This is a genomic window from Allobosea sp. P4_H5 (genome assembly GCF_056400825.1).
Map to the genome: position 1 here is coordinate 53,433 of NZ_JBFUKM010000002.1, position 447,565 is coordinate 500,997.

The window sequence follows — 447,565 nt, forward strand, 5'->3', positions numbered from 1 at the left end:
AGTCGCTGCGGGGTCGAGAGCGGCGCGAAGGGGCGGGCGTGGATCTCGCCGAGGATGGCGCCGCGCGACGAATGCGCGACGAGCGGCGCAGCAACGCTCTCGGTCGTCTGGTCCATGCCGTCCTGCCCCTTTGCGCGCTCGCCATTTGGCTTGTCCGCGCATCCGGAACCTTGCCGGAAAGCGAAGAGCCCGACGAGTCGGGCACGGTGTCGCAAGGGCGGCGCGCTGGTGACATGATCCGGCGTCGTCGCTGCCTAGGCTCATCTCATGCCGTTGCCCAACCGCATCCGTCCCGATGGTTCGCTCTTTGCCGATCCGGCGCGCGGCCTGCTGTTCGGCAATCGCGGCGGCAAGTTCCATGATCCGGCGACGAAGGCATTGCCGACACGGCTGTTCGCGACGAAGCAATGGATCTGCTGCGTGCTCTCCTTCAAGGGCCGGCAGCGCGATGTCTGGGGCCGCTACTATACCGAGCTGTTCTTCTGCGACGAGGTGACGGCGCTCGCGGCCGGGCATCGTCCTTGCGTCGAATGCCGACGCAGCGACGCGCATGCCTACCGCGCGGCGCTGGTCGCAGGACTCGGACTTCCCGAACTGCCGCTCTTTCCTGCGATCGACGAGCGGCTCGATCGTGAGCGGCGCGACGGCAAGCGCAAGCGTCTGCATCGACTGCCCGCAGAAAGCCTGCCGGATGGCGCGATGTTCGCCACGCCCGAGGGCGAGTTCCTGGCCTTGCGTGGCGACAAGGCCCTGCTCTGGTCGCCCTCTGCTTACGTCGCGCGCCGGCCGCGCCCGTCCGGTCCGGTCGCCGTCGTCACGCCGCCGACATCTCTGGCCGCGCTTGTGAACGGCTATCAACTTCTCTGGCATCCGAGCGCCGTCGAACTGGCCTGAATCGCGGCTACCCCGCCTTGTCATCGCCGCGGGCTGTGGCACACCCTCGCGCCTGGCGGATCACGGTGCGCGCAGGGGCGCGGGACCCGGCCGATCCCGGGGGAGGACACTCATGTTGCGGAAGATCGTCTGTGCGCTGGCCTTGGCGCTCGCCGGTTTCAGCGGCTCGCCGGCCTTTGCCGGGGCACTGCAGATCACCGATGCCGACCCGGTCGCGGTCGTCACCGTGCCGGACGCCTGGACCACCGCGAAGATCAAGCGCGGCGTCGAGATCAGGACGCCCGACGAGGAGATCTATCTCTGGTTCGAGCTGATTGCGCCCGCCGAGCTCGACACGCTGCAAAAGGAGCACAACGTCTATTTCGAGAAGGAAGGCGTGACGATCACCGGCGCCTCCGACACGGTGAAGCAGGAGGTCAAAGGCAAGGCCTGGTCGTTCACCGAGCTCAAGGCCAAGAGCAAGGACGGCGAGTCGCTGATCCGCTACATCGCGATCAATCCGAACGTGGCGAGCGGCAAGATCATCATGATGACCTATTGGGCCTCGCTCGAGGGCCACAAGACGCATGATGCGGCGATGTCGGCGATCATCGACAGCATCGCCTATAAATAAGATCGATGGCGGGCGTTGGAACCGCCGGCCTGTCCGCGACGTTGTCCCGTCATCTTCATCCGATGACAATCAAGGGGTTAGCGTCGATGCGTTCGATCATTCTGTGGCTGGTGGGCATTCCGATCCCGATCATCATCCTGCTCTGGTTCTTCATGCGCTGACAGGATCTGGTAGAAGGACTTGCTATGGCCGGGCTTGCCCGGCCATTCTTATGCCGCGGGATGTCGTGCCGGCAGGGCGAAACGGCACCATCCCGCCTTCACCCATTTGCCGCGCTGCGAGTATAGCCTTCGCCCATGCAACCAATCATCCAGATATCCGGCCTGTCGAAGACCTATGCTTCGGGCTTCCAGGCGCTGAAAACCGTCGATCTCGACATCAGGCGCGGCGAGATCTTCGCCCTGCTTGGGCCGAACGGTGCCGGCAAGACGACGCTGATCAGCATCGTCTGCGGCATCGTCCGGCCGAGCACCGGCACGGTCCTCGCCGACGGCCACGACATCATCCGCGACTACCGCGCGGCGCGCAGCCGGATCGGCCTTGTGCCGCAGGAGCTGACCACCGACGCCTTCGAGACGGTCTGGGCGACGGTCTCGTTCAGCCGCGGCCTGTTCGGCAAGCCGAAGAACCCGGCCATCGTCGAGCAGGTGCTGCGCGACCTCTCGCTCTGGGACAAGCGCGACAGCAAGATCATGACGCTGTCGGGCGGCATGAAGCGGCGCGTGCTGATCGCCAAGGCGCTGGCGCACGAGCCGCAGATCCTCTTCCTGGACGAGCCGACCGCCGGCGTCGATGTCGAGCTGCGCCAGGACATGTGGAAGCTGGTGCGGCGCCTGCGCGACGACGGCGTCACCATCATCCTGACCACGCATTACATCGAGGAGGCCGAGGAGATGGCCGACCGGGTCGGCGTGATCAGCAAGGGCGAAATCATCTTGGTAGAAGATAAAGCCGAGCTGATGCGCAAGCTCGGCCAGAAGCAGCTCACCTTGCACCTCCAGACCCGACTCGACGCGGTTCCCGAGGCGCTGTCCGGCTACGGGCTGACGCTGCAGGCCGAGGGCGAGGAGCTCGTCTACACCTACGACACCAAGGCCGAGCGCACCGGCATCACCGCGCTGATGAAGGACCTGGCCGAGGCCGGCATCCGCTTCAGCGATCTGCGCACCAGCCAGTCCTCGCTCGAGGACATCTTCGTCGGCCTTTTGAGGGCGAACGCATGAACCTGCACGCAATCAAGGCGATCTACCGCTTCGAGATGGCCCGCACCTGGCGCACGCCGCTGCAGAGCGTGCTCTCGCCGGTGATCTCGACCTCGCTCTATTTCGTCGTCTTCGGCGCGGCGATCGGCTCGCATATGCAGGCGATCGACGGCGTGCCCTATGGCGCCTTCATCGTGCCGGGCCTGATCATGCTCTCGCTCCTGACGCAGAGCATCGCCAACGCCTCCTTCGCGATCTATTTCCCCAAGTTCGTCGGCACGATCTTCGAATTGCTCTCTGCGCCGATCGCCTGGTGGGAGGCGGTCTTCGCCTATGTCGCGGCGGCGGCGACGAAGTCGGTATTGCTTGGCCTGCTCATCCTCGCCACCGCCTTCCTGTTCGTGCCGCTGAAGATCGCCCATCCCGTCTGGATGCTGCTCTTCCTGATCCTGACGGCTACGACCTTCAGCCTGTTCGGCTTCATCATCGGCGTCTGGGCGGATGGCTTCGAGAAGCTGCAGGCGATTCCGCTGCTCGTCATCACGCCGCTGACCTTCCTCGGCGGCTCGTTCTACTCGATCGACATGCTGCCGCCGTTCTGGCGGGCGGTGACGCTGGTCAATCCGGTCGTCTATCTGATCAGCGGCTTCCGTTGGAGCTTCAACGGCACGGCCGATGTCGGGATCGCGGTCAGCCTCGCCATGACACTGGTCTTCCTCGGCACCTGCATCGCGGTGACCGCCTGGATCTTCAAGACCGGCTACCGGCTGAAGAACTGAAGATTGGGCGGCCGCTTCAGGCTGCCTTGATCTGGCTGAAGAAGGTCGCGACGGCGCCGCGCAGCACCTCCGCCTCGCGCGCCAGGTTCTCGGCGGTGCGCAATGTGTCCGAGGCGGCGCTGGTCGCCTCGCCCGAGGCGGCGGCGAGGCTGACCAGCGCCAGGGCCGCGGTCGCGGCACCATCCGCTGTCGCCTGGGCGTTGCGGGCGATTTCCGAGGTCGTGCTCTTCTGCTGCTCGGTCGCGGCGGCGATGGCGCCGGTATGCTGCGAGACGTCCGTGATCGTCGCGGCGATCGCGCCGATCGCCGCGACGGCATCCCTGGCCTCGCCGCGGAAGGTTTCGATCTGGCTGGCGATGCCGTTCGTCGCCTCGGCGGTCCGGCTCGCCAGGGTCTTGACCTCGGCGGCGACGACGGCAAAGCCGCGCCCGGTCTCACCGGCGCGGGCAGCCTCGATCGTCGCGTTGAGCGCGAGGAGATTGGTCTGCTCGGCGATGTCGCGGATCAGGTCGATGACGCTGACGATGCGCTCGGAGGCCTGCGCGAGACCATCGACGCGCCGACTTACCCCCTGGGCGTCCCGCGCGGCGCTGCTGACCATGGCGCTCGCACGCGTCACGCGGTCGGCAATCTCGGCGATCGAGTTGGACAGCTCTTCGGCCGCGACGGCGACGTGCTGGACCTTGTCGGAGGCGTCCTGCGAGGCGTTCTGCGCCCCGTCGATCTGAACGGTGCGGGCGCTGGCGATCTCGCTCACCGCCCGCGCTGCGCCTTCGAGCGTATGGGCGCCGGTTTCGACGGTCTCCAGCGCGTCGGCGAGGCGCGCATCGAAGGCGGCGACGACCTCGGCGATTCGCTGCTGGCGCGCCGTGCGCCCGGCTTCGGTTCGCGCCGCGGCCGCTTCCAGCGTCTCGCGAGCCTGAGCATTTTCGCGGAAGACCTCGACCGAGCGAGCCATGGCGCCGATCTCGTCCTGACGGTGCACAAGCGGGACATTCGGGACGAGTTCGGCTGCCGCCAAGCTATGCATCGTCGTCGCAAGCCTGCGCAGCGGATGCGAGACGCGGCGATGCACGACAAGGAGCGCGAGGCCGAGGCCGACGACGATCGAAAGAACGCCGACGCCGATCTGCAGGTTGACGCTGTCGCGCTGCATCGCTTCGAGCCTGGCGTCGAGCGCGGTGCTACGACCGTCATAGCTACCCGCGATCCGCTTCAACGTCTCGTTGAGCGCTTTGCGATTGTCGCGATTGGCGTCGTCGTTTCCGGCTACGCGCGCCGCCATCGTGGCGCCCTGGCGCCCGAGCCGAACGATCTCGCGCCGGAACTGGATGAATTCCCGGACACGCGCTTCGAGGAGTTCGAAGTCGGCCCGTTCCTGCACCTCGATCAGCGGCTGCCATTCGGCCATCAGCAGTTCGATCTCGGCGAGGTCTTGCAGGAGCGGTGGGGCGAAACGCTCCGCTCCTATGGCGCCCTCGCTCATGTAGATGCCGCGCGATTCCATGACGACGGCGTTCACCAGCCCATTGATCCGCTCGGCGATAGCGGAGCGATGCGTGACCGACTGCATCTCGTTGGTCATCGTGGCATAGCGGCTGAGGCTATGCACGCCGAGGCCGATGGCGAGGGCGGCGGCGATGACGAGAAGCGCTATCGCGGCAAGGATCTGGCTCGAGATGGTGCGCAGCGTGGCCATCTGTGTCGCGACCGGCAGGCCGCGGCTTTGTCTCGGTGCGCAGCGGGGAACCCACCGCCCATAAGGGCATGGTTTGGTTAAATTTGCGTTGGGAGCGCCTGCGCTGCGCTGGCGGACCAAGGCGTCGCGATGACGCCTCGCCCGATTGACAGGAGGGGCGGCATCCTGTCTTGACCACGCCATGACCGATCTTTCGACCATCGACAGCGCGGCGGCTGCCGCGGCGCCCCATGCGCGCCGGCGGACCTTCGCCATCATCTCGCACCCGGACGCGGGCAAGACCACGCTGACCGAGAAGCTGCTCTATTTCGGCGGCGCCATCCAGCTCGCAGGCGAGGTGCGGGCCAAGGCCGGCCGGCGCCAGACCTCCTCGGACTGGATGAAGATCGAGCGCCAGCGCGGCATCTCGGTCGTCACCTCGGTGATGACCTTCGAATATGACGGGCACGTCTTCAACCTGCTCGACACGCCCGGCCACGAGGACTTCTCGGAGGATACCTATCGCACGCTGACTGCGGTCGACAGCGCGGTGATGGTGATCGACGCCGCCAAGGGCATCGAGGCGCGCACCAAGAAGCTGTTCGAGGTCTGCCGTCTCAGGGACATCCCGATCGTCACCTTCATCAACAAGGTCGACCGCGAGACGCGCGATCCCTTCGACCTGCTCAACGAGATCGAGACGACGCTGGCGCTCGACGTTGCGCCGATGACCTGGCCGGTGGGGCGCGGGCGCGAATTCGTCGGCACGCTCGATCTCGCCTCCAACACCTTGCGCCGCAACCAGAAGGGCGACGAGAGCGATGCGGGCCAGAAGGTCGATGGCGAGGACGACAAGCTCTTCGACGAGCTCCTGCCCCATGGCGCCGTCGACACCTTCCGTGAGGAGGTCTTCCTGGCGCGCGAGGGCTGCAAGCCCTTCGACCTCGAGGCTTTCCGCGAGGGCCACCTGACGCCGGTCTATTTCGGCGCGGCGCTGCGCGACTACGGCGTGCGCGACCTGATCGACGCACTCGGCAAGCTCGCACCGAGCCCGCGCGCGCAATCGGCCGACAAGCGGCTGATCGAGGCGGGCGAGCCGAAGATGACCGGCTTCGTCTTCAAGATCCAGGCGAACATGGACCCGAACCATCGTGACCGCATCGCCTTCATGCGGGTGTGCTCGGGCAAGCTCTCGCGTGGCATGAAGGCGAAGCTGGTGCGCACCGGCAAGCCGTTGCCGCTGAACGCGCCGCAATTCTTCTTCGCCCGCGACCGCTCGATCGCCGAGGAGGCCTTCGCCGGCGACATCGTCGGCCTGCCGAACCATGGCACATTGCGCATCGGCGACACGCTGACCGAGGGCGAGGAGATCGTCTTCCGCGGCGTGCCGAGCTTCGCCCCGGAAATCCTGCGCCGCGTCAAGCTCAAGGACGCGATGAAGGCGAAGAAGCTGCGCGAGGCGCTGCAGCAGATGGCGGAGGAGGGCGTAGTCCAGCTCTTCCTGCCGCATGACGGCGCGCCCGCCATCGTCGGCGTCGTCGGCGCGCTGCAGCTCGACGTGCTGAAAGAGCGCATGGAGGCGGAGTATTCGCTTCCCGTGGATTTCGAGCCCTGCCAGTTCGCGATCGCGCGCTGGATCTCCAGCGAGGACAAGGTCGCGCTGCAGAAATTCACGGCGGCCAAGCCGTCCTCGATGGCGGATGATCTCGACGGCGATCCGGTCTTCATGGCCTCGTCGCAGTTCACCCTGAAATACGACGCCGAGCGCGCGCCGGAGATCAGCTTCTCCGATGTGAAGGACTATCAGAAGGTGTCGGGGGGCTGAGCCAAGAGGCGGCAGCGCCGTGCTGCCGCCATCTGTCGCGATCGATGCTAAAGCGTGGCGCCATTCGGCGGAGACCGGTCAGCCATGCGACGAGACGGTGAGGTTCCCAGGCGCTCATGGCGCCGGCGTGGGCTCAGGCTCCTGGCTGGCATGGCGGCCTTGCTCGCCGTCGTCACAATACCGCTCGCCATCATCCTCTATCCGACGCTGAAGCCCTATCCGAAGGCGGATATCCCCGCGGCTGCCACGCAACGCGACAGGAACCTCCAGGACCTCGCCCATCTGCGCCGCCTGCCGGAGGTCGAGCGCAGCTTCACGGTGCAGAGCCGTGCGGCGTTCGGCCAGGCCATCGCCGCGCTCGAAGCAAAGGCCGGTGAGCTCGATCGGGCCGGGCTGGCAATGGCTGCGGCGAAGGCCGTGGCTCTGGCCGATAACGGCCATACCAATGTGCTCGGGCTTGCGGGCGACCGCGGCTTCAATGCCGTGCCGATCCGGCTCGGCTGGTTCGCCGACGGGCTGTTCGTGATCGCGACAGATGAGGATCGGCGCCATCTCCTCGGCGGACAGGTGCTCGGCGTCAACGGTCGCGCGACCGCCGCACTGGTCGAAGCGCTGCGTCCCTATGTCGGCGGGCCTGCCAATCTCGCCCGGGAGTTTGTGCCGAACCTCCTGATCTCGCCGGAGCTTCTGCATGCGGCTGGCCTGGCGGCGACGGCCAATGGCAGCATCTTGGAGATTCGCCTGGCCGGCGGAGGCGCTGGCTCGGTGGACATCGCGGCCAATGCCGCTACGAGGGCGCCTCACAATCGCTTTTTATGGCCGAAGGGCAATTTGAGTCCTCCAGGCCAGGCCAGCGGATGGCGGCATGTGCTGGATGGCATCGCGTTGCCGACTTATCTCACGCGCCTCGACGCGAATTACTGGCACGACTATCCGGCTGATGATCTGCTTTATGTCCAGATCAATCGGGTGGGCGATCAAGCTCCGGTCGGCCTATCCACCTATCTGTCCGGCGTGCTCGATGCCGCCGCGAAGAAGCCCATTCGCGATGCCATCGTCGATCTGCGTTTCAACTCCGGCGGCGACTACACCCTGACCGCGGATTTCACGCGCCGGCTGCCGGAGATTCTGCCTGCATCCGGCAAGCTTTTCATCCTGACCAGTGCGAACACGTTCTCGGCCGCGATCAGCACCGCGGCGAGGCTGAAGCATTTCGCCGGAGGGCGCGCCATCATTGTCGGCGAGGCCATGGGCGACCGCTCGCAATTCTGGGGGGAGGGCGGGCTCGCGCAACTGCCGAACGCGAAGATCGCGGTGCGCTACACCACCGCCTTCCACGATTGGGAGCATGGCTGCAGCCTGTCGCAGATCACGACCTGCTTCCTGCTGAACTACATCTACGGCGTGCCGGCCGGTGATCTCCGGCCGGCCGTGACCATTGCGCCTGGTTTCGCCGACTATGCCGCCGGCAAGGACCCCGTGATGGCCGAGGTCATGCGGCAGCTCGCAACACAGCAGGAGCGCTGAGGCGTCCTGTTCGCCTCAGCCCTGCCAGCGGTTCAGCGCATCGCCGATCGTCTGGTTGCCGGCGCCGCCCTTCTCGAAGGTGATGATGCCGCGCCGGCCGGAGTTGAAGCGGACCGGCAGATCGATCCAGTTGCGGTTGCGCAGCAGGTCGAGATTACGCTCGGACTCGACCGGAACGTTCGAGAGGGCCGCCACGAACAGGTTCTCGCCGAGCGCCGAGGAGATCGCCGAGAGCGGCGCGCCGCGCTCGCCCTCTTCAAGCTTGAACTGCGGCACGCCGACTTCGCGGATCGCGTCGTTCGCAGCTTCGCCCGAGGTGGTGAAGCGCATGCCGATGATGTGCGAGGCCGGGAAGGCGCTGTCGGTGTTGCGCCGGATGGTGAAGTCGAGCGAGAGCCCGGCATCGGCCATCTCGATGGTAGCGCGCACGATCGTCTCGACCGGTCGGCCGGGGCCGGCGGTGTCGCTGTCGAGCCGCCAGAGCACGCGGCCCTGCACGGTGCGGGGCTGCTGCGGGTTTTCGGGGACCTCGATATAGAGGATGGCACGCTGGGCGACGGCGATGTCGCTGCCGGGCTGGGTGCCGGCCTGCTGGTTCGGGCGCTGGCCGGAAGACTGGCTCGGCGTCGGGGTGGTCTCGCTGCCGGCGCGCTCGCTGATCTTGCCGGCCTGGTCCTGCTGCGCTGGCGGAGCCTGGGTTTCGACGCGCGGGCGGACCTGCTGGTCCTGCGGGGCGACCTTGTTGACGTAATAGGCCGCGCCGGCGATCACCGCGACGGCGAGCGCAACACCGCCGCCGACGATGGCCGTGCGGACATGGCCAGGATTGACACCGCGCTTGCGCGGTGGCGCGACGCGTGGGCGGATCGGTTGGGCTTCGTCGCGAGCGGCGGCCTGCTCCTCGAAACGCGGCAGTTCCTGCGATACCGCAGGGCGTGGCTTCGGTTCCGGCCGCGCGGGCGGTGTCGCGGAAGCAGCCGGCGGCTCGTCCAGCAGGAGCGGTGGCAGGCTCGGCTCGATCGCCTCGGCGAGTGCGATCTCGGCCTCGATGCGCGACACGGCCTCATCGAGCGAGAGTCGCTCGCGGGTGATGTCGGCTTCGGAAAGCGGTGGGTCGAGGCTGCGCAATTGCGCGAGCAGCGCCGTGCGCGCCCGCTCGTAGACAGAGCGGCGCGCTTCCGGCGACTTGTCGGTCAGTCCGGCGATCGCACGCGCCAGAATGGGGTGGAAATCGGCCATTGGCCTCACATGTCCGCGTTATTCGGGTCCGTCAACCCTCGAACGGGTTCTGGACCAGGATCGTATCGTCGCGCTCCGGGCTGGTGGAGAGCACCGAGACGGAGGCGCCGATCAGCTCTTCGATGCGCCGAACGTACTTGATCGCCTGCGCCGGCAGGTCGGCCCAGGAGCGGGCGCCGGCGGTCGAGCCCTCCCAGCCCTCGATCACCTCGTAGATCGGCTCGACCCTTGCCTGGTCGCGCTGGCCGGCCGGCAGGTGCTCGAGGATCTCACCGTCGAGCTTGTAGCCGGTGCAGACCTTGATCTCCTCGAAGCCGTCGAGAATGTCGAGCTTGGTCAGCGCGATGCCGTCGATGCCGGAGGTCTTGACCGTCTGGCGCACCAAGCAAGCGTCGAACCAGCCGCAGCGGCGCTTCCTGCCGGTGACGACGCCGAACTCCTTGCCCTTCTGGCCGATCAATTCGCCGATCTCGTCGAAGAGCTCGGTCGGGAACGGGCCTTCGCCGACGCGGGTGGTGTAGGCCTTGGCGATCCCTAGCACATAGCCGACGGCGGAGGGGCCGAGACCCGAGCCGGTCGCGGCCTGGCCGGCGACGATGTTGGAGGAGGTCACGAAGGGATAGGTGCCGTGGTCGACGTCGAGCAGGGCGCCCTGCGCGCCCTCGAACAGGATGCGCTTGCCGGCGCGGCGCTCGGCATCGAGCAAAGCCCAGACCGTGTCGGCGTAAGGCAGCACCTGCGGCGCGATCTCGGTCAGCTGCTTCAGCAGCTCGACACCGTCGACTTCGGCGATGCCGAGGCCCCGGCGCAGCGCGTTGTGGTGGGCGAGCAGGCGCTCGATCTTGGCCTTCAGGACCGCCTCGTCCTTGAGGTCGATGACCCGGATGGCGCGGCGGCCGACCTTGTCCTCATAGGCCGGGCCGATGCCGCGCTTGGTGGTGCCGATCTTCAGCGCGGAGTTCGAGGTCTCGCGGAAATGGTCGAGCTCGCGGTGCAGCGGCAGGATCAGCGTGGCGTTGTCGGCGATGCGCAGGTTCTCAGGGCTGATCGCGACGCCCTGCGCGCGCAGCCGGGCGATCTCCTCGACGAGGTGCCAGGGATCGACGACGACGCCGTTGCCGATCACCGAGAGCTTGCCGGGGCGCACGATGCCCGAGGGCAACAGCGAGAGCTTGTAGACGGTGCCGTCGATGACGAGGGTATGGCCGGCATTATGGCCGCCCTGGAAGCGTACCACCACATCGGCCTGGCTCGACAGCCAGTCGACGATCTTGCCCTTGCCCTCGTCGCCCCACTGAGCGCCGACCACGACCACGTTCGCCATGGAGGAGATTCCCTCTTTGCTGTTGGCGCAAGCGCCCGCACGAACAAAAACCCCGGCGCAAGGCCGGGGTTTCGGGTGAGGTCCTTGCAAGCTCTCTTCGTCCAAGAGAATGGCAAGGTCAAGGCTGACGCGCGCAAAGCCGGGGAAAGAATTTTTGAAAGGCGCTGTCGATTCCGCCGCTCCTGCTTCGACGACAGGGCAGAAGGGGCAGCGCAGCGCTGCTCGGCGGATCACAGGAGAAGCAGCATGCGCAAGCTCGTCGTCACCCAGTACATCTCGCTCGACGGTGTCATCGAGGATCCGGTCGGCATGGAGAATTCCGGCCTCGGCGACTGGACCGGACCGTTCAGGCGCGGGCCGGAAGGCGAGCGGCTGAAGCAGGCCGAGCTCGACGCCGCCGGTTCGCTGCTGCTCGGCCGCAGGACCTACGAGGCCTTCGCCGCGGTCTGGCCGCACGTGACCGACAGCCCGTTCGCCGAGCAGATCAACGCCTTGCCGAAGCATGTCGCCTCGGCGACGCTGACGCGCGCCGAGTGGCAGGGCACTGCGATCCTGCCGGGCGATGCGCTCGCCGCCATCGCAGCTCTGAAGCAAAAGCCCGGCGGCGACATCCTGGTCTATGGCAGTCTGAAGCTCGTCCATGGCCTGCAGCGCGCCGGGCTGGTCGATGCCTATAACCTGATGGTCTATCCGGTCGTGCTCGGCGCCGGCGGGCGACTCTTTTCCGACGGCGTGCGCAGCGACCTCACGCTCGCCGCGGCGACGACCTTGGGCGAGGGCATCCAGTGGCTGCGCTACGAGGCCAGGTCCTGACGGGCAGGGCAGCCTTGCGGCGATCGCGGTTGCGGAGGCCGCCGGGGAGGATTAACCCGGCGCCTTAGAGATCAGGGACAAACGCCGATGCTGCCCATCGCCATTTCGACGCTCACCGTCTGCGGGATCGAGGAGCTGCCGGCGCAGAGCACGCGCAAGGTCAGCCATGTGCTGTCGCTGCTCGATCCCGACCTGCCGGAACTGCAGTCCTTCGTGGCCTATGAGGCTCATGAGCGCACGACGTTGCGCTTCCACGACATCATCACGCCGCAGGACGGCCGCGTGCATCCGACCGAGGCTCACGTCGCCGAGATCCTCGATTTCGGCGCGAAGCTCCGCGAGTCGGCCATTCAGCGGCAGGAGGGACACCTGCTGGTGCATTGCCATATGGGCATTTCGCGCTCGACTGCGGCGATGCTGTCGCTGATGACGCAGGTGAACCCCGAGGAGGGCGAGGACGCACTGTTCGCACGCCTGCGCACGATCCGGCCGCAGGCCTGGCCGAATTCGGTGATGGTCGGTTTTGCCGATGCGCAGCTGAAGCGCGGGGGGAAGCTCACCGGCGCGCTTCGCCGGCACTATGCCCATCAGCTCGAGGCGCAGCCGCGCTATCGCCAGTGGATGGCCGATCTCGGCCGCGGCGCCGAAGTCGCGATGGCGGGCTGAACGCATTTCCCGGTCTCCCCGTAGCCAGTACTGCCCCTCGTCAGTCTCTGGAAGCATGGCGGTTTTGCCGTGTTCGCAGAATGAGTTGGCGGCGATCGGCCTTATGAGAAGGAGGGGGCGGCGACGGGCAATGGCATGAGCCATGCTTGCAAAAGAACGCCGCAGGCTGGGGAACGACGATCATGACGAAGCTCGACGACTGGCTCGGCGAACATCACGCCGAGTTCACGGCGATCCGCCGCGACATCCACGCGCATCCCGAGCTCGGCCTGGAAGAATATCGCACCGCAAGGCTCGTCGCCGACAGGCTGCGTGAATGGGGCGTCGAGGTCACCGAGACTGTCGGCAAGACCGGCGTCGTCGGCGTGATCCGCGGCACCCAGCCGGGACAGCGCGCCATCGGCCTGCGTGCCGACATGGACTGCCTTGCGCTGGAGGAGCTGACCGGGCTGCCGCATGCCTCGAAAGTCCCCGGCCGGATGCATGCCTGCGGCCATGACGGCCACACCACCATGCTGCTCGCGGCGGCGCGCTATCTCGCCGAGAACCGGGATTTCGGCGGCACGGTCAACCTGATCTTCCAGCCGGCCGAAGAAGGCCGCGGCGGCGCCAACGCCATGCTGGCCGACGGGCTGTTCGAGCGCTTTCCGTGCGACGCGATCTACGGTCTGCACAATACGCCGGGCGTGCCCGCATCGCATTTCGGTACTGCGGTCGGCCCTTTCCTGGCGTCGGCGGATTCCTGGCGGGTGACTTTCCGCGGCGTCGGCGGTCATGGCGGCTCGCAGCCGCATCGCTCGACCGACATCACCTATGCGCAGGCGCATTTCGTGCTGGGGCTGCAGGGCATTATCGGCCGCAATGTCGCGCCGCTCGACACCGCCGTGATCAGCGTCGGCTTCATTCATGGCGGCGACGAGAACGCCTCGAACGTCATTCCGTCCGAACTCGTCATCGGCGGCACGGCGCGGACCTATTCTCAGGCGGTGCGCGATCTGGTGGAGCGCCGTATTTCCGAGCTGGCGTCGGCGACGGCACAAGCCTGGGGCTGTGAGGCGGAAGCCTACTACCATCGTGGCACCAGCCCGCTGGTGAACGCGGCCGAGCAGGTCCAGGTCGCGGTCGCAGCGGCTTCGAATGCTGTCGGGCCCGAGCATGTCAACGGCCAGATGCTGCGCGGCACGGGTGGCGAGGATTTCGCCGAGATGATGCTGGTCTGCCCCGGCGCCTTCATGCGCATTGGCAACGGCGTCGCAGCCGACGGCTCCTTCGCCGGCCTGCACACCCCGCTTTACGATTTCAACGACGAGATCATCCCTGCGGGCGTGCGCTACTGGGTCGGCCTGGTCGAGCAGGAGCTCGGCCAGGGCTGGCAGGCGATCGCGGCCGAGTAGCGCGATCGCAGGGCGTTCCGCCTACCGCCGCGTCTGGTCGAAGATCACCTCGCGGTCGCCGGGATACTTGATCCGGTAGGCGAGGCGGATCTCCTTCTGCGCGCCGGGAGCGAGTTCGAAGCTCCAGGCCGAGACGCCGCGCTTGTCGCCGACCTGCTTCTCGGTCGGCGGCGTGCTCTGGGACAAGAGCTCGACCGTGATCGCGCTGTTCTCGGAGAAGGGCACGCGCTCGGTCACGGTCAATTTGACTGGCTGGGCGTGCAGGCTCTTCACCACCGTCTTGAACTCGCGCTGGTCGGTGCGGGTCGAGCCGAGCCAGCCGGAATCGTTCTCGCGCCGGCGCACCGGTACGCGCGTCACCTTGAGCCGGTCGTCGGCGCCGAAGCCGAGCTCGACCTTGTCGCCAGGCGCGACCTGTCCGAGCCGGCCCTTGCCGATATAGGCGCCGTCGCGGTGGAGATAGACCTCGCCGGCTAGCAGCGGCGCTTCGTCCTCATGATTGAAGCTGGCTTCGAGATAAGCCTTCTCCTCGAGCTCCGGCGTGGCGCGGGCAGAAAGCTCCGGCTTGACCTTGCCCTGTGTCAGGACCACCGCCTTGCTGGAGCCGTCCTGCGGGATACTGACCCGGCCGGGGACCTTGAAGCTGGCCTGATAAGCGCCGGCGCTGACGCTGGCGGTCTGGACCTCGGCCTGCTTCGGCTCGGGGCGCGCGAGATCCTGATTGGGCGCTATCGGCGCCGGGGCGAGTGCGAGACCCGCGGGAGCCCTGCGCTCGGCGTCCTGCCGGAGCGCCCGCGCCCGCTCCTCATACACCACCGGCGGCTCGTAGAAGGCGATGCGCAGCGGGTTGAGGTCCGGGGCCCGCGTGCCTTGGGCCGAGCGCGTGGTCGAGAGCTCGACTGCGACCTCGTTCCAGTCCTCACCGGTCCGCTGCCGCAATTCGGCGCGGCGGGTGAAGGCGATCTCGGCCGCATTGGCGCTGCCCGTGGTCAGCCTGGCCTCATAGACCGGCAGCCAGCTCGCCCCGGCGACGCGATAGCTGACGGAGATGTCGGCGGCGACGGGGGCCTTGGCCTCGACTGCGATGGCGACGTCGCGCTTGGGCTGGCCGGCCCGCGGCGCCAAGGGCCTCGCCTTCTCCAGCGCGGCGATCTCGGCATCGAGATCGGTGATGCGGTTGCGCAGGGTGAGCAATTCGCCCTGGACCTTGACCAGCGCGGTGCCGATCGCGTCGAACACCGCCGGCCAGTCGCTGACAGGCAGGGCCTTGCCGTCCGGCCCGAGCTTGTCGGGGCCGATCTTGCCGAAGTTCTCGATGGTGGCGCGCTTGGCTTCGATCGCGCTGATCTCGCCGGCGAGCTTGGCCTTCTCGCCCTGAAGCGTCCGGATCTTGCCATCGAGGACCTGATCGAGGGCAGGGCGGGCCTCGCCCGGGACCTGGCGGACATCGACCGCGCCGATCGCGAAGGAGCCGTCGCCCTGCGCCTCGACCCGGATCGACGCGGGATCGACGCTGGCAGGCAGGCCGCGCAGCACGATCTGCGAGACCCCCTCCAGCAGCGAGGCCTTGCCGAGCCGGGTCACGACCGCACCGTCGGGGTAGACGGTGACGCTGTCGATCTTCGAGGCAAGCTCGATCTCGGCGGCGCCTGCGAGGCTCGGTGCGAAAATCAAGGCTGCGGCCAGTCCGGTCTTCATCATTTCTGTCCCCCGACAAATCAAGCAGCCGCGATTTGCCCAGTGGATTTCGGCGCGGCGAGGGCGGAATTGGGCCGGACGCGGGACAGCGCCGCGGGGGCGCCATCACCGCCCGGCGACGATGGCTGGCCCTTGCCGGCGCCAGTACGGTTTTCGCTACCTCAGGGAGTTGGCAGCGGCGGAACCATCTGCCCGTGGCCGTCGGAATATTGTTGCCGGGCGCGGTCATGCAGGAAGGCGACGAGCTGTGCCATGGTGTTGGCGTTACGGAACGCTTCGGCTGTCGTGTTCACCTCGATGTCGGCGCAGCCGATCGTGTGGAAGTATTCATGGGTGATGACGTCTCGCTTGAGCTCGGCATTGGCGCTGAACCAGGGATTGCACAGATCGGTGTCCGGCGGCTTGCGGCCCGGAGTGGTCCAGGCGAAGGCCGATCTGGGATCGGCGCATTTGCCGCCGGCATGCGCCGCGTTGAGCGCTTTCGGCAAGGCAAGATTCTGGTCGAGCATCGAAATCGACTTCGCCAGCGCATCGCGGAATGCGTCATCCATCGGATTGGCGGGTACGATAAGCAGGCGTGCGATGACCGCGATATCGCGTCGATAAGTCACCCACAGCGCGTCGAAAGCGGTCTGGTCGCCGAGCGAGTCGATGAGAAAGTCGATCTGCCGCTGCAGCAGCCTCAGCCGGGCCAGCGCAAAGCGCAGCGAGCTGCGGCTCGCGTCCCAGGCGGTGTCGATGAGGTCCGCATCGGTCGGCGCGGATGGTGTCGGCGTCGGGCTGGGCGTCGGCGCGACCGCGCCGTTCTTCTCGATCCGGTATTTGCCGCGATAATAGGACGACTCGTACCAGGTGTGGTCGTTGCTGTTCGTCAACGGTCTTTGCCAGCTCTCGCGGGTCGACGAGCCTTTCCACCACATGTTGACCAGCGTGGAGCTGGCGGCCCAGTTGCCCGTGCCGCCTTCCGCGCTGCCCAGATCCCGCCAGCTCACGCTGCCGCCGGCGCGGAAATCGTACTGCCACGTCCAGCCCTTGACCCGGACCGTCCAGGTTCCGATCAGCAAATCGAGATCGCCGGCCATCTGCCATCTCCATCCGTAGCCAAGTCGAGGCCGCCCGGTCGGGCCACCTGTCCTCGCGAAAGGCAGACATACGCATCGTCGGAGAAGCAGGAGATAGACTTGCACGACATGCCGGCGCCAACAAGATCGCCGTGCGCAATTCGTGTCCCGGTAGTTTAGCCGTCGAATTCAGGGCAATTGTCGCTACAGTACACTGATCGTCGGCGTGTTGCCGGCAGGAGGTGTTCGCCGCCCTCAACTCCGCAGGCCGGGCGCCTCCTGGCCGGTGCTGGCGACGTATTCGGTGTAGCCGCCGCCATAATTGTGGACGCCGTCCGGCGTCAGCTCGAGCACCCGATTGGAGAGCGCCGCCAGGAAATGGCGGTCGTGGCTGACGAACAGCATGGTGCCCTCGTATTGCGCGAGCGCCGTGATCAGCATCTCCTTGGTGGCGATGTCCAAGTGGTTGGTCGGCTCGTCGAGCACGAGGAAGTTCGGCGGATCATAGAGCATCTTGGCCATGACGAGGCGGGCCTTCTCGCCGCCGGAGAGGAAGCGGCAGCGCTTCTCGACATCGTCGCCGGAGAAGCCGAAGCAGCCGGCGAGGGCGCGCAGCGAGCCTTGCCCGGCCTGTGGGAACGAGCCTTCGAGCGATTCGAAGATGGTTTCGTCGCCGTCGAGCAGCTCCATGGCATGCTGGGCGAAATAGCCCATCTTGACGGTGCCGCCGACAACGACCGTGCCTTCGTTCGGCTGCGTGGCGCCGGCGACCAGCTTCAGTAGCGTCGACTTGCCGGCGCCGTTCACTCCCATCACGCACCAGCGCTCCTTGCGCCGGACCTGGAAATCGAGCCCCTCATAGATCGTCTTGCTGCCATAACGGACATGCACGTTCTTGAGGGTCGCGACATCCTCGCCGGAACGCGGTGCCGGCTGGAACTCGAACTGTACGGTCTGGCGACGCTTGGGCGGCTCGACGCGCTCGATCTTGTCGAGCTTCTTGACCCGGCTCTGCACCTGCGCCGCATGCGAGGCGCGCGCCTTGAAGCGCTCGATGAAGGCGACCTCCTTGGCGAGCATCGCCTGCTGGCGCTCGAACTGCGCCTGCTGCTGCTTCTCGGCCAGCGCGCGCTGCTGCTGGTAGAACTCGTAATCGCCGGAATAGCTGGTCAGCGTGCCGCCATCGATCTCGACGATCTTGCCGACGATGCGGTTCATGAATTCGCGATCGTGCGAGGTCATCAACAGGGCGCCGTCATAACCCTTGAGGAAGCTCTCCAGCCAGATCAGGCTCTCGATGTCGAGATGGTTGCTCGGCTCGTCCAGCAACATGGCGTCGGGCCGCATCAGCAGGATGCGGGCGAGCGCGACGCGCATCTTCCAGCCGCCGGAGAGGGCGCCGACATCGCCTTCCATCATCTCCTGGCTGAAGCCGAGGCCGTCGAGCACTTCGCGGGCGCGCCCGTCGAGCGCATAGCCGTCGAGTTCCTCGAAGCGCCCCTGCACCTCGCCATAGCGGGTGATCAGCTCTTCCATCTCGTTGGCACGATCGGGATCGCCGAGCGCCGTCTCCAGTTCCTTCAGCTCGGCGGCGATGGCGCTGACCGGGCCGGCGCCGTCCATCACCTCGGAGACGGCGCTGCGACCCTTCATGTCGCCGACATCCTGGCTGAAATAGCCGATGGTGGTGCCGCGATCGACGCTGACCTGGCCCTCGTCAGGCAGGTCCTCGCCGGTGATCAGCCGGAACAACGTCGTCTTGCCGGCGCCGTTGGGGCCGACGAGGCCGACCTTCTCGCCCTTCTGCAGCGCCGCCGAGGCCTCGATGAAGATGATCTGCTGGCCGTTCTGCTTGCCGATGCTTTCGAGGCGAATCATGATGTCCGGGACGCTTGCGAGACTGGGAGTTGCCGCGGACTTACAGGGCTGGCGGCGTCGGGGGAACCCCGAAGCACGGATCAGCCCTTCGCGCTGCGCGCTACCATGGCGGTGATCGTCTCGAACAATTCCCGCTTCGCCTCATCGGCGCCGACTTCGTCCGTCGCGGCGGCGTGCGAGAGCGCCTCGGCGGCGCCGAGCATGGCGCGCAAGCCGGCGGTCGGGATCGTCCTGCCCTTGGCGAAGGGCGCGAGCAGGCCGCGGCAGCGCTCCAGAAAGATCAGGTCGCAGTCGCGCTTCACCGCAGCGAGTTCAGGCGAGCCGGCGAGAGCCGCGACGACGCCGGGGATCTCGCGCCCCTGCGTCAGGACGCAGTCGACATAGGACGAGGCGATCGCCCCGGCCTTGCCGGCAAGGGTGGCCTCGCTGCCGTCGAGCGCCGCCTCCATGATCGCGTATTCCCGTGCGTCGAAATCGCGATAGAGCGCAATCAGCAGGCCGTTGCGCGTGGCGAAGTGGCTGTAGACCACCGGCTTGGCGACGCCGGCCCGCTCGGCGAGGCGGCCGAGCGTCAAGGCGTCGGTGCCTTCCTCGCCGACGATCCGCCAGGCGGTCTCGATGAGCTGGCGCTGGCGATCCTCGCGCGTCAGGCGCTGGCGGCGCGGCCGGTCGGTATCGAGGCTTGACATGTATTATGTACCAAAAGTAACTTACTAAAAGTATATAGCGATTGCGAGCCGATCGCAATCAGCCCAGGAGACATTCCATGCATGCCCTCGTCGTCGTCGCTCATCCCGATCCCACTTCGCTCAGCCATGCCGTCGCGCAGGCGCTGGCCGACGGCGTCTCCGGTGCCGGTCATTCAGTCGAGATCGCTGATCTCGCCAAGGAAGGTTTCGATCCGCGCTTCTCGCTGAACGATCTTGCCGTGCATCGCCGCGAGATCGCGCAGCCCGCCGACATCGCCGCCGAGCAGGCCAGGGTCGACCGGGCCGATGCGCTGGTGCTGGTCTACCCGATCTACTGGTGGTCGATGCCGGCGCTGATGAAGGGCTGGATCGACCGGGTCTTCGCCAATGGCTGGGCCTATGAGGAGCTGGAAGACATGAAGACGATCAAGAAGCTCCAGCATCTGCCGGTCCATCTCGTCGCGCTCGCCGGCGCCGACATGCGCACCTTCGCCCGCCACGGCTATTACGGGGCGATGAAGACGCAGATCGACCATGGCATCTTCGGCTATTGCGGCGCGCCGGTCGTGACCTCGGAGTTCTTGGTGCCGGTGCCGGACATGTCGGAGCACCTCGATACCGCGCGGGCGCTTGGTGGCAGGGTGTTCGGGGCGGCACACAGGGCCGCCGAAGCGGCGTAGGTCACGCCCGCCCGCGGACGCTCGCCTGCGGCTTGACCCGCATCTCCAGGAAATTGCGCAGCTCGGTCACGCGCTTGACGGGGTCGATCACCTCCTCGTCCAGCCCAAGGCCCCAGGCGAGGTCGCGGCGGGTCGGGTCGGCGTCGAGCGCATCGAGATCGGCGATCCAGGCGGCTGCGGCGGCCTCGTCCTTGCGCAGGCCGCGCTCGATCAGGGTCTTGCTGTGCCGTCGCAGGATCGTGGCGATCAGGCGCAGCGAGAATTCCGGGTGGTACTGCACGCCCCAGAAGACGCCACCATCCTGGCGGAACTCGGCGGCTTGGATCGGGCTCATCGCATTCGAGGCCAGGATGGTCGTGTCGCTGGGCGGGGCGACGATGCTGTCGAAATGGATCGCCGGGGCATCGAACGCGGCGGGCCGGCCGGCGAGCAGGGGATGGCGGGCGCCGGCCTCGTTGACGGCGATGCGGCGGGCGAAGCCGATCTCGAGGCCGTTCGGATTGAACGCGACCGTTCCGCCCGCGGCGACGGCGCCGATCTGGATGCCCCAGCAGGAGCCGAAGCAGGGCGTCCCGCTCTTGTAGATCGCCCGCATCAGCTCGATCTGCCGGGCCACCGCCGGCTCGGGGCTGTGAATGTGGAGCGACGAGCCGGTCAGGGCGATGCCGTCATAGGAGGACAGGCCGGCGCCGTCGGGCAGGTTGGCACCCTCGTCGGCGGGCAGGCAGATATCCGTGATCAGCGAAGGCTCGATCCGGCGCAGCTCCGCGGCGTAGGCTTCCGACGGCGTCGCGCCGGCGTCGCGGATGTACTCCTCGCGCCCCTCGCGCTTGTAGCCGTCGACGACGAGGACGCGGAGTGGCTTGCGGCTGAACACGTTCATCGGATCCTCGGCACGTTTGCGTGCGGCGACGGTCTGCTTTGCGCCTCCTCTCATAGGACAAGCAGTGCGTGCAAGGCTATGCAGGTCTTCGCGCCATCGGGACGTCCGTCTTGCAGCAGCCGGCCTCTTTTCCTCAGCGGGTCTGGGCCAATGCCTATCTGCTGCTCGTCATGACGACGCTGTTGTGGGCGGGCAATGCCGTGGCCAGCAGGCTCGCCGTCGGCGAGATCGCGCCGATGACGCTGACGGCGCTGCGCTGGGTCTTCGTCTGCGCCGTCATGCCGTACCTGTTCCGCCGGGGCCTGCGCGAGCACTGGCCGGCGCTGAAGGCGAACTGGCTCAAGGTGGCGCTGCTCGGCGCCTTCGGCTTCACCGCCTTCAACACGCTGATGTACATCGCGGCGTATTCGACCACGGCGATCAACATCGGCATTCTGCAGGGCTCGATCCCGGTCTTCGTGCTGCTCGGTGCCTTCTTCGCCTTCCGCACGCCGATCGGCGTGCTGCAGGGGCTCGGCGTCGCCGTCACCATCGTCGGTGTCCTGGTCACGGCGAGCCGCGGCGACTGGCACGTGCTCTTGCAGCTCAGCTTCGTGCCGGGCGACCTCTGGATGATGATCGCCTGCATATTCTACGCGGGATATACCGTCGGTATCCGCACGCGCCCGCCCATGCCCGGGCTGATCTTCTTCACCGCCATGGCGATCGTCGCCTGCCTGGTCTCGCTGCCGCTGCTCGGCGTTGAGATCGCGGCCGGCAAGGCCTATTGGCCGACGCCGAAGGGCTGGCTGATCCTGGCCTTTGTGGTGATTGGCCCCTCGATCCTGTCGCAGCTCTTCTTCATGCGCGCGATCGAGCTGATCGGCCCCGGCCGGGCCGGCGTCTTCGTCAACCTCGTGCCGGTGTTCGCGCCATTACTCACCGTCGCGATCCTCGGCGAGCAGCTTGCGCTCTATCACGGCCTCGCGCTGGCGCTGGTGCTGGGCGGCATCTGGATCGCCGAACGCAGGCTGCGCTGACATCGCCTCTCGGCCTCCCTGGAATTGATCCATGTCAAAGCAGTCCGGCCGTGCCCCGCTAACCTTGCGGGGTGCGCCGGGCTGGACAACTTGTGGGCGAGGACTAACCTCCTTCGACAAGCTCCAATCTGGCTGACGGCGATATGTGATCGCCGGCGGCGACGACGATGGAGACTGGCGATGGGGCCTGACCCTGCGAGCACCGAGGTGCATCCAGAGCAGCCGACCAGGAAGGCCGAGCTCCTGGCCTTTTTCACGCTGGCGGTCCTGATCTGGCCGATCGTCGCCGTCGGCATCGTCGGCGGCTACGGCTTCCTGATCTGGATGTCCCAGATCGTCCTCGGACCGCCCGGGCCACCCGGGGCGGCGCACTGAGGCCGCGCCATGCTGACCGGCAAGCGCGAGATCGACCGCCGCAAATTCCTCACCGGGGACATCCTGCCCGAGCGTGTCCCTACGTCCGCTCGCCCGCAACGCTTCTTCCACATCTCCAGCGCGGTCGTCACCGCGCGTCCCGAACAGTGCGCCGAGATCGCACGCCAGATCGCCGCCCTGCCGGACACCGAAGTGCGCGCGATCGAGGGCAGCAAGATCGTCGTGGTGATGGAAGGCGAGAGCAGCGGCGAGATCGGCAGCCGGCTCACCACCATGGCGCTGATGGACGGGGTGTTCTCGGCCAACATGGTGTTCGAGCAGATCGAACCCATCGACGACACCGGAGATGACAGATGAGCCTGTCCCGTCGCGAACTGCTCAAGGCCCAGGCCGCGGGGATCGCCGCCTTGGCGGCCAATATCGGCAGCGAGGCCGTCGCACAGCCCGTCTCAGGCGGCGTCGATGCGCTGAAGATCTCCTGGTCGAAGGCGCCCTGCCGCTTCTGCGGCACCGGCTGCGGCGTGATGGTCGGCGTCAAGGACGGCCGGGTCATCGCCACGCATGGCGACATGAAGGCAGAGGTCAATCGCGGCCTCAACTGCGTCAAGGGCTATTTCCTCTCCAAGATCATGTACGGCAACGACCGGCTGACCCAGCCGCTGCTGCGCAAGAAGAACGGCGCCTACGCCAAGGACGGCGAATTCACTCCGGTGTCATGGACCGAGGCCTTCGACACCATGGCGGCGCAGGCCAAGCGCGTGCTGAAGGAGAAGGGGCCGACCGCGCTCGGCATGTTCGGCTCGGGTCAGTGGACGATCTTCGAGGGCTATGCCGCGACCAAATTGATGCGGGCCGGCTTCCGCTCGAACAATCTCGACCCGAACGCCCGCCACTGCATGGCCTCGGCCGCCTACGCCTTCATGCGCACCTTCGGCATGGACGAGCCGATGGGCTGCTATGACGATTTCGAGCATGCCGACGCCTTCGTGCTCTGGGGCTCGAACATGGCGGAGATGCATCCGATCCTGTGGACCAGGGTGACCGACCGCCGGCTCGGCCACCCGCATGTCAAGGTCGCGGTGCTCTCGACCTTCACCCATCGCAGCTCCGACCTTGCCGACATCCCGATCGTGTTCAAGCCGGGCACGGACCTGGCGATCCTGAACTACATCGCCAACCACATCATCACGACCGGGCGGGTGAACAAGGACTTCGTCGACAAGCACACCACCTTCGTGAAGGGCGCGACCGATATCGGCTATGGCCTGCGGCCGGACGATCCGCGCGAGGTCAAGGCCAGGAAAGCCGAGGACGTCACCGCGACGACGCCGATCGATTTTGCAGCCTTCGCTGCCTTCGTGAAGGACTACACGCTGGAGAAGGTCTCCGCCCTGACCGGCGTCGAGCCCGGCTTCCTGCAGCAGCTCGCCGAGCTCTATGCCGATCCCAAGCGCAAGGTCACCTCGTTCTGGACGATGGGCTTCAACCAGCATGTGCGCGGTGTCTGGGCCAACCAGATGGTCTACAACCTGCACCTGCTGACCGGGAAAATCTCCGAGCCCGGCAACAGCCCGTTCTCGCTGACCGGGCAGCCCTCGGCCTGCGGCACGGCGCGTGAGGTCGGCACCTTCGCCCATCGCCTGCCGGCCGACATGACGGTCACCAATCCCGAGCATCGCAAGCATGCCGAGGAGATCTGGCGTGTCCCGCACGGCATCATCCCGGAAAAGCCGGGCTACCATGCCGTCGAGCAGGACCGGATGCTCAAGGACGGCAAGCTCAATTTCTACTGGATCCAGGTCAACAACAACCTGCAGGCCTCGCCGAACAACACCAACGAGGCTTATCCGGGCTATCGCAACCCCGAGAATTTCATCGTCGTCTCCGACGCCTATCCGACGGTGACCGCGATGGCGGCCGACCTGATTCTGCCGGCGGCGATGTGGGTCGAGAAGGAGGGGGCCTACGGCAATGCCGAGCGGCGCACCCATGTCTGGCACCAGCTCGTCAACGCGCCGGGCGAGGCGCGCTCCGATCTCTGGCAGCTGATGGAGTTCTCGAAGCGTTTCACCACCGACGAGGTCTGGCCGGCCGAGATCCTGAACGCCAATCCGAACTACAAGGGCAAGACCCTGTTCGACGTGCTCTATCGCAACGGCAATGTCGACAAGTTCGATATCTCCGAGATCGACCCCGGCTATGAGAACCGGGAGGCGAAGGCCTTCGGCTTTTATGTGCAGAAGGGGCTGTTCGAGGAATACGCCTCCTTCGGTCGCGGCCATGGCCACGATCTTGCGCCCTATGACATCTATCATCAGGTCCGTGGCCTGCGCTGGCCGGTGGTCGACGGCAAGGAGACGCTCTGGCGCTATCGCGAGGGGCTCGACCCCTATGTAAAACCGGGCAAGGGCGTCGAGTTCTACGGCAACAAGGACGGCAAGGCGCGCATCATCGCAGTGCCTTATGAACCGCCGGCCGAGATGCCGGACAACGAGTATGATTTCTGGCTTGTCACCGGCCGTGTGCTCGAGCACTGGCACTCCGGCTCGATGACCATGCGCGTGCCGGAGCTCTACAAGGCATTTCCGGGCGCGCGCTGCTTCATGCATCCGGAGGACGCCCGCAGCCGCGGGCTGAACCAGGGCGCTGAAGTCCGCATCATCTCCCGGCGCGGCGAGATGCGCACCCGTATCGAGACCCGCGGGCGCAACCGCATGCCGCCCGGCGTGGTGTTCGTGCCGTGGTTCGATGCGAGCCAGCTGATCAACAAGACGACGCTGGACGCGACCGATCCGATCTCCAAACAGACGGATTTCAAGAAATGCGCGGTCAAGATCCTGCCGGTCCCCGCCTGATGCGCGTACCGACCCTCTTCGGGGCCGCGCTGGCGGCCTGCCTCGTCCTCGCCTTCGGTGCCGCTCTCTCGCAGGATGGCGCGCCGGTGAAGACCGTGCCGCGGCTCACCGGGACGCCGCAACCCATGGCGCTGGAGCGGGTTCCGGCGCTCGGCCGGCCGGTGGTCGACGACGTCAAGCGCATGCGCAACTATCCGGAGCAGCCGCCGGTGATCCCGCACGCGATCGACGGCTACCAGCTCACCCTCAACACCAATCGCTGCATGGACTGTCACAAGCGCGAGTTCACCGAAGGTTCGGGCGCGCCGATGATCAGCGTCACCCATTTCCAGGATCGCGACGGGCAGGTGCTCTCCGATGTGACGCCGCGGCGCTATTTCTGCACCGCCTGCCATGTCCAGCAGACCGATGTGCCGCCGCTGGTGCCGAACCTGTTCCAGGACGCCCAAGATGTCGGCCGGAAGCCGTAGCGGAGCGCTGTAATGGGCAAGCTCAAAGCGCTCTTCTGGCGGCTCTGGGGTGTCGCAGTCGCCTTCTGGCGGATCATCAGCCGGCCGAGCGCCTATCTGCCACTCGGCTTCCTGACGCTGGGCGGCTTCGTCTGCGGCGTGATCTTCTGGGGCGGCTTCAACACGGCGCTGGAGATCACCAACACCGAGAAATTCTGCACGTCCTGTCACGAGATGCGCGACAACGTCTATCAGGAGCTGCAGTCGACGGTGCACTTCTCCAATCGCTCTGGCGTGCGCGCGACCTGCCCGGACTGCCATGTGCCGCACAACTGGACCGACAAGATCGCCCGCAAGATGCAGGCGTCCAAGGAAGTCTGGGGCAAGATTTTCGGCACGATCTCGACGCGCGAGAAGTTCTTGGACATGCGGCTCGAGCTCGCCAAGCACGAATGGTCCAGGCTCAAAGCCAACGACTCGCTCGAATGCCGCAACTGTCACTCATCCGTGGCGATGGATTTCACCAAGCAGACGCGCCGCGCCGCCGACATCCATGGCCGCTTCCTGACCACGGGCGAGAAGACCTGCATCGACTGCCACAAGGGCATCGCGCATCTGCTGCCGAACATGACGGGGATCGAACCCGGCTGGAAGGAAGCGCCGGAGCTGCAGGGGAAGGGCGCCTCCTGGCATGGGCCGGAGCGGGCCTTGAGCAGCTATCTTGCCGGGCTTGAAAGCCAGCCGAAATAAGACCGGGATAGCGACTGCTGCGGTATTCTGCGGCGCCAAGGCTGCGCCGCCTGCGGGTCAGCGCGCAGCGCTGGATTTCCCGACCGTGCGACGGGCGGCAGGTTTCTTCGTTGCCGCTGGTTTCGCCGCCAATTGCTCGGCGGCGGTCTGTGCGTCCGCCGCCTCCTTGGCCAGACGCAACGCGCGCAGCCTCGCGGTCTTCTCAGCGATAGCCCGCCGCTCAGCCTGAACCGCCTCCATGGCGTTCTCTGCTTCCTGTCGCCGCTGCTCGGTCTTGGCGAAGTTCCGTTCCGCGCGAAGCTTGGCCTGCTCGGCGGTCAGTCCTTTCGTTGCCATGGCAGCGGCTCCTTTGATCAGGATCAGGACGCGACGGCTGCCGGACGCGGCGGCCGGGCCGGACGTGGCTTCGGCTTCGGAGCGGGGAGCAGGCCTTCGCGCTGCGCCTGCTTGCGGGCGAGCTTGCGGGCGCGGCGGATCGCGTCGGCCTTCTCGCGAACGCGCTTCTCCGACGGCTTCTCATAGGCCGAGCGCCGCTTCATCTCGCGAAACACGCCTTCGCGCTGCATCTTCTTTTTCAGGACGCGCAACGCCTGGTCGACATTGTTGTCGCGGACGAGAACCTGCATTCGGACTTCCTTCTCGTGAAAGCACTTGGTCGAGACGTCTGGTCGAAACGCCTTGGCCGAACATCTCTTGAAAACAAAAAAGGGCCGGGTAGACCCCGACCCTTCCTGAGCTACCCCACGTGGAGCGGGCCTGGCGCCAGTACATCCGTGGTCGCCGGCCGCTGATCTCTCACGCTGGACAGCGCGTCAGCTCACTCGGCGCGCAGGTTGTCGGCCGACATCTTGCCCGAACGCTTGTCCTGGACGAGCTCGTACGAGATCTTCTGGCCGTCGCGCAGATCGCGCAGGCCGGCGCGCTCGACGGCGCTGATGTGGACGAACACGTCCTGGCCGCCATCATCCGGCTGGATGAAGCCGAAACCCTTGGTGCCGTTGAACCATTTCACTGTACCGTTGGCCATAGTCATATTCCTTCTTGCGGTTGGTAACTCACACGCAGCCGCATGCCACGCATGTTTTCGATTTGAGCAGGAAGGTCGTCAGCGGTGCGCAAAAATAGCGCGGGCCAATTCGTTCGGCCTAGATCGAACACTACAAATGGGGGTTTGTCCTTCATTTGTCAATGCAACTTTCCCGTGCATAAATGACGGGCAGAGCCGACAAGGTATTGGCGCTGGGTAGCGGACGCGCCCACGCCTCCCCTTCGCCATGTTGTCGCCGGCCTGCTCGATAGTCCTGCGTCCACCACTTACGTCCTCCGCAGGATCGGCGGCGAGCTTGGAGAGACGCCGTGATCAAATGGGCCATGGATCATGCTGTCTCGCGTGATGGCACGACCATCGGCTACCGGCAGGTTGGCGCCGGCCCCAGCCTCGTCCTGCTGCCGGGCGGCATGCAGAGCAGCCGCAACTTCACCCAGCTGGCGGAATTGCTGGCCGATCGCTTCACATTGCATGTGCCTGACCGACGCGGGCGTGGCCTCAGCGGGCCGCCGGGTCCGGACTACGGCATCGGCACCGAGGTCGATGATCTGTCGGCGGTGCTGGCGCAAACAGGCGCACGTGACGTGTTCGCTCTGAGCTCTGGCGCCATCGCCACGCTGTGGACGGCGCTGCGCCGGCCGCAGGTGTTAGGTAGAATTGCGCTGTACGAGCCGCCGGTGCCCGTCGGCGCGCCGTCACCGCTGGACTTTGTGCCGCGCTACGAGCGCGAGCTTGCCGCCGGCAATCTGGCGGCGGCCATGGTCACGGTGATGAAGGGGACGAGCGATCGACGTGACTGGTTCACCGGCCTGCCCCGGCTGCTGCTGAGCCCGATGATGGGCATGGCGCTGCGCGGCAGCGGCGAGGAGGCGGCAGCCATCCGCGAACTGGTGCCGACGTTCCACTACGATGCGCAACTGATCGCCGCCACGGCCGGGCAGGTCCGGCACTTCGGCGCCATCCGCATGCCGGTCCTGCTCATGGGCGGCGCCAATTCCAATCCCTACCTGCCGATGGCGCTCGACGCGTTGCAGCGCGAGTTGCCGCAGGCGGAGCGGGTCGAGATCAAAGGCATCGGCCACATCGCGGCCGACAATGTCGGCGAGCCAAGGTTGGTCGCCAGCGAGCTGCGGCGGTTCTTCGCCTAGCCTGTCGAGAGCCGGACTCGGACCGATATCTTGATTTCGTCACCGATTGTGTGCGGCGGGCATGCGCGCCGCGCGCGGCGTCCGTGTTGGGCGCTCCAGCTTCGCGCCAGGACGCCCAGGTAACCCAGTGCGCATGCGTTAGATTCGCATGCGCACCGATCAAGGAGAATCCCAATCAGGACTTTTCCGCCAAGCAGGGACCGCTAGCGCAAGCTCTCCACCGCCAGCTTCGCGACCGCCTGATGCGCCGCCTCGCGCTCCTTCTCGCCGACCTGCGCGCCGGCGAGATAGACCGCGATGGCGAAGCGGCGCCCATCCGGCAGGGTGACGATGCCGATATCGTTGGTGGCGTGGTTGAGCCCGTCGGCGCTCGGTCCGAGGCCGGTCTTGTGGGCGAAGCGGGCGCCTTTCGGCAGGCCGGCCCTGATCCGGTTCGGGCCAGTCTTGGCCTCCAGCATGATCTTGTCGAGCAGCGCGGCGTGTGCCGGTTCGCGCAACCAGTTGCCCTTGGCGAGGCCTTCGAGGAAGGCGATCGAGGCATCCGGGGACGCGGCGTCGCGCTTGTCGGTCAGCGTCGCCGCGAGGCGCTTCTTTCGCTCGGCGGCCGGGATCGCGTTGATCGCGGCGTAGAACCTGGCGGTGTCGATCGCCTGGTCCCAGCCATAGCCGGGCAGACCCAGGATCTCGGGCTGGAAGACGCGCTCATAGCGGTCGACCGAGATGCCGGTGACGCCGCCGTCCTTGAGGATCGCGGTCAACGCCTGCGGGCCGCCGATGAGGCGCAGCAGCAGATCGGCGGCGGTGTTGTCGCTCTCGGCGGTCGAGCGCGTCAGCAGCTCGCGCAGCGGATAGTCGTTGCGCTCGCCCTTGAAGGCCTTGGCGAGCGGGCTGTGATAGAGCGAGAGATCGTTGCGGGTGACGGTAATCTTCTGGTCGAGCTTGAACTTGCCGGCTTCGACTGCCTGCAGCACGCCGATGGCGAGCGGCAGCTTGAACACGCTCTGCAGCGGGAAGGGCTCGGACCCGCGATAGGACCAGCTCTTGCGGTCCTTGAGGTCGATCAGGCCGACGCCGATGCGGCCCTTCGTGCTCTGCTCGATGGTCTTGATGCCGGCATCGAGCCTGGCCTTGTCCCAGTCGGCGAAGGCGGGGGAGGCGGCCAGAATAGCAAGGGCGGCGGAGCAGGCGTAAGCGAAGGCAAGGCGGGTCGGCATGAAAAATCCCCTGTGGTGGCGCCACAGGGGAGGGAGATTGCGGCGCCGTTTGGGCGCGATCCGGGCGGCCGTCAGAACTTCAGCCGGCGCGCCCGCTTCACCATCGGGATCTCGTGGATCTTGGCGAGCAGCTCGTCCGAGATCGCCTCGTCGACGGCGACATAGCAGATCGCGTCGCCGCCCGGCTTGTCGCGGCCGAGATTGAAGGTCGCGACGTTGACGCCGGCATCGCCGAGCAAGGAACCGAACTGGCCGATGAAGCCCGGCTTGTCGGCATTGCGGACATAGAGCATGTGCGGCGCGAACTCGGCGTCGACCTGGATGTCGCGGATCTCGATGATGCGCGGCTTGCCGTCATGGAAGACCGTGCCCGAGGCATGGCGCGGCATGTCCTCGGCCTCGACGACGATGCGGATGACGCTTTCGAGATTGCCGGCGACCTCGCGAGTCAATTCCTCGACGACGATGCCCTTTTCCTTCGCCACCATGGCCGAGTTGACCATGTTGATCTCGGGCAGGAAGGGCCGCAGCACGCCGGTGATCGCCGCCGCCGAGATCGCCTTCAGGTTCAGGGCCGCGACCGCGCCCTCATACTCGATCCGGATGCCCTTGACCGGCGCCTCGGTGAGCTGGCCGAGGAAGGAGCCGAGCTTTTCGGCCAGGTCGACGAAGGGCTTGATCCGCGGCGCCTCCTCGGCCGAGATCGAGGGGAAGTTCACCGCATTGGTGATCGCGCCCTTGAGCAGATAGTCACTCATCTGCTCGGCGACCTGCAGGGCGACGTTCTCCTGCGCCTCATTGGTCGAGGCGCCGAGATGCGGGGTGCAGACGACATTGTCGAGGCCGAACAGCGGGTTCGATTCAGCCGGCTCCTGCGAGAACACGTCGAAGGCAGCTCCCGCGACGTGGCCGGACTTGATGAGGTCGGCCAGCGCGGCCTCGTCGACCAGCCCGCCGCGGGCGCAGTTGATGATGCGCACGCCCTTCTTCGTCTTGGCGAGATTCTCGGCCGAGAGGATGTTCTTGGTCATCGCCGTCATCGGCACGTGCAGCGTGATGAAGTCGGCGCGCTTCAGCAGGTCCTCCAGCTCGACCTTTTCGACGCCCAGCTGCACCGCCCGTTCCGGCGAGAGATAGGGGTCGAAGGCGATGACGCGCATCCTGAGGCCGATGCCGCGCTCGGCGACGATCGAGCCGATATTGCCGCAGCCGATCAGGCCGAGCGTCTTGGCCGTGATCTCGACGCCCATGAAGCGGTTCTTCTCCCATTTCCCAGCTTGGGTTGAGAGATCTGCAGACGGGATCTGGCGCGCCAGCGCGAACATCATCGCGATGGCATGCTCGGCGGTGGTGATCGAATTGCCGAAGGGCGTGTTCATCACGATCACGCCGCGGGCGGTCGCGGCCGGGATCTCGACATTGTCGACGCCGATGCCGGCGCGGCCGATCACCTTCAGCTTGGTCGCGGCCTCCAGCAGCTTGGCGGTCGCCTTGGTGGCCGAGCGGATGGCGAGGCCGTCATAGTCGCCGATCACAGCGGCGAGCTTGTCCTTGTCCTTGCCGAGGGCCGGATCGAAGGTCACGTCGATGCCGCGATCCTTGAAAATCTGGACGGCGGCGGGGGAAAGGGCGTCGGAGATGAGGACGCGGGGTTTGGTCATCGGGATGGCTCCGGCAGCGCGCCGCAAGCGGTCGCGCGCGTGAATGGGGAGGCGCGTTCCTTCTCCCCTCGGGGGAGAAGGTGGCTCGGCGAAGCCGAGACGGATGAGGGCCGGCGGGCGAGAGCTCACGACAAACGTCGCGCTGCCCTCACCCCAACCCTCTCCCCATCGAAGTCGGCTGTTGCCGACTTCGACACTTTGAGTGCTGATCTCGGGTATACCCGAGATCAGTGGGAGAGGGGGCGCGTCGAGCTTACGCCGCCTTCTTGCCGAGCCCGGCCTTCGCTTCCGCGAACGCATACGCGATCCACGGCAGCAGCGCCTTCAGGTCGCGCGACTGCACGGTCGCGCCGCACCAGATGCGCAGGCCGGGAGGAGCGTCGCGGTAATGGCCGAGATCGTAGCCGGCGCCGGCCTTCTCGATGATCGAGACCACCTGCTTGGCGAAGGCCGCCTGCGCATCGGCCGGCAGCGCCGTCACCGCCGGGTCGGTGAACTTCAGGCACACCGAGGTGTTCGAGCGCGTCTTCGGCTTCAACGCGAGGAAGTCGATCCAGTCGTTCTCGCGCACGAACTTGGCGATGACGCGGGCGTTGCCATCGGCACGCTTCACGAGGCCGTCGAGCCCGCCGACCTTCTTGGCCCAGGCCAGCGCATCGAGATAATCCTCGACCGCGAGCATGGACGGCGTGTTGATCGTCTCGCCGGCGAAGATGCCCTCGGAGAGCTTGCCGCCCGAGGTCATGCGGAAGATTTTCGGCAGCGGCCAGGACGGCTTGTAGGTCAAGAGCCGCTCGACCGCACGGGGCGAGAGCACGATCATGCCATGCGCGGCCTCGCCGCCGAGCACCTTCTGCCAGGAGAAGGTGACGACATCGAGCTTGGGCCAATCGAGCTTCTGGGCGAAGGCGGCCGAGGTCGCGTCGCAGATCGTCAGCCCCTCGCGGTCATCGGCGATCCAGCTGGCGTCGACGACGCGCACGCCCGAGGTCGTGCCGTTCCAGGTGAAGACGACGTCGCGGTTCTTGCTGTCGACCTTCTTCAGGTTCGGCAATTCGCCATAGGGGGCGGTGAAGGTGCGCACATCCGCCAGCTTGAGCTGCTTGGCGACGTCGGTGACCCAGCCCTCGCCAAAGCTCTCCCAGGCGACCATGTCGACGCCGCGGGCGCCCAACATCGACCACATCGCCATCTCGACGGCGCCGGTGTCGGAGGCCGGCACGATGCCGATGCGGTAATCGGCCGGGATCTGCAGCACCTCGCGCGTCAGGTCGATCGCGAGTTTGAGCTTGTCCTTGCCGATCTTGGCGCGGTGCGAGCGGCCGAGCGCTGCATCACCAAGGGCCTTGAGGGTCCAGCCGGGGCGCTTGGCGCAGGGGCCGGACGAGAAATGCGGCACGCGCGGGCGCGCAGCCGGAATCGTATTCGCCATCGATGTCTCCATCCTTACAGATGGGCGCGCCGCGTTGGGGCGGCGTGTCCCGTCGATGGGCGTAGGATGGCGGGGCGGGGGGAGTCAAGCGGGGGGCAATTGACGCGGCCGAGCCGATTTGCACTCATGCCGCGTACGAGAGCAGGGGGGCTGCATGTTACGATTCGGAGTCGCGAATCTGCGACGTCTTCGCGACGTTAAGAGCGTTGATCTGAAACGCATAAACTTGCTGGTCGGCAGGAATAGTAGTGGCAAAAGTACGTTTCTGAGAATGTTTCCGCTTTTGCGGCAATCTCTTATGACACGCACGAGTTCTCCCATACTTTGGTATGGAGATTATGTCGATCTTGGTAATTTTTCTGGCGTTGTAAGCAATAACGATATAGAAAACAGTATCATATTTCGCTTTGGCGTAGACAATATAGCGCTATCGCCTAGGAATATTTATAGAGAATCCGGATATTATTATGGTTACTCTTACGGAAGATACATAGATTCAGCAGATATAGAGCTGTACTTGTCGGAATTTGAACAAAAAACCAGAATATCGCGTATTGTCTCTCATTTTTATAATGGGGATGTCAATTTTGACTTGGAAGTGGATGAAAATTTTCAAGTATCCTCAATAAAATTCAATGATGAGGATGTGGGAAATTTTTACGCCGGATATAAGGTAATCGTTCAACAGGGTGCAATTTTTCCAGAAATTGCCATAAGAAATTCTGCAATAGATGACGCGTTCGGCACTCAGTTCGTTGGAATAGAGGCGCCTCTCAGCCCTGTTCTGGCGCGTATTTTATCTGTCCATTTGGATAAGCGGCTTTCCGATGAAAAATTAAAAGAGATTGCTGCTCAGTTTCTTCTTATGCCTAAATTTGACGATGAATCTTTTATTGTTTGTGAAAATGTCACTAAAACAGGCTCATTTAGAAAATTTCTTCGTGATGTTAGAACAAAAGACGAGCGTCGGCTAAAATTTCTTCTCAGAAAGATATATTTTTCGAACCAGGTTGCGATACTGCTTACTGCTGCCTTTCGAAAGCTTCGAGAGGTAATGATGAACACTCTATATATTGGCCCCGCCCGGGCTAGAAGCGAAAGATATTATCGATATCAAGACTTAGCTGTATCTGAAATCGATTCGGACGGCAAGAATTTTCCGATGTTTCTGAATTCATTGAACGCTGAGCAGAAAGATAGTTTTTCTAATTGGGTCCGAGAACGATTCGGATATGGTGTTAACGTTTCTCAGGAGCAAGGCCATATTAGCATCAGTTTGACAGTAGGAGATCAGGTCACAAATATTGTTGACACAGGCTATGGTGTATCACAGATACTTCCGGTTCTTGGCCAAATATGGTGGGCATTGAACCGTGAGCGTACTGTTGGTCCGCGGCAGCGCGAGCAATCCTCTATCCTGTTGATTGAGCAGCCGGAGTTGCATCTCCATCCTGCGCATCAAGCATTGATTGCGGACGCTTTTGTTGGAGAGCGGCGCCTGGAAACGAAATCACAAGATGTTTCTCAATTGGCATTCATAATAGAAACACACAGCGAAGCCTTGATTAACAGAATAGGTGAGCTTATTTACCAAGGTAAAGTTGACTCTTCTGATATCCAAATTTTGATATTTGACTCAAGCAAGGATGAAAACAACGAAACAAAGGTAGATACGGCTACATTTGATAGTAGTGGAGGTCTTGTTAATTGGCCTTATGGTTTTTTTCAGGCGGATATCTGATATGCTGTTTGATTTTCGTTTGTCTGAGGATGAAATTGCTACCATAGAGCCGGACTCTTTTTTTAGAGGTATTTCTGAGATTTTGAGATCTCATAGACTTGGCCATCATTTGTTTGTTATCGATCGAAAATTAGGAGAGTGGCTGGCCTCTAGTTTGCCTTTGAATGACTCCGAGAAGGCAATACTTCGCCGAATTATTTCTGAATACGCCCAATTTGGAAATTTGAAGAACCACGCGGATATCTATGCATGTATAAAAGGTAATGATTCTGAGATTTATGGAGATGGAAATGTGCTATATTTTCCATTCTCGATTCTTAATAAGCCATATTTTCTAGACAGAGTCGCCTTAATTACCGAAAATTCTTCGAATGACGGAAGGTTAATACGAGCAATTATCGAAAATGTCGCCCGTAGAAGAGGGCTCGGAAAAGTGAATTTTGAGTTGATAAACGGGGGCGGAACTACAGTAGAGGCTGTTGCAGCCAATCTAATCGACGATGGTCGACTGATTACAATTGTTCTAGATTCAGATTATCATATGCCAAAAGATGAGCCCCCTGCCACTGTTAGGCGTCTAGTTGCGCTGTCTACTGATAGAAATTGGCCGTTCGTATTCTCGTCAGCTCTCCCTTGTAGAGAACTCGAAAATGTCATTTCCGTCGACATAGTCGCGAAACTTGCTTGTTCAGTAGAGAAGAAAGATGTCTTCGACGCGATACGAAAGATTGCGGCAAATGAGAATAAATTAAAACCTGATATTCGTAAGGGCGATTTCTGGAGGTTCTTCGACACGAAGAAAGGATTGGACAAGAAAAAGATAGATTCTCTTTCGGAGATTGAGCAAAAATGGCTTGTTTCTAGATTAGAGCTTGCGGGTTGCGATGGAATTGGTGCCATTAGCGAGCGTATAATTCAGACATTGTTGGCAGACGGGCAGGCGATGATGTCGCTTGCGTCCGAAGTTGTTAAGCCGGAGTGGTGGCAAGAGTTTGGTGAATGTTTGGGTCCTTCGCTTTGGATTGGTGTCGCAGCCCAGCGTGTTCGAACATAGAGTCAGCCGAACTTCTCATCGCATGTCGTTGTAGGAGGAAGGTTTCTACGCCGCCTCGACGAGGTTCGTTCGCTCGGCGAGGATTGCCTTAAACTTTATCCCCGCCTCCCAAACCTCCCGTATAATGCCGCGCATCCCATCCCCGAGGGGCGGCCATCCGGAGGCATGTCGTTTGGCGGGGTGGGTGCGGCGCCTGCGGGCGAGGGTTGCGCCTCGCTCCCGGGAGGCTTCGGGAACCGACCTGGGGACACTACGATCCCTGCGCGAGGAGCTCGCTAGACCGCGCCGGCTCACACCGGCGTGACAGAAGCGCGGCCCGGAGCTTTCAAATCGCCGCTTGGCGGAGCGCCACGGGGCGTGCGGATGGTGGCTCAATCCATCCGCGCCGCTTCCTGGCTCAATGGAAGCGGATATCCAAACCAGCGCCTCGCGGCGCTCCGCTGCCCCTCACATGCGACAACGCCCGCAGGATGAGCCTGCGGGCGGGGAAAAGCTTGGGCGCCTTCCTTCTCCCCTCGGGGGAGAAGGTGGCAGCGCGTAGCGCTGACGGATGAGGGAAGTCCAGCTCGCGACTCAGCGCTCATCCGGTCGTCCCGCCCTCATCCCCTGCCGGACCTTCTCCCCCGAGGGGAGAAGGAGGCTGACTGGAGGACACCCCATGCCTCGCAATCCCGACCATCGTGGTGCGACAAAGGAGGAGTTCGAGCACTTCCAGCGCCGGCGGCCGATCGCGCTGCGCAGCGTGGCGACGCAGCTGGAATGCTGGCGCTATCTCTGCACCCTGCCGGACTGCCGCCGGGCCAAGGCCTGCGTCGGGCCCGGTGGCGAGCATTGCGCCACTACCTTCCTGCGGACCTGCTTCAGCGACGCGGAGCGCGCCACCCTCAAGGAAGCGCTCGGCCTGCGCCTCGCCGGCCTCTCCGCAGATGCGGCCTGGGAAGAGGCCGAGCGGCGGGTCGCATGGCATGAGGCGAGGGGCGAGGCGGCCGAGACGCTGTGGGGCGAGGGGTAGGCGCCGGCATCACCCCTCTTCCGTCATGGTCGCCCTTGTGGCGACCATCCACGTCTTCGCCCGGCCTCGACCGGATGCCCGGAGGCATTCTTGGCGGACGCGTCTGCGATTGGCGGCGCAAGACGTGGATGGTCGGGACAAGCCCGACCATGACGGGGGAGGAAGAGGCCCCGCGCTCTTTGCCGGCAGGCTGCTATAAGCGCGGCTCAAACATGATTCACGGAAAGCCCGCGCCATGGCCAGGAAGACCCCCGAACAGCTCACCAAGGAATTCGAAGGCCGCAAGGCCAAGGGGTTGGCCAAGGGCGGCGCGGCCTATTGGCCGAACGTGCTGTCGAACGCGGTGCTGAAGCTCGTCGCCGCCGGCGGCGAACTCAGTGTCACGGCGCTGGCCGAGCGCGTCGCGCAAGAGGGGCAGGTGACGGATCCGGCGGTCAAGGCCGGGGCCGAGGAAGCGCTGGCCCGGCTGAAGCAGGCGGCGGCGCGCGCGGCGGAGTAGGGTTCTTCCTTCTCCCCTCGGGGGAGAAGGTGGCAGCGCGCAGCGCTGACGGATGAGGGAAGGACGGCTCACCCGGTCGAGGCGCCCTCATCCCCCTGCCGGGACCTTCTCCCCCGAGGGGAGAAGGGCGCTGTCACGGGAGAAGGAGGCTAGTCACTCCCCCATCGCGATCAGGCTGGCATTGCCGCCGGCCGCCGCGGTGTTGATCGTCACCGTCTGCTCGGTGGCGAAGCGGGGCAGGTAGTTCGGGCCGCCGGCCTTGGGGCCGGTGCCTGAGAGGCCGTGGCCGCCGAAGGGCTGCACACCGACGACCGCGCCGATCATGTTGCGGTTGACATAGATGTTGCCGGTCGAGAGCCGGTCGACGACCAGCTCGACCGTGGTCTCGATGCGCGAATGCAGGCMGAAGGTCAGGCCGTAGCCGGTCGCCTCGATCTCGGCGAGGACCTTGTCGAGCTGGCCCGCCTTCCAGCGCACGACATGCAGGATCGGGCCGAAATGCTCGGCGGCGAGGTCGGCGACCTTGTCGAGCCTGATGATGTGCGGGGCGACGAAGGTGCCGGGCAGAGCCGGCGTCTTGCCGGCGTAAGTCACGCGGCCGGCTGAACGCATCGCGGCGATATGGGCGTCGAGGCGCTCCTTGGCGGCGGCGTCGATCACCGGGCCGACATGGGTCTCGATGGCGCGCGGGTCGCCCAGCGTTAGCTCGCGGGCGGCGCCCTCGATCATCTCGACCATCTTGTCGGCGACGTCCTCCTGCACGACGAGCAGGCGCAAAGCCGAGCAGCGCTGGCCGGCCGAACGGAAGGCGGAGAGGATGACGTCGTCGGCGACCTGCTCGGCCAGCGCGGTGGCGTCGACGATCATGGCGTTGAGGCCGCCGGTCTCGGCGATCAGCGGGACGATCGGGCCGTCCTTGTTGGCAAGCGCGCGGTTGATGGCGCGGGCGGTCGCGGTCGAGCCGGTGAAGGCGACGCCAGCCACGTCCTTGTGTGCGACCAGCGCTGCGCCGAGCTTGCCGTCGCCGGGAGCGAAATGCAGCGCAGTCTTGGGGATGCCGGCCTCGTGCAGGAGGCGCACGGCGAGCGCGGCGATCAGCGGGGTCTGCGGCGCCGGCTTGGCGACGACGCTGTTGCCGGCGACGAGCGCAGCGGCGACCTGGCCGACGAAGATCGCGAGCGGGAAGTTCCAGGGAGCGATGCAGACGAAGGGGCCGCGGCCGCGCAGGATCAGGCGGTTCTCCTCGCCGGTCGGGCCGGGCAGGGCGGTCGGCACAGCGAACCGGCTTTCAGCCTCGGCCGCGTAATAGCGCAGGAAGTCGACGGCTTCGCGGAGTTCCGCGATGGCGTCGTCCAGCGTCTTGCCGGCCTCGGACTGGAGCAGCGCCAGGATCGGGCCGCGGCGCGCTTCCATCAGGTCGGCGGCCTGGCGAAGGCTAGCGGCGCGGTTGCGGGCGGGCGTCGCGTTCCAGGCGTGGAAGCCGGCCCTGGCGGCGGCCATCGCCTTCTCGGCGCTGGCGGCATCGCCCTCGGTGACGCGGCCGACCGGCTTGCCGTCGATCGGCGAGAGCACGTCGCGGGCGGTGCCGGTGCCGGGCTTGCCGTCGATCAGGGGCACGGCTTCGGCCACAGGCTTGGCCGCGGCGGCGTGGATCTCGGTGAGCAGGCCGGCGAGGCTCTGCGCATCGCCGAGCTCGACGCCGGCGGAGTTGCGGCGCGAGGTGCCGTAGAGCTCGGCCGGCAGCGGGATGCGGCGATGGCGGGCGGCGCTGGGCGAGCCGATCAGGTCGGCCGGCGGCACCAAGAGCTGGGCGACCGGCACGTCCGGATCGCCCGAGACCGAGACGAAGGAGGAGTTCGCACCGTTTTCGAGCAGGCGGCGGACGAGATAGGCGAGCAGGTCCTGATGGCCGCCGACCGGCGCATAGGTGCGGCAGGCGAAGCCGGCATCCGACTGCAGCAGGCGCTCATACAGCGCCTCGCCCATGCCGTGCAGGCGCTGGAACTCGAAATTCTCGGCGTCGCCGGCGAGCTCGGCGACGGTCGCGACGGTCAGCGCGTTATGGGTGGCGAACTGGGGAATGATGCGCGGGCGCAAAGCGAGCAGCTGCCTGGCGCAGGCTTCGTAGTTCAGGTCGGTCATCGCCTTGCGGGTGAAGACCGGATAGTCGGGCAGGCCGCGCTCCTGGGCGCGCTTCAGCTCGGTGTCCCAATAGGCGCCCTTGACCAGGCGGACCATCAGCCGGCGGTCATAGGTCTTGGCCAGAGCAGCGATGTGGTCGATTACCGCCGCGGCGCGCTTCTGATAGGCCTGGATGGCGAGGCCGAAGCCGTCCCAGCCGGCGAGTGAGGCGTCGGCCATCACCGCGGCAATGACGTCGAGCGAGAGCTCGAGCCGGTCGGCCTCCTCGGCGTCGACGGTGAAGTTGAGATCGTATGTCTTGGCCTGGCGGGCGAGCTCGATCACCTTCGGTGTCAGCTCGGCGAGCACGCGCTCGCGATTGGTCGCCTCATAGCGCGGATGCAGGGCCGAGAGCTTGACCGAGATGCCCGGCCGGTTCGGCAGCTTGTCGTTGCCGGCGGAGCGGCCGATGGCGTCGATCGCGTCGGCATAGGAGGCGTAGTAGCGGTCGGCGTCTCCTTGCGTGCGGGCGCCTTCGCCGAGCATGTCGAAGGAGTAGCGGTAGAGCTTGCCCGAGCCGGAACGGGCGCGCTTCAGCGCCTCCTCGATGGTCTGGCCGAGGACGAAATGATTGCCCATGACGCGCATCGCCTGGCGCGTCGCGGTGCGCACGGCGGGCAGGCCGAGGCGCTTGGAGAGGTTGCCGATGATGCTGGTCGGGGTCTCGCCCGGCTGGATGATGCGGGCGGTGATCCCGAGCGCCCAGGACGAGGCCGAGATCAGGAAGGCGTCCGACTTGGATTCGTGATGGGCGAAGTCGCCTTGGCCGAGCTTGTCCTCGATCAGCCGGTCGGCGGTGGCGGCGTCGGGCACGCGCAGCAGCGCCTCGGCCAGCACCATCAGCGCAAGGCCCTCCTTGGTCGAGAGCGAGTATTCGCGCAGCAATTCCTCGATGCCGCCGAGGCCGACCTTGCGGGTACGGATCGCGTCGACCAGCGAGGTGGCGCGGGCGTCGATCCTCGCCTTGGCCAGGGGATCGCGGCGGCCGCCGGAGAGCAGGCGACCGGCGATCGCGGCATCGTCCTCGGCATAGGGGGCGTGGAAGACGGGCGCAGGGGCGGCCATGAAGAGAGCTCCGGGTCTCGGCGGCGGGATGATCTGCAGAATCATCGCAAGTGGGCTGGATATCAATGGAGATTTCGGCGAAGATATAGTGATTTATCTCGTAGGAAATTTATATGGCAGAGAATAATCCGGTTCTCGATAGAACCGACCGGCGCCTGCTCGCGCTGCTCCAGAACGACGGCCGTGCCGCGGGCGTCGAGCTGGCGGAAAAGGTCGGGCTTTCGCCGACCGCGACCGGCGAACGGCTGAAGCGGCTGGCGCGCGAGGGCTTCATCACCGGCTACCGCGCTACGCTCGATCCGGTGAAGCTCGGCCTGCACCTGCTGGTCTTCGTCGAGGTCTATCTCGACAAGACGACACCCGATGCGTTCGAGCGCTTCGCGGCGGCGGTGAAGCGGGCTCCCGAGGTGCTGGAATGCCATATGGTCGCCGGCGGCTTTGACTATCTGGTCAAGACCCGCGTCGCCGACATGAACGCCTATCGGCGCTTTCTCGGCGAAGTCCTGCTCGCGCTGCCGGCCGTCCGCGAGACGCGCACCTATGCGGTGATGGAGGAGGTCAAGACCGACGGCGCGCTGCCGTTGTGACTCCTGCAGCACTGCCGCAGAAAAACGTAACCATTTCCGCGATTTCGCCGCGTTCTCGCCCTGTTGACGCTTGACCTGCCGGCTAGGGAAGTCTTGGTTGCGTTGCGTCTCCGGTATGGTGCTCCGTGAGCCCTGTCGGAGAGGCACTTGCGTCCATGTCGGCTATGGTCGCTCCGGAGTTTGCCATGTCCGTTGCCATGCCCCTGCCTGGCGCGCCGATCTCCCGGCGCGGGTTCGGGCGTTTTCTCGCAGGAACCGGGCTTGCCGCCTGGGCCGGGCTGCACAACGCGCCCGTCGCTGCCGCTACGATCCCGCTGCGCTTCACGCTCGACTGGCGCTTCGAAGGACCGGCGGCGCTGTTCCTCACCGCCCTCGATAAGGGCTATTTCCGCGAGGAGGGGCTGGACGTCACGATCGAGCCCGGAACGGGCTCACGCGAAGCGATTCCGCGGGTTGTGACCGGCGGTTTCGATGCCGGCTTCGGCGATGTGAACTCGCTGATCCGCTTCCGCGACGAGAGCCCGGCCGTCGATCTCAAGGCGGTGATGATGGTCTATGACCGGCCGCCCTTCGCGATCGTCGGGCGCAAGAGCCGCGGCATCACGACCGATCCCCGGAGCCTCGAAGGCAAGAAGCTCGGGGCCCCCGCCGCCGACGGTGCCTTCGCGCAATGGTCGGTGTTCAGGAAGGTCAACGGCATCGACGATGCCAAGATCAAGCTCGAGAATATCGGCTTTGCCGTGCGCGAGCCGATGCTGGCTTCCGGCGAACTCGATGCGATCTTCGGCTTCGCCCACACCTCCGTGATCAACATGAAGGCGCGCGGCGTGCCGGCCGAGGATATCGTCACCTTGCTGATGGCCGATCATGGCATCGAGCTCTACGGCAATGCCGTGATCGTCTCACCGAAGCTGCTCGCGGAGAAGCCGCAAGCGGTGCGCGGCCTGCTGCGGGCGATCACGCGCAGCGTTCGGGACGTCGTCGCCGCGCCGGAGGCGGCGATCGCTGGGGTGATCCAGCGCAATGAGGGCGCCCGCCCCGAGATCGAGCTGGAGCGTCTGAAGATGGCGCTCGACCACTATGTGATGACGCCCGGCGTCAAGGCGAACGGCTTCGGCAGCATAGACAAGGCGCGCTGGCAGAAGGGGCTCGATCAGATCGGGCTGACCGTCTCGTTCAAGGACAAGGCCAAGGCCGGCAACGCCTTCGCCGAAGGCTTCCTGCCGGCGGAGGCCGAACGGGCGTTCTGACCGGCAGAGCAGTTGACCTTAGGCCAAGGTGACAGCGGCTTTCGGCTTCGCCTATCGTGCGCCGCTTTTTGCAGGAGCAGGCGCCGACCGGCGCTTGCTCGATCCGTCATCCTGGGCCTGCCGCATGCTTCCCGACATTCGTGACTATGAGCGTCTGCGCGCGGCCTTCCGCTGGCGGATTCCGGAGCGCTACAATATCGGCGTCGATTGCTGCGATCGCTGGGCAGCGGTCGACCCCGGGAAGATCGCGATCCTCGAGGTTCAGCCCGACTGGTCGGTCGTGCCGGTCAGCTATGGCGAGTTGCGGGCGCAGTCGAACCGCCTTGCGAATGCGCTGCGCAAGCGCGGTGTCGGCGAAGGCGATCGGGTCGCGATCCTGCTGCCGCAAGGGCGCCTGGTCCCGATCGCGCATATGGCAGCCTACAAGCTCGGCGCCATCGCGGTGCCGCTGGCGGCGTTGTTCGGGGCGGACGCGCTGTCCTATCGCCTGCGCGATTGCGGGGCGAAGGCGCTGATCACCAATGCTGCCGGGCTCGCCAAGTTCGGCCAGATCGAGGAGCCGCTGCCGGATCTCGAACTGGTGATCTCGGCCGATGGGCCGGACGGAGGGGCCGAAGGGCTCGCGCGCCTGCTGGAAGTTGAAAGCGACGATTTCGCGCCGGTCGACAGCGGGCCGGACGACCCGGCACTGATGATCTACACCTCCGGCACCACCGGCAACGCCAAGGGCGCGCTGCATGGCCACCGGGTGATGCTCGGCCATCTGCCGGGCGTGGAGATGCCGCATGAATTCCTGCCGCAGCCGGGCGATCTGCTCTGGACGCCGGCGGACTGGGCCTGGGCCGGCGGCCTGCTCAACAATCTCCTGCCGGCGCTGCATCACGGCGTCCCGATCGTGGCGCGGCCGGCAGCGAAGTTCGATCCCGATGAAGCGCTCCGGCTGATGGCGGATCTCGGTGTGCGCAACTGCTTCATCCCGCCGACGGCCCTGCGCATGCTGCGCGCGGTCGAGAATCCGCGCGGACGCTATGACCTCAAGCTGCGCACGGTCGCCTCGGGCGGCGAGGCGCTGGGGGCCGAGACGCTGGCCTGGGGCCGCGAGAAGCTCGGCCTGACGATCAACGAGTTCTACGGCCAGACCGAGTGCAATCTCGTGCTCGCCTCCTGCGCCGACATCGGCGTGGTCAAGCCGGGCTTCATCGGCAAGGCCGTGCCGGGCCATGAGGTCGCGGTGATCCGGCCCGATGGCAGCATCTGCGAGCCGGAGGAGGAGGGGCAGATCGCGGTGCGCCGGCCCGACCCGGTGATGTTCCTGCACTACTGGCGCAAGCCCGAGGCGACGGAGGCCAAGTTCATCGGCGACTGGATGACGACGGGCGACCAAGGCTCGCAGGATGCGCAGGGCTATATCCGCTTCGTCGGCCGCGACGACGACGTCATCACCTCGTCAGGCTACCGGATCGGGCCGAGCGAGATCGAGGACTGCCTGCTGCGCCATCCGGCGGTGGCGCTCGCAGCGGTGGTCGGCAAGCCTGACGCGCTGCGCACCGAGATCGTCAAAGCCTTCATCGTGCCGAAGGCGGGCTACTCACCATCGAAGGAACTCGTGGCGGAAATCCAGGGCTTCGTGCGCGAGCGGCTCGCGGCGCATGAATACCCGCGCGAGATCGAGTTCCGCGAGGAATTGCCGATGACCACCACCGGCAAGATCATCAGGCGGCTGCTGCGCGACGCCGGGTGAGGGGCGTCGCGCGGCGCGGGGCCTTCGCGGTCGCGGACAGGCGGATGTCGCCGAGCCGTTGCGGCAGCGTAACGGCGTGGAGGCCTGGCAGGTCGGCGAGGATCTCGCGCTGGCGGCCGCGTCGGCCAAGCCAGGCGACGAGCTGGGCCAACGGGGCGAAGCTGACGAAGCGCTCGTCCTGCGTGCCCGAATAGAGCCAGAGGCGCGGGCTTTTGCCGATCAGTATCGCGCCGGCGATCGGCTTGTCGTCGAGGCTCAGCAGGCCGACCCGGCAGCGATGGCTGCGCGCCAGATTACGGGTCATGGCGCGCAGGAAGGCGCTTTCGCGGATATCCTGGAGCGCAGCGCCGCCGGCGCGCGCCAGCGAGCCTGAAGCTTCGAGCGCCAGATGGAGCTCGACCATGTCGCGCAGGTCCTGGCGCGAGCTGGATTCGGCAAAGGACAGCTTGCCATGGCGTGACAGGCCATGACGCAGGGCTGCGAGATCCGGCGTGGCCGGGGAGGTGGGCGCGGAGGCCGGCTCAACGGCAGCGGCATGGCCGGTGCGCTGGGCTGCCTGCAGCACGCCGTGCAGCAGCGGGCCGTCCAGATCGAGGCGGTTCAGCTGCAAGTTCTGCGTATCGGCGAGGCCCCAGCGGCCGGGGGCGTGAAGCAGGGCAGCGATGACGTGTTCCACCTGGTCGATGTCGATCAGCGGCGTGGCGAGGCCGAGCCGGGGATTGTTCCAGCCGATCAGCTCGTCCTGGCCCAGCAGCCTGCGCCGGAGGCGGGCCGGCACGAAGCCGAGCAGGCGGCGTGGCGCGGCCGGGCCATCCCAGAACAGCAGCACAGAGACGTCGCGGAAGTCGACGAGATGCTGCGCGGCGGGCAGGGCGAAATCGGGCTCACAGAATGGGTTCGGCTCGATGGCGCGGCCGGCGAGGTCGCGCCATTCGGCCTCGATGGCGGCGCAGGCAGCAAGCGGGCGGCGCTCGATCGTGAGGCCAGCCGGCCCAGCGACGGCATTCCGCTTCGGCACGGTCTCGTCCGGCGCAGCCGGGAATGCAGCGAGGTTCGGCATGGCGCAGCCCTTTCGCGGCTCGCCCCGCTTCGGTGCGCTTCCGTGCCGGATCGGCACGGAAGCGCGGTGCGGGGCAGGGGTCTGCGCGTGACGAACCAAGAAACGGGCCGGCGGAATTTTGAGCAGTGGACCCTCGGCGTCATTCCGGGGCGGCGCGCTAGCGCCGAGCCTGGAACCCAGAATCGATGCCGTCTCCAGGGAAGCTGGCGGATGCCGCGCATTGTGGTCGCGCGCATCGGTTCTGGATTCCGGGCTCGGCGTTAGCGCGCCGCCCCGGAAAGACGCAGGAGAGGCCCGATGCCGTAGCGCCTCAGGCGTGATGGTGGTGGTGAGGCTCGGATTGGGCGGGGCTGGGACGGCCGAGGAAGGCCGACCAGAGCCGGGCGACCGTCTCTTCCTCCAGATCCTTGACGATCAGGACGAGGCGGGAGCGCCGGTCGGCATCGGGCCAGGTCGGCAGCAGCACCGGCGGATGCAGGATCTGCTGGACGGCATGGACGAGGAGCGGCCCTTCGGGGTGCTCGGCGAGCGCAACCAGCCCCTTCAGCCGCAGCAGCTTTGCGCCATGGGTCGAGCGCAGCAGGGTCCAGAACAGGTCGAAGGTCGCCTCGCGGATCGGCGTCTCCGCTGTCAGGGTGAAGGCCCGGATGCTGGCGTCGTGGCGGTTGACGTCGTGGTGATGATGGCCGTGGCCGTCGTGATGGTGGTGCCCGTGGGCGTCGCCATGATCGTGGTGGTGATCGTGGCCACCTACGGCTTCCGCCGCGAGCCAGCGCCGCAAGTCGTCCGGGCGTTCGGCGATGTCGTAGAGGCCAGCGCCGATGATCGCTTCGGCAGGGGCGTCGGGAGGCAGGATGGCGATGCCCGGATTGAGCTCGCCGAGCCGCTTGCGTAGTGCCGCGACCGCTGCGCCGTCTGTCGCGATGTCGGCCTTGGTCAGCACCAGCCGGTCGGCGGCGACCGCTTGCCGGAGCGCCTCGGGGTGAGCGTCGAGCGTCGCCATGCCGTTGACCGCGTCGACCAGCGTGACGACGCCGTCGAGCTTGAAGCGCATGGCGAGATAGGGATGGTTGATCAGCACGTTGAGGACCGGCGCGGGGTCGGCGAGGCCGGTGGTCTCGATCACCAGGCGCCTGAACGGTGCGACGCGGCCATTGTCGAGCCGGCGCAGCAGGTCCTCGAGCGTGACGATCAGGTCGTCGCGAATGGTGCAGCACAAGCAGCCCGAGGCGAGCAGGATCATGCCGTCCTCGATGCCCTCGACGAAGAGGTGGTCGAGGCCGATCTCGCCGAACTCGTTGACCAGCACGACCGTGTCGGCCAGCGCCGGGTCTTTGAGCAGGCGGTTGAGCAGGGTGGTCTTGCCGGCGCCGAGGAAGCCGGTCAGCAGCGTCAGCGGGATCGGCGCGGGGCGTGAGGGCTGCTCGGACATCGGGCATCAGGTTCCGGGCGCGGCCACCGCCGGCAATCGGCGGGCTCGCTTTTGTTCCAATATTACATTGGCGATGATCGCGGCGACGACAAGAGCACCGCCGGCATATTGCAGCGCGCCGACGCGCTCGCCGAGGAAGACAGCGGCGATCGCCACGGCGAAGACCGGCTCGGCGCAGAATGCGAGTGCGGTCGGGCCGGGCGCGACGCGGGCGAGCGCCATCACCTGGAGCAGGAAGCCGATCAGGTAGCCGCCGATGGTGATCGCAACCGCGACTGGTGCGAGCAGCAGGGCTGAAGGCGGCTGGAACAGGCCGGTGAGGGCGAGGATCGCCAGCGTCACCGGCAGGATGACGAGATGCGACCAGAACAGCTTCGGCACGATCCCGGTGTCGGCGCAACGCGCCGCCGAGAAGAACTGCACTGCGGCCAGCACGCTCGCGGCGAGTGCGAGCGCGAGCCCACGCGGGTCGAGCCCGTGCCAGTCCGGCCCGACCACCATGGCGACGCCGAGAAAGGCGACAAGTGCGATCACGACCCGGTCGAGGCTGAAGCGGGCCGGGGTGAGGAACGGCTCGGCGAGCACGATCAGGATGGGAAAGGTATAAAACACCACGGCCGCCACCGTGATCGGCAGGAAGGCGACCGAGGAAAGATAGGCGCAGGCGGTGAGCGCCGTGCTCAGGCCGAACAAAGCGAGCGCTGACCAATGTCGGCGCGGCACGACGAGGCTGGCGCGCCAGATCAGCGCTGCGCCGACGACGAGCGCCAGCATCAGGAAGACGCGGTAGAAGACGATGAGCGGCCCGCTCAGACCGGCATGGCCGGCGAGCTGGGCGCTGACGATGTTGGTGCCGAAGGCCGCGGCGGAGCCGAGCGCCAGGGCAAGGCCATGCTGGGCCGAGGACGCGCCGCGCTCCTGCACGTCACGCTGCCGGATCAGGCGTCGGGCTTGCTGGCGTCAGGCTTGGCGGCGGGCTTCGCCCCCGGGCGGGCCGGCGGCTTCACCAGCGGCTTGGCCTGCGCCTGGCTCGGCTTGGCCTTGGCCGGTTCCGCCTTCTCCTGCTTCGACCTGGTCAGCAGCGGCTTGCCGGCCGGCTTGTTCGCGGCCTTGATGCCGGCGGCTGCGCCCGGGCGCAGGCTGGCGGGCGTCGCGGCGCCGGGCTGGATCGCGCCCTGCAGACGCAAGGGACCGGAGCCGAGCGCGGCTGCAGCAGGCCGTTCTTCCGGCGTCGGCGCGACCGGCGCGAAGGCGGAGGAGGTGGGCGGGATCGCGCCGTTGCGCGAGAAGGTGCGGTTGCCGGCGACGAGGCCGGCGGCGACGGGCGCGCCCGGCTGGATCGTCTCGCGCGCGACCTGGGTGTCGGGCCTGGCGACGGCATTGGCGGCGAGCGGCGCGGACGCCGAGCCGGGCGTGCGGCCGAAGGAAACCTGGATCGGCTCGAACTTGGCGCGCGGGCCGAGCGTGATGCGGCCGGAGGGGGCGCGGGTCAGCACCGAGCCGGAGGAGCCGCCCTGCGATGTGGCGACGGCAAAGCGGTCGGAGGTTCCCTCGGCATTGCCGCCGACGCCGCTGTTGGTCGAGATGAAGCTGATCGGCCCCGATGTCTCGGCGTCGTCGCCGAGCGCGTGGCCACCGCGGCGGACGCTGTCGCAGATGCTGTAGGCGCGCCCGCCATTGCCGGCCGGCATGCTGGCGATGCTGCCGCCGAAGCCGCCCCATTTGCCAAAGCCTTCATCGAGCAATTGCGCAGCCCTGACGGTGCGCTCCGCGCCGGAGCTGGCGCCCATGACGACGGCGATCAACGTGCGGCCATTGCGCGTGGCGGTGGTGACGACGTTGAAGCCGGAGGCGCAGACGAAGCCGGTCTTCATGCCGCTGATGCCGTAATAGCGGCCGACCAGCCCGTTGGTGTTGTTGAGCACCTGCTTGCCGAGCTGGACCGCGCCGGTGTTCCAGTAATCGGAGTACTCGCCGAACTCGCTCATCAGCGCCATGGCGAGCACCGCGAGGTCGCGGGCGCTGGTCTGCTGGTCGGGGTGGTGCCAGCCATTCGGGTTGACGAAATGGGTGTCGGCCATGCCGAGCCGCCGGGCTTCGGCGTTCATCATCGAGACGAAGGTCTCGACATCGCCGCCGACGCCTTCAGCGATGACATAGGCGATGTCGTTGGCCGACTTCACCATCATGATGCGCATGGCGTTGTCGAGCGTGATCTCCTGCCCGGCCTTGATGTAGACCTTGACCCGCGGCTGGCTCGCCGCCCGCTTCGAGGCGGGGATCGCGGTCTCAAGCCCGAGCTTGCCCGCGCGCACGGCCTTGAGCGCGAGATAGAGCGTCATCATCTTGGTAGTGGAGGCCGGATGCCAGGCCTGGGTCGGGTTCTCGCTCGACAGGACGGCGCCGCTCGAGGCGTCGACCACCACGCTCGTGCCGGCTTCAGCCGGAGCGGCGACAGCGAGGAGCGAGGCGAACGTGGCGCCGGCAGCGAGGCGAAATGAGATCATCGGCAGAGGTCTTGAACCTGTCTTGGCGGGAGTCGAGGGCTTCAACGCGACGCTTGAGGCATTTTCGAGACGGCGGGCGACAATCCTGCCTCGCTGATGACGCATACCTACCCCTCATCGGGTGATTTGCCTAGCGGGGCGTGGCGGTCCAAAGCATCCGCGGTGCTTTTTCTTCGGGATGCCAGCGCGTGAGTCTCAGCCTTCTGTGGATACCGGTGACGCTTGCCGCCTCGCTGCTCCAGACTGCGCGCAACCTGACCCAACGCTCGTTGACCGAAGTGATCGGCGTCGTCGGGGCGACGCAGGTCCGTTTCCTGTTCGGCCTGCCCTTCGCGCTGCTATTCCTCGTCCTGGTCTGCCTCGCCAGCGGCACCCTGCCGCCGGTGCCTGACTCGCGCGCCTTCGGCTTTGCCGTCTTCGGTGCGCTGACGCAGATCCTCGCCACCGCGCTGATGCTGGCGGCGATGCGCGAGCGTTCCTTCGCGGTGACGACCGCCTACACCAAGACCGAGCCGGTGCAGGTCGCGCTGTTCGGGGCGGCGCTGCTCGGCGACGCGCTGGGCTGGCCGAAATTCGCGGCGATCGTCGTCGCCACCGCCGGCGTCGTGCTGATGTCGTGGAAGCCGGGCGACAAGCTCAGCGCGGCGGGGATGCGCCCGGCGGCGCTCGGGATCGGTGCCGGCGCGGCCTTCGCGCTCTCGGCGATCGGCTTCCGCGGTGCGATCCAGGCGCTGCCGGAGGGGCATTTCCTGATGCGGGCGACCACGATCCTCGCTCTCGGCCTGGCGCTGCAGACCTTGCTCCTGACGCTCTACATGCTCGTTGCCAACCGCCCGGCGTTGATCCTCAGCCTGCGCAACTGGCGTCGCTCGCTCACCGCCGGCTTCCTTGGCGCAGCCGCGTCACAATGCTGGTTCCTCGGCTTCTCGCTGACGACCGCGGCCAATGTGCGCACGCTGGCGCTGGTCGAGGTGCCGCTGGCGCAGATCGCCTCGCGCCGGATCTTCTCTGAAGGCACGAGCTGGCGCGAACTCCTTGGCATGGCGATGATCGTCGCCGGTGTCGGTGCTCTACTTCTGCTGGCGATTTAAAAACCGAGACACGGATTCGTCGCAGTCGCTCCCTACCGCTTCCGGACGACGGGCCTGCGGAGATGGATGATGGCGACGAACTATCACTATGTCGGAACCTACGACGAACGCATCTTTGAGCAGGAATTCAGGGAGCGCTTCGGCAAAAGGCCGCAGATCGCCAATACGATTCCCAACGCGCTCGTCTTGCTGCGCCTGATCAGCCGGGACACCAACATCACCGATGTTCGCTGGGCCGCCTACATGCTGGCCACCGTCCTGATCGAGACGACGGACCGTCTCGACCAACTCGTGCCCGCCAAGAACAAGAAGGGCAAGCCGCTGCTCGACAAGGCGGGGAAGCCGGTGCTGCTGAAGCGCCAAACATGGTTGATGGTGATGGCGCCGATCGATGAGGTCGGCCACGGCAAGAAGAAGGACTATCACGAGCCGGTCAAGGTCGCGAAGCTCGCGGATGGCAGCGTTCGTATCACCGAGCAGGATGGCGACCAGTTCAAGGTCACGACGACCGGCAAGATTTCCAAGCTGACCAAGGGCGCCACAATGGGATCGCCCGATGGCGGGGCCGCAGCCAAAGTCTATAACGACGACACTGGCGAGGAGCACGCTTACTACGGTCGCGGCTATGTTCAGCTGACCTGGTGGTCGAACTATATCAAGGCCGGGATTGCCCTCGGCAAAGGCCTCGATCTGTTGCTCGACCCTGAGTCGGTCAAGGTTCCCGCCACGGCTTACGCGCTCATGTCGCACGGTATGTGCACAGGTTTCGGCTTCGCCAATGGCCGCACATTCTCGACCTATTTCAGCGGCAAGTCGCGCAACTATGTCGGTGCGCGTGCCATGGTAAATGGCTCGAACAGAGCCAAGGAGATCGCCGAGATCGCCGAAATTTTCGAGGCGATCCTGCTGGCTGCCGGGCCGCAGCGGCCGGGCAAATTCCCGCCGCCGATCGATTCCAGCCTCGCCGGCATGCCGCTGCCGGGCGAGCGGTTCTCCGGCTCGTCGAGATTCTTCCAATGAGCCGCCAATGGTTCGTGGCAGCCGCTGTGGCTGCTCTGACCCTCGGTCTCGGGACGGGCATTGCGGCGGCGCAGCAGCCTGGCAACGAACAGCGCTGCGGCTGGTTCGACAATCCGAGCCCGGGCAATGCCTGGCTTCATGACAAGGATGGCCGATGGACGGTCGCGATCCAGGGCGATCATCAGGCGAAAGGCGACTGGCCGCCAGTCTACAAGCCAGGCGAATGGCGCAGAAGCGGCGGTTACAGCTATGGCTATGGCTGCGCTTGTCTGATGGTGAAGGTTGATGCCGAGGAGAAAAACATCCTCGAGATCGTCTCGTCCAAGGGACGGCCGCTATCGGTCTGCCGCAAGGACAAAGCCCTGTCCGCCGTCGAGAAGAAGTTGCGCTGACGCCGGGCCGATCGATCGACGGGCCGATTCCCGCCATACTCCGCCATGTCCTGTCCGCAGAGGCGGCTCCCGATTCGCTACGCAATGGACCGGCTTGACTTGCTCCGGTTTCCGTTGGCCTTTCCTCGCACAGGAGGAATGCGCGCTTGCCGGCTTGTGGCCACGAGTGCGCGGAGGCAGATATAGTGTATCTGCACATCAACCAGGAGATGGCTATGAGCGCTGCAATCGTCGGCTGGGCCCACACGCCTTTCGGTAAGCAGGATACCGAGACGGTCGAGAGTCTGATTGTTCGCGTCGCCACCGACGCGCTGGTCGATGCCGGCATCACCGCCGACCAGGTCGACGAGATCGTGCTCGGCCATTTCAACGCGGGCTTCTCGGCCCAAGACTTCACAGCCTCGCTCGTGCTGCAGGCCGACCCGGCGCTGCGCTTCAAGCCGGCGACGCGTGTCGAGAATGCCTGCGCCACCGGCTCGGCCGCGGTGCATCAGGGCGTGCGCGCCATCAAGGCCGGGGCGGCCAAGGTCGTGCTGGTCGTCGGCGTCGAGCAGATGACCACGACGCCCGGGCCGGAGATCGGCAAGAACCTGCTGAAGGCCTCCTATCTCGCGCAGGAGAGCGACGTGCAGGGCGGTTTTGCCGGTGTCTTCGGCAAGATCGCCTCGTCCTATTTCCAGCGCCATGGCGACCAGTCGGACGCGCTCGCCATGATCGCGGCGAAGAACCACAAGAACGGCGTCGACAACCCCTACGCCCAGATGCGCAAGGATCTCGGCTACGCCTTCTGCCGCGAGGAAAGCGAGAAGAACCCTTACGTCGCCGGCCCGCTGAAGCGGACCGACTGCTCGCTGGTCTCGGACGGCGCCGCTGCGCTGGTGCTCGCCGATGAAGAGACCGCCAGGACCCTGCGCCGCGCCGTCGGCTTCCGCGGCATGGCCCATGTCCAGGACTTCCTGCCTCTGTCGCGCCGCGACATCCTGAAGTTCGAGGCGGGCGCGCTCGCCTGGCAGCAGGCGCTGGCGCAGGCCGGTGTCGCGATCGAGGACCTCTCCTTCGTCGAGACGCATGACTGCTTCACCATCGCCGAGCTGCTCGAATACGAGGCGATGGGCCTGACCAAGGAGGGCGAGGGCGCCCGCGCCATCAAGGAAGGCTGGACCCAGAAGGACGGCAAGCTGCCGGTCAACGTCTCCGGCGGTCTCAAGGCCAAGGGCCATCCGATCGGCGCGACAGGCGTCTCCATGCATGTGCTCTCGGCCATGCAACTCGTCGGCGAGGCGCCGGAGGGCATGCAGGTGAAGGATGCCCGCCTCGGCGGCATCTTCAACATGGGCGGCGCTGCGGTGGCGAACTACGTCTCGGTGCTCGAGCGGGTGAAGTGAGGCGAGGGACTGCCGGCGAACTCACGTCGGCGGTCATTTTGAAATTGGCCGGAGGGGCGGCGTGATCATCTTCTTCGCGCTGCTGCCGGCCTATGTGCTGTCGATCTTCTACCGCTCCTTCCTGAGCGTGATTGCCGCGCCGGTGATGGGCGATCTCGGTATCGGGCCGGCCGAGTTCGGCTTGCTCGGAGCCTCCTGGTTCATCGCCTTCGCACTGGCGCAGTTTCCGGTCGGCTGGGCGCTCGATCGGCTCGGGCCGCGCCGGACGGTGGCGGTGACCATGACGATCGGCAGCGTCGGCGCCGTCCTGTTCGCGCAGGCCGGCAATGCCAACACCGCCACAGCCGCGATGGCGCTGGTCGGGATCGGCTGCTCGCCGATCTTCATGTCGTCGCTCTACCTGTTCGCGCGGACGGAGGCGCCTGCGCGCTTCGGCCTTTTGACCTCGATCTTCATCGGTCTCGGCTCACTCGGCAATCTCGCCGGTGCTGCGCCTTTGGCGCTGGCGGCGCAGGCCTATGGCTGGCGCCCGACCATGCTCGCCTTTGCCGTGGCCTTCCTGCTCGCGACCGTGCTCGCAGCAGTGCTGGTGCGCGATCCACCTGAAGTCACCGACGCTTCGGGCAAGCATGAAGGGCTGCTGCAGGGGCTGAAGAGCATCATTGCGATCGGGCCGCTCTGGCTGCTCGCACCGATTACCCTCGTCGGCTACGCGATCATCGCGACGGCGCGGGGGCTGTGGATCGCGCCCTATATGACGCAGGTCCACGGGCTCGACGGCATCGCCGCCGGCCATGCGGCGCTCGGCATGGCGACGATGATGGTCGTCGGCGCCTTCGTCTATGGCGCGCTGCAGAAGCGCGCGGGTCGCAGCAAGGCGCTGGTCGCCTGGGGCACCGTAGCCACAGGAGTCTGTTTCGCGCTCCTGGCCCTGGCCGGTGCGCAGTCACTGGCTGGAGCCATCCTGCTTTTCGCCATCATCGGTGGGACAGGCTTCACCTACGCCATCCTGATGGCGCATGCGCGCCAGTTCTTCCCCGAGCATCTGGTCGGGCGCGGCATGACCTTCGTCAACTTCCTGTTCATCGCCGGAGCCGGCTTGATCCAGTGGGGTTCCGGCTGGTTCGTGGCGGGCCAGCGGGCCAGCGGGCGCGACGCGGCATTGGCCTTCGCCAACATGCATTGGGGCTTTGCGGCGCTGCTGCTGGTCTCAACGGCGATCTATCTGGCCGCGCCGGAACGCAAGGCTGCCTGAGGCTCAGGCTTCGCCCGGTGCCCGCGCCGCGATCGCCAATGCGTGCACGCCACCGGCGAGTTCCTCGGAGAGCGCGGCGTTGATCAGGCGATGGCGTTCGAGCCGGCTCTTGCCGGCGAAGGCGGGCGAGACGATCTCGACGCGGAAATGCGTCTCGCCGCCCTCGCGCCAGCCGGTATGGCCATGATGCTGGTGGGATTCGTCGATCACCTTGAGATGCTCGGGCGTGAGTTGCGCGGTGAGCTTGCCGGCGATCCGGTCGGCCATGGTCGGCATGCGGGTTTCTCTGCGGTTGCTTGCTCGGGTTCCGAGGCAGTCTCATAGTCCCTGATGGGCAGGGCGGGAACGCGTCTTTCTGTCGGAGGCGGCGATGATGACGATATGGCGCATACTCACCCTGGCGTTTTGCGTCGCTGCAGGCCCCGCGCTGGCGCAGGACGAGGGGCGCGTCGCCGATTACAAGCAGAGCGAGGCGGTGCTGGCGCGCTACAAGCCGGTGCCGATCCCGCTCGCGACCCCGGCGCTGACACGCGCAACACCCGGCCTGACGACGCAGGCCGAGCTTGAAACCTTTCTCGCCGATCTCGCCGCCAAAGCATCCGGACGAGTCGTGCTCGGCTCGCTCGGCCAGTCGCAGCAGGGCCGGGACTTGCCCTATCTGGTCTTCTCGAAGGAGGGTCTGAAGGACCCCGCCGCCCTGAAGGCGCTGGGGCGGCCGATCGTCTGGTTCGTCGGCCAGCAGCACGGTAACGAGCCGGCTGGCGCCGAGGCGATGCTGGCCCTGGCGCATGACCTGGCGCTGGGCGATCTTGGCTCCGTGCTCGACAAGCTCGTCGTGGTGATCGTGCCGCGCAGCAATCCCGATGGCGCGGCGGCCGACAAGCGGCCCGGCGCCAGCGGTTTCGACCTCAACCGCGACCATCTGTTGCTGACCCTGCCGGAGACGAAGGCGCTGCATGCCAAGCTCGCTGAATTGCCGGCCGATGTGATCGTCGACGTGCACGAGTTCTCGGTCGCCAATCGCTGGCTGGAGAAGTTCGGCGGGCTCAATGCCGCCGATGCGATGATCCTCTACGCCACCAACCCGGCCGTGCCGCAGCCGACGACGACGATCGCGGCCGAATTGATCAAGCCGGCCATGGACAAGGCGATGGCGCAGAAGGGGCTGAGCTCGTTCTGGTACTTCACCACCAGCTACCGCAAGGACGACAAGCTGGTTTCGATGGGCGGCAATGCGCCCGGAATCGCGCGCAATCTGTTCGGGCTCTCCGGCGCGGTCTCCTTCCTGATCGAGACGCGCGGGGTCGGCTTGCAGCTGGAGAACCTGGAGCGCCGCATCGCCACGCATTACGTGATCGCGCGCGCCGTGCTCGATACGGTCGCGGCCAATGACAAGGCCGTGCTGGAGGCGGTGAAGGCGGCGCGGGCGGAGCTGGCGCGCAATCAGGGTGAATTGATCGTTGCCCATCGCATCGCCAGCGAGACGGTCGCGATCCCGCTGGTCGATCCGGCGACCGGGGCGGACATGCCGACCCCGGTGGAGTTCCGCGACTCGCGCAAGGTCACGGTAACCAGCCGCCGGGCGCGGCCGGAAGGCTATCTCGTGCTGCCGGCCGGACAGGCGGCGCTCGATGCGCTCAAGCTCAAGGGCATCGCCAGCTGTGCGTTTGGTGCGCCGGCGACGCTGGAGGTCGAGGCCTTCATGGTCGAGCAGAAGGGGCCGGTGAAGAAACTCGACCGCGAGAACATCAATCCGGACCAGGCGGTGAAGGTCGAGCTTCGGCCGCGCCGGATGGACGTGCCGGCCAATGCCGTCTTCGTGCCGATGACGCAGCCGGGAGCGAATGTGATCGCCGCCTCATTGGAGCCGGATTCTCCGGGCTCTCATGTCGGCGTCGGGGTGGTGGAAACCGCGCCGGCCTCCGGCGAGGCGCCGATCTATCGCGTGCCTCGCGGGACGAAGCTTGCGCTCGCAGCCGGGGGCGATGCGGCGTGCGGCCGTTGAGTTTGAAGCGTGGAAATACTATCTAGGGGGGCGTCCCGGCCGCTTCGGCTGAGCCGGGTTCCTTAAGCAATCAGGGTCAAGCTGCCGCCAAGGCGATCGGCTTGCTGCAGGCGCGGAGCGATCCGCGTGGCGGTCGGCTTGTCGGCGCAGCGTTCCACCCGCATAACCATGAGACGATGAACTTCAGCTCGCGCCTTTTCGACCGGATCAGGATCGGCCCTTCCGAGGCGGAAGAGGTGGTCGAGGCCGATGCGCGTCTATGCGACCATCCGGGTTGCACGAAGGCGGGCGAGTTCCGCGCGCCGATGGGGCGCGGCAAGGAAGGCAAGTTCTTCCAGTTCTGCCTCGAGCATGTGAAGGCCTATAACGCGACCTACAACTACTTTTCCGGCATGAACGACGAGGCGCTCGCGGCCTACGCCAAGCAGGAGGAGATCGGCCACCGGCCGACCTGGAAGCTCGGCGTCAATGCCAGCGCCGCGCGGATGGCGCAGCGCGGGCGCGAGGCCGGCGGGCTGGAGATGCAGGATGCCTTCAATCTGTTCCGCGGCCGCGCCGGCCGCGAGCAGGAGCGGGCCGAGCCCAGGGTCGGTGTGGTGGCGAAGAAGGCGCTGGAGACGCTAGACCTCGACGAGAGCGCCGACCGCGTCGCGATCAAGGCGCGCTACAAGGAGCTGGTGAAGCGCTTCCATCCCGATGCCAATGGCGGCGACCGCTCGCGCGAAGGCCGGCTGCAGGAAATCCTCAAGGCCTACCAGACGTTGAAGAGCAGCGGGCTGGCCTAGCTGTCTCATCTGACCGGCCGTCTTTCCGGGGCGGCGCGTCAGCGCCGAGCCCGGAACCCAGAACCGATTCCTGTTGTCATGAAGGCGCCGGTGCCGGTCAGCTTGCTTGAATGACGGCATCGGTTCTGGGTTACGGGCTCTTCGCTTCGCGAAGCCCCGGAATGACGGCGTAAGGAACTGGACCGGGGTTGGATGCACCGATAGGGATTCAACGGTTCCATAGACTGGCGGAGAGGCCATGACGACGGATTCGCAGGTGATCGCCCCCGCCGATGCGGAAGAGCGTCGGCGCAAGCCGCCGGTCGTGGTCTATCCCAATGGCAGCCTGCCCGGTGCCGACATGGCGATGCTGGCGCGTGCCCGCCAGACCTTGACCAAGCGCGACGAGATCATCGTGCCGCCGCGTGAGGCCGGCAGCTTCCGCGTGCCGAAGGGCCATTTCTTCCGGGTCGTCAGCATCGAGGGGCCGCAGGTCGGCGATCTCAATCTGTGGAACGCTGAGGATCTCGACGAGCGCTTCTTCAGCGGCAAGACGCGCGCCCTTCACGCGACCCATGTCGGGCTGGGTGACCGGCTCTGGAGTAACCTGCCGCATCTTCGGCCGATGGCGACGATCACCCATGACACGCTCGGCTGGTACGGCTTCGACCAGGACGGCGCCGGCGTGCACGACGTGATCGGCACGCGCTGCGACCCCTATACCCATCGGCTGCTCGGCGATGGCGGTGACTACCATCATTGCTGCCATTCGAATCTCGCCCGCGCGCTGGGAAAGGCGAGGGGGCTGCCGGCGCGCGAGGTCGAGCATCACGTCCACGACGTGCTCAACGTCTTCATGTGCACCGGCTTCACCCGTGACACGCAGCAGTACTTCATGAAGGCGAGCCCGGTCAGGCCCGGCGACTTCCTCGAGCTCTTCGCCGAGATCGACCTGCTCGGTGCGATCTCGGCCTGTCCGGGCGGCGATTGCGGCCAGACCCATTCGAGCGACATCGCCGTCTGCCATCCGCTCAAGGTCGAGATCTACGAGGCCGATCCTGCCACGCTCGCCGGCTGGCGCTCGCCGCCGCGCAACCCCTACGGGCGCAGCCACGGCGAGGTTGGCTGAGCCGTCAGTGGGTTTCGGGGAACTTACCCGTCTTTCCGGGGCAGGCCGTAGGCCTGAGCCTGGAATCCAGAGCCTCAGTTCGTTGTAGACGAAGTCACTGCCGCCATACCCATCATTGCAACCACATCGGTTATGGGTTCCGGGCTCGCCGCTTCGCGGCGCCCCGGAAAGACGAAGTGGTTCCGCTCAGTTCTTCAGCAGCGAGTTCATCCCGTCGGTGTCGAGATTGTCGGAGCCGCGCACCGCGCTGCGCTCGGTCGAACTCGGCTGGTCGTCCTGCCCGCCGCCCGAGGCGACCGCACCGCCATCCGCGGCAGGAGCCTGCCCGCCCGCGCCCGCCATCTTGCGCAGCAGCGGGCTGGCCTGGAGCAGCGCGGTCATGCTGGTGGCGGTGTTGTAGCTGTTCGGGTCGTTGGGAGCGAGGCCGCCCTGCTTGTGCAGCGCGATGCCCGCATTGCTGGCGCTGTAGAGCAGCGAGCCGGACGAGCCGCCAAGCGTGTCGCAGCGATGGCGCAGTTCGGCCGCGTCGCCCTGCTGGCGCGTCGCCATGCAGCGGAAGCGGCTCATCACCTTCGGACGCCCGGCGGGGTGGTGGATCACCATCAGCGAGGGCGCGCCGCCGGACGGCGTCGCAGCGAGCTTGACCGAGCCATAGGTCGCGGTTGGATTGCCCTTCGCCTTGGCGATGGCGTAGTCGAGATTGGCATTGAACTCGACCGGCTTGGGGTCGAGCTCGAAGACTTTCGCGCCTTTGCCGTCCTGCGTCAGGAAATCCATGACGATGATGGCGCGCACCGGCGTCATCTCGCCGCTCTGCGGCAGGCAGTGGTGGTTGGTGAGGACGTAGTCGCCCGGCAGCAACTCGCCGGTGCAATGGGCGCCGGACTGCTTGCCGGTCTTGTTGTCCTTCAAGAGGATGTCGAGGCGCCCGATGGGCTTGGCCATCTTTGCGAGCGGATCGCGCTGATCGAGCTCCGCGATCGGCTCGAAGGCACCCTTGTTGTTCTCGATCTGGGTCGCGGCGTCGCCGGTGCTCTGCCGGCGCGGCATGCTGACCTTGCCGAAATCGTTGGGGTCGAAGCCCATTGTCTGGGCCGCGGCGGGCCCCGCCAGGGCAAGGCCCATGGCGCCGATGAAGGCGGCGCGAATGTTGGTCCCGGTCAAATTGGTCTGCAGCCATGCGGGCATGCGCTTCTTCCTCTCCTCAAGCGGGTCCCTCGCGGCCCTGCCGACGACCGCCTTCAGGCACAGGCCGGCGCCGCGGGAACCGGGCGCGGCCGAGCAGTACGGAGACGATAGTCGTCCGCACGCGCTTGGGAAACCCTGAGCGCTTTTCGCATGAGCCGGAAACTGGGGAAGGCGGCCGGCTCTCAGCGCTTCTTCGCCGCGAGCCCCGCGACGTCGGCGATGATGCCGTCGAGGGCAAAGTCCTTCGGGGTATAGACGCGCGCCACGCCCATGTTCTTCAGCGCGTTCTCGTCATCGGGTGGGATGATGCCACCGACCACGACAGGCACATCCATGCCGGCAACACGCAGCCGAGCCGTGACATCGCGCACCAGCGGCAGATGCGAGCCGGAGAGGATGGAAAGTCCGATGATGTCGGCCTCGGTCTCCTGCGCCTGCGTCACAATCTCCTCGGGCGTCTGGCGGATGCCGCCATAGGAGACCTGCATGCCGGCGTCGCGGGCGCGCACCGCGATCTGCTCGGCGCCGTTCGAATGGCCGTCGAGCCCCGGCTTGCCGACGAGGAAACGCGGCGACCTGCCGAGTTTCTCGGTTGCCAGGGCGACGGCTGCCTTGACGGTCGCGAGCCCGGCGTCGTCGCCGAGCTTGGTGGTGTCGACGCCGGTCGGGGCGCGGTACTCACCGAAAATCTCGCGCAGGGTCTGCGCCCACTCGCCTGTGGTGACGCCGGCCTTGGCGCAAGCGATCGAGGCCGGCATGACATTGCGGTCCTCCTTCGCGGCACTGGCCAGTTCGGCGAGCGCAGCCTCCGCCGCCTTGCCGTCTCGCGCGGCGCGCCAGGCTTTCAGCCGACCGACCGCCTCGATCTCGACCGAATCCGGCACGGTGACGACATTGCCTTCACCGGTGGAAAGCGGTGAGGGCTCGCTGGTGGTGAACTTGTTGACGCCGACGACGATCTGCTCGCCGCGCTCGATCGCCTCGATGCGGCGCGCGCCGTTTTCGACCAGCGCCATCTTCATGTAGCCGCTCTCGACCGCGGCAAGCGCGCCGCCCATCGCGTCGATCTTCGCCAGTTCTTCCAGCGCGGCCACTTTCAGTGCCTCGACCTTGGCGTCGATTTCCTTCGAGCCGTCGAAGATGTCACCGAATTCGAGCAAATCGGTCTCATAGGCCAGCACCTGCTGCATGCGCAGCGACCATTGCTGATCGAAGGGGCGGGGCAGGCCGAGCGCCTCGTTCCAGGCCGGCAATTGCACGGCGCGAGCGCGGGCTTTCTTCGACAAGGTCACCGCCAGCATCTCGATCAGGATGCGATAGACATTGTTTTCGGCCTGCGGCTCGGTCAGCCCGAGCGAATTGACCTGGACGCCATAGCGGAAGCGGCGGTGCTGCTCCTCCAGCACGTTGAAGCGCTTCAGCGTGATCTCGTCCCAGAGATCGACGAAAGCCCGCATCTTGCAGAGCTCGGTGACGAAGCGCATGCCGGCATTGACGAAGAAGGAGATGCGGCCGACGACGCTGCCGAACTCCTCGGGCGCGACCTCAGGCCGGGCCCTGATCGAGTCGAGCAGGGCGATCGCGGTCGCCAATGCGAAGGAGAGCTCCTGCACCGGCGAGGCACCGGCCTCCTGCAGATGGTAGGAACAGACGTTCGTCGGGTTCCATTTCGGCAGTTCGCGCGCCGTGAACACGACGATGTCGGTGGTCAATCGCATCGAGGGGCGCGGCGGGAAGACATAGGTGCCGCGCGACAGGTATTCCTTGACGAGGTCGTTCTGGGTCGTGCCCTGCAAGGCGGCGCGGTCGGCGCCCTGTTCGTCGGCGGTGGCGATGTAGAGCGAGAGCAGCCAGGCCGCCGTCGCATTGATCGTCATCGAGGTGTTCATCTGCGCCAGCGGGATCTGGTCGAAGAGCGCCCGCATGTCGCCGAGATGAGTGATGGGCACGCCGACCTTGCCGACCTCGCCGCGCGAGAGCACATGGTCGGGATCGTAGCCGGTCTGGGTCGGCAGATCGAAGGCGACGGAGAGGCCGGTCTGGCCCTTGGCGAGATTGGTCCGGTAGAGCTTGTTCGATTCGGACGCGTCGGAATGGCCGGCATAGGTCCGGAAAATCCAGGGCTTGTCACGCGGCAAAGCCTTGTCGCGCTGGACCTGATTCCGAAGCGGATCGATCGCGTTCATGGTCGCTCCCTGCCGTGCCGTCTTGATGTGCTCGTGCAATCTCGATTGTTGCACTGCAGCGAAGATAACGCCAGTGGGCCGCGGCGTCGCCTACGACATTGGGCTGAGGCTTGCGCCGAGCCAGAGTCGGAACACGTCAGAGTTGCGGCCAGGGCATGCGTGACCGGCCATCTGTGTCGATTGACGGTCTTCCGCTGTCCTCCGCAGATTGGCGCCCAGCCGCAGGGAGGTCCCTGCGCAAAGATCAAGCGACGCACCCGACGCAACACGCCCTGCCGGAAAGGCAGGACGGCTGATCGCGATGACGTCGCTGACATGGAGGAAACCGATGTCGAAAGCGATCATGCTTGCCGCGGCGATCACCGCGGTCCTGGCGCCGGCCGCCCTGGCGCAAGCGCCGGCCGGAGACCGCTGGACGATCATTCATGCGGGCTCGGTGCTTGCGGTTCCCGGCAGTCCGGCCCGCGGCAAAACCAGCCTCATCATCAAGAACAGCTTGATCCAGGAGCTGAAGGACGGCTTCGTCGCGGCCGACAGCATCGGAGCGCCGGCGCAATCCGTGACAGTCGTCGATCTCAGCGACCGCTATGTGCTGCCGGGCCTGATCGACTCCCATGTCCACATCACCTCGGAGCGAGCGCGCGACACCGAACTCCAGCGCGTCAAGAAGACTGGCGAGAACGTCGCGCTCGATGGCGTGGTCTATGCCAGGCGCACGCTCGATGCCGGCTTCACGACGGTGCGCGATCTTGGCTCGCGCGGGGCGCCGGCGCTCGCCTTGCGCGATGCGATCCGCAAGGGGCAGGTGCCTGGGCCGCGGATCGTCGCGGCGGGCCAGTCGATCTCGGCGACCGGCGGCCATTCCGACACCAACGGCTTTGCGCCCGATGTCTTCCCGGAGCTCGGCGAGAACATCTGCAATGGCCGCGAGCAGTGCCGCCATGCGGCGCGCAACCAGATCAAGCGCGGCGCCGACGTGATCAAGATCACCGCGACCGGCGGCGTGCTCAGCAATACGGCGGCCGGCACCGGCAAGCAGATGTTCGATGACGAGATCGAGGGCGTCGTCGAAGCCGCCCATGCCATGGGGCGCAAGGTGGCGGTGCATGCCCATGGCGCCGACGGCGTGAATGCGGCGCTGCGGGCCGGCGTCGACTCGGTCGAGCACGGCACCTATCTCAACGACGAGTCGATCGCGCTGTTCAAGAAGAGCGGGGCCTATCTCGTCCCGACCGTGCTCGCCGGCGCGACCGTGGTGAGGATGGCGGATGAAGAGGGCTATCTGCCGCCGGCGGTGCGCGACAAGGCGCGCCAGGTCGGCCCGCTGATGCTCGACATGCTCGGGCGCGCCTATCGCGGCGGCGTCAAGATCGCCTTCGGCACCGACACCGGCGTCAGCGAGCATGGCAACAATGCCGAGGAATTCGCACTGATGGTCAAGGCCGGCATCCCGGCTGATATCGCGATCCGAATGGGAACCGTCGATGCCGCCGACCTGCTCGACCTGTCGAAGCAGATCGGGACGCTCGAACCCGGCAAGGCGGCCGACGTGATCGCCGTCGCCTCCGACCCAGTCAAGGACATCACCGAATTGCAGCGCGTGCTGTTCGTGATGAGCAATGGCCGGGTGCACAAGGCGGCGCCGGCGAAGGTCGCGGCGAAGTAAGCGCGAGCAGCGCTAGTCCCGGTCCGCCTCGCGGGCGGACCGGGCGGGCTGCGCCTTCCGGCCCTGGGCAGGGCCGGGGACATTCAGCAGCCGGTTCGAGGTCTGCGTGTCCAGGATGACCATGGTCGAGGTCTCGGCGACGCAGGGGATCGCCTGCAGGGCCTCGCTGATGAAGGTACGCAGCGCCTCGATATCCTTGACCCAGACGCGCAGGAGATAGTCGACGTTGCCGGTGACCAGCAGGCATTCGGTGATCTCGGGCTGATCGCGGATTGCGGTCATGAACTGCTCAGCGGCGTCCGGGCTCTGCTTGGCGAGCTTGACGCTGACCATGACGCAGATGCCGAAGCCGAGCGCCGCCGGACTGATCTTGGCCGCATAACCCTCGATGACGCCGGCCTCCTCCAGCCGCTTGATGCGGCGAGCACACGGCGTCGGCGAAAGGCCGACCGCCTCGGCCAGTTCGAGGGTCGAGATGCGGCCATTCTGCTGAAGTGTGGCCAGGATCTTCCGGTCGATGCGGTCCAATTCGATCATGAGCGAGTTTCACTCCAGAACTCCTCTTCCTGGGCGATAAGTCGCGCCAATTAGAAGATATGCTCGATCATTGCACGGATTCACTCGCTTCGAGAGTGCTAAACCTTCACAAGCGGCCGCTTCGGTCGAAAAAGGATGGTGCAAGGGTCATGGTGACATCGGATGCGCGGCGGCCGGCTTTCGCCAGCTGGCTCTCGACCGGCAACAGCATCACCCAGCAGTTCATGGCGATCGGCGGGCGGCCGGATGTCGTCAGCCTCGCCGGCGGCTTGCCAGCGAGCGAGATCTACCCGGTCGAGGCGATCGCCGCGGCGCAGGAGCGGGCGCTGACGCGCTGGGGCACGCAGATCCTCGAATACGGGGCGATCGAGGGCCTGCCGGCACTGCGAGCGGCGATCGCCGAGCGCTTCAGCGCCACGACCGGGCGCCGCTTCGGGCCGGAGAACGTGTTGCTGACCACCGGCGCGATGCAGGGGCTCGACCTTGTCGGCAAGGCACTGGTCGATCCCGGCGAACTCATCCTCTCGCAATTCCCGACCTATCTCGGCGCGCTCGACGCGTGGCGGCCGCGCATGCCACGCTATGAGAAGCTCGACTGGAACCTGCAAGCGCCCGGGCAGGATGCGGCGCTGCGCCAGGCCAAGTTCGTCTATGCCGTGCCGAACTATTCCAACCCGACCGGCGTGCTGGTGCCGCAGGATGAGCGCGCTGCCCTGCTCGACAGGGTCGAGGCGGCCGGGACCTGGCTGCTCGAGGATGACCCTTACCTGCCGCTGCAGTTCGACGGACCGGCGGGGCCGAGCCTTCTCGCCCATCACGCGCAGCGCCATCCGAACGGCGCCTATGCCGGGCCGGTGATCTATCTGGGCACGCTGTCGAAGAGCCTGGCGCCGGGCCTGCGCGTCGGCTGGGTCGTGGCCGAGGCCGCGCTGATTTCGACGCTGGCGCTGGCCAAGCAGTCGACCGACATCGCCTCCAGCCTGCTGACGCAGGCGATCGCGCTGGAGATGATCGAGAGCGATTTCGAGGTGCAGCACATCCCGAAGATCGTCGCGACCTATCGCGAGCGCCGCGACGCGCTCTGCGCGGCTGCGGCCGAGCACCTATCCGACTGGTTCGAATGGGAGGTGCCGCCGGGCGGCATGTTCGTCTGGATGCGGGCCAAGGATCGGGCGATCGACACCGATGCGCTCTATACTCACGCTCTGGCCGAGAACGTCGCCTTCGTGCCCTCGAGTGTGTTCGACCCTTCAGGCGCCTTGAAGAGCGCGATGCGGGTCAATTTCACCCGCTCGCCGCCGGAGGTGCTGGTCGAGGGCGTGCGCCGGCTGGAGCGGGCGGTGCGCCGCCTGCTCGCCGAGCGGCCTGGCCGGGCGGCCTAATTCCGAAAAAAACAAGCCGAGGAAACGCCGATGCCGACTCGTCTCGCCACGCCTGCCCATCCGCGCCTGCCGCAAGCCCTGATCGACGCCTGGCAGGCGGTGCCGAGCTCTGTGATTGCCGATCAGCTCGGCGGCAGCGGCCATGCCGATCCCGCAATCCGGCCGACCCGGCCCTTCACGCCGGGCAAGCGCCTGGTCGGCCAGGCGATCACGGCCTGGTGCGAGCCGGCCGACTACGGGCCGGTGCATCATGCGATCAGCATCGCCGAGCGCGGCGATGTCGTCGTGGTCGCGGCCGGTGGGCGCAAGGATGCGGCGATGATCGGCGACCTGCTTGGCGGTGCCGCCCGGCGCAAGGGCATTGCCGGCGTCGTCGTCGATGGCGCCGTGCGCGATGTCGGGCCGGTGTCGCAATGGCCGGATTTCGTCTTCTTCTCGCGCTGGATCATGCCGCGCGGCCCGTCCTCGATGGAGCGCGGCATTGTCAACGGCCCGATCGTCTTCGGCGGCGTCGCGGTCCAGCCGCATGACCTCGTCGTCGGCGACGATGACGGGCTCGTCTTCGTGCCGCACGGCTTGGTCGAGGCCAAGCTTGCGCCCTGCCTGGCGCGGGTGAAGGCCGAGGCCGAATGGGAGGTGCTGCTCGCCGGCGGCGCCTCGACGGTCGAGACCTTCAAGGTGCCGCCGATCGAGAAGGCCTGAGCAGCCTTCAGAAGCTCTCGACCCAGGGCCTAAGCTCGACCTCGAGCGACCAGGCGCTGCGCGGCTGCCTGAGCACGTCGAGATAGCTCTGGGCGATGGCGTCCGGGTCGAGCGTGTTGTCATCGGTGTCCGGGTGACGGGTGCTGCGCACTGCGCCGTCGATGACGAAATGGGCGACGTGGATGCCCTTCGGCCCAAGTTCGCGGGCGGCGCTCTGGGCTAGACCGCGCAAGGCGAACTTGCCCATTGCGAAGGGTGCCGACAGCGCAAAGCCCTTGATGCCGGCAGTTGCGCCGGTCAGCAGGATGGCGCCGCGTCCATGCGGCAGCATGCGTTTCGCCGCCTGCTGCGTCACCAGGAAGGCGCCATAGGCGGTGACGGCGAGCGCCTGCGCGACCGCGGCGGGATCGAGCTCCGCGATCGGCCCGCGCAGACGGCCGCTGGCATTGTAGATGACGATGTCGGGCTCGCCGATCCCAGCCTCCGCCGCCTCGAACAGGCCGGCGACGGCGGCGGGATCGGAGGCGTCAACCGCAAAGGTCGCAGAGCCTGTTTCGGCCGCGAGTGCGGCTAGCTTCTCGGTGTTGCGCGCGGCAAGGCCGACCTTGACGCCTTGCGACGCCAAGGCGCGCGCAACCGACGCGCTGATGCCCGAGCCTGCTCCGACGATCAGGGCGCTGCGATAGGGGAGGGAGGTCATCGCGAGGTCTCCGTTCAGGCGGCGGCTGGGATCGGCTTGGCTTCGCCGCCCCGCATCATGATGCAGAAGCCGGCGGCGAAGAGGCAGAGCGCACCGGCGATGAAGAAGGCCGGCAGATAGCTGTCATAGACGGTGCGGCTGAAGCCGGCGCCATAGGCGGCGAAGGCAGCGCCGAGCTGGTGGCCGGTGAAGATCCAGCCGAAGACGAGGGTCGCCTTGTCGCCGAAGCGGTCGGCAGCGAGCTTGATCGTCGGCGGCACGGTCGCGACCCAGTCGAGCCCGTAGAAGATCGCGAAGATCGAGAGGCCGTAGAAGGAGAAGTCGGTGAAGGGCAGGAACAGCAGCGAGAGCCCGCGCAGGCCGTAATACCAGAACAGCAGCCAGCGGCTGTCATACCGGTCCGAGAGCCAGCCGGAGCCGACCGTGCCGAGGAAATCGAAGATGCCGATCACGGCGAGCACGCTTGCAGCCGTCACCGCCGCCATGCCGTAATCTCCGCAGAGCGAGACGAAATGGGTCTGCACCAGCCCGTTGGTGCTGGCGCCGCAGACGAAGAAGGTGCCGAACAGGATCCAGAAGGTGCTGGTCTTGGCGGCGTCGCGCAGCGCGACGATCGGGGAGGCGAGCATTGCCCCGAGGCTCGCAGGTTGCGCCGGCGCCGGCACGATCTGCGTTCCGCCATAGGGAGCAAGGCCGACATCGACCGGCCGGTCGCGCATCAGAGCGAGGATGCCGATCGCAGCGAGCGCGATCATGCCGAGCACGAAGGTCATGGCGGCGCGCCAGCCGACCTGTTCTGTCAGGGCAGCGAGCAGCGGCAGGAAGACGAGCTGGCCGGTCGCAGTGCTGGCGGTGAGCAGGCCGACGACGAGGCCGCGGCGCTGCACGAACCAGCGTGTCGCGACGGTGGCGCCGAGGACCATGGCGGTGAGCCCGGTGCCGAAGCCGAGTACGAAGCCCCAGAGCAGGACCAACTGCCAGAGCTGCGTCATGAAGAAGGAGCCGATGATGCTCACGGCGATCAGGCTGAGCGCTACCAGCGCGACGGGGCGGACGCCGAAGCGGTTCATGAAGGCGGCGGCGAAGGGCGCCATCAGCCCGAACAGCAGCAACCGGACTGCCAGCGCCGAGGAGATCTCGGAGGTTGCCCAGCCGAACTCCTTCTGCAGCGGCAGGATCAGCACGCCCGGCGCGCCGACGGCCCCGGCTGTGACCAGCATGGTGAGAAAGGTCACCGCCGCGACGGCCCAGCCATAATGGATGCCGCGGCGGGCGAAGGCGGCAGCGAGGCCGACGGGTTGAACTGGTTCTGCGAGGTCGGTCGGCATGAGTGGCTCCCTTTTGCGGGTATATACCCGCATATCCATGAGAAAATCAGAGTGAAACGAGCGCGACATGAAGCTGTCGCATGAATTCGACGCCGAGACGGTCGTCAAGGGACTTCTGGGCGCCGTCCCAGAGGGGAGCGCCATCTTCCAGAACCCTGTGGCCGGCCTCGGTCAGCGTGACCGTGGCCTCGCGCTGGTCCTCGCCACGGCCGAGTTCGACGAGACCCATCTTCTCGAGCACGCGGACATTGCGGCCGATGGTCGAGCGGTCGAGCTCGACGCGGCGGCCGAGCGCGGTCAGCGTCACCGGCTCCACCCGGGCGATCGAGCGCATCAGGCTGAACTGCGCGATGTTGACCCCGACCGGAGCGATCGTCTCGTCATAGAAGGCGATCATCCGGCGCGAGGCCGAGCGCAAGGTCGTGCAGATGCAGGGAACCGACATGGGTTGCGGGTATATGCCCGCGACGAGGGGAATGCAAGAGAGCTTGGGGCGTGACGACAAAATTCCCTGTCATCCCGGACAAGCCGCGTAGCGGCGCCGATCCGGGATCCATGCCGGAACCTTCATCGGATATGTTCCGGAATGGATCCCGGGTCTCCCTGCGGTCGCCCGGGATGACCCGATCTTAGGAATGTAGCAGGGTGCTAATTCCGCCCCTCCGGCAGGCGCGGCAGCGGCAGGAACTCGACGCCTTCCTCGTGCAGCATCTGGGCGTCTTCGGCGCTGGCCTCGCCATAGATGGCGCGGCTCTCGCTCTCGCCATGATGGATCTTCAGCGCCTCCTCGGCGAAATTCTTGCCGACGGGCTCGGCGTTGGCGGCGACATGCTCGTGCAGTGCCGTCAGCATGGCGCGAAACGCCATCTCCTTTTCACCGATCAGCGCAGCGGGCTGGGTCGCGGGAACGGGGGAAGGAGCGGGGGCGGACGAGGGCGCGGTGGCCGCCGGTGCAGCCTCTGCCGGGCGTGGGCCGCGATCCGTCCGGGCCACGGCGGGCGCCATCACGGCGCGCTCTACTTTGGCGCTGTCGCAGACCGGGCAGGTGACGAAGCCGCGCTTCGCCTGCTCGTCGAAGCTGGCGGAACTCGCGAACCAGCTCTCGAACTCGTGGGCGTTGTCGCAGATCAGGGTGTAACGGATCATTTCAACTCAAGGCCGGCGGTGACGGCAGCAGATAGGGGCGCGGCCGTTCCGCGACAAGTTTCACGCTCATTCGGCCGCATCGAGCCGCGGCGCTTCGCTCTTGCGGGTCTCGACCGCGAAGGAGCGGGTGTGGCGCAGGGTCGGGATGCGCTGGCGGGCGTCAGCGACCAGAGCAAGATCGATCTCGGCCATGATCAACCCAGGCTCGTTGCCGGCCTCGGCCAGGACACGACCCCAGGGATCGACGATGATCGAATGGCCATAGCTCTCGCGGCCATCCTCGTGCAGGCCGCCCTGCGCCGCCGAGACCATGAAGGCGCCGTTCTCGATGGCGCGGGCCCGCTGCAGCACCTGCCAATGCGCCTCGCCGGTCTGGCGGGTGAAGCAGGCAGGCGCGGTCAGCATGAAGGCGCCGGCCTCGGCCTCTGCACGGTAGAGATAAGGGAAGCGGATATCGTAGCAGATCGACATGCCGATCGGCCCCCAGGGCGTCTCGACCAGGCTCGCCCGGTCGCCGCCGGAGAAGGTGTTGGATTCGCGCCAGGTCTCGCCATTGGGCAGGTCGACGTCGAAGAGATGGATCTTGTCGTAGCGCGCGGCGATCTCGCCGGTGGCATCGATCATATAGGCGCGGTTGGCGATCTTCTCGCCGGCCCTGACCGAGAGCGAGCCGATCTGCAGCCAGATCTTGGCCTCGCGGGCAGCCTCACGCAGCCCGGCCAGCACGTCGTGCTGATCCTCGCTCTGGCTGGTCTCGCGCAGGATCTTGGTGTCGCGCTCGCAGAGATTGGTGACCTCTGGCGTCTGGACGAAGTCCGCGCCGCCCGCCGCAGCCTCGCGGATCAGGCGCACGGCGTCGTCGCGATTGCGCAGCGGGTCGCGTGTCGAACGCATCTGGACGCAGGCGGCGGTGAAGCGTGGCGCGGTCATATGCGTTCTCCGGTCATGCCGCCTTCAGCAGCGGGTCGAGCTCGCCGCGGGCGTCGAGCGCGTGCAGATCATCCGAGCCGCCGACATGGCGCCCGCCGATGAAGATCTGCGGCACCGAGGTACGCCCGCCGGCTTTCGCCGTCATCTCCTGGCGCAGCTCCGGCTTGCCGTCGACGCCGACCTCCTCGAAGGCGACGCCCTTCTTGGTCAGCAGCGCCTTGGCTGCATGGCAATAGGGGCACCAGCCCGTGGTGTAGATCGTGACCTGCGGCATCAGCCTATCCTGAAAGACGAGTTCGCTTCGTAATATAGGGAGCTGTCACGCTTCCGTCACGACCCGGGCGAAGGTCAGCACGTCGACCGCGCTCGCCCCGCCGCGCAGCAAGGCGCGCGAAGCGGCGTTGACGGTCGAGCCGGTGGTCAGCACGTCGTCGACGAGCAGGATGCGCCTTCCCTCGACCAGGGGGCGCATGGCTGGCAGGACCTTGAAGGCGCCCTGCAGGTTGTCGGCGCGCTGCGCCTTGGTCAGTCCGACCTGCTGCCTTGTGCGCTTGACGCGGGCGAGCGCCCGCGGCGCGCAAGGGCGTCCCGATTGACGGGCGATCGCCGCCGCCAGCGCCGCCGCCTGGTTGAAGCGCCGCGTCCACAGGCGGAAGCGGTGCAGTGGCACCGGCACGATGAGATCGGCATCGACGATCAGCTCGCGGCCGGCCTGAGCCATCATCCGCCCGAGCATCAGGGACAGCTCGGTGCGATCGCCATATTTCAGCCGGTGCACCAGCTCCCGCGCCGTGCCGTCGAAGCGGCAGGCGGCGCGCGCCCTTTCGAAGACGGGCGGGTCGGCGATCGCCGCCGGCGAGACCAGCCCGGGGCCGAGATCGATCTCGAACGGCGTACCGAGCCGCTCACAATAGGGCCGCTCGATCAGGCCGAGCCCGGCCCAGCACTGGGCACAGAGGCCCTGCGCCTCGCTCGTGGCAGCCCGGCAGCCGACGCATGAAGGCGGGTAGACCAGGCCGACGGCGCTGCTGACGCCCGTCCGCAGCCAGCCGCCTCCGCGCTGCAGCCAGCGCGTGGAGAGGGTTTTTCCCGTCGCTTCGGGATTTTCGGAAAGGCTCATGCGCAGCGGCTGCCGCGAAGAGAGCATCTTCGCTTTCTCGTGAGCGGGGCGAGGCAACCCCTGCCAATCCCTGCCATCTGGCCTATCTTCCTTGCGACGGCTCCGGCCCGCCTGACGGCGACCGGCGCCATGGATGCCTCCCTCGGCCTTAGCGCCGCTTCGCGACAAGGATCGCCACGATGAGTCATGCCTCCCCCGCCAAGCTGTTCACGCCGTTCCGCCTCGGCGATCTCGAGTTGAAGAACCGCGTCGTGATGGCGCCTTTGACCCGCAACCGCGCCAACAAGCACGATGATGCGCCGAACGCGCTCAATGTCGAGTATTACCGCCAGCGCGCCGGCGCCGGGCTGATCATCACCGAGGCGACGCAGATCTCGCAGCAGGGCCAGGGCTATATCTGGACGCCGGGCATCTACCAGGACGCGCAGGTCGCCGGCTGGAAGGCGGTGACCGATGCCGTGCACGAGGCAGGCGGGCGGATCATCGCACAGCTCTGGCATGTCGGGCGCGTCAGCCATGTCTCGCTGCAGCCAGGCAACCAGGCGCCGGTCGCGCCCTCGGCGGTGCTGGCCAAGACCAAGACCTATATCGAGAGCGGCTTCGCCGAGGTGTCCGAGCCGCGTGCGCTCGGGCTCGATGAAATCCCCGGCATCGTCGCCGATTTCGTCAGGGCGGCTGAGAACGCCAAGGCGGCCGGTTTCGATGGCATCGAGCTGCACGGCGCCCATGGCTACCTGCTCGACCAGTTCCTGCGCGACGGCTCGAACCAGCGTGAGGATGCCTATGGCGGCTCGATCGAGAACCGCGTCCGGCTGACGCTGGAGGTGGTCGATGCGGTGAGCAAGGTGTTCCCGAAGGAGCGCATCGGCATCCGCATCTCGCCGGTGAGCCCGGCCAATGATTCTCGCGATTCCGACCCGCAGGCGCTGTTCGGCCATCTCGTCGGCGAACTCGACAAGCGCGGCATCGCCTTCATCCATGTCGTCGAGGGGGCGACGCGCGATGCGCGCGACTACCTGCCCTTCGACTATCAGGGCCTGCGCAAGGCCTTCCGCGGCGCCTACATCGCCAATAACGGCTTCACCCGCGAACTCGCGATCGAGACGGTGGAGAAGGGCGAAGCGGACCTGATCGCCTTCGGCCGGCTCTTCATCGCCAATCCCGACCTGCCGGAGCGGCTGAAGCTGGACGCCCCGCTCAACACGCCGGATGTCGCGACCTTCTATGGTGGCGATGCCAAGGGCTACACCGATTATCCGGCGCTGGCGCAGGAAGAGCGTTCGCACGCCGCCGGTTGAGGCGAGACGGAAAAGCTCCTGCGGGCGGTGCTTCATCCTGCCCGCAGGTTTTTCGCCTTCGGCTGCACGGAAGGGCTTGCAGCGCGGGCCAGTGCCGATTATACGGACGGCCTTGCCGCGCTGCTCCCATCGTCTAGCGGTCAGGACGTCGCCCTCTCACGGCGAAAACTGGGGTTCGATTCCCCATGGGAGCGCCATCCGGCTTTTGCAATCTCCGTAACTCATTGATTTTTATCCCTGATTTTCGGCGATTTCGCCGGTTTGGGGAGATTCGCGCGTTTGGGTTTGGGCTGCTTGTTCTCCGTCTGCCCCTCCAGCCTGCTGATAGCGGCGGCAGCTAGACGCTTCTGGTCAGCCTCTTTGGTGTAACGCTCGGCTTCCGCGAGCGAGCGGTGGCCGAGGATCGACATGATCTCGTGAGCACTGCACCCAGCCTCCGCAAGGCGCCGGCCAGCGGCTTTGCGCAAGCCGTGAGGCTGGCAGGATAGCGGCAGCCCTGCGTCGCGGATTGCGTCCCGCATCCACTGGCTGAAGCCGTCCACGGTGAACATCTCGCCGTAGGCTGTCGTCAGCATCATCAGATTGCCTCGGTCCTCGCGCGCCTTGTCGAGTACAAGCTGCAGCCTGGAGTGAACCGGTACTAGCAATTCCGCCCCGGTCTTCTGCTGCTTGATCGCAATGCCGCGGCCAGTCACGTCCCGCCAAGTCATCCGGTGGATGTCAGACCGCCGCTGGCCGGTGTAGAGGAAGAGCGCGAAAGCCAGCCGCTGCTTCGTTCCTATGTTCCATTTCTCCTCAAACTGAGAGATCTCGGCTTCTGTCCATGAACGGATATGGCCGATGGTCGCTCGCTTGAGGCCTATCGACGGATCGCGATCAATCCAGCGCAGGTGAATGGCGTGGCGTATCAGGATGCGCAGCATCTTGAGCATGACGTGAGCCGCGCCCGGCCGGTCGGCATAGGGCAGCAGGATCATCTTCTCGATCCGAATAGGATCGAGCCCGCTCACGCTGCGATGCCCGTGCTTTTCCTCGAGCACTTTGAGCCGACCCTGATAGCCGGTGCGAGAAGTCGGGCGCAGCTTCTTGAAGTCGCTGCTGGCACGGTAGGAATTGACCAGCGCCGCGATCGATCGCGSCACGACGCCTTTCGCGGCCTCGCGCTTCTCGGTGGTCGAACCGGCGAGGGCAGCCGCATACGCTTCCTCGAATTCTAGCGAACCCGGTGCTCCAGGCAATGTGATCCGCGGACCTTTTCCGCGTCGGAAATAGTACCGCATTTTCCCGAAACGGTCGGGGAAGCTATCGATGTAGCGAGGTTGCTCTTTACGCGGCATCGATGTCGGCCCAGCTTTCATCATCGGCACTATCGCCACCCGGAAGGGCGTCGATCGCCCGGTCGAGCGCGATACGGTCCCATGCAACCCGCCGGTCGATCCGCTTGGGCTGCGGCATCAGACCCTTCCGCACGAGATCTGAGAACTTGCCCGGCGACACGCTGACGTACTCAGCCGCGGCCGGGAGCGGCAGCAGTCGAGGCGGGCAGCTTGTCGGAAGGGCGGATTCTCGTGCCATGTCCATCTCGCGGGAAAAGGAGAGACCGCCCCCTGCTGTGATGAAGGGCCGAAGCGACAGCAGGGGGCGGGTAGTGACGGGCGTCCTTCAGCGCCCGCCAGCCCGGTCACTGACCGGGATTACGATAGGCGCCGCGGAAATCGATCGCGGTGAAGCCCACGTCGTGCTCGACCTTCGCCAAGAGGCCCTGCGAGGTGAAGGGATCCTTGAAGGACAGGCGCGGGGCGGGGAAGCCCTCCAGCAGGCTGTAGGCGAAGGCCGGGACGTTCGCCGGATCCGCGAAGAGGTACCACGGGTTACCGGAAATCTCGGGGGTCACCACCTTTTCGAGCTTCCCGGCGAACGGATTGACGTTGCTCATCTCGGTCGGGGAGATCGCGGCAAGCAGCGTGTCGGCCTCCGTCTCCTTGTCCGGCCCGACAACGAGGAACTTCGGCTCCGAACGAACATAGAGGCCGTCGATCGACTTGTGCTTGCGCATGGCCGCCCGGCCCGCGCCGACGCTGGCGGTCGTGATCGCTGCGGCAGCGGCGGCCATACTGCCGTCGGTGGCGTTGAAGATCGGACGCGTGGTCGACAGAAGGGTCGGTCCGGCGCCGGCCGCCGAGGTGACGAGCTTCCAGAAAATCTGCTCCTCGAGAGCCGTCACGCTCGTCGCGTAATTGCTCAACACGTCATCGATGACGCGCCACTGGTCATTCACCAACAGCTTGCGAGAGAAGGCGATGCCCTTGGCCAGCGACAGCACCGCCAGGACCTCGCGACCACTGTCGGAGAACGTACCGAACTTGATCTCGCCACCCTCGGGATTGACGGACTCCAGCGCCGGAAAATCGCCGGCACGATAGAGCGGGGCGGGACGGAAGTCGGGGAGGTCGCGGCGCCAGCAAAGCTGACGATAGGTCGGCAGCGCGGCCTGATATCGGGCGGCGAGCTGGCCGTTCTTCGCGTTCTCCAGCATGTTCGGGAAGTCGCTGGTGGCATGGAAGGCGCGCTTGAGGATCTGCTCGCGCTGCGCCTCGGTTGAGGGGATGCGGCCGCGATGGCCGATCGCTTCCGCCGCCATCTCGATCAGCGGCATATCGAAATAGCGCTGTGAAGAGGCGTTGCGTGGTGCGCTCTCCCCAGCCATGCGCCGCATCAGTTCCTGCGACATGTCGACGTTCCGAGCCTCACTCTCGTCGCGCTCGACGCGGATATGGCTCGCAGGAGTCTGTCGCGCGACCAGCGTGTCGAAGGCCTGCGCGCGAAACGCCTGCACGGACAAGCCACTCTCGACAGCCTCATCGATACGCGCCTGGTCAAAGTTGGCCCGGCGAGCGATATCGGTGATCGTGCTGATGCGCGAACGCTCCGCACGCTCTGCAGCGCGAGCTGCTGCGTTCGGCGGATTATGCGGAGCCGGCGCCGGCGGATCGGCAGTGAGGATTTCGTCTTCGGGATCCATGCTGTTTCCTTTCGAGGAGCGGACGACCGCGGCCTTGTCGGCGGGGATAGGCACGAGCGAGACCTCGTACAGTTCCCAGTCGATGGCGCGGACCGTTTCGGTGCGGGAGGTGGACTGAGGGGGGCTCCAGGCGCGGACGCTGAAGCCGATCGAGAATTGCGAAAGCTCGCCGCGCGCGACCTGGCCCTCGGCCTTGCGGCCCTCGGGGGTGTCCGCGAAGCGCAGCAGAGCGACGAGCTGCCCGTTTTTCATTGCAACGCGAGCCACGGTCCCAATCGGGCGGTTGGGGTCGTGGTTGAACAGGAATGCCATGCGCCCCTCGGCCGCTCGGCTGAGGTCGGCGGCGTCGGACGACATGACCAGCGCCTCATTGACGCCGTAGCGGCCAATCGGGGTGTCGGTGGCGACCACCGCCTCGATGGTCCGCGCCGACGGATCGTAGCTCGTCGGTACGGCCAGAGCGCGGGGATCTGGAGCCTTGAGGCGGGTCAGGATTTCGGCGGCCTGGCGCAAGCGGAGGGGCTTCATTGCTGACCGTCCAAGCGATAGGGCGTCAGAAGCTCGACCAGGCGCGCGACATGACCGTTGGCAGTCGCGATGCTGTCCATGACCGCTTTCACCTCTGCCTCGATGAGTTTCTCCGTCTGAAGGTCAGGTCTGCGAAAAAGCTTGGGCTCGCCCTGCGCGCTGATCTGCGGCAAGGCCACGACGAAGGTATCGCCACCGCGCGGCCCTGACGGGTTCTTCGGGAACATGACGATGGTCATGGATCGCTGCCCTCCGCCTCATCTTCGCCGAGCGATTTCTCGATCTCGTCGATCGCATCGACGATCTCGGCCATGGCTTCGAAATCGAGGACGTAACGCCCATGCGCGTCGACCTCGGTGCACTCGAAGTCGAGATGCTCACGGAGGGTGGCGAGGGGGGCTTTGAAGCTTGACGGCGCCGCGGCGTAGCTCATTGGGCAGACGCCTCGACCGAATTCATCCAATTCGTCATGATAGAATGGTCGGTGCCATTCCGGCGGAATTCTGCCAGCTCAGCGCCGGCATCGATCAAGGCCACTCCAGTCAGCCTCGGCTTGCGAGTTCCGAGGGCAACCAGTGAGAACTCGGCGAAGCGTCCTTCCGTATCATCGATAATGATGGATTCGGTCAGGCTACCGATCGGTCCGGCCACCAGACCGACGTCGGCGGAAAAGGGCTTGCCATCGGCGGGCGAGCCGAAATGGTGACCGTACCCGAAGAAGATCTGCTTTCCTTCGAGCAGATCGGTGCCAAACTTGGCGACGAAGACGTCGAGATAGTTTTCGACGACCTCTTTCGCCTGTTTGAGATCGAGATACTCGCCGAGCCGGATCGCAAGGCGCGTCGCGAAGGCCTGCCTGTAATCATACGAGGTCGTCTCGTCGTTGTTGCCGTCCGCGAACGGAATGCAATCCCGGCGGACGAAGTTCTTGAGGTTGTCGACCGTGAGGCCGGTCAGTCTGAGGAATTCGGCGCGCCGCATCAAAGGAAACTCCGGTAGGGGTTAGAGTGAGGGTGTCATGAATACACCCTCGCATGATCGGATGGCGGTGTCAAGAAGAGGGTGTCTCATTGACTCCTTTTTTTGCTTCCATTGCCGATGAACTGACGCCGCCCAGAATGAGCTCCAAATCACCCTGCAGGTTAATGCCATCGCGGACCTGCCGGAGCAGCCATGCATTCTTCGTTGCTACCTCTTCCATCGAAGTCGGCCGCCAGGCGAAGATCTCTCGGCAGATGGCACGCGCGCGAGCGGACGCGTTGTCTGCGAGCGCTTCCGCGCTTGTTAGGCCGCAGGCTCGTTCAGCATCGCGCCGCGCAGTTTCTTGCCGCTGTAGCTCTGCGATCAGATCATCGCGCTGGCGCCTAAGCGGTGGGGCAAACTCCGGTCCAAGCCGGTCATTCTCCCAGGCGGCAATCAACGGATCGAAGCTGTCGCGAATTTGATCAGGATAGGAGAAGCGACGGGACCGGACCTGAACCTCGACCGTCGGCAGATCGGCGGCGGCGAGGATGCGATCGGCCTCAGCGTTTAAGGCCTCAGCTTCCTCGTTCGCCATCAGCCAATCCGCGATGAGCTCGTCGAGCGGGGTCATGCTCGGTATCGTAGCGGGGGGCGACGCGAGAGCGACGGCGAGGGCTGTCAAGCAGGTGCGACGGCTGAGAGAAGTTGCGATTTCCATGGCAATCTCCTCACCCGTCTGCCGCTGTGCTGAACGGGAATATCTCTGCAATGCGCTCATAGACATCGCGCCACGGGTCGCTGGTCGGACTGGCGAGGTTGACGATCCCATCACCGACCGGATCGAGGCCCGATGCATCAGTCATAACGCGCAGGGCGGACGCCAAGAGGCGCCTGACCGCACGCTCCTCCTCAGGATGGTGGTCGAGATCGACGGCGATCCATCCGAAAATTCTGGCCGCAGCGGCGATCTGCACCGTTGCGCCAGCCAGCGATGAGGCGCGCGAAGCCGCGAGTGCTCTGATCAGCGTGACCTCACGATCCTCGAGGTGCTCTCGCTCAGCGACCAAGTGGTGCTGGCCCGGATGCCTGATCGCTTCCATGGCCGCCTCTTGCGCCTCGGCAGTCGCCATCGCAGCATTTATCCGCGCGATGTCGCGCCCAATCGAGAGGTGGAAATCGGCGGCGATCTCTTCGGGCAAGCCGGTAGCGGCTGCCGCAACGCGTGCGCTGGGCATTGACGTTCTCCGAATTGGAGCAGGGATTAGCTGCGGGGGGCGTGGTCTGTTTGAGCCGGCGCGACCGTGGCGTCCTGGCGCGTGAGGGCGGCTTCGCCGGCGCACCGTAGCGCGTCGATGAGATCCTGTTCGCCGGCGGCGGCGCTGCTGGCGACAACGGCGACGGTCGCGGCCAGACGCTGCTGGTCGGCCTGGCGCGTGAGGGCGGCTTCAAGGTGCACGACAAGCTCGGCGTTCATCGAACGGCGGTTGGCCCGCGCAGACGCTGCGAGTTGCTCGCGCATTCCTTCTGGAAGGCGGACCATGAACTTGTCGGAGAAGCGGCTAGGGCTATTCTGCGCCATCGGGGGCTCCATGCTGGCCATTGGCCTATAGTGACCACTGGCCAGCACCATGTCAAGCTATGCAGGCCAGTGGCCAGCATTTATTTATGGCCACTGGCCTATATGGTGGCGGCATGAGTGATGAATTTCCGAGCCGCCTTCTCGAAAAGGTCGTCGTCCGCCTACCGGATGGCGTGCGGGACATGCTGAAGCTTGCAGCGGACGTAAACAAGCGGAGCATGAACGCCGAAATAGTCGCGCGGCTGTTGGACACATTGGAGCCTTGGAAGCCGGGTGATCCTATCGAGTACATTTCGAACAAGGAATTTTATACTGACATTGGCAGCTCAAGTAGCATTGATGAGGTTCTTGCTCGACTTGAAGCAATTGTCCGGCAGCTTAAGGCGCCGCGGCGGGACCATGAGACGAGAGATCTAGCGAAGCTGCTGCGCGATGACATGGCGAGCTCTGGCGAGGAATAACCCTGAGCGAGGACGGTCATCAGCGCCGACAAGCGGTCATCGAAGCGGCCGGATTGAGTTCATCACAAAAATCAGCGATGGCGCGGGACTGCGCCTGATAAAGGGGTGGTGATGGCCGACTTTAAGGAGCTGGAGATACTGGTCGCAAGGATCCAGCAGCAATTAGCGCCTGATGCCAAAATTGAGCATAATGTGAAACTGCCTGGGCGCATCTCAGAGACCAATCGGCAAATTGATGTACTGGTAAGTCAAAGGATTGGCCAGTATGAAATCCGTATTGTCATTGATTGTAAGGACTATAAGCACCCTGTTGATGTAAAAGGGGTTGAGGAATTCCGTGGTCTTGTTGAAGATGTTGGTGCTCAGCGTGGCGTTCTAGTCTGTCCATCAGGTTTTACCGCCGCAGCAAAAAAGTCAGCGCAAAAGTATCAGATGGATCTATACAGTCCGATAGATACTGATGTTCACAAGTGGACAGCTCGTGTTAAGGTTCCGGCTATTTGCGATTACAGAAGTGCTGCAATAGCTTTTCGCTTTGAATTTTCTCATCCTTATCCCTTTTCCTTACCACAAGATTTCTTTCATACAGCAGTTTGCTTCGACGAAGATGGTAAAGAGTTGGGCCTGATTGCTGATACAGCGCTCCGAAAGTGGAACGCTGGAGATTTTCCAATTGAGCCTGGTGAGTATGAAAGAATTCCAGTTTTCAATAAGGCGGAAATTCATACAGATAACGGCTACGGCATGAGGGTTCCATTTAACGTTTTCGCCAATCTGTTAGTTTCCAAGAAACTTTATTTTGGACAATATCCTCTTGCAAAATTTTCGGGTTTTAAAGACGAGATTAAGGGCGCAGTTATTGGCAATGCTTTTCAAGTCGGCTTGATCGACCCCGAAGAAGTTGAAAAATCCTGGAAAATAATAAGCGACGAAGCAGAAGCGCCAACTAGGCCGGTTCTTATGCTACGCGGCCTAATTGCGTTCGATCTGGATTGAATTCGGCCGCGTATGCTCATCTGACCTCCTGCATGCCCTTCCCGGTGTTGAATCCACCTAGACCGCCGGCGCCTTGCACATTGAGCTGCACGGTCGGCGAAGCGGTGAAATTCAGCATCGCCTTCAGCTTTTCGATTTTGCCGGCGGCTTCGGCGATGCCGCGATCGAGCTCGGCATTAAGCCCGGAGACGAACTGAGCGCCGACGCTAGAGCCAACTGACCCGAGCGAGGCGGCGCTCTGCTTGGCGGTTTCGATCTTCGACGTGATCGCGCCGATCCCAGGGGCGTCCGTCTTGGTCAGGCGCGGATCTATGCTCTGCGCGGCGATGCCTTCACCGCTGAAAAGGCTGTTCGACACCGCATTTCCCTGCGGGTTTTGCGGGATCTTTGCAGTGTCATTCCTGAACCCTGGCGCATCGACGATCGGTGCCTGATAAGTCTTGGCCCCCTTGCCCGTGCCGAGCGTGACCGGCACCGAGCCGAAACTGCCAAGCCGCTGTTGGCTCTGCAGGCCGACTGCCGCGTCATGGGCGCCCTTGCCTGCTACTGACCTGACGCGCATGTCCTCGAACTGGCGGGTCATCCGGCGCAGGCGGATGGCTTCGGCCTCGTCCAGGGCTCGCTTAGCGAGTTCGGGGCGGTCTCGTGCCGGGATGACCTTGCTGGCGAAAGCGTCGCCCGCTGACATGCGATGAAAGTTGCCCCAGGCGCGAGATTCGTCAGCGGCGTCCTTCTCGTCGACGGCACGGTAGCGCTGGCGCCGATATTCGTCTTCGGCAGCTCGCCTGACCTCCGGATTCTCGGCATGCGCGACCACATAAGGCAGGGTCGATTCGTCATATTTGCCCGAGTTGATTTCCGCGAGCGTCTGCTGATCCTTCGCCCGCCTATCCTCCGGCGGTGGTGGCGGGGGCGCGACCTTGCCGGCACGCTCATCGGCGTCGGTATCGATGTCGCGCAGCCGCTGGAGCCGGCGCGACGCTTCCTCGCTGCGATCGACGGCCTGGTTGACCATCTCGGCGAAGCCGCCGCCGATCTCCTTCAAGTTCTTGCCGACGCGAACGGCAAGCACGTCCATCGACTGGGTCGCTCGGTCGATTCTGTTGAAGTCCTTCTGCAGAGCCAGGCCGAAGCCGGAGCGCACCGAGCCGAGCGCCTTGGCCTTGTCATTGGCGATGCCTAGCAGCTTTCCGATACGGTCGAGCCCGCCGACCATGCGGGAGATGTCGTCGGCATATTCCATGCCGAACATGTCCTTCAGCACGGAGATGCGCTTGGTGCCGTCGAGCTTGGAGAGTGCCTTGAGCAAATTCATGATCGACCCGGTTGCATCCTTGTCGACGCTGTCTCGAAACTTCTTCGGCTGTAGCCCGACCTTCTTCAATGCCTCGTCGAACTTGTCGTCCGGGACCGAGATCTTGGTGAGCATGGCATTGAGGCCGGTTGAGGCGACTTCGGTTCCGACGCCAACCTCTTTCAAGGCAGCACCGAATGCGAGCATGTTCTCGGCGGAGATGCCGAGCCCTTTGCCGGCGCCGCCGACACGACGCAGGATCTCGATCAGGTCCTTCTCCGATGACGCCGAGCTATCCGCGACCGTATTGATCGTATCGCCGATGGCCTCGATCCGGCGCTGGTTGGCCTCATAGATGTTGCCGATCTCGGCGAGCGCCTGGCCGGTCTCCTGAGCGTTCGTGCCCCAGGCGACTGTCGCCTTGCTGGCATAGTCGGTGAACTGCTGCAGCTCGTGCACAGGCCGTCCGGCGAAGCCTGCCGCCGCATAGAGCTGCGCCAGCTCCTCCTTCGTCTTTCCGGTCGCTCGCGCCAGGTCGAGGATGAACTGCTCCTGCGCCTTCAGCGCTTCGCCGCTAGCGTCGGTGGCGCGCTGGACGTTGTACATTTCCCTCTCGAGCGAGACTGCGGATTTCAGAGCCTGCCGAGCGCCCGCCATCACAGCGTAGCCGCCACCCAGCGCCCCGAGCGCTCGGGCAGCGCCGGAGTTGAGGGCCGCCATGGCCTTGCTCTGCTGGCCTCGAAAACGCTCCAGATCGCGTGCGGCCGAGGCGAGCCCCGGACGCAGCTTATTTTGCGCACTGATCGTCGCCTCGACGCGCGTATGGGTCACCATGCTTCCATCACCTGTATAGTTCGGCCCAGCGGGCGAGACGGGGGAGGCTCATCGCCTCGATCTCCGAGGGCGCTATGCCTGCTGCAGCGAGGGCGCGGATGCGTTGCTCGACCGCCTCCGCGCGTTCTGAAAAAAATCGAGGACGACATCCTCGATCAGCATGCCGAGCGCGGCATCTCCCGCGAAGCCGATTATGTCGGCGTCATGGTCGACCATCAGCTTGCTGAGCCAGCCCTTGAACCGGGCGCGATCGACATAGGGCGTTCCCAGGCCCTCGGCGTTGTAGATGTAGCTGCGCGGATCACCGATCTCCCAGATCTCTCCAGCGGTCGGCGGGCGCAATGTCACGGACCGCTTCGCCTCTTCAAACAGCATGATCGGCGTAGCGAAGGTGATCTTGACCTTGCCATCCGGCAGATCCTCGCGGCGGGGCAATTGGGTGGATTCTGTCATCACTTTCTCCTTGGGAGGTTGATCCGGCCCAGGTAGGCCGGAGCTGGGTCGATAAGTTGAAGAGGCGAGGGCGGGTCCTTCCAGAGGTACCCGGCCCCACGACGAGAGATCGGCGCGAGCTTTCGCAAGCCGATCAGGCTGGGAGCTGACCGAACACGCCGAACACGACTGCTCTCAGCCGAACACGCCGTTCCGTGTCGCCCGGTTGTCAAGGCTGGCAACCCTGTCAACCCGCACGGGCAACCGGTCTCACTGGCAAAGGCCCGCGCCGATCTCTCGTCGCGGGGTAGGGTGCCTTCGGAAGGACCCGCGAGGCCCATCCCGACCGGCCGCAGTCTCACCTCGGCACCTGCCGCGGCTGCCACACCTTCCGACCGCTCCCGCCCCACCCTTACGGCCCCCCTAAAGGGGGGCCTATAGGGAGGTGGGGCAAGTTCGGTTTGCCCCGGCGCCACACCTTGCCGCGCCACGCCTTGAAGGGTGTGGCAAATAAGCTTCGTCATGGGCTCTCTCCGGGGACGACAAACTCCCTCGTCATGCGCTTCGCGTCTTGGCGCTTGACTATTTTGAGCCAGCCCTCGGCTATCCATTTCTTGACGAGCAGCTTCATCGCGATGCGGACGGAAGCCTCTTCAATGTCCAAGCCAAGAGCCTCAGCCATCGCCTGGCCGACCCAGTTCTTCGCCTGCTGATCATGGCGCCATTCGCCCTCAGCGACCCGTCTGAGTGCCGCGCGAACGTCCTCGACCGTGACCTCCTCATTCGGGTCCGGCCACTTCCAGGCGGTGACGACGCCCACATCGTCACCGGGGACATCCGTTGTGGCGTTCCCGAGGTGTATCGAGATGAGCCGCAGCCAGCGCGCGCCTTCCGCCGGCGGCGCGAGGTTTGCCTTCACATCGTCTATGCGGACATGGGATCGAGCCTGATCGACCTTCGCTTTCTCGGCGTCAGCCTTCGACATCTGGTTGAGTGTCCGAGCCGACCGCACCGCGGCCAGCAGGGCGCTCGCTCCGCGCGCGTCGTCAGCCGTTACGTCGCCGTTGCCGCCAACGGCGAGCTTGCGGGCGTGATGGACGAACTCGACGGCGCAGCCAGTCTCGTCTGCGATCTGCGCCCATCGTTTGCACACGGCGGCGATCTGACCGTTGTCGTTCTCGGAAACCTCGTGGCTCGACACGAACGGATCGATGATGACCACGTCGATGCCGTTTTCACGGATGGTCTCGACCAGGTCTCGCTGGACGTCATCGCGCAGGATGATTCCTCGAGGGCTTGCGCGAGCGATGCTGATCTCGGTCTGGCGGCCAGTGTCGATGAAGAGCCGGCCGTCGAGACATGCCGGGTCGATGAGGTAGTGTAAGCAGGCTGCAGCGATGCGGCGCTCGATCTCGTCGCGAGGATCTTCGCCGTTCCAATACCAGACGGTTAGAGGCTTTGGCGGCTCGATACCGAGCAGCGATCTGCCGCTCACCATGGCCAGGGCTTCCGTCAACCCAAGTGCCGATTTTCCTACACCACCGGGCGCGATGGTCGCGGAGAGGTATTTCCGCACATAGTGCCGGCCATACAGGAACTCCCGCGGCGGGATAGAACTCGGACGCTGCCACACGAATGGCGTTGCAGTGATCGGCCTTCGGAGAGATTGCCCATCATCCAGAACTTGCGGCGGGAAATCCTTCGGACCATGCTCAGCCCGCCGCATGATGGCGCGCAGGCTCTCGGCGGAGAACTCGTCGTGCGCGTTAGCGGCGGCGAAGGCGTCCTCCACCATTTCGGCGACTTTGGAGTGCGGATCAGCCATGGAGGCGCGCTCAAGCCCTGAGGAGTTTGGGGCGCGCCGTTAAAAGCTGTTGCTTTTCAATGGGGGTACTTAGCCCCAAACCTAGGCTTAAGTGCTTGTTTTTGCCCGATACAGTCGCTTCCCATGGGAGCGCCATCAAAATCAAGCACTTAGGCTTGATCGCGGCGCCGAGCCACACAGACGTGCCACATAGTCGTGTTGACCGTCGCCCGTTTAGGCGACTGGCTGTGTGCGGACTCGCGCTCCTGTTATGTGCCTGTCGCACCACGGCCGAGCTCGAAGCCGAGCGCGACGCAGAGTTCCAACGCTCGTCGGCGGATCGATGGCCGATTTCACGCGGCGCACCAGCCTGACGCCCTCCAACATGTATCCGACGAGCTCGGGACGCACGTTCGTCGTCTATGGCCCAGCCAGCACGATCATCGTGCCAGGCAGCGGCTTCGTGCCGACCGTTGCCGCGCATCGACAGTGCAAGATGCTGGTCGAAACCATCGATGCCGACGGCAAGGGGAGTGCGGATAGTTGGCACGTATCGCGGATCACCCGAAGCGGGCCCTGCTGATTTAACTCCAGGAATGCTTAGAGCCGCGTCACCTTGCCATGCTTCCCAGCTGCCGTCTGGAACGTTCGCTCCTGGCGCACAAGGGATGCGACAAACGTCCGCTTTCTGGAAGGCTGATCGAAAGCTGGTCACGGGGCTTTGCTGAGCTGCAGCACCCCAATACCTGCTCCACGACGCGTGTTGGTCGAGGGCAGATCACACCGATCGATGCCGGACACTGCCCTTGCCACCAGTCAATGCCTTGGCCAGTGCTGCCACCGTCCGCTGTTCGGGGCGATAGCGGACCTCGATCAGACGACGTGACATCCCGACCGGCAGGAATGCGATCAGGATGTGGAACAGGGATAGGGCGAGCTTCCGCTTCGGAGAGAAATAGTCTCCGCTGATGACCCTGATGAGCCTGGGAAGCTGCCGGAAGCGATCCATCCGGCGGTCGATCGATGCGAGGACCGATTTCTTCTCGAGGTAGAAGAAGGTTCGTTCGGCATCGAGTTGCGGCGGTTTGGCATCCGCGGGCACGGCTCGGTTGAGGTGGGCTACGAGGTTTTTGAAGCGCTGCATGTGCTGCTCGATCCTGCCGGTGTCGATCGCCCGCCCGACACCGGAGATGTTGCGATCGTGGACGCGATAGAGCCCGAGCTCCGCCGGCAGAGAGACGATCTCGCCGAAGAAGGGGGCGGCGAGGAGAATGATCCCGTCGACCGCGTCGTCGTAATCGGCATCGCGCAGCAATTCGCAGAGGTCGCGCCTGAACACGTTCCCGGAGGTCGGTGGGCTGACATAGACGCCGGTCCGGCGGACACGCTCGCTGAGGTCGCCCGTAGCGCGGATGAGATCGGGCTCGGGAACGCACGAACCTAGCTTGCTGCCGTTGCTGTCGACGCGGCTGAGGCAGAATTGCAGCTTGGCGATCGATGGCCTGAGACGGGGGATGATCGCATCGAGCGCGCCTGGAGAGAGTTCGTCGTCAGCATCGAGGAACAGCACGAAGGGTGCGGTCGTCCGGTCGAGGCCGAAGACGCAGGCGCGGCGCTGGCCACCGTTCTCGATGCGGTAGGCCGTCGCTCCCGTCCTGCTGATGATGTTCCAGGAGGTGTCGGTCGAGCCGTCGTCAACGACGATCAATTCACAGTCGTCGCGGCCTTGCGCGAGCACGCTGCGGATCGCGCGCTCGACATATTCCGCATAGTTGTAGCAGTTGATGATCACCGCGAGCCTGGTGGTCGAACCGGTCATGCGCCGCTCCGCTGAAGCCTGAAGCCGGGGAGCCGCTCGCGATGGCGACTGGTCTTTGCCACGGGCGACGAAACGGCCCCCTTGGCGCGGACGTTGCAAGAGCCATACCGCAGGGCGCCAGCCGGCGGCCCGTCATGATGGCGAGCGAACGCGCGATGTCGGGCGAGAAGACCAGGGTCCTCTACATCGTGCCGCCGACGCGGTCGTTCGCCGGCATCGAGCGCGTCACCGACTCGATCTGCTCGGCGCTAGCGACCGAGTACGAGGGCGATCTCGACATCTCCGTTCTGTACACGTCGCCTTTCGAGCAGATCGTCGGCCAGCCGCGGCCATATGAGGTCATCCTCAGCTTCTCCAGCGGTCGGCTGGACCTGCTGCGGCGGGTCCGGAAGACGATCGCCGGCGGCCGGTTCGACCTCGTTGTTGTGCCGCAGGTCGAGCCGACGGCCGTGTTCTGGCTTTGCTGCCTCGGCATCCGGCGCCGCTTCATTCTCTACCTTCACGGCAATCCCAGGCTCGAGCGGCGCTCCTTCAAGGCGAGCGTGCTGTTCGAGGCGATGCGGTTTATGGTCCTGCCGCGGCTGGCACGCGTCTTCGGAACGTCGCCGCGCCAGCTCGACGCCTTCCGAAGCGATTATCCCAGCAAGGTCGAACATGTCTGGGTGCCCAATCCCGTGCGCTCCTTCGATACGCCCGTGCCTGTGCCGGCGCCCGCGATAGGCCGTCCGATCCGCTTCGTCACGGTCGGTCGCTTCGCCTATCAGAAGGGCTACGACATCCTTCTGCGCGCCTTTGCCGCCTTCTGCGAGAAGCGCGGGGATGCCGAGCTTGCGCTCGTCGGCTACGGCGAGGAGGAGCCGGCGATCCGCGTGCTGATCGACGAACTCGGCCTCGCCGGCCGGGTCAGGATCGAGCATTACCCTGACAGCCCCGCCATTCCGCTGTCGAACAGCGACGTCTACCTGTCGGGCGCACGCTGGGAAGGCTGGTCTCTCGCCATCTGCGAGGCGCTTCGCTTCGGCCTGCCGGTGGTCGCCTTCGATTGCGAATTCGGACCGAGCGACATCATTGCCGACGATCGGCTCGGCCGGCTCGTTCCGCTGGGCGACATGGCCGGTTTCGTCACGGCGATGGTGCATTATCACGACCATGTCGTGTCGGAGCGCCGCCATGCGCAGTACCGCGTCGACTACATCGACCGTTTCAGCCTCGACAAGGTCGTGCATGCCCATGCACGGGCCCTGCTTGCCGCCGGTGGGGGCGCCCAACCACGGTCAGCTGTCGCTGGAGGCAGCCGACAGCCGCGCCAGCCGGAGCATCCTGAGTCCGCTGCCGCGGCTCACACCCGGCGGTAGACGTCCTCGTAGCGGACGATATCGTCCTCGCCGAGATAGGAACCAGACTGAACCTCGATGATCTCGAGCAGGATCTTGCCCGGGTTTGCCATGCGATGGACGCAGCCGATCGGCAGATAGATCGACTCGTTCTCGTGCACGAGGACGGTCTCGGCATCGCGCGTCACCTCGGCGGTGCCGCGGACCACGACCCAGTGCTCGGCGCGATGATAATGGCTCTGCAGGGAGAGCTTCTGGCCGGGATCGACGACGATGCGCTTGACCTGGAAACGCGCGGCGAGGTCGAGTGTCTGGTAATATCCCCAGGGCCGGTCGACCCGGCGCGAACTGACCACGGCCGGATGTCCGCCGGCCTTGAGTCGCTCGAAGGCCCCCTTGACCTGCTCGGCGCAGTCGCGCCTCGTCACCATCACCGCATCGTTCTCGACCACGACCACGGCATCCTCCATGCCGACCAGCACGGTGAGGGGGCCGCTGCTCTGGACATAGCAGTTGCTGCTGTCGACGAATTCGACATTGGCTCCGCCGGCATTGCCAGCGTCGTCCTGCGGCGAAGCCTCCCACACGCTGGACCAGCTGCCGACATCGGACCAGCCGAAGGAGGAGGGGACGACGCTGGCGAACTCGGTCCGCTCCATCACGGCATAGTCGATCGATTTGCGCGGCGCGGCAGCGAAATGCTCGGCGTCGAGGCGATGGAAGCCGATATCCTCCTTGGCGTGCGCCACGGCGGCTGTCGCCGCCCTCGCGATCGCCGGCTCGTGCCTGGCAAGTTCGGTCATGAAGCTGTCGGCGCGGAACAAGAACATGCCGCTGTTCCAGAGATAGCCCTCGTCGAGATAGCGCGCTGCAGTCGACGCATCGGGCTTCTCGACGAAGCTCAGCACCTTTCGGGCCTCTTCCATGCCGACGGCAGGCCTGATGTAGCCATAGCCTGTAGCGGGCTTGTCCGGGACGATGCCGAAGGTGACCAGCTGGCCCTCGGTCGCAGCGGCTGCCGCGGTCTCGACGGCCCTGCGGAAGGCCGGCAGATCGCCGATCAGATGGTCGGAGGCAAGCACGAGCACGAGCGCCTTTGGATCGCGCCTCTGGATGAAGCTCACCGCGGCGGCGATGGCAGGGGCGGAATCGCGGCGCGCCGGCTCGAGCAGGATCTCGCCCTCGATCTGGACCTGCTTCATCTGGCTCAGCACCAGGAAGCGGAAATCGTCGTGGGTGACGATCACCGGAGCTCCGAAGAGCGGGTGCCGGATCCGGCCCAGCGTCTGCTGGAACATCGACGTCTCGCCGAGCAGGGAAATGAACTGCTTCGGGAACGCTTCGCGCGAAGCCGGCCAGAGCCGCGATCCAGCGCCGCCGCACAGCACGATGGGGACGATCGTGGCGGCGCGAGTCGCGGGTGAGGGAGCGGCTGCGATCGCCGAAGCCTGCGTCATCGGGTCGATCTTCACGAGCTCCTCGCAGATGGTTTGAGCCGCTCCACGCCGGAAACGAGTGCAAAGCCCAGCCCAAGGCCGACGGCCTTGATCCAGGCGTCGTGGATGGTGCCGTGCCGCGTCGGCGACCAGTTCTGGGCGAGCTCGAGCGAGATCACCGCAGCAAGACCAGCGGCGAAGATGAGAAAGCGCTGCCGCGGATAGCCGATGGCGAAGGCGGCGGCTGCGGCGAGAAAGGCGAGGCCGCGTTCGAGATCCGGCACCAGCAGGGCGACGGATGGCCGCTGCTCGATGCCCGACAGCGTGGCATAGACGATCACGAGCATCAGCGCCCAGCCGGAGAAGCGGGAGAGGCGCCGGATGGCCGCTATTCGCGACCGCACCAGGCGCAGGAGCCGGGAGAACCATCTGCTCGCTCTGGTTCCGCCACGCAGCATGCGGCCGATGCCGGTGTCTTCGATCTCGGTGCGCCAGGCGGCGAGCATCGACCTTTGCGCCCGCAGCTGCTCGAGCCGGCGGAAGGCGGCCATCATCTGCGCCTCCGCCTCGACCAGCCGGGCTTCGTCGGCCGGCTCGCGCTCGAAATAGATCCCGTCCTCATTGCCGAGCAACGTTGCCGCGCGGGTGCGGGCCTCGTCGAGCCGGCGCGACAACCCGGTGCTTTCGCGCTCGATCCCTGCGAGCGCCTGCTCGAGCTGTCCGTAGAGCGGTCCGAGCCTGTCGAGATCCGTGTCGCGGTCTCGGTCCGAACTACGAAACCGGGCAGGCACCGTCATTGCCCCGTCTCCCCTCGCAATGGCAGGCAGCGGCACGGCGCGCGGGCGCGCTAACCGCTGTGGCGGGGATGATCAGCAATTCATGTGCCAGAAGATCGGCGGCGTAAGCGGTCAGCGGGGCTGGCGCGGCCCGAGGATGTCGAGGACGCCGCGAGAGCGTCGCTCTTCCTCGGTCGCGCTTCGGGACCTGAGGACAGCCACAAGCACGGCGAAGACGGCAACGACCGCGCTGGCAACCACGGCGGTGGCGATCAACGCGACCAGCAGGCCATGTGGCCACATCAGCCAGAGGGTCAGCGCGCCGCTGGCGATGGCAGCCAGGAAGAAAACGATCAGCATCGCTCGTGCTTTCGCGGCTCGCTATCGGCCAGTGACTATAGCTTTGCTCGCCGGTCCGAGAAAGGCTTCACGGACGCGAGGGATATCCACCAGCCTGGGCCGTCATGGTTAAGGGCGTGCTAACGGCGCTCGAGGGGCTGGCAACGGATTTGCTTGGGAGCTGTCGGAGCAGTCCGCAGCGGAGAGTTTCGTGAGACGCCTCACCCTCCTCGATCATGTTTTCCCGACGCGTATGCGAGCCCAGGCCTGGGCGCTCGCCCCCCTGCTGACGGCGTTGTCTCTCATGCTCGTCGGGATCGGCGCCGCGCAGGTCTGGGCAAATGACTTCGAATACCGTGTCGCCGCACAGGATCGGCTCAAGATCAAGGTGTCGGAATGGCGGCCGAATTCGCGCGAGCTGTTCGAATGGTCGGCGCTCAGCGGCGAGTTCGCCGTCAGCTCGACCGGCATGCTCTCGCTGCCGGTGGTCGGCACGTTCTCGGTCGACGGCAAGGCACCGGCCGAGATCGCGGCGCTGATCTCGGAACGGCTGAAGGGCACTGCCGGGCTCGTCAATGCGCCTGCGGCAGCCGTCGAGATCGCGCAATATCGGCCGATCTATGTGGTTGGCGTCGTTGAAAAGCCGGGCGAATACGCCTTCCGCCCGACGATGACCGCATTGCAGGCGGTCGCGATCGCAGGCGGGTTCCAGCGCATGGAACTGGCTCTGGGCCGTTTCGAACGCGAGACGATCGTCGCCGAGGGCGAAATCCGCGTCCAGCAGACGCAGTTGCTGTCGCTGCAGGTGCGCCGTGACAGGCTTCTGGCCGAAGCGCGCCAGGCAGAATCGATCAGCTTCTCCGAGGATGTCCGCAGGAACATCGATGAAGGAGCCACCCAGGCGATGCGCGAGGAGAGCGCGCTGTTTGCCTCGCGTCGCAAGGCTGTCCGTTCGCAAATCGATCTCCTGCAGCAATCGCGCGGGCTTCTCGATGAGGAGTTGCGCACGCTCGGCGCCAAGGCGGTGACCCAGCAGCGCCAGCAGGATCTGATCCGGCGCGAGCTCAACAATATCAACAGCTTGATCAGCAAAGGGCTGGCAGTGAGCCCGCGCCAGCTCGCGGTCGAGCAGAATCTGGCGCAATCCGAGAGCCAGGCGCTCGACCTGATGCTCGCAACGGCGCGTGCGAAGCAGGAGATCAGCCGCATCGACCGCACGCTGGCCGACCTCCAGAACCAGCGCGAGATCGATACCGGGCGCGAGCTGCGCGAGACGCAGCTTTCGCTCAGGCAGTCAGAGGACCGGATCGCGGCGCTGCGCGCGCTCATCCATGAATCGACCGCGCTCGCGCCAAGGCTGCAGAGCCAACAGGAAAAGCAGCTCTCGCGCATGCGCTTCAGCGTGCAGCGCCGCCAGGGCGACATGGTCAACGAGATCGCGATCGAAGAGGGTTCGCCGATCCTGCCCGGAGACATCGTCAGGGTTGAGCGCGCCTCGTTGCAATCGATCATCTCCTCGCTGCCCCCTCCCGGCACGACCGGGGTGCAGAACTAGATATCGCGGGCAAATCCAAGCCGATTTGCGATCGGCTGAACCGGGCTCCCGTCCATGCGGAGGTAGGCCTATGCTGTCATTCGAGCGTCCCGCTCGCATTTTTCTCGCAGACGAACATCCGATCTTCCTGGCAGGACTGCGGTTCTGCCTTGCCGAGCAACCGAACATGGCCGTTGTCGGCGAGGTCCATTCGTCCGCCGACCTTGCGAAGGTCATCGAGAAGGCGGCTCCAGACGTCGCGGTCGTCGGCGAGAATTTCAATGGGATTTCAGTCGCCGAAGGCCTGCTTAATGATCTTCCGACGCAGCGGATCCTCGTCGTGGCGGAGGAGCTGGACAATGCTCGCGCTCATCGCCTGCTTGCAGTCGGGGTGCGCGGCTATGTCCTGAAGCAGTCGCCCGGTTCGGTTGTGTGCAAGGCGATCTCGACAGTCCTCCGCGGCGGCTGCTTCCTTGATGCCGCGGATTCCGTCTTGACGCCCGCGGGGGCGCGGCGCGGATCGATCCTGACGGACAGGGAGCAGGAAATCCTGCGCTTGATCGCCCTTGGTTTCAGTATTCGTGAAGCGGCTGAGCGCATCGGAATTACCACGAAGTCCGCTGAAACTTATAAGGCGCGCGCCAGCAACAAGCTCAGCATCGATAGTCGCCAGCAGATTGTGCAGTACGCCATCACCCGCGGATGGTTTCAGTAACGCGATTAAATAATTTAGCTCACCCCCGACCGTTCCAGACATTTCATGTCGTTCCTCACGCTGCGTCACCGCGACGCAGTGCGATCTCGGCTTGCCGCCGAGGTTCGCTTGGCGGAATGCCGCCAAAAGGGTCGAATTTTCATCGAATCTGTCAGGAATTTTCCCGACAACGCCCAGGTCTCAATCAATTGTCGTCTATGCTGATCAAATATGTTGCAGTGCACAAAAGCCTATTGCGATGTATTCGGCCCGCGTTAATAATCTATTAAGATGCGATTTATGAGTAAGGTGCTGCAATGAGCCGTTTTCCGGACTCGCAGGGATTGTCGGCCTCTTTCTCTTTGCCCGTACGTGTAGCGCGGGATGAATACAACTCGGCACGCATCATAGTAAAGCGTGGCATCGACCTTGCGGCAGGAATCGTTCTTCTCCTCCTGCTTGCGCCCTTGATGCTGCTTATCGCTGCCTTGATCCGAGCAGGCGATGGTGGCCCGGCCATCTTCAAGCAGGCGCGGATCGGCCGCAGCGGCAAGAGCTTCCGCTGCTGGAAGTTCCGCACCATGGCTATCAATGCTGATGATGCACTGCAGCAGCTGCTCGCCTCCGATCCGGCCGCCGCGCAGGAATGGGCCGAAAGCCAGAAGCTGACGCACGACCCCCGGATCACACCAGTGGGCGCATTCCTGCGGCGCTCGAGCCTCGACGAACTGCCGCAACTCTTCAACATCATCGCCGGCGAGATGAGCTTCGTCGGGCCGCGCCCCATCGTGGCGGCCGAGCGCGAACGCTATGGGGAGGCCTTCAGCCATTGCTTCTCGGTTCCGCCAGGGCTCACCGGCCTCTGGCAGATCAGCGGCCGCAGCGATTGCTCCTACGCCACCCGCGTCTCGCTCGACAGCCAGTACGCCTCGGAATGGCACCTCATGCTCGACGCCAAGATCCTGGTGAAGACGGTGCCGGCGGTGCTGATGCAGCGCGGCAGTCGGTGAGGCCGCCGCAGGGCGATGAATGCGTTGGGCACGCCAAGCCCGGACCAGATGAGTTCGATGGAGTTCCTCGGCCCATGAAAATCGCGATCGTCCACTACTGGCTCGTCGGCATGCGCGGCGGCGAGAAGGTGATCGAGGCGCTGTGCCGGATGTATCCGGATGCGGACGTCTTCACCCATGTCTACGTGCCAGAAGCGGTCTCCGACGAGATCCGGCGCCACAAGGTGACGACGAGCTTCATCGGCAGGCTGCCGCGGGCGGCGAAGCTCTACCAGCGCTATCTGCCGTTGATGCCGCTCGCACTCGAACAGCTCGACCTGCGCGGCTACGACCTGATCATTTCCAGCGAGTCCGGGCCGGCGAAGGGCATCGTGCCGCCACCGGGCGCGATGCACATCTGCTATTGCCACTCGCCGATGCGCTACATCTGGAACATGTTCCACGAATACAGGGAACGTTCCGGGCTGATCACGCGCCTGGTCATGCCGACGCTGGCCCATTACATCCGCAACTGGGACAGCGTATCGGCCAATCGCGTCGATCATTTCGTCGCCAATTCCGAGACGGTCGCCACCCGGCTGCATCGCTATTATCGCCGCGCCTCGACGGTGATCCATCCGCCCGTCGATGTCGACGCCTTCGAGGTGCTGCCGAACGGGCTCGTCGAGGATTACTGCCTGATGGTCGGCGAGCTCGTCGGCTACAAGCGGCCGGAGCTCGCCGTCGAAGCCTTCAATCGCACCGGACGGCGCCTGGTCGTGATCGGCGGAGGCGAGATGCTGGCCGAGCTGCGCCGCATCGCCAAGCCGAATGTCCAGGTGCTCGGGCCCCAGCCCTTCAGCGTCCTGCGCTACCACTACTCGCGCTGCCGCGCCCTGATCTTCCCCGGTGAGGAGGATTTCGGGATCGTGCCTGTCGAGGCCATGGCGAGCGGACGGCCGGTGATCGCCTTCCGCCGCGGCGGTGCGACAGAGACCGTGGTCGACGGCATGAGCGGCGTTTTCTTCGACGAGCAGAGCGTCGATGCGCTGATCGCCGCCGAAGAGCAGGCCCGGGCGATCGCCTGGCAGCCGCGCGAGATCGCGGCCTATGCCCGGAATTTCTCGACCGCCGTCTTCGAAAAGCAGATGGCGCTCCACATCAACCAGCTGCTCAAGCCGCTCGCCGGGACGATCTCGATGGCCATGCCGCCGGCGCAGCCGCGCCCGGCTTTGGTCCAGAGCCTGGCGTGATCGAGGCCGGCCCTCCGCGATATCGAGGAAGAACCTGATGCAGACGATCTACCAGAGCGAAGTCTATGCCGACCTGAACCCGACCTGGCATGAGGAAGATTCGCCGTGGAAGGCGCGGCAGGTCGAGGCGATCCTGCGCAAGAACGCGATCGCCTTCGACAAGGCCTGCGAGGTCGGCTGCGGCACCGGCGAGATCCTGTTCAACCTGGCGAAGGCCTTCCCGCAGGCACGCTTCCATGGCTACGAGATCTCGCCGCACGCTTTTCAGCGCGCCAAGTACAAGGAGACCGACAAGGTCACCTTTTCGCTCGGCGATTTCACGACCGAAGGTGCGTCGGACTACGACCTGCTCGTGATCGCTGATGTGATCGAACACGTCGAGGACTACATCGCCTTCATCAAGGCCTTGCGCGGCAAGGGCCGCTACAAGGTCTTCCACATTCCGCTGGATCTGTCCGTCCAGTCGCTGCTGCGCGGCTGGCCGATCACCAAGCTGCGCGAGAACGTCGGCCACCTGCATTACTTCTTCAAGGAGACCGCGCTCGCGACCCTGGCCGACTGCGGCTACCGCGTCATCGACCACGCCTACACCGCGAGCCGGCTGGAGCTGCCGAACCAGGCGCTGAGCAGCCGGCTGATGCGCTTGCCGCGCCGGCTCTGCTTCTCGCTCAATCCTGACCTGGCGGTCCGCGTGCTGGGCGGCTACTCGCTGATGGTGCTGGCCGAATGACCATGGCGCGCCGGTACGATCAGGGTGAAGGCGGGCAGTCGCCACCGCGGAAGGCTCGGCTGCCATGAGCATCGAGCCGATCGGCGCGCTGACCATCCTGATCGGCCTGATCTGCCTGATGCTTGGCACGGGCGCGCTCGTCAACGGGCTCGCGATCATGGCGGTCCTCGGCGCCGCTGCGGCGATGCTGATCGGCGCCGCCAACATCCAGCCCGGGCATGTGATGCTGGTCTTCCTGGCCTTCGGCGTGCTGAGCCGCCGCCGCGAGGCCGCGGCCGCCCTTCGCGCCCTGCATCCGAACGAGCCCGGTTTCTGGTTCACCTGCCTCGTCGCCTATGGCGTCGCCAGCGCCTTCCTGATGCCGCGCGTGTTCGCCGGCATCACCGAGATCATCCCGCTCGGAACCACGGCCTTCGACGATACAGGCTCGACGGTGCCTCTGGCTCCGGTCTCGAGCAATGTCACGCAGAGCCTCTATCTTTCGACCACGCTGCTCTGCCTGGTCACGCTGACCGCCATCGCCGCGACGCGCGAGGGCTTCTTCGCCGTCTTCAATGCGCTGCTCGCCTGCTGCGTCGCCAACACCGTCTTCGCCGTCCTCGACATCGCGACCTATGCCACCGGCACGCAGGAGCTGCTCGGCTTCATCCGTAACGCTCGCTACACGCTGCACACCGACTCCGAGATCGCCGGGATGAAGCGGATCGTCGGCTCGTATACGGAGGCCTCGGTCTTCGCGCGCTCGACCCTCGGCGTGCTCGGCTTCACCGGCACCTTGTGGCTCTGCGGCGTGCGCCCCGGGCTCACCGGCACGATCGCCGGGCTCTCGCTCGCCCTGATCGTCCTGTCGACCTCCTCGACCGGGCTGGCAGGGGCCCCAGTGATGCTGCTCCTGCTCTATGCCTTCGCCATCGCCCGGCTCGTGCTGGGCAATGCGGCGCGGCAGGCGGCCATCTTCGCCCTCGGTGCGCCGGTCATCGGACTGTTGGCCGTCGTGTTGCTCCTGCTCGATCCCGACGCGACTGCGAAAGTCTACGGCTATGTCGACCTCGTCGTGCTCAACAAGGCGAGTTCCGATTCGGGCATCGAACGCAGCTCCTGGAATATCATCTCCTTCCAGAACTTCCTCGACAGCTGGGGGCTCGGCGTCGGGCTGGGCACCGCGCGTGCCTCGAGCTTTGCCGTCGCGCTGCTTGCGAGCGTCGGCGTTCCCGGCGCGCTCTTCTATGCGGTCTTCGTCTTCGAATGCTTCCTGCGTCCGCGCGGCCAGCCGGGCAGTCTGGAGGCCGACATCGCCGTCGCCACCCGCAACGGCTATGCCGGCCTGCTGATCGGCGATCTGCTCGTCGGCCCGATCATCGATCAGGGCTTCTTCTTCTGCATGCTGGCCGCGCTCGCGGCGGCGATCAGGCCGCGAACCTCCAGTGTTCCCAGCCCTCTCCCTGTGTTCACCGGAGCGAGGATATGACCGAGACCTTTGCGGTGAACGGCCGCTTCCTGTCGCAAGCCATGACCGGCGTGCAGCGCTATACGCGCAACGTCGTCTCGGCCCTCGACGAGAGTCTCGCAGCGGCCGGCCGGAAAGCCATCCTGGTCGCGCCGCGGGGCACCAATGCCATGACGCTGCAGGCGATCGACACGCTCCAAGGCGGGCGACTGGCGGGACATGGCTGGGAGCAGCTCGAACTGCCGCGGCTCTGGGGCGGGCGGCTCCTCAATCTCTCCAATACGGCGCCGGCGATGAAGGGCGACCAGATCGTCTGCATTCACGACGCCAATGTCTTCACCGCGCCCGAGAGCTACAGCCGCGGCTTTCGCACCGCATACAGAACGCTGCAGCCGCTGCTGGTGCGCCGCAGCGCCCGGATCGCCACCGTCTCGCAGGCTTCGGCCCGGCAGCTTGCACGGCATCTGCCGCTGCGCGCCGCCGATATCGCCGTGCTCCCGAACGGCCATGAGCACGCCCTTGCCTGGGACCCAGCCAAGGCCGAGCAGGCTCCGGGATTGCTGGCGGCGCGCGGCGCTGCCGAACGGCCTTTCGTCCTGGCATTCGGTTCGCAGGCGCGCCACAAGAACCTCGCCCTTCTCACCACGATTGCGCCGGCCCTGGCTGAACTCGGCATCGACGTCGTCATCGCCGGAGGCGGCAACGGCATCTTCGCTTCGGAGCAGCTGGCGCAAGCCGCCAACCTCACCTTGCTGGGGCGGGTCAGTGACGATGACCTCGCCTTTCTGCTCGAGCGGGCGCTGTGCCTGGCTTTCCCGTCCTGGACCGAAGGGTTCGGCCTGCCGATCATCGAGGCGATGGCCCGCGGCTGCCCTGTCGTCTCCTCGAATTGCGCCAGCATGCCGGAGGTTTGTGGTGATGCCGCGTTGCTCGCATCGCCTGCGGACCCGGCAGCGTGGGTCGAACACATCAGAACGTTGGCGGACTCGGAGACGCTGCGGCAGGAGTTGAGCGGGCGCGGCCGCGAGCGCCTGCCGCTGTTCTCCTGGCGCAGCACCGCCGAGGGCTATCTGGACCTGGCGCAGTCGCCGAACGTGCGTCGCGCGGCCCAGGCGGCGCCGGCAATCCCGGCCCCGCGCATCGCCGCTGTCATCGCCACTCGTGGCCGGCCGGAGGTGGTGACGCAGACCGTCCTGCATCTGCTCGCCCGGCAGAGCCTGAAGCCAGACAGCGTCATCGTCTCCTGCATCGATGCGGCCGATGCCGGCGATCTGCAAGGCCGCAACGACGTCGTCGTGCTGACCGGGCCGGCCGGGCTCGCCGCCCAGCGCAACACGGCGCTCGCAAACCTGCCGCCCGGCACCGAGGTCGTCGCCTTCTTCGACGACGACTTCGTCGCCCATGAGGACTGGCTGGCCACGGCTGCCCGCACCTTCCGCGACGAGGCCAGCATCGTCGCCTTCACCGGCCGGGTCCTGGCCGACGGGGTGGGCGGTCCCGGCATCGCGTTTGCAGAGGCGATGAAGCTGGTCGCGGCGCCCCCGGCGGGCGACTGGTCCTGGATCGAGCCCTACAGCCCTTACGGGTGCAACATGGCCTTTCGCCTCGCCAGCATCGGCGACCTGCGCTTCGACGAGCGGCTCGTGCTCTATGGCTGGCTGGAGGACCGCGACTTTGCGGGGGCGCTGGCCCGGCGCGGCGGCCGCCTGGTCAAATCCGCCGATTCGATCGGCGTCCATATGGGCGTCAAGGGCGGGCGCATGGCCGGCGAGCGCTTCGGCTACTCGCAGATCGTCAATCCCCTCTACATGCTGCGTAAGGGCACGATGACGCTCGGCCAGGTGGCCGATCATCTCTTCCGCAACATGTCCGCCAATCTCGGTCGCTCGCTGCGCCCCGAGCCGTTCATCGATCGACGCGGCCGTCTCTGGGGCAATCTGCTCGGAATTGCCGACATCCTGCGCGGGCGCATGCAGCCCGAGCGCGCCGCCGCCTTGCAGCCGAGGGGGAAGTTCAGATGATGCTGGGAAAGCCGGGCGCATCCGGCGCGCCATTCCGTATCCTGCCGCTGCCGGACCCGACCATGGCGCCGGTGAGCGATGGTCCGGTCGCCCTGCTGCGGACGATCGGTGCTGTCGGGCTCCGGCACAAGCGCAAGCTGGCCATCTGGGTCGCCCTCTGCCTGGCGGCAGGCTTGGTTTATGTACGGACCACGCCGCCGACCTATAGCGCGGCTGCGACCGTGCTGCTCGAGCCGCGGCGGCAGGCACCGAGTTCGGCACGCGAGATCGCGGCGCCGAGCTCGCTCGACCTGAACGCCGCCGACAGCGAATTGCAGGTGATCCGCTCGGAGCGCTTGCTGAGCACGGTTTTCGATGCACTCGCGCTGGGCGGCCATCCCGAGCTCGGGCCGCAGTCGCCGGGCCCGTTGCAGGCGCTGAGCAGCCACATCACGGCCACGCTTCGAGCTGCGTTGGCGACATTCGGCATGTCCCAACCGGCGAGCCGGAGCACAGACGCTTCGCTTCGTATCGATCCGCGCCGCAACGCCTTCGAGAATTTCGCGCGACGCTTCTCGGCGCGGCGCGTCGGCCAGTCCTATGTGCTGGAGATCGCCTATTCCTCGGCTGATCCGGAACTCCCGGCACGCGTCGCCAATGCCGCCGCATCCGCCTATCTGCTGCAATCCGTCGCCTTCAAGGCCGACGCCGCCCGCAGCGGCGCGGAGTTCCTGCAGGGCAGGCTGGATACGCTCGCGACCCAGGTTAGGACCGCGGAGGCGGCTGTCCGCAGCGGCACGCTGCCAGCGCAGCCGATCCCCGATGCGGATGCCAGGATCATCGGCGCCGCCCAGACGCCGCTCGGGCCTTCAGCGCCGCGCGGCAGCCTGATCATGGCGTTCGCCGGCGTCTTCAGCCTGCTCGGCGGCCTGTTCGTCGCCGTCCTCGCTTCGGTCTTCGATCGCCGGGTTCGCTTCCCGCAGGACATCGCGCGCGAAACGGGGCTGCCCTGCCTCGCCGTCGTCCCCCAGGTCGGTAGCTGGCGTGGGCAGTCGCGTGCCTCCGGCGCGGACAAGTCGATGCTGGTGACGCGTGCGGACGCCGGCCCCTTCGCTGTGGCGATCCGCGACCTGCAGACCGCGATCGAGATCGCCTGGGTCGCGAGCCGCTCCCAGGGCAGCCCGGTCGTCGCGATCGGGTCCTGGCGAGCAGGCGTCGGCGCGACACTGCTGACGATGAACCTCGCGCAGCTGATCAATCATCGCGGTCGTCAGGTCAGCGTCATCAGCCCGGATGCCGCCCGCACGCAGGCCGACCACGGCAAGGAGGGGGCATCGCTGACCGATGTGATCGCCTCGGGCAGCACGGTGCCGGCGGCCTACGCCAATGTCGATGGCGTTCACCTGCTGCCGATCCGCTCGGCGACGCCGCAGCTCAACCGGTTCGTCGATTTCCGGGATCCGCGCGCGGCGCTTGTCGTCGCCCAGGCGAGGCAACGTGGCGAGGTGCTGATCGACCTGCCGCCGCTCGGCGAATCCTCCGATGCCGTCGCGCTCGCGACCCATGCCGACATCGTCGTCCTTGTCGCGGCCGAAGGCATGACGAGCCATGACGAGCTGAACGAGGCGCTCGGCACTCTTCAGCGCGCCGGCATCACCGTCATCGGCGCCGTGATCAATCGCAGCAGATCCTGACGGGCTCAGCCGGCGGCGCCGCGCATGTCGCGGTGCCCGATCGCGATCGCTCGCAACCGCCGACGAAAGCGACCGAGCAGGCCGAGGAACGGCCGCTCGAGCCAGCGCTCAGCGGCATAAGCGATGGCGATCATGAGCAGGAGGCAGCCGGCGATGAGGCTCGCGAGCACCAGCGCATTGTCGCTTGCGCGCAGATAGGCTTCCGCCACGACCGTGTAGATCAGCGGAACATGGACGAGGTAGAGCGGGAACGAGATTGCGCCGAGAAAGCGCCCGGCCCGGCCCGATAGCCAGGCAACGAGCAGGCCGGAGCGCAGGCAGCCATAGACGACGAGCAGCGCACCGAGCGGGTAGAGCAGGCCGCCCTTTTTTTCCGGATTGAATGCTTCCGGCAGCCAGTCGAGACCAAGCTGGCGCGCCGCATCGCCGCTCCGGGAGCCGATGAGGAGACCAAGGAGCAGCGCGGAGATCGGCAGGGCCGATGGGAGGCGCCCCGCCGCCCAGGCCTCGCGCAGGATGAGACCGAGCGGAAAGCAGACATAGTCATAGCGCCGCAGGGCGATGAAGATCGCGGCGCTGCCGATCGCGATTGCCAGCCTCAGCCTGGGGCCAGCAAAAGCGCAGGCGGCAAAGCAGAGGATCGAGCCGAGCAGCTCGGGACGCATCGTCCACAGGACGTTGTTGAAGAACGAGCCGCCGCTGAGGAAGATCCCGGCCATGCCGTTGTAGATCGCCGCGGCTGGATCGGGGATCGCTCCCTGATAGGTCCAGCCGAGCCAGCGGCTGCCGGTGAGCGCAGCGAGGTCCGTGGCGGAGTTCGGAAACAGGCTGAGCAACGACCAGGCCGCGAGCGTGCTGGCCGTTGCCGGGATCGCCAGCCGCAGATAGCGGATGACGACGTCGATCCAGATCGGATCGGATTTGCGCAGTGTCGCATTGGTCATGACGAAGCCGCTCAGCACGAAGAACACCGAGACCGCGAAGGTCCCGTTCCAGAGCACGGCGACGGGCGTATAGGCGAGCCAATGCGCGCCCGGCTGCTGTTCCGCCACGAACCACGGCGCCAGGGCCGACATCAGATGGAAGATCACGACGGCGACCGCCGCGACACCGCGGAGCCCGTCGAGATGGTCGAGTCTCTGGCTCACCAGCCTTCCCCGCTCTTGGCAGCCCCGATCCGCGGTCGCCACCAGCGATCGGAGAGATCGAGGCGCCCGGCACCGATCGCGAGCCGCATGCCGCAGGCGAGAAGGCCCAGCCCGTAAAGCAGAGCCCCCAGAGCCGCGATGGCGACAAGCTCGACCAGGACCGGCAAATGCCAGGCGGCGATGGCCCCGCGCAGGGCGAGCACCCCGGCCGTCATCACCGCCCCCGCGACGGCGATCTTCCAGAGATTGAGCAGTTGCTCGGCGATGCCGATCGCAAGCAGGCTGCGGAGCCAGCGCAGGAAGAAAGCCGCCATGATCGCAGCCGCGATCAGGCGACCGGCCGCCATGCCGACAGCGCCCCATTGCAGAAAGCCGATGGTGACGGCGGGAACACGAATGGCCAGGTCGTAGAGATTGAGCCGGAAGATGACCTCGGGGCGGCCGAGCGCCAGGCTCAGCGAGTACAGCGTCTGGAAATAGGGCGTCGCCATTACCGAGAGCGAGAGCAGGCTGAGCAGCCAGTCGGCGCCATGCCATTTCGGACCGAGCAGGACCTCGACGATCAGGTCCGAGGTCAGGGCGATCCCCAGGCTGCACGGCACCGAGACCAGCATGCTGAAGCGCGCCGCCTTGAGGAAGGCGAGCCGCAGCCGCTGATCCTCGCCCTTGATCCGGGCGAAGGCGGCCATGATCGGCTGTAGCGCCGGCCCGATCAGGCTCTGGGTCGGCATCACCGAGAGATCGGCCGCGACCGCATAGCGCCCGAGCACCTCCTTGCTGCCGCCGAGCCCAAGCAGAATGCGATCGAACTGCCAGTTCACCGCGGAGACCAGCTGCGCGCAGGTGAACCAGCCGACGAAGCTGGCGAAATCCGACAGGCGGGACAGCGACAGAGCCGGGCGGTAGGGCGCGAGGCGATAGGAGATGGCGCAGCCGAAGACGGGCGCTGCGACGAAGTTGACGACGAGCGCCCAGTAGCCGCCGCCGAGCAGGAGCGTCGCAATGGCCAGGCAGAAGGCGGCGAGCTTGCCGCCGGTCTCCAGCAGGAAGTTACGCAGGAATCCGAGTTCGCGGATGAACAGGATGAGGCCGGGACTGGCGAGGCCGCGCGCGATCGGCGCGAAGGCGAGCGTGAGGATCACCGGCACGAGCTGCGGGTCGCCATTGATCCAGGAGAATGGCCAGGCGACGGCAAGCAGCAGCAGCGCGATTGCGAGGCCCCGCAGGGCGCCGAGGGTGAAACCGGTGTCGAGATGGGCCTTGTCGACATGGGGGAGGCGGACCAGGGCCTGCGTCACCGGGATCTCGAGCACCATGTCGACGATCGCGACGCAGGACATGGCCAGCGCCGTCAGGCCGAAATCGGCGGGCGTCAGCAGCCGCGCCATGATCAGCAGCGTGAAGAAATCGATGAACCGGCCGAGGAAACGCGAGGCGACCAGCCAGCCGGCGCCCTGAAGGGCTTTCATCGCCAGCATGGCAGTCCGTCCGTAGCTTCAGCGCGCGCGTGCCGGCACCTGGCTCGCGCTTCGACTGCCGCCGGCGACATCGCTTGACTTACGACGCTCCGCATTAGCGATGGAAGCCGGCGGAGAGCCCGCGCAGGGCGTGAAAGGCTTCGAGCGCCGTGAGCAGCGGCAGGCGCGTGCGAGGGAAGGCGCGCGCGATCGCGCCCTCCCGCCAGAGCTGGCTGCGGATCGATGCGAGGCGTGACAGCGCGCCACCGGACAAGGCCTCGCGATCCCCGACGACGCCGGACCGACCGAAGTCGACGGAACGCTCGCCGATCGCCAGGGCCGAGAGATCGGCCTCGACCGGACGGGTGACGGCCCGCCGGAGCCAGGGCCAGGCACGAGCCGCATCGGCCATGATCGCTGCGCCACTGCCGACGCCGTCGATATAGGCGAGTGCGCCGGCCAGCAGCGGGTTGCCGATGCTGGGATCGACGGTGCCGAAGGCGATGTCGCCGGCATTGCAGGTGACTTCGCCGTTAGCGCCTTCCGCGAAGGAACGCACCGAGGGGATCGCCGGCTCGAACAGGCTTTCGATCAGTTGCCAATAACGCAGCACCGTCGAGCGGACCGCGAAGGGGCTGTAGCGATTGCGCTCCACCGCGAGCCCGACGACCCGCGGAAAATGCTCCTCGCTGAGACCCTTGTAGTTGCAGCGCGCCAGCTGGATGGTCTCGAAGCTCAGATCGGGCAGGCCGGCTGCGAGCAGGCGCTGCGTGCTGCCGTACAGTCCGGTATCGCACAGGATGATCCGCTTCGCGCCTTTGCTGGCCGAGTGGAGATGGCGGCGGAAGAGTGTGTTCTGCCGATCGACGTCGGCCAGGATGTCTTCGCCCGCAGGCCGCTCGAGCATGGCGAAGAAGCGCTCGGGCGCGAACGGCTCGTCCCATGATTGGAGAAGCTCGTAGCGCTTGCCGCCCAGCGCGGTTGCCACATCGGCGAAGCTGGCGCTGCGGAATTCGCGGCCAAGCTCGTCGAGCGCCGTTCCGCTGCGGGCCATGATCGCAGCCCGGGCCGCAACCAGCCGCGAAACCATCATGTTCTCGCGCGGCAGTGCAAGCGGCAGGTTCAGACGTTCTGCGACGCGCTCGAATGCCGCCCGAATGCCGAGGCCTCCGCGCGCACAAAACAGCAAGGCCGCGTCTCCGCGCTTACCTGCCTCCTCGGCATAGAGCCAGATCGCCAGGCAGAATTCGGCCACGATCGGCCCGAGCACCTCGCGCCCGAAGCCATGAGGATCGCGGACATGTTCCGCCGGCCTACGTCCACGCGCCGGCCTTTGGCGCATGAGGCGGCCGAATTCGCTCGCCGCACCGTGAAGGCGCGACAGACGGCGGCGCAGCTTGGGGCGCGGCAGATGGAGGGTTCGCAGGCCGAGGGCCGACGGCACGATGTGGTCGGCGAGCCGATCATCGCCGACATGCAGGGTCCGCCGGGCGTCGATCCCTTCGGCGGCGAGGACCGCATGGAAGAGATCGCCGCGCCGTTTGGTCAGGCCGAGATCGGCGCTGGAGTAGATCCTGTCGAGCAGGCCGGGACCGTGGACATGCGCGACCAGCGCCGCGAGCGTGGTGGTCGGTAGTCCGATATCGCTGATCGCGACGACGCGGCGGCCTTCTCCGCGGCAGCGGCGCAGGAGCGCCGCGAGGTCATGGTTCGGCCGCAGCGACTCCTTTTCGATCGCGAGCTCGATCGCAAGACGGATCTCGCACAGCTCTTCCACCCGAGCGCTGGGCAGTCCGAGCATGACGAGCTGGCGCCGGACGACGTCATGCAATGCGACCTCGCCGTCTTGCCCGGCCATGTCGAGCGCGCGATAGGCGAGGCGCTGCGCTGCCAGGCGCGCTTCGACCAGCGAGCTCTCTGCAACCGTCAGACCTTGTTCGGCCAGCTTGCGAGCGAAGCGACGCTCGCCGGCGATGATCCGCGCGCGCTCGGAGCGGATCGTGCGCAGCAGCAAGGTGTCGAACAGGTCGGTCGAGACCAGCGCGACCCCATCCAGCAGCGTTGTATCGTCAGGATGTGGCAAGCCCGGCATCATACGCTCCGTGCTCAGACGCAAGAGTGGAGACCGTCGCGACAACGACGGCGGCATGCGCAATGGCACGCCTTACGTAGATGAAAGCAGGGACCGTGCCAGTCCAAGGCGGGCATCTTTTTGAAATGCAGGTCAATTGCTCATTCGAATCGCAATCGCCGCGCGAATGAGCAGGAAAAGGTTCGCTGTGCTGACGAGTCTTGCTTTTAGCTGATCTTGCAGGCGACTAGCCTTGTTGCATGTCCGATCTATGGGGCTCGGGGATGGAAGAGACGGTCCAGCGGATCGATGATGCCGACAGCATGGCCGCCCAGCACTGCGGTGCGATCGTCCTCGGCGCGGGCGTCTCGGGCTTGGTCTCGGCCTCAGTGCTCGCCAATCAGGGCTGCAGGCGGATCATCGTCGTCGACGAATACGCGCATCTCGGAGGGAACCATATCGACTGGTCGTCCGGCGACTACACCTTCGACATCGGCAGCCTGATCTTCCAGGACGATTCACCGCTGCTGCAGCATTTCCCCGAGCTGCTGCCGCTCTACGTGCCGATCCGGCCGCGCTGGGCGAGGCTGAATCCGCAAAGGTTGATCACCGCCTATCCGATCTCGGTGAAGGACGACATCCTGCGCGCCGGGCCGGTCGAGGTCGCCCGCATCCTGGCGTCGGCGGCCTATGCTCGCCTGTTCAAGCGGCGCATGCGCAACGCCCGCGAATTCGCCCGTCACTGGATCGGGGCGAGGCTGCTGCACCGCTCGGGCCTCGATGCCTACATGACCCGGTTCTACGGAATAGCCTCCGACCAGATCGGCATCGAACTGGCCCGCAAGCGCATGCAATGGATCAGCGAGCACGCCTCGCTGCGTGCCATCCTCGGGCGCCTGCGCCGGACGAAGCCGGCGGTCCCGACCAATCGGCAACTGGCGCGTCCGCGCGAAGGCTTCGCCACCCTCTATGCTGCCGCAGCCGCATCGCTGAGTGCGCGCGGCGCCAGCTTCCTGCTGGGGGCAAAGATCGATCGGATCGAAAAACTCGGCAATCGCTTCGTGCTGTTTCGCGAGGGGCAGGCGATCGTCGCTGATCGCATCGTCTCGACCATTCCGATCCCGCGCCTGCAAGCGCTCTGCAACCTGCCCGTTTCACAGGAACTCGAGACGATCACGCTGCTGGGACTCTATTTCAGCTTCGACGGGACGCGCGGCTTCGACGAGGAGATCATCTACAATTTCTCCTATGACGGTGCCTGGAAGCGCTTGACCATGTACTCCGATTTCTACGGCCGCGTGCAGGGACGCGAATATTTCGGCGTCGAGGTGATCGCCAACCATATCGGCAAGTCGATCGCCCAGGCCGAGGCGGATTTCCGCAGCCATGTCGCTGCGAATGGGCTGTTCCGCGGCGATCTCACGCTCGAAGGCGGCCAATTCCTCGACAATGCCTATCCGATCTATCGCAATGGGGCCGACGAGAGCGCCGCCGAGGCGGTCAAGGCGCTGAAGGCTTTCGGGATCGAGTCCTTCGGTCGGCAGGGCGGCTTCAATTACCAGCCGACGGCGCGGGTCTCGACGATCGAGGCCGAGGCGGCGCTGCGGAGCGCCGCGGCGATCCCGGCACAGTAAATGCAGGGTTCGTGGCGCCCAGCGGCGCAGAGGCGCGAGCGCAGGCGAGTTGCGGTCCGAGCAGCGTGATGGGCCCATGCGTATCCTCCATTTGCTGAATCACACGACGCAGTCGAACGGCCATGTCCACGCTGCCGTCGACCTTGCCTGCGAGCAGAGCCGGCTCGGCCATGTCGTCGCCGTTGCCAGCGGTGGCGGGGATTTCGATCGCCTGCTCGTCCGCAACGGCGTCAAGCTCTTCACGATCGACCATCAGCGAAAGGCAACGACGCTACTAGGGTCGACCTGGGCTCTGCGGCAGGTGGTGGGCAATTTCGGCGCCGACATCCTCCATGCCCATATGATGACGAGCGCGGTGCTCGCCTGGCCGGTCTGCAAGCTCGCCGGCATTCCGCTGATCACGACCGTTCACAACGAGTTCGAGAAGAGCGCCATTCTGATGAGCCTAGGCACGCGCGTCATCGCGGTCAGCGCCGCCGTCGGCGCCTCGATGCGCCGGCGCGGCGTCCCGGCCGCCAAGCTCCGCGTCATCCTCAACGGCACCATCGGCTCGGCCCGCCTGGCGAACCGCGAGATCTCCCCCGTCGCGCTCGCCTCGCCGAGCATCCTCTTCGTCGGCGGGTTGCACCCGCGCAAGGGCCTGGCCGATCTCTTCGCAGCCTTCGATCAGGTCCATCGCCAGTACCCGCAGGCGCGCCTGCATATCGTCGGCGACGGACCCTTCGCGCAGACCTATCGCGAGATGGTTGCTGGTCTTTCCTGCCATGAGGCCGTGCGCTTCGAGGGCAGCAAGGCGGACCCCTTTCCCTGGATGCGCGGCGCAGACATCTTCGTGCTGCCTTCCCATGCCGACCCTGCGCCGCTCGTCCTGCCGGAGGCGCGGGAAGCAGGCTGCGCTGTCGTCGCGACCCGTGTCGACGGCATTCCCGAACTGCTCGAAGGCGGCGAGGCCGGCGTACTGGTGCCGCCCCGCGACCCCGATGCGCTTGCCGCCGCCCTGTCCGGGCTGATCTCGGAGCCCGGTGCGATCAGCCATTGGCGGGCGCGCAGCCAGTACCGGGTCGACCATCTCAGGATCGCGCGCGTCGCCCGCGAGACGCTTGATCTCTACGACGAGGCAGCCCTGCAACTGGGCCGCAAAGCCGGATCGGTTCTGCCCCGCACGGGGTGAATACGCCGGAACTGCCTCGGCCCTTCCCACCAGACGGAGATGAGCCATGCCAACCATGCCATCCCGCCGGGCGCTGCTGCGTGCGGCAGCGGCCCTTGCGACAGCGGCGAGCGTGCGCTCGACATCGGCAGGTGCACAGCAGGATGAGGGAGACCCGACGCTCGGCCGCAGGCTCGTCTTCGACGAATCCTTCGCGAGTATCGATCCGGCGATCTGGCAGGCCGGTCCGAAGGCGACCACTCACGAGCCCGGCTTCTACGGCCGCTCGGCCTTCAGCCGCCGCGGCGGCGAGGAGGGCTTCGACCCCTACGCCATCGTCGCCGATCCACTGGCTTCGGGCGGTCACGCGCTCGAGATCTCGGCCCGCTATCTTGGCCGGCAGATGAACGTGCCTGCCTATTACGGCAATGCGCTCCCGGAGTTTCAGTGGGTCTCCGGCAATCTCCAGACGGCGCGCCGCGACGGCACGATCCTGAAAGGCTGGCGCAGCGGCTATTTCGAGGCGCGGATGCGGTTCCCGGCCCATCCGCTCAGCTTCCCGGCCTTCTGGCTGATGAATGGCCGCAGCATCCTGTTTCCCAAGACTAGCGTCGAGATCGACATCGTCGAGCACAAGGGCTGGGAGCACCGGCTCTACGGCGCGTATCTGCACGAATGGGGGCAACCAGGCGAGCGCCACGAAGGTGTCGGCGTTCCCACGGAAGTCGACCTGACCAGCGGCTATTTCCGTTATGGCGGGCTGATCGAAGGCGATCGCTGCGTGCTCTATTTCGAGCGCAGGCCGATCCGCGATCCAAAGACCGGCCGCGCGATCGATTGGCGCATCGGGCGCGCGAGCGAACTCGACGCGCAGAGCGATGTCTTCTGGCCGCTGATCACGCTCGCCTTGCGGTCCGACGTGCCCTTTCCGCAGCCGCTCAGGCCGGAGGACCGTGAGGCGCGGCTGCGGGTCGATTATGTTCGCGTCTATGGCAGCTAGCCGGAGGGCTGGACGGCCGGGCGCTCATGCGGGCTGAAGCGCCGCTTCGGCTTGGACGCAGCGCACGAGCCGCCCTTCGCCGAGCGCCACTGCCGGCGGCAAGCCCGCCCGGCAGGCATCCTCCGCCTGCTTGCAGCGTGGCGCGAATGAGCAGGAGGACGGTGTCTCGTTCAGTGGCGGCGGCGCGCCGGGGATCGCTTCCAGCCGCTCCCCCTTTTTCGCGCCATGCAGGTTCGCCGCGAGGAGACCACGCGTATAGGGGTGGCGGGGATCCCTCAGCAGTTCGCGCACCGTGCCGGTCTCGACGATCTGGCCGGCATACATCACGGCGAGCCGGTCGGAGACCTCGACCGCGACGCCGATGTCGTGGGTCACGAAGATCACGCCCATGCCGAGATCGCGCTGGAGCTGGCGCAGCAGCAGGAGGATCTGGATCTGTACGGTGGCGTCGAGCGCCGTGGTCGGCTCGTCGGCGAGCAGGAGCTTCGGGCGGGCCGCGAGAGCCAGCGCGATCATGGCGCGCTGGCGCATGCCGCCGGACATCTCGTGCGGATAGGCCTTGAGTCGCCGCTCGGGCGAGGGGATGCGCACCAGTTCGAGCAGCTCGAGCGCGCGCGCCATCGCCTGCTTTGCCGAGAGCTTCTCGTGGCGCATGATCGCCTCGGCAATCTGCTCGCCGACCGTGTAGACCGGGTCGAGCGCCAGCGCCGGATCCTGGAAGATCATCGAGGTGACGGCGCCGCGATAATCCGAGAGCTCCTGCGGCCCGAGCGCCAGCACGTCCTTGCCGTCGACCATGACCTTGCCGCCGATCTCGGTCCGGCTTTCCGGCAGGAGGCGCAGCAGCGTCTTCAGCGTCACGCTCTTGCCCGAGCCGGATTCACCGAGGATGCCGAGGACCTTGCCGGGCTCCAGCGTCAGCGAGACGCCGTTGACCGCATGGACCGTCTGCGCGCCCTTGAAGCGGACGGTGACGTTCTCCATCGCGACGAGAGGTGTCGTCATGCGGCATCCTCCAGCGCGGGCGCGCGGCTGTGACCGGAGCCGGGAATCTCCATGTGGCAGGCGGCAAGCCGCTTGCCCGCGCCGACCGGGGTCAGCGCCGGCTTGGCCTTGGAACACACCGTCTGCGCCTGCGGGCAGCGCGGGTGAAAGCGGCAGCCTTCCGGCGGATTGATAGGGTTCGGCGGATCGCCGGCGAGCGGCGCCTCCATCGTCCGGTTGTCCGGGTCCATGGACGGCATCGCCGAGAGCAGCGCCCTTGTATAGGGATGGCGTGGATCGTCGTAGAGTTCCTCGACCGGCCCGATCTCCACCACTTCGCCGAGATACATCACCATGACGCGGTCGCTGATGAAGCGGACGACGTTGAGGTCATGGCTGATGAAGATGTAGGTCAGCCCGAACTCCTCGCGCAGGTCCATCAGCAGGTTGAGCACCTGCGCCTCGACCGATTTGTCGAGCGCCGAGACGGCTTCGTCGAGGATGACGAGGCGCGGCCCCAGCGCCAGCGCGCGGGCGATGTTGACGCGCTGGCGCTGGCCGCCGGAGAGCTCGTGCGGATAGCGCGCGGCGAAGCGGGCGGGATCGAGCCCGACGCGGGCAAGCAGGTCGCGGGCCCGCAGGATCGCGCCGGACTTCGGGACGCCGTGCACGGTCGGCCCGAAAGCGATCGAATCCTCGATGGTCAGCCGCGGGTTGAGCGAGGCGAACGAATCCTGGAAGACCATCTGCGCCTGGCGGCGATAATCCTTCAGCGACAGGGCGCTGCTGCCGACGGCCTCGCCATCGAACAGCATTTCGCCCTCGTCCTGCGGGATCAGCTGCATGACGACGCGTGCCGTCGTCGACTTGCCGCAGCCGGATTCGCCGACGACGCCGAGCGTCTCGCCCTTCATCACAGTGAAATCGACGCCGTCGACCGCGCGCACCACCGCGCCGCGCCCGAGCGGGAAGTGCTTGGTCAGCGTCCGCGCTTCGAGCAGCGGGGTGCCGGCGCCGCCGCGGTCGAGCCCGTCTTCGGCATGGAGCGAGAGCGACATGGGTCAGCCTTTCACGTCCATGGCCGAGCGCAGCCCGTCCGAGAGCAGGTTGAACGAGATCGAGGTGATGAAGATCGCGACGCCCGGCAGCGCGGCGACCCAGGGCTGGACATAGATCGCGGTGCGCAGCGTGTTCAGCATCAGGCCCCATTCCGGCGTCGGCGGCTTGGTGCCGAGGCCGAGGAAGGAGAGGCCCGATGCCAGGATCATCGAGACCGAGATCAGGCTGGTCGCATAGACGAAGATCGGCCCGAGCACGTTGCCGAGCACGTGCACGCGGATGATCGTGCCGGAACCGGCGCCGGAGGCGCGCGCCGCCTCGACATAATCCATCGCCCGGACCTGTGTCGTCACGCTCTCGGCGATGCGGGCGATCGGCGGGATGAAGACGATGGTGAGCGAGAGCAGCGAGTTGAAGACACCGGCCCCGAGCGCGCCGGAGAGCGCGATCGCCAGCAGAACCGAGGGGAAGGCGTAGAAGATGTCGACGGTGCGCATCGTGATCGTGTTGAACTTGCCGCCGAAAAAGCCGGCGGCGACCCCAATCAGCGAGCCGAAGCCGAAGGCGATGAAGACCGGCACCACGCCCATGAACAGCGACAGCCTGGCGCCGTGGATCAGGCGCGAGAGCATGTCGCGGCCGAGCTCGTCGGCGCCGAGCGGATAGCCCGGCGTGCCGATCGGGCGCAGGCGCCGCAGCATCGACGAGCGGGTCGGGTCGGCCGGGGCGATATAGTCGGCGAAGACCGCCATCAGGATGATCAGCAGCACGACGATGCCGGCGCCGACCGCGACCTTGTCCTTCCGGAAGCGCCTGAAGACACCGGACCAGTAGCCGGGAGAGCGCGCTGGCTGGGGCAATGTCGCTGTCGGCACTGCGGCCGGGGAGGTCACCGCGCTCATCTCAACGCCTCCTCACGCGGGGATCGAGCAGGCCCTGCACGATGTCGACGAGGACGTTGAGGCCGACGAAGAACATGGCGAGGACGAGGATCGTGCCCTGCAGCAGCGGCAGGTCGCGCTGGAAGATGGCGTTGCCGAGCAAGAAGCCGGTCCCCGGCCAGGAGAACACCGTCTCGATCAGGATCGATCCCCCCAGCAGGTAGCCGAGCTGAAGGCCCATCACCGCGAGTGCGGTCGGCGCGGCGTTCTTCACGACATGGCGGAAGACGCCGAAATCCATCAGGCCCTTGGCCCGCAGCGCCGGCACGAATTCCTGGTTCAGGATGTCGGCGACCAGCGCGCGGACCGTGCGCGAAATGATGCCCATCGGGATCACCGACATGGTGACCGCCGGCAAGATCATGTGGCTGACATGCTCCCAGTCCCATTTCCAGGCGGCCGAGCCGCCAGGGCCGGCGCCGCCGGGCGGCAGCCAGCCGAGCTGCACCGAGAACACAATCACCAGCACCATGCCGAGCCAGTAATGCGGGACGGACACGCCGAGCACGGCGAGCATGGAAGCGAACTTGTCGAGGAAGGAGCCGCGGAAATAGCCGGCGACGAAGCCGAAGAAGCAGCCGAGGACGAAGCCGATCACGGTGGCAAGGCAGGCAATCATCAAGGTGTTGCCGACCGCGCGCCAGACCTCGGCGGCGACCGGGCGGCCGCTCGCGATCGAGGTGCCGAGATCGCCCTGCACCGCCTTCCAGAGCCAGAGCCCGAACTGCACCGGCAGCGGCCGGTCGAAGCCGTAGAGCTTCCTGATCTCCTCCTGCATCTGCTGCGAGGCGTCCGGCGGCAGCACCGAGGTCAGCGGGTCGCCCGGCGCGATATGCACGAGCAGGAAGCAGAACACGCTGACGCCGAGCGCAACCGGCAACACATAGAGGATACGCTTGGCAAGATAGGTCAGCATGGCCGGCTCCGCGTCATTCGGTGCTCCCTTGCGGCCCTTACTTGTCCATCGAGATCGGCGAAAAATCCTGGAACCAGTTCTGCGCCTGGACGAAGCCCTTGACCTTGGCCGACAGGGCGCGCGGGTTGACGTCGTGGGTCACCATCAGGAAGAGCGCGTCGTCGACGTATTTTTCATGCGTCTTCTGCAGGATCTTCGTCTGCTCGGCCGGATCGAAGGTGGTGCGGATCTGGTCGAAGAGCTTGTCCATCTCGGGGTCGCAATAGATGCCCCAATTGGTGCCCGCCGGCGGCTTCAGATCGCATTGCAGGTGGCGGATGAAGCCGGTGAACGGGTCCTGGATGAAATAGGTGTAGTTCATCCCCGTCGCCTTGCGCGACGACTCGTGGTTCGCGCCGGCCCGCCAGATGTTGATCAGCGTGTTCCACTCGACCACCTCGAAATCGACCTTGATGCCGACCTCGGCGAGGTTCTGCTGGACGAATTCGTTCATCGGCAGCGGCTGCATCTGGCCCGAGCCCGAGGGTGAGATCAGGATCCGGGTCTGGAGCGGCTTGGCCGGGGAGTAGCCGGCCTCGGCGAGCAGCTTCTTCGCCGCCGCCGGATCGTATTTCAGCTTGAAGCTCGGCTTGCCGAACCATTGATGGCCGGGTGGATAGAAGCCTTCGGCCGGGATCATCATGCCGCCGAGCAGTTCCTTCAGCCCGTCGCGGTCGATGGCGAGATTGGCCGCCTTGCGCACGCGGATGTCGTTCCAGGGCGAGCCCTCGACCCGCGAGAGATGCCAGGTCCAGTTGTGCGGATAGGCGTTGGTGACGATCTTGTAGCCGGCACCTTTCAGCGACTCGACGAGATCGGGCGCCGGCGCCTCGATCCAGTCGACCTGGCCGGAGCGCAGCGCCGCGGCGCGCGCATTCGGCTCCGGCAACGGCAGCAGCACGAGCTTGTCGAGCTTGGGCACCCGCGCCTTGTCCCAATAGTCCTTGAACGGCGAGAGCTCGGCCCGCTCGCGCGGCTGGAAGGCGGTCAGCTGCCAGGGGCCGGTGCCGGACGGCGTCTTGGCGAAGGCCTCCCAGTTCTTGCCGAGCTTCTCCCACTGCGCCGGCGACGACATCATGACCCAGGCGAGCTGGTAGGGCAGCGTTGCGTCGGGCGATTTCGTGGTGATCTCGACCTTGTACTTGTCGATCACCTTGTAGGCAGCGACCGCCGGAATGCGCGAGCGCCCCTGCGCCGCCTGGCGCTGGTCGAATTGCGGGCTATCGTTCTTGAGCAGCTTGTCGAGATTCCAGACCACCGCCTCGGCGGTGAACTCGGAGCCGTCATGGAACTTCACGCCCTCGCGCAAGGTGAAGGTCCATTTCGTCTTGTCGCTCGCATCGACCGCCCAGGCGGTGGCGAGGCCGGGCTTGAGGTCGGAGGGCTTGTCGGCGCTGGAGAGGTCCCAGTTGATCAGCGCGTCATAGACCGTATAGCCCATGAAGCGCATGCCTTCGCCGCCCTGGTCGGTCTGGCCGGTGGTCAGCGGAATGTCCGAAGCGGTCATGCCGATGCGCAGCGTTCCTTGGGCGAGCGCCTGCTGAGCGAAGAGTGTGACGCCGGCGGCGAGCGAGAGGGCCAGGGTTGTGCGGACCATCGGGGACCTTTGATCTGGAAGGGTTCTGAACCGGCTCAGCAAGGGCCGTGCCATGTTCACGGCCGAAAGGACGCCTGCGCCTCGCCGTCATGCCCGCCCTCGTGGCGAGCATCCACGTCTTGGACACGGTGCTCGACCGGCGAGGCGAAGACGTGGATGGTCGGGGCAAGCCCGACCATGACGGAGAGGTCAGGCCTACGGCCTCGTCACTCCATCGACATCGGCGCGAGGTCGATGAACCAGCTCTTCGGCTGGACCACGCCCCTGACCTTGGCGCTCATCGCGCGCGGGCCGACATCGTGCGCCACCCAGACGAAGGGCGCTTCCTCGACGATCCGGGCGTGGAGCTTGGCGAGTGCCGCATCGCGCGCCGTGCCGTCGAAGGAGGTGCGGGCGTCGGCGATCAGCTTGTCGAACTCGTCATTGCCGAAATAGCCCCAGTTGTTGGAGACCGGCGGGAAGGTCTTGGTCGAGACGAAGCGGACCATGGCGAAGAACGGGTCCATCGCCGCATAGGTGACATTGGTGGCGTTGGCGCCGCGGGCATTGGCGTGCTTGGCGCCCTCGCGCCAGTTGGTGAAGACGGCGTTCCACTCGCCGACCTCGAGCGCGACGTCGAAATAGCAGTCCTTCAGCGCCTGCTGCATGAACTCGTTCATCGGCAGCGGTTGCATCTGGCCGGAACCGGAGGCCGAGGTCAGTACCTTGACCTTCGCTGGCTTGGAGGCTGAGAAGCCGGCCTCGGTCATCAGCTTCTTGGCGGCTTCGAGATCGTATTTGATCTCGAATTTCGGGTTGCCCCACCAGGGATGGCCGGGCGGCACGGTGCCCTTCGGCACTTCCATCAGCCCGCCGAGCAGCGTCTTCAGCTCTTCGCGGTTGACGCAGAGGTTGGCGGCGTGGCGTACCTTCTTGTCGAGCCAGACTGAACCCTCGGCGAAGGAGAGCTGCCAGGGCCAGACATGCGGCTGGGCATTGGTGTAGATCGAGAAACCGCGCTGCTTGATCTGCGGCACGGCGTCCGGCGCCGGCGCCTCGATCCAGTCGACCTGGCCCGAGAGCAGGGCGGCAGTCCGCGCGTTCGCTTCCGGCAGGGGTAGAAGCACGACGCGGTCGACCTTCGGCGCCCGTTTTTGATCCCAATAGGCCTTGTTGGCGACCATCTCGAAGCGTTCGCGTGGGACGAGCCGCACGCCCTTGAACGGGCCGGTGCCCGACGGATCGGCCGAGAAGGCGGCCCAGGCCTGCTTCGAACGTTCGGCGGCGTCGGCCACCGAGGCCGGCACGGCGGCGAGCTTGGCGGCCCAGTGCGTGGGCGAAGCCATGTAGAGATTGGTCAGGTTGATCGGCAGGAAGGCGTCGGGCTCGGAGGTGGTCAGCTCGACGGTGAGCGGGTCGATCGCCTTGGCCGACTTCAATGTCGGCATGCGCGAGACGGTGACGCCTACTTGGTCGGCAGCAAAGTGAGCCGCCTCTTTGTTGAGCACTTTCTCGACATTCCAGACCACCGCGGCGGCATCGAAGGCCGAACCGTCCTGGAACTTGACGCCCGGGCGCAACTTGAACACCCATTTGGTCTTGTCGCCGGCGTCGACCGCCCATTCCGTGGCGAGGCCGGGAATGACGATGCTGGCCTTGTCGGCAGAGGACAGGTCCCAGTTGGTCAGCCCGTCATACATCGGGATGCCGGTGAAGCGGTTGCCTTCGAAACCCTGATCGGGCTGACCGTGCGTGCGCGGGATATCGGCGGCGGTCATGCCGATGCGCAGGACTTTCTCCTGCGCCAGCGCCGCGCCCGCGGTCGAGAAGCCTAGCGCCAGCATGACGGCGCGCGTGATGAATGTGGATGACATGACGGTGCTCCCCTCGAGGCCCGGCGTTGGTTCGCGCGGATCACGGGTGAGCTAGCAACGGACATGCCATTGGCTCGGACCGCCGAAGAAGGCATTGGCCGCAGCCCCAAACCAGCTTGAGCCATCTCTCCGAACTGTCCGCTCTCTGGAGCGGTGCCGAGGTCAGCTGTTGGCGCATAAGACGAGTTACGGACGTAACATGAATGGCCTTGGATACGGCATCCCGATGGATGCACTCTTGGAAGGTTGCCGGCCTCGCGCACATGGCGGCGCGGAAATCGGTCACGCCGCCCTGATCGGTCGGCACCAGCCGCGACGTGACGGCGCTGCTGTCCGTCGCGTACCCGCCACCCTCCTGGCGCTGGAGGATATCCGACATCGCCGTTCCCGGCCGTTCGAAGTGATCGGCCATGTCGCGGCGCGCGGTGTTCGCCGTGTCGAGCTGCCCGCGCAGCTCCGGCGGCACGGCGTCGTCGAGGAAGCGATTGACCTCTCCCTGGAACTGGCCGGCGACACGGCCGCGCTGGAGCTCGCCCGCGTTCTGCGCGCCGCGGATGTCGTCGGCGAGGCCGCTGCGGATCGACATGACCTCGCGCAGCGGCACTTTGCCGCTCGCCGCTTCGCCAGGGCGCATGACCGGCTGGCCGTCCGGTCCAAGGATCGGGCTCGGCGAGGGCGGAACGGCCGGTTGCGCCAACTGCTCCGGCACGCGCGCTTCGGCCGGCATGAAGCGCTGCCGATCGTTCAGCGGCAGATTGTCCGCGGTCGCGGCGAAGCGCTCGGCGAGCGGCGCGACATCGACCGGCACGGTCGCTTCGTTGACCGGGCGATAGGCCTCGTCGACACCCGCCTTGACGGTATCCTTGGCGTCCTGAAGCGCCGAGCGCACACTGGCGCCGCGCGCCGTGGCGTCTGGCATGCCGGGCATGACCGCACGAACCGCGTCCTCGGCCTGCTGACGGGCAGTTTGCGTTTCGAAGATGAGATCGGTCAGGCGCCGGTCGCGCTCGACATCGAGGGCGCTGCGGAACGTGCCAGGCGTCTCCGTCGGCGCGATCTCGGACAGCGCGCGGTCGACGGCTTCCGCATTGGCCGAGCGCTGCTCGACGAAGCGACCCGCGCCGGCCCCCTGCTGACGGCCGTACTCGAGCGCGGCGAGGCCGGAATTGCCCGTGCGATCGGCCACGGTCTCGTGGTAGCCGGGGATGACCTCGCCGGGCGTCTGGCGCTGCGGGTTCATGATCGCGCGAATCAGCGGATCGGCGTCGACAGGCGCCTGCGGCGAGCCGCGATAGCCGCCCGCGTCCAGGATGCGCTCGGTCACGGCATCGCGCACGACCTGGTCCTGGAAATTCGGGTTCTGCCGCACCGCGTCGAAGACGTTCTTGGAGCCGCGCGCCAGCATCCCGCCAAGGCCCGTGATCCCGGCGGCGGAAGCCGGCACGCCGAACCACGTGGCCCGCCTGCTGTATGCGCACCCGCACGTCCGCAAGCAAGTGCCTTGAGGTAGGGCTTCGGGCTTCCTATCAGATGTCGGCGCACCAAGTGCCGGCACGCCGAACAACTTGCGTCCCTACGCCGCCATTGGTCAGAATGCGGTTCCCGCTCCCGTCCGAGCGACCATCGGCGGCGTAGACCACGGAAGCGTCACGCGCGTCGACGGCGTTAATCTCAGCTGCCGTCAGCGGCAGCTGGTGACGCTACGTTACGACGCCAGGCTTAAGGATGAACTTGGCCGTGAACGTCCCTTGGAAGGTCGTGTCCAGCACCTGGATGTTGGAGCCGAGCGACGCGTTGGTGACGACGCCATGCACATAGATTCCGTACGGCGCGCCCGGCCCGAGTTCCTCCAGAATGTTCTCAGAAATGGTGATGTTCTGGCCGGCGGAGATGCGCATGTGCGCGCCGCCTGCACCTGAATTCGAGCGCGTGGTGTTGCGGCAAACGGCAAGATCGGTCAGCCAAACGTTACCGTCAACACGCTCCACGAGATAGATCGCCCCGACATAGGTCGAGCCGGTGTAGAGGTTCGAGAACTCGTTGTCCGAGAAATTGAACCTCGACGCGGCGCCGGTCGTCGGGCTGGCGTCGACCGAGGCCGCGTAGATGCCGTAGTAGCCCTGTTCCTCGATCGTGTTGTTGTGGACGCAGATTTCGCCGGCCGGGTGGTTGGCGATCTCGATCTTCACGCCGTATTGCGCACCAACGATCCAGTTGTGGTGGATCACCCAATAACCGGCCGCCAGATCGTCGGCGAAGACGGTCGAAATATGGCCCTGGACGCAGCGATAGAACGCGGCGCCCGTCGGAGACGCAGTTGCCGGCCTGGTACTGCTTGTCCGTGACCCATAGCTCGGCCGGATCGACGCCGGTCGACAGGTTCGGCGCCAGCGCGTCGGCCGTGACGATGCCATTGCGCAGCCGCCCGTCCTCGCGCCGTCCTGAAGGCCGACGATCGTCTGGTTGACGGAATGCCCGAGATTATCGAGCTCTTCGTCGACCTTCGGCCCCGGCAGCGGCTTCTGCGGCGCGTTGGCCTGATACCCGGAGAAGCTGTAGCCGCGGGTGCTGCACTCGGCGATGATCTCGACTGAGCGCACAACCGACAGGTCGTCGTCGACGCCGGCGACTACGATGTTCTGCTCCGCATCGATGAGTTGCGGCTGGTCAGACCTTGCCGTCAGGCAGGCCTGGCATGCGCAAGCCACTCCGCTTCAGCCGAATGCGCTGGCAGTTCGAGGTTGGCGCGGAAGCTGCCCCCGACATAGTCGTCATCGATCAGGGAGCGGCGCCGCAGTTCCGGCAGCAAGCCGTTAAGCAGCAGGTCCTCTTGGTCCGGATTGCCCAGCCCGTGCAGGGTGACGACGTCGAGGACGCCGGCGCGGAAACGCTCTTCGATGGCGTCGGCGAGCTGCTCCGGCGTGCCCGCCACCGACCAGTGGCCGGTCTCCTGCGCTTCGATGATAAGCTCGCGCAAGGTCAGCCCCAGCCGGGCATAGCGCCGGAAGATCTCCACGCGTCCGCGCCGGCGGTTGATGCTCGTCACCTCCGGTAGCAGCGCCTCCGGCACCGGTTCGTCGAGGGGCAGGCTGGAGAGATCGAGCTCGCCGCCGAGCATGTCGGCGAGTTTCAGGCGCCCCTGCTCGTAGTCGATCCGCTCATGCTTGTCCTTGAGCCGGTGGGCGACATCGGCCTCGGACGAGCCGATGACCGAATGGAAGGAGTTCATGATGAAGGGCAACCCGTGATCGCGCCCGAAGCTTGCGGCGCGGCGGCGAAGCTCGGTCACAAAGGCAATGGCATCCGCGAGCTTCGGCTGCGAGGTGTAAACCACCTCGGCATAGCGCGCGCCGACGACGACACCGGCTTCGGATTGTCCGGCCTGGAACTGCACGGGCCGCCCCTGCGGCGAGGGCGGGATATTGAGCGGCCCCTGCACGCTGAAATAGCGGCCGCGATGGTCGATGCGGTGGAACTTGGCAGGGTCGATCGCGATCGCGCCCGATGCCTTGCGCTGCGCGGCGTCGCGCTCATTCGCGTCGTAGAGCGCGTTGACCACCGCGATGAATTCCGCGGCGCGCGCATAGCGCTCTTCCGGGCTGAGCAGCGCTTCGCCGAAATTCTCCTCGCCGACGGACGACGTCACCGCGTTCCAGGCGGCGCGCCCGCCGCTGGCATGGTCGAGCGTGCCGATCTGGCGGGCGAGATTATAGGGGTGGTGGAAGGTGGTGGAGAGGGTCGCGACGAGGCCGATCCGCGTCGTGGCCTGGCTGAGCGCGGCGAGCGCGATCAGCGGCTCCTGGATGCCGGCCGTGCCCGCAAGCCCGGCCAGATCGATCTGCAAAAGGTCGGCGGTGAACAGGCCGGTGATCTTCTCGGCCTCGGCCTTCTGCGCCAGCGCGACGGCGCGCTTCGCACCAAGCGCGGGGTCCGCATCATTGGCTGCAGCGATGACATTGCTGGCGCCGAACAATGTCTTGAGGCGGCGGGAGCGAGGGGCTGCCATGGTGATGTCCTTGTCGATGGATGATGGACCGCGGCGGGGAATGCCTGATCACCCGACGCGCTTGCGTCCGGGTGCGTTCTCAGGCCGCGAGAGAGATGTGCGCTGCCGCCAGCAGCTCGAGGGTCTTCAGCCGCTGGCTGCCCTCCGTCTGCGGGCAATCGACGACGAACTCGTCGATTCCGAAGGTTCGGTGCAGCCGGCCCAGCTCGGCGTGAACCTGCGAGGGCGTTCCGCGGATGACGAGCGCGCTGCGCTCCTCGATCCGGTAGCGGCTGGCGCCGACCTGCCGGACATATTCCAGGGCCTGCTCCCTGCTGCCGACATTGACGCCCTGGCCGTTCTCGACCTCCACCCGGAAGCGACGGATGTCGCCGGCGAGGCGGCTGGCTTCGGCCTCGGTCTCGGCCGTGACAACGCCGACCGCCAGCAGGATCGACCGGCCTCCGGCCTCGCGATAGGCCGCGACAGCTCCCGCAATGGCGGTTTCATCGCCGTTGATGTGACCGGCATAGACGAAATTCCAGCCCAGCCGCGCCGCCAGTCGCGCGCTGTCCGGGCTCGCGCCGAGGAGGAATCGTTCTGCCGATGTCGCAGGCGCGGGATAGGCGGCAAGACGGTCGGCCTCCTCCCGCCCTGCCTCGCTTCCCTGGCCCTCGCCATGGCGCAGGAAGCCGTCGAGCTCGGTCAGCTGCACCTCGAACGAGGGCTTCCTTGCCGGATCATGGGCGCCCTGGAGCGCCCGGGTCGACAGCGGCATGCCGCCCGGGGCCTTGCCGATGCCGATATCGACGCGGCCGGGCGCGAGGGCGGCGAGCAGGTTGAAATTCTCGGCGACCTTATAGGCACTGTAGTGCTGCAGCATCACGCCGCCGGAGCCGATCCGGATGCGGCTGGTGCGGGCGAGCAGGAAGCCGATCAGCACCTCCGGCGAGGAGCTCGCCAGCTTTGGCGCATTGTGATGCTCGGCCACCCAGAAGCGGGAGAAGCCGACCTCTTCCGCTTTTCGGGCGAGCGCGAGCGTGCCTTGCAGGGCCGCGGTGGCGTCGTTGCCGTCATGAAGCGGGCTCTTGTCGAGAAAACTCAGGGCGTAAGACATCCATTCCCCGCGATCACCGGTATGTTGCTTTAATCCATATAATTAGTAGTCTATATCTTCAAGCAGCGATCCCCTGAGGGCGCGCCCGAATTCACGGAGACAAGTCGGTGGCCGATCTCATTGTCCGATCCTCCCTTCTGGATGCGGCGGCGCAGCCGCTGCTGGAAGGGCTCGTCAGCGAATATGACGGGCGATATGGCGCCGCGAGCCGGCCCGGCGGCGCACGGTCGGAGATTCTGCGCTATCCCGGCGAGGCGTTCCTGCCTCCGCTCGGCGATTTCCTGCTGTTGCAGCGCGACGGCGAAACCATCGCCGGTGGCGCCTTCATGAGCCATGACGACGAAACAGCCGAACTCAAGCGCATCTGGACCAGGCCGGATCTGCGCCGCCAGGGACTTGCCAAGCGTATCGTCCTCGCGCTCGAGGAGAGTGCGGCGGAGCTCGGCTATACCCGCGCTTATCTCACCACCGGCTTTCGCCAGCCGGAGGCCTTCGCGCTCTATCTTCTGCTCGGCTATCGCCCGCTCTTCGACACGACAGCGGAGCTCACCCATTACCGCTCCCTGCCGTTCGAGAAGCATATCGGCAAGAAAGCCGGGCAGCCCGGCACGTCGCCGGTCTATCCGCCGGCAGGCTCGCTCGAAGAGGCCACCGTCCGCGTGACCGCGGTCAAGGCGCAGCAGGAGGCCACGATCCTCGCCCGCCTTGCCAGCTTCGGCATCACCGCGGCCGCCTAGTCATCGGCGATCGGCCGCTAGCAACCTCCATTTCCGCGATTAGACCAAGAAAGCAGACGATGACTCATGACGGCCTGCTGCTCGGCGTCGCGCTCGACGCTGCCGCATCGACTCCTGACGGCCGCTCCGGCCCGGGCCCGTTCTGGAGCTCGCTGATCGCCAGCCCCGATGGCGCGGTCGATTTCGTGACGCTGGAGGATGGCTTTGCCCGAGCCGGCGCCGACGGGCCGGATGCCGTGCTCCTCGCCAGCTGGCTCGCGCCGCGCAGCCGGCAGCTCGGCATCATCGCCAGCGCTCCGGTCAATCTCCTCGAGCCCTTCCATGTCTCGACCGGGATCGCCACGCTCGACCATGTCAGCGAGGGGAGGGCCGGGCTGCTGGTGCAGCGGCTCAGCGGCGCGCGGGCCAGCGAAGGCCAGCAGGCTATCGGCGTCCTCAACGGCTTTCCCACAGGCGACCGGCGGGTGCAGGACAGGGATTCCCAGGCCGCGATCGAGGTCATTTGCCGGCTGTGGGACAGCTGGGAGGACGACGCGGTGATCCGCGACCCGGTGAGCCAGCGCTTCCTCGACGGGTCGAAGCTGCACTACATCGATTTCGAAGGCGCCGGTTTCCGGGTCCTGGGGCCATCGATCACGCCGCGTCCGCCCCAGGGCCAGCCTCCGGTCGCCCTTGCCTGGGCGCAGGGCGACGACCCGTCCCTGATCCGGCAGGCGGATGTCGTCTTCCTGCCCGTTGGCCTCCGCGATATCGAGCGCGTCATCGCCGATCTGTCCGGTGGGAACGGGCCGCTTGTCGTCGCGGATCTCGTGCCCGATCCCGAGGCCCAATCGATCGATGGACTGATTGCTGTTGCTGAACAGGCGGCGGCACTGGGCGCCCGTGGCGTCCGGATCGTCCTCACCGATCCCTCAGTGCAGATCGGCCGCTTCCTGGACGAACTGCTGCCGCGCCTGCGCGAGGCCGGCTTTGCCCGCCAGCCTTCGGGAGGGACGCTGCGCCAACGCTTCAGCCTGCCGGTCGCGGCCAATCGCTACACCGCCGCAGCCTGAGTCAGGGATTCTCGATCCATGTCCAAGAAGCAGATCATCCTCGGTGCGCAGTTCCCGGGCGTAAACAACTTCACGGTCTGGAGCGATCCAGCGGCAGGAAGCCAGATCGACTTCGCCTCCTTCCGCCATTTCGCCGATACGGTCGAACGCGGCAGGTTCGATTTCATCTTCCTGGCCGAGGGTTTGCGGGTCCGCGAGCAGAAGGGCCGCTTCCACGAACTCGACGTGGCGGGCCGCCCCAACACGCTGGCGATCCTGACGGCGCTGGCGTCGATCACCAGCCATGTCGGCCTGATCGGAACGCTGACGACGACCTTCAATGAGCCTTATCCGTTGGCCCGGCAGCTGGCGACGCTGGACATCCTCTCCGATGGGCGGGCAGGCTGGAACGTCGTCACCTCGCCCGGCGCCTTTACCGGCGCGAATTTTCGGCGCGGCGATCACCTGCCGTTCCCGGAGCGCTATGAGCGGGCGCGGGAGTTCATCGAGGCCGTCCGGGCGATCTGGGCGGGTGGCGATTTCTCCAGCCGCTCCAGGCATTTCGACATCGCCGGCCGCACCGGTCTCGCGCCGTTGCCCCAAGGAGCGCCCGTCATCGCCCAGGCGGGCGATTCTGCGGAAGGCCGCGAGCTGGCGGCCAGCCATGCCGACCTGATCTACTCCCGCCATGGCACGCTGGAGGCCGGGCAGGCCTTCTATGCCGACGTCAAGAACCGGCTGGCCAGACATGGCCGCAGCCGGGACGCGCTCAAGATCTTGCCCGGAGCCGCCTTCGTCCTCGGCGACACGCAGGAGGAGGCACAGGAGAACCTGAAGGCGATCCGCCTGCAGCAGGTCAGCCCGCGGAACGCCATCGTCTTCCTGGAGCAGGTCTGGAACCGCGATCTTTCAAGCTACGATCCGGACGGCCCTCTACCGGCGATCGATCCCGATGTCTCCGCGCAACTGGCCCAGGGCCGCGCGACCCGGTACGATGATCGCCTCGACACGGCGCGGGCCTGGCGCGAACTGGCCGAGCGCGACGGGCTCAGCATCCGCGAACTGATCATCAAGGTGACCGCCCGGCAGCAATTCGTCGGCACGCCGGACGCTGTCGCCAGCGAAATCGACCAGTATGTTCAGGCGGACGCGGCCGACGGCTTCGTCTTCGCGCCGCACCTGACGCCGGGTGGCTTCGACGAGTTTGCCGCGAAGGTCATCCCGATCCTTCAGGAGCGCAAGGTGTTCCGCCGTGACTACGCGGGCGGTGACCTGCGCGAAAATCTCGGGCTGCCCCCCGCCGTGCTGTTCCCCCAGGAACGGGAAGGCGAGCTGGTGGGGCGCATCGCATCTTAATATCTCGCGGTCATTGGGATGCGATGGCCGCTGCTTGGGCTAGGAGGAGTATGGCAATGACGCGGCCTGGCGAGACCTGCCGATGAAAGAGAAACGGCAGCGTGTCCGGATACCGAGGCCCAAGCGCAATTCCGGCTCCGTTCGGCGCAGGCAGAGGGCGCAGGTCGTGCGTGCGGCCTGGCGAAGCCTGGTCGCCCAATGGCAGCAGGATGACGGAGCTTGGGAAAAGGGCTTCGGCCCTCCTCCGAACGACCCGGCGTGCCTGTGCCCGCCCGACATTCTCGTCGAGTTCGGTCTGGCGCACAGGAATCCGGGCGCGAGCCTGGAGAGCTGCGGCGTCAGCCTTCGCTGAGGGCCGCAGCTCGCGCCGATGCCGGGGCCACGTCGAACCTGCCGAGCCCGAAGGACGACAGATCGATCCGGCTCGCGCCGTCGAGAAGACGCTGGCTGACGGCCTCACCGATCGCAGCCGAATGCTTGAAGCCATGGCCCGAGCAGGGCGACACCACGAGCACGCGCTCGCTTTCCGGCCATTGGTCGATGACGAAGCCGCCATCCGGCGAGACCGTGTAGAGGCAGGTCTTGCGGCGCGAGGCGTCGATGCGCAGCCCCTTCAGCCTCCCGTCGACAGCGCGGGTATAGAAGTCCCGCGATTCCGCCTCTTCGCTGCCTCGGTCGAAGCTGTCCGGATCGACCATGTGCGTCTTCTCGCCATGGGCGACCTTCACCGCGCCGTCGAAGGCGGGAAACCCGTAGAACCCTTGCTCGGCGCCCGGCCCATAGGACCAGATATAGACCGGCGCCTGCGCCCATTGCGCCGGGGCTGACGACTCCAACTCATACCAGTGCAGGATCTCGCGCGTCGGCCGCAGCAACGCAGAAAAGCGCGAGCCGAGCAGCTTGCTCGCCCAGGCACCGGCGCTGACCACGACGCGGCCGGTGAGGATCATGCCCTGGTCGGTCTCGATCTCGACATGCGCGCCGCGCGGGATGATCGCGCCGACCCGTGTCTCGAGCGCGAGGCGGGCGCCGGCTTCGGTGGCGAGCTGCAGGTGAGCCGCGACGCAGCGCTCTGGGCGGAGATAGCCGCCTTCGGGCTCGAAATAGACCCGGTCGCTGTCAGCGAGGTTCAGCCAGGGATAGCGGTGGCGCGCCTCGGCCGGATCGATCAGCTCATGTGCGACACCGCTGCGCTGCGCCACGGCGAGCGTACGCTCGATAAAGCCGGCCGATCCGGCTTGCGGCACCTCGCTTGAGATGGCGAGAAAACCGACCTGGCCGAACAGATGTTCTCCGGTCCGGGCCTCCAGCTTCTTCCAGATCTCATGCGAACGTCGCACCATCGGCGCGAGCGCCGTTCCCTCAGCGACGCCAAGACGGGTGACGCGCGTCTCGCCATGGCTCGAACCCAGCTCATGCGGCGGGCTGAACCGATCGATGCCGAGGACATCAGCGCCGCGCGCCGCAAGCTGGAACAGGGTGGCCGAGCCCATGGCGCCGAGGCCGAGGACGACGATGTCGGCGGTTTGCCGGGGCATGCTGGACACGATCTCCTGGAGTGCACTCGGCGCGAGCGAGCGATGACCCGCCCCGGTGCGGTGAAGCGCCGGAGCGGGCCAGACAAACGGCTCTGTCTGCGATGAGGCGATCGCTCAGCTCTTGGGCAGGCCGGGCGGGTTGGTGCGCGAGAGATCGAGCGCTTCCGGCGCGAGGCCCCAGCGTGCCAGCGACTTCTGGTAGTTGCCGTTCTTGATCTGCGCGTTGAGTGCGGCGGTGATCGCTTCTGCGAGGCCGCCGCCCTTGCGGGTGGTCACCGCGATCTCGGCGATTTCCGGCCAGCCACCGGAGAAGGAACCGACGAGGCGCGTGGAGCCGGACTGCGCGGCCTTGAAGCCGAGCGTACCGTTGGGGCCGAAATACGCATCGGCGCGGCCGGATTCGAGCGCGATATAAAGCACGACGTCATCGTCGAAATACTGGATCTCGGTGGACTTCAGGCCCTTGGCCTCGTTGGCCTTGATCCAGCGCAGCAGGATCTGCTCCTGATTGGTGCCGGCTCCGACGATCACCTTGAGGCCGGCGACGTCCTCGGGCTTGGCGATCTCCTTGATGGCGCTCTTGGCCGAGACGTAGAAGCCGAGCTGATCCTTGCGATAAGTCGAGAAGTCGAACTTCTCCTTGCGCTGCTCGGTGACGGTGATGTTGGAGATTGCCGCGTCGTATTTGCCGGAGGCGACGCCGAGCGGCCAGTCCGCCCAGGCGACCTGCACGACCTCGAGCTTGAGGCCGAGCCCGTCGGCGATCAGCCGGGCGATGTCGGGTTCCGAGCCGACGATCGTCTTGTGATCGTCGGCAGCGTTGATCCCGAAAGGCAAGCGCTGGCCGGTGGTGGCGATGGTAAAAGTGCCGGGCTTGACCAGCTTCACGTCCTCACGGAGCAGCTTGACCGCCTCAGTGACGACTTCGGCCCGCGGCTGGCCCTTCTGCGCAGCGGTGAGATCGAAGTTCTGCTGCGCCATCGCAAGCGACGGCAGGAGCGCGGCCGCCGCCACAAGGCCGAGCGCGGCGCGGCGCGACATGGTTGAAATATGCGACATCGAAAACAGCCTTCTCGGTCTCGGAGGGTGAGGAATGAGGGGAGGCGGCGTTGACTTCCCGCCGCCTGGATGCCGATCCGGCTTCCTTCATCCTATTAGTTTATCTAAATAGTCAACTATATTGACGTGGATTTGCGTGCCGTCCCTTTGCCGCGGGCCTTGGATGCCCTTTCAAAGGGCCGTTACAGGCTCGAATTTTGCTGCTGATCCGCCATTGCTTAAATGAATTTCTTCGATCCAGCGGTCTGACGACTGAAATCGGCTTTACGTGTATTCGAGAGGAAAATAATCTACTAAATAAATAATTTATTCTTGACCGCTTCCGAAACGCTGCTCAGATCGCACTCGCTTGTCGCGAAGCCGATGTGCCGCAGCTGTGCCGCAGCGGCGCCTGGTCAATCCGTGGAGACATCGATGGCGTTTCGTCCCCTGCATCTGCGAACCGCCATCCAGGCCCATGCGGGCCGCCCTCTGGCCATGGCCGTTGCCTTCTCCCTTCTCACAGCCGGGGGGCCGGGCTTTGCCGCCGACAATCAAGCCGGGGGCAAGCCGGTCGCAGGAGGCACGCTGACCGTCGGCCTCGCCAGCGATACCGCGATCATCGACCCGTCGATCACCGGCAACTCGATCACGGCCCTGATCACCCGCAACCTCGTCGACTCCCTGGTCGGGCAGGCAGAGGACAATCGCTTCACGCCCTGGCTGGCGGAGCGCTGGGAGGTGAACGGCGACAACACCGTCTACACCTTCCATCTGCGGCAGGGCGTGAGCTTCAGCGACGGCACGCCGCTCGATGCCGCGGCGGTGAAGTTCAATTTCGAGCGCATCCTCGATCCGAAGACGACGTCGAGCTATGCGAAATCGCTGCTCGGCCCGGTCGACAGCATCGCCGCCCCGGATGCCGCGACGGTCGTCATTTCCTACCGCCAGCCCTTCGCGCCGCTGCTGCAGGGCTTGAGCCTGCCCTATCTCGGCATCCAGTCGCCGACCTATCTGCGCAACGCCAAGAGCACGACGAATACGGTCGTCGGTTCAGGCGCCTTCGTGCTCGAGAGCTTCACCAAAGGCAGTGGCAGCCGCCTGACCAAGCGCGCCGACTACAATTGGGGCCCGGGCTATGCCGCGCATCAGGGGCCCGCCCATCTCGACGCGATCAGCTTCCGCTATTTGCCTGAAGCTTCGGTCCGTCTCGGTGCGCTCAGCAGCGGGCAGGCGCAGGCGATCGACGAGATTCCGCCAGCGAATTTCCGCTCCGTCCAGGCCGATGCCCGCCTGCAGGTCGTGACGCGCGAGAACCCGGGCGTGAACCGCTCCCTCTTCCTGAATGCGACCCGTGGGCCATTCGCGGATGCGCGCGTCCGGCAAGCTTTCCAGAGCGCCGTCGATGCTCCGTCGGCCGTCAAGGCCGCCTTCTTTGGCAGCCTGAAGCCGGCCGACAACATCCTGGGGCCGTCGACGCTCTATTATGATGCCAGGATCGCGGCGAGCTGGGGTTTCGATCCGCAGAAGGCCGCCAGGCTGCTCGACGAAGCCGGCTGGACCAGGAAGGACGCCGAGGGCATCCGTTCCAGGGATGGCGAGCGACTTACCCTCCGCTTCGTCTATGACGCCGCCGCCTGGGGGGCATCCGACCTGACGCTCGCCCAAGCCGTGCAGTTCTCGGTGAAGAAGGCGGGCTTCGACCTGCAGCTCGATCCGGTCGATGCCGGCGGCTACACGGCCCGCACCGGTGCCAACGATTACGACATCGCCTCGCTCTACTATGTCCGCGCCGAGCCCGACATCCTGCGAACCGTCTTCCATTCGGCCTATATCCCGCCCAACGGCGCCAATATCGCGCGGGTGAAGAGCCTCGACGAGGCGCTGACCAAGGCGATCGGCGCATCGGACGAGCAACGCAGGCAGCTCTACGGCCAGGTCCAGGCCGAGATCATCGGCCAGGCCTATGCCGTGCCCCTCTATGTCGCTGCCTATCAGCTGGGGGCGTCCAGGAAGCTCAAGGGCATCAGCTGGGCGACGAACGCCAAGCCGAACTTCTACGATGCCTGGCTCGCTCCGTAGCCTGCTCTCCGTGGCGCTGCGGCGCATCGGCGTCATCCTGGCCGTGCTCTGGGGCGCGGCCACGATCACCTTCATCGCGGTCAAGGCGATTCCGGGCGATCCCGTCTCGGTGCTCACCGGCGGCGAGAATGTCGTCGACGCCGCCGAGCGGGAGGCCCTGATCCGGCAGTTCGGCCTCGATCAGCCGCTGCCCGTGCAGTATGCGCGCTATATCGGCCAGGCCATGCTCGGCGATTTCGGCCAGAGCTATCAGTACCGGCAGCCGGTGATCGAGGTCGTCGGCGAGGCTGCGGGCCCGACCTTGCAACTCGCCGGCACGGCGATGGTCTTGGCGCTGGTTCTGGCGTTCATCAACGCGCAAGCCACCGCCGGACGACGGCAGGGCCTGCGCAGCGCCCTGTCCGGCCTTGAGCTCGCCGTGCTGAGCACACCGGTCTACTGGATCGGCCTGTTGCTGCTGACGGTCTTCAGCTTCCAGCTCGGCTGGTTCCCGATCATCGGGGGCGAGGGCTTCCGGGCGTTGATCCTGCCGGCGATTGCGCTCAGCCTGCCGCTGGCGGCGCTGCTGTCCCAGGTGCTGAGGGACGGGATGGAGGAGGCGCTCTCGCAGCCCTTTGCCCTGACCGTCCGCACGCGCGGCGTCAGTGAAACGGCGCTGCGGCTGCGTCATGCATTGCGCCATGCCGCGCTCGCCGTCTCGACCCTCACCGGCACGCTCTTCGCCGGCGTCCTCAGCGGCTCGATCCTGACCGAGACGGTCTTCGGGCGGGCCGGCATCGGCCAGATCACGTTGCAGGCGATCAAGACGCGCGACATGCCGCTCCTGCTCGGACTGGTGATGCTGTCCGCCCTCGTCTCGGTGCTGATCAACCTCCTCGTCGATGCGCTCTATCTGCTGATCGATCCCCGTTTGCGGCGGGCCCGGGCATGAGCGACGTCCTCGACGTCATCGCCCGGGTTCGGGGCGGCAAGGGCGCAAGGCGGCCCTGGCGCGCGCCCGGCCTGCTCATTCCTCTGGCCGTGGTGCTGCTTCTGCTCGCTACAGCTGGCGTGCCGCACTGGTTCACGACACTTGCGCCCGACGCGGTCGACACCGATGCGATCCTGCTGCCGCCGAGCCTCGTCTACTGGTTCGGCACCGACCAGCTCGGCCGCGACGTCTTCACGCGCGTCGTCTACGGCACGGCGCAATCCCTCGGGATCGGCATCGGCGCGACGCTGATCGGCTGCGCCGGCGGGACGCTGCTGGGGACGGCGGCGGCGCTCGCTCCGCTTGGCCTGCAGCGCCTGCTCGTTCGGCTGATCGACATCCTGCTCGCCTTCCCGGAGATCCTGCTCGCTCTGCTGATCATCGCCGTGCTCGGCCGTGGACCGGCGAATACCTTGCTGGCCGTCGGGCTCTCCAGCATCGCAGGCTATGCGCGGCTGGTGCGCTCGCAGGTGCTTCGGGTCTGGCAATCCGGCTATGTCGAGCATGCCGTGGCGCTGGGCGAGCCGACCTCGGCAATCATCGCCCGCCATGTGATCCCGAACGCCGTGAGGCCGCTGGTCGTGCTGGCGACGATCGGCGTCGGCAACGCCGTGCTCTCGGCATCGGCGCTGAGCTTCATCGGGCTCGGTGTGGTGCCGCCTGCCGCCGAATGGGGCGCGCTGCTGGCCGATGGCCGGAACTTCCTCGACACCGCGCCCTGGATCAGCCTGCTGCCCGCAACGGTCGTCGCGGTCTCGGTGATCGCGATCACGCTCCTTGGCCGACGGCTGCAGCTCCTGCTCGCACAAGGAGATGTGCCGTGAACGTCCAGTTCGTTCCGAAGGAAGGCGATCTGCAGGCAATTCCAGCGCGCCCTGCGGCCATTCTCCAGGTCGAGAACCTGCGCGTCGCCTTTCCGGGCGAGCGCGGATGGACCGAGGTCGTGCGCGGCATTTCCCTTGCGATTGCTCCCGGCGAAATCCTCGCGGTCGTCGGCGAGTCCGGCTCGGGCAAATCCGTGATGGCTCGGGCACTCGTCGAGCTGGCGGGGCCTCGTGCCCAGGTTGAGGCCGATACCCTCCGGCTCACCGGTCATGCCGGTGGCGCCGTCGACCTCCTTGCCTGTTCGGAGCGCGAGTGGGGCAAGGTGCGCGGCCGCGAGATCGGTTTCGTCCTGCAGGATGCGCTGGTCTCGCTCGATCCGCTGCGTACGGTCGGACGAGAGGTCGCGGAGCCGCTTCTGACACATCAGCTGGTGCCGCGCTCCGAAGTGGCAAGGGAAGTCGAGACTCTGCTCGCTCGCGTCGGCATTCCCGATCCGGCGAAGCGGGCCGCACAATATCCGCATGAGCTCTCCGGCGGCCTCAGGCAGCGAGCGCTCATCGCCTCGGCGCTGGCCGGCCGGCCGCGCCTGCTGATCGCCGACGAGCCGACGACCGCGCTCGACGTCACCATCCAGCAGCAGGTCCTCGGCGTGTTCAGCACGCTCGCGGAAGCCGGCCACGGCATCCTGCTGATCACACATGACCTGGCGGTCGCGGCCCAGTTCGCCGATCGGATCGCGGTGATCCAGAATGGCGAGTTCGTCGAAACCGGCCCGACGCGCCAGGTCCTTGGTCAGGCCAGCCACAACTACACACAGCGCCTGCTGGCCGCGGTCCCCGCCGCCGCGAAACGTGACCGCTGGCTGTCTTCACCCGGCCTGCGGCCTGCCAAGGCGAGGATCGCCGGCCAATCGCAAGAGCCGATCCTGACGATGTCCGACATTTGCGTCCGCTTCGCCGGCCGGGATGGCAGCGAGACCCAGGCGGTGGCCGGCGTCTCGCTGGCGATTCAACCGGGCGAGACGCTCGGCGTGGTCGGCGAGTCCGGCTCGGGGAAGACCACACTCGGCAAGGTCGCACTCGCCCTGCGTCGTCCCGATGCCGGAGAGGTGCTGTTCCGGGGGCAGCCCTGGAGCAGCCTGCCCGAGCGCTCGCGGCGCCCGCTGCGCCGGCATATCCAGACGATCGTCCAGGATCCGCTGAGCTCCTTCGATCCGCGCTATACCGTCGGGCGCATCATCGAGCAGCCGCTGCGCCTCCACACGGACCTTGGTAAGGCGGCGCGCCAGGCGCGCGTCGAAGAGCTTGTCCGGCTGGTGAACCTGCCACCGGACATCCTTGGGCGCCGGCCGACCACGCTGTCCGGTGGCCAGCGCCAGCGGGTCTCGATCGCGCAGGCACTGGCCTGCGAACCCGAATTGCTGATTTGCGACGAGCCGGTCTCGGCGCTCGACGTCACCACCCAGGCGCAGGTGCTCGACCTGCTGGTCGAGCTTCAGCACCGGCTCGGGCTCGCCATGCTCTTCATCTCGCATGATCTCGGCGTGGTGCACCATCTCAGCGATCGTGTCCTGGTGATGAGCGAGGGCGTCGCGGTTGAGACCGGGGAGGCCGACGATGTCTTCCTGCGCCCCCGTCACCCCTACACGAAGCGGCTGGTCGCCGCCGTCCCGCGCCTGCACGCCACGGCGACAGGCATCAACCGGCCGTCCGCAGCAGGGTAATTCCTCTCCGCCGGACACGAAGGTTGGAAGCATTTCCTACAGAGGCAGTGCCATAACGCCGGCCAACCGCGTCCTTTAGTCGGTCGCGGAGCTGTTGGAGCTTGAGATGATCGATCGCAGACGCCTGCTCGCCGTGGCGGCCAGCACCATCGCCGGGGTGCGGCCTGGTTTCGCCCAGGCCTCCACGCTGCGGATCGGTTATGTCCCCGTGATCGGGGCAAGCGCCCTGTTCGTCCTCGCCGGCGACGGATCGGCGCGCGAGGCCGGCCTCGATCTGAAGCTCAGCAAGTTCGACTCGGGGCCCAACGCCATCCAGGCCTTCGCCTCCGGCACGATCGACATTCTGACCATCGGGGTCGCTCCGGTCGCGGTCGCCCGATCTCGCGGGCTTGATGCCTCGGTCATCGCCGCCGCCGCGATTGGCGGCACCGCCTTCGTGGCGGGGCCGGCCCTCGCCAAGGCTTTCGCCGAGAACGGCAACGACCCCGCCAGGGCGTTTGCGGCTTTCAAGGCGGCGACCGGCCGCAAGGCCAAGCTCGGGACGCTGCCCCCCGGCGGCGTGCCGACAGTCGCCCTTCACCATTGGCTATGGAAGGTCGGAAAGGTCGACCGGGCCGATGTCGAGATCGTCAATATGGGCATCGAGGTGGTGCAGCAGGCCATGCTGACTGGCGCCATCGACGGCGGCACGCTGCTCGAGCCCTCGGCGACGCTGGTGCCCGAGCGCGACCCGCGCATCAGACGCATCGTCAATTCGCCGGAGATGTTTCCGAATATTCCCGGCGTCGTCGTCGCGGCTTCGGGACAGCTCGTCAAAACCAGGCCCGAACTGGCCGAGCGCTTCGTCGGCCTGTTCCATCGCGCGACGGAGCTGATCCGCAGCGAGCCGGCGAAGGCGGCGCCTCATGTCCTCGCCGCCCTCGGTGGCGATCTCGTTCCCGAGGCGACGATTGCGCGAGCCCTGACCTCTCCGGCCGTGAGCTTCGTCAACGACCCCGCGCGGATTCGCCGGGCCACCGAGGAACTGCTGGCCTATCAAGTCGAGCTCGGTGACTTTCCCCAGGCGCCCGCGCTCGATCGACTGTTCGATCAGGCTCTCTATGAGCGTGGTGTGGCGACGGCGGCGCGCTAGGCGTTTACAAGAGGCCACCGCACCCAGCCAGCGCGATCAGCGCTGGCCATCCCTAGCGAAGAAGGCCAGCATCGTCTCGGCGATGATCTCGGGCTGCTCTTCCGGCATGTAGTGGCCGCAGTCCTGGACGCCGCCGCCCTCGACATGATCGCCCAAGGGCTTCATCGCCTCGTAGATGTCGGGCGCGCTGCCGAAATCGCCGCCGAGGGCAAGGATCGGCGTCTTCACTTTGGTGTGGGCGAGGTCCTTGTTCTGTTCCATGTCCTCGAACACGGCCCTGTAGTAGCCGAGCATGCCGCTGAGGTTGCCGAGCTTGCTGTAGACGCGCTCGTATTCGTCGATGTCAGCCTGGCTGAATGTGCCGGTCGGATTGGCGGTCTTGCGCTGGAAGAACCACTCGATCAGCAGGCGCTCGCGACCCTGGATCAGGGCTTCCGGCAGGTCCGGAATGGTGTTGAACAGGAAGTGCCAGCTCTTCCAGCTGCGCTCCAGGCTGAGGTTCATGGTCGGCCGCAGCGTCACGCCGGGGATGTTGGCGTCGAGCAGGACGACGCGCCTGACCTCCTCGGGATAACGGGCCGTATAGGGATAGGAGACCCAGGCACCGATATCGTGTCCGGCCAGGAAGTAGCGGTCGTAGCCCAATGTTTCGATCAGGGCATGGACGCGCTCGCCGGTGGTGCGGGTGTCATAGCCGCTGAGCGGCTTGTCGGAATCGCCCTGTCCGGGGAGGTCGATCGCGACCACCGTGTGCTTCGCCGCCAGAAGGGGCATGACGCGCCTCCAAGCGTACCAGCTCTGCGGATAGCCGGCGATGAGGATCACCGGGTCGCCCTGGCCGCCCTCGACGATGTGGAAGCGCGTATCGGCGGCCGCGACCATGCGGTGCCGGAAGGGCAGGCCGCCAAGCTCGACAGTGCTGTGGGGGAGGGGGGACATGGGCTGATCCGATCGTGTCAGCGGGAGGCGCCGAGCTGGGTCCGGTATTCCCAGCGCCCGTCGCGCGTTTGCACCAGAGCGCGATCATAGAGATAGGCAGCGGTGCAGCCATGGCGCGGGATCAGCGGGACCTGCTGGCCGATGCGCAGATCGTCCGTCGCGACCACGACATGTTCCTCCTTCATCAGGCGGATCGGGCCGGGGCCGCGGAAGCGGTCGGCGAGCGGGATGTCGGGCGAGATCGCCTTGGAGCCGGCATCGAGGGTCGCGGTCCCCGCGCGCACCGACAGGACGGTGGCGAGGACATAACCGCCGACGCGCCAGCCGACATCGGCGAGATCGACATCGTGCTGCGAGCTGGAATAGGTCCAGCTGCCCGGCGAGACCCAGCGCGCAAGCTCGCTCGGCCAGAGATCGAAGGAATAGCTGCCGGCGGCGATCAGGTCGCCGTCGAGGCCCAAAGCCTTGGCGCCGGCCAGGAACTCGCGCAGGCGTCCGCCCAGTTCCTCGACCCGTCGGACGCGCTCGTTTCGGTCGGGGTTCTGGATATGGCCGTCATAGGCGTGCCAGCCGTCGAAAAGGCCGGCGGACTTGATCGCGAGCGCCAGCTCATAGGATGCCGGCGCGATCGGGACGCCGGTCCGCCCGAGCCCAGGGTCGAGATCAAGCCGGAGCCTGAGATTGGGCGCAGGCTCGCGGGCGAGTTCTTCGCGCCAGGCCTGGAGCCCTTCGGCGGAGTCGATCAGCGCTGCAATCCGCGATCCAGGATGGGCCCGCGCGGCGCGAGCGACACGGGCGATTGCCAGCGGATTGACGGTCGGATAGGCCCAGACGACTTGGGGAGCGCCGGCCGATGCCGCGATCTCGACCTCGGCGGCCGTCGCCGCCTTGAAGGCCTCGACGCCCTCCGCCAGCATGGCCTCGACCAGCCAGGGCGCGCGATGCGTCTTGATGTGGGGCATCAGCCGGCCGATGCCTCCGGCTCCCTTCGCGGTCTGCTGCAGATTGTGCAGCACGGCGTCCTCCAGGATGACGAAGCACGGCGTCTCGACCGGGAAGGGCGGAACCGGCAGGGACTGCGACGGCGTGCCGCCATAAGCGGGGGCAGGGGAGGCTGCGCGGACGTGCTCGTTCATGCCGGTTGCTCCGATATAAGATATACCTTGCGTATATTTTAAATCAGTGAAGTGCAAGGCCGTTTCCGAAAGGCTGTTCGTGCCGGCTCCCGGCCTGCCGGAATCAGGCCTGGTCCGACAGGCCGAGAGGGCGCAGATCGAGCGTCAGCGGTTCGATGCTCTTGCTGCTGAGCAATCGGAGCAGGCGCTGCTGGGCCTGGCGTGCATGGGCCGGTAGGAGCTCCTTGAGCCGGGCGCGGTCACGGCCGCGGATCGCCTCGATGATCTGGCGATGCTCGTCGAGGTTCAGCTCGAACTGGTCGTCGAGGACGTTCTGCTCGGCCTCTTCCATCTTGTAGATCAGCACGAGCAGTCGCCGGACATGGCGATGGGTCGACTGGGCGAATTCGAAGAAGAATGAATTGCCGATCGAGCGGTGCATGCGCAGGTGGAACTCCTCGTTGAGCGAGGTGATGCCGAGATAGGCGCGCTGCTCGACCTCGCGCACATAGCGCTCCTGGATCGCTTCGAGATCGGCGACCAGGGTCGGGTCCTCGAAGCGGCAGAGCTGCGCGAGGATCGATTCCGCCAATTGCTGGGCGGCGACGACCTCGCCGATCTCGCGGAAGTCGAGGCCGCGGACGTAAGTTCCGCCGCGGTTGGGCTGGATGTTGACCAGCCCTTCCGCGACCAGGCGGTTGATCGCCTCGCGCGCCGGCGTCCGGCCAAGCTTGAACTGCTTGATCAGCAGCGGCTCGTCGATCCGGCTGCCCGGCTCCAGCGTCAGGTCGATGATCTTGGCCCGCATCAGGTCGAGCGCCGCGTCGGTCTGGGAGGGCTTGGCGCCCTGTGGCTCCTTCGCTGCCCTTGCCGAGGTCGCCTTGTCCTGCCGCAGGCGGCCAGTGCTCGCCCGCTGCGACTCTTCGGTCTTGCCCGCTTTGCTCATGTCACCCGTGTTCGATGTTGTCCGCGCGCTGCTCCAAGATGGAGCGAAGGCCGATTCTTCTGTCGATACAAGGCGATACGGTGCCTCGATCCGTGGCGTATCCATATGCCCGAAGAATCTGCTTGAATCAAATATATGCTACGTATATCTAACTCTCAACCGCGAAGTCGGACAGGCCGGTTTCGCTAAAATGAGGAGGGTGAGATGAAGGCATTGGGTCGGCGCGAGCTGCTGCTGGGTGGTGGTGCGGTTCTGGCAAGCGCGGGGGCGCGGGCTCAGAGCGCAGCGCCGGAGGTGAAGATCGGGGTGATCTTCCCGATGTCGGGACCGAACGCGCAGATCGGTGTCGATGCCCGCCAGGCGATCGAGGTCGCCACCGAGGTGGTGAACGGCAATTTCGACATCGACCTGCCGGCCGCGCGCGGCGCCGGGCTGGCCTCGCTGGGCGGCGCGCGCCTGCGGCTGGTCTATGCCGACCATCAGGGCGATCCGCAGAAGGGCCGTTCGGAGGCCGAGCGCCTGATCACGCAGGACAAGGTCTGCGCCGTGATCGGCGCTTTCCATTCCTCGGTGTCGGCGACGGTCAGCGTCACCTGCGAGCGCTACGGCGTTCCCTATGTCGTGGCCGATTCATCCTCGCCGAGCCTGCATCGCCGCGGCCTGAAGTTCTTCTTCCGCCCCGGCGCGCATGACGAGATGTTCACGAAGGGCATGTTCGATTTCCTCGATGCCCAGCGTGCCAGGGGCAGGCCGGTCGAGACCGTGGGCATCTTCCACGAGGACACGATCTTTGGGGCCGATTCATCCGGCGTGCAGCGCCGGCTCGCGGCCGAGCGCGGCTACAAGGTCGTGGCCGACATTAAGTACCGCGCCAACTCGCCTTCGCTCACCGCCGAGGTCCAGCAGCTGAAATCGGCCAATCCGGACGTGCTGCTGCCGTCCAGCTACCAGACCGATGCGATCCTGCTGGTGAAGACCATGGCAGAGCTTGGCTACAAGCCGAAAAATATCGTCGCCCAGGCCGCCGGCTTCTCGGAGAAGGCGGTGTTCGACGCAGTCGGCAGCCAGCTCGAAGGGCTGATCTCGCGCGCCAGCTTCTCCGTCGACATGGCGGCCAAGCGTCCCTCGGTCGGCGTGGTCAACCGCCTCTACAAGGCCAAGGCGGGCAAGGACCTCAACGACAACACCGCGCGCCAGTTCATGGCGCTGCTCATCCTCGCCGACGCCATCGACCGGGCGAAATCGCAGGACGGCGCTAGGATCCGCGAGGCGCTCCAAGCCACCCGCATTCCCGGCGAGAAGACGATCATGCCGTGGAAGCAGGTGGCGTTCGGGCCAGACGGGCAGAACGACGACGCCGACCCCGTGCTGATCCAGTACGTGAAGGGGCAATTCGTCACGATCTTCCCGGACGCGCTCGCGATCGCCCCCGCGATCTGGCCGATGCACTCCTGATCTTCCGACGCTCCTGAAAGGACTACATCATGGCGACGCAAGCCCTGCTTCAGGTGCTTGCGAGCGGCATCCTGATGGGCTTGCTCTATGCGCTCATCGCGGTCGGCCTCTCGCTCATCTTCGGACTGATGGACGTCGTGAACTTCGCCCATGGCGAGTTCCTGGCGACGGCGATGTACGCTGTCTTCGGCCTCTGGCTCCTGACCAGTCTCGACCCCGTTCTCCTCGCTCCGCTCGCGACGGCGGTGATGTTCGCCTTCGGCGCGCTCGCCTATGTCCTCGTCGTTCGCCACGCCATGCGGGTGAAGGCGAATTTCGGCATGGTCCAGATCTTCGCGACCTTCGGTCTTGCCGTCCTGATCCAGGGCGCTTCGCAATATCTGTTCAGCCCCGATTATCGCAGCATCACCAATAGCTGGCTCGGCGGCCGGACGCTCGATCTCTTCGGCGTCTTCCTGCCCTTGTCGCAGATCTATGGCGGGCTGGTTTCGATCGCCGCCTTCGGCGGGCTCTATCTGCTGATGAGCCGCACCGATTTCGGCAAGGCGCTCGAGGCGACGCGCGAGGACCAGGGCGCCGTGGCTCTGGTCGGTATCGACCGCAACAGAGTGTTCGCGCTGGGCTGGGGGCTCGGGGCGGCGCTGGTCGGCCTCGCCGGCTCGGTACTGGCGATCTTCTACTACATCCATCCGCAGGTCGGCGGGGCGTTCGGGCTGATCGCCTATGTCGCGGTGGCGCTCGGCGGCTTCGGCAGCGTGTTCGGCGCCCTGGCCGCCGGCCTCATCGTCGGCGTCGTCGAGGCGCTGGCCGCCGTGATCCTGCCGCCGGCGATGAAATCCATCGGCATCTACTCGCTCTATCTCGCCGTGGTGTTCATCCGGCCGAGCGGCCTGTTCGGGAAGCTGTGATGCACGCAACGGTCCCTCTCTCGCCCGCCATCGCGCTGGACGGCGCTTATCGCGCCCGCCGCAACCGGCATCTCGTCACCGCCGCGATCGTCTTCGCCCTGATCGCCGCGCTGCCGCTGGTCCTGCGCGACGTCTACCTGCTCAACGTGCTCGTGCTGACGCTGATGTTCGCGGCGCTGTCGCAGAGCTGGAACATCCTCGGCGGCTATTGCGGCCAGATCTCGCTGGGGCACGCGCTCTATTTCGGCATCGGCGCCTATTTCTCCTCGGTGCTGTTCGTGAAGTTCGGGATCACGCCCTGGGCCGGCATGCTCGTCGGTGGTGCCGTCTCGGCCGTGCTGGCGCTCGGCCTCGGCTATCCCTGCTTCCGGCTGAAGGGGCATTATTTCTCGATCGCCCCCATCGTCATCGCCGAGATCGGCCTGCTGCTGGTGCACAATTGGGAGTATGTGGGCGCAGCGCTCGGCATCCAGTGGCCGATCGGCGCCGACAGCTGGGCGAGCCTGCAGTTCGGCCGCGACAAGCTGCCTTATGTCTATCTCGCGCTCGGCTCCCTCGCGGTCACCTGGTTCGCGACGTGGCTGATCGAAGGCTCGCGCTGGGGTTATTGGTGGCGCGCGGTCAAGGACAATCCGGAAGCGGCCGAGAGCCTCGGCGTCGAGATCTTCCGCTCGAAGATGGCGGCGGCGGCGGTGTCGGCTTTCTTCACCGCCGTGGGCGGGGCCTTCTACGCGGCCTTCGTCGCCTATATCGACCCGGAGAGCGTGATGACCTTCCGCTTCTCGCTGCTGTTCGCGCTGCCAGCAGTCCTCGGCGGCATCGGCACCCTCTGGGGGCCGGCGCTCGGAGCGGCGATCCTGATCCCGCTTACCGAGATCTCGCGCAGCTATATGGGCGGCTCGGGCAGTGGCCTTGACCTGATCATCTACGGGGCGCTGATCATCGTTGTCTCGCTCGCCAAGCCCGAGGGTCTGATCGGCCTGTTCACGCGCCAGCCCAAGACCCAGTCCAAGACGGAGGAGCGGGCATGAGCGACACGATCCTCGAAACCATCGGCCTGACGCGCCGCTTCGGCGGGCTCCTCGCCAATGCCGACATCGACCTCAAGGTCCGCCGCGGCGAGATCCTTGGGCTGATCGGTCCGAACGGCGCCGGCAAGTCGACCCTGTTCAACCAGATCGCCGGCGCCTACCCGCCGAGTTCCGGCCGGATCTTGTTCGAAGGGCAGGACATCTCGGCGCTGTCGGCCCCGCGGCGTTGCGGGCTCGGCATCGCCCGAACCTACCAGGTGCCGCGCAGCTTCGACTCGATGAGCGTGCTGGAGAATGTCGTGGTCGGCGCCTTCGCCCGGCACGCCTCTGCCCGCGCCGCCAGGGCCCTGGCCTTCGAGACGCTCGACTATGTCGGGCTGGAGGGGAGGGCCGCGGCACCGGCGAGCGAACTCACGCCGCCGGAAAAGCGCCGGCTCGAAATGGCGCGCGCTCTGGCGACGAAGCCCAGGCTCCTGCTGCTCGACGAGGTGATGACGGGGCTCACCCCGTCGGAGGCGCAGAAGGGCGTCGAGCTCATCCGCCGCGTCCGCGACGCGGGCGTCACCGTGATCATGGTCGAGCACGTCATGGAGATCGTGATGCCGCTGGTCGACCGGGCCGTCGTGCTCAATCTCGGGCGGGTGCTGGCCGAAGGCCTGCCGGCTGAGATCGTCCGCAACGAGAACGTCATCGCGGCCTATCTGGGAGACCGCAACCGTGCTGCTTGATGTCCGCTCCCTGACCACGACCTATCGCGGCCTGATCGCGATCTCCGACGTCTCGATCTCGGTCGCCAAGGGCGAGATCGTCGTCGTCGCCGGTGCCAACGGCGCCGGCAAGTCGACGCTGCTGAAGTCGATCGCCGGGCTCGAAGCGCCGCGCTCGGGCAGCGTCATCGTCGCCGACGAGCGCATCGACACGCTGAAGGCGCATGAGATCACGGCGCGCGGCCTCGCCTATGTGCCGGAAAGCAAGCGCCTGTTCCCGCGCCTGTCGGTCGCCGACAATCTGCGCCTCGGCAGCTATCTCCATCGCAGCAAGGCGGATCGCGAAGCGCCGCTCGAACAGGTGTTCAAGCTGTTCCCGCGCCTGCAGGAGCGGCTGCCGCAGCGGGCCGAGACCCTCTCCGGCGGCGAGCAGCAGATGCTCGCGATCGGCCGCGCACTGATGACACGGCCACGCCTGCTCATGCTCGACGAGCCATCGCAGGGCATCATGCCCAAATTGGTCGACGAGATCTTCCAGGCCGTGCTCGCCATCCGCGACAGCGGCGTCACGGTGCTCCTGGTCGAGCAGCGGCTGGTCGAGAGCCTGGAGATCGCCGACCGCGCCTATGTGCTGCAGACCGGCCGTGTCAGCCTGTCGGGTACGGCGGCGCAGGTGCGCGACGATCCCAATGTCCGCAAGGCCTATCTCGGCATCTGACCGGCTATGCTCAGTGTCGCTTCTGGAGACTATCCGATGAATGAACGATCGTCGCCTGCCACTGCCTTGTCCGAGGTGCGCCGGCAGATCCGCTCGGGCGCCTATCGCGGGCAGACCGGCACGCTGGCGCGCGGCTTCGTGCAGGCCAATATCGTGATCCTGCCCGCGGCCTATGCCGCGGATTTCCTGGCCTTCTGCCAGCGCAATCCCAAGCCTTGTCCGCTGCTCGCCATGGGGCGGCCGGGCGATCCGTCGCTGCCGAGCCTGGGCGAGGACATCGACATGCGCAGCGATGTCCCGGCCTACAGGGTCGTCGAGAACGGGCGCGAGACCGCCGTCGTCCACGACATCACCGATCTCTGGCGCGACGATCTCGTCACCTTCGCGCTCGGCTGCTCCTTCTCCTTCGAGGAGGCGATCGAGGAGGCCGGGCTCGGCATCCGCCACAACGAGCTCGGCCTGGTCAACCCGATGTACACGACCAACATCCCGACAGCGCCGGCCGGCCCGTTCAAGGGACCGGTTGTCGTGACGATGCGGCCCTTCACGCCGGCGAAGGCGATCCGGGCGATCCAGATCACCAGTCGCTTCCCGCAGGTCCACGGCGCGCCGATCCATTTCGGCGATCCTGCTGCGATCGGCATCGCCGATCTCGCGCGGGCCGAATATGGCGGCGATGTCGTGCCGATCCATGACGGCGAGATCCCGCTGTTCTGGGCCTGCGGCGTCACCTCGCAGCTCGCCGTCGAGCAGGCCGGCCTGCCGTTCTGCATCACGCATAAGCCGGCCTCGATGCTGATCACCGACCGGCGCAACGCCGAGTTCTCGGTGTTCTGAGACCGAAGACCGCCGCGCTGCCGCACGGGCCGGACGATATCCGCTTGGGCGGATGCAGGCCGGCGGTGGTTGCACTTGTGTCGAAATAATAAATATACGTAACATATATTATTGGAGAATCTGTGATGAGTGACCGGATAAGGAAGATCGAGGCGGTGATCGGGCAGCATGTCAGGCGCGACATCTCGCGGCTGGTCGATTTCGCCAGAGGCAATCTCGGCCGGGCGGCGCGCTCGATCGCCGAGACACCGCGGCCGCATGTCGGCATCGTCGTCGGTTTCTTCATCCGCCATGCCAACCCGCCCTCGCCGGAGACCGACGGGCTGAACGGCATGGGCCATCTCGCCGCCGGCTTCGCCGCGGCCGGTTTCCGCGTCACGGTGATCACCGACGCGCCCTGCGCCAAGGCGGTCTGGGCCGTGGTCGATGCCTTGCCGCACAAGGTCGAGCTCGAGATCGTCGATGTCAGCGAGGCCGCCGTCCGGCGGCTACGCAAGCGGCTGGAAGAGGACGAGGCGCCGCTTTCCCATCTGGTCGCGATCGAGCGCGTCGCGCCTGGCTCGGACGGCAAGCCGCATCGCGAGCATGGCTGGGACATGTCGCGCGAGACGGCGCCACTGCATCTGCTCTTCGAGGAAGCCGGCTGGGATCGGCTCTGGACCACGATCGGCATCGGCGATGGTGGCAACGAGATCGGCATGGGCTCGCTGCCGGTCGAGATCGTCAAGGACGACATCCCGAACGGACCTCTTATCGCGGCCCGGACCCCGAGCGACCATCTGATCGTCGCCGGCGTCTCGAACTGGGGTGCCTATGGCCTGCTCGGCTCGATTGCGACCCTGCGGCCGGATCTCGCGTCGGCTTTGCTCAGCCATTTCACCCGCGATAGCGAACATGCGTTCCTGGCGGCCGCGGTCGAGGTCGGACAGGCGATCGACGACAGCCGCGTCGACCGGCCCGGCACCTTGCAGATGAGCATCGACCGCATCCCGGTCGAGCAGCATGGCGATCTCGTCGAAGAGATCCGCGCCCTCGTCCTCGCCCCTTCCGCCGCCGTCGCGGCATCCGCTCAAGTCCAGGAAGCCTGATCATGCTCACTGCCGAAGCCGAAGGCGTCTTCCCGATTGCGCCGACCCCGTTCCATGCCGACGGGCGGATCGACGAAGCCTCAATCGACCGTCTGATCCAGACCTATCTGAGCTCCGGCGCCACCGGCGCGACCGTGCTGGGCATCATGGGCGAAGCCTCCAAGCTGGAGCCGGAGGAGTCGCTCTCCGTCGCCTCCCGTTTCATCGATGGGTTGAAGGGCCTGCCGGTGATCGTCGGCGTCTCGGCGCCGGGCTTCGCCGCCATGCGCTCGCTGGCGCGCTCGGTCATGGAGCGAGGCGCCGCCGGCGTGATGATCGCGCCGCCCTCGTCCCTGCGCACCGACGACCAGATCACCGGCTATTACCGCCAGGCCGTCACGGCGATCGGCGAGGACATCCCCTTCGTCATCCAGGATTATCCGCTGACGCTCACGGTGGTGATGACGCCGGGCGTCATTCGCCGGATCGTCGAAGAGAACCCGTCCTGCGTCATGCTCAAGCATGAGGACTGGCCGGGCCTCGAGAAGATCTCGACCCTGCGGGCGCTCCAGGTGCGCGGCGAATTGCGCCCGATCTCGATCCTCGTCGGCAATGGCGGGCTCTTCCTCGATTTCGAGATGGAGCGTGGCGTCGACGGCGCGATGACCGGCTACGCTTTTCCGGAGATGCTGGTCGATGTTGTCAGACTGCAGAAGGCAGGCCGGCGCGACGAGGCACATGACCTCTTCGACGCGCATCTGCCGCTGTTGCGCTACGAACAGCAGCCGGGCGTCGGCCTCGCCGTGCGCAAATACGTGCTGATGAAGCGCGGCATCATCGCGAGCGACAGCCAGCGTATGCCCGGCTCGGTTCTGCCGGCGAAGGCGCGCGCCGAGGTCGATTACCTGCTCGCGCGCCTGGCGCGTTTCGACCAGCGTGCGCTTGCCCGGGCTGCCTAAGCTGCCTTGTCATCCGCTCCCTTTCTCTAAGGACTAGATCATGGATCTTGGTATTGCTGGCCGCGTCGCCCTTGTGCTGGGCGGCGGCGGTGGATTGGGGCGGGCCATCGGGCTCGCCCTGGCTCGGGCAGGCGCCAAGGTCGCGCTCGGCGATGTCGACGAGGCGGCGCTGGCGGCATCGGTTCAGGCCGTTGAAAGCGCTGGCGGCGTCGCGCAGGGCATCGTCTGGGACCTCGCCGACATCGCCTCGATCGATGCGCATGTCCGCGCAATCGAGGAGCGCCTCGGCCCGGTCGCCATTCTCGTCAACAATACCGGCGGGCCGCCGCCGACGCCCGCTGCAGGGCAGGATGCGGGGCTCTGGCGCCGCAGCTTCGAGGGCATGGTGCTGTCGACCATCGCGATCACCGACCGGGTGTTGCCGGGCATGAGGGAACGCGGCTGGGGCCGGATCGTCACCAGCACCTCGTCGGGTGTGGTCGCGCCGATCCCCAATCTCGGCATATCCAATGCACTGCGGCTGTCGCTGGTCGGCTGGTCGAAGACGCTGGCGCGCGAGGTCGGGCGCGACGGCGTCACCGCCAACATCATCCTGCCCGGCCGGATCGCCACCGACCGCATCCGCTTCCTCGACAAGGCCAAGGCCGAGCGCGAGGGCCGCTCAGTCGAGGCCGTCGCCGCTGAAAGCACAGGCTCGATCCCGCTCGGGCGCTATGGCCGGCCGGAGGAATATGCCGACACCGTCGCCTTCCTCGCCAGCGAGCGCGCCTCCTACATCACCGGAAGCGTCGTTCGCGTCGATGGCGGGCTGATCGCCAGCATCTGAAGCTCGCCTCGCGAGCCTTGTCAGCAGTCAGGGTTTGATGCAGGCCGGAAGGCCGCCAGCGGAAAAGGATCAGTCATGGCAAAACCGACTCTCACGCCCGAACTGGCGGCAAGGTTCGCCGGTATCGCGCTCGGGCACGTCCGGCGCGAATATCCCAACAAGCCCGACCACACCCTGGCCGGCCCGCAGGACGCGCAGACCCCGAGCCAGCTCCATCCGGTATTCTACGGCAGCTATGACTGGCACTCCTGCGTCCACAGCTACTGGATGCTGGCGCGGCTGCTGCGGCTCTTCCCGGAGGTGCCGGTCGCGGCCGATATCAGGGCGCTCTTCGACGAGCAGTTCGTTGCCGAGAAGATCGCGGTGGAGTGCGCCTATCTGGCGGCGCCGACGGCGCGCGGCTTCAAGCGTCCCTATGGCTGGGGCTGGCTGCTGAAGCTCGCTGAGGAGCTCGCTTTGCACGACGACAAGCGCTGCTCGGAGCGCCTGAAGCCGCTGGCCGAGGTTTTCGCCCAGCGCTTCCGCGATTTCCTGCCGCTCGCCACCTATCCGGTGCGGGTCGGCACGCATTTCAACACCGCTTTCGGCCTCAGGATGGCGATGGACTACGCAGTCGTCACCGATGACCGCGATCTCGCGGCGCTGCTCGGCGAGACCGGCCGGCGCTGGTATGGCGCCGATGTCGATTGCCCGGCTTGGGGCGAGCCGAGCGGTGACGATTTCCAGTCCTCCGCCTTGATCGAGGCCGAATGCATGCGCCGCCTGCTGCCGGCGGAGGAATTCCTGCCCTGGTTCGACCGCTTCCTGCCGCGCATCGCGCAGCGTGAGCCGGCGACCTTGTTCCGGCCGGCGACCGTGACCGATCGCTCCGACGGCAAGATCGCCCATCTCGATGGTCTCAATCTCAGCCGCGCCTGGTGCTGGCGGTCGATCGCCTCGGCGCTGCCGGAGAGCGATGCGCGTCGCGCGCTGATCGAAGAGACGGCGGATCGGCACCTGGCGGCGGGCATGCCGCATATCGCCGGCGACTATATGGGCGAGCACTGGCTGGCGAGCTTCGCGGTGCTGGCGCTCGAGGCCTGAAGCAGGGCAACCGCACGGCGGCAGCCGGGTTCAAGCTGCCGCTGCAGGCTTGCCTGGGCGCCAGGCTGTCGCGGCCAACGCCGGCGAGGCGGGGAAAGACATGGTCGAGCAGAACGCCGGCCTCGCCCTCCAGATCGCCCATCGCAGCTATGTCCTGCAGGCAGGGCGGATCGTGCTCGAAGGCAGGGCCTCTGAGCTGCTGGTCGGTGCCAGGATCGGGGACGCCTATCTCGGCGGAGTGGAGGCAGCATGACCAGACAGACCCTGCGGATCGACCACGTAGTCATCGTCACTGACGATCTTGATAAGGCGATCGCCGACTGGCGCGCCCGCGGCTTCACGGTGGAACCGGGCGGCACGCATCCGCGCGGCAGCGTCAATGCGCTGATCTCTTTCGCCGACGGCGCCTATATCGAGATCATCGCCTTTCCCGTGCCGCAGCCCGATTTCTTCTGGTGGCGGGTCCTCCAGAGCGACGGGCCGGGCCCGATCGACCTTGCCCTGCTGCCGGAGGATCTCGACGCCGTTCTGGCTGATTCCGGCGCGTCCGGACTCGGCTACGGCCCGCCACAGGATGGCGGTCGCAAGCGCCCCGATGGCGAGACTCTGATCTGGCGCACCGCCCGGCCGGAGGCGACCGACCTGCCGTTCTTCTGCGCCGACGTGACACCGCGCGCGCTGCGCGTGCCGGCGCCACCGCTGCATGCAAACGGCGCCACCGGTATCGCTGCGATCGTCATCGCCGTTAGCGATCTCGCCGCCTCGACGCGCCGCTGGGAGGCCCTCACCGGCCAGAAAGCCGTTACTTTCGATCTGAGACAGGGGCTCGACGCCGACATAGCCAAGCTCGACCTCGGTGCAACGAAGATCGTCCTGCGTGGTCCGGAGCAGTCGGGCGACGGCCCGGTCGCACAGCATCTCGAACGGCGAGGCCAGGGATTGTTAGCGCTCTCCTTCGCCGACACGAATCCTCCCATCGTCTACAGCCAGCCGGTCGACGGGCCGGGCGCGGAACTGGTTTAAAAGGTCGCGCATCATGACCAGCAGGCGCCTCGGCTTCTTCACCCGTCCGCTCGACGACATGCCCGTTGGCGAGCGCCTCAGGCTGGCCGCCGAGCGGATCATCCATGCCGAGCGACACGGCTTCGACAGCGCCTGAGTGGCGCAGCATCATTTCACCGCGACGAGGGCGGTTTGCCCTCGCCCTTGCCATTTCTGGCCTAGAGCGGCTCATGAGCTCGTGGCGCGCAGCTGGGCCGGCTTGACGTCGTTGGCGATGGTCTCGCCGAAGGGGCCGTTGTTGACGACGCCGGCAAAGCGCGGCTTGCCGTGATCGAGGTCGAGCAGCGGGAAGACCAGCTCGGCGAAGCGATAGGCCTCTTCCAGGTGCGGATAGCCGGAGAGGATGAAGCTGTCGATGCCCAGCGCCTGATACTCGCGGATGCGGGCCGCGACCTGCTCGGGGTTGCCGACGAGGGCGGTGCCGGCGCCGCCGCGGACGAGGCCGACCCCGGCCCAGAGATTGGGCGAGATCTCCAACCTGTCACGCTGTCCGCCATGCAGCGCCGACATCCGGCGCTGTCCTTCGGAATCCATGCGCGCGAAGGTCGCCTGCGATTTCGCGATCGTCTCGTCGTCGAGATGCCTGATCAGTCGGTTGGCCGCGGCCCAGGCCTCTCCTTCGGTCTCGCGGACGACGACATGCAGCCTGATACCGAAGGAGACCTTGCGCCCCGCTGCCCTGGCCGCCTTGTCGACGATGCCGATCTTCTGCGCGACGGCGGCGGGTGGCTCGCCCCAGGTCAGGTATTTGTCGATCGTTTCCGCCGCAACCGCGATGCCGGCCGGCGAGGAGCCGCCGAAATAGAGCGGCGGGCCATTCTCCTGCGCCGGAGGATAGAGCAGCTGCGCGCCCTCGACCTTGAGATGCTTACCGTGATGATCGACCGTCTCGCCGCGCAGCAGTGCCGAATAGATCGAGAGGAATTCGCGCGTCACCGCATAGCGCTCGTCGTGATCGGCGAAGATGCCGTCGCCGGCGTTCTCGACGGGATCGCCGCCGGTGACGACGTTGATCAGCAGCCGGCCATTGCTGACGCGGTCTAGCGTCGCGGTCATCCGTGCGGCGACCGTCGGCGATTGCAGGCCGGGCCTGACGGCGACGAGATAGCGCAATTCCTGGGTCGTCGGGGCGACGGCAGAGGCGACGATCCAGGAATCCTCGCAGCTGCGCCCGGTCGGCAGCAGCACGCCGTAATAGCCGAGCTGGTCCGCTGCCTGTGCGACCTGGCGCAGATAGCCGAAATCGGTCTGTCGCCCGCCCTGGGCGGTGCCGAGATAGCGTCCATCGCCATGCGTCGGCAGGAACCAGAGGACATTGGCTGTCAGGGAAGGGGCAAGGCTCATCGGCTGGGCTTCCTGGGAATTGACGAGGGTTGGCGCGGCCGTGGCAGGCCGCGCCGGAATTGGGCTGGGCTCTAGAAGAAGCCGGTCTTGGGCAGCGCGGTGCCCCTGACGGCATGCGCGCCGACCGCTCGCGCCTTGTAGGAAGCCGGGTTGTGCGCCGCGAGCGTGCGGGCATTGCGCCAGTGCCGGTCGAGATTGCTCTCGCGCTTGGCTGCCGAGGCGCCGCCGACATCGAAGAGCTGCGAGCCGGCGCGGATCGCGAGCTCGTCGACGATGATCTTGGCTTTGGCGGCGGCGAGCGCGGCCTCATGGGCGAGAGCCTCGTCGATGGCCCCGTCCTTGGCTGAGGTTGTCGCCCGGTCGAGCGCCTCGGCCGCGGCGAGCACGGTCGCTTCGGCGGCGAAGGCGGCAGCCTCGACCTGTCCCACGACCTGCTGAAGCAGGGGATCGTCGGCCGGTGTCGGCACGGGCGCATGGGCGAAGGAACGGCCGCGGCGATGGAGCAGGGCGATGGCGTCCTGCGCGACGGCCTTGATGATGCCGGCGACGACTGCTGTCACGAAGATGTGCGGCAAGGTCGTGTGGTAGGGGCGGGCATAGCTGCCGCCGGCCTCGTCCCAGACGATCTCGTCGGCCTCGACCCGGGCGTTTTCGAACCGTGTCGTGCCGGTTCCGGTGAGACGTTGGCCGACGCCATCCCAATCGTCCAGGCGGGTGATGCCGTCGCGATCGACCGGCAGAATGGCGGAGGCCAACCGTCCGGCCTCGTCCTGCGCACGAACAACAACATAGTCGGCGTAGAGCGTGCCGGTGCTGTAGTATTTCTCGCCGCTCAGCCGATAGCCGGCGCCGTCGGCCGTCAGCAGCGTTTCGAGCGGGCTGCCGCCGACCGGCAAGGCGGTCAGCTCGCCGGCGGCCAGGCCGAAGATCTTGCCGGCGACGACCTCGGCCAGCCAGCGGCCGTTCTGCGGATCGAGCGTCGGCTGGGCGAAGCGCTCGACGAAGCTGAAATGGTTGCGCAGCGCGTGCGCGACATTGGGATCGGCGGCGCCGAGCGCGATGATCGCCTCGATCAGGTCGTGGAGTGAGGCGCCGGCCCCGCCATGGTCGAGCGGCACCCGCAGGGCGCCGAAGCGGGCGGCGCGGATCAGGTCGATCTCGGCGTAAGGATGCGTGCGGGTGCGGTCGCGCTCGGAGGAGCCTTCGCCGATCCGGGCGATCAGCTCGGCCAGTTCAGGCGAGCGCGGTCCGACGGGCGCGGCTGCTGCCGCGAAGCTGTCCTTGGGCGCAGCGATGTTCATGGCGGCGTGCTCCTTGCTGGGATGATCAATGGCGATGGGTGCCGATGCCGCCGGCTTCGAAAGGCTCGGCGACGATGCGAGTGAGCTCATCCCGCCAGCTGGGGGATGACGCGGCCTCGGGATCGATTGGCAGGATGCGGCTGCGCAGCCAGCCATTGGCGTCGACGAGCAGGCGGACCCCGCCAAGTTTCGCCTCGTCGAGGCCGGCCATCAGGGCGAACGCCGCGAGCGCGTCCGGCGAGCTCGACAGGCAGTCGAAGCCGTCAGGCAGGCGCTCGCCATTGCGGGACAGCAGCAGGACGCGTGTGAGCTTGATGCCGTCCGGAGCAGGCTCCGGACGGGTCCGAAGCTCGTCGGCTATGGCGATCTCGATCGGGCCGGAGCGGCCGAGGATGTCGCGCATCGTGCTGCTGCCATCGCGGCAGAGGATCGGGAAATCGGGCGTCAGGACCGGATGACGCCAAACCCCACTCCGCTTTGCGGAGGTGCCGGCGACCCGCGCACGGAAATAGTCGATCAGCTGCCAGCGCTCGCGCGGCCCGAGGCCCGCGATCGTGCCATGCGGGAAGGGGCTGTGGCCGATCCTGTCAAAGGTCTCCGTCAGCCAGCCATAGAGATCGCCGTCGGGGCGCTGCCAAAGCCCATAGGGCGTCGGGTCGGAGGGGTCGTCGCGCGGGCGGAAGCAGTCGGGCGTGCAGTAGCGCTTCAGGAGTTCTTCGCCGCGCAGGATCGAAGCGGCGGTGAAGCCGGTTTCGGAGCGCTGGAAACTCGTCGGCCAAGCGGGCTTGGCCAGCAAGGGCAGGTTGGGGAAGGGCAGCAGCGCGATGGCGATAGCCGCCGCGAGCGCGCCGACGAGGCGCGTCCGGCGCCAGAACAACGCCAGCAGGCCCGCGGCGCCGACTGCGACGAGCGCTGCCGTACGCCAGAGTTCCTTGGCGAAATAGGCTTCGTCGATCCGCGACAGGTCAGGCTGGAACGGGAAGGGCCAGGCCGGCTGCTCATGGGCTCCCGGCGGCTGGTTGGCGAGCCAGGCCGCCATCGCGATCGCGCTGATGCCGAGCGCAAGCTCGATCGCGATGCTGATCAGCAGTGGGCGACGCGCGCCGGCCGCCAGCCTGGGCGTCAGCACGAAGCGGTTCAGGGCGGCGAGTGCCAGCAGCGCCGCGAATACAGCCGCCTTGCCGAGCAGGAGCAGGCCATAGGGCGTGCCGAACAGGCCGCCGAGATCGCCGACCAGCGGCAGGGATTGCAGGAGCCCGGTCACTGCGATGGTGCCGACGGCGACGAGGCCGAGCCAGGAAAAGCGCCGAACCGTGGTTGCCGCCGAGGCAACCGGCAATCGCGCGGCGGCAAGGAGCAGCGCCGGCAGGGCGCCGAGCCAGAGCCCGGCGGCGGCGGTATGCAGCGCGATCTGGACTGGAAGGGTCGGCGTCGACGCCGCGGCGGCATGGCCGAGCCAGGGTTGCAAGGTCACGGCGACTGCCGCCAGCAAGATGGCGAAGCCGGTACGCCAGGGTGAGCGCAGGTCGCCCGCGGCTTCGAGGATGAGCGCCAGCAATCCGAAGCGGATCAGCAGCGCATGGCCGAAAAGGGTCTCGACAGCGATGAGCCGGGTCGCGGCGAAGAGGCTGAGCTCGGTGCCGGTTGCGCGCTGCGCCTGCAGGGGCAGCCAGACGAGGGAGGCGACCAGCGCGACGATGATCGCGTGACGCAACAGGCGCTGCAGGGCCGGGCGGACCAATTCTAACGGATGCTCATTGCCGGAGGAGCGCGGAACGAGAAGCGCGATCGCGAGCGTCCCGAACGCCGTGAGCGCTGCCATCAGCTCGATGCCGCGCGCCAGGCGCAGCAGGAGGTCGAGGGCGGCGCCGGCCAAGTCAGGGCCTCACGGTGAAGGCGAAGCTGCCATTGGTGCGGTGAGTGTCGACCGAGGCCGCGACCCAGTCGACGGTGTAGCGCCCGGGCGCCAGCTCGCTCAGCGTGACGAGGAGCTTCTTGCCGCTGCTGTCGGCGAAACGGGCCGCGCCGCTGTCGACGCGGCGGCCGGCGGCGTCCTTCACGGTGATGCTGGAGAGCTTCTCCTCCAGCTTCTCGGTGAAGCTGATCGAAATCTCGCGCGGCGCGGTGCGCACTGTGCTGTCCACGGCCGGGCTGGCGCTGACGAGATGGGCATGGGCGAGCGCGGGCGTCGAGCCGACGATCGCCAGCAGCGCCAGCGTGATCACGGCCTCGCGCCGCGTGGGGGAAGCGGTGGCTTCTCCGCTCGGGAATTCGATCACCATTGCACGACGCCTTTCTGCCAGACGAGAAGCCGGTCACGGATACGGAAGAGGAGGGTGGTGAGGCCGGAGAAGAGCACGGCCATAACCAGCAACCCGGCATAGAGATGGCCATAGGCGGTCCAGCCGCGGGCCCAGTCGATGTAGTAGCCGAGCCCGGCCTTGACCCCGATCATCTCGGCGACAACCAGCACGGCGATGCCGTGGCCGAGCCCCATGAACAGGCCGACGAAGAGATGCGGCAGCGAGGCCGGGATCGCGACGCGCAGCAGGAGGAAGCGCTGATTGGCGCCGAGCGTGCGGGCGACGTCGTAATAGGCCTTGTCGACGGCAGCGACGCCCGACCACGTCAGGATCGTCACTGGGAACCAGGTCGCGAGCGCGACGAGGAAGACGCCGGCGCTGAAGCTCGACGGGAACAGGAACAGCACCAGCGGGATCAGCGCCGTGGTCGGGATCGGGCCGATGAAGCGCAGGATCGGGCTCGTCCAGTAGCCGACGCGCCGCGTCCAGCCGGTGGCGAGCCCGGTCAGGAAGCCGGCGATCGCGCCGAAGGCGATGCCTAGCGACAGCAGCACCAGCGAGGCCCGGATACCTTCGAGCAGGCGCGGGTAGTCGCTGGCATAGGCCTCGAGCAGGCCCTGCGCCGGCGGGAAATAGGGCAGCGGCCAATAGCCGGTCTTGGCCGAGGCGATCTGCCAGATCGAGAGCAGCCCCGGCAGGGCGATCAGCCAGGGGCCGTTCTTCCTGAGCCAGCGATCGACGCCGCGCAGGCGGGCGCCGAGGCCGTAAGCGAGCAGCAGGGCCGCGCCGATCAGCCATTGCCCGGCCGCAAGATGCGTGGTCAGGGCGAAGTCGCGGATGTTCGGCCAGAGCAAGGTGATCGCGCCGGCGGCGCTCCAGGCCAGCGTGGCGAAGACGAGGTTGAGGTCGCGCTGGCTGATATCGGCCGGCACGATCGCGACGGTTCTGTCCGTGATCGCGTGATCAGTCACGGTGTCGGCATCCTGATGACGGGGAGGGTTGGCGGATGCCGGTCGGCATCCGCCCAAGGGGATGTCAGTCGAGGACGTCAGCCGAGGACGTCGACGGTGATGCGTTCGGCCAGCGCCTTGGGATCGGTGCGCGGGCGGATGACGCCGACCGAGCGCAGGTCTTCGGCATAGAGTGCGACTTCGTCCCGCAGGCGCTTGCCCGAGCCGAAATGGTGCTCATGGGTATGGCTGCGGATGATCTCGCCGAGGATCGGCTTGGCGATCGGGCTGTAGGCAGTGAATATCTGCGCGGCCTCGTCCGGGTTGTTCTTGACCCAGTCGGCGGCCTCGAGCAGGGCGCGCGTCAGCGCAGCGCTCGCCGGCTTGTTGTTCTCGGCGAAATCCTTGCGCACGGCGATGCCGCAGCAGGACAGGTCCTTGTACGGGTCGGTGGTGAGCAGGCCGCCGATCTCGTGCAGCTTGCCCTCGTTGTTCTTGAGCACGAGGAAGATGCCGGGGTCGGCGTCGACGGCCGCCTGAATCTCGCCCTTCTTGATGGCTTCGCCGAGCAGGTCGACCGGGTAGACGCGCCAGTCGACCTCGTTGGCTGGGTTGATGCCGGCCTTGAACAGCTGGACGGCGAGGAAGTTCTTGCCGGCGCTCGCCATGTCGACGACGCCGATCGACTTGCCTTTCAGTGACTTGTAGTCGACCTCCTGCGAGCCCACGCCCGAGATCACCCGGATGCAGCCGCCATGCAGCGCGCCGGTGAAGCGGATGTTGATGCCCTGCTCCAGTGGCTTCAGGAAGCGCAGGATGAAGTTGACGGTGGCGTCGATCTTGCCGGAAGCGACGGCTTCCAGGCTGCCGTCGAAGTTCGAGCCGAACTTGACGATCTCGACGTCGAGCCCGTGCTTGGTGAAGAAGCCTTTTTCGGCGGCGGCCGGCACCGAGATCAGGCAGATACCGGTGCCGCTCCAGCCGAGCTTGAGCTTATGCGGCGCGCCTTGCGCCAGCGACGGCGCCGAGCCGAAGCCGGCGGCGATTGGTGCGCCGAGCGCGAGCGCGGAACCGCCGGCGAGGACGGTGCGGCGAGAGAGAAGCGAGCTGTTGTCGGACATGGCGAAATCTCCTTGGACGAAGGGGTGAATGGACGGAGGGAGGCGGCTACCAGCTGGCGTCGAGGCCGAGCAGGCCGAGGCTTTCGCGGCGCAATTCGGCGAGGCGCGGATCGCCGCGGTGGCGCGGATAGGGCAGGTCGACCGAGAAATCGGCCTTCACGCTCGCGGGGCGGTCGCTGAAGATCACGACGCGGGTCGCCAGGAACAGCGCCTCCTCGACATCATGGGTGACGAGGATTGCGGTGAAGCCCTTGCGCTGCCAGAGCGAGACGAGCTCGGCCTGCATGGTCAGCCGCGTCAGCGAGTCGAGCTTGCCGAGAGGCTCGTCGAGGATGAGGATCGAGGGGTCGTTGACCAGCGCCCGCGCCAGAGCGACGCGCTGGGCCATGCCGCCCGAGAGCTGGTGCGGATAGGCGTTGGCGAACTTGCTGAGGCCGACCAGTGCCAGCGTCTCGTCGACGCGTGGCCACTGGTCCTTCAGCGTGCCCTGGGCGCGCGGGCCGAGGGCGACATTGTCGCGGACGGTCAGCCAGGGAAACAGCGTCGGATCCTGGAAGACGACGACGCGCGAGGGATGCGGGCCAGTGATCGGCTTGCCGTCCTCGCGAAGAGTTCCGTTGCGCGGCGGCTCCAGCCCGGCGACGAGGCGCAGCAGGGTCGACTTGCCGCAACCGGATGGGCCGAGCAGGGCAATGAATTCGCCCGGCTTCACGTCGAGGCTGACATGGTCGAGCACGGGCAGGACCGAGCCGTCGAGATCGAAGGCGTGGCTGACCTTGTCGACGGCGAGCGAGGCGCCGGCGATCGGCCGGGCCGCGGGCTGCAAGGCGAGCGCTACCATTGGACGAGACCCTTCTGCCAGGAGAGGACACGGTCGCGCAGGCGGAACAGCAGGGTGATCGAGCCCGAGCAGAGCAGGGCCAGTACGACCAGCGCGGCATAGACATTGGCGTAGGAGGCCCAGCCCTGGGCCCATTGCATGTAGAAGCCGATGCCGGCCTTCACGCCGACCAGCTCAGCCACCATCAGCACCGAGAAGGCCGAGCCCAGCGCCATGAACAGGCCGACGAAGACATGCGGCAGCGCGGCGGGAACGGCGACGCGCAGGATCAGGAAGCCGGGCCTGGCGCCGAGCGTGCGGGCGACGTCGTAATAGCGGCTGTTGACGCTGGCGATGCCCGACCAGGTCAGCACCGTCACCGGAAAGCCGGTCGCCAGCGCGATCAGGAAGATGCTGGCGCTCCAGCTCGACGGGAAGGCGAAGAAGGCGATCGGCAGCCAGGCGGTGGCGGGCAGCGGCCCGATGAAGCGCAGCACCGGATGCACCCAGTAACCGGCCTGCCGCGACCAGCCGATCGCAACACCGGTCAGGAAGCCGAGAATCGCGCCGACGACAAAGCCGGTGACCAGCAGCTTCATCGAGGCGAAGACGCTGGCGCCCAGCGTCGCATAATCCTCGGTATAGACCTCGAGCAGTGCCTGCGGCGGCGGGAAGAAGGGCAAGGGCAGCCAGCCGAACTTGGCCGAGGCGAGCTGCCAGAGCGTCAGCGCGATGCCCGACGCCGTCGCCCATGGCCCTGCCTCGCGAATCCAGTCGCCGGCCCGCGGCAGCCAGCGGCCGGCAATGGTCAGGCTGATGAAGCCGGCGGCGAAGATCGCTGCGCCGAGCGCGAAGCGACGCGTCTCGAGCCAGTCGCTGACATCGGGCCAGGCGACAGCGCTGATGGCGACCGCAGCCCAGGCGAGCCCGGCGCCGAGGCCGGACCAGGCGAGCGGACGCGGCTGTTGCCGTTCGCGCAGGAGATGGAGGGATGTATCGGCTAGAGTCGTCATGAGCCTCTGTCGCGCTGCTGGCGGAACCGCAGGCCTGCCGATCCGCAGGCCGAATATCGTTAGGCTAGCAGTGAGGCGATATTAGTCTATAAAATAGATAATCTAATTTTTCGCCAAGCTTGGGACAGGATTTCGTCGACGCTGCCTCATGCCATCAATAATTTCCGTTTGATCGAACGGCAGGCATGCGAAGCGCGGTATCACGATGCCAAGATCGGCATTGCTCATTTTAAACCCTAAATTAGTAGACTATTGACATGACGATGCGCGCCATGCGCTCTGGGGCGGGGACGGCTGCGGTCGTCCATTTGCCAGATGGAGCTGCCGATATGACGCGAGCGGGAAGCGCTGCCCTGAAGCGCGACGAGAAGCTGGCCGGGCCGGGGCGGGAAGAGTTGCTGTCGCGCTTGCCGGAGCTGGCGCGACGTCTCGCCATCGGAGCCTCCGAGCGCGAGCAGCGGCGCGAGCTGCCTCATGAGAGCTTCCGCCTGTTCCGCGAATCCGGCCTCGGCGCCTTGCGGGTGCCGACCCGTCTCGGCGGCCCCGGCGGCAGCCTGCGCGATCTGTTCGAGGTCATCGTCACGCTCGCCGCGGCCGATCCGAACGTGGCGCATGCACTGCGCTCGCATTTCAACTTCACCGAGACCCATGTCCTGGGAGAGGACACGCCGCGCTCGCGCGAGCTGCTCGGCCTCGTGCTGGATGGAGCGCTGTTTGCCGGCGCCTCGACCGAGCTCGGCACCGCCAAGCCGGGGCAGGTGACGACTCGGCTCCTTCGCGACGGCGACGACTTTCGGCTTGTCGGGCGCAAGTTCTACGCGACCGGCACGGCCTTCGCCGACTACGCGGTCTTCAGCGCCCAGGACGAGGAGGAGAGGCCAGTCGGCGTGCTGGTGCCGACGAGCCGGGCCGGCATCACCATCCATGACGACTGGGACGGGATGGGGCAGCGCCTGACCGCCAGCGGCAGCGTCACGCTCGACAACGTCTTGGTGCATCCAAGCGAGGTCACCTATCGCCAGCTCGGTCTGGCGATCGGGCGGCATACCTCATCGCTGCGCCAGCTCCATCTGGTCTCCTGCGCCGCCGGCATCGTCCGCAACATCGTGAGCGACGCCGTCGCCTATGCGCAACGCGATGCGCGCGCCGCGCTGCACAGCTCGGCCGAGACCGGGCGCCAGGATCCCTTCGTGCAGCAGGTGGTCGGCGAGCTCTCCGCCGCCTCCTTCGCCATCGATGCCGCCATTACGGCAGCTGCCGCGGCGCTCGACCGCTCGGCCGAGTGCTTTGTGCGCAACGCGCCCGAGCTCGACGAGCTCCTGCTGGCGGGGTCGCTAGCGGTCTCGCGGACGCAGATCGCCGTCTATCCGCAAGCGTTGAAAGCGGCGGAAGCGCTGTTCGAGACGGGCGGCGGCTCGACCACGGCGAGCCGCTATAATTTCGACCGGCACTGGCGCAACATCCGCACGCTATCGACGCACAATCCGCTGCGACAGAAGGCGCGCGCCATCGGCGACTATTTCATCAACGACGAGACGACCTTTCTCAAGGCCGGACGGGTGTTCTGATCGGGTGCGCCGGGCTCTCCGAAGAAAGCCCGGCGCCTGATCCGTCGTTCTATTCGGCAGCTTGCCGCGCGCCACTCCAGACGGCCGAACGCCAGGCCTCCTCGCCGAATTCCGGTGCGATACCGGAAGCAAAGCGCGTCTGGTGATGCTCGATATCGGCGAAGAACAGGTCGCGGCTGATCGCCGAGACCACTGCCGGCACGTCGCGGCGGATCGAGGGCACGTCGCCGATCGGCAGGCCGAAACTGACGAAGCCACCGGGATTGTAGACGTGGATGTTCCGGAGCTGCGGCGCCGCGCCCGGTGTCTTCTCCAGCAGCTCATGCGCAAAGCCGAGATAGGGATGGGCGCCGAGATCATCGTCCCGTTCGGCCTCCGGCGGGGCATAGTGGTTGCGCCAGAGCAGGACGTCGCCGACGATGTCGGCGAGTTCGGGCCGGCGGGCAAGATCGACCCGGAATCCGGTACCGGCAATGGCAAAGTCGAAATAGAACTTGCCGGTCTCCAGCTCGACAGCGATGCGGTCGTCCTGCTCGCTGGCGTCCCGCCACTCCGAAGACAGATGGATGTGGAAGTTGGCGAAGCGCACGGCGCGCTCGATCGCGTCCGGTGTCGGCGTCGAGCCGGCGTCGCGGAAGCGGAAGGCCTGGCGCCAGCGGGTCTCGTCCGGCAGGTGGCGGTAGTTGTCATAGGCGCCGGGATAGCCGCGCACGCGCGACACCGGGGTGGCGGCGATATGGTCGCGCCGGGCGAAGAGATGGACCTCGCGCGCGCCTGCTTCCAGCGCCGCGCCGGCAGCGTCGAAGGCCGAAGCAGCGGCACCGAGCACCGCGACGGACTTGCCGCGCAGCGCGGCGAGGTCGATGACCTCCGATGTATGGGCGCGCAGATGCGCCGGCAGGGCTTCCAGTACCGGCGGCAGATAGGGATAGCCGCTGCCCGCGACGCCGTTGCCGAGGATGACCTTGCGGGTCGTCTCGACCCGCTGCACGCCGTCGATATCGAGGTGAAGGCGCAGATGATCGGCGGCGGGCTCGATGCGCAGCAATCGCGTCCGATAGCGGATCTGCAGGCCCAGCGTCGTGCGGAACCAGGAGAGATAGTCGGCCCAGTCGAGACGCGGGATGCGGACGAGATCGGCATAGGCCTGCTTGCCGTGGCGGGCCTCGTACCAGGCCTGGAAGCTCAGGCCCTGCACGCCGAGCTCGGGCCCCGGCAGGTTCTTCGGCGTCCGCAGCAGGTTCATGCGTGCCCGCGTCAGCCAGACGCCGGAGCTGGCCTCGTCGACGGCGGCATCGATGACGCTGATCCGGCGGATGCCGGCACGCTGCAGGGCGAAGGCGAAGGTCGCGCCGGTATGGCCGCCGCCGACGATGACGACGTCATGGTCGATGCCGTCTTGCACCGGGACCCAGTTGTCGGGGAAGGGACCGAGCAGGCGCAGTGCTTCGCTGGCGGATGCGGAGGGAAGATCGGTCATCGCAGGGTCCTGTCGACTGTGGAAAATATTGTCTATTAATTTAATGTACTATATCGTCGCGCGGTGAGGCGCGCCAGCTTTTCGTCAAGGCGCCTGCGGATGGAGACCAAGCATGAGCCGAGACCGAATCTTCCTGCTTCAGCCGGGCTTCGAGGACCAGAAGCAGCCCGGGAAGCGCTTCTTCTGCCCCTACAGCAACCAGGTCGAAGGCGTGCTCGCGAGTCATCCCGAACTCGCCGCCCGGATCGAGGTTGCGCGCCTGCCGTTTCCGCGGCCGCGCCAGCCGGTGATCGACCTCGTCGGCGAGGACAACCAGTCGCTGCCGCTGCTCGTCCTGGGCGACGAGGCGCCGGCGCCGGCTGATGCCGGAACGAGCGCCTCCGGCCTGCGCTTCCTCAACGACACGCGCCGCATCCTCGAGGTGCTGGCCGAGCGGCACGGGATTCCGCAGCCACACTGAACTCTGGCGATCCGGGCGCCCTTCGAGCGCCCGGCTCCCCGCTACTGGAACGCCGCCGGCTCCGGGAACATCCCGGTCAGGAAGAAGCGGCCGATATTGCGGGTCTTGTATTCGGCTGGATTATGCAAGGTGTGGGTGCGGACATTGCGCCAGAACCTGTCGAAGCCGAGCGCCTGGGTCGCGGAACGCGCGCCCATCACCTCGAAGACCTTGCTCGTCACCTCGAGCGCAACCTCGCCGGCCAGGACATTGGCGGCGGCGATGGTGATCGCGGTTTCGCCGCGCTCGGCTTCGCTGAGGAGGAAGCCGCGCGCCCAGGCCGCATCGAGCGCTGCCGCGGCTTCGTCTGCCAGAAGGGTCGCGGCTCTCAGCCGGATCAGCAATTCGCCATAGACGCGCTGCACCCATGGATCGTCGACATGGCTCTCGACGCCGGAGTGGACCCAGGGCCGCGACTTTTCGGTGGTGTAGTCGCGGCCGGCGAGCAGGGCGCCTTGGGCGCTGCCGATGAAGACGTTGAGCAGCACGCTCTGCTGCAATTGCGGGCCGAGCGTGCGCAGGGGCCGGCCGGTATAGGGCCGATAGTCGAGGATCTCGCTGCGATTGACGCGCACGTCGCGATAGCTGACGCGGCCGGAGCCGGTCTGGCGCTGGCCGAAGCCGTCCCAGTCGTCCTCTACCGTCAGGCCGATGCGGTTGGCCGGGATCGCGGCAAAGATGCGCTCCTTCGTGGCCTCGTCCTCCCAGGAGATGCTGAGATGGTCGGCGATGTGGGAGCCGGAGGTGAAGGGCTTGAAGCCATTGACGATGGTGACGTCGCCCTCGCGCCGGCCGAACAGCGTCTTTGAGAAGCTGTTGCCGTTGTTGCCCCAGAACCAATTACCTTCCGCCGAGCGCCGGTAGATCTCGGCCGCCTGCTCGGGCGAACCGCGCAGATAGGCGGCGTGGACCGAGAGGAAGTGGTAGCCGTAGAGATGGCCGATCGAGCCGTCCGCCTTGGCGAGCTCGCGGGTCGCCTTGAGCGCGGTCGACCAGCGCTCGCCCTGGCCGCCATGCTCGGAGGGGATGAGCAGGGTCAGCAGACCGCTGCGCTTCAACGCCGCGAGCTGGGACAGAGGGCGCCCGCCGGCCTTGTCGTTGGCGGCTGCATCGGCCGCGAAGATCGCCGACAGTTCGGCCGCCTTGGCGAGATGGTGGTTGCTCGCCTCAACTGCGAAGGGCTGCGGCGGCGAAGGCACGACCTCCAGCTCCGGCGGGGATTTCGTCGCGAGCGCGGTCATTGCTCGATCCAGACATCGGCGAGGTTGCCGTTGAGCCCGTCGGCGCCGACCGTGTGATCCTTCACCTTGCGGTTGTAGATCGTCAGGTTGGCGAGGGTCTGCAGCGTGATCGAGGGCACTTCCTCGGCGACGATCTGCTGGAAACGGGCGAATTGCTGCTTGCGCTTGGCCGGATCGAGCTCGATCGTCGCGGCCTCGAGCAGGGCGTCGATCTCCGGGTTGTTGATGCCGGAGCCGTTCGAGAACGGCACGCCCTTCTTGAAGTTCTTCGACCAGTAGAGCCGCTGCACGCCGACCGTCGGATCGAAGGTGTTGCCCATCGAGTTGTTGGTGAAGTCGAAGTCGCGCTCGGTGTAGACCCGGCGGATATAGGTGGCGAAGTCCTGCGAGCGGATGGTGATCTCGATCCCGACCTTCGACAGCGCCTGGCGCAGATAGTCGGCGGTGCGGCGATAGCCGTCGCCATAGGGCAGGAAGTCGTGGTTGAGCCGGAAGCGCACGCCATCGGCGCCGCGCTTGAACCCGGCCTCGTCGAGCAGCTGCTCGGCCTTCTTCGGATCGAAGGCGTAGGCCTTCACCGACGGGTCGTGGAAGCGGGTGAGCCGGGCGCTGATCGGCGTCGCGGTCGGCTCGCCATAGCCGTACCAGACGGTGTTCAGGATGACGCGCTTGTCGATCGCATGGGCGATGGCGCGGCGTACGCGTACGTCCTTGAGGTACTTGTTCTCGAAGTTGAACTCGATGCGCTGCACCGAGGGGCTGTAGGAATAGCCCTTCTCCTCGACGCCGATGCGCGGATCGTTCTTCAGCCGGTCGAGTTCGGACAGCGGCACCGGCGTCTCGCCGCCAAGGTCGACGGACCCGGATTCGAAGGCGACGGCGCGGGCAGCGGCATCCGGGATGAACTTCACCACCAGCCGGTCGATATAGGGCTTGGGCTTGTCCCAGTAGGTCGGGTTGCGCTCGTAGACGACATGGCTGCCGCGCACCCATTCCTTGAAGATGTAGGGGCCGGTGCCGACCGGGGCGTTCGTCTTCGGGTTAGTTGACGGATCCGTGCCTTCGTAGAGGTGCTTGGGCACGATCGGCGATTCCGAGGCCGCAAAAGCGCTGATCAGATAGGGCGCCGGCTTCGACAGTACGATCACCGCCGTCAGCGGATCCGGCGTCTCGACCGTGACGACATTGGCGAAGGTGCCGCGTCCGCGCGGATGATACTGCTTCAGGATCGCGACCGAGGCGGCGACGTCGGCCGAGGTGAAGGGCTTGCCGTCATGCCAGAGCACGCCCTCGCGCAGCTTGAAGGAGTAGCGCAGCCCGTCCTCGCTGATCGCCCACTCCGTCGCGAGCTGCGGCTTCGGCGTCAGGTCGTGGTCATAGGTCAGCAGCCCCTCCAGCACCTTGCCGCTGACCTTGGTCGACGGACCGGCCGTATGAGCGATGGTGGAGAGCGCCGGCGGCTCGGGCTCGACCAGCATGTTCAGCGTGCCGCCGCGCTTGGGCTGCGCCAGGGCGCCGGAGAGTGGCATGGCTGCAGCCAGCAGGGCGGCGACGGCGGTGACTAAGAGGCGCGCGGACATGGCCATACTCTGCGATGCGAGGAGAATGGCCAAGCCTAGGACGAGGCTCATTTTGCAAGCAATATAGTATACTAGAAAAATAGACTAATTTGATGCCGGCATATGGAAAGAAGCGCTTTTCTCGGCGTGATAGCTTCGCGGTGGGGCATTGGTCGCGAGTTCTCGTGCTGCGGCTCGGCGAGCGACCTGCTTGCCTAATCCCTCGCGCCGATCGGAGATTGCTGATGACCGCGCTCGCTGAAGACCGGGCCGGCCCGCCACTGCGCCGGCAGACCGACTATCCCGACAGCCCGCTCTCGCGTGCGCTGAAGCAACCGCTGTTGCTCGGGCTGTTCCTCAACCTGCAGGACATCCGCTTCTCCGACCTGCCGACGAGCTCGACCTGGACCTTCGACTACAATGCCGAGCTGGTGAAGCGGGCCGATGCGCTCGGCTTCGAGATCGCCTTCAGCCGCACGCAATGGCTGCCCAAGGGCGGCTATGACGGCGACGCCTCGCTCGATGCCTTCGTCGCGCTCGGCGCCATGGCGGCGATCACGAAGAACATCCTGCTGATCTCGACGATCCATGTCCTCTACGGGCCGTGGCATCCGCTGCATCTCGGCAAGCTTGGCGCGACGCTCGATCACATCAGCCGGGGGCGCTGGGGCATCAACATCGTCACCGGCCACCGCGCCGTCGAGCACGAGATGTTCGGCCGCCAGCGTATCGAGCACGATAAGCGCTATCTGATGGCGGACGAGCTGTTCGATGTGCTCGACCGGCTGTGGAGCGAGGACCAGAACTACTCCTACGAGGGACGCCTCAATCCCTGGCGCCTGCACGATGCCTGGATCACGCCCAAGCCGCTCTATGGCCGCCCGATCCTGGTCAACGCCACCGGCTCGCCGGCAGGCATCGACTTCGCCGCCAAGCATTCCGATCTGGTCTTCATCACCTCGCCGGGTGGCTCGCATATCGACAGCGCGCTGGCGACGCTGCCGCCGCATATCGTCGCGATCAAGGACCGGGCGCGGGCCTTCGGCCGCGAGGCGAAGACGCTGATCAATCCGATCATCGTCTCGCGCGATACGGAGGCCGAGGCGCAGGCCTATGCACAGGCGATCCATGACAACAAGCCGGTGTTGGCCGGGCCTGCCTTCGCCGCGCACGGTAAGGGCACCAACCAGGGCTATGACAGCGATGCCCATGCCTGGCGAGGCCGGGCCGATGCCGCCCACAAGCAGGGGCTGGGCCTCGGCGGCAATATCGAGATCATCGGCTCGCCCGAGCAAGTGGTCGACAAGATCGCCGCGCTGCACGCTGCTGGCATCGACGGGCTGCAGATCAATTTCTACGACTTCAAGGTCGATTTCGACCATTTCGAGGAACGCATCCTGCCGCTGCTGAAGCAGCGGGGCCTGCGGCTCTGACAGTTTAGTCTGAGCGCGCGGTCTTCCAGAGCGCTCTGCGGTCTTTCCGGGGCAGCCCGTAGGGCTGAGCCCGGAACCTAGAACCGATGTCGCATCCGGATAGGCTGCATCGATCCTAGCGGCTTTACGAAACCTGCATCGGTTCTGGGTTCCGGGCTCGCCGCTTCGCGGCGCCCCGGAATGACGACGAGGTTCCGCGGCCGCCTCAGGCCGCCTTCTGCGCAGCCGCTGCGACCGCCTCGGCAAATGGGTGCGGCACGCGACCTTCCGGTGGGTGGCTCGGATCGTTCCAGCCATGGGTCGAGGCGTGGCCGGGCGGCACGAGGCTGTCGACGAAGGCCTCGTCCTCGGCGGTGAGGCGATAGTTCAGCGCCGGCAGGTAGCTGTCCCATTGCGCCTCGGTCCGCGGCCCGGCAATGGCGGAGGTGACGAGCCGGTTGTGCAGCACCCAGGCGAGAGCGAAGTCGAGCGCCGAGATGCCACGGGCCGCGGCATGGCGCTGGATGCGCTGGGCGATGTCGAGCGATTCTGGACGGTACTCGGTGTTGAGGATGCGCGGATCCTTGCGGCCGGCGCGGCTGTCGGGGGCGGGCTCGGCGCCGGGCTGGTACTTTCCGGTGAGCACGCCGCGGGCGAGCGGGCTGTACGAGATCACGCCGAGCCCGTTGAAGGCCGCGGCCGGCAGCTGCTCGGCTTCGGCGGTGCGGGTGACGATGTTGTAGAGCGGTTGGCTGACGACAGGGCGGTCGATGCCGTACTGGTCGGCGAGATGGGCGACTTCGCTGATACGGAAGCCGCGGAAGTTGGAGACGCCGAAATAACGCAGCTTGCCCTGGCGGACGAGGTCGGCGATGGCGCGCACGGCCTCGCCGAGCGGCTCGTCGAACGGGGCACGGTGGAAGTAGAGGATGTCGATATAGTCGGTGCCGAGCCGCTTCAGGCTGGCCTCGACATTCTCGACGATCCATTTGCGCGAGATGCCGCGCTGGTTCGGGCCGTCGCCGAGCGCGTTGGCGAACTTGGTCGCCAGCACCCAGTGATCGCGTTGCCTGGCGATGCCGCGCCCGGTGATCCGCTCCGACTCGCCCTTGCTGTAGGCGTCGGCGGTGTCGATCGAGTTGATGCCCTGGTCGCGTGCCTTGTCGATAATGCGATGCGAGGTGGCCTCATCGGTCTCACGGCCGAACATCATGGTGCCGAGTGTCAATGGCGAGACGCGCAGGGCCGAGCGCCCGAGATGGCGATAGTCGATGGCAGTCACGTCTGGTGTCCTTGTCTGTGGTGAGGGTGAGCTGTCTCAGCGCCCGGCGGAGAGATGCGGGTTCAGCGCGTCGTTCAGCGCATCGCCGACGAGGTTCAGCGCCAGTACGGTCAGGACGATGGCGAAGCCGGGGATGGCGGTGAGGTACCAGGCCGTGCGCAGCAATTCGCGGCCGGCACCGATCATGCTGCCCCAGCTCACCAGGTTGGGATCACCGAGCCCAAGGAAAGACAGGGCCGACTCCATCAGGATCGCCGAAGCGACCAGTACAGAGGCGGTGACGATGATCGGAGAAAGCGCGTTGGGCAGGATCTCGCGCAGGATGATCCGTACCGGCCCGGAGCCGATCGCCCGCGCTGCCGTGACGAAATCCTTTTCGCGCAACGAGCGGAACTCCGCGCGCACCAGGCGAGCGACCATCGGCCAGGTCACTATCGCGATCGCGCCGGTCACGGTGGTGATCGAGGGCTGGGCGATGGCGACGAGCACGACGAGCAGCACGAAGCTCGGCACGGTCTGGACGACCTCGGTCAGCCGCACCAGAACATCGTCGATCCAGCCGCCGAAATAGCCCGCCGTAGCCCCGACCGCGATCCCGGCGCTGATGCCGAGCGCCATCGCCGTAAAGCCGACCAGCAGCGAGATGCGAGCGCCCCAGACCAGCCCTGCCGCGACGTCGCGGCCGAGCGAATCCGTGCCGAGCGGGAATTCGGGGTTCTGCCCGGGCCAGAGGAAGGGCCGGCCCACCATTGCGAGCGGGTCGTCGGGATAGAGGAGGGGTGCGGCGAGCGCGATCGCCGCGACGAGCAGGAGGAAGGCCAGCGCGACCAGGCCGGGTGGGTTTCGCAGGAACGCCTTGAGCGCCCGCTGACCGCTGGAGGGCGAGGGGGCGGTCGCAACGGCTGGCGTGGATGCCTGCGCGGCCAACGAGTTGGCGATGTCTCGCTCTCGGTCGGTGAGCAAGGCAAAGCCGGGACCCGGCAGCACCAGCGGCTCGGAAGTCGGCCCGGCCCAGACGATTGCCTCGGAATGGCTCAGAGACCGTTCGATCACACCCATCAGCGGACCTCGATGCGCGGGTCGAGCCATGCCTGCAGCAGGTCGACGACCATGTTGACGATGATGACGAGCAGCGAGCAGAGCAGCAGCACGCCGAGGAGAACGTTGAAGTCGCGCCGCATCACCGCTTCGAAGGCGAGGCGCCCAAGGCCGGGCCAGCTGTAGACCGTCTCGACCACGACGGCGCCGCCCAGAATGCCGCCCAAATGCATGCCGGCAAGCGTGGTCACCGGGAGCAGCGCGTTGCGCAGGACATGCCGGGTCGCGACGTGGAATGGCGTGAGGCCCTTGGCCGTCGCGGTGCGGATGAAATCCTGCGAAGCGACCTCGAGCATCGTCGCCCGCGTCAGCCTGGCGTAGATTGCGACATAGAAGAGCGCGAGCGATGCGGCCGGGAGAAGCATGTGGCGGGCCTTGTCGAGCAGGCTCTCCAGGCCCGAAAGACCCGCCCCGATCGTCTCCGCGCCGCCGCTCGGCAGCCAGCCGAGCTTGACCGAGAACAGCACGATCAGCATCAGGCCGATCCAGAAGCCTGGCACCGAATAGAAGATCAGCGATCCCACGGAGATGAGCCGGTCGGGCCAGCGCCCGGCGTTGAGGGCCATCACGGCGCCCAGCGCGATGCCGAACAGAAGAGCCAGCGACAGGGAAAGGCCCATGAGCAGCAACGTGCCCGGCAGGCGCTGCGCGATCAGATCGGCGACAGGCATGTTGTAGCGCGGTGAGAAGCCGAGGCTCCCTTGGGCGAGATTGCCGAGATAGGCGAGCAACTGGTCGAGCAGCGGCAAATCGAGGCCGAACTGCTTGCGCAGCATCGCCATCGTCTCCTCGGTCGCGGCCCCCGCCTCGCCGGCCATGACATCGGCCGCGTCCCCTGGCGCCAGCTGCAGCAGGAGGAAGTTGAGGATGACGATGCCGATGACCGTCGGAACAGCCTGGATCAGGGTCTTGCGCAGGACGCCGGACAAGCGGGAAAGCGACATTCAGTCCATCTACTAATTTGATAGATTATTTGGACGTACCGAGGCGCTCTTCGCCTCAAGCCCTAGTGCAGGCTGAACCGTGCCGGAAAACGCTCGGCAGACCTGCCGGGAGGCGTGCTGAAAGCGGCCAGCCGCTCAAGCAGATCCAGGCCTGCGGGCCAGTCGCCGAGGCCGGCCTCGGCATCGAGATGTCCGGCATTGCCGGCATCGATGAAGGCGGCATCCCACATATTGGCGAAGATGCGCGCCCGCTCGATGTCCATGTGGGGATCCGTGCGGCTGGCGACGACGAAAGCCGGAAACGAGAACGGGTCACATGGCAGCGGGCCGAACGAGGCGAAGCCGGCCGCGAGTGCGGTTCTCGCCTCGGGATCGACCGGAGCAACCAGCATCGCGCTGCGGATCGGCAGATCGGGATAGCGCGCCGCCAGATGGGCGATGGCGGTCGCGCCCAAGCCATGGCCCACGAGCACGGCATTGGGGCGATGCCCGACATGCTCGCGCAAGGTTTCGAGCCATGAATCGAGATGCGGGCGGCGTGTCGCGGGTTGCTCTACGCGCTCGACGAAGTCGAGCTGGCTTTCCCAACGGGCCTGCCAATCCGTAGACTTTACCCTTGATCCGGGAACGATGAGGATGGCCATGGGGCGCCTCCTTTCATCGTGTCATCATCGGTGCCAATGGCTCGTTCGGTCAATAAAACGACTTGGCAAAATTGGACCGGATTAGAGAACGATACTCTGCCATTCAGCGGGGGAGGTAGGATAGTCGCCCCGTCGCTCAGATGCCGGCGCCATGTTGCAGCGTCTCGTCGAGCTTGCCATAGATTCCGCGCCAATAGAGCAGCGCCCCCTCGTCCTGCGCCTGCCGGATCGCCTTGATCCGGCCGATCAGGATCGTATGCGAGTGGCGCTCGATCGCCTCATCGGTCTCGCAGTCCAGGACGGCGAGAGCGCCCACCAGGGTCGGGGCGCCGGTCACGAGTTCTTTCCAGTCGCCGTCGGCAAAGCGGGCTTCGCCCTTGAAGCCACCGCGACCGGCAAAGCGGTCGGCAATCGCCTGGTGGCGGGCAGCCAGGACATTGATCGCGAAATGGCCGGCCGCCTCGATCTTCGGCCAGGCCGAGGCGCCGCGGTTGATGCAGACGATCACGGTCGGCGGCTCGGCCGAAAGGGCGGTCAGCGACGTCGCGGTCAGGCCGGCGCGCTCGCCGCCATGCGAGGCGGTAATGATGCTGACCGCGCCCGCGACATTGCGCATCACCGCCTTGAACGCGTCGGAATGGATATCGGCGGCGCCGGGCGGGGCGAACTGTTGATTCATGATTTCACCGGAGTGCGGTTTCCGCTCCGATCGAAAATAGGTTCTTGTGATAATTTGTCTACCAAAGAAATAGATTTTAGATCGCGAAGTCGATCTCAGGCTTGTGCGCTGCTGCGCGGCCGACGAGATCGGCGATCGTCGTGTTGTCGACGACCGCCGCCATGGCGTCGCGGACCTCCCGCATCACCCCGCGAACGACGCAGGCTTCGATGTCTCCGCAATCCTGGCACGGCTTGAAGGCCGATTGGCTGGCGCAGTCGATCGGCGCAATCGGTCCTTCCAGGGCCCGGATCACCGCTCCGACCTTGATGGTCCGGGCCGGTTTCGCCAGCGCGTAGCCACCGCCCGGTCCCTTCTTGCTGCGCAGCATGCCGGCATTGCGCAGATCCAGCAGGATCGCGTCGAGGAACTTCTTCGAGATGTTGTTGCGCTGGGCGATCTCGGCGATCTGGGCGGTCTCGCCGGCATCGAGCCGGGCGAGGTGGACCATGGCCTTGATGCCGTATTTTCCCTTGTTGGTCAGCACTGCCCGTCCCCCGCTTAGAAGTACAGTATATCGATCTATTTTGCGGGAACTGCAAGGCGAAGGCGATTATAGGGGAGCTGCGCAGGCGATGGCGCTTCGGCCGTGGCTCAGCCGTCGAGGAAGGCGGCGATCTCCGGCGAGGCGCGCAAGGCCGCGAGTTCCTGCGCCGTCGGCAGCGCTGGGCGGTCGCGGGTGGCATCGACCAGGCAGAGGAAGCCGAGCGGCTCGCCAGGGGCGGCCCGGAACTGGTGCCAGGTCCAGCCGGGGATGGTGACGAGATCGAGCGGGCCGATCTCGCTCACCTGCGAGCCGACGAGACAGCGGCCACGACCGCGCACGATCATGACGCCATGGACATGGCCGTGGCGCTCCAGCGTGGTGTGGCCGCCCGGCCCGACCTCGAAATAGCGCAGCTCGCCGGCAAGATCGGATCGCGAGAACAGGATCTGGCGCGAGACGTCGCGGAAGGGCGCATCGCCATCCTGCTTGTAGGCGAGCCGTTCGACACCCTGCCAGGCGAAGCCGTCTTCATGCCGGCGCAGGTTGGGAGCATTGTCCTTGGTCGTGTCAGGCATGGGTTTGTGCCAGGGCTTGTGCTTGCGAGTGCTGATGGACCGTGGCGACGAACGCGGCCGTGGCCTCGCTCAATCTGTCGCCCTCGGCGAGCAGGTTGCCACCGATCAGCAGCATGACGTCGCGGCCGTAGAAGTCGAGCATCTCCGGCACGCGCGCCACGCTCATGCCGCCGGCCGGTACGGGAGCGATCGCTGCGAGTCCGGGCTCCGGCGCGAGCGCCGTCTGCGCGATGCGCTGGCAAGTCTCGGCGGAATAGCCGAAGCGGCCGCCATGGTTGGGGAAGATCACCGCATCGATGCCGGCGAGCCGCCAGAGCCTGGTCAGGCAGGCCGGATCGATCCGCGCCGCGCCGGCCAGGCTGGGATGGGCGAGCAAGGCGATATCGGGATAGTCCCGCCTGAGCTGCTGGACATTGGCGAGGCCGAGGATCGCCGGCGCCACCATCGCCGTGTCGAGGCCTTCCTGTGCGAGGACGCGCAGTTGCTCGCGCACGGCGTCGAGGCTGCCGGAGAGGCTTGGGACATAGCGGGTATGATGGCCGGTCTGCGCTGTGGCGCGGCGTACCGCGGCGGCACAGGCCGAAACGCGCTGCGGGAACGGGCTGTAGGCTTGCGTCGCCAGCCCGTGATCGTCCTTGACGTAGTCGATGCCGCCGAGCGCGAAGGCTTCGGCCAGGCGCGCCAGCTCCTCCGGTGGCAGTCCTTGTGGTTTGAGGGCCGAGCAGGTCAGGGCGCGCCCTGTGGCGCCGACGCGCTGACGCAGGCCGTCGAGCCCCCACTGCGGGCCATCGCCGAACCCGGCACGCAGATCGGGCGGCAAGGCGAAGTCGGCGAGCGTGAGGTCATCATGCAGCGAGGAGTTGCCGAACAGCATGTTGAGGAGCTGTCCGGCATCGTCGCCGACCGTTGCGGCGGCGAGCAGGATGCGGATCGCATGCAGGCCGCTGCCCTTGGGCTCGACCGCGACGACACGGCCCAGAATCTCGCCGAGGACGAAAGGATCGTCGACCGCCTCGGGCGGCATCTCGATGCTCTGCTCGACAGCGATCGCCCTGGCACGCGCCTGGGCATCCTCGGGCGAGCCGCGCAGGTGATAGGTGACTTCGATCCAGCTCATCGTCAATCCCGCCGAGGCGGGGCTCCGCCATTCCGTTTCACACCACCATTATAGCGCTGCCGTCGCGGAGGCACCTCAGCGCAGCGCGAAGCCGAGTGCAGCCAGAGCATCGCGCATGCGGTCGCGCCCGCTCAGCGATTGCGGCCCAGCGATCCGGGCAAGCGCCTGCCGCGACCACGGCACCTGCGGGATCCGCTGCTCGCTCTGGAAGCCCTGGATCGCCGTGTCATAGGCCGCGACCAGCTCAGGCGCGTAGCCGGCCCCGTATTGCTCGCGATGGAGGACAAGAGTGGGCGAGAGGCGCGGCTTGATGCCGGTGACGACCTCGGGGGCGGGATAGCCGACGCAGAGGCCGAAGACGGGAAACACCTTCGGCGGCAGGCCGAGCTCCCTGGCGACCCGTTCGGGATCGTTGCGCAGGGCGCCGATATAGACTGTGCCGAGGCCGAGGCTCTCGGCGGCCAGCACGGCGTTCTGTGCGGCGAGCGCCGCGTCGATGATCGCGACGAACAGCGTCTCGATATAGTCGAGCGCATCGACCGCGTGATTGCGCTCTGCGCCAAGCGCACCCAGCCGATTGAGATCGGCGAGGAAGACCAGCAGGGTCGGGGCCTGCAGGATGTGCTTCTGGTTGCCGGTGACCTCGGCAAGCCGGGCCTTGCGGGCGGGATCGGAGACGGCGACTACGCTCCAGGTCTGGAGATTGGAGGAGCTGGCGGCGGACTGCCCCGCCGCGACCAGCGTCTCGATCGTGCCGTCCGGCAGCGGATCGGGCTTATAGGAGCGGACCGAACGATGCGCCAGGATCTGGCCGATGACCTCATTCCAATGCGCCGGTTCCGGCTGGCTCTCGGCGCGATAGCGCGCGCGCAACAAGGCCTTCGGATCGTCTCCGGCGGAGGCCTCGGAGATTGCGGAAGGAGGGGCATCGGCGAAGTGCAAGGCAGCGGTCATGGATGGAGATCCGTGCAGGAAGGCATGGGTCAGAGCGAGCGACAGCGGCATCAGCGGGCCATGCCCCAGCGCCGGATCGTCGTCCTCTCGATCGCCGCGAAGACGAGATTCTCGACGACAAGGCCGATCAGGATCACCAGCAGCAGGCCGGCGAAGACCTTGTCCGTGTAGAGCTCGTTGCGGTTCTGGAAGATGTACCAGCCGAGGCCGCCGCGGCCCGAGGAGGCGCCGAAGACCAGCTCGGCGGCGATCAGCGTGCGCCAGGCGAAGGCCCAGCCGATCTTGAGGCCGGACAGGATCGCCGGCAGCGCCGCCGGCACCAGGATGCCGAAGACGTAGCGCAGGCCGGTGAGCCCGTAATTGCGGCCGGCCATGCGCAGCGTGTCCGGTACGCCCTGGAAACCAGCGAAGGTGTTGAGCGCGACCGGCCAGAGCACCGAATGGATCAGCACGAAGATCAGGCTGCCCGAGCCGAGGCCGAACCAGAGCAGCGCCAGCGGCAGCAAGGCGATTGCTGGCAGCGGGTTGAACATCGCAGTCAGGGTCGAGAGCAGGTCGCGTCCGATCTGGGTTGAGATGGCCAGCGTCGTCAGCAGAAAGGCGAGCGTCAGCCCGGCAGCATAGCCCTGCGCCAGCACGATCAGCGAGAGCCGTGCCCGCTCGATCAGCTCGCCGCTCGCCAGCCCCTCGACCAGCGCCTGCACCGTGGCGAGGAAAGTCGGGAGCAGGAGCTCGTTGTCCTGCCAGCGCGCCAGTGCCTCCCAGAGCAGGGCTAGGACGACCAGGATCAGGCCCTTGCGCAGCCAGCCCTGCCCGGCGAGGCGCTCGACCAGCGGACGCTGACGCTCGAGTGCCGTCGCGACGAAGGGCGGCAGCGGCTGGTCGTATTCTGGCCGGATCGGCGGCTGGGCGAGGCTCATGGCTTCGCCCCTTCTGCACCGGCCTGTTCATGCTCGAAGAGCCGTTCATGCAGGCGCCGGACGGCGGCCTGGAATGGGGCGCCGCCTGTGCTCGCCAGATCGAATTCGTGGCTGTTTAACTCGGCCCGCAGCCGGCCGGGATGGGGCGAGAGCACCGCGACGCGGTTGCCGACGATCAGCGCCTCCTCGATCGAGTGGGTGACGAAGAGCAGGGTGAAGCGGACCTCGTCCCAGAGCGCCAGCAACTCCTCCTGCATCCGGCGCCGGGTCAGTGCATCGAGCGCGGCGAAGGGCTCGTCCATCAGGAGGATGCTCGGCTGCATGGCGAGTGCGCGAGCGATGGCGACGCGCTGCTTCATGCCGCCGGAGAGCTGGTGCGGATAGCTGTCGGCGAATTTGGCGAGACCGACCTTCTCGACATAATGGCGCGCCCGCTCCAGTGCCTCGCGGCGCGCCAGCGTGCGCGATGCAATCAGCGGGAAGGCGACATTCTGCAGCACAGTCTTCCAGGGCGGGAGCTGGTCGAATTCCTGGAAGACGACGATGCGGTCGGGGCCCGGTCCGCTGACCGGCCGGCCGCCGAGCCTGATTTCGCCCTCGACTGGGGCGATGAAGCCGGCGACCGCCTTGAGCAGGGTCGACTTGCCGCAGCCGGACGGGCCGAGCAGCACGAAGCGGTCGGCTTCATGGACATCGAAGCCGACACGGTGGGTGGCACGCACGATCGTCTCGGCCGTGCGGTATTCGAGGCTGACGCCGTCGACCTGGAGGAGCGGAGCTAGCAAGGCAGGCGAAGCCTGTCCTTCGCCGGCTGGTGCAGCCGTGCGAGCGAGCAGGGGCAGCGGACCGCCCTGCGGTCGTCTCTCGGCGACGAGCGTCATGCCGGCCTCAGCTGCCCGCGGCGATGCGCGGATCGGTGAAGAAATAGTCGGTCAGCGCCTTGGGCTCGTTCTTGATCGCGCCGACACGATGCAGGAACTGGCCAAGGCCGAGCGTGTTCTGCGGCTCGACCTTGAAGGTCACCTCGGGGTTCTTGATGACCTGGAGCAGCAGCTTGCGGTCGCCCTTGCCGCCATTGGCCTTGAGGTAGATGTCGGCCGCCTGCTCGGGGTTGGCGGTGATGAACTTCGCGGCTTCGTCGAGCGCGTCGAGGAAGGCGCGATAGGTCTTCGGCGCCTCCTTGTAGAATTTCTCGGTGCCGTAGAGCACGGTCGAAGAGGCCGGCCCGCCTTGGACGTCGTAGGATTTGAGCACGATGCGGGCGTTCGGGTTCTCGGCCAGTTCCTGCTCCTGGAAGGGCGGGTTGCCGAAATGGCCGGTAATCTCGGTGCCGCCCTTGATGATCGCGGCGGCGGCCTCGGGATGCGGCAGGGCGACGCTGATCTTGTCGAGCTTCGCAAATTCCTTGTCGCCCCAGAGTTTCGCCGAGGCCCATTGCAGGATGCGCGACTGCACGGAGACGCCGACGGCGGGCAAGGCGATCCTGTCCTTGTCGGTGAAGTCGGCGATCGTCTTCACGTTCGGATTGTTGGTGACGAGGTAGTAGGGGAAGTTGCCGAGCGAGGCGACGCCCTTGACGCTCTGCTTGCCCTTGGTGCGATCCCACAATGTGAAGAGCGGGCCGACACCGGCGCTGGCGATCTCGATCGAGCCGGAGAGCAGCGCGTCGTTCACCGCCGCTCCGCCGGAGAGCTGGGTGAACTCGACCTTGATGTCGATGCCGGCCGCCTTGCCGTGTTTCTCGATTAACTTCTGCTCGGCGGCGACGTCGAGCAGCAGGTAGACGACGCCGAACTGCTTGGCGATGCGCAGCTGTCCCTCCGCCGCGGAGGCCGCTCCGGCGAAGCTGAATGACAAAGCCGTGCCTACCATCAAGGCCGCTGCCTGCCGGCGCGACAGCTTCTTCCAAATCGCCATGTCGAACTCCTGAAAATGCTATCCCGGCCAATCGAAGAGGCCGGATGAGCCATGGCCGAAGCTTGGAGTTCTGGCGTGTGAGCGTCAACCGGAATGTTCTTTTTGAAGAACGATCTATCGGAGTAATTTGTTGCTCGTAGCGCTGCCAAGGAAGAAGAATTGCCTTTCTCTACCGTATTTGATCCATTAATGCCAAATTGTACAGTCGTGTGCTAGAATATTCTGAAAATATCGTTCTCTTTAAAAAACACTCCTCTTGACCCGGCTCTGCCCCGACCTGCATCGTTGCGACAACGGTCCGCGGCCCGCCTGCGTGCCTGAAATGCCAAGCGATGCGAGGTCCGCGATGTCCAAGGCCGACCGCCGGCTCACCTTCGACCCGTTCATCTGTCCAGGCTGCTCCCGCCCCGAGATCTTCTTCGCGGCGGAGCAGCGCAAGAACGCCTAGGCCTCCCCCGCCAGGATATTTCCACCACCCTTCCTCCTTCTGCGAGGCGGGGCGCCGCGCGCGCCGCTAACGCGACCGCGTGCCCAGCGCGCCGGCGCCTTCCATCCACACCACCATCCGAGGACCGCAGCATGCCACACCATCCCGTTTCGATCGCCGCGCCGGAGGACGAGAGCCGGCGTATCTTCCTGAAGGGCGCGGGCGCCGGTGTGGCCGCAGCGGTCTTGAGCGCGGGCGCAGCCACGCCGGCTGCCGCGAATAGCTCAGCCGAAGCCGCATCCGACACCCGTAGCTATGACGAGGCCTTTGTCCGGCGCGCTGCCGAACTGCGCAGCAAGCTCGCGAGCTCGCTGGCCGATGTGAAGATCCCGGCCCATCCGACCAACGGAGACGAGCGGCGCTACGCCAACCAGATCGGAACCGATACGCGCGGCCTGCCGCACAATGAGAGAGGTGAGGTCGATCCTGCTGCCTGGCGTGCGGCGGCCGCGGCTTTCGCTTCGCGCGACCCGGTCGATTTCGAGAAGATTCCTCTCGGTGGCACTCGCCGTCTGGTCAATCCGGTCGGTACGCTTGCGGTCAGCCTCGAGGGCCTGAATGCGGCGCAGTTCCAGTTGCCGGCGGCCCCGGCCCTGGCCGGCGTCGAGCGCGCCGCCGATGCGATCGAGATCTATTGGCAGTCATTGCTGCGCGATGTGCCGTTCTCCGACTATCGCGACGACACGAGCAATCCGGACCTGCGCGCGGCGGTCGACGAGCTCAATCGGGTCGAGGGTTTCAACGGGCCGAAGATCGATGGACGGGTCACGCCGCAGACGCTGTTCCGCGGGCGTGTCGCCTATGTCGACCCGGCCGATCCGACCGGGGCTCGCGCCCGCTGGGCCACGCCGCCCGGCGTTCTCGACGGGCCGGTCGTCTCGCAGTTCCTTTATCGCGACGTGCCACTCGGCAACCAGACATTGTCGGCCCGAATCCGGGCCTACAAAGCCGTTCCCGATTTCCTGACGAAGCCGGAGGAATGGCTCCACGTCCAGAACGGCAATGCGCCGCGCGAGCGCATCGTCCACGAGGCGTCGCCGCGCTATATCGCGAGCGGTCGCGATCTCGGCGCCTATGCTCACAGCGCTGCCGCCTTCAACTTCATCGGCAACCAGTTGCTGGGTACCGGCGCCTCCGCTGCCGATCCGACCTATGGCGGCATCCTGCCGGGGCGCTCAGCGCTGGCTCCGAACAATCCCTATCTCAAATCGAAGACCCAGGACGGTGCGGCTGGGACCTTCAGCGGCCCCTATTTCCAGGCGGTGATCAATCTCGCCATCTCGCATGCGATCCGGATCAACTATTATCAGAAGTGGTACGAGCAGCGCATTCTGCGCCCCGAGGCCTTCGCCGGTCTGGTCCATCAGCGCCTCGCCAACCGGGTCGCGGACTATCCTATTCATGAGAGTTTCCTGGGATCGCAGGCGCTCGAGCGCAGCCGAGCCAAACACGGCACCTATCTGCTCGGCCACATCTTCCCGGAGGGCGCGCCCCTGCACTCGTCCTATCCCGGAGGCGCCGCCATCATCGCGGCGGTGACCGTGACGCTGCTCAAGGCCTTCTATGACGAGAGCAAGGAATGGCCGAACCCGGTTCAGCCCGATCCAGCCGATCCGGCCCGCCTCATCCCCTATCAGGGGGCGCCGCTGACCATCGGCGGCGAGCTCAACAAGGCGGCGCTGAACTATGCCGGCGGGCGCACCTGGGGCGGCATCCATTGGCGTTCGGACGCCGCGGTCTCGTTTGCCCAGGGCGAAAACCTGGTGATCAGCCTGCTGCGCGAGCAGAAGCAGACCTATGCCGAGCCCTTCGACGGCTTCTCCTTCACCCGCTTCGACGGCACGAAGGTCACGATCTGAGCGCAAGCGCTCGTTGTCCGGCCTGAACCGAGCGAGAACGGAACAGGCGCAGATGCAATCGCATCCGCGCCTGTTCCAATTCAAATTCCCGGCCTACCGGCTCAGGGCGCCGGGCTGCCATGGAGCTGATGGGCCGCATCGATCCGCGCCTCCATCTCGGGCGTGATCTTCACCTCCAGCGCAGCGACGTCGGCATCAAGCTGCGCCAGGGTGGTTGCGCCGATGATCGCCGAACTCACGAAAGGCCGGCTCGCGACATAGGCGATGGCGAGCTGGGCCGGGTCGAGGCCGAAGTCGCGGGCGATGGCGAGATAGCTCTCGATTGCCGCTTCCGTGCCCGCCTTCTGATAGCGCTGGCCGCGCTCGAACAGCGTCGTGCGGGCTCCGGCCGGGCGGGCGCCGCGCTGGTACTTGCCGGTGAGGAAGCCCTGTCCGAGCGGCGAATAGGCGAGCAGACCGACCTGCTCGCGCTCGTGGAATTCGGCGAGCCCGACCTCGTAGGTGCGGTTCAGCAGGTTGTAGGCGTTCTGGACACTGGCGACCCGCGGCAAGCCGCGCGTCTCCGACAGGTGCAGGAAGCGGGACAGGCCCCAGGCGGTCTCGTTCGACAGGCCGATATGGCGGACCTTACCGGACTTCACCAGGCCGTCGAGCGCCTCCAGCGTCTCCTCGACAGGTACCTCCGAGCCATTGCCGCCGCGATTGGGGGCATGCGAACCGCCGCCGAAGAGCGGAATGTTCCGGTGCGGCCAGTGCAACTGGTAGAGATCGAGATAATCGGTCTGCAGGCGCTTCAGGGAGGCGTCAATGGCTTCCTCGATGTTCTTCTTGTCCAGACGGGGCTGGCTGCCGTCCCTGCGCAAATAGTTGCGGTCGCCGGGGCCTGCGACCTTTGAGGCGAGGATGATCTTGTCGCGCTTGCCGCTCGCCTTCAGCCAGGTGCCGATGATGCGCTCCGTGGAGCCTTGCGTCTCCGCTCGCGGCGGGATCGAGTAGCTCTCGGCGGTGTCGATGAAGTTGATGCCGGCATCGAGCGCACGGTCGAGCTGGGCGTGCCCGTCCGCCTCCGTGTTCTGCTGGCCCCAGGTCATGGTGCCGAGTGTGATGGCGGAGACGCGCAGGTCCGTGCGTCCGAGCGGACGGTAGTCGGTCATGAAGAAGGTCCTGTCAGGTAGAGGCCGAGGCCGGCGCAGTCGCTGTCCGTTAATCGGTCGATCTCAGAAGAAGCCCAGCGCCGGCAGCGGAGTGCCCTTGAGCTCGTAAGCGCCGAGCGCGAGCGCCTTGTAGCTCGCGGGGTTGTGCGAGGAGAGCGTGCGGGCATTGCGCCAGTGCCGGTCGAGATTTTGACGAAGGGTTGCCGCCGAGGCGCCGCCGACATCGAACAGCGCGGTCGAGGAGCGCAGCGCGAATTCGTCGACCACGACCTTGGTCTTGGCGGCAGTCAACGAGGCCTCGTGGACGAGTGCGGGCAGGCGGGCATCGTCGGGATTATCAGCCCTGAGCGCGGCGACCACGTCGAGCGCGTCGCCGACGGCGAGGATGCCGAGCTCGGCGATGAAGGCTTCGCTGGCGATCCTGCCGATCGTCTGCTGCAGCAGCGGATCCTCATGCGGCGTTTCAGTGAGCGCGTAATAGAAATTGCGCTTGCGGCCGAGCAGGAGGGATTTGGCATCGCGCAATACGGCCCGGAGCACGCCGGCATTGACCGCGGTCACGATTGTCTGGGCGATCGTGCTGGCGAAGGGTTGGACATAGGGCGTCGCATCCGTCAGCAACTCGTCGGCTTCGACCCGCACGCTGTGGAAATTGGTGGTTCCAGTGCCGGTCACGCGCTGGCCGATGCCGTCCCAGTCGTCCAGGCGCTCGACACCGTCGCGGTCGGTCGAGATGATCAGCGAGACGTCCTCGCCCTCGGGGGAAGTCGCCCGGACCAGCGTCAGATCGGCATAGAGCGTGCCGGTGCTGTAGAACTTGGTGCCGTCGAGGCGATAGCCGTCGCCGTCGCGCGTCAGCCTGGTCTTGAGGTCGCCGCGCCCGCCGGTCTGCTTGCGGTCGAGTTCGGTGGTGGCGAGGCCGATCAACGCGCCATCAGCCACCGCCTTGCGCCAGGCTGGATTGTAGCCGGGCTCGCGGCCGGTGACGAAGCGCTCGGTCACGAAGAAATGGTTGCGGAAGATGTGGGCGACGCTGGAATCGGCTTCGCCCAGGCGTACGAGCGCACCAAGCACCTCGCGCCAGGACGCGCCCGCGCCACCATCGCTCTCGGGAAGACGCAATGCGCCGAGGCGCAAGGCCCTCAGCTTGGCCAGGAGATCGAAAGGATGTTCGCGCTTGGCATCGCGCTCGGACGAGGTCAGCGCGATCTCGGCGAAGACAGCAGCAAGCTCGTCCGGCCTTGCCGCTACGGGGAGGGAGAGCGCTGGCGACAGGAGACTCGCAGCGGCCGGAGTTTGAAAGGCACCCATCGATCTCAGCTTTCGATATAGACGTCGGCGAAATTCGCGCGCAGTCCGTTGGCGGAAACGGTGTGGTTTTTCACGCGCTTGTTGAAGACGGTCAGGTTCTTCTGCGCGATCAGGTCGTAATGCGGCAGGTCGTGGACCAGGAGATGCTGGACCTTGCGCAGCAACTCCCGGCGCTTCTCGACATTGGGCTCGACCGCGGCCGCCTCGAACAGTGCGTCGACTTCGGGATTGCTGTAGTTCGCCCCGTTCGAGAACGGCGTGCCCTTCTTGATGTTCTGCGTCCAGAACAGGCGCTGCACTCCGACCGTAGGGTCGAAATAATTGCTGAGCCAGGCATTGGCGAAGTCGAAGTCGCGATTGGTGTAGACACGGCGGATGTAGCTGGCGAAGTCCTGACCGCGGATCGTCACCTCGATGCCGATGCGTGCCAGCGCCTGCTTGATGAATTCCGAGCCGCGCTTGAAGTTCTCGCCATAGGGCAGGTAGTCGTTGGTGAGCTTGAAGCGGATGCCGCCGGTGCCGCGCTTGAGGCCGGCCTCGTCGAGCAGCGCCTCGGCGCGCTTGGGATCGAAGGCGTAGACCGGCAGGTCGGTGGCGGCCCATTGCTTCAGCGCCGGGACGACCGGGCCGTTGGTGATCTCGCCAAAACCGTACCAGACGATGTCGAGATAGGCCTTCTTGTCGATCGCATGGGCGATCGCCTGCCGGACCTTGAGCTCCTTGAGGTAGGGATTGTCGAGATTGAAGACGAGCTGGTTGATGTCGCCGGAATAGGCGGAGCCCTTCTCCTCGACCGCCAGATTGGGCAGCCTGGTGAAGCGTGAGACTTCCGCGAGGGGTACAGGATTATCGCCGGAGATGTCGGCCGTGCCGGATTCGAGCGCGGCGGCACGCGCGGCCGGGTCGGTGACGACCCTGACGATCAGCCGGTCGACATAGGGCTTCGGCTGATCCCAGTAGTTCGGATTGCGCTCGTAGAGGATATGGCTGCCGCGCACCCACTCCTTGAAGACGAAGGGGCCGGTGCCGACCGGATTGTTGTGGGCGGGGTTGGTGATCGGGTCCTTGCCCTCGAACAGGTGCTTGGGAATGATCGGCGCCTGCGAGGCGATCAGCGCCGTCAGGAAATAGGGCGCGGGCTTCGAGAACACGACGATCGCAGTATGCGGATCGGGCGTCCTGACCTCGGCGAGATTGGCGAAGGTGCTGCGGTTGTGGGCGTGATGCGCCTTGAGGAACAGCAGCGAGAAGGCGACGTCCTCGGCGGTGAAATCGCGCCCGTCATGCCATTTCACGCCCTGCCTGAGCTTGAAGCTGTAGGAGAGCCCGTCCTCGCTGGTCTCCCAATGGGTCGCGAGCTGCGGCTTCGGCGTCAGGTCGAAATCATAGTCGAGCAGGCCCTCGTGCACCTTCGGACTGACGAAGGAGGTCGGCCCCGAGACATTCACCGCCGAGAGCAGTGCTGTCGGCTCGGGATCGATCAGTGCCGTCAGCACGCCGCCACGCTTCGGGCTCGCGGCGAGCGGGGCCTGGGCGAAGGCCTCCGGAACCAGGCCAGCCGGCGTGACGACGAGGAGGCTGCCGGCTGCGAGGAGCTGGCGCCGCGAAGGGCGGAATTCTGACATGGGCTTGCATTCCGTGAAAAAGGCCGGGCTGCTGTGCCCGGCTGTCGGGAAGGAGAGGTCAGGCGCTGCGCCGCTCGATTTCGGCGTAGCGGCTCGTCGGGCGCGGCAGGCCGAAGCGCTCGCGCAGCGTCGTCTCGCGATATTCGGTGCGGAACAGGCCGCGCTTCTGCAGGATCGGCACGACCTCGTCGACGAAGATCTCTAGGCCGTCAGGCAGCACGTCCGGCATCAGGTTGAAGCCGTCGGCGGCACCGCTGCGGAACCAGGCTTCGAGATCATCGGCGACCGCCTCCGGCGTGCCGACGACGACGCGGTGGCCGATGCCGCCGCCGAGCTTGTAGATCAGCTGGCGGAAGGTGAGGTTGCCCTTGCGGGCGAAGTTGAGCGTCGCCCTCGCGAAGGTGATGCCACCATTGGGCGGGATCGGCAGATCGGGGAAAGGCGCATCGAGATCGAGATGCGACAGGTCCTGCCCGAAGGTCCCGCTGATGCGGCGCACGGCATAGTCCAGGTTGATCAGCGAGCCGAGCTCTTCCTCGCGTCGGTGCACTTCCGCTTCGGTCGAGGCGATCAGCGTGCCGAGCCCGGGCAAAGCGACGATCGCGCGGGGATCACGGCCATTCGCGACGGCACGGCGGCGCAGGTCGCCGATATAGGCGAGGGCCAGCTCCTCGTCCTCGCCGACACTGAAGACGGCGTCGGCATAGCGCGCGGCGAAGTCGCGCCCGTCATCCGAGCCGCCGGCCTGCACGATGATCGGGTGGCCTTGCGGCGAGCGCGGCAGGCTCAAAGGGCCGGCGACCTTGAAGAACTCGCCCTCGTGCTCGATCCGGTGAATCCGGCGCTTGTCGAGCAGGGTGTTGCTGGCCTTGTCACCGACGAAGGCGCCGTCCTCCCAGCTGTCCCAGAGCTTCAGCAGCACCTCGGCGAATTCCTGGCCGCGGGCATAGCGGCGGCCATGCTCCATCACGCTCTGGCCAAAATTGGCGGAGGCGGCACCGTTCGCCGTGGTCACCAGATTGACGCCGACTCGGCCGCCGCTGAGCAGGTCGAGCGACTGGAAGCGGCGGGCGATGTTGTAGGGCTCGTTGTAGCTGGTCGAGATCGTCGCGATCAGCCCGAGATGGCTGGTCGCCCCGGCGACCGCCGCCAGCGTGATGGTCGGCTCCAGCCCGTTGAAGCTTTTCTCCTCGGCCCTGTCCTCCAGCGCCGGCTGGTCGGCGAGGAACATCGCGTCGAGCTTGCCGCGCTCGGCGATCTTCGCGGTGCGGACATAGTGATCGACATCGATGCTGGCGCGCGGATCGGCCTGCGGCGCGCGCCAGGCCGAAGCGTAGAAGCCGCCATGCAGGATGTTGACGTTGAGATGGAGCTGTCGGGTACGGGTCATGGTCGCCTCCAGGCCTAAAAGGCTAGGGCAGGAGGTCAATTAGTCAATTAAATTAATAGACTATATATTTCAGCCACAGGGAAAGCCTGTTCTCCGGGCTGGAGCGATCCTGCGTCTGCTCCGAGTCGGACCGCGCTTTGTCGCGGATACCCACCTCGCAAGTGCTGATGCGAAAAACATCTTCTCCGCGAGCTCGCTTTGCGAGAATTTCTTCTGGCAGGTGTCGTTTCTTAAAAAGAACGTTCCCGTTGACATAAGGAACGATCTTTTCAATAGTCCATTGATATTGTGAGTTATTTTGCTGGCTCGGCGTCCGTTCGCGAGCGCTCACATCGAGAGGACCATCATGCTCGTGACATCCAACAGGCTCGGACGTGGGCTGGGCTATTCCGTCATCCTCGCCGGGCTGCTGGCGGGCACCTCCGCCTGGGCCGGGCCGACGCTCGACGCCATCAAGCAGCGCGGTTCGATCAAGGTCGGCGTCGGCACCTCGCCGGGCTTCTTCTCCCCTGACAGCAACGGCAAATGGCAGGGCTTCTTCGTCGATTTCGGCCGGGCGCTGGCGGTCACCGTGTTCGGCGATGCCGAAAAGGTGAGCTTCACCTCGTCCTCGCCGCAGCAGCGGCTGCCGGCGCTGCAGGCCGGTGAGTTCGATATCCTTCTCTCGGGCGTCACCCAGACGGCGACACGCTCCTTCAAGCTCGGCTTCCATTTCGGCCCGATCGTCTTCTATGACGGCCAGGGCCTCTTGGTGAAGAAGGCGCTCGGCGTCAGCAAGGCGGCCGAGCTCGACGGCGCGACGATCGGCATCCAGAGCGGCACGACGGGCGAGCTCAACATCGCCGACTTCTTCCGCAAGACGAAGAAGAGCTTCAAGCCAGTGGTGATCGAGGAGACCAAGGAGTTCGTCAACGCGCTCGAATCCGGCCGCGTCGATGCGCTCACCCAGGATGCCTCGGACCTCGCCTTGCGCCGCATCCAGCTCGGCAAGCCGGACGACTATGTGCTCCTGCCGGAGCGGCTGTCGAAGGAGCCGCTGGCTCCGGCCGTCCGTTCGGGCGACGCCCGCTGGCTCGAGATCGTCAACTGGACCGTCTATGCCACGATCCAGGCCGAGGAATACGGCATCACCCAGGCCAATATCGACGAGTTCCTGAAGAGCGAGGATCCCGGCGTCAAGCGCTTCCTCGGCGTCGACAAGTCGCTCGGCGAAGCGCTCGAGCTCGATCCGAAGTTCGCCTACAACATCGTCAAGGCGGTCGGGAACTACGGCGAGATCTTCGAGCGCAATATCGGCAAGAAGAGCAAGGTCGGCTTCGAGCGCGGCTACAATCAGCCGTGGTCGCAGGGCGGCCTGCTGTATTCGCCGCCTTTCCGTTGAGCGTCGTCGCCCGAGGATGAATTCTCCCGCATCCTTGCAGGCGGCCGTGCCGGGCCTGAAAGGGCCCGGCCTTTTGCGTGCGCTCGTCGACTGGTGGGGCGAGAAGCCACTGACGCAGCTGGCGATCTTCGCGATCGTCGGTCTTGGCTTCGCGCTGCTCGGCAGCAACCTCGTGCACAACATGGCGCGGGTCGGCTTGACGCCCGGCTTCGGCTTTCTTGGCCACGCCGCCAATTTCGAGATCGGCGAGGGGCTGATCGCCTATTCGGCCGGCGACAGCTATCTGCGCGCCATCGCGGTCGGGCTGCTCAACACCGTGCGCGTCTCGCTGGCTGGATGCATTCTCGCCACCATCCTCGGCGTCGCGCTCGGCATCGCGCGTCTCTCGTCGAACCCGCTGCTGTCGCGCCTCGTGCAGGCCTATGTCGAGATCGTCCGCAACACGCCCCTGCTGCTGCAGATCTTCTTCTGGAATGCGCTGTTCCACGCCTTGCCGGGACCGCGACAGGCCTTGTCGCCGCTGCCGGGCGTCCTGCTCAGCAATCGCGGCTTTTTCTTTCCCTTCATCGCTGACGATGGAGCGACCCCGGCGATCCTGACGAGCAGCTTCCTGCTCGCCGTACTCGTTGGCGCCGCACTGAAATGGCGGGCCCGCCGGACCGGCCGTTCGAACCTCAAGCGGAGTGCGGCGCTTGTCCTCGCAGTGGCCCTGCTACCCGTCGCCGTCGCTGCGTTCTTCGGTGCCATGCCTGCCATCGATCTGCCGAGGCTGTCCGGTTTCAACATCCGGGGCGGCATCTCACTCTCGCCCGAATTCATGGCCCTGCTGATCGCGCTCGTCGTCAACACGTCGGCCAGCATCGCCGAGACCGTGCGCGCCGGCATCCTGTCCGTCTCGGGAGGGCAGTGGGAGGCGGGCCGGGCGCTTGGCCTGTCCTATGGCCGGATCATGCGGCTGATCGTGCTGCCACAGGCCTTGCGCCTGATCATCCCGGTGATGACGTCGAGCTATCTCAGCCTGACCAAGAATTCGAGCCTGGCGGTCGCGATCGGCTTCCCCGATCTGGTCAACATCCTCAACACCACCGCCAACACCACCGGCCAGGCGCTCGAAGCCATTCTCGTGATGATGCTGGCGTACTTAGCGCTGAGTCTGGCCGTCGCCATCGCGATGAATGCCTATAACCGGCGCTGGGCATTGCGGGAGCGGTCCGCGGCATGAGCGCTGTGGCGGAGGACGGTGCGCTCGCCCCGCGGAGCGAGCGCTGGCGCAAGCTGCGCCAGGGCCTCGCCGGCTCGCGCACCAATATCGCGATCACGCTCGGTGTCGCCCTCCTCGTCCTATGGCTCGCACCGCCCTTCCTGCGCTGGGCCGTCGTCGATGCGGTCTGGCAGGGCGACGGCGCAGCCTGCGCCGCGGCAGGGACAGGCGCATGCTGGGCCTTCATTGGCGAGAAGCTGCGCTTCATCACCTTCGGCTTCTATCCGCCACATCTGCATTGGCGGGCCGGGCTCGCGCTGCTCGTCATGCTGGCGTTGCTTGTCGTCACCGCCTGGCCGGGACATTGGGGGCGGCGCCTGCTCCTGCTTTGGGGTGCTGCGCTGATCGGCGTGCCGTTGCTCCTGCTTGGCTGGCCCGCCGGTGAGTTCGTGCCGACGGAACGTTGGGGCGGGCTGCCGGTCACCTTCCTGCTGGCGATTGGTGCATTCGCAGGCGCCTTTCCCCTGGCGATCCTGCTGGCATTGGGCCGTCGCTCGAAGATGGGCGGCGTGCGCCTGCTCTGCGTGGTCTTCATCGAGGTGCTGCGCGGCGTCCCCTTCATCGCAGTGCTCTATGCCGCGACGCTGCTGTTCCCGCTGATGCTTCCGGCCGGCTCGGCGATCGACAAGTTCTTGCGGGCCGAGGTGGCGCTGACGCTGTTCGTCGCCGCCTATCTCGCCGAGGTCGTCCGCGGCGGCCTGCAGGCTGTTCCTGTGGGCCAATACGAGGCGGCGAAGGCACTGGGCCTGTCCTATTGGCGGACCATACGCCTCGTCGTGCTGCCACAGGCTCTGCGTGCGGTGATCCCGCCGCTGGTCAATCTGGCGATCGGCATCTTCCAGGACACCACGCTGGTGATCATCATCGGCATGTTCGACTTCCTGAACACGGCGCGTGTCTCGGCGACGGACCCAAACTGGCTCGGCTTCTACCGGGAGGCCTATGTCTTCGCCGCCATGGTCTACTTCATCGTCTGCTTCTGCGCCTCCCGCTACAGCCTTTGGCTGGAAGCCCGGTTGGCAGCAGGGCGGCGCAAATGACGGGCCGCCATGCCCCAATGCATCTGCCGGCACTTCCGCCGCGGGTTCATATGGTGGCATCGGAGAAGCGGCCCGCCATGAAACTCGTCCGGAACACCAGACAAACGAGGACATCGTGACGTCCATCGCGGACACCCGCGGACAGTCCGGGGGAAGCGCTGCCCGCAACGCATTCCTGTTCGGCACACCGCTGCTCGTCCTGGCATTGGGGCACATGCTGTCCAATCTGCTGCGAACCTTGCCCGGGGTCGCTGCGGATGTCATCGCTGCCGATCTGGCAGTGTCGCCCGATACATTGGCCAGCCTGACGGGGGCCTATCACTTCGCCTTCGCCGCCGGCCAGATACCGGTCGGCGTCGCTCTCGACCGCTACGGCGTCCGTTCGGTGTCGCTGACGCTTTTCGCGATCGTGAGCATCGGGGCCGTGCTGGCTGCCTGCATCGGGGGCGCGGCAGGCTTCCTGACCGCCCAGATCATTCTCGGCATCGGCTGCTGCGGTATGTTGCTCTGCCCGATGACATTGGCTGCCAAGACGCTCACCGCCGAGAAATTCGGCTTGTGGTCCGGCCTGATCCAGGGCGTCGGCAATTCGGGGATGCTGCTCTCGGCAAGTCCGATGGCCTGGCTCGTCGAGCACCATGGCTGGCGGACCGGCTTCGGCCTGTCGGCGGTGCTGGCGGTGACGGTTGCCTGTCTCGTCTGGCTGACCGTGCCGAAAGCCGCGCCGAGCTCGAACGAGCGCAAGGCCACACTGCGCTCCGAGGCGAAGCAGGTCGTCAGGATCGGCCTCTCGCCGGCTGTGCGGGGCGTCGTGATCCTTGCTTTTGCCTCCTTCGCCGCGGCGATCGCGATAAGAGGGCTCTGGGGCGGCGTCTGGCTGATGGAGATCAAGCACGTCTCCCGTCTGGAGGCGGGCAACGCCCTGCTTCCTTTGACACTCGCGCTCGTCGCGGGCCCGATGCTCTATGGCATCGCGGACCGGCGCTTCGGCGGCCGCCGGCTTGTCCTGACGATCACCCATCTGATCGCGGCCGCAGTCTTGCTGGCGGTCGCCGCCGGGGGACCGAACGGCCTGCTGTCGACCGGGATGGGGCTGGCGCAGCTCCCGCCGAGCTTCGATGTCGCTGCGTTCCTCGTGCTCGGCGCAGCCCTGGCGTCGCAACCGCTCCTGTTCGCAATGGCACGGGTCGTCGTCGCGCCGGAGAACGTCGGAAAGGCACTCGCGGCCGTCAATCTCGCGTTCTTCGCCGGCGCCGCCATTCTTCAATCCGGCACGGGGCCGATCGCTGCGAGTTTTGGGATTGGCGCGGTCATGGTCTTCCTGGCCATCGTTCTGATCGTGACGACGAGCGCGTTTGCGGTCCTGACGAGCCCCTCCCGAGCCACGCGCTGACGGACGGCCTCAGGCCACTCCGAGCAGGCGGATGAGGGCGAGCGAGATCACCCCGAGCGCGAGAAGCGAGAGGACGACCGTGGCGGTGACGCGGGGGCCGGCCTTGGCGACGGAGCGGATGTCGACGCTGAGCCCGAGCGCCGCCATCGAGACGATCGTCAGCACGTTCGCGACGGTGGTCAGCGGGGCCAGCAAGGCCGGTGGAATGAGCCCGGCCGAGCGAAATGCCGCCATCACCACGAAGCCGATGATGAACCAGGGCACGAGGCGATGGATCCCGACCGGGCGCGGCGCGGCATGCTCTGCCGTCCTCTGCGCGGCCGGCCCGTCGGTCTCCTTGCGCAGCCGGCTCGACAGCAGCGACAGCACGAGGATGACGGGCCCAAGCATGAGCACGCGCACCAGCTTGACCAGGGTTCCGATCTGGATCGCGGCGGCGCCCGCCGGCGCCGTAGCGGCGAGGACCTGGGGAACGGCATAAACCGTCAGGCCCGACAGGATGCCGAACTGATGGACGCTGAGGCCCAGCATCGGGATCAAGAGCGGCAGGCCGAGCACGACCACGACGCCGAGCACCGCGGTGAAGGCGATCGAGGCGGCGACGTCGTCGCCGTCGGCACCGATGACCGGCGCAGTGGCCGCGATCGCCGAATTGCCGCAGATCGAATTGCCGCAGGCAACGAGGATCGCCATCCGCTTCGACAGCCCCAGCAGGCGGCCGATACCGTAGCTCAGGCCGATCGCGAGGAAGACCACGGCGGCGATGCCGAGGAGGAGCGGGGCACCGGTGGCGGCGACCGTGGCGGCGCTCAAGGAAGCGCCGAGCAGCACGACGGCGATCTCCAGCAGCGTCTTCGCCGAGAAGGAGATGCCGGGGCGCCAACGGCTGTCGGGCTTCCAGAGCGTCCTGACTAAGGTTCCGATCACGATCGCCAGGACGAGCGCTTCGAGCCAGGCGCGCTGGAAGAGCAGGGCTTCGAGATGCTCGGCGCCAAGCGCCGCAACCGAAACGGCCAGGCACAGCAGCAGGCCCGGGCCGATGCGCTTCGCGCCCGAGGCTGTCCGGTCAACCAAACTCGTCCGATCTGGGCTTTCAAGCGTCATCACAGTACCCGGCAATTCGATGTGCCGGCTTTTGACCTGTTTTGCTTAAACGATCCAACGTGTTGTTTTTCTTGTTTCGATCGAAAAATTCGATCATTTTCTGTGCCGGCTTGCTCGGCGTGCGGGAGACGGGCGTTTACCTGCATCTGCTCCGGGCGTCGCGGAATCATCGACGCTCATGACACTCGAACAGCTTCGCATCTTCGTCGCGGTCGCCGAGCGCGAGCATGTCACGCGCGCAGCCTCGGAGCTGAACCTGACGCAATCGGCGACGAGCGCTGCGATCGCGGCGCTTGAACATCGCCACGCGGTGAAGCTGTTCGACCGTGTCGGGCGCCGGATCGCGTTGACCGATGCCGGGCGCCTGTTCCTGAACGAGGCTCGCGCGATCCTCGCACGTGCTGCGACGGGCGAGCGGGTCCTGTCGGATCTAGCCGGGCTGAAGCGCGGGCGGCTGTCCCTGGCGGCGAGCCAGACGGTCGGCAATTACTGGCTGCCGCGCAAGCTTGCTCTGTTTCGTACGCTACATCCGGGGATCGAGACGCCGCTGGTGATCGGCAACACCGAGACGGTCGCGGCCTCCATCCACGACGGGCTCGCCGATATCGGCTTTGTCGAAGGCGAGATCGATGATCCGCTCCTGGCGCAGGAGGCCGTCGCGACGGACGAGCTGGCGATCGTCGTCACACCCGGCCATCCCTGGGCGGGGAAGGCGCGCGTCGATCCAGCGGAGTTCGTTGAAAGTCCCTGGGTCCTGCGCGAGCCCGGTTCAGGCACCCGGCAGGCTCTCGAGGCGATACTCGCGGGCGCCGGGCGCTCGGTCGTTGATCTCGACGTCCTGCTGGAACTGCCCGCCAACGAAGCCGTGCGCACTGCCGTCGATGCAGGCTCCGCCGCCGCCCTGATGTCGAGGCTCGTCGTCGCCAACGCCTTGCGCTCTGGCCTGCTTGCGGAGGTCGCCGCCGACATCCCCTCGCGCCATTTCGTCATGCTGCGGCACAAGGAACGCTATGTCGGCCGGCCCGCGCAGGCCTTCCGCGCGCTTCTCGCCGGCGAGCCTGAGGCTTCGTAGATCGCCTCGATCTATAGGGTTCGATAGGGGCATCGGATCAATTCAGACCCGGAGCTCGCCGTCGAACTGGCCGGCCTGGATCGCGTGCCCGACCGCGGACCTGATCACATCCGCCAGGCTCAGAACGGCGGGGCGGCTGCGTTTGGTCTTCGACACTGCGAGATGGAAATACAGGGTCAGGTCCGGCTCCGTCACGCGGCGCACGGCAAGCCTTGCCGGGTCGTCGCCGGAGAGAAGGCTGCGCGGCACGATCGCCGCCGCTCGCCCCTCCTCGATCATCGGCCGCACCGCCAGGAAGTCGTCGACCTCGGCGTAGATCTTCAAGGGGATGTCATGCTCGCGGGCGCAGGCTTCGACGATGCGCCCGAGCGCGTTCTGCCGGCTGTGGACGAAGAGGGGGCCGGCGGCCGCCTCCGCGAAGGTGATGGTCGGCGGCACCGGCCCGCCAGCCCGCGCGACATGGAACAGGGGCGCGCGGGTCAGCGTCTCGACGAGCGCGCCGGTGGCGGGGCGTTCCGAATTGAAGATGCCGATGTCGATCTCGTCGCGCGCCACCCATTCCGCGATCTGGAGGCTCGATCCGCCGCGGGCATGCAATTCGATCTCGGGAAAGCGCTGGGTGAAGGCCGAGATGATTGGCGTCGCCAGGGGGATGCTGATCGTACCGGTCCAGGCCAGGCGGATCGAGCCGGCATAGCCGGCACGCCGGCCGACCAGGGCCTGCTTCGCTGCGTCGAGCCCGGCGATGTGCGGGGCGATCGCGGCCTGGAATGCTGCTCCGTCGCGCGTCAGCGAAACGCCGCGCCCGTCGCGGTGGAAAAGGCGGCTCGAGAGTTCCTCTTCCAGCTGCCGGAGATCCCGGCTGAGGGCCGGCTGCGCCACGCCCAGATGCAGGGCGGCCTTCATCAGGCTGCCGGTCTCGGCGATCACCAGGAAGTTCTTGAGCTGCCGAAGCTTCACTCTCGTTATGCCTTCCGGATATAACAAATTGCTATATCTGAAACACAAGTCCGGCCCTATGTGCAAGCGGCAAGCTTCGCTAGCTTCGGCGCACAACGACATGCCCGGCGCGCACCGGGCGGCACTTGGACATGCCGGGAGAGAAACGATGTTGAGAACCGTGATGGCGGCCGGGCTGGCCGGAGCGTTCTGCCTTGCGGCCTCCGTCGCTCCGGCACAGGCCGAAACCGTCCTCAAGATCAAGAACACCGGCGACATCAAGCAGCTCGATGCGCTGTTCACCTCGGCCTATCCGGTCCGCGACATGGCCTATCTCATCTACGACACGCTCTTCTCCCTGGACGGCAATTATCGCGCCCAGCCGCAGATGGTCGAAAGCCACACGCTCTCCGACGACGGCAAGACCTATGTCTTCAAGCTGCGCCAGGGCCTGAGCTTCCATGACGGCAAGCCTGTCACGGCTGCGGACTGCGTCGCCTCGATCGAGCGCTGGATGAAGAAGGACAGCCTCGGGGCCGAGGTCGAGAAGCGTCTCGATGCGATCAAGGCGATCGATGCGACCTCGTTCGAGGTCCGGCTGAAGGAGCCCTTCGCCCGCCTGATCGACGGCTTCGCCCGCATGACTGCCTATCCGCTGTTCGTGATGCCGGAACGGCTCGCCAGGACGCCCGCGACGACCGAGCTCAAGGAGTTCGTCGGCTCCGGCCCGTTCAGGCTGCTGCCGGACGAATGGGTTCCGGGCGTCAAGTTCGTCGTCGCCAGGCATGCGGGCTACAAGCCGCGCAGCGAGGCGCCGAGCGGACTTGCCGGCGGGAAGACCGCCGGGGTCGATCGCATCGAGCGCATCCAGTTCAGCGACGATCTCAGCGCGGTCAATGCGCTCCTGGCCGGCGAGATAGACTATGTCGCCGAGGTGCCGGCCGAGATGCTGCCGGTGCTGGAGAAGGACAAGTCGATCCAGATCGCCAAGGCGCCCGTCCTCGGCAAGAACTTCCAGGTGGTGATCAACCACACCCAGCCGCCGATGGATAACGTCAAGGTCAGGCAGGCCCTGCAATACGCGATCAGCCAGTCGGATTCGATGCAGGCGGTCTTCGGCGGCCGCAAGGATCTCTACCAGCTCTGCCCGGCGCTGTTCATGTGCGGCAGCCCCTATGAGACCGACATCGGCAGCGAGCGCTTCATGAAGCAGGACTTCGAGAAGGCGAAGGCCCTGCTGAAGGAGGCCGGCTATGACGGGACGCCGATCGTCTATCTCCATCCGATGGATGCCAAGGTCCAGCGCGACGTCGGCACGGTGATGGTCAATGCGATGCGCAAGGCCGGCTTTACCGTCGAGGATGTGCAGATGGACACGGCGACGATGTTCACGCGCCGGACCAACAAGAACCCGCCGAAGCAGGGCGGCTGGAACGTCTTCATCACCGGCTTCGCCGGCGATGCGCTGATGGACCCGCTGACCAACCCCTATGTCACCGGCGCCTGCGAGAAGGCCTTCGTCGGCTGGCCCTGCGACAAGCCCCTGCAGGAGCTCTGGCAGAAATTCCTGCTGGCCTCCGACGACGCCGCGCGCAAGACGATCGCGGTGGAGATGCAGGCGCGCTCGAACGAGATCGTGACCTATATCCCGCTGGGGCAGTTCAACGACCTCTCGGCCTGGCGGAAAAGCGTGTCCGGTTTCGTCCCGGGGCCGACCCTGACCTATTGGAACGTGCGCAAGTCCGACTGATCCTGCCGCATCTCCGACACGACGGGCCGGGACGAAGCGTCCGGCCCGTGCCTTCAAGGTCTGCTCATGGCACGCTTTCTGTTCTCGCGGCTCCTGGCGACGCTGCCTGTCATGCTGACGGTCCTGGTCGTCGTCTTCACGCTCCTGCATATCGGGCCGGGCGATCCGGCGGCGGCCATGGCGGGCGACAATGCCAGCGCCGAGCAAATCGCGCAGATCCGCCAGCGGCTGCATCTCGACCAGCCGCTCGTGGTGCAATTCCTGATCTATCTGCGCCAGTTGGTGCAGTTCGACCTCGGCGTCTCCGTCTATTCGGGCCGTCCCGTCGCGGCGATGATCCTGCAGCGGGCCGAACCAACCCTGATGCTGGCGCTGACCACGACGCTGCTCTCGGTCCTGGTCGCGGTGCCGGCGGGCATGTTCGCCGCCAGGCGCCTCGGCCTGATCACTGACTATGTCGTGATGGCGCTTTCGGTCGCCGGCTTCTCGATCCCCGTCTTCGTGATCGGCTACGCGTTGATGCAGGTCTTCGCGATCGAACTGGGGTGGCTGCCGGTGCAGGGCTATCGGCCGCTGGCGAGTGGGCTCTGGAACAGCCTGCGCAGCCTGACGCTGCCGACGGTCGCGCTCACCTTGCTCTTTGCCGCGCTGGTCGCCCGGATCACGCGGGCGACGCTGCTCAACGTCCTGTCCGAGGACTATATCCGGACCGCGCGGGCCAAGGGCCTGCCCGAGCGCAAGGTGGTCGCGACGCATGCGCTGAAGAACATCGGCGTGCCCGTGGTGACCGTCGTCGGCACCTCCTTCGCGGCCCTGCTCGGCGGGGTCGTCGTCACCGAATCCGTCTTCAACCTGCCGGGGATCGGGCGCTTGACCGTCGATGCCATCCTGTCGCGCGACTATCCGGTCGTGCAGGGGGTGATGCTGGTCTTCGCCTTCGTCCTGGTCGTGGTGAACCTGCTCGTCGATCTCAGCTATGCGCTGTTCGATCCCCGCATCCGGCAGGACATGCGCTCATGAGCGCGCAGCCGCAGATGGCCCGTGCCGGCCGGTCCCTCAAGGCGTCGACGGTCGTAATCGGCCTGAGCTTCGCCATCGTAGCGGCGGTCGCGGCCTGCGCACTGCTGGCGCCCCCGATCCTCGGCTACAGCAACGACCTCAACATGGGCGAGGCGCTGCAGCCGCCGGGCGCCGCCCACTGGTTCGGGACGGACAATCTCGGCCGCGACATCTTCGTGCGGACGCTGTCAGGCGCCAGGACCTCGCTCATGGTCGGGCTCGGCGTCTCCGTGCTGACGCTGCTGGCGGGTGGCCTGATCGGGCTGATGGCCGGCTATGTCCGGGTGGCCGACACGGTGCTGATGCGCATCATGGACGGGCTGATGGCCATTCCGGGCGTGCTGCTGGCGATCGCGCTCGCCTCGCTGCTCGGCGGCGGGCTTGCGACCGTGATGATCGCGATCAGCGTGCCGGAGATACCGCGGACGGCGCGGCTGATGCGCGGCGTGGTGCTGAGCCTGCGCGAGATGCCCTATGTCGATGCGGCGATCGCGATCGGATCGAGCACGCCGCGCGTGCTGCTCCGGCATATCCTGCCGAACGCGACGGAGGCGCTCGTGGTCCAGGCGACCTTTGTCTGCGCCTCGGCGATCCTCGCCGAAGCCATCCTCAGCTTCATCGGCGTTGGCATCTCTCCGGACCTGCCGAGCTGGGGCAATGTCATGGCCGGCGGCCGTCAGTTCTTCCGCGTTGCCCCCTGGATCATCGCCTTTCCCGGCCTGTTCCTGTCGCTGCTGGTGATCGCGATCAACGTGCTCGGCGATGCCCTGCGCGAGCGCATTGATCCCCGCCTCTCCGGACGGAGGGCGTGATGACGTCCCGGTGCCGCCATCGCCCGTTTTCCTGCTGCTATTCCCTGCTCATGAGGCCCGTTCCGTGAACCGGCATCCCGCCATCGCTCCTGCCGCCACGCCGTCCCTTCCGGCGGAATGGACCACCACGCGCTATGACGATGACGTGCTCGCGGTGCGCAGCCAGATCCTGCGCCGGCGCTTCGCCGGCAAGCCGGTCGTCTTCTTCGGCTCGTCTTCCTTCCGCTACTGGGACCGGATGGCCGAGGATTTCGGCTCGCTGGAGGTCGCCAATCTCGGCTTCGGCGGCGGCACGGCCGAGAGCGGCCTGCGCTATTGCGACGCCCTGCTCGATCTCGTCGAGCCCGGGCGGATCGTGCTCTATTTCGGCGAGAACGACATCGCCAATGACGGGATCGACGCCGGCTCGGCATTCGAAGCGCTGGAACGGCTGACGCAGCGGCTTCGGGAGAAGTTCGGTTCCGTACCGATCCACCGGCTCTCGATCAAGCACAGCCCCGGGCGCTGGCTCCATGCCGGCGAGTTCGACGCTTTCAACACGATGCTCAGGGAGAGCCACACGGGCGATCGGGCCGGCGGCTATGTCGATGTCGGCAGCTGCCTGATCGGGCGGAACGGTCGGCCTATGGGCCGCTATTACGAGGCCGACGGCGTGCACCTGAACGCGGCGGGCTATGCGCTTTGGGCGGGCGTGCTGGCCGGCGTCGTCGGTCTTCAACAGACGAGATGAGCTGATCTCTCGTCAGGATTCTGGAACCGACAGGGCAACGAGTCTGGCGGCAGGTGCTATGCCCGAGCGTCCGTTGCGGCAATGCGCCGAAGGTTCCAACGGCGGGGGCCGATGGCGGATTTTTATCCCGCTCTAAATCTAGGCTAGATCACCGTGCGTTCTTTCGGACGCGACGTGGCGATCTAGTTCTTTGTTTCAACATCGGATTTTTCCGAAAAGTGGAATCCACTTTTCGGTCCGATGCTTTAGCACAGGCCGGTCTACTGCCAAGGTCGTAGACATTGCCGAGGGTCTGCTTTTCGCTGCCGGGCGAACAGCGTGGTGCAGGGGCAGTGCGACACCCGGGGTCCGTTAAGTTCGCACTCGTGACAGATGGAGAGATGGATTTGCAGTTCCTCTTCGACGGCCCTGAACACGCCAGGCACACCGTTCTCCTGGCCCACGGCGCCGGAGCGCCGATGGACTCCGCGTCCATGACCGCTGCGGCGGAGAGCCTGGCCGGGGAGGGGTTTCGCGTCGCCCGCTTCGAGTTCGCCTATATGGCCAGCCGCCGCAGCGAGGCCGGCCGCAAGCCGCCGCCGCGGGCGGAGACGCTCAAGCCGGAATATCGGGCCGCGATCGAGGCGCTGGGCCCGTCGCGGTCGCTGATCATCGGCGGCAAGTCGATGGGCGGGCGTGTCGCCAGCATGATCGCCGACGAGGTGTTCGCGGCCGGACGGATCGGCGGCCTGCTCTGCCTCGGCTACCCGTTCCATCCGCCGGCGAAGCCGGAGCAGTTGCGGACGCAGCATCTGTCCGATCTCAAGACGCCGACGCTCATCGTCCAGGGTACGCGCGACGAATTCGGCACGCGCGAGGAGGTCGGCAGCTATACCCTGTCACCCGCGATCGAGATGCTCTGGCTCGGTGACGGCGATCACGATTTGCGGCCGCGCAAGGCGTCGGGCTTCTCGCCAAGCGGGCATCTGGCGACGATGGCGAAGACCGTCGCGACCTGGGCGGGCGCGAAGCTGGTCTAGCGGCGAGAGCGACGACGTTCAGCGCGCCCGGCAGTCGCCGCTTCGGAAGGACTTGACCAGCCTGGAAACCACCGGGTCGAACGCCTTTTGCCGCTCCCGGTCGTATTCGATACGAAAATACGCCACCGCCCGGTCGCAGCCCGGGATGGCGCGCGCATAGACGATGCGGTTGCCCTTCGTACCAGACCAGGCCGCCCCGCCCTTGGTCTGCGTCTGGTAGCTGATGGACCAGCCGTCGCGCCGGTCCAGTGCCTGACGCTCCTTGGCTTCGGCTGCAAGGCTGCCGGCGGTGGGATAGCTGCCCCAGACCCGCAATTCGGCAGCGCCGTCCGGAGACGCCGAGACACCACCATCGCCATTGTCGGCTTCCTCGACCTTGGTGAAGCCCGGCGGGATGTCGATCCAGTATTGGAAGCGGGCATTGCCATAGCGCTGCCAGTCGGACGCGGCAGCCGGGAGGGAGATCGCGACCAGCATTGCGAACAGGCCCGTCTTGAGGAGCCCCTTCCGGGCCTTGCTGGAGGCGCTTGGATCGGCCGGCGCGGTTCCTGCGGGCGGCCAATGATCCGGCGCTCCGTTCCATATCATAAGCCGCGACCTTCCACTCAATTGCGCTTCGTGCCGCGCAGATCGGACGGCGTCATGCCGAAGCGGTTGCGAAAAGCCCGGTTGAAGACGGAGAGATCGTTGAAGCCGGCCGAGTAGGCGATGGAGGCGACGCCTTCGCCGGCACGACGGGGATCGAGCAGAGCGCGGCGGCTCTCCTCCAGCCGCGTCGCCAGTAGCCAGCGCCCGAAGCTCTGGCCGGTTGCGGCAAAGCGCGCATGCAGCGTGCGCAGCGAGATGTTGAAATGCGCCGCGACGCTGCCTGGCGAGAGCGTCTCGTCACCGAGGCGCCCGCGGCAGAAGACGAGGATCGCTTCATGCAGGCGATCGGGGTGGGAGCCGGCGGCGTCGCTCGACAGCCCGATCAGATTGCAGAGGTTGTCGGCGAGCAGGCTGGCCGACATCTCGTCCATGATCTCGCCATGGCGGGCGAGCTCGAGGAGATGGCGCCGCGCCAGCGAGACGAAGCGCGAGGACAGCGCGATGCGATGCGGGCGGCCGCGCACCAGCCAGGGCGCCTTGAGCAGGAGCGTCCGACGCGGCAGCACGGCGACGACGCGCCGGACATCCTCGGAAAAGGAGAGGCGGAAGGGCCGCGCCCCATCGACGAGCCCAATCTCGCCGGGCTTGAGCAGGAGCCGCTCGTCGCCCTGCGAGAGGCGGCATTCGCCGCGCTCCTGCAGGCTGACGAGGACGCTGTCGTCGCCTTGCGCCACATGGCGCGAGGTGCGCACCACGTCATGCCGCGTCGAGCGGAAGCTCGCGATCCTGACATCGCCGAAGCTGCGCCCGGTGATGGAGCCGTGGAAGGCCTCCTGCGGATCGGGCGCCTCGGTCGTGACGTTGAGCACGGCGCGGCAGACGGTCTCGCGCCAGTAATCGAACCCGGAATCGGGTTCGAGACCTTCCGTGCCCCAGACAATGGTCCCCATGACCTTCTCCGCCCGGCAGCCGACAGAGCCCGCCGGGGCGCACGCAGCTTTTCATAAGAACGGTTTGCACTCAAAGCCGGAATTTTCTGCACGCAGCGCCGAGACCCTGCCCGGCGCCCTTCCTAGCTTTCCACTCGGAGGGGCAGACAAGCGATGCAGACGGATTTCACGGCCGAGCAATTGCGCGATCCCGCGATCCGGGAAGCCGCCGACATCCTCGGCACCTGCGTGCATTATGGCTTCTGCACCAATACCTGCCCGACCTATGTGCTGAGCCGGGACGAGAACGAATCCCCGCGCGGGCGCATCGACCTGATCCGCGCCATGCTGGAGAGCGGCGCGCCGCCGCAGCCGCAGACCGTCGCGCATCTCGACAGCTGCCTCTCCTGTCTCTCTTGCATGACCACCTGCGCGGCCAAGGTCGACTATGCGCATCTGATCGACCGGGCCCGGATCCATGTCGAGCGCCATCATCGCCGCCCGCCGGCCGAGCGCGCCTTGCGGGGGGTGCTGGCCTTCGTCCTGCCGCGGCCGAGATTGTTCCAGGTCGCGCTGGCGCTCGGCCGCCTCGGGCGGCCCTTGCAGAAGCGGCTGCCGTCGCGGCTGCGGCCCCTGCTGGCGATGATCCCGGAGCGGACGCAAGGGCAGATCCTGGCGCCGCAGGTGTTCAGGGCGGAGGGCGAGAAGCGGGCGCGGGTGGCGCTGCTCGCCGGCTGCGCCCAGCAGGTGCTCGACGCCAGCATCAACGCCGCGACGATCCGGCTGCTGACGCGGCATGGCTGCGAGGTCGTCGTCGCCGCCGGAGCCGGTTGCTGCGGCTCGCTGACGCTGCATATGGGCCGCGAGAACGAGGCCATCGCGGCCGCTGCCGCCAATGTCCGGGCCTGGATGCGCGATCACCGCGGCGAGGGCCTCGACGCGGTGATCGTCAACGCCTCCGGCTGCGGCACCACGGTGAAGGATTACGGCCATCTCCTCGCCCGGACGGAGCTTGCCGGCGAGGCCAAGGAGATCGCTGGCATCGCCCGCGACGTCACCGAATTTATGGCCGACATCGGGCTCCGGCCGGTCGCGCCGGAACGTCCGTTCCTACGAGTCAGCTATCACGACGCTTGCTCGATGCAGCATGGCCAGCGCGTCACCCGGCAGCCGCGCGACCTCTTGCGCGCCGCCGGCTTCGAGGTGGTCGACGTGCCGGAGAAGCATTTCTGCTGCGGCTCGGCCGGGACCTACAACCTGCTCCAGCCCGCGACGGCCGAAACTCTGGGCCGGCGCAAGGCCGGTCATATCGACAGCACGGCACCTGACGTCGTGGCGGCCGGCAATATCGGCTGCCTGACGCAGCTGCGGCGCTATGTCGGCGCGCCGATGGTGCACACCGCCGAGCTGCTGGACTGGGCGACGGGCGGCCCGCTGCCGCCGGCCCTCGCGGGCGTGACGCTGACGAGCCGGCCCGTGCTGCAGCGGGAGGAGGCACCGGCAACGGCTGCACCTGCCGCCTCAGCCTCGAATGACGACGCCGGCTTCTGGTGATCGGCGAAGACACAGGACAACACAGGGGAGACGCCGGCATGGCGGAAGCATTCTTCAATGAGGTCGCGGGAGCGATCGGGGCCGAGTGGATCAACCGCAGCGAGGAGACGCTGCGCCGCTATGGCGAGAACACCATGCCGGGTGGCGACCGGAGTCCGCTCGGGGTGGTCTATCCCGGCAGCACGGCGCAGGTGCAGGCGATCGTGAAGGCGGCGAACCGCCATGACGTCGCGCTCTATCCGGTCAGCACCGGCAACAATATCGGGCTCGGCAGCCGCTCGGCGGTGCATGCCGGACAGGTCGTGCTCGATCTCGGCCGCCGGATGAACCGCATCCTCGAGATCGACGAGACGCTGGCCTTCGCCGTGGTCGAGCCCGGTGTCAGCTACCAGGCGATGTATGACGAATTGGTCCGGCGCGGCGACAAGTTCATGGTCGACGTCACCTCCGGCCCGCCACAGGGCGGCATGCTCGGCAATGCGCTCGACAAGGGCGCCGGCTACGGCCCCTATTTCGACCATTTCGGCTTCTCCTGCGGCATGGAGATCGTGCTGGGGAATGGTGAGGTGCTGCGCACCGGCGACGGCGCGCTCGCCGGCTCCGATCTCCCGAACTGGCATGTCAGCAAGTACAGTTTCGGGCCGATCCTCGACGGGCTGTTTGCCCAGTCGAATTTCGGCATCGTCACCCGCATGGGCATCTGGCTGCTGCCGCGGCCGCCAGCAGTCCGCAGCTTCCATTTCACCTATCCCGACGACGACGATCTCGGCGAGATCGTCGACATCTGCCGGGCGCTCAAGCTTTCAAATTTCGTGCCGACGCTGCTGCGCGTCGCCAACGACGTCTATCTCTGCGGCTCAGAGCATCCGAGCCCGGAGTACAGACCCGGCAACCGCGCCCCGATCTCGGATGCCGGCCGGCGCGCCTTGCGCGAGAAGGACAAGCTCGGCGCCTGGACGGTGTCGGGCGCCTTCTACGGTCCCAGCATGGCGGCGCTAGAGCCGCAGATCGAGCGCGTGCGCGCCGCTTTCGGCAAGTCCGGCAAGGCGATCTACATCCCGCATGAGGAGGCTCTGGGCTTCCACGCGCTGCAGGTCGCGATCAACGCCTGCTCGGGCGTTCCTGGCGTCGGCGAGCTCGGCCTGCTGAAATGGCGGCCCGGCGGCGGCAATCTCTGGTTCCTGCCGGGCACGCCGATGATCGGCAGCATCGCCAACGAATGCCAGCGCATCTCGCGCCGGATCTATGCCGAGCACGGCATGGACTACATGATCATGAACGTCTGCAGCGCCCGCTTCGCCCGCGGCCTGCACGTCATCACCTTCGACCGCGAGAACCCCGACGAGAACGCCCGCGCCAACGCCTGCTACGAGGCGCTCGCCCGGGCCTATGCCGAGCGCGGCATCTTCGTCGGCCGCGCCCCGCTCGACTATCACGCGCTGCATATGGGCCAGGCCATGCCGGCCTTCCGCGACAGCTGCACGGCGATCAAGGCCGCGCTCGATCCGGCGGGCGTGATCGCGCCCGGGCGCTACGGCATCGGCTGAGAACGAACCAATAAGGGGACAACGACATGCCTGACACGTTCAAGATTGCCGCGAGCGCGCTGGCGCTGCTCTCGGCCGTTTCGACGACGGCTGCTGCCGAGCCGGCCAAGTCGATCAGGATCGGCCTCGTCACCACCTTGACCGGGCCCCCGGCGGTACTCGGCCAGCACACCCGCGACGGCTTCCAGCTCGCGATCAAGCAACTCGGCGGCAAGATCGCCGATATCCCGGCCGAGGTGCTGGTCGTCGATGACGAGTTGAAGCCCGAGGTCGGCATCCAGCGCGTGCAGCAATTGATCGAGCGCGACAAGGTCGACGCCATCGTCGGCATCGTCTTCTCCAACATCCTGATGGCGACGGCCCGGCGCATGGTCGACGGCCAGACCGTCTTCATCGGCACGAATGCCGGCCCGTCCCCGATCGCCGGTGCGAGATGCAGCCCCTATCTATTCTCGGCGGCCTATCAGAACGACCAGAACGCCGAGGCGATGGGGCGCCACGCCACGCAGAAGGGCTATCGCAAGATCGTGGTGGTCGCGCCCAACTACCAGGCGGGCAAGGACGTCGTCGCCGGCTTCAAGCGAGAATACAAGGGTGAGATCGTCGACGAGCTCTTCGTGCCGCTGACGCAGCCGGATTTCTCCAGCGATCTCGCCAAGATCGTCGCCGCGAAGGCCGACGCGGCCTTCGTCTTCATGCCCGGCGGCCTCGGCGTCACCTTCGTCAAGCAATGGCGGCAGGCCGGCGTCCAGCTGCCGATGCTGTCGGCCCACACCATCGACGAGACCAACCTGCCGGCGCTCCAGGACGCGGCGGTCGGGACCTCGGGCGTGACCAACTGGTCGCCCGCACTCGACGTGCCGGCGAGCCGCGCCTTCGTCGAGGCGTTCAGGGCGGAATACAAATACACGCCCGCCAACTATGCCGCGCACGCCTATGACGCGGCGATCTGGCTGAACGCCGCCGCGACGTCCCTGAAGGGCGAGATCGCCGACCGGACCAAGCTGATCGAAGCCCTGCGCAAGACCAGGTTCGACTCCGTGCGCGGGCGCTTCGCGATCGGGCCGAACCAGTTCCCGATCCAGGACTATTACCTCGTCGCGGTGAAGAAGCGCGACGACGGCAGCTACGCCACCGAGATCGAGAGCAAGATCGCCGAGGGGCTGCCCGACGCCTATGGCAAGGAGTGCAAGATGCCGTTCTGAACGGGCGGCTGCTCAGCCGAGCCGCGCCACGGCGCGCAGGTCTTCCGCGGTGGTCGTGGGCAGGCCGAAGAATTCCAGATAGGCCGGGATTTGCTCGAACAGCATGTCGGTGCCGACCTGGACCTGGCAACCGCGCTGCTGTGCCGCCGCCAGGAAGGGCGTGATGGCCTGCGCCATCACCACCTCGCCGACGAAGGCGGAGGCGGGCAGGCGCTCGATGTCGAGCGGCAGCGGATCGCCCGGCTTCATCCCCAGCGGCGTCGCGTTGACGACGATGTCGAAGCCGGCCGGATCGTTCGAGCCGGTCGAGACCTTGAGCGCGGAGTAGTAACGAGTAAGCCGTTCGCCCAGCGCTTCGGCCGCCCCGCCATTCATGTCGAACAGGCCGAGCTCGGCGACACCGGCCTTGGCGAGCGAGGCGGCGATAGCCGAGCCGACGCCGCCCGCGCCGACCACGAGCGCGCGGGTGCCTTCGACCTTGCGGCCCTTGCGCAGTACGCCGCGCACGAAGCCCTCGCCATCGAACATCTCGCCGGTCAGCTGGCCGTCGGTTTCGCGGCGCACGGCGTTGCAGGCCCCGGCGATGGCGGCCGTCGGCATCAACTCGTCGACCAGGCCGGTCGTCACGACCTTGTGCGGCATGGTGACGAGTGCGCCATGGGCGTTGGATAGGCGGAAGAACAGCCTGAGGAAGTCGGGATAGTCCTCGCTGCGGCTGCCCATCGGGACAACCACCGCATCGATGCCGTCGCGCTCGAAATAGGGGTTGTAGATCAGCGGCGCCTTGAAGCTCTCGGTCGGGAAGCCGAGATGGCCGATGAGCTTGGTCTTTCCGCTGATCATGGCTTCTGTCCTATTGCGAGCCGGAGGCGGCGGTTCGGCCTCAGCCGGCGCTGCCCGTCCTCATCGGAATGCCGAGGATCTCGCGCGCCTGCTGCCAGGTCGCGACGGGGCGGCCGTATTTCTGGCAGAGCGCGGTCGCCCGCTCGACCAGCGCCGCGTTCGAAGGCGCGAGCCGCTCGCGGTCGAGGCGAACATTGTCCTCGAGCCCGGTGCGGGCATGGCCGCCGGCCGCGATCGCCCATTCGTTCAGCACGATCTGGTTCGAGCCGATTCCGGCGGCGCACCAGGGCGCGTTCTCGCCGAACAGGCGCTTCACGGTGCGAATATAGTAGTCGAACACGTCGCGATCGACCGGCATCGCGTTCTTCACGCCCATGACGAACTGGATGTAAGGCCGCTCGACGATCTGGCCGCGCTGCCACATCTCGTGCGCCTTGAGGATGTGCGAGAGGTCGAAGGCCTCGATCTCCGGCTTGACGCCATGGGTCACCATCTCGGCGGCGAGCCAGTCGACCAGGTCAGGTGCATTCTCATAGACGCGGGTCGGGAAATTGTTCGAGCCGACGGCGAGCGAGGCCATGTCCGGACGCAGCGACAGCATGGCGCCGCGGGCCTGGCCGGCGCCGGAGCGGCCGCCGGTCGAAAGCTGGACGATCATGCCGGGGCAGTGCTTCTCGAGGCCTTCCTTGAGGCGGCCATAGCGCTCGGGGTCCGAGCTCGGCTTGCCCTCGTCGTCGCGCACATGGCAGTGCGCGATGCTGGCGCCGGCCTCGAAGGCCTCCTGCGTGCTCTCGATTTGCTCGGCGATGGTGATCGGCACCGCCGGGTTGTTGGCCTTGGTCGGCAGCGAGCCGGTGATGGCGACGCAGATGATGCAGGGTTGCGTCATGGCTCAGACGTCCAGGAACACGGTTTCGCCTTCGCCCTGGAGGCGAATGTCGAAACGGTAGACGCCGGGCGCGGTGCGCTTGGCGATCAAGGTCCGGCGGCGGTTCTCCTGCTCGACGAGGCCCAGCACGGGGTCGGCGCCGTTGTCCTCATCGTCGAAATACATGCGGGTGTTGAGGCCGATATTGATGCCGCGCGAGACGAGCCAGAGGCTGATATGCGGCGCCATCACGCGCTTGTTGCGCCCCGGTACGGGACCCGGCTTGATCGTCTCGAAGCTCCAGAGGCCGCTGTCGAAGTCGGTGATGATCCGGCCCCAGCCGCGGAAACCCGGCGCGACCTCAGCATGCCGCGGATCCTCGGGATGAGGGTAGATGCCGTTGGCGTCGGCCTGCCAGGCTTCCAGCAGGATGTCCTTCACCGGCGCGCCGGTGCCGTCATAGACGAGGCCCTCGATGCGGATGCGCTCGCCGGGCACGTCCGGGCCAGCGATGGTCTGGCCGAGCTCATGGCGATAGATGTCGAAGCCCGCAGCGCCCGGCGCCAGGCCGATATGGACGTAAGGACCAGCGGTCTGGGAGGCGGATTCCTTCAGATAGGGCAGAGCCTGGACCATGATCAGTTGCCCTCCAGGCGGTTCTCGAACAGGGTCGAGCGGCGGCCGCGCAGCACGATATCGAACTTGTAGGCGAGGCAGTCGAGCGGCACGGCGGCGTTCAGGTCGAGCGGCGCGATGAGCTGGTCGATGGCGCGCTGGTCGGGGATCGTCGCGACGATCGGGCATTTCGCGATCAGCGGGTCGCCCTCGAAATACATCTGGGTGATCAGGCGCTGGCTGAAGGCCGTGCCGAAGACCGAGACGTGGATATGGGCCGGGCGCCAGTTGTTGACCCAGTTGCGCCAGGGATAGGCGCCGGGCTTGATCGTGCGGAAGAAGTAGTAGCCGTTCTCGTCGGTCAGCGTGCGGCCGCAGCCGCCGAAATTCGGGTCGATCGGCGCGAGATAGCTGTCCTTCTTGTGGCGATAACGCCCGCCCGCATTGGCCTGCCAGATCTCGACCAGCGTGTTCGGCACGCCGCGGCCGTTCTCGTCGAGGACGCGGCCATGGACGATGATGCGCTCGCCGACCGGGTCGCCTGATTTGGCGTAGTTCTTGATCAGGTCGTTGTCGATCGGGTCGATGTCGCTGTGGCCGAAGGTCGGGCCGGTGATCTCCGAGAGCGAGCTCTGGAGCGAAAGCATCGCCAGGCGCGGGCTGCGCCCGACCGAGGTCTTGTAGTCGGGCGTCAGCGCCGGCGGCTGCGAGGTCCGGTCGCGCTGGTAGAACTCCGCTGGTTTCATGGCGTTTCCTCTAGTTCTCTTATGCCTGCTCGTCCTGAGCCATGGCTGCGAAGATTTCCTTCGCGATTTTGATGGCGTGGTTGGCGCGCGGGACGCCGGCATAGATCGCGACGTGGAGGAGGGCCTCCATCACGTCGTCCTTGCTCGCACCGGTGTTGCGCGTGGCGCGCAGATGCAGGGCAAACTCCTCGTAGTTGCCGAGCCCGGCCAGGAGCGCGATCGTCATCATCGAGCGTTCGCGCGTCGGCAGCGTGTCGCGAGCCCAGACATGGCCCCAGGCGGCATCGGTGATCAGCGCCTGGAACGGGGCGTCGAACTCGGACTTGTTGGCCTCGGCGCGGTCGACATGGGCCTCGCCCAGCACGCGGCGGCGGATCGACATGCCCTTCTCGGCAAGTTCAGTCATGGGCGTGGGCCCTCAGAAACGGGGACAGGATCGCGGCATAGGCCGCGGGCTTCTCGACACAGGGCAGATGGCCGGCGCCGGGGATGACGTGGAAGACGGAGCCGGGGACCAGCGCGGCCGTCGCCTCGACCAGCTCGGCCGGGGAGGCGCCGTCGGCATCGCCGGCGATCGCCAGTGTGGGCAGGCGCAGGGCCGCGGTCGCGGCGGTCTGGTCGGCACGGGAGAGCGCCTTGCAGGCGGCGATATAGCCGTCCGCCGGCGTCCGGGTCAGCATGGCGCGCCAGAGCGCCAGCTCCGGCGTGGCGCGGAAGGCGGGAGCGAACCAGCGCTCCATGACGGCGTCGGCGATATGCTCCAGCCCATGGCCGGCGATGGCGTCGATGCGGGCCTGCCAGCTCTCGACCGTGCCGAGCTTGGCCGCAGTGTTCGAGAGGACGAGGGCTCGCACGAGGTCGGGACGTCGGCTCGCCACGGTCTGGCCTATCAGGCCGCCGATCGAGAGGCCGACGAAGGCGACCGGCTTGCCGGCGAGCGCCTCGATCAGCGCGATGGCGTCGTCGGCATGGTCGGCGATGTCGGTGCCGTTGCCCAGCGTCGAGAGGCCGTGGCCCTGCTTGTCGTAGCGGATATAGCGCAGATCCCGGGGGAGAAGCGGCAGGACCGCGTCCCAGAGCCGCAGATCCGTGCCGAGCGAGTTGGCGAAGACAACCGCCGGAGCGTCCGACGGACCATCAATGCGATAGTGGAGAGCGCCATAGGGGCGGGTAAGGGCTTGCACGATCTCTCCTCCTGGCCATAACCTATCAAGGTGAAACAGGCCCGAATAATGCAAAGATCGCTAGGATACATAATCAAATGATTATGCACCCTGCCGTCAAGCTGCGCCATATCCGGGCCTTCCTGGATATTGCGGTCGAAGGTAGCCTGTCGGCGGTCGCGCGTCGCCAGGGCATCACGCAGCCAGCGCTGAGCCGCACCCTCGCGGAATTGGAGACCTTGCTGGCGACGCCGCTGTTCCGGCGCGAGAAGCGGCGTCTCGTTCTGACCGAGCAGGGCGCGCTCTTCCGCCGCCATGCCAGCATCGGATTGCAGGCCTTCGAAGCCGGCGCGGCCGCGCTGCATCCGGGCGCGCCCGGCAGCACGATCAGGGTCGGCGTCCTGCCCACGGCGGCGACGCGCCTGTTCCCGCGCGTGGCGCTGCGCTTCCGCGAGATCGCGCCCGAGACGGTGCTGGCGATCGAGACCGGGCCGCATTCCTATCTGGTCGGGCTGCTGCGCGAGGGGGCGATCGACCTCATGCTCGGGCGCATGCCGGCGGCGAGCGAGATGGCGGGCCTGGTCTTCGCCCATCTCTACGAGGAGGAGATCACGCTGGTCGCCCGCGGCGACCATCCGCTGCGCGACAAGCCGGTGGCGCAATTGCTGACACGGGCGCCGGTGCTGCTGCCGCCCGCCACCGCGATCATCCGCCGCGCGGTCGACGATTATCTGATGACGTTCAACCTGGCGGGGCTGCAGCCCGCCTTCGAGACGGTTGCGCTGCCGGTGGGGCGCGCGATCCTGCTTGGCTCGGATGCCGTCTGGTTCATTTCGCGCGGCGTCGTCGCCGATGACCTCGATCGCGGCGACCTCTGCGAGATCTCGACTGGTGCCCGCTTCCTGTCGGGTGCGGTCGGCCTGACCAAGCGCCAGGGCGGACCGGTGGTTGCCGGCCTCGACCTGCTGGAGCGGCTGACCAAGGAGAGCGCCGACCGGCAAGGTTAGCGTTTGGGCATCCCCGCCGGGCGGGCCGCGCGCTTCTGCGCGGCGATGCGGAAGGGGGCGTTCGGGGCGCCGTAGCCCTGATAATTGCCCTGCCGCTGCACGATCTCGAAGAAGAAGCCGTCGGGCCGCGGCGCCGAATAGAACTGGAAGAACTGCCCGCCCGCATCCTCGTCGTAGAGGATGTTGGCGAGACGCATCCGCTCGATCAGTGCCGGCGGCAGGCCGAAGCGTGCCTCGACGTCGTGATAGTAGTTCGCGCCGATCTGCAGCACCGGGAAACCGCGCGCGGCCATCGCCGCCGCGGTGGCGAAGATGTCGTCGCTGGCGAAGGCGATGTGCTGGACTGAGGAGCCGAAGCTGTCCTCGATGAAGCGCCCGGCCAGGGTCCCGCGCGCGCTGGCCCCGTTCAGGGTGACGCGCAGACCGCCGGACTGCACCGCCAGCGAGCGGACCAGCCCGTCGGGATCGACCACATCGACGACCGGCGACTTATGGGCGTCGAAGATGCTGGTGTAGAACAGCGACCAGCTCAGCATCTCGTCATAGGGCATGGTCTGCCCGAGATGGTCGATCCGCGTCAGGCCGGCGCCCGCGGCTGCCGGGCTCGTCCTGAAGTCGATGTCCCAGATGCGGCCGAGATCGGACGTTGCGTCGAGGAAGCGCAGGACGCTGCCGCCGACGCCGCGAATGGCGGGGATGCTCAGCTCGCCCTCGCCGGCAGCCTGCGCATGCGGCTGGGCGAGCAGCGCACTCGCGCGCTCGAAGGCGGCGCGCGCATCGGGCAGCATCAGCGCGATCTCCGACACCGCCGTGCCATGGACGAGATAGGAGCTATTGGCGAAGCCGCTGGCGTCGGTGTTGACCAGGACGTTGACGCCGCCCTGCCGCCACAGGCCTACCGGCTTCGAGACATGGTTGCCGGTCTTCTCGAAACCGCAGGAGCGCAGCAGCGCCTCCAGACCGGGTGCTTCCTTGGCGCTGGTGGCGAATTCGAGGAACTCGACGCCCGCGACCGGGGCCGGCGGGGCAAAGGCGGGCAGATCCGCAGGCAGCGCCGGCTCGACCCGGCGCACCCGATCCATCACGGCGATCAGGCTGCGATGGCCGTCTTGCGCCACCAGGCGCGGCAGGCCCGAACGGAACTGGTCGTTGAATATCTCCAGGCTCAGCGGCCCGGCATAGCCTGTCGCGGTCACGGCGCGCATGAAGCCGGTGACGTCGAGATCGCCTTCGCCCGGCATGTTGCGGAAGTGGCGCGACCAGTAGAGCAGGTCCATGTCGATCGCGGGCGCGTCGGCGAGCTGCACGAAGAAGATCCGGTCGCCGGGGATGGCGCGGATCGAATCCGGATCGATGCGCCGGGCGAGCGTATGGAAGCTGTCGAGGATCAGGCCGACATTGGGATGGTCAGCGCGCCGCACCACCTCCCAGGCGTCGCGATGGTCGTTGACGAAACGGCCCCAGCATAGCGCCTCGAAGCCGACGCGCACGCCATGCCGCTTCGCCAGATCGCCGAGATCGTGAAAATCCTGGGCCATGCGGTCGATGCCGCCGAGGGCGGCCGAATGCGTGGTCGAGCAGACCAGCACGAGATCGGTGCCGAGCTGGTTCATCAGCTCAAATTTGCGGGCGGCGCGGGCGAAGGCCCGGCTGCGATAGGGCTCGGGCAGGCTCTCGAAATCGCGGAAGGGCTGGAACAGGGTGATCTCGAGCCCGGCGTCGCGCACCATCTGGCCGACCTCGCCGGGCGTGAAATCCGAAGCGAGAAAGTCCTGCTCGAAGATCTCGATGCCGTCGAAGCCGGCGCCCGCGATGGCTTCGAGCTTCTGCGAAAGATTGCCGGACAGCGAGACCGTTGCGATCGACGTCTTCATTCTCTGCCCTTTCGCGACGGCGCGCGCCTGCATGCCCCAAACTCGCCGGGCCAGAGGCCGGCGAGGATTCGCCGGGCCACGATACCCGGCTGGCGGCGGAAGTGTAGCCCGAAGGTCATCTGAAACGTTTCAGGCCACTGCCCAGGGGAGTTGTGCTTCGACGGTGCTGGAGGTTCGGCACGTTGATCGTTTGTCGAGAGCTCGGCGCGGCGGAAACGGCACGCCGAACGGGCTGCTCGCTCGAGCGCTTCCTCAACGATACATAATCTACAGATTATGAATTTCAGCGTAATTTGCATTATTCATCGCGATTTCGTCTTGGTAGGTTATGAGCAGGAGGAGAGATTGCATAAGACTCATCCCTGCGACGGACTGCTCGGCGCTCGCGCGGACGGCCTCGCATCGGCGTGGATGAGCCCCGATTTTGCGGCGCGGCAGGACTTGCGAGCCCCCACCGCCTGCTTCTCCTCCGAATTTGCCCTGCGCGCGAGATAGGCCGCGGGCACGGCCGAATTTCGATCGCGTTACCGGGTTTGCGTGTCTGACGGGAGCGGCGTCCGGATCGCCGCAGATTGTGCCTGCCTCGCATAAGCGCCGCACGAAAAGCTGCGGCGCAAGAAACAGAAACAAGTAATCATCGGGAGTGGAACATGACGGCAGCTTTGCATGCTGACATCCAGCACAGGCAACAATCGAAGAAGGCGGCAGCCAGCGGCTGGATCGGCTCGGCGCTGGAGTATTATGACTTCTTCATTTACGCGACCGCAGCGTCGCTGATCTTCCCGCAGATCTTCTTTCCGTCGAGCAATCCGACCGTGGCGATCGTCGCCTCGCTGGCGACCTACGGCGTCGGCTATGTCGCCCGCCCGATCGGCGCCTTCGTGCTCGGGCACTGGGGGGACACGCACGGACGCAAGAATGTGCTGATCCTGTGCATGTTCCTGATGGGCTTCTCGACCATCGCGGTCGGCCTGCTGCCGACCTACGAACAGGTCGGCATCCTGGCGCCGATCCTGCTCGTCCTCATGCGCCTGATCCAGGGCTTCGCCGTCGCCGGCGAGATCTCGGGCGCGAGCTCGATGATCCTCGAGCACGCGCCCTTCGGCCGCCGCGGCTATTATGCCAGCTACACGCTGCAGGGGGTGCAGGCGGGGCAGATCCTGGCCGCGGCCGTCTTCCTGCCGCTGGCCCATTTCATGCCGGAGGCAGCGTTCAACAGCTGGGGCTGGCGCATTCCCTTTCTGCTGAGCTTCGTCGTCATCATCGCGGGCTGGATCATCCGTCGCGAGGTCGACGAGACCCCGGCCTTCAGGGAAGAGGACAGCCAGAACGCGACGCCGCGTTCGCCCGTCATCGAGGCGATCCAGACCAACTGGCCGGACATGATCCGCGTCATCCTGATGGCGCTGATGAACGTCATCCCGGTCGTCGCCACCATCTTCGGTGCTGCCTATGCGGTCCAGGCCGCCTATGGCATCGGCTTCCACAAGGACGTCTATCTCTGGATCCCGGTGATGGGGAACATCGTCGCCTGCCTGGTGATCCCCTATGTCGGAAACCTCTCGGACAAGATCGGCCGTCGCCCGCCCATCATCGTCGGCGCCCTCGGCTCCGGTCTGCTCGCCTTCGGCTATCTCTATGCGATCTCGATCCACAGCGTGCCGCTGGCGATCGTGATGTCGCTGCTGATGTGGGGCGTGGTCTACCAGGGCTACAACGCGATCTTCCCAAGCTTCTTTCCGGAGCTGTTCCCGACCCGGACCCGCGTCTCCTCGATGGCGATCTCGCAGAATCTCGGCACCGCCGTCACCGCGCTGCTGCCGGCCCTGTTCGCCACCGTCGCCCCTCCGGGCTCGCAGAATGTGCCGCTGGTGGTCGGCGCGATCGCCTTCGCCATCTGTGCCGTCGCGGCAGCGGCGGCCTGGTCGACCCGCGAGACCTACCGCGTCCAGATGAACGACCTCGGCAATCCCGAGGCGGCTCCGGTCGACCAGGCGAGCTATGAGCGCCTGCGGGACGAGAGCATCGCGGCCTCGCGGGGCTAGATCGGGATCGGCTCGGGCCGACCTGGTTTGACCGGCAGGGCGGCTTGAGGTCACGCTGCATTCGGGCGGAAGCGCCGGGATGCAGCGTGATCGATTCCGAGGATCGAGACGCCAGGCGTCGATATCGACCCTGATCGACGCTCCCGTTGTCATTACCTATGCGCCGGCGACCTGTTTCTGGACGAGATTGCTCGTCGCGGCGCGCCGCGCAGCAAATGGTGTCAAGCGCGTCCAGGCCCCCGCACTGAACAGTTCCGTCGTGGCGATGGCCTTGCCTATTTGATTTGTCGTGGGGTAGCCATGTCGTGGGCCCCATCGCATCGGACCGAATGGTCGAAGCCTTCCTTTGAGAAAATCGGGCGCGATAACAACGAGATAGATCGCGCTGCCGCATCGTTCCGGCCGCGCCCTGACCCCAGCCGCGGAGACTGAATGCAGCGGAAATCTCGCCTGTGAATGCCGCGCCGGGGAAGCGCATCATCATCGTCGGCGGCGGTGCCAGCGGCGTGCTGATGGCGTGCCACCTGCTGCGTGATCCGCGCGACAACTGCGTGGTGACGCTGATCGAGCGCCGCGAGCGGGTCGGGCCCGGCCTGGCCTTCTCGACCGATCGTCCCGAGCACCTGCTGAACGTCCGGGCCGCGAACATGAGCGCCTTTCCAGACGATCCGCTGCATTTCTGGCGCTGGCTGAGCGAGGCGGCCGCGAGCCGGTTCGAACCCTGCCCGGATCCCTACTGCTTCGCGCCGCGGCATCTGTACGGCGAGTACATGTCCCAACTGGTCGCGCAGGAGCGTGCCGGGCCGGAAGGGCAGGATCGGCTGACCATCGTCCGAGGCGAATGCCGCGCCATCGAGGAGAGGGCAGGCCGGGTCGTCGCGACGCTCGACGACGGGACGACCCATCTCGGCCAGGTCGCGATCCTTGCGACCGGCAACGAGGCCTATGACTGGCAGCAGGCCGATCGCCATGTCAGCCCATGGACGGCCGAGGCGGCGCGAGCGGCAGAGACCGGCAAGCCGATCCTCATTCTCGGGACCGGCCTGTCGATGGTCGACTATGTCCTGACCCTGCTGCAGAAAGGCTATGCCGGGCCGATCCACGCGCTGTCGCGGCGCGGGCTGCTGCCGCGGGTCCACCGCGATGCCTCGCCCGTTCGCTTCGACAAGGAGGATATCCCCTTCGGGGCCAGCGGCGCGACGCTCATGCGCTGGTTCCGCGGCGTGCTCGCCGATCACGAGCACCAGGACGGCGACTGGCGCGGCGTCGTCGATGGCGTGCGGCCCTTCAGCCAGGAGATCTGGTGGAAGCTGTCGAGCCGGTCGAAAGCGCGCCTGCTCGAGCATGCGCGGGCACATTGGGACGTTCATCGCCACCGCATGGCGCCGCAGGCCGACAGACGGCTGCAGGAGGCGATCGCCAGCGGACAGTTGCGCATTCTCCAGGGCAGGATGCTGTCGTGCGAGGCAGATGAGCACGGCTTAAGCGTATCCTATCGCCCGCGCGGTCAGACCGCCCCTGAGATGTTGTCGGTCGGCAGCATCATCGACTGCAGGGGGATCACGGGCGATCCCAGCCTGTCGACCAATCCGGCCTTGCAGTCGCTGCTCCGACAGGGGGCGGTGCGGGTCGACGCCTTGCGCATCGGCATCGATGTCTCGGCCGATTATGCGGTGCTCGATGCCTCGGGGGCGGCCTCGCGCCGGCTTTTCGCGATCGGGCCGCTGACGCGGGCGGCGTTCTGGGAGACGGTCGCCATTCCCGATATTCGCGAGCAGTGCACAAGGCTCGCGCGCCAGATCGGATTGCTGTCGGTGGCGGCCTGACGCGAGAGAGGCTGGGCGCGCTGGCCTTCAGACGAGATTCAGCACCGCCAGCGCCGTGACGACAACGAGAGCGACACCCAGCATCATGAGCTGGATCCAGCGGCGATGCTCGGCTGCGCCCGCCGGCGAGAGCTGCACGGCCATCTCGATCTTGCCCGGCGAGGCCATGAGCAGGAAAGCCGCCGCAACGTTGTGGACCGCCATGAACCAGAGCACATCGACGCCGAGCGAGCGGGCGATCTCGGCCTGGGTGGTGGCGAACATCGCATTGGCGCCGCTGTTGGAACCGGTCACGAAGCCGCCCACCGCGCCGACGAACGGAGCGGCCGCCAGATAGGCCGTGCCGGCTCCCGCCAGGGTTTGGGCCAGATGCGCGGCCATGCCCGACACCGCCATCAGAATGCCGAGCAGGATGAACAGGCCGGTCACCGGCGCGACCTCGCGCCATGACGCCCAGGCCTTGTGCAGCGACTGGGTCGCCGGCCGGCCCCGCGTGAACCAGGCCGCGGCGATGAACAGCCAGAGCGCCGGCGAGCCGAGATAGCGCCAGTTTTCCGAGAGGCCGCTCGTCCGCACGGCCCAGCCGGCGGCCAGCACGCCGCCGAGCAGGACGGCGTAGCTCCACAGCGCCCTGCGCCCGACGGCTTCCAACTGCACGCTGCCGCCGCGCCGGTGTCCGAGGAGGACATGCAGGACGATCATCACGAGTGCGCCGAGGGCGCCCGCGGGCGCCGTTCCGAAGACGGTGTTGGCCGCTGCAACCGCGAGCGTCAGCGCGATGCCGGACAGCGTCCCCTGCAGCACCGCCTTGCCCCGTTCCTCGGGGGAGGCCGCGAGCCAGGCGGCGATGGTCCCGGTCACGACGAAGGGGATGACGCTGATCGCCGCGGAGGCAACGCCCAGATCACGGAAGGAGAGGCCGGACATCGTCGCGGCGATCAGCGTTCCCGGCCCCATCGATCCCCATGGCACGGCGCAGAGGCCGAGCAGGCTGATTACTGCGACCTTGCGCGCCGGCAGGCCGAAATGCGCCAGCAAGGGTATGCCGATGGTGACGCCTATGCCGAAGCCGGTCAGCGATTCCGCGAATGGCGTGACGCCGTGCACCACCAGCAGGATCGCGCTGACGCCCTGGCCGGAGCGTCCGCGGATCCAGCTCGCCAGCGCAGCCTGCCCACCGGCCTGTCGCAGCACCTCCGACAGCAGTAGCCCACCCGCGACGATCAGCAGGACTTCCATCAGGATAGGGGTCCAGCGCAAGGTGGCCGGCACGATGCTGTCCGGCGGGAGCGGAAAGGCCAGCAGGATGGCAAGCGCGGCCGTTCCTGCGCCGAGAAGAGCGGCGTGGAGCGAACGCGCTCCGAAGGCGAGGGCGAGAATGGTGGACAGCGCCGGCAGCGCGCTGAGGAAGGTGGACATGGGGCAATCTCGATTTGCAGATCAGAAATTATTTTTGCTAATATGCAAATTGTCAAGCGCAGGGGTGTAGCGTGGAGGCAGAGTCACAGGATCAGGATGTCCGGTTCGGGAATGCCGTGCGCACGCGCCGCACGCAGCTCGGCGTTACGCTCGACCAGCTCGCCGGGACGAGCGGCGTCTCGGCGGCTGCGTTGTCGCGGGTCGAGCGCGGGCTGCTCAGCCCGACATTGCGCAACGCGATCGCCATTGCCCGCGGCCTCGGCCTGGAGCTCGCCGAGCTTGTGGAGCGCGACAACGCCCAGATCACCCGCGTCGGCGAGAACTTACGCTTCTTCGACGATGTGACGGGAATCGAGCGGTTGACGCTGGCGCGCCCGACACCGGATCTGGAGCTCTTGTCCTACAGCGTTCCGCCGGGAGCGACATCAAATCGCTTCGCGCCGCATAAGCCGGGAACTCGCGAGATTTTCCACATTCTCGCCGGCCGCCTAGAGGTCCATGCCGGGCAGGAAACGATCACGCTGAACGCTGGCGACACTGCGACGGTGCTGGTCGATACCGAGCATTGGTTCAGCAATGTCGGCGAGCAGCCGGTGCGACTCATCCTGACGGTGCTCGGTCCCTGACGCCGCGGTTTGGCGACGCTGGAATGCCTGCGCCCGGCGGTGCGGGCGTCCTGAGCGGAGCTGCCCTTCAGAGGTTCTGAACCGTCTCGAAGAAGCTGCGCACCAGCGGCAGGCGCTGGCGTTCTGCCCGGCAGACGACGTATTCGCCGACGTCGAACTCGGCTCCGGTGATGACGATGCGCTTCAGGCCGGCTTCCGACCTGAACTCGGAGGCAAAGACCACGCCGATGCCGAAACCGAAGGCGACGGCCTCGCGGACGGCCTCGCGCGACTGCACCTCCAGCAGGTTCGCGGGCTTGATCCCGGCGACCGACAGCCGGTTTTCGAAGACCTCGCGGGTGATCGAGCCGCGCTCGCGCAGGACGATGTCCTGGCCGGCGAAAGCCTCGATCGGCAACTGCTCGTGCCTTGCCAGCTCGTGCTGGTCCGAGACGAAGGCGATGAGATCGTCGGAGCGCAGCTTGATGCTGTGGATGCGCGGGTCGGAGTTGGCGCGCGCCGTGATCGCCACATCGGCGGCGAAGTCCATGATCTGGTCGACGACCTCCGAGGAATTGCCGATCGTCAGCGAGAAGGTCAGGCCCGGATAGCGCTCGCGCATGCGGGCGAGGGTGGCCATGACATGGGTGGCGCTGTCGGCCGCTATCCGTAGATGTCCCCGCTGCAAGGTGCGGCTGCCGGCGAGCAGGGACTGCGCCTCGTCCTCCGCTGCGAACAGCCTGGCCGTGATGACGAACAGGCTCTGCCCGAGCGGGGTCAGCTTCACCTGCCGGCCGGCACGATCGAACAACCTGACGCCATAGGCGTCCTCCAGCCCGCGGACCTGGGCGGATAGGGTCGGCTGGCTGACATTGCGGGTCCTGGCGGCGCCGGTGAAGCTCTGCGCCTCGGCCACGGCATGGAAAGCGGAGAGCCCGGAATAGCTGATGGCCATGCCATAGATCCTATCTATGGATGATATGGAAACGATGTATTGGACCTATGTCAACCGCGATCCTAGCGTCGAGATCACCCGCCGCAACGACATCGCGAGACCATCATGGCCCAGGCCCGCCGCCCTGCCTCCTCCGAAACCGGTGACCCTCTTCTGCTGACGCCCGGCCCGCTGACGACGAGCAAGGCCATCAAAGAAGCGATGGTGCACGACTGGGGCTCGCGCGATGCCACTTTCGTCGGGATCAACAAGGCTGTTCTCGAGGAGCTGCCGAAGATCATCCATGGCGGCGAGGACTTCGTCACCGTGCCGATGCAGGGCTCCGGCACCTTCGCCGTCGAAGCCATGCTGACCACCTTCGTGCCGCGCGACGGCAAGATCCTGGTCCTGATCAACGGCGCCTATGGCCAGCGCGCCAAGCGCATCCTGGAGATCGCGGGCCGCGCCGTCGTCGTCCACGAGACCGCCGAGGACACACCGCCTGATCTTACCGAGGTCGACCGCATGCTGGTGGCGGATGCCGGCATCACTCACATCTTCACGGTCCATTGCGAAACCACCAGCGGCATCCGCAACCCGGTCGAGGCGATCGCGGCGCTGGTCAAGCGCCATGGCCGCCGGTTGCTGGTCGACTCGATGAGCGCCTTCGGCGCCCTGGCGCTCGACAGCCGCGAGGTCCATTTCGACGCGGTCGCGGCGTCCTCGAACAAGTGTATCCAGGGCGTTCCGGGCCTCGGCTTCGTCATCGCCCGCAAGAGCGCGCTCGCCGAGACCAAGGGCAACGCCACCACGCTGGTGCTCGACCTCTACGACCAGAACGCCGGCTTCGAGCGCACCGGCCAGTACCGCTTCACCCCGCCGATCCACGTCATCGTCGCCTTCCATGCGGCGCTGCAGGAGTTCTGGGCCGAGGGCGGCGTCGCCGGGCGTGGCGAGCGCTATGCCGACAACGCCCGCATCCTGATCGAGGGCATGCAGGAGCTCGGCTTCCGGACGTTGCTGCCGGCGGCCCGGCAGGCGCCGATCATCGTCACCTTCCACATGCCGCAGGACAAGAACTTCGTGTTCCAGCGCTTCTACGACGCGCTGAAGGATGCCGGCTACGTCATCTATCCCGGAAAGCTCACGGTTGCCGACAGCTTCCGGATCGGCTGCATCGGAGCGCTGGGCGCGCAGGACATGCGCAATTTCGTCGCCACCGTGTCGTCGGTTCTCGACGAGATGGGCGTCGGCCTGAAGTCGGCCGCCTGAGGAGCAGATCATGACGGTTCATACGAAAATCGACGGCGCGGTCATCGCCAACGGCCGCGGCTATGCCCGCCCGGCTCGTCCGACGGTGGTGATCTGCATGGACGGCTCGGAGCCGGCCTATATCGAGGCGGCCAGCGCCAAGGGGCTGACGCCGAACCTCGACCGGATCATGAAGACGGGGGCGAGCACCTACGCCTATTCGGTGATCCCGAGCTTCACCAACCCGAACAACCTCTCGATCATCACCGGGCGCCCACCGGCGGTCCACGGCATCGCCGGCAACTTCTTCTACGACCGCGAGGCCAAGGAAGAGGTGATGATGAACGATGCGCGCTTCCTGCGCGCTCCGACCATCCTCGCCGAGTTCCAGCAGGCCGGCCTCAAGGTCGCGATGGTCACCGCCAAGGACAAGCTGCGCACCCTGCTCGGCAAGGGGCTCGACTTCACCAGCGGCTCGGCAATCGCCTTCTCCTCCGAGAAGGCCGACAAGGCGAACAAGGCGGAAAACGGCATCGAGAAGGTGCTGGATTTCGTCGGCATGCCGGTGCCGTCGGTCTATTCGGCTGACCTTTCGGAGTTCGTCTTCGCCGCCGGCGTCAAGCTGCTCGAGAGCTTCAAGCCGGACCTGATGTACCTCTCGACCACCGACTATGTGCAGCACAAGGCGGCGCCGGGTTCGGAGATGGCCGACAGCTTCTACGCCATGTTCGACGGTTATGTCGGCAAGCTCGATGCGCTTGGCTGCACGCTCGTCATCACCGCCGACCACGGCATGAACGACAAGCACCTGGCCAATGGCGAGCCGGACGTCATCTATCTGCAGAGCCTGATGGACGAGTGGTACGGCAAGGGCACGATGCGGGTGATCCTGCCGATCACCGACCCTTACGTCGTGCATCACGGCGCGCTCGGCTCCTTCGCCACGGTCTATCTGCCTGACGGCGCCAGCCAGGAAGAGGTCGCCGCCCGCATCTCCGGCCTCGACGGCATCGCGCTCGCGGTAACGGCGGCCGAGGCCTGCGAGCGCTTCGAATTGCCAGCCGACCGGATCGGCGACGTCGTCGCGATCTCGAACCGGCAGAAGGTGATCGGCACCTCGCCCGACAGGCACGACCTCTCCGGCCTGACCGAGCCGCTGCGCTCGCATGGCGGCATCACCGAGCAGCGCGTGCCGATGATCGCCAACCGGCCGATCACCGTCCCGGACGGGCGTATCCTGCGCAATTTCGACGTCTTCGACGTCGCCCTCAACCTGGTGCACTGACGATGAACGCGACCGTGAAGCCGCCGGTGCGGCGCGAGGCGATGCGGATCGCTGGCAAACTGGTCTCGACCGAGGACATGGTCGAGGTCCGCAACCCCTATGACGACAGCGTCGTCGGGCTCATTCCCGCGGCAAGACCTGAGCATGTCCGCGAGGCCTTCGCCAAGGCCAAGGCGTTCAAGCCGGTACTGACGCGCTATGAGCGCCAGCGCATCCTGCAGAAGACGGCCGAACTTCTGTTCGCACGCAAGGAAGACTTCGCCCGGCTGATCACCGCCGAGGCCGGCTTGTGCTGGAAGGACTCGCTCTACGAGGCCAGCCGCGCCTACGACGTCTGGTCCTTCGCGGCCCAACTCACCATCAAGGACGATGGCGAGATGTTCTCCTGCGACATCTCGCCGAACGGCAAGGCCCGCAAGATCTTCACGACGCGCCAGCCGCTGCTCGGGGTGATCTCGGCGATCACGCCGTTCAACCACCCGCTCAACATGGTCAGCCACAAGCTGGCGCCGGCGATCGCGACCAATAACCGCCTGGTGCTGAAGCCGACCGAGCTGACGCCGCTGACGGCGCTGGCGCTGGCCGACGTGCTCTACGAGGCCGGGTTGCCGCCGGAGATGCTGTCGGTCGTCACCGGCAATCCCTCGACCATGGGCGATGCGATGATCACCGATCCCGATGCGGACCTGGTGACCTTCACCGGCTCGGTCCGGGTCGGCAAGCACATCGCCAATACCGCCGGCTACAAGCGCATCGTGCTCGAGCTCGGCGGCAACGATCCGCTGATCGTGATGGAGGATGCCGATCTCGACAAGGCGGCCGAGCTCGCCGTCACCGGCGCGACCAAGAACTCCGGCCAGCGTTGCACGGCAGTGAAGCGCATCCTGGTGGTCGAGAGCGTCGCCGAGGCCTTCTCCAAGCTCGTCGTCGAGAAGGCGAAGAAGCTGAAATGCGGCGACCCGATGGACCCGGCGACCGATGTCGGCACCGTCATCAACGCCCGCTCGGCCGCGCTCTTCCAGGCCCGCGTCGACGATGCCGTGACGAAGGGCGCCGAGGTCCTCTACGGCAAGCGGGCGGAAGGAGCGCTGTTCCACCCGACCGTGGTCGACAAGATCCCGTACACCTGCGAGCTTGTGCATGAGGAGACCTTCGGCCCGGTCATCCCGATCATCAGGGTGCCCGACGACATCGCCAAGGTCATCGCGATCTCGAACTCGACTGCCTATGGTCTGTCTTCCGGCATCTGCACCAACCGCTTCGACTACATCCAGCGCTTCGTCGCCGAGCTGGAGGTCGGTACGGTCAATCTCTGGGAAGTTCCGGGCTACCGGATCGAGATGTCGCCCTTCGGTGGCATCAAGGACTCCGGCCTCGGCTACAAGGAGGGCGTCGTCGAGGCCATGAAGTCCTTCACCAACGTCAAGACATGGTCGATGCCCTGGAGCGCGTGACCTGAGAAGACCAACGCAGGCGGAGCGATCCGCCTGCGTTTTTGCATGTCAGGGGAAGAAGCGTCGAAAGAGCGTTCAAACCGATCAATAAAGAGGGGATGAGATCATGAAGAACTGGCTTGCTACCTGCCTCGTCGGCGCCTTTGCACTCGCGCTTCCTGGCGCCGCCCTGGCGCAGAAGACGAAGGTGACGGTCTACACTGCGCTGGAGAACGACCAGCTCGGCCCGTTCAAGGCGTCGATCGAGAAGGCCGTGCCCGAGGCGGAGGTGGTCTGGGTCCGCGACTCCACCGGCGTCATCACCGCCCGCTTCCTGGCCGAGAAGGACAATCCGCGGGCCGACATGGTGATGGGCCTGGCGGCGTCGAGCCTCTTGATGTTCAAAAAGGCAGGATTGCTCGAAGCCTACAAGCCCGCCGGCGCCGACGCGCTGAAGCCGGTCTTCCGCGACGGCAACGAGCCCTACACCTGGACCGGCATGGACGCCTATCTCGGCGTCGTCTGCTTCAACACCGCCGAGGCCAAGGGGGTCCCGGTGCCGACCTCATGGAAGGACCTGCTCAACCCGGCCCTCAAGGGCAAGATCGTGATGCCGCATCCCGCCTCGTCCGGCACGGGCTATCTGATGGTCGCGGGCTGGCTGCAGAGCATGGGCGAGGCCGAGGGCTGGAAGTTCATGGACGGCCTGCACGAGAACATCGCCGCCTATCTGCACTCCGGCTCCGCTCCTTGCGTCCAGGCGGCGCGCGGCGAGCGCACCGTGGGCCTGGCGCTCGACATGCGCGGCGCCTCCGAGAAGAGCAAGGGCGCGCCGATCGAGGTCGTGATCCCGAAGGAAGGCGTCGGCTGGGAGATGGAGGCCAGCGCCATCGTCAAGGGCAGCAAGAACCTCGCCGTTGCCAAGAAGGTCGCCGACTGGTCGACCACCAAGGAGGCCAATGAGCTCTACTCGAAGACCTATGCGATCGTGGCGGCGCGGGGCATCGAGAACAAGCCCGCCAACTATCCCGCCAATGCCGAAGCGGGGATGATCAAGAACGACCTGTCCTGGATGGCCGATAATCGCGACCGCGTCCTCGCCGAATGGTCGAAGCGCTACGAGTCGAAGGCGGCGCCCAAGAACTGACGCCATCGCGCCGGCCTGGCCCGCCGCGGCGGGCCAGGCCGGCGCGTTTCATGCAGGGCGTGATGGCAGATCGCGCCCGAAGCCAGCTGCGCGTTCAGATGAAGGTCGGCAAGATGAGCACGAACACGGCTCCGTTTATCTCGATCCGCAAGCTCGCCAAGAGCTTCGGCGCCTTCCAGGCCCTGCGCAGCATCGATCTCGACATCCACCGCGGCGAGTTCGTCTGCTTCCTCGGCCCGTCGGGCTGCGGCAAGACCACCCTGCTGCGCGCGATCGCCGGCCTCGACCTGCAGGACAGCGGCAGCATCCAGATGGGCGGGCGCGACGTCTCCCATGCGAGCCCGGCCGAGCGCGATTTCGGCATCGTCTTCCAGTCCTATGCGTTGTTCCCGAACCTGACGGTCGCCGACAATGTCGGCTATGGCCTGGTCAACCGCCGTCGCCCGTCGGCCGAGATCACCCGGCGCGTCGACGAACTGCTCGCGCTCGTCGGCCTGCCCGAACAGAGCAAGAAATACCCGATCCAGCTCTCGGGCGGGCAGCAGCAGCGCGTCGCCCTGGCCCGCGCACTCGCGACTGCGCCGGAGCTGCTGCTGCTCGACGAGCCGCTCTCGGCGCTCGACGCCAAGGTCAGGATCAGGCTGCGCGACGAGATGCGCTCTCTCCAGCAGCGGCTCGGCGTGACCACGATCATGGTCACCCACGACCAGGAGGAGGCCCTCGCCATGGCCGACCGCATCGTCGTGATGAGCGACGGCGCCGTCGAACAGGTCGGCACGCCCGAGGAGATCTATCGCCGCCCGGGCACGCCTTTCGTCGCCGATTTCGTCGGCCATATGACCTTCCTCGACGCGGTGGTCACCGGGCCGGGCCAGGTGCGCGTCGGCGAGCTCGATCTCCTCGTCGCAAATGCCGCGCCCTTTGCCGTGGGCACGTCGGTGCGGCTCGCCATGCGTCCCGAGGAGGTCCGCACCCGCTCGATCACTGCCGAGACCCCCAATCGCTTCGACGCGACGATTGGCGATCTCTCCTTCCTCGGCTCCTATTGCCGGGCGCATCTGGAGCCGACGAATTCGCGCTCGACCAGGATCGCTGCCGATTTCTCGACCAATGCGATGCGCGACCTCGCCATCCTGCCGGGGCAGGTGCGCACGGTCGCCTTTCCGCCCGAGGCGCTGCATGTCTTTGCCGGGGGTGGTCGATGAGCCATGCCGCGACACCGCTGACGATGACAAGCGCCGCCGTGAAGATCTCGCCGCCGCGGCTCAGCGAACGCCATGTCGCCGGCGTGCTGATCCTGGCGCTCTGCGCGGTGCTCATCCTGATCATCGCCCTGCCGCTCTGGGCGCTGCTCTCCAAGAGCCTCGAGGATACCCAGGGGCGCTTCGTCGGGCTGGCGAACTTCGTCAGCTATGCGACGACGCCGACACTGCTCTCCTCGTTGACCAACAGCGTGCTCGTCGCCAGCGTGACCACGGGAATCGTGCTGCCGCTCGCCTTTCTCTACGCCTACGCCCTGCGCCGCAGCTGCATTCCCGGCCGGGGGCTGTTCTATGCCGCGGCGATGGTGCCGGTCTTCGCGCCCTCGCTGCTGTCGGGCCTGGCGCTGATCTACATCTTCGGCAATCAGGGCCTGCTCAAATCCTGGATGATGGGCGCCTCGCTCTACGGGCCGGTCGGCATCATCGGCGCCGAGGCGCTCTACAGCTTCCCCCATGCCGTGCTGATCCTGGTCACCGCGCTCAGCCTGTCGGATGGCCGCCTGCGCGAGGCGGCCGAGGCGATGGGCACCACGCGCTGGCGCATCTTCCACACGATCACGCTGCCGGGCGCGCGCTATGGCGTGATCAGCGCGGCCTTCGTGGTCTTCACGCTGGTGATTACCGATTTCGGCATCCCCAAGGTGATCGGCGGGCAGTTCAGCGTGCTTGCGACCGACGCCTATCGCCAGGTTGTCGGCCAGCAGAACTTCCCGATGGGCGCCGTCGTCGGCATCATCCTCTTGGTGCCGGCCGTGCTCGCCTTCTTCGTCGATCGTGCCGTCCAGCGCCGCCAGAGCGCCATGCTCTCGGCTCGCGCCGTGCCCTATTCGCCGCGGCCCGAGCGGCGCCGCGACCTTGCGCTCCTCGCCTTCGTCAGCGCGATGGCGCTCGCCATCGTCGGCCCCTACGGCATCGCGATCTGGGGCTCCTTCGTCAAATACTGGCCCTACAACCTGTCGCTGACGCTGAACAATTACGACTTCGCCACCGTCGATCCCGAGGGCTGGACTACCTACGGCAATTCGCTCCTGCTGGCCTCGCTGACCGCGGTGATCGGCACGGCGCTGATCTTCATCGGGGCTTATCTGATCGAGAAGGTGAAGCTGTTCCCGCGGTTGCGCGCCTTCGCGCAGTTCCTGGCGATGCTGCCGATGGCGGTGCCCGGGCTCGTGCTCGGCCTCGGCTATGTCTTCTTCTTCAATGCCGGCTGGAACCCGCTCAACGCTCTCTACGGGACGCTGACCATCCTGGTGATCAACACGATCGCCCATTTCTACACCGTCGGGCACATCACTGCCCTGACCAGCCTGAAGCAGATCGACGGTGAGTTCGAATCGGTCTCCGCCTCGCTCAAGGTGCCGTTCTGGTCGACCTTCCGGCGCGTCACCGCGCCGATCTGCCTGCCGGCGATCCTCGACATCGCCGTCTATGTCTTCGTCAACGCGCTGACCACGGTCTCGGCCGTGATCTTCCTCTACGGCGCCGATACCAAGCTCGCCTCGATCGCCATCGTCCACATGGACGAGGCCGGCGCCATCGCCTCAGCCGCGGGCATGGCGAGTGTGATCATGCTGACCGCCATTGCCGTGAAGCTCGCCCATGTCGGGCTGGACAAGCTGGTGTTCGGCCGCCTGCAGCGCTGGCGGCAGCGCTAGCGGGAAACGCGTTATGACCGGGCAGACGCCGACCCAGATCCTGCTCGCGCTTGCCGGCGAGGTCGCGCTGCTGCTCTGGAGCGTGCAGATGGTGACGGCGGGCATCTCCGCCGCCTTCGGCAGCCGCCTGCGCGCCGTGCTGGCGACCGGCCTCGACAGCCGCTGGCGCGCCTTCGGGGCCGGCGTGCTTGTGACCGCGGGCCTGCAGTCCAGCACCGCCACGGCGATGATGATCGCCTCCTTCTCGGGTGCGGGGCTGATCGCGCTCGCGCCGGCGCTGGCGATGATGCTCGGCGCCAATGTCGGCACGACGCTGATCGTCCAGTTCGTCAGCTTCGATACCAGCATGCTCGTGCCGCTTCTGATCCTGGCGGGCTATGCCGGCATGCGTCGCTTCGGACGGCTCCCGGCCAGGGAAAGCGCGAAAGCGCTCTTCGGCCTCGGCCTGATGCTGCTGTCGCTGCGGCTGATGCAGGCCACGATGGGGCCGGTCGAGCACTCGCAGGTGCTGCGCACGGTGCTCGGCTCGCTCTCGGACGATCCCCTGATCGCGCTGCTGCTGGCGGCGGCCCTCAGCTTCGCCGCCCATTCCTCGCTCGCCGCGATCCTGATCGTGATGAGCCTCGCGGCGACCGGCGTGATCGGCACCCCGACCATGCTGGCGATGGTGCTGGGCTGCAATCTTGGCACGGCGATGAACCCGTTCGTCCAGGCGCTGAAGGGTAACGCCGCCGCTCGCCGGGTGCCGCTGGGCAATATCGCCAACCGCGTCCTGGGCTGCCTGCTCGGGCTGGCGCTATTGCCCCTGCTGACCCGGCTCGTCGAGCAGCTCGCCCTGACACCCGCTCAGGCGGCTGCCCTGTTCCACCTGTCCTTCAACCTCGCGATGGCGGGGCTCTTCCTGGTGCCGCTGCCGGGGATCGCGCGGTTGCTGATGCGCCTCCTGCCCGAGCCTGCCCCGGAGGCCGACCCCTCACGCTCGCGCTATCTCGACAAGTCCGCTCTGGCGACGCCGACCATCGCTCTCTCCAACGCCACCCGCGAGGTGCTGCGCATGGTCGATGTCGTCGACGACATGCTCAAGACCTCGCTCGCCGCTTTCGAAGGTGACGACCTTGCCCGCGTCGCCGCAGTGAGCCGCGCCGACGACGTGCTCGACAGCCTCTACAACCACATCCAGCTCTATGTCGGGGCGATCGCCGAGACGGCCCTGTCGGAGGCCGACGAGCGCCGGCTCTCGGCGGTGCTGGTGCTGGCGATCAACCTCGAACACATCGGCGACATCGTCGAGAAGAACCTGATGCAGATGGCGGGCAAGCGCATCGAGGACCAGCGCCGGCTGCCGCCCGAGGCTCTGGCGCGCATCGCCGACATGCATCAGCGGCTGCGCGACCATCTGCGCCTGGCGATCACCGTCTTCATCTCCGAGGACGAGCCGACGGCGCGCCGGATCATCCGCGAGAAGGAGACCTTCCGCGAGCTCGAGCGCGAGGCGATCGAGTCGCACCTCGCCGAGATGCGCACCGGCCAGCGCGAGGCTGTCGTCGTCAGCGCGCTCCAGCTCGACATCACCCGCGACCTCAAGCGGATCGATGCCCATATCGCCGCGACCGTGCATGGGCTGCTGGAGCAGAAGGGCGCCCTGATCGGCAGCCGGCTCCTGCGCGCGGCGGAGTGAGAGGGCTCAAATCTCCCGACAACTCTCGTCATCCTGGGCGAGCGCAGCTCGTCCCGGGATCCATCGTAGAGTTCCGGAGCCCTACGATGGATCCCGGAGCTGCGCGCCTTCGGCGCTTGTCCAGGATGACGGCGTGATTCCACGCAATGCCCGTGCGGTCGCAAAGAAGGCCTGGATCGCCTTGCTGTTGCGTCGGTCATGCAGGCAGATCAGCGTCTCCCGCATCAGGAGCGGCGGGCCGTCGAGCGCGATGCGGGCAAGGCGCGGATCGTCCTCGCCGAATTCCGCCGCTGAGACGAAGCCGATCCCGCCGCCCGCAGCCACGATCGCCCGGACGGCCTCGCGCCCCTCCGCCTCCACCGCGTAACTGAGCGCGATGCCGCCCTCTGCTGCCCGCTGCTCCAGCATCTGGCGGGTGCGCGAGCCCGGCTCGCGCATGATCAGCGGCCAGTCACCGAGCTCCGCCAGCGAAAGGCTCGCCCGGGCGGCGGCCGGGTGGCTGCGGGCGGCGAAGGCGATGATCGGCGAGATGTTGAGCGGCAGAACTGCGAAGGGGCGCTCATCGCCGAGTTCGCCGAGCACGCCGATATCGGCGTCGTAGCCGGTCAGCATCTCGATGATGCTGCCGGTATTGCCGCGCGCGACGCTGACCTGGATGCCGGGATGGCGCTCACGGAAGGCGGTGAGCACGTCGAGCACGTGCTGGACGGAATCGGCGACGATCCGCAGCGAGCCCGTCCGCAGCGAGCGCTCCTCCTGCAGCAGCTCCAGCGCCTCGCCTTCGGCGCCGAACAGGCGATGGGTAACGGCCAGCAGCCGATGGCCCGCCGGGGTCAGGACGATCTGGCGATGGCGTCGGTTGAACAGAGCGACGTCGTATTCCTCCTCCAGCCGCCGGACCTGGTCGGAAATCGCCGGCTGGGTGAGGTGCAGCGCCTGCGCCGCCTTCGAGAAGCCGCCGGACAGCGCGACCTGGTGGAAGGCACGGAGCTGGACATAGCGCATGGCGAGGAAGACCCGTTCGGAGCGAGTGGGCATGATATCGCTAGAATTTATATGAAGATATGAATTAACGATTTTTCAGATCATTCGGTTGCCGCCATTCTGCCTCCCGTCGCGCCGTGCTGGGGCGTGAAACGGGAACTCCTCATGCGCGCCGAAGCTTCTGCGATCGTTCACACCGAGGGCGAGTCCAACACCTCTGCGGCCCGCAGCGGCTGGAACGCCGGCATCGGCGACGAGGCGACGCGCGACCTGCTGGCGCGCGACTCTGCCGCCTTCCTGCACCAGAGCCTGTCCAGTCCTTGCCTCACCGCCATCGCCAGGGCGGAGGGCATCTGGATCGAGGACACGATGGGGCGGCGCTACATGGATTTCCATGGCAACAGCGTCCACCATATCGGCTACGGGCACCCACGCCTCAAGGAAGCGATCAAGGCGCAGCTCGACGATCTCTGCTTTTCGCCGCGCCGCTTCACCTGCGAGCCGGCGGTCGAGCTCGCCGAGACGCTCGGGCTCTTGGCGCCGGGCGATCTGAGCAAGGTGCTCTTCACCACTGGCGGCTCGGATGCGATCGAGGTGGCGCTGCGGCTCGCCCGCGCCGCGACCGGCCGGTTCAAGACCCTGTCCTTCTGGGACGCCTTCCACGGCGCCGGCTTCGGTGCCTCCAGCGTCGGCGGCGAGGCGACCTTCCGCTCCGGCATCGCCGGGCCGCTTCTGTCCGGCGCCGAGCATGTCGCGCCCTGGGGCACGCGCAACTGCGCCTATGGCCACGACAGCTTGGAGGATTCGGCCCGCGCCTGCGCCAGGATGATCTCCTATGTGCTCGCGAAAGAAGGGGACATCGCCGCCGTCGTTGCCGAGCCGATGCGGGCGACGCCTTATCCGCCGGCGCCGGGCTTCTGGAAGAGCGTTCGCGAGGCCTGCGACCGGCATGGCACGCTGCTGATCTTCGACGAGATCCCGACCGGGCTCGGCAAGACCGGGCGCTTCTTTGCCCATGAGCATGACGGGGTGCAGCCCGACATGGTCGTGCTCGGCAAGGCGCTGGGCGGCGGCATCCTGCCGATCGCCGCCGTCATCGCCCGCCGCGATCTCGACGTTGCCGGCGGCTACGCCATCGGCCACTACACGCATGAGAAGAACCCGGTCACCACCCGCGCGGCGCTGACGACGATCAATATCATCCGCGAGGAAGGGTTGACGGAGCGGGCCGCCGAGCTCGGCGCTTATGCGATGGACCGCTTGCGGAACTTCAGCGAGCGCTGCCCGTCGATTGGCGATGTCCGTGGGCGCGGCCTGTTGTTCGGGGTGGAGCTGGTGAAAGACCGCGCCGATTTCACGCCCGACAATGCTCTCGCCGAACGAGTCTATTATCGCTGCCTCGAAGGCGGGCTGAGCTTCAAGATCAGCCAGGGCAACGTCCTCACCTTGTCGCCGCCGATGGTGATCACGCGCGCCGAACTCGACCAGGCGCTCGACATTGTCGAGCAGGCGATCCTGGCGGGTTGAGGGGACGGTGATGAAGGCTGTGCGCACTGACCGCGAGCTGGAGTGCCCTGAGATCGACGCCGGCCTGCGCGCCCGGGGCGTCGAGCTCATCACGCTGCCCGACGGTATTTCCGAGGAAGCGCTGGCGCGGGAGGTCGCCGACGCGGACCTTCTGCTGATGTGCTACACGCCGATCACGGCGCGGGTGATTGCGGCCGCCAAGCGGCTCAAGGGCATCGTCAAATACGGCGTCGGCATCGACGCGATCGACATTCCGGCGGCGATGGCGCGCGGCATCCCGGTCGTCAACGTACCCGAATATGCCGAGGAGACGGTCGCCGAAGGCGCCTTCGCCCTGATGATCGCGCTCGCCAGGCGGATGCCGGAGATCGGCCGCGCCATGCAGAGCGAGGGCTGGATCTGGCCGGCACAGCGCTGGCTCGGCCGGGACATTGCCGGCGCGACGCTCGGGCTCGTCGGTGCCGGCAGGATCGGGCGCAGCATGGCGCGGATGGCGGGGCAGGGCTTTCGCGCGCGGATGCTCGGCTATGATCCGCATATCGGCGCTGACGCCATGGCCGCTTCGGGGATCGAGAAGGCCTGCGACCTCCACGCGATGTTGCGGCAATGCGACTTCGTCTCGCTGCATTGCGTCCTGAACGCCGCGACCCGCCATGTCGTCGGCCGGGCGGAGCTTGCCTGCCTCAAACCCGGCGCCATCCTCGTCAACGTCTCGCGCGGCGCGCTGATCGACGAGGCGGCGCTGGTCGAGGCGGTGCTGGCCGGGCGGCTCGGCGGTGTCGGCCTCGATGTCTACAGCCAGGAACCGCTCGCCCGGCAAGGCCATCCGCTCAGCCTGCTCTTCGGGCGCGACGACGTCATCCTGTTCCCGCACCTGACCTTTTTCACCAGCGAGGCGATGCAGCGGCTCTCCGACGACACGCTGGCGCGCTGTTTCGAGGTCCTGGAGGGGAAACCGGTGCAGATCCGCTCGCACGATCCGCGCCTGCGGGCGCAGACGCGTAATGTCATGTTTGCGTGAGGCGAGGGCTCCGAGCGAGCAGGGCGGGATCGTCTAGGGAATGCGGATATTCCTCGGAACCACTTCGTCATCCTGGACAAGCGGCGAAGCCGCGCAGCTCCGGGATCCATCGTAGGGCGTCGCACTCTACGATGGATCCCGGGCCGAGCTTCGCTCGCCCAGGATGACGGTGGTGGTTCCGTGGGAACTCAACACGCTCTAGGGGCCGCGGTCGAGCGGCGCGGCGAGGCTGGCGGTGACGGGGACCGTGGTGCCGGCGAGGTCGATCGTCCAGCTGCGGGCATCGAGCCAGGCCTGGTCTATCGCCTCGTCGCTCTGCGCCCAGCCCAGGGCGACGATGCCGCCCAGGCTCGCACCGAACGCTGCCGAGGTGATCTCGCCGACCGGCCTGCCGTCGGCCAGGATCGCCTCGCCGCCCCAGGCCATCTGGCCGTTCGGGCGAGGGCCGACAAGCGCCACCAACCGTTTTGTGCGCGGGGCCGCGCGGGCTGCGGTGAGGGCGTCGCGGCCGACGAAATCGCCCTTGTTCAGCTTCACGGCGAAGCCGAGCCCGGCCTCGTATGGATTGATGTCCGGCGTCAGCTCGCGTCCCCAGGCGCGGAAGCCCTTCTCGATGCGCAGCGAGTCGACGGCGTAGTAGCCGACATCGACGAGGCCGAGTTCGGCGCCGGCCCCGTGCAGTGTATCGTAGATGGCGGCTGCGAATTCGACCGGCACATAGAGCTCGAATCCATCGCCCAGATAGGAGCGGCGGCAGGCCCAGGTGGTGGCATAGCCGATCGTGATCTGCCGGATGGCGTTGGCCGGAAAGTCGGCGAGATCGAACGAGGTTGGCGAGACGCGAGCCAGGATCTCCGGCACCTTGGGGCCGGCGAGCGAGAGCACGGCATAAGCCGAGGTCACATCCGTCAGCGTCACGCCGACGGGAAGCTGGCGCCGGATCCAGTGGGCGTCGCGGGTCGCTTGTGCGGTGCCGGTGAGGAGGAGATAGGCGTCGGGCGCAATGCGGGCGGCGGTGAGATCGCTCTCGAAGGTGCCGCGTCCGTTGAGCAAAGCGGTGTAGACGGAGGTGCTGACCGGCACGGCGACGTCGTTGGCGGCAAGGCGTTGCAGCGCGGCTTCGGCCTGCGGCCCCTGCAGCAGGAACTTGGCGAAGCTGCTCATATCGACGAGCCCGGCCGCCTCGCGGCAGGCGCGATGCTCGGCAGCGACCGTCTCGAACCAGTTCTGTGGGCCGAAGGAGTAGCGGATCGTGCGTTCGTCCTCGCTGCGGGCAAAATAGTTGGCGCGCTCCCAGCCCATCTTCGAGCCGAAGACGGCGCCCTTGGCGGCGAGGCGATCATAGAGTGGCGAGCGCCGGAACGGCCTGGCGGTGTCGAGCTCGCGGTTGGGCCAGGGCATGGCGTAGTGCAGGCCGAGCGTCTCCTTGATGCGATCCTTCAGCCAGGCCGGGTTGTTGTTGAAGTCGGCGAAGCGGCGGATGTCGACCGGCCAGAGATCGCTGGTCGCCTCGCCGGCGACAATCCATTCGGCGAGTGCGCGGCCGGCGCCGCCGGCCGAGGCGATGCCCATCGAGTTGAAGCCCGCGCCGACATAGACGCCGGCGACCTCCGGGGCCTCGCCGAGCAGGAAGTTGTTGTCGGGCGTGAAGCTCTCGGGACCGTTGAGGAAGGTCTTGATCTCGGCCGTCTCCAGCGCCGGCACGCGCTGCAGCGCGTTCTCCATCAGGATCGCGAACTGGTCCCAGTCGTCGGGCAGGAGCTGGAATTCGAACGGGTAGGGGATGCCCGCCATGCCCCAGGGCTTGGCGTCCGGCTCGAAGCCGCCCATGACGAGGCCGCCGACCTCCTCCTTGTAGTAGGTGTAGCCGTCGGGATCGCGCATCACCGGCAGGTCCGGTGTTACGCCCTCGATCTTGCCGGTGACGATGTACATGTGCTCGGCCGAATGCAGCGGCACCGAGACGCCGCACATCCGGCCGACCTCACGCGACCACTGCCCGGCGCAGATCGCCAGCACCTCGCATTCGACGCGGCCCTGGTCGGTGAGCACGGCTTTGACCCGGCCCTTCTGCGTCTCGACGCCGGTGACGCGGACGCCTTCGCGCACGATCGCGCCGCCGTTGCGGGCACCACGCGCCAGGGCCTGGGTGATATCGGACGGATTGGCCTTGCCGTCGCCGGGAAGCCAAACGCCGCCGACGAGATCATCGGTGCGCATCACCGGCCATTTGTCGCCGGCCTCCTTCGGGCTGAGCTCCTCGATCTCGACGCCCTGGGCGCGGGCCGCCGAGATCGTGCGGCGCAGCTGCGTCATCCGTTCGGGCGTGCGGGCGACCGAGACCGAGCCGCAGCGCTTCCAGCCGGTGGCGAGTTCGGTCTCGGCCTCGAGCGAGGCGTAGAGTTCGGTCGAATAGCGGATCAGCCGCGTCATGCTGGACTGGCTGCGCAACTGGCCGACGAGGCCGGCCGCATGCCAGGTGGTGCCGCAGGACAGGCGGCCCTGCTCCAGCAGCAGCACATCGCGCCAGCCGAGCTTGGTCAGGTGATAGGCGAGCGAGCAGCCGATGATGCCGCCGCCGATGATGACGACGCGAGATTGAGTGGGAATGGACATGAGCGCCTCCGCGATGGAGGCAGTCTAGCGCTCTCGACTCATAAAACAACAAAAAACCACAAAAACGGGCAAATCAGGAAATGCGCACTGCGACCCCTCGTTCCGCCAGTTTCGCGGCGATGGGCGCGGGCGGAGCCTGATCGACCAGGAGGCCCGCGCAGGGCCCTTCGCTGCCGATGCGGCTGGGCAGGACGAGCCCGAACTTGCTGGCGTCGGCCATCAGGAAGCCTTGCTCGGCTGCACCCAGCAGCGCGCTGCGGATCGCCGCCCCCGCACGGGTGTAGTCGGTCAGGTGCCCATCCGGATCCACGCCGCCGACGCTGATGAAGGCGATGTCGGCGGAGAGGCGGGCGATTGCGCGCAGGGTCTCGGCGCCGGTCGTCGCATCCTCGTTGCGGTCGAACTCGCCGCCGATCAGGAAGACGCGGGCGCCGGGCAGCCGGCTGGCCAGCCGCGCATTCTCGAGCGAGGTGGTGTGGACGACCAGCCGTTTGCGATCTGACCGCGCGATTGCGCGGGCAAGGGCCTCGGTCGTGGTGCCGGAATCGAGCAGGACGGTCATGCCGTCACCGAGCAGCGAGACCGCGAGATCGGCGATCTTCTCCTTGCCCGCGCGGTTCACGGTCCGGCGGCTGGCGAAGGAGGCCTCCGAACGCTCGTGCCGGACCGCGCCGCCATGAACCACCGAGAGCAGGCCGCCTGCGGAGAGGGCCTTGAGATCGCGCCGAACCGTCTCGCGCGAGACATCGAGCGACTGGGCGAGCTCCTCGACGGTCACCGAGCCCTGCTTGTCGAGAGTGGCGAGGATGGCCTGGTGCCGCCGCGCAGCGATGTCGCGTGTCATGGAAGCGAGACCGAGAATCCTGGCCGGGCGGGAGAGCCGACGTCACCGGACATATGGAGTTGGCCCGCGCTTGGCAATCGAACCGGCGCGGTGCGGCCGACGTGCTCTGTCGAGTGAACCTGCCGAGGGAAGCGTGCCCCGCAGCCCAATCTCCATTTTACGCATCGATTACGATTTAAACGTATAAGTTGTATAGAGAGAGCTGATCCAACCAGATGGACATGGCTCGCCCTTCGAGGCGCGGAGGCGCCGGTTTTACGAGGAGGTAGATGACGATGCCCGGTCGCAGCGTGCTTGCATCGAACCCGAGGCGCGGTCCGGCCTTGGCGATTGCGGCCTAGATGTCGTTGCGAGAGTCGCCGATAGACGTTCGAGCGCGTGCTGGGCGCAAGGGCGTGGTCAGGCCGATGACCGGGGCGGATGTGCCCGCAGTCGCCCGGTTGTTCCTGAAGGTCTTCAGGGGGGCGGACAGGCCGGCGGATCAGGAGCTTCAGCACTATCTGTGTACCCTGGCCCTGGCGTCTCCGTCCCATGACGAGACGCTGGGCACGCAGGTCTACGAGCAGCAGGACGGGCGCATCCGCAGCGCCTTGCTGGCGGTGCCGATGCGTTTCGTCGCTTGCGGAACCGTCCTGCCGGGGAGGCTGCTCGGCGTCTTCATGACCGATGCCGAGAAGGAGGCCGCCGGAGCGGCGCAGCTCATCCTCGCCTTGCGGCCCAGGCGCGCCGATTTCGCCTTCTGCGACAGTGCCTCGCCGGCGAGCCGCGACCATCTCCTCGCGATCGGGGGCAGGCCGATCCCGGTGCAGAACCTGGAATGGGCGCGCAGCTTCCGCCCTGTGGGCGCTCTCATCGGGCGCGTCGCCGAGCGTTTCCTGGGTGGCAGGCGCTTCGGACTATCCGTCCTCGCGCGTCCTCTCGACAGCCTGTTGCGGCGCCGGCTGCCGCTGCAGGACGCGGCGGAAGCGGGGGCCGCCGAGGTCGTCGAGATGCCCGTTCCGGATTTCCTCGTGCAGGCGCCGCGGCTCGTCGCCCACTATGCCGTGCGGCCGCTCTGGAGCGAAGAGGAGCTCTCCTGGCTGGTCGCGCTGGCGGCGCAGAACACCCGGTTCGGCGCCTTCGCGATCCGCGCCGTCGTCGATCGTGCCGGGGCGATCATCGGCAGCTTCGTCTACTATGCGGCGCCGGGGCGCAGCGCGCATGTCCTCAACGTGCTTTCGCTCCCTGGCCGGGAGCCCGCCGTCCTCGGCGCGATGTTTCGCCATCTCGACGAGACCGGCCATGTCGAGGCGCGCGGCCGTGCGCAGTTCGCCCTGATGGCCGGGCTCTCGCTGCAGCGCTGGCTCGTCTTCCGGCACCGAGCCTTCGCCGCCGTGCTGACGCGGGTTCCGGAGATCAACGATGCGGTCGCGCGCGGCGATGTCTATGTCGGCGGCCTCGCCGGCGAGGACTGGAGCCGGCTCCTCGGCGATTTCCACTGAGGCGGGTGCGATGGCGGTCTCGGTCATCCTCAAGACGCTCAACGAGGAAGCAAGGATCGGCGCCGCGATCGAGAGCGTGCTGGCGGCCCTCGATGGGATCGGTGGCGAAGTTATCGTCGCCGATGGTGGCTCGCGCGACCGCACGCTCGCCATTGCCGCGCGCTACCCCGTCCAGGTGGTCCAGCTCGAGCCGACGATCCGGCCGAGCTGCGGCATTGGCCCCCAGCTCGGCTTCCAGTATAGCCGCGAGCCGTTCGTCTGCCTGATGGATGGCGACATGCTGCTCGATCCCGGCTTCCTGCCCGAAGCGCTCGCCTTTCTCTCAACCAATCCCCGTGCCGCCGGCGTGACCGGCCATGTCGAGGAGATGAACGACACCAGCCTCGAACATGTCAGGCGCGGGCGCCGGATCTCGCCGGAGAACCGGATCGGCACGATCGACCGGATGAATGGCGGCGGCCTCTATCGCCGGGAAGCGGTCGAGCAGGCGGGTTACCTGTCGGATCGCAATCTGCACGGCTACGAGGAGTTCGATCTCGGCCTGCGCCTGCGGGCGCAGGGCTGGACCCTGCATCGTCTCGACCGCCGCTTCGTCCGCCATTTCGGCCATGCGATCAACGCCTATGCGCTGCTGCTGCGGCGCTGGAAGTCAGGCTATCTGCGCGGCATCGGCGAATTGCTGCGCGCCGCGCTTGGCCAGCCGCAATGGCCGCGCCTGGTCGCGGAGTTGCCGGAGCTGAAGCTCTGGGCCGTCGTCTATCTCTGGCTGGCCGCGATGATCGTGCTGCCCTTCGTGTTATCGAGCCCGGCCCTGGGGCTTGCGATCGACGCTGCCCTGACCGCCGGCATCATCAGCATCATGAGCTTGCGGCAGAAGAGCCTGTCGCTCGGCCTCTATGCGGTCGTCGCCTGGCTGTTCCATGCCGCTGCCTTGCCGCTCGGTTTTGTCCAGGCGCGCAAGGCGCCGGAGGCCTGGATCGAGAGCCGGGTCGTCAGCGAGGGATCATGAGGGCGTGATCTGGAAGTACGCCGTCTTTCCGGGACTTCGCAAAGCGAAGGACCCGGAACCCAGAACCGATGCCGGTTGTGGCGAGGATGCTGCGATCGACCCGCATTTCCGGGGAAGGCATCGGTTCTGGGTTCCGGGCTCAGGCCTATCGGCCTGCCCCGGAAAGACGGCGTGCTTCCCTCTGAAGAAAAGCGCGATCTAAGGCCTCGCTTGGATGAGATCGGCCGCCTGCAGCCGGCTCTTCCGGGCGAGGCGGAGCAGGACCAGCCAGGCTGCGATGACGATGGCGCCGTCGATGACATAGAGCGCGACGAAGGTGCCGATCGGCGCCGCCAGCCAGGTCGCGACCGCGATGACGACGCTGCCCGCAAGGTTGGCGCCGTTCAGGATCCAGGCCCGCGCATCCTGCCGCCCCGAGGCGCCCAGCAGGTCGACCGCGGCCGCCCAGGCGCCGACGAGGATGATGGTGCCGCAGAGGCAGCGCAGGAAGAACGGGAGATCGTGATAGTCACGGCCGAACAGGGCAGGAAGCCAGGGCGCCAGCATGAACAGCGTGAGCGCTGTCGTCACGCCGAGGGCGAGCGCCGCGAGCAGGGCCCGCTTGGCCGTGGGCAAGGCGAGATGCAGGCCGTCGCGGCTCTCCCTCGCCAGGCGCGGATAGAGCAGCCGGTTGAGCGCGTCGATCGAAAGGTAGCTTGCGTCCATGATCCGTCTCGCGACGCCATAGCTGCCGACCGTCTCGATCGGGGTGAACAGGCCGATGACCAGCAGGTCGACATTGGAGCGGATGGCCCGCGCGGCGAATTGCGATGCGAACAGCAGGCCGGCGCGCAGTTCCTCGCGCCGGATCGCGAGCCGTGGCCGGCCGAGGGGCGAGAGCCAGATGGCTCCAAGTAAAGCGTAGAGAAGATTGCCGCCGCACTGCCAGAGCGCCCAGTCCGACAGGCTCGAGACCTTGAACGCCAGGCAGGCGAGGACGGCCGTGGCCATGCGCGCGGCAGCGAAGCCGACGACCGCGCGGTTGGCGCTATGAACCCGTCCGAGGCCGAGGAAGGCGGTCTCGACCAGCAGGATCAGCCGCACGAGGACGACATTGCTGAAGAACAGCAGCGCCAGGGTCGGTATGTCGACCGAAGGGCCTGAGCCCAGGCGGGCCCAGGACGACATCGCCGCGACACCGCCGATGACGAGCACGGCTCCGCTCAGGCCGATCAACAGAAGATTGTGACCGAGCAGACCCGGATAGCTCCAGGGTTCGCGCGAGACCCTGCGCAGCAGGCAATCGGACGCGCCCAGGCCGCAGATTTGAACCGCAACTGCGGTCACGGCCGAAATCTGCACGAACAAGCCGAACTCGGCCGGCCCGAACGCGCGCGCCAGGATGGCGAAGGTCACCAGCTGCGAGAGGGCGGCCGATGCCAGAGATCCGCTCGACAGCAGGTAGTTGACGAGAGCGGGACGGGCGACCCGAATGCTTCGGCTGACGTCGGTCAGGTTTGTTTCCAATTACTGTTCCTTTAATGTTTATATGAATGACATTTGCATTTTTGATCGTGTTTCCAAAACTTCATCGAGACTTACATTTACTTTAAATATTACATTCAAAAATTGATAGTTTCAGGATTGGTGATCTCTAGTTCCTGATTCTTTCTTTGAGAAGGGCATGGCGCCTCGCCGGTGCTCCCCCTCGTTAAGGTAAACATTTAATTGAGATATCTACCTAAGGTTGTCTTTTCTTAATCAAATCCGGAATATCACAACCTATAAGTGTAGTCGTGAAAAATCGCGAATACGGGGAATTCCATGATCACGATCGCGGCCGCTGGCCCTGTTCCGGTCATCGCTATTGCTGGCGAGGCAAGGTCTGCGAGGGCAAGGCAGGTCATCGATCGGCCCCGTCACGTCGCGCTGCAGCCGGACGTCTTCAAAGTTCTCGGGACTTGGCTGGTGGGGCCGAAGCTGAGCTCCGCGACGTCCAAGGCATGCGCGCCCTCTCACTGACGCAGGTCGCCATGTACCTCACGACCGACAGCAGCAGGATGCGCCACGGGGACGACGTCCCTTATCGCCCGACCACCGAACCGGTCTCTTTGCCCGTCCCCACGATTTCGGCCCTCCAGGTGCTGGGCTGGCTGCTGCGCGGCTGGCCCTGGCTGCTGGTCGTGGCGCTCGTCGGCGCGGTCGTGGCGGTCGGCGTTACGCGTCTGCTGACGCCGCGCTTCACGGCGACGACGGAGCTGACTATCGCGCCGTCCAACCTGCTGATCGCTCCGAACGACCTCTACGCGACGAATGTGCAGAGCGACAGCCAGATCCTGGATGTCGAGAGCAAGATGCGGATGATCGCCTCGGGCAATGTCCTGCGCCGAGTGGTCGACCAGCTCCAGCTGAAGAGCGATCCGGAGTTTGCGGCCAAGCCGGCGCTGTTCGGCCTGCTGGGAGCATCCGATCGACATCAGGCCGATGGCGCCGATCTCGCCGCCGCCCTGGCGCGGCGCATCACCGTCGCCCGGCAGGAACGCTCCTATGTCGTCTCCCTGTCGGTCTGGGCGAGCGAGGCGGCACTGTCGGCCCGGCTGGCGAACGCCGTCGCCGAGACCTTCCGCGACGAGGTCGTGCGGGCCGATGCGGAGCGGGTTGGGCGTGCGGCGCAGGGGCTGACCGCTCGGCTCGGCGAGATCAAGGCCGCGGCGACCGAAGCGGAAGACCGGGTCGAAGCCTTCCGCCGCGACCATGGTCTGCAACAAAACTCCTCGAGACAGCCGCTCAGCGCGGAGGCGCTGGAGCGGATGAGCGGCAAGCTGACCGACGCCAAGGCGCGGCTCGCCGAGGCGGAGGCGCGCTACGATGAAGTTTCGCGCGCGCTCTCCCAGCATGGCGTGCAGGGCGGCGGCGTCCAGTCGCAGACCCTGGCAGGGTTGCTCGCCGACGAGGCGGCCTTGCGCCGGCAGGTCGCGGTACTCTCCAAGACCCTGGGCCCGCGCCATCCCTCGCTGGTGAGCGCGCTGACCGAGGCCGATGCGCTGGCGAAGGCGATCAAGTCCGAGACCGAGCGGCTCCGGCGTACGGCCCGGATCGAGGTCGACCAGGCCAGAAAGGCGCTCGACGCGCTGACGGGAGAGACGCGCCTGCTGCGCGGCAGCGTCTCGGTCGACGACCAGGCCCAGGTGAAGCTGCGCGAGTTGGAGCGTGAGGCAGCCGCCAAGACCGCGCTCTACCAGACTTTCCTGACCCGGGCGGGCGAAGCCGCCCAGCGCCAGCAGATCGACGCCACGGATGTCCGCGTGATCACCGCCGCGACCGCCCCGTCGCGTGCGACCTGGCCGCCACGCCCGATCGTTGCGGCGGCGGCCGGCATGATGCTCGGCCTGCTGCTCTCGGCGGGCACGCTCCTGGGTCGCGGTTATCTCGATGAATTCCGGTCCGGCGGGAGTGCTGCGCCATGACACAGGCGAACGACAGGCTCGGGAATTCGACCGCCGGCACCCTCGGGCCGCTGCTCTTCACGGCGACGCTGCTGTTCTATCTGGTCACGCTGACGCCGTTCATCGACCTTTCCATGGCCGGTTCGAGCGATGCTGCGACAGCCAAGTCGAACACGATCAACCAGATCATCTATCTTTGCCTGACCGTGGCCTTGTGGCTGACGGTCTTCAAATCGCCGGCGCGCCATCTGGTGGCGCGGCCACGCGGTCTCCTGATCGTGCTGCTGTTCTGGTTCGCGGTGGTCTCGGTGGTTTCAGCCCAGCCGGACCTGGCGCTCAAGCGCGCCTTCCTCGCGACGCTGACCATCGTGAACGGCAGCATATTCCTGCTGCTGCCGCGCTCCGAGCGCCAGTTCGCCGGCATGCTCGCATTCTGCTGCCTCGGGGCGCTGGGGCTTGCCTATGCCGGCGTTGCTCTGATGCCGCAGCTGGCGATCCACCAGGCCAGCGAAGTCCGCGAGCCGATGAATGCCGGGTTCTGGCGCGGCCATTTCGCCCACAAGAACGTCGCAGCCGCGGCCATGGTGATCATCAGCTTCGCCGGGCTCTATCTGTTCGGCACCGCCCGGCGGGCTCTCGGCGCAGCGGTGGTGTTGCTGGCGCTCGTCTTCCTGACCCGCACCGGCGGAAAGTCGGCCGCGATGGCGCTGCCCGGCATCCTTGCCGTCGCCTGGGTCTTCGAGCGCTGGCGGGCCGCCCGCACCCCGATGGTCGTGCTGGGCATCGCCGCGGTCAACATCCTTACGATCGGCTGCTCGGTATCGCCGGCCATGCGCGAGTTAGTCGCCCAACTCGGCATCGATCCGAGCTTCACCAACCGCACCGACATCTGGAAGATCGGCGCCGGCGCTGCCATGGACAACCCGCTGACCGGCTACGGCTTCCAGCTGTTCTGGCAGACCGACGCGATGGTCCACAAGGGCGGGGCCGCGGCAAGCTGGGCCTTCGCCGCCTTCAACGGCCACAACGCCTATCTCGACATGGCGATCACCACCGGTCTGCCCGGCCTCGCGCTGACGCTGGTCCTGCTGGTCTGGCTGCCGCTGCGCGATATCGCCCTGGCCGAGGCGACGGCGAACGATCCCGCCCTGACGCGCTTCTTCGTGCGGATCTGGCTCTACGGGATCCTGGTCGCCTGCGTCGAGAGCCTGTTCTTCCAGTCGGGCAGCCTGATCTGGTTCATGCTGGTCGTCGCGATCTTTGGCCTCCACCTTCAGGCCAACGCGCATGAGATCCGCGAGCCGGCCCAGCATCGCCGCCGCATGGAGCCGGCCCATGCGTAGCGAGTTCATGCTTTCCTTCCAGCCGGAGCGCTTCACTCGCCTGCCGGCCCTGATCGACCGCTTCGCCGGCCGCCTGGAGAACCGGCTGCTGCGGGCCGCGCCCTGGCAGGTCATGCAGGTGCCGACCCGGGAGCCGATCGTCTCCTTCACCTTCGACGACGTGCCCGCTTCCGCCCTCGATGAGGGCGCTGCGATCCTCGAGGCGGACGGGGTGCGCGGAACCTTCTACATCGCCGGGGGTCTCGCCGGGCGGGTCGAGCCGGGCCGCACCCTGATCGACCAGGCGGGCTGCCGGGAGCTCGCCACCCGCGGCCACGAGATCGGCTGCCATACCCATGCGCATCGCGACCTGCGCCATGTCGACAGCGAGGCCCTGATCGAGGACCTTGCCCGCAATGCGCGCTATCTCGACGCGATCGATCCAAAGCCCGGCCGGCGCAATTTCGCCTATCCCTACAACAGCGGCTCGTTCGGAACGCGGGCGATCCTCGCCGACACCTTTCGTACCTGCCGGGCCGGCGGGGAGGGGATCAATCGCGGCCCGACGGACCCGAGCTTCCTGCGCGCCGTCGAGATCAAGCAGCCGCAGCGGCATGTGCTGGGGCTGGTCCGCTGGATCGACGCGCTGGTCGCAAATCCCGGCTGGCTGATCTTCTTCACGCACGACATCGCACCGCAGCCGACGCCCTATGGCTGCACGGCTCCGGGCTTCCGGCTGCTGGTCGGCTATGCGCTCGCGCGCGGCTGCCGGGTGCTGACCGTCGATGCGGCGCTCGACCGCATGGGGTTGCGGGAGAGGGCGCCATGACGCGCGCCCAGCGGCTCCTCGCCATCAACAACTACTTCTATCGCCGCGGCGGCGCCGAGAGCGTCTTCCTCGACCACATCGACCTGTTCACTGCCGCTGGCTGGGAGGTCGTGCCCTTCGCGATGCAGCACCCTGCAAACCTGCCGAGCGTCTGGTCGGAGTATTTCGTCTCCGAGATCGAATATGGCGGGGCGGGCGGGCCTCTCGCCAAGGCGAGGCAGGCCGCCAAGGTCGTCTTCTCGCTGGAAGCGCGCCGGAAAATCCGCGCCCTGATCGGGCGGGCGGCGCCGACGATCGCGCATGCCCACAACGTCTATCACCACATCTCGCCGTCGATCTTCGGCGCCCTCAAGGCCGAGGGCGTGCCGCTGGTGATGACGGCGCATGACCTGAAGATCGCCTGCCCGGCCTACAAGATGCTGAGCCAGGGCCGTGTCTGCGAGCGCTGCCAGGGCGGGCGCATCCACAACGTGCTGCTCCGTCGCTGCGTCAAGGACTCGGCTGTCGTGAGCGGGCTCGTCCTGCTGGAGACGCTGGTCCACCGCAGCTTCGGCCTCTATCGCGACACGATCGACCGCCTGATCGCGCCGAGCCGCTTCTACCGCGACAAGCTGGTGGAATGGGGCTGGGACGCTGGCCGCATCGTCTACATTCCGAACTGCATCGATACCGGCCAGTATCCGCTGGCGCAGCATGAAGGCGACTACGTCGTCTATGCGGGACGGCTCGCGCCGGAGAAGGGGCTGGCGACATTGGTGCGCGCCGCAGCCCTGGCGCGGCAGCGGCTGGTGCTGGCCGGCGGCGGCCCCGAGGAGCCGGCCTTGCGCAAGCTGGCCGAGGAACTCGGCTCCGACGTCGCCTTCACCGGCCATCTCGACAAGCCGGCGCTGCAGCGGCTGATCGGTGAGGCGCGGGCGCTGGTCCTCCCGTCCGAATGGTACGAGAACGCGCCGATCAGCGTCCTCGAGGCCTATGCGCTCGGGCGCCCGGTCATCGGCACGCGGATCGGCGGTATTCCAGAACTGATCGCCGATGGTGAGACCGGCGCTCTCGTGGCGCCGGGCAACGTCGCGCTGCTGGCCGAAGCGCTCGCCGCCCTCGCGAGCCTTTCCCCCACCGCTCGCGCAGCAATGGGCGCTGCCGGCCGCGACCGGGTCGCCCGGGAATTCTCCCCCGACAGTTACCGCGACCGCACCATGGCTCTCTACGAGGCGCTGCGCTGATGTACACGTTGACACCGCCCATTGGCGCAAGGCCGCCCGAACGAACGGTGATCTTCGTCGGCCTGCGCGGTGTTCCGGAGATCCAGGGCGGGGTCGAGACCCATGTCGCGGCGATCGCGGCGCGGCTGGCGGAGCGCGGCTGGCGGGTCGAGGTGCTCGGCCGTGCGCCCTATCTGCCGTCGCGATGGCCCTATACCTGGAAGGGCGTCACCGTCACGCCGGTCTGGGCGCCGCGCTCGCGCAGCTTCGAGGCGCTGGCGCATACGGCCCTCGGCCTGATCGTCGCGGCCGGGCGCAACCCGGACCTCGTCCATATCCATGCGATCGGGCCGGCGCTGCTGACTCCGCTCGCGCGCCTGCTCGGCCTCCATGTCGTGGTGACCCATCACGGCTTCGACTATGAGCGCCAAAAATGGGGGCGCCTGGCCAAGTCCGTCCTGCGGACCGGCGAAGCGCTGGGCATGCTGTTCTCCCATGCCAATATCGGCGTGTCGAAGGTGATCGTCGAGAGCGTCCGCCACAGGTTCAGCGTCGGCGCGACCTTCATCCCGAACGGCGTCGAGAATCCGTTCCCGCAGCAGGATGCGTCCTATCTCGACCAGATCGAGGTCGTGCCGCGCCGCTATGTGCTGAGCGTCGGCAGGATCGTCGAGGAGAAGCGGCATTTCGATCTGATTCGGGCTTTCGCACGCCTGGATGACCCAGGCCTCAAGCTCGTCATCGCCGGTACGGCCGATCATGCGGGACGCTATCAGCGCGCCGTCGAGGCGGCGGCCGCCACGACGCCTGGCGTGGTGATGGCGGGGTTCCAGCGCGGCGAAGCCCTGTCCCAGCTTTACCGGCACGCCGGGCTGTTCGTTCTCCCGTCGAGCCATGAAGGCATGCCGATGGTGCTGCTGGAAGCGCTCAGCTACGGCGCACCCTGCCTGGCCAGCGACATCGACGCCAACCTCGCGCTCGATCTCGGACGAGACAGCTATTTCCTCCTGGGGGATGTCGATGCGCTTGCGCAGGCGATGCGGGCGAAGCTCACTGCACCCAACCCGGCCGAAGGCGCGGAGCGGGCCGCCCAGGTGCTCGATTCCTTCGGCTGGGGCGCGATCGTCGATCGTACCGCCGACGTCTACGAGAGCGCGCTTCTCGGCTGGAGAGCGGGCAAAGCGCGCCGTGGCGGAGCTGGCTTCCGGCCACGCGTCGAATTCGGAGGCCGCTGATGCTGCCGTCCCTGCGCAATCTCGAAATGACGATCCTCGGCCTGGGCTTCCTCGGCCTGGCCTGGGGCAAGAGCAGGCTCAACGGCTACACCACGCCGAACGGCGTGGCGAAAGCCGACGAGGAGGGCAAGATCGCCTATTTCCTCGACATCTTCGCCTCGCTGCGCCGCTTCCTGCCGCCGCAATTCGACCTGCGCGGGCGCGACGTGCTGGAGCTGAGCCCCGGCGCATCGCGCGGCAACGGCGTGCTCTTTCTGGCACTCGGCGCGCGCTCCTATCACGCCATCGACGTCTTCGACCTCGCCGGGGACGAGGACCCGGCCTTCTACGGCAGGCTGCTCGATCGCTTCCTCGAAGGCCGGAGCGCCGACCGGGAACGGGCCCGGGTTATCCTCGGCAGGGCAGGGACGCGCGAATTCGGCTACGCCGTCGGGCGGGATTTCGACATCCCGCGCCTGGCCGAGGGGCGGAACTTCGACCTGATCGTCAGCTGTGCCGCCTTCGAGCACTACGATGATCCCGCACAGGCGATCGCAAGCCTGACGCAGGTCACCCGGCCGGGCTGCGTGAGCGTGCACATCATCGACCTGCAGACGCATTCGCGCTGGATCCGCGAGCACGATCCGAACAACATCTATCGCTATCCCGAGCCAATCTACCGGCTCTTCCGGTTTCCCGGCCAGCCGAACCGCCTGCGTCCAGCCGATTATATCAGCAGCTTTTTGGCCGAAGGCTGGAGCGATGTCCGCTTTCTGCCATCGCGGACGATCGATCCTGCGCTTCGCACGGTTTCGCTGTGCGGCCTCGCCGCGCCATTCGCCGGCCGGGATGACATGAGCATCCTCGATGGCGCCCTGACGGCGCGCTATCCCGGACCGGGTGGCGACTGGGGGATGGCGTCATGACCAGCCGCCGCTCCGTTCTCGGCGGTCTCGCCGGCATCGCGACGCTGGCCGCCTTCGGGATGCTGCCGGCTGGAAGCGAGGACATCCCGCTGTTTCGCCGCGGCATCGGCGTCTCGCATGCGCTGGGCTGGGCAGAGGTCGCGGCCGACGGCTCCTATGGCGAGGCGCCCTTCTCTGGTCCCCGTTTTCGCTTCGACCAGGCCCAGCGCCAGGCGATCAGGGTGGCCGGCTTCGATTTCGTGCGCCTCGCCGTCGATGTCGGTCCGTTCCTGGCCTTCAGTGGGACGGCACGCGACCAGCTCGATGACCTTCTCATCGGTACCGTGCGCGACCTCATCGACGCCGATCTCGGCGTGATCGTCGACCTGCATCCGAGCGCGATGAACCCGGCCTACCGGCCGACCGCCCTGACTGCGGGCATCGAGACGCCGAACTTCCAGGCCGTGCTCGCCTTGCTGCAGCGTCTGGCCGGCCAGCTGGAACGGCTTGCGCAGGGCAAGGCGGCGAGGCTCGCGCTCGAACTCATGAATGAGCCCGAGCTGCCGCAAGCGGCCTGGCAACCGATGCTGGAAGCCGCCTATCGGGCCGTGCGCCGTGGTTCGACGACGCTGCCGCTCGTCTTGGGCGGCGGGTCCATGAACGCTCCGGCGGCGCTGGTAGCGCTCGATATGCGCCCGTTCGCTGGCGATCCCAGACTGATCTATACCTATCACGACTATTCGCCCTGGCAGTTCACCCATCAGGGCGTGCGCGGAAATCCAGCTTTTGCTCTGGATGCGATCACCTATCCGGCACCGCCTTCGGCCGCGGCGATGATGGCTGCGACCCGCCGGCGCACCGTCAATCTCGGGCTCGACAGCGCGGAACTGGAGCAAGCAGGGCAGGCGAAGCGGACGCTCGCGCGCTATGTCGGCTTCGATCGCTCCACCCTTGAGCGAACCTTCCAGCAGGTGAGCGCCTGGCGCATCGCGCAGCGCCTGCCGGCCCATGCCATCCTGCTCGGCGAGTTCGGAGTGCACCGGACGCCCTATCTGGACACGCCCGAAGGGGCGGCGGCGCGCGAGCACTGGCTGCGCGACATGCGTGAACTGGCCGAGGCGCATGGTTTTGCCTGGGCCTGCTGGACCTATGCGGGGGCGGGCGGGTTCGCGCTCGCGCAGAACGAGACCGGGCCGGGCTTCGACATGGCGACCCGTCGCGCGCTGGGGCTCCGATCGCCATGAGCTCCGCCATGCCCCGGCAGCGCTATGCCCATCTCGACGCCTTGCGGGCGGTCGCGGCGCTCGCCGTGATGGTCGAGCACATGTTCGGCGACCTGCTCAGGCAGGTCCCGTCCGCGGCGGGCCCGATCAGCGCGCTCGCCCAGTCGGTCGTCCAGAATCTCAGCCTTGGCCGGTTCGGCGTGGCACTGTTCTTCCTGATCAGCGGTTTCGTCGTGCCGTTCAGCATCGACGGCGAGCGGCCGCTCCGGCATTTCGCGATCTCGCGGCTGTTCCGCCTTTATCCGGCGTTCTGGCTGGCCCTGGCGGTGCTGACGGCGATGACCTGGCTCGCCGGCGACATGCCGAAGACCGCGACCGTGCTGGCCAACCTGATCATGGCGCCGCCGCTCTTTCGCCAGCCCTGGCTCTCGCCGATCCACTGGACCCTGTTCATCGAGCTCTTGTTCTATGGCCTCGTCGTGCTGCTGTTTGCGGCGGGAGCGCTGCGACGGATCGGCGTCCTGCTGACCCTGAGCCTTGTCCTGATCGCCGCGACGGTCCTGCCGGTGCAATTGCGCTTGCACGGTTTCGCCAGCCTGCCGGTCCAGTATCTCGGCCTGCACCTGTCCTTCCTGCTCCTCGGCCTGCTGCTGCGGCTGTGGCTGGTCGAGCGGATATGGGGCGCGCGTTTTGCTGCGCTGGTTCTCGTGCTCGCGCAGCTCGCCGCATTGCTCTTGGTCGCGCAGTTCTCGCTGGCGCGCGGCGACAATTTCATCATGGAGGGGCTGAGGCCGGTCCTGGCCGCCCATATGCTTGCGTTCGCGGTCTTCCTCGCCGCGATCGGGCTGGAGCGGCCACGCTCCTTCCTGCTCGCGCGGATCGGGCTGACCAGCTATTCGATGTATCTGTTCCATGGAGCTGTGAACGCTGCCGTTTATCGGGTTCGGCCCCTGACCGGCGAACTCGGTGACATCGGCACAATGCTGCTGTGCACCGGTTTGACCCTGGCGCTGTCCTGGCTGGTCTATCAGACGGTCGAGCACCCGATGATCCGGTTCGGGCGCCGGTTGTCGCTGCGGAGCAGCGCCTCCCTCGTCCCGTCCTCGCTGGGAACAGATGGGTTCAAGGGGCGAGCGGAATCACCTAGGCCACTCGTCGGCACCCATGCTGGGAACCCAGGCTCGATGCTTCACCAGCCATCCGATTATCGCGCTGTCAGGCGTGGCGACGTGCCCTTGCCTGCGCGGGAGCAGGGCTTGCCGCCGCTCGACGTCGCCATCGGGGCCATTCCGGACACGCATCCGGACGGCAGGCTGGTCGGCGCGGTGCTCGGCACGGCGATCGCCGCCGTCACGCTGAGCTGGTTCGCGCTGCTCGGCTATGTCGGCTGGAAGATCGCCGAGTCGCTGTGACCGCCCGGAATTGCGTTTGGGGGCAGCTTGCTTCCTTGCGTTGGAACCGAGGGGTCGAACGGACCGCCTCGGCCAAATCATCGCATCGGCCGTGTCAGCAAAGCGGGTTCTGCCCGGCTCACAAGGTCTTGCAGGGCGCGGCGTTGATCGCGACCTTGCGCTGCTCCGCCGCCGGCAGGAACTTGCTGGTGAAGGTCTCGTCGACCGTGGGCTGCCGCGGCAACTTGCGCTGCTCGGCGGTGAGCTTCAGCACCGCCTCCATGCGGGCCTTGTCGATGTCGCCGACCCCGCTCGCGAGCGTCGCCTTGCCGCCCATGTCCTCCATGACGGTGTCGACCAGCCGGCCGCGCTCATTGACCGGGTCGCTGTTCGGGCTGCGCTTCATCACGGCGGCGATCGCCTCGTCCGGCTGGCAGACGGCCGCCATCACGCCGCGATTGACGGCGTTGACGAAGCGCCTGGCGAGCTCGGGATCGCGCGCGACCGCGGGCGAGACCATCACTGCATTGCCGAGCAGTTCGGGCGCGACGTCCGGATATCTGAGGAAGCGGATTTCCGAGCTGACCTGCTTGCCGGCGGCGCGGACGCCGACCGAGATGGTCGAGTAGTAGCCGAACAAGGCGTCCGCCTTGCCCTCCGCGATGACGCCGAGCAGCGTCTTCCAGTTGCCGTCGTTCTTGACGATGCGGACCGACGACCCATCGATCCCCGCCCGCTTCGCATATTGCTCGAAGGTGTTGAGGGCGACGTCGGTGGTGTGGCCGGTGATGGTCAGCTTCTCGAGATCGCGCGGTGTCCTGATCTTGGAATTCGCCGGCACCGCGACCACCGAAGGCGAGCGGTCCATAAGCATGTAGACGCCGATCGGCGCGGTCTTGGGATCGGCGGCAGCCTGCTCGATCAGGGCCTGCATGTCGCCATAGCCGACATCAAAGCCCTCGCTCGCCATGCGGGGGGCCGCCGTGAAGGCGCCGCGTCCGTCGACGAACTCGATCTCGAGACCCTCCTCGCGGAAATAGCCGCGATCATCGGCCAGCAGGAACCAGGCATTGGCGCCGGTATAGCCGGAGTTCAGCAGGAATTTGAGCTTGCGCAACGGCTTCGAAGCATCGCTCGCCGCCGGTTGTGACTGGGCCTTCGCCTCGGTGAGGACGAGACCAGGTTCGTGCATGGTCAAAAATCCCGCCAGCAGTGCAAGCAGTACGGAATGCTTTTTCATGTTCTGTTTCCCCCCAAACATGAAAATTTCAAGGATGTCGTCAGCTTTCGCAAAGGTTCAGCCGATCGCTGCGATCGGTTCGCCTCGCCCGTCCTCCTTTCCTGTCGTGTGCTGTGCTTCGATCGAAGCAGAGTTTACCGCACCCGCCAATGCTCATGATGCGAGCGCAGGCGGTGATCTGCACGGACTGGTAGATTGATCGGTCGCAGCACGGGTCTTCGCCGGGGCATTCGACGCCGCGGGGAAGGTGGCCGCGCGAGCCTCGGTCGCGGTTAGCCGGCGGGGGTCTGCGGCATCATGAAAGCGGCGAAAAACGCGGCGAGGCTTGCGTGATCGTCGAGTGGCAGCAGGTTCGCGACGTATTGGTCGGGCCGTACGATCACCAGGCAGCCGCGCTCGCGGTCGATGCCGCGCAGGTCGAAGATGTCCTGGCCGCTTTTAATGTCGGGGCAGAACACCTTTTCGTAATCGATAAGGCCCAGGCGGCCTTTGCGCGGCAGGAGCAGGCTGGGCAGCGCCTCCACGGCGACCTCGCGATGCGGCCGCTGCAGGATCGCACGCAGATCGATGACCGCGTCGATGTCGTCGCCCGGCCTGGCGTAGCGGCGCAGGGGCGATGCCGGTGAGGTCGCAAGCGCATCGCAGAGCGCGTGCAGGCGTGATGTTGGCGAGGACGGGTCGGCCTTGTCGGCGAAAGCGTAGAGGCGCCAGCGCCCGTCGGCCTGTGCGACATGGCCGAGCTCGACCGGCTTGGCGTCGCCGAGCCGGATCACCGGCGCTGACTGGAAGCGCGCGCCGATCGGCAATCCCGTCGCCAGATGGGCGTGAGTGGGCTCGCCGGTCAGCGGGGAGGGCGCGTAGCGGGTCGCGGTGCCCGCCGTGTAGCGCCCATGCCTGACGAAATAGGCCTCGACCTCCTTGGGATCGACGCCGTCGCCGGTCTCCGAGGTCTTCAGGGGGGCGCTCAGCATCTTTGCCCATTCGCGGTCGAAATCGATCAGTTCCTTGGCGATCGCCTGGCGCTCGGCCGAGTAGCTGTGCAGCAGCTCCGGTGGGCAGTGCCCGCGCAGGACCGCTGCCAGTTTCCAGCCGAGATTGAACGCGTCCTGCATCGAGACGTTCATGCCCTGGCCGGCTTTCGGGCTGTGGGTGTGGCAGGCATCGCCGGCGATGAAGACGGCTGGCAGGCGTTGGTCCAGCTCGCCGGCCGGCACGTCGTCGAACTTGTCGCAGAGGCGCTGGCCGATCTCGTAGACCGACCACCAGGCGACCTCCTTCACCTCGAAGGCATAGGGACGCAGGATGCGCTGCGCTGCCGCGATCAGATGCTCGACGCCGATGTTGCGGCTCGCGACCCGCTCGTTGTCGGCGAGCTTGTCGAGCTCGACATAGATGCGGATCAGATAGCCGCCCTCGCGCGGGATGATGATGATCGTGCCTTCGCCGGCGGACTGGATCAGCGCCTTCAGCCGGGCATCGGGGAAATCGGTGACGGCGAGGACGTCCATGACGCCCCAGGCCTGGTTGGCGGAATCGCCCTCCAGCGCCCGCCCGATCGACTTGCGCACGGCGCTGCGGGCGCCGTCGCAGCCAACGACATAGCGCGCCCTGACGGTCTCGATCTTTCCCTCATGTGCGGGATCGAGCCGCTCCAGCCGCACCGTCGCCGGGTGCGACGAGGCGTTGTCGATCTCAAGGTCGATGAGGCGCCGGGAATAGTCGGGCTCCAGCCGGCTGGGCGAGCGCCGCATCACGTCGAGGAAAAAGCCGTGGATCCGCGCCTGATTGAGGATGACATGCGGAAATTCGGAGAGCCCGTCCTCGACGTCCTGGATCCGGCCGCTGCGGGTGATCGCGCCCGGCCGGGCTGCGTCGGGCTTCCAGAACACCGTTTCATTGACCCAGTAGCTCTCCTTCAGCACCTGCTCGGAGAAGCCGAAGGCATCGAACATCTCGATGGTGCGGCAGGCGATGCCATCTGCCTGTCCCAGCTCCAGGGGCCCCGGCTTCTGCTCGACGATCCGTGTGGTGATCTCGGGAAAGGCCGCGAGCTGCGCCGCCAATGTCAGCCCGGCCGGGCCGCAGCCGACGATCAGGACATCGACCTCCTGCGGCAGGGAGTCCCGGGCAGAGGACGCAAGATCGGTGGCCGGCTCTGAGACGGCAGGATCGCCGGTCCGGAAGCCGTTGAGATGGAACTGCATGGCGGCGACCTTCGGTGAAGCAGGACGATTGAGAGGATCGAACGCGGCCGGCGTCTCAGCGCCGGCGGGCGCGGGCCTGTTCGAGCCACATCTCCCAGGGGCGGTGGACCTGTGCCTCGATGCTGGCGACGCAGGCGCGGCTTTCGCTCTCGGTGAGATAGGTGACCTCGCCGAGCTGCATCGCCTGGAGCTGATAGCGCGCATTGAGCTCGGCATAGACGGCGCGGTAGACCGCCTGCTTGATCGAGCCGCCGACCACGGTCGAGCCATGGCCGCGCATCAGGACGATGTCATGCCCGTCGAAATGCTCGGCCAGCGCCCGGCCGAGATGGTTGTTGCTGATCAGCAGATCGGTGGCGTCGCCGCCGGCCTCGCGGATCTCGAAGACCGGCGCACCCTGGCCGACGAAGCCGGCCATGTGGAACATCGCCCTCAGCCGCACGCCCTTGACGACGCTGAGCGGCACGATCGAATGCGAGTGGCTGTGGATGACGGCCATCACATCCGGGCGCCTGCGGAAGATCTCGGCGTGAATGAAGCGCTCGAGATAGACCTTGCGGCCATTGGCGTTCACCGCCTCGCCATCGAGCGTGAACTCGAAGATGTCCTCGGCGGCGACCCGGCTCGGCGCCATGTTGCGCGCCAGCAGGAAGCGGTCGGGACGCTTGTCGTGACGCACGCTGATATGGCCGAACGCGTCGACGACGCCCTGGTCGAACAGGATGTGGTTGGCCGAAACGAGATCCTCGACGATCTCCGGCGAGGGCGCGACCGAGGCGGTTGCCGTGTCGGCCAGGTCGACGGCGATGGGATGGTTGCCATGGTCAGACGTGCACATTGCTCGCTCTCTCCGCAGTCGCCTTGATCGAAACTACAATCCGGGCCTTGCCGATCAGGCGGTGGCCGCCGGGTCGGGTAGACGATCAGAGAGACGGAGGAATGCGTGGATCGCCGGCCGCCGCACGAGCGGCGCCAGCTTGCCAGCGCCTAGAAAACGCTGGGGCCAACCTCCCATCCGGCGATCTCTGAAAAATCGTCCGTATACTGATTAACAGGATACGCGCAGATTTTTCGGTGTCAACCGGGGCTGAAGGGTGGGGGCCTGAGTGTTCGGTTCGGACAAGCCCGAAGCGGGGCGCTTTGACCGCTTACGGATTGAAAGCATACGATCTATAGCGGAGACGCAGCGATCGAGCCGAGCAAGCTTCGCCTGACGAAGAGCCGGCGGCACGAACATTCGAGCGGCGGAATCCACCTGCTGCCCCACCAAGGCAAAGCGATGATGGCGATGGACGATATCTATCATATGCCCGGCCATCTCATTCGGCGCGCGCAGCAGATCGCCGTCTCGCTCTTTCTCGAGGAATGCGCGCCGGTCGATCTCACCCCCGTCCAGTTCGCGGCGCTGGTCACGGTGCGCGACAATCCCGGCATCGACGCGACCCGCCTGTCGGCGCTCGTCGCCTTCGACCGCTCGACGCTCGGCAATGTGCTGGAACGCATGGAGGCCAAGGAGCTGATCCAGCGCTCGGGCAGCAAGGACGACAAGCGCATCAAGGTTCTGCACCTATCGCCGAAGGGCGAGCGCATCCTGAAGGAAGCCGAGCCGTTGGCGCAGCGGGCCCAGGAGCGCATCCTCGCCCCGCTCGCGCCGGAGGATCGCGAGACCTTCATGCGCATGCTCGGGCAACTCGTCGAACTCAACAACGAAGCCTCCCGCGTACCGCTGCGACTGGACGCGGTTCGCTCCTCCGACGCCGCCTGAGGGCGCGGCTTCTTCCGCAATCGCGATTGGGGCCGAAGCGGCCGCGAGAGGTCCGCTTCGCCGGGTTTGGACGGCTCGCTGTTTGACAGCACCAAGATACGATGCATACTGATAATAAGTATGCGTCCTTGTTTCGCGAGGCGAGCAGCTAGAGCACCTGACGGCACCGCCTTGCCGTGCCGGACTCCGCTGCAAGTCGAGGTCGAGGACAGCAGACGGCCTTTCGAACTGAAGCCGAGAACCGCGAGCAACGCGGCCCAATCCGGAGGAAACCAGGTGATCATCACACGACGTGCCGCCTTGACCGGGCTCGCTGGCGCCGCGCTCGCGCCCCGTGCCGCCTTCGCCCAACGCAAGATCGTCAGGCTGATCGTGCCCGCCGCGGCAGGCGGCGCGATCGACGTCATCGGCCGGCTCTATGCCCAGCGCGTCGCGCCGGCGCTCGACGAATCCTGGGTGGTCGAGAACAAGGCCGGCGCCAGCAACACGCTGGGCGCGGCCGAGGTCGCGCGCTCTGCACCCGACGGCATGACCTATCTGACCAACGCCGACATCCACATCATGGCCAGGCATGTGATGCGCAGCGTGTCCTATGATCCCCTCGCCGATTTCACGCCGATCTCCCGCTTCGCGACCTCGCCGATGGTACTGATCGGCTCGATGAAGACGCCAGCGACCATGCCGGCGCTGATCGCCGACATGAAGGCGAAGCCCACCGAATACACCTTCGCCAATTCGGCGCTGGGCAGCATGGGTCATCTTGCCACCGAGAGCTTCAAGCGCCGCACCGGCACGAGCGCCGAACTGGTCAATTACCGCGGCACGGCCCCGGCGATCACCGATGTCGTTGCCGCGCAGGTGCCGCTGATGGTCGCTCCGCTCGGCTCGGCCCTGTCGTTCATCACCGACGGCAAGGTGCGCGCCTTCGCGATCATGGGCGCGCAGCGCAGTGGGCTCCTGCCGAGCGTACCGACTGCAGGCGAGCAAGGGCTCGCCGATCTCAACTTCACGCTTTGGTACGGTCTCTGGGGCCCGAAGGGCCTGCCGGCCGAGACGGTGCAGCGCGTCAACGCAGCGGTGCAGGCGGCTTCCAAGGATCGCGAGATCGTCGAGAAGCTGACGGCGCTCGGTGCGGAGGCCGTGACCGAGGACCCGGCGAGTTTCGCCAAGTTCATCGAGGCCGAGATCCAGCGCGCCAACCGCGTGGTCGAGGAGGCCGGCATCAGGCCGGGCTGATGGGGCGGGCGTCGCAGGTTCGGCGCATCCACGCTCGACTGCGGCGTGTTACAGGGCGTTGAAAACAAGCGATCGCGCTTCGCATCGCGCCTCGGATCAACTAGGCTGTCTAAAATCTGAGATTCAGATGATGCGGCAGGTGAGGTCGGCTCGATGGCAATCCGGTTCGAGGAAATCGGTGAGCGGCTGAAGGCCTACCGCTTGGGGCGTCGGCTCCAGGCCGAGGATGTCGCCGAACGTCTCGGGATCTCGCGGGCGGCGGTCTACCGGATCGAGGCCGGGGGCGTCGTCAAGATCGAGACCCTGGAGCGGCTGGCGACGCTGCTGGAGACGACCGTCGCCTCGCTGCTCGGGGCAGGGGTCGAGTACTACTCCAGCCCGCTCAGCTATTTCGAGCGCATGCGGCAGATCGAGGAGCAGGCCGACCAGGTCATCGCGCATTTTCCGCCGCTGTCTTACCTCCTGACCTCGGACGGTTATTCCGCCCATTTGCGGCAGACCCTGGTGGAGGCGCTGCCGCCCCATATCGCGCGTGAGCAGGCCGTGGCCGAGATCGACGCGATCATCGCGATCCTCGACGAGCGCAAGAACGCCCGCAAACGCCGGCGCTTGAGCGTCGTCAATTTCGTCAACGTCCTCGAGATCGAGCGCTGGCTGAAGCTCGGCGTGGTCGGCCGTTTCAACCTGCCGGCTGCCGAGCAGGCCCGGCGACGCCTGGCGGCGCGCATGGAGGTCGAGCATCTGATCGGGCTGATCGAGAGCGAGCCGATGGGCGTGCAGATCGGCCTGATCGAGGAAGCGGTGCCGAACATCACCTTCCAGCTCTTCCGGACTGCGGAAAAGACGCTGCTGGGACTGAGCCCGTTCCGGCTGGGCGGCGAATTACCGAATCTCCGGTCCGGCATCGCCATGCTGACCGCGGATGAGGAGCCGGTACGCCTCTACGAGGAGATCGCCGACGGGCTCTGGCGCCGCGCCCTCAAGGGCAGCGAAGCCGGGGCGGTGCTGCGGGCGACGCTCGATCGCTCGGGGATCGCACAGTTGCCGCCGAAGGAGGCGCCCTCCGAGCTGGTCTGAAGCGGGTTTAGCGTGTTGTCGCAAAATTGAGATTGTTCTTGCAATTGAGATTTTCGCGTGACATAGGGTGATGACACGATGGCGCCGGCTTTCCGGTGCCGTGGCGGATTTCTCGCGGTCGAACCTGATGTCTCGGCCGTCAAGCGGCGCGGCAAGCGCCCTGGGAAAGCGGGCGAGCGCCCAAACTCCAATAGTCTTGAGACCGGCCGGCAGCCGCGTGCGGAAGCGCGCGCTGGTGCTTTGGCGTTTTGGTGCGCATCGCAAAGAAAAGCAGAAACGGGGGACTTCGCCGTGAGTGACAACCAGGCCGCCATGGGCGGCTCCATCGCCCTATCGTCTCCGACCGAAGTCGACGGCAAGGCCCGCAAGGCGCTCTGGGGCGCCGCCATCGGCTATGCCATGGACGGCTTCGACCTCCTGATCCTCGGCTTCATGCTGCGGACCATCTCCGCCGACCTGCAACTCACCCAGGGTCAGGCCGCCTCGCTCGTCACCGCCACGCTGATCGGCGCGGTGCTGGGTGGCATCGGCTTCGGCATGCTGTCGGACCGCATCGGTCGCGTCCGCGTCCTGACCTGGACCATCGTCCTCTTCGCCGTCTTCACCGGCATGTGCGCGCTGGCGCAGGGCTATTGGGACCTCCTGATCTATCGCACCATCGCCGGCCTCGGCCTTGGCGGCGAATTCGGCATCGGCATGGCCCTGGTCGCCGAAGCCTGGCCGGCCTCGAAGCGGGCGCGTGCCTCGTCCTATGTCGGCCTCGGCTGGCAGGTCGGCGTGCTCGCAGCGGCGATCGCGACCCCGATCCTGCTGCCGACCATCGGCTGGCGCGGCATGTTCGCCATCGGCATCCTGCCGGCGGTCGCCGCCTATTTCATCCGCCATTCGCTGCATGAGCCGGAGGTCTTCGTCGCCCGCAGCAAGGACCGCCCGAAGGAGTCGGCGCTACGCCTGCTGGTCAAGGACTGGGACACGACGAAGCTGAGCCTCGGCATGGTCGTGCTCTGCTCGGTCCAGAACTTCGGCTATTACGGCGTGATGATCTGGTTGCCGAACTATCTGGCGACCCGCTTCGGCTTCGCCTTGACGCAGTCCGCCGTCTGGACCTCGGTGACCATCGCCGGCATGGCGGTCGGCATTTTTGCCTTCGGCCATATCGCCGACCGGATCGGGCGCCGCCCGGCCTTCTTCGGCTACATGCTCGGTGCCGCCGTGATGGTCGTCGTCTATTCGCGGCTGACCGATCCGATCCAGCTCCTGGTCGCGGGCGCGGTGATGGGCTTCTTCGTCAACGGCATGCTCGGCGGCTATGGCGCGCTGATCAGCGAGCTGTTCCCGACGGCGGCTCGGGCGACGGCGCAGAACGTGCTGTTCAATATCGGGCGCGGCGTCGGCGGCTTTGGCCCGCTGGTGGTCGGAACGATCGCGGCGGCCTACAGCTTCGAGATGGCGATCGCCTTGCTGGCGACGCTCTATGTGCTCGACATCCTCGCCATGTGGTTCCTGATTCCGGAGCGGCGTGGCGCCGAACTCGCCTGAGCGCGGGGACTTCGTGATGTCGATCCAACGCGATCAGCATGAGGCGGCCGCACGATCCGGTGCGGCCATGGGCGGCAGCGTCTGCTCTGCTGCACCGTGGAAGGCGAGCATCGTCGCGGAGCTTGCCGAGGTCGTCCGCAACGAGGCCGTCAACGCCGAGTACCGGCATCTCGTGGTGAACTGCAGCGAGGAAGCCGCCGCTGCCCAGCCGGGACAGTTCTTCCAGCTGCTCTGCCCGCAGCCGGCGGGCGAGCAGCCCTTCCTGCGCCGGCCGATGAGCCTCTACGGCGCCGATCCCGACAAGCGGCAGGTCGAGTTCCTCTACAAGGTGACCGGCGCCGGCACGCGCGGTCTCGACATGCTGCGGCCGGGCGATCGGCTCGACATCATGGGGCCGCTGGGCACCGGCTTCACGCTGGATCCGAGCTGGCGCCACATCGTCGCCGTCGGGCGCGGCGCGGGGCTGGCGACGCTCGCTCCGCTCGCCAGGGCCGCGAAGGCCAATGGCACGCAGGTGACCGCGATCTTCAGCGCGAGGCGCCCGGAGTTGCTCGTCTCGGTCGAACTCTTCCATCGCCATGGTGCCGACGTCATTGCCGTCACCGACGCCGAGCAGACCAGCGGCCCGGCCAATGTCGAGCGCATCCTGCGCCGTCAGATCGCCGAAGGTCGATGCGACGCCTTCTTTACCTGCGGCTCGAGCCGGCTGATGCGGGTGCAGCAGCGCCTGGCGCGCGAGTTCGGGCTGCCCGGCCAGGTCGCGATGGAGCAGCAAATGGCTTGCGGAATCGGCCTCTGCTACTGCTGCGTGCGCGACTTCAACGTCAATGGCGAGATCGTCAACCGGCGCGTCTGCTGGGACGGCCCGGTCTTCGACCTGATGGAGGCGCTGCCATGAGCGCGACAGGCAATGTCGACCTCTCCGTCAGGATCGGCGGACTGACCCTGCGCAATCCGGTCATGCCGGCGTCGGGCACCTTCGCCGAGGGGCTCGAGAAGGTGATGGACTTCAACCGGCTCGGCGCTTTCGTCACCAAGACGATCACGCGCGAATTGCGCGCCGGTAATCCGCTGCCGCGGGTGGTCGAGCGGCCGGGCGGGCTGATCAACGCCATCGGCATCCCCTCGAAGGGCGTGCCCTATTTCATCGAGAAGACCATGCCGCATTACGCGGCCTATGACACGCCGCTGGTCGTCTCGATCTCGGCGCCGACGGCGGAAGGCTTCGCCAGCCTCGCGGCCGAGCTCTCGATCCCCGGCATCGCCGCGATCGAGGCCAACATCTCCTGTCCGAACATCGAGGAGGACGGCAAGGCCTTCGCGATGCGGGCCGAGTCGACTGAAAAGGTGACGCGCGAATTGCGCAAGGCGACAAAGCTGCCGCTCTGGGTCAAGCTTACGCCCAATACCGGCGACGTGCCTGAGGTGGCGCGTGCGGCCGAAGCGGCCGGCGCCGACGCGGTCGTGGTCGCCAACACCATCCTGTCGATGGCGATCGACCTGAAGAGCTTCAAGCCCTGCCTCGGCAACATCATGGGCGGGCTCTCAGGGCCGGCGATCAAGCCGATCGTGCTGCGCCAGGTCTTCCAATGCGCCAAGGCGGTGAAGATCCCGGTGATCGGCTGCGGCGGCATCTCCACGGCCGAGGACGCGGCCGAATACATGCTCGCCGGGGCCAGCGCCGTTCAGGTCGGCACCGCGACCTTCCTGCAGCCGGCGGCGATGACCACGATCATCGACGGGCTCGAAGCCTTCTGCTTGCGCCGCGAAATCCCGCGCGTCGCCGACCTGATCGGCGGCGTCGTGATCGAGGAGGCCGACGAGCCTGATCTCGCCTGGCTGGATCCGGTCTCGTGAGCGCGCAAGCCGAAACGATGCGCAACGTCTTCAGTGGCGACGCGGGCGACCGGACCCTCGCCGAGGCGCTGTTCGATGCCCTGCGCGAGGCGACGGGCGACGGCGTCGGCATCACCCGCGAGGCCTATAGCGAGCGCGAGTCGCTGGCGCTCGATATCGTCGAGGCGAAGGCACGCGAACTCGGTTTCGAAACGGAGCGCGACGCCGGCGCCAACCTCGTCGTCACGCTTCCGGGCAGCGAGCCGGAGCTGCCTTTCCTCGCCTGTGGCTCGCATCTCGATTCCGTGCCGCAGGGCGGCAATTTCGACGGCGCCGCCGGCGTCATCGCCGGGCTCGCCATCATCGCCCGCTTCAAGCAGGAGGGCTTCGTCCCGCGCCGGACGATCAAGGTCTTCGGCTTGCGCGGCGAGGAAAGCTCCCGGTTCGGGCGGGCCTATATGGGCTCCAGCGCCCTGTTCGGGAGACTCTCGGCTGCCGATCTTGCCGTGCGCGACCATGCTAGCGGGCGAACTCTCGCCGAGTGCATGGCCTCCGTCGGTGTCGACATGGCCCGCGTTGAAAAGGGAGAGCCGCTGCTCGACCCCGCTGCCGTCGCGGCCTGGATCGAACTGCATATCGAGCAGGGGCCGGTGCTGGTCGCGCGGGATCTGCCGATTGGTATCGTCACTGGCATCCGCGGAAATATCCGGCATCGCGAGGTCGAATGCCTCGGCGAGGCCGGCCATTCCGGCGCGGTGCCGCGCTGGCTCAGGCGTGACGCCGTCTTCGCCACCGCCGAATTGATCACCCATCTCGACCGGCATTGGCGCACGCTGCTGGAGCGCGGGCGCGATGTTGTCGTGACCGCGGGCGTGCTCGGCACCGATCCGCAGGAGCACGCCATCGCGCGCATTCCCGGCACGGTGCGCTTCTCCTTCGAGGTGCGCAGCCAGAACCGCGAGACGCTGGAGGCCTTCTACGACCTCTTCCTCTCGGAATGCGGCCTGATCGGCGAGGAGCGAGGGGTCGAATTCCGCGTCGACCGCCGGCTCGAATCCGCTCCTGCCGTGATGGACGCGGGCTGGATCACACGGCTCAAGACCGCCGCCCGCGATCTCGGCCTGCCCGATGAGGACATCCCGAGCGGGGCGGGCCATGATGCGGCTGTTTTCGCCAATGCCGGCATCCCCAGCGCGATGATCTTCGTGCGCAACCAGAACGGTTCGCATAATCCGGATGAGGCGATGGCGATCGATGATTTCCTCGCCGGGATCGCGGTGATGCGGGACGCCATCAGGGAGGCGGTGCGATGAGCGCGAACGAGATCGGCCGCGAGGTCGCAGAGCTGCTGTTCAAGGCCGGCGCCGTCCATGTCAGCCGCCAGCAGCCCTTCATCCTGGCCGCCGGCTGGGCGAGCCCGGTCTATGTCGATGTCCGCCTCTTGCTCGGCGATCCCGATCTGCGCCAGGCGGTCAGCGATCTTGCCGCCCGCTATGCCGGCGAGGCGTTCGCACCGGGCAGTTTCGACGCGGTCGTCGGCGCCGAGACGGCCGGCATCCCGTTCGCGGCCTGGCTTGCCGACCGACTGGCGCTGAAGCTGCGCTATGTCCGCAAGCGCCCGCTCGGCATCGGCCGCAATGCCCAGGTCGAGGGCGGTCCGGTCGAGGGCCTGCGCGTTCTGCTGATGGACGACCTGACCACCGATGGCGGCAGCAAGCTCAACTTCGCCCGCGGCCTGCGCGCAGCGGGGGCTGAGGTCGAGCACGTCCTGACGATCTTTTACCATGACGCCTTCCCCGGCGCCGATGCCCGCCTGCAGGAGGCTGGCCTGACGCTCCACTCTTTGGCGAACTGGAGCGACGTGCTGCGCGCCGAGGCTGGTCGTGCACTCGCGCCGGAGGATCGTGCCGAGATCGAGCGCTTCCTGGCCGATCCGGTCGCCTGGTCGACCCGTCATGGCGGGCGGGCCCGCCTCGCGCCGCGGAGCTGATCCGCAATCCACTCCACCCCACCACGAGGCCGCGATCTCGCGGAGATGACATGAACGAGCTTCTGAACTGGCTGCAGCAGCAGAAGGGCAGCCTTCGCACCTATGTCGAATTCCAGGACAGGGCACTGGCCCTGCGCGCCGAGGCACCGGAGCAGGCCGCGCTCTTGCGCCTGCTTGCCGATCTCGCCGGCCGTTTCGTCGAGGCCTATGACCGCCAGCCGCTTTCCGCCGGGATCGCGGCGCAGGCCTTGGACCGGCTCACCGATTTCCTCGGCAGGGCCGTTGGCGGAAGCGCTACCGACCCGGCGAGCCAGCTCGCACTGCTCAACGAGATCGGGGCTAGCGAGCTCGCCTGATCGCGGGGGCGCGGCCTCGCTTACGCCACCGTGCCGGCGAGTTCCTTCTGGCGGATGCAGGCGACGCTGTGGCCGGGGCCGACCTCCTCGATGTCAGGCACCGCACTGGCGCAGGCGTCGATGACATGCGGGCAGCGCGTGCGAAAGACGCAGCCGGAAGGCGGGTTCAGCGGGCTCGGAATGTCGCCCTTCAGGATCACGCGCTCGCGCCTGACGCTCGGATCGGGCACCGGCGCGGCCGAGAGCAGCACCTTGGTGTAGGGGTGGCGCGGATTGGCGTAGACCTCCTGCGCCGGGCCCTTCTCCATGATCCGGCCGAGATAGAGCACGACGATGTCGTCACAGAGATACTCGACCACCGAGAGGTCATGGCTGATGAAGACCATGGTCAGGCTGAGCTCGCGCTGCAGCTCCTGGATCAGGTTGAGCACCTGAGCCTGGACGGAGACGTCGAGCGCCGAGACCGGCTCGTCGGCGATGATCAGTTCCGGCTCGACCGCGAGCGCCCGGGCGATGCCGATGCGCTGGCGCTGGCCGCCGGAGAACTCGTGCGGATAGCGCCTGGCATGGTCGGGGTTGAGCCCGACCCGGCCGAGCAGTTCGGCGATACGTGCCTCGCGGGCCTTGCCTTTGGCGAGGCCATGCGTGTCGATGGCTTCGCCGATGATGTCGCCGACGCGCATGCGCGGGTTGAGGCTGGAATAGGGGTCCTGGAAGATGATCTGCAGGCGGCGGCGATAGCCGCGCAGAGCCTTCTCCGGCAGGCCGAACAGGTCAACGCCGTCGAAGACCGCCTCGCCGCCGGAGGGCTCGACCAGGCGCAAGATGCAGCGCCCGACCGTGGTCTTGCCCGAGCCGGATTCGCCGACGATACCGACGATGCTGCCGCGGCGGACCTCGAAGGATACGTCCGAGACGGCGCGGACATCGCCGCCGCGTGTCGAGAAGACCTTCTGGAGATTGCGGACGGAGAGCAGGGGAGCTTCCGCCGGGACATTGCTTGCAGCGGTCACAGCGCGTCATGCCTCCAGCAGCGGGTGAGATGGGCGGCCGCGACGTCGATCAGCGGCGGAGCGTCCTTGGTGCAGCGCTCCTCGACCAGCGGGCAGCGCGGCGCATAGGAGCAGCCGGGCGGCAGGGCCAGCAGGCTCGGGACATTGCCGGGGATGGCGTTGAGCAGGGCCCGGCCTTGGCCGGGGATGCGGTCGCGGCGAGCATCGGGGATGCAGGCGAGCAGGCCGCGCGTATAGGGATGGCGCTGGCGCGCAAATAGGCCGCCGACCGGCCCCTGCTCGACGACGCGCCCGGCATACATCACCGCGACCTCATGGGCGATCTCGGCGACGACACCGAGATTATGGGTGATGAACAGGATGCTCATGCCGATCTCGGCCTGGAGCCGGCGCAAGAGGTCGAGGATCTGCGCCTGGATGGTGACGTCGAGCGCCGTGGTCGGCTCGTCGGCGATCAGCAGCGAGGGATTGCAGGACAAGGCCAGCGCGATCATCACGCGCTGGCGCATGCCGCCGGACATCTCGTGCGGATACTGCGCGAGGCGCCGCTCGGCCGCGGGTATCTCGACCAGCTCGAGCATCTGTTTGGCCCGCGCCCGCGCTTGGCTGCGCGACATCGTCTCGTGCAGCAGGATCATCTCCATGATCTGGTCGCCGACGGTGAAGAGCGGGTTGAGGCTCGTCATCGGCTCCTGGAAGATCATGGCGATCTCGCTGCCGCGGATGGCGCGCATGCGCTTCTCCGGAATTTGCGCGAGGTCGACGGTCTCGCCGCTGCGCAGGCGGTAGAGGATGCGCCCGCCGACGATGCGGCCGGGATCGGCGAGCAGCCGCATGATGGTGAGGCTGGTCACCGACTTGCCGGAGCCGGATTCGCCGACCACGGCCAGCGTCTGGCCGCGGCGCAGCGAGAAGCTGACGCCGTCGACCGACTTGATCGCGCTCGATCCGATCAGGAAGTGGGTCTGCAGGTCCTCGACCTTGAGCAGGATGTCGTCGTCGGCGCGCGGCGCGGCGACGACGGCTTGTTCCATGGTCGCCATCGTCACAGATCCTTTCGCAGGCGCGGATCGAGCAGGTCGCGCAGGCCGTCGCCGACGAGCTGCAGCGAGAGCACGGTCAGTACGATCGCGGCGCTGGGGAAGAGCATCATCCAGTCGGCCTGGCCGATGTACTGGCGGCCGCCGGCGATCATCGTGCCCCAGGTCGGGATTTCCGGGCTGACGCCGACGCCGAGGAAGGACAGGCTCGCCTCCGCCAGCATCGCGTAAGCGAAGATGAAGGTGGCCTGGACCAGGATCGGCGAGACCAGGTTGCGCAGGACATGGCGCGTCATGATCCGCCAGGTCGGCACGCCGAGCGCCCGCGCCGCCTCGACATAGGGCAGCTCGCGGATGATCAGCGTCGAGGCGCGCACGATACGGGCGAGACGCGGCGCATAGACGATGCCGAGCGCGACGATGACGGTCGCGAGCGAGGGGCCGAGCGCCGCCACCAGCGAGATCGCCAGCAGGATGTCGGGGAAGGCCATCATCGCGTCGATGATGCGGGCGATGACGCCGTCGAACCGGCGGAAGAAGCCGGCCATCAGGCCGAGCGTGATGCCGAGCACCGCGGCGAGCACCGTCGCTGCCGCGCCGACCAGCAGCGAGAGCTGGCCGGCATAGATGGTGCGGCTGAAGATGTCGCGGCCGAACTCGTCGGTGCCGAAGAACCAGCGCTCGCTCGGCGGCTTCAGGCGATTGACCACCGAGAGCCGGCTCGGCGAATAGGGCGCGATCAGCGGCGCGAGGATCGCCAGCAGCGCGATGATGGTGAGGACGATGAGGCCGATCAGCAGCGTCTTGCGCTGCAGGATCAGGCTGGCGAGCCGTGGGCGGCCGGCGGGAGCGGAGGAGGCGGCCATCAGTAGCGCACCCTTGGATCGATCGCGAGATAGAGCATGTCGATCAGGAAGTTGATCAGCACATAGAGGGCGGCGATCACCAGCAGCGCGCCCTGGATGACCGGATAGTCGCGGCGCAGCACGGCGGAGACGACGAGATTGCCGATGCCGGGGAGGCTGAACACCGTCTCCGTGACCACGGCGCCGGAGATCAGCAGCGCCGCGGTGAGACCGATCACGGTCAGCACCGGGATCAGCGCGTTCTTGAAGGCGTGCTTCATCACCACGCCCCACTCGCCCATGCCCTTGGAGCGGGCGGTGCGGACATAGTCGTCGTTGAGCACGTCGAGCATCGAGGCGCGGGTGAAGCGGGTGATCAGCGCCGAGGAGACGATGCCGAGCGCCAGCGCCGGCAGGACGAGATGCCTGAGCCGCTCGAGGAAGGAGGCGTTGGGGCCGCCATAGCCGGAGGCCGGCATCCAGCCATAGCGCACGGCGAAGACCTGGATCAGGATCAGGCCGAGCCAGAAGCTCGGAATGCTTGCGGCGAACATGGCGAAGGTGGTCGCGACCTGGTCGAACAGCGTGCCGCGCTTGTAGGCCGAGAGAATGCCGACCGGCAGCGCGATCGCGCTGGCGATCAGGATCGAGAACAGGGTCAGGAAGAAGGTCGGCTCGGCTCGCTCGGCGAGGGCGCTGAGCACGGGCATGTTCAGGAAGATCGACTGGCCGAGATCGCCGCGCAGCAGCTGGCCGAGGAAGAGCACGTATTGCGTCGGCAGCGACTGATCTAGCCCGAGCCGAGTGCGCAGGCCGGCGATGTCGGCCGCCGTCGCGTCGGGGCCGAGCATGACGGCCGCGGGATCGCCCGGCGCGACGCGGACAATGACGAAGACGATCGTCACGACGGTGAACATCACCGCCAGCATGCCGAGGATGCGCTGCATCACATATCGCGTCATCGCCTGCCCCCCTTTTTCGTGTTTCTTGAAGCGTTCGTCGCTTGCCCGTGGCGGCGTGCTTGGCGCGGCCACGGGTATTTCGCGTGCGGCCTGGCGGCCGCGTCAGCCGCTCAGGGCTTGAGCGAGGCGTTCCAGAAATACGGCCAGGGCGACACCGTGTAGCCGGCGAGGCGCGGGGCCTTGGCGCTGAGGGCAGCGAAGTCACCGACCTTGTAGAAGGGCGCCTCGTCGAAGATCAGCTTCTGCAGGTCGGCGAAGATCGCGACGCGCTTCTTCTCGTCGGACTCGGCGTTGAGGGCCGAGAGCAGCTTGTTCTTGGCTTCGCTCGCCCACCAGCCGGGATAGCTGTCCGGCAGCGGTGCGATCAGGGCCGGCTCGGCCAGGAACGGGCTGTGGGTGATGAAGATGTCCCACAGGGCCGGCTCGGCCCGGCGCTGCACCAGCGTCGCCCAGTCGACGACCTGGAGATCGACCTTGAGGCCGGCGGCCTTGAGGTACTCGGCCGCGACCTGCGCCATCTTGTAGTGGAATTCGTATTGCCGGCTGGTCAGGATGCGGATCGGCGCGCCGTCATATTTGGCGGTCTTGGCCAGTGCCTTGGCCTTGTCGGCGTCGCCCTGGTTGTAGGCCTTGATGCCGGCGTCGCTGCGCCAGGCATAGCCCTCCGGATACATGGCGCCGTCGAGCTTGTAGAATTCGGGCTTGCCGAAGGCCGCGGCCAGCATGTCCTCGGCGTTGAGCGCCGTCTGGACAGCCTTGCGCATGTCCTTCGACGTCATCATGCCCTGCTTGTTGTTCATGATGAACATCGGCCAGCCGAAGCCCTGCATCAGCACCGGCTCGGTCTTGGCCTGGCCCTTCAGCCGGTCGAACGCTTCGACCGGAATCAGGTCGGCGAAGTCGAACTGGCCGGCGAGGGCGCCCTCGACACGGGTGTTGGCGTCAGGCACCGGCACGAAGCGGATCTCGTCGAGATACTGCTTGCGCGCGCCGCCGAAGCCGTCGGACTCGCCCTGGCGCTGCTTGTAGCCGTCGAAGCGGGTCAGCTGGATGTACTGGTCGGGCTTGCGCTCCTTGAGCTGGTAGGGCCCGGTGCCGATCACCTCCTTGATCGGGTTCTCCATCTTGTCGGCCGGCATGATCACCGCGGCCGAGTTGTTGAAGGCGAGCAGCGCGGTCAGAGGCGCGAAGGGGGCCTTCAGCGTGATCTTGACCGTCTTCTCGTCAGAAGCCTCGATCGCGGCGATGTTGTCGGCGACGAGCTTGCCGCGCGAGGCCAGTTCGGTCCAGCGCTTCAGCGAGGCGACGACGTCCTGCGCGGTCATCGCCTTGCCGTTATGGAAGGTGACGCCCTGGCGCAGCGGGATGGTGTAGACCTTGCCGCCGTCGCTGATCTGCGGAAGCGTCTCGGCCAGCAGCGGCGTCAGCGCCCAGTTCTTGTCGAAGGTGTAGAGCGTCTCGTAGAAATGCTGGGTGATCATGCCCAAGAGGTCGCCGGCGGCAACCATCGGGTCGAGCGTGTTGGGCTCACCGATCGTGGCGACGTTGATCGCGCCGCCCTTCTGCTGGGCGAGAGCCGGCGCGCCGGCGCTCAGTGCCGCAGCGGCGAGCGCCGCCGCCCCGATCCGGGTCAATTTCTGCAACATCTGTCGTCCCTCCCTGTCGTTTTTTGCCTGTCGTTTTTGAATTCGGTGCGCGGCTTTCGTCAGCGCTGGCGGATCGTCTCCACCACATGGGCCAGCTGCGCGGTCACGGTGGCGGTGATGGCCTGCCCCTTCTCGCGGGTGGCCAAGGACGGGTCGCCGACGACCCCGGTGCCGCCGGACATCTCGTGCATCGAGCGGAAGAGGGCGCCGCGGGCCGGCAGGATCATGTCGGCATTGGCCCAGTCATGGGTCTCGACATAGCTCATGCCGGACACCAGCGCGGTGCGGACGCTCGCGGGCGCGCCGAGCAGCATCAGCGAGGTCTCGAACTCGCAGGCGTGGTTGACGCCGGCGAAGGCGCTCTGCCGGATCGCGCCGAGCTCCTTCGCGGCCAGCCGCCACCAGGTCAGGAAGGCGACGCGGCAGTCGCGGTGCTTCGTCCCGAAGGTTTCGAGCAGCACCTGGCCGATCGCCTGGTTGCCGCCATGGCTGTTGAACAGGATGATGTTGCGGAAGCCGTGGCGCACGACGCTTTCGAGGATATCGCCGACATAGGCCAGGAAGGTCTCGTGGCGGACGCTGAGCGTGCCGGCGAAATCCATATGGTGCTCGGAGCAGCAGATCTTGACCTGCGGGAGGATCAGCACCTGCTCGCCCAGCTTCTGCTCCAGCGCCTGCAGGAAGTGGTCGCCGATGACCGCGTCGGTCTCCAGCGGCAGATGCGGGCCGTGCTGCTCGATCGCGGCGACGTTCAGCACGACCGGGATGTCGCGATCGAGCGCGGCGACCTCATTGGTCGTCAGGGTTTCCCAACGCATGGAACTGAGCTCGCTGTTCAGGAGATGGTGCGGCCGCCGACGCGGAAGCGGGCGATGGCGGCTTCGTCGAGGGTGATGCCGAGGCCTGGCCCCTCGTCGGGGATGCGCACATGCGGCGGCTCGAAGGCGAGCGGCCTCACGAGCAGATCGTGGCTGCGGATCATCCGGCCGAAGATGTCGCTCGGCCAGACGCAGCTCTTCGCCGCCGCGGCCTGATGCACATACATCGCCTCGAGGATGCCGAGATCGACCTCCGAGCCGTGCCAGCAATAAACGCCGGCGGTCGAGGCGATGTGGTCGAGCGTCTGGAACTTGGCGAGGCCGCAATTGAAGTTGAAGCCGTCGACCGCGCCATGGGCGATGGCGTTGATCGCGTCATGCGGACGCTGGCCCTGATAGACGTAAGGCAGGGAGACGTGCAGCGCGATCGGGATCGAGGAGAAGCGGCGGAGTTCCGCGAAGTCCTGCAGCATCCAGCGCGGCAGCGGGTCTTCCAACAGGAGGACGTTGCCGACCTTCTCCAGCTCCCGGATGATCGGGCGGGCATTGCCGGAATTCTCCCAGCGCTGGTTGGGATCGAAGATCACCTTCATGCCGGGCGCGTATTCCTTGATGCGCGCGCACCAGCCGGCGACGTCGTCCTCAAGGTCGCATTTGAACTTGATGACCTTGTAGCCCTGCTCGAAATAGCGCTTCACCCAAGGGCCGACCTCGTCCTGGGTGCGATGGCTCGACCAGGCGCTGACATTGACGTGGTCGCGGATGGCGCCGCCGAGCAGGCGGTGCATCGGCACGCCGAGCGTCTTGGCGTAGGCGTCCCAGATCACGCATTCGAAGCCGTCATATTCGCGGCAGAGCGGCAGTGGCAGGTCCTGGAGCGAGAGGTCGAAGACCGACTGGCCGAGCAGGTTGGCGCAGATCGCCTCGATGCGCGGCCATTCATGATCGCGGTAGAACTCGCCGATGCCGACAACGCCGTTCTTCAGCGTCATCCGGACGATGAGCTTGGGCAATTCGTCGAACTGCACGCTCCAGCTCGCCTTGCCGCCGACAGGCAGCATGTGAAGCGGCTTGGCCAGGCTGTCCGAGTTGATCACGCCGGGGTGGGCGGGAACCACGACCTCGTCAAACTGGAAGGAAACGATCGTTCCGTCGGCAGATTGCATGGCTCGTCTCGTCTTCTGGTCGTTGGCGCATGGCGCAGCGCTCGGCTATGTAGCTAAATTACATTTATTGTCAATCAAGAAGGCGGAGCCCTGGTATTCGCCCGTGTCGCCCTGGTTGGAGGGAGGCGAGGCGGCAGACGCGGCCTCGCCGCGGCGAGGCCGGCACACTCGCGCGAGTTCTGTTATAATCATTTGATATTGCTAGTAGTAGTCAGGGCTGCGCAGCCTGCGCGCTGTCGACAGTCGTTGTCGATCTACGCATGGGCGACAAAATGTAGCAAAACTACTAAATCGAGCCGATCAATCGCCGATCGGCTGCCCTTCGGTGCTGCCGTGCAGAGCGATCAGGGTGGCGCGGGCGCGCCAAAGCTTCTTCGAGACGATCTTCATGCGGCGCGCGCCCAGGAGCGTCGCCATGCAGTCGAGCAGGAAGAGCTGCCCGTAGCGGCCGCGATTGGGCATGTAGAAGAACTTCTCCTCGTCGAAAGCTTCCAGCGGCACCAGCACGCTGGCAAGCTCGGCGAGCGGGCTCGGGGGATGGGTGACGGCTATGACGCCAGCCCCCTGGCTGCGGGCGATCTCGGCGCTGTCGAGCAGCGAGCGCGGCTTGCCGGTGACCGAGAAGATCAGGAGGACGTCCTCCGGGCCGCAGGTCGCGGCCATGACACGCTGCTGATAGGGGTCGGCCGTCGAGGATGCCGCGACATCGAGACGGAACAGCCGGTTTTCCGCCTCGGTCGCGACATTGGCCGAGCTGCCGCCAACGCCAAAGCAGAAGACGCGGCGGGCCTTGTCGAGCACATCGACGGCCGCTTCGATCGCCTGCGGATCATGCTGGCTGAAGGCCATCGCCAGTGCCTGGATGGTCGCATTATAGACGTGCTCGGCGACCTCGTTGCCGGTGTCGGCCGGCTGCTGGCGTTCGGCGGCGAGATACATCCGGCCGATCGCATATTCCTGCGCCAGGCGGATCTTGAAGTCGGTGAAGCCATCGCAGCCCATGCGGCGGGCGAAGCGCACCACGGTCGGCTCGCTGACCTGCGCCTGGGTGGAAAGGTCCTTGGTGCTGATCCGGGTCGCGCCGTCGATATCCGCCAGGATGATCTCGGCGACGCTGCGCTCGGCCCGGTTCATCTCGGGCGCCTCATGCCGCATGCGATCGATCAGGCTGGTCACGTGGCGCATCGTCCTGTTCCCGGCGCTCCCAGCTGCAGCGCCACGCACGTCTTGATCTGAGTGTCTTGGCATGTGCGAGCGGATTCGGCCAAGCGAAGGCCTTTCCCCCTATCGTACGCGCTCGTCCTGCCGCTTGTCAGTCCGCCTGGGCCTCGTCCGATCTGGTCCTGAGCAGATAGGCCATGGCTCCGGCGCTCATCAAAGCGAGGCAGAACCAGGTCAGCGCATAGACGAGATGGGTGTTGCGGAAGGCGATCTGCGTCATGCCGCCCTGCGGCAACGGGCCGGGCTCGGCGGTGGCGTCGGCATCGACGAAATAGGGGGCGACCGGGCCGAGCTGCCGCGCCAGCGCGATCGCGGCGACGTCGCGCGAATACCAGCGGCCGGCCTTGGGGTCGTTGGCGCGCAGGAAGCCGCCGTCCGGCTCGCTCGGCCTGAGCAGCCCGACCAGTCTGATCTCGCCTCCGGCCGTCTTGCGGCGTTCCTCGGGGGCACGCCTGTCCTCCGGCACGAAGCCGCGATTGACGAGGATGGTGAAGCCGGAATCGGCCCGGAACGGCGCCAGCACCCAGAAGCCGGGGCCGCGCTCGGTCACCGCCATGGTCAGTGTCTCGGCTGCGTCGAGATAGCGACCCTGCAGGGTGACGCGGCGATATTCGTCCGCCTGGGCGGTGATCGCGGGCCAGTCCGCCGGGCCGGGTGCGGCGACGGACGCTGCCCGGAGGCGGTCCTCGACGCGGGCGATCAGGTCGAGCTTCCAGCTCCGCCGCTGGAGCTGCCAGATGCCGAGCCCGGCGCAAACCAGCGTGGTGAGGCAGAGCCCGGCGACGAAGATCGCCTGGGCGCCGCCGCTGCGCCGCCGCTCCGCGCCAGCCGACATGGGCCGGGCCTCACATCCTGTGCATGTCGGGCATCATGTTGGCGTTGAGATGGAACATCACCCAGAGCGAGCCGGCGAGGGCGATCGCGACGACGATGATCGTGAAGATCAGCGCCAGCATGGTCCAGCCGCCCTCCGAGCGGCCGTTCATGTGCAGGAAATAGACCATGTGCACGACGATCTGCGCGGCGGCGAAGAGCATGATCACGATTGCCGTCAGCGTCGAATTGCCGAGCACGTCGTTCATGACGAGCCAGAACGGGATCGCGGTCAGGACGACCGAGAGCAGAAAGCCGGTGACGTAGCCGCGCAGGCTGCCATGCGCCGCGCCATGGGAGTCATGCTCGTCATGATGGGCGTCGTGGTGGCCGCCCTGGGCCTCGGCCTGGTTCTGGCTCATTTCAGCACGCCCATCAGGTAGACGAAGGTGAAGACGCCGATCCAGACGACGTCGAGGAAGTGCCAGAACATGCTGAGGCACATCAGCCGGCGCCGATTGGCCTCGATAAGCCCGTGCTTCGAGACCTGCGTCATCAGCACGGTGAGCCAGATCAGGCCGAAGGTGACGTGCAGCCCGTGCGTGCCGACCAGGGTGAAGAAGGAGGAGAGAAAGGCGCTGCGCATCGGCGTCGCGCCCTCATGGATGAGGTGGGCGAACTCGTAGAGCTCGATGCCGAGGAAGGCGAGGCCGAACAGCGCGGTGACCACGAGCCAGCCCTGCACCGCCGCCTGCCGGCCCTTGTCCATCGCCAGCATGGCAAAGCCATAGGTGATCGAGGAGAACAGCAGCATGGCGGTGTTGACCGCCACCAGCTTCAGGTCGAACAGGTCGGCGCCGGACGGCCCTGCAGCATAATTGCGCCCGAGCACGCCATAGGTCGCAAAGAGGACTGCGAAGACCAGGCAGTCGCTCATCAGGTAGAGCCAGAAACCCAGCATGGTCGAGCCGCCGGGGTGAGCGTGCTCCTCCTCGGTGACGTAGAACGCCGGGGCGGTGCCTGCGGCCTGCGCTGTCGCCTTAGCCATCATCCGCCCCTCAGGCCCGGCCGAGCAGTTGCGTGCGCGCATCTTCCGCCTGCACCACCTCGTCGGCGGGGATGTGGAAGTCACGGTCGTAGTTGAAGGTGTGGGTGATCACGGTTGCGAGCACGGCGACGAAGGAGAGCGCCGCCAGCCACCAGATGTACCAGATCAGGGCGAAGCCGCAGATCGTCGCCAGCCCGGCGATGATGATGCCAGCGCCGGTGTTCCTGGGCATGTGGATCGGCCGGAAGCCGGCGAGCGGACGTGCATAGCCGCGCTTCTTCATGTCGGCCCAGGCGTCGAGGTCGTGCACGATCGGCGTGAAGGCGAAGTTGTAGGCCGGCGGCGGCGAGGAGGTCGACCATTCCAGCGTGCGCCCGTCCCAGGGATCGCCGGTCGTGTCGCGCAATTGCTCGCGGCGCAGGATGCTGACGCCGATCTGGATCAGGAAGCAGGCGATGCCGAGCGCGATCAGCACTGCGCCGACTGCCGCGATCACGAACCAGATCTGCAGCGAGGGGTCCTCGAAGCGGCTGAGACGGCGCGTCACACCCATCAGGCCGAGGATGTAGAGCGGCATGAAGGCGACGTAGAAGCCGATCACCCAGAACCAGAAGGAGAGAACGCCCCAGAACCGGTCGAGCTTGAAGCCGAAGGCCTTGGGGAACCAGTAGGCGATGCCGGCGAAGACGCCGAAGACCACGCCGCCGATGATGACGTTGTGGAAATGGGCGATCAGGAACAGGCTGTTGTGCAGCACGAAATCGGCGGGCGGCACTGCCAGCATCACGCCGGTCATGCCGCCAATGACGAAGGTGATCATGAAGGCGAGCAGCCACATCATCGGCAGCTCGAAGCGGATGCGGCCACGATACATCGTGAACAGCCAGTTGAAGATCTTCGCGCCCGTCGGGATCGAGATGATCATCGTCGTGATGCCGAAGAAGGAGTTCACGCTGGCGCCCGAGCCCATCGTGAAGAAGTGGTGCAGCCAGACCAGGTAGGACAGGATGGTGATCACCACCGTCGCATAGACCATCGAGGCGTAGCCGAAGAGGCGCTTGCCGCAGAAGGCCGAGGCGACCTCGGAATAGACGCCGAAGATCGGCAGGATCAGGATGTAGACCTCCGGGTGACCCCAGATCCAGATCAGGTTCACGTACATCATCGGGTTGCCGCCGAGATCGTTCGTGAAGAAGTTGGTGCCGACATAGCGGTCGAGCGTCAGCAGGGCGAGCGTCGCCGCCAGGATCGGGAAGGTCGCGACGATCAGCACGTTGGTGCACAGCGACGTCCAGGTGAAGACCGGCATCTTCATCATGTCCATGCCGGGCGCGCGCATCTTGACGATGGTCGCGATCAGGTTGACGCCCGACAAGGTCGTGCCGATGCCCGCGATCTGCAGGCCCCAGAGATAGTAGTCCATGCCTACCCCGGGCGAGTAGGCGGCTCCCGACAGCGGCGGATAGGCGAGCCAGCCGACCTTGGCGAACTCGCCGATGAAGAGCGAGGCCATGATCAGCACGGCGCCGCCGACCGTCATCCAGAAACTGAAATTGTTGAGGAAGGGGAAGGCGACGTCGCGCGCGCCGATCTGCAGCGGCACGACATAGTTCATCAGCCCGGTGACGAACGGCATCGCCACGAAGAAGATCATGATCACGCCATGGGCGGTGAAGATCTGGTCGTAATGGTGCGGCGGCAGATAGCCTTCGTTGCCGGCGAAGGCGATCGCCTGCTGGCCGCGCATCATCAGCGCGTCGGCGAAGCCGCGCAGCAGCATGACGACGCCGAGGATCATGTACATGATCCCGATCTTCTTGTGGTCCACGCTGGTGAACCACTCGTGCCAGAGATAGCCCCAGAGCTTGTAGCGGGTGATCAGCGCCAGCAGCACGAGCCCGCCGAGCAGGACGGCGGCGAAGGTCCCGATCAGGATCGGCTCGTGATAGGGGATCGCCTCTAAGGTGAAGCGTCCGAAGATGAGCTTCCACCAGTCGGGATAGGAGGTCATGCTTCCCTCGGCTCGCCGGCGCAGGTCAGGTTAGTTGACGGCGCGGGCTGACAGGCCCGCGGCGCCATAGACATCGGTCGGCGTGCAGATCGCCATGACGAACGGACGTGGCGGCAGCGGCTGTCCGCCGCGGCGCACGTTCTTGTCGTATTCGAGGGCTGCGACGGTATGGATACCCTCCTTGCCGCCGCCGCCCTTGGCGTCCATCGCCATCATGTCGCGCGTGCACATCTTGGCGCGGTCGACGCACATGTTGAGGACGGCCGTGAAGAGATCGGACGGGACGTCGCGGAAATAGCGGACCGGCTCGCGCTCGCTCGGCCGCTCCAGCACGAGATATTCGTCGCGCCCGAGCGTGCTGCCGCCCCGGATCGCGCCCTGCACCCACTCGCCGAAGGCCGCGTCATCGACGCCGCGGAAGCGGAAGCGCATGTCGGAGAAGCCGGCGCCGCTGTAATTGGCGGAGAAGCCCTCGAACTCGCCGGGATGGTTGATCACCGCGTTGAGCTTGGTCTGCATGCCCGGCATGGCGTAGATCTGGCCGGCCAGTGCCGGAATGAACAGCGAGTTCATCACCGCGGACGAGGTTATGCGGAATTCGATCGGCTGATCGATCGGCGCCACCACCTCGTTGAGCGAGGCGACGCCCTGCGCCGGGTAGATGAACAGCCATTTCCAGTCGAGCGCCACGACCTGGATCACCAGCGGCTGCTTCCTGATCGCGGCGCTGCCCGCCCGCGCCTCGACGATCGGCTTGCCGGCGGCGATGCGGTTGAGCGGCCGGTAGGGATCGAGCAAATGCGTGCCCATCCAGGTCATCGCGCCAATGACGATGATGATCAGCAGCGGCACCGACCAGATCACCACCTCGAGCGGCAGCGAATGGTTCCAGTCCGGATTATAGGCGGCCCTGGCCGAGGCGCGGTAGCGCCAGGCGAAGAAGATCGTCAGGGCCATCACCGGGACGATGACGAGCAGCATCAGCGCGGTGGAGGCCAGCAGCAGGTTTCGTTGCTGCAGCGCAACATCGCCTGATGGCGCGAGCAACACCCATTGGCAGCCGCCGAGCAGCGCGAAAAGCGGCAGAACCGCTATGGTTCGAAAGATCCGCAAGAGAGTCGAGGCCTCCCCGTTCCGGGAACTGACGTTCTCTAGGTCCATTCTTTCGCGCCGCACATAAGACAATCTGTCCCATTGCGGCAGTTTGACGTGTTGCTTCTATCCACCGTATCCATTTGTCAGAGGTGCGGGCAAGTCCGGTCTCTCCGGGCGGCCGCCAGCTTAGGAATTCGCGGTCATGAGCGCTGACGCGACGATCCAGCCATCGGCCCTTCCGGCGGAAGATCACGGGCGTGACCACGTCAGCCCGGCCGATATCGCGCTCGGCGTCATCATCGGGCGAACCTCGGAATATTTCGACTTCTTCGTCTTCGGCCTCGGCTGCGTGCTGGTCTTCCCCGAGCTCGTCTTCCCGTTCGTCGACCGACTCACCGGCACGCTCTACGCGTTCGGCATCTTCGCGCTCGCCTTCGTGACGCGCCCGCTCGGCTCGGTGCTGTTCTTCGCGATCGACCGCAATTACGGCCGGACGACCAAGCTCACCGCAGCTCTCTTCCTGCTCGGCGGCTCGACCGCGGCCATCGCCTTCCTGCCGGGCTACCAGACGATCGGCATCTGGTCCTGCGTCATCCTCGCCGCCTTCCGCCTGCTGCAGGGCATTGCGCTCGGCGGCGCCTGGGACGGCCTGTCCTCGTTGCTGGCGCTGAATGCCCCCGCCAATCGGCGTGGCTGGTACACCATGCTGCCGCAGCTCGGCGCCCCCTTCGGCTTCATCCTCGCCGCCGGGCTCTTCGCCTATTTCGAGGGCGCGCTCTCGAAGGAGGATTTCCTCGGCTGGGGCTGGCGCTATCCCTTCTTCGTCGCCCTGACGATCAACGTCGTCGCGTTGTTCGCCCGCTTGCGCATGGTCGCGACCCATGAATTCGCGGAGCTGATGACAACGCGCGAGCTCGTGCCGGTGCGGGTCTCCGAACTCGTCCGCGTCCATGGCAGCACGCTCATCCTCGGCGCCTTCGTGCCGCTGGCGAGCTTCGCGCTCTTCCATCTCGTCACCATCTTCCCGGTCAGCTGGATCAACCTCTTCACCAGTCGTTCGGTCTCGGAATTCCTGCTGGTGCAGGCCGCCGGCGGCGTCGTCGGTGCCGGGGCGATCGTCACCTCCGGCCTGATCGCCGACCAGATCGGGCGCCGCAACACGCTGCTGCTGTCCGGCGCGATGATCGGCCTGTTCAGCCTGTCCAGCATCATCGCGCCGCTGCTCTTCGGCGACAGCCAGGCCGGGCAGACGATCTATGTGATCATCGGTTTCGGGCTGCTCGGCCTCTCCTATGGCCAGACGGCCGGCGCGGTCGCCTCGAGCTTCGGCCAGCAATACCGCTACACCGGCGCCGCCCTGACCTCCGACCTTGCCTGGCTGCTCGGCGCGGGCTTTGCGCCGCTGGTCGCGCTCACGGTGTCGAGCACCTTCGGCCTCGCCTGGGTCGGCGTCTACCTGCTCTCCGGCGCGCTCTGCACGCTGGCGGCGCTGACGATCGATCGGCGGATGGAAGCGCGCTACGAGTGAGCGGCGCTCCCGAGCGGCGGCCATCCTCGCGCCGGCGAGGATGCCGGGCTATCGGCCGATGCTGCTCAGGAAAAGCCTGATCTCGTCGGCGAGCCAGTTACGCACTGCACGGACCTTCGGGTGATCCTGATTGCCCGGACGATAGACCAGATCGTAGCCGCGTTCGGCTTTGAGCGTCAGCTCGGGGAAGGGCGCGACGAGGCGTCCGGCCGCGAGGTCCTCCGCCACGAGTATGCTGCGCCCGAGCGCCACGCCTTCGCCGCGTAGCGCCGCTTCGATTGCGAGGCTGCCATGGCTATAGGCCGGGCCGCGGCTGCGCAGCTGTGCCAGGCCAGCCAGCGCGAACCACTGCTCCCAGTTCGCCAGCATGCGGTCCTCATGCAGCAGTGTGCAGCGCGCCAGCTCTGCTGGCGAGGCTCCGGCGCCGATCTTGCTCGCGTAAGCAGGGCTGCAGACGGGCGTGACGGTCTCGTCGAGGATGCGTTCCGCGACCGCGTTCGGATACTGCCCGGCGCCGTAGCGCACGGCGGCGTCGATGCGCCCGTCGGAAGGATCGACATTGATGTCGGTCACGTCGAGATGGACGTCATAGTCTGGGAAACGGACCATCAGCCGGTGCAGGCGCGGCGCCAGCCATTTGCTGGCGAGGGACACGCTCGTGCTCAGCGTCAGGCGCGTCGCGACGTTCAGGTTGCGCAGGCGTTCGGCCTCCCGCGTCAGCTCCGCGAGGCTGCGGGCGACGACCGCGAGAAACGTGGCGCCCGCCTCGGTCAGCACGATCCGCCGGGTCAGGCGCTCGAACAGGGGAACGCCCAGATGCGCTTCCAGTGTCTTGACGTGACGGCTCACCGCGCCATGCGTGAGGTTCAGCTCCTGCGCCGCCAGGGTCATGCTCGACAGCCGTCCGGCCGCTTCGAAAGCGCGGAGTGTCTGCAGCGGCGGAAGGCGGGCGAACATCGAAGCCATGCGTGAGTGTTGCTCACTCATGACGTGACGACAAATGGTTTGTCGTGCGACGGCGTACGACCTACAGCCTGCGGTCACGCCGCGCCTTCTCAGCGCGCCTCGAACGCATGAAGACCGCCCCATGAGCCATACGGCGCTGGCCACCCGCTACAGCCCCTCCGTCGGCAGTTTCGCGGCGATGCTGCTGCTCGCGCTGATGTGGGGCGTCTCGATCCCGATCACCAAGCTCGGCCTGCTCACGCTGCCGCCACTGACCCTGACCGCTTTGCGCTTCGGGATCGCCCTGCCGCTGATGTTCCTGCTTGTCGTCGGCAAGCAGCGCCTGCCACGCCGGGCGCTGCCGCGCGTCGCCGCCCTCGGCGTCCTCGGCATCGGCATCGGGCAGGTGGCGCAGACCTTCGGCGTCGTCGGCACTTCGGCCTCGGTCGCGACCATCATCTCCGCGACCATCCCGATCTTCGTCGTCGTCTTCGCAGCGGCGCGGCTGCGGCAATCGGTGTCGGGCCTCCAGGCGCTGGGATTGCTGGCCGCCTTCGCCGGGATCGCCTTGGTCGCTTCCGGTCGCGGCGATGCCGCTGTCGCGCCCTCGCAGACCACGCTCACCGGTGCGGCGCTGGTGCTGCTCTCGGCGCTGACGATCGCCTTCTACTATGTCTGGAGCGTCGAGCTGACCGAGCAGTACGGCACCGCGACCGTCGCCGCCTGGAGCACTGTCTTCGGCTTCCTGGCGCTCATGCCCTGGGCGGCCTGGGAGATGGCGCATGTGCCATTCCAGGTGACCGCCACGGGACTGGCGACGGCGGTCTATCTCGGCATCGTGGTGACGGTGGCGGGCCTGTTCCTCTGGCTGCATCTGCTGCGCACGGTGCCGGCGCGCATCGCTGCCGGCATCCAGTATCTGCAGCCGGTCGTCGGCGTCGCCACCGCCGCCGTGATGTTCGGCGACGAGCTCGGGCTGTTCTTCGTGCTCGGCGTGCTGCTGGTGCTGGGAGGCCTTGCGCTCACCGTCACCGAGCGGCGCAAGGCGGCATAGAGCTTTTCGCTCAAGCGCCCTCGTCATTCCGGGGCGACGCGAAGCGTCGAGCCCGGAACCCAGAACCGATGCCGGGCGTGACGATGGCGCTGCGATTGATACGCGTTTCCGGAGATCGCATCGGTTCTGGGTTCCGGGCTCGGGCCTTCGGCCTGCCCCGGAAAGACGGGGTGGTTCCTTCTGATATGCCTGCCTCAGCTCTCGAAATACGCCGTATTGCGCCCGCCGATCACGATGTCCCAGCGATAGAGCGCCTCGCCATCCGGGCCCTGTCCGACGAGGTTGCCGAAATGGCGCGGCTGGGCTTCGCCGAGCAGGATGAACATCGGGTCGCGGGCGAGATGCGGATCGCCGGCGAAATACATCTGGGCGATCAGCCTGGCCGAACCGCCGCGGATCGAGACATGGACATGGGCCGGACGCCAGCGATCGATGTCGGGCCGTGCCAGATAGGAGCCGGGCATGATGGTGCGGAAGCGGTAGCGTCCGGCTTCGTCGGTCATGGTCCGGCCGAAACCGAGGAAGTTCGGGTCGAGACGCTCGCGCACCGGGTCCTTCACATGGGTGTAGCGCCCCCATTTGTTGGCGTTCCAGACCTCGACCAGCGTGTTGCGGACCGGGCGGCCGAACTCGTCGAGGACATGGCCGGAGATCTCGATGACCTCGCCTTGCGCCTGCGGCCGACCCGGTGCGATCCGGGTCAGGTCGTTTTCGCCGAGCTTGAGGCCAGGCAGGTCGGCGACCCAGGGCACGAAGCTGCGCCGCGCCGCCTCCGGAATCAGGTGCAGCCGCTCGCTCGGCACGCGCCGCTCGGCTGCCCCGTCGGTGGGGCCCGGCAGCATTAGGCGGCCGCGATCGATGATCAGGGACATCGCTTCGCCTCCTCAGCTCGAAAGATCGTCGAAGAAGGGCGTCTCGCCCGGGCCGCGCATCACGATGGCTATTTCGTAGATGGCCGGACCGTCCGCAGGCGCCTCGATGCGCCTCGCGATCAGGCGCTCGCGCAGCTCGGCCGGCAGGCTCGCGAGCAGCGGGTCCTGCGCGTTCGCTTCCGGCTCGTCGTCGAAGAAGATTTGCGTGACCAGCCGTGTGATCCCGTCGGAGAACATCGTCACGGTGATGTGCGGGGCGCGTGCCGCCATGCCACCCTTAGCGGGAATCGCGCCGGGTTTGATCGTCCTGAAGGCAAAGGGCTCGGTCGTGGTGATCAGCCGGCCGAAACCGTCGAAGAACGGGTCGAGCAGCGGGTGGCCGTCATTGTCCGGCACACGCAGGATACCGGCGGCGTTGGCCTGCCAGAACTCGACCAGCGCGTCGTCGACGATCGCGCCGTCGCTGTCGAGCAGGCGGCCGCGCAGGATGATCTGCTGCCCTTGCGGCCCGACGCTCAGCCCGTAATGCAGGCGTGTCAGGTCGCTGCGGTCACCGTCGATGAAGGAATAGGGGTAATAGGGGCCGACCGTGTCCTCGGCGAGCGGCGCGAGCCGATTCGTGGTGACAGGCGCCTCGCTCATCGCGCGACCTCGACCGATGATCTGTGCAGCACGTCATCCTCCTTGGTTATTTTTGTTTATATGCAAAACTCTGTTTGATCAACGCAGCGCGTGGCCGCGAAGCGGGTCACGCTGCCACCGCCGAGGCTGCCGTTGCGAAGCGGCTGGGATCGAAGAGCGGCAGCTCCGGCTCACGGCCGAGGATGAGATCGCCCATCAGTGCGCCGATATAGGGGCCGATGGTGTAGCCGCCGCGCACGCAGCCGAGCAGGAAAGCGTCGTCGATGCCGGGTGCGGCGCCGGCGAGCGGGTAGAAATCCGGCACATTGGCTTCGAAACCGGTCCAGGAGCGCACCACGCGGAAGCGGTCGAGGCCGGGCACGGCGAACATGGCGAGCCGCAGGTTCGGCAGCAGCGTCGCGGGATCGACCGAGCTGCGGCCTTCGTCCGGCGAGCCGGTGCCTTGCCAGCCGCCGCCGATCAGGACGCTGCCATTGGGTTTCTGCTTCAAGGTGAGCAAGCCGGTAGCGTGGCCGATCACCGTGCCGACCAGCGCCGGACCGCGCTCGGTGACCGAGACGGTGTTGACGCGGGCGCGGACCGGCAGGTCGAGCCCGATCATCGCGCCGGCGCCCTTCAGCCAGGCGCCGCAGGCGAGCAGCAGTCGGGTCGCGCGGATGGTGCCCGTCGGCGTCGCGAGTTCGAAGACGCCGTTGCTGCGGTCGATCGCCGTGACCGGGGTGCGTTCGCGGATCTCGACGCCGGCCGCCTCGAGCAGGGCTCGGTAATAGGCGCCGGACAGGCTGGCATTGGCGTAGCCGTCTTCGCTGCACCAGCTCGCGGCAACGATTTTGCGTGACAGGTTGGGCTCGAGTTCTGCGACGCGGGCCGGAGAGATCAGCTCGATCGGCGCGCCGGCCTCGCGCTTCAGGGCCATGCGCTCATGCAGGAGCTCGGCCTCGCGCTGGTTGAAAGCGAGTGTGATGCCGCCGGTCTTGTGGAAGCCGACGCGCTCGCCAGCCTGCTCCCAGAGCTCATGGCCCTTGATCGCATAGGGCATCAGCTTGACGCGCTTGATCTGCAGCGAAAGCGTGCCCGCATTGACGCCCGAGGCGCCGCTGCCGAGCGTCTGCTGCTCGATGACGATGGTGCGCATCCCGCCTTCCGCGGCACGGCAGGCGGAGGCGCTGCCCAGAATGCCGCCGCCAATGACGGCGAGATCGTAGAGCGTGCTCATAGCGGAGCCGGGGCAGGGATGGGCAAGTCGTCGTAGTCGAAGGCGCCGGTGATCGCGGCGAGCGGCACTGGGCGCAAGGGCGGCCGGGCGCTCGGCTGGCCGATCGTCGCGCGGTCCCAGCCGGTCGCGGCGGCGATCAGCATCGCCGCCGCCTCGCCGCAGACGCGACCGCCGCAGGGACCCATGCCGCAGCGCGTCGTCGCCTTGAGATCGGCGAGGGTACGAGCGCCGATCGTGATCGCAGCGTCGAGCGTTGCACGCGTGACGCCCTCGCAGCGGCAGACGGTCGCCTCGGCAGCGATCATCGCGGCGGCGCCGGGCGGCGGCATGGCGAGCGCCGACATCGCCGCGCCGAAACGCCCGGATCTGCGCCAATCGGACTCGATTGCAGCGGTCTGCTGCGCAACGTCACCGCCGCGCCCGAGCCGGCGGGCAACGCCGAGCGCCGCGAGCTCACCGGAGAACGGGGCGGCATCGGCGCCGCGCACGCCGGCGCCATCGCCCGCCACGAAGAGGCCGGGCACGGAGCTCTGCAGCGACGCATCCACGGACGGGATCCAGCCGCCCAGCCCCGGCTCGTAGCGGTGCTCGGCGCCCAGCAGCCGCGTGACCTCGGTCGCGGGCAAAAGGCCGAAGCCAAGGCAGACGGCATCGGCGGGAACCGTCCGCTCGGCATCGCCGACCGGCCGCCAATCATGATCGATGGGGCCGATCGTGACGGCTTCGACGCCGGCCGTGCCGTGGATGGTGCGGATGGCCGCGCTCGAATGGATCGGAACCCGCGCCTTCAGCAGCGCGAGCAGCCAGCCCGAACCTTTGGCCATCAGGTCCGGCCGAGCCAGCATGGCGCCAGCCCTGGCGAGCCAGCCCGTGCGCGGGGCCGCATCGACCACGGCAACGACCTCGCCGCCGGCTGCGATGATCTTGCTGGCGACAAGCAGGAGCAGCGGGCCGGAGCCGGCGACGACGACGCGGCGTCCCGGCAGGACACCATGGGCCTTGAGCAGGATGGTCGCGCCGGTCAGCCCGATCACGCCGGGCGAGGTCCAGCCGGTTACGGGAATATGCCGCTCGATCGCGCCGGCCGCGACGATGAGATTGGGCGCTTCGAGCGTCAGCGGACCGCCCGGGCCGATCGCGATGACGGAGAAGCCTGATGTCAGCGACCAGACGCGATGGTTGGCGTAGAGGACGGCGCCGCTAGCGGCGAGCCTTGCTCGCAATGCAACACCTTTCGCCCGGTCGGCATCGGGCGTCGTCGCCGTCAGTGCCGAGGAGGGCGCGCGGTAGACCTGGCCGCCGGCGGCCGGCGCCTCGTCGATCACGGCGACCCGGAGGCCGAGGCTGCGGGCCTTGATCGCCGCTGCGGCGCCAGCCGGACCGGCGCCGAGCACGATGAGATCGTAATCGCTCACCGCACGCTCTCCACGACCAGCCCTTCATGTACCGGTGTGCGGCAGGCTTCGGTCAGCCTGCCGTCGATCGAGACGACGCATTCCTGGCAGACGCCCATGAAGCAGAAGGCGCCGCGCGGGCCGCCATCGTCGCGGCTGATGCGCAAGGTGCGCCGCCCCTGCGCATAGAGAGCGGCGGCGAGCGTCTCGCCTTCGGGTGCGGTCAGCACTTCGCCGTCGAAGCGGAAGCTGACCGTCCGCGCCCAGGCGGAGCCGATGCGCAGATCGCCATCCATCTCAGCGGCCGGGCAGCAGGCCGAGTTCGCCCAGCGTGGCGCGGAGCTTGTCGAGCTGGGCCCCGCCGAGCGGCAGAAGCGGGTCGCGCGGCACGCCGGCGGGCAGGCCCTGCAGGTTCAGCGCCGCCTTGAAGGAGGAGGGCCAGGTGCCGAGCGACATCAGCGTCTCGTAGACAATGGTGAGCTTGTGATGGGCATCGACATAGTCGGCAGCGGGCGCCTTGCGGCCGATCTCCATCAGCTTTCCGGCGGTCTTGCCGAGCAATTCCGGGCCGGTGGCGATGAAGCCCGGCGCGCCGAGCGCGCTGCCGATGAGGATGTAGTAGGCCGGGCCGACCATCACTGCGATCCTGTCACCCATGCGGTGGATCAGCCGGGTGAGATGGCCGATGTCGCGATTGGATTCCTTGATGCCGACGACTCGGGCGACACCGGCGATCGCCTCGACATCGTCGATCGAGAGCTCGATCACGGCCCGGCGCGGCGAGTTGTAGAGCACGATCGGAATGTCGACCGCCTTGCCCAGCAGCTCGAAGCGCCGCAGCAATTCCTCGCGCGTCGCCTTCAGCACATAGGTCTGCGGCATCACGAGGATGCCGCTGGCGCCGGCATCGCGCGCCGCCTGCGCATACTGGATCGTCTGCCTCGAGCCCGGAGCAGTGCAGCCCATCATCACCGGCACGCGTCCGGCGCTGCGCTCGACGGCGATGCGGGTCAGGCGGGCGCGCTCGTCGCGATCGAGCGCCCAGCTCTCGCCATTGTCGCCGGCGACGCAGATGCCCTGCGCGCCGATGCCGATCAGATGCTCGACGATGTCCGCGAAAGCGTCCGCCATGATCTCGCCGCGCGCGTCGAAGGGCGTGACGATGGCCGGCACGAAGCCCCTGAGCGTGTCCTTCGTCAGCATGGTCATGAGCGATGTCCTGAAGCGGAGCCTGCGAGAAGCGTGGCCATGGGAATGCGGAAGACGCTGCCGGTCTGCGCCTCGACGATGAACAGGACAGACTGGTCCGGCGAGAAGGCGCAGGAGGTCGTCCAGAGCCCGCCCGGCGTGTGGATTACCGCCAGGGGATCGCCGAGCGCATCGACGAGATAGAGCCGGCCGGCCTGTGCCTGCGCGATGGCGAGCCGGCCGGAGGCATCGACCGCCAGCCCGTCAGGACCGAGGCCGCCGGAGAGCTGCAGCAAGGTGCCGACCATCGGCCAGGCCGGATCAGGAGCATCCGCCATGAAGCGCCAGACGGCATTGGCGCGCGTCGCGGCGAGATAGACCAGCTTGCCGTCCGGCGAGAGCGCGATGCCGTTCGGATAGGGCACGTTCGCCAGGATCAGCTCGGGCTTCGTCTCACCCTGGCGCAGCCGGTAGACCCGTCCGGTCGGGTCGGACAGGCTGGTGCGGCCGGAATCGGTGAACCAGACGTCGCCGTTTGGGGCGATGGTGAGGTCGCTGAGACCGCGGAAGGGCTCGGTGTTCACCCGTGCACAGAGCGTCGTCACGGTGTTCGCCGCGGGGTCGAAGGCGAGCAGGCCGTGGCGGTAGTCGACGATCAGCCAGGTCCCGTCGCCGCGTGGGCGCAAGCCATGCGGCTCGCCGTCATATTGGAACGCGAGCTGCCAGCTGCCGTCCGGCGCGATCCTGAACAGGCGGCCATAGGGCACGTCGACCAGCCAGAGATATCCGTCTGCGTCGAAGCTGGGGCCTTCCAGGAAGGAATGCAGGCGCTGGCCCGGCCGCGTGATGCGGACCCATTCGGTCGGTTCGCCGGTCCAGTGAAGGGCCTCGGGCAGGCGCGTGAACAACTCGGCCTTATGCCGGGGGAAGGCGGCGGCAATCATGCGATCACGCCCCGCGCCTTCAAGGCCTCGACCTCGGCCGGCGACCGTCCAATCTCGCTGAGGATCTCGGCGCTGTGCTCGCCGAGCCGCGGCGGTGGGCGGTCGATCGCCGGGCCGGCGGTAGCATAGGTGAAGGGGGCGAGCGGCACCGCGACGGAGGCTGCGCCCGGCAGCGCGGCCTCGAGTCTATGGAAGAAGCCGCGCTCGCGCAGATGCGGCAGGCGGGCGGCCTCGTCGAGCGTGCGGACGCGCTCGGCGGGGACGCCGATCTCGTGAAGCCAGCCCTCCCACTCGGCCGCGGATCGGGTCAGCATGATCGGCACCAGCGACTCGCGCATCGCTTGTGCGGCGCCCCAGAGCGCCGGCCAGCTGTCGAGCGCGGCGAAGTCGGGGCGGCCGAGCGCCTCCCAGAGCCGCCTGTTCTGTCTGGCATTGAAAGCGCCGAGCATCAGCAGGCCGTCGGCCGTCTCGTAGGTGCCGAGCCCGGCTTCCTTCGGGCGCGATTGGCTGGGGCTTTCATAGAGCGTCGCGGCGGCTTCCGGCGCCATCAGCGTCAGGGCGGTGTCGAACATCGCGCAGTCGATGATCTGGCCCTTGCCGCTCGCTTGCCGCTGGAACAGCGCCGCCGAGATCGCGAAGGCCGTGGCATAGCCGGTAGCGTAGTCGATGAAGGAGGCGCCTGATTTCACCGGCTCGCCCGAGCGCCCGGTGGTGCGCGCCATCACGCCCGAGGCGGCCTGGATGACATTGTCATAGGCGTTGACCGCCTCGCGCTCATGGCCGCGGGCGAAGCCGGTGATCGAGCAATGGATCAGCCGGGGATTGCGGGCGCACAGGGCCTCTGCCCCGAGGCCGAGGGCGTCCAGCGCGCCGGCACGATAATTCTCGACCAGCACGTCGGCACCGTCGACGAGATCGAGCAGGATCGCCCGCCCGTCCTGTGAGGCGAGGTCGAGCGCGAGCGAGCGCTTGTTCGAGCCCTGCACGAGATAGTTGATGCCGAGGCCGGCGGCGTTGAGGGCGTCGTCCGGCCCGCGGCCGCGCGCCGTGTCCGGCATCTGCGGCGGCTCGATCTTGATGACATCGGCGCCGAGCAGAGCGAGCTGGTAGGCGCAGAACGGGCCGGCGAGCACATGGGTGAGGTCGAGCACCCGGATGCCGTGAAAGGGACGCTGCGTTGACGGGCTCAAGGCTCGGCCACTCCGTTCTTGTTTCTCATACGAAAATGTGTTTTGCATATCAACAGAATTCTTGTGGTTGCGGAGAGCGCCATGTCACAACCCAGCCCCCGGGCCAACGCGTCCGCGGTCCTCCATCGCAACCTCCGCAGCACGCCGCAGCTCGCTCTGGCGGGAGACGGCGTCCACCTCGTCGATGCCGCGGGCCGGCGCTATCTCGATGCCAGCGGCGGCGCGGCGGTGTCCTGCCTCGGCCATGGCCATCCGCGCGTCACCGCGGCGATCATCGCGCAGCTCGGCAAGCTTGAATACGCCCACACCTCCTTCTTCACGAATGAGCCGAGCGAGAAGCTGGCGCAGATGCTGGTCGATCGCGCCCCGGCCGGCTTCGGCAAAGGCCGCGTCGCCTTCCTCGGCAGCGGCTCTGAGGCGATGGAGGCGGCGCTCAAGCTGGCGCGGCAGTATTTCGTCGAGATCGGCCAGCCCCAGCGCAGCCGCTTCATCTCGCGGCGGATGAGCTATCACGGCAATACGCTGGGGGCGCTCGCGGTCGGCGGCCATGCCGGCCGGCGGGCGCTGTACCAGCCGATCCTGATCGAGACCTCGCAGATCGCGCCCTGCTACGCCTATCGCGACCAGCACGAGGGCGAGACGCAAGAAGCTTACGGCCTGCGCGTCGCCGACGAGCTCGACGCCGAGATCCGTCGGCTCGGTCCTGAGAGCGTCGCGGCGTTCATCGCCGAGCCGATCGTCGGGGCGACGCTCGGCAGCGTCACCGCCGTTCCCGGCTATTTCGCCCGCATCCGCGAGATCTGCGACCGCCACGGCGTGCTCTTCATCGCCGACGAGGTGATGTGCGGCATGGGCCGCGCCGGGGCGATGTTTGTGAGCGCGCAGGAGGGCGTGCGGCCGGACATCATCACCATCGCCAAGGGTTTGGGGGCCGGCTACCAGCCGATCGCCGCGACGATGGCGAGCGAGCGCGTAGCCGGGGCGATCGAGGCCGGCTCCGGCCTGCTCGCCAATGGCCACACCTATATGAGCCATGCCGTCGCCTGCGCCGCCTCGATCGCGGTGATCGAGACGATCGAGGAGGAGGGGCTGCTCGACACTATCCAGCGCATGGGCGCGCTGCTGTCGCGCCGGCTCAGCGAGGCCTTCGGCCAGCACCCGCATGTCGGCGACATCAGGGGGCGGGGCCTGCTCCAGTCGCTCGAACTCGTCGTCGACCGCGACAGCAAGCAGCCCTTCGCGGCGAAGGAGGGGCTGGCCGCCAGGATCAAGCAGACGGCGCAGGGCCTCGGCCTGATCTGCTACCCGTCGAGCGGCACGGCCGACGGCGTCAATGGCGACCATGTCCTGCTGGCGCCGCCCTTCACCATCAACGCCGGCCATGTCGACGAGATCGTCGAGAAGCTCGGGGCGGCGCTGGCCGCGACCCTGCCTGCCGCCCGCAGCGCCGCCTGAGGAGACGCATCCTTGTCGCGCAAGACCATCCTGACCTGCGCCGTCACCGGCAACCTGACGACGCGCGAACAGCATCCCGGCCTGCCGGTGACGCCGGCCGAGATCGCGGCCGCCGCTATCGAGGCCGGCAAGGCCGGTGCGGCAGTGGTGCATCTGCATGCCCGCGATCCCGCCACCACCAGGGGCACGATGGATCTTCGGCTGTTCGCGGAGATCGTCGACCGCATCCGGCAATCCGGCTCCGAGGTCATCCTCAACCTCTCGACTGGGGAGGGCGGGCGCTTCGTGCCGGGGATCGACGATCCCAAGGTCGCGGCGCCGGGCACGACGTTGACCACGCCAGAGCGGCGGGTCGCGCATGTCGAGGCGCTGAAGCCGGAGATCTGCACGCTCGACCTCAACACCATGTTCTCAGGGACCGCCGTGGTGATCAACACGCCGCGCAACGTCACCGAGATGGCGCGGCGCATCTATGCCGTCGGCGTCCTGCCCGAGCTGGAGCTGTTCGATGGTGGCGACCTTCAGCTCGCCAAGGCCCTGCAGGCGGACGGGGTGCTGCGCAATCCGCTGCTGATCCAGATCGTGCTCGGCGTGCGCTATGGCGCGATCCCGAACCCGCAGACGCTGGTCTATTTCGCCTCGCAATTGCCGCCGGATTGCATCTGGGCGGCGTTCGGCATCGGACGGCACGAGTTTCCGCTGCTGGCGCAGGCCTTCCTGCTCGGCGGCCATGTCCGGGTCGGGCTCGAGGACAACGTCTATATCCGCAAGGGCGTGCTGGCGCGCGACAATGCCGAGCTGGTCGAGAAGGCCGGCACGATCATTGAGAATCTCGGCGGCGCGCTCGCCACGCCGGCCGAGGCGCGGGCGATCCTCGGCCTTTAGCCGAGGCGCTCGGAAATCCGCCTGGCCGCGGCCCTGACCGCGGCAAGGTAGCGGCCGTCGATCTGGTCGAGGTCGAAGGCGGAGTCCGGGCCGGAGATGTCGATCGCCGCGACGACGGCGCCGCGCCGGTCGATGATCGGGGCCGAGATCGAGCTGCCAGCCGCCTCCATCACGCCGCGGCTGACGACATGGCCGCGCGCGGCCGCCGCCTCGACCGTGGCGATCAGCTCCGGCGTCGAGGTCGGGGTCTGGCTGGTCAGGGGCACGAAGCGCTCCTTGCGGAAGAGCTCCTCCAGCTCCGCTTGCGGTAGGCCGGCGAGCAGCAGCCAGCCCATCGGTGAGGCATAGGCCGGCACGCGCGAGCCGACATTCATGTTGCTGAGGAAGCCGGAGCGGGTCTGGACGCAACTGAGATAGAGCACGTCGCGCTCGTCGCGGATCGCCAGATGCGCCGAGACCAGCGTCTCGTCGCGCAGCGCCTCCAGCTCGGGGCGGGCGATCTCGATGATGTCCTTCGAGGCCAGGAAGGCGAAGCCGATATTGAGGACGCGTGGCCCGAGCGCGAACTGCTTCGACTGCTCCTCCTCGAGGAAGCCCATATGCCGGAGCGTATAGATCAGGCGGAAGACCGAGGAGCGCGTCAGGCCGAGCTCAGAGGCGATCTCGGTGATGCTCAGCGGACGGCGCGCCGCCGCGACGATTTCGAGGACACGCAGGCCGCGATGCAGGCCGGGCACGAAATAGACCGCATGGTTCTTGTGCTGCGTTTCCGCATCCGCCGCGTCGTCCATGCGCTGCCTATCCGCCTAAGGGGTCACCATTCCATTTGCATGTAAAACAGTTGGGCGTCGCGGTCACGTCCGTGACCGCAGCTGCAGCGAGGCTGATGTGCGATCGGCTGATCCTTTCGGCCCGTCAGGCGGGCAGCACCTTGCCGGGGTTCATGATGTTGTCGGGGTCGAGGCTCGCCTTCAGCGTACGCATCACCTCGACGGCAGCGTCGCCGTGCTCCTTGCGCAGGAACTTCGCCTTGCCGTAGCCGACGCCGTGCTCGCCGGTGCAGGTGCCGCCGAGATCGATGGCGCGGTTGACCAGGAGGCCGTTCAGCCGCTCGGCCTCGCGGATCTCCTCGGGCGAATCCATCCTGATCAGGAAGCCCATGTGGAAATTGCCGTCGCCGACATGGCCGAGCGCCGTGACCGGGAAGGGCGCATCCTTGGCATGCTCCTTGATCTCGGTGATGCAGGCGGCGAGCTGGGAGATCGGCACGCAGGTGTCGGTGCCCCAGCTGCTGGCGCCGGGACGCAAGGCGAGCAGCGCATAATGCATGTTGTGCCGGGCCTGCCAGAGCTTGTTGCGCTCCTCGGCGCTGGTGGCAAAGCGCCAGCCTTCGCCGCCATGGCCTTCGGCGAGCATCTGCACCGTCTCTGCCTGCGAGACCACCGCCGCTTCCGTGCCGTGGAATTCGAGGAAGAGCGCGACCGTCTCGGGATAGCTCAGATTATTGTGGCGGTTGATGGCGCGCATGCAGGTTTCGTCGAGCAGTTCGACGCGGGCGACCTGGATGCCGCACTGGATCGTCTCGATGGCGCAATTGACGGCACTGGCGATGTCGGGGAAGGAGCAGACCGCGACCGAGCTCGCCTCGGGGATGCCGTAGAGCCGCAAGGTGATCTCGGTGATGACGCCGAGCGTGCCCTCCGAACCGACGAAGAGGCGGGTGAGGTCGTAGCCGGCCGAGGATTTGCGGGCGCGCCCGCCGGTCTTCAGGATGGTGCCGTCGGCGAGCACGACGGTGAGCGCCAGGACATTGTCCTTCATCGTGCCGTAGCGGACCGCATTGGTGCCCGAGGCCCGGGTCGCGGCCATGCCGCCGAGCGTCGCGTCGGCGCCGGGATCGACCGGGAAGAACAGGCCGGTGTCGCGCAGGTGCTCGTTGAGCTGCTTGCGGGTGACGCCGGCCTCGACCGTGCAGTCGAGGTCCTCGGCGTTGACGGCTGTAATTGCGTTCATGCGCGAGAGGTCGATGCAGACGCCGCCATGCAGCGCGACGACATGGCCTTCGAGCGAGGTACCGGCGCCGAACGGGATGACCGGCACTTTCGCCTGATGGCAGAGCTTGACGATGCTGCTCACCTCTTCGGTGGTCAGCGGATAGCAGACGACGTCGGGTGCCTTGGTCGGGTGATAGGATTCGCCATGGCCGTGATGCTCACGCTCGCTGTCCGAGGTCGAGCAGCGCGGGCCGAGAAGCTCGCGCAAGGACGCGGTCAAGCCATCGAGGGCAGGGTGTCGAGAGATGCTGGGCGTGGTGGCGGGGGCGTTCATCAGGTCTTCGATCCTCGTGCGCGTCTTCGGCGCGGCTACGCTGCAATCTCGGCCAGCCGATCGACTTCGACCATCACCGATGCAGCATGAGCGCTCTGCATCGTCAGGGGAAGCGCGGCGTCAGGCCTGCTGATCGCGCCCGGCGATGCCGAGCAGATACTGGCCGTAGCCGCTCTTCGACAGCGCCTGGCCGAGCGCGCGCAATTGCTCGCGGTCGATCCAGCCATTCTCGAAGGCGATCTCCTCGGGGCAGGCGATGCGAAAGCCCTGGCGGCGCTCCAGCGTGCGCACGAACTCCGAGGCCTCGACGAGGGAATCCGGCGTGCCAGTGTCGAGCCAGGCATAGCCGCGGCCGAGCCGCTCGACGCTGAGCGCGCCGCGTTCGAGATAGGCGAGGTTGACGTCGGTGATCTCGAGCTCGCCGCGGGCCGAGGGCTTGAGCTTGCGGGCGATCTCGACCACCTCGGCGTCATAGAAATAGAGCCCGGTCACCGCCCAATGCGAGCGCGGCACCCTGGGCTTCTCCTCGATCGAGAGCGCCTTGCCGGCAGAATCGAAGGAGACGACGCCATAGCGCTCGGGATCGCTGACGCGATAGGCGAAGACGGTGGCGCCGCTCTGGCGGGCGGCGGCGCGGTGCAGCACGTCGGTCAGGCCGTCACCGTAATAGAGATTGTCGCCGAGGATCAGGGCGGAGGGGCCGCCGGCGACGAAATCGGCGCCGATATGATAGGCTTGGGCCAGGCCTTCCGGCTTCGCCTGGATCGCATAGGAGAGCTTGAGGCCCCAGCGCTCGCCGCTGCCGAACAGCGCCTCGAAGCGCGGCGCGTCCTCGGGCGTCGAGATGATCAGGATCTCGCGGATGCCGGCGAGCATCAGCGTCGAGAGCGGATAGTAGATCATCGGCTTGTCGTAGACAGGCAGGAGCTGCTTCGACGTCACCATGGTCATCGGGTGAAGCCGCGTGCCGCTGCCGCCGGCGAGGATGATCCCCTTCATGGATGGCTCCTTCAGCTTCGCGATGGCGCGAGCAACGTGGCGACGCAGGTTTGCACGGAACCCTGCCAGGGCGGCAGGCGCAGGCCGTGGCGAGCGGCGAGCAGGCTGCAATCGAGCCTGGAATTGCTCGGCCGCCGGGCGGGGGTGGGGTAGTCGATCGTGGCGATGCGCCTGACTCTGGCGCTAGGCCCGCCCAGCGCCGCCGAGGCGGCGAAAACGGTCTCGGCGAGATCAGCCCAGCTTGCCTCGCCCATGCCGGCGGCATGGAAGACGCCGCGGAGCGAGGCCGCGCCGGGTCGGGCGACCAGAGCCTTCGCCGCAGCGATGATCGCGTCGGCGAGATCGAGTGCGCTGGTCGGCGAACCCAGCTGGTCGGAGACCACGCCGACCTCGCCCCGGCTCTCCGCGAGCCGGAGCATGGTCTTCACGAAATTCGCGCCATAGGGGCTGTAGACCCATGCCGTGCGCAGGATTGTCCAGTCGGCGCCAGAAGCCATGACGGCTTCCTCGCCGGCGAGCTTCGAGCGGCCATAGGCTGAGAGCGGAGCGGTGGCGTCGCTTTCGCGCCAGGGCTGCGGCGCCATGCCGTCGAAGACATAGTCGGTGGAGATCTGGATCAGCGGCACGCCAAGCGCCGCAGCGGCGGCAGCGACCGCGCCGGCGCCTTCACCGTTGATGCGCAGAGCGAGTTCCGGTTCGGTCTCGGCCTTGTCGACGGCGGTGTAGGCGGCAGCGTTGACGACGCAGTCAGGGCTTGCCGTGGCGAGCGCCTGCCGAACGCCTTCCGGCTGCGCCAGATCGAGCTCGGGCCGGCCGACCGGGATGACGGTCACACCTGCCGTCTCGGCGCGGGCGAGGAGGGATTGGACGACCTGCCCGGTTCGTCCGGTCACGGCTATGCGCATCGGGCCTTCGCCATCGGAAGCATGGCGGTCGGTCTAGAGCATGCGTCCGGTGGGCTCAACCCGCGGCCTCGAAGCGGCGGGCCTCCTCGCAGAGCCAGGCAATCAGCGTGTCGAGGGCCGGGCTGCGCTCGCTCTGCGAATTGACGGTCAGCCAGCAGCCGGTCGCGCTGTCGAAATCGAGGCCGAGCGGATTGACCAGCGCGCCGGAGGCCAGTTCCTCGGCGACATAGCAGCGTGGGGCGAGCGCGACGCCGAGCCCGGCGACGGCAGCGCGGATGATCACGGAGTAATAGCCGTAGCGCACGGTATGGGCCGGCACCGCGCCGCGCAGGCCATGGGCCTCGGTGAACTCGGCCCAGAAGGCCGGCATCTGGAAATGCTGCAGCAGCGTCATCTTCTGGATGTCGGCGGCACGGGCAAAGCCGCCCAGGCGTTCGAGCGCTGCGGGTGCTGCAACCAGCGCGACCCGGCGGCCGAAGAGATAATGCGACTCGCGATCCTGCCAGGGGCCGAAGCCGTGGACGATCTCGAGGTCGGCCTCCTCGATCTCCTTCTCGCTGACGAAATTGGTGAACTGGACGTCGATCTCGGGATGGGCCTGAGCGAATTCCGGGAAGCGCTCCATCAGCCAGCGCTCGCCGGCGATGGCGATCATGTGCAGCCGGATCGGCCGGCCGATCGCGGCACGCTCGGCGAGGCGGCGGGCGCCGCGCTCCATCTGCTCGATCGCAGCCTCGGCATAAGGACGATAGATCGTGCCGGCCTCGGTGGGCTTGAGTCCGACGGGGCTGCGTTCGAACAGCTCGGTGCCGAGATGCTCCTCCAGCGCCTGGATCTGCTTGGAGACGGCGCTCTGGGTCAGATGCACCTCACCCGCCGCCTTCGCCGTCGAGCCGAGGCGCGCGACGGCAAGGAAGACCCGGAGCGCCGTGGTCGACGGCGGGAGGTTGCGACCGGCCAAACAGATATTCCTTCAGCGACTACCCTAGAGGAGATCGTTTCGTTTGCCGGTTGCGCGGTCAAGAGGGCAGTGTTTCAGGCAAGGGGAGAGCATCATGAACCATAATACGCGTCTCTGGGGCGGCCGTTTCCGCAAGTCGCCCGATCCGCGCATGATGAAGCTGTCGAGCGCGGCCGGCGCCCATGCGCGCCTGGCGCCGCAGGACATCGCCGGCGGCAAGGCGCACGCGGCCGAGCTCGAACGCGCCGGGTTGCTCAGCCAGGATGAGTTCAGGACCATCGTCGCGGCACTCGAAGCGATTGCCGCCGATCTCGCCGCCGGGACGCTGGCGCCGGATGAGAGCGATGAAGACGTCCACACCTTCATCGAGCGCGTGCTGATCGCGCGGATCGGCGCGACCGGCGCCAAGCTCAGGGCCGGACGCTCGCGCAACGACCAGGCCGCCAACAATCTCAAGCTCTATCTGCGCGCCGAGGCGCGGACCATCGGCGCGATGCTGGCCGAATTGCTCGACGCGATCGCCGACCAGGCCGAGCGGCACGCAGGTTCTGTCTGCCCCGGCTTCACCCATCTGCAGAGCGCCCAGCCCGTGACTTTCGGCCATTGGCTGATGGCCCATGGCCAGGCGCTGTCGCGCGACGCCTCCCGCCTGCAGGACTGGGAGAAGCGTTCCTCGCTCTCACCGCTGGGAGCCGCTGCGCTCGCCGGCTCGGCGATCGCGCTGACGCCGGAACTCAGCGCCAGGGCGCTCGGCTATGACGGCCCTTGCGAGAATTCGGTCGACGCGGTCGGCGCGCGCGACCATGTCGCGGAATTCCTGTTCGTCGCGGCGATGCTGGCGACCAACCTGTCGCGGCTGGCGGAGGAGGTGACGCTCTGGACCTCGCGCCAGTTCGGCTGGGTCGTGCTCGACGATGCCTTCGCGACGGGGTCCTCGATCATGCCGCAGAAGAAGAACCCGGACATCGCCGAGATCTCGCGCGGCCGGGCGGCGCGCCTGACCGGCGATCTCGTCGCCATGCTGGGCGCGCTGAAGGGCCTGCCGCTCGCCTATAACCGCGACCTCGCCGAGGACAAGCGCGCCGCGTTCGATGCGGTCGACGTGCTCGGCGAAGTGCTGCCGGCCTTCGCCGGGTTGGTCGAGACGATGGAGGCCAAGCCCGAGGTGATGCGGGCGCAGGCAGGCACGGGCTTTGCGCTCGCGACCGAAGTCGCCGATCATCTCGCCCGCAAGGGCGTGCCCTTCGCCGAGGCGCATGAGATCAGCGGGGCGCTGGTGCGCTATTGCGAGGAGATGGGCCGCGAGCTCGAAGGGCTGGAGCCGGTGGAATTGCGTGCGATCGATCCGCGCCTCGACGAGAGCGTGTTGGCCGTGCTGACGCTGGATGCGGCGGTCGCGGCGCGCAGCGGCCATGGCGGCACCGCGCCAGCGAGGGTCGCCGAGCAGATCGGCCGCTTCCGCGGCTGGCTCGCCGGCTTCGCCCAGTGGACGAGGGAGCGCGCGGCATGAGCAGTGCAACCCGGACCATGCCGGATCGCGGCCTCGCCGAGCTCGCCGGCCTGACCATCGTGCCCAAGCGCTTCTACGGGCGCTGGATCGCCGCCGCTGCGATCCTGTTCGTGCTGGCCTGGATCGTGAAGGCCTTCGCGCAGGGGCAGATCGCCTGGCCGGTGGTGGCGCAGTTCTTCACCGCGCCGGCGATCCTCGCCGGTCTCGTCAACACGCTGATCATGACCGTCTGCGCCATGGGGCTCGGCATCGTGCTCGGCGTGGTCTTCGCGATCATGTACATGTCGCCGAACCCGGTGCTGCGCGGCGTCGCGCTGTTCTACATCTGGTTCTTCCGCGGCACGCCGCTGCTGCTGCAATTGCTGCTCTGGTTCAACCTGGCGCTGGTCTTCCCGACGATCGGCATCCCCGGCGTGGTCGAGTGGCGCACCATCGACATCATCGGCCCGTTCATGGCGACGCTACTCGGTCTCGGCATGAACCAGGGCGCCTATACCGCCGAGGTCGTCCGCTCCGGCATCCTCTCGGTCGATCTCGGGCAGACCGAGGCCGCCAAGGCGATCGGCATGACCCGGCTGACGACGTTGCGCCGGATCGTGCTGCCGCAGGCAATGCGGGTGATCATCCCGCCGGTCGGCAACGAGGTGATCAGCATGGTCAAGCTGACCTCGGTCGCCAGCGTGATCCAGTTTTCCGAGATCCTGCGCAACGCGCAGAATGTCTATTACGCCAATGCCCGCGTCATCGAATTGCTGATCGTCGCGGCCGGCTGGTACCTGCTCGTCGTCACCCTCCTGCAGATCGGCCAGTTCTTCCTCGAACGCGCCTTTTCGAAGGGCCGGGGCGAGCGCCGCGCCAAGCCCCAGGTCGCCGAGGAGGCCGCCGCGTGACCGCCCTGTCCCCGATCGTCGTCGCCGCCAGCGTCACCAAGCAGTTCGGCCCGCTGAAGGCGCTGAACAATGTCTCGCTTTCGGTCCTGCCGGGCGCGGTGCAATGCATCATCGGCCCGTCCGGCTCGGGCAAGTCGACGCTGCTGCGCTGCATCAACCAGCTCGAGAAGATCGATGCCGGCGCCATCACCGTCGCCGGCGAGCTGATCGGCTATCGCCGTATCGGCAACGAACTGCACGAGCTCAGCGACGCCGAGATCGCGCGCCAGCGGCTGAAGACCGGCATGGTCTTCCAGCGCTTCAACCTGTTCAACCACATGACGGTGCTGCAGAACATCATCGAGGGCCCGCTCACGGTGCTGAAGCGGCCGCGGCGCGAGATCGTCGCCGAGGCGATGGCGCTGCTGGAGCGTGTCGGCCTTTCCGAGAAGCGCGATTCCTATCCGATCGAGCTCTCCGGCGGCCAGCAGCAGCGCATCGCGATCGCCCGCGCGCTGGCGATGAAGCCGCAGGTGATGCTGTTCGACGAGCCGACCTCGGCACTCGATCCCGAGCTCGTCGGCGAGGTGCTGAACGTGATGCGCGATCTCGCGGCCACCGGCATGACGATGATCGTCGTCACCCATGAGCTCGGCTTCGCCCGCGAGGTCGCGAGCGACGTCGTCTTCATGGACAAGGGCGAGATCGTCGAGCAGGGGCCGCCGCAGCAGGTGCTGGTTTCGCCTCAGCAGCCCCGCACCCGCGACTTCATCGCTGCCGTCCTCAAGTGAATCCAAGCCTATCGAACTCAAGCAAAGACAAGAGGGAGACCACCATGCTTCGCCTTTCGCTCGCCGCCGCGCTGCTCGCCGGCACCGCGCTCGCCGCCCAGGCCCAGGCTCTGCCTGACCGGATCAAGAGCGCCGGCAAGATCGTCATCGCGACCCAGCCGAACTATGCGCCGATCGTCTACAAGGACCCGGCGACCAACCAGATGGCGGGCTTCGACTACGAGCTCGGCGAGGCGATCGCCAAGGAGCTCGGCGTCAAGGCCGAATGGCAGGACACCGCCTTCGCCCAGATGCTGCCCTCGCTGACGACCGGCCGCGTCGACATGGTGATGGCTGGGATGAGCGACCTGCCGGCGCGGCGCGAGACGGTCGATTTCGTCGACTACATGGTCTCGGGCGCGCAGTTCTACACCGTCACCGCCTTCGCCTCGACGATCAAATCGGTCGAGGATCTCTGCGGCAAGAGCGTCGGCGCCAGCCGCTCGACCAATTGGCCAAAGCAGATCGGCGAGTGGAGCGATGCCAACTGCGTCGCCAAGGGCAAGCCGGCGATCACCGTGGTGGGTACCGAGGGCTCGGTCGACGCCCGTACCCAGCTCAAGACGCAGCGCCTGCAGGGCGGCGTCCAGGGCAGCGAGACGATGACGCATTTCCAGAAGCTCGAGCCGAACACCTATATCCCGCTCGGCGAGCCCTTCACCCGCTCGCTGACGGGCATCCCGTTCCCGAAGACGGCCGAGGGCGGCCAGCTGCGCGACGCGGTCAAGGGCGCGCTGGAGCGTTTGCAGGCGAACGGTACCTATGACGCGCTGGTCGCAAAGTATGTCCAGCCGAGCAACGTGCTGAAGCCGATCTCGGTCAACAAGGGCGAGTGAGGCGGCGAGATCGTTAAAGGCGGTTCCCCATTGCGCAGAGGCCGGCCGCGGGTGTCGGGTGCTGTAGGCTGACTGTCCGTCACTTGTCTGTTATACAGTTTGTACAACAGACAAGTGGCGGAGCCTGCCATGAACAAGCGCGAGAAGCCCGCCGCCGAGCAGGCCATGGTCCTGCAGGTCCGCAAAATCGGCAATTCGGTCGGCATCATCCTGCCGAAGGAGCTGCTGGCGCGGCTGAAGCTGGCGGAAGGCGACAAGCTGACCGTGGTCGAGCAGCCTGAGGGCGCTTTCAAGCTGACGCCGCATGACGATCTGCACGAGCGCACCATGGCGATCGCGCGCAAGGCGATGAAGCAATACGCCAATGCACTGCGCGAGCTGGCGAAATGACCGAGCCGTTCCGGCTCACATCCGACGTCGTCGCCGATATCCATTCCGAGCAGTTGGCACTCTTCGGCGGCCCTGACGGCATTCGTGATCGCGGCTTGCTGGAATCCGCTCTGGCGCGGCCTATCAACCGCTTCGCCTATGGCGAGACCGATATGGCGGCGCTGGCGGCGGCCTATGCGTTCGGCATCGCCAAGAATCATCCCTTCATCGACGGCAACAAGCGCGTCTCGCTGCTGGCGCTGATCATCTTCCTTCGGCTGAACGGGATCGAGTTCGCGCCGAGCGAAGCCGATGCAGCCGCGATCATCCTCGCGCTTGCCGCCGGCGAGGTCGAGGAGGAGGGGTTGACGCGCTGGATCCGGGACAACTGGCCGAAGGATGCGCCCGCATGACCAAGCCGATCTGGATCGAGGCTGCGATCAACGGGCCCTGGGGCAAGGAGCGCCAGCCCGGCATTCCGATCGCGATCCCCGACATCGTTGCCGACGGGATCGCCGTGGTCGAGGCCGGCGCCGCGATCGTCCATCTGCATGTCTATGATGTCGAGACCGGCCGCCAGCGCGACGACTGGGAGCTCTATGCCCAGGCGATCGAAGGGATCAGGGCCAAGGTCGACGCGATCGTCTACCCGACCATTCCGATCCTCGGCTCCGGTTACGCCGGCGACATGATCGGCTCGGGCCGTTACACGCATCTGGAGGAGCTGGCCAAGCGCGGCCTGGTCGAATGGGGCGTGCTCGATCCCGGCTCGTGCAACTGGACGACCTTCGCCGGCATTCCGGGTGGCGAGGCCGGCTTCATCTACCAGAACCCCGGCGAACATATCCGCGAGGGGATGGCGGTGGCGCAGGCGCACAGGATCCATCCGAGCTATGCGATCTACGAGCCCGGCTTCACCCGGCTCGGCGCGGCGCTGGCGAAGGTCTATCCCGGCATGCCGACGCCGATCTACCGGCTGATGTTCTCCGACGCCTTTGCCTGGGGCTTTCCGCCGAAACCTTATGCGCTGGAGGCCCATCTTGCCCTGCTGGCGGAGTGTGCGCCGCTGGCCCCGGTGATGATCGCCGGGCTCGGCGTCGACCTCAGCGAGATCGTCGCGCCGGCGGTCGCACGCGGCGTCCATGTCCGTGCCGGGCTGGAGGATGCGCCCTTCGGCGAGATGCGCAGCAATGCAGAGCTGATCGCCGACATGGTCCGCAAGGTCGAGGTGGCGGGCGGGCGAGTGGCGAGCGTCGCGGAAGTCAGGGCGAGCCTCGCCGGCTGACCGGACAGTGGCGACGATCGTCGCTACCGGGTAGCCTCTCGCGTTCTTCCGCGAGGTGAGATCCCTATGGCATCGGTGACTGTCGAGCTGCGCAATGTCGAAGGTACGCAGGCCGCGATGGGCTGGGCGGGTGCGCATACCGTCGTCGTCGACCGGCCCGAAGGCAAGGCCGGCGGGATGGGGCTCGGCTTCAATGGCGCGCAGTTGCTCGCGCTCGCTCTTGGCGGTTGCTTCTGCAACGATCTGCGCTATGCCGCCGACGCGCTCGGCGCCGCGCTCGGGCGTATCGCCGTCTCGGTCACGGTTGAGCTGGAAGGCAGCCCGCTGCTGGCCAAAGCTGCGACGATGAGCGTCCAGTGCGAGATGCAGGACGGTACTGACGCTGCCCCCGTCATCGAAAAAGCCAAGGCGATCTGCATGGTCGCCAACTCGCTCGGCCGTGGCTTTCCGGTTGCGATCGAGCAGGCCGGGCGCTCCTGAGACAGCGTGTCGGCTGGCTTTCCCAGACGGAGCGCCTACATCGGGTGCAGCCGTCACAGCGCCGTGAGCCCGCATGTCCGAACGCGATAGCGAAGCCAATCGATTCTCTGCCCGCGCGGCGCGCTATGCCCGTGTCGGTGCCAATGTCGGCGGGGTGGCGGCGCGGATCGCCGGCACCAAGCTGTTCGGGCTGGAGGGCCGTAACGCCACCAATGCCGAGGCACTGGCCAAGGCGCTCGGTGGGCTGAAGGGCCCGCTGATGAAAGTGGCGCAGCTCGTCGCCACCATCCCCGACGTTGTGCCGCCGGAATACGCCGCCGAATTGCAGAAGCTGCAATCGGAGGCGCCGCCGATGGGCGCGGCCTTCGTCAAGCGCCGGATGCAGGCCGAGCTCGGCCCGAGCTGGCGCGAGCGCTTCGCCGAGTTCGATCTCAAGCCGGCTGCGGCGGCATCGCTCGGGCAGGTGCACCGGGCAACGATGCACGACGGCGCACAGGTTGCCTGCAAGCTGCAATACCCCGACATGGAATCGGCTGTCGAAGCCGACATCTCGCAGCTCGAGATCCTGTTCGGGCTGCACCGGCGCATGGGCGCGGTGATCGACACCAGCGAGATCGCCAAGGAGATCAGCGCCCGCGTCCGCGAGGAGCTCGACTATCGCCGCGAGGCCAAGCATGTCGCGCTCTACCAGAACATGCTGGCGGCAACGCCCGAGGTGCGCGTGCCCGATGTCGTGCCGGAACTGTCGACGCGCCGGCTCCTGACCATGGGCTGGCTCGATGGCGACAAGATCCTGAACCACAAGCAGGCGAGCCAGCAAGTCCGCGACCGGATCTCGACCGCGATGTTCAGGGCCTGGTGGCGGCCGTTCAGCCATCACGGCGTGATCCATGGCGACCCGCATCTCGGCAACTACACGGTCTTCCAGGAGGGCGGCGAGCCCCAAGGCATCAACCTGCTCGACTATGGCTGCATCCGCATCTTCCCGCCGAGCTTCGTCGGCGGCGTCGTCGATCTTTATCGCGGCCTGCTCACTGGGGAGGAGGCCCGCGTCGTCCACGCCTATGAGGTCTGGGGCTTCAAGGGCCTGACCAAGGAGCTGATCGATACTCTCAACATCTGGGCGAAGTTCATCTACGGCCCGCTGCTGGAGGATCGCACACGCCGCATCGCCGAGGGTGTCAAACCGTCGGAGTACGGTCGCAAGCAGGCGTTTCAGGTCCATTCGGCGCTGAAGGCGCGGGGGCCGGTGACGGTGCCGCGCGAATTCGTCTTCATGGACCGCGCTGCGATCGGTCTTGGCGGCGTCTTCCTGCATCTCGACGCCGAGCTCAACTTCCATCGGCTGTTCGAGCAGGAGATCGAGGCTTTCAGCGTCGCCAGAGTGGCGAGCGAGCAGGGCGCGGCGCTGGCTGCGGCCGGTCTTCAGAGTTCCTGACGATCAGAATCGCCGGGGCACCTGCGATCCGGCGCCTGTCCATCCGGGGCTGCTGCCATAAGTCGCGCTGCCCGGTTCATGGCTTGAACCGCCTCAGCCGGCGTCAGCCGCGCATTTTTCCGGGCATTGTGTCGTTGTGGCTCAGGAAATGGCCGTCGCCACTCCGGCCCTCCGTTGCCGACCCTTTTCAGGTGCGCTACAGGGCGTCAGGACAGGGTTTGAAATCGGGATTTCCTTCATGGCCGACCACGGACACGCCGCCGACATTCCGCAGATGGACTATCCGGAGCATGAGCGCACCTATACGGGCTTCGTGCACTTCGCCGAGGTCGGCACGCTCGCCTGCCTCGCCATCGTCGGGGCGCTCGCGGTCGGCGGCACCAAGCATGCCTGGGGCACGGCCATCATCGGCACGCTGCTGACCCTGGTCGGCACCGGCATCGGCATCGCCGCCCCGTCGATCGGCTGGCGCGCCACGCTCGTTCCCTTCGTCCTCATGCTGCTGGCGCTGCTGCTCTACTGAGCGGCGAAGGCCCGGCATTGACGGAATCGTCAGGACGCTGGCGCAGTTGAGCCGGCGCACTCGTCATCGGAACGTCGTAAAGGGCCGGCTCGATGCCGGCCCTTTCGTTTGGGCGGCGGCCGAAGGTAGCGGGCGATGCGCAGGATCCTGAAGCTTCTCGCCATCGGCGCGTTCTGCGTCTATGGCGCCGTGCTGGCGCTGCTCTATGTCAAACAGCGCGAGATGCTGTATCCGCGCAATCCGGCCCGGGCGGAGATCGCCAGCGCCAATCTGCCGGGCGTCGAGGAGACGGTGCTGAGGGCAGCCGATGGTGAGAAGCTGATCGCCTGGGTGGTGCCGCCGCGCGAGGGCAAGCCGGTCCTGCTGTTCTTTCACGGCAATGCCGGCAATTTCGGCCGGGCGATCCGGCAGACGCGTTTCCGCGCCCTGACGCAGGATGGCACCGGCCTGTTCGCGGTCAATTATCGCGGCTATGGCGGCTCGACGGGCTCACCCAGCGAGGACGGTTTGGCGCAGGACGCGCGCGCCGCCTATGCCGCGGCCGTGGCGCGCTTCGGCGCGGAGCGGCTGGTGGGCTACGGCGAGTCGCTCGGCACCGGCGTGGTGGTTAAGCTGGCGGCGGAGGCTCCGCTCAAGGCGGTGATCCTGGAAGCGCCCTATCTCTCGACCGCTGCGGTGGCGCAGCAGCTCTACCCTTACATCCCGATCGGGCTCTTCATGCACGATCAGTTCCATTCCGACCGGGTCATCGGCAAGGTCAAAGCGCCTGTGCTCGTTCTGCACGGGCAACGTGACGGTGTCATCCCGTTCAGCCAGGGCGAGGCGCTGTTTGCGCTCGCCAATCCGCCGAAGCGCTTCATCCGCTTCCCGGAGGGCAATCACGAGAACCTGCCGGCCCATGGCTCGGTGCCCGAGATCAGGCGCTTCCTCGCCGATCTCGGCACCGGCCGGCTGGCCGGCAGCCAGACGGTGACCGCAGCGGCGCAGTAGGCTGGACTGTCTCAGAGGCGGAACATGCCGCCGCTGCCGAGGCGGGCGGAGCCGGCGCGGGCGATCTGGTTGTTGCCGTCGAGCCCGAGGGCACGCTGATAGGCCTCGCTCGCCTCGGTCTTCTTGCCCTGCTTCTCGAAGGCGAAGCCGCGGCCGGCCCAGGCGGCGGCATTGCGGTTGTCGACATTGAGCGCGGCGGTGAAGTCCTCGAGCGCCGGCTCGTATTTGCCGAGCGCGTTCAGGCTTTCGCCCCGGGCGATATAGGGCGGGGCGGTATAGGGGTTGCGGTCGATCACCGAGTCGAAATCGGTGACGGCCTGCTGGTGCTGGCCTTCCTTCTGGTAGACCAGTCCGCGGGCATGGAAGGCCTCGGCCGCTTCCGGATTGAGGCGGATGGCGGTGTTGAGGTCGCCCAACGCCTGCTGGCTGTTGCCCTGCAGGCGCAGCAGATTGGCGCGGGCGACGAAGGCCGGGGCGTAATTCGGGTTGGCGGTGGTGGCGCGGTTGAAATCCTGCAGCGCGGCGTCGTTGCGCCCGCTCTGGCGCAGCGCCAGGCCGCGATTGGTGTAGGCCGGCGCGAAATTGGCGTCGATCTGCACCGCCTTGGTGAAATCGGAGATGGCGTCGGAATAGCGGCCGATGCGGGCATAGGCGGCGCCGCGCGTGTTGTAGGCCTGCGGGTCGTTCGGGTTGCGGTTGATCACCTCGCTGAGCGAGCCGATGTTGACGCTGGCTGCCTCGGTGTTCTCGGTCTGGAGCTCGGCGACGCCGGCGCCGGAGCTCATGCTCACCGTGTCGCAGCCTGCGAGCGCGAGCGCTAGGCCCGTCGCGATCAGCCAGTTCCTGCCTGTGAGCATGATCTTATCCATCGCCTCGAACTCTCGCCTGCCATGCGGCGCCACCGCCCCGGTGCGCCGCCATCCTCCAAAACGCCCAAGCCCTGACAAAGTTTGGTTAACGAGGCTACCAAAAACAACAGCGCCTGGAGAAGCTCCAGGCGCACGTAGATATCAGTGGCACTAGCTAGTGGCCTAGCCTCTCGCGTGGTCAGACCGCCGGCCGAGCGGGGCGCTCAGGGCGCTTCGGCTTGACCGGGGCCGGCAGCAGGCCTTCGCGCTGCAGCTTCTTGCGGATCAGCTTGCGGGCGCGGCGGACGGCCTCGGCCTTCTCGCGCGCCTTCTTCTCGGACGGCTTCTCGTAATGGCCGCGGAGCTTCATCTCACGGAAGATGCCCTCGCGCTGCATCTTCTTCTTCAGCGCTCGCAGCGCCTGGTCGACGTTGTTGTCGCGAACAAGAACCTGCACGTCTTCAGTCCGTCGTTGTCGGTGGTCCGGAATCGGGGCGGCGACCTCCCGTCCGGGAGATCGCCGCGAGGGTCGTGCGGATACCAGAATTCCCTGGGCCTGTCCACGCTGCAACGCCGCAAAACGCGTGAAAACGCGCGGGTTTCAGGGGCTGGCAGCGCGCCGGCGTTCAGTCGGTGTCGGGGAGGACGCGGGTGACGTGGCCCATCTTGCGGCCCGGTCGCGCCTCGCGCTTGCCGTAGAGATGCAGATGCGTGCCGGGCTCGGCCAGGATGGCGCGCCAGTCATTCGCCTGGTCGCCGATCAGGTTCTGCATGGTGACGCGCCCGCGTCGCGCCGTCGCGCCCAGCGGGAAGCCGCAGACAGCGCGGACATGCTGGTGGAACTGCGAGGTCTCGGCACCCTCGCTGGTCCAGTGTCCGGAATTGTGGACGCGCGGGGCGATCTCGTTGACGACGACCTGCTCGCCGCTCTTGTCCTCGACCAGGAAGAACTCGACGGCGAACACGCCGACATAGCCGAGCGCCTCGCCGATGCGCCGGGCCGCCTCGATCGCAGCGTCCGCCGCAGCCGCACCGATATTGGCGGGTACCTGTGTCAGCGCCAGGATGTGGTCGCGGTGCTCGTTCTCGCAGACGTCGAAGGCGGCGAAGGAGCCGTCGGCAGCGCGGGCGGCGACGACCGAGACTTCGCGGGAAAACGTCACGAAGCCTTCGAGGATCGCCGGGAAATGGCCGATCTCGTCCCAGGCCTGCACGAGATCGGTGCCATCGGCGATCTTGACCTGGCCTTTGCCGTCATAGCCGAAGCGTCGCGTCTTCAGGACGGCCGGGCGGCCGAGTTTGGCGACAGCCTTTTCCAGATCGGCGAGCGAGTCGACCGGTTCGAACGGCGCCAGGGCAAGGCCGAGATCGGCGACGAAGCGCTTCTCGGTGAGACGGTCCTGGGTCACGGCGAGCGCCCTCGCACCGGGATGCAGCGGGGTGCGGGCGGCAAGGAAGGCGGCGGTCGCGGCCGGAACGTTCTCGAACTCGTAGGTCACGACGTCGACGGCGTCGGCGAAGCTGGCGAGCGCGGCCTGGTCCTCATAGGCGCCGATGGTGTGGCGGGCAGCGACCTCATAGGCCGGGCTGTCGGGCTCGGGCGCGAAGATATGGGCGCGCACGCCGAGATCCGCCGCGGCCAGTGCCAGCATGCGGGCGAGCTGGCCGCCGCCAAGGATGCCGAGGACGGCGCCGGGGCCGAGGCCGCGCGGATCGGGCTGGCTCATGCTTCATCCTTCGGGCGCTCAGCGACGGCGGCGCTGAGTTTGGCGCGCCAGGCGTCGAGCCGCTCGGCGATCGCTTCGTCGGAAAGGGCGAGCACGGCGGCGGCGAGCAAAGCGGCGTTGATCGCGCCGGCCTTGCCGATGGCGAGCGTGCCGACCGGGATGCCGCCGGGCATCTGCACGATCGAGAGCAGGCTGTCCTGGCCGGAGAGCGCCTTGGATTCGACCGGGACGCCGAAGACGGGCAGGGGCGTGAGCGAGGCCGTCATGCCCGGCAGATGCGCCGCGCCGCCGGCACCGGCGATGATGACCTTGAAGCCTTCTGCCCTGGCGCCCTTGGCGAAGGCATACATCCGGTCCGGTGTGCGATGGGCCGACATGATGCGCGCATCGAAGGCGATGCCGAGTTCGGCAAGCGTGTCGGCGGCATGGCGCATCGTCGCCCAGTCGGACTGGCTGCCCATGATGATGGCGACGGGTGGGGTCGGCTCGGCCATGAAATCGGCGCTTCCCGGCAGGAGGGAGGAAGCGCGCGATCTAGACCGGCCGCAGCGTCACAGGCAAGCGCCGAATCGGGATTCCTGCGGAATTTCCGTGCCTAAGCGATGATATCAGGCGTCAGCTGGTCTTCGAGATGGGAGATGCGGTCGCGCAGATAGAGCTTGCGCTTCTTCAGGCGTTGGATCTGGATCTGGTTGATCGGGCCGAGGCGTTCGAGCGCATCGATGGCGCTGTCGAGATCGCGATGTTCCTCGCGCAGACGCGCGAGTTCCGCCTGCAGGCCCTCGATCTCCTCCTGGCTCAGTTCGAATCCCATGAAGCCGTCTCATCATCGCCGCGATCGCGGCCGACTATGCGCAGGCGCGGGCGGCCCGGCAAGGGTGTCGTCGGCGCGATGCGGGCCGGCTCGCTTGCATTCACGCGCCTCGGGAAAGGTCCCGGAAGGGATCACAGAAACTCATGGTGCAGTGCACGTCTGCCCCGCAGACGTGAAGCCGGCTCTGTGTCAAACTTCTCTTGCTAGAACGCTCATCAGGAGGATCCAGATGTCGCTGCAGACACATCTCGCCGAGCTCGAACGCAAGCATCGCCAGCTCGAGGAAGCCATCGCCCAGGCGGTCGCCAGTCCCTCGTCGAACGATCTTGGCGTGGCAGAGCTCAAGCGGAAGAAGCTGCTGCTGAAGGATGAGATCGAGCGCGTGCGGCTGACCATGCCGGCACCGACACTACACTGAAATAACAGAGCGGACCGCGGCGGTCCGTGACGAATTCGCGCAAAGGCGCGCTTCACCGGCCCCGGAAGGGGCCGGTTTTTTGTCGCCACGAGCTTTGCCAACTCCCGTCGGGTGGGCGGCCGTCACTGACGCCGGGCTTGGACGCGATCGAGAGATCGTGCGAGAATGCGTGCAGTCGAAAGGAATGCGCCGTTGGCCCGTGTCGATAGACACAATACCGCACGCTATTGGAACGTGACCGGCGTCGACGGACTCAGCTGCCTCCACGCCGACTTCACGACGCATGACTACGCGCCGCACCAGCACGAAGCCTTTGTCGTCGCGGTGACGGAGAGCGGCGGCTCCGAGTTCAAGAGCCGTGGCCGCAGCGACGAGGCTCGCGAGAGCGTGCTGCTCGTCTTCAATCCCGCCGAGCCCCATTCCGGCCGCATGGGCTGGAGCAAACGCTGGCGCTATCGCTCGTTCTATCTGACGCAGCCCGCCATCGATCAGGTCACGGCCGATCTCGGCATCGACCGCCCGGCCTATTTCATGCGCAATGTCGTTGGCGATGCCGATCTGATCGCGGCTTTCGCCCGGCTGCACCGCAGCCTGGACGACGGCCATGATCCGCTTGAAGAGCGCGAGCTCCTCGTCGCCAGCTTCGGCCAGCTCTTCGCGCGTCATGGCGACGGCGCCCACGCGATCCCGACTGCGCCGCGCGACGAGGCTGCGCTTTCGCTCGTGACCAGGCGGATGGCCTCGCAGCATGCGGAAAGCGGGCTGAGCCTGACCGAGATGGGGCTTTGGGTCGACATGACCTCGTTCCAGCTCATCAGCCTGTTCAAGCGTACGGCCGGCCTGACGCCCCACGCCTATCTGACCCAGCTCCGGCTGAAGTCGGCGATTCGGCAATTGAAGACCGGCGCGCCGATCGCGGACGCGGCGCTGGCCAGCGGCTTCTATGACCAGAGCGCCCTGACCCGGCATTTCAAGCGCTCCTTCGGGATCACGCCGCTGCAGTACCAGCGAGCGGGTGCTGTTGGCCTGACCCGCTGATCTTTCAATTTCCGCCAATACGGTTCCAAGCCGCGTCCCCAGACTTCTTCGAAAAGGAGTCTTCTTGTGACGCGCTATTTCTGCCTGGACGAGCCGGAGGTGTTCGCCCTCGAAACCGTCGTGACGGCCGCCGAGCCGGGCCGTATCCGGCTCGATCGCTCGCCGTTCTATCCCGGTGGTGGCGGCCAGCTTCCCGACAAGGGCGCATTGCAGTGGTCGGGCGGCGAGGTTGCGATCGCCGGCTTCGAGGACACAGGCGATGGCATCTGGCATCTTCTGGCCGAGCCGATCTTGCTCTCGGGAGCCGTGGTCGCCGAGGTCGACCGCCCGTTCCGGCAGCTCATGCGCGAGCTCCACACCGATCTGCACATCGTCAATGCGCTGGTCTATCAGGGCTTCGACGGCGCGCTCGTCACCGGCGTCCAGATGAACGAAGACGGCACGGCGCGGATCGATTTCGATCTGCCAGAGGCCGACAATGAGCGCCTGCGCAGTCTCGAGGGCGCCATCAACGCCGTGATCAGGCAGGACTTGCCGGTCTGCGAAACCCATGTCGGCGAGGGCGAGGCGTTCGACGAGCCCGGCCTGATCCGCTCGCGCTCGGTCACGCCGCCGCCGACGGCCGATGGCCGGATCAGGATCGTCGAGATCGCCGGGCTCGATCGCCAGGCCTGCGGCGGTACGCATCTGGCGTCGACCGGGGCGTCGCGCCCGCTGCGCATCCTGAAGATCGACAACAAGGGCCGGCACAACCGGCGCCTGCGCATCGGTCTCGACGGCGTGTGAGGTCGGCCATGTCCGTGCTGTTGAAAGGGCTCTGGGCGCGTCCGCTCCTGCTGCTCTGGCTGCCGCCGCTGTTCTGGGCGGGGAATCTCGTCCTTGGCCGCGCACTGGGACCGAGCTTTCCGCCGGTTTCGCTCGCCGTCGGGCGCTGGCTCGTGGCGTTGGCCTGCCTTGCTCCGTTCATCGGCCGGCAAGCCTGGCGGGAACGGGCGCTGCTGCGGCAGCATCTTGCCCTCATCGTCGCCTGCGGCGCCTTCGGCATCGCCGGCTACAACGCGCTGGGATATCTCGCTCTGCGGACGACGCCAGCCGCCAGCGTCGCCTTCCTCAACTCGACCCTGCCGCTGATGGTGCCGCTCGCGGCTTTCGCACTCGGTGTCGAGCGTGTCTCTGGCCGGACCCTCGCCGGCATCACGCTGTCCTTCGCCGGCGTGATCTGGATCGTCGCGCGCGGCGACCTACAACAGCTCGGCGGATTGCGGGCCGATGGCGGCGAGTTCCTGGTGCTGATCGCCGTCGCCAACTACGCGATCTATTCCGTCCTGCTGCGGCGCAAGCCGGCAAGCTTGAGCCCGCTCGTCTTCCTGGCCGCGACCATGGCGGCGGGCCTGCTGGTGCTTGCACCGTTCTGGGTGTTCGAGTTGGCGCAAGGCGCGCGCATTCCGACCGATTCCGGCTCGATCGCAGCGGTTCTCTATATCGGCGTGTTCGCCTCGCTGATCGCCTTCATCCTCTGGGGGCATTGCGTCGCGACGCTCGGCCCGAGCGTCACCGGTGTCTCGTTCCATCTGGTCGCGCTGTTCACGGCCCTGCTCGCGGTCGCGATCCTGGGCGAGCCGGTGCGTGGCTTCCATCTCGTCGGCATGGCGCTGATCCTCGCCGGATTCTTCCTGGCGACGGGGACCTGGACTGGAGCTCGGCTACGACTGGCGCGGCAACCCGGCTCGTCTCGGCTCTGAGGGGCGCCATGGATACGATCGAGATCCTGCGCAGGCTCGTCGCCTTAGACACCACCTCGCGGCGCTCCAATCTCGATCTGGTCAACTGGACTGCCGACTATCTAGATCGTGCGGGCGTGCGGGTCCGTCTGACCAGCGACGCCTCGGGCGAAAAGGCCAACATCCTGGCGACGATCGGCCGGGATGAGCCGGGTGGTATCGTCCTCTCCGGGCATACCGATGTCGTTCCGGTCGATGATCAGGACTGGGCGAGCGATCCGTTCCAGCTCGCGAACCGGGATGGGCGTCTGCATGGCCGCGGCGCGGTCGACATGAAAGGCTTCGTCGCGGCCTGTCTCGCAGCCGTCCCGGGCTGGCGGGCCCGGGAGCTGCGTAGGCCGATCCATCTGGCTTTGTCCTATGACGAGGAGGTCGGCTGCCTCGGCGTGCCCTCGCTGATCGCCGACATGCTGGCACATTGCCCACGTCCGGCGCTCGCCATCATCGGTGAGCCGACGCAGATGCGCATCGGGATCAGCCATCGCGGCTTCTACGGCTATCGCAGCATCTTCCATGGCCGCGCCGCCCATTCGAGCGACCCGCGCCTCGGCGCCAGCGCGATCGAGCCGGCGGCGGCATTCGTCGCAGCACTCGCCGGCTTTGGGAGGCAGGACGACCGGGCAGCGACCACCGTCAACATCGGCAAGATCGCCGGCGGCAGCGCCATCAATATCGTTCCCGAACGCTGCGAGGTCGTCTGGGAGTTCCGGCCGCCCGACGAGACTGCCGTTGGCTCCGTGCTCGTCGAGGTGGAGAACTTCGGAGCTGGACTGCCTGATGGGGTGAGCGTCGAGACGCTGCCGCTGGCGTGTGTCCTGCCGCTCGATTGCGCGGCGGACAGCCCGGCTGTGGCGGTGGCGCGTAAGCTCGGTGGCCTGTGGCCGCCGCGCGCAATGCCGTTCGGGACCGAAGCCGGCTTCTTCCAGCAGGCTGGAATACCGGCCCTGGTCTGTGGCCCCGGCTCGATTGCGCAAGCGCACCAGCCGAACGAATGGATCGCCATCGCCGAGCTCGTGGCGGCGGATCGATTCCTTGCACGCGTTGGGGACTGGGCGGCTGTCGACCGCAGCAGCGCCTGAGGCTTTGGCAAGCGACGCTCAGCCCGCCTTGATGCCGGCCATGAGGTCGCAGCGCGTCGAAAACAGCTGCTGCCCGGCGAAGTCGACAAAGACTCTCACCTTCGGCGAGAGGTTGCGGTTTGACGGCCAGATCAGGCTGAACTGGCCGGGGCCTTCGATCTCGGCGTCCAGCAAGGTACGGAGAGTGCCGCTGGCCAGCGGTTCGCGCACCAGGAAGTCCGGCATGCAGGCAATGCCGAGTCCTGCGACCGCGGCTCCTCGGACTGCCTCCATGTTGTTGCAGACCAGGGCGGTGCGCGGCGTTGGCGCCTGCTGGCCAGGAGGCAGGTGCAGTGGCCAGGGCTGAATCTTGCCGCTGTTGGGAAAGCGGAAGCGGATGCCGTGATGCCGACCAAGATCGCTCGGCGAGGCAGGAACGCCATGGCGCTCCAGATAGGAAGGGGCGGCGCAGAGCAGCATCTGGAACGGGCGGAGCGGCCGCGCCATCAGGCGGGAATCCGGAAGCTCGCCGCTGCGGATCGCGACATCAATCCCTTCCTCGATCAGGTCGACGATGCGGTCGTTGAAATCGATGTCGACCTCGATATCGGGATACTGCGCCATGAATTCGGGCAGCACCGGCAGCAGCAGATGGTAGCTGACGATCGGTGCGCTGATGCGCAACGAGCCGCGCGGGGTTTCCGCCGCTCGCGCGACCATCGAGCGGGCATCGTCGAGATCATCGAGAACGCGCCGGCAGCGCTCATGGAAAGCGCGGCCTTCTTCGGTCAGGCGCAGATTGCGGGTCGAGCGCTGGAAGAGCCGGACCCCCAGCTCTTCCTCCAACCGCGACACCGCCTTGCCGATCGCCGAGGCGGAGATCCCCAGCACCCGCCCCGCCGCGACGAAGCTGCCGAGATCGGCGGTGCGTACGAAGGGCAACAGCCCGCTCAACCTGTCCATACCCAGCCTCTCGCCAACATCAATTCGAGCGTTTTATTCCAGTATGTATGGAATTAGGCCAGCCTTATTGGGCGATTACGTCCGACATAGCATGCTTTCAGTCGGAAGATGACGGAGCGGTCGCGCATCGCGCCTTCCGAGACAGCGAACGGAACCAGCTCATCATGACGGATCAGATCACGCGGTCGCGCGCGGCCGAGCGGGCGCTCGTACTTTTGTCCGTCTGCCTCGCGGCGGCTGCGATGCCGCTGACCTTCACCGGGACGGCGGTCGCCCTCCCGGCCATCGGCAAGGCGTTGGGTGGCAGCCCGATCGCTCTCAACTGGGTCACCAACGCCTTCATGCTGACGTTCGGATCAAGCCTGATGGCGGCCGGTGCGCTGGCGGACGCCTATGGTCGCAAACGCGTCTTCCTGATCGGTGTTGGAGCCTTTGCCGCAGTTTCGGCGGCGCTTGCCGTCGTGCCGGATATCGTCTGGTTCGATTTCGGGCGAGCAACGCAGGGCGCGGCGGCGGCCGCAGCCTTCTCCGGAGGCATGGCCGCGCTCGCCCAGGAGTTCGACGGCGTGTCGCGCGTGCGCGCCTTCAGCATCGTCGGCACGAGCTTCGGAATCGGCCTCGCCTTCGGCCCGATCGGATCGGGCATGATGATCGATGCGTTCGGCTGGCGCAGCATATTCGGCCTCGTCGTCACGCTGGCCCTGCTATCCCTGCTGCTCGGTGCGCGGAGCCTGTCCGAATCCCGCGATCCGCAAGCCCGCGGCCTCGATTGGCCGGGTGCGCTCAGCTTCACGGCCGCCCTGGCGTTGCTCACCTATGGCGTGCTGCTGGTGCCGGAGCGTGGCTGGTCCGATCCGAGCGCACTTGGGTTGCTCGCCGGCGCCGTCGTCATGTTCGTCGCCTTCGGGATGATCGAGCGGCGCGTCGCCCGGCCGATGCTGGATCTCACGCTGTTCCGCTATCCACGCTTCGTCGGCGTGCAGTTGCTGGCGGCGGCGCCGGCCTATGCTTTCGTCGTCCTGCTGATCCTGTTGCCGATCCGGTTCATTGGCATCGAGGGCCTGAGTGAGGTCGCAGCCGGCCGATTGATGATCGCGCTGTCGGCGCCGCTGCTGGTTCTGCCGCTCGTGGCCGGGCTGCTGACCCGTTGGTTCACGCCCGCCACGATCTGCGGTCTCGGCCTGCTGGTCTGCGCGCTTGGCCTGTTCTGGCTGAGCCGCGTTGCGGTTGGCGGCGACGTCACGGCCGTCATCATGCCGATGCTGCTGATCGGCATCGGCATCAGCTTGCCCTGGGGGCTGATGGACGGCCTTGCCGTCAGCGTCGTGCCGAAGGAGCGGGCCGGCATGGCCACGGGCATCTTCAGCACCACGCGCGTCGCCGGAGAAGGCATCGCGCTGGCGGTGGTCGGCGCCGTCCTGTCGGCGTTAACGGCACAGCATCTGGCGGCCGACGGTGGGGCGGCGGGCCAGGCGGGGCCTGCTGCTCAGAGGCTGGTCACAGGGAACCTCTCCGGCGCGGCCGAGGCGATGCCGGTAGCCAGTCGCGCTGACCTGATCGCCGGCTATGGCGACGCCTTCGCCATGCTGCTCCTGATGCTCTGTGCCGTCACGGTCGTCACTGCCCTCGTCGTCTTCGCCTTTCTCGGATGGAAGCGCGAGCCGGTTTCGGAGGTGGTCGAGGACGTCGAAGACGGGGCGGCCTCGCGAGCCTGACCGGCTCCAGGGCGCATTTGCTGGTCATGGCAGCGCTCGGCAGCGCACGAAACGGGCAGCGTCGAGCATGCCGTCACGACACCGACGCCATCGCGTTCCGCCCCGAACCTCTGGGCTTTGCCGAATTCGACCGGTCAGGACGCGGCAAGCTTCTCCTGCGCAGCCTGCACCAGCGCTTCCAGCGTCGGGCGCGTCGGAGCAAAGAAGGTCGTGCCGGTGTGCGGCGTCGAGAAATCCAGCAGCCGATCGTAGGCACCCGGCGGGGCGCCGACATACATGCGCTGCAGCATCGTCTCGATCACCCAGAGATAGCGCGAGTAGCCGATGAAATAGGTGCCGAACTCGCGCTGGCCGGGCCGGCCGAACGGCATGTTGTCGCGCAGGATGTCGTGCTCGTTGCCGTCGGCATCGACGATCGTGGCCAGCGACTTGTGCGATTTGCGCGGCGCGGCGTCGTCGTCGATCTCGACGTTGTCGATCTTGGTGCGCCCGATGATCGCCTCCTGAAGCGGCGTCGGAACCTCCGCCCAGGCCTTGAGATCGTGCAGGTATTTCTGGATGACGACGTAGCTGCCGCCGGCGAAATCGGCATCTTCGTCGCCGACCAGCGCCGATGCCGGCAGGTCGAGGCCGGTCGGATTGGCGGTGCCGTCGACGAAGCCCAGAAGATCGCGCGCGTCGAAATAGCGAAAGCCCGAGACCTCGTCGACGACCGCGACGCTGTCGCCGAGGCTGTCGAGCAGGAGGCGCTCGAATTCGAAGCACAGATCGGGGCGTTCCGAGCGGATATGGAAAAGCAGGTCGCCCGGCGTCGACGGAGCGTCGTGGGCCGCGCCCGCGATCGGCGCGAAGGGCTTCAGCTCCCGCGGCCGCTTGCCAGGATCGAGACGGTCCCAGAGGCTGTGACCGATGCCGACGATGCAGGACAGCCGGGCGGAGAGATCGCGAAACCCGACGGTCTTGACGAGGTCGTCGAGCCCGTCGAGTGCTGCGCAGGCCTTCGCCAGGGCGGCTTGCTCGCTTCCGACGGTAACCACGAGAAAGACGGCGGCGCGCGACAGGGGCGCGTCGATGCTCTGCGCCTCGATCGGCACCCTGTCCCAGTTCTTGCCCGTCATCGCGGCTGCTCCAACTCGCTTCAGAAAGAACTGCGGACATTGCGACGGTCATGTTACCGCCCGTTCACAGCGCCCCGCGCCATCTGGCGCAGCTTGAATTTCTGGATCTTCCCGGTCGAGGTCTTCGGGACCTCGGTGAAGACCACCGTCCGCGGGTATTTGAACGAGGCGAGCAGCGCCTTGATCAACCGTCGCTCCCTATCCGTCAAATCCGTTTTGTGTCGAGGTCCCGCGCGACTGGGCTGGCAGCGAGTGGCTGGGGTCCATATCGCTCACTCTAAGGTGGCCCGCACAACCTCTTGGAATCACGAGCGACCCGGCCGCCGCTCAACCTTTTTCGGGAGGGACTTCCAAAGTCGACACAACGATTGAACCGTTGCTCCTTGGGGTAATAATGATAAGAATACAGCCGCCATCGGGTAGCTCCATTCTTGCACGGTGAATCGAATGCCCTTAAGGCGCACAAGTATCAACTCTGAGTCAAACCCAAGTAAGCTGGAGGCTATAAAACTAGAATACGGTTTTGTCTCGTCTCATTTGCGAGATATAGTTAATGCTCGACTCGCATCAATAGGTGTGTATCTTGCTGCATTGGGAATATATTTTAATGCGTCGAATAGCTTTCTTTCCTTTATTGCTATTAATATAATTACTTTTGTTATCTGGCGGATAGAACTTAGAAATAGGGTAATAATAAGAACTTGTACCCGAAGATTGACAAGTATTGAGAGAGATTTTTTTAAGTATTCAGACGGTTTCTTCGTTTCTAGTCATCCTCTCCATACGGCAGAAGGGCGTCACGATCCTGTGAGGGGTACAATAAATGACGTCAGGGAAGTAGTGTTCATACCTTATGTAATTTTTCGAATGAGTATTTGGTTTCTTAAATTTAAACGGACGATCAGAAATAATTCTTCACGAGAGAGGCATATTATTTCTGATGATAATTTGAGTACGGTGTCAATTTTTAGAAAGCCAAATCGTGGAAGTGCTGAAAAGAGAATATTTTCTTCGCGATTTCATACAATATTGCCTAAATCTCTGATGTCTTTGTATTTTGTTCAGTACAGAATAGGCCAGAAATCTAGATTTTTGAGCTACTCAGCAACGATGGATATTCTTTTTACTCTCATTCTTGCTGCAAGTTTGCTTCGAATTGCGGCTTTGCCTATCATGAAATACCTTTAGCTCGCCATGCGTCCGACAAGATGCGTTAATCGTAGCCTATCTGGTTGTTTTGTATCGGCCTGTAGGAGTTGTTCTCTGCGGTCGATCGGACGAGATGGCGTGATCATGCCGCCGTATCGATAATGAGCTGGTTCTCTTTTATCGGACGAAGGGCTCTTGATGTATTCGATGCTGTCGGGGTCCACCCCGATCGGAGAATGTGATCTCTCTGCCGGGGCCTTTGCGTGATGCTGCACGCCAAAAGAGATGGCGATCGCAAGGAAATGCGTGCCCGTTCTACAACAGTACTAGTTGGAACGGGTTGAGCCGAGATTTCCTGTCGAGCGCTGTCATATCATCGAATGCTGCCTCCTTACCTGCTGGAGGCAGCATGCGGCTCACAGCGCCCGCGCCATCTCGCGCAGCTTGAATTTCTGGATCTTGCCGGTCGACGTCTTCGGCACTTCGACGAAGACTACGGTCCGCGGGCATTTGAACGAGGCGAGCAGCGTCCTGCACCAGGCGATGATCTCGTCCTGCGTGGCGGTCTGCCCCGGTTTCAGTTCGACGAAGGCGCAGGGCGTTTCGCCCCATTTCTCGTCGGGGCGAGCGACGACGGCGGCGGTCTGCACCGCCGGATGCTTGTAGAGCGCGTCCTCGACCTCGATCGAGGAGATGTTCTCGCCGCCGGAGATGATGATGTCCTTGGAGCGGTCCTTGAGCTGGATATAGCCGTCGGGATGCATCACGCCGAGATCGCCGGAGTGGAACCAGCCGCCCTCGAAGGCGGCCTTGGTCGATTTCGGGTTCTTGAGATAGCCCTTCATCACGACATTGCCGCGGAACATCACCTCGCCGAGTGTCTCCCCATCATGCGGCACGCGCTGCATCGTCTCGGGGTCGAGCACGTCGAGCCCTTCCAGCGCCGGATAGCGCACGCCCTGGCGCGCCTTCAGCGCCGCCTGCTCGGCGCCCGGCAGGGCGTCCCAGGCGCCGTTCCATTCGTTGACCACGGCGGGGCCGTAGACCTCGGTCAGCCCGTAGAGATGGACGACGTTGAAGCCGGCCTGCGCCATGCCGGCGAGCACGGCCTCGGGCGGCGGGGCGGCGGCTGTGAAGAAATTCACCTTCTGCGGGAAGCCGCGGCGCTCGGCATCGGGCGCATTGAGCAGCGCCGACATCACGATTGGCGCGCCGCACATATGGGTGACGCCATGGTCGGCCAGCGCATCGTACATCGCCTTCGCCCGGACCTGACGCAGGCAGACATGGGTGCCGGCGAGCAGCGAGATCGTCCAGGGGAAGCACCAGCCATTGCAGTGGAACATCGGCAGGGTCCAGAGATAGACCGGGTGCCGTCCCATGCCGCCGGTGAGCACGTTCGAGGTCGCCAGCAGGTTGGCGCCGCGATGGTGGTAGACCACGCCCTTGGGATCGCCGGTGGTGCCGGAGGTGTAGTTCAGCGCGATCGCATCCCATTCGTCGGATGGCATCAGCCAGTCGAAATCGGGATCGCCCTGCTTGAGAAAATCCTCGTATTCGACGCTGCCGAGCCGCTCGCCTGGGCCGTCATAGACCGGGTCGTCATAGTCGATGACCAGCGGCTTCACCTTGCAGAGCGCCAGCGCCTCCTTGACCGTCTTCGAGAATTCGCGGTCGGCGATCAGCACCTTGGCCTCGCCATGGTCGAGCGAGAAGGCGATGATCGCGGCGTCGAGGCGGGTGTTGAGCGTGTTGAGGACGGCGCCGCACATCGGCACGCCGTAATGGCATTCGAGCATGGCCGGTGTGTTCGGCAGCATCGCCGCCACCGTGTCGTTCTTGCCGATGCCATGCTGCTTCAGCGCCGAGGCGAGCCGGCGGGTGCGGGCGTAGAGCTCGGCATAAGTCCGCTTCAGGGGCCCGTGGATGACGGCGATGTGGTTCGGGAAGACGCTGGCCGCGCGCTCGAGGAAGGGCAGCGGCGAGAGCGGCTGGAAGTTCGCCGGGTTGCGATCGAGATCGGTGTCGTAGGGGGAGATCGGCATGGCTCTGGCATTCCCGGCGGTTGTTGCCGGACAGCCTAGAAGCGCGCTCCGTCACGGGCAATCAGCCGAAGAGCGGACGCACGCCGTCGAAGACCAGTTTCACGCCGACCGCGATCAGCAGCCAGTAGATGATGGTGTAGAAGCGCTCGGCCGGGACGCGCCGGACCAGCCAGACGCCGGCGATGGTCGAGAGGATCGCGACTGGGGCAAGCGCGGCCGATGCCATCAGGTTCTGATGGCTGAACTGACCGAGGAAGAAATAGGGCAGCACCTTGATCCAGTTCATCAGCGCGAAGAACAGCGCGCCGGTGCCGACGAAGACCGCCGGCGGCAGGCGCTGCGGCATGGTGTAGATCTGGAAGGGCGGGCCGCCGGCATGGGCGATCATGCTCGTGAATCCGCAGATCGCGCCCCAGAGCGTGCCGGCCGCATAGTTCGCCCTGGTCACCGGCTGGGCCGCCGTCTTGCCGGCGAGGAGACGGCGCAGAGCGAAGCCGATCGAGATCACGCCGACGGCGAGGCCGACGACGGCGTCAGAAACCTTCGCCGCCAGCAGATAGCCGGCGAGGACGCCGAGCAACATGCCGGGGATGAGGGTGGCGAGGTTTCGGCGGTCGAAGTCACGGCGATAGGACCAGACCGAGACGACGTCCTGGATGATCAGGATCGGCAGCATGATCGCCGCCGCCTGCACGGGCGAGACGATCAGCGCCATCAGCGGCAGCGAGAGCAGGCTGAGGCCCGCGAAACCGCCCTTGGACAGCCCCATCAGGATGACGGCCGGCACCATGACGGCGAAGAAGGTGAGGTCGAAGGTCATTCAGGTCGAAAGGCCATGCCTCGGCAAAGGCGGGGATGCGCGGGATGTGCAGGGCAACCCATCCGGTTGCGCTGAAAGTCTGACAGACGAACGCTTGCACGCAAGCGGCGGACATGGGCACGATCCCGCGCCAAATCCGGCCCGCAGACGGCCAGCCCGGAGTCCAGCTCTAGGCGCAATACCCGGCAAAGAGGAACGCTTTTCATGACTGCCAGCCATGCAAGCCGCTATGCGCAGATCTATGCCGCCTGGCAGCGGGACCCTGAAGCCTATTGGGCCGAGATCGCCGGGGGCATCGAGTGGATCAAGCCGCCGCAGCAGATCGTCGATGCGAAGGCCGGCATCTATGGCCGCTGGTTCCCGGATGCGAGCTGCAATACCTGCTTCAATGCGCTGGATAGGCATGTCCGCGACGGCCGCGCCGAGCAGACGGCGCTGATCTACGACAGCCCGGTCACCGGCACCAAGCAGCGTTTCACCTATGCGCAGATGCTCGACGAGGTCGCAACGCTCGCGGCCGTGCTGCAGGATCAGGGCGTCGGCAAGGGCGACCGCGTCATCCTCTATATGCCGATGATCCCGGAGGCGGCCTTCGCCATGCTGGCCTGCGCCCGCATCGGCGCGGTGCATTCGGTGGTGTTCGGCGGCTTCGCCGCCAAGGAACTGGCGACCCGCATCGACGACGCCACGCCCAAGCTGATCATGACCGCGACCTGCGGCATCGAGCCCACTCGCGTGGTCGAGTACAAGCCGCTGCTCGACGCGGCGATCGATCTCGCCACGCACAAGCCCGATGCTTGCATCGTGCTGCAGCGGCCGCAGGTCGATGCCTCCATGCATGTCAGCCGCGACAAGAATTGGCGCACCCTCGTCGCCGCTGCGCGCGCGAACGGGCGCAAAGCAGACTGTGTCGAGGTCGCCGCGACCGATCCGCTCTATGTGCTCTACACCTCCGGCACCACCGGCCGGCCCAAGGGCGTGGTGCGCGACAATGGCGGGCACATGGTCATGCTCGTCGCGACCATGACGCAGCTCTACGATGTCAGGCCCGGTGAGGTGATGTTCACCGCCTCCGATGTCGGCTGGGTCGTCGGTCACAGCTATATCGTGTACGGCCCGCTGATCCAGGGCGCGACCTCGATCCTCTATGAGGGCAAGCCGGTCGGCACGCCCGACCCCGGCGCCTATTGGCGGGTGATCGCCGAGCACAAGGCAGTGGCGATGTTCACCGCACCGACCGCCTTCCGGGCGATCCGCAAGGAAGACCCGCAGGCGACCTATCTCAAGGACTACGATCTCTCGCAGTTCCGCACGCTCTTCCTCGCCGGCGAGCGCGCCGATCCCGATACGCTGAAATGGGCCGAAGAGGTGCTGAAGGTGCCGGTGGTCGACCATTGGTGGCAGACCGAGACCGGCGCCTGCATGGTCGGCAATCCGGTGGGGCTGGGATTGCTGCCGATCAAGCATGGCTCGCCGAGCGTGCCGCTGCCCGGCTATGACATCCAGTGCCTCGACGAGGGCGGCAAGCCGGTGCCGGCCGGGACGATGGGCGCGATCGTCGCCAAGCTGCCGCTGCCGCCCGGCGCACTGCCGACGCTCTGGCAGGACGATGCCCGCTTCCGCAGCGCCTATCTCGAGACCTATCCCGGCTTCTACAACACCTCGGATGCCGGCTTCATCGACGCGGACGGCTATGTCTTCATCATGGGGCGCACCGACGACATCATCAACGTCGCCGGCCACCGGCTCTCGACCGGTGGCATGGAGGAGGTGCTGGCCTCACACCCGGCCGTGGCCGAATGCGCCGTTGTCGGGATCAAGGATGCGCTCAAGGGCGAGCAGCCCTGCGGCTTCGTCGTGATGAAGGCGGGCGTCACACAGTCGCCGGCCGAGGTCGAGAAGGAATTGGTCGGCCTGGTGCGCGACAAGATCGGTCCGGTCGCCGCCTTTAAGCTGGCAATCACCGTGGCCCGTCTGCCGAAGACGCGCTCCGGCAAGATCCTGCGCGCGACGATGAAGAAGATCGCCGACGGCGAGGAGTATGCGATGCCGGCGACGATTGAGGACCCGGCCGTGCTGGGCGAGATCGGGACCGCGCTGAAGGGCAGGGGGGTCGGCTGACAGCTCGCCGCGCAGTTCGACAAAAATACAACTTTACGTTGCTTTAAACAAAATCGTTCAGGATCGCAGGCGCTTATCCCGCCGGATTTAAACGATGGCGCCTCGCTCACGCGTCGGATTGCTGGCCTTGGCGATCGGTGCGCTGCTCGCGCCGATCGGCGTCGTCCTTGCGCCGCGCGATGGCGCGACCGTTCTCGTCCTCGCCGCAAGCTCTGCCGCAGCCGCGGAGGCGGTGAGCCTTGCTGACGGTGTCATCCTCGCACCGGTTGGCCGTTTCGGACTGCTGGCGCGTTCGCAATCTCCTGGCTTTTCGACGCGCCTCTACAGCTCCGGCGCTGCGCTCGTCCTGGCAGGGCTGGGCGGTGGCTGTTCCGGTCAGGCGCGCGATCCCCTTACTTCAGCGAGACGGTCCCTATGAGCCAGAGCCTCGAGACGTTCCGCCGTGCTTTCGCCAAGCCGCTGATGACAGGGCAATGGCTGCTGGTGCCGGTGACCTGTGCCGTCGGCTGGCTCGCCGGCCATCCGGCACTGCTCGCGATCGGTCTGGTCTCGACCCTGCTGGCCGCCGCCACGACCCTGGCCTGGCGCTCGGATGGGATCGGCCTGTCGACGCGGCTAATCTCGACCATCGCGATCAACGGGCAGGTGGCGCTGCTGGTCTTCGCCGCCGAGGGCACGCGCTATCAGATCGACATGCACATGGCCTTCTTCGCTGCGCTGGCGGTGATGACGGCCTGGTGCTGCTGGCGCTCGATCCTGGCCGCGACGGTGGTCGTGGCGGTGCACCATCTCGTGCTCAACTTCGTCTATCCCGCGGCTGTGTTCCCCGATGGCAGCGAATTCGCCCGCGTGATCGTCCACGCCGTCATCCTGCTGGCCGAGGCGGGTGCGCTGATCTGGATCGCGCAACGGCTGGCGGCAGCTCTCAGCCAGGCTGACGAGGCAGCTTCGACGGCACTGACCAATCAGGAGCGTGCCGAAGCGCTCCGGCATGACAGTGAAGCGAGCGAGACCGAGCGCGCCGCGGTCGAAGCGCATTTGCTCGAGGCCGTCGCCGGCGTCGTCGATGCGGCCAAGCGCGGCGATTTCTCGGCCAGGACCGTCCGCACCGATGATCTCGGCCGGTTCAGCGCGCTGGTGAGCGGTATCGACGAACTGACGCAGGCTTGCGAATCCTTCCTGGACGAGACCGACCATGCGCTTTCGGCGCTGGCCGATGGCGACCTCAGCACACGGATGTCGATCCGTTTCGAAGGTCGTCTGGCTGCCGTGGCCGGCAATTTCAACCGCTCGGCGGAGGCGCTCGCCGGAGCGCTGGCGGCCGTGGCGAGCAATGCTGCCCAGACGCGCAGCGCCGCCGAGGACATCCTCTCGGCGACGCTCGACCTGTCGCAGCGCGGGCAGAGCCAGGCAAATGCGTTGCAGGACACCTCGAGCGTCGTCGAGGAGATCGCGGCGACGGTGCGCCAGACCTCCGAGATCGTCCAGGCGGCAGCGCGCAAGGCGCGTTCGACCGCCGACGATGCCGGGGCCGGCGTCGCGGTGGCGGGGCGCGCGGTCGAGGCGATCGACAAGATCGACCAGCAGGCGCGCCGGATCGTCGACATCGTCGAGGTCATGGACGGGCTCGCCTTCCAGACCAATCTGCTGGCGCTGAACGCCTCGGTCGAGGCGGCGCGGGCGGGCGAGGGCGGGCGCGGTTTCGCCGTGGTCGCGACCGAGGTCCGCCGGCTCGCCCAGCAATCGGCCGATGCGGCGCGCGACGTCCGGGCGCTGATCAGCGAGACCAAGGTCCATGTCGACGAGGGTGTGAAGCTGGTGCGCGAGACTGGCGCCAGCCTGACCGCCATCTCCGGCGAGGTCGAGGAGGTCGCGCAGGCCTTCGGCGAGATCAACCAGGCGACAACCGAGCAGTCGCAGGGCGTCGGTGCGATCGAGCGGGCGTTGGCCGAGATCGATGCGGCCACGCAGGACAATGCCCGGGCGGCGGAACGCACCGCAGCCGCCGGGCGCGGCATGGCCGAGGCGGCCGAAGCGGTTGCGAGGCTGGCGGGGGGCTTCCGGTTCGATGGTTCGCAGGTCGGCGCAGGACTGCGCCGGGCCGCCTAGTGGAATCGCCCTCAGAACCCGATCGCGGCGCCGTTCCAGCGCAGCAGCCGCGCCGGCAATTCCAGCCGCATCAGATCCTCGCCGACGATCAGCGGCCCGGCATAGCCGCCGGCCCGGACTTCGGCGAAGAGCGCCGCGGTGTCGGCCCCTGGCGGGACGAGATGGGTCAGCGCCAGCGCTTCGACGCCGGCGCGCATGGCGAGGCCGGCCACAACCGCCGGGGTCATGTGATAGCTCTGGACCGACGCGACGGTTTCCGCCGAGCGCACGCCGGCGGTGACCGGCATCTGGCTGTCGATGAAGACCTCGCAGACCAGGAGATCGCAGCCTTGCGCGGCCTGTTCGAGCGACGGCGTCAGGCGGGTGTCGCCGGAGAAGACGATGCGGCTGCCATTGGCCGAGAGGCTGAGCCCGAAGGCCGGCTCGACCGGCTTGTGGTCGACGAGGAAGGCTTCGACCGCGAGGGCGCCGAGCCCGGCGATCGGGCCTTCCCGCAGCTCCTCGAACACGACCTCCAGGCCGGTCGCATCAGGGCGCTTCTCGAAGGCGATGCGCAAAGCGCGCTCGCGGGCGAAAGCCTCGTATTGGCCGCGCATATTGGCGAGCGCTGGCTCCGGCGCGAGCACGCGCCAGGGCCGGTTGCGGCCCTGATGCCAGGACGAGACGATCAGCTGGTAAAAATCGACCAGATGGTCGGAATGCTCATGGGTGACGATGAGCGTGTCGATCTGCGCCCCGGCATGGCCGGCGGCGACGAGGCGCTGGCTGACGCCCGAGCCGCAATCGATCAGAACCTTGACCCCGCCCGCCTCGACGAGATGGGCCGGGCCGGCGCGGCGCAGGCTGACAGGTGGCGCGCCGCTGCCGAGAAAGGTGAAGGCGAGGTCCGTTGTCATCGTCGCTCGCCTCCAATCATGGTCCGGTCAGCCGGGCTCAGTAGCCGCCGTCGTCGTCCTCGTCGGCCGGGCGCTTGAGCTGCTTCAGCTTGGCGAAGACCGAATCGACGTCGATCTTCTCCTCGTCCTGCCGCTTCGGCCGGCTCATGTCGGCGAAGGGCTGCGAGGACGGGGCCGGCTCAGGCGCGGTGGTCACCTCGGCGGGGAGCAGGGTCGAGCCGGTGTTCTGCAGGACCATGGCCGGGCGCTCCTTGGCGGCGCGGGCCACTTCGAAGTCGAGGTCGATCTGCGAGGCGAGGCCGAGGCTGACCGGGTCGATCGGCTGCAGCTGCTGGGTGTTCCAGTGCGTGCGGTCGCGGATCTGGGCGATCGTCGTCTTGGTCGTGCCGATCAGGCGGATGATCTGCGCGTCCTTGAGCTCAGGATGGTTGCGCAGCAGCCAGAGGATCGCGTTCGGGCGGTCCTGGCGCTTCGATACCGGGGTATAGCGCGGGCCCTTGGTGCGCTTGATCTCTGGCACCTTGACCTTGCGCTCGGCCAGCTTGAGCTGGTGTGCCGGGTTCTTGGCGGCGCGCTCGAGCTCCTCGCGGGTGAGCTGGCCGGAGGTGATCGGGTCGAGGCCCTTGATGCCGGCGGCGACTTCGCCATCGGCGATGCCACGTACTTCGAGCGGATGCAGTTTGCAGAACTCGGCGATCTGCTCGAAGGTCAGCGAGGTGTTCTCGACCAGCCAGACCGCAGTGGCTTTCGGCATCAGCGGCGTTTGTGACACGGGCCGTCTCCTGGAATGTCGCGGGCAATAGCTCTCAGGCGCCGACCGGCCGCCCCGGCCGGTCATCCAAATCATCGACGATGAGGAGGATAGGCCGCCTTATAGGCAAAGCCGGGAAGGCTGTCCAATCAATCCGATCGCTCAGATCGTCAGCACGATCTTGCCGATATGGGCGTTGCTTTCCATCAAGGCGTGCGCCTCAGCGGCCTGTGCCAGCGGGAAGCGGGCATGGATCACCGGCTTGCAGCGCCCTTCCGTCAGCAGCGGCCAGACCTTGTCCTCGAGCTCGCGCGCGATCGCGGCTTTCTCGGCAATCGTGCGCGGGCGCAAAGTCGAGCCGGTATGGGTCAGCCGCTTCATCATCAGGCGGCGGAAATCGACCTCGGCCTTCGGCCCGTTGAGGAAGGCGATCTGGACGATGCGGCCGCTCTCGGCGGCGGCATCGTAATTGCGGTTGATGTAGTCGCCGCCGACCATGTCGAGGATCAGGTTGACGCCGCGCCCGCCTGTCGCGGTCTTCGCCGCCGCGACGAAATCCTCGGTGCGGTAGTTGATGGCATGGTCGGCGCCGAGGTCACGGCAGGCGGCGCATTTTGCGTCCGATCCCGCGGTCGCCAGCACGGTCGCGCCAAAAGCCTTGGCGAGCTGGATCGCGGTGGTGCCGATACCCGAGGTGCCGCCATGCACCATGAAGCTCTCGCCCTTCTTCAGCCCGCCACGCTGGAAGACATTGGTCCAGACGGTGAAATAGGTCTCGGGGAGCGCACCGGCCTCCTCCAGCGACAGCCCGGAGGGAATCGGCAGGGCATTGTCCTCATGGACGACGGCATATTCGGCATAGCCGCCGCCGGCGACGAGCGCGCAGACCTGGTCGCCGACCTCGTAGCGCGAGACGCCTTCGCCGAGTGCGACGATGCGGCCGGCGATCTCCAGCCCGGGAATGTCGGACGCGCCGGGCGGCGGGGCATAGCCGCCCATGCGCTGCAGCACGTCGGGCCGGTTGACGCCGGCGACCGCGACATGGACCAGGAGCTGGCCGGGACCGGGCTGCGGCACCGGGCGCTGCTGCGGTTTCAGCACATCGGGGCCGCCTGGGGCATCGAAGCCGATGGCGGTCATTGTCGCGGGCAGGGCGGTCATGCGTTGTCTCCTCGCCTGTGGTCTCGGCGCTCGCGTCCGATTAAGCTCTCGCGCTCCGAGGATGCAAGGCGAGGCTATAATGGCTGGATTTCTCGACGATGATCGCCCCGTGCCGAAGCGGGCCCATGAAATCGGGCAGGATCTGTCGCAACTCGCGGTCGCTGAACTCGACGAGCGGATCACGATTCTGGAGGCGGAGATCGAGCGGCTGAAGGAAGCGCGCGAGAAGAAGTCGGCCTCGCGCTCGGCCGCCGACGCGTTCTTCAAGAAGGCCTGAGGCGAAACCGCGGCGGTCAAGAGCGTCAATGGGCGGGGCGGCATTTCCGCTGGCGGGTGAGTCCTTCCCGCCACGCGACAAGATGCACCAGCCGATGAACGGATATTCATCTTCGCAGCGCGAGCCCAAGCGCCTATCCTGAGGACGTGGACAGAAGGCGGCCGAATGCCGCCCGCCCGCGCCGACGCAACGTCTCGGCCGGGGCCGCTTCCGACAACGACAACAGGTGGAAACGAGCGGAGAGACGGCTGCACGCCGTCCCCGATCGCGTGCCTGCCTTTCGACAGGAGACAAGACGATGCGCTTCGTCGCACTCGCCATGGCCTTGCTCGCCGCCATGCCGGCTCTCGCCGTTGAGGACACCGCCAGGATCGGGCTGCGCGAGGATGGCGGCAAGCCGCTCGCCGCCTTCCAGCTGCGCTGGCCGCAGACCGTCGTGATGATGCAGGCGCCGGTCACGGTGCTCGGCGGCCACAGCATCGAGATCCGGCGCGAGATCGCGCCCAGCGTCAGCCTGGGAGGCACCTATCGCTATTCGCTCGGCGAGCGCTTCGTCAGCGAGCGTTTCGGCCTGAAGCTGACGGTGACGCGCTGAGATTTTGGAATGCGTCAGGATCGTTCGAATTTGTCGCATTTTCGGGCGGCGTTAACGGCCGCTTAACGATTCCAAAGTATGAATCGCATCATCCAGTTTGTCTGGATGTCGAGTGGCTCCTGCCCACTCTGTTTGACGCCTCCCTGTTGACCTTCGAGCCGCCTTCGGGGCGGCTCTTTTTTTGTCTGCTGCCCGGTTTATCGGGCAAAGGCGGGGCGTTGCGGGCCGGACCATGGCACCGTTAACCTTAATGATACGTTACCGCGGCGCCGACAGAGTGATGGCGTTATCCTTGCGATGTCCCGGCCAGTCCGGCGTCGCGTCCTTCGATCGCGCGCCACTGTGCCGATTGGAGACATGGGATGACCGATTTGACGATGCTGAGGCCCGAGGCCGACGATGGCGCGATCCCGTTTGCGCGCAGCTTCGTCAAGTCGGACGCGTTCATGCAGCTGTTCCGCGAGGGGATGGGGCTGGTCGAAGCCACCGCTTCCTATCTCGATGGCGAGGGGCGGGCCGAATCGGCCGCTCTGCCGCGCGAGGTCTCGCTGACCTATGCGACCGAGAGCATGCGCCTGACGACGCGGCTGATGCAGATCGCCTCCTGGCTCCTGGTGCAGCGCGCCGTCGCCGAGGGCGAAATGAGTGCTGATCAGGCGCGCAGCGAGCACAACAAGGTGCGCATCGCCGAGCCGATGCTGCAGCCGAGCAGCGCCGAGGCGGCGCGCCTGCCGCAGCGCCTGCGCGATCTGGTCGCTCACTCGATCCGCCTGCAGGAGCGCATCCGCAATCTCGACCAGCAGATGTCAGGCGCCGTTCGCCCCGCACCGGCAAATCCAGTGCGCGGCCAGATCGAGAGCCTGCAGGCCCGGCTCGGTCTGCTGCGCTGAAAATTCCAGACGTCATGCTCGGGCTTGACCCGAGCATCTCGTGCCGGAGGAGGCTCCGGCTCGCACCTGCTCGTCACGAGATTCTCGGGTTTGCGCTTCGCTACGTCCGAGAAACACGACAAGCTCGACCGCGGCCTATCGTCGCCATCAACGCAAAAAGCCCGGCCGCGAGGCCGGGCTTTGCTGTCGTGCTTGCAGGCCCGAAGGGGCCGCGAAAGTCCGAATTACTTCTTGCCGAGGGCGCCCAGCGCGCCGAAACGCGAGTTGAAGCGCGAGACACGGCCGCCGCGGTCCAGCATGTGCTGGGTGCCGCCGGTCCAGGCCGGGTGGGTCTTCGGGTCGATGTCGAGGTTGAGGGTGTCGCCCTCCTTGCCCAGCGTCGAACGCGTGAAGTATTCGGTGCCATCGGTCATGACGACCTTGATGGTGTGGTAGTCGGGATGAATGCCGGTCTTCATGGCGAAATCCTCAATTCGAAAAGCTGGCGGCCGGAACTCGGCGCGCATCGCCGGCTCTTCGAACAATTCGTATGAGCCTGTTGTGAAGTGGGCTGCCCATAGCGCAGCCGCAGCGACGGTGCAAGCTTTTCAGGATGAGTGAGCGTGGCGAACGAGAACAAGGAAGACCAGAAGGCGCGGCCGGATTTCAGCGCGCTGCGCTCGTTCTGGCCCTATGCGCTGGCCCAGAAGCAGCGGATTGCGTTCGCGCTTGTCGCGTTGATCGTCGCCTCGGTCGCGACCCTGGCGCTGCCCATGGCGGTCCGGCGCGTCATCGATGTCGGTTTCTCCGGCGGCGAGCAGCAGCTGGCGAATTCCTATTTCGCAATCCTGATCGGCGTCGTCGCCGTTCTGGCGCTGGCGAGCTCGTTTCGCTTTTACCTGGTGATGACGGTCGGCGAGCGCGTCGTCTCGCAATTGCGGGCCGACGTCTTCGCACATCTGACCCGGCTCGAGCCGGCCTTCTTCGATGCCAGCCGGGCCGGCGACCTGGTCTCGCGCCTGACCGCCGATACCACGCAGATCAAGTCGACCTTCGCCTCGACCGCTTCGATCGCCCTGCGCAACGGCATCATGTTCCTCGGTGCGCTGGCGCTGATGATCGCGACCAGCCCGCAGCTCTCGGCGATCGTGATCGGCGCGATCCCGCTCGTCGTGCTGCCGCTGGTCTTCTCCGGCCGCAGCGTGCGCAAGCGCGCCCGCGCCGCGCAGGACCGGCTCGCCGATGCCTCTGCCTTCGCCTCGGAGGCGATCGGCGCGATCCGGACCATGCAGTCCTTCGGCGCCGAGCGCGCGACAACGCAGCGCTTCCAGGGCGCCTCGGACGGCGCCTATGACGCCTCGCGCGATGCGACGCGTTCGCGCGCCTGGCTTTCCGGCATCGCGATCTTCCTGGTCTCGGCCAGCGTCGTGCTGGTGCTCTGGGTCGGCGCGACCGAGGTCTTCGCCGGGCGGATGAGCGGCGGGCGCCTGTCGCAGTTCGTGCTCTATGCCGTGCTGGCGGCGAGCTCGCTCGGCCAGCTCTCCGAAGTCTATGGCGACATCTCGGCTGCCGCTGGAGCAGCCGGACGGCTCGGCGAGATTCTTGCGACCAAGCCGGCGATCGCCGCGCCGCCCCATCCGAAGGCGTTGCCGACACCGCCGGTTGGCGCGCTTTCCTTCGAAGGCGTCTCCTTCCACTATCCCGGCCGCAGCAATCTCGCGCTGGCGGATCTCGACCTCGCGATCAGGCCGGGCGAGCGGGTCGCGCTGGTCGGGCCTTCCGGCGCCGGCAAGAGCACGGTGCTGCAATTGGCGCTGCGCTTCTACGATCCCTTCGCCGGCCGCGTCGTCGTCGATGGCGTCGCCGGGCCGGAGGCCGATCCGACCGACTGGCGCAGCCGCTTTGCGCTGGTGCCACAGGAGCCGACCGTGTTCGGCGTTTCGGTGGCCGACAACATCGCCTATGGCCGCCCCGGAGCGAGCCGGGCTGAGATCGAGGACGCCGCGCAGCTCGCCGCCGCCGACGGCTTCATCCGGGCCTTGCCTCAAGGCTACGACACCGTCATCGGCGAGCGCGGCGTGACCCTCTCGGGTGGCCAGCGCCAGCGCCTCGCCATCGCCCGCGCCGTGCTGAAGGACGCGCCCATCCTGCTGCTGGACGAGGCGACCTCGGCGCTCGATTCGGAAAGTGAGCGCGCCGTGCAGGACGCGCTCGACCGATTGATGCAAGGGCGGACGACGCTCGTCGTCGCGCACCGCCTTGCAACGATCCTCTCCGCCGACCGCATCCTGGTGATGGAGGACGGGCGGGTGGTCGAGGAAGGCACGCACGCCGCCCTCGTCGCCAAAGGCGGGCTCTATGCGCGCCTCGCTGCGCTCCAGTTCGGGCTGGAGGCGGCGTAACTCCCTTCTCCCCGCGGGGGAGAAGGTGGCAGCGCGAAGCGCTGACGGATGAGGGAAGGACGGCGAGCCGCTGCCCCGCTCACCCGGTCACGCTGCCCTCATCCCCCTGCCGGGACCTTCTCCCCCGAGGGGAGAAGGAAGCCGTCGATCAGCGCCGCGGCATCCAGCAGGCCTCGCTTGCGTGCGACTTGCGCCGGCGTGAGCCCTTCCGCGTTGCGCACAGCCGGATCGGCCCCTGCCGCCAGCAGGAAGTCGACGAGATCGCAGGCGCTGATGTCGTCATCGGGGAGGCAGAACAGCGGCGCCTCGCCGGAGCGGGCCGGCGCATTGGCGAGCGCCGGCTCCTTGGCGAACAGCGCCTCCAGCCGCTCGATCTCGGCGGCTTCGCACAGGGCCTGGATGTCGCTGCTGCGCGAGGCCAGATAGATCTGCGCAGCGCTGGCGCCCTGATGGCGCGCCCAGCCAAGCGGGGTCGAGCCATAGCGGTGCTCGATCGGATCGATCTGCGCGCCGGCCTCGACCAAAAGTGCGACGATCTCGATCACATCGCTCCCTGCCGCCTCGTGCAAAGCGCGGACGCCGTCGCGCATCTCTGCATCCGGCGAGACGCCAAGGCGCAAGGCGAGAGCTGCGATCTCCGGCTTGCCCTGCCTGATCGCGACAAACAGCGGCGCCGGGCTGGCTAGGAAGTCCGGATTGCCGGCGAGTAGTTGGCGCGCTTCGGCTTCGTCGCCGCGGGCGATGGCAGCAGTGAAGGCCTCCTGCCCATCGAGCTCGACCGGGCTGGCGCCATTGTCGACGAGCAGGCGGACGAGATCGCTGCGACCATCGAGCATGGCCTGCTTGACCAGGCTCTGCTTCGAATAAGCATTGAGCGCCTGGGCGCTGGCGCCATGGGCGAGCAGCCAGGCGGCGCGCTTGGGCTGGCGCGGCACGGCGTTGCCGAGCAGGTAGTCGAGCGGCGGCGCCGGCAATTCGCGTAACCGTTCGCGCCAGCGCCCGCTCTCACCGCGTTTCTCCGTCTCGCTCCAGAAGAGGTCGAGCCAGATGACGTCGTCGGCGCCGAGCGAGGAGTTGTAGAGCGCCTGGCCATTCACAGGGTCGGCGCCGCGGGCGATCAGCAGCCGCGCCAGCGCCAGCGCCTGCGGGTGCGGCGGCTGGTTGCCCTCGCCGCCGCCGATGACGCCGGTCAGCGGGGTGAAGTGGTTCGTGCCATCGCTGAACCGCGCGTTCGGATCGGCGCCATGGTCGAGCAGGAGCTGCGCGATCGAGACAGCGTTGCGCGACAGGGCTTCGTTCGGCAGCCGAGTGAAGGCGAGGCGGACGAGTGGCGTCCAGCCGTCGAACTCGCTTGGCCTGTCCGCGAGTGCGGCGTCCTTGCGCAGGCAGGCGCTGACGGCATCGAGATCATGCGCGGCAACGGCGGCGTGGATGCTGTCACGGGCGATGTCCGGATGGCGTTCGAGCAGGCGTTGCGCCAGAGCGCCGCGCGCCGGCCGGTCGGCCTCGTACTCGCCCCAACTCTGCGTTCCCGGCCCGACGCCATAGCGCACCGCCGATTTCTCCAGGAACAGCGCGACGAGCGTGGCATGGCCGCGCGCCGCCGCCTCGCGCGCGATGAGTTCCTGCTTGAGCGCGGCCCAGTTCGAGAGGCCATAGTCGCGGGCGAGGGCGTGCTGGACCTCGCGCAGCTTCGGCACGGCGGCATGGTTCGGGATCAGCTTGCGAAAGCGGGCAATGGCCTCTGCATCGCCGGCCTCGATCTCCTTCAGCCAGCGCTTGGCTTGGCGGCGGATCGTTTCGAGGGTCGAGCGGGACGTGAGTTCGCGGCTGGGATCGGACATGGGTCTTCCTTCCGAGGAAAGCCTGATGTCCGCTCGACAGGCCGGAAGAAAGCGATGATGCGATGTCGTCGCTTGGATATGGGTGGGAGCAGGCTCCCTTGCCGCGGACTGGTGGCGCCCCATGCGCTCTGCGCCGATGAAAAGCGCATGGCGGCGGCGAAGTCAATGCGCGCCAGCCATCTGCCGTCATGCTCGGGCTTGACCCGAGCATCTCAGGCCGGAGGAGTCTCCACTGGTGCCTTCTCGTCCAGAGATTCCCGGGTCGGCGCGATGCGCCGCCCGAGAATGACGCCTGGACTCACTTCGCCCGTTTGGCCCCCACCAGCTCGTCCCACTTGCGGAACGCCACCACCATCTTGTCGGGCTTCAGCGGCAGTTCGATCGGGTTGTTGGCGATGAGGTCGGCATATTCCGGCCGGCCGAACTCGGCGATGACCTTCTGGCTCGCTTCCGGCGCCAGCGAGAGCGGCACGTTCTTCACGGCCGGGCCGGGATAGAGGTAGCCCTCGTCATAGGAATAGGCCTGCATCTTCGGCGTCAGGACATGCGCCATGATGTCGAGCACGACGGCGAGCCGGTCGTTCGGCAGGCCCTTGGGCACGCACATGAAGAAGGCGTCCGAGACCCAGTGGAAGCCCTTCAGCGTCTGGATCTTGGCTTCCTTCGGCACGATGCCGAGTGCGCGCGGATTGATGTCCCAGCCCGTGGTCGAGATGATGATGTCGCGCGAGCCGTCGCCGAACTCCTTCATCGTCGCGCCGGTGCCGGCCGGATAGTACTCGATGTGCTGGCCGAGCTCCTGCAGATAGGCCCAGGTCTTGTCCCAGCCGCCGACCGGGTCCTGCGGGTCCTTGTCGCCGAGGAGGTAGGGCAGGCCCATCATGAAGGTGCGGCCCGGGCCGGAATTGGTCGGGCGCGCATACATGAACTTGTTCGGATTGGCCTTGGCCCAGGCGAGCAGTTCCTCGGCCGTGGTCGGCGGGGTCTTGACCCGGTCGGGCATGTATTCGAGCAGCGGGCCGGAGGGATAGTAGTTGACGACGACGCCGAAGCCGTCGCCCTGCGCCTTGTGCAGGTTGAGTGCGGCCGGCTCGTAATTGGCCTCGATGTTCGGGAATTTGTCGGAAAAGTCGGGCAGGATCTTCTGCCAGAGCTTCTGCTCGAGGCCGGCGGCGAGGCCGTCGCTGCCGGTCAGGATCAGGTCGAGATCGACCTTGCCGGCATCCTGCTGCGCCTTGAGCTTGCTGGCGAGCTCGGGGGCAGGGGCCTTCACGAAGGCGATACGCGAGACCAGCTTGGGATTGGCGGTGCGGTAGTCCTCGAAGGCCTTCTGCATCAGCGCCAGCGCGCCGCCGACATCCATGACGCTGATCACGACCGGGCTGGTGGGCAGCGGCGGCGAGGCAGCGAATGCTGGCCCGCCGGCAGCGAGTGCGCCCAGGCCGCCGAGCACGGTGCGGCGGTCGATACCCTCAGGATGCTTGGTCATTGCCTTCCCCTCTTGTTGTTGCGCCGTTTGGTGGCGCTCATGCGTCGTAGCGGCGTTCCTGATCGGCGAGACGGACGCGCCGGACGAAGAGATCATCCGACCATTCGACCTCACCCTTCGCAAGCACGAGGCCATGCGCCGAAAGCGCCGGCCGGATGGCGGCGAGCGCATGGTCGGATGCCATGGCGAAAGCTTGGGCGGGCGTCGCGATGCCCCAGGCGACGACATTGCGGACTGCTTCATCAAGGCAGAGCGCCGAGCCGGCGAGCAGGCCAGCCTCCTGCCGGACCGAACCATCAGGCATGCGATCGACGGCCATGCCGGCGAAATGATAGTGCCCGACCGGCGCGGCGGCGGCGACCACCGCATCGGTGACCAGGATCGAGCGTTCGAAGCCCTTGGCCCGGATCAGCGCGGCGAGCGCCCTGGGATGGATATGGATGCCGTCGGCGATGAAGCCCGCCATCAGCCGGTCCTCGGCGAGCTGGGCGAAGATCGGGTTGGCGAGCTTGTGCAACGTCTGCGGCACGCCATTGCCGAGATGGGTCGAGAGCGACAAGCCCGCATCGGCGGCAGCCGAGACCTGAGCGAAATCGGCGGCCGAGTGGCCGATCGCGACGATCTTGCCGGCTTCGGCCAAAGCCTTCGTCAGCGCGACCGCGCCCTCGCTCTCGGCAGCGAGCGTCACCATCAGGATCGGCCGCGTCAGGCCGCGCTCGACCTCGGCGACCAGCTCGGGCCGCGCCGCCGTCATCGCCTGCGGCGGATGGCAGCCGTGATAGCCCGGCGCCGGGTTCAGGAACGGCCCTTCGAGATGATAGCCCGGGCACATCAATGGCCCGAGCCTGCTGCCGGCGACAGCTTTGTCCAATGCCTGGAAGCGCTCGATCAGCTCGTGCGGGTGGGCGGTGATGATCGTCGGCAGGCAATGCGTGACGCCGGTCGTGAGCATCGCCTCCAGCGCCCGATCGAGATCGGCCGAGGTGATCGCCGGGTCGTTGAAGTCGACGCCGGCGAAGCCGTTGATCTGGAGATCGACCAGGCCGGGCGAGACGGGCATCGCCGCTCAGCCCTTCTTCAGCAGCGAGGCGGCCGGCGGATCGAGGAACAGCACCGTATTGGGGTGGCGCTGCAGGATCGAGGCCGGGTGCAGCGGGGTGATCTCGCCTTCGAGCGCATCCTTCACCGCCTGCGCCTTGCGGGCGTCCGGCACGGACAGGATGATCAATTCGCTCTCCAGGATCTGGCGAATGCTCATCGAGATTGCCTGCTCGGGCACCGCGGCAAGGCTCTCGAACCAGCCCTCGCCAAATTGCTGGTTGCGGCAGGCCTCGTCGAGGGTGACGACGATATAGGGCTCCTCGGTGTCGAAATCGGCCGGCGGATCGTTGAAGGCGAGATGGCAGTTCTCGCCGAAACCGGCAAAGCAGAGATCGATGCGACGGCCGGTGATCAGGCCGTTGAGGCGCTTGGTCTCGGCGGCGGGATCACCCTCGCCATTGACGAAGTTGAAGGCCGGCTTGACGGCGAGCGGGGCGAGGAAGCGCTCCCTGAGATAGCCCCGGAAGCTCGCCGGATGGCTTTCAGGCAGGCCGACATATTCGTCGAGATGGAAGGCGGTCACCTTCGACCAGTCGATGCCCTCGGCCACGACGAGGTTCTGCAGCATCTCGAACTGGCTCGCACCGGTGGCGACGATGATCGTCGCCTCGCCATGGCGGGTAAGCGCCGCGCGGATCGCCTCGGCGCCGCATGCAGCGGCCTGCCGGCCGAGCTCGTTCTTGTCGGGGGTGATGCGGATATCGATCATGCTGCTCCCTGTCCGCCAAGTGTGCGGTATTTTTCGTGTGGTATACTACCATACCAGCCGGCATGCTAGCACGGACACGAGAGCGCGCACCTATCGCAAAGGCATGGCGCTTCGCAGCTTTTCGCGGGGCTTGCGCGCATAGGTTTTCCAGACGAGCAGGCTCAGCCTGTGGTGATCAGTTCATGCAACCAGCATCAGCGCAGACGGGTCTCGGCATCGCCTTCACCCAGCCGCCGGTTCATCTCGGCCCGCTCACGACAGCGGTCTTCGACGAGACCCGCGGCAACCCGATCCGGATCGCCAGCGGCATTGAGGGGCGCCGAAATATTCTGAGCCCTGATCCTGAGGAGCCATTCCGCGAGGAATGGCGTCTCGAAGGATGCTTCAGGAGGCTCCCGAACCAGCTGGAACATCCTTCGAGACGCAAGCTGCGCTTGCTCCTCAGGATGAGGGCTAGAGTGCCCCGCGCGGCCTGGCGGACGCTACCACCTCACCGCTCGGTGATCTTGAACTCGATCCTGCGGTTGCGGCGCCAGGCGTCGTCATTGTTGGCGACGTCGAGCGGCTGGAACTCGCCGAATCCGGTCGCGGCGATGCGGTCTGCCGGGATGCCCTTGCTGACGAGGTATTCGACCACGGCGACGGCGCGTGCCGTCGACAGGCTCCAGTTCGAGGGGAATTGCGGCGAGCGGATCGGCCGGTTGTCGGTGTGGCCGTCGACGCGCAGGATCCAGGGCAGGTCCGGCGGCATCTCGCGGCCGAGATCGGCGATGATGCTTCCCAGCTTGTCGAGCTCTCCGCGGCCTTCCGGCTTCAGCACGGCCTGGCCGGCATCGAAGAACACTTCCGACTGGAAGACGAAGCGGTCGCCGACGACCCGGATGTCGGGCCTTGTGCCGAGCACCTGGCGCAGGCGGCCGAAGAAATCGGAGCGATAGCGCGCCAGCTCCTGCACGCGCTGGGCCAGGGCGACATTGAGGCGCGAGCCGAGCTCGGAGATGCGCGCCTGCGATTCCTTGTCCTTGGCCTCGGAGGCGGCGATCGCCTCCTCCAGCGCCGCGAGCTGGCGGCGCATGGCGACGATCTGCTGGTTGACCAGCTCGACCGTGGCCTGCGCCTTGACGGAGAGCTGCTTTTCGGCGTCGAGCGCCTTCTGCGTCTCGGCGAGCTGGGTCGGCGCGTCGGTGCGGGCGGCGCCGTCGAGCAGGCCCTGGACACGGGCGCGCTCGGCCTGCTCGCCGGCGAGCGAGGATTGCAGCAGGGCAAGCGAATCCTTGGCCTCCTTGCCGGTCGACCGCTCGAGGGCGAGCAGGTCGCTGAGCTCGGCGATCTGGCGGTTGAGCCGGTCGAGCACCGTGTCGCGGCCGGAGATCTCCTGCGACAGGAAGAACTGGCCGAGGACGAAGACCGAGAGCAGGAAGACGATGCCGATCAGCATCGTCGAGAGCGCATCGACGAAGCCCGGCCAGAAATTGACCTCTTCCCGGCGATGCGAGCGCGACAGGGCCATGCTCAGCCTTTCCTGCGATCAGCGCCTGCGATGCCGCAGCACCATGGCAGGCTCATGACTCGCTCACCCGCTCGGCGGCGAGGCGCTCGATCAGGCGCTTCAGATCCTTCTCGCGCACGGCCTGCGCCTCGACCCAGTCACGGATCAATTGCTGCTCGGAGCGCATGTGCTGGACGAGCCCCTGGATGCCCTCGGCGAGATTGGCCAGCGCCTGCGTCGCCGCGCGGTTGTTGGAGCCGTCCTGCATGGCGGCCTGGAGCTTGTCGAGGCGCTCGACCACGACGTCGCCGGCGACAGTCGGGCCGGCGACCGACATCGCCAGCGGGATCGTCGCGGAATGCGCCGTCGCGGTGCCGAGATAGCCCTCGATCTCGTTGCGGAAGCGGCGCTGGCCCTGGCCGACCTGCAGGTCGAGGAAGCCGAGGATCAGCGAGCCGGCGATGCCGAACAGCGAGGACGAGAAGGACAGGCCCATGCCGGCGAGCGGAGCGGCAAGGCCCGCCTTGAGTTCGTCGAAGAGCACACCGGCTTCGGCGCCGGTGCGCAGGCTCTTGATGACGTTGCCGACCGAGGAGACGGTCTCGAGCAAGCCCCAGAAGGTGCCGAGCAGGCCGAGGAAGACGAGCAGGCCGGCAAGGTAGCGCAGCACCTCGCGCCCGTCGTCGAGCCGGACCGCGATCGATTCGAGCAGGCTCGCTGCCTGGCTGGAAGCGAGGTTGCGCTGCTCCAGCGCCGGCAGCACGGGGGCGAGCGGGCTGATCACCTGGTTGCGCCGGATTGTCGCCCCGGCCGGATTTGCGGCGAGGCGAGTGGCGGCGCGTGCCTCGCTGTCGACGCGCCAGAGCTCGCGCAGGGCCAGCAGCACGCCGACCGCGAGCGCCCCGACGATCAGGCCGTTGAGCCCGGGATTGGTCATGAAGGCGGTGAGCAAGCCCGCCTGCAGGATGAAGATCAGGAAGCCGATCAGCGCGAGGAAGACCAGCGCGCGGAGGAAATAGCGCAGCGGGCGGGAGAAGCGGAACGTCTGCGGCCGATTGGGGACCGTCGCTGGGGGCTCCAGCGGCGGGACCTCCGGGGCCGCCTCGTCATTGGCCATGCCTGCTCATCCGATCCGGTTTCGTCGCGGCGGCGACTGTCGCCTCCCGCCACGCAGGGATCAAGCGAGAAAGCGGGGCTTCCGCAATCAAAGCACGGTCTTGAGGACTGCGCGCAACGCCGGTTCGCCGGCCTCGTTGCCGCAGATCACATCCTTGGCCGAGGTCGGCTGCTTGCCGTCGAGCGTGCCGAAGGTGCCGCCCGCCTCGCGCACCATCACGGCGCCGGCGCCGAAATCCCAGGTGTTGAGGCCGCGTTCCCAATAGGCGTCCATGYGGCCGGCGGCGACATAGGCGATGTCGAGCGCGGCCGAGCCCATGCGGCGGACATTGGCGAAGCGGCTCATCACCGCGCCGAGCTCTTTGAGGAAGAGCGGGTGGCCGCCCTTGCCGATATGCGGCACGCCCATGCCGATCAGCATGTCCGCCGATTCGCGCCGGCCGGAGACACGCAGGCGGCGGTTGTTGACATAGGCGCCCTTGCCCTTCTCGGCGATGAAGAGCTCGTCCTTGGCGGCGTCGTAGATCACGCCGGCGATGAACTGGTTATCGCGCTCCAGCGCCACCGAGATGTTCCAGTGCGGGATGCCGCGCAGGAAGTTGTGGGTGCCGTCGAGCGGGTCGATATGCCAGCGATTGCTCTCGTCGGTGCCGGCGACGACGCCGCTCTCCTCCATGACGAAGCCGTAGCCGGGCCGCGCCTTCTCCAGCGCCGCGCGCAGGATCTCCTCGGCCTTGTGGTCGGCCTTGGAGACGAAATCGCCCGGGCCCTTGGCCAGGACCTGCAGGTTCTCGACCTCGCCGAAATCGCGCTTCAGCGAACGCGACGCCTTCATCACGGCATCGGTCATCACGGTCATCAGGGGGGAGCGGATCATTGTACAAACCTCGAGGCGCGCGACGCGCGGCGGAAGAGAACAGGCTATCAAAGAGCGATGGTGGGGTGGCGCCAGCGTTGCGCCACGAATTTCGCCGTCACTTGCTCGGTTGGCTCGGCGTCGTCAAGGCCGTGGCCTCGATCCGGTCGGCGGCGAGGCGCGCGGCGCGCTCGCGCTGCTCGGGCGAAAGCCGCTCCAGCAGCTGGTCGAGCGTGGCGTCGGCAAGGCCCTGGGCGCGCGCGGCGAGGTGCCAGGCGGCCGCCTCCGAGAGATCGGGCGGGACGGCGCGGCCGAACTGGTGGAGCTTGGCCAGCCGGTTCTGGGCGATAGCATTGCCCTTGTTGGCGGCGCGGATGAAGAGCCTTGCCGCGGCGCGCTCGTCCTTGGCGACGCCGTCGCCGTTGAACAGCATGATCGCATACTCGACTTCGCCGGCGATCAGCCCGTTGGCGGCAGCCTTGCCCATCCATTCGGCCGCCAGGGCGTCGTCCTGCGCGACGCCGCGGCCGATCTTGTAGAGCACGCCGAGCGCGTGCTGGGCGTCGGCGAGATCGGCCGCTGCGGCGATCCTGAGACAGGCGATGGCGCGCTGGTCGTCCTGCGGCCGCCCGGTGGCGAGCAAGGCAAGGGCGAGATTGTAGTTGGCGGCGGGATGTCCGGCGGCGGCGGCCTTCTCCAGCAGGGCGCCGCCGGCCTTGGGATCGCGCGCCAGGCCACGACCTTCCAGAGTCGCCATGCCGAGGGCGAAGATCGCGTTGACGTCGCCCTTGTCGGCTGCCAGGCGATACCAGTCGGCGGCGGCCTTGGGATCGATGCGGACACCGAGCCCCTGCCGGTAGATCTCGCCGAGCAGCGTCATCGCCGCGGCGTCCTTCGGATCGGCCTCGAGCCGCTTCAATGCATCCGCCTGGGCGCGCCGGTAGTGTCCGGTCTGATAGGCGCCATAGGCGAAGTCCGGCTCCGCCGCGGTGGCAGGGAGGGCGAACGTCAGGGCGAGCGCTACGAGCGCAAGCCTCATCGCGCCATCCTGCGGGCGTGCTGCGCCGCGATCGCGGCATCCGCCTGCGCGACTGCGGCGCGGATGTCGACATCCTCGGCGAAGACCCATTCGCCGAGGGCAACGAATTCGGCACCGGTCTCGATCAGGGCCGGAACCGACTCGGCATCGGGGCAATAGGCGATGCAGGGCGTCTCGAAGATCTCGGCCCACCAGGAGGCGCGCTCGATCACCGCCGGCAGCGCCGGCAGCGAGCCGTCCGGCCGCGGCTCGCCGAACATGACGTAATCGACACCGGTCTCGCCGATATCCATGGCGTCATGGCGCGAGCGCAAGCCCCCGGCGCCGATGATGCGTTCCTGCTTCAGGCTGGAGCGCGCCTCGGCGACCGCTTCGGCTCCCGCCGTCAGATGGACGCCGTCGGCGCCGCCGCGGCTGGCGACCTGAGCCGAGGCCTCGACGACCAGGGCGACATTCTGCGCCTGCACCGGCGGGGCCAGGGCCTTGACCCGTTCGGTGAGGCTGCGCTCGTCGCCGGGCGCGAGCCGCAGCAGCACGGCGGCGACATCGCCGCCGGCGAAGGCCTGCATCAGGCGAAAGGACAGCGCGCCGGGATCCAAGATCGGCGGCGTGACGAGCATAAGGCGGGTGCGGGGGGCGGATGTGTTCATGATCGTCCGCGCAAACGGCCCGCGGCGTGGTCCAATGTCAAGACCATAAGCCCGGCGACGAGGCTCCAGAAAGCGGAGCCGACGCCGAACAGCGACAGGCTGGAGGCCGCGACGGCGAAGGTGACGACCGCGGCGAAGCGGTCCTTGTCGCTGCCCATTGCCTGGCTGAGTGCGCCGGTGAGCGAGCCGACGAGGCCAAGGCCGGCGACCGCGACGATCAGGGCCTTCGGCATGGCGAGGATCAGCGACAGCAGCAAGCCAGCGGTAGCCGCGACGACAAGCCAGAGCAAAGCGTACCAGATCCCGGCCTTCCAGCGCTCCTTCGGATCGGGATGAGTGTCGGCACCGGTGCAGATCGAGGCGCTTATCGCCGCCATGTTGACCATATGGGCGCCGGTCGGGGCGGTCAGGAACGACATCAGCCCGGTGACGAACAAGCAGGACGCCGTCGGCGGCTGGTAGCCGGAGGCGCGCAGCACGGCAAAGCCCGGCAGGTTCTGCGCCGCCATGGTGACGAGATAGAGCGGGATGCCGATGCCGACGATGGCGGTGAGATCGAGATGCGGGACGATCAGCTCGATATGCGTCAGCGCGACGGGGCCGGCGGGCAGTGTCGCTGTGCCGGTGGCGAAGGCGAGGGCGAGCCCCGCGCCGAGCGCCGCGATGACGCCGAGGAAGGGGTTCCACAACCGCGCCAGCAGGAAGACCATGAGCAGCGTCAGCACCAAAGCCGGCTGCAGGCGCATCTCGTCGAAGACGGCGACAACGAAGCGGAAGATCACGCCGGCGAGCATGGCCGCAGCCAGGCTCATCGGGATGCGCTCCACCAGCGCCCCCAGCGGGCGGAAGGCAGCGGTCGCCATCATCAGCACGGCGGCGGCAAGGAAGGCGCCGACGGCCGAGGCCATGTCGACGCCGCTCACCGCCGCGATCAGCGCCGCACCGGGCGTCGACCAGGCGCAGATGATCGGCATGCGATGCCGCCAGGACAGGATGAGGCTGGACAGCCCCTTGGCGATGGCGAGCCCGGCGAGCCAGGAGACTGTCTGTCCCGGCGTCGCGCCGACCGCTTGCGCGGCGGCGAGGATCACCGCGACCGAAGCCGCGTAGCCGACGAAGACGGCGACGAAGGCAGAGAAGAGCTGCGACATCGGCCGGTCTATTCGTCCCAGGCGGTCGGCCAGGTTTCGGCGAGCGTGGCGCCCAGGCGCACCGGCCATGCCGCCTTGGCGAGGCCGGTGCGGTCGTCGGTCTCGACCGCGATGCCGGACAGCGTGCCTTCGCCGAGGGCAGGCTCTAGCCGTGAACCCGGCGTCTTCTGCAGGAAGCGGCGGATCGCCTCCTCCTTCTGCATGCCGAGGATCGACTCGTAGTCGCCGCACATGCCGGCATCGGTCTGGTAGGCGGTGCCGGCCGGCAGCACGCGCGTATCCGAGGTCGGGACATGGGTGTGGGTGCCGACGACGAGGCTGGCGCGGCCGTCGAGATAATAGGCCATGGCGAGCTTCTCGCTGGTCGCCTCGGCATGGACGTCGACGATGACGGCGTCGGCGGCGTCCCCGAGCGGGCAGGCGGCGAGTTCACGCTCCAGCGCGGCGAAGGGGTCGTCGAGCGCGTCCATGAACAGGCGGCCCATGACGTTGACGACGAGGACGCGAGCGCCGTTCCTCGCCTCGATCACGGTCGCACCACGGCCGGGCGTGCCGGGCGGATAGTTCGCCGGACGGATCAGGCGCGGCTGGCGCTCGATGAAGACCAATGCCTCGCGCTGGTCCCAGGAATGGTTGCCGAGCGTGACGACATCGGCGCCGGCAGCGAGCGTCTCGTCGCAGATCGCCTCGGTGATGCCGAAGCCGCCGGCGGAGTTCTCGCCATTGATGACGACGCAGTCGAGTTTCCAACGCTCGCGCAGACCGGGGAGACGGTCCTGGACGGCGAGGCGGCCGGCGCGCCCGACGATGTCACCGAGAAAGAGCAGACGCATGTCACTATCCAACGCTTGGGCCGCGCATCACGGCCCGTTATTTCGCATCTCCGCACAAGACAGCCGTCCCGGCTCTCCCCAGGCCGCGCGGTACGATTGTGCGGTCGGGAAAAAACACGGCAGGACGGCGGCGTCTTGAAGGAAAGGCGCAGCCGCTAATGACGTGATCGCCGCGGCGAAATCAACCGCAGCGGATCGCCTCGTCCTGCGTGACGACCCAGTCGAGGCGGCGGTCATGCGGCTCGGCGGGAACTTCCGCGATCTCCTGCGCCGCATAGGCGATGCCGACGGTCAGGGCCGGTTCGAGCTCGGTGATGGCGCGGTCGTAATAGCCCTTGCCATAGCCGATGCGGTAGCCGCGCCGGTCGAAGGCGGCGAGCGGGACGATCAGGATGGCGGGCTTCACCTCCAGCTGCTCGGGAGCCGGCACCAGCGTGCCGAAGCCGCCGGGCACGATCGGCTCCCAGGGTGCCCAGCGCCGGAAATGCATGCGCTTCTCGACGATCGCCGGCAGGCAGAGCGGCAGGCCGCGCTCGTGAAGGGCTTCCAGGATCGGGCGGGGATCGGCCTCCGAGCGCATCGGCCAATAGGCGGAGACCGGTCCCTGAGTGAACCCGGGCAGCTCCAGCACGCGCGCGACGATGGCCTCGTCCCAGAGCAGGCGATCGTCCAGTTCGAGGGTGTCGCGCCGGGCGAGCGCCTCGGCTCGCAGCGCGGCCTTGCGCGGGGAGGGGGCGAGAGAGACGTTGTCGGTCATGGGGTGCGGAGCCACCTCGGCCGTGGAGATTTCGATCCCGGGACACCTACAAAGTAGGTGGGCGCCGTGTGTCCGGGTCCAGGGACCCGGTCAGGGACAGCTCCCTAGGGAGTCGTATGGGCCCGGGAATACATGACTCGCACGTACCAGGCAGCCCCGCCGGGACAATGTAGGGAAAGCGCAGGTGAAGCGCCAGTGGCGATTGTCGCTACAGCTCCATGTGGACGATCTCTATCGGCTGCCCGCCCAGGCCGTGCGAGAAATGGCCGCGGCCGATGCTGCGGAAGCCATGCTTCCGGTAGAAGCCCTCGGCGTTCACCGTGGATTCCAGCCTGATCGCTCCGAAATGCCCGGCGCGCGCCCGTTCGATGCCGATATCGAGGAGCCGCCTTCCCAGCCCGGTGCCCGCCGCCTCCGGCAGCAGGAACAGCCGGGTCACCTCGCCGGGCTCGGCGTCGACGAAGCCGACGACCGCCCCCGCGCGTTCGGCCACCACCATGCCGCCCTTGGCGATCAGCGCCTCGTAATAGGCCGGCGTGCGCTCGCCCATCCAACCGGCGATCTGTTCCGGCGAATAATGTCCCGATGCCAGCGCGGCGACGGAGCGTCGCGTGATCTCGAAGACCGCCGCGCCGTCGCCTCGCGCCGCGTCGCGCAGCAGCACCACGTCCGTCGTCGTCATGCCCCGGCCCCGCGCGCGATGCCGTGGCGGATCACCCGGTCGATCAGGTCGGGATAGGCGACGCCGCTGGCGGCGAGCGCCTTGGGGAACATGCTGATGTCGGTGAAGCCGGGGATGGTATTGATCTCGTTGACCAGCGCACTGCCGTCCGGGCGCAGGAAGAAGTCGACGCGGGCCATGCCGTCGCAGCCGAGCGCGTAGAAGGCGCGCTTCGCCAGCTCCTGCAGGTTGGTGATGGTTTCCTCCGGCAGATGAGCCGGAACCTCGACGCGGGCGCCGTCCTCGTCGAGATACTTGGCCTCATAGGTGTAGAAGCCGTGACTCGCGGCAGCGACGATCTCACCCGGCAGCGAGACGATGGTCTCGCCATCGGCCTGCTCCAATACACTGAGCTCGATCTCGCGGCCGGCTATGAACTCCTCGACCAGCACCACGCTGTCGTGCCGGAAGGCCTCGGCGAGCGCCGCTGCGAAGCTCTCGGCATCCGTCGCCTTGCTGACGCCGACCGAAGAGCCCTGCCGGGCCGGCTTGACGAAGAGCGGCAGGCCGAGCGCGGCGCTGGCCTGCTCGAAGCTCAGCGGCTCGCCGCGTCGGACGGTGAGCGAGCGGGCGACGCCGAGGCCGGCCTCGCGCAGCAGCCGCTTGGCGATGTCCTTGTCGAGCGCATTGGCCGAGCCGACGATGCCGCAGCCGGCGAGCGGGATGCCGGCGACCTGGGCCAGCCCCTGGACCGATCCGTCCTCGCCGTCGAGACCGTGCAGCACCGGGAAGAGCACGTCGATCTTCGGCAAGGTCTGCGGTGCCGCGCCGTCCTGCAGGCGCAGGAGGCGCCCGTTCCCGCCCGGCAGCAGGCAGAGCTCGGCGCCGTCCTGCGGGATCGGATCGGGCAGCACGCCGTTCTGCAATTCGAGCTCGCGCCATTCGCCAGCCTTGGTGATCAGGATCGGCACGACGTCGTATCTCGCCTTGTCGATCGCCTTGACCACATTGGTTGCGGACATCAGCGAGACCTCGTGCTCGGAAGACCTGCCGCCGAGGAGAATCGCCACCCGAACCCTGTCACCCATCGTCGCCGCCTTCATCGATTCGCTTCTACCCGGAAGCGTCAGTCAGGCATGATTGAGGAATTGCAAAGGCGGCGCACGATGATGCCAATCATCTTGCGGGGCAGCCTAACCGTCTTGGAGCGGGTGGAGGATCAAGATGGCGGCCTGGTCCGCTCGCTGCCTTGCAGCCCAATCACCGGATAGGCGCGCCAGCAATTCGAGCTGTTTTTCGAAGCGTAGTCGGCGATTATCCTCCCCAGCGCGACGATGCTCCAGCTCATGCTTGCCCGCCATCAAGGATGTCACGTCCTGGAGACCCAATACAACAGGAGATCGAGTTCAGCGGTTACGTCCCGGTTATGCTCGCTGCCACGCTCGGCGACGACATAGTGGTAGACTTGGTTGACCTCGATGTGAGGGCGTCCCGTTTGATCCGAGGTCCCGTAGCTTGGCAGGGAATAACGGGGCGCCCCGATCATATCGGCCAGGGCTTCGATAACGATCTGCAATGCGGGCAAGTCCAGACGTTTTGGGAGCATGCAACTCTCATCCGCCTTGTATCGAGCCAGATTCCGCTTCTACGCCCGCTCGCGAGCTTCAGCCCACCTGCCCAGGCAGCAGGCTTCTCGCCACGGTCTCGATGCGCTCGGCTGCGGTATTGAGCGCGGCAGCGGCCCTCTCCTCGACATCGCCGGCGCGCTGGTCGGCGAAGCCGGCATCGCCTTGCAGCGACTGCAGGCGGCCTTCCAGCGTCTCGATCTTCTTCTTCAGCTCGGTGACCTCGTCGGCGACCATCAGCGCCGCCATGACGTGCAGGCGCATGTCGCCGATCTCGCCGAAGGCCTGGCGCATTTCCTCGATCTTGCCGTCATAGAGCTGGGCGAGCGCCTCCAGATGCGGCTCCTCGCCTTCGCCGCACGCCATGCGATAGGCCTTGCCGGAAATGGTGACGTTGACCTGGGGCATCAGGCATCCTGCTCGGCTTCTTCGTCGGGTTGGGCCTCGACGCGGGCGATCACTTCGGTAAGCGCCGTCATGGCGCGGTCGAGCTTGCGGTCGACCTCCTGCGCGACACCCTCGACCTGGCCGATCCGCGCCATGGCGCCGTCGAGTTCGACGGCGAGGCGGGCACGATCGTCCTGCATCAGGGTGAGTTCGGTTTCGAGATTGGCGCGGCCACGCTCGACCTCGAGCCGCCTGCGGGCGGCTGCTTCGAGCTGGCCGAGCGCGCCTTCGAGGCGCGACAGGGCGTGATCCAGTGCTGGAGACGCCACGCTTCTTCCTTTGCGTGCCGGGGAAGCCGGCTCATCCGATTCGGAAGCCTAGTTTAACAAATATCTCCGTGGAAAGCGCTTCAACGGGTTCGATCCGATCGAAGCGTGGGGAAAAGTCGAGATCTGCGTCCTTGCAGGCGAATTGACTCCGCTTGAGCGGGCGGCCTATCGAACGCGCGACCTTTTTCTCAAGAGTTCGCTGCTCGCCGCCGGCCAGCTTCGGCGCGAGCCTCGTTCCGCCTCCGCCGGAGAGATTCCATGACGACGCCTGCGATCGACCGCGCCCAGCACGAGCGGCTCGCCAACGCCATCCGCTCCCTCGCCATGGACGGCGTCGAGCAGGCCAAGTCCGGCCATCCTGGCCTGCCGATGGGCGCGGCCGACGTCGCGGCCGTGCTCTTCACCCGCATCCTGAAATACGATGCGGCCGAGCCGCGCTGGCCCGATCGCGATCGCTTCGTGCTCTCGGCCGGCCATGGCTCGATGCTGATCTACGCGCTGCTCTATCTCACCGGCACGCCCGGCATGGAGCTCGACGACCTCAAGAAGTTCCGCCAGCTCGAATCGAAGACGCCGGGCCATCCCGAGAACTTCATGACCGCCGGCGTCGAGACCACCACCGGCCCGCTTGGCCAGGGGCTGGCGACCGCGGTCGGCATGGCGATGGCCGAGCGCATGCTCGCCGCCGAGTTCGGCAAGAAGCTGGTCGACCACAGGACCTATGTCCTCGCCTCCGATGGCGACCTGATGGAAGGCATCAGCCAGGAGGCGATCGCGCTCGCCGGCCATCAGAAGCTCAACAAGCTGATCGTGCTCTGGGACGACAACGGCATCTCGATCGACGGGCCGCTCTCGATCTCCGACTCGGTCGACCAGCTCGCCCGCTTCAAGGCCTGCGGCTGGAAGGCCGAACGCGTCGACGGGCATGATCCCGATGCGATCGAGGCGGCGGTCCGCCGCGCCCAGAAGTCAAACAAGCCGACGCTGATCGCCTGCAAGACCGTGATCGGCTTCGGCGCACCGAAGAAGGCCGGCACCTCCAAGGCGCATGGCGAGCCGCTCGGCGCCGAGGAACTCGCCGCCGCCAAGAAGGCGCTCGGCATCACCGGCGGGCCGTTCGAGGTCGCAGCCGATGTGCTCAAGGCCTGGCGCGGCTTCGGCGCCACCGGTTTCGCCGAGCGCAAGGAATGGAATACGCGCCTGGCGGCACTGTCCGAGCGCAAGCGCGGCGAGTTCGAGCGCCGCCTGGCTCATACCGTGCCGGCCAAGCTCGCCAAGACGCTGGTCGCACACAAGAAGGCGCTGGCTGCGAACCCGGTCACAGTCGCGACCCGCAAGGCGTCGGAGCTGGCGCTCGATGTGATCGTGCCGGTGATGCCGGAGCTGGTCTCGGGCTCGGCCGACCTGACGCCGTCGAACAACACCCGCGCCAAGGGCTTCGAGGACTTCACGCCGAAGACCCCGAAGGGCCGCTATGTCCGCTACGGCATCCGCGAGCACGGCATGGCCGCGGCGATGAACGGCATCACCCTGCATGGCGGCTTCCGCACCGCCGGTGGCACCTTCCTGGTCTTCGCCGACTATGCCCGCCCGTCGATGCGGCTCGCCGCACTGATGGGGCTGCCGGTCGTCTACGTCATGACCCATGATTCGATCGGCCTTGGCGAGGACGGCCCGACCCACCAGCCGGTCGAGCAGATCGCATCCTTGCGCGCCATGCCGAACATGCGCGTGCTGCGTCCCGCCGATGCAATCGAGACGACCGAAGCCTGGCAGATCGCGCTGGAGCGGACGGATGGTCCGACCGTGCTGGCGTTGTCGCGCCAGAACCTGGCGCCTGTCCGCACCGACGCTTCGGCGACGAACCGCTCGGCCAAGGGCGGCTACGAGCTGCTGGCGGCCGAGGGCGGCAAGGCGCAGGTCTCGCTCTTCGCCTCGGGCTCCGAGGTCGAGATCGCTGTCGCGGCCCGCAAACTCCTGGCTGACAAGGGCATTCGTGCCCGCGTCGTCTCGGTGCCGTCGCTCGAGGCGCTGCTGGAGCAGGACGGAGCGACCAAGGCTGCGATCATCGGCGATGCCCCGATCAAGATCGCGGTCGAGGCCGCCGTGCGCTTCGGCTGGGACGGCGTGATCGGTGCCGATGGCGGCTTCGTCGGCATGTCCTCCTTCGGGGCGAGCGGTCCCTACAAGGAGGTCTACAAGCATTTCGGCATCACGCCGGAGGCGGTGGCCGAGGTTGCGATCAAGCGCCACAACGGCTGACCTCCTTGAAATTTTTAAGGCCTGCCCTTGCGTTCCGCCATGGTTTGGCCGATTTGCCCGCGTGAATGACCCGGCCCTGCCGGTGAACGGCGAAGGAGAGGATTGAGATGACGGTCAAGGTGGCGATCAACGGCTTCGGCCGTATCGGGCGCAACGTTCTGCGCGCGATCATCGAGTCGAAGCGCAAGGACATCGAGGTCGTGGCGATCAACGATCTCGGCCCGGTCGAGACCAATGCGCATCTCTTCCGCTTCGACTCCGTGCATGGCCGCTTCCCCGGCACGGTCACCGTCTCCGGCGACACGATCGACGTCGGCCGCGGCCCGATCAAGGTGACCGCGATCCGCGATCCCAAGGATCTCCCGCACAAGGCGCTCGGCGTCGACATCGCGCTGGAATGCACCGGCATCTTCACCACCCGCGACAAGGCGGCGGCCCATCTCGCGGCCGGCGCCAAGCGCGTGCTGGTCTCGGCCCCCTGCGATGGTGCTGACCTGACGGTCGTCTTCGGCGTCAACAACGAGGCCCTGACCAAGGATCACATCGTCGTCTCGAACGCCTCCTGCACCACCAACTGCCTGGCCCCGGTGGTCCGGGTGCTGCATGACGCCGTCGGCATCGACAAGGGCTTCATGACCACGATCCATGCCTATACCGGCGACCAGCCGACGCTGGATACGATGCACAAGGATCTCTACCGCGGCCGCGCCGCCGCGATGTCGATGATCCCGACCTCGACCGGCGCTGCCAAGGCGATCGGCCTGGTCATCCCCGAGCTCAAGGGCCGGCTTGACGGCACCTCGATCCGCGTACCGACGCCGAATGTCTCGGTCGTCGACTTCAAGTTCATCTCGAAGCGCAAGACCACGGTCGAGAAAGTCAACGAGGCCATCATCAAGGCGAGCAAGCGTGGCGCCCTGAAGGGTATCCTCGCCGTCACCGACCAGCCCAACGTCTCGATCGACTTCAACCACGATCCGGCGTCGTCGACCTTCGCGCTCGATCAGACCAAGGTCCTGGACGAGAAGTTCGTCCGCATCCTCACCTGGTACGACAACGAGTGGGGCTTCTCGAACCGCATGAGCGACACTGCCGTCGCCATGGCGAAACTGATCTGACGCACACTCCCTTCGCAGCCGCGCCGGACAGGCGCGGCTGCGCCTAAAACTGCCGAGGAACGGACCGCGCAATGAACAAGATCGAGCCGACCGTCGCCACGTCGACCGTCGAGACCATCGCCGTGCCGCCGGCGCCCAGCATGGCCGAGATCGCTGCAGCGCGGACGACCGAGGCGAAGCCGGCCGAGTCGCTCGCGCCGAGCGATCCGCGCAAGCTCGACCAGCTCTCGCGGATCGAGGACAAGACGGCCCGGATCGAAGAGAAGTTCGCACGCTACGAGGCGGTGCTGACCCGCGCCGAGGCCTCGCTGGAGCGCAGCGCCCAGAAGGTCGATCTCGCCGCCGGCACCATGGACTTCGCCGGCTTGCGCGAGGAGCTCTCGGCCCTGCGCCAGCGCGTCAATTCGACCCCGCGCTTCGGTGCGCTGCTGCTCACCGGCATCGTCACGGCGGTTCTGACCGTCATCCTGACGGTGATCGTGCTGAAGAGCGGCGTTCCCGGCGTGCTGCCGCCGATCCTGCCGCGATGAGCTTCCGCCCGGCCGCCGATCTCGCGGACGGGCGCAGTGTCCGCTGGCGGGCGCTGGAAGGCGACGGGCTTGAACATCTGACATTGCGCGCGCAGGCGGATGGCTTTCGGGCTGATGCCGCGCTGGTCGGTGAGTGCGAGGGGCGGCGCTTCGGCGCAAGCTATCGGATCGACTGCGACGCCGATTTCACGGTGCGTTGCTTCGAGATCGCGACGACCGATGGTCGTGGTCTCGCGATGACGCGCCGAGATGGCGCCTGGCATGACGGCGAGCGTGGCCATCTGCCGGCCTTCGACGCCTGCGTCGATATCGATTTATCCGGCACACCCTTCACCAACACCCTGCCGATCCGCCGCTGCTCGTGGCAGCCGGGCCAGCAGCGTCGCATCGCCATGCTCTTCGTGCCGTTCGACAGCTTCGAGCCGTTCGTCACCGAGCAGATCTACACGTGCCTTGCGCCGAGGCTCTTCCGGTTCGAGACGGCCGATGGCAGTTTCACCGCCGAGCTGCCGGTCGACGAGGACGGCCTCGTCATGGATTATCCCTGTCTGTTTCAACGTCTGTAAGAGAGCGCCCTCCATGCCTGCTTTCCGCACCCTCGACGACGCCGATCTCGCCGGCAAGCGTGTCCTCGTCCGCGTCGATCTCAACGTGCCGATGGAGGAGGGCAGGGTCACCGACACCACCCGGATCGACCGCATCCTGCCGACGATCCGCGAGATCGCGCAGAAGGGCGGCAAGGTCATCCTGCTGGCGCATTTCGGTCGGCCGAAGGGGCGCGACGAGAAGAACAGCCTGCGGCAGGTCGTGCCGGCGCTGGCGCATGCGCTCGGCCAGCCCGTGATCTTCGTCGGCGACTGCATCGGCCAGGAGGCGCCGAAGGCGATCGCCGCAGCCAAGAACGGCGAGATTCTGCTGCTGGAGAACACCCGCTTCCACGCCGGCGACGAAAAGAACGATCCCGAGTTCGTCAAGGCGCTCGCCGCCAATGGCGATCTCTATGTCAACGACGCCTTCTCGGCCGCCCATCGCGCCCATGCCTCGACCGAGGGGCTGGCGCATCTGCTGCCGGCCTATGCCGGGCGCACCATGCAGGCCGAGCTGGAGGCGCTCTCGGCCGGTCTCGACAACCCGGCCCGGCCGGTGATGGCGATCGTCGGCGGCGCCAAGGTCTCGACCAAGCTCGAATTGCTGGGGAACCTCGTGCAGAAGGTCGATGTGCTCGTCATCGGCGGCGGCATGGCCAACACCTTCCTCGCCGCGCGCGGCGTCAATGTCGGCAAGTCGCTGTGCGAGCACGATCTCGCCGGCACCGCCCGCGAGATCGAAGCGAAGGCCAAGGCGGCCGGCTGCGAGATCATTCTGCCGGTCGATGCGCTGGTCGCCCGCGAGTTCAAGGCCCATCCGGGCCATCGCGTCGTTTCGATCGGCGAGGTCGGGGCGGACGAGATGATCCTCGATGCCGGGCCGCTCAGCATCGCCGAGGTCGTGCTCAAGCTCAACACCGTGAAGACCGTGGTCTGGAACGGACCGTTCGGCGCCTTCGAGCTGCCGCCCTTCGACACGGCGACGGTCGCCGTGGCCAAAGCGGTGGCGGAGCGCGTCCGCGACGGCAGGCTCGTCGCGGTCGCCGGTGGCGGCGACACGGTCGCGGCGATGAACCATGCGGAAGTCGCCGAGGACCTCACTTACGTCTCGACCGCCGGTGGCGCCTTCCTCGAATGGATGGAAGGCAAGGCGCTGCCGGGCGTCGAGGCGTTGCGGAAGAGCTGAGCGAGAGGAGCGTGTCGGGGTGCTGAAAGCACCCGGGCGCTGATCGCATTCACTTTTTGGCCGGTTTCGCTTTGCGTCCGCCACAGTTCGATTCTAAACCCTCCGGATAAAGCAGAGCCCAACCGGAGGATCATCGTGGCCCGCATCACGCTTCGCCAATTGCTCGACCATGCCGCCGAGAACGACTACGGCGTTCCGGCCTTCAACATCAACAACATGGAGCAGGCGCTCGCGATCATGGCCGCGGCGGACGCGACGGACGCGCCGGTGATCGTCCAGGCCTCGCGCGGGGCGCGCTCCTACGCCAACGACATCATGCTCAAGCACATGATGGACGCGGTCACCGAGATCTATCCGCACATCCCGGTCTGCGTGCATCTTGATCACGGCAACGAGCCGGCGACCTGTATGACTGCGATCCAGGCCGGCTTCACCTCGGTGATGATGGACGGCTCGCTCAAGGCCGACGGCAAGACTCCGGGAGACTGGGACTACAATGTCGGCGTGACCAAGCAGGTCACCGAGATGTCGCATCTCGGCGGCATTTCCGTCGAAGGCGAGCTCGGCGTGCTCGGTTCGCTCGAGAGCGGCGAGGGCGAGAAGGAGGACGGCCACGGCTTCGAGGGCAAGCTCTCCCACGACCAGCTCCTGACCAACCCCGACGAAGCCGTGAAGTTCGTCGCCGAGACCAAGGTCGATGCGCTCGCCATCGCCATGGGCACCTCGCACGGCGCCTATAAGTTCACGCGCAAGCCCGACGGGGCGATCCTCGCCATGCATGTCATCGAGGAGATCCACAAGAAGCTGCCGAACATGCACCTCGTCATGCACGGTTCCTCCTCGGTGCCGCAGGACCTGCAGGACGTCATCAACCAGTACGGCGGCAAGATGCCCCAGACCTGGGGCGTGCCGGTCGAGGAGATTCAGCGTGGCATCAAGCATGGCGTGCGCAAGATCAACATCGACACCGACAACCGGATGGCGATGACCGGCCAGATCCGCAAGATCCTGTCCGAGCACCCCGGCGAGTTCGACCCGCGCAAGTACCTCAAGCCGGCGATGGAGGCGATGACCGCGCTCTGCAAGAAGCGGCTGGAGGAGTTCAACACCGCCGGCCAGGCCTCGAAGATCAAGCGCGTGATCACGCTGGCCGACATGGCCAAGCGCTATGCCAAGGGCGAGCTCGACCCGACCTTCGGCGCCAAGAAGGCGGCGTGACGATCCCATAGGCCGATACTCCGGCTTTCACAGAACAAGGACGCCCGGCTCAGGCCGGGCGTTTCTCGTTTTGGATCAAAAGGAGCCGGACAGGCCGGTACGGCGCGTTCCGCTCAGGCGACGCGGTTCTGCCTGCTCAGATTCTCGAAGGCTTCGGTCAGGCTCCCGGCCCGCTGCGCCAGCGTCTGGGCGAGGCCGAGCATCTCGGCGACGCCGGTTCCGGCCGCCTGGGCAGAGTCGTTGACGCTGGCGATCGCCTGCGCGACCTCTTGCGTGCCCTGCGAGGCGAAGCTGATGCTGCGCGCGATCTCCTGGGTCGCCGCCCGCTGCTCGTCGACGGAGCTCGCGATCGTCAGTGTCGTCTGGTCCATGTCGCCGACGAAGCCGACGATGCTCTCGATCGCCTCGACGGCTTCCTGCGTCGCGGCCTGCATGGCCGGCACCTGGGCCGCGATCTCGTCGGTCGCCCTGGCGGTGCGTGCGGAGAGCTGCTTCACCTCCTGGGCGACGACCGCAAAGCCGCGCCCGGCCTCGCCGGCGCGGGCTGCCTCGATGGTCGCGTTGAGTGCCAGCAGATTGGTCTGGGCGGCGATATCGCGGATCAGGTCGACGATCGAGCCGATCGTCTGCGCCGACTGCGCCAGGCCCTTGACGATCGCTTCCGTTCGCAGTGCCGCATTGCTGGCATGGTGAGCCTTGGTCGTGGCGCTGGCGACCTCCCCGGAAATCGCGCTGAGGGAGATCGAGAGCTCTTCGGTGGCGCTGGCGACGCTGCCGACATTGTCGGAGGCCTCATCCGAAGCCCGGGCGGCCGCGACGGCCTGCACGCCGGTCTCCCTGACGAGCCCGTTCATCGTATGGGCCATGTCCTCGACGATGCGGGCGCTGCCGGTCACGGCGCCGACGACCTCCCGGATCGTGACCTCGAAGGCCGAGATCTCGCGCCGGGTAATCTCGCGGCTCTCGCGCTGAACATGGGCATAGGTCTCGAGCAGCAGTTCGAGGTCGAGCTGCACAGCCTTGTTCAAGGCGGCGCGCAGGGCGATGCGCCGGTTGTATTCCTTGGCCTGCCAGACATGGCTGAGCTTGGCGAGGCCGTCGCGCAGCAGGCCGAGCTCGGCGCCGATTGCGTTGCCGACGATCGCATGGCAGATCGCGACGGCATGGGCGGGAACGCCATTGTCGTTGAAGATGCTGGCGAGCGCGCGCGCCGATTGCAGATAGCCGTCCTCGAACTCGCCCGAGACCAGCCTGATCCAGTGCGCGAGCCGCAGCTCATGCACGTCCGGGCGCTGCATGGCGCTCAGGATCTCGGGCCAGGCCTCGAAATGCGGGTGCAGCTCCGGCAACAGGGTCGGCAGACGCCGACGCGCGAATTCCGCCTGCTGCCGCAGCTGGCCGATATCGGTGGCGTCGATCCGGAAGGTCCGCAGGCGCGCCGTATGCTCGACGATGGCGTTGGTCATGCGCGCTGTGTTCGATTCCATTTGAGGCCCGACAGGGACATTGCGGACAGTTCGCCAACAAACGCTTAAGCATGGGGCCAAGAGCGGATAGGCTGGAAAGACTGCGGCTGCGCTTGCCTCGCGCCGAGCCGGCTGAGTATAAGCCGGCCGGCGCATTACAGCGGAGATCAGGGCGTATGGCCGGCCATTCACAGTTCAAGAACATCATGCACCGCAAGGGCAAGCAGGACGCGGTGCGCTCCAAGCTGTTCTCGAAGCTGGCCCGTGAAATCACCGTCGCCGCCAAATTGGGCATGCCCGACCCGAACATGAATCCGCGCCTGCGCATGGCCGTGCTGGCGGCGCGGGCCGAGAACATGCCGAAGGACAATATCGAGCGCGCCATCAAGAAGGCGCTCGGTGGCGAGGGCGATAACTATGACGAGGTCCGCTACGAGGGCTATGGACCCGGCGGCACCGCCGTGATCGTCGAAGCGCTGACCGACAACCGCAACCGCACGGCCTCGGCGGTGCGCTCCTATTTCACCAAGTCCGGCGGAGCGATGGGAGAGAGCAATTCGGTCTCCTTCATGTTCAACCGCGTCGGCGAGATCAGCTATGCGCCGGAGGCGGGCGACGCCGACAAGGTGATGGAAGCCGCGATCGAGGCCGGCGCCGACGATGTGATCTCCGACGAGAACGGCCACACCATCCTGTGCGCCTTCGACGCTCTGAACGAGGTCTCCAAGGCTCTCGAAGCTTCGCTCGGCGCGCCGGCTTCGGCCAAGCCGGTCTGGCGGCCGACGACCACGGCGCCGCTCGACGAGGAGAAGGCGGCCTCGATGATGAAGCTGATGGAAGCTCTCGACAATGACGACGACGTCCAGAACGTCTTCGCCAATTTCGAGATCGCCGACGACATCATGGCCAAGCTCGGCGGCTGAGGCCGTTCTGCCTGCGTGCTCGGGGCAAGCCCGAGCATGACGGCCTTGCTACCGCCCGATCAGCCCGTCCCAGATCGGCAGGCTGACGAGTGCGCTCAGGAATATCGTCAGATAGGCGATGCGGCGGAAGGTCTGCTCGGAGGCGATGCCGAAGGCATGCGTGCCGAGCCAGAGGCCGATGCCGTAGATCGCAAAGAGCGGCAGTGCCATCAGCGCCGAGGTGAGGGTGATGATCCCCTTCAGCGCCAGGATCGCCCCGCTGACGAAGGTGCTGAGTCCGATATAGGTCTGGAGGTTGGCGCGGGTCTTGTGCCGGTCGTTGCGCTGGGCGCCGAGCCAGAACACGGCAAGCGGCATGCCGCCGATGCTGGCGAGGCCATTGCACAGGCCCGACGCCGCGCCGACCCCGAGCGAGAGCGGGAGGCCGGGCTTGCCGTGATAGCGCCAGCCCGAGGCCATCAGGCCCACCGCCGCCAGCACGAGCAGCGCCAGGATCCAGCGCATGGTCTGCTGGTCGAGCCAGGTCAGCAGGGCGATGCCGACGGGCAGGGTCAGCGTCGCGGCGATCAGCAGCGGGATCACCTCGCCCCACTCCGCGCGCTTGGCCGCCCTGAATCCGATCGGTAGGGCAAAGGGCATGTCGATCACCCAGATCAGCCCGAGCGCCGCGACGGGGCCGAGCACGAGCGAGGCGAGCGGCATGAACACCATGGCGAAGCCGAAGCCGGTGAAGCCGCGCACCAGCCCGCCGAGAAACGTCGCGACGAGGAGGATGGCGATGCCCTGGAGCGTGACACCGGGAAAGAGCAGGGGAAGGAGATCGGTCATCACGCCGCCGGAGAAGGATTTTCTTTCCTTCACGCAAGCTGTGAAACGATCAACCCCTGTTGCAGTGATGGCAGCGATGAGCGCCGTTCATCGGTGGCCTGGACTGCGTCTCCGTCTTTCGCTCTGCTCCCCGGCTGGACGGGCTCTTGCGCGGGGGCGCGGATGGGCAGCGCGGCGGCGGCAATACCTTACGAAATTTTAATGGGGCCCATCATCTTGCGTTCATCTTGGCGGTCCTAGCGTCCTCTCGCCGCGTGACCTCCCGGAATGTCCCGCCAGGCCGACGCAGCGCCCACCCGGCCCCATAGGGGATGACGCTCATGACACGCACCAGATTCGCGCTTGCCGCCGGCCTTCTTGCGCTCAGCGGCGGTTTCATGTTGCAGACATCGTCGCCGGCGCTCGCGCTGACGATGAAGGAGTGCAGCACCAAGTATAATGCCGCCAAGACCGGCAACACGCTCGGCGGCCAGTCCTGGAATGATTTCCGCAAGGCGCAATGCGGCGATGCCGCTGCCCCGGCTGCCCCCGCTGCCACGACCGCCCCTGCCAAGCTGGTTGCCAGCGCCCCGGCCAAACCTGCGGCCGCTGCGCCCGCCGCGGCCGGCAATGCCATGTTCCCGAGCAAGGTCGATCCGAAATACTCGACCCTCTCGGCTGGCAAGCAGCGCTTCAAGACCTGCAACGACCAGTACAATGCCAACAAGGCCAATGGCGGCAATGGCGACCTGAAATGGATCCAGAAGGGCGGCGGCTATTACAGCCAGTGCAACACCCGGCTGAAGGGCGCCTGAGCGCCAATTTCGATCCGTACCGCAAAAAGGGGGGCCGGGCTTCAGCCCTGTCTCGCATCAACCAGCTGGGTGCACCGAGGCCCGATCGGGCATAGCGTTCGCGGATGTCCGATCCGATTCGCATTCTCGGTCTTGATCCCGGTCTCAGGAAGACCGGCTGGGGCCTCATCATCAGCGAGGGGACGAAGCTCTCCTTCGTCGCCTGCGGCGTGGTCGAGAGCGACGAGAAGCAGCCGCTGGCCGATCGTCTCAAGCAATTGCACGAAGGCATTGCCGAAGTGATCGCGCGGCATCAGCCGCAGGAGGTCGCGGTCGAGGAGACCTTCGTCAACCGCGATCCGCAATCGGCCTTGAAGCTGGGTCAGGCGCGCGGCATCGCGCTGGTCGTGCCGGCGCTGGCCGGGCTCGATGTGGCGGAATACGCCGCCAATCTGGTGAAGAAGACCGTGGTCGGTGTCGGCCATGCCGACAAGAAGCAGGTACAGGCGATGATCCGCGTGCTGCTGCCCAGGGCCGAGACGCGCAGCGCAGACGCGGCGGACGCTCTTGCCGTCGCCATCTGCCATGCCCAGCACCGTGGCGCCCGGGCGCTGCTGGCGCAGTATCAGCTGCGGAAGGCGTAGAGCTCGGCGTCGGGGTCGCCCTTGCCCGTGAGGCCGGCGCGGACGATCTCGGCGCCGACGCGGCTATAGGTGATGCCGTTGCCGCCGAAGCCCATCACCGTCCAGCAGTTCTTGAGACCCGGCATCTGACCGATGGTCGGCAGCCCGGTGGTCGAGGCGCCGAATGTGCCGGTCCAGCTGTAATCCGCCTCGGTCGATACCTCAGGCAGGAGCTTGCCGAGCTTGCGCTGCAGGGCCGCGACTTTCTGTCCGAGCAGTGCATCGCGCCGGTCTTCGTCGACGAAATCCTCGTCCTCGCCGCCGCAGATGATGCGGCCGTCCCGGGTCGTGCGAAGATAGAGATAGGGGTCGGACGCCTCCCAGATGAAGCAGCATCGCGGCCAGAGGCTGCCTTTCTGCGGCGCGGTGGCGAGCGCCCAGGTCGAGAGCACGCCGTGCCCTTTCGGCATCTCGCCGAACGGCAGTTCGTAGCCGGTGCAGAAGACGAGGTGGCGGCAGCGGATGCGGTGGCCGTCCTTGGTGCGCAGGCTGACCGAGCGCGGGCTGGCGTCGAGATCAACGATCTCGACAGGCCAGGCGAGGCGGGCACCGCGGGCGACCGCGGCGCGGAGGAACCCGGTGGCGAGCACGACCGGATCGGCTTCCAGGTTGTCGTAGCCCAGCAAGGCCGCATCGCGATCGATCCCGAAGTCCTCCTTCAGCGCGGCGGCATCGAGCAGGGCCGTTTCCAGCCCGGCGCGGCGGCGCGCCTCATGCTCGCGACCGAGCCCTTCGGCATCCAGCACGTCGCCGGCCAGGTAGAGCGAGTCGCGACGGATGACGGGCGCGATCGACAGCGCCCTGATCCGCGCCCCGAGCCCGTCGACGGCGAGGCGCGAGCGGCGCCAGGCGCGGATGGCCGCTTCATGGCCGATCTGGCGCATCAATTTGATCAGGGGCTGGTCGACCTCGAATTGCAGCAGGGCGGTGCTCGCAGGCGTCGAGCCACGCACGGGGCCGCGGCGGTCGACGACCAGGACGCTGAAGCCCGCTTCGCTCAGCATGTCGGCCTGCATCGCGCCGGAGATGCCGGCGCCGATGATCACGACGTCGCTCTCGGTATCCTCGGTGATGCCCTGCTTGGGAAAGCGCGGCGGCCGCTTTCCCTGCCAGACGGAGCGGCCGGTCCGCAAATCCCTTGCTTTCGTCAGCACGTTCCAGAGCCCTCCATGTCGCGGTGGAGAACGCGCGGCCGCCCTGATTGATCCGGTCTGGCGGCCGGCTGCCGCCGTGCTAACAGGAGGCATGATCGGAAAGCTCAAGGGCATCATCGATTCGTATGGCGAGGACCATGTCATCGTCGACGTGCAGGGCGTCGGCTATGTCGTGCAGTGCTCCTCGCGCACGCTGCAGCGCTTGCCCAAGATCGGCGAGGCGGCGGCCCTCTCGATCGAGACCCATGTCCGCGAGGACGCGATCCGGCTCTACGGCTTCATGTCGGATAACGAGCGCGACTGGTTCCGGCTGATGCAGATGGTGCAGGGCGTCGGCGCCAAGGTCGCGCTCGCCATCCTCTCGACGCTCGAGCCCGGTGCGCTCGCAACCGCGATCGCAACCAACGACAAGGCTGCGGTGGCGCGCGCGCCCGGCGTCGGCCCCAAGCTCGCCCAGCGCATCTGCGCTGAGCTCAAGGACAAGGCGCCGGCCTTCGGCCATGTCGACCCGGCGCTGGCGCAGCTCTCCGGCGCGCTCGAGGACAAGCGGCTGCCGCAGCCGGTGGCGGATGCCGTCTCGGCCCTCACCAATCTCGGCTACCCTCAGGCGCAGGCCGTTGCGGCGGTCGCGGCCGCCTCGCGTGAGGCAGGGGAGGGCGCCGGCACGGCGCAGCTGATCCGGCTCGGTCTCAAGGAGTTGGCGAAATGAGCAAGGGACCGACGGTGATCTTCCGCGAGATCGCCGACAAGTCGACCTTCCTCGCGCTGATGATGCGGCATTGGGGCTCGCATCGTATGATGATCGGCTCGAAGCTCTATGATTGCGCCGAACTGCCCCTGATCGGCATGTTCACAGCCGAGGGCGACCTGCTGGCGGTGGCGAGCTGGGCCCGTGACGGCGATATCGCGGTGCTGTGTGCGCTGCACTCGCTCAAGGAAGGGGAGGGTGCGGCCTCGCGCATGCTGGAGGCGGTGAAGGCAGCGGCCAAGGCGGCCGGCGCGCGCAAGCTCAGGGCGATGCTGACCAATGACAACATGCCGGCCCTGATCTTCTACCAGAAGCATGGCTTCCGCTTCTCGGGCCTCTATATCGAGGCGATCGACGCCTATCGCGCAATGGTTCCGACGATCATCAAGACCGGCTACCAGGACATTCCGGTGCATGACGCGCTGGAGCTGGAGATCGAGTTGTGAGCGAGCCGAAGCGTCCCGGCCTGATGACGGCGGACAAGCGCGACGACGACAGCGAGGCCTCGCTGCGGCCGCTATCGCTCGCCGACTTCACCGGGCAGGCGGCGGCGCGGGCGAACCTGCAGGTCTTCATCAACGCTGCTCGCACGCGCGGCGATGCGCTTGACCATGTCCTGTTCGTCGGTCCGCCCGGCCTCGGCAAGACGACGCTGGCGCAGATCGTGGCCCGCGAGCTCGGCGTCAGTTTCCGCTCGACCTCGGGGCCGGTGATCGCCAAGGCCGGAGACCTTGCGGCGCAGCTGACCAATCTCGAAGAGCGCGACGTGCTCTTCATCGACGAGATCCACCGCCTCAACCCGGCGGTGGAGGAGATCCTCTACCCGGCGATGGAGGACTACCAGCTCGACCTGATCATCGGCGAGGGGCCGGCGGCGCGCTCGGTCAAGATCGACCTGCCGAAGTTCACGCTGGTCGGCGCCACCACCCGCGCCGGCCTTTTGACGACGCCGCTGCGCGATCGCTTCGGTATCCCGATCCGGCTGCAGTTCTACACGGTCGAGGAATTGCAAGGCATCGTCGCGCGCGGCGCGCGGGTGCTTGGCGTCCCGATGTCCGATGACGGGGCGAACGAGATCGCCCGTCGTGCGCGCGGCACACCACGTATTGCTGGCCGGCTGCTGCGGCGCGTGCGCGATTTCGCCATCGTCGACGGCGATGCGATTGTCACTCGCAAGGTCGCCGACAAGGCGCTCGGCCTGCTCGATGTCGATGCGATCGGCCTCGACCAGATGGACCGGCGCTATCTCACCACCGTCGCGATCAACTTCGGCGGCGGCCCGGTCGGGATTGAGACCATCGCCGCCTCGCTCTCCGAGCCGCGCGATGCGATCGAGGAGATCATCGAGCCCTTCCTGCTGCAGCAGGGCTTCATCCAGCGCACGCCGCGTGGGCGCCTGCTGACGCCGCACGCCTTCCGGCATCTCGGCATGCCCGAGCCGAACCGGGAGGGTGCGCAGTTCGGCCTCTTCGGGGACGGGGACGAGGACTGAGGCCGCTCGATAGCGTTGTCCCGCATTTGAATGATGGGGCGCTCGTAATGTCGTGTTGTAATCGAGTTCGATCAGGCGGTGCCGGGAGAGACGATATGCGATCTGCGCTGATGGCCACCGGCCTGGTGCTGGTTTCCGTGACGGGCTTTGCCGCCGAGCCCACGCCCGACGCCACCGTGCGCAAGGCCTATGCGGTCACGCAGAAGACCCTGGACGGCGGCGGCGAGCCGCCCTGGCGGCCGCCTCATCGCGATGCGCTGATGAGCAAGAGCCTGGCGGCACTGTTCGCCCGCGACGATCGCTATCAGGACGAGAGCGGCGATATCGGCCATATCGGTGCCGATCCGTTCATCCAGGGGCAGGACGGCGAGGTGAAGAGCCTCAAGGTCTCGGTCACGCAGGCTCCTGCCGGCGGCAAGGCCCTGGTTACGGCGAGCTTCCGCAGCTTCGGCAAGGCCATGTCCGTGCCGTTCCGCATGGTCGAGGAAGGCGGAGGCTGGCGCATCGACGATATCGGAACGGGCAAGAACTCGGTCCGCCGCGAGCTGGCGCAGCCCTATGATTGCGGCTCGTTCATGGGCAAGCCCTGCAAGCGCTGAGCGGCGCGAGGCTGCCATGAGGTTGTCCCGTCGGCGCGCGACGGTCTAGAACCCCCGCGCCAACTAGCAGAAGGACGACCATGGCCGACGCTCATGCGATCTCAGTCCGTGTCTATTACGAGGACACCGATTTCTCCGGCGTCGTCTACCACGCCTCCTATCTGCGCTTTATGGAGCGGGGTCGCACCGAGCTGATCCGCGACCTCGGCATCGAGCAGCGCGAGCTCTTCGACGGCGACGCGGCGCTCGGCTTCGCAGTCAGGCGCATGCTGATCGATTTCGTCAGGCCGGCGGTGATGGACGATCTCCTGACCATCGAGACCAAGCCGACTTTGGCACGCGGCGCGACCATGGAACTCGACCAGCGCATCCTGCGCGGCGAGGAGGTGCTGGTCACGGCGCAGGTCAAGGTCGCCTGCGTCGGCGGTGGCAAGGCCAGGCGCATCCCGGATGTGCTGCGGCACCGCCTCGGCCTCGAAATCCTCTGATCGTTCCTGCCGCCGCTGGCATCGACGCTGGCGGATCGCCATGTTAGGGCCCGTAACATGAGCTGGAAACGCAACGAGCCCGAGCAGCCGCGGGGGTACCACCACGGCAATCTCAAGGAGGCGCTGGTCCGCGCCGCCCTCGGCCTGATCGGCGAGAAGGGCCCCAACGGCTTCACCTTCGCCGAGGCCGCGCGCATGGCCGGCGTCAGCCCGGCGGCGCCTTACCGGCACTATCGCGACCGTGACGAACTGCTGGCCGACGTCGCGGTCCATGGTTTCGCCGCCTTCGAGGCGGCGCTCGCCAAGGCCTGGGACAGTGGCAAGCCCGATCCGGAGACGGCGTTCCACCGGCTCGGCCGGGCCTATCTCGCCTTCGCACACGACCAGCCGGCCTTCTATTCGGCGATGTTCGAAGCCGGGGTGCCGCTCGATGCCAGTCCCGAATTGCGCGCTGCCGCCGATCGCTCCTTCCAGCAACTGCGCCAGGCGGCGGAGACGCTGATTGCGGCGCTGCCTCAGGGAAAGCGCCCGCCGGCCCTGATGATGGCGCTGCATATCTGGGCGATGTCGCACGGCGTCGCCGCTCTGTTCGGCCGCGCCGATGCCGGCCGGAGGCCGCTGCCGATGTCGGCCTCCGATCTGCTGGAAGCGGGAATGCTGATCTATCTCAAGGGCCTGGGCCTGCCCCCCGACCAGCCGGTCTGATCTCCTTCCGAAAATTTTGATGCGGCCGTCTTGAAAGCCTTGGCAGTTGCGTCCAGATATGTAAATGTGATTTACATTCACACGGTCGGCGAGGGCCGGATCCGATCAGCTTGGATAAGCCGATCGGTGAATCCGTCCCTCTCTCCAAGACGGAGCCGATCGGGAGGTTGGCCGGCAGCGGCATCCGCCGCTGCCCTTCGAGTTCGAGAGGGATCGATGCCGATCGTCGCGAAGCTTGACGAATATGGAAAGGGAGCCTGGATCGCCTTCGCGGTGCTCGGCTTCATCATCTTCTGGCCGCTGGGTCTGGCGACCCTGGTCTTTCTTTTCTGGAGTGGACGCATGGGACATGGTTGCGGACCAGCTCGCTATGAGCACCGGATGAATCGCCTGCAGGACAAGATGGAGCGCCTGCGCGAGCGCATGGGCGGGGCCCAGCAGTGGGGCCGTAGCGGCTTTGGTGGTGGCTGGGGCCGTGGCCCGTCATCGAGCGGCAACCGTGCCTTCGACGAGTACCGCGATGAGACGCTGCGCCGTCTCGAGGACGAGCAGCGCGAGTTCCACGACTTCCTCGGCCGGCTGCGGATGGCCAAGGACAAGGCCGAGTTCGACGAGTTCATGAATACGCGCCGCCCCAGCACCGGCACGGATACTGTCGAAAGCGCCTGATCGCCCCTTTTTAGGAGCTATCGACCGTCGGCGGCCCGCTTCCTCACGGAGGCGGGCCGTTGCCGTTCTTCGGCGGGGGCCTCCGCGGGCGGGGGCTCCGGCTTCTTCTTGTTGGTGGTCACAAAGAAGATCACGATGGTGAGAGCCGATGTCAGCGAAGCCAGGATCGCGGTGATCTGGGCTTTCAGGCTCTCGATCTTGGCGACACGTCCCACAATGATGTTGTGACGCAGCTGGAGCGCGGTCAGTCGCTCGCTTGCCTCCAGCACCATCGCGTTCTCCATCGCCTGGATGCTCTGGACCGTCCCGGCGTCGCTGTAGTCCTGATCGACGAGGGCGTCATAGGGCGCCATCCGGCTCTGCCAGTCCTGCGGATGGACGATCGCCGCCATGCGGCGCACCGCCTGCTTGGCGTTCAGGCGGAACAGCCGGTCGAGCAGATATTTGTATTGCATGTCGGCCTGCGAGCCGTTCAGCACCAGGAGCAGGGCGCCGCGCCCGAGCTGCAAGGTCTCGAAGCTCTTCACCTGGCCGTCGAGCGCGCCGAGGTCGCGGGTGATGCCGTCGCGCTCCTCGGTGAAGCGGGCGCTGCGCCGGTCGAGCGAGTTCGATATGGCGAAGGTCGCGATCGAGGACAGGATCGCCGGCGAGGCGATCAGGACGGCGCTGAGCGTCGTGCGATTCCAGACATAGTTCCGGGCCTGGCCCGTCAGCCATTCGCCAAACCGCATCGCCCCCAACCCTCGGTCGCCGCTGCGTCGCCCGCCGACGGCCGCAAGGCCGTCATAACGCGATGTTAACCATGCAGGCCCTTAACCTTGACGGTGACTTAACGGGACACAAGGCCTTTGGCGCACGGGAACATCGCCGTTTGGCCCATCTTTCGCCGAATTCAGCGGTAATTGGTGTCAACGGCATACCCCCGGAGCGCAGAAACGGGCGGCGGCGCGAGCTTCGCGGCGCGAAGAACAGGCTGCGCGGGGCCGCACCCGGTTTCGCGTCGGCCAGAGCCGGATTCGATCAGGCCGCAATGGCCTGGTCGGTAGGGGCTCGAGAGAGAAGGAAGACAGGATGAACCCCGCCGTGGAGATCGCGCAGGCCGCGCCACAGGTCGACATGTCGTTCTGGACGCTGTTCTGGCACGCCCACATCGTCGTCAAGCTGGTGATGATGGGTCTGCTGGCCGCGTCGATCTGGTGCTGGTCGATCATCATCGACAAGACCTTGCTCTATCGCCGCACGCGCCAGGACATGGATGCGTTCGAGGAGGTGTTCTGGTCGGGCCGCTCGCTCGAAGAGCTCTATCGCGACCTCTCCAACCGCCCGGTCAACGACATGGCCGCCGTCTTCGTCGCAGCGATGCGCGAATGGAAGCGCTCGTTCGAGAATGGCGGGCGCTCGGTCGCGAGCCTGTCAGCCCGCATCGACAAGGTGCTCGACGTCACCATCCAGCGCGAGGCTGAGCGGCTCGAATCGAAGCTGCTCGTGCTCTCGACCATCGCCTCTTCGGCGCCCTTCATCGGCCTGTTCGGCACGGTGTGGGGCATCATGACCTCGTTCACCGCGATCGCGGTCTCGAAGAATTCCTCCCTCGCCGTCGTCGCTCCCGGCATCGCCGAAGCGCTGTTCGCCACCGCGATCGGCCTGTTCGCCGCGATTCCCGCGCTGATGGCCTACAACAAGCTGCAGGCCGAGGTCGCCAAGGCGCAGAACCGGCTCGAGGCCTTCGCCGACGAATTCTCCGCGATCCTGTCGCGGCAGATCGACGAACGTCTGGCGGCGTGAGGGCTTAGACAATGGGCATGTCAGCCGCAGCCGGCGGGAAGGCCGGGGGACGCCGTGGGCGTCGTCCGCGCCGTCACGGAGCCATCGCCGAGATCAACATGACGCCGTTCATCGACGTCATGCTGGTGCTGCTGATCATCTTCATGGTCGCCGCGCCGCTGATCGCGACCGGCGTGCCGATCGACCTGCCGCAGACCGGCGCCAAGCCGATCAATGTCGATCAGAAGCCGATCACCATCGCCATCGACGAGAAGGGCCAGATCTTCCTGCAGGACCAGCCGACGCTCGAGCCCGACCTGGTGCAGAAGCTGCAAGGCCTTGCCAAGCAGGGTTTCGAGGACCGGATCTATGTGCGCGGCCACAAGCAGGTCGACTATGGCCGCGTCGCCTCGGTGATGGCGACGATCACCAGCGCCGGCTTCAGGCGCGTGGCGCTGGTCACCGAATCGCATTCGCGTTGAACGAGAAGGTGCTGTCGCGTTGATGCTCTCGCGCTCAGAGCCGGGCTTGGCGGTTTCCGCCCTGGGCCACGCGACCGTCCTGGTCGCGGGGCTGCTGGCCTTTGCCGGCACGGCGCCGCTGCCCGAGCATCAGGAGGCGATCGCCGTCGAGGTGATCGACCCCTCTGCGCTGAATCAGGTCACGCGCGGCGAGCGCCAGGCCGAGAAGGTGCAGGAGAAGCCGCAGCAGCGGGCCGAGCGCCAGTCCGAGATCGTCGAGCGCAAGGAAGCGGGCGAGGCCAAGCAGGATACGCCGGCGCCGCCCTCGCGGCCGCCCGAGCTCAAGGTCGCCGACGACAATGCCGCTGCGCCGCTGCCGCCTGCCCGTCCGACCCCGAAGCCGACACCGCCGGCCGAGCCGGTGAAGCAGCCGCCGCAGAAGTCCGAGCAGGCGGCCGCCCAGGAAGCGGAGCAGCGCCGCGAGGAACAGGCCAAGCTCGCCGAGGAGGCGGAGCTCGAGCGCAAGGCCAAGCAGGCCGAGCAGGAGGCCAAGGCCGCCGCCAAGGCGAAGGCCGAAGCGGAGGCGCAAGCCCGTGCCGAAGCGGCCAAGGCCGCCCAGGAGAAGGCCGTGGCGGAAGCCAAGGCGAAGGCTGAAGCCGAGCAGAAGGCCAAGATCGCCGCCGAGGCCAAGGCGAAGCGCGAGGCGGAAGCCAAGGCGAAGCGCGAGGCCGAGATCGCCAAGAATTTCAACCCGAACGACATCGCCAAGCTGCTGCAATCGAAGGAGCAGGCGCAGTCCTCGGGATCGAGCGCGCCGCAGATCAACCGTACCGCTTCGCTCGGCACCCAGACCGGCTCGTCGCAGAAGCTGTCGCCGTCGCTGCGAACCCAGCTGATGGGCATCATCCAGGAACAGCTGCAGAAGTGCTGGAACGTGCCGATCGCGCTGCAGAGCGCCTCGAAGCCGGTGGTGCCGCAGGTGCGCATGAAGCTCAACACCGACGGCTCGCTGATCGGCCAGGCGAGCGTGACCAACACCTCGTCGGACCCGCTCTTCCGGGTCGCGGCGGATTCGGCTCTGACGGCGACGCGCCGCTGCTCACCGTTGCGCATTCCCGCGCAATTTGCCGCCTATTACGACGATTGGCGCGACGTCATCGTGAATTTCGACGCCAGGGACGTGCTGTGACCGCCATGGACCGCATTGATCATTCCACCAAGCGCTCGGCTCTCGGGCCGACCCGCCGCCATGCGCTCGCGCTGGCCGGCACGGGCCTGGCATTGCCGGCTTTGCTCCCCACGCCCGCGCTTGCCGAGCTGGTGATCGACCTGCGCAAGGGCACCTTCCAGCCGATGCCGATCGCGGTCGCCGATTTCGCCGGGGAGGGCGGCGGGCTGGTCTCCGGCATTATCGCCAACAACCTGAAGCGCTGCGGCTATTTCGTGCCGATCGAGAAGGCGCGGCATCCCGAGAAGAACCCGCCCTTCGATGCGGCGCCGCAATTTGAGGCCTGGAAAGCGGCCGGCGTGCAGGCGCTGGTGATCGGCCGGGTCTCGCGCGACGGCGGTCGGCTGCGTGCCGAGTTCCGGCTCTGGGACGTGGTCGCCGGCCAGCAGATCGACGGCCAGCAATATTTCACCGACCCGAACAATTCCCGCCGGGTCGGCCACATCATCTCCGATGCGATCTTCACCAAGATCACCGGCGTTGGCGGCTTCTTCGATACCCGCGTCGTCTTCGTCGATGAATCCGGCTCGAAGGAGGCCCGGCGCAAGCGCCTCGCCATCATGGACCAGGACGGCGCCAATGTGCGCTACCTGACCGATGGCGCGACCTCGGTGGTGACGCCGCGCTACTCGCCGGTGGCCCAGGAGGTCACTTACATGGCACAGCGCACCGGCGAGCAGCCGCGCGTCCATGTCCTCAACATCGAGACGGGCCAGCGCCAGGTCGTCGGCAACTTCCCCGACATGACCACGAGCCCGCGCTTCTCGCCGAACGGCGCGCGCATCGCGCTCAGCCTGCAGCAGGGCGGCAACGCCAATCTCTATGCGATCGACATCGGCTCGCGCACCACGCAGCGGCTGACCTCGACGGCAGCGATCGACACCTCGCCGTCCTATGCGCCCGATGGATCGCAGATCGTCTTCGAGAGCGACCGCGGCGGCTCGCAGCAGCTCTATGTGATGGGCGCCGGTGGCGGCGAGGGCAAGCGCATCTCCTTCGGCCAAGGCTCCTATTCGCAGCCATCCTGGTCGCCCCGCGGCGACCTCATCGCCTTTACCCGCCAGGGCGGCGGCACCTTCGGGATTGGCGTGATGAAGCCCGACGGCTCGGGCGAGCGTATCCTGACCGAGAGCTTCCACAACGAGGCGCCGAACTGGGCCCCGAACGGCCAGTACATCATGTTCTTCCGGGATCCCGGCGGGCAGTCCGGCGGCAAGCTCTACATGGTCGACATCACCGGCCGGGTCGAGGTGCCGGTGCCGACGCCGTCCTTTGCTTCCGATCCGACCTGGTCGCCACTGCTGACCGCGGCGCGCTAGCGCGTGCCGCGCTGATGCAGGAATGCAACATCATCGAACCGTTGGTTTCCGGCCATATTTGGTTAACCATAAGCCGCAATGCCGCCACTTCGCCTTGTTCTGGCAAGGTCTCGTTTAGGTTGACACTTCATTGATGGTGGACCGCGTGACGCCGCCCGGCGCGCTCCGCGTCCGAAATTCGGAGAGAATTGACATGCTCGCCTCCTTTGCCGCCAGCGCCCGCACCGTGCGCATCGCCGCCGCCCTGATGGGTGCGCTCGCCCTCGGCGCCTGCGCCAAGGACCAGAACGCCGACGGCTTCGGTGCCGGCGGCGCCGCCACCCCGGGCAGCGCCCAGGACTTCGTCGTCAATGTCGGCGACCGCGTCTTCTTCGAGACCGACTCGACCGATCTGACGCCGACCGCGGTCGCGACCCTCGACAAGCAGTCGGGCTGGCTGCAGCGCTATCCGCGCTACACCTTCACCATCGAAGGCCATGCCGACGAGCGCGGCACCCGCGAGTACAACTATTCGCTCGGCGCCCGCCGCGCCCAGACGGTCCGGGACTATCTCGCCTCGCGCGGCATCCCGAGCAACCGCATCCGCACCATCTCCTACGGTAAGGAGCGGCCGGTCGCCGTCTGCAACGACATCTCCTGCTGGTCGCAGAACCGCCGCGCCGTGACGGTGCTCGACGGCGCCGGCGGCGTCTGAACCGGACAGCTTGATAAACGCTTGACGTGGCCGGCGCTTACCGCAAGGAAAGCGCCGGCTTTTCCATATTTTGGCCGCGGTATTCGCGTGTGATAAGAACAGTCCCCGGGGCGATGCGGTTTGCCTGACATGATCTTTGCGACGATTTCGATTCCGAGCCTGAAGCGGCTCTCGCTGCGGCATGCCCTGCTTGCAGGTTTTTCGCTGCTGGCGATCGGCTTGACGCAGCCTGCCGCCGCGCAGGATGCGGCCGATCTCGTGGTCCGTACGAGCCGGCTCGAGAACCAGCTGCGCCAGCTCTCCGGCCAGATCGAGCAACTCCAGTTCGAGAACCGGCGCCTGACCGAGCAGCTGCGCAAGATGCAGGAAGATGTCGACTTCCGCTTCTCCGAGCGGGGCGGGCAGCGTGGCGGCGCAGCAGCAGCGCCCGCGCCGCAGGCGCCCCGTCCGGCAGCCCCCCAGCCGGCGCCCGGCCGCGAGCGCCGCGGCGACGCCTTCGATCCCGCTGCCCAGCCGGGAGCCGCCGGTGGGCCGCGCCAGCTCGGCCAGATCATTGACGAGGAGTTCGCCAGCGACCAGGGGCAGGGTCCGATGGACCTCTCCAGCGTCGGGCGCCCGGCCCCGGGAGGAGCGCTGCCGCCAGCGGCTGCGCAGGGCACCAGCGTCGCCGCGACGGGACAGGCGGCCAGCCCGCGTGAGCTCTACGACGTCGCCTACGCCCATGTGCTGCGCAAGGAGTACGAGCGCGCCGAGATGAGCTTCCGCGAGTTCCTGCAGAGCTATCCGCGCGATCGTCTGGCGGCCGACGCTACCTTTTGGCTCGGCGAGAGCTATTACCAGCGTCGGCGCTATCGCGAGGCAGCCGAGCAGTTCCTGAAGATCTCGCGCGATTTTCCGAAGGCCGGCAAGGGCGCCGACAGCCTGCTCAAGCTCGGCATGTCCCTGAATGGCCTCGGTGCGCGTGACCAGGCCTGCGCCACCTTCGCCAAGGTCGGCGTCGATTATCCCGCCGCCTCGAACGCGGTGCGCCAGGGTGTCGAGCGCGAGCGGCAGCGCGCCCGCTGCGCTTGACCGCGGCGCCTGCAGGTCCTGCCGAATCCGAGCCGCTGACGGCGGCTGAAGCCGGTGCCCTGTTCCGCCCGCTCGCCAACGAGGACGCGCTCATCGTTGCAGTGTCCGGCGGGCCGGATTCCATTGCTCTCCTCGCCCTCTTGGCCGAATGGAGCGGGCGAGGCCGTCCGCGGCTCCTGGCGGTCACCATCGATCACGCCCTGCGCCCGGAGGCGGCGCAGGAGGCGATGATGGTCGGCGAGCTGTGTGCGAAGCTTGGCGTCGAGCATCGTACGCGGCGCTGGCAGGGCCCGAAGCCGCAGGCCGGAGTGCAGGAGAAGGCGCGCGCGGCGCGCTATGCGCTGCTGGCGGAGGAGGCGAGGGTGCCAGGCGCCACCGCGATCGTCACCGCGCACACCGCCGACGACCAGGCCGAGACCCTGCTGATGCGCATGGCGGCGGGCTCCGGTCTCGCCGGCCTGGCCGGGATGGCGCCGCGCAGCGCGGTGAACGGGATCGTGCTGGCGAGGCCGCTGCTCGGGATCGCGAAATCCCGGCTGGTTGCGACCTGCGAGGCGCGAGGGCTCGCCTTCATCCGCGATCCGTCCAATGACGATCCGCGTTTCGCCCGCATCCGCTGGCGCGGACTATTGCCGACCTTGGGCCGTGAAGGACTGACCGCCCTGCGCCTCGGCCAGCTTGCGCATCGGCTGGCGCGGGCCGACGAGGCGCTCGACAGATTGGCGGCGCGTGCCCTGGCGAGCGTGCCGGCCGGGGATGAGAACGGCAAGCGCTGGTTCGATTTCGCGCGGCTCTGCGGGGAGCCCGAGGAGATCGTGATCCGGAGCCTGGGGCTCGCGCTCGCCGCGGCGCAGGACGGCGAAGCGCAAGCCGATGTGCCGCTGCGTCTGGCGCGGCTCGAGGATTGCGCGAAGGTGCTGATCGCCGCGGCGCGCGAGGGCAGGGCGCTGCGGCGCACGCTCGGCGGCTTTCGTCTGTCGCTGGCCGGCGATGGCGTTTTGACGCTGATGCGCGAAGGCGAGAGGCGCCGGGGCGTTCACCCTGCGACGGTATAACCCTAAGAAGGGTCAGCCTTCCCTTGGCAAGGGGGCATGGCGGCCCTAGATTAAGCAGCGAAAACCACAGGCTCGCGCGGCAATCCCGCCGGCGAGCGGATCGGAACCGTAATGAATCCGAACTTCCGCAATTTCGCCCTCTGGGTGGTGATCTTCCTGCTGGTCCTGGCGCTGGTCACCTTGTTCCAGAGCCCGAGCCAGCGTGCCAGCACCAATGAAATCCCCTTCAGCCAGCTGATCAACGAGTCCGAGGCCGGCCGTATCGCCAATGTCGTGGTGGCCGGGCCCGAGATCACTGGCACGTTCACGGACGGCCGCAACTTCGTCGCCTATGCGCCGTACAACGACCCGCAGCTCGTTCGGACGCTGGCGCAGAAGGGCGTGCAGGTCTCGGCCCGCGCCCCGTCCGAGGGCACGCCCTGGTTCATGGCGCTGCTGGTCAATTCGCTGCCCTTCGTGATCTTCATCGGCCTGTGGATCTTCATGTCCCGCCAGATGCAGAACGGCGCCGGCCGGGCGATGGGCTTCGGCAAGTCCAAGGCGAAGCTCCTCACCGAGGCCCATGGCCGCGTCACCTTCGAGGACGTCGCCGGCATCGACGAAGCCAAGGAAGACCTGCAGGAGATCGTCGAGTTCCTGCGGGATCCGCAGAAGTTCCAGCGCCTGGGCGGCCGGATTCCGCGCGGCGTGCTGCTGGTCGGCCCTCCCGGCACCGGCAAGACCTTGACCGCGCGCGCCGTCGCCGGCGAGGCGAATGTGCCGTTCTTCACCATCTCGGGCTCCGACTTCGTGGAGATGTTCGTCGGCGTCGGCGCCAGCCGCGTGCGCGATATGTTCGAGCAGGCCAAGAAGAACGCGCCCTGCATCATCTTCATCGACGAGATCGACGCGGTCGGCCGCCATCGTGGCGCCGGCCTCGGTGGCGGCAATGACGAGCGCGAGCAGACGCTGAACCAGCTGCTGGTCGAGATGGACGGCTTCGAGCCGAACGAGGGCGTGATCATCATCGCCGCGACCAACCGTCCCGACGTGCTCGACCCGGCGCTGCTGCGTCCCGGCCGCTTCGATCGCCAGATCGTCGTGCCGAACCCGGATGTCGCGGGCCGCGAGAAGATCCTGCGCGTGCATGTGCGCAAGGTCCCGCTCGCTCCGGACGTCGATCTCAAGGTGCTGGCCCGCGGCACGCCCGGCTTCTCCGGCGCCGACCTGATGAACCTCGTTAACGAGGGCGCCCTGCTCGCTGCCCGCCGTGGCAAGCGCATGGTCACCCATGCCGAGTTCGAGGACGCCAAGGACAAGGTCATGATGGGCGCCGAGCGCAAATCCATGGCGATGTCCGAAGAGGAGAAGAAGCTGACCGCCTATCACGAGGCCGGTCATGCCATCGTCGGCCTCTATGTCCCGGCCGGTATCCCCGTGCACAAGGCGACGATCATCCCGCGTGGCCGTGCGCTCGGTATGGTCAAGTTCCTGCCCGAGGGCGACCGCTACTCGATGAAGTTCAAGGAGTTCACTTCGCAGCTCGCGGTCGCCATGGGCGGACGCGTGGCTGAAGAGATGACTTTCGGCATGGAGAATGTGACCTCCGGCGCGACGGGCGACATCCAGCAGGCGACCAAGATGGCCAAGGCCATGGTCACCCAGATGGGCTATTCCAAGGAACTCGGCATGGTCGCCTATGGCGACAATCAGGAAGAGGTCTTCTTGGGCATGTCGATGGGCCGTACGCAGAGCCTGTCGGAGGCAACCGCGCAGAAGATCGATTCCGAGGTGCGCAAGCTGGTCCATCAGGGCTATCTCGACGCCACGGCGATCCTGACCGAACACCACGAGCAGTTTGTCGCGGTGGCCGAGGCGCTGCTCGAGTTCGAGACGCTGACCGGCGACGAGATCCGCGACCTGATCGCGGGCAAGCGCCCCTCGCGCGACGACGCCGACACGCCGCACGCGCCACGTGGCTCGGCCGTGCCGAGCGCCGGCAAGGGCCGCAAGCGCGACGAGCCCGATGCCGGGCTGGAGCCGCAGCCGCTGGCCTGACGGCGCGGCCAGACCTTGAACGATCAAAGGGCGGCCTTCGGGCCGCCCTTTGTCATGCAGGTCTTCGCCAGCCATGCGAGCTGGGGATAGCCGGTGCCTGGCGGATACGGTCCGACACAATTTGTGAGAAGCTGAGCAGGCAAAGAGCCTGTATGAGCTGCAAAACAACGAGCCGGGCAAGGCTCCGAGGACTGACCTCATGACACGCAAATACTTCGGCACCGATGGCATTCGCGGACGCGCCAACGGCGTGATCACGCCTGATCTGGCGCTGCGGGTCGGGCAGGCCACAGGCATCGCCTTCCGTCGCGGTGAGCACCGCCATCGCGTGGTGATCGGCAAGGATACGCGGCTCTCGGGCTACATGATCGAGAACGCGCTGGTCGCCGGCTTCACGTCCGTCGGGATGGATGTGCTGCTGCTGGGCCCGATGCCGACGCCGGCGGTGGCGATGCTGACCCGCTCGATGCGGGCGGATCTCGGCGTGATGATCTCGGCCTCGCACAACCCCTATGAGGACAACGGCATCAAACTGTTCGGGCCGGACGGCTACAAGCTCAACGACGAGGTTGAGGCGGAGATCACCCAATTGATCGACTCCGATCTTGGCAAGCAGCTGTCGTCTTCGGCGATGCTTGGCCGGGCCAAGCGTGTCGAGAGTGCCCATGCCCGCTATATCGAGTTCGCCAAGCGCACCCTGCCGCGCAATCTTGGCCTGGACGGCCTGCGCATCGTGCTCGATTGCGCCAATGGCGCTGCCTACAAGGTTGCGCCCGAGGCGCTCTGGGAGCTCGGTGCCGAAGTCATCACCATCGGCGACGAGCCCGATGGCTTCAACATCAACAAGGATGTCGGCTCGACCAAGCCGGCGGCGCTCAGCCAGAAGGTGCGCGAGCTGCGTGCCGACCTTGGCATCGCGCTCGACGGCGACGCGGACCGGGTGCTGATCGTCGACGAGCAGGGCCAGATCGTCGATGGCGACCAGCTGATGGGCGTGATCGCGCGGAGCTGGCAGGAGGACGGCCGGCTCTCGGCGCCCGGGATCGTTTCTACTGTGATGTCCAATCTCGGCCTGGAGCGCTATCTGGCGGGCCTCGGCCTGTCGATGGCGCGTACCGCGGTGGGCGATCGCTATGTGCTGGAGCACATGCGGGCCAACGGCTTCAATCTCGGCGGCGAGCAGTCCGGCCACATCATCCTCTCCGACTACGGCACCACCGGCGACGGGCTGGTCGCGGCGCTGCAGTTGCTCGCCGTGGTCAAGCGCCAGGAGAAACCGGTCTCCGAAGTCTGCCATTGCTTCGAGCCGCTGCCGCAGATCCTCAAGAATGTCCGCTACAAGCAGGGCCGTCCGCTGGAGGAGAAGCCGGTCGTCAACGCGATCAAGGCGGCCGAGCAACTGCTCGGCGAGAGCGGGCGGCTGGTAATCCGTCCCTCCGGCACCGAGCCGGTGATCCGTGTCATGGCCGAGGGCGACGACCGCGATCTCGTCCTGCGAGCGGTCGACGAGGTGGTCGAGGCGGTGACGAAGGCGGCCGCCTGAGCGTATCCCGCGGCTCCTGCGTCGTCATCCCGGGCGAGTGCCGAAGGCTCGAGGTACCGGAATCAATCGGAGGGCCCGAGCGCTACGATGGTTTCAGCCCTCCGTTTCACCCCGGCCGGAATGACGCAGCACTTTCCTGGAGAGGTCGCTCGGTTCGGCCCCACGAAAGCCTTCGCGGAAACTGACCTCTCGGGGCCAATGCTGCCGTTTACGGATCGATAGGCTTAGTTTTTAAGGTTAAGTGTCGTTTAAGAAATCCATGGCAAGGTTTCCCCATCGGTAACTCGCGTGCACTTGAGTCCAGCTGCATGCAAACTCGAAGGGGCCTGCCATGCGCAGCCTGAAGACCCTTGCGCTTGCAGGCGCCATGGCCGTGAGCGCATCCGCCATCGCCAGTGCCGCAGACTTTCCGATGGCGCAGCCCGCTCCTCCGCCGCCGCCCGAACTGCGCGGCACGATCTCGTCGGGCATCTATCTGCGCGGCGATATCGGTGTCGGCGTCACCAATTTCGGCAAGTACGAGCAGGAAGACGTTCGCCAGGCGAACGGGACATGGCCTGCCAAGGAAGATCGCTCGACCTCCTTCTTCGGCGGTGTCGGCATCGGCTATCGCTTCAACAACTGGTTCCGCGTCGACGGCACCTTCGAGTATCGCGGCGGCGGCAGCTTCGGCGCGACCGACCAGGTCGACCTGGGCGGCGGGACCGTCCTGCACAACACCTACAAGGGCAGCATCAGCTCGATGGTCGCCCTATTCAACGCCTATGTCGATCTCGGCACCTGGAACTGCCTGACGCCCTATATCGGCGCTGGTATCGGCTATGCGAGCAACCGTATCCACGGCGTCACCGACCAGGGCGTCATGAGCACGTTGAACCCTGGCGGCTGGGGTCCCGGCTACAGCACGCTCGGCACCGCCAATGCGGGCACCAAGAGCGGCGTCGCCTGGGCGCTCATGGCCGGTGTCGGCTACGAGGTCAACAAGAACCTGACCCTCGAAGTCGGCTATCGCTACCTCAACCTCGGCGACGCCCAGTCGGGCCGCCTCGTCAACGCCTATGGCGGGCAGGTGCAGGGGCCGCTCAAGATCAAGGACATCGACAGCCACGACATCAAGATCGGCATGCGTTGGAACTTCGGCGAGCCCGATTGCTGCGGCCCGGTCGAGCGCCCGGTCGCCTACGCGCCGGCCCCGGTCGTCCGCAAGTACTGACCAGTCCGACCATTCGGAAAAAGAGGCCGCGCGAGCCACGCTCGCGCGGTTTTTCTTTTGGCGCTGTACTGCCGGTTGACATACTCCCATGGAGTATCCTAGCCGTATGGCATGAAGCGCCATGCCGCATAGCCCAGACGACAAGAAGCGCGCCGTCTCGCGCCTGCGCCGCATCAAGGGCCAGGCGGAGGCGCTGGAGCGCGCGGTCGAGTCGGGTGTGGATTGCAGCGCTCTGCTGCAGCAGATCGCGGCCTTGCGCGGTGCCGCCAACGGGCTGATGGCAGAGGTGCTGGAAAGCCATTTGCGCGAGACCTTCGGTCTTGCGCTGGGAAACGGGCGCCACGGCGAGGAAGAGGCCGGTTTCGAACCCGAAACCGAGCTCGACGGAATCATACGGATGCTGCGAACCTATCTGAAATAGGCGCGCGCAACGCTCTGAAGGAGGATGCTGAGATGAAGACACGTGCCGCCGTGGCCTGGGAGGCCGGCAAGCCTCTGACGATCGAGACCATCGAGATCGGCGGGCCGAAGGCCGGCGAGGTGCTGGTCGAGGTGATGGCGACCGGCATCTGCCATACCGACGCCTATACGCTGTCGGGCCTGGATTCCGAGGGCAAGTTCCCGGCGATCCTCGGCCATGAGGGCGCCGGCATCGTGCGCGAGGTGGGGGCGGGTGTGACCACGCTGAGGCCCGGCGACCATGTCATCCCGCTCTACACGCCGGAATGCCGCAGCTGTAAGTCCTGCCTGTCGCGCCGGACCAATCTCTGCACCTCGATCCGCGCCACCCAGGGGCAGGGCCTGATGCCGGACGGTACCTCGCGCTTCTCCTGCGATGGCGGCGAGGTCTTCCACTATATGGGCTGCTCGACCTTCGCGAACTTCACCGTTCTGCCCGAGATCGCGCTCGCCAAGGTCCGCGAGGACGCGCCCTTCGACAAGATCTGCTATATCGGCTGCGGCGTGACGACCGGCATCGGCGCGGTGATCTACACCGCCAAGGTCTGGCCCGGCGCGAACGTCGTCGTCTTCGGCCTCGGCGGCATCGGCCTCAACGTCATCCAGGGTGCCCGCATGGTCGGCGCCGACAAGATCATCGGCGTCGACATCAATCCGGGCAAGCGCGCCATGGCCGAGAAGTTCGGCATGACCGACTTCATCAACCCGGCCGAGATCGGCAACGACAAGGTGGTGCAGGCGATCGTCGACCTGACCGGCGGCGGCGCCGACTTCTCCTTCGACGCGACCGGCAACACCAATGTGATGCGCCAGGCACTGGAATGCTGCCATCGCGGCTGGGGCGAGTCGATCATCATCGGCGTCGCCGAGGCCGGCAAGGAGATCGCCACCCGGCCGTTCCAGCTGGTCACCGGCCGCGTCTGGAAGGGCACCGCCTTCGGTGGGGCGAGGGGGCGCACCGACGTGCCGAAGATCGTCGACTGGTACATGGAGGGGAAGATCAACATCGACGACCTGATCACCCACAAGCTCTCGCTCGACGAGATCAACCATGGCTTCGACCTGATGCACGAGGGCAAGTCGATCCGCTCCGTCGTCGTCTACTGAGGTAGCGACCTCGTCCTTCGGGAACGCCTGCACGCGATCGGGGTTGATCGGTGCAGGCGCATCCGGAGGGCAACCATGGCAACCAATATCGCAGCAGGGAACAGCCGCTCCGTCTTCACCCGCTTGTCGCAGGCGACGGCGCATTGGGCCGGCAAGCCGCAGACCTTCTTCGTCGCGCTCGCCATCATCGTCGTCTGGGCTGCGTCGGGTCCGTTCTTCGGCTTTAACGACACCTGGCAATTGGTGATCAACACCTCGACGACGATCGTCACCTTCCTGATGGTGTTCATCATCCAGAACAGCCAGAACCGCGACACGGCGGCGATGCAGATCAAGCTCGACGAGCTGATCAACAAGCTCGAGGGCGCGCGCGAGGAGCTGCTCGACCTCGAGGAGCTCGACGAGGACAAGCTCGAGGAGATGCGGGCCGAATTCGAGGAGATGGCGCGCAAGGCGCGCGCCGCTCGCGAAAACCGCTCCGGCTGATACGGTCGACGAGCGGCCGCAAGCTTACCCAACTGGACGCTGGCAGGCGCCGCGTTATCCTTCGTCGTGAAGCGCAGGTTGCGGTGCGAATCGGCTAGGAGCGAGGCCATGCGAGGAGCGGGTTGGTGCAGGCTTGGTCTGGCGATGCTGCTCTCGCTCGCGAGCATCGCGGTCGGTGCAGCCGAGCCGCTCCTCGATGTCCAGGATGTCGCGACGCTGCGGCGCCTTGAAGCGGCAGGCTATGCGCTGGCCGATGTCCTCGGAGCCGCCAGGGCCGACAGCACCGCTGCACTTGCGCGCGACAGCGCTGCCTTCCGCACCATCGCCAGCCATGTCGGCGAGGACGTCAGCGCACTGCGGGCCGAGATGCTGGCCAATGGCCGCCGGCTCTATGAGGTCACCGACGGCAATGTCGGCCGGGTCATCGACCTGCGCTGGCTGCGGTCGCCGATCGCCCGCTTCCAGCTGGCCGCCGTGGTCAACCGGCTTGACCGGCAGGACTTCGCCACGCTGCTGGGCGAAACCGGTTGCGGCGAGGTGCGTCTGATCTACCGGCTCGCCTATGCCTTCGACGATGCGAAGCTGAAGCGGCGGCTGGCCTCGCGCCTGCCGTTCACGCTCAACGCCGTCTTCAGCGTCAAGGCGGGAGAGGGCGGCTCCTGCCGTGATGCCGCGCAAGCCTGGTCGATCGCGCCAGGTGGCGATCCGGCGGCGCTGGCGCGGCAACTCGCCAGCGGGCCGCTTTCGAAGCAGCGGATCGACCTCAAGCAGGTCGAGCTCAACGCCCAGATCGTGCGCTTCCCGTCCGGGATGGAGACCGAGTTCGGTGGGCAGGCGGCCTATCTGCAGCGCATCTTTGCGGCCTCCACAGGCGAAGGCGGCCTGACGCTCAAGCCCAAGCCGCTCGAGAACACGCCTGACGTCGCGAGGCTGAAGAGCGATGCCGCGCTCCGGCAGGAGCTGATCGACTATGTCAGGACCAATCTCCCGGTGATCGACCGGGGCGTCTACCAGCTGCCCGAGCGCTTCCTGGCGACCAAGGCGATCTCCTATTCGACCTTCGGCAGCGCCCGATTGGCCAACCACCCTTTCACCGAAGCCGTGCCAGCGCGCGCACTGACGGGGCTCGATTTCGGCGCGGCTCGGCTGGTGCGCAACGAGAAGGCGCTGCTGGAGCGGCTCGACAATGGCTCCTGCATGGGCTGCCATCAGGCTGGCGCCACCGCCGGCTTCCATATGTTCGGGCTCGACGACGGTTCGACCTCGGCGCTGAACCGGATCAAGACCGGCATATCCCCGCACTTCTATGCCGAGGGCTTCCGCCGCGCGGCCTATGTCGCTGCAATCGCCGATGGCGCCGAGCCGGAGCGCTACCGTCCGCCTTCCTTCGCGCCGCCGGCGACCTGGCAGGTGGGCCGGAGCTTCGCCTATCGGCAGGCGGCGCTGACCATGCCCTGTCTGACGGGCGAGAGTGCGAAAGCCTTCGGCGAGGGCTGGGGGTGCGCTGCGGGCTCGGTCTGCAAGCCCCTGGTCGAGAGCAAGGCGGTCGGGATCGAGTTCGGCCAATGCGTCAGGCTGGACGAGGCCCGCAACTTTTCCGGCCAGCCCTGCCTGACCGGCGTGATCACCACCGCTGTCGGCAGGCCCTATCTCGACCGCTATCGCAAGACCGGGCAGTTCGGCGCCTTCGCCACGGGCTTCTCGCAGACCGCCTTCAACTGTCGGCCGGCCAAGATCGGGGTTCCCGCCGGGATGGCCTATCGCCAGTGCACGCCGGCCGACCGCACGTTTTCCGGCTTCGCCAATGGCAAGGTGCCGGATGAGATCTGCGGGCTCGCCGGCGGCAAGGCCTTCGACGATTGCGTCGCGACCAACCGTTTCGACGACTGCCTGTCGAAGGCGGTGACGCGCGGCAATCGCGGCACCTGCAGCGCCACCAGCTTCTGCCGCGAGGACTATATGTGCCAGGCGATCCCCGACGATGTGCCGGGCGCGAACACGACGGTGAAGGATTACGGCTTCTGCTCGCCGACCTATTTCCTGTTCCAGATGCGGATCGACGGCCATCCCGATCCGCAGGCGCGACTGTAGCGGTTACCCCGCCAGCACGAAGTCGAAGCGCCCGAGCTGGCCGCCTTCGGCCGGGCGGAGAGTCATCAGCAGTTTCTGGTCGAACAGGCCGTCGCGGCGGTTGCCGGGCTCGTCCGGGAAATAGAGCTGGGTGGTGAGTACGGTGCTCTGCCCGCCCGCACGCACCTTCACATGCAGATGGCGGGTGCGGCCGGTGTAGAGCCCGGGCGTGCGGGTGACGAGCTGATAGCGACCCTGCTGGTCGGCGAAGAGATGGCCGCGGAAGCGGAAGCCGCGATTGTCGTACTGCCCGGACGTATCGGCATGCCAGAAATCGAGCAGGGCGCCGGGTAGTGGCCGGCATTGCCGGGTCAGCACGAAGCCGCTCAGCACCAGCAGCGTGCCGTCGCCGTCGCTGCGCAGATCGGCGCGCTGCGGCGACGAGGGCGTGAAATAGGGGCCTTCGGTCTGGCGCGGCGTCGCGGCCGCATGTCCCTCGCAGGCCGGCGTCGCCGGCAGCTCGGTGCCCTGCGCGAACGCGTCGGCCGGGAGGGTGAGGCTTGCGAAGCCCGCAGCCGAGAGGCGCGTGAGCAGGTCGCGGCGACTTGGGGTTTCTGACATGGCGTCTCCCTTGCACCTTGCGGCGTCACCATTCTTGCCACGCGGCTGATGTCCGATTTCGGGCAGAGGCGATGCCTCGCCGAACTGTGATGGTGAAGGGAGCAGCGCGGGCAAATGTCTCCTGTGGGCACATTGCATCCATGTGCCCGAGCACTGGCGATTGCGGGTGCTTTTTGGCAATAGTCCGCCCTGCGAGGAATTGGCCGGCACAGGCGTTCCATCCGACGAGACGATGAGGGACGGCATGTCGACCGATATCGAGATCGCCCGCGCGGCGACGCTTCAGCCCATCGGCGCGGTCGCCGAGGCGGTCGGCATTCCGGACGCGGCGCTGCACCCCTATGGCAAGTACATCGCCAAGGTCGATACCAGCGCGATCCCTGGCTTCGCCGAAAAGCCGGACGGCAAGCTCATCCTGGTCACCGCGATCAGCCCGACGCCGGCCGGCGAGGGCAAGACCACGACGACGGTCGGCCTCGGCGACGGGCTGAAGCGCCTCGGCAAACGCACCATGATCGCGCTGCGCGAGCCCTCGCTCGGCCCCTGCTTCGGCCAGAAGGGCGGGGCGGCCGGCGGCGGCTATGCCCAGGTCGTGCCGATGGAGCAGATCAACCTGCACTTCACCGGCGATTTCCACGCCATCACCAGCGCCCACAACCTGCTGGCGGCGATGCTCGACAACCATGTCTACTGGGGCAACGGGCTCGATCTCGACGAACGCCACATCGCCTGGCGGCGCGTGGTCGACATGAACGACCGGGCGTTGCGCTCGATCGTCTCCTCGCTCGGCGGCGCCACGAACGGTTTCCCGCGCGAGGACGGCTTCGACATCACCGTCGCCTCCGAGGTGATGGCGATCTTCTGCCTGGCCAAGGACCTCGCCGATCTGGAGGAGCGGCTCGGGCGCATCGTCATCGGTCGCACCCGCAGCAAGCGCCCGGTCACTGCGGCCGAGCTCAACGCCCAGGGCGCGATGACGGTGCTGCTGCGCGATGCGCTGATGCCGAACCTGGTGCAGACGCTGGAGGGCACGCCCGCCTTCGTCCATGGCGGGCCCTTCGCCAACATCGCCCATGGCTGCAATTCGGTGATCGCGACGCGCGCCGCGCTGAAGCTCGCCGACTATGTCGTGACCGAGGCCGGTTTCGGCGCCGATCTCGGGGCCGAGAAGTTCTTCGACATCAAGTGTCGCAAGGCCGGGTTGAAGCCGGATGTCGCCGTGGTGGTCGCGACCGTGCGGGCGCTGAAGATGCATGGCGGCGTTGCCCGCGACAGGCTCGGCAGCGAGAATCTGAAAGCGCTGGAGGCGGGCCTGTCCAACCTCGCCCGCCATGTCGAGAACGTCAGGAAGTTCGGCGTGCCGGCGATCGTCGCGATCAACCATTTCACCAGCGACACAGCCGCAGAGCACGCGCTGATCCAGCACTATTGCCGCAACCATCTCGGCGTCGAGGCGGTGATCTGTCGGCATTGGGCCGAGGGCGGGGCGGGCACCGAGGAGCTCGCGACCAAGGTCGCGGCGCTGACCGACGGTGGCGAAGCGGATTTCGCGCCGCTCTATCCCGACGCGATGCCGCTGCGCCAGAAGCTCGAGACGATCGCCCGCGAGATCTATGGTGCCGCCGGGATCTCAATGGACGCCAAGGCTACGGCCCGCTTCGCCGAGCTTGAAGCGGCCGGCTATGGCAACCTGCCGGTCTGCGTCGCCAAGACGCAATATTCCTTCTCAGCCGATCCGACCCTGCGCGGGGCGCCGTCGGGCCACACCGTGCCGGTGCGCGAGCTTCGGCTCTCGGCTGGCGCCGGCTTCGTCGTCGCGATCTGCGGGGACATCATGACCATGCCCGGCCTGCCGCGGCAGCCGGCAGCGGAGCGCATCTATCTCGACGCGCACGGCCAGATCGAGGGGCTGTTCTAGCCGCCCGCCACATTCGTCAACGAAGTGTAAACCATATCGCGACCACCATGCGTCCGTGCGATTCCGAGCATGTCGGAAGGCGCTGGAGATGCCGACGAGATGGGTTTGCTGACCGCCTGGACCAATTCGGGCCTGAAGGCGCGCGTGCTCATGCTCGTCCTGGCGACACTGGTCGCGATCGCGGTGCCGGCGTCCGGCATCTTCCTCTGGATGGTCAACGGTACGGTGGTGAAGCTCGGCACGCTCTTCGCCGAGAAGCAGATCCTGTTCGACCGTTATCGCGGGCTGGAAGCGCTGATGCGCGAGGTCTCGCTGGCCGAGACGGTGGCGCGCGCGCCGGTGATCGTCGAATGGGCGCAGGACGAGACCGATCCGGAGAAGGCGAAGCGCGGCCTCGCCGAGCTCGAGCACTACCGGCTCTCCTTCACCGACCGCAGCTACTTCGCCGTCGTCGACAAGAGCGGCCATTACTATTTCAACGACAAGGACAACAGCTACGAGCACAACCGGCTGCGCTATACCGTCTCGCCGAGCGCTCCGCAGGACGCCTGGTACTTCAAGACGCGCGCGCTCGGCAAAGGCTGCCATCTCAACGTCAATCGCGACGAGGTGCTGTCGGTCACCAAGGTCTGGATCAACTGCATCATCCAGAAGGACGGCAAGGTGCTGGGCCTGATCGGTACCGGCGTCGACCTGACCCAGTTCATCAAGGAGGTCGTCGAGTTCCCGCAGACCGGTGTGCAGAGCATGTTCGTCGACCTGCAGGGCGCGGTGCAGGCGCATCGCGATCCGCGCGTCGTCGACTTCCACAGCCTGACCAAGGACGCCACGGCGAAGAAGACGATCTTCCGCCTGCTCGACGAGGAGGGCGACCGCAAGGCGCTTGCCGGGATGATGCAGCGTGTCGCCAAGGGCGAGGCGCTGGTCCTTTCACGTTTCATGCAGATGGACGGGCACGAGGTGCTGGTCGGTGTCGGCTTTCTCGATCGGCTCGGCTGGTTCAACGTCACGGTGATGGATGTCGACGCCATCATCGATCGCAAGCTGTTCGCGCCGATCGCCGGTTTGATCGTGGCGATCCTCATTGCCGTGGCCGGGCTGCTGACCTTCCTGTTCAAGCGCAAGGTGCTCGACCGGCTGGCATGGGTCGAGCAGGGCGTCACCAGGGTCCGCTCCGGCGATTTCACTGCCGTTGCGAAGGAGGACGGCAATGACGAGATCGCCCGGCTGTCGCGCGCCTTCAACGAGATGGCCCAGGCCGTCGGCGACAATACCGGCCGGCTTGAGGCGATGGTGCGCGAGCGCACGCAGAAGCTCGAAGAGCTGGCGCAGCACGACCCGCTGACTTCGGTGCTGAATCGCCGCGGCTTCGAGGAGGCGTTTGCGCGTGAGCAGAACCGGGCGCAGCGCCCTGGCACGGCCTGCGGCCTGATCATCGTCGATCTCGACCGTTTCAAGCTCGTCAATGACGATTACGGCCACCGGGCCGGGGACGAGGTGCTGGTCGCCTGCGTGCGCCGGATGCTCCCGGCCCTGCGCAGCTACGACGCCTGCGCCCGCTGGGGCGGCGACGAGTTCATCCTGCTGATCGGCGATTGCACGCCCCAGTCGCTAGCGGTGATCGCGGGCGAGATCGCGGCGCTGCTGCGCGAGACACCGATCGTGCTCAGCGATGGGCGGCCGGTGCCGATGACGGCGAGTCTGGGGGCCGCCATGGCGCTGCCGGGCGATAGCTTGACCGATGCCGCGGCCCGCGCCGATGCGGGACTCTACCGCGTCAAGCATGGCGGCCGCGACGGCGTTGCGATCGACGAGCTGCAATCCGACGCGGCGTTGCGGCGGGTGGTCTGAGATCTCAGAAGGCCAGCTGCACCTTCATCGCCCTGGACTTGTCGGCGGCGAGGTCGAAAGCCTCGACCGCCCGCTCGATCGGGATCGAGGCGGTGAGCAGCGGCGAGAGGTCGATGCGGCCCGATGCGATCAGCTCGACCGCCCAGTCGAATTCCTCATGGAAGCGGAAGGAGCCGCGCAGGTCGAATTCCTTGGCGACGACGACGTTCATCGGAATCGTGAAATTGCCGCCGACGCCGATCTGGACGATGACCGCGCCAGGCCGCAGCGCATCGAAGGCGCCGGTCAGCGCATGCTGGTTGCCCGAGCATTCGAACATCACGTCGAAGGCGCCCTTTTCGGCACCGTAATCGGCCTTCAGCCGCTCCGGCTCGGCCATCACGTTGATCGCAGTCGTCGCGCCCATCTTCAGGGCGGTCGGCAGCGGACCGTCGACCACGTCGGTGACGACGATCTCGGATGCGCCGGCGGCGCGGGCCGCTACCACGGTCAGAACGCCGATCGGGCCCGAGCCGGTGACGAGGACGCGCTTGCCCAGCAGGGCGCCGGCGCGCTTGACCGCATGCAGGCAGACGGCGAGCGGCTCGGCGAAGGCGGCCTGCGCCGCGCCGACATGCGCCGGCAGCTTCACCGCCTGGCGCTCTTCGATCACCAGGATCTCGCGGAAGCCGCCCTGGACGTGGGGGAAGCGCATGGCGCTGCCGTAGAACAGCATGTCGAGGCAGTGCTGCTGCTGGCCGGCCTGGCAATAGCGGCAGCGGCCGCAGGCGCGGCTCGGATTGACCGCGACGAGATCGCCCGGCTTGACCCGGCTGACCTCGGAACCGACCGCTTCGACGATGCCGGCGATCTCATGGCCGAGGATCAGCGGCTCGCGCACCCGGATCGTGCCGAAGCCACCGTGGAGGTAATAATGCAGGTCGGAGCCGCAGATGCCGCCAGCCTTGATCGCTACCTTGACGCCGAGTGGGCCGAGCTCCGGCACCGCCGCGTCCTCGACCCGCAGGTCCTTCTCGGCATGGATCACGACGGCGCGCATGGCGGAACTCCTGAAAGGGCGACAGCCATGCGGCTGCGGCATTGTCTAATCGTTTTAAACCGCTTACCGAACCCTTGAGACGCTAACAAGCAGCAAGTCGGGCCAAGACCGGGAGGATAGGATGTCGCTCAATCTGTTCAAGCTCGACGGGCGCATCGCGCTGGTCACCGGTTCCGGCCAGGGCATCGGCCTTGCCATCGCCGAGGGCCTTGCCGCCGCCGGCGCCCATGTCGTGCTGAACGGACGCGACGCCGGCAAATTGGAGAAGGCGCGCAGCGCCATCGCCGCCGCCGGCCACAAGGCCTCGATCGCCACTTTCGACGTCACTGACCAGAAAGCCGTCGAGGCCGGTGTCGCCAAGGTCGAGGCCGAGATCGGACCGATCGACATCCTGATCAACAATGCCGGCACGCAGAAGCGCGGCGCCTTCGTCGATTTCCCGGCGGAGGACTGGCACTTCCTGATGGCGACGAACCTGCACTCGGTGTTCTATGTCACCCAGGCGGTCGCCAAGCGCATGGCGCCGCGCGGACGCGGCAAGATCGTCAATATCGGCTCGGTGATGAGCAAGCTCGGCCGGCCGAGCATCGTGCCCTACACCGCCTCGAAGGGAGCGGTCAGCCTGATGACGCAGGGGCTCGCGGCCGAACTCGGCAAGCACAACATCCAGGTCAATGCGATCGGGCCGGGCTATTTCGTCACCGAGCTGAACCAGGCCCTGCTCGCCGACGAGACCTTCTCGAACTGGGTCAAGAGCCGCGCCCCGGTCGGCCGCTGGGGTGAGACCAAGGAGCTGGCGGGCGCGGCGATCTTCCTGTCCTCGGAGGCGTCGGACTATGTCAGCGGCCATCTGCTGATGGTCGATGGTGGTTTGACCGCGGTGGTGTGAGCACGCAGCGTCATGCTCGGGCTTGACCCGAGCATCTCAGGCCGGATAGGGCGCCAAACAGCGCCTCCACGTCCAGAGTTTCTCGGGTCTGCGCTTCGCTTCGCCCGAGAATGACGCGCGTCCGCTTTAGGCCTTCAGGAACGCATTCTGCGGGAACAGGATCTTCCGCGCCTCGTCGTCGACCTCGGTCTTCCAGGCGAATTGATCCTTGAGCGCGACGGCGCGCTGCGCCGCCGGCCGGGCCGAGATCTCGTCGAGATGGCGCCGGACATTGGTGAGCCTGGCGAAGGCCTCGTCGCCGAGGGCGAACTGCGCCCGCGTCGCCCAACCCCAGACCGCCATGTCGATCAGCGTGTAGTCGTCGCCGAGCATGTAGCGATGTTTGCCGAGCTGATCGTCGAGCAGGCCCCAGTGCCGCTCGGCCTCGCGAGCATAGCGGTTGATCGCGTAGGGTACCTTCTCCGGCGCGAAGCGCGAGAAATGCACGGTCTGGCCGGTATAGGGGCCGATGCCGGTGGCGACGAACATCAGCCAGGACAGCATCTGGCCGCGCATCTCGGGCGTGTCGGGCGGCAGGAATTGGCCGATCTTCTCGGCGAGGTAGAGCAGGATGGCGTTGCTGTCGAAGATCCTGACGTCGCCATCGGTCAGGGCCGGGGTCTTGCCGTTCGGGTTGATGGCGAGGAAGTCCGGCTTGAACTGGTCGCCTTTGCGGGTGTCGACCGGCACGAGCTCATAGGGCAGGCCGGCCTCCTCCAGGAAGAGCGCGATCTTCGCCGGATTGGGCGAGGGGTGGTAGTAGAAGCGGATCATCGTTGGTCTCCTGGATGGAAAGGCTCAGCGGCGCGCGGCGACGTAAGGGACGAGCTCGGTCAGGGCCGAGATGGTAAGATCGGCCCCTGCGCTGAGCTGCTCCTCCTGCATGCGCAGCGCCTTGAACAGGCTCTTCGGCCCGATCACGGCTGCGCCGGATAGTTCGTCGCGCAGGGCCTGCGAGGTTACACGCTCGATACGCGCCACGGTCATGCCGTAGGCCTTGGCGCCGGCGATGTCGAAGCCGTTGGAGGAGACGAACAGGATCTCGTCGCTGGTCAGGCCGAGCCGCTTCTCGACCAGGCGATAGCCGCGCGGATCGGGCTTGTAGGTCCTGATCTCGTCGACGCTGATCACGGTTTCCAGCAGTCCATCGATACCGGCCTGCCTGGTGAGATTGATCAGCATGGCCGGGCTGCCATTGGAGAATATGGCGAGGCGTGTCGGGGCAAGGCCATGCAGCGCCGCCAGTGCCTCCGGATAGAGGGCGAGTGCATCATAGGCCGCGGCGATGCGGGCGAGGAGTTCGGGCATCGCCGTGAGGCCGAGCGTCTTCAGCGTGAAATCGAGCGAGGCCTGCGTCACGCTCCAGAAATCCTCGTAGCGGCCCATCAGCGCGCGCAGCCAGGTGTATTCGAGCTGCTTCAGCCGCCAGATCTGAGTGATCGTCTCGCCATGGCCAGGGAAGGCATCCTCGGTGACGCCGGCGACCGATTGCACGTCGAACAGCGTTCCATAGGCATCGAAGACGACGGCCTTGATCGGCATGGTACTTCCTTCCACCACCCATATCGTCATCCCGGGCGACCGAAGGGAGACCCGGGATCCATGCCTGAACCGTTCCGGCATGGATCCCGGATCGGCGCAGCTTCGCCGCTTGTCCGGGATGACCAGCGCTCGGATGATAGCGCTCGCCTTGGCCGCGCGGAGCGTGATATCCGCACAAGCACTTGTTCGCAGACGCACAGGATATACGCGCATGTCCAGCCGCCCCGTCATGCTGATGATCCTCGATGGCTGGGGCTGGCGCGACGACAAGGACAACAACGCGGTCCTGCTGGCGAAGACGCCGAATTTCGACCGGTTCTGGGCTTCGTCGCCGCACGCCTTCCTGCGTACCTCCGGCCTCGATGTCGGCCTGCCCGAGGGCCAGATGGGCAATTCCGAGGTCGGCCATCTCAATCTGGGCGCCGGCCGCGTCGTGATGCAGGACCTGCCGCGGATCAACCAGGCGGTCGCCGATGGCACGCTGAAGCAGGCGCTCGATGAAAGCGGGCTGATCGGCCGGCTCAAGGCGAGCGGCGGCACCTGTCATATCCTGGGTTTGGTCTCGCCCGGCGGGGTCCACGCCCATCAGGACCATGCGGTGGCGCTGGCGAAGCTCGTTGTCGCTGCTGGCGTGCCGGCGGTGATCCATGTCTTCACTGATGGCCGCGATACGCCGCCACGCTCGGCGGCCGAGTATGTCGCGGCGCTCGAAGCTGCGTTGCCGTCTCAGGTCAAGGTCGCGACGCTGTCCGGGCGCTATTACGCGATGGACCGCGACAATCGCTGGGAGCGCGTCGAGCTCGCCTGGAAGGCGCTGGCGCTCGGCGAGGGCGAGCGGATGCCGACCGCCGGCTCGGCGATCGAGGCAGCTTATGCGGCTGCCATCAACGACGAGTTCATCAAGCCGGCGGTGATCGGTGGCTATCATGGGATGGCCGATGGCGACGGCCTGCTCAGTTTCAATTTCCGCGCCGACCGGATCCGCGAGATCCTGGCGCCGCTGCTCTTCGCCGAATTCAGCGGCTTCCCGCGGCCACGCATGCCCAAGCTTGTCGGCGCGGTCGGGATGACCTCCTACAGCTCCGAGCTCGATCCGATCATGCCGGCGCTGTTCGCGCCGCAGAGCCTCGCCAATGGGCTCGGCGAAACCGTGTCGAAGGCGGGCCTGAAGCAGATCCGCTTTGCCGAGACCGAGAAGTACCCGCACGTCACCTATTTCTTCAATGGCGGGCGCGAGGAGCCGTTCGACGGTGAGGAGCGCAGCATGACGCCCTCGCCGAAGGTCGCGACCTATGATCTGCAGCCGGAGATGTCGGCGCCGGAGCTGACCGGCAAGGTCGTCGCCGCGATCGAGAGCGGGCAGTACGATCTCTTCGTGCTCAACTTCGCCAATCCCGACATGGTCGGCCATACCGGCGTGCTCTCGGCGGCAATCAAGGCGGTCGAGACGATCGATACGAGCCTCGGCCAGATCGCTGACGCCATCCTCGCCAAGGGTGGGACGCTGCTGGTCACTGCCGATCACGGCAATGCCGAACTGATGGTCGATCCCGTCACCGGCAATCCGCACACCGCCCACACCACCTTCCCGGTGCCGGTGATGCTGATCGGCGGGCAGGCCAAGGGGCTGGCCGAGGGGCGTCTCGCCGATGTCTCGCCGACGCTGCTCGCGCTGCTCGGGTTGGAGCAGCCGGCCGAGATGACCGGCCAGTCGCTGTTGCGCTGAGCAGAACTCAGGTTGGTGCCATGCCGGGTAGGGTGGCGATCTCCGCCGCCAGGAAATCGATCAGCAGACGGACGCGGGCCACGGCCGCCCGCTCCGGGACGATCAGCATGTTGAGTGGCACGCTCGGCAGGGTGTAGCCGGTCAGGATCGGCTCCAGCTGGCCGGACGCCAGCAGATCGTCGACGAGCCAGCGATGGGTGGGCGCGATGCCGCGGCCGGCGAGCAGCGCCTCGCGCACGGCCAGGCCATGATCGACCCGTAATCGCCCGTCGAAGGGGACGTTGTAATGCTCACCGGCTTTGCCCACGAAGGCGAGCATGGCGCTGCCGGCGACGTTCGTCATGCGGATGCCCTGATGCCTGGCGAGGTCGTCCGCTGAGGTCGGGATGCCATGCCGGGTCAGATAATGCGGCGCGGCGACGAAAAGCCTTTGCGATCGGCCGAGAGGCCGCAGTTTCAGCGTGCTGTCGGCGAGCGGGCCGAGGCGGATGGCGATGTCGATGCCCTCGCGGACGAGGTCGATGCGCTCGTCGCTGAGGCTGAGGTCTATATCGATCCCAGGGTGCCGATCCTGGAAGGCGAAGAGCAGCCGCGTGACATGCAGGACACCGAAAGAGGCGGTGCAGGAGAGACGCACCGTGCCGGCAGGGGCGTCACCGGCGCTGCGGGCCTCGTCGCTCGCCTGCTCGACCAGGCGCAGGATGGCGAGGCAGTTCTGATAGTAGCGGCTGCCTTCCTCGGTCAGCGTCACCCGCCGTGTCGTGCGGCTGAGCAGGGCGATACCGAGCGCGTCTTCCAGCTCGTTGAGATGTCGCGTCACCGTGGATTGGCCCAGGCCGAGCTCGCGCGCCACCGCCGAGAGGCTGCCGCGCTCGGCGACGCGGACGAAGCTGCGCATGCGTTCCAAGGTGATGTCTGATTTATCCATAAAACGGCACAATCATATCCATTGCACCGTTATAGTACAGAAGCGGAACAGCGCCTAGCTGGAAAGCCTCATCCTCTCGGAAAGGCTCCGCCATGAAGGTCCTGCTTGTTTTCGCCCATCCCGAACGCCGCTCGCTCAACGGCGCGCTGCGCGACGTCGCCGTTGCCGAACTGGAGGCCCAGGGCCATGAGGTTCGCGTCAGCGATCTCTATGCCGAGGGCTGGAAGTCAGAAGTCGATCGCGCCGATTTCCCGAGCTGGCCGGATGGCGAGCGTTTTGCCGCCGGCGCCGCCTCGAAGCAGGCCTTCGGCGAGGGTACGCTGACCGCCGACGTCAAGGCCGAGATCGAGAAGCTGCTCTGGGCCGACACGCTGATCCTGCAGTTCCCGCTGTGGTGGTACACGATGCCGGCGATCCTCAAGGGCTGGGTCGACCGGGTCTTCGCCTATGGTTTCGCCTATGGCGTCGGCGAGCACAGCGACAAGCGCTGGGGGAATCGCTTCGGCGAGGGCACGTTGGCGGGCAAGCGGGCCATGCTGCTGGTCACGGCCGGGGGCTGGGAGCAGCACTACTCGCAGCGCGGCATCAACGGGCCGATCGAGGACCTGCTGTTCCCGATCAATCACGGCATCCTCTACTATCCCGGCTACGAGGTGCTGCCGCCTCACGTCGTCTACCGGGTCGACCGCTTCAAGGAGGCGGATTTCGAGCGGGAGGCCGAGCAGCTGCGCGAGCGCATGCGGACATTGGAGATGACTGCGCCGATCCGCTACCGCCGCCAGAATTTCGGCGACTACCTGATCCCGGCGATGACCTTGCGGCCCGAGCTGGGCGAGCCGGAGGCGCGCGGCTTTGCGCTGCATGTCGATGCCACGCTGACGGTCTGATCGCGCGGTGGAACTCATCAGGCGTGAGGCGGTTCTTCTCCCGGGAGGATCGCCTCATGCCGAACACGCGCGAGAATCGCCTGACCGATACCCCCGCCGCTTTCGTGACCGCGCCGCGCCCCGGCCAGTCCGGCGCGCCTGAGCAGCGGCGGGCCGGCCCCAATCCCCGCTCCGCCCATCCGACTGGGCCGCATGCCCCTTACGAGCCGGACGACCCCGATGGCCTGGCGGCCGGCAAGCATCAGCGCGAGGACGTCGCCGGCAAGCGCTGACGCGTCGGGCCCACGGCTAGGCGGCCCATGCAAGGCCGGCGTTGTCCCGCGCGGTCAATTCATCATGCTCAGGTCGTTCCGCTGAGCGCGATCGCGCAGCGATGGTTGCGGCGCTGAAAAGCCGGCCGGACATCCTCGTGGCAAGATAAATCGAACTATCGTTCGGTTTAATATTTAAGCGATGACTATGGAATTTCAGCTTGAACGGAAAGGTTGTCACCTTGATCCTCGGCGCAAGGGAAAGTAGTGACGGCAATCATGCGCTTCCGGGATGGACGCATGGTCGACCCGAAAGGGGGCGGGTCGTCGCGAATGCTGGGGACGGGCGGATCCAGGATGAAAGCGCGCAATGCGGGAAGGCCAGTGGCGGCCGGTTCGGCGACGACGAAGCAAAGGACGATGCGGGACGAGATCCTCGACGCGGCGGCGGAGATCATCGTCCGCGAGGGCTATGACGCCTGTACGATGCGGGCGGTTGCCGCGCTGGTCGATATGAAGGCCGGCAGCCTCTATTACCATTTCAGGTCGAAGGACGAGATCGTCGAGGAAATCCTCAACCAGGGCATCGAGACGCTTTATGCTCGCCTGGCGGAGACGATGCGTGGCCTGCCGAAGGAGGCTCCGTTCGCAGACCGGCTGTCCGCGGCGGTCGGGGTGCATGTTTCGAGCCTGGTCGGCAAGGACCAGAAGTACATGCACGTCTACGAGCACCTGCCGCCGATTATCAAGCGGCGCAGCCGCAAGATGCGCGAGAAATACGCCCAGCTCTGGCACGATCTCTTCGCCGGCGGCGTGGCCAGTGGAGAAGCCGCGAATGGGCAGGATCTGCAGCTGCTGGTGCCGTATTTCCTCGGTGGGCTGAACCGCGTGCCGGAATGGATGCGCGCCAGCGGCGCCAGCAGCGAGCAAGTCGCGGCGCTGGCCATCGCGACCCTGCTCGACGGGATCAGGGCCGGGCGGTAGAGCATGCTCGGCTTTTGAGCCTGCGCGAATTCTTGTCGCTCGACCGGTTCCGGTCGAACGGAAAGCGCGCTAGCAGATGACAGCGCAGCTGTGCCGATGCGGCTGCCGATGCAGGAAGCCGTGCCCGAGCCCATGTCCGAGACCTTCGCCATCAGCCTGAACGGCACCACCGATCTGCCCGCCGGCAAGATCGCCGCGATCGTGACCTCGCTCGAGATGTTGTCCGCGCCGGAGCGGCGGGCCGACCCGCCAGGTGTCGAGGGCTTCTCGCTCGAGGAGATCGGGCGCGAGGACGTGGCGCGCTATCTGGCCGTCTATCGCCTGCTCGGCGAGCGCTGGATGTGGTTCAGCCGGCTGGTGAAGCCGGTGGCCGAGCTGCAGGCGATCCTGGCCGATCCGCTGGTCGAGTTCTTCGCGGTCCGCTTCGGCGGGCGCGATGTCGGCCTGCTCGAGCTCGATTTCCGGGTGGAAGGCGAGGGCGAGCTTGCCTTCTTCGGCCTCGACGACAGCGTCGTCGGCAAGGGGGCAGGGCGCTGGCTGATGAACCGGGCGCTGGAGCGCGCCTGGGCCAGGCCGATCGGCCGCTTCTGGGTGCACACCTGCACGCTCGACCATCAGGGCGCAGTCGAATTCTACCAGCGTTCAGGTTTTTCGGCGTTCAGGCGCGGGGTCGAGGTCGTCGACGATCCGCGCCTTGGCGGGGCGATGCCACGCAGCGCCGTCCCGCATTGTCCGGTGATCGAATAGAGAGCGGGCCCTCAGGCCCGCGTGCGCAGGCCGATCGAGTCCATCATCGCCTGGTCGCGGGCGGCCTCGGCGGCACGCTCGGAGGCGCGCTCGCGATCGTCGAGGATCTCGACCTTCTTCATGTCCTCGAAGGCTTCCTGCAGTTCGCCCTTGGCCTCGTCGAGCTGGCCCTGCAGGTTGTCGGCGGACTGGCGCAGGTTGTCGCGACGGCCGAGCGCCGCCTTGGCATAGGTCGGATAGGCGAAATGGGCCGGATCGGAAATGCCGGCGCGCGTCTCTTCATTCTGGATCTCTCGGTCGAGATCTCCAGCCATGCGGTTGAATTCCGCGATCATCATCTCAATCTGGCTTACCCGGCGGCGCTTCTCGTCCACCTGGAAGCGTTTGAGACGCAAAAGGGTCTCTCGCGACTTCATGTCGTGCCGAACTCCTGATTACGCATGAGCCCGTTCCGGCCTGCTTGCATCGCAAGCCGACCGGTAGAACGGTCTCCAACTTTAGCTCAGAGACGGATTCACCGATCGGGTTGGACCAACCCGATCGGATCCGGCTCTGATGGCGTCCCGACCCCTCGGTTCGCCACCGGAACACTTCCGCGAGACGAAAAGTACAATGGGGCAAGGAGGTTGATCGTTCCTTACCAGGATCGTTCGCTTTCGATGCATGCGAAGGGTGCGTGCCGTGCTCTGCCGGCGGAGCACGGCACGCGCTAATCTCAAGCGAATCAAAACAAGGGGCGCGCATGCCGGCGCGCCGGACACGTCCTTGCCCGCCTCGCGCCGCCTCCCCGAATACAGCCTGCTGCTCGCCGGCCTCGCCCTGACGCGGATCATCGGCTGGGGCTCGATCTATTATTCGCCCTCGGTTCTGGCGGTATATCTCGAACGCGATATCGGCCTCAGCCCGACAATCGTCTTTGGTGGCATCACCATCCTCTTGGTGATCGGGGCGGTGATCTCGCCGATGCTCGGGCGCCATCTCGACCGGCGCGGGACACGCCTGGCGATGGCGCTGGGCGCTGTGATCTCCGCTGTGGGCCTTGCGCTGCTAGCGCTGGCGCAGGGGCCGATCAGCTATCTTGCGACCTGGCTCGTCATCGGCGTCGGCCATGCGATGCAGCTTGCCAACACCGGCAACGTCACGGTGGCGCAATTGATGGGCGAGCGTACCCGCCGTGTCATCGGGTTGATGATGCTGGTGACCGGCCTCGCTTCCAGCGTGTTCTGGCCGCTGGCCGCCTGGCTCAGCGCCGATTATGGCTGGCGTGCCTGCCTTTTCGTGTTCGCCGCGATCCAGCTCGTGATCGTGCTGCCGATCCACCTCGCGATCCCGGCCTACCGTGCCAAGCCATTGGCCGACCCCGGCCCATCAGCCGCGCCGGCCGAGGAGCAGGGCAGGGTGCCGCCCGGTCAGCGGCGGCCGATCTTCTGGCTGCTGGCGTTGAGCTTCTCGGCGAGCGGGCTGGTCTCCTGGGGACTGCCGTTGCACATCATCGGGTTGATGCAGGGTGCGGGGATCAGCGGCGCGACCGCGGTGATGATCGCTTCGCTGAGCGGCCCTGCGACGATGGTGGCCCGAGCCGTCGATGCGGTGGCGGGCGAGCGCCTTCCGGTCGAGAAGGTGGCGCTGGCGGGGCTCGTGTTTGGACCGGTAGCCTGCCTGCTGCTGGCGCTGGCGCCGGGATCGAGCATGGTCGCGATCGTCTTCGTCATGCTGTTCAACGCCGCGATGGGTGTGATCGCCGTCGCGCGCGCGACCCTGCCGCTTTCCTTGTTCGGCCGCCAAGGCTTCGGTGCGATGCTCGGCCGCCTGACCGTGCCGCAGAACCTGACCTTCGCGGCCGCGCCGCTGCTGTTCGCGCTGATGATCGAGCGATTGGGAGCGCCCGGCACGCTCTTGGTGTCGGCGGCGATCCAGAGCCTTGCTCTGCTTGCCATGATCGCGCTGGTGCGGCGGCTGCGGAGTTGAGCTCGTCTCGGAAAAGACACGGCCGGCTGCGCCACTGACACGATCGTGCGTGGGCGTGCAGCGCGCGCCGACCTATCACGCTACCCTTCCAGATGAGAGCCAGCACAAGACCAGATGCTTTCCCACTCGATGACCCGTCGCCTCGCTTTGCAGGCCTCGCTCGGATTGCTCGCAGGGCCGGGTTTGGCTCAGGCGCGGCTGCCGCAATTCCGGACGGCGCGCTACCAGTTCATCGAACTCGTTCCGGTCGAGCCGATGGCGCCGCTCACCCTGCAGGGTCTCGACGGCAAGCCCGCCATCGCCAGGCCGGTGCCGGGCAAGGTCAACCTGATCTATCTTTGGGCGACCTGGTGCCCGGTTTGCCGAATCACCTTGCCGCGCTTCGAGCGGCAGCTCGCCGGACTCAAGGCGCGCGATGTCGAGATCGTCTCGATCAGCACCGACGAGCGCGAGTTGGCCTATGTCGGGGAGTATCTCAAGCGCCTCGGTGTCAGGCGCCTGCCGGTCTTCTACGATCGCGGTGGCAAGGCCATCGCCGGATCGGGGGCAGGGCAGCCACTGTCGACAGCCGAAGGATTGCCGGTGATCTATGTCACGGATCGGCGCGGCGGCGTGCGCGGCTACATGCTCGGCGAGGCGGACTGGGCTTCGCCTGCGGCGCTGGCGCTGCTCGACCATGTCGGGACGCTGTAGTGCCGCTCACATCCCCATGATTCGGGCGAGCCGGGCATAGCCGTCGCCCAGCGGGGTCGCTTCGTCCTTGGCCTGTTTCAGGAAGGCTTCGAGCTCGGGATTGAGCCGGATCGCCTCGTCGACCTCGGCCGAGGCGCCCTGGCGATAGGCGCCGAGCCGAATCAGTTCCTCCATGTCGGCATAGGTCGCGAGCGTGGCGCGGGCTTTCTGCACGACCGGATAATAGAGCGGGTCGCAGGAGCGCGGCATGGTGCGCGACACCGATTTCAGGATGTTGACCGCCGGATAGCGGCCGCGCTCGGCGATCGAACGCTCCATGACGATATGGCCGTCGAGGATGCCGCGCACCGCGTCGGCGACCGGCTCGTCATGGTCGCCGCCATCGACCAGAACGGTGAAGAGGCCGGTGATCGCGCCGTCGCCGGTACCGGGGCCGGCCCGCTCGAGCAGGCGCGGGAGTTCGGCAAAGACGGTCGGGGTATAGCCTTTGGTCGTAGGCGGCTCGCCGGCAGCGAGGCCGATCTCGCGCATCGCCATGGCGAATCGCGTGACCGAATCCATCAGGCACATCACCTGCAGGCCCTGGTCGCGGAAGAATTCGGCGAGGGTCAGCGTGGTCAGCGCAGCCTGCTTGCGCATCAGCGCCGGCTCGTCCGAGGTCGCGACGACGACGATCGAGCGGGCAAGCCCGTCCGGCCCGAGATCATCCTGCAGGAACTCCTGGACCTCGCGGCCGCGCTCGCCGACGAGACCGATGATATTGACGTCGGCACGCGCATAACGCGCCAGCATCGACAAAAGCACCGATTTTCCGACGCCGGAGCCGGCGAAGATGCCCATGCGCTGGCCGAGGCAGCAGGTCAGGAAGGTGTTGAGGGCGCGCACGCCGAGGTCGAGCGGCGGGCCGACGCGGCGGCGAGAATGGGCCGGCGGCGGGTCGTTGCGGAAGGGAATGGTGTGCTCGCCCTGCGGCAGTGGCGGCCCGCCATCGACAGGCCGGCCCAGCGCATCGACGACGCGGCCGAGCCAGGCCATGGTCGGGCGCAGGCCCGCGACGGTGCGGTCGACATAGGCAGGGCAGCCGCGGCGGACGCCGTCGAGGCCGCCAAAAGGCATGACCAGCGCCTTCTCGCCGGAAAAGCCGATGACTTCGCAGGGGACACGGACGCCGGCAGCGATCTCGATGCCGACCCGGCCACCCAGGCTCATCGCCGCGATCGGGCCGGAGACTTCGACGAGCAGGCCGCGCACGGCGGTGACGCGACCATAGACGGACGTCGCATCGAGCTCGCCGATCATAGTGGCGAGTGTGGATAACCGGTCCTGGCCTGGTCGTGCGCCGTTCATGATTCGCTGCCGTTTACCTTCCATTAAGCGGAGTGATTAACACTACGTTTCGAAGCCGCGTCGGAGAGCCGGGCGATCAACGCCTGTTTTCTTCGACGCGAGCTTACGCGAAAGGTGCTTTCGCGGCCGAAGCTCGAACGATCCGTGTCAAATTCGACTCACCTCGACAAGGATCGTCAACCTTCTGCCAAGAAGCGCTTGCGCCCGGGAATCAGGGTTTGTTAACCATTTCCCCGTAGCGTGTCGCGTGGCGTTTCATCGGGCAAGCGTTCGTCCCCAGGACTACGAGGGTCTTGGGTGGTTCAACGGGATCGCTGGCCTCGGGGCGAAATTGGGGACGTGACATGCGGGTTCTGCTGATCGAAGACGATAGCGCGACCGCTCAAAGCATCGAGCTGATGCTGAAGTCCGAGAGCTTCAACGTCTACACGACCGATCTGGGCGAAGAGGGTGTCGATCTCGGCAAGCTCTACGATTACGACATCATCCTGCTAGACCTGAACCTGCCGGACATGTCGGGCTACGAGGTGCTGCGCAGCTTGCGCGTCGCCAAGGTCAAGACGCCGATCCTGATCCTCTCCGGCCTCGCCGGCATCGAGGACAAGGTGAAGGGCCTCGGCTTCGGCGCCGACGACTACCTGACCAAGCCGTTCCACAAGGACGAGCTCGTCGCCCGTATCCACGCCATCGTGCGCCGCTCGAAGGGCCATGCCCAGTCGGTGATCACGACCGGCGACCTCGTCGTCAACCTCGACACCAAGACCGTCGAAGTGGATGCAGCGCGGGTGCACCTGACCGGCAAGGAATACCAGATGCTGGAGCTGCTCTCGCTGCGCAAGGGCACGACCCTGACCAAGGAAATGTTCCTGAACCACCTTTATGGCGGCATGGACGAGCCCGAGCTGAAGATCATCGACGTCTTCATCTGCAAGCTCCGCAAGAAGCTCGCCAACGCCTCCGACGGCAAGAACTACATCGAGACGGTCTGGGGCCGCGGCTATGTGCTGCGCGAGCCCAGCGAGGTGGAAGAGCGCATTCCCGCCTGATGCCAGTCATCACGGCGTCATGATCGACGCCCAAGAGTTAGATCGCCTGATCGTCGGATGTACACGACAGGTGAACGGGGACCCCGCCGCGAGGCGGGGTTTTTGTTTGCGCTTGCCAATCGCGTCATTCCGAGGCTTTGCGCTGCCGCGAGCCCGGAAGCCAGATCCGATGTCGGTCGTCATGGTGGCGTTGCGGCAGGTGCGCTTTTTCCGGCCCGGTCTCGGCTCTGAGGGGCCGAGCTCAGCCCTGGAACGCCGGGGTGGGCTTGATCCATAAAAACGGGCCCGAAAGCCGAGATGCTCAGGGCCGCGCGATTTTCCGCGAGGAGAATGCGTTGCTTGTCTCGGCAGGGGCGGGGAAGGTCGGCCGCCGAGCCTGCAGGGACGATGCGGCGTCGCGGTAGATGCCCCGGTGCTGCGGGTCAGGCACCAGGGTCGTGGTGATGCCGATAACAGTCTCGGCCGCGCCGAGGATGAAGGCGCCGTTTCGGGCCAGCCGCTCGGCGAGCGCCGCCATGACCCGCGCCTTGGTCGGGACATCGAAGTAGATCAGCACGTTGCGGCAGAAGATGACGTCGAACTGGCCGAGCTGATGGCTCGGCTCGAGCAGGTTATGCTGCCTGAGCTTGACCATGTCGCGGACGCGCTCGGACAGGCGCCATTTGTCGCCCTCCTGCCGGAAATGCTTGAGCAGGAGCTGGATCGGCAGGCCGCGCTGGACCTCGAACTGGCTGTAGAGCCCCTGGCGCGCCCGGTCGAGCACCTCGACGGAGATGTCGGTGCCGAGGATCTCGATCGTCCAGCCGGCGAAGCGGTCGGCAGCATCGTCGAGCAGCATGGCGAGCGAATAAGCTTCCTGGCCGGTCGAGACCGCCGCGCACCAGATGCGTAGCGTCCGGCTCTCGGCATTGGCCGCGAGCTTCTCCGGCAGGACGACGTCGCGGAACAGGTCGAAAGGCATGCGGTCGCGGAAGAACAGGGTCTCGTTGGTCGTCATCGCCTCGATGACGGCGGCCTCGAGGTCGGAGGCGGGGCTGGTGCGCAGCTGAACAACCAGCGCCGTAATGCCGGCGATGCCACGGCGCCGGCAAAGCATGCCAAGGCGGCTCTCGACCAGATAGCGCTTCTCAATGCTGAGGAAGAGGCCGGAGCGCCGCTGCAGCAGGACGCGCAGGAAGTCGAAGTCGAGTTCGGTCATGCGGGACGGCTCCCGCCGACGAGCGTGCGGATGGCGGGGCCGATGCCGCCGAGCGGCAGCACGGCGCTGGCCTGGCCGGCGCGCACCACCGAGCCCGGCATGCCCCAGACCGTGCTCGATAGCTCGTCCTGGGCGATGACGGCGCCGCCGGCGCGGCGCAGGGCGGTCGCACCATCGGTTCCGTCACTGCCCATGCCGGTCATAATCAGGCCGAGTGCGGCCGGGCCGAGATGGCGGGCGGCTTCGGCGAAGAGGACGTCGACCGCCGGGCGGCAGAAGTGTACCGGCGGGCCATCGCCGATGCTGGCGACGATGTGGCCGAGCTTGCGCTCGATGCCGAGATGGCGCCCGCCCGGCGCGACATAGATCGTGCCGCGGGCGAGGCGCTCGCCGTCATGCGGCTCGCGCGTCGGCACGCCGAGCTGAAGCGCGATCTGGTCGGCGAAGGAGGCCGTGAAGAGCGGCGGCATGTGCTGGACGATCAGCGTGGTCAGGCTGGCGAGGGCCTCGCCTAGGTCGCCAAGCACGCGCGCGACCGCTCGCGGCCCGCCGGTCGAGGCGCCGATCACGAGATAGCGCGGCATCACCGAGACCAGCGAGCGCAGATCGGCGACCCCGTTCGGCATTGCGCTGGCTGAGCCTGCGTCGGGTGCTGCCTCGCCATTGCGGAGACGGGACTGAGCGATGCTGCCGAGCTTGCCGAGCAACTCGCTGCGGAAGTCCAGGGAGAGCGTCAGGCCGCTGCGGCTGTCGGGCTTGGGTAGAACGTCGATGGCGCCCATGTTCATGCATTGCAGCGCCAGCTGCGCATTGCGCTCGGTGAGCGTGGTCGTCAGCAACACGGCCGTCCGCGGACTTTCCTTGACGATTCGCGGCAGTGCTTCGACGCCGTCGAGCACCGGCATGTCGAGGTCGAGCACCATGATGTCGGGATGGTGGCGCCCGGCATGCTCGATGGCGGCCTCGCCATCACCCGCGACGCCGACGACATGGAAGCGGCCGCTCTCGCCGAGCCAGCGCGCGAACAGGCCTCGCACCACGACGGAATCGTCGGCGATCACCACGGTGCTCGGGCGCGCTGCTGGCCGGTCGGCGAAATGCGGCGTGGCGATCATGGGGCACGCGATGGGAGAGCGGGACTGTCGGATGCAGCTCGGACTCTAGAGCAGACCGACCTGGTGGAACTTCGAAGCGACTATCTCCTTGTCGAACGGTTTCATGATGTACTCGTCAGCGCCGGCATGCATGGCGCGGGCGATGTGAGCGATGTCGTTCTCGGTGGTGCAGAACACCACTTTGGGCCGCTTGCCGCCGGGCATCTGGCGGAGGTTCCGCAGGAAGTCGTAGCCGTCCATGATCGGCATGTTCCAGTCGAGCAGGATCGCGTCAGGCATCTCGCCCTTGCAGGCGTCGATGGCGCGCGCGCCATCCTCCGCCTCGGCGATGCGGAACTGCAGTCCTTCCAGGATACGGCGGGCGACCTTGCGGATGACCGCGGAGTCATCGACGACGAGGCAATATTTCATGACATGGCTCCAGGCGGCGGATCGTCAGGCGGCGATCGGCAATTCGATGTTGAGGACGGCGTCGACGTCGATGACGACCAGGAGACGATCGTCGAGGCGGTGGACGCCCTTGGCGATGGCCGCCCAGGCGCGGTCGAGATGGATCGGCACCTGCTCGAAGGTCGCGCGGCTGAGGCGCATCACCTCGCCGACGGCGTCGACGATCAGAGCGAAAGCCTCGCCGCCCTGATCGAGTCCGACCGCGGTGAGCTCGTGTTCTTCGGTGCCGCTCGGCATGGCGCCGGTGTCGGCATGGCGCATGCGCCGACGCATGCAGATCGCGGTGACGACGCGTCCACGCAGATTGATCAGGCCGACGATCTCGTACGGGGCCAGCGGCACCGGGGTGATGCGCGTGGCGATGAACACGTCCTGCACGCGCCCGATCGGCAGGCCGAGCAATTGCCCGCCCACAGTGACGGTGACGTAGTCGAGCGAGTCCTCGAAGGCGGCAAGATCGGACGGGCTGTCCTCACGCGGCTCGGTCATGCGGCTCGCCTCAGTCTGGGACGGGTTTCAGCCAGCTCGGCGATCAGCGCGCGCCGGTCGAACTTGGCGACGACCTCGTCGAGCTGCGCGTGGATCGCGGCCACATGCAGTTCGGGGGTCGGCAGGCTTGTCAGGCCGATGATGCGCAGGCCGACGTGACGGTCTTCGCCCCGCAGCCGCGCGGCCAGGGCAAAAGCCGCGTCGGCGTCGCGATCGATGTCGATGACGACGGCGTCGAGCGTGGCGCTGCCGGAGGCAAGACCGGCGGCCATGGCGGAATCCGAGGCGTAGATGACCCGCAGGCCCGCCGCCTTCAGCACGGGGGCGAGCATCTCGCGCAGGAATTCGGAGGGCTCGACCAGCAGGACGCGTGGCGAGCCGGCCTCACCGCGGCGCAGGTGCAACCAGTTGGGGTTGGCTTTCGGCAAATAGTGCGCGAGATCGAGAATCTCGGTGGCGCGGCCCCGGATGATCGCCGAGCCGAGCAGCCCCTGCTCGGGCATGGCCAGCATCTCGATGTCGAGCACCTCGTCGACGATGTCGACAATGGCGTCGACCGCCAGCGCCATGCTGAAATCGCCCTCGGAGAAGATCACCATCGGCTGCAGGCCGGTTTGGCGGAGGGCGCAGCCCTCGACCGGGACGACCGGCATGAGCCGTCCGCGGTAATTGAGCAACGCGCGTCCGCCGCCGTTCTCGAACAGCCCGGCTTCGACCTCCTCGAGCCGGGTGACGAGGGAGAGCGGCACGGCCTTCACCGTGTCCTTGCCGGCCCGGAAGACCAGCATCGTCGTGCGCTCGACGGGAGAGCCCATCTCGACGGGATCGTCCGAGGTGATCTCGTCCTGCGCCGCCGCTACGCCGACGAGGCGGGCGACGCCGTTGGGATCGACGATCAGCACCACGGCGCCGTCGCCCAGGATGGTGTTGCCCGAGAACAGCGGGATATGGCGCAGCCGCGTCGACATCGGCTTCACCACGATCTCCTCGGTGTGGAACACCGATTCGACGAGGATGCCGAACTGGCGCTCGCCGATCTGGGTCACCACGATGAAGCCGTCATCGGCGATGGCCGCGTCCGTCGTCCGGTTCATCACCCCGGCCAGCGCGATGATCGGCAGCAGCCGCTCGCGCAGGCGCAGTACGGGCGCGTTGTTGATGCGCTCGATGCGGTGCTCGCCATTGGCCTTGACGCGCACCAGCTCGCGCACGACCACCTGGGGAATGGCGAAGCGCTGCCCCTGGGTCGCGACGATCAGAGCCGAGACGATCGCGAGTGTCAGCGGGATCTTGATCGTGATCGTGGTGCCGGTGCCGGCGATGCTGGCGATGTCGATCATGCCGCCGATCGCGTCGACATTGACCTTGACCACATCCATGCCGACGCCGCGCCCGGAGATGGCGGTGACGGAATCGGAGGTCGAGAAGCCGGGGTGGAAGACGAAGCGCAGCAGCTGCGACTCGCTCATCCGCTCAGCTTCGGCCTCGGTCGCAAGGCCTCGCTGGATCGCCTTGCTGCGAATGCGGGCGACATCCATGCCGCGGCCGTCATCCGAGATCGCGATCGTGACCGAGCCACCCTCGTGATAGGCGGAGACGCGGATCGTGCCGGTTGCCGATTTGCCCAGCGTGGCGCGTTCCTGCGGCTCCTCGATCGCATGGTCGGCGCAGTTGCGCACCATGTGGATGAGGGGATCCTTGATCAGGTCGAGCAGCTGGCGGTCGAGTTCGGTCTCGGCGCCCTCCAGAACGAGCTCGATTTGCTTGCCGAGATCGGTGGAGAGGTCGCGGACGATACGCGGCAGCTTCGACCAGGCGTTGCCGATCGGCTGCATGCGCGTCTTCATCACGCCGTCCTGTAGTTCGGCGGTGATGAGCGAGAGCCGCTGCAGCGGCGCCTTGAGGCCGGCATCCTCCTGCCGGCGGGCGATCTCGAGCAGCTGGTTGCGGGTCAGTACCAGTTCCGAGACCATGGTCATCAGATGTTCGAGCGTGTCGACATTGACGCGTAGCGTCGCCGGGCCGATCGCCCTGGCGTCGCGGATGGTCTCGCCATGGGCCATGCCGGGCTGGTCGAGTGGGCTCGGCGCAGTTCGGAAAACCAGGTCCATCTCGTCCTGGATCGAGCCGGGGGCGGGCGGGATGGCCGCTTCTGTCGATCTCGTTTCGGCCGTGCGGGCGAGATAAGCGGCGACGGGATCGAGCGAAGCCTGCGGCTGCCGCCTGGCCAGCTCCTGCTTGGCCCGTTCCGCCAGGCCGCGCAACTCGTCGATCAGCTGGCCGTCATGGCCCGGCGGCTCCTGGCCCTTCTCGGCGAGCTCGGCCATGATCTCCTTGATCCGGTCGATCGTCTCGAGGATTGCGGTGACGGCGCTGGAGGAAACGCTCGCGCCGTCCCGGAACTGGCCGATGACGGATTCGGCCGCATGGGTCAGCGCCTCCAGCCGCGGCAGGCCGATGAAGCCGCAGGTGCCTTTGACCGTGTGGACGAGCCGGAAGATATTGCGCAGGATGTCGCCGTTGTTCGGCTCCTGCTCGAAGCGGACGAGCTCCCGATCGACCATGTCGAGGTGCTCGCCGGTCTCTCCCAGAAACTCTTGCAGCAACTCGTCCATGTAAGGACCGCTCACTCACGCCACCGATGCTGCCGCGGATATTGCGGCGCAAGGGTTTATGATCAGTTGAGAGCGAGCGGAAACCACAAGGAATCCTGGCGCGGGGACGGCCTATCCTAACGCGTCAGGCCGGCTCGGCGCTGATGCTGACCGTGTCGCCCTCGATCGAGAAGGCGATCTTCATCCCCGCGGCGCGCGCGACCATGCCGGTGTAAACCGGCTGGACCGCATGGGCGTCGATGGCGCCGTTCTCCGAACGGCCGGCGATCAGCTCCTCGACATGGGCGGGAATGCGCGCATGCGAGCCGGTGGCGGTGATGGCGAAGCTACCCTGCTCGCCGGTGACGGTGCAGCGGCTGGTGATCTTGCCGCCGCGCGGGATCGCCTGCGTCGCCAGCACGAGCAGGTTGAGCACGAGCTTGACCTGGTTCTTCGGCAGCAGGGCGCGCGGCGCCTCCCAGTCGAGCGAGAGCTTCTCGTCGTTGAGGAAGCCGTTGGCGACGGCGCCGGCGTCGCCAAGGTCGATCATCGCACCGGCCGAGCCGGCGGCACCGAAGGCGAGGCGGGCGAATTGCAGCCGGGCCGAGGCATTGCGCGCGCTCTTCTTGATCAGGTCGAGCGCGAAGTCCTTCATCGAGGGATCGTCTTCCTCGAGCACTTCGAGCGCGTTGACGATCGCGCCGACCGGGCTGATCACATCATGGCAGACGCGGCTGCAGAGAAGTGCGGCCAGATCGAGCGGCTCAAGCGAGATGGCGGTCATGATCCGGTCCTGCGGTCAAGAGAATCAGGGCGGCGCGCGCCCCATGTCGGTGGTGGAGCATGCGCCAGGCTGGTTTGCAGCTGGTTAACCATAGCTTCGGGGGCGCGCCCGGGCGGGAGTATGCGGATGTATCCTGCCGACATGCCCCGGCAAGATGGCTGCCAGAAGGCCAGCCGGCTTTTTCTTTACCGCACCATGCACTAGCTAATGACGTGATATCGCCGGAGGCGCCGCCCGGCATGGAACAGAGAATGGCACACGGCGCCGGCGAGACTGGTTCGAACGATGGCCATCGCTCACGACGATCCACGCCTGACCGACCGGGACGGGCTCGCGCGCGCCCTCGGCGAGGCGGCGCGGCGCACGGCCGCCGTCCTGCTAGCGAAGCGGGCGGCGCGAGACGTCAAGCTCAAGGCGGACGGCTCGCCGGTCTGCTCCGCCGACCTTGCCGCAGATCTCGCCGCCAAGCAGGCGCTGGCTGAGCTGCTGCCGGGCTTTCCGGTGGTCAGCGAGGAGAGCGTCGGCGAGGTCGCGCCGGCTTCCGTCTTCATCCTGCTCGATCCGCTCGACGGCACGCGTGAATTCCTCGCTTCCGGCGACAGCTATTGCGTCGCCATCGCCGTGATCCGGGACGGATGCCCGCTCGCCGGGGCGATCGCCGCGCCCGCCATCGGCCGGCTCTGGTTTGGCGGCGAGCGCAGTTTCACCCAGGACCTCGATGCCGAGGCGATGCCGCTCGGCGCGGCGCGGCAGGTCCATGTCCGGGCCGAGCCGGCGGAAGGGCCGTTGATGCTGGTGAGCCGCTTTCATGGCGACTCGGTCAGCGCCGGCGTCGCGGCCGCGGTCGCGAAAGGGGACGGCGCGCCGGTGTCGTCGGCCGTGAAGTTCGGGCTGATCGCCTCGGGCGAGGCCGATCTGCATGTGCGCGGCGGACCGACCATGGAATGGGACATTGCTGCCGGTGATGCGATCCTCGCCGCGGCCGGCGGCATCGTGTTGACCCTCGACGGGGAGAAACCCGGCTACGGCCATGCCGAGCGGGATTTCCGCAATCCGCCCTTCGTCGCGGCGAGCTGCGAGCGCCTGGCCCGGCTCGCAATCGAGAAGGCGGCGACCTGTCGCTGCGCTTGACCCGACTCAGCGCGCGATCGAGGTCGCGACGGCCGGCCAGCGCTGCTGGGCCTGCGCCCGCAAGGCAGCTTCGGTGACGAAACGCCGGCGGTTCTCGTCGCTGCGGAAGAAATAGAGCTGCGAGCCGATGACGACGAAGCGATGCGGATCGGCATCGACCGCGCGCCCATCCGCTACGCCGCTGGCGTCGAAGCCACCGAAACGCGGCGTGTAGACCTGCGGCGCCTCGCGGAAGGCATCGCGGTTGGCGGCGTTGGCAAAGCGCCAGACCGCGCCGTTATGAAGCAGTTCGTAGCCGGGCAGCCCTGGCACTGCGGCATCGTTCAGGAAATAGGCGACGGGATCGAAGCCGGAGAGCGCAAGGCCGGTGCGGTTGTCGCGCTGCATGACTTCGCCAACACTGGGGAGTTCCGGCAGGCCCGTGGGGAGTGCCGATGCCCGGCTCGTCTGCGCGGCAAGAAGCAACACGCAGCCCGTCACGATACCGGCGATCACGATCCCGGCATGCCTTGCTGCGGCCTTCATCGCCCACCAATCCTTGGTCGTTAGTCGCGTCACGGCGCATCCTGCGCCGCAGTTCACCGCTTGGATACACATACGGCGTATCCAGGAGGTTACCGTGACCGCGTGGATTCGCGCGGATCCGCCGTCGACGCCATCCCGGCAGGAGGCCGAATGCCCAATGCCCGGCGCTTGCCTGGAGACGATGAGATGAACTTTACCCGCCGCACCCTGCTCGCCAGCGCCCTGCTGCTCGGCGCGGGCCTGGCCGCCGGTCCCGCTGCCGCCCAGCCGGCCGAGCGCTCTTTCACCCAGAACGAACTGGTCAGCTCCGGCCACCAGTTCTTCGGCAATGTCTCGCGCGGCTTTGCTCTGACGGTCGAGGAAGCCGTGCGCCGCTGGGGCGAGCCGAACGGCTATGTACTCGGCCAGGAGGCATCGGGCGCCTTCGTCGGTGGCTTGCGCTTTGGCGAGGGCACGTTGTTCACCCGTAATGCCGGCGACCGCAAGGTATACTGGCAGGGGCCGTCGGTCGGCTTCGATTTCGGCGGCGACGGCGCCCGCACGATGATGCTGGTCTACAATCTGCCGAGCGTCAGCGCGCTCTATCAGCGCTTTGGCGGCGTCGACGGCTCGGTCTATTTCGTCGGCGGCTTCGGCTTCACCGCGCTGACGGCCGGAGGCGTCATGGTCGTGCCGATCCGCACCGGCGTCGGCTGGCGGCTCGGCGTCAACCTCGGCTATCTCAAGTTCACGCCCGAGGCGACCTGGAACCCGTTCTGACCTGATAATTGCCGGCTGCTGGCCTTATCTATCAAGGCATGGCAGCCTGAGCTCGGGCTGATCACAGATATGGGAGCCGCCCCGCCTTGATCGAAGCCGCCATGCTCGTTGCGCTCGGCTTCCTGTCGGCAAGCCTGCTCGCCCTTGCGGCTTTGCCGGCGCTGAGCCGCAGGGCCGACAGGCTGGCACGGCGCCGGGCGGAAGCTGCATTCCCCCTGTCGCTCGCCGAGATCGCAGCCGACCGCGACCACCTGCGCGCCGAACTGGCGGTCCGCGAACGGGTGCTGGAACAGAAGGCCGAGAGCGGCTTTGCCGCCAAAGCCGGTGCGATGAACGAGATCGGCCGGCGCGACATGACGATCGGCCGGCTGGAAACCGACCTCAGCGAGCGCAGGCAGCGGATCGAGGCGCTCGAGAGCGAGCTTGCACAGAGGACGCGGGAGCTGGCGCAGACGCGCGAGGCATTGGCCAGCGAAAGCGCCGGTCACCAGACCACGCAGGCGACCTTGTCGAGCCGCGTCAGCGATCTTGCTGCCGTGGAGGCCCAGCTTGCCGAGACCCGCCAGGCGCTCAGCGGCACCTCGGCCGATCTCGCCGCCCGCAGCCATGAGCTCGCCGAGCTGAGGACGCTGCACGAGAAGGCCGGGACGACGCTCGCCGAGCGCGACCAGGCGCTGTCGGCGCTCACCAGCGAACATGACCGCCAGCGTGTCGCCCTGGTCGAGGCCGGCACGCTCAGGCTCACGCTGGAGGCCGGGCGCGACGATCTTTCGACTCGCCTTACCACGGCCGAGACGGCGCTGGCCGAGGCGCGCACGAATCTCTCCACCATGAGATTGGACCGTGACAGCGAGAGATTGCGGGCCGACGCTCTTTCGACGCGCGCGAACGAGGCCGAAGCTGCGCTGCGCACGGCCGATGCGAACGCCATCAAGCTCGGCGCCGAGATCGCAAGACAGGAGGCGGCGATGACGCAGGCATCCGCCGAGCAGGCTGAGACGTTAGCCAGGATCAAGGCGCTGGAGAGCAGGATCGAGGCCGCCGCTGCGACCGAGGCCCGCCTGAAGGAGCAGATGGCGGGCGAGGCCGCTGCTCATCGCGCCGCTCTGCGCGAGCGCGAGGAGATGGCCGAGGCGCTGCATGCCGAGATCGGCACCGTACAGGGCGCTCGTGACCAGGCTCGCGCCGATCGAGCGGGCTTGAAGCGCGAGCTCGCGGCGCTGCGCAAGCAGAATGGCGGCAAGGCTGCCGGCGAAGCGGCCTTGCGCCAGGAGATCGTGCGGCTGGCCGATGCGCTGCTGGTCGCGTCGGAAAGCCGCGAGGCGGCGGAATAGGCTCCTGCCGGCTAGGGCTTTCCACCTCTGTCGAACATGTTCTAGGGAAGAGGCGGTCGTTTTCGCGGCCGGCGGTTTCGGTTGGGATGATGACGGATATCGTTTGTATCGGTGAGCCTCTCGGCGAGTTCAACGCGACACGAGGCGAGGCCGGCGCCTACCGTTTCGGCCTTGGCGGCGACACCTCCAATTGCGCGATCGCGGCGGCGCGCCAGGGCGCCAAGGTCGCCTATGTCGGCGCACTCGGCGACGATGAGCCGGGCCGTACGTTCCGAACCGCGTGGGCTGAAGAAGGCGTCGACGACAGGCATGTCTCGACGCATCCTTCGGCGCCGACCGGGCTCTATTTCGTCTCCCACGGCCCGCAGGGCCATGTCTTCTCCTATCTGCGCGCCGGTTCGGCCGCGAGCCTCTATGGCCCCTCGCAGTTGCCTGGGGATCTCATCGCTTCGGCCAAGGTGATCCAGGCCTCCGGCATCAGCCAGGCGATCTCGGCGAGCGCCTGCGATGCGGTGTTCGAAGCCTTCGCGATTGCGCGCGAGAACGGCGTGCTCACCGCCTATGACACCAACCTCAGGCTCAAGCTCTGGCCGCTGACGCGGGCGCGGGCGACCGTCCACGCCGCTTGCGAGATGGCCGACATCGTCCTGCCGGGCGACGGCGACGCCAAGCTGCTGACCGGGCTGGAGCAGCCCGACGCCATCGTCGATTTCTATCTCAAGCTCGGCGCCAAGGTCGTGGCGCTGACGCTCGGCCATGAGGGCTCGCTGGTCGCGACGCCGGATAGCCGCCGGCGCTTCGTGCCGATCAAGGTCGATGCGATCGACGCGACCGGTGCCGGCGACTGCTATGACGGTGCCTTCCTCGCCGAATACATCCGCACGGGCGATGCCTTCGCTGCCGGCGCCTATGCCAATGTCGCGGCGGCGCTGTCGACGCAGGGCTACGGCGCGGTGGCGCCGTTGCCACGCCGTGCCGACGTGGAAGCGCGTATCACACAAGAGGCGGCCGGCCGGGCATGAGCGTTCCAGTCCTGATGGAAGCGGGCGCGCTGCTCGCCCGCTACGATGTGCTGATCAGCGATGTCTGGGGCGTCGTCCATGACGGCGTGCTGGCGCTTGATCCGGCCTGTGACGCCCTGATGCGCTATCGCGAGGGCGGCGGCACCGTGGTGCTGCTCTCGAACGCGCCGGGCCCGTCGGCGCAGGTCGCCCACGTGATCGACGGCAAGCGCGTGCCGCGCGCCGCCTGGGACCGGCTGGTGACCTCGGGCGACGTGACGCGCGCCCTGATCGCCGAGACGCATCTGCGCAAGGCCTACCATATCGGCTGGGCGCAGGACCGGGCGGTGTTCGAGGGCTTCGATATCGAAATCGTCGGCGAGGAGGAAGCCGAGTTCGTCGTCGCGACCGAACTCAACGATTATCGCCGCGAGCAGCCGGAACAGTACCGGCCGCTGCTGTCGCGCTTCGCCAAGCGGGGGCTACCGTTCATCTGCGGCAATCCCGATCTCGTGGTCCATGTCGGCCATGATCTGCTGCCCTGCGCCGGGGCGCTGGCGACGATCTATGAGGAGCTCGGCGGCCATGTCGCCTGGGCCGGCAAGCCGCACCGCCCGGCCTATGACCTCGCGCTCGCGGCTGCCCGCGAGGCGCGGGGAGGGCGCGACGTCGATCCCGCCCGCGTGCTCGTCATCGGCGATGCCGTGCGCACCGATCTTGCCGGCGCGAAGATGATGGGCTTCGACAGCCTGTTTATCGCTGGCGGCATCCACCGCGACGAGACGATCCGCGATGGCTCTATCGTTCCCGACGGGCTTGCCCGTGTGCTGGCTGCGCACCGGCCGTTGCCAATCGCGGCGATGGCGGCGCTGGGCTGATCACACCGGCGGCGGGTTCGCCTTGCGGATCCGCTCGCCGATCGCGTGATAGAGGCCATCGAGCGGGCGGAAGACGAAACGCACCGTCGAGCGGCCGGGCGACACCTGCACGGCGCGGAAGATGACGTTGGCGCGCAGAAGCTCGGCCGGCTTGCCGTCGACCTCGACCTGCCACCAGGGCTGCCAGACATCGTTCAGCACGACGAAGCCGCCGCGCGGTGCCTCGACATCCAGCAGCACCTCGGTCGTGCCGTAATTGCGGATGCGCACGCTGCCTGCCTGCGCCGGGCCGGTCGGCAGCGGTGGGGGGGCCTTGTCGAAGAGGACGGTGCGGCGTGGGTCGAAGCTCGCCGGCCATTGTCCGCTCTTCAGGATGGCGCCGAAATCGGCAGCTTGCGCTTCGGTGACGAGGAGCACGCGCGGCAAGGCGCGCGGGTTCTCGTAGACATAGGCGTCCTTCGTCCGCGCGATCTGGACGAGGTCGCCGGGCTTCAGCCGCTTGTCGATCTCCTCGACCGGGACGCCGGTCGCGATGAAGCGCAGGCCGAGCATGTCGGCGAGCAGCGAGCGATAGGACGGCATCAGCGGCGAGAAGGTGCGCTGATCCGGTAGGGCAACGTGGTCGCCGGCGCCTGTCACCTGGCTGTAGAGGCCAAGCCGCAGCGGATTGTAGCCGAGGGTGTTGTCGAGTCCGTGCACCAGACTGGCATTGGGCCAATGGAAGTCGATGCCGGCGAGCTCGATGCGATCGCGCCGGTCGGGGCCGGCGGTGCGGGCGGTCTCGCGCTTCAGCAGCGCGATGGTCTCGTTGTCGCTGTCGGCGCGCAGCACCTCGTACATCCCAGCTGGCAAGGCGGTCGACTCGCTCGGGCCGTTGTTGACCGAGAGGTCCACGACCATTGTCGCGGCGAGGATGATGCTCGCAGCCATGCCGGCGCCCTGCAACGCAAGCCCACGTGCCGCGACCAGCGCGCCTGCGACCAGCATCAGGCAGAGCCCGCTTGTCACCAGGGGCACGAAGGCGACGTGCAGCCGGCCGATCGTCCAGGCCAGCCAGATCGCGGCGGCGAACCCCGCCAGCAGAAGCAGGATCTCGAGCCCGATTTGCCAGCGGCGCGGGCGTGGCGCGGTATCGGTCAGGACGAGATGGGTGAGATAGCCGCCGAGGATCGAAAGCAGCGCGCCGAGGATGAAGAGCGCATCGGCCGGGCGGCGGTAGAAATCGATGCCCGGCAGATGGAAGAGCAGGGCAAAGCCCGGCGTGTAGCGGCCGAGCGCGAAGACCAGCACGATCAGTGCCGCGGCGCTGAGCGCGACGATCTCGCGCCGCAGCAGGGCGCCGCGGACGATGCCGACACCGACGACGAGCAGGATCGGCAGCAGGCCGAGATAGAGCTCGCCCATATTGCGGGCGAGATAGAGGTCGAGCGGGCCGAAGCGCTTCTCCCAGGCCGGGCTGGGCGGACCCCAGAAATTCTCCAGCGGCCCCGAGGCGCCGTAGAGATTGGCGATCAGCCCGGTCAGCAGCGATCCGGGATGCAGCGAGCCCTTGCCGGCCCCGGCGAGATCGATCACCGGCCGGTTCGACTCTTCTGCCAGGACGGCAGTGAGCAGGATCGGGATCGTTGCGACCAGCGTGGCGCCAAGTACCCCGAGCAGCAACGGCATCAGGCTGGCACGCAGCGCCGCCAGCGGCTTGTCGGCCATGGCGATGGCGGCGAGCACCAGCCCGGCGAGGACGTAGACGCCGAGCAGCGCGACCTGGTCGCGCCCGAGCACCATGAAGCCGGCGGCGACACCGGCCGCGAAGCCATAGCGCCAGGAGCTGCGTTCGAGCGCGCGCGAGAGCAGCAGCAGCGTCACCGCGAAATAGGACAGGCTCAGCACCTGCCCGACATGCTGGATGCGCCAGGCGGCGGCCGCGCCGAAAGCGAAGGAGAGCGCGCAGACGACCGCTCCGGCCGGGTGCCAGCCGCGATCGCGGAAGAGCAGGACGAGGCAGAGCGCGCCGGCGAGGAGCGAACCGAGCAGGGCGCCGTCGCTCCAGCGGAAATCCGGCGTCGGATTGAGCAGGGCGATCAGGAAGAAAGGCGGCGAGAAGATCAGCGATTGCGGATCGGCGACCTGCGGCGATCCTGCGAAGACGAAGGGCGTCCAGAACGGCGAGAGGCCCTTGTGCAGGGCGCTGGCGAGGAATTGCAGCTGCGGGTGGAAATGCGCCTTGGCGTCCCAGGGTACGGTGACCGCGCCGGAGAGCCAGGGCCAGGACAGAGCGAGCCAGCCGGCGCAGACCAGCAGCATCACCCTGGCGGTCGGCCAGGGCGCGGGCGGCAGCTCGGTCTCGTGGTGGTCCCGATCTGGCAGGGGAGCATCGGACATCAGGGCTTCCTGCCCCAGGTCCGGGGCGCGATCAATGCTCGCGCCGGTCAATCCTTGGGCGCGGCACGCGCCATCAGTGCGTCCATGTCGATGAAGTGGCCGGCGCGATCGCGCTTCGAGGCGAGATATCGGACATTGTGGACATTCGGGCGGCCCAGCACGCGCTGGGTCGCGGCGACTTCGAGGCCGGCGGCCTTGATCGCCCCGATCTTCAGCGGGTTGTTGGTCAGGGCGGTGACGCTGGAGACGCCGAGCTGCTTCAGCATCGCGGCGGCGAAGTCGAAATGGCGCTGGTCGAGATCGAAGCCGAGCACCTCGTCGGCATCATAGGTGTCCCAGCCCTGGCTCTGCAGCTTGTAGGCGCGCATCTTGTTGGAGATGCCGTTGCCGCGGCCTTCCTGGTCGAGATAGAGCAGGATGCCGCCCTCGTTCTCTGCCATCCACTGCACGGTCTCGCGCAGCTGGTCGCCGCAATCGCATTTCAGCGAGCCGAACAGGTCGCCGGTCAGGCAGGCCGAGTGCAGCCGCACCGGCACGGCGGTCGACAGGTCCGGCTTGCCGACGATGATTGCGACCTGGTCACGCAGGCCCTCGCCGCCACGGAAGACGACGAACTCGGTCTCGGGCGCGCCCTCCAGCGGCACCGGGGCGCGGCCTACGATGGCAAGGCGCGCGACCTGCGCGGCGCGGTAGCCGTTGACGGCGTCGATCGTGACCTCGATCAGCGGCTCGCCGGCGACCTGCGCGGCCTGGACCGGGACGAGGATCACCGCTGGCAGCACCAGCGCGAGGCGGGCGAGTTCGAGCGCGGCGTTGTCGAGCGCACCCGCCGGCCCGACGGGAGCATCGACGCGGGCATCAATCTTCAGGGCGAGCGCCTCGATGCGGGAGAGATCAATCGCCGGCATGGCGAGGATACCGGTCTCGGCGCGCCCTTTAGCGCCGAGACGGCGCAGGCGCGCGGCGCTCAGCACGAGGCGAGCCTTGCCGACGGAGAGGGAATCGAGACGGGCGGTGAGATCGGCCTCGGCGAGCTCGGCCGACAGGGCCAGCGCCAGCTCCTCGCCCTGGCGCAGCAGTACCGGGCGGGCAGCGCGGAACTCGGCGAGAGCGCGGTCGACGGCGACCAGATCGGTTTCACCCGGCCGGTCGAAGAGCTTACGCGACTGAGGCATCGGAAAGTCCGTCAGATTGCGCCCGAAGGCGCGGAGGAATGTGAGCTAGTTACGCGCGTCTCGCCTGGACAGATGCATCCGATGCAACACCGCGTTCCTACAACGTATCCGTTCCTGCGTGGTTCCCAAGACAGTACCCGCAACCGCCTGATCGGCAGCCGATTGCAGACTGGCCTATAAAAGCGCGAGATTGAACACCAGATGAATGGTCGTGGCAGCGGACCGTGACCAGATATGGCGAGCGAGAGCGCGTAAGGGAAATGACGCAGGGGCATGACCCGGTAACGCCAGGCGCGGGACGCGGCGCCGTCTACAGTCCGACAGCGCGCGCGCTGCACTGGATCACGGTCGCGGCGGTGTTCGTGATGATCCCGCTCGGGCTCGCCATGACCTATCGCGGCAACACGCTCGACATCTGGGACGGCGTGACCGACGCACTCTATTCGACGCATAAATCGATCGGCTTCCTCGTGCTCTGGCTCAGCGCCGGCCGGCTGATCTACCGGCTGGTCCATGGCGCGCCGCCTGACGAGCCGACGCTGGAATGGTGGCAGAAAGCCGCCTCGCATCTCGTGCATTGGGCCCTCTACGGTCTGCTGCTGGTCGTGCCGCTGCTCGGCTGGATCGGCGTCTCGCTGTTTCCGTCGCTGACAGTGTTCAACCTGTTCGACCTGCCGGCGCTCACTGCGCCGAACGAGGAGACAGCCAAGCGCGTGCTTTCAGTCCATGGCTGGCTCGCGATCCTGCTGGCGCTGCTGGTCTGTGCGCATATCGGCGCGGCGCTGTTCCACTATTTCATCCGCAAGGACGGCGTGCTGCGCCGGATGCTGCCGGGGCTGAAATAGGGCTCACCATTCCGTCGGCGGCGCGTTTCCTTCGTCGATCTCCGCCAGCCGGCGGCGCGTGCCCGGCGTCGTCCTGTCCGGCAGGGCCGAAAGCGGGAAGAAGCGCGCCTCGGCGATCTCGTGATCCGGCTGCTTCGGCGCGCTCTGCGTGAACGCGCGCACGATGAAGACGGCGACATGGTCGCGCACGGAGACATGGCGGTTGAGAAAGACCCCGTGCAGCAGCGCCGGGCCGGTCAGCGCGATATTGGCCTCCTCGCGCAGTTCCTTGGCGAGAGCGTCGAGAAGCGTCTCGTCCGGCTCGACGCCGCCGCCGGGCATATGCCAGCCCGGCGTATAGGTGTGGCGTACCAAAAGGACCTCGCCAGCCTCGCTCAGCACAGCGGCGCGAACGCCGAGCGTCATGCCGCGGCGCAGGCGGAAATAAAGATGCAGGGCACGGCCGGCGAGCCGCCGGAGGCCGCGCGGCACAAGCTCGATTCCCGATGCGCTGGAGCGCGGGCCGGATCCGTCCTCGCTGCTCACGATGCGGGCAAATCCTGATGCCGGGTTAATTGTCTATGCAATGGACGCATAACGGAACTCTGTTTGCCCTCTCGATATAACACAAACGCGCCTTAAATAGGGGTCACAAGCTCACACCGTTACCGCTGGGGAAATTACCATGCTTCTCGCTTTCATCACTGCCCGTCTGAACGCCAAGCCCCGCTTCGTCTGGAAGCCGGCTGTCACCCTGACCGATCCGCGCATCGTCTCGGAGCTGATGGGCTCGGCCAACTGAGCCTTTCAGGCTGCGTCATCTTCGCCCGCCGCCGCCGTCATGCTTGACGCGGCGCGGGCGTTGAAGGCAAGCGCTGGAGTGTGTTCACGCTCGCGCATCTCTCCGACCCGCATCTCGGGCCGCTGACCAAGTTCTCGCTGCGCGAGCTGATCGGCAAGCGTGCGACCGGATATGTCAACTGGCGACGCAAGCGGCGCCATGCCCATGACATGGAAATCCTCGGGCTGATCGTCGCCGACATCCTGGCGCAAAAGCCCGACCACATCGCCTGCACCGGCGATGTCTCCCATATCGGCCTGCCGACCGAGTTCAAGACGGCGCTCTCCTTCCTCGACACGCTCGGACCGCGCGACGCCGTCAGCTTCGTGCCGGGCAATCACGATTGCTATGCGCGCTCGTCACTGTCGGCGCTGGCGCGCGAGCTCGCGCCCTGGTGCGCCAGCGATGACGGGCAGGCCGGCTATCCCTGGTATCGCCAGCGCGGCCCGGTCGCGCTGATCGGGATGAACACCGGCATTCCGACCATGCCGCTGATGGCGACCGGGCGCGTCGGCTCGGCTCAGATCGCCGTCACCGAGAAGCTGCTGGCGCAAGCCAAGGCCGATGGGCTGATCCGCGTCGTACTGATCCACCATCCGCCCTATGTCGGCGGCGCGCGGCGCACGCGTGAACTGGTCGACGCCGATGCCTTCGAGGCGATGCTGCGCCGGGCCGGGGCGGAGCTCATCCTGCACGGCCACAATCATCGCTTCTCGCTGGCCTGGCGGCGGGGTCTCGACCACGACGTGCCGATCGTCGGGGTGCCTTCGGCCTCGATTGGCCTGCGCGGCGGTCATGCCGAGCTCGCCTGCTGGCACCTACTGCGCATCGAGGGGCCTGCGGCGGCCCCTCGCATCAGCCTGGAGCGCCGTGCCTTCGATCTCGACGGCACGGTCAAGCTACTGCAGTCGATGCCGCTGACGGGCGGTGGGCTGGTCTGAGCTCTTGGTCATTCCGGGGCTTCGCGTAGCGAAGAGCCTGGAACCCAGAACCGATGCCATTCTCCAGATGAGGCGCCACTATCGTCGCCTCCCCGATCACCGTCATTGGTTCTGGGTTCCGGGCTCAGGCCTGTGGCCTGCCCCGGAATAGCGGCGTAGCCGTCAGACGCAGCGGCCGCCGTCGACCGCCAGCACCGAGCCGGTCACCATCTCGGACTCGTCCGAGCACAGGAACAGAGCGGCGTTGGCGATGTCCTGCGGCGTCGAGAAGCGGCCCCAGGGAATCGTCGCGGTGAAGGCCTTGCGCTTCTCCGGCGTGTCCTCGCCCATGAAGGTCGCGAGCAGCGGCGTCTCACCGGCGACCGGTGCGATGGCGTTGACGCGGATCCTGTCCGGCGCGAGTTCGACCGCCATCGATTTGGAGAGCAGGTTCGCGGCGCCCTTCGAGCCGTTGTACCAGGTCAGGCCCGGGCGAGGGCGCACACCGGCGGTCGAGCCGATATTGAGGATGACGCCGCCGCCATGCTCGCGGAAATGCGGCACCGTCGCCCTGGCCATCAGGAAGATCGACTTCACGTTGACGTCGAAGACGCGGTCGAACTCGGCCTCGGTGACATCCAGCATTGGCTGGTTGCGATGGCTGATGCCGGCATTGTTGACGACGATGTCGAGCCGCTCGAAGCGCTTGATCACCTTGGCCACGGCCGCATCGACGCTCTTGGCCTTGCCGACATCGCAGGCGACGGCGAAAGCCTTGCGGCCGATCGCCTTGGCGGCCTCGCGGGCCTTGTCGCCGTTGATGTCGAGCACCGCGACCCGCGCACCCTCGCGCACGAAGATCTCGGCGATGCCGAGGCCAAAGCCCTGCGCTGCGCCGGTGATCAGCGCCGTCTTGCCCTTGAGTCTCATGGTGTTCCCTCGGAAAGCGTTTTGCCGAGTGACTGTGGGGCGATTTGGCGGCCGAGATAAATACGCTTTCGCGATTGGCCGGATAGCGGAATTGTATGGGCTGGTCGGCGGATCGCGCAGCTTGGCGTTGTCGTCATGGTCGGGCTTGTCCCGACCATCCACGTCTTCGTCGATCGAGGACAGCGTTCAAGACGTGGATGCTCGGCACAAGGCCGAGCATGACGGAGAGAGCGCTTGTCGCCTTACGCCCCGATTTCCTCGCGCAGCATCTCCAGCTCGAGCCAGCGCTCCTCTGTCTGCGCGATCTCGCGCGTGACCTCGTCGAGCCTCGCCGTCGCCTTGGCGAAGAGTTTTGGATCGCGGGTGTAGAGGTCGCCGGCCAGCGCCGTATTGAGCTTGCCAGCTTCGGCCTGCAGCTTGTCGAGCTGCTGTGGCAGGGTCTTCAGCGCATGCTGCTCGTTGAAGGAGAGCTTGCGCTTCGCAGCAGCGGCGCTGGCGGTCGGGGCGGGCGTCGCTGACGCCACTGCCGATCCCTTCACCGGAACGGCCCGTGCCTTGGCCCCGACGCCGCGGCCGCGCTGGGCCAGCATGTCGGAATAACCGCCGGCGAACTCGGTCCAGACGCCGTCGCCATCCGAGATCAGGGTCGAGGAGACCACCCGGTCGAGGAAGTCGCGGTCATGGCTGACCAGCAGGGCGGTGCCGCCATAGTCGGCGAGCAATTCCTGCAGCAGGTCGAGCGTCTCGATGTCGAGATCGTTGGTCGGTTCGTCGAGCACGAGGAGGTTGGAGGGCTTGGCGAGGGAGCGGGCCAGCATCAGCCGGCCACGCTCGCCGCCGGACAGCGCACCGACCGCGGTGCCGCGCTGGATCGGCTGGAACAGGAAGTCCTTCATGTAGCTGATGACGTGGCGCGGCGTGCCGCCGACCATGACCTGGTCCGAGCCGCCGCCAGTCAGCGCGTCGCCGAGCGGCGTCGCCGGGTCGAGGCTTTCGCGGCGCTGGTCGAGCGTCACCATTTCGAGGGTGGCGCCGAGCTTGACCCTGCCTGAATCGGGCTTCAGCGCGCCGGTGAGCAGGTTGATCAGCGTCGTCTTGCCGGCGCCGTTGGGGCCGACGATGCCGATGCAGTCGCCGCGGGCGACGCGCAGCGAGAAATCCTTGACCACCGGCCGGCCGTCATAGGCCTTGGCGATGTCGACGGCTTCGATCACCAGCTTGCCGGAAGCCTGCGCCTCGCTCGCTTCCAGCCTGACCGAGCCGACGGCGTGGCGGGCGGTGCGGCGCTGCTCGCGCAGGCCATGCAACTCACCGAGCCGGCGCTGGTTACGGGTGCGCCTTGCGCTGACGCCGTAGCGCAGCCAGTCTTCCTCGCGGGCGATCTTGCGGTCGAGCTTGTGGCGGTCGAGTTCCTCCTGCGCCAGCACCTCGTCACGCCAGGCCTCGAACTCGCCGAAGCCGCGCTCGACACGGCGGGTCACGCCGCGGTCGAGCCAGATCGTGGCGCGCGAGAGCGAGCTCAGGAAGCGACGGTCGTGGCTGATCAGCACCATGGCCGAGCGCAGCGATTTCAGCTCCTGCTCGAGCCATTCGATCACCGGCAGGTCGAGATGGTTGGTCGGCTCGTCGAGCAAGAGGATATCGGGCTCGGGCGCGAGCACGCGGGCAAGCGCGGCACGGCGCGATTCGCCGCCCGACATGCTGGCGGGGTCTTCCTCGCCGGTCAGGCCCAGTTCCTCGATCAGGTATTGCGCACGATAGGCATCGTCGCCGGGACCCAGGCCCGCCTCGACATAGGCGAGCGAGGTCTTGTAGCCGGAGAAGTCGGGCTCCTGCGGCAGATAGCGGATAGTCGCGCCCGGCTGGACGAAGCGCTCGGCGTTGTCGGGCTCGACCAGCCCAGCCACGATCTTGAGCAGGGTTGACTTGCCGGAGCCGTTGCGGCCGACCAAGCAGACCCGCTCGCCGGCCGAGACGGCGATTTCCGCGCCCTCCAGCAAGGGTTGGCCGCCGAAGGTGAGCGCGACGTCGCGAAGGTGGAGCAAAGGAGCCATGGCGGGCGGGATATCGCATCGGGCCGAAAAGTGGAAACCACTTTTCGGCCCGATGCGAAACCAAATCGATAGATCACCGTTACCGTGTCCTGTCGGGCGCGCGGCGATCTATTGCGGTGGCGCGCCTGTCATCCTGCCGGGGCTTGCAGGGTGCTCCGGCGTGATCCACTATGAGATACGTTTTGTATCTCATATGAGATAAGAGCCATGAGACAGCCGGCCCCGCGCAAGCCCAGAACCGCCCGCATCGGGGACAATGGCGGCCCGCCGCTGGAAGAGAAGAAGCGGAAACCGGCGACCGACAAGGGCGAGATCGGCCGCACTTTTGACTGGCGTTTCGCCCATCGCAAGGCCTGGAAGAAGCCGCGCGAGATCGCGCTCAGGCGTCAGGAGCGGGCAGAGGCGCTTGGCCTGACCTATGAGGAATATACGCTCGAAGTGCTGGAGCGCGGCTATTTTCCGCAGGAACAGCATGTCGAGACGATCGTCGCCAAGCGGCCGGAGCGCCGGCGCGATGGTGGCGTGGTCGGGCAGTCGCTGAAGGGGATGCGGCTGAAGAAGTAGGGCGATCGAGCCCAATATCCCCCCTCAGCCCTCATCCTGAGGAGCGGACGTTAGTCCGCGTCTCGAAGGATGGTCCAGATGGTTCCGGAGCCTCCTGGAGCATCCTTCGAGACGCCGCTGCGCGGCTCCTCAGGATGAGGGCTTCTGGAGGGCTGGTAACCTAGGCCCGCAACGCCCGCCGTACCGCCTTCGTCATCGGCCGCTCGAACCAGTGATAGACCGCTAGCGCCGCGAGCACGGCTGCGACCAGCGCCAGCACGATGAAGAGGCCGGTCGCACTCGGAGCGAGGCGCGCGAAGACCTCGCGCAGCGCCCGCATGGCGAAGGGGTGGACGAGATAGAGCGCATAGGAGGCATCGCCCAGCGCCGCCAGCGAACGCACCAGCGCAGAAGGGGCGGTGACGTTGCGCCCGCAGGCCGCGGCTGTGACGAGGAGCAAGGCGGCGGGCCCGCGCAGGGAAACGGCACCCCAGGAGGTCTGGGCCCAGCCGTCGCCGGCGGCGGCCGCGAGCAGGCCGACACCAGCAGCCACCATCAGCCAGCGCAGGCGGCCGTCGAGCCTGAGGCCGTTCTGGCGGAGCAAGCCGACCGCCATGCCGGCGGCGAATTCGAGCACGATCGGCTGGCCCCAGAAGCTGAAGGGCAGGGCGAGCGGTCCGGCCAGGGCCTGCGCTCCGACCAACCCGGCGAGCGCCACGGTCACGAGCGGTACGACCAACCGCCCCGGCGCGAGCAGCGCTGCGCCAAACAGGACGTAGAACAGCATCTCGTAGTTCAGCGTCCAGCCGAGCGAATAGACCGGCTGCAGCTCGCCCGCCGCATTCGCCGTCGGCCAGAACAGATAGGAGGCGGCGATCTGCTGGAGATTGGGCGCGCCGGAATTGAGGAGGGCGGGCGAAGCAAGGAGCACGACGAGGAAGAGCGTGGTCGCGGCCCAGTAGAGCGGCACGATCCGGGCGATGCGGCGGGCGATGAACAGGCGCGCTCCGTCCGGCTTGCCGAACAACCCGGCCGAGGAATGCACCATGATGAAGCCGGAGATGACGAAGAACAGGTCGACGCCGGCACTCCAGGGCAAGGCATGCGACGGCGTGAAGGCGGTGCCGGCCCTGGCTGCGAGAAAGCCGGCATCGGCCTGGACGTGATGGACCGCGACCATCAGCGCCGCGAGCGCGCGCAGGACCTGGATGCCGTAGAGCTGGGGCAAGGCGAGGAATCGTCTTCGAATAGGGGCGGGTGAGCGCGGGAGCGCTCAGGCAAACCACAAGCGCGCGGGATCGTCGAGGCCGAAGCGGCCGGGAGCTGCGGCGATGGCGGCGAGTCCCTGTTCGGCGGGATCGTCGGCGGTGATCACGTTGAGCGCGAAGCGAGCGGCGAGATCCTCGACCGGCGGCTTGCCGGCGAAGACAGCGTGGATCGTCGCCTTGTCGGCGAGCGGCAGGATGCGCGGCGCGATTCCGCCGGCCAGGTAGACGCCGCCCGTCGCCTTGAAGGCGAGCGCGAGATCGCCGGCGACGCGGGCCAGCAGCCGCCAGAAGCAGATCACGGCCATCAGTGCGCCGGGGTTGCCGTCGAGCGCCAGCGCGCTCACGTCGGCGGCGCTGACATCGGGCTCGGCGACGTCGGATTGGCGCATCACCGCGCGATGAAAGCGGATGAGGCCGCTGCCGCTGAGCAGTTCCTCGATCGTGACGCGCGCGAGCCCATCGGCCAGCGCCGGCCAGAGCTTCACCTCGGTCGGATCCTCCGGGCCGATGCCGATATGGCCGGATTCGGTCGGCACCAGCATGCCGGTGTCGCCGCGCCGCAAGAGGGCGGCGGCGCCGAAGCCGGTGCCGGGGCCGAGCACGAGGCGCGGGCCCTCGGGTTCCGGCTGGCCACGGACGAGATTGAACAGATCGCGGTCCCTGAGCACGGCCAGCGAAGCGGCGATCGCCTCGAAATCATTGACCAGCAAGCCCTGCTCGAAGCCGAGCGCGCGGCCGAGCTCCGGCCCGTCGAAATACCAGCTGGCATTGGTGAGCTGGGCCTTGCGCCCGTCCAGCGGGCCGGCGACGGCGAGGATGGCCGAGCGCGGCTTCACTGTCAGCGTCGACAGCACCGAGCCCAGCGCCGCCTCGGGCGTCGGATGTGCACCTGTGCTGATCCGGGCCAGCGGCTCGTGCAGGGCGCCGGGGGTCGGCACCAGCGAGAGCCGGCAATTGGTGCCGCCGATATCGGCGACGAGAACGGGATGGGGGAAGCGGGGGTCGCTCACGCGTGCTTCTTCCAGGGCGAGAACCAGCCGAGGCCTTCAAGCGTGCCGGCACGGGGACGATACTCGCAGCCGACGAAGCCGGGATAGCCGAGCGAATCGAGCTGGGCGAACAGCGTGGGATAGTCGGGCCGCGTGCCGTCGGGCTCGTGCCGGCCCTCGGCATTGGCGATCTGGACATGGCCGACCAGCGGGTAGAGCGCTTCCAGCCTTGCCCCGACATCGCCGTGGATCAGCTCGCAATGATACATGTCGAATTGCAGCTTGACGTTGGGCCGGCCGGATTCGCGGACATAGGCCGCGGCCTGGTCGAAATCGTTGAGGAAATAGCCCGGCATGTCCTTGCCGTTGATCGGCTCGAGCAGCAGGTCGATGCCGTGCTCGCCGAGCTTGTCGGCGGCATAGGCGAGCGAGGCGCGATAAGCCTTTTGCGCAGCCGGGTCGTTCGGATCGGTGAGGCCGGCCATCATGTGCAGGCGCTTGACGCCGGTCTCGTGGACATAGGCCAGCGCCGTCTCGACGCCAGCGCGGAACTCCTCCTCGCGGCCGGGCAGGGCGGCCATGCCGCGCTCGCCCTTGGCCCAGTCTCCGGGCGGCAGGTTGAACAGCGCTTGCTCGAGTTCGCCGCCGGCGAGCGCAAGGCCGACCTTCTCCGGCGCGTGCTCATAAGGGAACAGGAACTCGACCGATTCGAATCCGGCCTCGGCTGCGGCCTTGAAGCGGTCGAGGAATTCCCACTCGTTGAACATCATCGAGAGATTGGCGGCAAAACGCGGCATTGGTCGGTCTCGTCAGTCGGATCGAGGCGGCAGGCTAGCCCGTTAGGACGGGCCCGTCATCGATAACCTGTGGAGGTGGGTGTGGGTTCCGTCCTGTCAGCCGCCGAGCAGGCGCGGCAGGGACGAGGCCAGCAGCGCGATGCCCGACAGCGTCAGCAAGGTCAGCACGATGCGGCGGAAGGCCTGCTCGCTGATGCCGATATAGAGCTTTCCGCCGAGCAGCGAGGGGATCAGCATCGCCGGCGCGACGATGGCGAAGGCCGGCCACATCCCGCGCGTGACGTTTCCTGCCAGCACGTAGCCGAGCATGGTCGCGGCGAGCATGGTCAGGTTGAAGTTCTGGACGATGGAGCGCTGCGTGTCCTTGTCCATGCGGCGAAGTGAGCACCACAGCGTCGGCAGGACGCCGGTGAAACCGCCGAAGCCGCCCATGATGCCGCCGCCGAGCCCGATCGCGCCGTCGGCCAGGCGCCCGCCGAAGCGGACCGGCGGTAGATGCGGTGCGAACAGCATGATCGGGCACCAGACGGCCAGCAGGATGCCGAGCCCTGCCTTGAACAGATTGGGCTCGACCAGCGGCAGCAGCAGGACGCCGACCGGGATACCGGCGAGGCCACCGAGCAGGAAGGGCCAGAGCCGGGCGAAGTCGAAGCCGCGGCGCACGGTCACGGCCGCGATGGTCTGGCCGGTCAGCCCGCCGAACACGGCCATGACTGCGGCAAGCTTGGGGTCGAGTGTCCAGGCCCAGACCGACATGGCGACGAGGCTGAAGGCGAAGCCGGAGAGGCCCTGCACGAAGCCGGCGAGTGCGGCGCCGAGGGCGAGGCTGAGGATGGTGGGGGTGTCCATCGACGGCTTTCCAGCGGGGCTGACAGATGGGACAGGTGCGCGGAGCCCCTTCTCCCCTTGCGGGAGAAGGTTGGGATGAGGGGTCTCGCGACATTGCCGGGAAGCCCGTGCCATGCTTCCCGGGGCTTTCCAGGCCTGCGCGACCCCTCATCCGTCTCGGCTTCGCCGAGCCACCTTCTCCCGCAAGGGGAGAAGGGAGCGCCTTGTGGTCGGGCGAGGAGTTACTTCTTCGCTTCCGGCTTGGCCGGCGGATTTGGGTCCTTCGAGAAGCTGCGGAAGACCATGTCGGGCGAGGAGGTGTTGTGGCGCGAATGGGTGGTGCGGCCCATCCAGACATCGGTCGCCTTGCCGCCGGCGAAGGGCATCAGCGCTTCCTCGCGCCAGCCCTTGGCGCCGGGCTCGCGGATGGCGATGCGGGCGACGTCGTTGTTGAACTCGGTGACATACATCGAGCGCAGCGCGGCGAAGGCCTTGCCGCCAGTGACCGGCTTGTCGAGCACGGCGTCGAGCACCATGCGGTTCTCGTCGACGCTGTCGAGCTTGAGCGTGCCCGAGGAGCCGTCCTTGAAGGCGAGCTTGAAGGAGAGCGTCTTGGGATCGAAGGCGATCTCCTTGATGTTCACCACCGGCCGCGCGCCGTCCTGCTCGACCGGTCCGAACAGGAAGGAGGAGCCATAGGCGGCGGCCGAGAGCTGCTGCGGCGGCAGCGGCCGGACGCGCCAGTAGCCGTCCTGCGGATAGACGACCAGCACCTCGTAGGAGCCGGTCTTGCCGAGCTTCCAGAGCTGGACGAGATGCAGGCCCTTCTCGACGCGGTCGCCGACCCGGAAGGTCGTCTCGGCCGGGCGCCAGAAGCTCTCGAAGGTGTAGCCGACCAGCCAGTACTCGATGCTCTCGTAGAAGGTGATGCGCTGCGGCGGCACCGGCGCCTTGTGGACGGGATCGCCGCTCATGTCGCAATCGGTCCAGTCGGCGTCCCAGTTGTCGCGCAGCAGGCCGGCGATATAGGCCGGGTGTGCGGCCTCGATGCGGAAGCGCCGGACCTCCGGCGAGATCGCCTTGATGGTGACGTTGTCCTTCTCGGCGCAGGCGACCTGCTCCGACTCGTTCTTGACCTCGACGGCGACGTCGCCGGCGGCATGGGCCGCGAAGGCGGTCAGCAGAAGTGTCACGGAGATGGCGAGCGGGCGAAGGAGAGCGAGCATGGTCATCCTTGGTCGGTTGCGTTCGTGGTCAACCTGGGCAGCGCAAGATGAACACAGGCTGAGCCGGTCATAGAGCCGACGCGGCCGGGAAGAAAGCGCGACACCGTGGCAGCTTCCGCGATCGACGCGGGCAAGCTCACATTGCCCTCGCGTGAGGCACGCTCCGCTTCACGAGCAGGGACTGCTCTTTGATGCAGAACTATCTCCTGGCCTCCGGCCTGCTGATGATCCTGATCGGCATCGCCCATTCCGTGATCGGCGAGATCCTGATCTTCCGGCAGCTTCGCGCGGGGACGATCGTGCCATTGCTCACGCCGGCGCCGCTGCGCGAGCGGCATTTGCGGATCCTCTGGGCGAACTGGCACCTCTGTTCGGTGCTTGGCTGGGGGCTGGCGGCGCTGCTGATCCGGTTCGCCCTGTCGTCCGATTTGCCGGCGCATGTCCTGTCCATAAGGATCATCGCGATCGCAACGCTCGCCGGCTCAGTCCTCGTGCTCTACGCGACCAGAGGGCGGCATCCCGGTTGGCTCGGCCTGCTGCTGGCTGCCGTGCTCGCCTGGCTGGGCCAGGGGGCGCTGTGAACGGCAGCGGTGGCGAGCCGCTGCGCCGGAGCCGGTGCAACACTGCCGGACGCGCTCGTCGTCAGGCCGGCAAGTGCGGTCTGGATTACGCGACGCCGCGCGCCTGCTCGCAAAGCCATGCACAGAAATGCCGTGGGGCCGGGCGTGGGTCGTTCGCGCGCATCAGCGCAAAATGCCAGGCCGGCCTGCTCAGCACACAGGGGAAAGGCGCGATCAGCAGGCCTGCCCGTAAAAGCGGCTGAAACAATGAGGGCGACAGCAGCGCCACGCCGGCGCCGGTCAGCGCGGCGTTGGCGTTCAGCTCATGCGTCGGATAGTCGACCGCGGCAAAGCGGAGGCCGCTCGGCACTTCGCCCTGAGCCTCGGCAAACCAGCGTTCCCAGTCGCGGTGCGGCAAGAGCTCGAACTCGGCCAGCGCCCCGGGTGCGCAAAGGGTCCGCGTTCCGAGCAGGGAGGGCGCCAGCATGGGCGTCACTTCCACGGGAGAGAGCGGGTACTCTTCATGCCCGGCCCATCCGCCGCGGCCCGTCCTGATGGCGACATCGAATGCGTCCGGGTCACGTATATCCGTCGAGACGTCGAGTTCGATGCCGAGAACTCCGGGTGCGTCATAGCGCGCCAACCGCTGGGCAAGCCAGCGTGACGCGAATGTCGGCGGCGCCGTGACCCTGAGCGGCGGCAGGGCAGCCCGAAAGTCGTCGAGCGCCTCGTTGATGTCGGTCAACGCCTCTCGAACCCGGCTGGCGAGCCTGGAGGCAGCCTCCATCGGGATGACTCGTCGGCCAACGCGCACGAAGAGCGGCTGAGCGAGTTCGCGTTCGAGGGTGCGAATGCGCAGGCTGACGGCTGCCGGTGTCAGGAACAGGCGTTCGGCCGCGCGCGCGAAGCTGCCGGCCGAGACGCAGGCTTCCAGGACCCGCAGAGACTCCAGGGAGGGCCGCATGGCTAGTTTCTCTTGTGCTGACGACAAGCAAAGCGCGTTTTGGCGACGGAGCGCTCAGGAGCAGTGTTGGGGCGAAAACTAGGAGATCTGCCGTGGCCCTGCAATCGCAGCACCTGTTTACGCTCTTCATCTCGCTTCATCCGACCGTGGAGTTGGGGCAGACGCCGGCTGGCGGCCGGCGCATCTTCCCGGTCTCAGGCGGGCGCTTCGACGGTGAGCGGCTGAAGGGAGAGGTATCGCCGCTGGCTGGCTCCGACCTCCTGCTCGCCCGTGCCGATGGGACATCCCAGCAGGATGTCAGGCTGCTTCTCGTCGCCGACGACGGCGGCCTTATTCTCATGACCTATCGTGGTGTCAGGCGGGCGTCGCAGGTGGTAGCCGAGCGTCTCGCCCGCGGTGAAGCGGTCGATGCCTCCGAATACTATCTGCGCACGACGCCCTACTTCGAAACCGCCGCACCGGCGCATGCCTGGCTCAACGGCATCGTCGCCGTCGCAAAAGGTGGCCGCTGTCCGGGTGGCGTCGAGTACGAGGTCTTCGAGATTCTCTGACTACGCCCGTGTGTGCAGGTCGTGTGTCAGGCTTGCATCACAGCGTAGACGTCGCCGGAGTTCGCCTCGTGCGGCAGGTCGCGGAGATGGCTGTGCATGGCCTCCGCATCGACCAACTCCGGAAAGACCAGTGCCTGGCTCTCGCCGAGCGCGACGTTGAAGCGATAGGGGCCGAGCGCGGCGAGCCGCGCAAGGCAGGCTTCCGCGACATCGCGCTGGATCGTGGTGAACTCGAAGGAGAGGGCGGGCGGCGTCTGCGAGAGGCCGGCGAGGACATGCGCCTCGAAACCCTCGACGTCGATCTTGATGAAGGCGGGCAGGCCGTGCTCGCCGATCAGCGCGTCGAGCGTGGTGCAAGGCACGGTGAGCTCGCGGTCCCAGACCTGCTCGCGCCAGCCATCCTGGCCATGGGCGGCATCGACGAACTCACCCGAGAGGGTGGAGACCGTCGGGTTGGCGCTGTTGATCCGGAGCGTCGCGCTGCCCTCGCTGTCGCCGCAGGCGGCCTCGACCAGCGTCACCTTGGGATCGCGGCCATGGATCAGGCGCAGCGCCCGCGCCGGGCCCGGCTGCGGCTCGAGCGCGACGACGCGGGCGCCCAATCGGCGGAAGGAGGAGATGCGGTCGCCGACATGGGCGCCGATGTCGAAGGCGAGATCACCCGGCCGCAGGAAGCGGGCATAGAGCGAATCCATGGCGACCTTGCGGACATGGTCGCCGTGGTAGACGCGCAGCGAGCGCGACAGGCTCCGGGCGGTTCCCCGGGGGTAGGCGACGGGTTTCATCGCGCCTGACCGCCCTGGATGGCGACCATCTCTGCCGGCGGGTCGAAATCCTCGGGGATGCCGCAGAGTCCGGTACGAACGAAGAAGGTGCCGAGCACCGGCGCCGCGGTCAGCATGGCGAAGGGGATGGCGAGGATGTAGCCGGCGGTCAGCGGCAGCGACCAGACCAGCACGGTCGGCGACAGCAGAGCGAGCGTGCCGAAGATGTAGAGCCCGAACAGCAGATGCGGCCAGAGGCCAGCGAAGGCCGTGGCGAAGGAGAGGGCGTGGGCATCGCGCGCCTGGCCGTTCCAGCCGATCCTGGCCTTGCCGAAGGCGAGGCCGATCATGAACAGCGTCGTCCGGAAGGTCGAGACCGCGCCCTGCAGGAAGGCGAAGACGATCTCGATCAGCGAGGAGACGACGAAGCGGGCGGTGCCGCCATAACGCTTCGTGCCGCCTTTGGTCAGCAGGATGTCGGCGAAGCCGGCGAGCTTTGGCGACAGGTACATCGCGAAGAACAGCACATAGAGGAAGGCGGCGAAGCCGGCCGGGTAATCGGCGATTGCTCGGTCTTCCAGCACCTTCAGCGGCAGGAGCGCGATCATCAGCGTCCAGGCGGGCAGGCCGATGAACATCAGGATCGCCCATGCCAGCTGGAAGCGGCTCATTGCCTTCAGGCCGGGGATATTCATGATCTTCAGGTACTGGAGATTGCCGAGGCACCAGCGCAGGTCGCGCCGGGCGAATTCGAGCATGGTCGGCGGGTTTTCTTCCCAGCTGCCGGCCTCGACCGGGAGTACGCGGACCTCGTAGCCGGCGCGGCGCATCAGCGTCGCCTCGACCTGGTCATGGCTCATCACAGGCCCGCCGAGCGGCGGCCCGCCGGGGACGACCGGGAGATGGCAGTGATCGCGGAAGGGCGCGATCCGCACCATGGCGTTGTGGCCCCAGAACGGACCGCAATCGCCGATCCACCAGGCCGAGCCCATGGTGTAGGGCCGCATGCCGTGGCGCATGCCGAACTGGAAGATACGGGCGAAGGCGGACTTGCTCGGCATGCCGACGACCAGGCTCTGCAGGATGCCGAGCTTCGGATAGGCCTGCATCATCCGGGCGAGGGCGAGGATGGCATCGCCCGACATGACGCTATCGGCGTCGAGCGGCAGCATCAGCTCATAGCGGTCGCCCCAGCGCTCGCAGAAATCGCGGACATTGCCGGCCTTGTAGCCGGCATTGTCGCTGCGGCGGCGATAGGTCAGGCGGCCCGGCTCGCCGATGCGCGCGGCGAAGGCGGCGGCGAGCTCTGCCTCGGCGGCTGCGACATCAGGGTCGTTGGTATCGGAGAGGACGAAATAATCGAACCAGGCGCCTTCGCCGGTGGCGTCGAGACTCTGCTTGACGATCTCCAGCCGGCGGAAGGCGCGGGCAGGGTCCTCGTTGCGAAGCGTCATCAGCACGGCGGTGCGGATCGCGAGCGGCGTCTGCGCCTCGCCGGCGGCGGCGAAGGGCGCGACCTGATCGAGCCCGTCCTGCGTGCCATGCAGCAGCCAGAGCCCGATCACGGCGTTCCAGAAACCGAGCACGGTCCAGGGCGCACCGAAGACGAAGGCGATGAAAATCGCGATATCGGCGAGGCTCCAGCCGCCGGCCGAGAGCACATGGGCGAGGCCCCAGAGCAGGGCGGCGAGCGTCACGAGGTTCACGCCGGCGACGAGCCAGCGCCGCGCCCGCAGGGTCGAAACCGACTGCAGCCCGGCCGGCGTCAGCCTCAAGTCCTCTTGCGCCGCCGCCTGGAACGTGGTCGGAGCGGGGCGCTGGTTCATGGCGGTTTCCGTCATGGGCTCACGAAGCTGGCGGGGAACGGCGCGGAGGGCGATGCGTGGTAAAGCCGGCAATTGCAAATGAAGCAAGCGCACAGGCGACGGCGCTCTGGTATACCGCCGCGCGTGAATGCGTCCTGAACACGGAAGAACTGCCGGTTCCGAGGCCGGGCGAATGCCTGGTGCGCACGCTCTGGAGCGGCATCAGCCGTGGCACCGAGCGGCTGGTCTTCGAGGGGCGCGTGCCCGAGAGCGAATATGAGCGCATGCGGGCCCCTCTCCAGCAGGGCGCTTTTCCGTTCCCGGTGAAATACGGCTACTGCGCCGTCGGCATGGTGGATGCGGGGCCGGCCGAGTTGCGCGGCCAGACGGTGTTCTGCCTGCATCCGCATCAGGATCGCTTCGTCGTTCAAGCGGATCGCGTGACCCCGCTGCCTGAGGGGCTTCCGGCAAGGCGCGCCGTGCTCGCCGCCAATATGGAAACCGCGCTCAACGCGCATTGGGACGCCGGCTCCGGTCCGGCCGATCGCATTGTCGTGGTCGGCGGCGGCGTGCTCGGCCTGCTCACGGCGTATATCGCGGCCAGGTTGCCGGGGGCGGAGGTGACGCTGGTCGATCTCGACGAGAGCCGCGCCGGGCTTGCGCAGGCGCTGGGCTGCCGCTTCGCGCTGCCGGCCGATTGCCCGCGGAATGCCGACATCGTCTTCCATGCCAGTGCGAGCGCCGCCGGCCTCGCGACCGCGATCGGTGCGGCCGGCTTCGAGGCACGGATCGTCGAGCTCAGCTGGTATGGCGAGGGCAGTGTAGCAGCTCCGCTTGGCGGCGCCTTCCACGCCCGTCGGCTGCAGCTCATCTCCTCGCAGGTCGGGCAGGTCTCTCTCTCGCGACGGGCGCGCTTCGACTATGCCCGCCGGATGCAGGCGGCGCTTGCTTTGCTGGCGGATGACCAGCTCGATGCGCTGATCACCGACGAGATCGCGTTCAAGGATGCGCCTGCCCGCCTGCCGGCCCTGTTCGCCGGCGCGGGGCTGACGGCGGTTCTGCGCTATTGACGCGGTGCCCCGGCCTTCGCCAAGACTGCGCGCGCTGAAGGAGACCGCCCATGTTTTCCGTCGAAGTCCGCGATCGCATCATGATCGGCCACTCGCTGCCCGATCCGTTCTTCGGCCCGGCGCAGGCGATGCACGGCGCGACCTTCGTCGTCGACGTCGCCTTCTTCCGCGAGAACCTGACCCGCCAGAATGTCGTGGTCGACATCGGCGCGGCGCTGACCGTGCTGAACGAGACGCTGAAGCCGCTGAACTACAAGAATCTCGATGCGCTGCCGCAGTTCGAGGGCGTGCTGACCACCACCGAATTCCTCTGCAAATACATCTTCGACGCGATGGCGCTGGCGGCCCGCACCGGCAAGCTCGGTGCGGACGCTGCCGATCTCGCCAAGATCCGCGTCACGCTGCACGAGACCGATCTCGCCAGGGCGAGCTATGAGGGCGCGCTCGCGTGAGCGAGATCGTCTTCGCCATTCCCGGTGATCTGTCGCTGCCGACCGGTGGCTATGCCTATGACCGGCGGCTGCTGGCGGAATGGCGCGAGATGGGCGTCGCGGCGCGGCATCTGCCGCTGCCGGGGAGTTTCCCCAATCCGGGCGAGGCCGATCTGGCAGAGACTGGCAGAGCGATCCTGTCGCAGCCCTATGACAGCGTGCTGCTGATCGACGGGCTCGCCTATGGTGCCTTCCCGGAGGGGATCGCGGCCGGGCTTGCGGGACGCGTTGTCGCGCTGGTGCATCATCCGCTCGGGCTCGAGACCGGACTGTTACCGGCGCAGGCGGCCGAGTTTGTCAGGCGCGAGACGGCGGCCTTGCGCTATGCGGCTGCGGTCATCGCCACCAGCGAGACGACCAAGCGGCTGCTCGTCGCCGACTTCGCCGTCCCGGCGGAGAAGATCACGGTGGCGGAACCGGGAGTCGATCCGGCGGCGAGGGCGACTGGCTCCGATGGCGAGACCGTCGAGCTGCTTGCCGTCGGCTCGCTCGTGCCGCGCAAGGGTTATGACGTCCTGATCGCGGCACTGGAGGGAGTGGCCGGCAGGCCATGGCGTCTCACCATCGTCGGTGCCGATGATCGCGCGCCTGCGACCACGGCTTCCTTGAAAGCGCAGATCGCCGCCGCCGGGCTGGCGGAAAGGGTCAGGCTCGCCGGAGCTTTCGGACAGGCCGAGCTCGACGCCGCCTATGCCAAGGCGGACCTTTTCGTCATGCCCTCGCTGTTCGAGGGCTATGGCATGGTGCTGACCGAGGCATTGGCGCGCGGCCTGCCGATCCTGTGCACCACGGGCGGCGCGGCTGCGCAGACGGCGCCGGACGAGGCTGCGCTGAAGGTGCCGCCGGGCGATGTCGCGGCGCTGCGTGCTGGGCTGGCACGGTTGTTGGATGATGCGCAGGAGCGTCGACGCCGCGCCGACGCGGCCTGGCAGGCGGCCGGTGCATTGCCGCGCTGGCGGCAGACTGCGACGATCGTCGCCGAAGTGTGTGCGAAGGTGTCCCCATGAGCGGATTTTCCCCCGATTGGCTCGCCTTGCGCGAACCGGCCGACCATGCCGCGCGCAATCCGCAGGTGCTGGCGGCCGTGGGCTCGACCTTTGCCGGCCGGCAATCGCTGTCGATCATCGATCTCGGCTGCGGCACCGGCTCGAACCTGCGTGGCAGCTACAGCGCACTGCCGGTGCGCCAGCACTGGACGCTGGTCGACGCCGATCCGCGCCTTCTGTCCGTCGCACGCAGGAAGCTCGCAGAATGGGCCGACGAGGCGCAGGAGCAGGGCGAGGAGCTCGTCCTGCGCAAGGATGACAAGACGCTGACGGTCGATTTCCGGCAGGCGGACCTGACCAAGGAGCTCGAATGGGTGCTCGGCTGGCAGCCCGACCTCGTCACGGCCGCGGCGCTGTTCGATCTTGCCTCGGTGCGCTGGCTCGAACGCTTCGTCGCTTCGCTCGTCAGCATGCAGTTGCCGCTCTACACCGTGCTCACCTATGACGGGCGCGAGAGCTGGGAGCCCGCGCATGCCGAGGATCAGCGCATGCTCGCGGCTTTCAATCATCACCAGCGCACGGACAAGGGCTTTGGCCCGGCGGCTGGGCCCGAGGCCACGGAGGCGCTGGCGCAAGCCTTCCGCAGGGCCGGGTGCGCCGTCACTGGCGGCGAAAGCCAGTGGCAGCTTGGCTCAGATCATGCCGATCTCGTTCGAGAACTGGCGGCCGGGATCGCCGCCGCCGTGACCGAGACCGGCCATGTCTCCCCGGAGACGATTGCGAGCTGGCTGGAAGCCAAGCGCGGCGCGTCCGTGACCATCGGCCATCAGGACCTGTGGGCGCGGCCGGTCTGAAGCCATTGCCAACTGCGCCGAATTCGGCCATGCCGCGAACCCGACCATGACTTCGCTTCCCCTCACCATCCGCCAGGAATTGCCGGGCGACGCCGCGGCGATCGAACGCCTGCATGAGCGCGCCTTCGGGCCGGGCCGCTTCGCGCGCACGGCTTTTCGTCTGCGTGAGGGCGCGCCACCTGATCCGGCGCTTTCCTTCGCCAGCCATGTCGGCACCTTCCTGGTCGGCGCGGTTCGGGTGACACCGGTCGTGGCCGGTGGCGGGCCGGGGCTGATGCTTGGGCCGTTGACCGTCGATCCGGCCTTTGAGGGCCGCGGTATCGGCGCTGCGCTGATGAACGCCTCGATCGAGGCAGCACGCGAGCGCGGCCACGAGCTGATCCTGCTGGTGGGCGACGCGCCCTATTACGCCCGCTTCGGCTTCAAGCCGGTGAAGCCGGGTCAGCTCGTCCTGCCCGGCCCGGCCGATCCGGGGCGCTTCCTGGCGCTGGAACTCAAGGATGGCGTACTGGCGCAGCGCAGGGGTGCGGTGGCGCCGCTGCGCTGAGGTTGCGCGTCTTTCCGGGGCAGGCCGCAGGCCTGAGCCCGGAACCCAGAACCGATGTGCTTGCTTATCGAAGTGCTGCGGTGACGTGGCTTTGCTATATCGGGCATCGGTTCTGGGTTCCGGGCTCGCTGCTCCGCAGCGCCCCGGAATGACGTTAGTGCTTATCAAGCCTCGCGCTTGAATCTCCGCCCGCTCTCGCCGATCCAGCCGGCGATCAGTGCGCCGAAGAGGATGGCAAGGCCTATCAGCCCGACGAAGAGCGGCGAGATCGAGACGCCGCGGACGATGCCTGAATCGCTGATGCGCAGGCCGATCCAGTCGGCACCGGCGAACTGCCTGCCGGAGCGGACCGGCACGATGCGCGGGATGGTGACGCCCGAGCCGTTCTCCTGCCCGATCCGGCGCGAGGAGCCGCCGCTCGCCTCGGCAAGGGCCTGCAGCTTGCCGGGGTCGCTGACCACCTCCATCAGCTCACGCGGATTTTCCGGGCCGACGCTGGCGAAGGCGGTCAGGTTCTCGGTGGTGATCTTGTGCAGGCCGAACTCGCTCGCCGCGGTGCGGGCGACGAAGAGGCCGGGGCGGCCGGCCTCGAACGGCACGGTGCGGGTCGAGCCATCGGGCCCCGTGATGATTGCGGGAACGGGATTGTCGCCGAGCGTCTGGCGCTCGATCTCGATGTTGCGGCCGCGGGCGCTGGCGCGCAGTGCCTCTTCCTCGAGGTCCGGTTCCTTCATCAGCCAGTGGCCGAGCCGGCGCAGCAGGTCGAGATGCGGGCCGCCATCGCGGAAGCCGCGGGCCCAGAGCCAGGCATGGTCGGAGAGGAAGAGCGCGACGCGGCCCTTCTGCTCGCGCGCCAGCAGCAATAGCGGGCGATCGCCGGGGCCGGTCATCACGGTCGAGCCGGAACGGGCGCGGGCGCCAACCAGGCGCAGCCATTCGCCCCAGCGCGGCGGCTCGACTTCGGAACCCGGCAGGTCGCGCGTGACAGGGTGGCGTTTGCCGGGCTCGCTGACTCTTGCGCGATAGGCCTCGTCGAAGACGCTGCCATCCGGCTGCGCCGGCAGGATCTGGCCGAGCGGAGTGCGCGCCAGCGACTGGGCGCCGGAATATTCCGGCCCGGCCGCGATCAAGAGGGCGCCGCCGTCGCGGACATAGCGGACGATGTTGTCGAAATAGACCAGCGGCAGGATCGACTGGTTGGCGTAGCGGTCGAAGATGATCAGGTCGAAATCCTTGATCTTGACCTGGAACAGCTCGCGCGTCGGGAAGGCGATCAGCGAGAGCTCGTTGATCGGCGTGCCGTCCTGCTTCTCCGGGGGGCGCAGGATGGTGAAATGGACGAGGTCGACATTGGCGTCGGCCTTGAGCAGGTTGCGCCAGGTACGCTCGCCCGGGTGCGGCTCGCCGGAGACGAGCAGCACCCGCAGCTTGTCGCGGACGCCTTCGATGGTGATGACCGCGCGGTTGTTGGCGAGCGTCAGCTCGTTGTCGAGCGGGGCCGCCTCGATCTCGATGACGTTCGGCCCGCCGCGGTCGATGCGGACCGGGACCTGGACGATCTCGCCGGTGATCGCCTCGCGCCGCGCGATGATCTCGCCATCGCGGCGCACCGTGATTGCGGCCCGGCCCGGGCCGCCCTTCTCGACGACGCGCAGGCGGACGTTCTGCTCCTTGCCGACGATGCCGAAGCGTGGCGAATCGACCAGCACGATGCGCCGGTCGATCTCGCGCTCGCGGCCGGTGGTCAGCACATGTAAGGGGGCGCGCAGGCCGAGCGCCTCGGCAGTGGCTGGGGCGTCATGGGCAAGGCCATCGCTGAGCACGATCGCGCCGGCGACGCGCTCGGACGGCACGTCGGCGAGGCCGGACGCAAGCGCCTCGAACAGGCGGGTGCCGTCGCCGGCGCCCTGTTGATCGGTCACCTCGATCGTCCGCGTCTCGACGCCGGAAATGCCGCGCAATTGCCGCTCGACCTCAGCCTGGGCGGCCTGCGTCTGCTGCGAGCGATCGGCGAGGCGGTTCGAGGCCGACTTGTCGACGACGACAGCGACGACGTCCTTGACCGGCTCGCGATCCTCGAAGACGAGCGAGGGGTCGGCCAGAGCGACCGCGAGCACTGCGAGCGCAAGCGCGCGCAGGATTGCGCTGCGTCCGGCCAGCACCAGCGCCATGCCGGCGGCGACCGCGGCCAGAACGGCAAGCCCGATCAGCAGCGGCAGCGGGACGAGCGGGGCGAAGGTCAGGCTCCACATCGGGCAGGATTTCCTTCGCTACTGACCGAGGCGTTCGAGCAGGGCCGGGACATGGACCTGATCGGCCTTGTAGTTGCCGGTCAGCGCGTACATCACGAGGTTGACCCCGGCGCGCAGCGCCATCTCGCGCTGGCGCGGATCGGAGCCGGACATCGGTACGAGCGCCTCGCCGCGCCGCCCGACGGCCCAGGCGGCGGCGAGATCGTTCGAGGTGATCACGATCGGCGAGACATTGTCGCCTGCACGCGCGGGGCGGCGGCCGTCCTCGCTGGCGGGCGGCAGCACCTCGACCCAGGTCGTGCCGGTGTCATAGCGGCCGATGAAGCCGTCGAGGATGTAGAAGGTCTTGGTCAGGACGTGGTCGCGCGGAATCGGCTCCAGCTCGGGAATGTCGAGCGTCTGCAGCATGCGGCGGAGCTGGTCGCCTTCGGGCGTGGTGCCGCCGCCCGGCCGGGTGCTCATCGCGTCGCGCGTATCGAAGATCACCAGCCCGCCGCCCTTCATATAGGCCTCGACCTTGCGCAGCGCCTCGGCCGAGGGAATGGGCCGGCCGGAGACCACCGGCCAATAGAGGATCGGGTAGAGGGCGAGCTCGTCGCGGGAGACGTCGACGCCAGCGGCCTCGCCCGGCTCCAGCGCGGTGCGGGCGCCTAGGACGATGTTGAGGCCGGCCATGCCGGCCTTCGACATGTCGTCGACCGCCTTGTCGCCGGTGAGCACATAGGCGAGCCGGGTCGCGCTCGCGGCGGTGACGAGATCGCGCGGCACCGGCGGGCGCTGCTCGGCCGGCGGGGCAGGGGGCGCCGGCTGCTGCGCCTGCGCCGTTTCCGGAGCGGGGACGGCGGCGAGGGCAACAGCGAGGAGCAGCGCAGCGGGCGCCGCACGGCGGAAGCGGGCGAGGTTCATCCGGCCTCCGAGCCAGAGCGTGGCCAGCGTATCGGCAACGAGGAGGAGCAGCGCCAGCACGAGGAGTTGCGGGCGGATGTCGCGGGCGACGGGCTGGTCGACCGGCAGCATCGGCGCTCCCAGTGCAGCGAGGTCGAGCGCCGCCAGCGTGTCGGCTGGCGCGAGGGTGTTGACCGCCATGGCGCCGTCGGTCGGGCCATAGATGCCGGGCGGATGGGCGAGCGTGGCGCGGCCGGTGAAGTTGCGGGCGACCGGCTGGGCCGTCGCAGGAGGCGAACGGAAGGCGCCCTGGCCATCGAGCACGCGCGTCGGCGACAGGGTCTCGACCTTGATCTCGCCGCCCTGGCTCTCGGCGGTACTCGTGCCGGACATGGCGACGACCTTGCGCAGCATCTCGACGAAGAGGCCGGAGAGCGGCAGGTTCGACCATGTCGTGTCGGCGGTGACATGGACCATGGCGAGGACGCCGTCACCGCGGCGCTCGCCGGTGACGACCGGCGTGCCGTCCTCCAGCGCCGCCCAAGTCTTGCGGGCGAGGTCGGGCTCTGGCTCGGCCAGGATCTGGCGGGTGACGCGGACGTCCTCGGCCAGGGACGAGCCGAAGAACGGGCTCTCGCGGGTGAAGGGCGCGAGCTTGCGCGGCGCTTCCCAGGAGAGGCCGCCTCCGAGTGTGCGGCCGCCGCGGCGCAGGCGCACCGGCGTCAGCTCGTCCGAGGAGGCGGCGAGGCGCGCTCCGGCAAAGCGCAGCAGCACGCCGCCGCGCTCGACGAAAGCCGAGACCTTGGCGGCGGTGTCGCCGTCGAGCGCGCCGATATCGGCGAGGATCAGCACGGAGAGGTTCTGCGCCAGCAACTCGCCGACCGGGTCGGTCGAGCCGGCGCGCGGCTCGCGGATCTCGGCGAAGGGCGAGAGGGCGCGCGAGACGTAATAGGTCGGCGAGAGCAGCGGCTGGGCGGTGTCGGCGGTGGCGCCGGAAACAATGCCGACGCGGCGGCGCTTGGCGCGATCGTCGAGCAAAGCGACGGCGCCGGCGCTGCGCTCGCCGGCGATCTCCAGCCGCGAGACGGCGTTGCGGACCTCGATCGGCAGGGTCAGCCGCGCGGTGGTTTCAAGCTCGTTGCCGCCGAAGACGAAGGGCGCGTCGCCGAGCGGCAGGCCCTTCAAGTCGAGCGCGCGGACCTGGCCGCTCGCGGCGGCATTCGTCGTCGGGCGCAGCACCTTGACGGTCAGCGCCCCGGCAAGGTTCTCGGGTGCGGTGAGGGCGCGCTGGTCGGCCGGGCCGGCATGGATCGAGAGCCGGCTGGCGCTCGCTTCCTGCTTCAGCCGGGCAAGGAAATCGGTATCGCCGCCGCCGATGCCGAGCCCGTCCGCGACCCAGACCGTCTCGGCCTGGGGCTGGGCGCGCCAGAAGGCTTCGAGCCGCTGGAGATGGGCGCTGCGATCTGGCGCATGCGGCTGCAGGCCGAGCGCGCGCAGGCGTTCGAGCGCGCCCTGTGGCTCGGCCAGGGCTATCTCGGTGGGGGCTTCGGCAAGGCCGACGACCGCGACGGGCCGGCCTTCGCGCCCGGCAGCCATGATGCGGCTTTCGGCAATGGCCTGGCGTTCCAGCCAGTCGGTCGCGGCGCCAAAACCGTTGTCGACGAGGAGCAGCAGCGGGCCGCGCAAAGCGGCGGCGTCTCGCACCGGGTTCCAGACCGGGCCGGCGACAGCAAGGATCGCCAGGGCCGCCACGGCCATGCGCAGCGCCAGCAGCCACCAGGGCGTATGCGCCGGTGTCTCCCGCTGCGGGATCAGGTCGCGCACGATCTTCAGCGGCGGGAAGTCGATCCGCTTCGGCCGCGGCGGCGTGACCCGCAGGATCAGCCAGAGCACGGGCAGCACGGCCAGCGCGATCAGGGCCAGTGGCGCGGAGAAGGCGATCGGCAGCGATGAGAGCATCGTCCGTTCTCCCCTCAACCCGCCGGGCCGCCGCGCGAGGCGGCGATCAGGCTGGCGATGCGCAGGACACCCTCGCTGGCCGGGCGGTCGGTCCGGTGCAGGGTCAGCGTCCAGCCGGCATGGCGGCAGGCCTCGCGGATGGCGTCGCGATGGGCCTGCAGCCGCTCACGGTAATCCTCACCCCATTTACCGGCATCGCCGACCCGCAGCGTCAGACCATCCTCCAGGTCGAACAATTCGGCCTGGCCGGTGAAGGGGAAGGTCTCCTCGATTGGGTCGGCGATCAGCAGGATATGGCCTCTCGCGCCGCTGCTCGCCAGCGTGGCGATCCGCTTGGCGAGCGCTGCGGCCGGCGTCAGGCCATCGGTGATCAGGATCGCGTCGGCGAGACGCGGCAGCGGCTCTTCCGGCGGCAGGTCGGCCTCGCCATTGCGGCGGTCGGCAACGATCGCCTGCGCCAGCAATTCGACGATGCGGCGCGAGGCCATCGGCCGGGTCAGGCCGAGATGGCCGACGCGCTCGCCGGCCTCGACCAGCGCTTCTGCCAGCGCGAAGCCGGCGATCAAAGCGCGATCGACCTTGCTCGCCAAAGCGAGGGAGGAGGAAAAGCCCATCGAGGGCGAACGATCGATCCAGAGCCAGATCGCGTGCGAGGCTTCCCATTCGCGCTCTCTGACGAAGAGATGGCCGTCGCGAGCCGAGCGGCGCCAGTCGATGCGCGAGGCGGCCTCGCCCGTGACCAGCGGCCGGTACTGCCAGAAGGTCTCGCCGGGGCCGGAACGCCGGCGGCCATGGATGCCGTGCACGCTGGCCGAGACCCGCCGCGCCTCCAGCACCAGCCGGGGCAGGCGGGTGGCGAGATCGAGCGACGCCTTGAGGACCGGCTGGCCCGGCTGGCGCTCGGATTGGCCGAGGACGCGGGTGCGCAGCATCAGAATGCCCTCAACCCAGACGCTCCACCAGCTTGGCGACGACAGCTTCGACGGTCTCGCCATCGGCGCGGGCGGCGAAGGTCAAGGCGATACGGTGCTTCAGCACGGGGGCGGCGAGCGCGGCGACGTCATCGATCGAGGGCGCGAGCCGGCCCTCGACCAGGGCGCGGGCGCGGCAAGCGAGCGTCAGTGCCTGGCTGGCGCGCGGGCCGGGGCCCCAGGCGAGCTTGTCGGTGATCGCCTTCTCGCCGTCGCCGGGGCGGGCCGAGCGGACGAGGTCGAGGATCGCGTCGACCACGGCCTCGCCGACCGGCAGGCGGCGCACCAGTCGCTGCGTCGACATCAGTGTCTCGGCGGTCATTGCCTGCACCGGCTTGTGCTCGGCGGCGCCGGTGGTCTCCAGCAGGATGCGGCGCTCGGCCTCGCGATCGGGATAGCCGACGTCGATCTCCAGGAGGAAGCGATCGAGCTGGGCTTCCGGCAGCGGATAGGTGCCTTCCTGCTCGATCGGGTTCTGGGTGGCGAGCACGTGGAAGGGGGCGGGCAGGTCATGGCGCTCGCCGGCGACGGTGACGTGATGTTCCTGCATCGCCTGCAGCAAGGCCGACTGGGTGCGCGGCGAGGCGCGGTTGATCTCGTCCGCCATCAGCAGCTGGGCGAAGACGGGCCCCTTGATGAAGCGGAAATGGCGCTTGCCGCCCTCGCTCTCGTCGAGCACTTCGGAGCCGAGGATGTCCGATGGCATCAGATCAGGCGTGAACTGGACGCGCCGGGCCGAGAGGCCGAGCACCGTGCCCATCGCCTCGACCAGCTTGGTCTTGGCGAGGCCGGGCACGCCGACGAGCAGGCCATGGCCGCCGGCGAGCAGGGTGATCAGGGAGAGGTCGACCACCTTCTGCTGGCCGAAGATGACCTGGCCGATCTCGGTGCGGGCGGCGCCGATAGCGGCGAGGGCTGCTTCCGCCGCCTCGACGATGCCGGTGTCGAGGTTGATCGGGGCGTTGGCATCACGGGCTTGCGCCACCATGTCGATCTCCTTCAGCCTCGCCGTCGCGCGGCCATCATGTCCGATTCCAAACTGTGACCCTCGTGGGAAGCATGCTCAAGGGGCAGAGAGCGGCGGTGCACAACAGTCCGCTTCACGATTATGTAGAGTTCAAGGCGAGAGAGCGATGCAACCGGCATGCCGATGACGAATGCGCGAGGTGAGGGGACGAACGAGGCCGCAGGCGCGATGAACCGCCTGCTGAGCGCGCTCGGCGCCGGTCCTGCCCGCGGGCTGCCGCCGGTGGAGCGCTGGAATCCGCCCTTCTGCGGCGATCTCGACATGCGCATCGCTGCGGACGGTACCTGGTTTTATTTGGGCACGCCGATCGGCCGGCCGGCGCTGGTCAAGCTGTTCTCCTCGGTGCTGAAGCGCGAAGCGGACGATTACTTTCTCGTGACCCCGGTCGAGAAGGTCGGGATCAAGGTCGAGGATGCGCCGCTCCAGGCCGTCGAGATGGCAGTGGAAGGCGAGGGCGATCGGCGCAGCATCGCCTTCCGGACCCGCACGGACGACCTCGTGAACGTGGGGCCTGACAATATCTTGCGCTTCGAGAGGGCTGCGAACGAGGGCGTGAAGCCCTATGTGCATGTCCGGCGCGGGCTCTGGGCCCGGCTCACGCGGGCGCTGACCTATGATCTGCTGGCGCTTGGCGAGGTCAGCGAGATCGACGGGCAGGCGCAGTTCGGCATCGCGGCCGGCGGCGTGTTCCACGTGGTCGCGCCGGCCAGCGAGATCGAGGGACTCTGATGCAGCATCTTGCCAAGCGGCTTGCCGACACGGCGTTCGGGAATCGCGACGATCTCGAAGCGCTGCTGCTGCGCGCGCTGAGGCCCGAGCCGCCGGCCCATGGCGACCTGATCGCGCGGCCGCGCGGCGATCACGATCTCCAGTCTGAGCCGATCGACATGCCCGATGAAGCCAGCGCGATCGAGGCGGCCGTGCTGATCCCGATCGTGCTGCATCCGGGCGAGCCGACCGTGCTCCTGACGCAGCGCGCCGCGGCGTTGCGCAAGCACTCGGCGCAAATCGCCTTCCCGGGCGGGCGCATCGACGCGACCGACGGTTCGCCTTTGGTCGCGGCGCTGCGCGAGGCGGAGGAAGAAGTGGGCCTGTCCCCCGGCAAGGTCAGGACGGTCGGCTATCTCGACGCTTATCTCACCGGTACCGGTTATCGCGTCACGCCGGTGGTCGGGCTGGTCGAGCCGCCGCTGGCGCTTACGATCAACCCGCACGAGGTCGACGAGGCCTTCGAGACGCCGCTCGCCTTCCTGCTCGATCCGGCCAATCACCAGCGCCACGGCCGGGAATTTCGTGGGCGTTATCGCACCTACTATGCGATGCCGCATGGCGATCGCTATATCTGGGGAGCGACGGCCGGCATGATCCGCAATCTCTACGAGCGGCTGGCTGGACGCTGAGACTGGACGGATTGGACAGGCACGATGCTGCGCTCGCTGATCGAGGAGTTCCTGCTCTTCGTCCTGCCCTTCTGCCTGTTCGCGGGCTATCTCGTGGTCCGGCGGCGCAATCCGTTCGATGTCGAGCACTGGAGCCGCCATCTGTTCTGGCTGTCTGTGGTCGGGCTCATGCTCGGCATCGGCTCCTTCATCTATGCCGGCTTCGTCGCGCCGCGGCATACCGGGCCGTTCGTGCCGCCGCATGTCGAGAACGGCAAACTGGTCCCCGGCGAGTTCGACGACCGGCCGAAGCGATGACGGGCGTCGAGCGGGAACGGCTTTCCGGGTTGCTCGCGGCTGCCGATGTCGTCGCGTTACTCGCTGCGCTGAACCGGGACGGGGAGGAGGCGCGTATCGTCGGCGGCGCTGTGCGCAATGCGTTGCTCGGCGAGCCGGTCGCCGATATCGACGTCGCCACGACCTGCCTGCCCGACGAGACGATGCGTCGGGCGCGAGCCGCCGGCTTCAAGGCGGTGCCGACCGGCGTCGAGCATGGCACCGTCACGGTCGTGATCGAGGGGACGCCCTTCGAGGTCACGACACTACGGCGCGATGTCGAGACTGATGGCCGCCACGCCGTCGTCGCCTTCGGTCGCGACTTCCGCGAGGATGCGCTCAGGCGCGATTTCACGATCAACGCACTCGGACTCGATGCGGCGGGCATGCTGCACGACTACGCCGACGGGTTAGCCGATCTTGCCATGCGCCGGGTCCGTTTCATCGGCGCCGCAGGGGAACGCATCGCCGAGGATTATCTGCGGATCCTACGCTTCTTCCGCTTCCACGCCCGCTACGGCGTCGGCGGGCCTGACCCCACTGCCCTCGATGCGTGCATCGCCGGCCGTGCCGGCCTGGAAGGGTTGTCGCGCGAACGGGTCTGGACGGAACTTCGCAAGTTGCTCGCTGCGCCGCGTGCAGCGGAAACCTTGCAGGCCATGGCAGGGGCAGGGCTGCTGATGCTGGTGATCGGCGGCGTGCCCCGCCTCTCGCGCTTCGCTGCGATCGCCGATGGGTCGGGGGAGGGCGTGTATCCCGCCTTCCGGCTGGCGGCATTGGCGGTCGCGGTCGGCGAGGATGCGCTCAGGCTGCGCGAGCGGCTGCGGCTGTCGAATGCGGAGTTCGAGCGTATTTCCGGTATCGCCACGGCGCTGGAGGCGTTGTCGGGAAGCGGGACGCCACCGGAGATCGCGCGCTTGCGTCGTCTGGCTCATCGCATCGGAACCGACGCGGTGGCGGGCGGGCTGGCGCTCCTGGGGGCGGACGGCAGATCGGCGGACATCCAGGCGCTGATCGCCGAGCTGGCGCGGACGCCGCCGTTCCTGCCGACCGGCAAGGATGTGCTGGCGCTCGGCGTCGGCGCCGGTCCGAAGGTCGGGCAAGTGCTCGAGGCGGCGCGGGAGGCCTGGATCGAGGCCGGCTGTCCGGCCGGGCGGGAGGCGCAGTTGCGGATGCTGGGCGAGGCCGCGGCGGGAGCGAATGGCTGACCCGAAGGTCTTCGAACAGCCCGGCGGTCAGGCGACCTCTTTCATCCCCGCGCGTTTGTAAAGCCGTCTTGCGCCGGTCGGGTTGTCGATCTCGACCTTGAGATCCACGGCATCGGCGCCGCGGGCGGCGAAGGCGAGGAAGGCCTGTCGCAGGAGAGCCTCCCCGAGACCCAGCCGTCGCGCTGAGGGGTGGACCACCAGGTCCTTGATGAAGGCCGAGCTCCAGCACAGGCAGATCGCGACGACGGTGCCCCTGGCGTCCTGGGCGACGAAGACCAATGCTGGATCGAAACCGCTGTCGGCCAGAAGGGCAGCCCGCCAGTCCTCGAACGGAGGGACGCGACCGCCGCCGAGGCTGTAGCCAAGGGTGAGCAACGCGTGAAGCGCCGGCAGGTCGGCGGTCGCGAACGGCGCGAGGCGATATCCCGCAGGCCAGACCGGCGCCGGGACAAGGATCGCCAGCTCGCGCCGCATGCGGACCCAAGGCCTCACGGCCAGCGGACCGTCGGCGGCATCGAGGACAGGATCGAGGCGACGTTGCCGCCGGTCTTCAGGCCGAAGATGGTGCCGCGGTCATAGAGCAGGTTGAACTCGACATAGCGGCCGCGGCGGACCTGCTGCTCATGGCGCTCGGCCTCGCTCCAGGGCGTCGCCAGATTGCCGCGCAGGATGCGCGGATAGATGTCGAGGAAGGCCTCGCCCACCGCCCTGGTGAAGGCGAGATCGGCCTCCTGATCGCCGGTCCAGACATAGTCGTAGAAGATGCCGCCGATGCCGCGCGGCTCGTTGCGGTGCTTCAGGTGGAAATACTCGTCGCACCAGGCCTTGAAACGCCCGTAGTCGGCGACGCCGGCATGGGCTTCGCAAGGCGCTCGCATCGCAGTGTGGAAGGCGAGCGCATCCGGATCGTCCTGGCTGCGCCTGCGGTCGAGCACCGGGGTCAGGTCGGCGCCACCGCCGAACCAGGGCTTGGTCGTGACGACGAAGCGGGTGTTCATGTGCACGGTCGGCGCATGCGGGTTCCAGGGATGGGCGATCAGCGAGATGCCGGTGGCGTGGAAGCGCGGATCCTCGGCCGCGCCCGGAATCTGGGCGGCGAATTCCGGGGCGAAGCTGCCATGCACGGTCGAGACGTGGACGCCGACCTTTTCGAAGACGCGGCCCGACATCAGCGCCATCACGCCGCCGCCGCCCGGCGCGCCGTCGTGGTTGCTGCGTTGCCAGGGCGTGCGGACGAAGCGGCCGGGCTTGTCGGTCTCAGGGGGGAAGGGGCCGGCGGCCTCATCCTCGACCTGCTCGAAGGTGGCGCAGATGCGGTCGCGCAGGCTCTCGAACCAGGCGCTGGCGCGTGGCTTCAGGGCTTCGACGACAGCGGGATCGACGGCTGCGGGTTGCGTGGCTTGTTCGGTCATGTGTGGTCTCTTCGTCAGGCGTCGGCCGGCGCGGGATAGGCACGCAGCTGACGCAGCGCCTCGCCCACTACCATCGCCGCGGCCATGGCGACATTGAGCGAGCGCAAATCGCGGCGCATCGGGATGTGCACGGTTTCCTCTGCCGCAGCATAGACCTCCGGCGGCACGCCTGCGCTTTCGCGCCCGACCATGACGATGTCGCCGGGCCGGAAGGCGAAGTCGGTATGGGCGCAGGCGCCGTCGGTCTCTGCCAGAACGAGGCGATGGCCGACGCCGCGCCGCCAGGCCTCGAAGGTGCGGAAGGAATCATGGCGCGTCACCGCCGCCCGCTCGATATAGTCCATGCCGGAACGGCGGAAATTGCGATCGGAGACGTCGAAGGCGGCCGGCTCGACGATGTCGACGGCGATGCCGAGGCAGGCGGCCAGACGGATCATGGTGCCAGCGTTCTGCGGGATGTCGGGCTGGTAGAGGGCGAGGCGCAGCATGGCGAGCGTCATGCTGCCCGCGCAAGGCACACGTCAAGCGGTAGCTCGGCCATGCTCTGGCCTTCATTTGGCAGTGGACCCATATAACGAAGCGTCGTTATCGCCAGCTGCCCGAGGAGGGCCTCCTCAAGTCCATGTTCGCCCCGCTCTTCCGTTTCCTTGAAAGCCGCATCGACGTGTTCGCGCCCTTCGACGAGCGGCAGACGCCGCCGACCGGCGTGTTCCGCTTCATGTGGCACCACATCAAGGGCGTGAAGGGCTGGATGGCCCTGATCATGCTGACCGGCCTCGGCTTCTCCGGCATCGAGGCGGCGATGTACCTGATGGTCGGCTGGTTCGTCGACCTTTTGACCAAGAACTCGCCGGAACAGGTCTTCAGCGAGCATGGCTGGCTGCTGATCGGCGCGGCGCTCGTGGTGACCGTGGCACGGCCGCTGATCTATTTCGCCAACCACGCCATCGTCGACCAGGTGGTGGTGCCGCAGATCACCAACCAGATCCGCTGGCGCAACCATGTCTACACGCTCGGCCACGCGCTCTCCTATTTCCAGAATGATTTCGCCGGCCGGCTCTCGTCGCGGGTGATCCAGGCCGGGCAGGCGATCCGCGGCGCGACGATCGAGGTCATCGACGACCTCTGGTACGCGCTGATCTTCGCCTCGGTCGCGATCGGCTTCTTCGGCTCGACCAGCCTCTGGCTCGCTCTGCCGGTGATCGTCTGGCTGGCGGCCTATGTCGCGCTGCTGATCTATTTTGTGCCGCGGGCCAAGAAGCGCTCGGAGGCGAATTCGCTTGGCCGCTCGAGCACGACCGGGCGCATCGTCGATTCCTACACGAACATCCTGACGGTGAAGCTCTTCGCCCGTGCCGATGCCGAGCGCTCGGCCGTGCGCGACTCGTTGACGCGCTGGAACGCTTCCTTCCTCAACCTGTCGCGGCTGATCACCGGCGTCAGCGTCATCCTGCAGACGATGAACAGCCTGCTGGTCGTGGCGACGGCCTGGCTCTGCCTGCATCTGTGGAGCCAAAGCGAGATGACGCCGGGCGCGGTCGCGGCCTCGATCGGCCTGGTGCTGCGCCTGGTCCAGATGTCGGGCTGGCTGATCCATCTGGTGCGCGGCATTTTCGAGAATATCGGCTCGGTGCAGGAAAGCATGGAGACGATCGCCAAGCCGCACGACCTGCCGGACGCAGCCGACGCGGTGCCGCTCCAGGTGGCGCAGGGCGGGGTGCGCTTCGAGCATGTTCGCTTCAATTACGGCAAGCCGCTGGGGCTGTTCGAGAATCTCGACCTCGAGATCAGGCCTGGCGAAAAAATCGGGCTGGTTGGCCCGTCCGGGGCGGGCAAGTCGACGCTGGTCAACTTGCTGCTGCGGCTCTATCCGCTCGATTCGGGCCGCATCCTGGTCGACGGGCAGGACATCGCCCATGTCACGCAGGAATCGCTGCGCAGCCAGATCGGCATGGTGACGCAGGACAATTCGCTGCTGCACCGCTCGATCGGCGACAACATCGCCTATGGCCGGACCGGCGCGACGCAGGACGAGATCGCGGCGGCGGCCAAGCGGGCGGCGGCACACGACTTCGTCCTTGGCCTTTCCGACCAGGACGGGCGCCAGGGTTTCGATTCGCGCGTCGGCGAGCGCGGCGTGAAGCTCTCCGGTGGCCAGCGCCAGCGCATCGCGATCGCCCGCGTGCTGCTCAAGGACGCGCCGATCCTGATCCTGGACGAGGCGACCTCTGCGCTCGATTCGGAGGTCGAGGCCGAAATCCAGGCGCAGCTTTCCACATTGATGGAAGGAAAGACTGTGATCGCGATCGCGCATCGGCTTTCGACCATCGCCGCGCTCGACCGGCTGATCGTGCTCGACAAGGGCCGGATCGTCGACATGGGCAGCCATGACGAGCTGGTGCGGCGCGGCGGGCTCTATGCCCGCCTATGGGCCCGGCAGTCCGGCGGCTTCCTCGCATTGGCCGACAGCGAGCGGATTCCGGCCTGAGCCAACTGCACGGCGGCATTGCTGCGATGCAGTGGGCTGCGGCACGCGCGACAGTAGACTTCGTCAAAACTGCATGCCAAAGAGCGCGGCAGGCGACGCGCCGCCGCAAGGCGGCTGTGCGCCCGCGCCCCTGTGGGGCGCTTGATTTGTTTCAGCCGGCCAGGCCGGCCGCCGAGCAGGGAACTGGATCGTGGCGCAAGCGACCGATACGACTGGCACCGAACCCACCCGCCGCGACTTCCTGATGCTGACGACCGGCGCTTTCGCTGCCGTCGGCACCGCTGCCGTCGTCGTGCCCCTGCTCGGGCAGCTGGCTCCCGACGCGCAGGTCGTCGCTGCCGGCGCTCCGATCGATCTCGACCTCGCCCCGATCGCGGAAGGCCAGGCGATCAAGCTGTTCTGGCGCGGCAAGCTGATCTTCGTGCGCAACCGCACCAAGAAGGAGATCGACGAGGCCAAGGCCGTCGATGTCGCGACGCTGCGCGATCCGCAGACCGACGAGCAGCGCACCAAGGCGGGCCACGAGCGCTATCTCATCGTCTATGGCAACTGCACCCATCTCGGCTGCGTGCCGCTGGGCACCGCCTCCGGCGAGCCCAAGGGCGAGTTCGACGGCTGGTTCTGCCCCTGCCACGGCTCGCACTACGATTCCTCCGGCCGCATCCGCAAGGGTCCCGCGCCGCTGAACCTGCCGGTGCCGCCCTACGCGTTCACCGCGGATACCAAGATCAAGATCGGCTGAGCCTCCTGAAGGCGAGGACGGCATCGAGCGGATTTGAGAGAGCTTGAGGCGAGCATGAGCGGTCACAGCACCTACCAACCGAAGACCGGGATCGAGCGCTGGCTCGATGCGCGGCTGCCGATCGTGCGGCTGATGCACGATTCCGCGGTTTCCTATCCGGTGCCGCGCAACCTCAACCTGCTGTGGACCTTCGGCGGCATCCTCGCTTTCATGCTGGTGGCGCAGATCATCACCGGTGTGATCCTGGCGATGCACTACACGCCGAACGCGACCATGGCGTTCAACTCCGTCGAGCACATCATGCGCGACGTGAACTTCGGCTGGCTGCTGCGCTACCTGCACTCCAACGGCGCCTCGATGTTCTTCGTGGCGGTCTACATCCACATCTTCCGCGGCCTGTACTACGGCTCGTACAAGGCGCCGCGCGAGGTGCTCTGGATCCTCGGCGTCATCATCTTCCTCTTGATGATGGCCACGGCCTTCATGGGCTACGTGCTGCCCTGGGGCCAGATGTCCTTCTGGGGCGCGACCGTCATCACCAACCTGTTCTCGGCGCTGCCGGTGATCGGCGAGACGATCGTAACCTTCCTGTGGGGCGGCTACTCGGTCGACAACCCGACGCTGAACCGCTTCTTCTCACTGCACTTCCTGCTGCCGTTCATGATCGCCGGCGTCGTCGGGCTGCACATCTGGGCGCTGCACCATGTCGGCCAGAACAACCCGACCGGCGTCGAGGTCAAGGACGTCAAGAAGGACACCGTTCCCTTCACGCCCTACGCGACCATCAAGGACCTGTTCGGCATGGTCTGCTTCATGTTGGTCTTCGCCTGGTTCGTCTTCTACCAGCCGAACTTCATGGGCCACGCCGACAACTACATCCCGGCCAACCCGGCTTCGACGCCTGCCCACATCGTGCCGGAATGGTACTTCCTGCCGTTCTACGCGATCCTGCGCGCCATTCCCGACAAGCTCGGCGGCGTGCTCGCCATGGGCGGCGCGATCGTGATCCTCGCCTTCCTGCCCTGGATCGACACCTCCAAGGTCAAGTCGATGACCTACCGGCCGATCGCGCGCCAGTTCTTCTGGATGTTCGTGCTGGTCTGCATCGGCCTCGGCTATCTCGGCGCCATGCCGGCCGACGAGCCCTATGTCACGATCTCGCGCATCCTGACGGTGCTGTATTTCGGCTTCTTCGTGGCGCTGGCGCTGATCGGCATCTTCGAACGGCCGGCCCCGCTGCCGACCTCCATCGCCGACTCGGTGCTCGGCGGTTCGGGCGCACGCCTCGGCCACGCCACCGCCTCGGCACCGCAGGCCAAGGGCTGAACGAGACCAT

At 66.9% G+C, this 447,565-nt stretch carries 423 protein-coding genes, 1 tRNA gene and 1 other RNA gene (2 of these 425 only partly in view); 215 read left to right on the forward strand and 210 right to left on the reverse strand.

Going from position 1 to position 447,565, the window contains the following annotated elements; all coding sequences use genetic code 11:
* Positions 1-116, reverse strand: partial view of a DUF3422 family protein gene (locus AC1DS0_RS04265; RefSeq protein WP_476813142.1) — the start only. It extends 1,180 nt beyond the left edge of the window; 116 of the gene's 1,296 nt are visible here — the first part of the coding sequence; it begins with the start codon at positions 114-116; the stop codon falls past the left edge of the window.
* A gap of 151 nt (positions 117-267) precedes the next feature.
* Here AC1DS0_RS04265 and AC1DS0_RS04270 point away from each other — a divergent pair, with 151 nt between their 5' ends.
* The 5 genes from AC1DS0_RS04270 (at position 268) to AC1DS0_RS04290 (ending at position 3,488) form a co-directional block, all read left to right on the forward strand.
* On the forward strand, positions 268-894 hold the full coding sequence (locus tag AC1DS0_RS04270; RefSeq protein ID WP_476813143.1) for a hypothetical protein: 627 nt from the start codon (positions 268-270) through the stop codon (positions 892-894).
* 112 nt (positions 895-1,006) lie between these two features.
* The gene (locus AC1DS0_RS04275; RefSeq protein WP_476813144.1) at positions 1,007-1,507 is read left to right on the forward strand and encodes a hypothetical protein; all 501 of its coding nucleotides are present in this window, start codon (positions 1,007-1,009) and stop codon (positions 1,505-1,507) included.
* Positions 1,508-1,512: 5 nt separating this feature from the next.
* Positions 1,513-1,668, forward strand: coding sequence for a hypothetical protein (locus tag AC1DS0_RS04280; RefSeq protein ID WP_476813145.1), 156 nt, complete (start codon positions 1,513-1,515; stop codon positions 1,666-1,668).
* Between the two features lie 135 nt (positions 1,669-1,803).
* Positions 1,804-2,730 (forward strand): ABC transporter ATP-binding protein, encoded by a 927-nt coding sequence (locus tag AC1DS0_RS04285; RefSeq protein WP_476813146.1) that lies wholly within the window; start codon positions 1,804-1,806, stop codon positions 2,728-2,730.
* Positions 2,727-3,488 carry an ABC transporter permease gene (locus AC1DS0_RS04290; RefSeq protein ID WP_476813147.1) on the forward strand — a complete coding sequence of 254 codons (762 nt, stop codon included), beginning with the start codon at positions 2,727-2,729 and terminating at the stop codon, positions 3,486-3,488. The genes AC1DS0_RS04285 and AC1DS0_RS04290 overlap by 4 nt, the downstream gene beginning before the upstream one ends.
* Positions 3,489-3,504: 16 nt before the next feature.
* On the opposite strand, the gene AC1DS0_RS04295 is transcribed toward AC1DS0_RS04290, so the two are convergent.
* Positions 3,505-5,187, reverse strand: a complete 1,683-nt coding sequence (locus AC1DS0_RS04295; protein ID WP_476813148.1) for a methyl-accepting chemotaxis protein — start codon at positions 5,185-5,187, stop codon at positions 3,505-3,507.
* Positions 5,188-5,368: 181 nt separating this feature from the next.
* Here AC1DS0_RS04295 and AC1DS0_RS04300 point away from each other — a divergent pair, with 181 nt between their 5' ends.
* Together AC1DS0_RS04300 and AC1DS0_RS04305 are read left to right on the forward strand one after the other, a co-directional pair.
* A complete protein-coding gene (locus AC1DS0_RS04300; protein WP_476813149.1) occupies positions 5,369-6,991 on the forward strand; it encodes a peptide chain release factor 3 in 1,623 nt (540 codons plus the stop codon).
* A gap of 150 nt (positions 6,992-7,141) precedes the next feature.
* A complete protein-coding gene (locus tag AC1DS0_RS04305; protein WP_476813150.1) occupies positions 7,142-8,518 on the forward strand; it encodes a S41 family peptidase in 1,377 nt (458 codons plus the stop codon).
* Between the two features lie 15 nt (positions 8,519-8,533).
* Here the strand turns inward: AC1DS0_RS04305 and AC1DS0_RS04310 are convergent, their stop codons facing one another.
* On the reverse strand, positions 8,534-9,757 hold the full coding sequence (locus tag AC1DS0_RS04310; protein WP_476813151.1) for a serine/threonine-protein kinase: 1,224 nt from the start codon (positions 9,755-9,757) through the stop codon (positions 8,534-8,536).
* Between the two features lie 31 nt (positions 9,758-9,788).
* Complete coding sequence (locus AC1DS0_RS04315; RefSeq protein WP_476813152.1) at positions 9,789-11,081, reverse strand: adenylosuccinate synthase; 1,293 nt, start codon at positions 11,079-11,081, stop codon at positions 9,789-9,791.
* A gap of 246 nt (positions 11,082-11,327) precedes the next feature.
* Here AC1DS0_RS04315 and AC1DS0_RS04320 point away from each other — a divergent pair, with 246 nt between their 5' ends.
* The 3 genes from AC1DS0_RS04320 to AC1DS0_RS04330 all read left to right on the forward strand — a co-directional run bounded on the left by AC1DS0_RS04320 (position 11,328) and on the right by AC1DS0_RS04330 (position 13,954).
* On the forward strand, positions 11,328-11,894 hold the full coding sequence (locus AC1DS0_RS04320) for a dihydrofolate reductase family protein (protein ID WP_476813153.1): 567 nt from the start codon (positions 11,328-11,330) through the stop codon (positions 11,892-11,894).
* Positions 11,895-11,981: 87 nt separating this feature from the next.
* Positions 11,982-12,560: a tyrosine phosphatase family protein gene (locus AC1DS0_RS04325; protein WP_476813154.1), complete on the forward strand. Its 579-nt coding sequence runs from the start codon at positions 11,982-11,984 to the stop codon at positions 12,558-12,560.
* A 182-nt stretch (positions 12,561-12,742) separates the two neighbouring features.
* Complete coding sequence (locus tag AC1DS0_RS04330) at positions 12,743-13,954, forward strand: M20 aminoacylase family protein (protein ID WP_476813155.1); 1,212 nt, start codon at positions 12,743-12,745, stop codon at positions 13,952-13,954.
* A gap of 21 nt (positions 13,955-13,975) precedes the next feature.
* Here AC1DS0_RS04330 and AC1DS0_RS04335 read toward each other — a convergent pair whose 3' ends face one another.
* The 4 genes from AC1DS0_RS04335 to AC1DS0_RS04350 all read right to left on the reverse strand — a co-directional run bounded on the left by AC1DS0_RS04335 (position 13,976) and on the right by AC1DS0_RS04350 (position 19,280).
* Positions 13,976-15,652 (reverse strand): mucoidy inhibitor MuiA family protein, encoded by a 1,677-nt coding sequence (locus AC1DS0_RS04335; RefSeq protein ID WP_476813156.1) that lies wholly within the window; start codon positions 15,650-15,652, stop codon positions 13,976-13,978.
* 161 nt (positions 15,653-15,813) lie between these two features.
* Positions 15,814-16,839, reverse strand: coding sequence for a hypothetical protein (locus AC1DS0_RS04340; RefSeq protein WP_476813157.1), 1,026 nt, complete (start codon positions 16,837-16,839; stop codon positions 15,814-15,816).
* A gap of 129 nt (positions 16,840-16,968) precedes the next feature.
* Entirely contained in the window at positions 16,969-18,591 is a 1,623-nt protein-coding gene (locus AC1DS0_RS04345) for an ABC-F family ATP-binding cassette domain-containing protein (protein WP_476813158.1), read from the reverse strand.
* Between the two features lie 80 nt (positions 18,592-18,671).
* Complete coding sequence (locus AC1DS0_RS04350) at positions 18,672-19,280, reverse strand: TetR/AcrR family transcriptional regulator (RefSeq protein WP_476813159.1); 609 nt, start codon at positions 19,278-19,280, stop codon at positions 18,672-18,674.
* Positions 19,281-19,357: 77 nt separating this feature from the next.
* Between AC1DS0_RS04350 and AC1DS0_RS04355 the strand changes: the two genes are divergently transcribed.
* Positions 19,358-19,960 carry an NAD(P)H-dependent oxidoreductase gene (locus AC1DS0_RS04355; RefSeq protein ID WP_476813160.1) on the forward strand — a complete coding sequence of 201 codons (603 nt, stop codon included), beginning with the start codon at positions 19,358-19,360 and terminating at the stop codon, positions 19,958-19,960.
* A gap of 1 nt (position 19,961) precedes the next feature.
* Here AC1DS0_RS04355 and AC1DS0_RS04360 read toward each other — a convergent pair whose 3' ends face one another.
* Positions 19,962-20,843 carry a type 1 glutamine amidotransferase gene (locus AC1DS0_RS04360; protein ID WP_476813161.1) on the reverse strand — a complete coding sequence of 294 codons (882 nt, stop codon included), beginning with the start codon at positions 20,841-20,843 and terminating at the stop codon, positions 19,962-19,964.
* Between the two features lie 110 nt (positions 20,844-20,953).
* Here AC1DS0_RS04360 and AC1DS0_RS04365 point away from each other — a divergent pair, with 110 nt between their 5' ends.
* The 6 genes from AC1DS0_RS04365 (at position 20,954) to AC1DS0_RS04390 (ending at position 26,291) form a co-directional block, all read left to right on the forward strand.
* On the forward strand, positions 20,954-21,862 hold the full coding sequence (locus AC1DS0_RS04365) for a DMT family transporter (protein WP_476813162.1): 909 nt from the start codon (positions 20,954-20,956) through the stop codon (positions 21,860-21,862).
* A gap of 180 nt (positions 21,863-22,042) precedes the next feature.
* Positions 22,043-22,237 carry a periplasmic nitrate reductase, NapE protein gene (gene napE / locus AC1DS0_RS04370; RefSeq protein ID WP_476813163.1) on the forward strand — a complete coding sequence of 65 codons (195 nt, stop codon included), beginning with the start codon at positions 22,043-22,045 and terminating at the stop codon, positions 22,235-22,237.
* A gap of 9 nt (positions 22,238-22,246) precedes the next feature.
* Positions 22,247-22,594 (forward strand): chaperone NapD, encoded by a 348-nt coding sequence (locus AC1DS0_RS04375; RefSeq protein WP_476813164.1) that lies wholly within the window; start codon positions 22,247-22,249, stop codon positions 22,592-22,594.
* The gene (gene napA, locus AC1DS0_RS04380; protein ID WP_476813165.1) at positions 22,591-25,092 is read left to right on the forward strand and encodes a periplasmic nitrate reductase subunit alpha; all 2,502 of its coding nucleotides are present in this window, start codon (positions 22,591-22,593) and stop codon (positions 25,090-25,092) included. The genes AC1DS0_RS04375 and napA overlap by 4 nt, the downstream gene beginning before the upstream one ends.
* Positions 25,059-25,562, forward strand: a complete 504-nt coding sequence (locus AC1DS0_RS04385) for a nitrate reductase cytochrome c-type subunit (RefSeq protein ID WP_476813166.1) — start codon at positions 25,059-25,061, stop codon at positions 25,560-25,562. The genes napA and AC1DS0_RS04385 overlap by 34 nt, the downstream gene beginning before the upstream one ends.
* 12 nt (positions 25,563-25,574) lie before the next feature.
* Positions 25,575-26,291 (forward strand): cytochrome c3 family protein, encoded by a 717-nt coding sequence (locus AC1DS0_RS04390; RefSeq protein WP_476813167.1) that lies wholly within the window; start codon positions 25,575-25,577, stop codon positions 26,289-26,291.
* Positions 26,292-26,348: 57 nt separating this feature from the next.
* Here the strand turns inward: AC1DS0_RS04390 and AC1DS0_RS04395 are convergent, their stop codons facing one another.
* The 3 genes from AC1DS0_RS04395 to AC1DS0_RS04405 form a co-directional block, all read right to left on the reverse strand.
* On the reverse strand, positions 26,349-26,627 hold the full coding sequence (locus AC1DS0_RS04395; RefSeq protein WP_476813168.1) for a hypothetical protein: 279 nt from the start codon (positions 26,625-26,627) through the stop codon (positions 26,349-26,351).
* Positions 26,628-26,650: 23 nt separating this feature from the next.
* A complete protein-coding gene (gene rpsU, locus AC1DS0_RS04400; RefSeq protein ID WP_152012046.1) occupies positions 26,651-26,917 on the reverse strand; it encodes a 30S ribosomal protein S21 in 267 nt (88 codons plus the stop codon).
* Between the two features lie 191 nt (positions 26,918-27,108).
* A complete protein-coding gene (locus AC1DS0_RS04405) occupies positions 27,109-27,318 on the reverse strand; it encodes a cold-shock protein (RefSeq protein WP_091836184.1) in 210 nt (69 codons plus the stop codon).
* A gap of 329 nt (positions 27,319-27,647) precedes the next feature.
* On the opposite strand from AC1DS0_RS04405, the gene AC1DS0_RS04410 reads away from it, so the two are divergent.
* Complete coding sequence (locus AC1DS0_RS04410) at positions 27,648-28,487, forward strand: alpha/beta fold hydrolase (protein WP_476813169.1); 840 nt, start codon at positions 27,648-27,650, stop codon at positions 28,485-28,487.
* A 203-nt stretch (positions 28,488-28,690) separates the two neighbouring features.
* On the opposite strand, the gene bla is transcribed toward AC1DS0_RS04410, so the two are convergent.
* The 3 genes from bla to AC1DS0_RS04425 form a co-directional block, all read right to left on the reverse strand.
* Positions 28,691-29,701, reverse strand: a complete 1,011-nt coding sequence (gene bla / locus AC1DS0_RS04415) for a class A beta-lactamase (RefSeq protein WP_476813170.1) — start codon at positions 29,699-29,701, stop codon at positions 28,691-28,693.
* Between the two features lie 71 nt (positions 29,702-29,772).
* Positions 29,773-31,362 carry a phosphoglycerate dehydrogenase gene (gene serA / locus AC1DS0_RS04420; protein WP_476813171.1) on the reverse strand — a complete coding sequence of 530 codons (1,590 nt, stop codon included), beginning with the start codon at positions 31,360-31,362 and terminating at the stop codon, positions 29,773-29,775.
* Positions 31,363-31,615: 253 nt separating this feature from the next.
* Positions 31,616-32,794 carry a phosphoserine transaminase gene (locus AC1DS0_RS04425; RefSeq protein WP_476813172.1) on the reverse strand — a complete coding sequence of 393 codons (1,179 nt, stop codon included), beginning with the start codon at positions 32,792-32,794 and terminating at the stop codon, positions 31,616-31,618.
* 154 nt (positions 32,795-32,948) lie between these two features.
* On the opposite strand from AC1DS0_RS04425, the gene AC1DS0_RS04430 reads away from it, so the two are divergent.
* From AC1DS0_RS04430 to AC1DS0_RS04445, 4 genes are all read left to right on the forward strand, one after another.
* Positions 32,949-34,535, forward strand: coding sequence for an AAA family ATPase (locus AC1DS0_RS04430; RefSeq protein ID WP_476813173.1), 1,587 nt, complete (start codon positions 32,949-32,951; stop codon positions 34,533-34,535).
* Position 34,536: 1 nt separating this feature from the next.
* A complete protein-coding gene (locus tag AC1DS0_RS04435) occupies positions 34,537-35,589 on the forward strand; it encodes a hypothetical protein (RefSeq protein WP_476813174.1) in 1,053 nt (350 codons plus the stop codon).
* Positions 35,590-36,247: 658 nt separating this feature from the next.
* The gene (locus tag AC1DS0_RS04440) at positions 36,248-36,601 is read left to right on the forward strand and encodes a hypothetical protein (RefSeq protein ID WP_476813175.1); all 354 of its coding nucleotides are present in this window, start codon (positions 36,248-36,250) and stop codon (positions 36,599-36,601) included.
* A gap of 235 nt (positions 36,602-36,836) precedes the next feature.
* Entirely contained in the window at positions 36,837-37,100 is a 264-nt protein-coding gene (locus AC1DS0_RS04445; RefSeq protein WP_476813176.1) for a hypothetical protein, read from the forward strand.
* Positions 37,101-37,253: 153 nt separating this feature from the next.
* On the opposite strand, the gene putA is transcribed toward AC1DS0_RS04445, so the two are convergent.
* Positions 37,254-40,346, reverse strand: a complete 3,093-nt coding sequence (gene putA, locus AC1DS0_RS04450; protein ID WP_476813177.1) for a bifunctional proline dehydrogenase/L-glutamate gamma-semialdehyde dehydrogenase PutA — start codon at positions 40,344-40,346, stop codon at positions 37,254-37,256.
* A 113-nt stretch (positions 40,347-40,459) separates the two neighbouring features.
* Between putA and AC1DS0_RS04455 the strand changes: the two genes are divergently transcribed.
* The 3 genes from AC1DS0_RS04455 to AC1DS0_RS04465 all read left to right on the forward strand — a co-directional run bounded on the left by AC1DS0_RS04455 (position 40,460) and on the right by AC1DS0_RS04465 (position 43,924).
* Complete coding sequence (locus AC1DS0_RS04455) at positions 40,460-40,933, forward strand: Lrp/AsnC ligand binding domain-containing protein (protein ID WP_152012054.1); 474 nt, start codon at positions 40,460-40,462, stop codon at positions 40,931-40,933.
* Positions 40,934-41,118: 185 nt separating this feature from the next.
* Complete coding sequence (locus tag AC1DS0_RS04460) at positions 41,119-42,183, forward strand: ABC transporter substrate-binding protein (RefSeq protein WP_476813178.1); 1,065 nt, start codon at positions 41,119-41,121, stop codon at positions 42,181-42,183.
* 124 nt (positions 42,184-42,307) lie between these two features.
* Positions 42,308-43,924, forward strand: a complete 1,617-nt coding sequence (locus tag AC1DS0_RS04465) for an acyl-CoA synthetase (protein ID WP_476813179.1) — start codon at positions 42,308-42,310, stop codon at positions 43,922-43,924.
* On the opposite strand, the gene AC1DS0_RS04470 is transcribed toward AC1DS0_RS04465, so the two are convergent.
* The 4 genes from AC1DS0_RS04470 to AC1DS0_RS04485 form a co-directional block, all read right to left on the reverse strand.
* Positions 43,896-44,984 (reverse strand): GNAT family N-acetyltransferase, encoded by a 1,089-nt coding sequence (locus AC1DS0_RS04470; RefSeq protein WP_476813180.1) that lies wholly within the window; start codon positions 44,982-44,984, stop codon positions 43,896-43,898. The genes AC1DS0_RS04465 and AC1DS0_RS04470 overlap by 29 nt on opposite strands.
* A gap of 310 nt (positions 44,985-45,294) precedes the next feature.
* Complete coding sequence (locus AC1DS0_RS04475) at positions 45,295-46,416, reverse strand: CobW family GTP-binding protein (protein WP_476813181.1); 1,122 nt, start codon at positions 46,414-46,416, stop codon at positions 45,295-45,297.
* Between the two features lie 6 nt (positions 46,417-46,422).
* On the reverse strand, positions 46,423-47,340 hold the full coding sequence (locus AC1DS0_RS04480; RefSeq protein WP_476813182.1) for a DMT family transporter: 918 nt from the start codon (positions 47,338-47,340) through the stop codon (positions 46,423-46,425).
* A 14-nt stretch (positions 47,341-47,354) separates the two neighbouring features.
* Entirely contained in the window at positions 47,355-48,923 is a 1,569-nt protein-coding gene (locus AC1DS0_RS04485) for a D-alanyl-D-alanine carboxypeptidase family protein (RefSeq protein ID WP_476813183.1), read from the reverse strand.
* A gap of 188 nt (positions 48,924-49,111) precedes the next feature.
* Between AC1DS0_RS04485 and AC1DS0_RS04490 the strand changes: the two genes are divergently transcribed.
* From AC1DS0_RS04490 to AC1DS0_RS04510, 5 genes are all read left to right on the forward strand, one after another.
* Entirely contained in the window at positions 49,112-50,014 is a 903-nt protein-coding gene (locus AC1DS0_RS04490) for an EamA family transporter (RefSeq protein WP_476813184.1), read from the forward strand.
* A gap of 69 nt (positions 50,015-50,083) precedes the next feature.
* A complete protein-coding gene (locus AC1DS0_RS04495) occupies positions 50,084-51,034 on the forward strand; it encodes a hypothetical protein (RefSeq protein ID WP_476813185.1) in 951 nt (316 codons plus the stop codon).
* Positions 51,031-51,426: a DUF4087 domain-containing protein gene (locus AC1DS0_RS04500; protein ID WP_476813186.1), complete on the forward strand. Its 396-nt coding sequence runs from the start codon at positions 51,031-51,033 to the stop codon at positions 51,424-51,426. Before AC1DS0_RS04495 ends, AC1DS0_RS04500 begins: the two co-directional genes overlap by 4 nt.
* 215 nt (positions 51,427-51,641) lie before the next feature.
* Positions 51,642-52,811, forward strand: coding sequence for an acetyl-CoA acetyltransferase (locus AC1DS0_RS04505; protein WP_476813187.1), 1,170 nt, complete (start codon positions 51,642-51,644; stop codon positions 52,809-52,811).
* A gap of 61 nt (positions 52,812-52,872) precedes the next feature.
* A complete protein-coding gene (locus tag AC1DS0_RS04510) occupies positions 52,873-54,066 on the forward strand; it encodes an MFS transporter (protein ID WP_476813188.1) in 1,194 nt (397 codons plus the stop codon).
* A gap of 3 nt (positions 54,067-54,069) precedes the next feature.
* On the opposite strand, the gene AC1DS0_RS04515 is transcribed toward AC1DS0_RS04510, so the two are convergent.
* On the reverse strand, positions 54,070-54,333 hold the full coding sequence (locus tag AC1DS0_RS04515; RefSeq protein ID WP_476813546.1) for a BolA family protein: 264 nt from the start codon (positions 54,331-54,333) through the stop codon (positions 54,070-54,072).
* 103 nt (positions 54,334-54,436) lie between these two features.
* Between AC1DS0_RS04515 and AC1DS0_RS04520 the strand changes: the two genes are divergently transcribed.
* The 3 genes from AC1DS0_RS04520 (at position 54,437) to AC1DS0_RS04530 (ending at position 57,964) form a co-directional block, all read left to right on the forward strand.
* A complete protein-coding gene (locus tag AC1DS0_RS04520; RefSeq protein WP_476813189.1) occupies positions 54,437-56,071 on the forward strand; it encodes a M14 family metallopeptidase in 1,635 nt (544 codons plus the stop codon).
* Between the two features lie 101 nt (positions 56,072-56,172).
* Positions 56,173-56,856, forward strand: a complete 684-nt coding sequence (locus tag AC1DS0_RS04525) for a J domain-containing protein (protein ID WP_476813190.1) — start codon at positions 56,173-56,175, stop codon at positions 56,854-56,856.
* Between the two features lie 238 nt (positions 56,857-57,094).
* Positions 57,095-57,964 (forward strand): urea carboxylase-associated family protein, encoded by an 870-nt coding sequence (locus tag AC1DS0_RS04530; RefSeq protein ID WP_476813191.1) that lies wholly within the window; start codon positions 57,095-57,097, stop codon positions 57,962-57,964.
* 186 nt (positions 57,965-58,150) lie between these two features.
* Here AC1DS0_RS04530 and AC1DS0_RS04535 read toward each other — a convergent pair whose 3' ends face one another.
* Positions 58,151-59,152, reverse strand: coding sequence for a trypsin-like serine peptidase (locus AC1DS0_RS04535; RefSeq protein ID WP_476813192.1), 1,002 nt, complete (start codon positions 59,150-59,152; stop codon positions 58,151-58,153).
* 182 nt (positions 59,153-59,334) lie between these two features.
* The gene (locus AC1DS0_RS04540; protein WP_476813193.1) at positions 59,335-61,338 is read right to left on the reverse strand and encodes a protein meaA; all 2,004 of its coding nucleotides are present in this window, start codon (positions 61,336-61,338) and stop codon (positions 59,335-59,337) included.
* Positions 61,339-61,666: 328 nt separating this feature from the next.
* On the opposite strand from AC1DS0_RS04540, the gene AC1DS0_RS04545 reads away from it, so the two are divergent.
* The gene (locus tag AC1DS0_RS04545; protein ID WP_476813194.1) at positions 61,667-63,004 is read left to right on the forward strand and encodes a metal-dependent hydrolase family protein; all 1,338 of its coding nucleotides are present in this window, start codon (positions 61,667-61,669) and stop codon (positions 63,002-63,004) included.
* Positions 63,005-63,016: 12 nt separating this feature from the next.
* Here AC1DS0_RS04545 and AC1DS0_RS04550 read toward each other — a convergent pair whose 3' ends face one another.
* Positions 63,017-63,541, reverse strand: coding sequence for an Lrp/AsnC family transcriptional regulator (locus AC1DS0_RS04550; RefSeq protein ID WP_476813195.1), 525 nt, complete (start codon positions 63,539-63,541; stop codon positions 63,017-63,019).
* Between the two features lie 149 nt (positions 63,542-63,690).
* Between AC1DS0_RS04550 and AC1DS0_RS04555 the strand changes: the two genes are divergently transcribed.
* Both AC1DS0_RS04555 and AC1DS0_RS04560 read left to right on the forward strand, forming a co-directional pair.
* Complete coding sequence (locus tag AC1DS0_RS04555) at positions 63,691-64,923, forward strand: aminotransferase-like domain-containing protein (protein WP_476813196.1); 1,233 nt, start codon at positions 63,691-63,693, stop codon at positions 64,921-64,923.
* 30 nt (positions 64,924-64,953) lie between these two features.
* Positions 64,954-65,625: an RraA family protein gene (locus tag AC1DS0_RS04560; RefSeq protein WP_476813197.1), complete on the forward strand. Its 672-nt coding sequence runs from the start codon at positions 64,954-64,956 to the stop codon at positions 65,623-65,625.
* 7 nt (positions 65,626-65,632) lie between these two features.
* On the opposite strand, the gene AC1DS0_RS04565 is transcribed toward AC1DS0_RS04560, so the two are convergent.
* The 7 genes from AC1DS0_RS04565 to AC1DS0_RS04595 all read right to left on the reverse strand — a co-directional run bounded on the left by AC1DS0_RS04565 (position 65,633) and on the right by AC1DS0_RS04595 (position 70,849).
* A complete protein-coding gene (locus AC1DS0_RS04565) occupies positions 65,633-66,325 on the reverse strand; it encodes an SDR family NAD(P)-dependent oxidoreductase (RefSeq protein ID WP_476813198.1) in 693 nt (230 codons plus the stop codon).
* Positions 66,326-66,339: 14 nt separating this feature from the next.
* Positions 66,340-67,653 carry an MFS transporter gene (locus AC1DS0_RS04570; protein ID WP_476813199.1) on the reverse strand — a complete coding sequence of 438 codons (1,314 nt, stop codon included), beginning with the start codon at positions 67,651-67,653 and terminating at the stop codon, positions 66,340-66,342.
* Positions 67,654-67,699: 46 nt separating this feature from the next.
* Positions 67,700-68,098: a MarR family winged helix-turn-helix transcriptional regulator gene (locus AC1DS0_RS04575; protein WP_476813200.1), complete on the reverse strand. Its 399-nt coding sequence runs from the start codon at positions 68,096-68,098 to the stop codon at positions 67,700-67,702.
* 203 nt (positions 68,099-68,301) lie between these two features.
* Entirely contained in the window at positions 68,302-68,799 is a 498-nt protein-coding gene (locus AC1DS0_RS04580) for a DUF1178 family protein (protein ID WP_476813201.1), read from the reverse strand.
* A 66-nt stretch (positions 68,800-68,865) separates the two neighbouring features.
* Positions 68,866-69,729 (reverse strand): carbon-nitrogen hydrolase family protein, encoded by an 864-nt coding sequence (locus AC1DS0_RS04585; RefSeq protein WP_476813202.1) that lies wholly within the window; start codon positions 69,727-69,729, stop codon positions 68,866-68,868.
* A gap of 13 nt (positions 69,730-69,742) precedes the next feature.
* Positions 69,743-70,003, reverse strand: a complete 261-nt coding sequence (grxC, locus tag AC1DS0_RS04590) for a glutaredoxin 3 (protein WP_476813203.1) — start codon at positions 70,001-70,003, stop codon at positions 69,743-69,745.
* 45 nt (positions 70,004-70,048) lie between these two features.
* A complete protein-coding gene (locus AC1DS0_RS04595; RefSeq protein WP_476813204.1) occupies positions 70,049-70,849 on the reverse strand; it encodes a ComF family protein in 801 nt (266 codons plus the stop codon).
* Between the two features lie 179 nt (positions 70,850-71,028).
* Here AC1DS0_RS04595 and AC1DS0_RS04600 point away from each other — a divergent pair, with 179 nt between their 5' ends.
* Together AC1DS0_RS04600 and AC1DS0_RS04605 are read left to right on the forward strand one after the other, a co-directional pair.
* Positions 71,029-72,147 (forward strand): alkene reductase, encoded by a 1,119-nt coding sequence (locus tag AC1DS0_RS04600; protein ID WP_476813205.1) that lies wholly within the window; start codon positions 71,029-71,031, stop codon positions 72,145-72,147.
* A gap of 122 nt (positions 72,148-72,269) precedes the next feature.
* A tRNA-Glu gene (locus AC1DS0_RS04605) sits at positions 72,270-72,344 on the forward strand.
* Positions 72,345-72,368: 24 nt separating this feature from the next.
* On the opposite strand, the gene AC1DS0_RS04610 is transcribed toward AC1DS0_RS04605, so the two are convergent.
* The 9 genes from AC1DS0_RS04610 to AC1DS0_RS04650 form a co-directional block, all read right to left on the reverse strand.
* The gene (locus AC1DS0_RS04610; protein ID WP_476813206.1) at positions 72,369-73,508 is read right to left on the reverse strand and encodes a tyrosine-type recombinase/integrase; all 1,140 of its coding nucleotides are present in this window, start codon (positions 73,506-73,508) and stop codon (positions 72,369-72,371) included.
* Positions 73,474-73,602, reverse strand: coding sequence for a hypothetical protein (locus AC1DS0_RS04615; protein ID WP_476813207.1), 129 nt, complete (start codon positions 73,600-73,602; stop codon positions 73,474-73,476). The genes AC1DS0_RS04610 and AC1DS0_RS04615 overlap by 35 nt, the downstream gene beginning before the upstream one ends.
* A gap of 226 nt (positions 73,603-73,828) precedes the next feature.
* Complete coding sequence (locus AC1DS0_RS04620) at positions 73,829-75,682, reverse strand: phage major capsid protein (RefSeq protein ID WP_476813208.1); 1,854 nt, start codon at positions 75,680-75,682, stop codon at positions 73,829-73,831.
* An 11-nt stretch (positions 75,683-75,693) separates the two neighbouring features.
* Positions 75,694-75,936, reverse strand: coding sequence for a hypothetical protein (locus tag AC1DS0_RS04625; protein WP_476813209.1), 243 nt, complete (start codon positions 75,934-75,936; stop codon positions 75,694-75,696).
* On the reverse strand, positions 75,933-76,130 hold the full coding sequence (locus tag AC1DS0_RS04630) for a hypothetical protein (RefSeq protein WP_476813210.1): 198 nt from the start codon (positions 76,128-76,130) through the stop codon (positions 75,933-75,935). The genes AC1DS0_RS04625 and AC1DS0_RS04630 overlap by 4 nt, the downstream gene beginning before the upstream one ends.
* Positions 76,127-76,678 carry a hypothetical protein gene (locus tag AC1DS0_RS04635; protein ID WP_476813211.1) on the reverse strand — a complete coding sequence of 184 codons (552 nt, stop codon included), beginning with the start codon at positions 76,676-76,678 and terminating at the stop codon, positions 76,127-76,129. The genes AC1DS0_RS04630 and AC1DS0_RS04635 overlap by 4 nt, the downstream gene beginning before the upstream one ends.
* Positions 76,679-76,748: 70 nt before the next feature.
* Positions 76,749-77,291 carry a hypothetical protein gene (locus tag AC1DS0_RS04640; RefSeq protein WP_476813212.1) on the reverse strand — a complete coding sequence of 181 codons (543 nt, stop codon included), beginning with the start codon at positions 77,289-77,291 and terminating at the stop codon, positions 76,749-76,751.
* A 97-nt stretch (positions 77,292-77,388) separates the two neighbouring features.
* Positions 77,389-77,859, reverse strand: a complete 471-nt coding sequence (locus AC1DS0_RS04645; RefSeq protein WP_476813213.1) for a hypothetical protein — start codon at positions 77,857-77,859, stop codon at positions 77,389-77,391.
* Positions 77,860-77,921: 62 nt separating this feature from the next.
* On the reverse strand, positions 77,922-78,239 hold the full coding sequence (locus AC1DS0_RS04650; RefSeq protein WP_476813214.1) for an Arc family DNA-binding protein: 318 nt from the start codon (positions 78,237-78,239) through the stop codon (positions 77,922-77,924).
* Between the two features lie 113 nt (positions 78,240-78,352).
* On the opposite strand from AC1DS0_RS04650, the gene AC1DS0_RS04655 reads away from it, so the two are divergent.
* Together AC1DS0_RS04655 and AC1DS0_RS04660 are read left to right on the forward strand one after the other, a co-directional pair.
* The gene (locus AC1DS0_RS04655) at positions 78,353-78,700 is read left to right on the forward strand and encodes an Arc family DNA-binding protein (RefSeq protein WP_476813215.1); all 348 of its coding nucleotides are present in this window, start codon (positions 78,353-78,355) and stop codon (positions 78,698-78,700) included.
* A 111-nt stretch (positions 78,701-78,811) separates the two neighbouring features.
* Entirely contained in the window at positions 78,812-79,696 is an 885-nt protein-coding gene (locus AC1DS0_RS04660) for a restriction endonuclease (RefSeq protein ID WP_476813547.1), read from the forward strand.
* A 16-nt stretch (positions 79,697-79,712) separates the two neighbouring features.
* On the opposite strand, the gene AC1DS0_RS04665 is transcribed toward AC1DS0_RS04660, so the two are convergent.
* The 3 genes from AC1DS0_RS04665 to AC1DS0_RS04675 form a co-directional block, all read right to left on the reverse strand.
* Positions 79,713-81,824 carry a phage tail tape measure protein gene (locus AC1DS0_RS04665; protein ID WP_476813216.1) on the reverse strand — a complete coding sequence of 704 codons (2,112 nt, stop codon included), beginning with the start codon at positions 81,822-81,824 and terminating at the stop codon, positions 79,713-79,715.
* A 72-nt stretch (positions 81,825-81,896) separates the two neighbouring features.
* Positions 81,897-82,277 (reverse strand): hypothetical protein, encoded by a 381-nt coding sequence (locus AC1DS0_RS04670; RefSeq protein ID WP_476813217.1) that lies wholly within the window; start codon positions 82,275-82,277, stop codon positions 81,897-81,899.
* A gap of 499 nt (positions 82,278-82,776) precedes the next feature.
* The gene (locus AC1DS0_RS04675) at positions 82,777-84,081 is read right to left on the reverse strand and encodes an AAA family ATPase (protein ID WP_476813218.1); all 1,305 of its coding nucleotides are present in this window, start codon (positions 84,079-84,081) and stop codon (positions 82,777-82,779) included.
* A 322-nt stretch (positions 84,082-84,403) separates the two neighbouring features.
* Between AC1DS0_RS04675 and AC1DS0_RS04680 the strand changes: the two genes are divergently transcribed.
* Positions 84,404-84,643 (forward strand): hypothetical protein, encoded by a 240-nt coding sequence (locus AC1DS0_RS04680; protein WP_476813219.1) that lies wholly within the window; start codon positions 84,404-84,406, stop codon positions 84,641-84,643.
* A gap of 195 nt (positions 84,644-84,838) precedes the next feature.
* Here AC1DS0_RS04680 and AC1DS0_RS04685 read toward each other — a convergent pair whose 3' ends face one another.
* On the reverse strand, positions 84,839-85,879 hold the full coding sequence (locus tag AC1DS0_RS04685; protein ID WP_476813220.1) for a glycosyltransferase family 2 protein: 1,041 nt from the start codon (positions 85,877-85,879) through the stop codon (positions 84,839-84,841).
* A 137-nt stretch (positions 85,880-86,016) separates the two neighbouring features.
* On the opposite strand from AC1DS0_RS04685, the gene AC1DS0_RS04690 reads away from it, so the two are divergent.
* A complete protein-coding gene (locus AC1DS0_RS04690; protein WP_476813221.1) occupies positions 86,017-87,234 on the forward strand; it encodes a glycosyltransferase in 1,218 nt (405 codons plus the stop codon).
* Here AC1DS0_RS04690 and AC1DS0_RS04695 read toward each other — a convergent pair.
* The 3 genes from AC1DS0_RS04695 to AC1DS0_RS04705 form a co-directional block, all read right to left on the reverse strand.
* Entirely contained in the window at positions 87,219-88,685 is a 1,467-nt protein-coding gene (locus tag AC1DS0_RS04695) for a mannose-1-phosphate guanylyltransferase/mannose-6-phosphate isomerase (protein WP_476813222.1), read from the reverse strand. The genes AC1DS0_RS04690 and AC1DS0_RS04695 overlap by 16 nt on opposite strands.
* Positions 88,682-89,446 (reverse strand): hypothetical protein, encoded by a 765-nt coding sequence (locus tag AC1DS0_RS04700; RefSeq protein WP_476813223.1) that lies wholly within the window; start codon positions 89,444-89,446, stop codon positions 88,682-88,684. Before AC1DS0_RS04700 ends, AC1DS0_RS04695 begins: the two co-directional genes overlap by 4 nt.
* 111 nt (positions 89,447-89,557) lie before the next feature.
* Positions 89,558-89,785, reverse strand: coding sequence for a hypothetical protein (locus AC1DS0_RS04705; protein WP_476813224.1), 228 nt, complete (start codon positions 89,783-89,785; stop codon positions 89,558-89,560).
* Between the two features lie 190 nt (positions 89,786-89,975).
* Here AC1DS0_RS04705 and AC1DS0_RS04710 point away from each other — a divergent pair, with 190 nt between their 5' ends.
* The 8 genes from AC1DS0_RS04710 (at position 89,976) to AC1DS0_RS04745 (ending at position 100,105) form a co-directional block, all read left to right on the forward strand.
* Positions 89,976-91,319 (forward strand): polysaccharide biosynthesis/export family protein, encoded by a 1,344-nt coding sequence (locus AC1DS0_RS04710; protein ID WP_476813225.1) that lies wholly within the window; start codon positions 89,976-89,978, stop codon positions 91,317-91,319.
* A gap of 70 nt (positions 91,320-91,389) precedes the next feature.
* Positions 91,390-92,013, forward strand: coding sequence for a LuxR C-terminal-related transcriptional regulator (locus AC1DS0_RS04715; RefSeq protein ID WP_476813226.1), 624 nt, complete (start codon positions 91,390-91,392; stop codon positions 92,011-92,013).
* 296 nt (positions 92,014-92,309) lie between these two features.
* The gene (locus tag AC1DS0_RS04720) at positions 92,310-93,002 is read left to right on the forward strand and encodes a sugar transferase (RefSeq protein WP_476813227.1); all 693 of its coding nucleotides are present in this window, start codon (positions 92,310-92,312) and stop codon (positions 93,000-93,002) included.
* Positions 93,003-93,076: 74 nt separating this feature from the next.
* Positions 93,077-94,234, forward strand: coding sequence for a glycosyltransferase (locus AC1DS0_RS04725; protein WP_476813228.1), 1,158 nt, complete (start codon positions 93,077-93,079; stop codon positions 94,232-94,234).
* Between the two features lie 37 nt (positions 94,235-94,271).
* Positions 94,272-94,964, forward strand: coding sequence for a class I SAM-dependent methyltransferase (locus AC1DS0_RS04730; protein WP_476813229.1), 693 nt, complete (start codon positions 94,272-94,274; stop codon positions 94,962-94,964).
* A gap of 64 nt (positions 94,965-95,028) precedes the next feature.
* Entirely contained in the window at positions 95,029-96,432 is a 1,404-nt protein-coding gene (locus AC1DS0_RS04735) for a hypothetical protein (protein WP_476813230.1), read from the forward strand.
* Complete coding sequence (locus tag AC1DS0_RS04740; protein WP_476813231.1) at positions 96,429-98,432, forward strand: glycosyltransferase; 2,004 nt, start codon at positions 96,429-96,431, stop codon at positions 98,430-98,432. Before AC1DS0_RS04735 ends, AC1DS0_RS04740 begins: the two co-directional genes overlap by 4 nt.
* A complete protein-coding gene (locus AC1DS0_RS04745) occupies positions 98,429-100,105 on the forward strand; it encodes a Wzz/FepE/Etk N-terminal domain-containing protein (protein ID WP_476813232.1) in 1,677 nt (558 codons plus the stop codon). Before AC1DS0_RS04740 ends, AC1DS0_RS04745 begins: the two co-directional genes overlap by 4 nt.
* A 5-nt stretch (positions 100,106-100,110) precedes the next feature.
* Here the strand turns inward: AC1DS0_RS04745 and AC1DS0_RS04750 are convergent, their stop codons facing one another.
* The 3 genes from AC1DS0_RS04750 to AC1DS0_RS04760 form a co-directional block, all read right to left on the reverse strand.
* The gene (locus tag AC1DS0_RS04750; protein ID WP_476813233.1) at positions 100,111-101,253 is read right to left on the reverse strand and encodes an acyltransferase family protein; all 1,143 of its coding nucleotides are present in this window, start codon (positions 101,251-101,253) and stop codon (positions 100,111-100,113) included.
* Positions 101,250-102,731 (reverse strand): oligosaccharide flippase family protein, encoded by a 1,482-nt coding sequence (locus AC1DS0_RS04755; RefSeq protein WP_476813234.1) that lies wholly within the window; start codon positions 102,729-102,731, stop codon positions 101,250-101,252. Before AC1DS0_RS04755 ends, AC1DS0_RS04750 begins: the two co-directional genes overlap by 4 nt.
* A gap of 94 nt (positions 102,732-102,825) precedes the next feature.
* The gene (locus AC1DS0_RS04760) at positions 102,826-104,802 is read right to left on the reverse strand and encodes a hydrolase (RefSeq protein ID WP_476813235.1); all 1,977 of its coding nucleotides are present in this window, start codon (positions 104,800-104,802) and stop codon (positions 102,826-102,828) included.
* A 263-nt stretch (positions 104,803-105,065) separates the two neighbouring features.
* On the opposite strand from AC1DS0_RS04760, the gene AC1DS0_RS04765 reads away from it, so the two are divergent.
* The 3 genes from AC1DS0_RS04765 to AC1DS0_RS04775 all read left to right on the forward strand — a co-directional run bounded on the left by AC1DS0_RS04765 (position 105,066) and on the right by AC1DS0_RS04775 (position 108,565).
* Positions 105,066-106,415: an FAD-dependent oxidoreductase gene (locus AC1DS0_RS04765; RefSeq protein WP_476813236.1), complete on the forward strand. Its 1,350-nt coding sequence runs from the start codon at positions 105,066-105,068 to the stop codon at positions 106,413-106,415.
* A 76-nt stretch (positions 106,416-106,491) separates the two neighbouring features.
* Positions 106,492-107,586 carry a glycosyltransferase family 4 protein gene (locus AC1DS0_RS04770; protein WP_476813237.1) on the forward strand — a complete coding sequence of 365 codons (1,095 nt, stop codon included), beginning with the start codon at positions 106,492-106,494 and terminating at the stop codon, positions 107,584-107,586.
* A gap of 46 nt (positions 107,587-107,632) precedes the next feature.
* Entirely contained in the window at positions 107,633-108,565 is a 933-nt protein-coding gene (locus AC1DS0_RS04775; protein ID WP_476813238.1) for a LamG domain-containing protein, read from the forward strand.
* Between the two features lie 24 nt (positions 108,566-108,589).
* Here the strand turns inward: AC1DS0_RS04775 and AC1DS0_RS04780 are convergent, their stop codons facing one another.
* The 10 genes from AC1DS0_RS04780 to AC1DS0_RS04825 form a co-directional block, all read right to left on the reverse strand.
* The gene (locus tag AC1DS0_RS04780) at positions 108,590-109,570 is read right to left on the reverse strand and encodes an ABC transporter ATP-binding protein (protein ID WP_476813239.1); all 981 of its coding nucleotides are present in this window, start codon (positions 109,568-109,570) and stop codon (positions 108,590-108,592) included.
* Complete coding sequence (locus AC1DS0_RS04785) at positions 109,567-110,607, reverse strand: ABC transporter ATP-binding protein (protein ID WP_476813240.1); 1,041 nt, start codon at positions 110,605-110,607, stop codon at positions 109,567-109,569. The genes AC1DS0_RS04780 and AC1DS0_RS04785 overlap by 4 nt, the downstream gene beginning before the upstream one ends.
* A gap of 3 nt (positions 110,608-110,610) precedes the next feature.
* Positions 110,611-111,510 (reverse strand): ABC transporter permease, encoded by a 900-nt coding sequence (locus AC1DS0_RS04790; protein WP_476813241.1) that lies wholly within the window; start codon positions 111,508-111,510, stop codon positions 110,611-110,613.
* 1 nt (position 111,511) lies between these two features.
* On the reverse strand, positions 111,512-112,465 hold the full coding sequence (locus tag AC1DS0_RS04795) for an ABC transporter permease (RefSeq protein WP_476813242.1): 954 nt from the start codon (positions 112,463-112,465) through the stop codon (positions 111,512-111,514).
* 37 nt (positions 112,466-112,502) lie between these two features.
* Positions 112,503-114,101 carry an ABC transporter substrate-binding protein gene (locus AC1DS0_RS04800; RefSeq protein WP_476813243.1) on the reverse strand — a complete coding sequence of 533 codons (1,599 nt, stop codon included), beginning with the start codon at positions 114,099-114,101 and terminating at the stop codon, positions 112,503-112,505.
* Between the two features lie 206 nt (positions 114,102-114,307).
* On the reverse strand, positions 114,308-115,954 hold the full coding sequence (locus AC1DS0_RS04805; protein WP_476813244.1) for an ABC transporter substrate-binding protein: 1,647 nt from the start codon (positions 115,952-115,954) through the stop codon (positions 114,308-114,310).
* Between the two features lie 40 nt (positions 115,955-115,994).
* Entirely contained in the window at positions 115,995-117,398 is a 1,404-nt protein-coding gene (locus AC1DS0_RS04810) for a hypothetical protein (RefSeq protein ID WP_476813245.1), read from the reverse strand.
* Positions 117,399-117,654: 256 nt separating this feature from the next.
* Positions 117,655-118,662 carry a hypothetical protein gene (locus tag AC1DS0_RS04815; protein ID WP_476813246.1) on the reverse strand — a complete coding sequence of 336 codons (1,008 nt, stop codon included), beginning with the start codon at positions 118,660-118,662 and terminating at the stop codon, positions 117,655-117,657.
* Positions 118,635-119,960, reverse strand: coding sequence for an NtaA/DmoA family FMN-dependent monooxygenase (locus tag AC1DS0_RS04820; RefSeq protein ID WP_476813247.1), 1,326 nt, complete (start codon positions 119,958-119,960; stop codon positions 118,635-118,637). The genes AC1DS0_RS04815 and AC1DS0_RS04820 overlap by 28 nt, the downstream gene beginning before the upstream one ends.
* 79 nt (positions 119,961-120,039) lie before the next feature.
* A complete protein-coding gene (locus AC1DS0_RS04825; protein WP_476813248.1) occupies positions 120,040-121,056 on the reverse strand; it encodes an LLM class flavin-dependent oxidoreductase in 1,017 nt (338 codons plus the stop codon).
* A gap of 107 nt (positions 121,057-121,163) precedes the next feature.
* Here AC1DS0_RS04825 and AC1DS0_RS04830 point away from each other — a divergent pair, with 107 nt between their 5' ends.
* The 3 genes from AC1DS0_RS04830 to AC1DS0_RS04840 are packed head-to-tail and all read left to right on the forward strand — an operon-like array spanning position 121,164 to position 124,180.
* A complete protein-coding gene (locus AC1DS0_RS04830; protein ID WP_476813249.1) occupies positions 121,164-121,793 on the forward strand; it encodes a GNAT family N-acetyltransferase in 630 nt (209 codons plus the stop codon).
* A 59-nt stretch (positions 121,794-121,852) separates the two neighbouring features.
* Entirely contained in the window at positions 121,853-122,845 is a 993-nt protein-coding gene (locus AC1DS0_RS04835; RefSeq protein WP_476813250.1) for an LLM class flavin-dependent oxidoreductase, read from the forward strand.
* 18 nt (positions 122,846-122,863) lie between these two features.
* On the forward strand, positions 122,864-124,180 hold the full coding sequence (locus AC1DS0_RS04840) for an LLM class flavin-dependent oxidoreductase (RefSeq protein WP_476813251.1): 1,317 nt from the start codon (positions 122,864-122,866) through the stop codon (positions 124,178-124,180).
* A 338-nt stretch (positions 124,181-124,518) separates the two neighbouring features.
* Here the strand turns inward: AC1DS0_RS04840 and solA are convergent, their stop codons facing one another.
* Both solA and AC1DS0_RS04850 read right to left on the reverse strand, forming a co-directional pair.
* A complete protein-coding gene (solA, locus tag AC1DS0_RS04845; protein WP_476813252.1) occupies positions 124,519-125,718 on the reverse strand; it encodes an N-methyl-L-tryptophan oxidase in 1,200 nt (399 codons plus the stop codon).
* 114 nt (positions 125,719-125,832) lie between these two features.
* Positions 125,833-126,777, reverse strand: coding sequence for an ABC transporter substrate-binding protein (locus AC1DS0_RS04850; RefSeq protein ID WP_476813253.1), 945 nt, complete (start codon positions 126,775-126,777; stop codon positions 125,833-125,835).
* A 414-nt stretch (positions 126,778-127,191) separates the two neighbouring features.
* On the opposite strand from AC1DS0_RS04850, the gene AC1DS0_RS04855 reads away from it, so the two are divergent.
* The 5 genes from AC1DS0_RS04855 to AC1DS0_RS04875 all read left to right on the forward strand — a co-directional run bounded on the left by AC1DS0_RS04855 (position 127,192) and on the right by AC1DS0_RS04875 (position 133,488).
* Positions 127,192-128,838 (forward strand): ABC transporter substrate-binding protein, encoded by a 1,647-nt coding sequence (locus AC1DS0_RS04855; protein ID WP_476813254.1) that lies wholly within the window; start codon positions 127,192-127,194, stop codon positions 128,836-128,838.
* Positions 128,819-129,769: an ABC transporter permease gene (locus tag AC1DS0_RS04860; RefSeq protein ID WP_476813255.1), complete on the forward strand. Its 951-nt coding sequence runs from the start codon at positions 128,819-128,821 to the stop codon at positions 129,767-129,769. Before AC1DS0_RS04855 ends, AC1DS0_RS04860 begins: the two co-directional genes overlap by 20 nt.
* On the forward strand, positions 129,766-130,632 hold the full coding sequence (locus AC1DS0_RS04865) for an ABC transporter permease (RefSeq protein ID WP_476813256.1): 867 nt from the start codon (positions 129,766-129,768) through the stop codon (positions 130,630-130,632). The genes AC1DS0_RS04860 and AC1DS0_RS04865 overlap by 4 nt, the downstream gene beginning before the upstream one ends.
* Positions 130,629-132,356 carry a dipeptide ABC transporter ATP-binding protein gene (locus AC1DS0_RS04870; protein ID WP_476813257.1) on the forward strand — a complete coding sequence of 576 codons (1,728 nt, stop codon included), beginning with the start codon at positions 130,629-130,631 and terminating at the stop codon, positions 132,354-132,356. The genes AC1DS0_RS04865 and AC1DS0_RS04870 overlap by 4 nt, the downstream gene beginning before the upstream one ends.
* Before the next feature lie 106 nt (positions 132,357-132,462).
* Positions 132,463-133,488 (forward strand): ABC transporter substrate-binding protein, encoded by a 1,026-nt coding sequence (locus AC1DS0_RS04875; RefSeq protein ID WP_476813258.1) that lies wholly within the window; start codon positions 132,463-132,465, stop codon positions 133,486-133,488.
* Between the two features lie 36 nt (positions 133,489-133,524).
* Here the strand turns inward: AC1DS0_RS04875 and AC1DS0_RS04880 are convergent, their stop codons facing one another.
* From AC1DS0_RS04880 to AC1DS0_RS04890, 3 genes are all read right to left on the reverse strand, one after another.
* Positions 133,525-134,427 (reverse strand): alpha/beta fold hydrolase, encoded by a 903-nt coding sequence (locus AC1DS0_RS04880; RefSeq protein ID WP_476813259.1) that lies wholly within the window; start codon positions 134,425-134,427, stop codon positions 133,525-133,527.
* A gap of 17 nt (positions 134,428-134,444) precedes the next feature.
* Positions 134,445-135,563 carry an alanine racemase gene (locus tag AC1DS0_RS04885; protein WP_476813260.1) on the reverse strand — a complete coding sequence of 373 codons (1,119 nt, stop codon included), beginning with the start codon at positions 135,561-135,563 and terminating at the stop codon, positions 134,445-134,447.
* Between the two features lie 103 nt (positions 135,564-135,666).
* Positions 135,667-136,488, reverse strand: a complete 822-nt coding sequence (locus tag AC1DS0_RS04890) for a GntR family transcriptional regulator (RefSeq protein ID WP_476813261.1) — start codon at positions 136,486-136,488, stop codon at positions 135,667-135,669.
* A gap of 204 nt (positions 136,489-136,692) precedes the next feature.
* Here AC1DS0_RS04890 and AC1DS0_RS04895 point away from each other — a divergent pair, with 204 nt between their 5' ends.
* From AC1DS0_RS04895 to AC1DS0_RS04955, 13 genes are all read left to right on the forward strand, one after another.
* On the forward strand, positions 136,693-137,943 hold the full coding sequence (locus AC1DS0_RS04895; protein WP_476813262.1) for an ABC transporter substrate-binding protein: 1,251 nt from the start codon (positions 136,693-136,695) through the stop codon (positions 137,941-137,943).
* A 29-nt stretch (positions 137,944-137,972) separates the two neighbouring features.
* Positions 137,973-138,851 (forward strand): branched-chain amino acid ABC transporter permease, encoded by an 879-nt coding sequence (locus tag AC1DS0_RS04900; protein ID WP_476813263.1) that lies wholly within the window; start codon positions 137,973-137,975, stop codon positions 138,849-138,851.
* Positions 138,851-139,882 carry a branched-chain amino acid ABC transporter permease gene (locus AC1DS0_RS04905; RefSeq protein WP_476813264.1) on the forward strand — a complete coding sequence of 344 codons (1,032 nt, stop codon included), beginning with the start codon at positions 138,851-138,853 and terminating at the stop codon, positions 139,880-139,882. Before AC1DS0_RS04900 ends, AC1DS0_RS04905 begins: the two co-directional genes overlap by 1 nt.
* Positions 139,879-140,610 carry an ABC transporter ATP-binding protein gene (locus tag AC1DS0_RS04910; RefSeq protein ID WP_476813265.1) on the forward strand — a complete coding sequence of 244 codons (732 nt, stop codon included), beginning with the start codon at positions 139,879-139,881 and terminating at the stop codon, positions 140,608-140,610. Before AC1DS0_RS04905 ends, AC1DS0_RS04910 begins: the two co-directional genes overlap by 4 nt.
* Complete coding sequence (locus AC1DS0_RS04915) at positions 140,603-141,307, forward strand: ABC transporter ATP-binding protein (RefSeq protein ID WP_476813548.1); 705 nt, start codon at positions 140,603-140,605, stop codon at positions 141,305-141,307. The genes AC1DS0_RS04910 and AC1DS0_RS04915 overlap by 8 nt, the downstream gene beginning before the upstream one ends.
* Before the next feature lie 36 nt (positions 141,308-141,343).
* Complete coding sequence (locus tag AC1DS0_RS04920) at positions 141,344-142,144, forward strand: putative hydro-lyase (protein WP_476813266.1); 801 nt, start codon at positions 141,344-141,346, stop codon at positions 142,142-142,144.
* A 125-nt stretch (positions 142,145-142,269) separates the two neighbouring features.
* Complete coding sequence (locus tag AC1DS0_RS04925) at positions 142,270-143,232, forward strand: glutamate cyclase domain-containing protein (RefSeq protein WP_476813267.1); 963 nt, start codon at positions 142,270-142,272, stop codon at positions 143,230-143,232.
* Positions 143,232-144,170 (forward strand): dihydrodipicolinate synthase family protein, encoded by a 939-nt coding sequence (locus AC1DS0_RS04930; protein WP_476813549.1) that lies wholly within the window; start codon positions 143,232-143,234, stop codon positions 144,168-144,170. The genes AC1DS0_RS04925 and AC1DS0_RS04930 overlap by 1 nt, the downstream gene beginning before the upstream one ends.
* A gap of 40 nt (positions 144,171-144,210) precedes the next feature.
* Entirely contained in the window at positions 144,211-144,996 is a 786-nt protein-coding gene (locus tag AC1DS0_RS04935; RefSeq protein WP_476813268.1) for an SDR family oxidoreductase, read from the forward strand.
* Positions 144,997-145,071: 75 nt separating this feature from the next.
* Positions 145,072-146,079 carry a DUF2891 domain-containing protein gene (locus tag AC1DS0_RS04940; protein WP_476813269.1) on the forward strand — a complete coding sequence of 336 codons (1,008 nt, stop codon included), beginning with the start codon at positions 145,072-145,074 and terminating at the stop codon, positions 146,077-146,079.
* Positions 146,080-146,179: 100 nt separating this feature from the next.
* Positions 146,180-146,332 (forward strand): hypothetical protein, encoded by a 153-nt coding sequence (locus AC1DS0_RS04945; protein ID WP_476813270.1) that lies wholly within the window; start codon positions 146,180-146,182, stop codon positions 146,330-146,332.
* Entirely contained in the window at positions 146,329-147,102 is a 774-nt protein-coding gene (locus AC1DS0_RS04950) for a VOC family protein (RefSeq protein WP_476813271.1), read from the forward strand. The genes AC1DS0_RS04945 and AC1DS0_RS04950 overlap by 4 nt, the downstream gene beginning before the upstream one ends.
* Before the next feature lie 13 nt (positions 147,103-147,115).
* A complete protein-coding gene (locus AC1DS0_RS04955; protein ID WP_476813272.1) occupies positions 147,116-147,238 on the forward strand; it encodes a hypothetical protein in 123 nt (40 codons plus the stop codon).
* Between the two features lie 71 nt (positions 147,239-147,309).
* Here the strand turns inward: AC1DS0_RS04955 and ssuD are convergent, their stop codons facing one another.
* From ssuD to AC1DS0_RS04995, 8 genes are all read right to left on the reverse strand, one after another.
* Positions 147,310-148,485 carry an FMNH2-dependent alkanesulfonate monooxygenase gene (gene ssuD / locus AC1DS0_RS04960; RefSeq protein WP_476813273.1) on the reverse strand — a complete coding sequence of 392 codons (1,176 nt, stop codon included), beginning with the start codon at positions 148,483-148,485 and terminating at the stop codon, positions 147,310-147,312.
* A gap of 71 nt (positions 148,486-148,556) precedes the next feature.
* Positions 148,557-149,786 carry an acyl-CoA dehydrogenase family protein gene (locus AC1DS0_RS04965; protein ID WP_476813274.1) on the reverse strand — a complete coding sequence of 410 codons (1,230 nt, stop codon included), beginning with the start codon at positions 149,784-149,786 and terminating at the stop codon, positions 148,557-148,559.
* A gap of 25 nt (positions 149,787-149,811) precedes the next feature.
* Positions 149,812-151,662 carry a CopD family protein gene (locus AC1DS0_RS04970; RefSeq protein ID WP_476813275.1) on the reverse strand — a complete coding sequence of 617 codons (1,851 nt, stop codon included), beginning with the start codon at positions 151,660-151,662 and terminating at the stop codon, positions 149,812-149,814.
* Between the two features lies 1 nt (position 151,663).
* On the reverse strand, positions 151,664-152,068 hold the full coding sequence (gene copC, locus AC1DS0_RS04975) for a copper homeostasis periplasmic binding protein CopC (RefSeq protein WP_476813276.1): 405 nt from the start codon (positions 152,066-152,068) through the stop codon (positions 151,664-151,666).
* A complete protein-coding gene (locus tag AC1DS0_RS04980; protein ID WP_476813277.1) occupies positions 152,062-153,060 on the reverse strand; it encodes an ABC transporter permease in 999 nt (332 codons plus the stop codon). The genes copC and AC1DS0_RS04980 overlap by 7 nt, the downstream gene beginning before the upstream one ends.
* 77 nt (positions 153,061-153,137) lie before the next feature.
* Positions 153,138-154,160 carry an ABC transporter substrate-binding protein gene (locus tag AC1DS0_RS04985; RefSeq protein ID WP_476813278.1) on the reverse strand — a complete coding sequence of 341 codons (1,023 nt, stop codon included), beginning with the start codon at positions 154,158-154,160 and terminating at the stop codon, positions 153,138-153,140.
* 46 nt (positions 154,161-154,206) lie between these two features.
* Positions 154,207-155,001 (reverse strand): ABC transporter ATP-binding protein, encoded by a 795-nt coding sequence (locus AC1DS0_RS04990; RefSeq protein WP_476813279.1) that lies wholly within the window; start codon positions 154,999-155,001, stop codon positions 154,207-154,209.
* Positions 154,995-155,993 carry an ABC transporter permease gene (locus AC1DS0_RS04995; protein ID WP_476813280.1) on the reverse strand — a complete coding sequence of 333 codons (999 nt, stop codon included), beginning with the start codon at positions 155,991-155,993 and terminating at the stop codon, positions 154,995-154,997. The genes AC1DS0_RS04990 and AC1DS0_RS04995 overlap by 7 nt, the downstream gene beginning before the upstream one ends.
* Before the next feature lie 329 nt (positions 155,994-156,322).
* Here AC1DS0_RS04995 and AC1DS0_RS05000 point away from each other — a divergent pair, with 329 nt between their 5' ends.
* Entirely contained in the window at positions 156,323-157,561 is a 1,239-nt protein-coding gene (locus AC1DS0_RS05000) for an acyl-CoA dehydrogenase family protein (protein WP_476813281.1), read from the forward strand.
* A 49-nt stretch (positions 157,562-157,610) separates the two neighbouring features.
* Here AC1DS0_RS05000 and AC1DS0_RS05005 read toward each other — a convergent pair whose 3' ends face one another.
* Positions 157,611-159,041, reverse strand: coding sequence for an NAD(P)-binding domain-containing protein (locus AC1DS0_RS05005; RefSeq protein ID WP_476813282.1), 1,431 nt, complete (start codon positions 159,039-159,041; stop codon positions 157,611-157,613).
* Positions 159,042-159,153: 112 nt separating this feature from the next.
* Here AC1DS0_RS05005 and AC1DS0_RS05010 point away from each other — a divergent pair, with 112 nt between their 5' ends.
* Positions 159,154-159,501, forward strand: a complete 348-nt coding sequence (locus AC1DS0_RS05010; protein WP_476813283.1) for a DUF3088 domain-containing protein — start codon at positions 159,154-159,156, stop codon at positions 159,499-159,501.
* A 41-nt stretch (positions 159,502-159,542) separates the two neighbouring features.
* Here AC1DS0_RS05010 and AC1DS0_RS05015 read toward each other — a convergent pair whose 3' ends face one another.
* Both AC1DS0_RS05015 and AC1DS0_RS05020 read right to left on the reverse strand, forming a co-directional pair.
* Positions 159,543-160,781: an acyl-CoA dehydrogenase family protein gene (locus AC1DS0_RS05015; protein WP_476813284.1), complete on the reverse strand. Its 1,239-nt coding sequence runs from the start codon at positions 160,779-160,781 to the stop codon at positions 159,543-159,545.
* On the reverse strand, positions 160,778-162,367 hold the full coding sequence (locus AC1DS0_RS05020; protein ID WP_476813285.1) for an ABC transporter substrate-binding protein: 1,590 nt from the start codon (positions 162,365-162,367) through the stop codon (positions 160,778-160,780). Before AC1DS0_RS05020 ends, AC1DS0_RS05015 begins: the two co-directional genes overlap by 4 nt.
* A gap of 218 nt (positions 162,368-162,585) precedes the next feature.
* Between AC1DS0_RS05020 and AC1DS0_RS05025 the strand changes: the two genes are divergently transcribed.
* A complete protein-coding gene (locus AC1DS0_RS05025; RefSeq protein WP_476813286.1) occupies positions 162,586-163,773 on the forward strand; it encodes an LLM class flavin-dependent oxidoreductase in 1,188 nt (395 codons plus the stop codon).
* 205 nt (positions 163,774-163,978) lie between these two features.
* Here AC1DS0_RS05025 and AC1DS0_RS05030 read toward each other — a convergent pair whose 3' ends face one another.
* The 12 genes from AC1DS0_RS05030 to AC1DS0_RS05085 all read right to left on the reverse strand — a co-directional run bounded on the left by AC1DS0_RS05030 (position 163,979) and on the right by AC1DS0_RS05085 (position 174,408).
* Positions 163,979-165,025 (reverse strand): aldo/keto reductase, encoded by a 1,047-nt coding sequence (locus AC1DS0_RS05030; protein ID WP_476813550.1) that lies wholly within the window; start codon positions 165,023-165,025, stop codon positions 163,979-163,981.
* Between the two features lie 45 nt (positions 165,026-165,070).
* A complete protein-coding gene (locus tag AC1DS0_RS05035; RefSeq protein WP_476813287.1) occupies positions 165,071-166,093 on the reverse strand; it encodes an ABC transporter permease in 1,023 nt (340 codons plus the stop codon).
* Positions 166,093-167,076, reverse strand: a complete 984-nt coding sequence (locus AC1DS0_RS05040) for an ABC transporter permease (RefSeq protein ID WP_476813288.1) — start codon at positions 167,074-167,076, stop codon at positions 166,093-166,095. Before AC1DS0_RS05040 ends, AC1DS0_RS05035 begins: the two co-directional genes overlap by 1 nt.
* A gap of 62 nt (positions 167,077-167,138) precedes the next feature.
* Positions 167,139-167,720, reverse strand: coding sequence for an RBBP9/YdeN family alpha/beta hydrolase (locus tag AC1DS0_RS05045; RefSeq protein WP_476813289.1), 582 nt, complete (start codon positions 167,718-167,720; stop codon positions 167,139-167,141).
* 136 nt (positions 167,721-167,856) lie between these two features.
* Positions 167,857-168,399: a flavin reductase family protein gene (locus AC1DS0_RS05050; RefSeq protein ID WP_476813290.1), complete on the reverse strand. Its 543-nt coding sequence runs from the start codon at positions 168,397-168,399 to the stop codon at positions 167,857-167,859.
* Positions 168,400-168,475: 76 nt separating this feature from the next.
* Positions 168,476-168,925 (reverse strand): RrF2 family transcriptional regulator, encoded by a 450-nt coding sequence (locus AC1DS0_RS05055; RefSeq protein WP_100959541.1) that lies wholly within the window; start codon positions 168,923-168,925, stop codon positions 168,476-168,478.
* 107 nt (positions 168,926-169,032) lie between these two features.
* Positions 169,033-169,500, reverse strand: a complete 468-nt coding sequence (locus tag AC1DS0_RS05060; protein WP_476813291.1) for a cupin domain-containing protein — start codon at positions 169,498-169,500, stop codon at positions 169,033-169,035.
* Positions 169,493-170,617, reverse strand: a complete 1,125-nt coding sequence (locus AC1DS0_RS05065) for a RuBisCO large subunit C-terminal-like domain-containing protein (RefSeq protein ID WP_476813292.1) — start codon at positions 170,615-170,617, stop codon at positions 169,493-169,495. Before AC1DS0_RS05065 ends, AC1DS0_RS05060 begins: the two co-directional genes overlap by 8 nt.
* A 75-nt stretch (positions 170,618-170,692) precedes the next feature.
* A complete protein-coding gene (locus tag AC1DS0_RS05070; protein WP_476813293.1) occupies positions 170,693-171,571 on the reverse strand; it encodes an NADPH-dependent oxidoreductase in 879 nt (292 codons plus the stop codon).
* 50 nt (positions 171,572-171,621) lie between these two features.
* Positions 171,622-172,491 carry an ABC transporter permease gene (locus tag AC1DS0_RS05075; RefSeq protein ID WP_476813294.1) on the reverse strand — a complete coding sequence of 290 codons (870 nt, stop codon included), beginning with the start codon at positions 172,489-172,491 and terminating at the stop codon, positions 171,622-171,624.
* Entirely contained in the window at positions 172,488-173,372 is an 885-nt protein-coding gene (locus AC1DS0_RS05080) for an ABC transporter ATP-binding protein (protein WP_476813295.1), read from the reverse strand. The genes AC1DS0_RS05075 and AC1DS0_RS05080 overlap by 4 nt, the downstream gene beginning before the upstream one ends.
* A gap of 7 nt (positions 173,373-173,379) precedes the next feature.
* The gene (locus tag AC1DS0_RS05085; protein ID WP_476813296.1) at positions 173,380-174,408 is read right to left on the reverse strand and encodes an ABC transporter substrate-binding protein; all 1,029 of its coding nucleotides are present in this window, start codon (positions 174,406-174,408) and stop codon (positions 173,380-173,382) included.
* A gap of 579 nt (positions 174,409-174,987) precedes the next feature.
* Between AC1DS0_RS05085 and AC1DS0_RS05090 the strand changes: the two genes are divergently transcribed.
* A complete protein-coding gene (locus tag AC1DS0_RS05090) occupies positions 174,988-176,754 on the forward strand; it encodes a phosphatase PAP2 family protein (protein WP_476813297.1) in 1,767 nt (588 codons plus the stop codon).
* Positions 176,755-176,855: 101 nt separating this feature from the next.
* On the opposite strand, the gene AC1DS0_RS05095 is transcribed toward AC1DS0_RS05090, so the two are convergent.
* The 4 genes from AC1DS0_RS05095 to AC1DS0_RS05110 form a co-directional block, all read right to left on the reverse strand.
* The gene (locus tag AC1DS0_RS05095; RefSeq protein ID WP_476813298.1) at positions 176,856-177,908 is read right to left on the reverse strand and encodes an aldo/keto reductase; all 1,053 of its coding nucleotides are present in this window, start codon (positions 177,906-177,908) and stop codon (positions 176,856-176,858) included.
* Positions 177,909-177,971: 63 nt separating this feature from the next.
* Positions 177,972-179,219, reverse strand: coding sequence for an acyl-CoA dehydrogenase family protein (locus AC1DS0_RS05100; RefSeq protein ID WP_476813299.1), 1,248 nt, complete (start codon positions 179,217-179,219; stop codon positions 177,972-177,974).
* Positions 179,220-179,224: 5 nt separating this feature from the next.
* Positions 179,225-180,844: an ABC transporter substrate-binding protein gene (locus AC1DS0_RS05105; RefSeq protein WP_476813300.1), complete on the reverse strand. Its 1,620-nt coding sequence runs from the start codon at positions 180,842-180,844 to the stop codon at positions 179,225-179,227.
* A 58-nt stretch (positions 180,845-180,902) separates the two neighbouring features.
* Complete coding sequence (locus AC1DS0_RS05110) at positions 180,903-182,234, reverse strand: LLM class flavin-dependent oxidoreductase (protein ID WP_476813301.1); 1,332 nt, start codon at positions 182,232-182,234, stop codon at positions 180,903-180,905.
* 346 nt (positions 182,235-182,580) lie between these two features.
* Here AC1DS0_RS05110 and AC1DS0_RS05115 point away from each other — a divergent pair, with 346 nt between their 5' ends.
* From AC1DS0_RS05115 to AC1DS0_RS05130, 4 genes are read left to right on the forward strand one after another with little or no spacing between them, the layout of a single operon-like run.
* A complete protein-coding gene (locus AC1DS0_RS05115) occupies positions 182,581-183,615 on the forward strand; it encodes an amino acid ABC transporter substrate-binding protein (protein WP_476813302.1) in 1,035 nt (344 codons plus the stop codon).
* Positions 183,616-183,631: 16 nt separating this feature from the next.
* Positions 183,632-184,837, forward strand: a complete 1,206-nt coding sequence (locus AC1DS0_RS05120; RefSeq protein WP_476813303.1) for an amino acid ABC transporter permease — start codon at positions 183,632-183,634, stop codon at positions 184,835-184,837.
* Positions 184,834-185,916 carry an amino acid ABC transporter permease gene (locus AC1DS0_RS05125; RefSeq protein ID WP_476813304.1) on the forward strand — a complete coding sequence of 361 codons (1,083 nt, stop codon included), beginning with the start codon at positions 184,834-184,836 and terminating at the stop codon, positions 185,914-185,916. Before AC1DS0_RS05120 ends, AC1DS0_RS05125 begins: the two co-directional genes overlap by 4 nt.
* Positions 185,819-187,309, forward strand: a complete 1,491-nt coding sequence (locus AC1DS0_RS05130) for an MFS transporter (RefSeq protein ID WP_476813305.1) — start codon at positions 185,819-185,821, stop codon at positions 187,307-187,309. Before AC1DS0_RS05125 ends, AC1DS0_RS05130 begins: the two co-directional genes overlap by 98 nt.
* Positions 187,310-187,318: 9 nt before the next feature.
* Here the strand turns inward: AC1DS0_RS05130 and AC1DS0_RS05135 are convergent, their stop codons facing one another.
* A complete protein-coding gene (locus AC1DS0_RS05135) occupies positions 187,319-188,413 on the reverse strand; it encodes a YeiH family protein (RefSeq protein WP_476813306.1) in 1,095 nt (364 codons plus the stop codon).
* Between the two features lie 178 nt (positions 188,414-188,591).
* Here AC1DS0_RS05135 and AC1DS0_RS05140 point away from each other — a divergent pair, with 178 nt between their 5' ends.
* Positions 188,592-189,485, forward strand: a complete 894-nt coding sequence (locus AC1DS0_RS05140) for a LysR substrate-binding domain-containing protein (RefSeq protein ID WP_476813307.1) — start codon at positions 188,592-188,594, stop codon at positions 189,483-189,485.
* Between the two features lie 42 nt (positions 189,486-189,527).
* Here the strand turns inward: AC1DS0_RS05140 and AC1DS0_RS05145 are convergent, their stop codons facing one another.
* Positions 189,528-190,445 carry a LysR family transcriptional regulator gene (locus AC1DS0_RS05145; protein WP_476813308.1) on the reverse strand — a complete coding sequence of 306 codons (918 nt, stop codon included), beginning with the start codon at positions 190,443-190,445 and terminating at the stop codon, positions 189,528-189,530.
* Between the two features lie 148 nt (positions 190,446-190,593).
* On the opposite strand from AC1DS0_RS05145, the gene AC1DS0_RS05150 reads away from it, so the two are divergent.
* The 5 genes from AC1DS0_RS05150 (at position 190,594) to AC1DS0_RS05170 (ending at position 195,794) form a co-directional block, all read left to right on the forward strand.
* Positions 190,594-192,174, forward strand: a complete 1,581-nt coding sequence (locus AC1DS0_RS05150) for an ABC transporter substrate-binding protein (protein WP_476813309.1) — start codon at positions 190,594-190,596, stop codon at positions 192,172-192,174.
* A gap of 66 nt (positions 192,175-192,240) precedes the next feature.
* Complete coding sequence (locus AC1DS0_RS05155) at positions 192,241-193,194, forward strand: ABC transporter permease (RefSeq protein ID WP_476813310.1); 954 nt, start codon at positions 192,241-192,243, stop codon at positions 193,192-193,194.
* On the forward strand, positions 193,191-194,045 hold the full coding sequence (locus tag AC1DS0_RS05160) for an ABC transporter permease (protein WP_476813311.1): 855 nt from the start codon (positions 193,191-193,193) through the stop codon (positions 194,043-194,045). Before AC1DS0_RS05155 ends, AC1DS0_RS05160 begins: the two co-directional genes overlap by 4 nt.
* Positions 194,046-194,109: 64 nt before the next feature.
* Positions 194,110-194,775 carry a GDSL-type esterase/lipase family protein gene (locus AC1DS0_RS05165; RefSeq protein ID WP_476813312.1) on the forward strand — a complete coding sequence of 222 codons (666 nt, stop codon included), beginning with the start codon at positions 194,110-194,112 and terminating at the stop codon, positions 194,773-194,775.
* 380 nt (positions 194,776-195,155) lie between these two features.
* Positions 195,156-195,794 carry an alpha/beta hydrolase family protein gene (locus AC1DS0_RS05170; protein ID WP_476813313.1) on the forward strand — a complete coding sequence of 213 codons (639 nt, stop codon included), beginning with the start codon at positions 195,156-195,158 and terminating at the stop codon, positions 195,792-195,794.
* An 18-nt stretch (positions 195,795-195,812) separates the two neighbouring features.
* Here the strand turns inward: AC1DS0_RS05170 and AC1DS0_RS05175 are convergent, their stop codons facing one another.
* Complete coding sequence (locus AC1DS0_RS05175; RefSeq protein ID WP_476813314.1) at positions 195,813-196,271, reverse strand: hypothetical protein; 459 nt, start codon at positions 196,269-196,271, stop codon at positions 195,813-195,815.
* A 128-nt stretch (positions 196,272-196,399) separates the two neighbouring features.
* Complete coding sequence (locus AC1DS0_RS05180) at positions 196,400-197,332, reverse strand: AraC-like ligand-binding domain-containing protein (protein ID WP_476813315.1); 933 nt, start codon at positions 197,330-197,332, stop codon at positions 196,400-196,402.
* Positions 197,333-197,485: 153 nt separating this feature from the next.
* Here AC1DS0_RS05180 and glcF point away from each other — a divergent pair, with 153 nt between their 5' ends.
* From glcF to AC1DS0_RS05195, 3 genes are read left to right on the forward strand one after another with little or no spacing between them, the layout of a single operon-like run.
* The gene (glcF, locus tag AC1DS0_RS05185; protein ID WP_476813316.1) at positions 197,486-198,865 is read left to right on the forward strand and encodes a glycolate oxidase subunit GlcF; all 1,380 of its coding nucleotides are present in this window, start codon (positions 197,486-197,488) and stop codon (positions 198,863-198,865) included.
* 38 nt (positions 198,866-198,903) lie between these two features.
* Positions 198,904-200,412 (forward strand): FAD-binding oxidoreductase, encoded by a 1,509-nt coding sequence (locus tag AC1DS0_RS05190; protein ID WP_476813317.1) that lies wholly within the window; start codon positions 198,904-198,906, stop codon positions 200,410-200,412.
* Positions 200,413-200,438: 26 nt separating this feature from the next.
* Entirely contained in the window at positions 200,439-201,617 is a 1,179-nt protein-coding gene (locus AC1DS0_RS05195; RefSeq protein ID WP_476813318.1) for an ABC transporter substrate-binding protein, read from the forward strand.
* Positions 201,618-201,629: 12 nt separating this feature from the next.
* Here AC1DS0_RS05195 and AC1DS0_RS05200 read toward each other — a convergent pair whose 3' ends face one another.
* From AC1DS0_RS05200 to pcaD, 6 genes are read right to left on the reverse strand one after another with little or no spacing between them, the layout of a single operon-like run.
* The gene (locus AC1DS0_RS05200; RefSeq protein ID WP_476813319.1) at positions 201,630-202,460 is read right to left on the reverse strand and encodes a shikimate dehydrogenase family protein; all 831 of its coding nucleotides are present in this window, start codon (positions 202,458-202,460) and stop codon (positions 201,630-201,632) included.
* A gap of 40 nt (positions 202,461-202,500) precedes the next feature.
* Positions 202,501-203,349, reverse strand: coding sequence for a 3-oxoadipate:acetyl-CoA acetyltransferase (locus AC1DS0_RS05205; protein WP_476813320.1), 849 nt, complete (start codon positions 203,347-203,349; stop codon positions 202,501-202,503).
* Between the two features lie 3 nt (positions 203,350-203,352).
* Positions 203,353-203,964, reverse strand: a complete 612-nt coding sequence (gene pcaG, locus AC1DS0_RS05210; protein WP_476813321.1) for a protocatechuate 3,4-dioxygenase subunit alpha — start codon at positions 203,962-203,964, stop codon at positions 203,353-203,355.
* A gap of 2 nt (positions 203,965-203,966) precedes the next feature.
* Entirely contained in the window at positions 203,967-204,689 is a 723-nt protein-coding gene (gene pcaH, locus AC1DS0_RS05215) for a protocatechuate 3,4-dioxygenase subunit beta (RefSeq protein WP_476813322.1), read from the reverse strand.
* A gap of 19 nt (positions 204,690-204,708) precedes the next feature.
* On the reverse strand, positions 204,709-205,095 hold the full coding sequence (gene pcaC, locus AC1DS0_RS05220; protein WP_476813323.1) for a 4-carboxymuconolactone decarboxylase: 387 nt from the start codon (positions 205,093-205,095) through the stop codon (positions 204,709-204,711).
* The gene (gene pcaD / locus AC1DS0_RS05225) at positions 205,088-205,873 is read right to left on the reverse strand and encodes a 3-oxoadipate enol-lactonase (protein WP_476813324.1); all 786 of its coding nucleotides are present in this window, start codon (positions 205,871-205,873) and stop codon (positions 205,088-205,090) included. The genes pcaC and pcaD overlap by 8 nt, the downstream gene beginning before the upstream one ends.
* 77 nt (positions 205,874-205,950) lie before the next feature.
* Between pcaD and AC1DS0_RS05230 the strand changes: the two genes are divergently transcribed.
* Positions 205,951-206,859 carry a LysR substrate-binding domain-containing protein gene (locus tag AC1DS0_RS05230; RefSeq protein WP_476813325.1) on the forward strand — a complete coding sequence of 303 codons (909 nt, stop codon included), beginning with the start codon at positions 205,951-205,953 and terminating at the stop codon, positions 206,857-206,859.
* On the opposite strand, the gene AC1DS0_RS05235 is transcribed toward AC1DS0_RS05230, so the two are convergent.
* Positions 206,856-208,733: a bifunctional sugar phosphate isomerase/epimerase/4-hydroxyphenylpyruvate dioxygenase family protein gene (locus AC1DS0_RS05235; protein ID WP_476813326.1), complete on the reverse strand. Its 1,878-nt coding sequence runs from the start codon at positions 208,731-208,733 to the stop codon at positions 206,856-206,858. The genes AC1DS0_RS05230 and AC1DS0_RS05235 overlap by 4 nt on opposite strands.
* A gap of 650 nt (positions 208,734-209,383) precedes the next feature.
* Here AC1DS0_RS05235 and AC1DS0_RS05240 point away from each other — a divergent pair.
* Together AC1DS0_RS05240 and AC1DS0_RS05245 are read left to right on the forward strand one after the other, a co-directional pair.
* A complete protein-coding gene (locus AC1DS0_RS05240) occupies positions 209,384-210,778 on the forward strand; it encodes an MFS transporter (RefSeq protein WP_476813327.1) in 1,395 nt (464 codons plus the stop codon).
* 452 nt (positions 210,779-211,230) lie between these two features.
* Positions 211,231-212,604, forward strand: a complete 1,374-nt coding sequence (locus AC1DS0_RS05245; protein ID WP_476813328.1) for an FAD/NAD(P)-binding protein — start codon at positions 211,231-211,233, stop codon at positions 212,602-212,604.
* 27 nt (positions 212,605-212,631) lie between these two features.
* Here AC1DS0_RS05245 and AC1DS0_RS05250 read toward each other — a convergent pair whose 3' ends face one another.
* Complete coding sequence (locus AC1DS0_RS05250) at positions 212,632-214,023, reverse strand: SLC13 family permease (RefSeq protein ID WP_476813329.1); 1,392 nt, start codon at positions 214,021-214,023, stop codon at positions 212,632-212,634.
* Between the two features lie 116 nt (positions 214,024-214,139).
* Here AC1DS0_RS05250 and AC1DS0_RS05255 point away from each other — a divergent pair, with 116 nt between their 5' ends.
* Positions 214,140-214,649: a helix-turn-helix domain-containing protein gene (locus AC1DS0_RS05255; RefSeq protein WP_476813330.1), complete on the forward strand. Its 510-nt coding sequence runs from the start codon at positions 214,140-214,142 to the stop codon at positions 214,647-214,649.
* 67 nt (positions 214,650-214,716) lie between these two features.
* Here AC1DS0_RS05255 and AC1DS0_RS05260 read toward each other — a convergent pair whose 3' ends face one another.
* Positions 214,717-215,583, reverse strand: a complete 867-nt coding sequence (locus AC1DS0_RS05260; RefSeq protein ID WP_476813331.1) for a LysR substrate-binding domain-containing protein — start codon at positions 215,581-215,583, stop codon at positions 214,717-214,719.
* A 105-nt stretch (positions 215,584-215,688) separates the two neighbouring features.
* Between AC1DS0_RS05260 and AC1DS0_RS05265 the strand changes: the two genes are divergently transcribed.
* The 7 genes from AC1DS0_RS05265 to AC1DS0_RS05295 all read left to right on the forward strand — a co-directional run bounded on the left by AC1DS0_RS05265 (position 215,689) and on the right by AC1DS0_RS05295 (position 225,273).
* Entirely contained in the window at positions 215,689-216,834 is a 1,146-nt protein-coding gene (locus AC1DS0_RS05265) for a 2-aminoethylphosphonate--pyruvate transaminase (protein WP_476813332.1), read from the forward strand.
* Positions 216,835-216,844: 10 nt separating this feature from the next.
* Complete coding sequence (gene phnA / locus AC1DS0_RS05270; RefSeq protein ID WP_476813333.1) at positions 216,845-218,098, forward strand: phosphonoacetate hydrolase; 1,254 nt, start codon at positions 216,845-216,847, stop codon at positions 218,096-218,098.
* 2 nt (positions 218,099-218,100) lie between these two features.
* Entirely contained in the window at positions 218,101-219,552 is a 1,452-nt protein-coding gene (gene phnY / locus AC1DS0_RS05275; RefSeq protein WP_476813334.1) for a phosphonoacetaldehyde dehydrogenase, read from the forward strand.
* A gap of 106 nt (positions 219,553-219,658) precedes the next feature.
* Positions 219,659-220,678, forward strand: coding sequence for a putative 2-aminoethylphosphonate ABC transporter substrate-binding protein (locus AC1DS0_RS05280; RefSeq protein ID WP_476813335.1), 1,020 nt, complete (start codon positions 219,659-219,661; stop codon positions 220,676-220,678).
* A 113-nt stretch (positions 220,679-220,791) separates the two neighbouring features.
* Complete coding sequence (locus AC1DS0_RS05285; protein ID WP_476813336.1) at positions 220,792-221,883, forward strand: putative 2-aminoethylphosphonate ABC transporter ATP-binding protein; 1,092 nt, start codon at positions 220,792-220,794, stop codon at positions 221,881-221,883.
* Complete coding sequence (locus AC1DS0_RS05290) at positions 221,880-223,595, forward strand: putative 2-aminoethylphosphonate ABC transporter permease subunit (protein ID WP_476813337.1); 1,716 nt, start codon at positions 221,880-221,882, stop codon at positions 223,593-223,595. The genes AC1DS0_RS05285 and AC1DS0_RS05290 overlap by 4 nt, the downstream gene beginning before the upstream one ends.
* A gap of 13 nt (positions 223,596-223,608) precedes the next feature.
* Positions 223,609-225,273: a Na/Pi cotransporter family protein gene (locus tag AC1DS0_RS05295; RefSeq protein ID WP_476813338.1), complete on the forward strand. Its 1,665-nt coding sequence runs from the start codon at positions 223,609-223,611 to the stop codon at positions 225,271-225,273.
* An 81-nt stretch (positions 225,274-225,354) separates the two neighbouring features.
* Here AC1DS0_RS05295 and AC1DS0_RS05300 read toward each other — a convergent pair whose 3' ends face one another.
* Positions 225,355-226,278 (reverse strand): LysR substrate-binding domain-containing protein, encoded by a 924-nt coding sequence (locus tag AC1DS0_RS05300; RefSeq protein ID WP_476813551.1) that lies wholly within the window; start codon positions 226,276-226,278, stop codon positions 225,355-225,357.
* 144 nt (positions 226,279-226,422) lie between these two features.
* On the opposite strand from AC1DS0_RS05300, the gene pbfA reads away from it, so the two are divergent.
* Both pbfA and AC1DS0_RS05310 read left to right on the forward strand, forming a co-directional pair.
* Positions 226,423-227,784, forward strand: coding sequence for a (R)-1-hydroxy-2-aminoethylphosphonate ammonia-lyase (gene pbfA / locus AC1DS0_RS05305; protein ID WP_476813339.1), 1,362 nt, complete (start codon positions 226,423-226,425; stop codon positions 227,782-227,784).
* Between the two features lie 10 nt (positions 227,785-227,794).
* Entirely contained in the window at positions 227,795-228,805 is a 1,011-nt protein-coding gene (locus AC1DS0_RS05310; protein ID WP_476813340.1) for a 2-hydroxyacid dehydrogenase, read from the forward strand.
* A 198-nt stretch (positions 228,806-229,003) separates the two neighbouring features.
* Here AC1DS0_RS05310 and AC1DS0_RS05315 read toward each other — a convergent pair whose 3' ends face one another.
* On the reverse strand, positions 229,004-231,421 hold the full coding sequence (locus AC1DS0_RS05315) for a GcvT family protein (RefSeq protein ID WP_476813341.1): 2,418 nt from the start codon (positions 231,419-231,421) through the stop codon (positions 229,004-229,006).
* Between the two features lie 73 nt (positions 231,422-231,494).
* Entirely contained in the window at positions 231,495-232,265 is a 771-nt protein-coding gene (locus AC1DS0_RS05320) for a DeoR/GlpR family DNA-binding transcription regulator (protein WP_476813342.1), read from the reverse strand.
* A gap of 395 nt (positions 232,266-232,660) precedes the next feature.
* Between AC1DS0_RS05320 and AC1DS0_RS05325 the strand changes: the two genes are divergently transcribed.
* Both AC1DS0_RS05325 and AC1DS0_RS05330 read left to right on the forward strand, forming a co-directional pair.
* Positions 232,661-233,746 (forward strand): GNAT family N-acetyltransferase, encoded by a 1,086-nt coding sequence (locus tag AC1DS0_RS05325; RefSeq protein ID WP_476813343.1) that lies wholly within the window; start codon positions 232,661-232,663, stop codon positions 233,744-233,746.
* A gap of 10 nt (positions 233,747-233,756) precedes the next feature.
* Positions 233,757-234,755 carry a glycosyltransferase family 2 protein gene (locus AC1DS0_RS05330; RefSeq protein WP_476813344.1) on the forward strand — a complete coding sequence of 333 codons (999 nt, stop codon included), beginning with the start codon at positions 233,757-233,759 and terminating at the stop codon, positions 234,753-234,755.
* A gap of 198 nt (positions 234,756-234,953) precedes the next feature.
* Here AC1DS0_RS05330 and AC1DS0_RS05335 read toward each other — a convergent pair whose 3' ends face one another.
* Entirely contained in the window at positions 234,954-236,261 is a 1,308-nt protein-coding gene (locus AC1DS0_RS05335) for a lipopolysaccharide biosynthesis protein (protein ID WP_476813345.1), read from the reverse strand.
* 476 nt (positions 236,262-236,737) lie between these two features.
* Between AC1DS0_RS05335 and AC1DS0_RS05340 the strand changes: the two genes are divergently transcribed.
* Genes AC1DS0_RS05340 through AC1DS0_RS05375 form a run of 8 tightly spaced genes read left to right on the forward strand, consistent with a single transcriptional unit; the run spans position 236,738 to position 246,287 of the window.
* On the forward strand, positions 236,738-238,201 hold the full coding sequence (locus tag AC1DS0_RS05340) for a GumC family protein (RefSeq protein WP_476813346.1): 1,464 nt from the start codon (positions 236,738-236,740) through the stop codon (positions 238,199-238,201).
* Positions 238,198-239,523 (forward strand): O-antigen ligase family protein, encoded by a 1,326-nt coding sequence (locus AC1DS0_RS05345; RefSeq protein ID WP_476813347.1) that lies wholly within the window; start codon positions 238,198-238,200, stop codon positions 239,521-239,523. Before AC1DS0_RS05340 ends, AC1DS0_RS05345 begins: the two co-directional genes overlap by 4 nt.
* Entirely contained in the window at positions 239,516-240,331 is an 816-nt protein-coding gene (locus AC1DS0_RS05350) for a polysaccharide deacetylase family protein (protein ID WP_476813348.1), read from the forward strand. Before AC1DS0_RS05345 ends, AC1DS0_RS05350 begins: the two co-directional genes overlap by 8 nt.
* A complete protein-coding gene (locus AC1DS0_RS05355) occupies positions 240,328-241,554 on the forward strand; it encodes a glycosyltransferase family 4 protein (RefSeq protein WP_476813349.1) in 1,227 nt (408 codons plus the stop codon). Before AC1DS0_RS05350 ends, AC1DS0_RS05355 begins: the two co-directional genes overlap by 4 nt.
* Positions 241,554-242,768 (forward strand): glycosyltransferase family 4 protein, encoded by a 1,215-nt coding sequence (locus AC1DS0_RS05360; RefSeq protein ID WP_476813350.1) that lies wholly within the window; start codon positions 241,554-241,556, stop codon positions 242,766-242,768. The genes AC1DS0_RS05355 and AC1DS0_RS05360 overlap by 1 nt, the downstream gene beginning before the upstream one ends.
* Complete coding sequence (locus AC1DS0_RS05365) at positions 242,768-243,673, forward strand: methyltransferase domain-containing protein (RefSeq protein WP_476813351.1); 906 nt, start codon at positions 242,768-242,770, stop codon at positions 243,671-243,673. The genes AC1DS0_RS05360 and AC1DS0_RS05365 overlap by 1 nt, the downstream gene beginning before the upstream one ends.
* The gene (locus AC1DS0_RS05370; RefSeq protein WP_476813352.1) at positions 243,670-244,896 is read left to right on the forward strand and encodes a glycoside hydrolase family 5 protein; all 1,227 of its coding nucleotides are present in this window, start codon (positions 243,670-243,672) and stop codon (positions 244,894-244,896) included. The genes AC1DS0_RS05365 and AC1DS0_RS05370 overlap by 4 nt, the downstream gene beginning before the upstream one ends.
* Before the next feature lie 8 nt (positions 244,897-244,904).
* Entirely contained in the window at positions 244,905-246,287 is a 1,383-nt protein-coding gene (locus AC1DS0_RS05375; protein WP_476813353.1) for an acyltransferase family protein, read from the forward strand.
* 118 nt (positions 246,288-246,405) lie between these two features.
* Here AC1DS0_RS05375 and AC1DS0_RS05380 read toward each other — a convergent pair whose 3' ends face one another.
* The 3 genes from AC1DS0_RS05380 to AC1DS0_RS05390 all read right to left on the reverse strand — a co-directional run bounded on the left by AC1DS0_RS05380 (position 246,406) and on the right by AC1DS0_RS05390 (position 250,548).
* The gene (locus tag AC1DS0_RS05380; protein ID WP_476813354.1) at positions 246,406-247,506 is read right to left on the reverse strand and encodes an ABC transporter substrate-binding protein; all 1,101 of its coding nucleotides are present in this window, start codon (positions 247,504-247,506) and stop codon (positions 246,406-246,408) included.
* A 272-nt stretch (positions 247,507-247,778) separates the two neighbouring features.
* Positions 247,779-249,710, reverse strand: a complete 1,932-nt coding sequence (locus AC1DS0_RS05385) for an FAD-binding monooxygenase (RefSeq protein WP_476813355.1) — start codon at positions 249,708-249,710, stop codon at positions 247,779-247,781.
* 55 nt (positions 249,711-249,765) lie between these two features.
* On the reverse strand, positions 249,766-250,548 hold the full coding sequence (locus tag AC1DS0_RS05390; RefSeq protein ID WP_476813356.1) for a class II aldolase/adducin family protein: 783 nt from the start codon (positions 250,546-250,548) through the stop codon (positions 249,766-249,768).
* Positions 250,549-250,998: 450 nt separating this feature from the next.
* On the opposite strand from AC1DS0_RS05390, the gene AC1DS0_RS05395 reads away from it, so the two are divergent.
* The 9 genes from AC1DS0_RS05395 (at position 250,999) to AC1DS0_RS05435 (ending at position 259,509) form a co-directional block, all read left to right on the forward strand.
* Positions 250,999-251,475 (forward strand): MarR family winged helix-turn-helix transcriptional regulator, encoded by a 477-nt coding sequence (locus AC1DS0_RS05395; RefSeq protein ID WP_476813357.1) that lies wholly within the window; start codon positions 250,999-251,001, stop codon positions 251,473-251,475.
* 276 nt (positions 251,476-251,751) lie between these two features.
* Positions 251,752-252,711, forward strand: coding sequence for a Bug family tripartite tricarboxylate transporter substrate binding protein (locus AC1DS0_RS05400; RefSeq protein WP_476813358.1), 960 nt, complete (start codon positions 251,752-251,754; stop codon positions 252,709-252,711).
* A 153-nt stretch (positions 252,712-252,864) separates the two neighbouring features.
* Positions 252,865-253,788, forward strand: a complete 924-nt coding sequence (locus tag AC1DS0_RS05405; protein ID WP_476813359.1) for a helix-turn-helix domain-containing protein — start codon at positions 252,865-252,867, stop codon at positions 253,786-253,788.
* 291 nt (positions 253,789-254,079) lie between these two features.
* Positions 254,080-255,327 (forward strand): MFS transporter, encoded by a 1,248-nt coding sequence (locus tag AC1DS0_RS05410; RefSeq protein WP_476813360.1) that lies wholly within the window; start codon positions 254,080-254,082, stop codon positions 255,325-255,327.
* 16 nt (positions 255,328-255,343) lie between these two features.
* Complete coding sequence (locus tag AC1DS0_RS05415; RefSeq protein WP_476813361.1) at positions 255,344-256,225, forward strand: dihydroorotate dehydrogenase electron transfer subunit; 882 nt, start codon at positions 255,344-255,346, stop codon at positions 256,223-256,225.
* On the forward strand, positions 256,222-257,184 hold the full coding sequence (locus AC1DS0_RS05420) for a dihydroorotate dehydrogenase (protein WP_476813362.1): 963 nt from the start codon (positions 256,222-256,224) through the stop codon (positions 257,182-257,184). Before AC1DS0_RS05415 ends, AC1DS0_RS05420 begins: the two co-directional genes overlap by 4 nt.
* Positions 257,181-258,476, forward strand: a complete 1,296-nt coding sequence (locus AC1DS0_RS05425; RefSeq protein WP_476813363.1) for a hydantoinase/carbamoylase family amidase — start codon at positions 257,181-257,183, stop codon at positions 258,474-258,476. The genes AC1DS0_RS05420 and AC1DS0_RS05425 overlap by 4 nt, the downstream gene beginning before the upstream one ends.
* Positions 258,473-259,153, forward strand: a complete 681-nt coding sequence (locus AC1DS0_RS05430; RefSeq protein WP_476813364.1) for an orotate phosphoribosyltransferase — start codon at positions 258,473-258,475, stop codon at positions 259,151-259,153. Before AC1DS0_RS05425 ends, AC1DS0_RS05430 begins: the two co-directional genes overlap by 4 nt.
* A gap of 50 nt (positions 259,154-259,203) precedes the next feature.
* Positions 259,204-259,509: a hypothetical protein gene (locus tag AC1DS0_RS05435; RefSeq protein ID WP_476813365.1), complete on the forward strand. Its 306-nt coding sequence runs from the start codon at positions 259,204-259,206 to the stop codon at positions 259,507-259,509.
* Positions 259,510-259,529: 20 nt separating this feature from the next.
* Here AC1DS0_RS05435 and AC1DS0_RS05440 read toward each other — a convergent pair whose 3' ends face one another.
* The 13 genes from AC1DS0_RS05440 to cyoA form a co-directional block, all read right to left on the reverse strand.
* On the reverse strand, positions 259,530-260,522 hold the full coding sequence (locus AC1DS0_RS05440) for an ABC transporter ATP-binding protein (protein WP_476813366.1): 993 nt from the start codon (positions 260,520-260,522) through the stop codon (positions 259,530-259,532).
* Positions 260,519-261,565 (reverse strand): ABC transporter ATP-binding protein, encoded by a 1,047-nt coding sequence (locus AC1DS0_RS05445; RefSeq protein WP_476813367.1) that lies wholly within the window; start codon positions 261,563-261,565, stop codon positions 260,519-260,521. Before AC1DS0_RS05445 ends, AC1DS0_RS05440 begins: the two co-directional genes overlap by 4 nt.
* A gap of 2 nt (positions 261,566-261,567) precedes the next feature.
* Positions 261,568-262,428 carry an ABC transporter permease gene (locus AC1DS0_RS05450; protein WP_476813368.1) on the reverse strand — a complete coding sequence of 287 codons (861 nt, stop codon included), beginning with the start codon at positions 262,426-262,428 and terminating at the stop codon, positions 261,568-261,570.
* On the reverse strand, positions 262,428-263,369 hold the full coding sequence (locus AC1DS0_RS05455) for an ABC transporter permease (protein WP_476813369.1): 942 nt from the start codon (positions 263,367-263,369) through the stop codon (positions 262,428-262,430). Before AC1DS0_RS05455 ends, AC1DS0_RS05450 begins: the two co-directional genes overlap by 1 nt.
* Positions 263,370-263,479: 110 nt before the next feature.
* A complete protein-coding gene (locus tag AC1DS0_RS05460) occupies positions 263,480-265,003 on the reverse strand; it encodes an ABC transporter substrate-binding protein (RefSeq protein ID WP_476813552.1) in 1,524 nt (507 codons plus the stop codon).
* A 71-nt stretch (positions 265,004-265,074) separates the two neighbouring features.
* Positions 265,075-265,833 carry a creatininase family protein gene (locus tag AC1DS0_RS05465; RefSeq protein WP_476813370.1) on the reverse strand — a complete coding sequence of 253 codons (759 nt, stop codon included), beginning with the start codon at positions 265,831-265,833 and terminating at the stop codon, positions 265,075-265,077.
* 17 nt (positions 265,834-265,850) lie between these two features.
* Positions 265,851-266,999, reverse strand: coding sequence for a mandelate racemase/muconate lactonizing enzyme family protein (locus AC1DS0_RS05470; protein ID WP_476813371.1), 1,149 nt, complete (start codon positions 266,997-266,999; stop codon positions 265,851-265,853).
* 300 nt (positions 267,000-267,299) lie between these two features.
* A complete protein-coding gene (locus AC1DS0_RS05475) occupies positions 267,300-268,184 on the reverse strand; it encodes a MurR/RpiR family transcriptional regulator (RefSeq protein WP_476813372.1) in 885 nt (294 codons plus the stop codon).
* Positions 268,185-268,311: 127 nt separating this feature from the next.
* Positions 268,312-269,055, reverse strand: a complete 744-nt coding sequence (locus AC1DS0_RS05480) for an SURF1 family protein (RefSeq protein ID WP_476813373.1) — start codon at positions 269,053-269,055, stop codon at positions 268,312-268,314.
* A 10-nt stretch (positions 269,056-269,065) separates the two neighbouring features.
* Complete coding sequence (gene cyoD, locus AC1DS0_RS05485; RefSeq protein ID WP_476813374.1) at positions 269,066-269,455, reverse strand: cytochrome o ubiquinol oxidase subunit IV; 390 nt, start codon at positions 269,453-269,455, stop codon at positions 269,066-269,068.
* Positions 269,452-270,084, reverse strand: coding sequence for a cytochrome o ubiquinol oxidase subunit III (gene cyoC, locus AC1DS0_RS05490; RefSeq protein WP_476813553.1), 633 nt, complete (start codon positions 270,082-270,084; stop codon positions 269,452-269,454). Before cyoC ends, cyoD begins: the two co-directional genes overlap by 4 nt.
* A gap of 7 nt (positions 270,085-270,091) precedes the next feature.
* Positions 270,092-272,092: a cytochrome o ubiquinol oxidase subunit I gene (cyoB, locus tag AC1DS0_RS05495; RefSeq protein ID WP_476813375.1), complete on the reverse strand. Its 2,001-nt coding sequence runs from the start codon at positions 272,090-272,092 to the stop codon at positions 270,092-270,094.
* 30 nt (positions 272,093-272,122) lie between these two features.
* Positions 272,123-273,205 carry a ubiquinol oxidase subunit II gene (gene cyoA / locus AC1DS0_RS05500; protein ID WP_476813376.1) on the reverse strand — a complete coding sequence of 361 codons (1,083 nt, stop codon included), beginning with the start codon at positions 273,203-273,205 and terminating at the stop codon, positions 272,123-272,125.
* A gap of 184 nt (positions 273,206-273,389) precedes the next feature.
* Between cyoA and AC1DS0_RS05505 the strand changes: the two genes are divergently transcribed.
* A complete protein-coding gene (locus AC1DS0_RS05505) occupies positions 273,390-274,715 on the forward strand; it encodes an MFS transporter (protein ID WP_476813377.1) in 1,326 nt (441 codons plus the stop codon).
* A 48-nt stretch (positions 274,716-274,763) separates the two neighbouring features.
* Here the strand turns inward: AC1DS0_RS05505 and gcvA are convergent, their stop codons facing one another.
* Positions 274,764-275,702: a transcriptional regulator GcvA gene (gene gcvA / locus AC1DS0_RS05510; protein ID WP_476813554.1), complete on the reverse strand. Its 939-nt coding sequence runs from the start codon at positions 275,700-275,702 to the stop codon at positions 274,764-274,766.
* 100 nt (positions 275,703-275,802) lie between these two features.
* Here gcvA and AC1DS0_RS05515 point away from each other — a divergent pair, with 100 nt between their 5' ends.
* The gene (locus AC1DS0_RS05515) at positions 275,803-276,714 is read left to right on the forward strand and encodes a DMT family transporter (protein WP_476813378.1); all 912 of its coding nucleotides are present in this window, start codon (positions 275,803-275,805) and stop codon (positions 276,712-276,714) included.
* Between the two features lie 194 nt (positions 276,715-276,908).
* On the opposite strand, the gene AC1DS0_RS05520 is transcribed toward AC1DS0_RS05515, so the two are convergent.
* From AC1DS0_RS05520 to AC1DS0_RS05555, 8 genes are all read right to left on the reverse strand, one after another.
* Positions 276,909-277,586: a dioxygenase family protein gene (locus AC1DS0_RS05520; RefSeq protein ID WP_476813379.1), complete on the reverse strand. Its 678-nt coding sequence runs from the start codon at positions 277,584-277,586 to the stop codon at positions 276,909-276,911.
* A gap of 12 nt (positions 277,587-277,598) precedes the next feature.
* Positions 277,599-278,228, reverse strand: coding sequence for a protocatechuate 3,4-dioxygenase subunit alpha (gene pcaG, locus AC1DS0_RS05525; RefSeq protein ID WP_476813380.1), 630 nt, complete (start codon positions 278,226-278,228; stop codon positions 277,599-277,601).
* 106 nt (positions 278,229-278,334) lie between these two features.
* Positions 278,335-279,444 carry an NAD(P)/FAD-dependent oxidoreductase gene (locus AC1DS0_RS05530; RefSeq protein WP_476813381.1) on the reverse strand — a complete coding sequence of 370 codons (1,110 nt, stop codon included), beginning with the start codon at positions 279,442-279,444 and terminating at the stop codon, positions 278,335-278,337.
* Positions 279,441-280,859 carry an FAD/NAD(P)-dependent oxidoreductase gene (locus tag AC1DS0_RS05535; RefSeq protein WP_476813382.1) on the reverse strand — a complete coding sequence of 473 codons (1,419 nt, stop codon included), beginning with the start codon at positions 280,857-280,859 and terminating at the stop codon, positions 279,441-279,443. Before AC1DS0_RS05535 ends, AC1DS0_RS05530 begins: the two co-directional genes overlap by 4 nt.
* Positions 280,856-281,134 (reverse strand): (2Fe-2S)-binding protein, encoded by a 279-nt coding sequence (locus AC1DS0_RS05540; RefSeq protein WP_476813383.1) that lies wholly within the window; start codon positions 281,132-281,134, stop codon positions 280,856-280,858. Before AC1DS0_RS05540 ends, AC1DS0_RS05535 begins: the two co-directional genes overlap by 4 nt.
* Position 281,135: 1 nt before the next feature.
* Entirely contained in the window at positions 281,136-282,047 is a 912-nt protein-coding gene (locus AC1DS0_RS05545) for a dihydrodipicolinate synthase family protein (protein WP_476813384.1), read from the reverse strand.
* Complete coding sequence (locus tag AC1DS0_RS05550) at positions 282,044-282,970, reverse strand: SMP-30/gluconolactonase/LRE family protein (protein ID WP_476813385.1); 927 nt, start codon at positions 282,968-282,970, stop codon at positions 282,044-282,046. The genes AC1DS0_RS05545 and AC1DS0_RS05550 overlap by 4 nt, the downstream gene beginning before the upstream one ends.
* Positions 282,967-284,160 (reverse strand): CaiB/BaiF CoA transferase family protein, encoded by a 1,194-nt coding sequence (locus tag AC1DS0_RS05555; protein WP_476813386.1) that lies wholly within the window; start codon positions 284,158-284,160, stop codon positions 282,967-282,969. Before AC1DS0_RS05555 ends, AC1DS0_RS05550 begins: the two co-directional genes overlap by 4 nt.
* Positions 284,161-284,241: 81 nt before the next feature.
* Between AC1DS0_RS05555 and AC1DS0_RS05560 the strand changes: the two genes are divergently transcribed.
* Both AC1DS0_RS05560 and AC1DS0_RS05565 read left to right on the forward strand, forming a co-directional pair.
* Positions 284,242-285,615: an aspartate aminotransferase family protein gene (locus AC1DS0_RS05560; protein ID WP_476813387.1), complete on the forward strand. Its 1,374-nt coding sequence runs from the start codon at positions 284,242-284,244 to the stop codon at positions 285,613-285,615.
* A 12-nt stretch (positions 285,616-285,627) separates the two neighbouring features.
* Positions 285,628-286,500, forward strand: a complete 873-nt coding sequence (locus AC1DS0_RS05565; RefSeq protein ID WP_476813388.1) for a beta-keto acid cleavage family enzyme — start codon at positions 285,628-285,630, stop codon at positions 286,498-286,500.
* Here the strand turns inward: AC1DS0_RS05565 and AC1DS0_RS05570 are convergent.
* The 5 genes from AC1DS0_RS05570 to AC1DS0_RS05590 all read right to left on the reverse strand — a co-directional run bounded on the left by AC1DS0_RS05570 (position 286,497) and on the right by AC1DS0_RS05590 (position 291,693).
* A complete protein-coding gene (locus AC1DS0_RS05570; RefSeq protein WP_476813389.1) occupies positions 286,497-287,291 on the reverse strand; it encodes an IclR family transcriptional regulator in 795 nt (264 codons plus the stop codon). The two genes, AC1DS0_RS05565 and AC1DS0_RS05570, sit on opposite strands and share 4 nt — an antisense overlap.
* Before the next feature lie 124 nt (positions 287,292-287,415).
* Positions 287,416-288,828 (reverse strand): FAD-binding oxidoreductase, encoded by a 1,413-nt coding sequence (locus tag AC1DS0_RS05575; RefSeq protein ID WP_476813390.1) that lies wholly within the window; start codon positions 288,826-288,828, stop codon positions 287,416-287,418.
* 120 nt (positions 288,829-288,948) lie between these two features.
* Positions 288,949-289,827 carry a glucose-1-phosphate thymidylyltransferase RfbA gene (gene rfbA, locus AC1DS0_RS05580; protein ID WP_476813391.1) on the reverse strand — a complete coding sequence of 293 codons (879 nt, stop codon included), beginning with the start codon at positions 289,825-289,827 and terminating at the stop codon, positions 288,949-288,951.
* A gap of 11 nt (positions 289,828-289,838) precedes the next feature.
* Positions 289,839-290,732, reverse strand: coding sequence for a dTDP-4-dehydrorhamnose reductase (gene rfbD, locus AC1DS0_RS05585; protein WP_476813392.1), 894 nt, complete (start codon positions 290,730-290,732; stop codon positions 289,839-289,841).
* 55 nt (positions 290,733-290,787) lie between these two features.
* Positions 290,788-291,693, reverse strand: a complete 906-nt coding sequence (locus AC1DS0_RS05590; RefSeq protein ID WP_476813393.1) for a LysR family transcriptional regulator — start codon at positions 291,691-291,693, stop codon at positions 290,788-290,790.
* A gap of 94 nt (positions 291,694-291,787) precedes the next feature.
* Between AC1DS0_RS05590 and argH the strand changes: the two genes are divergently transcribed.
* The 11 genes from argH to AC1DS0_RS05645 all read left to right on the forward strand — a co-directional run bounded on the left by argH (position 291,788) and on the right by AC1DS0_RS05645 (position 300,823).
* On the forward strand, positions 291,788-293,203 hold the full coding sequence (argH, locus tag AC1DS0_RS05595; RefSeq protein ID WP_476813394.1) for an argininosuccinate lyase: 1,416 nt from the start codon (positions 291,788-291,790) through the stop codon (positions 293,201-293,203).
* Entirely contained in the window at positions 293,200-294,093 is an 894-nt protein-coding gene (locus AC1DS0_RS05600) for an amino acid ABC transporter permease (protein WP_476813395.1), read from the forward strand. The genes argH and AC1DS0_RS05600 overlap by 4 nt, the downstream gene beginning before the upstream one ends.
* 5 nt (positions 294,094-294,098) lie before the next feature.
* Positions 294,099-294,863 carry an amino acid ABC transporter ATP-binding protein gene (locus AC1DS0_RS05605; protein ID WP_476813555.1) on the forward strand — a complete coding sequence of 255 codons (765 nt, stop codon included), beginning with the start codon at positions 294,099-294,101 and terminating at the stop codon, positions 294,861-294,863.
* Positions 294,864-294,907: 44 nt separating this feature from the next.
* Positions 294,908-295,738 carry an ABC transporter substrate-binding protein gene (locus AC1DS0_RS05610; RefSeq protein ID WP_476813396.1) on the forward strand — a complete coding sequence of 277 codons (831 nt, stop codon included), beginning with the start codon at positions 294,908-294,910 and terminating at the stop codon, positions 295,736-295,738.
* Between the two features lie 129 nt (positions 295,739-295,867).
* Positions 295,868-296,128, forward strand: coding sequence for an AbrB/MazE/SpoVT family DNA-binding domain-containing protein (locus AC1DS0_RS05615; protein WP_476813397.1), 261 nt, complete (start codon positions 295,868-295,870; stop codon positions 296,126-296,128).
* On the forward strand, positions 296,125-296,520 hold the full coding sequence (locus AC1DS0_RS05620; protein ID WP_476813398.1) for a type II toxin-antitoxin system death-on-curing family toxin: 396 nt from the start codon (positions 296,125-296,127) through the stop codon (positions 296,518-296,520). Before AC1DS0_RS05615 ends, AC1DS0_RS05620 begins: the two co-directional genes overlap by 4 nt.
* On the forward strand, positions 296,517-297,392 hold the full coding sequence (locus tag AC1DS0_RS05625; RefSeq protein WP_476813399.1) for a beta-keto acid cleavage family enzyme: 876 nt from the start codon (positions 296,517-296,519) through the stop codon (positions 297,390-297,392). The genes AC1DS0_RS05620 and AC1DS0_RS05625 overlap by 4 nt, the downstream gene beginning before the upstream one ends.
* Before the next feature lie 66 nt (positions 297,393-297,458).
* Positions 297,459-297,872: an OsmC family protein gene (locus tag AC1DS0_RS05630; RefSeq protein ID WP_476813400.1), complete on the forward strand. Its 414-nt coding sequence runs from the start codon at positions 297,459-297,461 to the stop codon at positions 297,870-297,872.
* Positions 297,873-297,945: 73 nt separating this feature from the next.
* Complete coding sequence (locus tag AC1DS0_RS05635; RefSeq protein ID WP_476813401.1) at positions 297,946-299,310, forward strand: ABC1 kinase family protein; 1,365 nt, start codon at positions 297,946-297,948, stop codon at positions 299,308-299,310.
* 238 nt (positions 299,311-299,548) lie between these two features.
* On the forward strand, positions 299,549-299,833 hold the full coding sequence (locus tag AC1DS0_RS05640) for an aa3-type cytochrome c oxidase subunit IV (protein WP_152012176.1): 285 nt from the start codon (positions 299,549-299,551) through the stop codon (positions 299,831-299,833).
* A gap of 135 nt (positions 299,834-299,968) precedes the next feature.
* Complete coding sequence (locus tag AC1DS0_RS05645; RefSeq protein ID WP_476813402.1) at positions 299,969-300,823, forward strand: alpha/beta hydrolase; 855 nt, start codon at positions 299,969-299,971, stop codon at positions 300,821-300,823.
* An 11-nt stretch (positions 300,824-300,834) separates the two neighbouring features.
* Here the strand turns inward: AC1DS0_RS05645 and AC1DS0_RS05650 are convergent, their stop codons facing one another.
* The 5 genes from AC1DS0_RS05650 to AC1DS0_RS05670 form a co-directional block, all read right to left on the reverse strand.
* Positions 300,835-301,680: a tetratricopeptide repeat protein gene (locus AC1DS0_RS05650; RefSeq protein WP_476813403.1), complete on the reverse strand. Its 846-nt coding sequence runs from the start codon at positions 301,678-301,680 to the stop codon at positions 300,835-300,837.
* Positions 301,681-301,870: 190 nt separating this feature from the next.
* Positions 301,871-302,128, reverse strand: a complete 258-nt coding sequence (gene rpsU / locus AC1DS0_RS05655) for a 30S ribosomal protein S21 (protein ID WP_092161278.1) — start codon at positions 302,126-302,128, stop codon at positions 301,871-301,873.
* 169 nt (positions 302,129-302,297) lie between these two features.
* On the reverse strand, positions 302,298-303,398 hold the full coding sequence (locus tag AC1DS0_RS05660; protein WP_476813404.1) for a 5-(carboxyamino)imidazole ribonucleotide synthase: 1,101 nt from the start codon (positions 303,396-303,398) through the stop codon (positions 302,298-302,300).
* Positions 303,395-303,892: a 5-(carboxyamino)imidazole ribonucleotide mutase gene (gene purE, locus AC1DS0_RS05665; RefSeq protein ID WP_476813405.1), complete on the reverse strand. Its 498-nt coding sequence runs from the start codon at positions 303,890-303,892 to the stop codon at positions 303,395-303,397. The genes AC1DS0_RS05660 and purE overlap by 4 nt, the downstream gene beginning before the upstream one ends.
* A 101-nt stretch (positions 303,893-303,993) precedes the next feature.
* Positions 303,994-304,212, reverse strand: a complete 219-nt coding sequence (locus AC1DS0_RS05670; protein ID WP_152012181.1) for a YdcH family protein — start codon at positions 304,210-304,212, stop codon at positions 303,994-303,996.
* Between the two features lie 229 nt (positions 304,213-304,441).
* Here AC1DS0_RS05670 and AC1DS0_RS05675 point away from each other — a divergent pair, with 229 nt between their 5' ends.
* From AC1DS0_RS05675 to argE, 5 genes are all read left to right on the forward strand, one after another.
* On the forward strand, positions 304,442-304,630 hold the full coding sequence (locus tag AC1DS0_RS05675) for a YdcH family protein (RefSeq protein WP_152012182.1): 189 nt from the start codon (positions 304,442-304,444) through the stop codon (positions 304,628-304,630).
* Between the two features lie 192 nt (positions 304,631-304,822).
* Positions 304,823-305,668, forward strand: a complete 846-nt coding sequence (locus AC1DS0_RS05680; RefSeq protein WP_476813406.1) for a helix-turn-helix domain-containing protein — start codon at positions 304,823-304,825, stop codon at positions 305,666-305,668.
* Positions 305,669-305,734: 66 nt separating this feature from the next.
* Entirely contained in the window at positions 305,735-306,454 is a 720-nt protein-coding gene (locus AC1DS0_RS05685; RefSeq protein WP_476813407.1) for an alanyl-tRNA editing protein, read from the forward strand.
* 8 nt (positions 306,455-306,462) lie between these two features.
* Positions 306,463-307,410 carry a DMT family transporter gene (locus AC1DS0_RS05690; protein ID WP_476813408.1) on the forward strand — a complete coding sequence of 316 codons (948 nt, stop codon included), beginning with the start codon at positions 306,463-306,465 and terminating at the stop codon, positions 307,408-307,410.
* Positions 307,411-307,418: 8 nt separating this feature from the next.
* The gene (argE, locus tag AC1DS0_RS05695; RefSeq protein WP_476813409.1) at positions 307,419-308,528 is read left to right on the forward strand and encodes an acetylornithine deacetylase; all 1,110 of its coding nucleotides are present in this window, start codon (positions 307,419-307,421) and stop codon (positions 308,526-308,528) included.
* Positions 308,529-308,546: 18 nt separating this feature from the next.
* Here argE and AC1DS0_RS05700 read toward each other — a convergent pair whose 3' ends face one another.
* Positions 308,547-309,470, reverse strand: a complete 924-nt coding sequence (locus tag AC1DS0_RS05700; RefSeq protein WP_476813410.1) for a LysR family transcriptional regulator — start codon at positions 309,468-309,470, stop codon at positions 308,547-308,549.
* A gap of 164 nt (positions 309,471-309,634) precedes the next feature.
* Here AC1DS0_RS05700 and AC1DS0_RS05705 point away from each other — a divergent pair, with 164 nt between their 5' ends.
* The gene (locus AC1DS0_RS05705) at positions 309,635-311,185 is read left to right on the forward strand and encodes an MFS transporter (protein WP_476813411.1); all 1,551 of its coding nucleotides are present in this window, start codon (positions 309,635-309,637) and stop codon (positions 311,183-311,185) included.
* Positions 311,186-311,319: 134 nt separating this feature from the next.
* Here AC1DS0_RS05705 and AC1DS0_RS05710 read toward each other — a convergent pair whose 3' ends face one another.
* The 4 genes from AC1DS0_RS05710 to AC1DS0_RS05725 form a co-directional block, all read right to left on the reverse strand.
* Complete coding sequence (locus AC1DS0_RS05710) at positions 311,320-312,303, reverse strand: Dyp-type peroxidase (protein WP_476813412.1); 984 nt, start codon at positions 312,301-312,303, stop codon at positions 311,320-311,322.
* 53 nt (positions 312,304-312,356) lie between these two features.
* Positions 312,357-312,491, reverse strand: a complete 135-nt coding sequence (locus AC1DS0_RS05715) for a hypothetical protein (protein ID WP_476813562.1) — start codon at positions 312,489-312,491, stop codon at positions 312,357-312,359.
* A 1,377-nt stretch (positions 312,492-313,868) separates the two neighbouring features.
* On the reverse strand, positions 313,869-315,497 hold the full coding sequence (locus tag AC1DS0_RS05720) for an acyl-CoA synthetase (protein WP_476813413.1): 1,629 nt from the start codon (positions 315,495-315,497) through the stop codon (positions 313,869-313,871).
* Positions 315,498-315,558: 61 nt separating this feature from the next.
* Complete coding sequence (locus AC1DS0_RS05725; protein WP_476813414.1) at positions 315,559-316,317, reverse strand: sulfite exporter TauE/SafE family protein; 759 nt, start codon at positions 316,315-316,317, stop codon at positions 315,559-315,561.
* A gap of 204 nt (positions 316,318-316,521) precedes the next feature.
* On the opposite strand from AC1DS0_RS05725, the gene AC1DS0_RS05730 reads away from it, so the two are divergent.
* The 3 genes from AC1DS0_RS05730 to AC1DS0_RS05740 all read left to right on the forward strand — a co-directional run bounded on the left by AC1DS0_RS05730 (position 316,522) and on the right by AC1DS0_RS05740 (position 320,547).
* A complete protein-coding gene (locus AC1DS0_RS05730) occupies positions 316,522-318,438 on the forward strand; it encodes a propionyl-CoA synthetase (RefSeq protein ID WP_476813415.1) in 1,917 nt (638 codons plus the stop codon).
* Positions 318,439-318,532: 94 nt separating this feature from the next.
* Complete coding sequence (locus AC1DS0_RS05735) at positions 318,533-318,856, forward strand: hypothetical protein (protein WP_476813416.1); 324 nt, start codon at positions 318,533-318,535, stop codon at positions 318,854-318,856.
* Positions 318,853-320,547, forward strand: a complete 1,695-nt coding sequence (locus AC1DS0_RS05740) for a methyl-accepting chemotaxis protein (RefSeq protein WP_476813417.1) — start codon at positions 318,853-318,855, stop codon at positions 320,545-320,547. The genes AC1DS0_RS05735 and AC1DS0_RS05740 overlap by 4 nt, the downstream gene beginning before the upstream one ends.
* An 11-nt stretch (positions 320,548-320,558) precedes the next feature.
* On the opposite strand, the gene AC1DS0_RS05745 is transcribed toward AC1DS0_RS05740, so the two are convergent.
* The 3 genes from AC1DS0_RS05745 to AC1DS0_RS05755 form a co-directional block, all read right to left on the reverse strand.
* Positions 320,559-321,443, reverse strand: coding sequence for an MBL fold metallo-hydrolase (locus AC1DS0_RS05745; RefSeq protein WP_476813418.1), 885 nt, complete (start codon positions 321,441-321,443; stop codon positions 320,559-320,561).
* Positions 321,444-321,480: 37 nt separating this feature from the next.
* The gene (locus AC1DS0_RS05750; RefSeq protein WP_476813419.1) at positions 321,481-322,215 is read right to left on the reverse strand and encodes a DUF1013 domain-containing protein; all 735 of its coding nucleotides are present in this window, start codon (positions 322,213-322,215) and stop codon (positions 321,481-321,483) included.
* A 141-nt stretch (positions 322,216-322,356) separates the two neighbouring features.
* Entirely contained in the window at positions 322,357-323,355 is a 999-nt protein-coding gene (locus tag AC1DS0_RS05755) for an NAD(P)H-quinone oxidoreductase (RefSeq protein WP_476813420.1), read from the reverse strand.
* 79 nt (positions 323,356-323,434) lie between these two features.
* Between AC1DS0_RS05755 and AC1DS0_RS05760 the strand changes: the two genes are divergently transcribed.
* From AC1DS0_RS05760 to rcdA, 3 genes are all read left to right on the forward strand, one after another.
* Positions 323,435-323,632, forward strand: coding sequence for a DUF1192 domain-containing protein (locus AC1DS0_RS05760; RefSeq protein WP_476813421.1), 198 nt, complete (start codon positions 323,435-323,437; stop codon positions 323,630-323,632).
* A gap of 298 nt (positions 323,633-323,930) precedes the next feature.
* On the forward strand, positions 323,931-324,227 hold the full coding sequence (locus AC1DS0_RS05765) for a hypothetical protein (RefSeq protein ID WP_476813422.1): 297 nt from the start codon (positions 323,931-323,933) through the stop codon (positions 324,225-324,227).
* 362 nt (positions 324,228-324,589) lie between these two features.
* Positions 324,590-325,117, forward strand: a complete 528-nt coding sequence (gene rcdA / locus AC1DS0_RS05770) for a protease adaptor protein RcdA (RefSeq protein WP_476813423.1) — start codon at positions 324,590-324,592, stop codon at positions 325,115-325,117.
* A gap of 224 nt (positions 325,118-325,341) precedes the next feature.
* Here the strand turns inward: rcdA and rpmE are convergent, their stop codons facing one another.
* Entirely contained in the window at positions 325,342-325,575 is a 234-nt protein-coding gene (gene rpmE, locus AC1DS0_RS05775; RefSeq protein ID WP_066471911.1) for a 50S ribosomal protein L31, read from the reverse strand.
* A gap of 144 nt (positions 325,576-325,719) precedes the next feature.
* On the opposite strand from rpmE, the gene AC1DS0_RS05780 reads away from it, so the two are divergent.
* Entirely contained in the window at positions 325,720-327,498 is a 1,779-nt protein-coding gene (locus AC1DS0_RS05780) for an ABC transporter transmembrane domain-containing protein (RefSeq protein WP_476813424.1), read from the forward strand.
* A gap of 98 nt (positions 327,499-327,596) precedes the next feature.
* On the opposite strand, the gene AC1DS0_RS05785 is transcribed toward AC1DS0_RS05780, so the two are convergent.
* From AC1DS0_RS05785 to AC1DS0_RS05875, 19 genes are all read right to left on the reverse strand, one after another.
* Positions 327,597-329,342, reverse strand: coding sequence for an ankyrin repeat domain-containing protein (locus AC1DS0_RS05785; RefSeq protein ID WP_476813425.1), 1,746 nt, complete (start codon positions 329,340-329,342; stop codon positions 327,597-327,599).
* Positions 329,343-329,640: 298 nt separating this feature from the next.
* The gene (locus AC1DS0_RS05790) at positions 329,641-330,831 is read right to left on the reverse strand and encodes an ABC transporter substrate-binding protein (RefSeq protein WP_476813426.1); all 1,191 of its coding nucleotides are present in this window, start codon (positions 330,829-330,831) and stop codon (positions 329,641-329,643) included.
* A 37-nt stretch (positions 330,832-330,868) separates the two neighbouring features.
* Positions 330,869-331,891: an N-acetylglucosamine-6-phosphate deacetylase gene (locus AC1DS0_RS05795; protein ID WP_476813427.1), complete on the reverse strand. Its 1,023-nt coding sequence runs from the start codon at positions 331,889-331,891 to the stop codon at positions 330,869-330,871.
* A gap of 6 nt (positions 331,892-331,897) precedes the next feature.
* A complete protein-coding gene (locus tag AC1DS0_RS05800) occupies positions 331,898-332,641 on the reverse strand; it encodes a glucosamine-6-phosphate deaminase (protein ID WP_476813428.1) in 744 nt (247 codons plus the stop codon).
* A 194-nt stretch (positions 332,642-332,835) separates the two neighbouring features.
* A complete protein-coding gene (locus AC1DS0_RS05805; RefSeq protein ID WP_476813429.1) occupies positions 332,836-333,054 on the reverse strand; it encodes a hypothetical protein in 219 nt (72 codons plus the stop codon).
* A gap of 77 nt (positions 333,055-333,131) precedes the next feature.
* Positions 333,132-334,151, reverse strand: coding sequence for a peptidoglycan -binding protein (locus AC1DS0_RS05810; protein ID WP_476813430.1), 1,020 nt, complete (start codon positions 334,149-334,151; stop codon positions 333,132-333,134).
* Positions 334,152-334,203: 52 nt separating this feature from the next.
* Positions 334,204-335,247: a flagellar motor protein MotA gene (locus AC1DS0_RS05815; RefSeq protein WP_476813431.1), complete on the reverse strand. Its 1,044-nt coding sequence runs from the start codon at positions 335,245-335,247 to the stop codon at positions 334,204-334,206.
* Between the two features lie 87 nt (positions 335,248-335,334).
* On the reverse strand, positions 335,335-336,123 hold the full coding sequence (locus AC1DS0_RS05820) for an inositol monophosphatase family protein (protein WP_476813432.1): 789 nt from the start codon (positions 336,121-336,123) through the stop codon (positions 335,335-335,337).
* Positions 336,124-336,220: 97 nt separating this feature from the next.
* Complete coding sequence (locus tag AC1DS0_RS05825) at positions 336,221-337,141, reverse strand: tetratricopeptide repeat protein (RefSeq protein WP_476813433.1); 921 nt, start codon at positions 337,139-337,141, stop codon at positions 336,221-336,223.
* On the reverse strand, positions 337,138-337,791 hold the full coding sequence (locus tag AC1DS0_RS05830) for a thiamine phosphate synthase (protein ID WP_476813434.1): 654 nt from the start codon (positions 337,789-337,791) through the stop codon (positions 337,138-337,140). The genes AC1DS0_RS05825 and AC1DS0_RS05830 overlap by 4 nt, the downstream gene beginning before the upstream one ends.
* Positions 337,788-338,942 carry a benzoate/H(+) symporter BenE family transporter gene (locus AC1DS0_RS05835; protein WP_476813435.1) on the reverse strand — a complete coding sequence of 385 codons (1,155 nt, stop codon included), beginning with the start codon at positions 338,940-338,942 and terminating at the stop codon, positions 337,788-337,790. The genes AC1DS0_RS05830 and AC1DS0_RS05835 overlap by 4 nt, the downstream gene beginning before the upstream one ends.
* 8 nt (positions 338,943-338,950) lie before the next feature.
* On the reverse strand, positions 338,951-339,775 hold the full coding sequence (locus tag AC1DS0_RS05840; RefSeq protein ID WP_152012214.1) for a TIGR00282 family metallophosphoesterase: 825 nt from the start codon (positions 339,773-339,775) through the stop codon (positions 338,951-338,953).
* Positions 339,776-339,956: 181 nt separating this feature from the next.
* Complete coding sequence (locus AC1DS0_RS05845) at positions 339,957-340,532, reverse strand: 5-formyltetrahydrofolate cyclo-ligase (protein WP_476813436.1); 576 nt, start codon at positions 340,530-340,532, stop codon at positions 339,957-339,959.
* A 4-nt stretch (positions 340,533-340,536) separates the two neighbouring features.
* A non-coding RNA gene (ssrS, locus tag AC1DS0_RS05850) (6S RNA) lies at positions 340,537-340,692 on the reverse strand.
* Positions 340,693-340,740: 48 nt separating this feature from the next.
* Positions 340,741-341,214 (reverse strand): GNAT family N-acetyltransferase, encoded by a 474-nt coding sequence (locus tag AC1DS0_RS05855; protein WP_476813437.1) that lies wholly within the window; start codon positions 341,212-341,214, stop codon positions 340,741-340,743.
* Positions 341,211-342,296: a D-alanine--D-alanine ligase family protein gene (locus tag AC1DS0_RS05860; protein ID WP_476813438.1), complete on the reverse strand. Its 1,086-nt coding sequence runs from the start codon at positions 342,294-342,296 to the stop codon at positions 341,211-341,213. The genes AC1DS0_RS05855 and AC1DS0_RS05860 overlap by 4 nt, the downstream gene beginning before the upstream one ends.
* Positions 342,297-342,386: 90 nt before the next feature.
* Positions 342,387-342,566, reverse strand: coding sequence for an Imm63 family immunity protein (locus AC1DS0_RS05865; protein ID WP_476813439.1), 180 nt, complete (start codon positions 342,564-342,566; stop codon positions 342,387-342,389).
* Positions 342,567-342,857: 291 nt separating this feature from the next.
* Positions 342,858-343,226 carry a cell division protein ZapA gene (locus AC1DS0_RS05870; RefSeq protein WP_152012217.1) on the reverse strand — a complete coding sequence of 123 codons (369 nt, stop codon included), beginning with the start codon at positions 343,224-343,226 and terminating at the stop codon, positions 342,858-342,860.
* A complete protein-coding gene (locus AC1DS0_RS05875) occupies positions 343,226-343,534 on the reverse strand; it encodes a DUF4164 family protein (protein WP_476813440.1) in 309 nt (102 codons plus the stop codon). The genes AC1DS0_RS05870 and AC1DS0_RS05875 overlap by 1 nt, the downstream gene beginning before the upstream one ends.
* A gap of 258 nt (positions 343,535-343,792) precedes the next feature.
* On the opposite strand from AC1DS0_RS05875, the gene tkt reads away from it, so the two are divergent.
* The 6 genes from tkt to fba all read left to right on the forward strand — a co-directional run bounded on the left by tkt (position 343,793) and on the right by fba (position 350,435).
* A complete protein-coding gene (gene tkt, locus AC1DS0_RS05880; RefSeq protein ID WP_476813441.1) occupies positions 343,793-345,796 on the forward strand; it encodes a transketolase in 2,004 nt (667 codons plus the stop codon).
* Positions 345,797-345,903: 107 nt separating this feature from the next.
* Positions 345,904-346,914 (forward strand): type I glyceraldehyde-3-phosphate dehydrogenase, encoded by a 1,011-nt coding sequence (gene gap / locus AC1DS0_RS05885; RefSeq protein WP_476813442.1) that lies wholly within the window; start codon positions 345,904-345,906, stop codon positions 346,912-346,914.
* Between the two features lie 71 nt (positions 346,915-346,985).
* Positions 346,986-347,444, forward strand: coding sequence for a hypothetical protein (locus AC1DS0_RS05890; RefSeq protein ID WP_476813443.1), 459 nt, complete (start codon positions 346,986-346,988; stop codon positions 347,442-347,444).
* Positions 347,441-348,010 carry a putative glycolipid-binding domain-containing protein gene (locus AC1DS0_RS05895; protein ID WP_476813444.1) on the forward strand — a complete coding sequence of 190 codons (570 nt, stop codon included), beginning with the start codon at positions 347,441-347,443 and terminating at the stop codon, positions 348,008-348,010. Before AC1DS0_RS05890 ends, AC1DS0_RS05895 begins: the two co-directional genes overlap by 4 nt.
* A gap of 13 nt (positions 348,011-348,023) precedes the next feature.
* Positions 348,024-349,217 carry a phosphoglycerate kinase gene (locus tag AC1DS0_RS05900; RefSeq protein ID WP_476813445.1) on the forward strand — a complete coding sequence of 398 codons (1,194 nt, stop codon included), beginning with the start codon at positions 348,024-348,026 and terminating at the stop codon, positions 349,215-349,217.
* A 135-nt stretch (positions 349,218-349,352) separates the two neighbouring features.
* Entirely contained in the window at positions 349,353-350,435 is a 1,083-nt protein-coding gene (gene fba, locus AC1DS0_RS05905; protein WP_476813446.1) for a class II fructose-bisphosphate aldolase, read from the forward strand.
* 113 nt (positions 350,436-350,548) lie between these two features.
* Here the strand turns inward: fba and AC1DS0_RS05910 are convergent, their stop codons facing one another.
* Positions 350,549-351,901, reverse strand: coding sequence for a methyl-accepting chemotaxis protein (locus AC1DS0_RS05910; RefSeq protein WP_476813447.1), 1,353 nt, complete (start codon positions 351,899-351,901; stop codon positions 350,549-350,551).
* A 176-nt stretch (positions 351,902-352,077) separates the two neighbouring features.
* Here AC1DS0_RS05910 and AC1DS0_RS05915 point away from each other — a divergent pair, with 176 nt between their 5' ends.
* On the forward strand, positions 352,078-352,824 hold the full coding sequence (locus tag AC1DS0_RS05915; protein WP_152012225.1) for a YebC/PmpR family DNA-binding transcriptional regulator: 747 nt from the start codon (positions 352,078-352,080) through the stop codon (positions 352,822-352,824).
* 48 nt (positions 352,825-352,872) lie between these two features.
* On the opposite strand, the gene AC1DS0_RS05920 is transcribed toward AC1DS0_RS05915, so the two are convergent.
* Positions 352,873-353,652, reverse strand: coding sequence for a sulfite exporter TauE/SafE family protein (locus AC1DS0_RS05920; RefSeq protein ID WP_476813448.1), 780 nt, complete (start codon positions 353,650-353,652; stop codon positions 352,873-352,875).
* A 311-nt stretch (positions 353,653-353,963) separates the two neighbouring features.
* Between AC1DS0_RS05920 and AC1DS0_RS05925 the strand changes: the two genes are divergently transcribed.
* Both AC1DS0_RS05925 and ruvC read left to right on the forward strand, forming a co-directional pair.
* Positions 353,964-354,446 carry a hypothetical protein gene (locus tag AC1DS0_RS05925; RefSeq protein WP_476813449.1) on the forward strand — a complete coding sequence of 161 codons (483 nt, stop codon included), beginning with the start codon at positions 353,964-353,966 and terminating at the stop codon, positions 354,444-354,446.
* Positions 354,447-354,550: 104 nt separating this feature from the next.
* Positions 354,551-355,069, forward strand: a complete 519-nt coding sequence (gene ruvC, locus AC1DS0_RS05930; RefSeq protein WP_476813450.1) for a crossover junction endodeoxyribonuclease RuvC — start codon at positions 354,551-354,553, stop codon at positions 355,067-355,069.
* Here the strand turns inward: ruvC and AC1DS0_RS05935 are convergent.
* Positions 355,051-356,262, reverse strand: a complete 1,212-nt coding sequence (locus tag AC1DS0_RS05935) for an NAD(P)/FAD-dependent oxidoreductase (RefSeq protein ID WP_476813451.1) — start codon at positions 356,260-356,262, stop codon at positions 355,051-355,053. The genes ruvC and AC1DS0_RS05935 overlap by 19 nt on opposite strands.
* 91 nt (positions 356,263-356,353) lie before the next feature.
* Between AC1DS0_RS05935 and ruvA the strand changes: the two genes are divergently transcribed.
* The 7 genes from ruvA (at position 356,354) to AC1DS0_RS05970 (ending at position 360,963) form a co-directional block, all read left to right on the forward strand.
* Positions 356,354-356,971, forward strand: a complete 618-nt coding sequence (gene ruvA / locus AC1DS0_RS05940) for a Holliday junction branch migration protein RuvA (RefSeq protein ID WP_476813452.1) — start codon at positions 356,354-356,356, stop codon at positions 356,969-356,971.
* A complete protein-coding gene (locus AC1DS0_RS05945; protein ID WP_476813453.1) occupies positions 356,968-357,456 on the forward strand; it encodes a GNAT family N-acetyltransferase in 489 nt (162 codons plus the stop codon). Before ruvA ends, AC1DS0_RS05945 begins: the two co-directional genes overlap by 4 nt.
* Positions 357,457-357,479: 23 nt before the next feature.
* A complete protein-coding gene (gene ruvB / locus AC1DS0_RS05950) occupies positions 357,480-358,502 on the forward strand; it encodes a Holliday junction branch migration DNA helicase RuvB (protein WP_152012487.1) in 1,023 nt (340 codons plus the stop codon).
* Positions 358,503-358,597: 95 nt separating this feature from the next.
* A complete protein-coding gene (locus tag AC1DS0_RS05955; protein ID WP_476813454.1) occupies positions 358,598-359,101 on the forward strand; it encodes a DUF3828 domain-containing protein in 504 nt (167 codons plus the stop codon).
* An 80-nt stretch (positions 359,102-359,181) separates the two neighbouring features.
* Positions 359,182-359,589, forward strand: a complete 408-nt coding sequence (ybgC, locus tag AC1DS0_RS05960; protein WP_152012236.1) for a tol-pal system-associated acyl-CoA thioesterase — start codon at positions 359,182-359,184, stop codon at positions 359,587-359,589.
* Positions 359,590-359,646: 57 nt separating this feature from the next.
* Positions 359,647-360,294, forward strand: coding sequence for a TetR/AcrR family transcriptional regulator (locus AC1DS0_RS05965; RefSeq protein ID WP_476813455.1), 648 nt, complete (start codon positions 359,647-359,649; stop codon positions 360,292-360,294).
* A gap of 216 nt (positions 360,295-360,510) precedes the next feature.
* Entirely contained in the window at positions 360,511-360,963 is a 453-nt protein-coding gene (locus tag AC1DS0_RS05970; protein WP_476813456.1) for a DUF2852 domain-containing protein, read from the forward strand.
* Between the two features lie 17 nt (positions 360,964-360,980).
* Here AC1DS0_RS05970 and AC1DS0_RS05975 read toward each other — a convergent pair whose 3' ends face one another.
* On the reverse strand, positions 360,981-361,694 hold the full coding sequence (locus AC1DS0_RS05975; protein WP_476813457.1) for a hypothetical protein: 714 nt from the start codon (positions 361,692-361,694) through the stop codon (positions 360,981-360,983).
* A 340-nt stretch (positions 361,695-362,034) separates the two neighbouring features.
* On the opposite strand from AC1DS0_RS05975, the gene tolQ reads away from it, so the two are divergent.
* The 14 genes from tolQ to AC1DS0_RS06045 all read left to right on the forward strand — a co-directional run bounded on the left by tolQ (position 362,035) and on the right by AC1DS0_RS06045 (position 377,491).
* Positions 362,035-362,748 carry a protein TolQ gene (tolQ, locus tag AC1DS0_RS05980; RefSeq protein ID WP_091839015.1) on the forward strand — a complete coding sequence of 238 codons (714 nt, stop codon included), beginning with the start codon at positions 362,035-362,037 and terminating at the stop codon, positions 362,746-362,748.
* A gap of 11 nt (positions 362,749-362,759) precedes the next feature.
* Complete coding sequence (tolR, locus tag AC1DS0_RS05985; protein WP_476813458.1) at positions 362,760-363,209, forward strand: protein TolR; 450 nt, start codon at positions 362,760-362,762, stop codon at positions 363,207-363,209.
* Between the two features lie 46 nt (positions 363,210-363,255).
* Positions 363,256-364,377 carry a cell envelope integrity protein TolA gene (tolA, locus tag AC1DS0_RS05990; RefSeq protein ID WP_476813459.1) on the forward strand — a complete coding sequence of 374 codons (1,122 nt, stop codon included), beginning with the start codon at positions 363,256-363,258 and terminating at the stop codon, positions 364,375-364,377.
* Positions 364,378-364,382: 5 nt separating this feature from the next.
* Positions 364,383-365,735 carry a Tol-Pal system beta propeller repeat protein TolB gene (tolB, locus tag AC1DS0_RS05995; RefSeq protein WP_476813460.1) on the forward strand — a complete coding sequence of 451 codons (1,353 nt, stop codon included), beginning with the start codon at positions 364,383-364,385 and terminating at the stop codon, positions 365,733-365,735.
* A gap of 193 nt (positions 365,736-365,928) precedes the next feature.
* On the forward strand, positions 365,929-366,429 hold the full coding sequence (gene pal / locus AC1DS0_RS06000) for a peptidoglycan-associated lipoprotein Pal (protein WP_152012244.1): 501 nt from the start codon (positions 365,929-365,931) through the stop codon (positions 366,427-366,429).
* 129 nt (positions 366,430-366,558) lie between these two features.
* Positions 366,559-367,500 (forward strand): tol-pal system protein YbgF, encoded by a 942-nt coding sequence (gene ybgF / locus AC1DS0_RS06005; RefSeq protein ID WP_476813556.1) that lies wholly within the window; start codon positions 366,559-366,561, stop codon positions 367,498-367,500.
* Positions 367,497-368,555 carry a tRNA lysidine(34) synthetase TilS gene (tilS, locus tag AC1DS0_RS06010; protein ID WP_476813461.1) on the forward strand — a complete coding sequence of 353 codons (1,059 nt, stop codon included), beginning with the start codon at positions 367,497-367,499 and terminating at the stop codon, positions 368,553-368,555. The genes ybgF and tilS overlap by 4 nt, the downstream gene beginning before the upstream one ends.
* Positions 368,556-368,666: 111 nt before the next feature.
* A complete protein-coding gene (gene ftsH / locus AC1DS0_RS06015) occupies positions 368,667-370,592 on the forward strand; it encodes an ATP-dependent zinc metalloprotease FtsH (protein ID WP_152012246.1) in 1,926 nt (641 codons plus the stop codon).
* A gap of 199 nt (positions 370,593-370,791) precedes the next feature.
* A complete protein-coding gene (glmM, locus tag AC1DS0_RS06020; RefSeq protein WP_476813462.1) occupies positions 370,792-372,135 on the forward strand; it encodes a phosphoglucosamine mutase in 1,344 nt (447 codons plus the stop codon).
* A gap of 331 nt (positions 372,136-372,466) precedes the next feature.
* Positions 372,467-373,348, forward strand: coding sequence for an outer membrane protein (locus AC1DS0_RS06025; protein WP_152012248.1), 882 nt, complete (start codon positions 372,467-372,469; stop codon positions 373,346-373,348).
* Positions 373,349-373,469: 121 nt separating this feature from the next.
* Positions 373,470-373,769 (forward strand): metal/formaldehyde-sensitive transcriptional repressor, encoded by a 300-nt coding sequence (locus AC1DS0_RS06030; protein WP_476813463.1) that lies wholly within the window; start codon positions 373,470-373,472, stop codon positions 373,767-373,769.
* Between the two features lie 32 nt (positions 373,770-373,801).
* Positions 373,802-374,914 (forward strand): S-(hydroxymethyl)glutathione dehydrogenase/class III alcohol dehydrogenase, encoded by a 1,113-nt coding sequence (locus AC1DS0_RS06035; RefSeq protein ID WP_476813464.1) that lies wholly within the window; start codon positions 373,802-373,804, stop codon positions 374,912-374,914.
* Between the two features lie 75 nt (positions 374,915-374,989).
* Complete coding sequence (locus AC1DS0_RS06040) at positions 374,990-375,400, forward strand: low affinity iron permease family protein (RefSeq protein ID WP_476813465.1); 411 nt, start codon at positions 374,990-374,992, stop codon at positions 375,398-375,400.
* 108 nt (positions 375,401-375,508) lie between these two features.
* Positions 375,509-377,491: a hypothetical protein gene (locus AC1DS0_RS06045; RefSeq protein ID WP_476813466.1), complete on the forward strand. Its 1,983-nt coding sequence runs from the start codon at positions 375,509-375,511 to the stop codon at positions 377,489-377,491.
* Positions 377,492-377,494: 3 nt separating this feature from the next.
* Here AC1DS0_RS06045 and AC1DS0_RS06050 read toward each other — a convergent pair whose 3' ends face one another.
* Entirely contained in the window at positions 377,495-378,091 is a 597-nt protein-coding gene (locus AC1DS0_RS06050) for a dioxygenase family protein (protein ID WP_476813467.1), read from the reverse strand.
* A 244-nt stretch (positions 378,092-378,335) separates the two neighbouring features.
* Between AC1DS0_RS06050 and AC1DS0_RS06055 the strand changes: the two genes are divergently transcribed.
* Together AC1DS0_RS06055 and AC1DS0_RS06060 are read left to right on the forward strand one after the other, a co-directional pair.
* Entirely contained in the window at positions 378,336-380,009 is a 1,674-nt protein-coding gene (locus AC1DS0_RS06055; RefSeq protein ID WP_476813468.1) for a formate--tetrahydrofolate ligase, read from the forward strand.
* Positions 380,010-380,078: 69 nt separating this feature from the next.
* Positions 380,079-381,860, forward strand: coding sequence for a sensor domain-containing diguanylate cyclase (locus tag AC1DS0_RS06060; RefSeq protein WP_476813469.1), 1,782 nt, complete (start codon positions 380,079-380,081; stop codon positions 381,858-381,860).
* A 4-nt stretch (positions 381,861-381,864) separates the two neighbouring features.
* Here the strand turns inward: AC1DS0_RS06060 and AC1DS0_RS06065 are convergent, their stop codons facing one another.
* Positions 381,865-382,899, reverse strand: a complete 1,035-nt coding sequence (locus AC1DS0_RS06065; protein ID WP_476813470.1) for an L-idonate 5-dehydrogenase — start codon at positions 382,897-382,899, stop codon at positions 381,865-381,867.
* A 121-nt stretch (positions 382,900-383,020) separates the two neighbouring features.
* Here AC1DS0_RS06065 and AC1DS0_RS06070 point away from each other — a divergent pair, with 121 nt between their 5' ends.
* Entirely contained in the window at positions 383,021-383,788 is a 768-nt protein-coding gene (locus AC1DS0_RS06070) for a glucose 1-dehydrogenase (protein WP_476813471.1), read from the forward strand.
* A gap of 126 nt (positions 383,789-383,914) precedes the next feature.
* On the opposite strand, the gene AC1DS0_RS06075 is transcribed toward AC1DS0_RS06070, so the two are convergent.
* Both AC1DS0_RS06075 and AC1DS0_RS06080 read right to left on the reverse strand, forming a co-directional pair.
* The gene (locus AC1DS0_RS06075; RefSeq protein WP_476813472.1) at positions 383,915-384,601 is read right to left on the reverse strand and encodes a glutathione S-transferase family protein; all 687 of its coding nucleotides are present in this window, start codon (positions 384,599-384,601) and stop codon (positions 383,915-383,917) included.
* Between the two features lie 24 nt (positions 384,602-384,625).
* On the reverse strand, positions 384,626-385,369 hold the full coding sequence (locus AC1DS0_RS06080) for a haloacid dehalogenase type II (protein WP_476813473.1): 744 nt from the start codon (positions 385,367-385,369) through the stop codon (positions 384,626-384,628).
* A gap of 211 nt (positions 385,370-385,580) precedes the next feature.
* On the opposite strand from AC1DS0_RS06080, the gene gpmI reads away from it, so the two are divergent.
* Positions 385,581-387,095: a 2,3-bisphosphoglycerate-independent phosphoglycerate mutase gene (gene gpmI, locus AC1DS0_RS06085; RefSeq protein WP_476813474.1), complete on the forward strand. Its 1,515-nt coding sequence runs from the start codon at positions 385,581-385,583 to the stop codon at positions 387,093-387,095.
* A 7-nt stretch (positions 387,096-387,102) separates the two neighbouring features.
* On the opposite strand, the gene AC1DS0_RS06090 is transcribed toward gpmI, so the two are convergent.
* Positions 387,103-388,023 carry a LysR family transcriptional regulator gene (locus tag AC1DS0_RS06090; protein ID WP_476813475.1) on the reverse strand — a complete coding sequence of 307 codons (921 nt, stop codon included), beginning with the start codon at positions 388,021-388,023 and terminating at the stop codon, positions 387,103-387,105.
* 92 nt (positions 388,024-388,115) lie between these two features.
* Here AC1DS0_RS06090 and AC1DS0_RS06095 point away from each other — a divergent pair, with 92 nt between their 5' ends.
* The 4 genes from AC1DS0_RS06095 (at position 388,116) to AC1DS0_RS06110 (ending at position 390,892) form a co-directional block, all read left to right on the forward strand.
* On the forward strand, positions 388,116-388,910 hold the full coding sequence (locus tag AC1DS0_RS06095; protein ID WP_476813476.1) for an NAD(P)H-dependent oxidoreductase: 795 nt from the start codon (positions 388,116-388,118) through the stop codon (positions 388,908-388,910).
* A gap of 56 nt (positions 388,911-388,966) precedes the next feature.
* Positions 388,967-389,182: a hypothetical protein gene (locus AC1DS0_RS06100; RefSeq protein WP_476813477.1), complete on the forward strand. Its 216-nt coding sequence runs from the start codon at positions 388,967-388,969 to the stop codon at positions 389,180-389,182.
* A 279-nt stretch (positions 389,183-389,461) separates the two neighbouring features.
* Positions 389,462-390,145: a TetR/AcrR family transcriptional regulator gene (locus AC1DS0_RS06105; protein WP_476813478.1), complete on the forward strand. Its 684-nt coding sequence runs from the start codon at positions 389,462-389,464 to the stop codon at positions 390,143-390,145.
* Between the two features lie 132 nt (positions 390,146-390,277).
* On the forward strand, positions 390,278-390,892 hold the full coding sequence (locus AC1DS0_RS06110) for a GNAT family N-acetyltransferase (RefSeq protein ID WP_476813479.1): 615 nt from the start codon (positions 390,278-390,280) through the stop codon (positions 390,890-390,892).
* A gap of 11 nt (positions 390,893-390,903) precedes the next feature.
* Here AC1DS0_RS06110 and fliJ read toward each other — a convergent pair whose 3' ends face one another.
* Positions 390,904-391,308, reverse strand: coding sequence for a flagellar export protein FliJ (gene fliJ / locus AC1DS0_RS06115; protein WP_091839090.1), 405 nt, complete (start codon positions 391,306-391,308; stop codon positions 390,904-390,906).
* Positions 391,309-391,657: 349 nt separating this feature from the next.
* Here fliJ and AC1DS0_RS06120 point away from each other — a divergent pair, with 349 nt between their 5' ends.
* Both AC1DS0_RS06120 and AC1DS0_RS06125 read left to right on the forward strand, forming a co-directional pair.
* Positions 391,658-392,860 carry an MFS transporter gene (locus tag AC1DS0_RS06120; protein ID WP_476813480.1) on the forward strand — a complete coding sequence of 401 codons (1,203 nt, stop codon included), beginning with the start codon at positions 391,658-391,660 and terminating at the stop codon, positions 392,858-392,860.
* A 114-nt stretch (positions 392,861-392,974) separates the two neighbouring features.
* Complete coding sequence (locus AC1DS0_RS06125; RefSeq protein WP_476813481.1) at positions 392,975-393,553, forward strand: TlpA disulfide reductase family protein; 579 nt, start codon at positions 392,975-392,977, stop codon at positions 393,551-393,553.
* A 6-nt stretch (positions 393,554-393,559) separates the two neighbouring features.
* On the opposite strand, the gene fliI is transcribed toward AC1DS0_RS06125, so the two are convergent.
* On the reverse strand, positions 393,560-394,852 hold the full coding sequence (gene fliI, locus AC1DS0_RS06130; RefSeq protein ID WP_476813557.1) for a flagellar protein export ATPase FliI: 1,293 nt from the start codon (positions 394,850-394,852) through the stop codon (positions 393,560-393,562).
* Positions 394,853-395,244: 392 nt separating this feature from the next.
* On the opposite strand from fliI, the gene ctrA reads away from it, so the two are divergent.
* Entirely contained in the window at positions 395,245-395,946 is a 702-nt protein-coding gene (ctrA, locus tag AC1DS0_RS06135; RefSeq protein ID WP_103873732.1) for a response regulator transcription factor CtrA, read from the forward strand.
* Positions 395,947-396,247: 301 nt separating this feature from the next.
* On the opposite strand, the gene AC1DS0_RS06140 is transcribed toward ctrA, so the two are convergent.
* The 6 genes from AC1DS0_RS06140 to chpT all read right to left on the reverse strand — a co-directional run bounded on the left by AC1DS0_RS06140 (position 396,248) and on the right by chpT (position 402,576).
* On the reverse strand, positions 396,248-397,144 hold the full coding sequence (locus tag AC1DS0_RS06140) for a CheR family methyltransferase (RefSeq protein ID WP_476813482.1): 897 nt from the start codon (positions 397,142-397,144) through the stop codon (positions 396,248-396,250).
* Positions 397,141-398,259 carry a chemotaxis-specific protein-glutamate methyltransferase CheB gene (gene cheB, locus AC1DS0_RS06145; protein ID WP_476813483.1) on the reverse strand — a complete coding sequence of 373 codons (1,119 nt, stop codon included), beginning with the start codon at positions 398,257-398,259 and terminating at the stop codon, positions 397,141-397,143. Before cheB ends, AC1DS0_RS06140 begins: the two co-directional genes overlap by 4 nt.
* A 45-nt stretch (positions 398,260-398,304) precedes the next feature.
* A complete protein-coding gene (locus AC1DS0_RS06150) occupies positions 398,305-398,670 on the reverse strand; it encodes a response regulator (RefSeq protein WP_057190702.1) in 366 nt (121 codons plus the stop codon).
* A gap of 24 nt (positions 398,671-398,694) precedes the next feature.
* Complete coding sequence (locus AC1DS0_RS06155) at positions 398,695-399,198, reverse strand: chemotaxis protein CheW (protein WP_476813484.1); 504 nt, start codon at positions 399,196-399,198, stop codon at positions 398,695-398,697.
* Positions 399,195-401,813, reverse strand: a complete 2,619-nt coding sequence (locus tag AC1DS0_RS06160) for a hybrid sensor histidine kinase/response regulator (protein WP_476813558.1) — start codon at positions 401,811-401,813, stop codon at positions 399,195-399,197. The genes AC1DS0_RS06155 and AC1DS0_RS06160 overlap by 4 nt, the downstream gene beginning before the upstream one ends.
* A gap of 124 nt (positions 401,814-401,937) precedes the next feature.
* A complete protein-coding gene (chpT, locus tag AC1DS0_RS06165) occupies positions 401,938-402,576 on the reverse strand; it encodes a histidine phosphotransferase ChpT (RefSeq protein ID WP_476813485.1) in 639 nt (212 codons plus the stop codon).
* A gap of 285 nt (positions 402,577-402,861) precedes the next feature.
* Between chpT and AC1DS0_RS06170 the strand changes: the two genes are divergently transcribed.
* Entirely contained in the window at positions 402,862-403,707 is an 846-nt protein-coding gene (locus tag AC1DS0_RS06170; protein WP_476813486.1) for a 3'(2'),5'-bisphosphate nucleotidase CysQ family protein, read from the forward strand.
* 6 nt (positions 403,708-403,713) lie between these two features.
* Here AC1DS0_RS06170 and AC1DS0_RS06175 read toward each other — a convergent pair whose 3' ends face one another.
* Positions 403,714-404,265 (reverse strand): YHS domain-containing (seleno)protein, encoded by a 552-nt coding sequence (locus tag AC1DS0_RS06175; RefSeq protein ID WP_476813487.1) that lies wholly within the window; start codon positions 404,263-404,265, stop codon positions 403,714-403,716.
* A 153-nt stretch (positions 404,266-404,418) separates the two neighbouring features.
* Between AC1DS0_RS06175 and AC1DS0_RS06180 the strand changes: the two genes are divergently transcribed.
* From AC1DS0_RS06180 to AC1DS0_RS06195, 4 genes are all read left to right on the forward strand, one after another.
* Positions 404,419-404,991, forward strand: a complete 573-nt coding sequence (locus tag AC1DS0_RS06180) for a DUF1134 domain-containing protein (protein ID WP_476813488.1) — start codon at positions 404,419-404,421, stop codon at positions 404,989-404,991.
* Between the two features lie 86 nt (positions 404,992-405,077).
* Positions 405,078-406,325 carry a coiled-coil domain-containing protein gene (locus AC1DS0_RS06185; RefSeq protein WP_476813489.1) on the forward strand — a complete coding sequence of 416 codons (1,248 nt, stop codon included), beginning with the start codon at positions 405,078-405,080 and terminating at the stop codon, positions 406,323-406,325.
* Between the two features lie 89 nt (positions 406,326-406,414).
* The gene (locus AC1DS0_RS06190) at positions 406,415-407,347 is read left to right on the forward strand and encodes a sugar kinase (protein ID WP_476813490.1); all 933 of its coding nucleotides are present in this window, start codon (positions 406,415-406,417) and stop codon (positions 407,345-407,347) included.
* Positions 407,344-408,204 (forward strand): TIGR01459 family HAD-type hydrolase, encoded by an 861-nt coding sequence (locus tag AC1DS0_RS06195; RefSeq protein WP_476813491.1) that lies wholly within the window; start codon positions 407,344-407,346, stop codon positions 408,202-408,204. Before AC1DS0_RS06190 ends, AC1DS0_RS06195 begins: the two co-directional genes overlap by 4 nt.
* On the opposite strand, the gene AC1DS0_RS06200 is transcribed toward AC1DS0_RS06195, so the two are convergent.
* Entirely contained in the window at positions 408,205-410,583 is a 2,379-nt protein-coding gene (locus tag AC1DS0_RS06200; protein ID WP_476813492.1) for a glycosyltransferase family protein, read from the reverse strand. It lies immediately after the preceding gene.
* A 47-nt stretch (positions 410,584-410,630) separates the two neighbouring features.
* The gene (gene ribA / locus AC1DS0_RS06205; protein ID WP_476813493.1) at positions 410,631-411,758 is read right to left on the reverse strand and encodes a GTP cyclohydrolase II RibA; all 1,128 of its coding nucleotides are present in this window, start codon (positions 411,756-411,758) and stop codon (positions 410,631-410,633) included.
* Positions 411,759-412,018: 260 nt separating this feature from the next.
* Here ribA and AC1DS0_RS06210 point away from each other — a divergent pair, with 260 nt between their 5' ends.
* Positions 412,019-412,603, forward strand: a complete 585-nt coding sequence (locus AC1DS0_RS06210) for a cytochrome b (RefSeq protein ID WP_476813494.1) — start codon at positions 412,019-412,021, stop codon at positions 412,601-412,603.
* A 3-nt stretch (positions 412,604-412,606) separates the two neighbouring features.
* Here AC1DS0_RS06210 and AC1DS0_RS06215 read toward each other — a convergent pair whose 3' ends face one another.
* Positions 412,607-413,083 (reverse strand): NUDIX domain-containing protein, encoded by a 477-nt coding sequence (locus AC1DS0_RS06215; RefSeq protein WP_476813559.1) that lies wholly within the window; start codon positions 413,081-413,083, stop codon positions 412,607-412,609.
* A 381-nt stretch (positions 413,084-413,464) separates the two neighbouring features.
* On the opposite strand from AC1DS0_RS06215, the gene AC1DS0_RS06220 reads away from it, so the two are divergent.
* A complete protein-coding gene (locus AC1DS0_RS06220) occupies positions 413,465-414,364 on the forward strand; it encodes a metallophosphoesterase family protein (protein ID WP_476813495.1) in 900 nt (299 codons plus the stop codon).
* A gap of 162 nt (positions 414,365-414,526) precedes the next feature.
* Here AC1DS0_RS06220 and AC1DS0_RS06225 read toward each other — a convergent pair whose 3' ends face one another.
* Positions 414,527-415,273 carry a glucose 1-dehydrogenase gene (locus tag AC1DS0_RS06225; protein WP_476813496.1) on the reverse strand — a complete coding sequence of 249 codons (747 nt, stop codon included), beginning with the start codon at positions 415,271-415,273 and terminating at the stop codon, positions 414,527-414,529.
* Positions 415,274-415,515: 242 nt separating this feature from the next.
* Positions 415,516-417,327, reverse strand: coding sequence for an ABC-F family ATP-binding cassette domain-containing protein (locus AC1DS0_RS06230; protein ID WP_476813497.1), 1,812 nt, complete (start codon positions 417,325-417,327; stop codon positions 415,516-415,518).
* A 207-nt stretch (positions 417,328-417,534) separates the two neighbouring features.
* On the opposite strand from AC1DS0_RS06230, the gene AC1DS0_RS06235 reads away from it, so the two are divergent.
* Entirely contained in the window at positions 417,535-417,891 is a 357-nt protein-coding gene (locus AC1DS0_RS06235; RefSeq protein ID WP_476813498.1) for a hypothetical protein, read from the forward strand.
* Positions 417,892-418,051: 160 nt separating this feature from the next.
* On the opposite strand, the gene AC1DS0_RS06240 is transcribed toward AC1DS0_RS06235, so the two are convergent.
* From AC1DS0_RS06240 to AC1DS0_RS06260, 5 genes are all read right to left on the reverse strand, one after another.
* Positions 418,052-419,098, reverse strand: coding sequence for an acyltransferase family protein (locus tag AC1DS0_RS06240; RefSeq protein WP_476813499.1), 1,047 nt, complete (start codon positions 419,096-419,098; stop codon positions 418,052-418,054).
* A gap of 45 nt (positions 419,099-419,143) precedes the next feature.
* Positions 419,144-420,148, reverse strand: coding sequence for a glucokinase (locus AC1DS0_RS06245; RefSeq protein WP_476813500.1), 1,005 nt, complete (start codon positions 420,146-420,148; stop codon positions 419,144-419,146).
* Complete coding sequence (otnI, locus tag AC1DS0_RS06250; RefSeq protein WP_476813501.1) at positions 420,145-420,924, reverse strand: 2-oxo-tetronate isomerase; 780 nt, start codon at positions 420,922-420,924, stop codon at positions 420,145-420,147. The genes AC1DS0_RS06245 and otnI overlap by 4 nt, the downstream gene beginning before the upstream one ends.
* A gap of 96 nt (positions 420,925-421,020) precedes the next feature.
* On the reverse strand, positions 421,021-421,773 hold the full coding sequence (locus AC1DS0_RS06255) for a sulfite exporter TauE/SafE family protein (protein ID WP_476813502.1): 753 nt from the start codon (positions 421,771-421,773) through the stop codon (positions 421,021-421,023).
* Positions 421,774-421,994: 221 nt separating this feature from the next.
* Positions 421,995-422,978 (reverse strand): hypothetical protein, encoded by a 984-nt coding sequence (locus AC1DS0_RS06260; protein ID WP_476813503.1) that lies wholly within the window; start codon positions 422,976-422,978, stop codon positions 421,995-421,997.
* Positions 422,979-423,169: 191 nt separating this feature from the next.
* Here AC1DS0_RS06260 and AC1DS0_RS06265 point away from each other — a divergent pair, with 191 nt between their 5' ends.
* Positions 423,170-423,559 carry a hypothetical protein gene (locus AC1DS0_RS06265; protein ID WP_476813504.1) on the forward strand — a complete coding sequence of 130 codons (390 nt, stop codon included), beginning with the start codon at positions 423,170-423,172 and terminating at the stop codon, positions 423,557-423,559.
* A gap of 85 nt (positions 423,560-423,644) precedes the next feature.
* Here AC1DS0_RS06265 and AC1DS0_RS06270 read toward each other — a convergent pair whose 3' ends face one another.
* On the reverse strand, positions 423,645-424,502 hold the full coding sequence (locus AC1DS0_RS06270; protein WP_476813505.1) for a LysR family transcriptional regulator: 858 nt from the start codon (positions 424,500-424,502) through the stop codon (positions 423,645-423,647).
* Between the two features lie 92 nt (positions 424,503-424,594).
* On the opposite strand from AC1DS0_RS06270, the gene AC1DS0_RS06275 reads away from it, so the two are divergent.
* Positions 424,595-425,053, forward strand: coding sequence for a DUF3237 domain-containing protein (locus AC1DS0_RS06275; protein ID WP_476813506.1), 459 nt, complete (start codon positions 424,595-424,597; stop codon positions 425,051-425,053).
* Between the two features lie 26 nt (positions 425,054-425,079).
* On the opposite strand, the gene AC1DS0_RS06280 is transcribed toward AC1DS0_RS06275, so the two are convergent.
* Both AC1DS0_RS06280 and mdoH read right to left on the reverse strand, forming a co-directional pair.
* Positions 425,080-425,838, reverse strand: a complete 759-nt coding sequence (locus AC1DS0_RS06280; RefSeq protein WP_476813507.1) for an FkbM family methyltransferase — start codon at positions 425,836-425,838, stop codon at positions 425,080-425,082.
* On the reverse strand, positions 425,835-427,643 hold the full coding sequence (gene mdoH, locus AC1DS0_RS06285) for a glucans biosynthesis glucosyltransferase MdoH (protein WP_476813508.1): 1,809 nt from the start codon (positions 427,641-427,643) through the stop codon (positions 425,835-425,837). Before mdoH ends, AC1DS0_RS06280 begins: the two co-directional genes overlap by 4 nt.
* A gap of 179 nt (positions 427,644-427,822) precedes the next feature.
* Here mdoH and AC1DS0_RS06290 point away from each other — a divergent pair, with 179 nt between their 5' ends.
* Genes AC1DS0_RS06290 through AC1DS0_RS06310 form a run of 5 tightly spaced genes read left to right on the forward strand, consistent with a single transcriptional unit; the run spans position 427,823 to position 431,570 of the window.
* A complete protein-coding gene (locus AC1DS0_RS06290; protein WP_476813509.1) occupies positions 427,823-428,692 on the forward strand; it encodes a zinc-dependent alcohol dehydrogenase in 870 nt (289 codons plus the stop codon).
* A gap of 50 nt (positions 428,693-428,742) precedes the next feature.
* Positions 428,743-429,144 carry a 6-pyruvoyl trahydropterin synthase family protein gene (locus AC1DS0_RS06295; protein ID WP_476813510.1) on the forward strand — a complete coding sequence of 134 codons (402 nt, stop codon included), beginning with the start codon at positions 428,743-428,745 and terminating at the stop codon, positions 429,142-429,144.
* Positions 429,141-430,190 carry a glycosyltransferase family 4 protein gene (locus AC1DS0_RS06300; RefSeq protein WP_476813511.1) on the forward strand — a complete coding sequence of 350 codons (1,050 nt, stop codon included), beginning with the start codon at positions 429,141-429,143 and terminating at the stop codon, positions 430,188-430,190. Before AC1DS0_RS06295 ends, AC1DS0_RS06300 begins: the two co-directional genes overlap by 4 nt.
* On the forward strand, positions 430,187-431,023 hold the full coding sequence (locus AC1DS0_RS06305; RefSeq protein ID WP_476813512.1) for a class I SAM-dependent methyltransferase: 837 nt from the start codon (positions 430,187-430,189) through the stop codon (positions 431,021-431,023). The genes AC1DS0_RS06300 and AC1DS0_RS06305 overlap by 4 nt, the downstream gene beginning before the upstream one ends.
* A gap of 46 nt (positions 431,024-431,069) precedes the next feature.
* Complete coding sequence (locus AC1DS0_RS06310; RefSeq protein ID WP_476813513.1) at positions 431,070-431,570, forward strand: GNAT family N-acetyltransferase; 501 nt, start codon at positions 431,070-431,072, stop codon at positions 431,568-431,570.
* A gap of 164 nt (positions 431,571-431,734) precedes the next feature.
* Here the strand turns inward: AC1DS0_RS06310 and AC1DS0_RS06315 are convergent, their stop codons facing one another.
* Genes AC1DS0_RS06315 through AC1DS0_RS06330 form a run of 4 tightly spaced genes read right to left on the reverse strand, consistent with a single transcriptional unit; the run spans position 431,735 to position 438,625 of the window.
* A complete protein-coding gene (locus AC1DS0_RS06315; RefSeq protein WP_476813514.1) occupies positions 431,735-433,822 on the reverse strand; it encodes a hypothetical protein in 2,088 nt (695 codons plus the stop codon).
* A gap of 18 nt (positions 433,823-433,840) precedes the next feature.
* Positions 433,841-436,666 carry a DUF4159 domain-containing protein gene (locus AC1DS0_RS06320; protein ID WP_476813515.1) on the reverse strand — a complete coding sequence of 942 codons (2,826 nt, stop codon included), beginning with the start codon at positions 436,664-436,666 and terminating at the stop codon, positions 433,841-433,843.
* Positions 436,667-436,680: 14 nt separating this feature from the next.
* Complete coding sequence (locus AC1DS0_RS06325) at positions 436,681-437,598, reverse strand: DUF58 domain-containing protein (protein WP_476813516.1); 918 nt, start codon at positions 437,596-437,598, stop codon at positions 436,681-436,683.
* A 10-nt stretch (positions 437,599-437,608) separates the two neighbouring features.
* On the reverse strand, positions 437,609-438,625 hold the full coding sequence (locus AC1DS0_RS06330) for an AAA family ATPase (protein ID WP_476813517.1): 1,017 nt from the start codon (positions 438,623-438,625) through the stop codon (positions 437,609-437,611).
* A gap of 162 nt (positions 438,626-438,787) precedes the next feature.
* On the opposite strand from AC1DS0_RS06330, the gene AC1DS0_RS06335 reads away from it, so the two are divergent.
* Genes AC1DS0_RS06335 through AC1DS0_RS06350 form a run of 4 tightly spaced genes read left to right on the forward strand, consistent with a single transcriptional unit; the run spans position 438,788 to position 441,587 of the window.
* Positions 438,788-439,393, forward strand: coding sequence for a DUF1285 domain-containing protein (locus AC1DS0_RS06335; RefSeq protein WP_476813560.1), 606 nt, complete (start codon positions 438,788-438,790; stop codon positions 439,391-439,393).
* The gene (locus AC1DS0_RS06340) at positions 439,393-440,064 is read left to right on the forward strand and encodes a CoA pyrophosphatase (RefSeq protein ID WP_476813518.1); all 672 of its coding nucleotides are present in this window, start codon (positions 439,393-439,395) and stop codon (positions 440,062-440,064) included. Before AC1DS0_RS06335 ends, AC1DS0_RS06340 begins: the two co-directional genes overlap by 1 nt.
* Positions 440,065-440,088: 24 nt before the next feature.
* Positions 440,089-440,361, forward strand: a complete 273-nt coding sequence (locus AC1DS0_RS06345; RefSeq protein WP_476813519.1) for a DUF6111 family protein — start codon at positions 440,089-440,091, stop codon at positions 440,359-440,361.
* On the forward strand, positions 440,358-441,587 hold the full coding sequence (locus tag AC1DS0_RS06350; protein ID WP_476813520.1) for a CCA tRNA nucleotidyltransferase: 1,230 nt from the start codon (positions 440,358-440,360) through the stop codon (positions 441,585-441,587). Before AC1DS0_RS06345 ends, AC1DS0_RS06350 begins: the two co-directional genes overlap by 4 nt.
* A 27-nt stretch (positions 441,588-441,614) precedes the next feature.
* On the opposite strand, the gene AC1DS0_RS06355 is transcribed toward AC1DS0_RS06350, so the two are convergent.
* The 3 genes from AC1DS0_RS06355 to AC1DS0_RS06365 are packed head-to-tail and all read right to left on the reverse strand — an operon-like array spanning position 441,615 to position 443,487.
* On the reverse strand, positions 441,615-442,061 hold the full coding sequence (locus tag AC1DS0_RS06355) for a GNAT family N-acetyltransferase (RefSeq protein ID WP_476813521.1): 447 nt from the start codon (positions 442,059-442,061) through the stop codon (positions 441,615-441,617).
* Between the two features lie 14 nt (positions 442,062-442,075).
* The gene (gene hemF / locus AC1DS0_RS06360; RefSeq protein ID WP_476813522.1) at positions 442,076-442,999 is read right to left on the reverse strand and encodes an oxygen-dependent coproporphyrinogen oxidase; all 924 of its coding nucleotides are present in this window, start codon (positions 442,997-442,999) and stop codon (positions 442,076-442,078) included.
* 14 nt (positions 443,000-443,013) lie between these two features.
* Positions 443,014-443,487: a tRNA (cytidine(34)-2'-O)-methyltransferase gene (locus tag AC1DS0_RS06365; protein ID WP_476813561.1), complete on the reverse strand. Its 474-nt coding sequence runs from the start codon at positions 443,485-443,487 to the stop codon at positions 443,014-443,016.
* Between the two features lie 134 nt (positions 443,488-443,621).
* On the opposite strand from AC1DS0_RS06365, the gene AC1DS0_RS06370 reads away from it, so the two are divergent.
* The 4 genes from AC1DS0_RS06370 to AC1DS0_RS06385 all read left to right on the forward strand — a co-directional run.
* Positions 443,622-445,487, forward strand: coding sequence for an ABC transporter ATP-binding protein (locus tag AC1DS0_RS06370; protein WP_476813523.1), 1,866 nt, complete (start codon positions 443,622-443,624; stop codon positions 445,485-445,487).
* A 190-nt stretch (positions 445,488-445,677) separates the two neighbouring features.
* Complete coding sequence (gene petA, locus AC1DS0_RS06375) at positions 445,678-446,229, forward strand: ubiquinol-cytochrome c reductase iron-sulfur subunit (RefSeq protein ID WP_476813524.1); 552 nt, start codon at positions 445,678-445,680, stop codon at positions 446,227-446,229.
* Between the two features lie 54 nt (positions 446,230-446,283).
* Positions 446,284-447,555, forward strand: a complete 1,272-nt coding sequence (locus tag AC1DS0_RS06380; RefSeq protein WP_152012305.1) for a cytochrome b — start codon at positions 446,284-446,286, stop codon at positions 447,553-447,555.
* A gap of 8 nt (positions 447,556-447,563) precedes the next feature.
* A protein-coding gene (locus AC1DS0_RS06385; RefSeq protein WP_476813525.1) for a cytochrome c1 crosses the window boundary here: on the forward strand, positions 447,564-447,565 show a 2-nt sliver of it. The gene runs 877 nt beyond the window's last position; just 2 of its 879 coding nucleotides fall inside the window; only part of the start codon is in view: it crosses the right edge, with 2 bases visible at positions 447,564-447,565; the stop codon falls past the right edge of the window.

Coding starts and splice junctions, on each gene's coding strand:
- AC1DS0_RS04390 (WP_476813167.1), top strand. CDS start 25,575: ATGGGCAAGCTCAAAGCGCTCTTCTGGCGGCTCTGGGGTGTCGCAGTC.
- AC1DS0_RS04325 (WP_476813154.1), top strand. CDS start 11,982: ATGCTGCCCATCGCCATTTCGACGCTCACCGTCTGCGGGATCGAGGAG.
- AC1DS0_RS04765 (WP_476813236.1), top strand. CDS start 105,066: ATGGAAGAGACGGTCCAGCGGATCGATGATGCCGACAGCATGGCCGCC.
- AC1DS0_RS05120 (WP_476813303.1), top strand. CDS start 183,632: ATGAATTCTCCCGCATCCTTGCAGGCGGCCGTGCCGGGCCTGAAAGGG.
- AC1DS0_RS05965 (WP_476813455.1), top strand. CDS start 359,647: ATGAGCTGGAAACGCAACGAGCCCGAGCAGCCGCGGGGGTACCACCAC.
- AC1DS0_RS04555 (WP_476813196.1), top strand. CDS start 63,691: ATGGTGACATCGGATGCGCGGCGGCCGGCTTTCGCCAGCTGGCTCTCG.
- bla (WP_476813170.1), bottom strand. CDS start 29,701: ATGCCGACCCGCCTTGCCTTCGCTTACGCCTGCTCCGCCGCCCTTGCT.
- AC1DS0_RS04955 (WP_476813272.1), top strand. CDS start 147,116: ATGACCAGCAGGCGCCTCGGCTTCTTCACCCGTCCGCTCGACGACATG.
- AC1DS0_RS05355 (WP_476813349.1), top strand. CDS start 240,328: ATGACGCGCGCCCAGCGGCTCCTCGCCATCAACAACTACTTCTATCGC.
- AC1DS0_RS05350 (WP_476813348.1), top strand. CDS start 239,516: ATGCGTAGCGAGTTCATGCTTTCCTTCCAGCCGGAGCGCTTCACTCGC.
- AC1DS0_RS06095 (WP_476813476.1), top strand. CDS start 388,116: ATGAAGGTCCTGCTTGTTTTCGCCCATCCCGAACGCCGCTCGCTCAAC.
- AC1DS0_RS04585 (WP_476813202.1), bottom strand. CDS start 69,729: ATGACCGCGCCACGCTTCACCGCCGCCTGCGTCCAGATGCGTTCGACA.
- chpT (WP_476813485.1), bottom strand. CDS start 402,576: ATGACCGCCATCTCGCTTGAGCCGCTCGATCTGGCCGCACTTCTCTGC.
- ybgF (WP_476813556.1), top strand. CDS start 366,559: ATGATCTTTGCGACGATTTCGATTCCGAGCCTGAAGCGGCTCTCGCTG.
- AC1DS0_RS05805 (WP_476813429.1), bottom strand. CDS start 333,054: ATGTTCCAGCTGGTTCGGGAGCCTCCTGAAGCATCCTTCGAGACGCCA.
- AC1DS0_RS04405 (WP_091836184.1), bottom strand. CDS start 27,318: ATGGCCAACGGTACAGTGAAATGGTTCAACGGCACCAAGGGTTTCGGC.
- AC1DS0_RS06170 (WP_476813486.1), top strand. CDS start 402,862: ATGGCCATCGCTCACGACGATCCACGCCTGACCGACCGGGACGGGCTC.
- AC1DS0_RS04855 (WP_476813254.1), top strand. CDS start 127,192: ATGGCGTTTCGTCCCCTGCATCTGCGAACCGCCATCCAGGCCCATGCG.
- AC1DS0_RS05070 (WP_476813293.1), bottom strand. CDS start 171,571: ATGACCGCTGCCTTGCACTTCGCCGATGCCCCTCCTTCCGCAATCTCC.
- AC1DS0_RS04295 (WP_476813148.1), bottom strand. CDS start 5,187: ATGGCCACGCTGCGCACCATCTCGAGCCAGATCCTTGCCGCGATAGCG.
- fliI (WP_476813557.1), bottom strand. CDS start 394,852: ATGATCGGCGAGCTCGATGCGACGTCCGTCTATGGTCGCGTCACCGCC.
- AC1DS0_RS06110 (WP_476813479.1), top strand. CDS start 390,278: ATGTCCGAGACCTTCGCCATCAGCCTGAACGGCACCACCGATCTGCCC.
- AC1DS0_RS06330 (WP_476813517.1), bottom strand. CDS start 438,625: ATGGTGGCGCAAGCCCGTGATGCCAACGCCCCGATCAACCTCGACACC.
- AC1DS0_RS04335 (WP_476813156.1), bottom strand. CDS start 15,652: ATGAAGACCGGACTGGCCGCAGCCTTGATTTTCGCACCGAGCCTCGCA.
- AC1DS0_RS05480 (WP_476813373.1), bottom strand. CDS start 269,055: ATGTCGGCTGGCGCGGAGCGGCGGCGCAGCGGCGGCGCCCAGGCGATC.
- ruvC (WP_476813450.1), top strand. CDS start 354,551: ATGTCCGATCCGATTCGCATTCTCGGTCTTGATCCCGGTCTCAGGAAG.
- AC1DS0_RS04455 (WP_152012054.1), top strand. CDS start 40,460: ATGGCAGAGAATAATCCGGTTCTCGATAGAACCGACCGGCGCCTGCTC.
- AC1DS0_RS06235 (WP_476813498.1), top strand. CDS start 417,535: ATGAGACAGCCGGCCCCGCGCAAGCCCAGAACCGCCCGCATCGGGGAC.
- gpmI (WP_476813474.1), top strand. CDS start 385,581: ATGTCCAGCCGCCCCGTCATGCTGATGATCCTCGATGGCTGGGGCTGG.
- rpsU (WP_152012046.1), bottom strand. CDS start 26,917: ATGCAGGTTCTCGTCCGCGACAACAATGTCGACCAGGCGTTGCGCGTC.
- AC1DS0_RS04670 (WP_476813217.1), bottom strand. CDS start 82,277: ATGACAGAATCCACCCAATTGCCCCGCCGCGAGGATCTGCCGGATGGC.
- AC1DS0_RS04285 (WP_476813146.1), top strand. CDS start 1,804: ATGCAACCAATCATCCAGATATCCGGCCTGTCGAAGACCTATGCTTCG.
- AC1DS0_RS05520 (WP_476813379.1), bottom strand. CDS start 277,586: ATGTCCCTGATCATCGATCGCGGCCGCCTAATGCTGCCGGGCCCCACC.
- AC1DS0_RS05170 (WP_476813313.1), top strand. CDS start 195,156: ATGGATTTGCAGTTCCTCTTCGACGGCCCTGAACACGCCAGGCACACC.
- AC1DS0_RS05710 (WP_476813412.1), bottom strand. CDS start 312,303: ATGACGGGCAAGAACTGGGACAGGGTGCCGATCGAGGCGCAGAGCATC.
- AC1DS0_RS04760 (WP_476813235.1), bottom strand. CDS start 104,802: ATGCCGGGCTTGCCACATCCTGACGATACAACGCTGCTGGATGGGGTC.
- AC1DS0_RS04910 (WP_476813265.1), top strand. CDS start 139,879: ATGAGCGACACGATCCTCGAAACCATCGGCCTGACGCGCCGCTTCGGC.
- AC1DS0_RS06055 (WP_476813468.1), top strand. CDS start 378,336: ATGTCGACCGATATCGAGATCGCCCGCGCGGCGACGCTTCAGCCCATC.
- AC1DS0_RS05760 (WP_476813421.1), top strand. CDS start 323,435: ATGGCTGGATTTCTCGACGATGATCGCCCCGTGCCGAAGCGGGCCCAT.
- AC1DS0_RS04520 (WP_476813189.1), top strand. CDS start 54,437: ATGATGACGATATGGCGCATACTCACCCTGGCGTTTTGCGTCGCTGCA.
- AC1DS0_RS04270 (WP_476813143.1), top strand. CDS start 268: ATGCCGTTGCCCAACCGCATCCGTCCCGATGGTTCGCTCTTTGCCGAT.
- AC1DS0_RS06180 (WP_476813488.1), top strand. CDS start 404,419: ATGAACTTTACCCGCCGCACCCTGCTCGCCAGCGCCCTGCTGCTCGGC.
- argE (WP_476813409.1), top strand. CDS start 307,419: ATGGATACGATCGAGATCCTGCGCAGGCTCGTCGCCTTAGACACCACC.
- AC1DS0_RS05660 (WP_476813404.1), bottom strand. CDS start 303,398: ATGAGCCAGCCCGATCCGCGCGGCCTCGGCCCCGGCGCCGTCCTCGGC.
- AC1DS0_RS05640 (WP_152012176.1), top strand. CDS start 299,549: ATGGCCGACCACGGACACGCCGCCGACATTCCGCAGATGGACTATCCG.
- AC1DS0_RS05115 (WP_476813302.1), top strand. CDS start 182,581: ATGCTCGTGACATCCAACAGGCTCGGACGTGGGCTGGGCTATTCCGTC.
- purE (WP_476813405.1), bottom strand. CDS start 303,892: ATGGCCGAGCCGACCCCACCCGTCGCCATCATCATGGGCAGCCAGTCC.
- AC1DS0_RS05735 (WP_476813416.1), top strand. CDS start 318,533: ATGGCGCCTCGCTCACGCGTCGGATTGCTGGCCTTGGCGATCGGTGCG.
- AC1DS0_RS05430 (WP_476813364.1), top strand. CDS start 258,473: ATGAGCGCGAACGAGATCGGCCGCGAGGTCGCAGAGCTGCTGTTCAAG.
- AC1DS0_RS04600 (WP_476813205.1), top strand. CDS start 71,029: ATGAGTCATGCCTCCCCCGCCAAGCTGTTCACGCCGTTCCGCCTCGGC.
- AC1DS0_RS04680 (WP_476813219.1), top strand. CDS start 84,404: ATGGCCGATTTCACGCGGCGCACCAGCCTGACGCCCTCCAACATGTAT.
- AC1DS0_RS05265 (WP_476813332.1), top strand. CDS start 215,689: ATGGCCCAGGCCCGCCGCCCTGCCTCCTCCGAAACCGGTGACCCTCTT.
- argH (WP_476813394.1), top strand. CDS start 291,788: ATGAACCATAATACGCGTCTCTGGGGCGGCCGTTTCCGCAAGTCGCCC.
- AC1DS0_RS05975 (WP_476813457.1), bottom strand. CDS start 361,694: ATGCGGTTTGGCGAATGGCTGACGGGCCAGGCCCGGAACTATGTCTGG.
- AC1DS0_RS06160 (WP_476813558.1), bottom strand. CDS start 401,813: ATGGACGAGTTGCTGCAAGAGTTTCTGGGAGAGACCGGCGAGCACCTC.
- AC1DS0_RS04475 (WP_476813181.1), bottom strand. CDS start 46,416: ATGTCCGAGCAGCCCTCACGCCCCGCGCCGATCCCGCTGACGCTGCTG.
- AC1DS0_RS06060 (WP_476813469.1), top strand. CDS start 380,079: ATGTCGGAAGGCGCTGGAGATGCCGACGAGATGGGTTTGCTGACCGCC.
- AC1DS0_RS04640 (WP_476813212.1), bottom strand. CDS start 77,291: ATGACCCCGCTCGACGAGCTCATCGCGGATTGGCTGATGGCGAACGAG.
- AC1DS0_RS04460 (WP_476813178.1), top strand. CDS start 41,119: ATGTCCGTTGCCATGCCCCTGCCTGGCGCGCCGATCTCCCGGCGCGGG.
- AC1DS0_RS05445 (WP_476813367.1), bottom strand. CDS start 261,565: ATGGCGACCATGGAACAAGCCGTCGTCGCCGCGCCGCGCGCCGACGAC.
- AC1DS0_RS05315 (WP_476813341.1), bottom strand. CDS start 231,421: ATGTCCATTCCCACTCAATCTCGCGTCGTCATCATCGGCGGCGGCATC.
- AC1DS0_RS06040 (WP_476813465.1), top strand. CDS start 374,990: ATGGCAACCAATATCGCAGCAGGGAACAGCCGCTCCGTCTTCACCCGC.
- tolQ (WP_091839015.1), top strand. CDS start 362,035: ATGAACCCCGCCGTGGAGATCGCGCAGGCCGCGCCACAGGTCGACATG.
- AC1DS0_RS04330 (WP_476813155.1), top strand. CDS start 12,743: ATGACGAAGCTCGACGACTGGCTCGGCGAACATCACGCCGAGTTCACG.
- AC1DS0_RS04795 (WP_476813242.1), bottom strand. CDS start 112,465: ATGCTGACCTATCTTGCCAAGCGTATCCTCTATGTGTTGCCGGTTGCG.
- AC1DS0_RS05375 (WP_476813353.1), top strand. CDS start 244,905: ATGCCCCGGCAGCGCTATGCCCATCTCGACGCCTTGCGGGCGGTCGCG.
- AC1DS0_RS05385 (WP_476813355.1), bottom strand. CDS start 249,710: ATGCAGTTCCATCTCAACGGCTTCCGGACCGGCGATCCTGCCGTCTCA.
- AC1DS0_RS04425 (WP_476813172.1), bottom strand. CDS start 32,794: ATGGCGAATACGATTCCGGCTGCGCGCCCGCGCGTGCCGCATTTCTCG.
- rfbD (WP_476813392.1), bottom strand. CDS start 290,732: ATGCGCATAGCCGTGACCGGACGAACCGGGCAGGTCGTCCAATCCCTC.
- AC1DS0_RS06075 (WP_476813472.1), bottom strand. CDS start 384,601: ATGATCCGCTTCTACTACCACCCCTCGCCCAATCCGGCGAAGATCGCG.
- AC1DS0_RS04465 (WP_476813179.1), top strand. CDS start 42,308: ATGCTTCCCGACATTCGTGACTATGAGCGTCTGCGCGCGGCCTTCCGC.
- AC1DS0_RS06315 (WP_476813514.1), bottom strand. CDS start 433,822: ATGTGGAGCCTGACCTTCGCCCCGCTCGTCCCGCTGCCGCTGCTGATC.
- AC1DS0_RS04790 (WP_476813241.1), bottom strand. CDS start 111,510: ATGAGCGCGGTGACCTCCCCGGCCGCAGTGCCGACAGCGACATTGCCC.
- ctrA (WP_103873732.1), top strand. CDS start 395,245: ATGCGGGTTCTGCTGATCGAAGACGATAGCGCGACCGCTCAAAGCATC.
- AC1DS0_RS04430 (WP_476813173.1), top strand. CDS start 32,949: ATGTTACGATTCGGAGTCGCGAATCTGCGACGTCTTCGCGACGTTAAG.
- AC1DS0_RS06345 (WP_476813519.1), top strand. CDS start 440,089: ATGCTGCGCTCGCTGATCGAGGAGTTCCTGCTCTTCGTCCTGCCCTTC.
- AC1DS0_RS04990 (WP_476813279.1), bottom strand. CDS start 155,001: ATGGTAGCGCTCGCCTTGCAGCCCGCGGCCCGGCCGATCGCCGGCGCC.
- AC1DS0_RS05670 (WP_152012181.1), bottom strand. CDS start 304,212: ATGGGATTCGAACTGAGCCAGGAGGAGATCGAGGGCCTGCAGGCGGAA.
- AC1DS0_RS05830 (WP_476813434.1), bottom strand. CDS start 337,791: ATGAACACATCCGCCCCCCGCACCCGCCTTATGCTCGTCACGCCGCCG.
- AC1DS0_RS05725 (WP_476813414.1), bottom strand. CDS start 316,317: ATGACCTTCGACCTCACCTTCTTCGCCGTCATGGTGCCGGCCGTCATC.
- AC1DS0_RS04785 (WP_476813240.1), bottom strand. CDS start 110,607: ATGTCGCTCTCGCTCCATGCCGAAGACGGGCTCGACCGCGGCGGCGCC.
- AC1DS0_RS05570 (WP_476813389.1), bottom strand. CDS start 287,291: ATGGACGACGCGGCGGATGCGGAAACGCAGCACAAGAACCATGCGGTC.
- AC1DS0_RS06155 (WP_476813484.1), bottom strand. CDS start 399,198: ATGACCGAGCCGCGTGAGGACAGCCCGTCCGATCTTGCCGCCTTCGAG.
- AC1DS0_RS05175 (WP_476813314.1), bottom strand. CDS start 196,271: ATGCTGGTCGCGATCTCCCTCCCGGCTGCCGCGTCCGACTGGCAGCGC.
- AC1DS0_RS04565 (WP_476813198.1), bottom strand. CDS start 66,325: ATGACCTCCCTCCCCTATCGCAGCGCCCTGATCGTCGGAGCAGGCTCG.
- AC1DS0_RS05420 (WP_476813362.1), top strand. CDS start 256,222: ATGAGCGCGACAGGCAATGTCGACCTCTCCGTCAGGATCGGCGGACTG.
- AC1DS0_RS05395 (WP_476813357.1), top strand. CDS start 250,999: ATGGACGATATCTATCATATGCCCGGCCATCTCATTCGGCGCGCGCAG.
- AC1DS0_RS05540 (WP_476813383.1), bottom strand. CDS start 281,134: ATGGATGGCGATCTGCGCATCGGCTCCGCCTGGGCGCGGACGGTCAGC.
- AC1DS0_RS04435 (WP_476813174.1), top strand. CDS start 34,537: ATGCTGTTTGATTTTCGTTTGTCTGAGGATGAAATTGCTACCATAGAG.
- AC1DS0_RS05060 (WP_476813291.1), bottom strand. CDS start 169,500: ATGCCTGACACGACCAAGGACAATGCTCCCAACCTGCGCCGGCATGAA.
- AC1DS0_RS05530 (WP_476813381.1), bottom strand. CDS start 279,444: ATGAGCACGCTCTACGATCTCGCCGTCATTGGCGGCGGCATTCTGGGC.
- AC1DS0_RS05130 (WP_476813305.1), top strand. CDS start 185,819: ATGTCTTCGCCGCCATGGTCTACTTCATCGTCTGCTTCTGCGCCTCCC.
- AC1DS0_RS04375 (WP_476813164.1), top strand. CDS start 22,247: ATGCTGACCGGCAAGCGCGAGATCGACCGCCGCAAATTCCTCACCGGG.
- AC1DS0_RS04985 (WP_476813278.1), bottom strand. CDS start 154,160: ATGTCCGACAACAGCTCGCTTCTCTCTCGCCGCACCGTCCTCGCCGGC.
- AC1DS0_RS04485 (WP_476813183.1), bottom strand. CDS start 48,923: ATGATCTCATTTCGCCTCGCTGCCGGCGCCACGTTCGCCTCGCTCCTC.
- ssuD (WP_476813273.1), bottom strand. CDS start 148,485: ATGAGCCTTGCCCCTTCCCTGACAGCCAATGTCCTCTGGTTCCTGCCG.
- AC1DS0_RS05125 (WP_476813304.1), top strand. CDS start 184,834: ATGAGCGCTGTGGCGGAGGACGGTGCGCTCGCCCCGCGGAGCGAGCGC.
- AC1DS0_RS04675 (WP_476813218.1), bottom strand. CDS start 84,081: ATGGCTGATCCGCACTCCAAAGTCGCCGAAATGGTGGAGGACGCCTTC.
- AC1DS0_RS06380 (WP_152012305.1), top strand. CDS start 446,284: ATGAGCGGTCACAGCACCTACCAACCGAAGACCGGGATCGAGCGCTGG.
- AC1DS0_RS06365 (WP_476813561.1), bottom strand. CDS start 443,487: ATGCTGCGCCTCGCCCTCTACCAGCCCGACATCCCGCAGAACGCTGGC.
- AC1DS0_RS05815 (WP_476813431.1), bottom strand. CDS start 335,247: ATGGCCAATGACGAGGCGGCCCCGGAGGTCCCGCCGCTGGAGCCCCCA.
- tolB (WP_476813460.1), top strand. CDS start 364,383: ATGGACCGCATTGATCATTCCACCAAGCGCTCGGCTCTCGGGCCGACC.
- AC1DS0_RS05700 (WP_476813410.1), bottom strand. CDS start 309,470: ATGGACAGGTTGAGCGGGCTGTTGCCCTTCGTACGCACCGCCGATCTC.
- AC1DS0_RS04560 (WP_476813197.1), top strand. CDS start 64,954: ATGCCGACTCGTCTCGCCACGCCTGCCCATCCGCGCCTGCCGCAAGCC.
- AC1DS0_RS04540 (WP_476813193.1), bottom strand. CDS start 61,338: ATGAACGCGATCGATCCGCTTCGGAATCAGGTCCAGCGCGACAAGGCT.
- AC1DS0_RS05545 (WP_476813384.1), bottom strand. CDS start 282,047: ATGACCATGCTGACGAAGGACACGCTCAGGGGCTTCGTGCCGGCCATC.
- AC1DS0_RS04650 (WP_476813214.1), bottom strand. CDS start 78,239: ATGGCGCAGAATAGCCCTAGCCGCTTCTCCGACAAGTTCATGGTCCGC.
- AC1DS0_RS06030 (WP_476813463.1), top strand. CDS start 373,470: ATGCCGCATAGCCCAGACGACAAGAAGCGCGCCGTCTCGCGCCTGCGC.
- AC1DS0_RS04945 (WP_476813270.1), top strand. CDS start 146,180: ATGGTCGAGCAGAACGCCGGCCTCGCCCTCCAGATCGCCCATCGCAGC.
- AC1DS0_RS04780 (WP_476813239.1), bottom strand. CDS start 109,570: ATGACGACACCTCTCGTCGCGATGGAGAACGTCACCGTCCGCTTCAAG.
- ruvB (WP_152012487.1), top strand. CDS start 357,480: ATGACGGCGGACAAGCGCGACGACGACAGCGAGGCCTCGCTGCGGCCG.
- AC1DS0_RS05050 (WP_476813290.1), bottom strand. CDS start 168,399: ATGAATCAACAGTTCGCCCCGCCCGGCGCCGCCGATATCCATTCCGAC.
- AC1DS0_RS05020 (WP_476813285.1), bottom strand. CDS start 162,367: ATGGCCATGTCCGCGCGCCTCTTAGTCACCGCCGTCGCCGCCCTGCTG.
- AC1DS0_RS05550 (WP_476813385.1), bottom strand. CDS start 282,970: ATGATTGCCGCCGCCTTCCCCCGGCATAAGGCCGAGTTGTTCACGCGC.
- AC1DS0_RS06195 (WP_476813491.1), top strand. CDS start 407,344: ATGAGCGTTCCAGTCCTGATGGAAGCGGGCGCGCTGCTCGCCCGCTAC.
- AC1DS0_RS04630 (WP_476813210.1), bottom strand. CDS start 76,130: ATGAGCTACGCCGCGGCGCCGTCAAGCTTCAAAGCCCCCCTCGCCACC.
- AC1DS0_RS04545 (WP_476813194.1), top strand. CDS start 61,667: ATGTCGAAAGCGATCATGCTTGCCGCGGCGATCACCGCGGTCCTGGCG.
- AC1DS0_RS05900 (WP_476813445.1), top strand. CDS start 348,024: ATGCCTGCTTTCCGCACCCTCGACGACGCCGATCTCGCCGGCAAGCGT.
- AC1DS0_RS05025 (WP_476813286.1), top strand. CDS start 162,586: ATGACCGCGCTCGCTGAAGACCGGGCCGGCCCGCCACTGCGCCGGCAG.
- AC1DS0_RS05610 (WP_476813396.1), top strand. CDS start 294,908: ATGCTTCGCCTTTCGCTCGCCGCCGCGCTGCTCGCCGGCACCGCGCTC.
- AC1DS0_RS06295 (WP_476813510.1), top strand. CDS start 428,743: ATGTTTTCCGTCGAAGTCCGCGATCGCATCATGATCGGCCACTCGCTG.
- AC1DS0_RS04875 (WP_476813258.1), top strand. CDS start 132,463: ATGATCGATCGCAGACGCCTGCTCGCCGTGGCGGCCAGCACCATCGCC.
- cheB (WP_476813483.1), bottom strand. CDS start 398,259: ATGATCGCCACGCCGCATTTCGCCGACCGGCCAGCAGCGCGCCCGAGC.
- gap (WP_476813442.1), top strand. CDS start 345,904: ATGACGGTCAAGGTGGCGATCAACGGCTTCGGCCGTATCGGGCGCAAC.
- AC1DS0_RS06065 (WP_476813470.1), bottom strand. CDS start 382,899: ATGCGCGCCGTCGTGATCCATGCCGAGAAGGACCTGCGGGTCGAGGAC.
- AC1DS0_RS04950 (WP_476813271.1), top strand. CDS start 146,329: ATGACCAGACAGACCCTGCGGATCGACCACGTAGTCATCGTCACTGAC.
- AC1DS0_RS05380 (WP_476813354.1), bottom strand. CDS start 247,506: ATGAAAAAGCATTCCGTACTGCTTGCACTGCTGGCGGGATTTTTGACC.
- AC1DS0_RS05920 (WP_476813448.1), bottom strand. CDS start 353,652: ATGACCGATCTCCTTCCCCTGCTCTTTCCCGGTGTCACGCTCCAGGGC.
- pcaC (WP_476813323.1), bottom strand. CDS start 205,095: ATGACTGAACTTGCCGAGAAGGGCATGTCGATCCGCCGCCGCGTGCTG.
- AC1DS0_RS05230 (WP_476813325.1), top strand. CDS start 205,951: ATGATTATGCACCCTGCCGTCAAGCTGCGCCATATCCGGGCCTTCCTG.
- AC1DS0_RS06200 (WP_476813492.1), bottom strand. CDS start 410,583: ATGTCCGATGCTCCCCTGCCAGATCGGGACCACCACGAGACCGAGCTG.
- AC1DS0_RS04885 (WP_476813260.1), bottom strand. CDS start 135,563: ATGAACGAGCACGTCCGCGCAGCCTCCCCTGCCCCCGCTTATGGCGGC.
- AC1DS0_RS04470 (WP_476813180.1), bottom strand. CDS start 44,984: ATGCCGAACCTCGCTGCATTCCCGGCTGCGCCGGACGAGACCGTGCCG.
- AC1DS0_RS05005 (WP_476813282.1), bottom strand. CDS start 159,041: ATGACCGATCTTCCCTCCGCATCCGCCAGCGAAGCACTGCGCCTGCTC.
- AC1DS0_RS05415 (WP_476813361.1), top strand. CDS start 255,344: ATGTCGATCCAACGCGATCAGCATGAGGCGGCCGCACGATCCGGTGCG.
- AC1DS0_RS05450 (WP_476813368.1), bottom strand. CDS start 262,428: ATGGCCGCCTCCTCCGCTCCCGCCGGCCGCCCACGGCTCGCCAGCCTG.
- AC1DS0_RS05795 (WP_476813427.1), bottom strand. CDS start 331,891: ATGCCCGTCTCGCCCGGCCTGGTCGATCTCCAGATCAACGGCTTCGCC.
- AC1DS0_RS04800 (WP_476813243.1), bottom strand. CDS start 114,101: ATGGTCCGCACAACCCTGGCCCTCTCGCTCGCCGCCGGCGTCACACTC.
- AC1DS0_RS05755 (WP_476813420.1), bottom strand. CDS start 323,355: ATGACCGCCCTGCCCGCGACAATGACCGCCATCGGCTTCGATGCCCCA.
- AC1DS0_RS05470 (WP_476813371.1), bottom strand. CDS start 266,999: ATGCAATCTGCCGACGGAACGATCGTTTCCTTCCAGTTTGACGAGGTC.
- AC1DS0_RS05825 (WP_476813433.1), bottom strand. CDS start 337,141: ATGAGGCTTGCGCTCGTAGCGCTCGCCCTGACGTTCGCCCTCCCTGCC.
- AC1DS0_RS05475 (WP_476813372.1), bottom strand. CDS start 268,184: ATGCGCCACGTGACCAGCCTGATCGATCGCATGCGGCATGAGGCGCCC.
- AC1DS0_RS05365 (WP_476813351.1), top strand. CDS start 242,768: ATGCTGCCGTCCCTGCGCAATCTCGAAATGACGATCCTCGGCCTGGGC.
- pcaH (WP_476813322.1), bottom strand. CDS start 204,689: ATGAAACCAGCGGAGTTCTACCAGCGCGACCGGACCTCGCAGCCGCCG.
- AC1DS0_RS05075 (WP_476813294.1), bottom strand. CDS start 172,491: ATGAGCCTCGCCCAGCCGCCGATCCGGCCAGAATACGACCAGCCGCTG.
- AC1DS0_RS05235 (WP_476813326.1), bottom strand. CDS start 208,733: ATGAAGACGTCGATCGCAACGGTCTCGCTGTCCGGCAATCTTTCGCAG.
- AC1DS0_RS04550 (WP_476813195.1), bottom strand. CDS start 63,541: ATGATCGAATTGGACCGCATCGACCGGAAGATCCTGGCCACACTTCAG.
- AC1DS0_RS05765 (WP_476813422.1), top strand. CDS start 323,931: ATGCGCTTCGTCGCACTCGCCATGGCCTTGCTCGCCGCCATGCCGGCT.
- AC1DS0_RS06025 (WP_152012248.1), top strand. CDS start 372,467: ATGCGCAGCCTGAAGACCCTTGCGCTTGCAGGCGCCATGGCCGTGAGC.
- AC1DS0_RS05180 (WP_476813315.1), bottom strand. CDS start 197,332: ATGGGGACCATTGTCTGGGGCACGGAAGGTCTCGAACCCGATTCCGGG.
- AC1DS0_RS06350 (WP_476813520.1), top strand. CDS start 440,358: ATGACGGGCGTCGAGCGGGAACGGCTTTCCGGGTTGCTCGCGGCTGCC.
- AC1DS0_RS05705 (WP_476813411.1), top strand. CDS start 309,635: ATGACGGATCAGATCACGCGGTCGCGCGCGGCCGAGCGGGCGCTCGTA.
- AC1DS0_RS04305 (WP_476813150.1), top strand. CDS start 7,142: ATGGCGGCCTTGCTCGCCGTCGTCACAATACCGCTCGCCATCATCCTC.
- AC1DS0_RS04360 (WP_476813161.1), bottom strand. CDS start 20,843: ATGAACGTGTTCAGCCGCAAGCCACTCCGCGTCCTCGTCGTCGACGGC.
- AC1DS0_RS05910 (WP_476813447.1), bottom strand. CDS start 351,901: ATGACCAACGCCATCGTCGAGCATACGGCGCGCCTGCGGACCTTCCGG.
- AC1DS0_RS04355 (WP_476813160.1), top strand. CDS start 19,358: ATGCATGCCCTCGTCGTCGTCGCTCATCCCGATCCCACTTCGCTCAGC.
- AC1DS0_RS06140 (WP_476813482.1), bottom strand. CDS start 397,144: ATGACCGAACTCGACTTCGACTTCCTGCGCGTCCTGCTGCAGCGGCGC.
- AC1DS0_RS05010 (WP_476813283.1), top strand. CDS start 159,154: ATGAGCCGAGACCGAATCTTCCTGCTTCAGCCGGGCTTCGAGGACCAG.
- AC1DS0_RS05810 (WP_476813430.1), bottom strand. CDS start 334,151: ATGGCCCTGTCGCGCTCGCATCGCCGGGAAGAGGTCAATTTCTGGCCG.
- AC1DS0_RS05280 (WP_476813335.1), top strand. CDS start 219,659: ATGAAGAACTGGCTTGCTACCTGCCTCGTCGGCGCCTTTGCACTCGCG.
- napA (WP_476813165.1), top strand. CDS start 22,591: ATGAGCCTGTCCCGTCGCGAACTGCTCAAGGCCCAGGCCGCGGGGATC.
- AC1DS0_RS05505 (WP_476813377.1), top strand. CDS start 273,390: ATGAGCGCTGACGCGACGATCCAGCCATCGGCCCTTCCGGCGGAAGAT.
- AC1DS0_RS04505 (WP_476813187.1), top strand. CDS start 51,642: ATGAGCGCTGCAATCGTCGGCTGGGCCCACACGCCTTTCGGTAAGCAG.
- AC1DS0_RS04770 (WP_476813237.1), top strand. CDS start 106,492: ATGCGTATCCTCCATTTGCTGAATCACACGACGCAGTCGAACGGCCAT.
- phnA (WP_476813333.1), top strand. CDS start 216,845: ATGACGGTTCATACGAAAATCGACGGCGCGGTCATCGCCAACGGCCGC.
- AC1DS0_RS06325 (WP_476813516.1), bottom strand. CDS start 437,598: ATGCTGCGCACCCGCGTCCTCGGCCAATCCGAGCGCCAGCCGGGCCAG.
- AC1DS0_RS05895 (WP_476813444.1), top strand. CDS start 347,441: ATGAGCTTCCGCCCGGCCGCCGATCTCGCGGACGGGCGCAGTGTCCGC.
- grxC (WP_476813203.1), bottom strand. CDS start 70,003: ATGCCGCAGGTCACGATCTACACCACGGGCTGGTGCCCCTATTGCCAT.
- AC1DS0_RS05200 (WP_476813319.1), bottom strand. CDS start 202,460: ATGATCAGCGGAAAGACCAAGCTCATCGGCCATCTCGGCTTCCCGACC.
- ribA (WP_476813493.1), bottom strand. CDS start 411,758: ATGCCTCAGTCGCGTAAGCTCTTCGACCGGCCGGGTGAAACCGATCTG.
- AC1DS0_RS04735 (WP_476813230.1), top strand. CDS start 95,029: ATGAGCATCGAGCCGATCGGCGCGCTGACCATCCTGATCGGCCTGATC.
- tkt (WP_476813441.1), top strand. CDS start 343,793: ATGACGACGCCTGCGATCGACCGCGCCCAGCACGAGCGGCTCGCCAAC.
- AC1DS0_RS04690 (WP_476813221.1), top strand. CDS start 86,017: ATGGCGAGCGAACGCGCGATGTCGGGCGAGAAGACCAGGGTCCTCTAC.
- AC1DS0_RS05290 (WP_476813337.1), top strand. CDS start 221,880: ATGAGCCATGCCGCGACACCGCTGACGATGACAAGCGCCGCCGTGAAG.
- AC1DS0_RS04495 (WP_476813185.1), top strand. CDS start 50,084: ATGGCGACGAACTATCACTATGTCGGAACCTACGACGAACGCATCTTT.
- AC1DS0_RS04275 (WP_476813144.1), top strand. CDS start 1,007: ATGTTGCGGAAGATCGTCTGTGCGCTGGCCTTGGCGCTCGCCGGTTTC.
- AC1DS0_RS05870 (WP_152012217.1), bottom strand. CDS start 343,226: ATGCCCCAGGTCAACGTCACCATTTCCGGCAAGGCCTATCGCATGGCG.
- AC1DS0_RS04665 (WP_476813216.1), bottom strand. CDS start 81,824: ATGGTGACCCATACGCGCGTCGAGGCGACGATCAGTGCGCAAAATAAG.
- AC1DS0_RS05085 (WP_476813296.1), bottom strand. CDS start 174,408: ATGGCGATTTGGAAGAAGCTGTCGCGCCGGCAGGCAGCGGCCTTGATG.
- AC1DS0_RS06260 (WP_476813503.1), bottom strand. CDS start 422,978: ATGCTCGCTCTCCTTCGCCCGCTCGCCATCTCCGTGACACTTCTGCTG.
- AC1DS0_RS05645 (WP_476813402.1), top strand. CDS start 299,969: ATGCGCAGGATCCTGAAGCTTCTCGCCATCGGCGCGTTCTGCGTCTAT.
- AC1DS0_RS04965 (WP_476813274.1), bottom strand. CDS start 149,786: ATGAACATCGCTGCGCCCAAGGACAGCTTCGCGGCAGCAGCCGCGCCC.
- tolR (WP_476813458.1), top strand. CDS start 362,760: ATGGGCATGTCAGCCGCAGCCGGCGGGAAGGCCGGGGGACGCCGTGGG.
- AC1DS0_RS06270 (WP_476813505.1), bottom strand. CDS start 424,502: ATGCGGCCCTCCCTGGAGTCTCTGCGGGTCCTGGAAGCCTGCGTCTCG.
- AC1DS0_RS04500 (WP_476813186.1), top strand. CDS start 51,031: ATGAGCCGCCAATGGTTCGTGGCAGCCGCTGTGGCTGCTCTGACCCTC.
- AC1DS0_RS06125 (WP_476813481.1), top strand. CDS start 392,975: ATGCTTTCCCACTCGATGACCCGTCGCCTCGCTTTGCAGGCCTCGCTC.
- AC1DS0_RS05625 (WP_476813399.1), top strand. CDS start 296,517: ATGACCAAGCCGATCTGGATCGAGGCTGCGATCAACGGGCCCTGGGGC.
- AC1DS0_RS05140 (WP_476813307.1), top strand. CDS start 188,592: ATGACACTCGAACAGCTTCGCATCTTCGTCGCGGTCGCCGAGCGCGAG.
- AC1DS0_RS04350 (WP_476813159.1), bottom strand. CDS start 19,280: ATGTCAAGCCTCGATACCGACCGGCCGCGCCGCCAGCGCCTGACGCGC.
- AC1DS0_RS05295 (WP_476813338.1), top strand. CDS start 223,609: ATGACCGGGCAGACGCCGACCCAGATCCTGCTCGCGCTTGCCGGCGAG.
- AC1DS0_RS04900 (WP_476813263.1), top strand. CDS start 137,973: ATGGCGACGCAAGCCCTGCTTCAGGTGCTTGCGAGCGGCATCCTGATG.
- mdoH (WP_476813508.1), bottom strand. CDS start 427,643: ATGAACCAGCGCCCCGCTCCGACCACGTTCCAGGCGGCGGCGCAAGAG.
- AC1DS0_RS06050 (WP_476813467.1), bottom strand. CDS start 378,091: ATGTCAGAAACCCCAAGTCGCCGCGACCTGCTCACGCGCCTCTCGGCT.
- AC1DS0_RS04310 (WP_476813151.1), bottom strand. CDS start 9,757: ATGGCCGATTTCCACCCCATTCTGGCGCGTGCGATCGCCGGACTGACC.
- AC1DS0_RS05860 (WP_476813438.1), bottom strand. CDS start 342,296: ATGAAGGCGGCGACGATGGGTGACAGGGTTCGGGTGGCGATTCTCCTC.
- AC1DS0_RS05720 (WP_476813413.1), bottom strand. CDS start 315,497: ATGCCGATCTCCCCCTACGACACCGATCTCGATCGCAACCCGGCGAAC.
- AC1DS0_RS05105 (WP_476813300.1), bottom strand. CDS start 180,844: ATGTCAGAATTCCGCCCTTCGCGGCGCCAGCTCCTCGCAGCCGGCAGC.
- AC1DS0_RS04920 (WP_476813266.1), top strand. CDS start 141,344: ATGAATGAACGATCGTCGCCTGCCACTGCCTTGTCCGAGGTGCGCCGG.
- pcaG (WP_476813321.1), bottom strand. CDS start 203,964: ATGGTCCAGGCTCTGCCCTATCTGAAGGAATCCGCCTCCCAGACCGCT.
- AC1DS0_RS05620 (WP_476813398.1), top strand. CDS start 296,125: ATGACCGAGCCGTTCCGGCTCACATCCGACGTCGTCGCCGATATCCAT.
- AC1DS0_RS04805 (WP_476813244.1), bottom strand. CDS start 115,954: ATGTCATCCACATTCATCACGCGCGCCGTCATGCTGGCGCTAGGCTTC.
- AC1DS0_RS04825 (WP_476813248.1), bottom strand. CDS start 121,056: ATGTCTTACGCCCTGAGTTTTCTCGACAAGAGCCCGCTTCATGACGGC.
- AC1DS0_RS04995 (WP_476813280.1), bottom strand. CDS start 155,993: ATGACGACTCTAGCCGATACATCCCTCCATCTCCTGCGCGAACGGCAA.
- AC1DS0_RS05835 (WP_476813435.1), bottom strand. CDS start 338,942: ATGTCGCAGCTCTTCTCTGCCTTCGTCGCCGTCTTCGTCGGCTACGCG.
- AC1DS0_RS04700 (WP_476813223.1), bottom strand. CDS start 89,446: ATGACGGTGCCTGCCCGGTTTCGTAGTTCGGACCGAGACCGCGACACG.
- AC1DS0_RS05745 (WP_476813418.1), bottom strand. CDS start 321,443: ATGACAACGGACCTCGCCTTCACCTTTCTCGGCAGCGGCGCGCCACCT.
- AC1DS0_RS06035 (WP_476813464.1), top strand. CDS start 373,802: ATGAAGACACGTGCCGCCGTGGCCTGGGAGGCCGGCAAGCCTCTGACG.
- AC1DS0_RS05135 (WP_476813306.1), bottom strand. CDS start 188,413: ATGACGCTTGAAAGCCCAGATCGGACGAGTTTGGTTGACCGGACAGCC.
- rpmE (WP_066471911.1), bottom strand. CDS start 325,575: ATGAAGACCGGCATTCATCCCGACTACCACACCATCAAGGTCGTCATG.
- AC1DS0_RS05000 (WP_476813281.1), top strand. CDS start 156,323: ATGACGCGAGCGGGAAGCGCTGCCCTGAAGCGCGACGAGAAGCTGGCC.
- AC1DS0_RS04385 (WP_476813166.1), top strand. CDS start 25,059: ATGCGCGGTCAAGATCCTGCCGGTCCCCGCCTGATGCGCGTACCGACC.
- AC1DS0_RS05790 (WP_476813426.1), bottom strand. CDS start 330,831: ATGACCAAGCATCCTGAGGGTATCGACCGCCGCACCGTGCTCGGCGGC.
- AC1DS0_RS05340 (WP_476813346.1), top strand. CDS start 236,738: ATGCGCGCCCTCTCACTGACGCAGGTCGCCATGTACCTCACGACCGAC.
- AC1DS0_RS05970 (WP_476813456.1), top strand. CDS start 360,511: ATGCCGATCGTCGCGAAGCTTGACGAATATGGAAAGGGAGCCTGGATC.
- AC1DS0_RS04745 (WP_476813232.1), top strand. CDS start 98,429: ATGATGCTGGGAAAGCCGGGCGCATCCGGCGCGCCATTCCGTATCCTG.
- AC1DS0_RS05635 (WP_476813401.1), top strand. CDS start 297,946: ATGTCCGAACGCGATAGCGAAGCCAATCGATTCTCTGCCCGCGCGGCG.
- AC1DS0_RS05840 (WP_152012214.1), bottom strand. CDS start 339,775: ATGCGTCTGCTCTTTCTCGGTGACATCGTCGGGCGCGCCGGCCGCCTC.
- AC1DS0_RS05515 (WP_476813378.1), top strand. CDS start 275,803: ATGAGCCATACGGCGCTGGCCACCCGCTACAGCCCCTCCGTCGGCAGT.
- rfbA (WP_476813391.1), bottom strand. CDS start 289,827: ATGAAGGGGATCATCCTCGCCGGCGGCAGCGGCACGCGGCTTCACCCG.
- cyoD (WP_476813374.1), bottom strand. CDS start 269,455: ATGAGCCAGAACCAGGCCGAGGCCCAGGGCGGCCACCACGACGCCCAT.
- AC1DS0_RS05600 (WP_476813395.1), top strand. CDS start 293,200: ATGAGCAGTGCAACCCGGACCATGCCGGATCGCGGCCTCGCCGAGCTC.
- AC1DS0_RS05040 (WP_476813288.1), bottom strand. CDS start 167,076: ATGTCGCTTTCCCGCTTGTCCGGCGTCCTGCGCAAGACCCTGATCCAG.
- AC1DS0_RS06310 (WP_476813513.1), top strand. CDS start 431,070: ATGACTTCGCTTCCCCTCACCATCCGCCAGGAATTGCCGGGCGACGCC.
- AC1DS0_RS05155 (WP_476813310.1), top strand. CDS start 192,241: ATGGCACGCTTTCTGTTCTCGCGGCTCCTGGCGACGCTGCCTGTCATG.
- AC1DS0_RS04685 (WP_476813220.1), bottom strand. CDS start 85,879: ATGACCGGTTCGACCACCAGGCTCGCGGTGATCATCAACTGCTACAAC.
- AC1DS0_RS06100 (WP_476813477.1), top strand. CDS start 388,967: ATGCCGAACACGCGCGAGAATCGCCTGACCGATACCCCCGCCGCTTTC.
- ruvA (WP_476813452.1), top strand. CDS start 356,354: ATGATCGGAAAGCTCAAGGGCATCATCGATTCGTATGGCGAGGACCAT.
- AC1DS0_RS05650 (WP_476813403.1), bottom strand. CDS start 301,680: ATGCTCACAGGCAGGAACTGGCTGATCGCGACGGGCCTAGCGCTCGCG.
- AC1DS0_RS04705 (WP_476813224.1), bottom strand. CDS start 89,785: ATGCTGATCGTTTTCTTCCTGGCTGCCATCGCCAGCGGCGCGCTGACC.
- ybgC (WP_152012236.1), top strand. CDS start 359,182: ATGGCCGACGCTCATGCGATCTCAGTCCGTGTCTATTACGAGGACACC.
- AC1DS0_RS05730 (WP_476813415.1), top strand. CDS start 316,522: ATGACTGCCAGCCATGCAAGCCGCTATGCGCAGATCTATGCCGCCTGG.
- AC1DS0_RS04860 (WP_476813255.1), top strand. CDS start 128,819: ATGCCTGGCTCGCTCCGTAGCCTGCTCTCCGTGGCGCTGCGGCGCATC.
- AC1DS0_RS04820 (WP_476813247.1), bottom strand. CDS start 119,960: ATGGCAGCCCCTCGCTCCCGCCGCCTCAAGACATTGTTCGGCGCCAGC.
- AC1DS0_RS04725 (WP_476813228.1), top strand. CDS start 93,077: ATGAAAATCGCGATCGTCCACTACTGGCTCGTCGGCATGCGCGGCGGC.
- AC1DS0_RS05560 (WP_476813387.1), top strand. CDS start 284,242: ATGTCACAACCCAGCCCCCGGGCCAACGCGTCCGCGGTCCTCCATCGC.
- AC1DS0_RS04625 (WP_476813209.1), bottom strand. CDS start 75,936: ATGACCATCGTCATGTTCCCGAAGAACCCGTCAGGGCCGCGCGGTGGC.
- AC1DS0_RS04615 (WP_476813207.1), bottom strand. CDS start 73,602: ATGCCGCAGCCCAAGCGGATCGACCGGCGGGTTGCATGGGACCGTATC.
- AC1DS0_RS05015 (WP_476813284.1), bottom strand. CDS start 160,781: ATGACCGCGCTCGCGACGAAATCCCCGCCGGAGCTGGAGGTCGTGCCT.
- AC1DS0_RS05845 (WP_476813436.1), bottom strand. CDS start 340,532: ATGACCGACAACGTCTCTCTCGCCCCCTCCCCGCGCAAGGCCGCGCTG.
- AC1DS0_RS06335 (WP_476813560.1), top strand. CDS start 438,788: ATGACGAATGCGCGAGGTGAGGGGACGAACGAGGCCGCAGGCGCGATG.
- AC1DS0_RS04935 (WP_476813268.1), top strand. CDS start 144,211: ATGGATCTTGGTATTGCTGGCCGCGTCGCCCTTGTGCTGGGCGGCGGC.
- AC1DS0_RS04655 (WP_476813215.1), top strand. CDS start 78,353: ATGAGTGATGAATTTCCGAGCCGCCTTCTCGAAAAGGTCGTCGTCCGC.
- AC1DS0_RS05465 (WP_476813370.1), bottom strand. CDS start 265,833: ATGCGTTGGGAAACCCTGACGACCAATGAGGTCGCCGCGCTCGATCGC.
- AC1DS0_RS04840 (WP_476813251.1), top strand. CDS start 122,864: ATGTCCAAGAAGCAGATCATCCTCGGTGCGCAGTTCCCGGGCGTAAAC.
- AC1DS0_RS04835 (WP_476813250.1), top strand. CDS start 121,853: ATGACTCATGACGGCCTGCTGCTCGGCGTCGCGCTCGACGCTGCCGCA.
- AC1DS0_RS05890 (WP_476813443.1), top strand. CDS start 346,986: ATGAACAAGATCGAGCCGACCGTCGCCACGTCGACCGTCGAGACCATC.
- AC1DS0_RS06045 (WP_476813466.1), top strand. CDS start 375,509: ATGCGAGGAGCGGGTTGGTGCAGGCTTGGTCTGGCGATGCTGCTCTCG.
- AC1DS0_RS05370 (WP_476813352.1), top strand. CDS start 243,670: ATGACCAGCCGCCGCTCCGTTCTCGGCGGTCTCGCCGGCATCGCGACG.
- AC1DS0_RS04515 (WP_476813546.1), bottom strand. CDS start 54,333: ATGGCCGACCGGATCGCCGGCAAGCTCACCGCGCAACTCACGCCCGAG.
- AC1DS0_RS06305 (WP_476813512.1), top strand. CDS start 430,187: ATGAGCGGATTTTCCCCCGATTGGCTCGCCTTGCGCGAACCGGCCGAC.
- AC1DS0_RS04940 (WP_476813269.1), top strand. CDS start 145,072: ATGGCAAAACCGACTCTCACGCCCGAACTGGCGGCAAGGTTCGCCGGT.
- AC1DS0_RS05390 (WP_476813356.1), bottom strand. CDS start 250,548: ATGTGCACGTCTGACCATGGCAACCATCCCATCGCCGTCGACCTGGCC.
- AC1DS0_RS04905 (WP_476813264.1), top strand. CDS start 138,851: ATGCACGCAACGGTCCCTCTCTCGCCCGCCATCGCGCTGGACGGCGCT.
- AC1DS0_RS06090 (WP_476813475.1), bottom strand. CDS start 388,023: ATGGATAAATCAGACATCACCTTGGAACGCATGCGCAGCTTCGTCCGC.
- AC1DS0_RS04660 (WP_476813547.1), top strand. CDS start 78,812: ATGGCCGACTTTAAGGAGCTGGAGATACTGGTCGCAAGGATCCAGCAG.
- AC1DS0_RS05690 (WP_476813408.1), top strand. CDS start 306,463: ATGTCCGTGCTGTTGAAAGGGCTCTGGGCGCGTCCGCTCCTGCTGCTC.
- AC1DS0_RS04715 (WP_476813226.1), top strand. CDS start 91,390: ATGCTGTCATTCGAGCGTCCCGCTCGCATTTTTCTCGCAGACGAACAT.
- AC1DS0_RS06070 (WP_476813471.1), top strand. CDS start 383,021: ATGTCGCTCAATCTGTTCAAGCTCGACGGGCGCATCGCGCTGGTCACC.
- AC1DS0_RS05320 (WP_476813342.1), bottom strand. CDS start 232,265: ATGACACGCGACATCGCTGCGCGGCGGCACCAGGCCATCCTCGCCACT.
- AC1DS0_RS05190 (WP_476813317.1), top strand. CDS start 198,904: ATGGCGGAAGCATTCTTCAATGAGGTCGCGGGAGCGATCGGGGCCGAG.
- AC1DS0_RS04445 (WP_476813176.1), top strand. CDS start 36,837: ATGGCCAGGAAGACCCCCGAACAGCTCACCAAGGAATTCGAAGGCCGC.
- AC1DS0_RS04740 (WP_476813231.1), top strand. CDS start 96,429: ATGACCGAGACCTTTGCGGTGAACGGCCGCTTCCTGTCGCAAGCCATG.
- AC1DS0_RS06105 (WP_476813478.1), top strand. CDS start 389,462: ATGGTCGACCCGAAAGGGGGCGGGTCGTCGCGAATGCTGGGGACGGGC.
- napE (WP_476813163.1), top strand. CDS start 22,043: ATGGGGCCTGACCCTGCGAGCACCGAGGTGCATCCAGAGCAGCCGACC.
- ftsH (WP_152012246.1), top strand. CDS start 368,667: ATGAATCCGAACTTCCGCAATTTCGCCCTCTGGGTGGTGATCTTCCTG.
- AC1DS0_RS05260 (WP_476813331.1), bottom strand. CDS start 215,583: ATGGCCATCAGCTATTCCGGGCTCTCCGCTTTCCATGCCGTGGCCGAG.
- glcF (WP_476813316.1), top strand. CDS start 197,486: ATGCAGACGGATTTCACGGCCGAGCAATTGCGCGATCCCGCGATCCGG.
- AC1DS0_RS05915 (WP_152012225.1), top strand. CDS start 352,078: ATGGCCGGCCATTCACAGTTCAAGAACATCATGCACCGCAAGGGCAAG.
- AC1DS0_RS05630 (WP_476813400.1), top strand. CDS start 297,459: ATGGCATCGGTGACTGTCGAGCTGCGCAATGTCGAAGGTACGCAGGCC.
- AC1DS0_RS05195 (WP_476813318.1), top strand. CDS start 200,439: ATGCCTGACACGTTCAAGATTGCCGCGAGCGCGCTGGCGCTGCTCTCG.
- AC1DS0_RS05405 (WP_476813359.1), top strand. CDS start 252,865: ATGGCAATCCGGTTCGAGGAAATCGGTGAGCGGCTGAAGGCCTACCGC.
- gcvA (WP_476813554.1), bottom strand. CDS start 275,702: ATGAGTGAGCAACACTCACGCATGGCTTCGATGTTCGCCCGCCTTCCG.
- AC1DS0_RS05205 (WP_476813320.1), bottom strand. CDS start 203,349: ATGACGCAACCCTGCATCATCTGCGTCGCCATCACCGGCTCGCTGCCG.
- AC1DS0_RS04300 (WP_476813149.1), top strand. CDS start 5,369: ATGACCGATCTTTCGACCATCGACAGCGCGGCGGCTGCCGCGGCGCCC.
- AC1DS0_RS04530 (WP_476813191.1), top strand. CDS start 57,095: ATGACGACGGATTCGCAGGTGATCGCCCCCGCCGATGCGGAAGAGCGT.
- AC1DS0_RS05080 (WP_476813295.1), bottom strand. CDS start 173,372: ATGACGCTCGTCGCCGAGAGACGACCGCAGGGCGGTCCGCTGCCCCTG.
- AC1DS0_RS05360 (WP_476813350.1), top strand. CDS start 241,554: ATGTACACGTTGACACCGCCCATTGGCGCAAGGCCGCCCGAACGAACG.
- AC1DS0_RS04580 (WP_476813201.1), bottom strand. CDS start 68,799: ATGATCCGTTACACCCTGATCTGCGACAACGCCCACGAGTTCGAGAGC.
- cyoC (WP_476813553.1), bottom strand. CDS start 270,084: ATGATGGCTAAGGCGACAGCGCAGGCCGCAGGCACCGCCCCGGCGTTC.
- cyoB (WP_476813375.1), bottom strand. CDS start 272,092: ATGACCTCCTATCCCGACTGGTGGAAGCTCATCTTCGGACGCTTCACC.
- AC1DS0_RS04320 (WP_476813153.1), top strand. CDS start 11,328: ATGCGCAAGCTCGTCGTCACCCAGTACATCTCGCTCGACGGTGTCATC.
- AC1DS0_RS04635 (WP_476813211.1), bottom strand. CDS start 76,678: ATGCGGCGCGCCGAATTCCTCAGACTGACCGGCCTCACGGTCGACAAC.
- AC1DS0_RS06320 (WP_476813515.1), bottom strand. CDS start 436,666: ATGCTCTCATCGCTGCCGATCGCCTTCTCCGCGCCACTGGCCCTGATC.
- AC1DS0_RS05855 (WP_476813437.1), bottom strand. CDS start 341,214: ATGACGACGACGGACGTGGTGCTGCTGCGCGACGCGGCGCGAGGCGAC.
- AC1DS0_RS05100 (WP_476813299.1), bottom strand. CDS start 179,219: ATGGGTGCCTTTCAAACTCCGGCCGCTGCGAGTCTCCTGTCGCCAGCG.
- hemF (WP_476813522.1), bottom strand. CDS start 442,999: ATGACCGAACAAGCCACGCAACCCGCAGCCGTCGATCCCGCTGTCGTC.
- AC1DS0_RS05285 (WP_476813336.1), top strand. CDS start 220,792: ATGAGCACGAACACGGCTCCGTTTATCTCGATCCGCAAGCTCGCCAAG.
- AC1DS0_RS04865 (WP_476813256.1), top strand. CDS start 129,766: ATGAGCGACGTCCTCGACGTCATCGCCCGGGTTCGGGGCGGCAAGGGC.
- AC1DS0_RS05095 (WP_476813298.1), bottom strand. CDS start 177,908: ATGACCGACTACCGTCCGCTCGGACGCACGGACCTGCGCGTCTCCGCC.
- AC1DS0_RS04850 (WP_476813253.1), bottom strand. CDS start 126,777: ATGTCGCATATTTCAACCATGTCGCGCCGCGCCGCGCTCGGCCTTGTG.
- AC1DS0_RS05455 (WP_476813369.1), bottom strand. CDS start 263,369: ATGACGCGATATGTGATGCAGCGCATCCTCGGCATGCTGGCGGTGATG.
- AC1DS0_RS05575 (WP_476813390.1), bottom strand. CDS start 288,828: ATGAACGCCCCCGCCACCACGCCCAGCATCTCTCGACACCCTGCCCTC.
- AC1DS0_RS05250 (WP_476813329.1), bottom strand. CDS start 214,023: ATGTCCACCTTCCTCAGCGCGCTGCCGGCGCTGTCCACCATTCTCGCC.
- AC1DS0_RS05345 (WP_476813347.1), top strand. CDS start 238,198: ATGACACAGGCGAACGACAGGCTCGGGAATTCGACCGCCGGCACCCTC.
- AC1DS0_RS04570 (WP_476813199.1), bottom strand. CDS start 67,653: ATGCCGACCGACCTCGCAGAACCAGTTCAACCCGTCGGCCTCGCTGCC.
- AC1DS0_RS06280 (WP_476813507.1), bottom strand. CDS start 425,838: ATGAAACCCGTCGCCTACCCCCGGGGAACCGCCCGGAGCCTGTCGCGC.
- solA (WP_476813252.1), bottom strand. CDS start 125,718: ATGCCCCGGCAAACCGCCGACATCGTCGTCCTCGGCCTCGGCGCCATG.
- AC1DS0_RS04440 (WP_476813175.1), top strand. CDS start 36,248: ATGCCTCGCAATCCCGACCATCGTGGTGCGACAAAGGAGGAGTTCGAG.
- AC1DS0_RS04880 (WP_476813259.1), bottom strand. CDS start 134,427: ATGTCCCCCCTCCCCCACAGCACTGTCGAGCTTGGCGGCCTGCCCTTC.
- AC1DS0_RS05035 (WP_476813287.1), bottom strand. CDS start 166,093: ATGGGTGTGATCGAACGGTCTCTGAGCCATTCCGAGGCAATCGTCTGG.
- AC1DS0_RS05310 (WP_476813340.1), top strand. CDS start 227,795: ATGAAGGCTGTGCGCACTGACCGCGAGCTGGAGTGCCCTGAGATCGAC.
- AC1DS0_RS05045 (WP_476813289.1), bottom strand. CDS start 167,720: ATGGCCATCCTCATCGTTCCCGGATCAAGGGTAAAGTCTACGGATTGG.
- AC1DS0_RS05945 (WP_476813453.1), top strand. CDS start 356,968: ATGAGCAAGGGACCGACGGTGATCTTCCGCGAGATCGCCGACAAGTCG.
- AC1DS0_RS04720 (WP_476813227.1), top strand. CDS start 92,310: ATGAGCCGTTTTCCGGACTCGCAGGGATTGTCGGCCTCTTTCTCTTTG.
- AC1DS0_RS06370 (WP_476813523.1), top strand. CDS start 443,622: ATGTTCGCCCCGCTCTTCCGTTTCCTTGAAAGCCGCATCGACGTGTTC.
- AC1DS0_RS04890 (WP_476813261.1), bottom strand. CDS start 136,488: ATGAGCAAAGCGGGCAAGACCGAAGAGTCGCAGCGGGCGAGCACTGGC.
- AC1DS0_RS04535 (WP_476813192.1), bottom strand. CDS start 59,152: ATGCCCGCATGGCTGCAGACCAATTTGACCGGGACCAACATTCGCGCC.
- AC1DS0_RS04395 (WP_476813168.1), bottom strand. CDS start 26,627: ATGGCAACGAAAGGACTGACCGCCGAGCAGGCCAAGCTTCGCGCGGAA.
- AC1DS0_RS05800 (WP_476813428.1), bottom strand. CDS start 332,641: ATGATCGATATCCGCATCACCCCCGACAAGAACGAGCTCGGCCGGCAG.
- AC1DS0_RS06265 (WP_476813504.1), top strand. CDS start 423,170: ATGCAGAACTATCTCCTGGCCTCCGGCCTGCTGATGATCCTGATCGGC.
- AC1DS0_RS05955 (WP_476813454.1), top strand. CDS start 358,598: ATGCGATCTGCGCTGATGGCCACCGGCCTGGTGCTGGTTTCCGTGACG.
- AC1DS0_RS05435 (WP_476813365.1), top strand. CDS start 259,204: ATGAACGAGCTTCTGAACTGGCTGCAGCAGCAGAAGGGCAGCCTTCGC.
- AC1DS0_RS05240 (WP_476813327.1), top strand. CDS start 209,384: ATGACGGCAGCTTTGCATGCTGACATCCAGCACAGGCAACAATCGAAG.
- AC1DS0_RS05090 (WP_476813297.1), top strand. CDS start 174,988: ATGCCACACCATCCCGTTTCGATCGCCGCGCCGGAGGACGAGAGCCGG.
- AC1DS0_RS05615 (WP_476813397.1), top strand. CDS start 295,868: ATGAACAAGCGCGAGAAGCCCGCCGCCGAGCAGGCCATGGTCCTGCAG.
- AC1DS0_RS04575 (WP_476813200.1), bottom strand. CDS start 68,098: ATGTCGGTTCCCTGCATCTGCACGACCTTGCGCTCGGCCTCGCGCCGG.
- fliJ (WP_091839090.1), bottom strand. CDS start 391,308: ATGAAGTCGCGAGAGACCCTTTTGCGTCTCAAACGCTTCCAGGTGGAC.
- AC1DS0_RS05110 (WP_476813301.1), bottom strand. CDS start 182,234: ATGACCCGTACCCGACAGCTCCATCTCAACGTCAACATCCTGCATGGC.
- AC1DS0_RS06210 (WP_476813494.1), top strand. CDS start 412,019: ATGACGCAGGGGCATGACCCGGTAACGCCAGGCGCGGGACGCGGCGCC.
- AC1DS0_RS05675 (WP_152012182.1), top strand. CDS start 304,442: ATGTCGCTGCAGACACATCTCGCCGAGCTCGAACGCAAGCATCGCCAG.
- pbfA (WP_476813339.1), top strand. CDS start 226,423: ATGCGCGCCGAAGCTTCTGCGATCGTTCACACCGAGGGCGAGTCCAAC.
- AC1DS0_RS06190 (WP_476813490.1), top strand. CDS start 406,415: ATGACGGATATCGTTTGTATCGGTGAGCCTCTCGGCGAGTTCAACGCG.
- AC1DS0_RS05740 (WP_476813417.1), top strand. CDS start 318,853: ATGAGCCAGAGCCTCGAGACGTTCCGCCGTGCTTTCGCCAAGCCGCTG.
- glmM (WP_476813462.1), top strand. CDS start 370,792: ATGACACGCAAATACTTCGGCACCGATGGCATTCGCGGACGCGCCAAC.
- AC1DS0_RS06340 (WP_476813518.1), top strand. CDS start 439,393: ATGCAGCATCTTGCCAAGCGGCTTGCCGACACGGCGTTCGGGAATCGC.
- AC1DS0_RS05065 (WP_476813292.1), bottom strand. CDS start 170,617: ATGAGCTGGATCGAAGTCACCTATCACCTGCGCGGCTCGCCCGAGGAT.
- AC1DS0_RS04315 (WP_476813152.1), bottom strand. CDS start 11,081: ATGGCGAACGTGGTCGTGGTCGGCGCTCAGTGGGGCGACGAGGGCAAG.
- otnI (WP_476813501.1), bottom strand. CDS start 420,924: ATGCCGCGTTTTGCCGCCAATCTCTCGATGATGTTCAACGAGTGGGAA.
- AC1DS0_RS05785 (WP_476813425.1), bottom strand. CDS start 329,342: ATGTCCGATCCCAGCCGCGAACTCACGTCCCGCTCGACCCTCGAAACG.
- serA (WP_476813171.1), bottom strand. CDS start 31,362: ATGACCAAACCCCGCGTCCTCATCTCCGACGCCCTTTCCCCCGCCGCC.
- pal (WP_152012244.1), top strand. CDS start 365,929: ATGCTCGCCTCCTTTGCCGCCAGCGCCCGCACCGTGCGCATCGCCGCC.
- AC1DS0_RS04290 (WP_476813147.1), top strand. CDS start 2,727: ATGAACCTGCACGCAATCAAGGCGATCTACCGCTTCGAGATGGCCCGC.
- phnY (WP_476813334.1), top strand. CDS start 218,101: ATGAACGCGACCGTGAAGCCGCCGGTGCGGCGCGAGGCGATGCGGATC.
- rcdA (WP_476813423.1), top strand. CDS start 324,590: ATGACCGATTTGACGATGCTGAGGCCCGAGGCCGACGATGGCGCGATC.
- AC1DS0_RS06355 (WP_476813521.1), bottom strand. CDS start 442,061: ATGCGGCGCGAGCTGGCGATCCTTGTCCCGGCGCCGGTCTGGCCTGCG.
- AC1DS0_RS06230 (WP_476813497.1), bottom strand. CDS start 417,327: ATGGCTCCTTTGCTCCACCTTCGCGACGTCGCGCTCACCTTCGGCGGC.
- AC1DS0_RS05300 (WP_476813551.1), bottom strand. CDS start 226,278: ATGCGCTATGTCCAGCTCCGTGCCTTCCACCAGGTCGCGCTGTCCGGC.
- AC1DS0_RS04925 (WP_476813267.1), top strand. CDS start 142,270: ATGAGTGACCGGATAAGGAAGATCGAGGCGGTGATCGGGCAGCATGTC.
- AC1DS0_RS05150 (WP_476813309.1), top strand. CDS start 190,594: ATGTTGAGAACCGTGATGGCGGCCGGGCTGGCCGGAGCGTTCTGCCTT.
- copC (WP_476813276.1), bottom strand. CDS start 152,068: ATGGTGATCGAATTCCCGAGCGGAGAAGCCACCGCTTCCCCCACGCGG.
- AC1DS0_RS06225 (WP_476813496.1), bottom strand. CDS start 415,273: ATGAGACTCAAGGGCAAGACGGCGCTGATCACCGGCGCAGCGCAGGGC.
- AC1DS0_RS05330 (WP_476813344.1), top strand. CDS start 233,757: ATGGCGGTCTCGGTCATCCTCAAGACGCTCAACGAGGAAGCAAGGATC.
- AC1DS0_RS04345 (WP_476813158.1), bottom strand. CDS start 18,591: ATGATTCGCCTCGAAAGCATCGGCAAGCAGAACGGCCAGCAGATCATC.
- AC1DS0_RS04895 (WP_476813262.1), top strand. CDS start 136,693: ATGAAGGCATTGGGTCGGCGCGAGCTGCTGCTGGGTGGTGGTGCGGTT.
- AC1DS0_RS06150 (WP_057190702.1), bottom strand. CDS start 398,670: ATGAAATATTGCCTCGTCGTCGATGACTCCGCGGTCATCCGCAAGGTC.
- AC1DS0_RS04595 (WP_476813204.1), bottom strand. CDS start 70,849: ATGAGCCTTTCCGAAAATCCCGAAGCGACGGGAAAAACCCTCTCCACG.
- AC1DS0_RS04730 (WP_476813229.1), top strand. CDS start 94,272: ATGCAGACGATCTACCAGAGCGAAGTCTATGCCGACCTGAACCCGACC.
- AC1DS0_RS05160 (WP_476813311.1), top strand. CDS start 193,191: ATGAGCGCGCAGCCGCAGATGGCCCGTGCCGGCCGGTCCCTCAAGGCG.
- AC1DS0_RS04280 (WP_476813145.1), top strand. CDS start 1,513: ATGGCGGGCGTTGGAACCGCCGGCCTGTCCGCGACGTTGTCCCGTCAT.
- AC1DS0_RS04775 (WP_476813238.1), top strand. CDS start 107,633: ATGCCAACCATGCCATCCCGCCGGGCGCTGCTGCGTGCGGCAGCGGCC.
- AC1DS0_RS05925 (WP_476813449.1), top strand. CDS start 353,964: ATGACGCTCATGACACGCACCAGATTCGCGCTTGCCGCCGGCCTTCTT.
- pcaG (WP_476813380.1), bottom strand. CDS start 278,228: ATGAGCGAGGCGCCTGTCACCACGAATCGGCTCGCGCCGCTCGCCGAG.
- AC1DS0_RS06080 (WP_476813473.1), bottom strand. CDS start 385,369: ATGCCGATCAAGGCCGTCGTCTTCGATGCCTATGGAACGCTGTTCGAC.
- AC1DS0_RS06255 (WP_476813502.1), bottom strand. CDS start 421,773: ATGGACACCCCCACCATCCTCAGCCTCGCCCTCGGCGCCGCACTCGCC.
- AC1DS0_RS04755 (WP_476813234.1), bottom strand. CDS start 102,731: ATGCTGGCGATGAAAGCCCTTCAGGGCGCCGGCTGGCTGGTCGCCTCG.